Annotated in this window: 416 protein-coding genes, 9 tRNA genes, 2 pseudogenes and 2 riboswitches; of the genes and pseudogenes, 162 read left to right on the plus strand and 265 right to left on the minus strand. The window is 32.0% G+C overall.

Annotated elements, in window-relative coordinates:
• Positions 1–461 precede the first annotated feature (461 nt).
• Together ACFQ1O_RS04930 and ACFQ1O_RS04935 are read right to left on the minus strand one after the other, a co-directional pair.
• Positions 462–1,967, minus strand: coding sequence for an OmpP1/FadL family transporter (locus ACFQ1O_RS04930; RefSeq protein ID WP_377713960.1), 1,506 nt, complete (start codon positions 1,965–1,967; stop codon positions 462–464).
• 73 nt (positions 1,968–2,040) lie between these two features.
• The gene (locus ACFQ1O_RS04935; RefSeq protein ID WP_377713962.1) at positions 2,041–3,096 is read right to left on the minus strand and encodes a hypothetical protein; all 1,056 of its coding nucleotides are present in this window, start codon (positions 3,094–3,096) and stop codon (positions 2,041–2,043) included.
• Between the two features lie 102 nt (positions 3,097–3,198).
• On the opposite strand from ACFQ1O_RS04935, the gene proS reads away from it, so the two are divergent.
• The 5 genes from proS (at position 3,199) to ACFQ1O_RS04960 (ending at position 5,824) form a co-directional block, all read left to right on the plus strand.
• A complete protein-coding gene (gene proS, locus ACFQ1O_RS04940; protein ID WP_377713964.1) occupies positions 3,199–4,683 on the plus strand; it encodes a proline--tRNA ligase in 1,485 nt (494 codons plus the stop codon).
• Between the two features lie 75 nt (positions 4,684–4,758).
• Positions 4,759–4,830: transfer RNA gene (locus ACFQ1O_RS04945), tRNA-Glu, on the plus strand.
• A 36-nt stretch (positions 4,831–4,866) separates the two neighbouring features.
• Positions 4,867–4,938 (plus strand) — tRNA-Glu (locus tag ACFQ1O_RS04950).
• Between the two features lie 29 nt (positions 4,939–4,967).
• Complete coding sequence (rpsT, locus tag ACFQ1O_RS04955) at positions 4,968–5,219, plus strand: 30S ribosomal protein S20 (RefSeq protein WP_377713966.1); 252 nt, start codon at positions 4,968–4,970, stop codon at positions 5,217–5,219.
• A 68-nt stretch (positions 5,220–5,287) separates the two neighbouring features.
• Positions 5,288–5,824 (plus strand): isochorismatase family protein, encoded by a 537-nt coding sequence (locus ACFQ1O_RS04960; protein WP_377713968.1) that lies wholly within the window; start codon positions 5,288–5,290, stop codon positions 5,822–5,824.
• Between the two features lie 54 nt (positions 5,825–5,878).
• Here the strand turns inward: ACFQ1O_RS04960 and rho are convergent, their stop codons facing one another.
• Entirely contained in the window at positions 5,879–7,477 is a 1,599-nt protein-coding gene (gene rho, locus ACFQ1O_RS04965; protein WP_377713970.1) for a transcription termination factor Rho, read from the minus strand.
• A 286-nt stretch (positions 7,478–7,763) separates the two neighbouring features.
• Between rho and ACFQ1O_RS04970 the strand changes: the two genes are divergently transcribed.
• From ACFQ1O_RS04970 to ACFQ1O_RS04995, 6 genes are all read left to right on the plus strand, one after another.
• The gene (locus ACFQ1O_RS04970) at positions 7,764–8,174 is read left to right on the plus strand and encodes a DUF4293 domain-containing protein (protein WP_377713972.1); all 411 of its coding nucleotides are present in this window, start codon (positions 7,764–7,766) and stop codon (positions 8,172–8,174) included.
• Positions 8,175–8,279: 105 nt separating this feature from the next.
• The gene (locus ACFQ1O_RS04975) at positions 8,280–9,512 is read left to right on the plus strand and encodes a M48 family metallopeptidase (protein ID WP_377713974.1); all 1,233 of its coding nucleotides are present in this window, start codon (positions 8,280–8,282) and stop codon (positions 9,510–9,512) included.
• Between the two features lie 41 nt (positions 9,513–9,553).
• Complete coding sequence (locus ACFQ1O_RS04980) at positions 9,554–10,033, plus strand: leucine-rich repeat domain-containing protein (RefSeq protein ID WP_377713976.1); 480 nt, start codon at positions 9,554–9,556, stop codon at positions 10,031–10,033.
• A 167-nt stretch (positions 10,034–10,200) separates the two neighbouring features.
• On the plus strand, positions 10,201–12,405 hold the full coding sequence (locus ACFQ1O_RS04985) for a RelA/SpoT family protein (RefSeq protein ID WP_377713978.1): 2,205 nt from the start codon (positions 10,201–10,203) through the stop codon (positions 12,403–12,405).
• 81 nt (positions 12,406–12,486) lie between these two features.
• Entirely contained in the window at positions 12,487–12,930 is a 444-nt protein-coding gene (locus tag ACFQ1O_RS04990; protein ID WP_377714784.1) for a Fur family transcriptional regulator, read from the plus strand.
• Positions 12,931–12,951: 21 nt separating this feature from the next.
• Complete coding sequence (locus tag ACFQ1O_RS04995) at positions 12,952–14,223, plus strand: adenylosuccinate synthase (protein WP_377713980.1); 1,272 nt, start codon at positions 12,952–12,954, stop codon at positions 14,221–14,223.
• Between the two features lie 63 nt (positions 14,224–14,286).
• Here the strand turns inward: ACFQ1O_RS04995 and ACFQ1O_RS05000 are convergent, their stop codons facing one another.
• Entirely contained in the window at positions 14,287–14,982 is a 696-nt protein-coding gene (locus ACFQ1O_RS05000; RefSeq protein WP_377713982.1) for a hypothetical protein, read from the minus strand.
• A 69-nt stretch (positions 14,983–15,051) separates the two neighbouring features.
• Here ACFQ1O_RS05000 and ACFQ1O_RS05005 point away from each other — a divergent pair, with 69 nt between their 5' ends.
• From ACFQ1O_RS05005 to ACFQ1O_RS05020, 4 genes are all read left to right on the plus strand, one after another.
• Entirely contained in the window at positions 15,052–15,936 is an 885-nt protein-coding gene (locus ACFQ1O_RS05005; protein ID WP_377713984.1) for an RluA family pseudouridine synthase, read from the plus strand.
• An 89-nt stretch (positions 15,937–16,025) separates the two neighbouring features.
• Positions 16,026–16,958: an alpha/beta hydrolase gene (locus ACFQ1O_RS05010; RefSeq protein WP_377713986.1), complete on the plus strand. Its 933-nt coding sequence runs from the start codon at positions 16,026–16,028 to the stop codon at positions 16,956–16,958.
• A 579-nt stretch (positions 16,959–17,537) separates the two neighbouring features.
• On the plus strand, positions 17,538–18,800 hold the full coding sequence (locus tag ACFQ1O_RS05015; RefSeq protein WP_377714786.1) for a DUF819 family protein: 1,263 nt from the start codon (positions 17,538–17,540) through the stop codon (positions 18,798–18,800).
• 86 nt (positions 18,801–18,886) lie between these two features.
• Positions 18,887–19,576 (plus strand): DUF4369 domain-containing protein, encoded by a 690-nt coding sequence (locus ACFQ1O_RS05020; protein ID WP_377713988.1) that lies wholly within the window; start codon positions 18,887–18,889, stop codon positions 19,574–19,576.
• A 154-nt stretch (positions 19,577–19,730) separates the two neighbouring features.
• Here the strand turns inward: ACFQ1O_RS05020 and ACFQ1O_RS05025 are convergent.
• The 6 genes from ACFQ1O_RS05025 to ACFQ1O_RS05050 all read right to left on the minus strand — a co-directional run bounded on the left by ACFQ1O_RS05025 (position 19,731) and on the right by ACFQ1O_RS05050 (position 22,309).
• Positions 19,731–19,804, minus strand: a tRNA-Thr gene (locus ACFQ1O_RS05025).
• A 59-nt stretch (positions 19,805–19,863) separates the two neighbouring features.
• On the minus strand, positions 19,864–20,130 hold the full coding sequence (locus ACFQ1O_RS05030; RefSeq protein WP_377713990.1) for a hypothetical protein: 267 nt from the start codon (positions 20,128–20,130) through the stop codon (positions 19,864–19,866).
• Positions 20,131–20,179: 49 nt separating this feature from the next.
• On the minus strand, positions 20,180–21,148 hold the full coding sequence (locus ACFQ1O_RS05035) for a type I phosphomannose isomerase catalytic subunit (RefSeq protein ID WP_377713992.1): 969 nt from the start codon (positions 21,146–21,148) through the stop codon (positions 20,180–20,182).
• Between the two features lie 3 nt (positions 21,149–21,151).
• Positions 21,152–21,562: a 6-pyruvoyl trahydropterin synthase family protein gene (locus ACFQ1O_RS05040; RefSeq protein WP_377713994.1), complete on the minus strand. Its 411-nt coding sequence runs from the start codon at positions 21,560–21,562 to the stop codon at positions 21,152–21,154.
• Entirely contained in the window at positions 21,562–22,080 is a 519-nt protein-coding gene (gene idi, locus ACFQ1O_RS05045; protein WP_377713995.1) for an isopentenyl-diphosphate Delta-isomerase, read from the minus strand. Before idi ends, ACFQ1O_RS05040 begins: the two co-directional genes overlap by 1 nt.
• Positions 22,081–22,144: 64 nt before the next feature.
• A complete protein-coding gene (locus ACFQ1O_RS05050) occupies positions 22,145–22,309 on the minus strand; it encodes a hypothetical protein (RefSeq protein ID WP_377713997.1) in 165 nt (54 codons plus the stop codon).
• 358 nt (positions 22,310–22,667) lie between these two features.
• On the opposite strand from ACFQ1O_RS05050, the gene ACFQ1O_RS05055 reads away from it, so the two are divergent.
• The 5 genes from ACFQ1O_RS05055 to ACFQ1O_RS05075 are packed head-to-tail and all read left to right on the plus strand — an operon-like array spanning position 22,668 to position 27,472.
• Positions 22,668–23,015 (plus strand): fructose 1,6-bisphosphatase, encoded by a 348-nt coding sequence (locus tag ACFQ1O_RS05055; protein ID WP_377713999.1) that lies wholly within the window; start codon positions 22,668–22,670, stop codon positions 23,013–23,015.
• Between the two features lie 37 nt (positions 23,016–23,052).
• On the plus strand, positions 23,053–23,865 hold the full coding sequence (locus ACFQ1O_RS05060; protein WP_377714001.1) for a cell envelope biogenesis protein OmpA: 813 nt from the start codon (positions 23,053–23,055) through the stop codon (positions 23,863–23,865).
• On the plus strand, positions 23,852–24,340 hold the full coding sequence (locus ACFQ1O_RS05065) for a Rab family GTPase (protein WP_377714003.1): 489 nt from the start codon (positions 23,852–23,854) through the stop codon (positions 24,338–24,340). Before ACFQ1O_RS05060 ends, ACFQ1O_RS05065 begins: the two co-directional genes overlap by 14 nt.
• Positions 24,334–25,851 (plus strand): ATP-binding response regulator, encoded by a 1,518-nt coding sequence (locus tag ACFQ1O_RS05070; RefSeq protein WP_377714005.1) that lies wholly within the window; start codon positions 24,334–24,336, stop codon positions 25,849–25,851. Before ACFQ1O_RS05065 ends, ACFQ1O_RS05070 begins: the two co-directional genes overlap by 7 nt.
• Before the next feature lie 34 nt (positions 25,852–25,885).
• Positions 25,886–27,472: a peptide chain release factor 3 gene (locus ACFQ1O_RS05075; RefSeq protein WP_377714007.1), complete on the plus strand. Its 1,587-nt coding sequence runs from the start codon at positions 25,886–25,888 to the stop codon at positions 27,470–27,472.
• Positions 27,473–27,755: 283 nt separating this feature from the next.
• Here the strand turns inward: ACFQ1O_RS05075 and ACFQ1O_RS05080 are convergent, their stop codons facing one another.
• From ACFQ1O_RS05080 to ACFQ1O_RS05200, 25 genes are all read right to left on the minus strand, one after another.
• Entirely contained in the window at positions 27,756–28,067 is a 312-nt protein-coding gene (locus tag ACFQ1O_RS05080; RefSeq protein ID WP_377714009.1) for a DUF3467 domain-containing protein, read from the minus strand.
• Positions 28,068–28,069: 2 nt separating this feature from the next.
• Positions 28,070–32,368: a DNA-directed RNA polymerase subunit beta' gene (gene rpoC, locus ACFQ1O_RS05085; RefSeq protein WP_377714011.1), complete on the minus strand. Its 4,299-nt coding sequence runs from the start codon at positions 32,366–32,368 to the stop codon at positions 28,070–28,072.
• Positions 32,369–32,410: 42 nt separating this feature from the next.
• Positions 32,411–36,223, minus strand: a complete 3,813-nt coding sequence (gene rpoB, locus ACFQ1O_RS05090; RefSeq protein WP_377714013.1) for a DNA-directed RNA polymerase subunit beta — start codon at positions 36,221–36,223, stop codon at positions 32,411–32,413.
• Between the two features lie 124 nt (positions 36,224–36,347).
• The gene (gene rplL / locus ACFQ1O_RS05095; RefSeq protein WP_377714016.1) at positions 36,348–36,725 is read right to left on the minus strand and encodes a 50S ribosomal protein L7/L12; all 378 of its coding nucleotides are present in this window, start codon (positions 36,723–36,725) and stop codon (positions 36,348–36,350) included.
• Positions 36,726–36,786: 61 nt separating this feature from the next.
• Positions 36,787–37,308: a 50S ribosomal protein L10 gene (rplJ, locus tag ACFQ1O_RS05100; protein ID WP_377714019.1), complete on the minus strand. Its 522-nt coding sequence runs from the start codon at positions 37,306–37,308 to the stop codon at positions 36,787–36,789.
• Positions 37,309–37,330: 22 nt separating this feature from the next.
• Positions 37,331–38,026, minus strand: coding sequence for a 50S ribosomal protein L1 (rplA, locus tag ACFQ1O_RS05105; protein ID WP_377714021.1), 696 nt, complete (start codon positions 38,024–38,026; stop codon positions 37,331–37,333).
• Between the two features lie 18 nt (positions 38,027–38,044).
• A complete protein-coding gene (rplK, locus tag ACFQ1O_RS05110) occupies positions 38,045–38,485 on the minus strand; it encodes a 50S ribosomal protein L11 (RefSeq protein ID WP_377714024.1) in 441 nt (146 codons plus the stop codon).
• A 69-nt stretch (positions 38,486–38,554) separates the two neighbouring features.
• The gene (gene nusG, locus ACFQ1O_RS05115) at positions 38,555–39,088 is read right to left on the minus strand and encodes a transcription termination/antitermination protein NusG (protein WP_377714027.1); all 534 of its coding nucleotides are present in this window, start codon (positions 39,086–39,088) and stop codon (positions 38,555–38,557) included.
• A gap of 26 nt (positions 39,089–39,114) precedes the next feature.
• Positions 39,115–39,303 (minus strand): preprotein translocase subunit SecE, encoded by a 189-nt coding sequence (gene secE / locus ACFQ1O_RS05120; protein ID WP_377714029.1) that lies wholly within the window; start codon positions 39,301–39,303, stop codon positions 39,115–39,117.
• Between the two features lie 25 nt (positions 39,304–39,328).
• Positions 39,329–39,401, minus strand: a tRNA-Trp gene (locus ACFQ1O_RS05125).
• 45 nt (positions 39,402–39,446) lie between these two features.
• Positions 39,447–40,634, minus strand: coding sequence for an elongation factor Tu (tuf, locus tag ACFQ1O_RS05130; protein WP_377714031.1), 1,188 nt, complete (start codon positions 40,632–40,634; stop codon positions 39,447–39,449).
• A gap of 170 nt (positions 40,635–40,804) precedes the next feature.
• Positions 40,805–40,877, minus strand: a tRNA-Thr gene (locus tag ACFQ1O_RS05135).
• A gap of 5 nt (positions 40,878–40,882) precedes the next feature.
• Positions 40,883–40,955, minus strand: a tRNA-Gly gene (locus ACFQ1O_RS05140).
• A gap of 51 nt (positions 40,956–41,006) precedes the next feature.
• Positions 41,007–41,092 (minus strand) — tRNA-Tyr (locus ACFQ1O_RS05145).
• Between the two features lie 33 nt (positions 41,093–41,125).
• Positions 41,126–41,199, minus strand: a tRNA-Thr gene (locus tag ACFQ1O_RS05150).
• 91 nt (positions 41,200–41,290) lie between these two features.
• On the minus strand, positions 41,291–41,593 hold the full coding sequence (hpf, locus tag ACFQ1O_RS05155) for a ribosome hibernation-promoting factor, HPF/YfiA family (protein ID WP_377714033.1): 303 nt from the start codon (positions 41,591–41,593) through the stop codon (positions 41,291–41,293).
• 26 nt (positions 41,594–41,619) lie between these two features.
• Positions 41,620–42,516 (minus strand): tyrosine-type recombinase/integrase, encoded by an 897-nt coding sequence (locus tag ACFQ1O_RS05160; protein ID WP_377714035.1) that lies wholly within the window; start codon positions 42,514–42,516, stop codon positions 41,620–41,622.
• 60 nt (positions 42,517–42,576) lie between these two features.
• Positions 42,577–42,771 (minus strand): 30S ribosomal protein S21, encoded by a 195-nt coding sequence (gene rpsU / locus ACFQ1O_RS05165; protein WP_377714037.1) that lies wholly within the window; start codon positions 42,769–42,771, stop codon positions 42,577–42,579.
• An 81-nt stretch (positions 42,772–42,852) separates the two neighbouring features.
• The gene (locus ACFQ1O_RS05170; protein WP_377714039.1) at positions 42,853–44,019 is read right to left on the minus strand and encodes an acyl-CoA dehydrogenase family protein; all 1,167 of its coding nucleotides are present in this window, start codon (positions 44,017–44,019) and stop codon (positions 42,853–42,855) included.
• A gap of 13 nt (positions 44,020–44,032) precedes the next feature.
• Entirely contained in the window at positions 44,033–44,890 is an 858-nt protein-coding gene (locus ACFQ1O_RS05175; RefSeq protein ID WP_377714041.1) for a ComEA family DNA-binding protein, read from the minus strand.
• A 25-nt stretch (positions 44,891–44,915) separates the two neighbouring features.
• Positions 44,916–46,487 (minus strand): alanine/glycine:cation symporter family protein, encoded by a 1,572-nt coding sequence (locus ACFQ1O_RS05180; RefSeq protein WP_377714043.1) that lies wholly within the window; start codon positions 46,485–46,487, stop codon positions 44,916–44,918.
• 104 nt (positions 46,488–46,591) lie between these two features.
• A complete protein-coding gene (locus tag ACFQ1O_RS05185) occupies positions 46,592–47,599 on the minus strand; it encodes a potassium channel family protein (protein ID WP_377714045.1) in 1,008 nt (335 codons plus the stop codon).
• A gap of 5 nt (positions 47,600–47,604) precedes the next feature.
• Positions 47,605–47,832 (minus strand): PspC domain-containing protein, encoded by a 228-nt coding sequence (locus tag ACFQ1O_RS05190; protein ID WP_377714047.1) that lies wholly within the window; start codon positions 47,830–47,832, stop codon positions 47,605–47,607.
• Between the two features lie 23 nt (positions 47,833–47,855).
• Positions 47,856–49,121, minus strand: a complete 1,266-nt coding sequence (locus ACFQ1O_RS05195) for a DUF2851 family protein (RefSeq protein WP_377714049.1) — start codon at positions 49,119–49,121, stop codon at positions 47,856–47,858.
• 66 nt (positions 49,122–49,187) lie between these two features.
• Positions 49,188–50,168 carry a PLP-dependent cysteine synthase family protein gene (locus tag ACFQ1O_RS05200; protein WP_377714051.1) on the minus strand — a complete coding sequence of 327 codons (981 nt, stop codon included), beginning with the start codon at positions 50,166–50,168 and terminating at the stop codon, positions 49,188–49,190.
• A 244-nt stretch (positions 50,169–50,412) separates the two neighbouring features.
• Here ACFQ1O_RS05200 and ACFQ1O_RS05205 point away from each other — a divergent pair, with 244 nt between their 5' ends.
• Positions 50,413–51,153, plus strand: a complete 741-nt coding sequence (locus tag ACFQ1O_RS05205; protein ID WP_377714053.1) for a WG repeat-containing protein — start codon at positions 50,413–50,415, stop codon at positions 51,151–51,153.
• Between the two features lie 38 nt (positions 51,154–51,191).
• Positions 51,192–51,818 (plus strand): hypothetical protein, encoded by a 627-nt coding sequence (locus tag ACFQ1O_RS05210; protein WP_377714055.1) that lies wholly within the window; start codon positions 51,192–51,194, stop codon positions 51,816–51,818.
• A 41-nt stretch (positions 51,819–51,859) separates the two neighbouring features.
• Here ACFQ1O_RS05210 and ACFQ1O_RS05215 read toward each other — a convergent pair whose 3' ends face one another.
• Entirely contained in the window at positions 51,860–53,116 is a 1,257-nt protein-coding gene (locus ACFQ1O_RS05215; protein ID WP_377714057.1) for an ABC transporter permease, read from the minus strand.
• On the opposite strand from ACFQ1O_RS05215, the gene ACFQ1O_RS05220 reads away from it, so the two are divergent.
• Positions 53,116–54,363 carry an exo-beta-N-acetylmuramidase NamZ family protein gene (locus ACFQ1O_RS05220; RefSeq protein ID WP_377714059.1) on the plus strand — a complete coding sequence of 416 codons (1,248 nt, stop codon included), beginning with the start codon at positions 53,116–53,118 and terminating at the stop codon, positions 54,361–54,363. The two genes, ACFQ1O_RS05215 and ACFQ1O_RS05220, sit on opposite strands and share 1 nt — an antisense overlap.
• A gap of 20 nt (positions 54,364–54,383) precedes the next feature.
• On the opposite strand, the gene ACFQ1O_RS05225 is transcribed toward ACFQ1O_RS05220, so the two are convergent.
• Entirely contained in the window at positions 54,384–55,208 is an 825-nt protein-coding gene (locus tag ACFQ1O_RS05225) for a glycerophosphodiester phosphodiesterase family protein (RefSeq protein WP_377714061.1), read from the minus strand.
• An 84-nt stretch (positions 55,209–55,292) separates the two neighbouring features.
• Complete coding sequence (locus ACFQ1O_RS05230) at positions 55,293–55,790, minus strand: YkgJ family cysteine cluster protein (protein ID WP_377714063.1); 498 nt, start codon at positions 55,788–55,790, stop codon at positions 55,293–55,295.
• A 435-nt stretch (positions 55,791–56,225) separates the two neighbouring features.
• Here ACFQ1O_RS05230 and ACFQ1O_RS05235 point away from each other — a divergent pair, with 435 nt between their 5' ends.
• Positions 56,226–56,930 carry a class I SAM-dependent methyltransferase gene (locus tag ACFQ1O_RS05235; protein WP_377714065.1) on the plus strand — a complete coding sequence of 235 codons (705 nt, stop codon included), beginning with the start codon at positions 56,226–56,228 and terminating at the stop codon, positions 56,928–56,930.
• A gap of 6 nt (positions 56,931–56,936) precedes the next feature.
• On the opposite strand, the gene ACFQ1O_RS05240 is transcribed toward ACFQ1O_RS05235, so the two are convergent.
• Positions 56,937–57,566: a 7-carboxy-7-deazaguanine synthase QueE gene (locus tag ACFQ1O_RS05240; RefSeq protein WP_377714067.1), complete on the minus strand. Its 630-nt coding sequence runs from the start codon at positions 57,564–57,566 to the stop codon at positions 56,937–56,939.
• A 156-nt stretch (positions 57,567–57,722) separates the two neighbouring features.
• Here ACFQ1O_RS05240 and ACFQ1O_RS05245 point away from each other — a divergent pair, with 156 nt between their 5' ends.
• The 17 genes from ACFQ1O_RS05245 (at position 57,723) to ACFQ1O_RS05325 (ending at position 73,009) form a co-directional block, all read left to right on the plus strand.
• Positions 57,723–58,493 carry a hypothetical protein gene (locus ACFQ1O_RS05245; RefSeq protein ID WP_377714069.1) on the plus strand — a complete coding sequence of 257 codons (771 nt, stop codon included), beginning with the start codon at positions 57,723–57,725 and terminating at the stop codon, positions 58,491–58,493.
• A gap of 82 nt (positions 58,494–58,575) precedes the next feature.
• Positions 58,576–60,093: a helicase HerA-like domain-containing protein gene (locus tag ACFQ1O_RS05250; RefSeq protein WP_377714071.1), complete on the plus strand. Its 1,518-nt coding sequence runs from the start codon at positions 58,576–58,578 to the stop codon at positions 60,091–60,093.
• 5 nt (positions 60,094–60,098) lie between these two features.
• The gene (locus ACFQ1O_RS05255) at positions 60,099–60,836 is read left to right on the plus strand and encodes a class I SAM-dependent methyltransferase (protein ID WP_377714073.1); all 738 of its coding nucleotides are present in this window, start codon (positions 60,099–60,101) and stop codon (positions 60,834–60,836) included.
• The gene (locus tag ACFQ1O_RS05260) at positions 60,833–61,666 is read left to right on the plus strand and encodes a hypothetical protein (protein WP_377714075.1); all 834 of its coding nucleotides are present in this window, start codon (positions 60,833–60,835) and stop codon (positions 61,664–61,666) included. Before ACFQ1O_RS05255 ends, ACFQ1O_RS05260 begins: the two co-directional genes overlap by 4 nt.
• Before the next feature lie 28 nt (positions 61,667–61,694).
• A complete protein-coding gene (locus tag ACFQ1O_RS05265; protein ID WP_377714077.1) occupies positions 61,695–62,246 on the plus strand; it encodes a hypothetical protein in 552 nt (183 codons plus the stop codon).
• Positions 62,247–62,311: 65 nt separating this feature from the next.
• Positions 62,312–62,938: a peptide-methionine (S)-S-oxide reductase MsrA gene (gene msrA / locus ACFQ1O_RS05270; protein ID WP_377714079.1), complete on the plus strand. Its 627-nt coding sequence runs from the start codon at positions 62,312–62,314 to the stop codon at positions 62,936–62,938.
• 67 nt (positions 62,939–63,005) lie between these two features.
• Positions 63,006–64,274 carry a PKD domain-containing protein gene (locus ACFQ1O_RS05275; RefSeq protein ID WP_377714081.1) on the plus strand — a complete coding sequence of 423 codons (1,269 nt, stop codon included), beginning with the start codon at positions 63,006–63,008 and terminating at the stop codon, positions 64,272–64,274.
• Positions 64,275–64,358: 84 nt separating this feature from the next.
• The gene (gene kynU / locus ACFQ1O_RS05280) at positions 64,359–65,627 is read left to right on the plus strand and encodes a kynureninase (protein WP_377714082.1); all 1,269 of its coding nucleotides are present in this window, start codon (positions 64,359–64,361) and stop codon (positions 65,625–65,627) included.
• A complete protein-coding gene (locus ACFQ1O_RS05285) occupies positions 65,627–67,024 on the plus strand; it encodes an FAD-dependent oxidoreductase (protein ID WP_377714084.1) in 1,398 nt (465 codons plus the stop codon). The genes kynU and ACFQ1O_RS05285 overlap by 1 nt, the downstream gene beginning before the upstream one ends.
• 6 nt (positions 67,025–67,030) lie before the next feature.
• Entirely contained in the window at positions 67,031–67,444 is a 414-nt protein-coding gene (locus ACFQ1O_RS05290) for a RidA family protein (RefSeq protein ID WP_377714086.1), read from the plus strand.
• Complete coding sequence (locus tag ACFQ1O_RS05295) at positions 67,444–68,205, plus strand: IclR family transcriptional regulator (protein WP_377714088.1); 762 nt, start codon at positions 67,444–67,446, stop codon at positions 68,203–68,205. Before ACFQ1O_RS05290 ends, ACFQ1O_RS05295 begins: the two co-directional genes overlap by 1 nt.
• A 1-nt stretch (position 68,206) precedes the next feature.
• Entirely contained in the window at positions 68,207–69,652 is a 1,446-nt protein-coding gene (locus ACFQ1O_RS05300; protein ID WP_377714090.1) for an aldehyde dehydrogenase, read from the plus strand.
• A 5-nt stretch (positions 69,653–69,657) separates the two neighbouring features.
• Entirely contained in the window at positions 69,658–70,437 is a 780-nt protein-coding gene (locus ACFQ1O_RS05305; protein ID WP_377714092.1) for an SDR family oxidoreductase, read from the plus strand.
• Between the two features lie 56 nt (positions 70,438–70,493).
• Positions 70,494–71,015 (plus strand): 3-hydroxyanthranilate 3,4-dioxygenase, encoded by a 522-nt coding sequence (locus tag ACFQ1O_RS05310; RefSeq protein WP_377714094.1) that lies wholly within the window; start codon positions 70,494–70,496, stop codon positions 71,013–71,015.
• Positions 71,016–71,017: 2 nt separating this feature from the next.
• On the plus strand, positions 71,018–72,103 hold the full coding sequence (locus tag ACFQ1O_RS05315; RefSeq protein WP_377714096.1) for an amidohydrolase family protein: 1,086 nt from the start codon (positions 71,018–71,020) through the stop codon (positions 72,101–72,103).
• A gap of 70 nt (positions 72,104–72,173) precedes the next feature.
• Positions 72,174–72,815 carry an O-methyltransferase gene (locus ACFQ1O_RS05320; RefSeq protein WP_377714098.1) on the plus strand — a complete coding sequence of 214 codons (642 nt, stop codon included), beginning with the start codon at positions 72,174–72,176 and terminating at the stop codon, positions 72,813–72,815.
• A 2-nt stretch (positions 72,816–72,817) separates the two neighbouring features.
• Positions 72,818–73,009 carry a hypothetical protein gene (locus ACFQ1O_RS05325; RefSeq protein ID WP_377714100.1) on the plus strand — a complete coding sequence of 64 codons (192 nt, stop codon included), beginning with the start codon at positions 72,818–72,820 and terminating at the stop codon, positions 73,007–73,009.
• Positions 73,010–73,022: 13 nt separating this feature from the next.
• On the opposite strand, the gene ACFQ1O_RS05330 is transcribed toward ACFQ1O_RS05325, so the two are convergent.
• Positions 73,023–73,904: a winged helix-turn-helix domain-containing protein gene (locus tag ACFQ1O_RS05330; protein ID WP_377714101.1), complete on the minus strand. Its 882-nt coding sequence runs from the start codon at positions 73,902–73,904 to the stop codon at positions 73,023–73,025.
• A 143-nt stretch (positions 73,905–74,047) separates the two neighbouring features.
• Between ACFQ1O_RS05330 and ACFQ1O_RS05335 the strand changes: the two genes are divergently transcribed.
• On the plus strand, positions 74,048–74,593 hold the full coding sequence (locus tag ACFQ1O_RS05335; RefSeq protein ID WP_377714103.1) for a hypothetical protein: 546 nt from the start codon (positions 74,048–74,050) through the stop codon (positions 74,591–74,593).
• On the opposite strand, the gene ACFQ1O_RS05340 is transcribed toward ACFQ1O_RS05335, so the two are convergent.
• Both ACFQ1O_RS05340 and ACFQ1O_RS05345 read right to left on the minus strand, forming a co-directional pair.
• Entirely contained in the window at positions 74,590–75,138 is a 549-nt protein-coding gene (locus tag ACFQ1O_RS05340; RefSeq protein WP_377714105.1) for a phosphatase PAP2 family protein, read from the minus strand. The genes ACFQ1O_RS05335 and ACFQ1O_RS05340 overlap by 4 nt on opposite strands.
• Positions 75,138–75,419, minus strand: coding sequence for a Sec-independent protein translocase subunit TatA/TatB (locus ACFQ1O_RS05345; protein WP_377714107.1), 282 nt, complete (start codon positions 75,417–75,419; stop codon positions 75,138–75,140). The genes ACFQ1O_RS05340 and ACFQ1O_RS05345 overlap by 1 nt, the downstream gene beginning before the upstream one ends.
• Before the next feature lie 78 nt (positions 75,420–75,497).
• Between ACFQ1O_RS05345 and ACFQ1O_RS05350 the strand changes: the two genes are divergently transcribed.
• On the plus strand, positions 75,498–75,749 hold the full coding sequence (locus ACFQ1O_RS05350) for a hypothetical protein (protein WP_377714109.1): 252 nt from the start codon (positions 75,498–75,500) through the stop codon (positions 75,747–75,749).
• Entirely contained in the window at positions 75,742–76,281 is a 540-nt protein-coding gene (locus ACFQ1O_RS05355; RefSeq protein ID WP_377714111.1) for a DUF1697 domain-containing protein, read from the plus strand. The genes ACFQ1O_RS05350 and ACFQ1O_RS05355 overlap by 8 nt, the downstream gene beginning before the upstream one ends.
• 54 nt (positions 76,282–76,335) lie before the next feature.
• On the opposite strand, the gene ACFQ1O_RS05360 is transcribed toward ACFQ1O_RS05355, so the two are convergent.
• From ACFQ1O_RS05360 to ACFQ1O_RS05380, 5 genes are all read right to left on the minus strand, one after another.
• Positions 76,336–76,836 (minus strand): TlpA family protein disulfide reductase, encoded by a 501-nt coding sequence (locus ACFQ1O_RS05360; protein ID WP_377714113.1) that lies wholly within the window; start codon positions 76,834–76,836, stop codon positions 76,336–76,338.
• A 152-nt stretch (positions 76,837–76,988) separates the two neighbouring features.
• Entirely contained in the window at positions 76,989–79,292 is a 2,304-nt protein-coding gene (locus ACFQ1O_RS05365; RefSeq protein WP_377714115.1) for a M1 family metallopeptidase, read from the minus strand.
• A gap of 61 nt (positions 79,293–79,353) precedes the next feature.
• Entirely contained in the window at positions 79,354–79,857 is a 504-nt protein-coding gene (locus ACFQ1O_RS05370; RefSeq protein WP_377714117.1) for a DUF6702 family protein, read from the minus strand.
• Between the two features lie 56 nt (positions 79,858–79,913).
• Positions 79,914–80,657 carry a carboxypeptidase-like regulatory domain-containing protein gene (locus tag ACFQ1O_RS05375; RefSeq protein WP_377714119.1) on the minus strand — a complete coding sequence of 248 codons (744 nt, stop codon included), beginning with the start codon at positions 80,655–80,657 and terminating at the stop codon, positions 79,914–79,916.
• A 3-nt stretch (positions 80,658–80,660) separates the two neighbouring features.
• Positions 80,661–81,419 carry a carboxypeptidase-like regulatory domain-containing protein gene (locus ACFQ1O_RS05380; protein WP_377714121.1) on the minus strand — a complete coding sequence of 253 codons (759 nt, stop codon included), beginning with the start codon at positions 81,417–81,419 and terminating at the stop codon, positions 80,661–80,663.
• A 101-nt stretch (positions 81,420–81,520) separates the two neighbouring features.
• On the opposite strand from ACFQ1O_RS05380, the gene pepE reads away from it, so the two are divergent.
• Entirely contained in the window at positions 81,521–82,228 is a 708-nt protein-coding gene (gene pepE / locus ACFQ1O_RS05385) for a dipeptidase PepE (RefSeq protein WP_377714123.1), read from the plus strand.
• 6 nt (positions 82,229–82,234) lie between these two features.
• Positions 82,235–82,684 carry a nuclear transport factor 2 family protein gene (locus ACFQ1O_RS05390; protein ID WP_377714125.1) on the plus strand — a complete coding sequence of 150 codons (450 nt, stop codon included), beginning with the start codon at positions 82,235–82,237 and terminating at the stop codon, positions 82,682–82,684.
• A gap of 46 nt (positions 82,685–82,730) precedes the next feature.
• On the opposite strand, the gene ACFQ1O_RS05395 is transcribed toward ACFQ1O_RS05390, so the two are convergent.
• Positions 82,731–82,806: transfer RNA gene (locus ACFQ1O_RS05395), tRNA-Gly, on the minus strand.
• 151 nt (positions 82,807–82,957) lie between these two features.
• On the opposite strand from ACFQ1O_RS05395, the gene ACFQ1O_RS05400 reads away from it, so the two are divergent.
• The gene (locus ACFQ1O_RS05400) at positions 82,958–83,833 is read left to right on the plus strand and encodes a T9SS type A sorting domain-containing protein (RefSeq protein ID WP_377714127.1); all 876 of its coding nucleotides are present in this window, start codon (positions 82,958–82,960) and stop codon (positions 83,831–83,833) included.
• Here ACFQ1O_RS05400 and ACFQ1O_RS05405 read toward each other — a convergent pair.
• Positions 83,828–84,253 carry a GNAT family N-acetyltransferase gene (locus ACFQ1O_RS05405; RefSeq protein WP_377714129.1) on the minus strand — a complete coding sequence of 142 codons (426 nt, stop codon included), beginning with the start codon at positions 84,251–84,253 and terminating at the stop codon, positions 83,828–83,830. The two genes, ACFQ1O_RS05400 and ACFQ1O_RS05405, sit on opposite strands and share 6 nt — an antisense overlap.
• A 94-nt stretch (positions 84,254–84,347) precedes the next feature.
• On the opposite strand from ACFQ1O_RS05405, the gene ACFQ1O_RS05410 reads away from it, so the two are divergent.
• The 3 genes from ACFQ1O_RS05410 (at position 84,348) to ACFQ1O_RS05420 (ending at position 87,799) form a co-directional block, all read left to right on the plus strand.
• A complete protein-coding gene (locus ACFQ1O_RS05410; RefSeq protein ID WP_377714131.1) occupies positions 84,348–85,304 on the plus strand; it encodes a GNAT family N-acetyltransferase in 957 nt (318 codons plus the stop codon).
• 90 nt (positions 85,305–85,394) lie between these two features.
• Positions 85,395–86,162 carry a M48 family metalloprotease gene (locus ACFQ1O_RS05415; RefSeq protein WP_377714133.1) on the plus strand — a complete coding sequence of 256 codons (768 nt, stop codon included), beginning with the start codon at positions 85,395–85,397 and terminating at the stop codon, positions 86,160–86,162.
• Between the two features lie 134 nt (positions 86,163–86,296).
• The gene (locus ACFQ1O_RS05420) at positions 86,297–87,799 is read left to right on the plus strand and encodes a L,D-transpeptidase family protein (RefSeq protein WP_377714135.1); all 1,503 of its coding nucleotides are present in this window, start codon (positions 86,297–86,299) and stop codon (positions 87,797–87,799) included.
• Here the strand turns inward: ACFQ1O_RS05420 and ACFQ1O_RS05425 are convergent.
• The 3 genes from ACFQ1O_RS05425 to ACFQ1O_RS05435 form a co-directional block, all read right to left on the minus strand.
• On the minus strand, positions 87,788–88,519 hold the full coding sequence (locus ACFQ1O_RS05425; RefSeq protein WP_377714137.1) for a murein L,D-transpeptidase catalytic domain family protein: 732 nt from the start codon (positions 88,517–88,519) through the stop codon (positions 87,788–87,790). The genes ACFQ1O_RS05420 and ACFQ1O_RS05425 overlap by 12 nt on opposite strands.
• A gap of 301 nt (positions 88,520–88,820) precedes the next feature.
• A complete protein-coding gene (locus tag ACFQ1O_RS05430; RefSeq protein ID WP_377714139.1) occupies positions 88,821–89,243 on the minus strand; it encodes an ankyrin repeat domain-containing protein in 423 nt (140 codons plus the stop codon).
• A 199-nt stretch (positions 89,244–89,442) separates the two neighbouring features.
• Positions 89,443–89,841 (minus strand): ankyrin repeat domain-containing protein, encoded by a 399-nt coding sequence (locus ACFQ1O_RS05435; protein ID WP_377714141.1) that lies wholly within the window; start codon positions 89,839–89,841, stop codon positions 89,443–89,445.
• Between the two features lie 255 nt (positions 89,842–90,096).
• Here ACFQ1O_RS05435 and gpmI point away from each other — a divergent pair, with 255 nt between their 5' ends.
• The 5 genes from gpmI (at position 90,097) to ACFQ1O_RS05460 (ending at position 94,086) form a co-directional block, all read left to right on the plus strand.
• Positions 90,097–91,611: a 2,3-bisphosphoglycerate-independent phosphoglycerate mutase gene (gene gpmI / locus ACFQ1O_RS05440; RefSeq protein ID WP_377714143.1), complete on the plus strand. Its 1,515-nt coding sequence runs from the start codon at positions 90,097–90,099 to the stop codon at positions 91,609–91,611.
• A 109-nt stretch (positions 91,612–91,720) separates the two neighbouring features.
• Positions 91,721–92,125 (plus strand): BT0820 family HAD-type phosphatase, encoded by a 405-nt coding sequence (locus ACFQ1O_RS05445; RefSeq protein WP_377714145.1) that lies wholly within the window; start codon positions 91,721–91,723, stop codon positions 92,123–92,125.
• Positions 92,126–92,131: 6 nt separating this feature from the next.
• Positions 92,132–92,935 carry a type I methionyl aminopeptidase gene (map, locus tag ACFQ1O_RS05450; RefSeq protein ID WP_377714147.1) on the plus strand — a complete coding sequence of 268 codons (804 nt, stop codon included), beginning with the start codon at positions 92,132–92,134 and terminating at the stop codon, positions 92,933–92,935.
• Between the two features lie 2 nt (positions 92,936–92,937).
• Entirely contained in the window at positions 92,938–93,711 is a 774-nt protein-coding gene (locus tag ACFQ1O_RS05455; RefSeq protein ID WP_377714149.1) for a class I SAM-dependent methyltransferase, read from the plus strand.
• 3 nt (positions 93,712–93,714) lie between these two features.
• Positions 93,715–94,086 carry a DUF423 domain-containing protein gene (locus ACFQ1O_RS05460; protein WP_377714151.1) on the plus strand — a complete coding sequence of 124 codons (372 nt, stop codon included), beginning with the start codon at positions 93,715–93,717 and terminating at the stop codon, positions 94,084–94,086.
• Here the strand turns inward: ACFQ1O_RS05460 and ACFQ1O_RS05465 are convergent.
• The 16 genes from ACFQ1O_RS05465 to ACFQ1O_RS05540 form a co-directional block, all read right to left on the minus strand.
• Positions 94,066–95,058 carry an FAD:protein FMN transferase gene (locus ACFQ1O_RS05465; RefSeq protein ID WP_377714153.1) on the minus strand — a complete coding sequence of 331 codons (993 nt, stop codon included), beginning with the start codon at positions 95,056–95,058 and terminating at the stop codon, positions 94,066–94,068. The two genes, ACFQ1O_RS05460 and ACFQ1O_RS05465, sit on opposite strands and share 21 nt — an antisense overlap.
• Positions 95,059–95,060: 2 nt before the next feature.
• Positions 95,061–95,438, minus strand: coding sequence for a Na(+)-translocating NADH-quinone reductase subunit F (locus tag ACFQ1O_RS05470; RefSeq protein ID WP_377714156.1), 378 nt, complete (start codon positions 95,436–95,438; stop codon positions 95,061–95,063).
• Between the two features lie 21 nt (positions 95,439–95,459).
• Positions 95,460–96,290: a DUF4249 domain-containing protein gene (locus tag ACFQ1O_RS05475; protein WP_377714159.1), complete on the minus strand. Its 831-nt coding sequence runs from the start codon at positions 96,288–96,290 to the stop codon at positions 95,460–95,462.
• 5 nt (positions 96,291–96,295) lie between these two features.
• Positions 96,296–98,671: a TonB-dependent receptor gene (locus ACFQ1O_RS05480; RefSeq protein WP_377714161.1), complete on the minus strand. Its 2,376-nt coding sequence runs from the start codon at positions 98,669–98,671 to the stop codon at positions 96,296–96,298.
• Positions 98,672–98,745: 74 nt separating this feature from the next.
• A complete protein-coding gene (locus ACFQ1O_RS05485; RefSeq protein ID WP_377714164.1) occupies positions 98,746–100,110 on the minus strand; it encodes a DEAD/DEAH box helicase in 1,365 nt (454 codons plus the stop codon).
• Between the two features lie 103 nt (positions 100,111–100,213).
• Complete coding sequence (locus tag ACFQ1O_RS05490) at positions 100,214–101,077, minus strand: T9SS type A sorting domain-containing protein (RefSeq protein ID WP_377714167.1); 864 nt, start codon at positions 101,075–101,077, stop codon at positions 100,214–100,216.
• A 25-nt stretch (positions 101,078–101,102) separates the two neighbouring features.
• Complete coding sequence (locus ACFQ1O_RS05495) at positions 101,103–104,441, minus strand: M43 family zinc metalloprotease (protein WP_377714169.1); 3,339 nt, start codon at positions 104,439–104,441, stop codon at positions 101,103–101,105.
• Positions 104,442–104,609: 168 nt separating this feature from the next.
• The gene (locus tag ACFQ1O_RS05500; protein ID WP_377714171.1) at positions 104,610–107,627 is read right to left on the minus strand and encodes a reprolysin-like metallopeptidase; all 3,018 of its coding nucleotides are present in this window, start codon (positions 107,625–107,627) and stop codon (positions 104,610–104,612) included.
• Positions 107,628–107,855: 228 nt separating this feature from the next.
• On the minus strand, positions 107,856–110,114 hold the full coding sequence (locus ACFQ1O_RS05505; RefSeq protein WP_377714173.1) for a GEVED domain-containing protein: 2,259 nt from the start codon (positions 110,112–110,114) through the stop codon (positions 107,856–107,858).
• 257 nt (positions 110,115–110,371) lie between these two features.
• On the minus strand, positions 110,372–112,510 hold the full coding sequence (locus ACFQ1O_RS05510; RefSeq protein ID WP_377714175.1) for a zinc-dependent metalloprotease: 2,139 nt from the start codon (positions 112,508–112,510) through the stop codon (positions 110,372–110,374).
• A gap of 139 nt (positions 112,511–112,649) precedes the next feature.
• Positions 112,650–113,963 carry an NADH:ubiquinone reductase (Na(+)-transporting) subunit F gene (gene nqrF / locus ACFQ1O_RS05515; RefSeq protein ID WP_377714177.1) on the minus strand — a complete coding sequence of 438 codons (1,314 nt, stop codon included), beginning with the start codon at positions 113,961–113,963 and terminating at the stop codon, positions 112,650–112,652.
• A gap of 1 nt (position 113,964) precedes the next feature.
• Positions 113,965–114,681 carry an NADH:ubiquinone reductase (Na(+)-transporting) subunit E gene (nqrE, locus tag ACFQ1O_RS05520; protein ID WP_377714179.1) on the minus strand — a complete coding sequence of 239 codons (717 nt, stop codon included), beginning with the start codon at positions 114,679–114,681 and terminating at the stop codon, positions 113,965–113,967.
• Between the two features lie 4 nt (positions 114,682–114,685).
• On the minus strand, positions 114,686–115,330 hold the full coding sequence (locus tag ACFQ1O_RS05525) for an NADH:ubiquinone reductase (Na(+)-transporting) subunit D (RefSeq protein ID WP_377714181.1): 645 nt from the start codon (positions 115,328–115,330) through the stop codon (positions 114,686–114,688).
• Between the two features lie 2 nt (positions 115,331–115,332).
• Positions 115,333–116,082 (minus strand): Na(+)-translocating NADH-quinone reductase subunit C, encoded by a 750-nt coding sequence (locus ACFQ1O_RS05530; protein ID WP_377714183.1) that lies wholly within the window; start codon positions 116,080–116,082, stop codon positions 115,333–115,335.
• 2 nt (positions 116,083–116,084) lie between these two features.
• On the minus strand, positions 116,085–117,311 hold the full coding sequence (locus ACFQ1O_RS05535; RefSeq protein WP_377714185.1) for an NADH:ubiquinone reductase (Na(+)-transporting) subunit B: 1,227 nt from the start codon (positions 117,309–117,311) through the stop codon (positions 116,085–116,087).
• A gap of 3 nt (positions 117,312–117,314) precedes the next feature.
• Positions 117,315–118,667, minus strand: a complete 1,353-nt coding sequence (locus ACFQ1O_RS05540) for a Na(+)-translocating NADH-quinone reductase subunit A (protein WP_377714187.1) — start codon at positions 118,665–118,667, stop codon at positions 117,315–117,317.
• A gap of 170 nt (positions 118,668–118,837) precedes the next feature.
• Here ACFQ1O_RS05540 and ACFQ1O_RS05545 point away from each other — a divergent pair, with 170 nt between their 5' ends.
• Both ACFQ1O_RS05545 and apaG read left to right on the plus strand, forming a co-directional pair.
• Positions 118,838–120,079, plus strand: a complete 1,242-nt coding sequence (locus ACFQ1O_RS05545; RefSeq protein WP_377714189.1) for a type IX secretion system plug protein — start codon at positions 118,838–118,840, stop codon at positions 120,077–120,079.
• Between the two features lie 76 nt (positions 120,080–120,155).
• Entirely contained in the window at positions 120,156–120,542 is a 387-nt protein-coding gene (gene apaG / locus ACFQ1O_RS05550; RefSeq protein WP_377714191.1) for a Co2+/Mg2+ efflux protein ApaG, read from the plus strand.
• On the opposite strand, the gene ACFQ1O_RS05555 is transcribed toward apaG, so the two are convergent.
• Together ACFQ1O_RS05555 and ACFQ1O_RS05560 are read right to left on the minus strand one after the other, a co-directional pair.
• Positions 120,535–121,536, minus strand: a complete 1,002-nt coding sequence (locus tag ACFQ1O_RS05555; RefSeq protein ID WP_377714193.1) for a DUF6695 family protein — start codon at positions 121,534–121,536, stop codon at positions 120,535–120,537. The genes apaG and ACFQ1O_RS05555 overlap by 8 nt on opposite strands.
• A complete protein-coding gene (locus tag ACFQ1O_RS05560) occupies positions 121,529–122,254 on the minus strand; it encodes an NRDE family protein (protein ID WP_377714195.1) in 726 nt (241 codons plus the stop codon). The genes ACFQ1O_RS05555 and ACFQ1O_RS05560 overlap by 8 nt, the downstream gene beginning before the upstream one ends.
• A gap of 188 nt (positions 122,255–122,442) precedes the next feature.
• Between ACFQ1O_RS05560 and pruA the strand changes: the two genes are divergently transcribed.
• Positions 122,443–124,068, plus strand: a complete 1,626-nt coding sequence (pruA, locus tag ACFQ1O_RS05565; RefSeq protein WP_377714197.1) for an L-glutamate gamma-semialdehyde dehydrogenase — start codon at positions 122,443–122,445, stop codon at positions 124,066–124,068.
• Between the two features lie 212 nt (positions 124,069–124,280).
• Here pruA and ACFQ1O_RS05570 read toward each other — a convergent pair whose 3' ends face one another.
• Entirely contained in the window at positions 124,281–125,303 is a 1,023-nt protein-coding gene (locus ACFQ1O_RS05570; RefSeq protein WP_377714199.1) for an Omp28-related outer membrane protein, read from the minus strand.
• A 178-nt stretch (positions 125,304–125,481) separates the two neighbouring features.
• On the minus strand, positions 125,482–126,435 hold the full coding sequence (locus tag ACFQ1O_RS05575) for an Omp28-related outer membrane protein (RefSeq protein WP_377714202.1): 954 nt from the start codon (positions 126,433–126,435) through the stop codon (positions 125,482–125,484).
• A 165-nt stretch (positions 126,436–126,600) separates the two neighbouring features.
• Here ACFQ1O_RS05575 and ACFQ1O_RS05580 point away from each other — a divergent pair, with 165 nt between their 5' ends.
• Both ACFQ1O_RS05580 and ACFQ1O_RS05585 read left to right on the plus strand, forming a co-directional pair.
• Positions 126,601–127,080, plus strand: coding sequence for a TlpA family protein disulfide reductase (locus tag ACFQ1O_RS05580; protein ID WP_377714204.1), 480 nt, complete (start codon positions 126,601–126,603; stop codon positions 127,078–127,080).
• A 91-nt stretch (positions 127,081–127,171) separates the two neighbouring features.
• Complete coding sequence (locus ACFQ1O_RS05585) at positions 127,172–128,944, plus strand: DUF6029 family protein (RefSeq protein WP_377714206.1); 1,773 nt, start codon at positions 127,172–127,174, stop codon at positions 128,942–128,944.
• Positions 128,945–128,990: 46 nt separating this feature from the next.
• On the opposite strand, the gene rsmG is transcribed toward ACFQ1O_RS05585, so the two are convergent.
• Positions 128,991–129,620, minus strand: a complete 630-nt coding sequence (rsmG, locus tag ACFQ1O_RS05590) for a 16S rRNA (guanine(527)-N(7))-methyltransferase RsmG (RefSeq protein WP_377714208.1) — start codon at positions 129,618–129,620, stop codon at positions 128,991–128,993.
• A gap of 120 nt (positions 129,621–129,740) precedes the next feature.
• Here rsmG and ACFQ1O_RS05595 point away from each other — a divergent pair, with 120 nt between their 5' ends.
• The 3 genes from ACFQ1O_RS05595 (at position 129,741) to ACFQ1O_RS05605 (ending at position 132,569) form a co-directional block, all read left to right on the plus strand.
• Positions 129,741–130,838: a fatty acid desaturase family protein gene (locus tag ACFQ1O_RS05595; protein WP_377714209.1), complete on the plus strand. Its 1,098-nt coding sequence runs from the start codon at positions 129,741–129,743 to the stop codon at positions 130,836–130,838.
• 2 nt (positions 130,839–130,840) lie between these two features.
• A complete protein-coding gene (locus ACFQ1O_RS05600) occupies positions 130,841–132,043 on the plus strand; it encodes a pyridoxal phosphate-dependent aminotransferase (RefSeq protein ID WP_377714211.1) in 1,203 nt (400 codons plus the stop codon).
• 73 nt (positions 132,044–132,116) lie between these two features.
• Positions 132,117–132,569 carry a tRNA (cytidine(34)-2'-O)-methyltransferase gene (locus ACFQ1O_RS05605; protein ID WP_377714213.1) on the plus strand — a complete coding sequence of 151 codons (453 nt, stop codon included), beginning with the start codon at positions 132,117–132,119 and terminating at the stop codon, positions 132,567–132,569.
• Positions 132,570–132,575: 6 nt separating this feature from the next.
• Here the strand turns inward: ACFQ1O_RS05605 and ACFQ1O_RS05610 are convergent, their stop codons facing one another.
• Positions 132,576–134,033, minus strand: a complete 1,458-nt coding sequence (locus tag ACFQ1O_RS05610) for a TrkH family potassium uptake protein (RefSeq protein WP_377714788.1) — start codon at positions 134,031–134,033, stop codon at positions 132,576–132,578.
• 46 nt (positions 134,034–134,079) lie between these two features.
• Positions 134,080–135,429 carry a Trk system potassium transporter TrkA gene (trkA, locus tag ACFQ1O_RS05615; protein ID WP_377714215.1) on the minus strand — a complete coding sequence of 450 codons (1,350 nt, stop codon included), beginning with the start codon at positions 135,427–135,429 and terminating at the stop codon, positions 134,080–134,082.
• Between the two features lie 144 nt (positions 135,430–135,573).
• Here trkA and ubiE point away from each other — a divergent pair, with 144 nt between their 5' ends.
• Positions 135,574–136,311, plus strand: coding sequence for a bifunctional demethylmenaquinone methyltransferase/2-methoxy-6-polyprenyl-1,4-benzoquinol methylase UbiE (gene ubiE / locus ACFQ1O_RS05620; RefSeq protein WP_377714217.1), 738 nt, complete (start codon positions 135,574–135,576; stop codon positions 136,309–136,311).
• Between the two features lie 12 nt (positions 136,312–136,323).
• Positions 136,324–137,061, plus strand: a complete 738-nt coding sequence (porT, locus tag ACFQ1O_RS05625) for a type IX secretion/gliding motility protein PorT/SprT (protein ID WP_377714219.1) — start codon at positions 136,324–136,326, stop codon at positions 137,059–137,061.
• On the opposite strand, the gene ACFQ1O_RS05630 is transcribed toward porT, so the two are convergent.
• Positions 137,048–137,776, minus strand: coding sequence for an RNA methyltransferase (locus ACFQ1O_RS05630; RefSeq protein WP_377714221.1), 729 nt, complete (start codon positions 137,774–137,776; stop codon positions 137,048–137,050). The two genes, porT and ACFQ1O_RS05630, sit on opposite strands and share 14 nt — an antisense overlap.
• A gap of 149 nt (positions 137,777–137,925) precedes the next feature.
• On the opposite strand from ACFQ1O_RS05630, the gene tamL reads away from it, so the two are divergent.
• From tamL to ACFQ1O_RS05670, 8 genes are all read left to right on the plus strand, one after another.
• Positions 137,926–140,463 (plus strand): translocation and assembly module lipoprotein TamL, encoded by a 2,538-nt coding sequence (gene tamL, locus ACFQ1O_RS05635; RefSeq protein ID WP_377714223.1) that lies wholly within the window; start codon positions 137,926–137,928, stop codon positions 140,461–140,463.
• A gap of 58 nt (positions 140,464–140,521) precedes the next feature.
• Positions 140,522–141,589 (plus strand): class II fructose-bisphosphate aldolase, encoded by a 1,068-nt coding sequence (gene fbaA, locus ACFQ1O_RS05640; RefSeq protein ID WP_377714225.1) that lies wholly within the window; start codon positions 140,522–140,524, stop codon positions 141,587–141,589.
• A gap of 43 nt (positions 141,590–141,632) precedes the next feature.
• On the plus strand, positions 141,633–142,487 hold the full coding sequence (accD, locus tag ACFQ1O_RS05645; RefSeq protein ID WP_377714227.1) for an acetyl-CoA carboxylase, carboxyltransferase subunit beta: 855 nt from the start codon (positions 141,633–141,635) through the stop codon (positions 142,485–142,487).
• A gap of 233 nt (positions 142,488–142,720) precedes the next feature.
• Positions 142,721–142,990, plus strand: coding sequence for a 30S ribosomal protein S15 (gene rpsO / locus ACFQ1O_RS05650; protein WP_377714229.1), 270 nt, complete (start codon positions 142,721–142,723; stop codon positions 142,988–142,990).
• Positions 142,991–143,187: 197 nt separating this feature from the next.
• On the plus strand, positions 143,188–145,347 hold the full coding sequence (locus ACFQ1O_RS05655) for a polyribonucleotide nucleotidyltransferase (protein ID WP_377714231.1): 2,160 nt from the start codon (positions 143,188–143,190) through the stop codon (positions 145,345–145,347).
• Between the two features lie 315 nt (positions 145,348–145,662).
• Positions 145,663–146,526, plus strand: a complete 864-nt coding sequence (locus ACFQ1O_RS05660) for a sigma-70 family RNA polymerase sigma factor (RefSeq protein WP_377714233.1) — start codon at positions 145,663–145,665, stop codon at positions 146,524–146,526.
• Positions 146,527–146,703: 177 nt separating this feature from the next.
• Positions 146,704–147,366 carry a ribulose-phosphate 3-epimerase gene (gene rpe / locus ACFQ1O_RS05665; RefSeq protein ID WP_377714235.1) on the plus strand — a complete coding sequence of 221 codons (663 nt, stop codon included), beginning with the start codon at positions 146,704–146,706 and terminating at the stop codon, positions 147,364–147,366.
• Positions 147,367–147,452: 86 nt separating this feature from the next.
• Positions 147,453–148,163 carry a hypothetical protein gene (locus tag ACFQ1O_RS05670; RefSeq protein ID WP_377714237.1) on the plus strand — a complete coding sequence of 237 codons (711 nt, stop codon included), beginning with the start codon at positions 147,453–147,455 and terminating at the stop codon, positions 148,161–148,163.
• Here the strand turns inward: ACFQ1O_RS05670 and ACFQ1O_RS05675 are convergent.
• On the minus strand, positions 148,160–148,966 hold the full coding sequence (locus ACFQ1O_RS05675) for a zinc-dependent peptidase (protein ID WP_377714239.1): 807 nt from the start codon (positions 148,964–148,966) through the stop codon (positions 148,160–148,162). The two genes, ACFQ1O_RS05670 and ACFQ1O_RS05675, sit on opposite strands and share 4 nt — an antisense overlap.
• Before the next feature lie 168 nt (positions 148,967–149,134).
• On the opposite strand from ACFQ1O_RS05675, the gene ACFQ1O_RS05680 reads away from it, so the two are divergent.
• From ACFQ1O_RS05680 to ACFQ1O_RS05695, 4 genes are all read left to right on the plus strand, one after another.
• On the plus strand, positions 149,135–150,328 hold the full coding sequence (locus ACFQ1O_RS05680) for a serine hydrolase domain-containing protein (protein ID WP_377714241.1): 1,194 nt from the start codon (positions 149,135–149,137) through the stop codon (positions 150,326–150,328).
• Between the two features lie 501 nt (positions 150,329–150,829).
• Positions 150,830–151,543: an ABC transporter ATP-binding protein gene (locus tag ACFQ1O_RS05685; RefSeq protein ID WP_377714243.1), complete on the plus strand. Its 714-nt coding sequence runs from the start codon at positions 150,830–150,832 to the stop codon at positions 151,541–151,543.
• 1 nt (position 151,544) lies between these two features.
• Positions 151,545–152,948: an ABC transporter permease gene (locus ACFQ1O_RS05690; protein ID WP_377714245.1), complete on the plus strand. Its 1,404-nt coding sequence runs from the start codon at positions 151,545–151,547 to the stop codon at positions 152,946–152,948.
• Positions 152,949–152,951: 3 nt separating this feature from the next.
• Entirely contained in the window at positions 152,952–154,382 is a 1,431-nt protein-coding gene (locus ACFQ1O_RS05695) for a DUF3526 domain-containing protein (RefSeq protein ID WP_377714247.1), read from the plus strand.
• Positions 154,383–154,505: 123 nt separating this feature from the next.
• On the opposite strand, the gene ACFQ1O_RS05700 is transcribed toward ACFQ1O_RS05695, so the two are convergent.
• From ACFQ1O_RS05700 to mraZ, 14 genes are all read right to left on the minus strand, one after another.
• Positions 154,506–154,955 (minus strand): GatB/YqeY domain-containing protein, encoded by a 450-nt coding sequence (locus tag ACFQ1O_RS05700; protein WP_377714249.1) that lies wholly within the window; start codon positions 154,953–154,955, stop codon positions 154,506–154,508.
• A 185-nt stretch (positions 154,956–155,140) separates the two neighbouring features.
• A complete protein-coding gene (gene ftsZ / locus ACFQ1O_RS05705; RefSeq protein WP_377714251.1) occupies positions 155,141–157,087 on the minus strand; it encodes a cell division protein FtsZ in 1,947 nt (648 codons plus the stop codon).
• Between the two features lie 42 nt (positions 157,088–157,129).
• Positions 157,130–158,491 (minus strand): cell division protein FtsA, encoded by a 1,362-nt coding sequence (gene ftsA / locus ACFQ1O_RS05710; RefSeq protein ID WP_377714253.1) that lies wholly within the window; start codon positions 158,489–158,491, stop codon positions 157,130–157,132.
• An 11-nt stretch (positions 158,492–158,502) separates the two neighbouring features.
• A complete protein-coding gene (locus ACFQ1O_RS05715) occupies positions 158,503–159,186 on the minus strand; it encodes a cell division protein FtsQ/DivIB (RefSeq protein ID WP_377714790.1) in 684 nt (227 codons plus the stop codon).
• Between the two features lie 56 nt (positions 159,187–159,242).
• On the minus strand, positions 159,243–160,589 hold the full coding sequence (gene murC / locus ACFQ1O_RS05720; RefSeq protein ID WP_377714255.1) for a UDP-N-acetylmuramate--L-alanine ligase: 1,347 nt from the start codon (positions 160,587–160,589) through the stop codon (positions 159,243–159,245).
• 4 nt (positions 160,590–160,593) lie between these two features.
• Positions 160,594–161,700, minus strand: coding sequence for an undecaprenyldiphospho-muramoylpentapeptide beta-N-acetylglucosaminyltransferase (gene murG / locus ACFQ1O_RS05725; RefSeq protein WP_377714257.1), 1,107 nt, complete (start codon positions 161,698–161,700; stop codon positions 160,594–160,596).
• 1 nt (position 161,701) lies between these two features.
• Positions 161,702–162,898, minus strand: a complete 1,197-nt coding sequence (locus ACFQ1O_RS05730) for an FtsW/RodA/SpoVE family cell cycle protein (RefSeq protein WP_377714259.1) — start codon at positions 162,896–162,898, stop codon at positions 161,702–161,704.
• Positions 162,898–164,232, minus strand: coding sequence for a UDP-N-acetylmuramoyl-L-alanine--D-glutamate ligase (gene murD, locus ACFQ1O_RS05735; RefSeq protein WP_377714261.1), 1,335 nt, complete (start codon positions 164,230–164,232; stop codon positions 162,898–162,900). Before murD ends, ACFQ1O_RS05730 begins: the two co-directional genes overlap by 1 nt.
• Positions 164,233–165,489, minus strand: a complete 1,257-nt coding sequence (gene mraY / locus ACFQ1O_RS05740) for a phospho-N-acetylmuramoyl-pentapeptide-transferase (RefSeq protein ID WP_377714263.1) — start codon at positions 165,487–165,489, stop codon at positions 164,233–164,235.
• A gap of 4 nt (positions 165,490–165,493) precedes the next feature.
• Positions 165,494–166,960, minus strand: a complete 1,467-nt coding sequence (locus ACFQ1O_RS05745; protein ID WP_377714265.1) for a UDP-N-acetylmuramoyl-L-alanyl-D-glutamate--2,6-diaminopimelate ligase — start codon at positions 166,958–166,960, stop codon at positions 165,494–165,496.
• A complete protein-coding gene (locus ACFQ1O_RS05750) occupies positions 166,957–168,912 on the minus strand; it encodes a penicillin-binding protein (RefSeq protein WP_377714792.1) in 1,956 nt (651 codons plus the stop codon). The genes ACFQ1O_RS05745 and ACFQ1O_RS05750 overlap by 4 nt, the downstream gene beginning before the upstream one ends.
• Positions 168,913–168,941: 29 nt before the next feature.
• On the minus strand, positions 168,942–169,253 hold the full coding sequence (locus ACFQ1O_RS05755; protein WP_377714267.1) for an FtsL-like putative cell division protein: 312 nt from the start codon (positions 169,251–169,253) through the stop codon (positions 168,942–168,944).
• Positions 169,253–170,152 carry a 16S rRNA (cytosine(1402)-N(4))-methyltransferase RsmH gene (gene rsmH, locus ACFQ1O_RS05760; RefSeq protein ID WP_377714269.1) on the minus strand — a complete coding sequence of 300 codons (900 nt, stop codon included), beginning with the start codon at positions 170,150–170,152 and terminating at the stop codon, positions 169,253–169,255. Before rsmH ends, ACFQ1O_RS05755 begins: the two co-directional genes overlap by 1 nt.
• Positions 170,139–170,612 carry a division/cell wall cluster transcriptional repressor MraZ gene (mraZ, locus tag ACFQ1O_RS05765; protein ID WP_377714271.1) on the minus strand — a complete coding sequence of 158 codons (474 nt, stop codon included), beginning with the start codon at positions 170,610–170,612 and terminating at the stop codon, positions 170,139–170,141. The genes rsmH and mraZ overlap by 14 nt, the downstream gene beginning before the upstream one ends.
• Positions 170,613–170,947: 335 nt before the next feature.
• On the opposite strand from mraZ, the gene ACFQ1O_RS05770 reads away from it, so the two are divergent.
• The 4 genes from ACFQ1O_RS05770 (at position 170,948) to ACFQ1O_RS05785 (ending at position 174,133) form a co-directional block, all read left to right on the plus strand.
• On the plus strand, positions 170,948–171,712 hold the full coding sequence (locus ACFQ1O_RS05770) for an alpha/beta fold hydrolase (RefSeq protein WP_377714273.1): 765 nt from the start codon (positions 170,948–170,950) through the stop codon (positions 171,710–171,712).
• A 21-nt stretch (positions 171,713–171,733) separates the two neighbouring features.
• Positions 171,734–172,333 carry a ribosome biogenesis GTP-binding protein YihA/YsxC gene (gene yihA, locus ACFQ1O_RS05775; protein WP_377714275.1) on the plus strand — a complete coding sequence of 200 codons (600 nt, stop codon included), beginning with the start codon at positions 171,734–171,736 and terminating at the stop codon, positions 172,331–172,333.
• Positions 172,334–172,500: 167 nt separating this feature from the next.
• Complete coding sequence (locus tag ACFQ1O_RS05780; RefSeq protein ID WP_377714277.1) at positions 172,501–173,256, plus strand: DUF5995 family protein; 756 nt, start codon at positions 172,501–172,503, stop codon at positions 173,254–173,256.
• A 211-nt stretch (positions 173,257–173,467) separates the two neighbouring features.
• Positions 173,468–174,133 (plus strand): hypothetical protein, encoded by a 666-nt coding sequence (locus ACFQ1O_RS05785; RefSeq protein ID WP_377714279.1) that lies wholly within the window; start codon positions 173,468–173,470, stop codon positions 174,131–174,133.
• On the opposite strand, the gene gldC is transcribed toward ACFQ1O_RS05785, so the two are convergent.
• Both gldC and gldB read right to left on the minus strand, forming a co-directional pair.
• On the minus strand, positions 174,130–174,462 hold the full coding sequence (gene gldC, locus ACFQ1O_RS05790) for a gliding motility protein GldC (protein WP_377714281.1): 333 nt from the start codon (positions 174,460–174,462) through the stop codon (positions 174,130–174,132). The two genes, ACFQ1O_RS05785 and gldC, sit on opposite strands and share 4 nt — an antisense overlap.
• The gene (gene gldB / locus ACFQ1O_RS05795) at positions 174,462–175,406 is read right to left on the minus strand and encodes a gliding motility lipoprotein GldB (protein ID WP_377714283.1); all 945 of its coding nucleotides are present in this window, start codon (positions 175,404–175,406) and stop codon (positions 174,462–174,464) included. Before gldB ends, gldC begins: the two co-directional genes overlap by 1 nt.
• Before the next feature lie 133 nt (positions 175,407–175,539).
• Between gldB and nadE the strand changes: the two genes are divergently transcribed.
• Together nadE and ACFQ1O_RS05805 are read left to right on the plus strand one after the other, a co-directional pair.
• Positions 175,540–176,334: an NAD(+) synthase gene (nadE, locus tag ACFQ1O_RS05800; RefSeq protein WP_377714285.1), complete on the plus strand. Its 795-nt coding sequence runs from the start codon at positions 175,540–175,542 to the stop codon at positions 176,332–176,334.
• A gap of 113 nt (positions 176,335–176,447) precedes the next feature.
• Positions 176,448–177,047 carry a LuxR C-terminal-related transcriptional regulator gene (locus ACFQ1O_RS05805; RefSeq protein WP_377714287.1) on the plus strand — a complete coding sequence of 200 codons (600 nt, stop codon included), beginning with the start codon at positions 176,448–176,450 and terminating at the stop codon, positions 177,045–177,047.
• Positions 177,048–177,098: 51 nt separating this feature from the next.
• Here the strand turns inward: ACFQ1O_RS05805 and dnaG are convergent, their stop codons facing one another.
• From dnaG to rsgA, 15 genes are all read right to left on the minus strand, one after another.
• Positions 177,099–179,060 carry a DNA primase gene (dnaG, locus tag ACFQ1O_RS05810; RefSeq protein ID WP_377714289.1) on the minus strand — a complete coding sequence of 654 codons (1,962 nt, stop codon included), beginning with the start codon at positions 179,058–179,060 and terminating at the stop codon, positions 177,099–177,101.
• A gap of 82 nt (positions 179,061–179,142) precedes the next feature.
• Positions 179,143–180,123, minus strand: a complete 981-nt coding sequence (locus tag ACFQ1O_RS05815; protein ID WP_377714292.1) for a hypothetical protein — start codon at positions 180,121–180,123, stop codon at positions 179,143–179,145.
• A 118-nt stretch (positions 180,124–180,241) separates the two neighbouring features.
• Positions 180,242–180,970, minus strand: coding sequence for a hypothetical protein (locus tag ACFQ1O_RS05820; protein WP_377714294.1), 729 nt, complete (start codon positions 180,968–180,970; stop codon positions 180,242–180,244).
• Complete coding sequence (locus tag ACFQ1O_RS05825; protein ID WP_377714297.1) at positions 180,957–181,520, minus strand: RNA polymerase sigma factor; 564 nt, start codon at positions 181,518–181,520, stop codon at positions 180,957–180,959. The genes ACFQ1O_RS05820 and ACFQ1O_RS05825 overlap by 14 nt, the downstream gene beginning before the upstream one ends.
• 74 nt (positions 181,521–181,594) lie before the next feature.
• Entirely contained in the window at positions 181,595–182,572 is a 978-nt protein-coding gene (locus ACFQ1O_RS05830; RefSeq protein ID WP_377714299.1) for a polyprenyl synthetase family protein, read from the minus strand.
• A 50-nt stretch (positions 182,573–182,622) separates the two neighbouring features.
• The gene (rlmN, locus tag ACFQ1O_RS05835; RefSeq protein WP_377714301.1) at positions 182,623–183,663 is read right to left on the minus strand and encodes a 23S rRNA (adenine(2503)-C(2))-methyltransferase RlmN; all 1,041 of its coding nucleotides are present in this window, start codon (positions 183,661–183,663) and stop codon (positions 182,623–182,625) included.
• A 70-nt stretch (positions 183,664–183,733) separates the two neighbouring features.
• Positions 183,734–184,783: a tRNA preQ1(34) S-adenosylmethionine ribosyltransferase-isomerase QueA gene (queA, locus tag ACFQ1O_RS05840; RefSeq protein WP_377714304.1), complete on the minus strand. Its 1,050-nt coding sequence runs from the start codon at positions 184,781–184,783 to the stop codon at positions 183,734–183,736.
• 83 nt (positions 184,784–184,866) lie between these two features.
• Positions 184,867–186,114 (minus strand): 3-phosphoshikimate 1-carboxyvinyltransferase, encoded by a 1,248-nt coding sequence (locus ACFQ1O_RS05845; RefSeq protein WP_377714306.1) that lies wholly within the window; start codon positions 186,112–186,114, stop codon positions 184,867–184,869.
• Positions 186,115–186,158: 44 nt separating this feature from the next.
• Entirely contained in the window at positions 186,159–186,386 is a 228-nt protein-coding gene (locus ACFQ1O_RS05850) for a hypothetical protein (protein WP_377714308.1), read from the minus strand.
• Positions 186,387–186,388: 2 nt separating this feature from the next.
• On the minus strand, positions 186,389–186,715 hold the full coding sequence (locus ACFQ1O_RS05855) for a nucleotide pyrophosphohydrolase (protein WP_377714310.1): 327 nt from the start codon (positions 186,713–186,715) through the stop codon (positions 186,389–186,391).
• Positions 186,716–186,717: 2 nt separating this feature from the next.
• Positions 186,718–188,727, minus strand: a complete 2,010-nt coding sequence (locus ACFQ1O_RS05860; protein WP_377714312.1) for a transglutaminase domain-containing protein — start codon at positions 188,725–188,727, stop codon at positions 186,718–186,720.
• Positions 188,727–190,625 (minus strand): DUF3857 domain-containing protein, encoded by a 1,899-nt coding sequence (locus tag ACFQ1O_RS05865; RefSeq protein WP_377714314.1) that lies wholly within the window; start codon positions 190,623–190,625, stop codon positions 188,727–188,729. The genes ACFQ1O_RS05860 and ACFQ1O_RS05865 overlap by 1 nt, the downstream gene beginning before the upstream one ends.
• Before the next feature lie 20 nt (positions 190,626–190,645).
• Positions 190,646–191,176, minus strand: a complete 531-nt coding sequence (locus tag ACFQ1O_RS05870) for a metal-dependent hydrolase (RefSeq protein ID WP_377714316.1) — start codon at positions 191,174–191,176, stop codon at positions 190,646–190,648.
• A complete protein-coding gene (dtd, locus tag ACFQ1O_RS05875) occupies positions 191,176–191,628 on the minus strand; it encodes a D-aminoacyl-tRNA deacylase (protein WP_377714318.1) in 453 nt (150 codons plus the stop codon). The genes ACFQ1O_RS05870 and dtd overlap by 1 nt, the downstream gene beginning before the upstream one ends.
• A gap of 1 nt (position 191,629) precedes the next feature.
• Positions 191,630–192,580, minus strand: coding sequence for a ribosome small subunit-dependent GTPase A (gene rsgA, locus ACFQ1O_RS05880; protein ID WP_377714320.1), 951 nt, complete (start codon positions 192,578–192,580; stop codon positions 191,630–191,632).
• Between the two features lie 92 nt (positions 192,581–192,672).
• On the opposite strand from rsgA, the gene ACFQ1O_RS05885 reads away from it, so the two are divergent.
• Positions 192,673–193,137, plus strand: coding sequence for a hypothetical protein (locus tag ACFQ1O_RS05885; RefSeq protein ID WP_377714322.1), 465 nt, complete (start codon positions 192,673–192,675; stop codon positions 193,135–193,137).
• Between the two features lie 69 nt (positions 193,138–193,206).
• Here the strand turns inward: ACFQ1O_RS05885 and ACFQ1O_RS05890 are convergent, their stop codons facing one another.
• Both ACFQ1O_RS05890 and ACFQ1O_RS05895 read right to left on the minus strand, forming a co-directional pair.
• Complete coding sequence (locus tag ACFQ1O_RS05890; RefSeq protein ID WP_377714324.1) at positions 193,207–194,289, minus strand: chorismate mutase; 1,083 nt, start codon at positions 194,287–194,289, stop codon at positions 193,207–193,209.
• Entirely contained in the window at positions 194,279–195,208 is a 930-nt protein-coding gene (locus ACFQ1O_RS05895) for a prephenate dehydratase (RefSeq protein WP_377714326.1), read from the minus strand. Before ACFQ1O_RS05895 ends, ACFQ1O_RS05890 begins: the two co-directional genes overlap by 11 nt.
• A gap of 259 nt (positions 195,209–195,467) precedes the next feature.
• Here ACFQ1O_RS05895 and gldA point away from each other — a divergent pair, with 259 nt between their 5' ends.
• On the plus strand, positions 195,468–196,361 hold the full coding sequence (gene gldA, locus ACFQ1O_RS05900) for a gliding motility-associated ABC transporter ATP-binding subunit GldA (RefSeq protein ID WP_377714328.1): 894 nt from the start codon (positions 195,468–195,470) through the stop codon (positions 196,359–196,361).
• 46 nt (positions 196,362–196,407) lie between these two features.
• Positions 196,408–196,812, plus strand: coding sequence for a PaaI family thioesterase (locus ACFQ1O_RS05905; RefSeq protein ID WP_377714330.1), 405 nt, complete (start codon positions 196,408–196,410; stop codon positions 196,810–196,812).
• A 10-nt stretch (positions 196,813–196,822) separates the two neighbouring features.
• Here ACFQ1O_RS05905 and ACFQ1O_RS05910 read toward each other — a convergent pair whose 3' ends face one another.
• The 4 genes from ACFQ1O_RS05910 to ACFQ1O_RS05925 all read right to left on the minus strand — a co-directional run bounded on the left by ACFQ1O_RS05910 (position 196,823) and on the right by ACFQ1O_RS05925 (position 200,266).
• Positions 196,823–197,878 carry a serine hydrolase domain-containing protein gene (locus ACFQ1O_RS05910; RefSeq protein ID WP_377714332.1) on the minus strand — a complete coding sequence of 352 codons (1,056 nt, stop codon included), beginning with the start codon at positions 197,876–197,878 and terminating at the stop codon, positions 196,823–196,825.
• On the minus strand, positions 197,878–198,630 hold the full coding sequence (locus ACFQ1O_RS05915; protein ID WP_377714334.1) for a head GIN domain-containing protein: 753 nt from the start codon (positions 198,628–198,630) through the stop codon (positions 197,878–197,880). Before ACFQ1O_RS05915 ends, ACFQ1O_RS05910 begins: the two co-directional genes overlap by 1 nt.
• Positions 198,620–199,753 (minus strand): acyloxyacyl hydrolase, encoded by a 1,134-nt coding sequence (locus tag ACFQ1O_RS05920; RefSeq protein ID WP_377714336.1) that lies wholly within the window; start codon positions 199,751–199,753, stop codon positions 198,620–198,622. Before ACFQ1O_RS05920 ends, ACFQ1O_RS05915 begins: the two co-directional genes overlap by 11 nt.
• Before the next feature lie 102 nt (positions 199,754–199,855).
• Complete coding sequence (locus ACFQ1O_RS05925) at positions 199,856–200,266, minus strand: Lrp/AsnC family transcriptional regulator (protein ID WP_377714338.1); 411 nt, start codon at positions 200,264–200,266, stop codon at positions 199,856–199,858.
• Between the two features lie 141 nt (positions 200,267–200,407).
• Here ACFQ1O_RS05925 and ACFQ1O_RS05930 point away from each other — a divergent pair, with 141 nt between their 5' ends.
• The 4 genes from ACFQ1O_RS05930 (at position 200,408) to ACFQ1O_RS05945 (ending at position 202,770) form a co-directional block, all read left to right on the plus strand.
• Positions 200,408–200,644 carry a hypothetical protein gene (locus ACFQ1O_RS05930; RefSeq protein ID WP_377714340.1) on the plus strand — a complete coding sequence of 79 codons (237 nt, stop codon included), beginning with the start codon at positions 200,408–200,410 and terminating at the stop codon, positions 200,642–200,644.
• On the plus strand, positions 200,637–201,152 hold the full coding sequence (locus ACFQ1O_RS05935; RefSeq protein ID WP_377714342.1) for a GNAT family N-acetyltransferase: 516 nt from the start codon (positions 200,637–200,639) through the stop codon (positions 201,150–201,152). Before ACFQ1O_RS05930 ends, ACFQ1O_RS05935 begins: the two co-directional genes overlap by 8 nt.
• A 281-nt stretch (positions 201,153–201,433) precedes the next feature.
• Positions 201,434–202,303 (plus strand): hypothetical protein, encoded by an 870-nt coding sequence (locus tag ACFQ1O_RS05940; RefSeq protein WP_377714344.1) that lies wholly within the window; start codon positions 201,434–201,436, stop codon positions 202,301–202,303.
• A 104-nt stretch (positions 202,304–202,407) separates the two neighbouring features.
• Positions 202,408–202,770: a hypothetical protein gene (locus ACFQ1O_RS05945; RefSeq protein WP_377714346.1), complete on the plus strand. Its 363-nt coding sequence runs from the start codon at positions 202,408–202,410 to the stop codon at positions 202,768–202,770.
• Between the two features lie 123 nt (positions 202,771–202,893).
• Here ACFQ1O_RS05945 and ACFQ1O_RS05950 read toward each other — a convergent pair whose 3' ends face one another.
• The 7 genes from ACFQ1O_RS05950 to ACFQ1O_RS05980 form a co-directional block, all read right to left on the minus strand.
• A complete protein-coding gene (locus tag ACFQ1O_RS05950; protein ID WP_377714348.1) occupies positions 202,894–203,301 on the minus strand; it encodes a secondary thiamine-phosphate synthase enzyme YjbQ in 408 nt (135 codons plus the stop codon).
• Positions 203,302–203,561: 260 nt separating this feature from the next.
• On the minus strand, positions 203,562–204,518 hold the full coding sequence (gene metF / locus ACFQ1O_RS05955; RefSeq protein WP_377714350.1) for a methylenetetrahydrofolate reductase [NAD(P)H]: 957 nt from the start codon (positions 204,516–204,518) through the stop codon (positions 203,562–203,564).
• A 55-nt stretch (positions 204,519–204,573) separates the two neighbouring features.
• Entirely contained in the window at positions 204,574–207,249 is a 2,676-nt protein-coding gene (metH, locus tag ACFQ1O_RS05960) for a methionine synthase (protein ID WP_377714352.1), read from the minus strand.
• Position 207,250: 1 nt separating this feature from the next.
• Positions 207,251–208,249: a homocysteine S-methyltransferase family protein gene (locus ACFQ1O_RS05965; RefSeq protein ID WP_377714354.1), complete on the minus strand. Its 999-nt coding sequence runs from the start codon at positions 208,247–208,249 to the stop codon at positions 207,251–207,253.
• A gap of 175 nt (positions 208,250–208,424) precedes the next feature.
• Complete coding sequence (locus ACFQ1O_RS05970; protein WP_377714356.1) at positions 208,425–209,588, minus strand: trans-sulfuration enzyme family protein; 1,164 nt, start codon at positions 209,586–209,588, stop codon at positions 208,425–208,427.
• Between the two features lie 17 nt (positions 209,589–209,605).
• A complete protein-coding gene (gene thrA / locus ACFQ1O_RS05975; protein WP_377714794.1) occupies positions 209,606–212,026 on the minus strand; it encodes a bifunctional aspartate kinase/homoserine dehydrogenase I in 2,421 nt (806 codons plus the stop codon).
• Positions 212,027–212,031: 5 nt separating this feature from the next.
• The gene (locus tag ACFQ1O_RS05980) at positions 212,032–213,009 is read right to left on the minus strand and encodes an alpha/beta fold hydrolase (RefSeq protein ID WP_377714358.1); all 978 of its coding nucleotides are present in this window, start codon (positions 213,007–213,009) and stop codon (positions 212,032–212,034) included.
• A 141-nt stretch (positions 213,010–213,150) separates the two neighbouring features.
• A riboswitch (SAM riboswitch) is annotated at positions 213,151–213,272 on the minus strand.
• A gap of 653 nt (positions 213,273–213,925) precedes the next feature.
• Between ACFQ1O_RS05980 and ACFQ1O_RS05985 the strand changes: the two genes are divergently transcribed.
• From ACFQ1O_RS05985 to ACFQ1O_RS06000, 4 genes are all read left to right on the plus strand, one after another.
• Positions 213,926–216,250, plus strand: coding sequence for a hypothetical protein (locus ACFQ1O_RS05985; RefSeq protein WP_377714360.1), 2,325 nt, complete (start codon positions 213,926–213,928; stop codon positions 216,248–216,250).
• Positions 216,251–216,501: 251 nt separating this feature from the next.
• Positions 216,502–217,986 (plus strand): hypothetical protein, encoded by a 1,485-nt coding sequence (locus ACFQ1O_RS05990; protein WP_377714362.1) that lies wholly within the window; start codon positions 216,502–216,504, stop codon positions 217,984–217,986.
• Between the two features lie 269 nt (positions 217,987–218,255).
• On the plus strand, positions 218,256–219,737 hold the full coding sequence (locus ACFQ1O_RS05995; RefSeq protein WP_377714364.1) for a hypothetical protein: 1,482 nt from the start codon (positions 218,256–218,258) through the stop codon (positions 219,735–219,737).
• Between the two features lie 190 nt (positions 219,738–219,927).
• Complete coding sequence (locus tag ACFQ1O_RS06000) at positions 219,928–221,289, plus strand: tail fiber domain-containing protein (RefSeq protein WP_377714366.1); 1,362 nt, start codon at positions 219,928–219,930, stop codon at positions 221,287–221,289.
• A 19-nt stretch (positions 221,290–221,308) separates the two neighbouring features.
• On the opposite strand, the gene ACFQ1O_RS06005 is transcribed toward ACFQ1O_RS06000, so the two are convergent.
• Complete coding sequence (locus tag ACFQ1O_RS06005; protein ID WP_377714368.1) at positions 221,309–221,638, minus strand: hypothetical protein; 330 nt, start codon at positions 221,636–221,638, stop codon at positions 221,309–221,311.
• 49 nt (positions 221,639–221,687) lie between these two features.
• On the opposite strand from ACFQ1O_RS06005, the gene ACFQ1O_RS06010 reads away from it, so the two are divergent.
• From ACFQ1O_RS06010 to ACFQ1O_RS06055, 10 genes are all read left to right on the plus strand, one after another.
• Positions 221,688–221,858 (plus strand): DUF5522 domain-containing protein, encoded by a 171-nt coding sequence (locus ACFQ1O_RS06010; RefSeq protein WP_377714370.1) that lies wholly within the window; start codon positions 221,688–221,690, stop codon positions 221,856–221,858.
• A 229-nt stretch (positions 221,859–222,087) separates the two neighbouring features.
• Complete coding sequence (locus ACFQ1O_RS06015; protein WP_377714372.1) at positions 222,088–224,100, plus strand: urocanate hydratase; 2,013 nt, start codon at positions 222,088–222,090, stop codon at positions 224,098–224,100.
• 24 nt (positions 224,101–224,124) lie between these two features.
• Entirely contained in the window at positions 224,125–224,643 is a 519-nt protein-coding gene (locus ACFQ1O_RS06020; protein ID WP_377714796.1) for a DUF4136 domain-containing protein, read from the plus strand.
• Between the two features lie 468 nt (positions 224,644–225,111).
• Positions 225,112–226,185, plus strand: a complete 1,074-nt coding sequence (locus tag ACFQ1O_RS06025) for a sensor histidine kinase (RefSeq protein WP_377714374.1) — start codon at positions 225,112–225,114, stop codon at positions 226,183–226,185.
• Positions 226,185–226,910, plus strand: a complete 726-nt coding sequence (locus ACFQ1O_RS06030) for a LytR/AlgR family response regulator transcription factor (RefSeq protein ID WP_377714376.1) — start codon at positions 226,185–226,187, stop codon at positions 226,908–226,910. Before ACFQ1O_RS06025 ends, ACFQ1O_RS06030 begins: the two co-directional genes overlap by 1 nt.
• Positions 226,911–226,958: 48 nt before the next feature.
• On the plus strand, positions 226,959–228,392 hold the full coding sequence (locus tag ACFQ1O_RS06035) for a hypothetical protein (protein ID WP_377714378.1): 1,434 nt from the start codon (positions 226,959–226,961) through the stop codon (positions 228,390–228,392).
• Between the two features lie 260 nt (positions 228,393–228,652).
• Positions 228,653–229,297, plus strand: a complete 645-nt coding sequence (locus ACFQ1O_RS06040) for a porin family protein (RefSeq protein WP_377714380.1) — start codon at positions 228,653–228,655, stop codon at positions 229,295–229,297.
• Positions 229,298–229,409: 112 nt separating this feature from the next.
• On the plus strand, positions 229,410–229,922 hold the full coding sequence (locus ACFQ1O_RS06045; RefSeq protein WP_377714382.1) for a SixA phosphatase family protein: 513 nt from the start codon (positions 229,410–229,412) through the stop codon (positions 229,920–229,922).
• A gap of 13 nt (positions 229,923–229,935) precedes the next feature.
• Positions 229,936–230,460, plus strand: a complete 525-nt coding sequence (locus ACFQ1O_RS06050) for a hypothetical protein (protein ID WP_377714384.1) — start codon at positions 229,936–229,938, stop codon at positions 230,458–230,460.
• Positions 230,461–230,689: 229 nt separating this feature from the next.
• Complete coding sequence (locus tag ACFQ1O_RS06055) at positions 230,690–232,525, plus strand: AIPR family protein (protein ID WP_377714386.1); 1,836 nt, start codon at positions 230,690–230,692, stop codon at positions 232,523–232,525.
• Positions 232,526–232,653: 128 nt separating this feature from the next.
• On the opposite strand, the gene ACFQ1O_RS06060 is transcribed toward ACFQ1O_RS06055, so the two are convergent.
• Positions 232,654–237,018 (minus strand): ATP-binding cassette domain-containing protein, encoded by a 4,365-nt coding sequence (locus ACFQ1O_RS06060; RefSeq protein ID WP_449301290.1) that lies wholly within the window; start codon positions 237,016–237,018, stop codon positions 232,654–232,656.
• A 60-nt stretch (positions 237,019–237,078) separates the two neighbouring features.
• A pseudogene (locus ACFQ1O_RS14700) lies at positions 237,079–237,435 on the minus strand (excinuclease ABC subunit UvrA); the annotation flags it as partial.
• A gap of 210 nt (positions 237,436–237,645) precedes the next feature.
• Between ACFQ1O_RS14700 and ACFQ1O_RS06065 the strand changes: the two are divergent.
• Entirely contained in the window at positions 237,646–239,265 is a 1,620-nt protein-coding gene (locus tag ACFQ1O_RS06065) for a T9SS type A sorting domain-containing protein (RefSeq protein ID WP_377714390.1), read from the plus strand.
• A gap of 52 nt (positions 239,266–239,317) precedes the next feature.
• On the opposite strand, the gene ACFQ1O_RS06070 is transcribed toward ACFQ1O_RS06065, so the two are convergent.
• Positions 239,318–241,393: an alpha-ketoacid dehydrogenase subunit alpha/beta gene (locus tag ACFQ1O_RS06070; RefSeq protein WP_377714392.1), complete on the minus strand. Its 2,076-nt coding sequence runs from the start codon at positions 241,391–241,393 to the stop codon at positions 239,318–239,320.
• A gap of 124 nt (positions 241,394–241,517) precedes the next feature.
• Complete coding sequence (locus ACFQ1O_RS06075; RefSeq protein ID WP_377714393.1) at positions 241,518–242,807, minus strand: dihydrolipoamide acetyltransferase family protein; 1,290 nt, start codon at positions 242,805–242,807, stop codon at positions 241,518–241,520.
• Positions 242,808–243,145: 338 nt separating this feature from the next.
• Here ACFQ1O_RS06075 and ACFQ1O_RS06080 point away from each other — a divergent pair, with 338 nt between their 5' ends.
• The gene (locus ACFQ1O_RS06080; protein WP_377714395.1) at positions 243,146–243,622 is read left to right on the plus strand and encodes an Lrp/AsnC family transcriptional regulator; all 477 of its coding nucleotides are present in this window, start codon (positions 243,146–243,148) and stop codon (positions 243,620–243,622) included.
• Here the strand turns inward: ACFQ1O_RS06080 and ACFQ1O_RS06085 are convergent.
• From ACFQ1O_RS06085 to ACFQ1O_RS06105, 5 genes are all read right to left on the minus strand, one after another.
• A complete protein-coding gene (locus ACFQ1O_RS06085; RefSeq protein WP_377714397.1) occupies positions 243,619–244,386 on the minus strand; it encodes a DUF3050 domain-containing protein in 768 nt (255 codons plus the stop codon). The two genes, ACFQ1O_RS06080 and ACFQ1O_RS06085, sit on opposite strands and share 4 nt — an antisense overlap.
• A 158-nt stretch (positions 244,387–244,544) precedes the next feature.
• Positions 244,545–245,129, minus strand: a complete 585-nt coding sequence (locus ACFQ1O_RS06090; protein ID WP_377714398.1) for a hypothetical protein — start codon at positions 245,127–245,129, stop codon at positions 244,545–244,547.
• Complete coding sequence (locus ACFQ1O_RS06095; protein WP_377714400.1) at positions 245,108–245,650, minus strand: GNAT family N-acetyltransferase; 543 nt, start codon at positions 245,648–245,650, stop codon at positions 245,108–245,110. Before ACFQ1O_RS06095 ends, ACFQ1O_RS06090 begins: the two co-directional genes overlap by 22 nt.
• Positions 245,640–246,242, minus strand: coding sequence for an acyltransferase (locus tag ACFQ1O_RS06100; RefSeq protein WP_377714402.1), 603 nt, complete (start codon positions 246,240–246,242; stop codon positions 245,640–245,642). Before ACFQ1O_RS06100 ends, ACFQ1O_RS06095 begins: the two co-directional genes overlap by 11 nt.
• A gap of 85 nt (positions 246,243–246,327) precedes the next feature.
• Positions 246,328–247,080, minus strand: coding sequence for an enoyl-CoA hydratase/isomerase family protein (locus tag ACFQ1O_RS06105; protein WP_377714404.1), 753 nt, complete (start codon positions 247,078–247,080; stop codon positions 246,328–246,330).
• A 76-nt stretch (positions 247,081–247,156) separates the two neighbouring features.
• On the opposite strand from ACFQ1O_RS06105, the gene ACFQ1O_RS06110 reads away from it, so the two are divergent.
• Positions 247,157–249,085, plus strand: coding sequence for a CocE/NonD family hydrolase (locus ACFQ1O_RS06110; protein ID WP_377714406.1), 1,929 nt, complete (start codon positions 247,157–247,159; stop codon positions 249,083–249,085).
• Between the two features lie 45 nt (positions 249,086–249,130).
• On the opposite strand, the gene paaZ is transcribed toward ACFQ1O_RS06110, so the two are convergent.
• The 14 genes from paaZ to ACFQ1O_RS06180 form a co-directional block, all read right to left on the minus strand.
• Positions 249,131–251,623: a phenylacetic acid degradation bifunctional protein PaaZ gene (gene paaZ / locus ACFQ1O_RS06115; RefSeq protein WP_377714407.1), complete on the minus strand. Its 2,493-nt coding sequence runs from the start codon at positions 251,621–251,623 to the stop codon at positions 249,131–249,133.
• Positions 251,624–251,636: 13 nt separating this feature from the next.
• Positions 251,637–252,755: a DUF4348 domain-containing protein gene (locus ACFQ1O_RS06120; RefSeq protein WP_377714408.1), complete on the minus strand. Its 1,119-nt coding sequence runs from the start codon at positions 252,753–252,755 to the stop codon at positions 251,637–251,639.
• Between the two features lie 69 nt (positions 252,756–252,824).
• On the minus strand, positions 252,825–254,036 hold the full coding sequence (pcaF, locus tag ACFQ1O_RS06125) for a 3-oxoadipyl-CoA thiolase (protein ID WP_377714410.1): 1,212 nt from the start codon (positions 254,034–254,036) through the stop codon (positions 252,825–252,827).
• A 95-nt stretch (positions 254,037–254,131) separates the two neighbouring features.
• A complete protein-coding gene (locus ACFQ1O_RS06130; RefSeq protein WP_377714412.1) occupies positions 254,132–254,488 on the minus strand; it encodes a four helix bundle protein in 357 nt (118 codons plus the stop codon).
• Positions 254,489–254,533: 45 nt separating this feature from the next.
• Positions 254,534–254,938 carry a PaaI family thioesterase gene (locus ACFQ1O_RS06135; RefSeq protein ID WP_377714414.1) on the minus strand — a complete coding sequence of 135 codons (405 nt, stop codon included), beginning with the start codon at positions 254,936–254,938 and terminating at the stop codon, positions 254,534–254,536.
• Position 254,939: 1 nt separating this feature from the next.
• Positions 254,940–256,094: a 3-hydroxyacyl-CoA dehydrogenase NAD-binding domain-containing protein gene (locus ACFQ1O_RS06140; protein ID WP_377714415.1), complete on the minus strand. Its 1,155-nt coding sequence runs from the start codon at positions 256,092–256,094 to the stop codon at positions 254,940–254,942.
• Position 256,095: 1 nt separating this feature from the next.
• Positions 256,096–256,677, minus strand: a complete 582-nt coding sequence (locus ACFQ1O_RS06145) for a hypothetical protein (RefSeq protein ID WP_377714416.1) — start codon at positions 256,675–256,677, stop codon at positions 256,096–256,098.
• Between the two features lie 59 nt (positions 256,678–256,736).
• Positions 256,737–257,516: an enoyl-CoA hydratase-related protein gene (locus tag ACFQ1O_RS06150; RefSeq protein ID WP_377714417.1), complete on the minus strand. Its 780-nt coding sequence runs from the start codon at positions 257,514–257,516 to the stop codon at positions 256,737–256,739.
• Positions 257,517–257,555: 39 nt separating this feature from the next.
• Positions 257,556–258,056 (minus strand): 1,2-phenylacetyl-CoA epoxidase subunit PaaD, encoded by a 501-nt coding sequence (gene paaD / locus ACFQ1O_RS06155; RefSeq protein WP_377714418.1) that lies wholly within the window; start codon positions 258,054–258,056, stop codon positions 257,556–257,558.
• Entirely contained in the window at positions 258,050–258,802 is a 753-nt protein-coding gene (gene paaC, locus ACFQ1O_RS06160; protein ID WP_377714419.1) for a 1,2-phenylacetyl-CoA epoxidase subunit PaaC, read from the minus strand. Before paaC ends, paaD begins: the two co-directional genes overlap by 7 nt.
• Positions 258,803–258,820: 18 nt before the next feature.
• Positions 258,821–259,105: a 1,2-phenylacetyl-CoA epoxidase subunit PaaB gene (paaB, locus tag ACFQ1O_RS06165; RefSeq protein WP_377714421.1), complete on the minus strand. Its 285-nt coding sequence runs from the start codon at positions 259,103–259,105 to the stop codon at positions 258,821–258,823.
• Between the two features lie 85 nt (positions 259,106–259,190).
• Positions 259,191–260,138: a 1,2-phenylacetyl-CoA epoxidase subunit PaaA gene (gene paaA / locus ACFQ1O_RS06170; protein ID WP_377714424.1), complete on the minus strand. Its 948-nt coding sequence runs from the start codon at positions 260,136–260,138 to the stop codon at positions 259,191–259,193.
• Positions 260,139–260,163: 25 nt separating this feature from the next.
• Positions 260,164–261,237 (minus strand): 1,2-phenylacetyl-CoA epoxidase subunit PaaE, encoded by a 1,074-nt coding sequence (paaE, locus tag ACFQ1O_RS06175; RefSeq protein WP_377714426.1) that lies wholly within the window; start codon positions 261,235–261,237, stop codon positions 260,164–260,166.
• A gap of 69 nt (positions 261,238–261,306) precedes the next feature.
• Positions 261,307–261,876, minus strand: coding sequence for a TetR/AcrR family transcriptional regulator (locus ACFQ1O_RS06180; protein ID WP_377714428.1), 570 nt, complete (start codon positions 261,874–261,876; stop codon positions 261,307–261,309).
• Between the two features lie 148 nt (positions 261,877–262,024).
• Here ACFQ1O_RS06180 and ACFQ1O_RS06185 point away from each other — a divergent pair, with 148 nt between their 5' ends.
• Entirely contained in the window at positions 262,025–263,770 is a 1,746-nt protein-coding gene (locus tag ACFQ1O_RS06185; RefSeq protein WP_377714430.1) for an aromatic amino acid hydroxylase, read from the plus strand.
• Between the two features lie 52 nt (positions 263,771–263,822).
• Here ACFQ1O_RS06185 and ACFQ1O_RS06190 read toward each other — a convergent pair whose 3' ends face one another.
• The 3 genes from ACFQ1O_RS06190 to alaS all read right to left on the minus strand — a co-directional run bounded on the left by ACFQ1O_RS06190 (position 263,823) and on the right by alaS (position 268,341).
• Positions 263,823–264,560, minus strand: a complete 738-nt coding sequence (locus ACFQ1O_RS06190) for a hypothetical protein (protein WP_377714432.1) — start codon at positions 264,558–264,560, stop codon at positions 263,823–263,825.
• A 177-nt stretch (positions 264,561–264,737) separates the two neighbouring features.
• Complete coding sequence (locus ACFQ1O_RS06195; RefSeq protein ID WP_377714434.1) at positions 264,738–265,676, minus strand: GSCFA domain-containing protein; 939 nt, start codon at positions 265,674–265,676, stop codon at positions 264,738–264,740.
• A 40-nt stretch (positions 265,677–265,716) separates the two neighbouring features.
• Positions 265,717–268,341, minus strand: a complete 2,625-nt coding sequence (gene alaS, locus ACFQ1O_RS06200; protein ID WP_377714436.1) for an alanine--tRNA ligase — start codon at positions 268,339–268,341, stop codon at positions 265,717–265,719.
• 109 nt (positions 268,342–268,450) lie between these two features.
• Between alaS and ACFQ1O_RS06205 the strand changes: the two genes are divergently transcribed.
• The 4 genes from ACFQ1O_RS06205 to ACFQ1O_RS06220 all read left to right on the plus strand — a co-directional run bounded on the left by ACFQ1O_RS06205 (position 268,451) and on the right by ACFQ1O_RS06220 (position 271,663).
• Entirely contained in the window at positions 268,451–269,419 is a 969-nt protein-coding gene (locus ACFQ1O_RS06205) for a M23 family metallopeptidase (RefSeq protein ID WP_377714438.1), read from the plus strand.
• 3 nt (positions 269,420–269,422) lie between these two features.
• Positions 269,423–269,752 (plus strand): MerR family transcriptional regulator, encoded by a 330-nt coding sequence (locus tag ACFQ1O_RS06210; RefSeq protein ID WP_377714440.1) that lies wholly within the window; start codon positions 269,423–269,425, stop codon positions 269,750–269,752.
• A 159-nt stretch (positions 269,753–269,911) separates the two neighbouring features.
• Positions 269,912–271,492, plus strand: coding sequence for an OmpA family protein (locus tag ACFQ1O_RS06215; RefSeq protein WP_377714442.1), 1,581 nt, complete (start codon positions 269,912–269,914; stop codon positions 271,490–271,492).
• A gap of 27 nt (positions 271,493–271,519) precedes the next feature.
• Positions 271,520–271,663 carry a hypothetical protein gene (locus tag ACFQ1O_RS06220; RefSeq protein WP_377714444.1) on the plus strand — a complete coding sequence of 48 codons (144 nt, stop codon included), beginning with the start codon at positions 271,520–271,522 and terminating at the stop codon, positions 271,661–271,663.
• 69 nt (positions 271,664–271,732) lie between these two features.
• Here ACFQ1O_RS06220 and der read toward each other — a convergent pair whose 3' ends face one another.
• The 4 genes from der to era form a co-directional block, all read right to left on the minus strand.
• Positions 271,733–273,040, minus strand: a complete 1,308-nt coding sequence (der, locus tag ACFQ1O_RS06225) for a ribosome biogenesis GTPase Der (protein ID WP_377714446.1) — start codon at positions 273,038–273,040, stop codon at positions 271,733–271,735.
• A 51-nt stretch (positions 273,041–273,091) separates the two neighbouring features.
• Positions 273,092–273,838 (minus strand): M90 family metallopeptidase, encoded by a 747-nt coding sequence (locus tag ACFQ1O_RS06230; RefSeq protein WP_377714448.1) that lies wholly within the window; start codon positions 273,836–273,838, stop codon positions 273,092–273,094.
• 90 nt (positions 273,839–273,928) lie between these two features.
• A complete protein-coding gene (locus ACFQ1O_RS06235; RefSeq protein ID WP_377714450.1) occupies positions 273,929–275,458 on the minus strand; it encodes a choice-of-anchor I family protein in 1,530 nt (509 codons plus the stop codon).
• Positions 275,459–275,541: 83 nt separating this feature from the next.
• A complete protein-coding gene (gene era / locus ACFQ1O_RS06240) occupies positions 275,542–276,426 on the minus strand; it encodes a GTPase Era (RefSeq protein ID WP_377714453.1) in 885 nt (294 codons plus the stop codon).
• A 178-nt stretch (positions 276,427–276,604) separates the two neighbouring features.
• On the opposite strand from era, the gene ACFQ1O_RS06245 reads away from it, so the two are divergent.
• The 4 genes from ACFQ1O_RS06245 (at position 276,605) to arsM (ending at position 279,060) form a co-directional block, all read left to right on the plus strand.
• Positions 276,605–276,763, plus strand: a complete 159-nt coding sequence (locus ACFQ1O_RS06245; protein WP_377714455.1) for a hypothetical protein — start codon at positions 276,605–276,607, stop codon at positions 276,761–276,763.
• A 47-nt stretch (positions 276,764–276,810) separates the two neighbouring features.
• Positions 276,811–276,966: a hypothetical protein gene (locus ACFQ1O_RS06250; protein ID WP_377714457.1), complete on the plus strand. Its 156-nt coding sequence runs from the start codon at positions 276,811–276,813 to the stop codon at positions 276,964–276,966.
• A gap of 258 nt (positions 276,967–277,224) precedes the next feature.
• Positions 277,225–278,043, plus strand: a complete 819-nt coding sequence (locus tag ACFQ1O_RS06255; protein ID WP_377714459.1) for a purine-nucleoside phosphorylase — start codon at positions 277,225–277,227, stop codon at positions 278,041–278,043.
• Positions 278,044–278,091: 48 nt separating this feature from the next.
• Positions 278,092–279,060, plus strand: a complete 969-nt coding sequence (arsM, locus tag ACFQ1O_RS06260) for an arsenosugar biosynthesis arsenite methyltransferase ArsM (protein WP_377714461.1) — start codon at positions 278,092–278,094, stop codon at positions 279,058–279,060.
• Positions 279,061–279,099: 39 nt separating this feature from the next.
• Here the strand turns inward: arsM and ACFQ1O_RS06265 are convergent, their stop codons facing one another.
• A complete protein-coding gene (locus tag ACFQ1O_RS06265) occupies positions 279,100–279,663 on the minus strand; it encodes an IS3 family transposase (protein WP_377714463.1) in 564 nt (187 codons plus the stop codon).
• A 305-nt stretch (positions 279,664–279,968) separates the two neighbouring features.
• Here ACFQ1O_RS06265 and ACFQ1O_RS06270 point away from each other — a divergent pair, with 305 nt between their 5' ends.
• From ACFQ1O_RS06270 to ACFQ1O_RS06280, 3 genes are read left to right on the plus strand one after another with little or no spacing between them, the layout of a single operon-like run.
• Positions 279,969–280,847: a sterol desaturase family protein gene (locus tag ACFQ1O_RS06270; protein WP_377714465.1), complete on the plus strand. Its 879-nt coding sequence runs from the start codon at positions 279,969–279,971 to the stop codon at positions 280,845–280,847.
• A complete protein-coding gene (locus ACFQ1O_RS06275) occupies positions 280,847–281,725 on the plus strand; it encodes a DUF547 domain-containing protein (protein WP_377714467.1) in 879 nt (292 codons plus the stop codon). Before ACFQ1O_RS06270 ends, ACFQ1O_RS06275 begins: the two co-directional genes overlap by 1 nt.
• Complete coding sequence (locus ACFQ1O_RS06280) at positions 281,718–282,425, plus strand: TIGR04283 family arsenosugar biosynthesis glycosyltransferase (protein ID WP_377714469.1); 708 nt, start codon at positions 281,718–281,720, stop codon at positions 282,423–282,425. Before ACFQ1O_RS06275 ends, ACFQ1O_RS06280 begins: the two co-directional genes overlap by 8 nt.
• Here ACFQ1O_RS06280 and ACFQ1O_RS06285 read toward each other — a convergent pair.
• The 4 genes from ACFQ1O_RS06285 to ACFQ1O_RS06300 all read right to left on the minus strand — a co-directional run bounded on the left by ACFQ1O_RS06285 (position 282,422) and on the right by ACFQ1O_RS06300 (position 285,901).
• On the minus strand, positions 282,422–283,039 hold the full coding sequence (locus ACFQ1O_RS06285) for a hypothetical protein (RefSeq protein WP_377714471.1): 618 nt from the start codon (positions 283,037–283,039) through the stop codon (positions 282,422–282,424). The genes ACFQ1O_RS06280 and ACFQ1O_RS06285 overlap by 4 nt on opposite strands.
• 15 nt (positions 283,040–283,054) lie before the next feature.
• Positions 283,055–283,543, minus strand: a complete 489-nt coding sequence (locus tag ACFQ1O_RS06290; protein WP_377714473.1) for an RNA polymerase sigma factor — start codon at positions 283,541–283,543, stop codon at positions 283,055–283,057.
• 108 nt (positions 283,544–283,651) lie between these two features.
• Positions 283,652–284,890, minus strand: a complete 1,239-nt coding sequence (locus tag ACFQ1O_RS06295; RefSeq protein ID WP_377714475.1) for an outer membrane protein assembly factor — start codon at positions 284,888–284,890, stop codon at positions 283,652–283,654.
• A gap of 18 nt (positions 284,891–284,908) precedes the next feature.
• The gene (locus ACFQ1O_RS06300) at positions 284,909–285,901 is read right to left on the minus strand and encodes a glycoside hydrolase family 113 (RefSeq protein WP_377714477.1); all 993 of its coding nucleotides are present in this window, start codon (positions 285,899–285,901) and stop codon (positions 284,909–284,911) included.
• Positions 285,902–286,146: 245 nt separating this feature from the next.
• Here ACFQ1O_RS06300 and ACFQ1O_RS06305 point away from each other — a divergent pair, with 245 nt between their 5' ends.
• The 5 genes from ACFQ1O_RS06305 to ACFQ1O_RS06325 all read left to right on the plus strand — a co-directional run bounded on the left by ACFQ1O_RS06305 (position 286,147) and on the right by ACFQ1O_RS06325 (position 291,485).
• Positions 286,147–287,487 carry an NAD(P)/FAD-dependent oxidoreductase gene (locus tag ACFQ1O_RS06305; RefSeq protein ID WP_377714479.1) on the plus strand — a complete coding sequence of 447 codons (1,341 nt, stop codon included), beginning with the start codon at positions 286,147–286,149 and terminating at the stop codon, positions 287,485–287,487.
• Between the two features lie 4 nt (positions 287,488–287,491).
• A complete protein-coding gene (locus tag ACFQ1O_RS06310) occupies positions 287,492–288,940 on the plus strand; it encodes a 4Fe-4S binding protein (protein ID WP_377714481.1) in 1,449 nt (482 codons plus the stop codon).
• 90 nt (positions 288,941–289,030) lie between these two features.
• Positions 289,031–289,216: a hypothetical protein gene (locus ACFQ1O_RS06315; RefSeq protein ID WP_377714483.1), complete on the plus strand. Its 186-nt coding sequence runs from the start codon at positions 289,031–289,033 to the stop codon at positions 289,214–289,216.
• A gap of 59 nt (positions 289,217–289,275) precedes the next feature.
• Positions 289,276–289,965, plus strand: a complete 690-nt coding sequence (locus tag ACFQ1O_RS06320) for a glycosyltransferase family 2 protein (protein ID WP_377714485.1) — start codon at positions 289,276–289,278, stop codon at positions 289,963–289,965.
• A gap of 2 nt (positions 289,966–289,967) precedes the next feature.
• Positions 289,968–291,485 (plus strand): cellulose synthase family protein, encoded by a 1,518-nt coding sequence (locus ACFQ1O_RS06325; protein WP_377714487.1) that lies wholly within the window; start codon positions 289,968–289,970, stop codon positions 291,483–291,485.
• Positions 291,486–291,523: 38 nt separating this feature from the next.
• Here ACFQ1O_RS06325 and ACFQ1O_RS06330 read toward each other — a convergent pair whose 3' ends face one another.
• From ACFQ1O_RS06330 to ACFQ1O_RS06340, 3 genes are read right to left on the minus strand one after another with little or no spacing between them, the layout of a single operon-like run.
• Positions 291,524–292,033, minus strand: a complete 510-nt coding sequence (locus ACFQ1O_RS06330) for a gamma carbonic anhydrase family protein (RefSeq protein WP_377714489.1) — start codon at positions 292,031–292,033, stop codon at positions 291,524–291,526.
• 4 nt (positions 292,034–292,037) lie between these two features.
• On the minus strand, positions 292,038–292,772 hold the full coding sequence (locus tag ACFQ1O_RS06335) for a LytR/AlgR family response regulator transcription factor (RefSeq protein ID WP_377714491.1): 735 nt from the start codon (positions 292,770–292,772) through the stop codon (positions 292,038–292,040).
• A gap of 3 nt (positions 292,773–292,775) precedes the next feature.
• Entirely contained in the window at positions 292,776–294,968 is a 2,193-nt protein-coding gene (locus tag ACFQ1O_RS06340) for a tetratricopeptide repeat-containing sensor histidine kinase (protein WP_377714493.1), read from the minus strand.
• Positions 294,969–295,480: 512 nt separating this feature from the next.
• Between ACFQ1O_RS06340 and ACFQ1O_RS06345 the strand changes: the two genes are divergently transcribed.
• Positions 295,481–296,641 carry a vWA domain-containing protein gene (locus tag ACFQ1O_RS06345; protein WP_377714495.1) on the plus strand — a complete coding sequence of 387 codons (1,161 nt, stop codon included), beginning with the start codon at positions 295,481–295,483 and terminating at the stop codon, positions 296,639–296,641.
• Between the two features lie 68 nt (positions 296,642–296,709).
• On the opposite strand, the gene ACFQ1O_RS06350 is transcribed toward ACFQ1O_RS06345, so the two are convergent.
• Positions 296,710–297,720, minus strand: coding sequence for a PorP/SprF family type IX secretion system membrane protein (locus tag ACFQ1O_RS06350; protein ID WP_377714497.1), 1,011 nt, complete (start codon positions 297,718–297,720; stop codon positions 296,710–296,712).
• A gap of 372 nt (positions 297,721–298,092) precedes the next feature.
• Here ACFQ1O_RS06350 and ACFQ1O_RS06355 point away from each other — a divergent pair, with 372 nt between their 5' ends.
• Both ACFQ1O_RS06355 and ACFQ1O_RS06360 read left to right on the plus strand, forming a co-directional pair.
• On the plus strand, positions 298,093–298,995 hold the full coding sequence (locus ACFQ1O_RS06355; RefSeq protein WP_377714499.1) for a NifU family protein: 903 nt from the start codon (positions 298,093–298,095) through the stop codon (positions 298,993–298,995).
• 293 nt (positions 298,996–299,288) lie between these two features.
• Complete coding sequence (locus ACFQ1O_RS06360) at positions 299,289–300,098, plus strand: mechanosensitive ion channel family protein (protein WP_377714501.1); 810 nt, start codon at positions 299,289–299,291, stop codon at positions 300,096–300,098.
• Positions 300,099–300,157: 59 nt separating this feature from the next.
• Here the strand turns inward: ACFQ1O_RS06360 and tsaB are convergent, their stop codons facing one another.
• From tsaB to ACFQ1O_RS06390, 6 genes are all read right to left on the minus strand, one after another.
• Positions 300,158–300,829 carry a tRNA (adenosine(37)-N6)-threonylcarbamoyltransferase complex dimerization subunit type 1 TsaB gene (tsaB, locus tag ACFQ1O_RS06365; RefSeq protein WP_377714503.1) on the minus strand — a complete coding sequence of 224 codons (672 nt, stop codon included), beginning with the start codon at positions 300,827–300,829 and terminating at the stop codon, positions 300,158–300,160.
• A 94-nt stretch (positions 300,830–300,923) separates the two neighbouring features.
• Positions 300,924–302,243, minus strand: coding sequence for a TolC family protein (locus ACFQ1O_RS06370; RefSeq protein WP_377714505.1), 1,320 nt, complete (start codon positions 302,241–302,243; stop codon positions 300,924–300,926).
• A gap of 16 nt (positions 302,244–302,259) precedes the next feature.
• Positions 302,260–303,390, minus strand: coding sequence for an efflux RND transporter periplasmic adaptor subunit (locus ACFQ1O_RS06375; protein ID WP_377714507.1), 1,131 nt, complete (start codon positions 303,388–303,390; stop codon positions 302,260–302,262).
• A 57-nt stretch (positions 303,391–303,447) separates the two neighbouring features.
• Positions 303,448–304,686: an ABC transporter permease gene (locus ACFQ1O_RS06380; protein WP_377714798.1), complete on the minus strand. Its 1,239-nt coding sequence runs from the start codon at positions 304,684–304,686 to the stop codon at positions 303,448–303,450.
• A gap of 5 nt (positions 304,687–304,691) precedes the next feature.
• Positions 304,692–305,921, minus strand: a complete 1,230-nt coding sequence (locus tag ACFQ1O_RS06385) for an ABC transporter permease (protein ID WP_377714509.1) — start codon at positions 305,919–305,921, stop codon at positions 304,692–304,694.
• Complete coding sequence (locus ACFQ1O_RS06390; protein ID WP_377714511.1) at positions 305,914–306,615, minus strand: ABC transporter ATP-binding protein; 702 nt, start codon at positions 306,613–306,615, stop codon at positions 305,914–305,916. Before ACFQ1O_RS06390 ends, ACFQ1O_RS06385 begins: the two co-directional genes overlap by 8 nt.
• Before the next feature lie 334 nt (positions 306,616–306,949).
• On the opposite strand from ACFQ1O_RS06390, the gene ACFQ1O_RS06395 reads away from it, so the two are divergent.
• Entirely contained in the window at positions 306,950–309,079 is a 2,130-nt protein-coding gene (locus ACFQ1O_RS06395) for a M43 family zinc metalloprotease (protein WP_377714513.1), read from the plus strand.
• Between the two features lie 98 nt (positions 309,080–309,177).
• Here ACFQ1O_RS06395 and ACFQ1O_RS06400 read toward each other — a convergent pair whose 3' ends face one another.
• From ACFQ1O_RS06400 to ACFQ1O_RS06550, 31 genes are all read right to left on the minus strand, one after another.
• Complete coding sequence (locus ACFQ1O_RS06400; RefSeq protein WP_377714515.1) at positions 309,178–309,411, minus strand: hypothetical protein; 234 nt, start codon at positions 309,409–309,411, stop codon at positions 309,178–309,180.
• Positions 309,404–309,931 (minus strand): DUF420 domain-containing protein, encoded by a 528-nt coding sequence (locus ACFQ1O_RS06405; RefSeq protein ID WP_377714517.1) that lies wholly within the window; start codon positions 309,929–309,931, stop codon positions 309,404–309,406. The genes ACFQ1O_RS06400 and ACFQ1O_RS06405 overlap by 8 nt, the downstream gene beginning before the upstream one ends.
• A 21-nt stretch (positions 309,932–309,952) precedes the next feature.
• A complete protein-coding gene (locus ACFQ1O_RS06410; protein ID WP_377714519.1) occupies positions 309,953–310,696 on the minus strand; it encodes an SCO family protein in 744 nt (247 codons plus the stop codon).
• Positions 310,671–311,360 (minus strand): hypothetical protein, encoded by a 690-nt coding sequence (locus ACFQ1O_RS06415; protein WP_377714521.1) that lies wholly within the window; start codon positions 311,358–311,360, stop codon positions 310,671–310,673. Before ACFQ1O_RS06415 ends, ACFQ1O_RS06410 begins: the two co-directional genes overlap by 26 nt.
• 75 nt (positions 311,361–311,435) lie before the next feature.
• On the minus strand, positions 311,436–311,816 hold the full coding sequence (locus ACFQ1O_RS06420) for a cytochrome C oxidase subunit IV family protein (protein ID WP_377714523.1): 381 nt from the start codon (positions 311,814–311,816) through the stop codon (positions 311,436–311,438).
• Between the two features lie 37 nt (positions 311,817–311,853).
• Complete coding sequence (locus tag ACFQ1O_RS06425; protein ID WP_377714525.1) at positions 311,854–312,828, minus strand: cytochrome c oxidase subunit 3; 975 nt, start codon at positions 312,826–312,828, stop codon at positions 311,854–311,856.
• Between the two features lie 50 nt (positions 312,829–312,878).
• The gene (locus ACFQ1O_RS06430) at positions 312,879–313,463 is read right to left on the minus strand and encodes a cytochrome c oxidase subunit 3 (RefSeq protein WP_377714527.1); all 585 of its coding nucleotides are present in this window, start codon (positions 313,461–313,463) and stop codon (positions 312,879–312,881) included.
• Entirely contained in the window at positions 313,464–314,357 is an 894-nt protein-coding gene (gene cyoE / locus ACFQ1O_RS06435) for a heme o synthase (protein WP_377714529.1), read from the minus strand.
• A 156-nt stretch (positions 314,358–314,513) separates the two neighbouring features.
• Positions 314,514–316,598 (minus strand): gliding motility protein RemB, encoded by a 2,085-nt coding sequence (locus tag ACFQ1O_RS06440; protein ID WP_377714531.1) that lies wholly within the window; start codon positions 316,596–316,598, stop codon positions 314,514–314,516.
• A gap of 104 nt (positions 316,599–316,702) precedes the next feature.
• On the minus strand, positions 316,703–317,500 hold the full coding sequence (locus ACFQ1O_RS06445) for an energy transducer TonB (RefSeq protein ID WP_377714533.1): 798 nt from the start codon (positions 317,498–317,500) through the stop codon (positions 316,703–316,705).
• 181 nt (positions 317,501–317,681) lie between these two features.
• On the minus strand, positions 317,682–318,404 hold the full coding sequence (locus ACFQ1O_RS06450; RefSeq protein ID WP_377714535.1) for an energy transducer TonB: 723 nt from the start codon (positions 318,402–318,404) through the stop codon (positions 317,682–317,684).
• A gap of 53 nt (positions 318,405–318,457) precedes the next feature.
• The gene (locus ACFQ1O_RS06455; RefSeq protein ID WP_377714538.1) at positions 318,458–318,781 is read right to left on the minus strand and encodes a VanZ family protein; all 324 of its coding nucleotides are present in this window, start codon (positions 318,779–318,781) and stop codon (positions 318,458–318,460) included.
• A gap of 58 nt (positions 318,782–318,839) precedes the next feature.
• A complete protein-coding gene (gene gcvH / locus ACFQ1O_RS06460; RefSeq protein WP_377714541.1) occupies positions 318,840–319,220 on the minus strand; it encodes a glycine cleavage system protein GcvH in 381 nt (126 codons plus the stop codon).
• A gap of 87 nt (positions 319,221–319,307) precedes the next feature.
• Complete coding sequence (gene sov, locus ACFQ1O_RS06465; protein WP_377714543.1) at positions 319,308–326,615, minus strand: T9SS outer membrane translocon Sov/SprA; 7,308 nt, start codon at positions 326,613–326,615, stop codon at positions 319,308–319,310.
• A 23-nt stretch (positions 326,616–326,638) separates the two neighbouring features.
• On the minus strand, positions 326,639–327,220 hold the full coding sequence (gene ruvA, locus ACFQ1O_RS06470; protein ID WP_377714544.1) for a Holliday junction branch migration protein RuvA: 582 nt from the start codon (positions 327,218–327,220) through the stop codon (positions 326,639–326,641).
• 49 nt (positions 327,221–327,269) lie between these two features.
• The gene (locus ACFQ1O_RS06475; protein ID WP_377714547.1) at positions 327,270–329,561 is read right to left on the minus strand and encodes an NADP-dependent malic enzyme; all 2,292 of its coding nucleotides are present in this window, start codon (positions 329,559–329,561) and stop codon (positions 327,270–327,272) included.
• Positions 329,562–329,656: 95 nt separating this feature from the next.
• The gene (gene queG, locus ACFQ1O_RS06480) at positions 329,657–330,583 is read right to left on the minus strand and encodes a tRNA epoxyqueuosine(34) reductase QueG (RefSeq protein WP_377714550.1); all 927 of its coding nucleotides are present in this window, start codon (positions 330,581–330,583) and stop codon (positions 329,657–329,659) included.
• Positions 330,584–330,613: 30 nt separating this feature from the next.
• Complete coding sequence (locus tag ACFQ1O_RS06485) at positions 330,614–331,945, minus strand: cytochrome P450 (RefSeq protein WP_377714552.1); 1,332 nt, start codon at positions 331,943–331,945, stop codon at positions 330,614–330,616.
• Positions 331,946–332,007: 62 nt separating this feature from the next.
• On the minus strand, positions 332,008–332,196 hold the full coding sequence (locus ACFQ1O_RS06490) for a hypothetical protein (RefSeq protein WP_377714554.1): 189 nt from the start codon (positions 332,194–332,196) through the stop codon (positions 332,008–332,010).
• A gap of 90 nt (positions 332,197–332,286) precedes the next feature.
• Positions 332,287–333,309 (minus strand): Holliday junction branch migration DNA helicase RuvB, encoded by a 1,023-nt coding sequence (gene ruvB, locus ACFQ1O_RS06495; RefSeq protein WP_377714556.1) that lies wholly within the window; start codon positions 333,307–333,309, stop codon positions 332,287–332,289.
• A gap of 181 nt (positions 333,310–333,490) precedes the next feature.
• Complete coding sequence (locus ACFQ1O_RS06500) at positions 333,491–333,910, minus strand: hypothetical protein (RefSeq protein ID WP_377714558.1); 420 nt, start codon at positions 333,908–333,910, stop codon at positions 333,491–333,493.
• Position 333,911: 1 nt separating this feature from the next.
• Positions 333,912–334,073, minus strand: a complete 162-nt coding sequence (locus tag ACFQ1O_RS06505; RefSeq protein WP_377714560.1) for a hypothetical protein — start codon at positions 334,071–334,073, stop codon at positions 333,912–333,914.
• Positions 334,074–334,092: 19 nt separating this feature from the next.
• Positions 334,093–334,302, minus strand: coding sequence for a hypothetical protein (locus ACFQ1O_RS06510; protein WP_377714562.1), 210 nt, complete (start codon positions 334,300–334,302; stop codon positions 334,093–334,095).
• A gap of 76 nt (positions 334,303–334,378) precedes the next feature.
• Positions 334,379–336,148 (minus strand): cytochrome c oxidase subunit I, encoded by a 1,770-nt coding sequence (locus tag ACFQ1O_RS06515; RefSeq protein WP_377714564.1) that lies wholly within the window; start codon positions 336,146–336,148, stop codon positions 334,379–334,381.
• 53 nt (positions 336,149–336,201) lie between these two features.
• Positions 336,202–337,257, minus strand: coding sequence for a cytochrome c oxidase subunit II (locus ACFQ1O_RS06520; RefSeq protein ID WP_377714566.1), 1,056 nt, complete (start codon positions 337,255–337,257; stop codon positions 336,202–336,204).
• A gap of 29 nt (positions 337,258–337,286) precedes the next feature.
• On the minus strand, positions 337,287–338,630 hold the full coding sequence (locus ACFQ1O_RS06525) for a quinol:cytochrome C oxidoreductase (protein WP_377714568.1): 1,344 nt from the start codon (positions 338,628–338,630) through the stop codon (positions 337,287–337,289).
• A gap of 21 nt (positions 338,631–338,651) precedes the next feature.
• Positions 338,652–339,215 (minus strand): c-type cytochrome, encoded by a 564-nt coding sequence (locus ACFQ1O_RS06530; protein WP_377714570.1) that lies wholly within the window; start codon positions 339,213–339,215, stop codon positions 338,652–338,654.
• Between the two features lie 5 nt (positions 339,216–339,220).
• Positions 339,221–339,748, minus strand: a complete 528-nt coding sequence (locus tag ACFQ1O_RS06535; protein ID WP_377714572.1) for a DUF3341 domain-containing protein — start codon at positions 339,746–339,748, stop codon at positions 339,221–339,223.
• Positions 339,741–341,126: an NrfD/PsrC family molybdoenzyme membrane anchor subunit gene (gene nrfD, locus ACFQ1O_RS06540; protein ID WP_377714574.1), complete on the minus strand. Its 1,386-nt coding sequence runs from the start codon at positions 341,124–341,126 to the stop codon at positions 339,741–339,743. The genes ACFQ1O_RS06535 and nrfD overlap by 8 nt, the downstream gene beginning before the upstream one ends.
• 49 nt (positions 341,127–341,175) lie before the next feature.
• Complete coding sequence (locus tag ACFQ1O_RS06545) at positions 341,176–344,319, minus strand: TAT-variant-translocated molybdopterin oxidoreductase (RefSeq protein WP_377714576.1); 3,144 nt, start codon at positions 344,317–344,319, stop codon at positions 341,176–341,178.
• Between the two features lie 78 nt (positions 344,320–344,397).
• Positions 344,398–345,666, minus strand: coding sequence for a cytochrome c3 family protein (locus ACFQ1O_RS06550; protein ID WP_377714578.1), 1,269 nt, complete (start codon positions 345,664–345,666; stop codon positions 344,398–344,400).
• 266 nt (positions 345,667–345,932) lie between these two features.
• On the opposite strand from ACFQ1O_RS06550, the gene ACFQ1O_RS06555 reads away from it, so the two are divergent.
• A complete protein-coding gene (locus ACFQ1O_RS06555) occupies positions 345,933–346,343 on the plus strand; it encodes an SPOR domain-containing protein (protein WP_377714580.1) in 411 nt (136 codons plus the stop codon).
• A gap of 203 nt (positions 346,344–346,546) precedes the next feature.
• Here the strand turns inward: ACFQ1O_RS06555 and ACFQ1O_RS06560 are convergent, their stop codons facing one another.
• The 5 genes from ACFQ1O_RS06560 to rimP all read right to left on the minus strand — a co-directional run bounded on the left by ACFQ1O_RS06560 (position 346,547) and on the right by rimP (position 352,498).
• Entirely contained in the window at positions 346,547–346,738 is a 192-nt protein-coding gene (locus ACFQ1O_RS06560) for a hypothetical protein (RefSeq protein ID WP_377714582.1), read from the minus strand.
• 307 nt (positions 346,739–347,045) lie between these two features.
• The gene (locus ACFQ1O_RS06565) at positions 347,046–347,336 is read right to left on the minus strand and encodes a hypothetical protein (protein WP_377714584.1); all 291 of its coding nucleotides are present in this window, start codon (positions 347,334–347,336) and stop codon (positions 347,046–347,048) included.
• Between the two features lie 567 nt (positions 347,337–347,903).
• Complete coding sequence (gene infB, locus ACFQ1O_RS06570; protein WP_377714586.1) at positions 347,904–350,735, minus strand: translation initiation factor IF-2; 2,832 nt, start codon at positions 350,733–350,735, stop codon at positions 347,904–347,906.
• 52 nt (positions 350,736–350,787) lie between these two features.
• A complete protein-coding gene (gene nusA, locus ACFQ1O_RS06575) occupies positions 350,788–352,020 on the minus strand; it encodes a transcription termination factor NusA (protein WP_377714588.1) in 1,233 nt (410 codons plus the stop codon).
• A gap of 13 nt (positions 352,021–352,033) precedes the next feature.
• Complete coding sequence (rimP, locus tag ACFQ1O_RS06580) at positions 352,034–352,498, minus strand: ribosome assembly cofactor RimP (RefSeq protein ID WP_377714590.1); 465 nt, start codon at positions 352,496–352,498, stop codon at positions 352,034–352,036.
• Positions 352,499–352,806: 308 nt separating this feature from the next.
• On the opposite strand from rimP, the gene ACFQ1O_RS06585 reads away from it, so the two are divergent.
• The 5 genes from ACFQ1O_RS06585 to ACFQ1O_RS06605 all read left to right on the plus strand — a co-directional run bounded on the left by ACFQ1O_RS06585 (position 352,807) and on the right by ACFQ1O_RS06605 (position 357,613).
• Positions 352,807–353,631, plus strand: coding sequence for a universal stress protein (locus ACFQ1O_RS06585; RefSeq protein WP_377714592.1), 825 nt, complete (start codon positions 352,807–352,809; stop codon positions 353,629–353,631).
• Positions 353,632–353,759: 128 nt separating this feature from the next.
• A complete protein-coding gene (serS, locus tag ACFQ1O_RS06590) occupies positions 353,760–355,031 on the plus strand; it encodes a serine--tRNA ligase (RefSeq protein WP_377714594.1) in 1,272 nt (423 codons plus the stop codon).
• A 62-nt stretch (positions 355,032–355,093) separates the two neighbouring features.
• Complete coding sequence (locus tag ACFQ1O_RS06595) at positions 355,094–356,071, plus strand: LuxE/PaaK family acyltransferase (protein WP_377714596.1); 978 nt, start codon at positions 355,094–355,096, stop codon at positions 356,069–356,071.
• Positions 356,072–357,085, plus strand: a complete 1,014-nt coding sequence (locus ACFQ1O_RS06600; protein ID WP_377714598.1) for a hypothetical protein — start codon at positions 356,072–356,074, stop codon at positions 357,083–357,085. It begins immediately after the preceding gene.
• Between the two features lie 6 nt (positions 357,086–357,091).
• A complete protein-coding gene (locus tag ACFQ1O_RS06605; protein WP_377714600.1) occupies positions 357,092–357,613 on the plus strand; it encodes a DUF350 domain-containing protein in 522 nt (173 codons plus the stop codon).
• A gap of 209 nt (positions 357,614–357,822) precedes the next feature.
• Here ACFQ1O_RS06605 and tyrS read toward each other — a convergent pair whose 3' ends face one another.
• Complete coding sequence (gene tyrS / locus ACFQ1O_RS06610) at positions 357,823–359,115, minus strand: tyrosine--tRNA ligase (RefSeq protein WP_377714602.1); 1,293 nt, start codon at positions 359,113–359,115, stop codon at positions 357,823–357,825.
• A gap of 62 nt (positions 359,116–359,177) precedes the next feature.
• On the opposite strand from tyrS, the gene ACFQ1O_RS06615 reads away from it, so the two are divergent.
• Complete coding sequence (locus tag ACFQ1O_RS06615) at positions 359,178–360,194, plus strand: NAD-dependent epimerase/dehydratase family protein (RefSeq protein ID WP_377714604.1); 1,017 nt, start codon at positions 359,178–359,180, stop codon at positions 360,192–360,194.
• A 4-nt stretch (positions 360,195–360,198) separates the two neighbouring features.
• On the opposite strand, the gene ACFQ1O_RS06620 is transcribed toward ACFQ1O_RS06615, so the two are convergent.
• Genes ACFQ1O_RS06620 through ACFQ1O_RS06630 form a run of 3 tightly spaced genes read right to left on the minus strand, consistent with a single transcriptional unit; the run spans position 360,199 to position 362,705 of the window.
• Complete coding sequence (locus tag ACFQ1O_RS06620) at positions 360,199–360,636, minus strand: DUF4296 domain-containing protein (protein WP_377714606.1); 438 nt, start codon at positions 360,634–360,636, stop codon at positions 360,199–360,201.
• A 2-nt stretch (positions 360,637–360,638) separates the two neighbouring features.
• The gene (locus tag ACFQ1O_RS06625; protein WP_377714608.1) at positions 360,639–361,979 is read right to left on the minus strand and encodes a dihydroorotase; all 1,341 of its coding nucleotides are present in this window, start codon (positions 361,977–361,979) and stop codon (positions 360,639–360,641) included.
• A 3-nt stretch (positions 361,980–361,982) separates the two neighbouring features.
• Positions 361,983–362,705 carry a polyprenol monophosphomannose synthase gene (locus tag ACFQ1O_RS06630; protein WP_377714610.1) on the minus strand — a complete coding sequence of 241 codons (723 nt, stop codon included), beginning with the start codon at positions 362,703–362,705 and terminating at the stop codon, positions 361,983–361,985.
• Positions 362,706–362,779: 74 nt separating this feature from the next.
• On the opposite strand from ACFQ1O_RS06630, the gene ACFQ1O_RS06635 reads away from it, so the two are divergent.
• Together ACFQ1O_RS06635 and ACFQ1O_RS06640 are read left to right on the plus strand one after the other, a co-directional pair.
• Positions 362,780–363,442 (plus strand): DUF4271 domain-containing protein, encoded by a 663-nt coding sequence (locus ACFQ1O_RS06635; protein WP_377714612.1) that lies wholly within the window; start codon positions 362,780–362,782, stop codon positions 363,440–363,442.
• Between the two features lie 14 nt (positions 363,443–363,456).
• Positions 363,457–364,203, plus strand: coding sequence for a uroporphyrinogen-III synthase (locus ACFQ1O_RS06640; protein ID WP_377714614.1), 747 nt, complete (start codon positions 363,457–363,459; stop codon positions 364,201–364,203).
• Positions 364,204–364,359: 156 nt separating this feature from the next.
• Here ACFQ1O_RS06640 and pckA read toward each other — a convergent pair whose 3' ends face one another.
• Entirely contained in the window at positions 364,360–365,955 is a 1,596-nt protein-coding gene (pckA, locus tag ACFQ1O_RS06645; RefSeq protein ID WP_377714616.1) for a phosphoenolpyruvate carboxykinase (ATP), read from the minus strand.
• Between the two features lie 75 nt (positions 365,956–366,030).
• Positions 366,031–366,420 (minus strand): DUF423 domain-containing protein, encoded by a 390-nt coding sequence (locus ACFQ1O_RS06650; protein WP_377714618.1) that lies wholly within the window; start codon positions 366,418–366,420, stop codon positions 366,031–366,033.
• Positions 366,421–366,497: 77 nt separating this feature from the next.
• On the opposite strand from ACFQ1O_RS06650, the gene ACFQ1O_RS06655 reads away from it, so the two are divergent.
• Positions 366,498–367,862: a saccharopine dehydrogenase family protein gene (locus ACFQ1O_RS06655; protein WP_377714620.1), complete on the plus strand. Its 1,365-nt coding sequence runs from the start codon at positions 366,498–366,500 to the stop codon at positions 367,860–367,862.
• Between the two features lie 47 nt (positions 367,863–367,909).
• Here the strand turns inward: ACFQ1O_RS06655 and ACFQ1O_RS06660 are convergent, their stop codons facing one another.
• Entirely contained in the window at positions 367,910–368,242 is a 333-nt protein-coding gene (locus ACFQ1O_RS06660; RefSeq protein ID WP_377714622.1) for a single-stranded DNA-binding protein, read from the minus strand.
• A gap of 254 nt (positions 368,243–368,496) precedes the next feature.
• Between ACFQ1O_RS06660 and ACFQ1O_RS06665 the strand changes: the two genes are divergently transcribed.
• The 7 genes from ACFQ1O_RS06665 to ACFQ1O_RS06695 all read left to right on the plus strand — a co-directional run bounded on the left by ACFQ1O_RS06665 (position 368,497) and on the right by ACFQ1O_RS06695 (position 375,004).
• Positions 368,497–369,054, plus strand: a complete 558-nt coding sequence (locus ACFQ1O_RS06665) for a hypothetical protein (protein ID WP_377714624.1) — start codon at positions 368,497–368,499, stop codon at positions 369,052–369,054.
• A gap of 149 nt (positions 369,055–369,203) precedes the next feature.
• Positions 369,204–369,935 (plus strand): tetratricopeptide repeat protein, encoded by a 732-nt coding sequence (locus ACFQ1O_RS06670; protein ID WP_377714626.1) that lies wholly within the window; start codon positions 369,204–369,206, stop codon positions 369,933–369,935.
• A gap of 227 nt (positions 369,936–370,162) precedes the next feature.
• Positions 370,163–370,774 carry an ankyrin repeat domain-containing protein gene (locus ACFQ1O_RS06675; RefSeq protein ID WP_377714628.1) on the plus strand — a complete coding sequence of 204 codons (612 nt, stop codon included), beginning with the start codon at positions 370,163–370,165 and terminating at the stop codon, positions 370,772–370,774.
• A 77-nt stretch (positions 370,775–370,851) separates the two neighbouring features.
• A complete protein-coding gene (locus ACFQ1O_RS06680) occupies positions 370,852–371,202 on the plus strand; it encodes a hypothetical protein (protein ID WP_377714630.1) in 351 nt (116 codons plus the stop codon).
• A gap of 1 nt (position 371,203) precedes the next feature.
• Positions 371,204–371,881, plus strand: coding sequence for a hypothetical protein (locus ACFQ1O_RS06685; protein ID WP_377714632.1), 678 nt, complete (start codon positions 371,204–371,206; stop codon positions 371,879–371,881).
• Positions 371,874–374,195 (plus strand): M20/M25/M40 family metallo-hydrolase, encoded by a 2,322-nt coding sequence (locus ACFQ1O_RS06690; RefSeq protein WP_377714634.1) that lies wholly within the window; start codon positions 371,874–371,876, stop codon positions 374,193–374,195. The genes ACFQ1O_RS06685 and ACFQ1O_RS06690 overlap by 8 nt, the downstream gene beginning before the upstream one ends.
• Positions 374,196–374,296: 101 nt before the next feature.
• On the plus strand, positions 374,297–375,004 hold the full coding sequence (locus ACFQ1O_RS06695) for a tetratricopeptide repeat protein (protein ID WP_377714637.1): 708 nt from the start codon (positions 374,297–374,299) through the stop codon (positions 375,002–375,004).
• A gap of 59 nt (positions 375,005–375,063) precedes the next feature.
• Here the strand turns inward: ACFQ1O_RS06695 and ACFQ1O_RS06700 are convergent, their stop codons facing one another.
• From ACFQ1O_RS06700 to ACFQ1O_RS06710, 3 genes are all read right to left on the minus strand, one after another.
• A complete protein-coding gene (locus ACFQ1O_RS06700; RefSeq protein ID WP_377714639.1) occupies positions 375,064–377,151 on the minus strand; it encodes a M13 family metallopeptidase in 2,088 nt (695 codons plus the stop codon).
• 120 nt (positions 377,152–377,271) lie between these two features.
• A complete protein-coding gene (locus tag ACFQ1O_RS06705) occupies positions 377,272–377,763 on the minus strand; it encodes a nuclear transport factor 2 family protein (RefSeq protein ID WP_377714641.1) in 492 nt (163 codons plus the stop codon).
• The gene (locus ACFQ1O_RS06710; protein ID WP_377714643.1) at positions 377,747–378,229 is read right to left on the minus strand and encodes a hypothetical protein; all 483 of its coding nucleotides are present in this window, start codon (positions 378,227–378,229) and stop codon (positions 377,747–377,749) included. The genes ACFQ1O_RS06705 and ACFQ1O_RS06710 overlap by 17 nt, the downstream gene beginning before the upstream one ends.
• Before the next feature lie 102 nt (positions 378,230–378,331).
• On the opposite strand from ACFQ1O_RS06710, the gene ACFQ1O_RS06715 reads away from it, so the two are divergent.
• Both ACFQ1O_RS06715 and ACFQ1O_RS06720 read left to right on the plus strand, forming a co-directional pair.
• The gene (locus ACFQ1O_RS06715; protein ID WP_377714645.1) at positions 378,332–379,300 is read left to right on the plus strand and encodes an NAD-dependent epimerase/dehydratase family protein; all 969 of its coding nucleotides are present in this window, start codon (positions 378,332–378,334) and stop codon (positions 379,298–379,300) included.
• Complete coding sequence (locus ACFQ1O_RS06720; protein WP_377714647.1) at positions 379,287–379,820, plus strand: hypothetical protein; 534 nt, start codon at positions 379,287–379,289, stop codon at positions 379,818–379,820. Before ACFQ1O_RS06715 ends, ACFQ1O_RS06720 begins: the two co-directional genes overlap by 14 nt.
• On the opposite strand, the gene aat is transcribed toward ACFQ1O_RS06720, so the two are convergent.
• From aat to ACFQ1O_RS06740, 4 genes are all read right to left on the minus strand, one after another.
• Positions 379,815–380,450: a leucyl/phenylalanyl-tRNA--protein transferase gene (gene aat / locus ACFQ1O_RS06725; RefSeq protein ID WP_377714649.1), complete on the minus strand. Its 636-nt coding sequence runs from the start codon at positions 380,448–380,450 to the stop codon at positions 379,815–379,817. The genes ACFQ1O_RS06720 and aat overlap by 6 nt on opposite strands.
• Before the next feature lie 224 nt (positions 380,451–380,674).
• Positions 380,675–382,036 carry a short-chain fatty acid transporter gene (locus ACFQ1O_RS06730; RefSeq protein ID WP_377714651.1) on the minus strand — a complete coding sequence of 454 codons (1,362 nt, stop codon included), beginning with the start codon at positions 382,034–382,036 and terminating at the stop codon, positions 380,675–380,677.
• Positions 382,037–382,160: 124 nt separating this feature from the next.
• Positions 382,161–382,541 (minus strand): DUF3127 domain-containing protein, encoded by a 381-nt coding sequence (locus tag ACFQ1O_RS06735; RefSeq protein ID WP_377714653.1) that lies wholly within the window; start codon positions 382,539–382,541, stop codon positions 382,161–382,163.
• Between the two features lie 23 nt (positions 382,542–382,564).
• The gene (locus ACFQ1O_RS06740; protein ID WP_377714655.1) at positions 382,565–383,437 is read right to left on the minus strand and encodes a flavin reductase family protein; all 873 of its coding nucleotides are present in this window, start codon (positions 383,435–383,437) and stop codon (positions 382,565–382,567) included.
• Between the two features lie 89 nt (positions 383,438–383,526).
• Here ACFQ1O_RS06740 and ACFQ1O_RS06745 point away from each other — a divergent pair, with 89 nt between their 5' ends.
• Complete coding sequence (locus tag ACFQ1O_RS06745) at positions 383,527–384,675, plus strand: sensor histidine kinase (protein WP_377714657.1); 1,149 nt, start codon at positions 383,527–383,529, stop codon at positions 384,673–384,675.
• Here ACFQ1O_RS06745 and ACFQ1O_RS06750 read toward each other — a convergent pair.
• Genes ACFQ1O_RS06750 through greA form a run of 3 tightly spaced genes read right to left on the minus strand, consistent with a single transcriptional unit; the run spans position 384,653 to position 385,916 of the window.
• Positions 384,653–385,021 carry a hypothetical protein gene (locus tag ACFQ1O_RS06750; RefSeq protein WP_377714659.1) on the minus strand — a complete coding sequence of 123 codons (369 nt, stop codon included), beginning with the start codon at positions 385,019–385,021 and terminating at the stop codon, positions 384,653–384,655. The two genes, ACFQ1O_RS06745 and ACFQ1O_RS06750, sit on opposite strands and share 23 nt — an antisense overlap.
• Positions 385,008–385,397 carry an HIT family protein gene (locus ACFQ1O_RS06755; protein ID WP_377714661.1) on the minus strand — a complete coding sequence of 130 codons (390 nt, stop codon included), beginning with the start codon at positions 385,395–385,397 and terminating at the stop codon, positions 385,008–385,010. Before ACFQ1O_RS06755 ends, ACFQ1O_RS06750 begins: the two co-directional genes overlap by 14 nt.
• A 42-nt stretch (positions 385,398–385,439) precedes the next feature.
• Positions 385,440–385,916 carry a transcription elongation factor GreA gene (gene greA, locus ACFQ1O_RS06760; RefSeq protein ID WP_377714663.1) on the minus strand — a complete coding sequence of 159 codons (477 nt, stop codon included), beginning with the start codon at positions 385,914–385,916 and terminating at the stop codon, positions 385,440–385,442.
• 103 nt (positions 385,917–386,019) lie between these two features.
• Between greA and ACFQ1O_RS06765 the strand changes: the two genes are divergently transcribed.
• Positions 386,020–386,484, plus strand: a complete 465-nt coding sequence (locus ACFQ1O_RS06765) for a hypothetical protein (RefSeq protein WP_377714665.1) — start codon at positions 386,020–386,022, stop codon at positions 386,482–386,484.
• Positions 386,485–386,544: 60 nt separating this feature from the next.
• Here the strand turns inward: ACFQ1O_RS06765 and ACFQ1O_RS06770 are convergent, their stop codons facing one another.
• The 22 genes from ACFQ1O_RS06770 to ACFQ1O_RS06875 form a co-directional block, all read right to left on the minus strand.
• A complete protein-coding gene (locus ACFQ1O_RS06770; RefSeq protein WP_377714667.1) occupies positions 386,545–386,691 on the minus strand; it encodes a hypothetical protein in 147 nt (48 codons plus the stop codon).
• Between the two features lie 388 nt (positions 386,692–387,079).
• Entirely contained in the window at positions 387,080–388,141 is a 1,062-nt protein-coding gene (gene moeB, locus ACFQ1O_RS06775) for a molybdopterin-synthase adenylyltransferase MoeB (RefSeq protein WP_377714669.1), read from the minus strand.
• A gap of 39 nt (positions 388,142–388,180) precedes the next feature.
• The gene (thiH, locus tag ACFQ1O_RS06780; protein ID WP_377714671.1) at positions 388,181–389,296 is read right to left on the minus strand and encodes a 2-iminoacetate synthase ThiH; all 1,116 of its coding nucleotides are present in this window, start codon (positions 389,294–389,296) and stop codon (positions 388,181–388,183) included.
• Positions 389,297–389,301: 5 nt separating this feature from the next.
• Positions 389,302–390,066 carry a thiazole synthase gene (locus tag ACFQ1O_RS06785; protein WP_377714673.1) on the minus strand — a complete coding sequence of 255 codons (765 nt, stop codon included), beginning with the start codon at positions 390,064–390,066 and terminating at the stop codon, positions 389,302–389,304.
• A 148-nt stretch (positions 390,067–390,214) separates the two neighbouring features.
• Positions 390,215–390,865, minus strand: a complete 651-nt coding sequence (thiE, locus tag ACFQ1O_RS06790; protein ID WP_377714674.1) for a thiamine phosphate synthase — start codon at positions 390,863–390,865, stop codon at positions 390,215–390,217.
• A gap of 1 nt (position 390,866) precedes the next feature.
• Entirely contained in the window at positions 390,867–391,634 is a 768-nt protein-coding gene (locus tag ACFQ1O_RS06795) for a hydroxymethylpyrimidine/phosphomethylpyrimidine kinase (RefSeq protein WP_377714676.1), read from the minus strand.
• Positions 391,618–392,223 carry a thiamine phosphate synthase gene (locus tag ACFQ1O_RS06800; protein ID WP_377714678.1) on the minus strand — a complete coding sequence of 202 codons (606 nt, stop codon included), beginning with the start codon at positions 392,221–392,223 and terminating at the stop codon, positions 391,618–391,620. The genes ACFQ1O_RS06795 and ACFQ1O_RS06800 overlap by 17 nt, the downstream gene beginning before the upstream one ends.
• Positions 392,224–392,226: 3 nt before the next feature.
• On the minus strand, positions 392,227–394,086 hold the full coding sequence (gene thiC, locus ACFQ1O_RS06805; protein WP_377714681.1) for a phosphomethylpyrimidine synthase ThiC: 1,860 nt from the start codon (positions 394,084–394,086) through the stop codon (positions 392,227–392,229).
• An 88-nt stretch (positions 394,087–394,174) separates the two neighbouring features.
• Positions 394,175–394,378 (minus strand): sulfur carrier protein ThiS, encoded by a 204-nt coding sequence (thiS, locus tag ACFQ1O_RS06810; protein ID WP_377714683.1) that lies wholly within the window; start codon positions 394,376–394,378, stop codon positions 394,175–394,177.
• A gap of 40 nt (positions 394,379–394,418) precedes the next feature.
• Positions 394,419–394,520: riboswitch (TPP riboswitch) on the minus strand.
• A 19-nt stretch (positions 394,521–394,539) separates the two neighbouring features.
• Positions 394,540–394,938 carry an alternative ribosome rescue aminoacyl-tRNA hydrolase ArfB gene (gene arfB / locus ACFQ1O_RS06815; RefSeq protein ID WP_377714685.1) on the minus strand — a complete coding sequence of 133 codons (399 nt, stop codon included), beginning with the start codon at positions 394,936–394,938 and terminating at the stop codon, positions 394,540–394,542.
• On the minus strand, positions 394,931–396,310 hold the full coding sequence (locus ACFQ1O_RS06820; protein ID WP_377714687.1) for a DUF4301 family protein: 1,380 nt from the start codon (positions 396,308–396,310) through the stop codon (positions 394,931–394,933). Before ACFQ1O_RS06820 ends, arfB begins: the two co-directional genes overlap by 8 nt.
• Before the next feature lie 87 nt (positions 396,311–396,397).
• Complete coding sequence (locus ACFQ1O_RS06825) at positions 396,398–396,829, minus strand: hypothetical protein (RefSeq protein WP_377714689.1); 432 nt, start codon at positions 396,827–396,829, stop codon at positions 396,398–396,400.
• Between the two features lie 5 nt (positions 396,830–396,834).
• Positions 396,835–398,412 (minus strand): glucose-6-phosphate isomerase, encoded by a 1,578-nt coding sequence (gene pgi / locus ACFQ1O_RS06830; protein WP_377714691.1) that lies wholly within the window; start codon positions 398,410–398,412, stop codon positions 396,835–396,837.
• A gap of 7 nt (positions 398,413–398,419) precedes the next feature.
• On the minus strand, positions 398,420–399,667 hold the full coding sequence (locus ACFQ1O_RS06835; RefSeq protein ID WP_377714693.1) for a M23 family metallopeptidase: 1,248 nt from the start codon (positions 399,665–399,667) through the stop codon (positions 398,420–398,422).
• A 103-nt stretch (positions 399,668–399,770) separates the two neighbouring features.
• Positions 399,771–400,550 carry a DUF3108 domain-containing protein gene (locus ACFQ1O_RS06840; RefSeq protein ID WP_377714695.1) on the minus strand — a complete coding sequence of 260 codons (780 nt, stop codon included), beginning with the start codon at positions 400,548–400,550 and terminating at the stop codon, positions 399,771–399,773.
• A gap of 289 nt (positions 400,551–400,839) precedes the next feature.
• Positions 400,840–401,787 carry a tryptophan 2,3-dioxygenase family protein gene (locus tag ACFQ1O_RS06845; protein ID WP_377714697.1) on the minus strand — a complete coding sequence of 316 codons (948 nt, stop codon included), beginning with the start codon at positions 401,785–401,787 and terminating at the stop codon, positions 400,840–400,842.
• 175 nt (positions 401,788–401,962) lie between these two features.
• A complete protein-coding gene (gene hppD, locus ACFQ1O_RS06850; protein ID WP_377714699.1) occupies positions 401,963–403,123 on the minus strand; it encodes a 4-hydroxyphenylpyruvate dioxygenase in 1,161 nt (386 codons plus the stop codon).
• Positions 403,124–403,187: 64 nt separating this feature from the next.
• Positions 403,188–404,348 (minus strand): homogentisate 1,2-dioxygenase, encoded by a 1,161-nt coding sequence (locus tag ACFQ1O_RS06855; RefSeq protein ID WP_377714701.1) that lies wholly within the window; start codon positions 404,346–404,348, stop codon positions 403,188–403,190.
• Between the two features lie 217 nt (positions 404,349–404,565).
• Positions 404,566–406,764 (minus strand): patatin-like phospholipase family protein, encoded by a 2,199-nt coding sequence (locus ACFQ1O_RS06860; RefSeq protein WP_377714703.1) that lies wholly within the window; start codon positions 406,762–406,764, stop codon positions 404,566–404,568.
• A gap of 73 nt (positions 406,765–406,837) precedes the next feature.
• Entirely contained in the window at positions 406,838–408,622 is a 1,785-nt protein-coding gene (gene uvrC / locus ACFQ1O_RS06865) for an excinuclease ABC subunit UvrC (RefSeq protein WP_377714705.1), read from the minus strand.
• A gap of 60 nt (positions 408,623–408,682) precedes the next feature.
• Positions 408,683–409,498 carry a hypothetical protein gene (locus ACFQ1O_RS06870; protein ID WP_377714707.1) on the minus strand — a complete coding sequence of 272 codons (816 nt, stop codon included), beginning with the start codon at positions 409,496–409,498 and terminating at the stop codon, positions 408,683–408,685.
• Complete coding sequence (locus ACFQ1O_RS06875) at positions 409,495–410,094, minus strand: DUF4230 domain-containing protein (protein WP_377714709.1); 600 nt, start codon at positions 410,092–410,094, stop codon at positions 409,495–409,497. Before ACFQ1O_RS06875 ends, ACFQ1O_RS06870 begins: the two co-directional genes overlap by 4 nt.
• A 41-nt stretch (positions 410,095–410,135) precedes the next feature.
• Between ACFQ1O_RS06875 and ACFQ1O_RS06880 the strand changes: the two genes are divergently transcribed.
• Both ACFQ1O_RS06880 and ACFQ1O_RS06885 read left to right on the plus strand, forming a co-directional pair.
• A complete protein-coding gene (locus ACFQ1O_RS06880) occupies positions 410,136–410,648 on the plus strand; it encodes a hypothetical protein (RefSeq protein WP_377714711.1) in 513 nt (170 codons plus the stop codon).
• A 4-nt stretch (positions 410,649–410,652) separates the two neighbouring features.
• Complete coding sequence (locus ACFQ1O_RS06885; protein ID WP_377714713.1) at positions 410,653–411,216, plus strand: 5-formyltetrahydrofolate cyclo-ligase; 564 nt, start codon at positions 410,653–410,655, stop codon at positions 411,214–411,216.
• A gap of 32 nt (positions 411,217–411,248) precedes the next feature.
• On the opposite strand, the gene ACFQ1O_RS06890 is transcribed toward ACFQ1O_RS06885, so the two are convergent.
• The 10 genes from ACFQ1O_RS06890 to ACFQ1O_RS06935 all read right to left on the minus strand — a co-directional run bounded on the left by ACFQ1O_RS06890 (position 411,249) and on the right by ACFQ1O_RS06935 (position 426,272).
• Positions 411,249–411,944 (minus strand): lipoprotein signal peptidase, encoded by a 696-nt coding sequence (locus tag ACFQ1O_RS06890; protein ID WP_377714715.1) that lies wholly within the window; start codon positions 411,942–411,944, stop codon positions 411,249–411,251.
• Between the two features lie 34 nt (positions 411,945–411,978).
• On the minus strand, positions 411,979–412,536 hold the full coding sequence (locus tag ACFQ1O_RS06895; protein ID WP_377714717.1) for a hypothetical protein: 558 nt from the start codon (positions 412,534–412,536) through the stop codon (positions 411,979–411,981).
• Between the two features lie 97 nt (positions 412,537–412,633).
• Complete coding sequence (locus tag ACFQ1O_RS06900) at positions 412,634–413,017, minus strand: TraR/DksA family transcriptional regulator (RefSeq protein WP_377714719.1); 384 nt, start codon at positions 413,015–413,017, stop codon at positions 412,634–412,636.
• A 7-nt stretch (positions 413,018–413,024) separates the two neighbouring features.
• Positions 413,025–416,426, minus strand: a complete 3,402-nt coding sequence (gene ileS / locus ACFQ1O_RS06905) for an isoleucine--tRNA ligase (protein ID WP_377714721.1) — start codon at positions 416,424–416,426, stop codon at positions 413,025–413,027.
• Positions 416,427–416,590: 164 nt separating this feature from the next.
• Positions 416,591–418,768, minus strand: coding sequence for a peptidase domain-containing ABC transporter (locus ACFQ1O_RS06910; RefSeq protein WP_377714723.1), 2,178 nt, complete (start codon positions 418,766–418,768; stop codon positions 416,591–416,593).
• Between the two features lies 1 nt (position 418,769).
• Positions 418,770–421,157: a DUF5916 domain-containing protein gene (locus ACFQ1O_RS06915; RefSeq protein ID WP_377714724.1), complete on the minus strand. Its 2,388-nt coding sequence runs from the start codon at positions 421,155–421,157 to the stop codon at positions 418,770–418,772.
• 186 nt (positions 421,158–421,343) lie between these two features.
• Entirely contained in the window at positions 421,344–421,499 is a 156-nt protein-coding gene (locus ACFQ1O_RS06920; RefSeq protein WP_377714726.1) for a hypothetical protein, read from the minus strand.
• A gap of 43 nt (positions 421,500–421,542) precedes the next feature.
• Positions 421,543–422,856, minus strand: coding sequence for a hypothetical protein (locus ACFQ1O_RS06925; RefSeq protein ID WP_377714728.1), 1,314 nt, complete (start codon positions 422,854–422,856; stop codon positions 421,543–421,545).
• A gap of 3 nt (positions 422,857–422,859) precedes the next feature.
• Positions 422,860–424,125: a hypothetical protein gene (locus ACFQ1O_RS06930; RefSeq protein ID WP_377714730.1), complete on the minus strand. Its 1,266-nt coding sequence runs from the start codon at positions 424,123–424,125 to the stop codon at positions 422,860–422,862.
• A 185-nt stretch (positions 424,126–424,310) separates the two neighbouring features.
• On the minus strand, positions 424,311–426,272 hold the full coding sequence (locus ACFQ1O_RS06935) for a YgiQ family radical SAM protein (RefSeq protein ID WP_377714732.1): 1,962 nt from the start codon (positions 426,270–426,272) through the stop codon (positions 424,311–424,313).
• Positions 426,273–426,368: 96 nt separating this feature from the next.
• On the opposite strand from ACFQ1O_RS06935, the gene ACFQ1O_RS06940 reads away from it, so the two are divergent.
• From ACFQ1O_RS06940 to ACFQ1O_RS06960, 5 genes are all read left to right on the plus strand, one after another.
• Entirely contained in the window at positions 426,369–426,704 is a 336-nt protein-coding gene (locus ACFQ1O_RS06940) for an arsenosugar biosynthesis-associated peroxidase-like protein (protein WP_377714734.1), read from the plus strand.
• Positions 426,705–426,846: 142 nt separating this feature from the next.
• A complete protein-coding gene (arsS, locus tag ACFQ1O_RS06945) occupies positions 426,847–427,902 on the plus strand; it encodes an arsenosugar biosynthesis radical SAM (seleno)protein ArsS (RefSeq protein WP_377714736.1) in 1,056 nt (351 codons plus the stop codon).
• An 11-nt stretch (positions 427,903–427,913) separates the two neighbouring features.
• On the plus strand, positions 427,914–428,402 hold the full coding sequence (locus tag ACFQ1O_RS06950; protein ID WP_377714738.1) for a rhodanese-like domain-containing protein: 489 nt from the start codon (positions 427,914–427,916) through the stop codon (positions 428,400–428,402).
• Positions 428,399–429,043 carry a hypothetical protein gene (locus ACFQ1O_RS06955; RefSeq protein ID WP_377714740.1) on the plus strand — a complete coding sequence of 215 codons (645 nt, stop codon included), beginning with the start codon at positions 428,399–428,401 and terminating at the stop codon, positions 429,041–429,043. Before ACFQ1O_RS06950 ends, ACFQ1O_RS06955 begins: the two co-directional genes overlap by 4 nt.
• 29 nt (positions 429,044–429,072) lie before the next feature.
• Positions 429,073–429,681 (plus strand): TIGR04282 family arsenosugar biosynthesis glycosyltransferase, encoded by a 609-nt coding sequence (locus ACFQ1O_RS06960; protein WP_377714742.1) that lies wholly within the window; start codon positions 429,073–429,075, stop codon positions 429,679–429,681.
• Here the strand turns inward: ACFQ1O_RS06960 and ACFQ1O_RS06965 are convergent.
• From ACFQ1O_RS06965 to ACFQ1O_RS07010, 10 genes are all read right to left on the minus strand, one after another.
• A complete protein-coding gene (locus ACFQ1O_RS06965; protein ID WP_377714744.1) occupies positions 429,678–430,661 on the minus strand; it encodes a hypothetical protein in 984 nt (327 codons plus the stop codon). The genes ACFQ1O_RS06960 and ACFQ1O_RS06965 overlap by 4 nt on opposite strands.
• 68 nt (positions 430,662–430,729) lie before the next feature.
• The gene (locus tag ACFQ1O_RS06970) at positions 430,730–431,806 is read right to left on the minus strand and encodes a hypothetical protein (RefSeq protein ID WP_377714746.1); all 1,077 of its coding nucleotides are present in this window, start codon (positions 431,804–431,806) and stop codon (positions 430,730–430,732) included.
• The gene (locus tag ACFQ1O_RS06975) at positions 431,790–432,395 is read right to left on the minus strand and encodes a hypothetical protein (protein WP_377714748.1); all 606 of its coding nucleotides are present in this window, start codon (positions 432,393–432,395) and stop codon (positions 431,790–431,792) included. Before ACFQ1O_RS06975 ends, ACFQ1O_RS06970 begins: the two co-directional genes overlap by 17 nt.
• Positions 432,325–432,867 (minus strand): RNA polymerase sigma factor, encoded by a 543-nt coding sequence (locus ACFQ1O_RS06980; protein WP_377714750.1) that lies wholly within the window; start codon positions 432,865–432,867, stop codon positions 432,325–432,327. Before ACFQ1O_RS06980 ends, ACFQ1O_RS06975 begins: the two co-directional genes overlap by 71 nt.
• Positions 432,868–433,062: 195 nt before the next feature.
• The gene (locus tag ACFQ1O_RS06985) at positions 433,063–435,528 is read right to left on the minus strand and encodes a DUF5686 and carboxypeptidase regulatory-like domain-containing protein (protein WP_377714752.1); all 2,466 of its coding nucleotides are present in this window, start codon (positions 435,526–435,528) and stop codon (positions 433,063–433,065) included.
• 191 nt (positions 435,529–435,719) lie between these two features.
• The gene (locus ACFQ1O_RS06990; protein ID WP_377714754.1) at positions 435,720–436,814 is read right to left on the minus strand and encodes a hypothetical protein; all 1,095 of its coding nucleotides are present in this window, start codon (positions 436,812–436,814) and stop codon (positions 435,720–435,722) included.
• The gene (locus ACFQ1O_RS06995; RefSeq protein WP_377714756.1) at positions 436,801–437,370 is read right to left on the minus strand and encodes a hypothetical protein; all 570 of its coding nucleotides are present in this window, start codon (positions 437,368–437,370) and stop codon (positions 436,801–436,803) included. Before ACFQ1O_RS06995 ends, ACFQ1O_RS06990 begins: the two co-directional genes overlap by 14 nt.
• Complete coding sequence (locus tag ACFQ1O_RS07000) at positions 437,349–437,897, minus strand: RNA polymerase sigma factor (protein WP_377714758.1); 549 nt, start codon at positions 437,895–437,897, stop codon at positions 437,349–437,351. Before ACFQ1O_RS07000 ends, ACFQ1O_RS06995 begins: the two co-directional genes overlap by 22 nt.
• Before the next feature lie 63 nt (positions 437,898–437,960).
• A complete protein-coding gene (locus ACFQ1O_RS07005) occupies positions 437,961–438,677 on the minus strand; it encodes a geranylgeranylglyceryl/heptaprenylglyceryl phosphate synthase (protein ID WP_377714760.1) in 717 nt (238 codons plus the stop codon).
• Complete coding sequence (locus ACFQ1O_RS07010) at positions 438,678–439,313, minus strand: 4'-phosphopantetheinyl transferase family protein (RefSeq protein ID WP_377714762.1); 636 nt, start codon at positions 439,311–439,313, stop codon at positions 438,678–438,680. It abuts the gene before it with no gap.
• Positions 439,314–439,381: 68 nt separating this feature from the next.
• Between ACFQ1O_RS07010 and ahcY the strand changes: the two genes are divergently transcribed.
• Positions 439,382–440,698, plus strand: coding sequence for an adenosylhomocysteinase (gene ahcY / locus ACFQ1O_RS07015; protein ID WP_377714764.1), 1,317 nt, complete (start codon positions 439,382–439,384; stop codon positions 440,696–440,698).
• A gap of 100 nt (positions 440,699–440,798) precedes the next feature.
• Here the strand turns inward: ahcY and ACFQ1O_RS07020 are convergent, their stop codons facing one another.
• Positions 440,799–441,176, minus strand: a complete 378-nt coding sequence (locus tag ACFQ1O_RS07020; RefSeq protein WP_377714766.1) for a heavy-metal-associated domain-containing protein — start codon at positions 441,174–441,176, stop codon at positions 440,799–440,801.
• A gap of 80 nt (positions 441,177–441,256) precedes the next feature.
• Between ACFQ1O_RS07020 and ACFQ1O_RS07025 the strand changes: the two genes are divergently transcribed.
• Complete coding sequence (locus tag ACFQ1O_RS07025) at positions 441,257–442,150, plus strand: DMT family transporter (RefSeq protein ID WP_377714768.1); 894 nt, start codon at positions 441,257–441,259, stop codon at positions 442,148–442,150.
• A gap of 35 nt (positions 442,151–442,185) precedes the next feature.
• Here ACFQ1O_RS07025 and ACFQ1O_RS07030 read toward each other — a convergent pair whose 3' ends face one another.
• Positions 442,186–444,261, minus strand: coding sequence for a M16 family metallopeptidase (locus tag ACFQ1O_RS07030; protein ID WP_377714770.1), 2,076 nt, complete (start codon positions 444,259–444,261; stop codon positions 442,186–442,188).
• Between the two features lies 1 nt (position 444,262).
• Positions 444,263–445,576 carry a M16 family metallopeptidase gene (locus ACFQ1O_RS07035; protein WP_377714772.1) on the minus strand — a complete coding sequence of 438 codons (1,314 nt, stop codon included), beginning with the start codon at positions 445,574–445,576 and terminating at the stop codon, positions 444,263–444,265.
• Positions 445,577–445,750: 174 nt separating this feature from the next.
• Between ACFQ1O_RS07035 and ACFQ1O_RS07040 the strand changes: the two genes are divergently transcribed.
• The 4 genes and pseudogenes from ACFQ1O_RS07040 to ACFQ1O_RS07055 form a co-directional block, all read left to right on the plus strand.
• Entirely contained in the window at positions 445,751–446,200 is a 450-nt protein-coding gene (locus ACFQ1O_RS07040) for a DUF4199 domain-containing protein (protein ID WP_377714774.1), read from the plus strand.
• Positions 446,201–446,267: 67 nt separating this feature from the next.
• Entirely contained in the window at positions 446,268–446,747 is a 480-nt protein-coding gene (gene rplU / locus ACFQ1O_RS07045) for a 50S ribosomal protein L21 (protein WP_377714776.1), read from the plus strand.
• Positions 446,748–446,775: 28 nt separating this feature from the next.
• Positions 446,776–447,036, plus strand: a complete 261-nt coding sequence (rpmA, locus tag ACFQ1O_RS07050; RefSeq protein ID WP_377714778.1) for a 50S ribosomal protein L27 — start codon at positions 446,776–446,778, stop codon at positions 447,034–447,036.
• A gap of 139 nt (positions 447,037–447,175) precedes the next feature.
• Positions 447,176–450,498, plus strand: a pseudogene (locus ACFQ1O_RS07055) (hypothetical protein); the annotation flags it as partial.

The following is a 450,498-nucleotide window of genomic DNA, read 5'->3' on the forward strand; positions in this document are numbered from 1 at the left end:
AAAATTATATATATAGAAAACAATCAGCAAAAAGAATTTAAAGCTAACTTCTCGCTTAAAAGATAAATAGCATTCTTTTAGATGAAATAAAAAAATACCCGATATCGGGTATTTTTTTATTCAGTAAACTTACGTATATTTATAACATGCTTAATTACAAGCATATAAAGTAATTTTTTTGGGGTGAAAAAACCACTAGTTTGTAAACTAGTGGTTTTTTTTTATAATAACAAATTGTACCTTAAAGCTAACGTAATAACCAACAAAGTGTAGTGGCTTACCTGTTAAGTATTTACCAACTAAGAACCACAGGAGATATTTATACCCTTTTCTATTTAGCTAATCTTACATATAGTATTTGACAACCTAACATTTGAAACTAAAAAAGCCACCTCTAATGAAATGGCTTTCTATGTTTTGTATTACATACAACACTTCTTTTCAATGTTTTTAACACATAGTTAAAAACTATAACTTAAAGTTGCTGTTACATTGGTATTGGTACTATTTACAGTAGCGGAATTAGTTAAACCAGTATCGTATAGCTGATGATTGACATCTTGTTTTGTTTGTGCATAAGCAATATCTAATTTAGTTCTTCCAAAATTATAACCAAATCCTAGAGAAAAGCCAGTTAAATCATCTATTACACTGGTATCTTTATATGGGCTTTCTTCGAAACGATATCCACCGCGCAAACTCCAGTTAGCAACTCTATACTCTGCTCCAATTTTATATGAAGAAGCACCTGTTAAATTATTATTTATAAAAGAATTTGCTGTTACAAAATCTCTTGTTGGCTTCATTTTAATATTATTATAATCTTTATAATTATAATCAAAACTTAACAACCCTTTTTTAGCAAAAACTACCGCTGCACTTGCCGTTATATTAGAAGGTGTGCGCAACCTATAAGGCCTAAATATTGTAACCAAGTCATAATTAATAAACCCAATATCTGCATCTGCTAAATTAGAATTAATTCGCTGCGATTGCTCTTCTTCAATTTCATACCATGTTGGTGACTGATAAGATAACCCCAAACGCACATTGTCAAACTTTTTAATAACCCCAGCCTGTAAAGAAACCCCTGCTCCTGTAGATCGTAAATAATTATCGAACACAACAAATTCTAAATTAGAAGACGCTTCGTAACCATTCTCTCTTATTCTAGAATTACGCTCTGTAAAAATAGTGTGTACATTAAGGTTTGCTCCAAAATACCAATCGTCTTGAAATTGCCCTGCCACATTAAAATTAAACTTACCTACATTACCGTTGCTAGCATAAAAATACTCTTGATACACTGTGTTATCTATTGTAGCAGTTGGCACATAAATTGTTCCTAAGGGATCATTTGCATCTTCTGGATCTATTATACCCCCATAATATCCTAAAAAGGCCTGCTGATAATTATAACCTAATTGAGAAGCTATGTTTAAATAAGCCTCTTCTATATATTCACCAGAAAGTATTTGTATATCTTGAAAAGCCAATCCGTTAGCATGGCTTAAGAAATATGCATTAATAGAATTTGGACTTTGACCTGCAAAGAAGTAATCTTGATCAAAATTTTGAGTTTGTTGATAGTTTAATCCAAAAGTTACTTTTTTCCAATTACTTTCTTCATCAGTATTATTCAATACAAAAACTCCTCCTCCTTGATTTATAGCCAATCTGGAAGTACTCGTATTTGTTTGTGTATTAAAATATTTCGCATCATTTTCTTTTGTGTTTACTCCTAAAGAGAATGCCACTAAACTATTTTTAAAAACTGCACTTCCTGCAGGGTTTACATTTATAGCACTTAAATCTCCTCCTAAAGCACCAAAAGCACCAGACATTGCTTGATAGCGTGCAGAGCCCAGATCTACATCATTACTATACAACAATGCATCTTGGACAGTTTGAGAAAAACCAAAACCTATTCCTAAAAAAGACAGAATTACTAAATATTTATTTTTCATATGATTATACTTTTCATAAAAATAGCTCCACTATTTATCTGATAGCAGAGCTATTTGTATTTATTTTTATCTATTACATTCTTCCTCTTCTCGAAGATGAACCCCTTGTTGATGAGCCTCTACTAAATCCGCTACTTCTTGGCGAACTATAAGATCTAGGTGTGCTACGTGGAGTATTGTATCTAGGCGTAGAACGTGGTGTAGATCTTGGAGTATTATATCTTGGTGTACTTCTAGGAGTAGACCTTGGTGTAGAACGAGGAGTACTTCTAGGTGTTGTTCTTGGTGTGTTGCTTCTAGGGGTCACACTACGTGGTGATGTTCTAGGCGATGTACTTCTTGGAGTTACACTTCGTGGTGACGTACTTCTTGGCGATGTTCTTGGAGAAGTACTTCTCGGTCTTACACTGCGCGGAGATGTACTTCTTGGTCTTACATCTGAAATTCTTCTAGATGTTGCTCTTCTGTTAGTATTTCCAAATCTACCTGCATAAGCATTGTTATATGCACCTCTTCTTCCGTTAACAAAAGCATAATTTCTTCTGTAAAATCCATTATTATAATATCCTCCATAATATCCCCCGTAAAAACCTGGACCGTAATAAGCATAAGGATGGTAAAAACCTACAGGTGCACAAGCACCCCAACCCCAATTACTATAAAAAGGGTGGTTCCAATTAGACCAACCAAAACCTACATAAAAACGAGATCTCCAATTCCAATAAGGGCTACCCCAACCCCAATTAGGGTTGTTATTATATACGTTTACGGTAACATTATCTCCTGCATCTTCCCAAGCACTATAACCTCTAGATACTGGCTCGTCTTGTACAACAACTGTTTGAGAACTATAACTATCTACATCTGTAAATACTTCACCTTCATCTTCAACAACATCTCCATATTCGTTTATAGTTCTACCAAAATATTCTTCGTAATATTTTGCGTTAGTGCTCTTATTTTCTACGTATTTTTCTTTATTAACAACAACAGTTCTTGTTTCTGAACTATAAATACCATCATCATCGTAAGATGCTGACTGATATGAACCGCAGGAAATTAATAGTAAACCACTTAAACTTGTTAGTAAAAGCAGCGCTTTGTTCTTAAAAAAGTTATTATACTCCATATCTTCTTAATTTATATTGTTGAACATAACAAAAATAGTTAGTTTTGCCTAAACTATTTTTACATTTAACATAGACACAATATTTGTGCCAAACTACAGTATATGAGTAAGAAATTACCTAAAAGGAGCGAAGATTTTTCATTATGGTATAACGAACTAGTTAAAAACGCTGGTTTAGCCGAAAATTCAGGCGTTAGAGGTTGTATGGTAATTAAGCCTTATGGCTTTGCCATTTGGGAACTAATGAAAGACCAATTAGATAAAATGTTTAAAGAAACTGGTCACCAAAATGCCTATTTCCCCATTTTTGTTCCTAAAAGCTTGTTTGAAGCTGAAGAAAAAAATGCTGAAGGTTTTGCCAAAGAATGTGCGGTTGTTACACATTATAGACTAAAGAACGATCCAAACGATGCTTCCAAACTAATTGTTGATCCAGATGCTAAATTAGAAGAAGAGCTAATTGTTCGTCCTACTTCTGAGGCAATAATTTGGAATACATATAAAGGATGGATTCAATCTTATAGAGATTTACCTATACTTATTAACCAATGGGCTAATGTAGTTCGTTGGGAAATGCGTACAAGATTATTTTTACGTACTGCTGAATTTTTATGGCAAGAAGGGCATACTGCTCATGCAACTAAAGATGAAGCCATTGCTGAAGCAAAACTAATGCATAATGTATATGCTAAATTTGCTGAAGAATGGATGGCCATGCCTGTTGTAAAAGGATACAAAAGTGATAGTGAACGATTTGCAGGTGCAGATGACACCTTCACTATAGAAGCTTTAATGCAAGATGGAAAAGCACTGCAAGCTGGAACATCGCATTTCTTAGGGCAAAATTTTGCTAAAGCATTTGATGTAAAATACGAAACTTCTGAAGGAGGAAAAGAATATGTTTGGGCTACTAGTTGGGGAGTATCTACTCGTTTAATGGGAGCCTTAATTATGAGTCACTCTGATGATGAAGGATTAGTATTACCACCTAAATTAGCTCCATACCAAGTAGTAATTGTTCCTTTTTTAAATAAGAAGAAACAAGAGCAAAACGAAGTACTTTTAGCAAAAGCTAATGAAATAAAAGACGAACTAGCTCAATTTGGTATTCGAGTTCAAATAGACACAGATGAAACCAAACGACCAGGATTTAAATTTGCTGAATACGAATTAAAAGGATATCCTGTACGATTAGTAGTTGGTCCTAGAGATTTAGAAAACAATCAGGTTGAGATTGCTAGAAGAGATACAAAAGAAAAATCGTTACAATCTTTAGACGGAATTGGACAATATGTAAATGATTTATTAGTAGAAATGCAAGAAAACATTTTTAGTAAAGCATTAAACTATAGAAACAATCATATTACTGAAGTTAATACTTTTGATGAATTTAAAGATGCAATTGAAAATAAAGGCGGTTTTGTTTCTGCTCACTGGGATGGGACGGAAGCTACTGAGGATGAGATAAAAAACTTAACAAAAGCCACTATTAGATGTATACCTTTAGATGCTAAGGAAGAAGCTGGAACCTGTATTTTAACTGGTGCTCCGTCAAATAAAAGAGTACTTTTTGCTAAGGCATATTAATTTTTTTAAAAAAAATCTTTTTTGTTGTTGCAATAGTTAAAAATAGTTGTATTTTTGCATCCGCATTACAGCAATGGCCCATTCGTCTAGTGGTTAGGACGCCAGGTTTTCATCCTGGAAACAGGAGTTCGATTCTCCTATGGGCTACGAAAGTAGCAGACAAAGCTACACAATAAACATTATGGCCCATTCGTCTAGTGGTTAGGACGCCAGGTTTTCATCCTGGAAACAGGAGTTCGATTCTCCTATGGGCTACTTTTTATTTAAAAAATAAATTTAATAAAATGGCAAATCACAAGTCGGCATTAAAGAGAATTAGAAGTAACGAGACTAAAAGGTTAAGAAATAAGTACCAGCATAAAACTACTCGTAACGCTATGAAAAAATTACGTGCGTTAACAGATAAGAAAGAAGCTGAAACTTTATTCCCTTCTGTTGCCTCTATGCTTGATAAGTTAGCTAAAAACAACATTATTCACAAGAATAAAGCTGCTAACTTGAAATCAAACTTAGCTAAGCACGTAGCTACTTTATAATAAGTATTTACTTCATAATATACAGCCTAATCGTATTGATTAGGCTTTTTTTAGTTTATAGCTATTTAATGAAAAAGGCACTACTTATAATAGACATGCAAAAGGGTTCTTTTACATCTAAAACCCCTAGGCACGATTCAGAGAATATTATTAAAAGGATTAACCCATTAAGTGAAGAGTTTTGCAAACAAGGTTTACCCGTAATATTTATTCAGCATGATGGTACTAAAGAAAATGAGTTCATTCCAAACACAACAGAATGGGAAATATTAAACTCATTAAACATCCCCCTAAATTCTTTTTTTGTTCAGAAATATGCTAATGATATTTTTTACCAATCTAAACTTAAAGAAGTATTAGACAATCTGAATATAACCGAACTATTTATTACAGGCTGTGCAACAGATTTTTGTGTAGAATCAAGCATACAATCCGCAATTACAAAAGATTACGATTTAACTATTATAGCTGACGCTCATACCACTGGAAACAGACCTCATATTAGAGCTTCTAAAATAATAGAACACTATAATTGGGTTTGGCAAAACATGATTCCTACCAAAGGAAAAGTACAAGTAATAAAAACACTCGACTTTATTTCATAAAAAAAGAGACACTTAAATAGCATCTCTTTTCTATAAAATATATTATTTTAATTTCTATCCATTCATAGAAATTAAAAACTCTTCATTATTACGAGTTCCTTTAATTCTATCATTAATAAACTCCATAGCTTCTACCGGGTTCATATCTGCTAAATACTTACGCATTACCCACATACGCTGAACTGTTTTATCATCTAATAAAATATCATCTCTACGAGTACTAGAAGAAATCAAATCAATTGCTGGGAATATTCTTCTATTAGCTATTCTTCTATCTAATTGTAACTCCATATTACCCGTTCCTTTAAATTCTTCGAAGATAACCTCATCCATCTTAGAACCTGTTTCGGTTAAAGCAGTAGCAATAATAGACAACGAACCTCCACCCTCTATATTACGTGCAGCCCCAAAGAAACGCTTTGGCTTATGCAATGCATTAGCATCTACACCACCACTTAATATCTTACCAGAAGCTGGCTGAACTGTATTATAAGCTCTAGCTAAACGCGTGATAGAATCTAACAAGATTACAACATCATGGCCACACTCTACTAATCGTTTTGCTTTTTCTAAAACAATATTTGCTATACGTACATGCTCATGCGCTTCTTTATCGAATGTAGAAGCTACAACCTCTCCTTTTACATTACGCTGCATATCAGTAACCTCTTCAGGTCTTTCATCTATTAATAAAATTAACTGATACACCTCTGGATGGTTTGCCGCAATTGCGTTAGCAACATCTTTCAACAACATTGTCTTACCCGTTTTAGGCTGCGATACAATCATACCACGTTGCCCCTTTCCTATAGGCGAAAACAAATCAATAATTCTTGTCGATATAGTACTCTGTCTATCTGCTAAATTGAATTTTTCTTCTGGAAACAATGGTGTTAAGTGCTCAAACGAAACACGATCCCTGACTACATTCGGATCTAAACCGTTAATTTTTTGAATCTTGATTAAAGGAAAATATTTCTCCCCTTCTTTTGGAGGTCTTACATTTCCTAAAACAGTATCTCCTGTTTTTAAACCAAATAAACGAATTTGCGATTGAGATACATATACATCATCTGGAGATGACAAATAATTATAATCAGAAGAACGCAAGAATCCATACCCATCTTGCATAATATCTAAAACTCCTTCACTCTCAATAATAGCATCAAACTCAAAATCTGGTTCTTTATAACGGTTACGATTATCTCTATTACCGTTTTTACCCTTATGCTGATTATCTCTTTTATTTTTATGATGATCACGTTTTTGATGCGGCTTATTTTGTTGCTGCTGATCTTTTTGTTTATGATCTTTTTTCTGTGGTCTCTTATCATCAGAAGATCGTTCTTTATGATCTTCTTTAACTTCCTCTTTAACAAGAGTTTCTTCTTTAACTGGCTCAGCTTTCTTATCAGATGCTGGTGCAGCTTTTTCTCTACTAACTCTTGTTCTTTTTGGTTTCTTCTCTACAGAAGAAGCTTCTTTTTTAGTCGCTGTCGTTGGAGTAGACTGATTAGATTCTGCTTGTACATCTAAAATTCTATATACTAAATCTAACTTTTTTAAAGATCTAAACTTAGGTATACTTAATGCCTTAGCTATTTCTTGTAAGTCAGCTAATTTTTTTGCCTTTAATTGATCTATTTCAAACATGTATTACGTGTAAAATGATAGTTTTTGAAAATCCCCTGAAGTGTATTTACAGAAAATGGGATTTTAATTTTGAAGAAAAATAATGTGCTTCTGCACTATTCTTATACATGCAATTATACAACTTTTATTTTATTCCATTTAATTTTATCTCATTTTTTTAGTAAGAACGACACTATCTTTCATTTTTTTAGCCATACACAAAAAAAAGCTACTGAATTTCAACTCATTACAACTTTATTGTATTTAGATAACAATTCTTTTATTAGAATTGTTATTTTTGCCTACGATGATACAACGTATTCAAAGCATATATTTATTACTAGTTGCTGTTATTGCGGGTGGACTACCATTTGTTTTTAGCTTATGGAAAAACACAAGCGACGCTACTATATACGCAATAAATCAACCTTTAATTTTAGGTTTGTTTATAGTTTCTGCTATTATGAGTTTAGTATCCATTTTTATGTTTAAAAACCGTAAGTCGCAATTTGTTATTAACCGACTTAACATCATATTAAATTTTATATTACTAATAGTTTTAGTGTATCAGTCTCTAAGTTTATCCGGAGAAGCAGAAGTTTCTGAGAAGGGTATTGGGATGATTCTTCCTATAGTTTCTATCGTATTATTAGTCTTAGCAAATAAGGCTATCAAAAAGGACGAAGATCTTGTAAAATCTGTAGACAGGTTGCGTTAAAACTATATCTTAGTATTATTAGTGCGTTAAAATCCGAAAGCTACTAGCTTTCGGATTTTTTTTTCAAAAAAAATTATCGTTAATATTGCTTATTAAACAAATACCATGCAAGCTCAGACTCTATTTTATATCATTATAGGAATCTTAATTTTCGACTTTTTATTAGATTCTATTTTAAATGCATTAAACGCAAAACACTTTAATGACGAATTACCCGAAAAACTAAAAGATGTTTACGATATTGAAGAGTATAAAAAATCTCAAGCCTATAAAGCCACTAATTATTCTTTCGGAAAACTTAGTAGTATTTTTTCATTAGTACTTACCCTAATATTTTTATTTATTGACGGCTTTAAGCTAATTAACGATTATGCCCAACAATTCACCAACGACCCAATTCTAGTCGCATTAATATTCTTCGGAATTATAATGCTTGGAAGTGATATACTTACCACTCCATTTGCTTACTATCAAACTTTTGTAATTGAAGAAAAATTTGGGTTCAACAAGTCAACCAAAAAACTATTTTTTACAGACAAACTGAAAGGATGGCTCATGAGTATTATTTTAGGTGGAGGAATTTTAAGTCTTATTATTTGGTTTTATGAATTTGCCGGTAAAGATTTCTGGGTTTACGCTTGGGGATTGGTTACTTTTTTTAGTGTTTTTATGAATCTGTTTTACACCAAATTAATTGTACCTCTCTTTAATAAGCAAACTCCTTTAGAAGAGGGTAGTTTAAGAGACAAAATAGCGCAATATGCTAACACTGTTGGGTTCGAGCTTAAAAATATTTACGTAATAGATGGTTCTAAACGTAGCACTAAAGCCAATGCCTATTTTTCTGGTTTTGGCAACCAAAAACAAATTACATTATACGACACTTTAATTAATGATTTAGAGGAAGATGAAATTGTTGCTGTACTTGCACATGAAGTAGGTCATTATAAAAAGAAACATATCATTTACAATCTTATTTTATCAACTATTATAACTGGTTTTACTTTGTGGTTATTATCTGTATTTGTAAGCAGCCCTGTTTTATCTCAAGCTTTAGGAGTAAACACTCCTACTTTTCATGTAGGGTTAATTGCTTTTGGTTTACTTTACAGCCCATTATCTGAACTTACTGGAATTGTCATGAATTTACTATCTAGAAAATTTGAATACCAAGCAGATAATTATGCCAAAGAAACCTTTAACAGTAAAGATTTAATTAGCTCACTTAAAAAGTTATCTAAAAACAGTTTAAGCAACCTTACCCCTCACCCATGGTATGTATGGTTTCATTACTCTCACCCTAGTTTGTTACAGAGAATTACGAATTTAAATAGATAATTTACATTTAAGCTATATATTTTTTTTGGGATATTATAAATATGAAAAAATCTATCTTTTTACTTATATCAATAATCTTTATCTCTTGTGCTAGCGTAAAAAAGTATGAAAATATTGAATTAGATTTATCAAACCAAAACCTTGTAAAACTTCCAGATGATATTCTTAAATACAAGAAACTAGAAGTACTAAACCTTAGAAATAACAATTTCAATCAGTTTCCAAAACAAGTATCATCATTACCGAATCTAAAGAGGCTTTTTTTATCTAGTAATCATATTGATTCAATACCTATAGAAATCCTAGAAAATAAAGAACTTGTAGTTTTATATCTTGACGATAATAACATCTTAAATTTTAGAAATTTAAAACCCATGCAAAAGCTTAGGATTATTTCTATTACTCATAATCCTATTAGAACTAAGGAGAATATAGAATGCTTAATCCCTAAAGAAGCACAAGTTCTTTATGGAAATGAATTCCCTACCATTAAAGGGAGTGATTGCAAAGAAACTAAATAAGCCACAAAACTATATACTAATACTTTTAGAAATAATAAATACTCATTTTCAAGTATATTTTTCTCTAATTCCCCTTCATAACTTAGCCTATAATATTTTTATTCATAGCTATAAACATTTCTCAATTCTCTATTGCACAACTCTAAGACTTGTTTTATCTTAGTTTTATGACAGAAGTAGAGATAGAAAAGGAAAATGCGGCTATTGCTGCCGAGTATAGAAAACTATTACGTATTAGTTACCAATCGCTTACAGCAGAAGACAAAAAACTAATTCGTTTAGCTTTCAACACAGCTGTAGATGCTCATAAAGACCAACGCAGAAAAAGTGGAGAAGCTTATATTTTTCATCCAATTGCCGTTGCTAAAATTGTTGCAGCAGAAATTGGACTGGATGCTACTTCAATTGCTGCAGCTTTATTACATGATGTGGTAGAAGATACCGATTTTACTTTGTCTGACATGGAGCGTTTGTTTGGCACTGCAGTAGCTAGAATTGTAGACGGTCTTACAAAAATATCGAACCTTCAAAAAGATACAGACGTCTCTTTACAGGCAGAGAATTTTAGAAAAATGCTATTAACTCTTAATGAAGATGTAAGGGTTATTATTATTAAAATTGCCGATCGTTTACACAACATGCAAACAATGGCTTCTATGCCGCCTCACAAACAAGTTAAAATTGCTTCTGAAACGTTATATATTTATGCTCCTCTAGCTCATAGAATGGGGCTTTACAATATTAAAACCGAACTAGAAGACTTGAGTTTAAAATATACCGAACCAGAGGTATACAACGATTTACTTAACAAAGCTGAAGACTCTAAAGAAGAACAAAAAGCTTATATAAAGGTTTTTAACGATTCTTTAAAAAGCACGTTAGATGCTTCTGATATTGAATACGAAATAAAAGGTCGACCTAAGTCTATTTTCTCCATAAGAAAAAAGATGTTAAAACAAGGTGTCACCTTTGAAGAGGTATACGATAAATTTGCTGTAAGGATAATCTATAAATGTGAGCAAGACCAAGAGAAATTCATGGCTTGGAAAATTTATTCTATCGTTACCGATAATTACAGGCCCAACCCAGTCCGTTTAAGAGATTGGATTTCTTCTCCTAAATCTACTGGTTACGAAGCATTGCATATTACTGTTATGGGACCTAAAGGACGTTGGGTAGAAGTTCAAATTCGTTCAGAACGTATGAATGAAATTGCCGAAAAAGGATATGCAGCTCACTATAAATATAAACAAGGAAAAGAAAAAGATGGAGGTTTAGACGAATGGTTAGCTAAACTACAAGAAGCTCTAGAAAATCAAGAGGTAAACGCTGTAGACTTTGTAGAACAGTTTAAACTAAACTTATATGCCAAAGAAATATTCGTATTTACTCCAAAAGGAGATTTAAAATCACTTCCAAAAGGAGCCACACCATTAGATTTTTCTTTTAGTATACATACACAAGTAGGGTTAAAAACTAGAGGTGCTAAGGTTAATGGAAAATTAGTTCCGCTAAGCCATGAACTAAAAAGTGGCGATCAGGTAGAAATCATCACATCAGAAAATATTAAACCTACCGCCAATTGGTTAGACTATGCTACTACAGCAAGAGCAAAATCTAAAATTAAGTCATCTTTAAATGAAGAGAAAAAACAAATTGCCTCTGAAGGAAAAGAAATATTAAGGCGTAAACTAAAACAACTTAAAATTACCCTTAATGACAAATCTATCAATCAGTTAGTATCCTTTTTGGGATACAAAACAAGTTTGGACTTGTTTTATAGAGCTGGTTTAGGAAATATAGATAACCAAAAACTAAAAGAGTTTGCTGCAGAGCGAAATAATGCTATACTTGGTTTCTTTAAAAAGCGAATGCGCAAGCAACAAACTACAGAAGATGTAGTAAAAGAAGTTATAACACATAAATATGACAAGCTAGTTTTTGGTAAAGAAGAAGAGAAATTAGAATACAAACTATCGCCTTGTTGTAGCCCTATACCTGGAGATCCTGTTTTTGGATTTATCACCGTTTCTGAAGGTATTAAAGTTCATAAAAACAACTGTCCTAATGCTGTAAGTATGCAAGCTAACTTTGCTTATCGAATTATGAAAGCAAAATGGATAGACTCGTCTCAAGAAGAATATTCTGCCGATTTAACCATATCAGGTATAGATCAAATGGGATTAGTAAGTGATGTTACTAGAGTTATTTCTACGAACATGCATGTAAACATGAAAAAAATTAGCTTCGAATCTAACGACGGTATTTTTAAAGGAAAAGTAACCGTTGTTGTTAAGAACAAAAACATCTTAAACAAACTTGTTGAAAACATTAGAAAAGTTAGTGGTATAGAGAAGGTTACTCGAGATTAAAGCTTTTTATTTTTTGTGATAACTTTTATATCAATAATGCTAAAAATAGTTGTAAATTTGCCCGTTCCAATTTTGTAAATGATGGAAGAAAAAAACAATAATCAAGAAATCGTTAAGAATGTATTTACGAACTACTTAGAAGAAAAGGGACATCGTAAAACTCCTGAACGATATGCAATTTTAAGTGAAATCTATAGCAGCAATGATCATTTCGACATTGAATCATTATACATTATGATGAAAATGAAGAAGTACAGAGTTTCTCGTGCTACTTTATACAACACTATAGAGTTACTGCTAGATTGTAACTTGGTTAGAAAACATCAGTTTGGTGATAATCAAGCTCATTATGAAAAGTCGTATTTTGATAAAAATCACGATCACATTATATTATCTGATGGAGAAGTTTTAGAATTCTGCGATCCAAGAATTCAATCCATAAAAAAAACGATTGAAGAAGTTTTTGATATCGAAATTCACAACCACTCATTATATTTCTACGGAACAAAAAAAAACAAACAATAACAACACACTAAACAAAACACAATGGCAGTAGATTTACTACTAGGTTTACAATGGGGAGACGAAGGCAAGGGAAAAATTGTTGACGTACTTACCGCTAACTACGATATTATTGCTCGTTTTCAAGGAGGTCCAAATGCAGGTCATACTTTAGAGTTCGATGGTATTAAACATGTATTAAGAACAATTCCTTCTGGAATTTTTCACGACAAAGCTATTAACGTAATCGGTAACGGAGTAGTTGTAGATCCGGTTGTTTTTGTAAAAGAATTAGAAGGCTTAGAACAATTTAAAATTGACTATAAATCTAAATTAATCGTATCTAGAAAAGCCCACTTAATATTGCCAACTCACCGTTTATTAGATGCTGCATCTGAAGCTTCTAAAGGAAAAGCTAAAATTGGTTCTACCTTAAAAGGTATTGGGCCAACTTACATGGATAAAACTGGTAGAAATGGTATACGTGTTGGAGATTTAGAATTAGATACTTGGAAAGAAAAGTACCGTTCTTTAGCTAACAAACACGAAGCTATGATTAAGTTTTACGATGTAGATGTACAGTATGACTTAGATGAAATGGAAGAAGAATTCTTTGCTTCTGTAGAAAAACTTAAAGAATTAACTTTTATTGATAGTGAAGAGTATTTAAACCAAGCTATAAAAAGTGGTAAAACTATTTTAGCTGAAGGAGCTCAAGGTTCATTATTAGATATTGATTTTGGAACCTATCCGTTTGTTACTTCATCTAACACTACAGCAGCTGGAGCTTGTACTGGTTTAGGAATTGCTCCTAACAAAGTAAAAGATGTATTTGGTATTTTTAAAGCTTACACTACTCGTGTAGGTTCTGGACCATTCCCTACTGAATTATTTGATGAAACTGGAGCTGAGATGGCAAAAGTTGGTCATGAATTTGGTGCGGTAACCGGTAGACCAAGACGTTGTGGTTGGTTAGACTTAGTAGCCTTAAAATACACTTGTGAGGTAAATGGAGTTACCCAATTAATGATGATGAAAGGTGATGTTCTTTCTGGTTTTGATAAATTAAAAGTTTGTACTGCTTATAAGTACAATGGCGAAACCATTAAGCACTTACCATATAACATAGAACCAGAAAACGTAACACCTATATTTACTGAGTTTGATTGTTGGGAAGAAGACTTAACTAAAATGACCAATCCTGACCAATTCCCTAAAGAATTGAATGATTATATCGATTTCTTAGAGAAAGAATTAGAAATTCCTATCAAGATCGTTTCTGTTGGTCCAGATAGAACACAAACAATTCACAGATAAAAATCTGTATCATATAAAACTTAAACGCTTCTCTTTTGAGAGGCGTTTTTTATTATCCAAAAATTAATCTATTATTATTTTTTCTTTTGACAAAGGTGGTGGCGGTGGAGGCAATATAGAATAATGATAGTTATCTACTACCTGTAAATTAATTGGATATTCAACTCTCAAACGATCAATTGATTTATTACTAACTCTTTTCTTTTCTTTTATAAAACTATAATAGGAATGAACAATTGAGATAAAAACACTATCTCTTTGATAATTATTTTTAATATGACTAGCATTAAATATAATTAAAGAGCTCTTATTCCTCATATTACTTTCCATAAACTCATAATAATTCTTCAATACTTTATCCATTTCTACTTGACTTAACTCTTCATACAACTCATCATTTACTAGCCATTTGAAATCTTTGTTTACACTCATTCTCATTACATCTCTTTTTTTATAACAAAAAATATCACCACAAAAACTCTCAAATATAAATGGTAAGTATACCCCGTAAGTAGACAAGTACATATAAGTATTTAAGCCTTTACCTTTTTTGCAATACTCATCATCTAACTTATCAAATTCCTCTCTAGTTTTTATCGTATCCAAACAAAACACAAAAGCATCTTCTGGTACTTTGTATTTATAAACATGATTAGCTGTTAATGCTTCTATCCTATCTTTTTCTCTTTGTGTATACTCCTTTTTACAAGAAAAAAACATAACACTTAACAACACAAATATTCCTACATATAATTTCATAAAGCTGATTAGTTTTAGAACTAACATTACATCAATAACTATTCCTAAAATTCAATTACCTTTGAATCTATGATTGTACTAGAAAAACATATTGTTCCAACGGGCAATTACCATATTCGAATTCAAGAATATGCAGGTTCTGTATTTAAAAAATTACAATCGAGATCGGCTGTAAAAAAATGTATTGCTAAAAAAGGACTGTATATCAATGGTCAACCAGCACAAACTAGTGACTGGATTAAAGAAGGACAATTAATAGAATTAGTTGCTACAGAAAGTCAATTAAAAAAGGTTTTTCAATTAAATCTAGAAGTAATATACGAAGACGATCATTTAGCTTTAGTAAATAAACCTGCAGGATTCCCTACCAATGGTAATTATTTTAAAACCATTGAAAATGCTTTACCTTTTAACTTAAAAGAAAGCACACTAAAAGACGCTCTTAACCATCCTACGCCTGTACACAGATTAGACAACCCCACCTCTGGTATTTTAATGATTGCCAAAACAAAAGCTACTCAAATTCATTTGCACCAGCAATTTGAACAAAAAGAAATACAAAAAAACTATCATGCAGTGGTAGTAGGTAAATTACCTAAACAAGGAATGATAGAATTTCCTATTGACGGACAAACTGCTTTAACAGGTTATAAAACAATACAGCAAGTTCCTGCTCTGCAAAACGGATATTTAAGTTTAGTAGAATTACACCCAAAAACAGGTAGAACACATCAGCTACGTATTCATCTATCTGAGTTGGGATTCCCTATAGTTGGAGACAAACAATATGCACCAGACAATGTTATGATGCACAAAGGCTTGTTTTTATGCGCCTCCGCTATTGAGTTTACACATCCCATATCTAAAGAAAATATTTGCTTTAACATTTCACTTCCTAACAAATTCAACAGTTATCTAAATCGTGAACACAAGCGATTTACTAAACATAGCTAATAAAAATAAATATTCTTATTTTTACGTTATATGTGTAATAAATTGGCACAACAATTGTCTTTTAATTACAAAAAACACTTTTTCCCTTTATGAAAAACATCATCATACTATTTACAGCTTTATTTTCTGTTATTAGCTTTGCGCAAGATATTATTGCTCAAGATTTACGCGTTAGCGATTATGTAGAAGGCACATTATTGTTACCCAATAATAAAACCAAAACGGTGGCTATTATTATACCAGGTTCTGGTCCTACAGATAGAGACGGAAACCAAAACTTTTTACAGAGCAATTCTTTAAAATACTTAGCTCAAGATATTAGCAATGCAGGAATAGCTACTTTTAGATACGACAAAAGAGCTTTAACCATGCTTAAAAAAGGAGCTTCTGAAAAAAGCATTAATGCTGTTAGGTTTGATGACTTTGTTGAGGATGCTAAAAAAACAGTACAATATTTAAAACGACGAGGCTATGAAAAAATTTATTTTATTGGTCATAGTCAAGGTTCTTTAGTGGCCATGTTAGCTTCTCATAAAGATGTTACTGGTTTTATATCTATAGCTGGTGCAGGAAGAACTATAGATGAGGTTATTATGGAGCAATTAGCCATGATGCTGGTTCCAAAAGAAATGATGGAAAAAGCTCAGAAAACTATTGATATCATGAAAACTGGAAAAACAGATAAGGACTTTCCACCTGCTCTGGCTAATGTTTTTAATTTGCCTTTACAACCCTTTATGATTAATTGGATGAAGTACTCGCCTACTGAAGAAATTAAAAAATTAACCATTCCTACCCTAATTATCAATGGAACTAAAGATTTTCAAGTATCAACAAATGAAGCAGCTCTTTTAAAAAATGCACAACCAGATGCTGAGTATGAAATTATAGAAAACATGAATCATGCTTTGAAAACTGTTGAAAGTGATGATAAACAAGAAAACGCTAAAACTTATAACATGCCTCAGCTAAAAAACACAGAAGGTTTAGCACAAATCATTATTGATTTCATTAAAAAATAAGTCGTTAATAAATCATAAAACCAAAGCAGCTCTTTTTGAGCTGCTTTTTGTATTTTGCAACTTTAACAACCCTATATTAGAATGAAAAAAACAATTATACTCTCATTACTATTTATCGGATTTTTACTATTCGTTAATAGTAGTTTTTCTCAGACAATTACTGTAATGTCTGTAGATGAAAATAGTAATAGTGATTTCAAAATACCTGTAGTTGCAGAAAACATTAAATTTAACGAATTTAATATCCGTTTTCATTCAAATGATTCTTTACTGACTTTTAAAAACGCTATTCTTAATAAAAAATTTTCTTCTGAAAAATTACTCTTCAAAAAAACAAATGGAGGTTATTTAATTAGTTTTAAATCCAAGAAGCAAATTATTATTAACAGTGAAGTAACAGAACTATTTAAATTGGTTGCTAAAGCCGAAAAAAGTTTCCTTAATAAGAAAACAATTTCCTTTGATAGTATTGAATTTAAAAATATAAACGATCCAGTAGCAATAAACCCGATCGTAAAAAAATCTACAGCTTATAAAAAAGTGATTTTTAAAAATGATAATATCATTTTTGGTCTTTTAATGATAGGACTTGGATTCATATTCTATACCGAAGCCAAGAAGAAAGGTTTTTGGACAAAATTCTACAAAATAGTCCCTGGGCTATTCGTTGCATATATGGTTCCTGCAATATTCACAACTACAGGATTGATAGGCCCTGAATGGGATACTATTTCTAGATCAGGAGAATTAGAAGCTCATAAAACTAATATCTACTATATGTCTAGTCGTTATTTATTACCGGCAGCATTGGTATTAATGACATTAAGTATTGATTTAAAAGCTGTATTCAATCTAGGATGGAGAGCGTTAGTTATGTTCTTTACGGGTACTATTGGTATTGTTATAGGTGGACCAATTGCCATCTTACTTATTTCTATTTTCTCTCCTGAAACTGTAGGTGGAGCTGGTTTTGATGCTGTATGGAGAGGATTATCTACACTAGCTGGAAGTTGGATTGGTGGAGGTGCCAACCAAACAGCCATGCTGGAAATTTATCAATACAACCAAAAACTATATGGAGGAATGGTATTTGTTGATATTGTGGTTGCTAATTTATGGATGGCTATTTTATTAATTGGTATCGGAAAATCTAAAAAGATCAATAAATGGTTAAATGCAGATACTTCGTCTATTGAAGCTTTAAAAGAAAAAATGTCTAATTTTAGTGAAAGTGTAAAAAGAAATCCATCGGTTACCGATATGATGATTATGGCTGCGATAGCTTTTGGAACTGTTAGTTTTGCTCATTTAGGATCAGGTTACTTGAGTAGTTTCTTTAAAGATGTGGTTGCAGGAATTTCTAATGACACTACAAGAAACATGTTTACCTTTTTAGGTTCTAGTTTTTTCTGGATGATATCAATAGCTACTTTAATAGCTATTTTATTATCATTCACAAAAGCTAAAAACTATGAGGGTGCAGGAGCAAGTAAATTCGGAAGTGTTTTTATCTATATTCTTGTTGCTAGTATTGGTATGAAAATGGATTTAACTATGATTCTTGATAATACTGGATTAATATTTATTGGATTAGTTTGGATGGCTATTCATGCCTTATTATTAATCTTAGTTGCCAAACTAATTAAGGCTCCTTATTTTTTCTTAGCAGTAGGAAGCCAAGCAAACGTAGGAGGTGCGGCTTCTGCGCCTATAGTTGCTTCTGCATTTCACCCATCACTAGCAACAGTAGGTGTATTGTTAGCTGTATTTGGTTATGCCATAGGAACGTTAGCCGCTATTATTTGTACTATACTCATGCAAATGGCAGCACCAGTTGGGTAAAAAACTCTTAACAAGTTCTATTAATCTTTTACCTCTAAATAAAAAGTTTTTGCATATTTGCATGCATTCTAAAAAAACGAAAAATCATGAATAAATTAGCTTTTATTTTTCTAGTAATAATTACATTATCTTCTTGTAAGAACGAAAATGAAATGCGAATAAACGCAACCATTACAGGCTTAAAAAAAGGAACTGTTTATTTACAAAAAATATCAGATAGCACATTAATAAGCTTAGATTCTGTTATAGTTAACGGAAATGATTCATTTAGCTTGACTACAGAAGTAAAATCACCTGAGTTGTTTTACATATATGTTGATAAGGTTGATGGTACAGATTACAATGATCGTATACAGTTTTTTGGGGAAAAAGGAGAGATTACTTTTAACACGCATTTAGATAAATTAAACGAAAAGGTAATTTTTACCGGTAGTAAAAGTCAAAAAGTATTTGAACAGTATAATAAGGCTATGAAAGCGGTTAACACGAAGTTAGCTCAAACTCAGGTAGAATTATTACAAGCTCAAGCTAATGGTGATGAAGAATTAATGATTGAAGCCGATAAACAACAAATAAAACTTTTAAAATCTAAATATCTTAGAGCTATACAATTTGCTTTAAATAATAAAAGAAGCCCTGTAGCAGCTTATATAGGCGCTAGAGAGATTCCAGAAGCCAATCCTAAATTCTTAGATTCTATTTATAACGGGCTGTCTAAAAAAGCTAAGACTACTATTTATGGTCAGGAATTAAAGCAATTACTTAAACAACAGTAAGAAAGAAATAAACTTTTACAATTAACTAAAAGGAGCTATTAGAAAATTCTAATAGCTCCTTTTTTTAGCTTAAAGATTAATTTTTATATCATTTATCAGCTTAAAATTCTTTATAAAAACAAAAAACCGAATATCTAAAGATATTCGGTTTTTGAGCCGATGAAGGGACTCGAACCCCCGACCTGCTGATTACAAATCAGCTGCTCTAGCCAGCTGAGCTACATCGGCATTGCGGGTGCAAATATAGAATTGATTTTTACATTTGCAAACACTTTTTATGCTTTTTTTTATAAATTATTAATCTTATCAATTAAAGCTCTTCCTCTATCTTCTACAGATTTCTTAATTGCAGTAAAATGTGCTTTTCTATCTTCCACATTCTTAGCGTTTATGCTATCCATAGTCTCATCAAAAGCTACAATTGCTTCGTCAATTATTCCTTCAGATGCTGTTACATCTTTTTCAGGATTTGTTAACTGCCAAACATAAACTGCCTCAATAATATCTCCAAAAACAAAGTTTACGTCTTTTTTTAAATTTTTAATACTTGCCATGATTTTTCTTTTTTTAGCTGCTGCAAAAGTAAGGATAATGCTTTTAGCTTTAAATAAAAACTTCTAAAAGTTTTACATTAGATGTTTTTACATCAAATTCCTTTAATGCCGCTGGAATTAAAACTGTTTCTCCAAAAGATATTTTTTCTTCAAACTCATAACCAGATAGAATAGCTTCTCCCTCTATACACATATAAATAACAAAAGAGTCTTTATCTTTATTATTAATTTCTATATTCGATGTGATATGGAAATAATTTGTTGAAAAATAGTTACTAGACACCATTTGATTAGACTGGTTTTCTTCTGTTTCATAAACCATGCGTTCTCCTCTAAATCCAAAATTAATTGCTTCTAAAGCTTCTCGCTTGTGTAAACGCCTTAATTTTCCATTTGTATCTAATCTATCCCAATCATATACACGGTACGTTATATCTGATGTTTGCTGTATTTCTGCTAATAAAATACCAGCTCCTATAGCGTGAACTGTTCCCGTAGGAATATAAAAAGTATCTCCTTTTACTACAGGAACTTCGTTTAATATTTCTGTTAACGTCTCTTCTTTTAAATGCTTTTTATAGTCAGACTTCTTAATACCATTTTTAAACCCTAAAATAAGCCTAGCAGCAGCGTCTGCTTGAATAATATGCCACATTTCCGTTTTCCCAAATGAATTATGTCTCTTCTTAGCTAAAACATCATTAGGGTGTAATTGTACAGATAAATCTGATGACGCATCTATAAACTTAATTAATAGTGGAAAATTGTTTCTAAATATTTTATATACTGAATTACCTACCAGATCTTCTTTATGCCTTTTAAGTAAATTTTTTAATGTTTCTCCCTTAAATTCACCATTAATTACTTTAGAAATATCTTTTTTAACAGATGAAATCTCCCAACTCTCTCCAATATTTTCTGGAGTAGTTTTCTTTCCCAATACAGAAGATAGTTTAGAACCTCCCCATATTTTTTCTTTTAATATTGGCTCAAATTTTAAAGGATACCATGTAATCATAGGCTATGCAGGATAAGTAACGAAGTTTCTTGGCGTTTCATATAAAGTAATTTTCACATCTAAATTACTTTTAATTTCGGCTCTTAATATATTATATATAACTACCGATATGTTTTCGGCAGTTGGATTTAAATCTTTAAAGTAAGGTAAATCTAGATTTAAGTTTTTATGGTCGAATATTGTTTCTATTTTATCGTGTATTAACTCTTTTAACCATTTTAAATCAACTACAAACCCTGTTTCTTGATCAATTTCACCAGTTACACTAACTATTAATTCATAATTATGTCCATGATAATTAGGATTAGAACACTTATCAAAAATTAATTCATTCTTCTCATCAGACCAATCTTCTCTATAAAGTCTATGAGCTGCATTAAAATGTGCCTTTCTATGTACCGTTACCCTACTCATTAGCTCTTTAAGTGAATATAAAATTTATCGAAAATTATTTTAAACCATTCTGTATACAAATCTGGATTTTCTTTCACATCTTTATATACATCCTCTAAGGGCATCCATTTCCAATTAGCGACTTCGTCTTTATTAATTACTGGTTCTCCTTCATAATTACCCAATAATACATGATCATATTCATGTTCTGTCAAACCGTTGTCAAAAGGTGCTTTATAAATAAATGAAATACTTTCATCTAAATCTGTTACAAATCCCATTTCTTCTTGCAACCTTCTCTTTCCTGCTTCAATATTGGTTTCTCCATCTCTCTGATGACTACAACATGTATTAGTCCATAATCCTGGTGAATGATATTTATGTAAAGCTCTTTGTTGTAGCATTAACTCATTTTTTTTATTGAATATAAAAACTGAGAAAGCTCTATGCAACATGGCTTTTTCATGGGCCTCCATTTTAGGCATTAATCCTATTTGCTCATCGTTTTCATTAACTAATATTACCAATTCTTCACTCATATTTACAAAAGTAAAAAAACCTAAACAAATGTTCAGGTTTTTCTGTAATTATAACAACATCAATTTATTTACTAATAACTATAAACTCAGACCTTCTGTTTAAGTCATGTTCTGCTTCAGAACTCTTTACTCCATCAGCACAGTTGTTAACCAACTCTCCTTCGCATATTGTTTCGTTAAGCAAACCTGCGTTTACTGCACAGTTTTGCGCAGATAGAGAGTTAAACAAAAGAAAAGCCTATAAAAAGAATATAAGCTTGAAAATGCTAGTGATTTTTCTCATAAAAAAGTAATTTTTTTTGAAAGTAAAATATTACAAAAATTAAAAGTAATAACTTTCTTTAAATAATTTACATGTTTTTTAAACTAATAACATTAAGTTAAAAAACACCTTATGTTTTCTTGAAGTAAAAATGAGAATATAGAGTTGATAAGTTAACAATTATTAAGAACCTTACTCTTTTAATCGGTTAAAACAACTTAAATAATCGTTTAAGTGTACAAAATACAGTCTGCTTTGTTAGGTAGCTATAATTTAGCTACATTTACATTATAGTAATAATAGTATACAATTAAGCTATGTAAGTATGGGAAATAAAACTAAACTAACACCTCCAGTAGAAAATGATAACACTTCAAAAATAGAAGCGATAAAAAATCTGATTTTTGGAGAGAATATTGCAGAGTACAATTCTGAATTTGAAGAAATAAAAGCAGACATCAACAAAAAGAAGGCAATACTTGAAGAATTAATTGAAACTACTAGAACAGAATTAAATCAGGCTATTGATAATTTGGGTACTGATTTAAATATTAGAATTACAGAATTAGAAGATACTATTGAAAATAAAATAGAAAATCTTGATGAAAAGAAAGTAGATCGCAAGCAATTAGGTGATTTACTAATTAAGTTAGGGAATAAAATTAGCGAATAATTTACTTTACGTTTTACTATACACTCTCCTTTATTTTATGTCTCAAGATCAGAAATTAAGAAAACTGAAAGAACTCCTCTTACACGAGGATAGAGACACTATTGATGCACTAAAAGCAAAAATTAAAGAATTAGAGACCGTAATAGAAGAACAAAAAAAACTCGCTAAAAAAGTTGACCCTATAATTGACAAAAAACTAGAGAAATACACTCATGATATACCTGAAAAATTAGGACCTACTATTACCCAATCTTTAAAAAACGAAATAGCCAATTCTAAAGATCAGGTTGTTGATGCCTTGTACCCTATTATAGGTAAAATGATTAAGAAGTATATTCAGCAAGAATTCAAAATCTTATCTGAAAAAATTAATAATCAATTACAGAAAAGTTTTTCGTTTAAAAATTGGACCCGTAAGTTTAAATCTAAAGTTTCTGGTGTAGATGAAGAAAGTTTAATTTTAAATGAATTAGGATCAACAGAGATTCAAGAAATTTTTATCATAGAAAAAGATTCAGGTATTTTAAAGGCTAACTTCTCTAAAACCAATACTATAGATAAAGATGTTCTTTCAGGTATGTTAACTGCTATAAAGAGTTTTGTTGAAGAAGCTTTTATGACTGGAAACGAAAACCTTGAAGCTATAGAATATGGACTTTATAATATTCATATTCAAAATTTCAATTCATACTACATTGCAGTAGTTATACATGGTGTATTTAATAGTTCTTTTAAAGGTAAGCTTGAATATGAGCTATTAAACTTTGCAGAAAAAAACCTTGTAAAACAACAAAACCAAGAAACACTTTCAAAAAAACTAGCTGATACTTTCAAAAATGACATTATCTAAAAAAATTGTTTTATTAGGACACTTTGGTGTTGGAAAAACTTCTATCATAAGAAAATTTGTTACTAATGAATTTTCAACAGATTACAAAGTAACTATTGGAGTTCATATCTTAAAAAAAGAAGTTGAACTACCTAACCAAAACGTCTCTTTAATTATTTGGGACCTAGAAGGAACCGACAATATTGATCTTATAAACAAGTCTTATTTACTAGGAGCACACGGATTTATTTATGTATATGATGTAACTAGACCTGTAACATTTTCTAACCTAAAAGAGAATGTTGAAAAATTGAAACAACAATTTACTAAAACAACAATTAAAACTGTTGGAAATAAAATAGACCTTCTAGAAAACAACATCAAATCCTTAGGAAATGATGAATTAATAGCTCTTACAGATGTTTTTAGTAGTGCAAAAACTGGAGATAATATAGAAGAACTTTTTAAAGAATTAACCCAAGATATTATATGCTAGAAAATATTAAAAAATCTTATCAAGCTAATAATACTCAATTTATTATTACCAATAACGAAGGAGTTGTAATAGACAGTGACAATACACTATTTACTATTGAAATAAATTCCTTTTTAAGTAATATACACCCCTTTTTTGAAAATTTTGTTGACATTATTGGTCAAGACAATTTAAACTTTTCTTGTGTTCACTTAAAAACTAATAATACAGAAGTAATTTGTGATATTAGCACTTCATTTTTAAGCGAAGACAAGTACTTAATTATAATTACAGATTTTTCTAAACACTATCAATCATTTCAGAGCTTAGCACAATCAAGAAATGAGACAGCTATTGAAAAAGAAGTTCTAGCAATTAACAATCAAGTTTTAAAAGAGAAGGAAAACTTTAAAAACAAATTTATAGCAAATTTTAGTCACGAAATAAAGAGTCCAATTACTAGCATAATTGCTTTTTCTGAACTTTTAAACAAATCAAAGCTTAAAGATGAACAAAGAGAATATTTAGATGTTATTCGTTCTTCTAGCCAACATCTGAAATCTATAATTAATGATATATTAGATATTTCTAAAATTGAAACAGGCAAACTAACTATTTTAATTGAGCGGTTTAATTTTAAAAATTTAATTAATCAGGTTATAGCAGAATACTCTGTAAAGTGTTCTGATAAAAAACTTGAATTCGTTTATGAAATAGATAGCAACCTTCCTGAATATATAGAGAGTGATAAAACTCGTATAAGGCAAATTATTAAAAACCTATTAGATAATGCTCTTAAATTCACAAAAGAAGGAAGTATATCTCTTTATATAAAAGCACTTTACAAAAGAGCTGGAAAATTAACCTTCTCTATAGAAATAAAAGATACCGGAATTGGTATTGAAGAGAGTGAGCAAGAAAGAATATTTAATAGATTTAACAGAGTTGAAAGCCTAAAAAATGTTGAAGGCGTTGGCTTAGGTCTAGCTATAGTTAGGGAAATGGTTAATTTATTAAACGGTAACCTTACTTTAAAAAGCAAACCAAATTTAGGCTCAAGTTTCACTCTTGAATTTAAAGCAAAATATCCGTTAGTTGAATTAGATACAGAAAAAAAGAAAAAAATATCTAAAGCAAAAACCTTAAAAAAGAATCAAACCAAGCATCGTTTATTATTGGTTGATGATAATAATGATCATCAATTAAGTATTTTTAAAATTTTAGCGCAAAGCAATCAGTATTTTTTAGACATTGTAAATAATGGCTTTGAAGCCATAGAGTCACTTAAAAAAAATCATTATGATTTAATATTAATGGATTTTAAAATGCCACTTCTTAATGGTTTAGATACTACTAAAGCAATTAAAAACCTAAGTGACAAAAGAAAAAGTTCAATTCCTGTTATTTTAGTAACTGGTAATTTAATTGACAGTAATTTATTACAACAAAAAGATGTCTTATTTTTAGATATTATAGAAAAGCCATTTGAAGAAGAAACACTACTAAACGCTATAGAAAGAGCTGTGAAATAATTACATTTGTCGCTCGCTAATTTAAGAGCTACTTATGAGTTTATTAGAAGAAATTGCTAAAAGAAGAACTTTTGGTATTATATCACACCCCGATGCTGGTAAAACAACACTTACAGAAAAATTATTATTATTTGGTGGGGCTATTCAAGAAGCTGGAGCTGTAAAATCGAATAAGATAAAAAAAGGAGCCACTTCAGATTTCATGGAAATTGAAAGACAAAGAGGTATTTCTGTTGCAACTTCTGTACTAGCTTTTATTTATAAAGACAAAAAAATAAACATCTTAGACACCCCTGGTCACAAAGATTTTGCCGAAGATACTTTTAGAACACTTACTGCTGTAGACAGTGTTATTGTTGTAATTGATGTTGCAAAAGGGGTTGAGGCTCAAACAGAAAAATTAGTAGAGGTTTGTAGAATGCGTAATATACCTATGATTGTTTTTATTAATAAAATGGATCGTGAAGGTAAAGATGCGTTTGATTTATTAGATGAAGTTGAACAAAAACTAGGTTTAACTGTTACTCCTTTAAGTTTCCCGATTGGTATGGGATATAATTTTAAAGGAATTTACAATGTTTGGGAAAAAAACATCAATCTGTTTTCTGAAGAAAGTAAACAACATATTACAGAAACAATAGCTTTTGATGATGTTAACCACCCAGATTTAGAAAAACATATAGGGGAAGAAGCTGCAGAAACACTTAGAGAAGAATTAGAATTAGTCTATGAAGTATATCCAGAATTTAATCAACAAGAATATTTAGACGGACAACTACAACCTGTATTTTTTGGTTCAGCCTTAAATAATTTTGGAGTTAGAGAATTATTAGATTGTTTTGTTGATATTGCACCTAATCCTAGACCTAAAGAATCAGATACGAGAATTGTAGATCCTCAAGAAAAAAAATTCACTGGATTTGTGTTTAAAATTCATGCCAATATGGATCCTAAACACCGAGATCGTTTAGCCTTTATTAAAATCGTCTCTGGTATATTTAAGCGTAACACACCTTATCTACATGTTAGAAACAATAAGAAATTAAAATTCTCTAGCCCTAATGCCTTTTTTGCTGATAAAAAAGAAATTGTAGATGAATCGTATCCAGGTGATATAGTTGGCTTACATGATACGGGTAACTTTAAAATTGGTGACACATTAACTGAAGGAGAAGTAATGAACTACAGAGGTATTCCTAGCTTCTCTCCAGAACATTTTAGATACATTAATAATGCAGATCCCTTAAAATCTAAGCAATTATACAAAGGTATAGACCAATTAATGGACGAGGGTGTTGCTCAGTTATTCACCTTAGAATTAAACGGACGTAAAGTAATTGGAACTGTTGGTGCATTACAATATGAAGTAATTCAATACCGTTTAGAACATGAATACGGCGCTAAATGTACTTATGAAAACCTAAATGTTCACAAAGCTTGCTGGGTAGATGCAGAAGATGAATCTAACGAAGAATACAAAGAATTTAAACGAGTAAAACAAAAGTTTTTAGCAAAAGATAAACAAGGACAATTAGTGTTCTTTGCTGATTCTATGTTTACTTTACAAATGACACAACAAAAATATCCTACTGTAAAACTACACTTTACTAGTGAGTTTTAATTTTAAAATTAACACCATACTTATATTTATCATAATACCATTCTAGTAACAAGAATGGTATTTTTTTTTTAAACCTATTTTAAACACACTATAACATCAGAAGAAATAAAAAACACAAAATAGTACTAGATTATAATTTATAAGCAAATAAACCTTTTAAAATTAAGCTATTTTACAGATACTATTACTTATCATTATAGATAATTCTATTTTAAATAAATAACAACTATTAAAAATAGGTTTCATAAAAAAACCGCAAATTTTTCAATTTGCGGTTTTTTATTTATGCTTCTCCTGTTGGTCCGAAATTCATCGGAATTGGAGGTTGCTCGAAATCTTTAATTTCGCCATGAGCTTGTTCAAAACGATACACATTATCATTTAATGCTTTTAACAATCGTTTTGCATGTTGTGGAGTTAAGATAATTCTAGACTTCACTTTACTCTTAGGCACGCCTGGCATGATATTAACAAAATCGACTACAAATTCTGATACTGAATGATTGATAATAGCTAGATTAGAATAAGTTCCGTCTGCTACAGATTCATCTAATTCAATATTTAATTGTTGTCCTTTATTATTGTTTTCTGCCATGATTAACTAAAGTTTTCTTTTACCTGTACCATTTCGTCATATTCTTCTTTAGATCCTACAATAATCTTATCGTATTCTCTTAAACCTGTACCAGCAGGTATTCTATGACCAACAATTACATTTTCTTTCAATCCTTCTAAAGTATCTACCTTACCACTAACGGCAGCTTCATTTAATACTTTAGTCGTTTCCTGGAACGATGCAGCTGAAATGAATGATTTAGTTTGAAGAGATGCTCTAGTAATACCTTGTAAGATTGGTGTTGCCGTTGCCGGAACAGCTTCTCTAGCTACAACTAATGCTTTATCTGCTCTTCTTAATATTGAATTTTCATCTCTTAATTCACGAGGTGTAATAATTTGACCCGCTTTTAAGTTCTCTGAATCTCCAGTTTCTTCTACTACTTTCATTCCAAAGATATTATCATTCTCTACAATAAAGTCATCTTTGTGAATTAATTGATTTTCTAAGAAAATAGTATCACCAGGATCGTTAATTTTAACTTTACGCATCATTTGACGTACTACTACCTCAAAATGCTTGTCGTTAATTTTTACTCCTTGTAAACGATATACTTCTTGTACTTCGTTAACTAAGTACTGCTGTACTGCAGCAGGTCCTTTGATATTTAATATATCATTTGGAGTTATAGATCCATCAGATAATGGCATACCTGCTTTAACAAAATCATTTTCTTGAACTAAGATCTGATTTGATAATTTAACCAAGTATTTCTTAACATCACCTAATTTAGACTCAACTATAATCTCACGGTTACCACGTTTGATTTTACCAAAAGATACAACACCGTCTATAGCAGAAACAACCGCTGGGTTAGAAGGATTACGTGCTTCAAACAATTCTGTTACACGTGGTAAACCTCCTGTAATATCACCTGCTTTAGATGACTTACGAGGGATTTTAACTAATACTTTACCAGCTTCAATCTTATCTCCATCTTCTATCATTAAGTGTGCACCAACTGGTAAGTTGTATGAACGTAATACTTCATCATCTTTACCTAATAGGTGTAATGTTGGTATTAACTTCTTATTTCTAGATTCAGAAATTACTTTTTCTTGGAAACCTGTTTGTTCATCAATTTCTACTTGATAAGTAATACCTTTCTCGATATTCTCGAATTGGATATTACCAGAGAATTCAGAAACAATAACTCCGTTAAATGGATCCCACTGACAAATCTTATCACCTTTCTTAAGTGCCTGCTTAGGCTCTACATAAATATAAGATCCGTAAGGTATATTATTTGTTGTTAAAACAATACCTGTTTTCTTATCAACTAATTTAATTTCAGTAGAACGAGAAATAACAATATTTACTTCGTTTCCTTCGTTATCTTCTCCTTTAACAGTACGTAATTCGTCTATTTCAGCAATTCCGTCAAACTTAGCTTCTAAACTATTTTCTTCAGAAATATTTCCTGCTGTACCTCCTAAGTGGAACGTACGTAATGTTAACTGCGTACCTGGCTCTCCAATAGACTGTGCAGCAACAACTCCTACAGCCTCTCCTTTTTGAACCATCTTACCTGTTGCTAAGTTACGTCCGTAACATTTAGCACATATCCCTTTAGTAGCTTCACAAGTTAATGCAGAACGAACATCAACCTTATCTATAGGAGCTGCAGTAATTTCATCTACAATAGCCTCTGTTAAATAAGTTCCCGCTTCTGCTATAACTTCTCCAGTTGCTGGGTTTACTACATCATATAATGCTGTTCTACCTAAAATACGTTCAGCTAAAGGCTCAACAACCTCTTCATTCTTCTTTAATGCTGTTACTTCTAATCCTCTTAATGTACCGCAATCTTCTGAGTTTACAATTACATCTTGAGATACATCTACTAAACGACGTGTTAAGTATCCCGCATCGGCTGTTTTCAATGCTGTATCGGCTAGACCTTTACGAGCACCGTGAGTAGAGATAAAGTATTCTAAAATTGATAAACCTTCTTTAAAGTTCGATAAAATCGGGTTTTCAATAATAGCTCCACCTCCATCAGCAGATTTCTTTGGTTTTGCCATTAATCCACGCATACCTGTTAACTGACGAATCTGTTCTTTAGAACCCCTTGCCCCAGAATCAAGCATCATAAATACCGAGTTAAACCCTTGTTGATCTTCTGTGATAATCTTCATAGACAACTCTGTAAGAGCTGCATTGGTAGATGTCCAGATATCAATAACTTGGTTATAACGTTCGTTATTTGTTATAAGTCCCATGTTATAGTTAGCCATAATACTATCTACTTGCTTATTAGCATCGGCAACCATAGTTTCTTTAGCATCAGGTATAATAATATCTCCTAATGAGAATGATAAACCACCTTGGAATGCGTAAGAATACCCCATGTTCTTAATTTTATCTAAGAATTCGGCAGTAGTAGGCACATCAGTAGCTTTTAATACGCCATGAATGATATCTCTTAATGCTTTCTTAGTTAAAACTGTATTAATATATCCTGCAGCTTCAGGTACTACTTCGTTAAATAACACTCTACCTGCTGTAGTTTCTTTTAATTGGTAAACTAATTCACCAGCTTCATTAAAGTCTTTTACTCTAGCTTTAATAGAAGCATTTAAGTCTACACGTTTTTCGTTATATGCAATAGTTACTTCTTCTGCAGAATAGAAAGTTAAACCTTCTCCTTTAATAGGGTATTCTGGAGTGTCTTTACGTAACTTGGTCATATAATATAATCCTAATACCATATCCTGAGAAGGTACTGTAATAGGAGATCCGTTTGCTGGATTTAATATATTATGTGAAGCCAACATTAACATTTGAGCTTCTAATATAGCCTCTGGCCCTAATGGTAAGTGAACTGCCATCTGATCCCCATCGAAATCGGCGTTGAATGCCGTACACACTAATGGGTGTAATTGGATAGCTTTACCTTCAATTAACTTAGGTTGGAAAGCTTGAATACCTAAACGGTGAAGCGTAGGAGCACGGTTTAATAATACCGGGTGTCCTTTAATTACATTATCTAAAATATCCCATACTACAGGATCTTTTCTATCGATAATTTTCTTAGCAGACTTAACTGTTTTTACAATTCCTCTTTCAATTAATTTTCTAACTACGAAAGGTTTGTATAGTTCAGCTGCCATGTTTTTAGGTAAACCACACTCATATAACTTAAGTGTAGGTCCAACAACAATAACCGAACGAGCAGAATAATCAACACGCTTACCAAGTAAGTTCTGACGGAAACGCCCTTGCTTACCTTTTAACGAATCTGATAAAGACTTTAATGGTCTGTTCGATTCTGTTTTTACAGCTGAAGATTTACGTGTGTTATCAAATAACGAATCTACCGATTCTTGTAACATACGCTTTTCATTACGTAAAATTACTTCAGGAGCTTTAATCTCTACTAAACGCTTTAAACGGTTATTACGGATAATAACTCTACGGTATAAATCATTTAAATCTGAAGTTGCAAAACGTCCACCATCTAATGGTACTAAAGGTCTTAATTCTGGTGGGATTACCGGTACAACCTTCATAATCATCCACTCAGGATTATTCTCTCTATTCTTGTTTGCATCACGTAAAGCCTCAACAACTTGTAAACGCTTTAATGCTTCTGTTTTACGTTGTTTAGACGTTTCGTTATTTGCTTTATGTCTTAATTCATAAGATAAAGCATCTAAATCGATACGTTGTAACAACTCAATTAGACATTCAGCTCCCATCTTAGCGATGAATTTATTTGGATCTGAATCGTCTAAATATTGATTATCTTGCGGTAACTCTTCCGCAATATTTAAATATTCTTCTTCTGTAAGGAAGTCCATTTTTTGTAATGGCTCTCCTTCAGCATTTTTAGCAATACCTGGCTGAATTACTACGTAACGCTCGTAGTAAATAATCATATCTAATTTCTTAGATGGTAAGCCTAATAGGTATCCTATTTTGTTTGGTAACGAACGGAAATACCAGATATGCGCTACAGGAACTACTAAATTAATGTGTCCGATACGATCTCTACGTACTTTCTTTTCTGTTACTTCAACACCACATCTATCACATACAATACCTTTATAACGAATACGCTTGTACTTACCACAAGCACATTCGTAATCTTTTACAGGTCCAAAAATACGCTCACAGAATAATCCGTCACGTTCTGGTTTGTGTGTACGATAGTTAATTGTTTCAGGCTTTAAAACCTCTCCTCTAGATTGAGCCAAAATAGACTCTGGAGAAGCTAAACCTATAGAGATTTTATTAAATCTCTTTTGTTGTGTGTTTTTGTCTTTATTTCTTGCCATAATAATGGTACTAAAGCTTAAAAATTATTACTTGCGAAACGCTTATTCTTCTAATCTGATGTCTAAACCTAAACCTTTTAATTCATGCATTAATACATTGAATGATTCTGGTAATCCTGGTTCTGGCATTGGCTCTCCTTTTACGATCGATTCGTAAGTTTTAGCTCTACCTATTACATCATCAGATTTAACCGTCAAGATCTCTCTTAAAGTACTAGATGCTCCGTATGCTTCAAGTGCCCAAACTTCCATCTCTCCAAAACGCTGACCTCCAAACTGAGCTTTACCTCCTAATGGTTGCTGCGTAATTAATGAGTATGGTCCTATAGAACGTGCGTGCATCTTATCGTCTACCATGTGACCTAATTTAAGCATGTAAATTACACCTACTGTTGCAGCTTGATCAAAACGTTCACCTGTACCTCCATCATATAAGTGAGTATGACCGAATCTAGGTACACCTGCTTCGTCTGTAATAGCATTAATTTGGTCTAAAGAAGCTCCATCAAAAATTGGTGTAGCATAAGTCTTACCTAAGTTCTGACCTGCCCAACCTAATACCGTTTCATAAATCTGACCGATATTCATACGAGATGGTACCCCTAATGGATTTAATACGATATCTACTGGAGTTCCGTCTTCTAAGAAAGGCATATCTTCTTGACGAACGATACGTGCAACAATACCTTTGTTTCCGTGACGTCCTGCCATCTTATCTCCAACCTTAAGTTTACGCTTCTTAGCAATATATACCTTAGCTAATTTGATGATACCTGCTGGTAATTCATCTCCTACAGAAATGGTAAATTTCTCTCTACGTAAAGCTCCTTGTAGATCGTTTACTTTAATTTTATAATTGTGTAATAAATCTTTAATTAACGTGTTAGATGCTTCATCTGTAGTCCATACTCCACTTACTAAGTGTGTATAATCATCTACAGCATTTAACATCTTTTGAGAGAATTTTTTACCTTTTGGTAATACTTCTTCTCCTAAATCATTAAATACACCTTGAGCTGTTTTACCAATTACGATAGTTGCTAATTTTTCAACTAAAACATCTTTTAATGCTTCAAACTTAGCATCGTATTTTACTTCTACAGCTGTTAATTCTTCTTTATCTTGATTACGCTTACGCTTATCTTTAATAGCACGAGCAAATAATTTCTTATTTACTACTACACCGTGTAACGATGGAGAAGCTTTTAAAGATGCATCTTTAACATCTCCTGCTTTATCTCCAAAAATAGCACGTAATAATTTCTCTTCCGGTGTTGGATCAGATTCTCCTTTAGGTGTAATCTTACCAATTAAAATATCACCAGGTTTAACCTCTGCTCCAACTCTAATCATACCATGCTCATCTAAGTCTTTAGTAGCCTCTTCAGAAACATTTGGTATATCATTCGTTAATTCTTCATTACCTAATTTGGTATCACGAACCTCTAATGAATACTCATCAATATGAATAGATGTGAAAATATCATCTCTTACAACTTTTTCAGAAATTACAATCGCATCCTCAAAGTTATACCCTTTCCAAGGCATAAAGGCTACTTTCATATTTCTACCTAAAGCTAATTCTCCTTGTTGAGTAGCATATCCTTCACAAAGTACTTGACCTAATTCTACTCTATCACCTTTCTTAACAATAGGTTTTAAGTTAATAGATGTACCTTGGTTGGTTTTTCTAAATTTAATTAAGTCATAAGACTTCTCATCAGAATCAAAACTTACTAGAGCTTCTTCTTCAGTTCTGTCATATTTAATAGTAATCATATTAGCATCTACATACTGAACTTCTCCAGCACCTTCTGCATTGATTAATACTCTAGAATCTTTTGCTACTTGTCTCTCTAGTCCAGTACCTACTATTGGTGCCTGCGGACGTAATAAAGGAACAGCCTGACGCATCATGTTAGATCCCATCAAGGCACGGTTGGCATCATCGTGCTCTAAGAATGGAATTAACGATGCAGAGATAGAGGCAATTTGGTTAGGAGATACATCTGCGTAATTTGCTGCAGATGGCTCTACTACTGGGAAATCTCCTTCTTCTCTAGCAATAACCTTCTCTGACAATATCTTACCAGAAGCATCAACAGGGTTATTTGCCTGAACAATTTTCATTCCTTCTTCTTCTTCTGCACTTAAATAAGTAGGTGCAGCTTCTAAATCAATAACTCCGTTTTCTACTTTACGGTAAGGAGTTTCTATAAACCCTAAGTTATTTACTTTAGCATAAACTCCTAATGAAGAAATCAAACCAATGTTTGGTCCTTCAGGTGTTTCAATCGGACATAAACGTCCGTAATGAGTATAGTGAACATCACGAACCTCGAAACCTGCTCTTTCACGAGACAGACCTCCTGGTCCTAATGCCGATAATCTTCTTTTATGAGTAATCTCTGCTAATGGATTTGTTTGATCCATGAACTGAGATAATTGGTTGGTACCAAAGAAAGAATTAATAACAGAAGACAAGGTCTTTGCATTAATTAAATCTATTGGAGTAAACACTTCGTTATCACGAACATTCATACGCTCACGGATAGTTCTAGCCATACGAGCTAAACCTACACCAAATTGAGACGATAATTGTTCTCCAACCGTTCTTACACGTCTGTTAGATAAGTGATCGATATCATCTATCTCTGCTTTAGAGTTAATTAACTCTATTAAGTACTTAATAATCGTAATGATATCTAACTTAGTTAAGATTTGCTTATCCATATCGATATCTAATCCTAACTTCTTATTCATTCTATAACGACCAACAGTTCCTAAGTTGTAACGTTGATCTGAGAAGAATAACTTATCTATAATTCCTCTTGCTGTTTCCTCATCTGGCGGCTCAGCATTACGTAATTGACGGTAAATATGTTCTACTGCCTCTTTTTCTGAGTTAGTAGGATCTTTTTGAAGCGTATTGTGAATAATAGCGTACTCTGCAGATTGGCTTTCTTCTTTGTGCAATAAAATTGCTTTTACACCAGCTTCAATTATTTCTTCAATATTTTCTTTATCTAAAGTAGTGTCACGATCTAATACTATTTCGTTACGTTCTATAGATACTACTTCTCCTGTATCCTCATCAACAAAATCTTCATGCCATGTATTTAATACACGTGCAGCTAATTTTCTTCCAAGAACTTTTTTAAGTCCACTTTTTGAAACTTTAACCTCTTCTGCAAGGTCAAAAATTTCTAAAATATCTTTATCTCTTTCGTAACCAATTGCTCTAAAAAGAGTAGTTACAGGTAATTTTTTCTTTCTATCAATGTAAGCATACATTACGCTATTGATATCTGTAGCAAATTCTATCCAAGATCCTTTAAAAGGAATAACTCTGGCAGAATATAACTTTGTTCCGTTTGCGTGGAAAGATTGCCCGAAGAATACCCCAGGAGATCTATGTAATTGAGATACAATTACACGCTCTGCACCATTGATACAAAAAGTACCACTAGGTGTCATATAAGGAATTGTTCCTAAGTAAACATCTTGAACAATTGTTTCAAAATCTTCGTGCTCAGGATCTGTACAGTATAATTTCAATCTAGCCTTTAAAGGCACACAATATGTTAATCCTCTTTCAATACACTCTTGTAGTGAATAACGTGGAGGATCTACAAAATAATCAAGAAATTCTAATACAAAATTATTTCTGGTATCTGTAATAGGAAAGTTTTCCATGAAAGTATTATATAAACCTTCATCTCCTCTTTCGTCTGACTTTGTCTCTAATTGGAAAAAATCTTGAAAAGACTTGATTTGAATATCCAAGAAATCTGGATAATCTGGTCTGTTTAATACAGATGAAAAACTAAATCTTTCGTTTGCTGTTGCTAACATCAATATTAGAAATTTTATTTATGAAAAATAATTTTTTATTCACGTAACGATTATATACGCAAAATGGTTTAGGCCATAGAGACTACTCTCTAGACCTAAACCTTTGTATGTTTAGAAGTAAGAATTACTTTAACTCTACCTCTGCTCCAGCTTCTTCTAATGAAGCTTTAAGCCCTTCAGCTTCGTCTTTAGAAACACCTTCCTTAATTGGAGCTGGTGCGCTATCTACGATACCTTTAGCTTCTTTTAATCCTAAACCAGTTAATTCTTTAACTAATTTTACAACTGCTAACTTAGATCCACCAGCTGCTTTTAAGATTACGTCGAATTCTGATTTTTCTTCTGCAGCGTCTCCACCAGCAGCAGCACCACCAGCAGCAACAGCTACAGCTGCAGCAGCAGGCTCAATACCGTACTCTTCTTTTAATATGTCTGCTAATTCGTTAACTTCTTTTACAGTTAAGTTTACTAATTGCTCTGCGAAATCTTTTAAATCTGCCATTTTCTATCGTTTTAAAAATGTTTGTTAAATATAATTGTTATTAAGTGCGTACTCGCTAATATTATCCTTCTTTCTCAGATAATGTTTTAAGAATACCTGAAAGCTTACTACCACCTGATTTAAGCGCAGAAACAACGTTCTTAGCTGGCGATTGTAATAATCCGATGATTTCTCCAAGTAATTCTTCTTTAGATTTGATATCAACTAATGCGTCTAGTTGGTCATCTCCAATAAAAATAGCTTCCTCTACATAAGCACCTTTTAATAAAGGCTTATCTGCTTTTTTACGGAAAGCTTTGATAACTTTTGCCGGCGCATTACCAGTTTCAGAAAACATAATTGAAGTGTTTCCTTTTAACGTAGAAGGAAGATCTCCAAAATCTTTATCTGAAGCCTCCATTGCTTTAGCCAACAATGTATTCTTAACTACCTCTAATGAGATATTAGCCTTAAAACAAGCTCTTCTTAAGTCTGAAGTATTACCTGCATTTAAACCTGAAATATCTGCCACATATAAATTAGCATTTTCAGCTAACTTAGCAGTTAAGTCTTGAATTATTTCTGATTTTTCTTCTCTTGTCATAATAAAAGTTTTTAACTACTAATTAAAGTGTAGCCTCTTTAGTATCTATTGCAACAGAAGGACTCATTGTACTAGACATAAAAATGCTCTTAACATAAGTTCCTTTAGCCGCAGTAGGCTTAAGCTTCATTAGTGTTCCTATTAATTCTTTTGCATTTTCTTCAATTTTAGCAGCATCAAAAGACACTTTTCCAATTGCAGCATGCACAATACCTGTTTTATCAACTTTAAAGTCTATTTTACCAGCTTTAACTTCAGATACTGCTTTTTTAATATCCATAGTTACCGTACCAGTCTTTGGGTTAGGCATTAACCCTCTAGGACCTAAAACACGACCTAATGGACCTAATTTACCCATAACAGCTGGCATAGTGATGATAACATCAACATCTGTCCAACCACCTTTTATTTTATCAAGGTATTCTTGTAAACCAACATAATCTGCACCAGCTTCTTTAGCTTCTGCCTCTTTATCTGGAGTTACTAAAGCTAAAACCTTAACATCTTTACCAGTTCCGTGAGGTAATGTTACTACACCTCTTACCATTTGATTTGCTTTACGTGGATCAACTCCTAAACGTACTGCTAAATCTACTGAAGCATCAAAATTAGCATTAGTGATTTCTTTCACTAAAGACGAAGCTTCTGATACAGAATACATTTTATTCTTATCAATCTTCGCTAGTGCTTCTTTTTGCTTTTTTGTTAATCTTGCCATTTCTTAAATACTTTTAGATTAATTAGGAGCATCTCCTCCAGAAACAGTTAATCCCATAGAACGAGCAGTACCTGCTATCATTCTCATTGCTGACTCAACTTCAAAAGCATTTAAATCTGCCATTTTGTCTTCAGCAATTGTTCTTATCTGATCCCAAGAAACATTAGCTACTTTTTTTCTGTTAGGCTCTCCTGAACCTTTTTTAATTTTTGCTGCTTCTAACAACTGAACTGCCGCAGGTGGAGTTTTGATTACAAATTCAAATGATTTGTCTTTGTAAACAGAAATTACAACTGGTAAAACTTTTCCTTGTTTATCCTGTGTACGAGCATTAAACTGCTTACAGAATTCCATGATGTTTACACCAGCAGCACCTAGAGCGGGTCCAACCGGTGGCGACGGATTCGCTGCACCTCCCCTAACTTGTAGCTTAACTACTTTACTTAACTCTTTTGCCATTTGTTTAAATTTAGTTTGCCTTTATATATGGAAGCATAAAGGCTTTAATAATATATTAATGTAACAATATTATACTTTTTCTACTTGCATAAAACTCAATTCTAACGGAGTCTTTCTTCCAAAGATTTTAACCATTACTTCAAGTTTACGCTTCTCTTCGTTAACATTTTCAATAGTACCATTAAAACCATTAAACGGCCCATCTATAACCTTAATAGTTTCTCCTACTGAATAAGGTATCATCACGTTATCTGTTTTAACAGCTAACTCATCTACCTTACCTAACATTCTATTAACTTCTGATTTTCTTAAAGGTACAGGATCCCCTCCTTTAACCTCTCCTAAAAAACCAATAACCCCATTTATCGATTTGATAATATGAGGTACCTCACCAGCTAAATTAGCCTGAATCATTACATATCCAGGAAAATAAACTCGCTCTTTATTGATCTTCTTACCATTTCTTACCTGAACCACTTTTTCTGTAGGCACTAAAACCTGCTCTACAAAATCAGACAATCCCAATCTAGAAATTTCAGACTCTATATAACTTTTTACTTTATTTTCTTGCCCACTTACGGCCCTTACTACATACCAATTCATAACTCAACTATCCCTTTTTGCTTAAATTATTTCTTCATTAATTCGAAATACTTCTCAACTAGTGTAGAAAAAACAGTATCTACACCCCAGATAGCAAGAGAAAAAAGAACCGAAAAAACAGCCACAGTAACCGTCATACGTTGAGCATTTGCCCAAGTTGGCCAAGTAACATTAGTTTTCAATTCCCCGAAGGATTCTTTAATATATTTTATCATTATTGCTTAGTATTAGCATTTTTTGCACGGGTTGAGAGACTCGAACTCACGACACCTGGTTTTGGAGACCAGTGCTCTACCAACTGAGCTAAACCCGTAAATAAAGGAGCCTTAAAAAAGACTCCTTTTATATAAACTATAAATTAGTCTAAAATTTCAGTTACCTGACCAGCTCCTACTGTTCTACCTCCTTCACGGATAGCGAACTGTAAACCAATATTTAATGCAATTGGCTGGATTAAGTCAACAGTGATTGTTAAGTTATCACCAGGCATAACCATTTCAACACCATCAGGTAAACCAATGTTACCAGTTACGTCAGTTGTACGCACATAGAACTGAGGACGGTAGTTGTTATGGAATGGAGTATGACGTCCACCTTCTTCTTTCTTTAAGATATAAACCTCAGCTTTAAACTTAGCATGAGGAGTAATAGAACCTGGCTTACAGATTACCATTCCTCTTTTAATATCTTTCTTATCAATACCTCTTAATAAGATACCCGCGTTATCTCCAGCTTCACCTCTATCTAATATCTGACGGAACATCTCGATTCCAGTAACAGTAGAAGTTAACTTCTCGTCACCCATACCGATGATCTCTACAGGATCTCCAGAGTTAATAATTCCAGTTTCGATACGTCCAGTTGCTACTGTACCACGACCTGTAATAGAGAATACATCCTCGATAGGCATTAAGAAATCTTTTTCAGTATCTCTTGGTGGCTCTTCGATCCAAGTATCAACAGCTTCCATTAATTCTAAAACTGTATCTACCCACTTTTGCTCTCCATTTAAAGCACCTAAAGCAGAACCTTGAACTACAGGACCATTATCTCCATCATATTCATAGAAAGATAATAAATCTCTAACCTCCATATCTACTAACTCTAACAACTCCTCATCATCAACCATATCACACTTGTTTAAGAAAACAACGATACGTGGAATTCCAACCTGACGACCTAATAAGATGTGCTCACGAGTTTGCGGCATAGGACCATCTGTTGCAGCAACAACTAAGATAGCACCATCCATCTGAGCAGCTCCCGTTACCATGTTCTTTACATAATCGGCGTGACCTGGACAGTCAACGTGAGCATAGTGACGATTTGCTGTTTGATACTCTACGTGAGAAGAGTTAATAGTAATACCTCTCTCCTTTTCTTCAGGAGCGTTATCAATCTGATCAAAAGCTCTAGCTTCTGAGTATCCTGCATCTGCTAATACTTTAGTAATAGCAGCAGTTAAAGTAGTTTTACCGTGATCTACGTGTCCGATAGTACCAACATTTAAGTGGGGTTTCGAACGATCATAAGTTTCCTTTGCCATCTTTAATTGTTTTTAATCTTAGTTATATATTAGTGTTCAATTTTATACTAAATTCTACCATTAACCCTCGTCAGGATTAACCAAGAAGTATCGATTGCTAACGGATGAATCCGTATAATTTTCTCGAAACACTTCTTTACCTCCATTTCTCAACTCAGAAACGAACGTTGAGCCAACAACGGGATTTGAACCCGTGACCTCATCCCTACCAAGGATGCGCTCTACCAACTGAGCTATGTCGGCTTTTGAGCGAGAGACGAGGTTCGAACTCGCGACATTCAGCTTGGAAGGCTGACGCTCTACCAGCTGAGCTACTCTCGCATTAACAAAACCTGAAAACAGATTTTGAAATTTCTGAATTAACAGAAATTCTGGTGGGGAGAGCAGGATTCGAACCTGCGAAGTCGAAAGACAACGGAGTTACAGTCCGTCCCATTTGGCCGCTCTGGAATCTCCCCAGTTTTTTTCAATATTTAAATGAACTTTTTTAGAGCCGATGAAGGGACTCGAACCCCCGACCTGCTGATTACAAATCAGCTGCTCTAGCCAGCTGAGCTACATCGGCTTTTAATCATAAAAAAAGCCCGCTATTTCTAACGGACTGCAAATGTATGTATTATTTTTTGTTTTCAAAATAATTTTTAAGCTTTTTTACACTAAGCATGTGCTCTTAATTTTTCTTTTCTCTTTTTTAATAATCTTTCTAAAGACTGAGAAGCAGAATCTGTAGCCTCTTCGAAAGTTTTACACTGCTTTTTCACCATAAATTCATCTCCTGGAACACTTAATTTAACTTCTAATATTTTATTTTCTTTTTCACTTGTGTTTTCAACTTTCATATATACATCAGCACAAATTACTTTATCAAAAAACTGATCTAACTTATCCATTTTCTTTTGAATAAAATCCACTAATTTTTGATCAGCTACAAAGTTTACAGATTGCGTGTTTACTTTCATTTAGTTTTAAGTTTTTAGGTTATACATTAATCTTGCCGATTTCTTGGGTGAGTATTACGATATACATCTTTTAACTTTGCCATACTATTATGAGTATAAACTTGAGTGGCAGCTAAACTAGTATGCCCTAATAATTCTTTCACCGCATTTAAATCTGCTCCTTCATTTAACAAGTGTGTAGCAAACGTATGCCTTAAGACATGTGGGCTTTTTTTTAGTTTAGAAGAAACTATACTAAAATACGAATTTATTATTCTATACACAAGCGTATCATAAATTTTACTTCCTTTTTTTGTAACAAAAACAAAATCATTAGATTCAGGGAAAATAACATTTTTTCTACAACTTAAATATTCTGAAAAAACATCAACCAAAGACTGAGTAATTGGTATTAATCGCTCCTTATTTCTTTTACCCAAAACCTTAATCACTCTTTCATCTAAAAAGATATCCGAAAATTTTAAAGCTATAAGCTCGGCTTTCCTAATTCCAGTTGAATAAAACAACTCTATAATTAATCTATCTCTCTTTCCCTCAAAATCATCTTTATACCCCACCAACTCAAAAACATCGTTCATTTCTTTTACAGAAAAGGGAACCTGAACTTTTTTAGGGTTTTTTAACGCTTTATGTTTTAACAAAGGCGAAACTTCTATCACCCTAATTTTCAACAAGAATTTATAATAACTCTTTAAAGAAGCTATTTTTCGATTAATAGAACGGTTAGACAAGCCATGCTCAGACATTTTAACCAACCAACTTCTAACCACCACGTAAGCAATTTTATCTATATCGGACGAAAGATTTTCTGTTTCGCAAAAAACAATAAATTCCTCCACATCTTTTACATAAGCTAAAACCGTGTGCTTTGAGTATTTTTTCTCTAAAGATAAATAGTTAGAATATTCTTCAATATGAGGCATAAAAAAAACCGTTTAATATCAAAGATACTAAACGGTTTTGCATTTTATAAGAAAAGAACACTACATTTCTTCTTGATCTCTTAAATGCTGAATGTATTGAGCTTTTTGTAACTGAGCTCTTCTTACAACAGAAGGCTTATTATAGTTCTTACGATCTCTTAATGCTTTCTTTGTTCCTGTACGATCAAATTTTCTCTTAAAGCGTTTTAAAGCTCTATCGATGTTTTCTCCGTCTTTAACTGGTATAATTAACATAAGTCTTAACCTCCTCTCTTTTAGCGTTCGGTTTGCAAATATAGAACTTAATTCACAACTGACAACTAATAATTAATTATTTTAAGTTGCCGGTTTATAATCTTTTTTATCAATTACAATTTTAGCGATAATTTCTTTCAGAATTTCAGAAGTACCTCCACCTATCGGACCTAAACGACTATCTCTTAATAAACGAGCTAAAGGATATTCTTCCATGTAACCATAACCTCCTAACATTTGCAAACAATCGTAAATAACCTTATCGGCCATTTTAGTTCCCATTAATTTTGCCATAGTAGCTTCTTTTACTACATATTCACCATCATTTAATCGTTTAGCCACTGAATAATTAAAGGTTTTACAAACCTCTACTTCTGTAGCTGCTTCAGCCATTGTATGCCTTAAAGCTTGAAATTTATTAATGTTAGTACCAAATGCTGTTCTCTCAGACATATATTGTAAAGTATAATCTATTGCATATTCTGCTCTAGCATGTGCATTTATAGCCATAACCAAACGCTCTAAAGCAAAGTGTTGCATGATATACGGAAACCCCATGTTTTCTTCTCCCATTAAATTCTCAGCAGGAATTTCTACATTATCAAAAGCAATTTCAGCAGTATCTGAAGCTCTCCACCCCAATTTATCTAATTTTGTAGCAGAAATACCAGGTGTATCTCTATCTACCACAAAAATACTCATACCTTTACCGCCTAATTCTGGAGAAGTTTTAGCAGCAACCACCAAATAATCACTGTAAACACCATTAGTAATAAATGTTTTAGAACCGTTTATTACATACTTATCTCCCTTTTTTATTGCAGTTGTACGCATTCCTGCAACATCAGACCCCCCAAAAGGCTCTGTAATACAAAGACAACCTATTTTTTCTCCTGAAATACTTGGAGCTAAATAACGTTCTTTTATGTCGTGACTTCCTTCTTTATCTAAATGCGTCATTGCTAAGTAGGCATGCGCCCACATATTAGCAGCAAAACCACCAGAATTAATCTTTTGTAATTCCTCTAAAAATATAACCGTATAAAAAAGATCTAACCCTAAACCTCCATACTGCTCTGGATACACCAAACCGAAAAAGCCCATTTCTCCAAATTTTTCCCAAATAAATCGCTCGACCGTTCCTGTTTTTTCCCATTTATCGATATGAGGTACAACTTCTTTTTGTAAAAAATCTCTAAAACTTTCTCTAAACAATTCGTGCTCTTCTGTAAAGTACATTTTATTCATCAGGTGTATTTTATTAATTTAAGGTTAAATATAGTTTTATCCGCTCCAATTTTTCTTCAGGAAAGCCCTCAACAAACTTGAGTTCGTCTAAACTTTTAAAACCTCCTCTTAGCAAGCGTTCGTCTATTATGTTCTCAGCTAAACTATTACTTATATAGACTAAAGATGCTAATTTTGGGGCGCCCGCTAAATTAACATTTATTTTTTGAATTTTAGGTAAAGTTTTTAATTGAAATTTAGATCTTATACCCTCATACTCTGAGGTTTTTATCCCATAAACATCTTTCACCTGTTCAATTACCAAATACCCTCCTAATTTATCTCTAAAATTAATTAACCTGTACGCCTTTTTATAGTCTAGATTAAGGGCTTTGATTAAGTCTTTAGCAGCAGCCGTATTTAAATTCTTATTATATGACTTATTAGTCTTTTTTATTTGACCTCTTTTGTTAACCCAATCTGGGAATTTAAAATACGAAGAAATCTCTTTTAATAAGGAGTCAGACACTTGAGTCACCTCTTGAAACTCTTTAACCGAATTCACATACCTATTTTGCTTACGAAAAGAATGCAACCTATTTATTTCATCTACACTCATTCCTAACGCATACCCTTTATAATCTGATATAAAATTAGGATTAAAAGGATGTATAATTTGTTGATTTTGCCTGCTAATGTGCACCAAACTATCTACTTCTTTCTGAAAAGCCATTAACTCTTTAACATCTAACTCATCATTATTATTAGATGAGAAGTCTACATAATAATAAACCAATTGCAACAAAACAACCACAAACAACAAAAGAAAAACCCCAATTCGTTGTTGCTTATTAAACACGAATTGGGATTTTATTTTATTGAAATTTCGCATCTTATAAAGATACGTAATAAAAATCTTATTTCATTGATCTTATCCTCTCTTTAAAAATAGCTAATTCTTCACGCACTTTCGGAGATAATAATACTAACCCTATAACATTAGGAAAAACCATTGCAAAAATCATTGCATCTGAAAAATCTATTACAGCACCCAAACTAATTGAAGCTCCAACAACAACAAATAATAAGAATATAACCTTATAAACTATATCTGTCATTTTACCTTTTCCAAATAAAAATTTCCAAGCTTGTAATCCGTAGTAAGACCATGACAACATAGTAGAAATTGCAAACAAAACTACTGCTATAGTTAACACCCAAGAAAAACCAGGGATCGCAGAGTCAAAAGCAGTTGTTGTTAACTGAACTCCTTGTACCGATTCACCGTATTGAAAGAAACCTCCATCTATATTCGTAATAATAATTACCAAAGCTGTCATTGTACAAATAACTACCGTATCAATAAACGGTTCTAATAAAGCTACAATTCCTTCAGAAGCAGGAAACTTAGTTTTTACAGCTGAATGTGCAATTGCTGCTGAACCAACTCCAGCTTCGTTAGAAAACGCCGCCCTTTGAAACCCAACTATTAAAACTCCTAAAACTCCTCCTAAAGCCGCACTAGGATTAAAAGCTCCCTCGAAAATCATTCCGAATGCAGTTGGTACAGAACCAATATTCATAAAGATAATTATTAACGCTGCACCTACATAAATAGCCGCCATAAAAGGAACTACTTTTTCTGTAACAGAACCTATTCTCTTAATACCTCCGATAATTACAACCCCAACAATTATAGCCATAATTAAACCAAATATAAATCCTGCTTGACCGTTTTCGATACCAAAGCGTTCAATTAACTGAGCTGCTGCTTGGTTAGCTTGAAACATATTTCCTCCTCCGAAAGATCCACCAACACACATTACAGCAAAGAAAACAGCTAACGCTTTTCCTAAACCGCCCATTCCTCTTTCTGCTAATCCTTTAGACAAATAATACATTGGACCTCCATGAACAACACCCTCTTCTGTAACTTCTCTATATTTAACCCCTAAAGTACATTCAACAAACTTAGAAGCCATTCCTAGTAATCCTGCTAAAATCATCCATAAAGTAGCCCCAGGACCTCCCACTGCAATAGCTACTGCCACCCCTGCAATATTACCCAGTCCTACTGTAGCCGACAAAGCAGCTGTTAAAGCCTGAAAATGAGACACTTCTCCTTCTGCTCCCTCTACAGCTATGGTTTCAAACACATCTTCTCCTGGAGTTGGGTCTCCTTCTGCAACATCAGCCGATCTGTGATCCAACTCATCATATTTACCTCTAACTACATTAATCGCTGTCTTAATTAAAGTAAAGTTTGCGAATTTGAAATATATTGTAAAAAATAAAGCTCCTGATATTAAAATTATCAATACAAACGGAACAGAGCTTCCTCCAATCGGAACTGGATAAAAAATATACTTCCCTACAAAGTCAGCAATAGGACGAAAAAATTCGTCAATTTTTTGATCTATACCTTTTTCTTGTGCAAATGTTAAAACAGGTAAAATTGTTAATAACAAGGCTAGAAGACTCTTCTTCATTTTTTTTAGTTTTTGTTAGTTTACTTTAAGTGATTTTTTGGTGCAGCAATATGGTGAAAAAATAGGGTTTTATAAAATTTTTGTTGTTAAATCCTACTTTAATGTTACAAACCAAACATACTGTTTAATTTAGTTATTTGTTCAGGTCTACCTAAAACAATAAGTTTAGAATTTGGCAGTAATTGCGTATCTGCCTCAGGGTTAATAACATACTCTCCGCTTGGTTTTTTATAACCAATAATTGTACAACCTGTATTTCTTCTAAAATCTAAGTCTTTAATTGTATGAGGTGTATCATTAGACGTAAGTGCCTCTATGGCAACCTCTTCTATATTAACGGTATCTTCTCCTATTATAGATAAATTATCTAAAAACTCTACCAAATCTGGAATAACAACCAATGAAGCCATATGATCGCCTCCTATTTTATCTGGCATAATTACATTATTGGCTCCTGCTAACTTTAATTTATTATAAGATGTTTCTTGAGAAGCCCTACTAATAATGGTTAACTCTTTATTTAATTGCCTTGCAGATAGCACTACAAATAAATTATCAGCATCTTTAGGTAAAGCCGCAATTAAACTATGTGCTCTTTCTACTCCTGCATTTTGAAGCACATCATCTTCATTGGCATTACCGTGTACAAATAGCACATCATTTTCATATTTTTCTATTAATTCTTTGTCGCGCTCTATTACAACAAAAGATTTGTTATGAATAGATAGTTTTTGAGCTGCTTGTTTACCATTTCTACCATAACCACATATTATAACATGCCCATTTAGTTGATCTACCTTTTTCTTCATTTTTCGTTGTTTTAGCAATTGAAAGTCATTGTTTTTAACAATATATTCTGATATAACCGATATAGCGTAAGTAATAAAAAAGACACTTGCTAATATTAAAAATATAGCAAATACTTTAGCTTCTTCACTAAGAGGTGCTACTTCTCCATAACCCACTGTACTTATAGTTATTACAGTCATATAAAGAGCGTCTACCCATGATAAATCTGCTATTATCCTAAATCCAACAACACCTATTAGCAGAATAGTACCAAATAACAATAATGCTGTTTTTATTTTAGATTTTAAGATTAAAGAAATCATACTTTTTACAAATCAAAAACTGAACTTCGTTTGGTATATACCAAATCTTTTAACTTTAACAAAAAAGCTAATGTTAAATAAAGAGCAAAAGAAACCCCCAAAGTAGCGAATGAAATGTATATAAAAAACAAGCGTACGTTTTTGGCTCGCATACCCAGCCTTTCTGCTAATCTTGAGGAAACTTCAAAACCGTGTTTTTCGAAAAAATATTTTATTTTATTTATGAAGCTCATAGGCTTTGCAAAATACAACTTTTTTACAGATAGAGTAATTTGTTTCCTATTTTACAGTTTAAACATTTATTATTATCGCAGTAATACTTCTTTAATTCTAATAAAGCCTGTGAATCTCCAGCATGGTCAACTTTAATATTTAACTGTTTAAACTTAGCTATTACACCATTTGTTTCTGGCTGAATGGACTTATACAAGTCGAAAACCACATCAAAATTTGTTTTACCTAAAGTTTTATAATACAAATACTTTAATGGTAAAAACACATTTATAATTAAACGTTCTACAAAAGCTTCACTAAGCAACAAGTTTTTTTTATTACTTATTTTACCAAAAACATAATGAGTGTCCCAATAACTAGAAGCTTTAACTTTAAATACTTGTTTAATTTCTTGCACACTTTCATTTTCAATAAGTCTTGAAAACATGTTTTTATTTAAAGAATATAAAGTTGCAAACTGAGACAACCTAATGGTAGGGAAATTAGCTGGTCGCATTCTAAAAAACTGTACTTTCCCTACCACGGGCATTAAATTGTATTTTCGTTTTAAAAACAAATACTCATTCTTTAATTGCTCATAATAAGAATCATTTAAATCGTCGTCTAACATATTTGCTTGACCAAATAATAGAGCCTCTAAGCTTAATCTTGATGTTATTTCTTTTTTAAATACCGAATATGATATACTATTTACAAGTTGTTCAAAAAAGTGAGTGTTGGCAGTTAAACCAAAAGACTTTGCCAATTGTTTAAACAAAACTTCCTCCCAGTTATTTTGAGTTTTATTTAGGTCGTTTTGAATTATTTTTGATTTTCTCTCTAATCTAGCAACCAAGAAACTATCTTTTAAACTCATTAATAAAACACTATTTACTGTATGAATATCTGATTCACAATTAATCCATAATTTATTACTCAGTAACTTTTTATAGTTTTCTATAATTTTTTCATCTACGTTATTTTTTAGCACTAATGTTTTTACAGGATTATCATAAGCATCAAAAACCACTACATCATCTTCCCATACTACATGTAAAATAACATTATCATAATTTTCATCTATTTCATGATTATGAATATACCAATCTGAAGTTTTTATATGAATTTCTACATTACCCGCCCACTCTTGATCGCCTATAACAAGCCTTGAATTAAAAAAATCTGGGCCTGAGTTAACATTTCTTTGCCCTACTGAAATGACCTGTATTCTTTCTCCATCAATTGTTTCTAATTTATTAGATTTCAATTTTTGGTATTGCCATATATAATGTAGAAAATCTTCTTGCATCTTATTAAGATACAAAAAAACCGCTACATAATTTGTAGCGGTTTTACACATATTCTCTAAAAACGGTTAATCCAAATACCCCATTTCTTTCATCCAATCGTTATTAAACATTTTACCCACATAACGACTTCCGTGATCATGAAACAACACAACCACTACATCATTTGGTTTAAAATTTTCTTTTAATTGCAACAAACCTTTCATAGCTGCACCCGCCGAATTTCCTAAAAACATCCCTTCTTCTTTAGCTAGTCTTTGAGTATACACAGCTGCATCTTTATCTGTTACTTTAGTAAACCCATCAATAATAGAAAAATCAACATTTTCTGGTAAAATATCCTCGCCAATACCTTCGGTCACGTATGGATAAATTTCATTCTCATCAAAAATACCCGTTTCATGATATTTTTTAAACACAGAACCATAAGTATCAATTCCCCATACTTTTACATCTGGATTTTGTTCTTTTAAATATTTACCTACTCCAGAAATTGTTCCACCAGTTCCTACTCCTACCACAAAATGTGTTACTTTACCACTTGTTTGTTCCCAAATTTCAGGGCCTGTACTTTCGTAATGAGCTTTTGCGTTACTAGGATTATCGTATTGATTCACATACCAAGAATTTGGGGTTTCTTCTGCTAATCTTTTTGAAACAGAGTAATAAGACCTAGGATCATCAGGCTCTACATCTGTAGGGCAAACTACAACCTCAGCACCAACAGCTCTTAAAATATCCATTTTCTCCTTTGATTGTTTGTCTGACAATACAAACACACACTTATACCCCTTTACAATTGCGGCTAATGCAAGTCCCATCCCCGTATTCCCAGAAGTTCCTTCAATAATGGTTCCACCAGGCTTTAATCTACCATCAGCCTCAGCGTCTTCTATCATAGTCAAAGCCATCCTATCTTTAACTGAGTTTCCAGGATTAAACGTTTCATATTTAGCTAACACTAAACATGGTAACTCTTGAGCCAGTTTATTGATCTTGACCATTGGTGTATTACCAATAGTTTCTAGTATATTTTTCGCGTATTTCATTATCGATTTAAAATATTGAGAACCGCAAAGGTAAGCCATTCATCTACAATAAAAAACACATGAAGTATTTATACATTTTTTTACAATATTGTTAACGAATTGTAAATTATTTAACAAAAATGCATTTCAACAATTATATTCGCATCTTAACGAGTCGTTAACAAAAGTTTATTTAATTAAACAGTTTTTTTACCTAAGTTTATATCACCACAAAAAAAAACATAACCCTAAAAAACTATTTAAAATGAAAAAATTATTTATTCTAATTGCATTCATTACACTGTCTGCAAATGCTCAAGAATTCTTTACAGTACAAAACGGAGATCTTTACGGAATGATTAATGATAAAGGAACTGAAATAATAGCTCCTAAGTATCATTATCTGGGGAACTTTGACGAAATGAAATCTGGCTGGGCCAAAGTTGGCTTTGAGGGATTATTTGGTTTTGTAGATAAAACCGGAAAAGAAATTGTTGAAGTTAAATATCAGTTCATAGGTAACTACGGCGAATATTATGCGGATTGGGCCTTGATAAAATATAACGGAAAATACGGATTTATAGACAAAAGAGGTAAAGAAACTGTAGACCCTGTTTTTGAAAAAATAAACAAGTTCGGTGAGATTCATGATGACTGGGCTTTGGTTCAAGAAAATTCATTCTTCGGTTTTATAGATAAGACTGGTAATAAAGTTTTAGACACTAAATTTGAAAAAATAGAAGAATTTGACAAATATAAAAAAGGATGGTCTTTAGTACTTACCGATGCTAAATATGGTTTTATAGACCGATCAGGAAATTTAGTTGTTCAACCAAAATACTCAGAAATCGGACAATTTGATGATATTAAAAAAGGTTGGGCGTTAATTACTGTTAATGGAGAAAAGTTTGGTTTTATAGACCGTACCGGAAAAGAAATTGTTGCTCCAAACTACAGCAGTATTGAACCTTTTATGAAGAAAAAATCTAAAATGGCTAAAAATTAATAGCCCTATTCTAAACAATATATAAAGGGTCGACTCGAATGAGTATTGACCCTTTTATTTTATCCCAAACTCAATTACTAACTTTAATTCAATCTAACACAATGAAGAAAAATGCTTACACCTTAATTCTATTTTTTTTATCGATCAGTTTTAGTTTTTGTCAAGAGCACACTACTTTATTAAAAAAGCTAGAAGCATTTAAAAATAGTGATCAGTATAATACCGTAGAACATGAAATTCTTAACGCCAGTAAAAATATTTTATTTCAACCTTTTAGTGTAAAAGACAAGGACAAAATGGACGCTATAAAAGCTGTAGATAGGTGGTTAGTATATACTGGTGACTACACGTTTCCTGTGATGGGAAAATTATACAATGCCATTAAAAACGATGAATACTTAGTTAGTCTTTACAAAACTTCTATGGTAAATTATATTTTAGATCAGAAGTTAAATTACAACAGGATTATTACTTGTAACATCAATCCGCCTAAAGGAAAGACTTATTTAGAGCAAAATGATGTAAGAGAATTACATTATGAAGCAGCCGTTATTTTAATCAAGTTTTTAAAAGAAAATAAAGAACTAGATCAAGGAAAAGATTTTAAAAACATTGTAAATGCTTATGACGAAAAAAACTTACGAGAGGTTTTATTTGAGAGTTAAAACACAAAGCCATCTAAATTAAAGATGGCTTTTTTTATTTTCTAATCAAAACGAATAGCCTTGACAGGAGATATTTTAGTTATGATATATGACGGTATTAGAAGCAATAAAAAGCAAATTGTAAAAGTCACTATATTTAACAGTATTACATATACATAATTAATGGAAACCGGAATTTCTTTTACATAATAAGCTTCGGGGTTCGGAAAACTTAGTATTCCATAAGCATCTTGTAAATGCAGAAAACTTAAACCTATTAAGTTACCCCAAAAAAGCCCTATTAAAACAATATAAGATGCATTATACAAAAACACTTTTCTTACACTCCAGTTATTGCTTCCTAGAGCCTTGAGTATACCTATAAGTTTTGTCTTTTCTAAAATTAACACCAACAACATTACACTCATATTAATAACAGATATAATAATCATTATTCCAATAATTAAATAAATATTGAAATCGAATACTTTAATCCATTCAAAAATTGAATCAAACTTTTGACTAACAGGAGTAACATTTAAAAAAGAATTAGTTTGGTTATATAACTCATCTGCCTTTTGCTCTAAATTAGAAAAGTCATCTATAAAAATTTCAAAACTTCCTACCTGTAAATAATTTCCTTCCTCATCTTTATTCCATTTATTCATTCTCTGCACATGTCTAATATCGGCTATAACAATTAATTTATCAAAGTCTTGAAAACCTGAATCATAAATTCCAACTACTTCAAAAAAACGTCTGCTAGGAATTTTATTTAAATCATCTTTAGGGAAATAGGTCTTAACTTTATCTCCTAACTCAAAACCCAATCTATTAGCCAAAAAACGAGACACTAAAAGTTCATTATTTTCTTTTTCTCCTAAAACATTTGGCAACTTCCCTTCGACCAAATGTTCCTTAAAAAAAGACCAGTTATAATCTTTCCCAACTCCTTTTAACTGAACCCCCTCGAAATCGGTTTCAGTTCTAATTACACCTCCTTTATTAGCTATTGCCTGTACATGAGTAACACCTTCTATAGATGAATTTGGATAAAACCCTTGATTGATTGAGATTGGCTTAGCTGAAACATCTGATTGATTGTTATCATATTTAGATATGATAATATGTCCGTTAAACGCAGAAACTTTTTCTTGAATTTTCTGTTGCAGCCCTATTCCCGCAGCTACAGCTATAAGCATCATGATCATCCCCAAAGCAATTGCTAGTATAGCTATTTTTATAATTGGAGAGGATACACTACTTTTATACTGTTTAGCGGCAATTATGCCTTTAGCTATAAATAATTCGAAATTCAATGCGTCAATCTCTTTTAGTATTTACCAAAAATACATTTTTAATTCTTGTAGGCTTTCTTTTTTTAGCGAATAGTTGTCAATCTCAAAAAAAAGAAGAGATTAAGCCTATTAAGCATGATAAAACCGAGCTTGAAGAATCAACTCGAAAGGCTCTTGATATTATTACCGGAGCTAATCAAACAGAAAACTACTTACCTCTGATAAAAAACAAAACTGTTGGTGTTGTAGCCAACCAAACTTCTGTAATTTTCACCACAAATAATTACACACACCTAGTAGACTCTCTTCTTACTCTTAATATCAATATTAAAAAAGTATTTGCTCCTGAACATGGATTTAGAGGAAAAGCAGATGCTGGCGAAACTATTAAAGATGGTAAAGACGCTAAAACAGGTATTGATATTATTTCAATCTATGGAAAAAACAAAAAACCTTCAAAACAACAATTAGAAGGTTTAGACATTATGATATTTGATATCCAGGATGTTGGTGCCCGATTTTACACCTACATTTCTTCTTTGCACTACATTATGGAGGCTTGTGCAGAGAATAATATTCCGGTATTAATTTTTGATAGACCTAACCCAAACGGACATTATATTGATGGTCCTATTTTAGAATTAGAAAACAAAAGTTTTGTTGGCATGCACCCGATACCTGTTGTACATGGAATGACTATAGGTGAATACGCAAAAATGATTAACGGTGAAAAGTGGTTAAAAAACGGTATGCAATGCAATATAACTGTTATCCCTTGTGCTAATTACACAAAGAAATCTGTTTATAGTTTACCAATTAAACCATCTCCAAACTTGCCAAATGACACTGCTATTAACCTTTACCCAAGTTTGTGTTTTTTTGAGGGTACTAATATAAGCGTTGGAAGAGGTACTAATAAACAATTCCAAGTTTACGGAGCACCGCATTTACCAAAATCTAATTTTAGCTTTACTCCTCATCCTAACGAAGGAGCCAAATATCCGAAACACCAAAACACAATTTGTTATGGTAAAGATTTAAGTAATAAAACCAAGCTTGACCACTTAAATCTAGAATGGATTATAGATGCTTATAAAAAGACACCTAATAAAGATAATTTCTTTAACTCATTTTTTATCAAGTTAGCAGGCACAAAAAAATTACAAAAACAAATTGAAAATGGAGCAAGTCTTCAAGAAATTAAAGCTTCATGGAAAAGTGGATTGAACAATTACAATTTAATGAGGGAAAAATACTTGATTTATTAATTTACTCTTACTAAAGAAGTTTATTTTCCTGAAGATAATAAGTTAATTAATCTATCTGGGTAATCAGTAATTATACCATCTACGCCCATTTTTTTTACTGCTTTCATGTCTGTTAACTCATTAATAGTCCAAGGGTAAATATAAAAACCTTCACTTTTGTATTGAGCAACCATTGACTCATTTAACAATTTAAAATATGGGCCAATAATTTCTGGTTTAAAGTTCAATTGTTTTAATTTTTCATCTATACTTTCTTCACTATTTATTAATAATGAAATTCTTTTTTTTGAATCTCTTAATTTAATTTCGTTGAGTATTTCTACATCAAAAGATTTTAAAACTAGTCTACTTTTTAATTGAAAAGGCAATACCTCTTTTAAAAGTATAGCTACATATTCTTGTGGATTTGGATAAAACAAACCATATAATTCTGGTTTACTCTTTATTTCTATTAAATACGTTATTGGCCTTATTTTGTGTTGCTTACAATATGTTTCGCAAGCAATAATTACTTCGGCTAGTAATGGTTTATAAGCTGGTATTTTTATTTGATTAGGAAATTTAAAATGGTGTTTTAAACCACAATCAAAAGCCTTAATCTCTTCATAAGGCATGTGATATAAATTAATTTTTTGATCATCAACCTCTTTAATAGTAGATCCATCAGGAAATGTACAGGTAACTCTAGACATAAAAGCTTCATGAGAAACTACAATTTCTTCATCTAATGAAACTACTATATCTAGCTCAATTGCGTCTACTCCTAAACGAATAGCCTCTATAAAACCATCTAATGTATTTTCTGGTAAAATACCTCTACAACCTCTATGACCAATAACAAACATACTTACATTTTTAATCTTAAGTAATGTCTTTTTTGAGGGTAAGTTTAAATACTGCGGCTATGCCCTAAGAATTAAAGATACAAATTATTTCAATTTAATCCTTTTCTTCATAGCTTCTACAATATTGTATGCTGCAGGGCATATTTCTGTATTTTTTAGAGTTAAATCTGTGAGTTGCTGAAACTTTCTCCTATTAGTATGGGGATACTCCTTACATGCATTTGGTCTAACATCGTATATTAAACAATAATTATCTTCTGCCAAAAAAGCACAAGGAGATTGCTGCAACACCATAAAACCATCGCTATCCATTTCTAAATATTGAGAAACAAACTGATGTTCTTTCATTTTAAGATGCTTAGAAATCCTCTCAATATCCTTTCTAATAAATAACGGACTTGTAGTTTTACAACAGTTACCACACTCTAAACAATCTGTACGCTCAAACTCTTCTTCATGCAATTCTTGCATGGTATAATCTAAGTTTTTAGGCACTCTCTTCTTCAGTCGCTTAAAAAACTTTTTAGACTCTTCTTTTTTTTCTGCTGCTAATTTGGGTAACTCCTTTAAAATATCCTCCATAGTACAAAGATATTTGTTTTCTTTGTTCTTTCATATATAGCTTATGACAAAGATGACATTTAATAGTTTAGTGCAAAAAAAACTTTTTTTATTAATTCTTTTAAACTCTCTATTATTACCAAGTTATACATTATCCTCACAAATTGGTTTTAACAAAACTGTTGGTTGGGAATTTGATATTAACACCTGGCTATTTTTTTCGAAAACCTATTTAAACACAACATTTGTAATTATTTATGGATTGTTAACACTTTTTAAAAGAATTACAAACATCATATATTCAAAAGTACATTTGTTACTCATAATCTCAATTATTTTTTTTAATCACCTAGAATTAATTTCAAATTCACTCTTACTTTTATTACAAATAATATCGTTAATAATATTTTCTTTAAATGTGATATGGTCTTTAACCCATAAAAACAAAACAACAAAATGAAAGATATTCTAGGAACTGCTCTTTTAGATTACTATAACAATAACTATTCGGAGGATATTATAACAGAATCTACCATTTCTGAAGCAGATGAAATGCCTTTACCTTATTTATTTCGCTCGTACAAAGAAATGCCAGTAATAGAACAAAAAGCTTTACAACTAGCTAAAGGAAAGGTGTTAGATGTTGGTTGTGGGGCTGGTTCTCATTCTTTATATCTTCAGAATGTAAAAAACTTAGATGTTACAGCCATTGACATCTCAATAGGTGCTACAGAAGTAACTAAAGCAAGAGGCATAAAAAATTGCTTTAATCAAAACCTATTCGAGCAAAAAGATCAATATGACACTTTATTACTACTAATGAACGGTATTGGTATTTGTGGTAAACTTGAACGTATCAATTTATTTTTACAACATCTTAAATCTCTATTAAAGCCTAACGGACAAATTCTACTTGACTCTTCAGATATTATTTATATGTTCGACCAAGAAGAAGATGGCAGTGTTTTAGTTCAAGCTAACAAATATTATGGTGAAGTAGAATTTACCATGAGTTATAAAGGAGAAGCCTCAGCTACCTTTGATTGGTTGTACTTAGATTATAACACCCTACAAAATGCCTGTATGGCTAATAATTTAAATTGTGAGTTAGTAACAGAAGGAGATCATTATGATTTTTTGGCTAGGATAACCCGGCTTTAGACTAAATTAAGGAATATTCATATACTTATGAGTCTGTAAAGACATTTTCCATTTAGGATTCTTCATTACATACTCTACCATTAATGGAATCATTTCGTCTTTTTTACTCCACTCTGGCTGTAGAAACAGAATACAATCCTCTCCTACTTGTGCTGCTTGCTCTTCAGCAAATTTAAAATCGTGCTTATTATATACAATTACTTTTAATTCATGTGCAGCTTTGTGCACTTCTTGCAATGGTAATTTTGTTTTTTTAGGAGACAAACAAATCCAATCCCAATCTCCTGTTAACTCATATGCTCCAGAAGTTTCTATATGCGTTTTAACTCCTCTATCCTTTAAAGCTTTAGTAAGGGGATTCATATCCCACATTAAAGGCTCTCCTCCTGTTACCACAATAGTATCAGAATATTTAGCCGCATTTTCAGCTATTGAATCAGTCTTTGTTGGTGGGTGCAAATTAGCATCCCAACTTTCTTTAACATCACACCAATGGCAACCAACATCACAACCACCTACTCTAATAAAATAAGCGGCAGTTCCTTTAAAATAACCTTCTCCCTGAATGGTATAAAACTCTTCCATTAATGGAAGCATTTCACCTCTATCTACTAATTCCTTTATTTCTCTTTTCATTGTTGGGCAAAGGTAATTATTTAAACCACTTAATAAAAAAACAATCACTTCATCTATTTTTTCATCCCTCTTAACCATATTCTTACTGGTAAAACTAAATATACAGTGGTTTTGTTTTAGTCCTAATTAAATTCGAATGGACAAAAAAATGATACTATGAGAACATTTATCTTATTTTTACTATTAAGCATTAATACATATTCACAAGTAGGTATTGGTACAACTAACCCAGATAGCTCTTCAATTTTAGATATCAATTCTAACAACAAAGGTGTTTTACTACCTAGGTTAACCAATACAGAAAGAAATACTATTTCTTCTCCTGCAAAAGGATTGGTAATTTTTAATTCTACTACAAATAGTTTAGAAATCAATACAGGAACTCCTTCTTACCCATTATGGCAAGCATTACAAACTAACAACATCGTTAGCACAGATTCAAACAATATCATATCTACTGGAACAGACGGAGGCGCTTATTTAGCTTCTACTAGTTACTCAGGAAAATTTATTATTAATAACTCTGGTCATATTACTATCACAGGAATTCCTTTTAAACCCAGCAGAATTACATTTGTTGGCCATGCCAATGTTGAATCGTACAATTTAAGTGATGATAATGAAATGAATCAAAACAATCATTCCGGTATATCTAATGCATTTGCTTCAATGAATGGTTATGCAACAAATTACGATGACAATATACAACAACAGGTTATTGCAATAGGAGCACACGGAAACTCTATAAACGACATTTCAAGATTTGCTTCAAGCTCTCACGCTATAGGAATTAGATATGGTAACCAAAATGGTAATTTATTAGGCCATACTAAGGCAACTGTTACAGCTTTTAACAGCGATGGCTTTACTATTAATGTAAATGAATATGCAGACGGTATGGTTATTTTATTTGAAGCCTACAGATAATAAACACTCTACAAATATATTTAAGAGCAATTTTTATTGCTCTTTTTTTATATATCATTATTTTTATCAAAAAAAGATATTCATGTCTCATAAAGAAAAATTCTTTGACCACATAAACAAAGGTTATACTACTAAAGGAGATTACATTACCGTAGGTTCTGCAATGTTAGAAACAGAAACTCTAACAAATGCCTTTGTAAAAATACCTCTTAAAACTCTAAACCGACATGGATTAATTGCTGGTGCTACTGGTACTGGTAAAACCAAATCTTTACAAGTTTTAGCAGAAAATTTATCCGATAAAGGTATTCCGGTTTTGTTAATGGACATGAAAGGAGACTTGAGTGGTTTAGCTCAACCAAGTCCTGGGCATCTAAAAATAGATGAACGCCATGAAAAGATAGGATTACCTTTTGAAGCTAAAAAGTTTCCAGTTGAAATTTTAAGCCTATCAGAGCAAGAAGGTGTTAGAATGAGAGCTACAGTTTCTGAATTTGGGCCAGTTTTGTTATCTAGAATATTAGACGTTACTGAAACTCAAGCTGGAATTATATCGGTAGTTTTTAAATATTGTGATGACAATCAACTAGGTTTATTAGATTTAAAAGACTTTAAAAAAGTACTTCAATTTGCTACAGGAGAAGGGAAACAAGAGTTTCAAGAAGCATACGGAAGAATCTCAACTGCCTCTACTGGTGCTATTTTAAGAAAGATTATTGAGTTAGAGCAACAAGGTGGTGATTTATTCTTTGGAGAAAAGTCTTTTGAGGTTAATGATTTAACCAGAATAGACGAAAACGGAAGAGGTTACATTAACATTCTTCGTTTAACAGATATACAAGACAAACCCAAATTATTCTCAACTTTTATGTTGAGCTTATTAGCCGAAATCTACGAGACATTTCCCGAACAAGGAGATTCCGGAAGACCTGAACTGGTATTGTTTATAGATGAGGCTCATTTGATATTTAAAAATGCTTCTAAAGCTCTTTTAGAGCAATTAGAGAGTATTGTAAAATTAATACGTTCTAAAGGAATTGGTTTATACTTCGTTACTCAAAACCCTACCGATGTACCAGATGCCGTATTAAGTCAGTTAGGACTAAAGATACAACATGCTTTACGTGCTTTTACAGCTAAAGACCGAAAAGCCATTAAACTTACAGCTCAAAATTATCCAGACACGGACTTTTATGACACAGTTGAAGTATTAACTTCTCTTGGTATTGGTGAAGCATTAGTTTCTGCATTAGATGAAAAAGGCAGACCTACTCCATTAGCCGCTACTATGATGAGGGCGCCTATGAGTAGAATGGATGTTTTGACCGATCAAGAATTAAATGAGTTAATTAATAGCTCAAAACTAATACCTAAGTATAAGGAAACTATCGATAGAGAAAGTGCTTATGAGTTGTTAGAGGATAAAATTAAAGATCTACAAGAAGACAAAGTCAAAGAAGCAGAACGAAAAGAAAAAGAAAAAGCAGCAAAAAGAAGTTCTAGTAGACGAAGTACAAGACAAAATCCAGTAGTAAAAGTGTTAACCAGCGCTACTTTTATTAGAGCTGCTTTTGGAGTGTTAAAAAAATTGATGAGATAATTTAAATGAATATTAATCCAGAAATATTCAATACTGTTAATTCAGATATTCCTTTTTTACTTGAAAATGAATATAGTATTCCATGGTCTATGTCTCGTACTGAGAAATATGCTTTTATAAAACTATTAGAAACCATTAAACCTGATAATGCTATAGAAATAGGCTGCTATAAAGGAGGTAGTTTACAAGTATTACAAAAATATTGCAAAAAAGTCTACTCTATTGATGTTGATAGTTCCTTAAGAGATGAAAGAACCAATCAATTTTCTAATGTTGATTTTTTAATTGGAAAATCTAAAGATATTGTTCCTAATATCATCAATCAATTAAACAATAACAATAAAAAATTAGATTTAGTTTTAATAGACGGAGATCATAGTTACAAAGGGGTAAAAAATGACTTTAATCTTTTCTTAAACTACATCCCTAAAAAACCTCTTTATATTATATTTCACGATAGTTTTAACCCTATCTGTAGAAAAGGAATTAAGGCTGCCAATTTTACAAAATCTGATCACATTCATTTTATTGATTTAGATTTTATTTCAGGTACATTTCCTTCAGATCATAAAAAAGAAATGTGGGGTGGTTTGGCTTTAGCTATTTTATTACCTGAAAAAAGAAAAAAAGAATTTATCATACATGAAAGTCAAAAAAGACTTTATAAAGCTGCTTTTAAAAATTCATCTCACTTTTGGAAAGAAACCATTAAAAACCTAATAGGATATTACAAGAAACAATGAAACTAAAACACTTAAAAAAGTTCTCTCTAGTTCTTTCAACTCTTACTTTTAATCTCTTCTTTGCTCAAATACCAATAGAAAAATTTAAAAATGAAATAGCTTCACTTGACACTAATACCAAACAAGAAGCATACTGGAAAAAACTGAATGAAATAGATCAAAACATTTTATTAAAAACAGAGAATATTATTGATTATGACTCAATATCTACCTGTAATATGATTAGGTCTGTAATATTAATTGAGAAACACAATAGTTACAGTAATCATGTACCAATTGCTAATCTTTCTCATAGCGTAGTTGCTTCTTCTAATTTAATTTATTGGCCAATTATTAAAAAATGTGCTAACAAATATGGATATGAAAAACTTATGGGAGGTAAAGCTTATATTTTAGAATCTTACTCAATAAGTTTTTATGGATACTCCCTATACAAACAAAACAATTTATATGAATCTTTACTAGAAAAACTTAATCAAGAAAAAAATAACAGCAAATCAATTATAGAGAATCTAGTTAATAATTATATAAAACAAAAAAAATACAGTTCTTTAAAAGAAGTTAAGGTAATAGGAAGGTGGCAATTACAGCCCTTTAAAAACCTTAAAGAAGATGGTTCTTTTGCATTTATAAAAATGAATGATAAAAACCTATACATGAGAAAGCATAAAAGATTACAAAAATTAATTTTCTTTAAGGTTGAGAATAATGTGAATTTTTATAAAATTGACAACGAACCATTTGGTTGGTATTATTCATTAGATGAAAACAATAACTTAAAATTACACAATGAAAAAGAAGAGGTTTTAATTGCTTATTCGAAAAAATAACTAAACCTCAACAAGAAATACAAACATTATGAAAAAACTATTTATTTTAACACTATCCAGTTTAACTTTTATTCAATGCGCAAAAAAAACTGATCCATTTTTAATTCAAAAAGACAAAATTGGAGTATTAGAAAGAAACTATACCGTTAAACAAATAGATTCTGTATTTGCAAACGATTCAATAGTAAAAAGAGTTGCAGGCGACGAGTTTGCTGGGAGCAGTACAGATATTGAAATCTACGAAAAAGGTGGTAAACATTTATTATCATTATCGCCTTCTGAAACATTAGACGACAATGCTACCATTAACATTGTAACTATAAATGATGACCGGTTTAAAACTGACAAAGGGATTAATTTAAATAGTACTTTTTTAGATTTCACAACCCACTACGAAGTTTCAAAAATTGATAGAATATTAAACAACATCAATGTTGAGTTTAAAAACCAAGATTTTTATATTACCATTTCTATAGATGAGTTACCCGGAGCATACAAATATGACTTTTCTAAAACCATAGAAATAGCCAGTATACCTGACAAAGCAAAAATTAAAAGTTTGCGTTTAGACTGGTTTTAATTATTTTTCTTTAAAATAACGATTAAGGAATTATAATCTTATCCGACTCAATTTAAAAAATTGTTATGAAGAAGATTTTAATTCCTTTTTTTATTGCTTTGCTAACCTATTCATGTGGGCAAACTCAAAATAAAACCGAAATAAAAACTAACCAGTCTACTCAACTAGAAAAAGCCTATTTTGCTGCTGGCTGTTTTTGGTGTGTAGAAGCTATTTTCGAAAGTGTAAATGGCGTAGAAGAAGTTATTTCTGGATATGCTGGTGGAACTCAGAAAAACCCAACTTATCAAAAAGTTAGCTACGGATTAACCGATCATGCAGAAGCTGTAGAAGTAATTTACGATCCTAAAAAAGTATCTTTTAAAACCTTAGTAGAAGTTTTTTATGGATCTCATGATCCTACCACTTTAAACAGACAAGGCCCTGATAAAGGAAAACAATATCGTTCTATTGCTTTTTATAGTAATGAAAAAGAAGAGGTAACTATAAACATGCTTACCAAAGAATTAAATCAATCTACTTTCGATGGCAAAATTGTCACACAAATTCAGCAGATAGAAACATTTTATAAAGCCGAAGATTACCACCAAAACTATGAGCGTTTAAATCCAGAAAATCCTTATGTACAAAATGTGTCGATTCCTAGATTAAATCGATTTAAGAAAAAGTTCCCTCATTTATTAAAACATTAATGTTCAGTTAATTTAGTTTACAAAAAAATATTTTCGTTAGTTTTGTTCACCCCTTAATTCATAACTCATGAAACATATATATATTATACTGATGTTAATTAGTATACAAATCTTGATAGGTCAAGAGTCTAAAAACGTATTGTTTTTAGGGAACAGTTATACCACTTCTAACAACCTTCCTTCTTTAATTCAGCAAACTGCCGCTTCTGTTGGAGACACTTTTACTTTTGACTCTAACACCCCTGGAGGATATCGATTGAAAGGACATGCTAGTAACACCACAAGTATCAACAAAATTCAAGCAGGAAATTGGGACTATGTTGTTTTACAAGAGCAAAGTCAATTCCCTTCCTTTCCAGATGCCCAAGTTGAAACTGAAGTATATCCATATGCAACTCAATTAAGTAATTTAATTAAACAACATAATCCTTGTGCTTCTACAACTTTTTATATGACATGGGGTAGAGAAAATGGTGATGCCGGAAACTGTTCGGGTTGGCCTCCCGTTTGTACTTATGAAGGAATGGACGATTTACTCAGACAACGTTACCAAACTATGGCTAATAACAATAATGGAATTACCTCTCCCGTAGGTGTTGTGTGGAGATATTTAAGAACCAACCACCCTACATTAGATTTATATTCTGGAGATGGAAGTCACCCTTCTTTAACTGGTAGCTATGCAGGAGCTATAACTTTCTATTGTACTATTTTTAGAAAAGACCCAACTTTAGTGACCTTTAATTCTACCTTAAATGCAGCAGATGCAGATATTATAAAAAACGCTGTAAAAGAAGTAGTTTTCAATGATTTTTCAGAATGGAATATTGGCAAATATGATCCTGTTGCTAATTTTACCTATACTAATACTGATGAAAATTACACTTTCAATAACACTAGTGACTATGGAGTATCATATTTATGGGATTTTGGAGATGGAAACACCTCTACAGATGAAAACCCAAACCATACCTACACTAGCATTGGGAACTTTACCATCACCCTTACTACTTCAAATTGTGGAAAAATTTCTATAACATCGCAAGACATTACTATTACTTCTTTAAACATTGAAGACAATCAATTGGCTGATAATAATTTCTATTTGGTTGAAAACCCTGTATCGGATTATATTAAAATAAACTCTAATCTATTTATTTTAAAAAAGTATCAATTTAGAATAACTAATACAATTGGGCAAGTGGTTATAAAAACTAATTCTAACCTTAATTCTAGTCAAGAAATTAATATTTCAAATTTATCAAATGGATTATATATTTTAAATATCTTCAATGAAGATCAAAAGGTTTTTAAAGTCAAAATTCTAAAAGACTAAACACATTCAAAACCGAAACTTTTTGTTTCGGTTTAATTTTTATATATTTGTGAAACACTGTTTCAATTATTAAAACAACAAGCAATGTCAATAGCATTTCAAGCAACTTTAGATTACGCTAAGCAACTAGATAAAGAAGATAAAATCAGTCATTTAAGACAAGAATTCCATATACCTAAAGACAAAAGTGGAAATGAGTGGATTTACATGTGTGGAAACTCTTTAGGGTTACAGCCAAAATCAACAAAAGAATATATTAACCAAGAGTTAACAGACTGGGCTAATTTTGGTGTCGAAGGTCATTTTGAAGCTAAAAACCCATGGATGCCTTATCATGAATTCTTAACGGATTCAATGGCTAAAATAGTTGGTGCAAAACCTATTGAAGTAGTAATTATGAATACACTTACTACCAATTTGCATTTGCTAATGGTATCATTTTATCAACCAACAGATAAAAAATATAAAATTGTAATTGAATCTGATGCATTTCCTTCCGATCGATATGCTGTTGAATCTCAAATAGATTTTCATGGTTATGATCCAAAAGAAGGGTTAATAGAGTGGAAACCAAGAGAAGGTGAAGAATTATTAAGAATGGAAGATTTAGAGACTATTCTTGATGAGCAAGGTGATGAAATTGCGCTGTTATTAATTGGAGGTGTTAACTACTATACTGGTCAGTATCTAGATATAAAACGCATTGCTGAATTAGGTCATGCAAAAGACTGTATGGTTGGTATTGATTTAGCTCACGGAGCTGGAAACATATCACCTAACTTACATGATTCAGGTGTAGATTTTGCCGCTTGGTGCACCTACAAATATTTAAATTCTGGACCAGGAAGTTTAGCAGGTTTATTTATTCATGAAAAGCATGCTTATAACAAAGACTTAAAGAAGTTTTCTGGTTGGTGGAGTCATAATAAATCTACCAGGTTTAATATGCGTCAAGACTTAGATATTATTCCTGGAGCAGAAGGTTATCAATTAAGTAACCCACCTATTTTATCTATGGCAGCTATTAAAGCATCATTAGATATGTTTAATGATGTTGGAATGGAAGCATTAAGAGAGAAATCTGAAAAGTTAACTGGATATTTCGAATTCTTAATCAATCAAATTGATACAGATCGAATTAAGGTTATTACTCCAACAAATCCTAAAGAAAGAGGTTGTCAACTTTCAGTTCAAGTAAAAAATGCTGATAAAAGTTTGCACAAAGCTTTAACAGATAATCATATTATTACAGATTGGAGAGAACCAGATGTTATTCGTTGCGCTCCAGTACCTATGTACAACTCTTTTGAAGATGTATTTAGAATGGTTGAAAAATTAAAAACACTATTATAATGGCTAAACAAGAACATATTATAATTATTGGAGCTGGACTATGTGGTTCGCTATTAGGTTTACGTTTAGCCCAAAGAGGTTACAAAGTTGACTTATACGAAAGTAGACCAGATTTAAGAACAACAGATATTTCTGCTGGTCGATCTATCAACTTAGCTTTGTCGGATAGAGGAATTAAAGCCATGAAGCTAGTGGGTATTGAAAATAAAGTAGAACCTCTTTGTATTCCAATGTACGGAAGATTGATTCACGATACAGAAGGAAATACTTTTTCATCTAATTATTCTGGAAGAGATGGTGAATATATCAATTCTATTTCAAGAGGGGGGTTAAACGGTTTACTTCTAGACGAGGCTGAACAACATGAAAATGTAACACTTCATTTTAATAAAAAATGTACTGGTGTTGACATAGAAAACAACACTGCTCATTTTAAATGTTATGAATCAAAAGAAGAATTTTCAGTTACAGGTGATGTTGTTTTCGGAACAGATGGTGCTGGCTCTTCTTTAAGAAAGAGTTACTACCTAGAAAAGAAATTTCTATTTAGTTACTCACAAAACTATTTGACTCATGGCTACAAAGAATTAGAAATTCCAGCCGACTCTAATGGTAAACACTTAATTAGTAAAGATCATTTACATATTTGGCCACGCGGACAGTATATGCTAATCGCCTTACCTAATTTGGATGGAAGTTTTACAGTTACTTTATTTTTAAGTTATGATGAAGGTGAATACAACTTTAATAATTTAACTACTATAGAAAAAGTAACCGAGTTTTTTAAAACTCAATTTCCAGATGCTTTAGAACTAATCCCAGATTTAGATAAAGAATTTTTTGGTAACCCAACTGGAGCTTTAGGAACCGTAAAATGTAGTCCTTGGCAATACAAAGGCAATACCTTATTAATGGGTGATGCTGCTCATGCCATAGTACCTTTTTACGGACAAGGTATGAATGCTTCATTTGAAGATGTAGTAGTTTTTGATAGTATTATGGATCAACACTCTGGTGATTGGAATGCTACATTTAAGGCTTATGAAAAAATACGAAAAGTAGATACAGATGCCATTGCTGATTTGGCTATAGATAACTATTACGAAATGCGTGACCATGTAGCTAATCCTATCTTTAAGGAAAAGCGCAAACTAGAAATGGATTTAGAGAAAACATTCCCAACAGAATACTTTTCTAAATACTCTATGGTTACATTCAATGAAAACATCAATTATGCTAAAGCTATGAAAATAGGTAGAGCTCAAGACAAAGCCCTATTAAATATGATAGCAGATAAAGAAATTGATACTACAGAAAACCTAAACAATATTTTAAAACAAGTACAACAACATACCAATGAAATTCTTGAAGAAGATAAGGTTGCTGGGTTAAAATAAACAACTATGAACAAAGGAAAATTAATAGAAGGTAAAGCAACCCCTAGAGGAAAGTTTCCACATGTAAAACGTGTAGGTGATTTTATATACGTATCTGGAACCAGTTCTAGACGTCCAGATAACTCTTTTGAAGGTGTAGAAGTTGATGAGTTTGGAACCACTAACTTAGACATTAAAGCACAGACTAAAGCTGTTTTAGAAAACATAAATGATATCTTGAAAGAAGAAGGAGCTAGCTTAAAAGATATTGTTGATGTTACTTCTTTCTTAGTCAACATGAATGACTTTGGAGGATACAATCAAGTATACGCTCAATATTTTGATTACGATGGTCCTACAAGAACAACTGTTGCGGTACACCAGTTACCTCATCCTCATTTATTAATCGAAATTAAGGTTGTTGCTTATAAGAAAGCATAATGAGTAACGAAAAGAAAATATTAAACACCTCTGTAGAAAAAGCATTTAAGATTCTAGATTGTTTTAGTATTAACGATCAAGAATTGGGTGTTACAGAATTGGCTCAAAAAATGGGAACCAATAAAAGTGCTGTATACCGAATGTTAGCAACTATGGAGGCTTTAAATGTTATTCAACAAAATCCAGAAAACGGAAGATATCGCTTAGGTTTAAAATTATTTGAGTTAGGACAAAAAGTTCCTATTAATCAAAATTTTATTGCTAAAGCTAGACCATATATGGAAGCATTAGCTAAACAAGCTGGAGAAACAGCTCATTTAGCCATCTATAAAAACCAAAAGGTTTACTTTTTAGATAAAGTTGTTGGTAGACATGATTTACAAATCAATTCACAGATTGGATCAGAAAAACCTATTCACTGTACAGGGCTTGGTAAAATTATGTTAGCCTTTGGTGAACCAAATTATGAGAAAGTAATAAACTCATTGAATTTAGATTCAATTACTAAAAACACTATCACTAATTCTAAACAACTAATATCAGAAATTGATAAAATAAAAGGTCAAGGCTTTGCATTAGATTTAGAAGAAAATGAAATAGGACTAGTCTGTGTGGCTGTTCCGGTATTTAACAGAAGGGGGCAATTCATTGCCGCTATTAGTACATCTGGACCTTCAGCTAGATTTAATGAAGATGAAATACAGACCTACACTGGCGATTTAAAAAATACAGCTCTTGAGCTACAAAACATATTTAGTTAATATGGAAAAAATACTAAACTATATAAACGGAGAACTGGTTGCTCCAGAGGAAAACAATTGGATAGACAATTACAATCCATCTAACGGAGAAGTGTATAGTCTTATTCCAAATTCTTCAGAAAAAGATGTTGAAAAAGCTTATCAAGCAGCAGCAGCTGCTTATCCTTCTTGGTCTAACACAACCATAGATGAACGTAGTAAGATATTATCTAAAATAGCCTCGCTTATAGAAGAAAATCTTGAAGAGTTTGTTGCAGCCGAATCTAAAGATAATGGTAAACCACTAAGTTTAGCCAGAGCTGTGGATATTCCTCGTGCCTCAAGTAACTTTCAGTTCTTTGCAAATGCCATTACTCAATTTGCAAGCGAATCTCACGAAAGTGTAGGTTTAAATGCTTTTAACTTTACACTTAGAAGCGCTATTGGTGTTGTAGGGTGTATTTCTCCATGGAATTTACCATTATACTTATTTTCTTGGAAAATTGCTCCAGCACTAGCTGCTGGAAATACCGTTGTTGCTAAGCCAAGTGAAGTAACTCCTATGACTGCATATTTACTAAGCAAAATTTGTAATGAAGCCGGTTTACCTAAAGGAGTTTTAAACATTGTTCATGGTTTAGGTCATACAACTGGTCAGGCTATCGTAGCTCATGAAAAAATAAAAGCAATTTCCTTTACTGGAGGGACTGCTACTGGAGCTCATATTGCTAGAACAGCAGCTCCAATGTTTAAAAAGTTATCGTTAGAATTAGGTGGTAAAAACCCTAATCTTATTTTTGCTGATTGCGATTATGATAAAATGTTAGCAGTAACACTTAAATCTTCTTTTGCGAACCAAGGCCAAATTTGTTTATGTGGTTCTCGTATCTATGTAGAACGATCTATTTACGACAAATTCAAATCAGATTTTATAGCCAAGGTTAAAGCTTTAAAAGTTGGACACCCTTCAGATACCGAAACTAATATTGGAGCTTTGGTATCGAAACCTCATTTAGAAAAAGTAAAATCGTATATAGATATTGCCGAACAAGAAGGTGGTAAAGTATTAACTGGAGGTAACTATGTTACTATAGACGGTTATGAAAACGGATACTATTTAAAACCTACAGTTATAGAAATAAGCAATCCTATTTGTAGATTAACTCAAGAAGAAATATTTGGCCCAGTAGTAACTATTATGCCTTTTGACACCGATCAAGAAGCTTTAGAATTAGCTAACGGTGTACGTTATGGTTTATCTAGTACTATTTGGACTAACAACTTAAACAGAACTATGCATTTAGCTAAACACTTAGAGGCTGGTATAGTTTGGATAAACACTTGGTTAATGCGTGATTTAAGAACACCATTTGGAGGGATGAAAGATTCAGGCGTAGGCCGTGAAGGCGGACTTGAAGCTTTACGTTTCTTTACAGAACCAAAAAACATTTGTATAAAATATAATTAAGAATAATGAACTTAGATTTAACTAATAAAAACGCATTAGTGTGCGGAAGTACTCAAGGTATTGGTAAAGCTTCTGCTAAAGAATTAGCATCTATGGGAGCTAACATTACATTAGTGGCTAGAAATGAAGAGAAATTAAAAAATGTATTAAGTGAATTAGACTCTTCTAGAGGTCAAAACCACAATTACATCGTTGCAGATTTTCAAAATCCTTCAGAATTAAGTTCTAAAATTAATGGAGCTAACCAAAGTTTTCATATTCTAATAAACAATACTGGAGGACCAGCTGGAGGACCTGTTTTTGATGCTACTTTAGATCAGTTTGAATCAGCTTTTACTCAACATTTAAAATGTAACCATGTATTAGCACAAGCTGTAGTTCCTTCTATGAAAGAAGCGGGTTATGGTAGAATTATCAATATTATCTCTACATCTGTAAAACAACCATTAAACGGGTTGGGTGTTTCTAATACTATTAGAGGTGCTGTTGCTAATTGGTCTAAAACCCTAGCTAATGAATTAGGTGAATTTGGAATAACAGTAAACAATGTATTACCAGGAGCTACAGGAACAGAACGGTTAAATGAAATCATTAATAACAAAGCAAACAAGACTGGTAAATCGGTTGAGGAAGTATCAAATGCTATGAAGGCTCAGGTTCCTGCTAACCGATTTGCTAAACCAGAAGAAATTGCTAATGCTGTTGCTTTTTTAGCATCGCCAGCAGCTTCTTACATTAACGGAATTAATGTTCCGGTAGATGGTGGAAGAACAAAATCACTATAAAATATAAATTACCAGTTTTTAACTAACTTTATAAGCAACCAGAAAAAATCATAATTATGAGCAAGCTAGTATCTCCTTTAAATTTTAAAGAATGGATCGATGAAAACAGACATCTATTAAAACCGCCAGTAGGCAACAAATGCGTGTGGGATGATGGTGAATATATTGTAATGGTAGTAGGTGGTCCAAACGGACGAAAAGATTATCACTACAATGAAACTCCTGAATTCTTCTACCAAGTAGAAGGCGATATGGTTTTAAAGATCATTGATAATGGAGAACAAAAAGATGTTCATATAAAAGAAGGCGATATTTATTTATTACCTGCTAAAGTTCCACATTCTCCGCAACGTGGAGCCAACACTGTAGGCTTGGTTATAGAAATACCAAGAGCCGAAGGTGTTATGGATGCTTTAGAATGGTATTGCGAAAGTTGTTCGACTCCATTATACAGAGAAGAATTTGCTCTAGATAATATTATGACCGATATGCCTATCATTTTTGATAAGTACTATAATGATAAAGAAAAATGTACTTGCTCTAATTGTGGAGCAGTAATGCAAGAACCAGGTAAGTAATTATGGAAAAACGAAAATTAAGAATAAACGGTCACTCTCACCTTCTTCCTTACCCTGAGGAAATTCCTCAGTTTATGAAAGATAAAGGAATCTTTTGGGTAGATAAAGACCGTAAATATATGCTTCAAAAAGATTGGAGTAGACCTGTTACTGATTCAAGCTTTTTCTTAGAAGAAAAACTAGCTTGGATGGAACATTTTAAAATAGACCATGCTGTTGTACTTAATCTTTCTCAGTTATACGGAAATGGTTTACGACTAGAAGAAATGAAACAAGCCTTACGCTTTCAAAACGATTTTAACGCAAAAGTACAGCGTGACAACCCCAGTAAATTCACCTGTGGATTTGTAGTACACCCTGGTTTTGTTAGAGGAGCTTGTTGGGAAATTGAACGTTGTGTAGAACAATTAGGCATGCGCTTATTATGCTTGCCTACCCATTATATGGATACAATAGGTACTTGGCGTTGCATTTTTGATGAAGAAAATGAACCTATATTTGAATTAGCTGATAAATACAACTTAGCTGTAGAAATTCATCCTTATGACGGGGAAAAATTCATTAAACTTCAAAACACTTCATGGCGTTTTCATTTAATATGGATGTTAGCGCAATGTGCAGATGCTTATCATTTCCTTACCTTAAATGGATATTATGAAAAATACCCTAACATGCGTATTTGTTTTGCTCATGGAGGACAGTTAGCACAAATGAACTTAGGTAGACGTATTCAAGGGTTTGATGGTAGACCTGATTTATTTGAAGGCAAACAACACCCAAGAAAAGCAGTTGGACATAAAAATATATTCTTTGACACTTTAGTGCATGATACTGGTTCTTTAGATTTATTAATTAAAAACCAAGGTGCTAATCAGGTTTTAATTGGTTTAGACGATCCGTATCCTTTAGGAGAAATGGAAAGTGACAGGCAATCTTCGTACCCTGGCAAGATATTAGATTTGGCTATAGACAGAGGTATTGTTACTGATACTCAAAAAGATGCTATGTGGGAAGATAACGTATTAAATTGGCTATTTGGTGATGATCAAAAAGCTAAAGATGACTTGGTTAAAAAGATTCTTTCCTAACAAGAAAAAACAACAACTAAAAGACCTTACATTATTATATATTTGTAAGGTCTTTTTTATTTATACAAATATGCATTTCATTCCTCAGAAACTAGACGATTACGTAGTGGCTCATTCACAGCAAGAGCCGGAATTATTACAGCAATTAACTCGTGAAACGTACCAAAAAATTTTACAGCCAAGAATGTTAAGTGGCCCATACCAAGGAAGAGTCTTAAGTATGATTTCTAAATTAATAAATCCAAAAAATATTTTAGAAATAGGGACTTATACGGGTTACTCTGCTTTATGTTTAGCAGAAGGAATGCAAAAAAATGGTCAGTTACACACTATTGATGTAAACGAGGAGTTAGTAGATTTTCAACGTAAATATTTCGACAAGTCTAATTGGGGAAATCAAATTCACCAGCATTTAGGCAGCGCTATTGATATTATTCCACAACTCGACATTAAATTTGATCTAATTTTTATAGATGCAGACAAACCGAATTACGTTACATACTTTCATTTAATTATTGATAAGTTAACTACAGGTGGAATTATTTTATCAGACAATGTTCTATGGAGTGGCAAAGTAATTGAAAAGTTAAACCCAAAAGATGAGTCTACCAAAGCTCTTTTAGAATACAACAAGCTCTTAAACGAAGATAATAGAATAGAAACTGTTTTACTACCTATACGAGACGGTTTAACTATTAGTAGAAAAAAGTAATTATGCCTAGAATTAAAAGAATCAAAAATATATTTTTAATTACTGGAGTCTTTTTAACTATTGCATTTAGTTATCAATTATACCAATACTTACAAGAAAATACTTTTGTAACAGAATTCCCTGGAGATTGGGATAAACCTTTAGGCATTTCAATAGGTGTTTATTTAATTATTAGATCTAGATTTATCAAATAACTCTTTTAAAAATTCATAAATTAACTTCTAACTTATAACCTACCCCGTGTACATTAGTTAATTTAATATTGTTATCTGATTTAAGTTTCTTTCTAAGCTTAGATATATAGGTATCTAGGCTTCTACCTACAACCACCCCTTTGTCTTCCCAGACTTTTTTACTCAACTCTTCTCGTTTAATAACTTCGTTGGGTCTTTCAATAAAAATGCTTAACAATTCACATTCCTTAACAGACAAACTTATCTCTTCTGCTTCTTTTACTAGTTTACTCTGTTCTGGATAAAATAGAAACATTCCTATTCTTTCTGCTTCATTATATGTAGCATTAAATCCTTCACCTATATTAATTTTAGTGTTCGGCTTTTTTAATCTAATTCCTAAAAAGACTAATACCACTCCTAAACCTATCATTAAAACAGTTAACCAATTACTTTTGTTTGCCTTTGGTTTTCCTTTAAATTTAACTGTTATATCATAGCAACTTTCAGGTAATTCTCTTCCTCTACAAGGAATAATATCTTCGCTTGTAAAATTCATTATTTGGTAACTATAAGCCACTTCTTTCTCTTTACACTTTACCACCTCAACCAAGTAGTTACTTTTTAAATTTGTTTTATCAAAACTATTTTTAACTGTATTTAGTAAACTATCTGGGTTTATTGATAATGATTCTTGAAATGATAACTGATATTTATTTGGTGACACTTCTCTAATTGGTAATACTAAAGAAGTTGAATCTTGATTGGCTAATAATAATTGATTTCCAACTTCGCGAAGTGACAATCGAACTAGTTCTGATTTATTTCCTACTTTCTCTTTTACTGGAAACAACAGAATAATTCCTATTAAACTAACTACACAACCTAAAACTATATACAAAATACCTTTATTCATAACTTTTGTAAATAACATACTTTTTTAAGACTTTTTACAGGAGTTGACACTTCTTTTACACTTTTTTGACACTTTATAGCCTATTAACCGGTAGCTTTATAAAAAAATCACAAGTAATTATTTAACCATTAAAATTTTAAAACATGAAATATTATTTAACCATTATTTTAATAACTCTTTTTATTAGTTGTAATAAAGATACTAATCAATCCGTAAAGATTGTAGAGACCATTAAATCTGAAAAAAAAATCAATAACTCTACATTACCTGCTAAAAAAAATAAAGCACCATACGAACTTAAACTAGATTTAGAAAAGGTAAATGACTCTTCTTATTATTTAACAGCAAAAATGATGTTGCTAAAAGGTGCTCATTACGTATCTCCATACTCCAAAAAAAGTTTCAAAGGAAAATTTAACCTTACCATTAATCCCAATAATAAAATAAAAGTCGATGATTTTTTATTAAGTGTTCCAGACTCTGAAACACAATCGATTATTAATGGTTCTTTAGATTGGGTAAAAGTAAATACAATATATAAGCAACAATTTTTTGTAAACCCTAAAGATAATTTTACCGCTACAGGGTTTGTTCAATTTGTTATTGAACCACGATGTACTTTTGAAAAAATACCTTTTTCAATTATTCAAAAAGATGGACATATCCGTATTCAAACAGATGGCTGTTAATTAAATCTTCTTGTAACTAACTTAACTATTAGTTTGGCTATAAAAAAGCCTACTACTGCGCCAGTTAAAATATCGGAAGGAAAATGTGCTGCTAAATACAAGCGACTAAATGAAAATAAAAAAGCCCAAATAATTACAATGTAAACAGGCTGGAATATTTTTCTAAAAAATGCTATAAAATAAAATGCTATACTAACCGATGTAGCTGTATGGCCCGAAAAAAAACTATAATCTGTTAGGTGTATTGGTTCTCTAAATAAACCTTCTAGTAGAACATTATTACAAGGTCTTAATCGTTCTACTAGTTGTTTTATTAACTCTGTTAATCCTAATACTATCACCAACATTATTAATAAACCTAATACTATTGGTATTCTATTTTTACTAGGTGTTTTTTTTAAACCTAATAAGAACAAAACAATAAGAAAAGGAACCCAAACCCATATTTTTGTAACAAATAACCAAAAAGGATCTATTTTTTCGTTTCCCCAATTATTGAAGATTTGCAATAAATAAACATCTAATTCTAGAAGAGATTCAAGCATTAAAAACTACGCTTTATAGGTCCAGTAAAATCATCAATATCTTCCTTTACCTTATCTATTTCCTTTTTAACATCACCAGCTAAATTGGTATCTATCCCGTGGTTATCTGCACTTTTTTGAATTTCAGACTTTATTTCATTTGAAGCGTTTTTTAATTGAGTCATTCCTTTTCCCAAACCTCTTGCTATTTCAGGTAACTTATCTGTACCAAAAATCATAATCACTATAAAAAGTATAAAGATTATTTCTGGACCGCTTATAAATAAAAAGTACGTTTGCATACTGCAAATATAACTAAAGGTTTTTTGATAATAGACAGCCGATTCTTATTTTTAACTTCTTAAGTATTAAAAGCACATATGAGTAAGAAAATTAAACTAATTTGGGAGTTTAGAGGTCCCAGTGCAGAACAAACTGCTAAACATCATGTCATTCATTTAAAAGAATATATGCAAATAGAAAAATTTGATTTTGAAGAAGCTAATCATTCTGTAATAAATGAGTTTAGTGCTTTTGCTTTTTTAATAACCAACGAAGACTATTTACAAAAACTAAGAGCAGATTTAAAGCCCAATAAAGGACAATACTACACGCCTAAAACAAATGAATAAATTTATCGTTTTTCTCAGAGGTATTAATGTTGGTGGACATCATAAAATATTAATGGCCGACTTACGCAATTTGCTTAATAAAAACGGATATTTAAACAGTAAAACTTACATACAAAGTGGTAACATTATTTTAGATTCTCATAAAAATGCAAAGCAAATTTCTAAACACGTTAAAGAACTTATTGCAAAAGAATATCAATTTAATATACCTGTAATAACTATTTCTGGAGAAGAATTACTTAACTGTTTTTCTCAAAATCCTTTCTTAAATCTAGAAAATGATATTAAAAAACTACACGTTACTTTTTTAAGTGACATTCCAAATAAAGCAAATGTAAAAAACTTAGATATTCCTATATACAATAACGATCAATACAACGTAAAAGGAAAAATTATTTATTTGCATACTCCAGATGGTTTTGCTAAAACCAAATTTAATATTGTTACTTTTGAAAAAAAACTACTAGTACAAGCAACTACAAGAAACTGGAACACTATAACCAAATTAGTTAATTTACTAAACGAAAAATGAGAAAGTTAAGCTCTCTCATTTTAAATACTACTAATATATTTTTGTTGTGTTGTTTTACAAAGAAGCATATTTTTTATTAGTAGTGTGTTTTTTTATAGCCTTAAATAATTGTTTTTCTGCCCCATTAGAATAACCTATTTGTCTATATACAATTTTATTATTCTTTATAACTAATGTTAATGGAACTGTCCATACTCCTAAAGCTTTTCTAAGCTTTTTTTCTTGATCTAATAACACTGAAAAACTCCAATTAGACTTCTTTGCCATATCAACTACTTTAGAAGCATCTTGCTTTTTATCTATTGAAACAGCGTAAAAAGGAACTCCAGTTTGCATTTTCCATTCTTCATGTATTTTATTAATATTATTTAATTCTTTTTTACATGGAGGGCATTTGGTAGACCACAAAGCTACAACAACAACAGAGTTCTTAGTAATAGATTCTGTAGACACTTTATTTCCTTCTAAAGTTAGTAAACTTACATCTGCAAGTTTTTTTTGAGGGAAAACAAAAGAACAAATAAATAACGTAAACACTGCTATTAGATTTTTCATAGTTGTAGAATTTAGGGTTATAATAGTTAAACAAGAAACTTATTATTTACCCTAAGCTTTAACTGCAACTAATTTTAAAGTAGAATACATTACTTACACAAAAAGCCAACTCTATTGAGTTGGCTTTTTGTGTAAGTGTAATACAGAATATATTATTTCTTTACTTTCTTTTTAAAAGAATCGAATTTAGAAGGTTTTTCTTGTTTAGGCCAAGAATTGTTAGACACATCAATATCTGCAGTTTCTAAATCAGGATCTACTGTAATACCAACTAATTCTTTTTCAGAAGCTATTACTTTACCAATCTCCTTATCATTCTTTCTCCAAACTTGAGCCGGATATTTTATTTTCTCTGTAGAACCATCTGCATACTTATACTCTACTATTAAAGGCATTACTAATCCACCTGGTTTGTCAAATGTAACTTCATAAAAATACTTAGGTGTCTTTAATTGTGCTCTTTCTGCAGGAGTAAAATTATCCATAACATACTCTCTTAATGGAGTTGAATTTGATAAAGCATCGCCTTTTTTAAGCGATTCTGTAAAGTCTTCACTTCCTTCTTCTGCCATAAAAACCAACGGAGGTAAATCAGATTCTTTTAATCCTCTTTCTTCCATAATCTCTCTAATTTCTTTTGTTGGTTTAGATGTTACATAAAACTTCTTTACATCTTTAACTCCAATATCTACATAATCTGTAGTATAGAACCAACCTCTCCAAAACCAATCTAAATCTGTACCAGATGCATCTTCCATAGTTCTAAAGAAATCTTCTGGAGTTGGGTGTTTAAACATCCAACGCTGAGAATATGTTTTAAAGGCATGATCGAAAGATTCTTTACCCATAACTGTTTCACGCAATATATTTAATGCTGTAGCTGGCTTACCATAAGCATTATTTCCTAATTGATGAACTTGCTCTGGGTTTGACATAATTGGAGAAATAAAACTCTGATCTCCTTTCATATAATTTACAATCTTAGAAGGTTCTCCCCTTCTAGATGGGTATTTTTTATTTGGTGCAATTGCTTCTGGATATGTCTCTCCGAACTCTTGTTCAGTAATATACTGCATAAAAGTATCTAAACCTTCATCCATCCATCCCCACTGACGCTCATCAGAATTAACAATCATAGGGAAATAATTATGACCAACCTCATGGATAATTACACTAATCATTCCATACTTAGTTCTATCGCTATAAGTACCATCCTCGTTTGGACGACCATAGTTCCAGCAAATCATAGGATATTCCATTCCTTGATTTTTAGCATGAACAGAAATAGCTTTGTGATAAGGGTAATCAAACGTTTTTGCCGAATACGACTTTAATGACTGAACTACTGCTTTTGTAGAATATTCTTCCCATAATGGGTTTCCTTCTTTAGGGTATAAAGAAACAGCCATAATTGTTCTATCACCTTGCTTTACAGCTTGCATATCCCAGATGTATTTTCTTGAAGATGTAAATCCGAAATCACGAACATTTTTAGCATGAAACTTCCACGTTTTCATTTCTGTAGAACGACTCTTTTCGTTTGCTTCTGCCTCAGCTTGAGTTACAATTAAAACAGGCTTATCAAAAGACTTACGAGCTTGCTCATAACGCTTCATCATTTCTTTAGAAAACACTTCTTTTCTATTAGTTAACTCTCCTGTTGCATCTACAATATGATCTGCAGGAACTGTAATATTAACTTCGTAATCTCCAAAAACTAAAGCAAACTCTCCATTACCCCAAAATTGGTAATTTTGCCATCCTTCTACATCATTATACACACACATTCTTGGGAAAAATTGAGCAATAACATACGCATAGTTATCGTCTTTCTTAAAGTATTCGTACCCAGAACGACCTCTATTGGTAACATGATTGTTAATATTATACCACCACTTTATAGAAAACGTTGTTTTTTCTCCAGATTTTAATGGTTGAGGAATATCAATACGCATCATTGTTTGGTTGATTACATAAGGAAGCGCTTTACCTTTAGCATCTTTAACATAATCTATATTAAACCCTCCGTCAAAAGGAGCTTTAAAATGTTCTCCTACAAAACTTCCTGGTTGATCTGCTGGTGGCACTCCTCCTCCATTTCTTAAAGGAGATTTTGAATCCTTAGCACGTACATTCTGGTCTAACTGAACCCATAAATATTCTAAATCATCTGGAGAATTATTTGTATAGGTAATCGTTTCAGATCCGTAAATTTTTTGATTCTTATCATCTAAACGAATATCCATTTTATAATCTGCTTGTTGCTGATAATAGGCATGACCTGGAGCTCCAGAGGCAGTACGATACTGATTAGGGGTTGAAAATTCTTGATACAATTGCCTAAACTTATTATTGTTTATATGGCCTTGTTCTTTTTCTTCTTTTACTTCTTCTTGAGCAAAAGAAAATCCGCCAAGCACTAAGGCTACAGCAAAAGTTAGGTATTTGTTTATCATAACATTAATATTATTGAACGCGTGAAAATAAACAATTTTACAGTTGCTTTATAAGAATTTATTAAAAGTTTAACAGGTCGGAGGTATTATCAGACATAAAAAGAAAACTTTTCTTGGTTCCGTTAACATTCAAATGTGTAATATTCTGTTGATTATCAAAAACATCTAATAATAATTTATTAGTTATTTTTATTTTTTTAATATCTATAACGTTCTCTATTTCAAAATAAAAATAAAGCTGATCGTCTTCTTTTTCATTTCCTAAAAATACAGCTTCTGCTACTTGACCGTTTAACTCTACTATAAGTTTTTTCGAAAAGTATTTTTGAATGTAGTAATTCACCAATTCGCTATTCTTTTCTTCTCCTAAAACTACTTTTAAATCGTACCTCTCTAATAGCATTCTTTCAAAATCATCTATAAATATCCTCGCTGTTATTTGTACTGATTTTTGATCTTGTATATAATTAATATCTGTTACACTAACGTAGTATTTGTGCAATGAAACAAAACTACTTGTTACAATAAATAAAACTAGAAATGATATTTTTTGAAGTGCTCTCATAAGTGTATTTAACTTATCGTTAATTTCTTAATTACAATAGTACAAATACTAAGCCATTATTTTTCATCTTTATTAATTTTTAAATACTGATGAGACTTACTTTCTAAAAACTCATAAATAAGTACTTCACTTTTTGTATTTACAATTTGTGTAAACAATTTATCTTCTGAAGCAAAAAATATAAAGTCATAAACTTTATCTTCAGGAATATAAAACGTGTAAACAATATGCTCTTTAAAACTAGAAAAGACCTCATCCTCTAATTTAGTTTTCTTATACAAAGTAACCTGCTTCTTTAACCGTTTGGTTCTCCCCGATAGAGCATTAATTAATGCGTCTACTATTGTAGATTTTGCTGTTATTAGCCTTCTTTCAGGTTGACTTGGTGGCACTACATGTGCATTTGGCAACCTTAATGTTTGTGCTGTTATTTGCTTTTTAGTTTTTATGCTTTTAGTATCAGATAACAAATTTCCGGATAATTTTGGTTTAATAAAGACTTCATCTAGCTCGTTAATTTGTTCTTCTAACAATACAAACAATTTTTCTTTTATATTCTCTGAAGTAATAACTACACTAGTAAGTTTGTATTGAATAGCGCTAAACACCAAGGTATCGTTAACTCTAGCTGGTATTTTAAACAATCCGTTTTCATCTGTAATAGTATACTTTTGGTAAGTTTTGTTAAATACATGTATTCCATCATTATCGATTGAGTTACTTACCTCTCCATTTAAAATTTGTTGCCCAAAAACTAGAACAGGAAAAACAATCATTATGATTAAGATATATATGCGCATGGGTTATTTAAAAACTTTCCTTAAAGTTAACATTCTATCAACTAACATAAATTTATTATCTGCTAAAAAATAATTATTAGAATACATATCAACTTGACAAAAATCAACAAATCTCTGATAATCTTCTTCTTTTAATTTTAAATCTAATAACAAAAAACGCTCTCCAAAATTCTCTTTTAAATAAGCTACAGTCAAAACCGGTCTATTCACAACCAACTCTTTTTTTTGCGGTTTACTCCCTTTAATTGCTTTAAAAAGGCCTGTTACTAAAGGCATTAAATTGACCCCTCCATTTAGCTTTGGTAAAGCTTCATTTTCTACTTCGGACTGAGAATCTCTAGGTAAAGGACCAATGTCTATTATCAATCCCTCAAACTGAGCACTATAATCTACTTTTTGTTCTGTTTTTATGTTTTTTGCATCTGCAGCTAGATTGCCTGTTAATTTATAACCTATATAAACCTCTGCCAATTCATTCAATTGCTCCTCTAATAAAACATATAAATCTTCTTTTATTGTTTCTTCGGTTAACACTACAGATTTCAGTTTAAATTGAATAGCAGTAAAAACAATAGTATCATTTACTTTAGCTTGTATCTCAAATTCACCGTTTTGATTGGTTATAGTGTATTTCTGATGTGTTTTATTAAACACATGTATTCCATCGTTATCTGTAGGGTTAATCACCTTACCCTTTAATAAAGTTTGCCCCCAAGAAATAGATATTAAACAGAAAAATATTAGTGTTAACAGTTTTTTCATAAGAGTAAAGAACGCTTCTATTCTGTTAAACAAATGTTTAATAGCGCCCAAACTTTTGTTAAAGCTTTTAAAAATGTATTTTTACAGAAAGACTTCAACACATGACTAAAGCCATTATTGCCAGTACTTCAACAATTCACGGAAGCACTTATTTAGAATATTTACTACCAACTCTTAAAGAACATTATTATAATTGTTCTGAAATTGTGTTTATTCCATTTGCTAGACCAAGTGGTATTAGTCATGAAGAGTATACTTTAATTGTTAAAAAAGCATTTTCGCAAATCAACATTCAAGTAAAGGGCCTACATGAATTTGACGATTACAGCAATGCTATTAAAAACGCTCAGGGCATTTTTACGGGGGGAGGCAACACTTTTTTATTAGTTTCTCAACTATACAAAAACAATTTAATAGAACTTTTAAGGACTACTATTTTAGCAGGAACCCCATATTTAGGAACGAGTGCTGGAAGCAATATATGCGGATTAACCATGAGCACTACAAATGATATGCCTATAGTTTACCCTCCTAGTTTTAAAACCCTAGGTATTATTCCCTTCAATATCAACCCTCACTACCTAGATCCTGACCCGACATCTACCCATAAAGGAGAAACTAGAGAAACCCGAATTAAAGAGTTTCATAAATTTAATACTATACCTGTAGTTGGTCTTAGAGAAGGAAGTTGGTTAACTGTAGACGATAAAACTATTACTTTAAATGGAAACCTCGATGCTCGTATTTTTGAATGCAATAAAATTCCTTACGAAGTAAATACAGGACAAGATTTAAGTGACCTAAATTAAATAGTTATGACACAAAAAGAAACCATAGAGAAATTTTACAAAGCTTTTCAAGAACTTGATGTAAAAACTATGAACTCTTGTTATCATAAAAACATAGAATTCACAGACCCTGGTTTTGGAACTCTATATGGAGATGAAGCTAGAAATATGTGGATAATGATTTGTGAAAGAGCTAAAAACTTCAGTCTTACTTATTCTAAATTAACAGAATCTTCGGCTCATTGGGAAGCTAAATATGATTTCTCTAAAACAAGAAGAAAAGTTCATAATAAAATAGATGCTTATTTTGAGTTTAAAGATGGACTAATAATTAAACACCTAGACACATTTAATCTTCATAAATGGGCTAGTCAGGCTCTAGGATTTAAAGGCTGGTTGTTAGGAGGCACACCTTTCTTCAAAAAGAAACTTAACAGACAAACAAAACAAATGCTTGTAAAATATATGCAAAAATAAATTGCATAAAAAAAGATCATCTTTTCAGATGATCTTTTTACCACTTTGGAGCGAGAGACGAGGTTCGAACTCGCGACATTCAGCTTGGAAGGCTGACGCTCTACCAGCTGAGCTACTCTCGCATTCTGAGGGCAAATATAAGACGATTACTTTATTATTTCCAAACATTTTTTCAAAAAAAAACACCCTAAGCAAGCAATCAACTAAAAATCAATAAACTAAAAAAGTTATTTTTTTTATATTCGTCCATAATTTTACCCAAAACTAAGATTAATGTTTACTCGATTTACTCTAATTGCTATTAGCTTAATAGCAACAAATTATGTTTTTTCTCAATCTGTTATTAATTGTAATCAAACATCCGAAACACTCAACGGCTCTCATATTGCCATTAATCAATCTTATCCTAATGGAAGTGTATCAGGTTGCTATACCAATATACCGTTTGTAACTAATAGCTCAGCAGTAGCTTTTGTAAACAACAGTAGTTATACTATTGCTTTTACGCCTCCCATTCAACAAGTAGATTTTGAAATGATAGGCATATCAAGTGATTCTAACGATACGTTTACAATTAATGTTAACGGAATTAACCCGACTACTGACTCTAATACTTATTTAACAACTAATAGTAGTGAAGGAAACCCCGTTTTTGACAATTCATCTAATATTATACAAAGCCATGATACTGGTATTCAGGTTACTGATAATCTAATACGTTTAGCTCAAAATACAAATAATACTTATAGTGAAGGTGGAGGAACTCTTTCTGTAAAAAATGAAATTACTGGTATTTCTTCTGTCTCATTTACATTCACCGAAACCGGAAGTTCTATCTTTCCGCCAGATTCAGCTGCTTTTGAAATATGGCTTAAACAATCATTAAGTGTAACAAACTATCAGAATGATTTATTTCAGATATACCCTAACCCAACAGTAAATAATACTTATATTGGTTTACCTAATACTGTTTCAAAAGCTAAAATTGAAATTTTCTCTTTAACAGGAAAAAGAATTTATAACAATACAAGTACAAATATCGAAGGTCAAATAAAACTCAATACTTCTTCTTTATCTAACGGAATGTATTTTTTAAAAATAACAACTGATTTAGGTGTAGGTCTTAAAAAACTTATGAAACAATCATAAAGTTTTATAAAAATGATAACCATAAATTTCGTATCCCTCGTTATAATAAAATTTATGAGATGGGTAATTCTGTACATAAGTATTTAACTCACTCGTCTTACAACCTTTTTCTTTAGCATAATTATGTATCCAATCAAAAAAACGCTTTCCTAACCCTTTGCGTCTATAATTATTAGCTATATATACATGATCTGGTTCAACACTCTTTCCTGAATAATGTCTCGTCATAAACCATAATCCTGCCATACCAATTAATTCATCTTCATAATACATTCCTATGCATTCATAATTTTGAGTAACCATTTCTAAAAATCGCTCTTTCAATATGTCTTCATGTACCTTACCCTTAGTATATTCTACCATAAGAGGTAAAATAGTTAATATATTAGATGGCGCTATTTTTTTTATTTGTATTTCCATAATTAAAAGAACTAAAAATACTATGTCTTATTATCATTATGAAACTAACATTTTTTATTGATTAATATTTATTTTTGAAGTAAATTTTTCCCACATGAGAATTATCGAAACTGAAAGAATTTATTTAAGAGAATTCAATTCTGAAGATGTCGCTTTTCTATACAGACTAAATCAAGATGAAGATGTAATGCAGTACACAGGAGATGCTCCTTTTAAAAACATGAAAGAAGCAGAAACTTTTGTAGCTAACTATGATTATGAAAAATACCAAATGGGACGTTGGGCAGTTTGCTCTAATAAACAAGGTGAATTTTTAGGATGGTGTGGTTTAAAATACCATCCAGATAAAGACTTTGTTGAAGTAGGGTATAGATTCTTTAAAAAACATTGGAATAAAGGTTATGCTACAGAAGCTACCAAAGCCTGCATTAATTATGGTTTTAATGTCTTGAGAGTTCAAGAAATTTTTGCTTTTGCAAATTCTCTAAATATTGCTTCTTGTAAAGTAGCTGAAAAAGCAGGAATGGAGTTATTAGATGAAATAATTCATGAAGGAAACCTTACTAAGCAATACAAAATAAATAATACTACTATACAAGTAAAAGAAATCTCAGCTTCTGAAACTTATCCTATTAGGCACGAAATTTTACGTAAAGGGAAATCAATTGAAAGTTGTTATTTTAACGGAGACAACTTAACTTCTACATTCCATATAGGATTATTTTACTTCGGAAAGTTAGTAGCAGTTGCAACATTTTTAGAGAATAAAAATTCTAATTTTAAAGATAAGATTCAATTTCAACTTAGAGGAATGGCTGTTTTACACCAATTTCAAGGTAAAAAACTAGGCAATGTTCTTTTAAGAGAAGCTGAAAGAAAAATTAAAACTCGCAATGCTACTTTGCTTTGGTGCAATGCCAGAGAACGAGCTAAAGGATTTTATACAAGAAACGGTTTTGATGTTATTGGCAAGCCTTTTGATATTACAGAAATAGGATTGCATTACTGCATGTATAAAATTATAGAAAAGGAAGTTCATCGTTTTTTCTAAGCAGTTTATAGTTTTTTACTTACAAATGTATCTTGAAGACCATAAACACTTATTTATTTTGTAACTTATATATCCTAAACTTAACCAAAAATGAGAGGAAATAAATTTAAAACCAGATTGTTAATTGGTCTTGCAATAGCTGCGTTCTTTTTCATTAAACGCTGTAATCAACAAGAAACCAATCCTTACACTGGTAGAACACAAACTATAGGAATGACTCCCGATCAAGAAATAGCAATTGGTCTAGATAGCAGAAACCAAATGGCTCAGCAACACGGGGGGTTATATCCAGACGAGCGCTTGCAAACTTATGTAGACATGGTAGGTAAGAAACTTGTTAGTTCAAGTATGGCAAGAGAAACTCCATATAAATATGAATTTCATCTATTAGCAGACGATCAGACTATCAATGCTTTTGCGCTTCCTGGTGGACAATGCTTCATTACATACGCTTTACTTGATAAACTAGAAAATGAAGATCAATTAGCTGGTGTTTTAGGACATGAAATAGGGCATGTATTGGGTAGACATTCTGCTGAACGAATTGCAGAAAGTGAATTCTGGAAAGGAATGGCTACTGCTGGTTCTGTAGGTGCAGATGCTGGAGGTTTTATAAGTGGAATAGGTCAAAACACATTACTAAAAAATGGTAGAGGTGATGAATTAGAAAGTGATGAATTAGGTGTTAAGTTTATGATAGATGCAGGGTATAATCCTGAGGAAATGATTGGTGTAATGAAAATTTTAAAAGACGCTGCTGGACCTAACAGAGTTCCAGAATTTCAAAGTACACATCCAGATCCAGAAAACAGGATTGAAAAAATAAAAGAAGCGATTCAAAAATATAAAAGACAATAGTTATAAAGAAACATTATTACATACTCGTATTTATCGGTTTAATTTTTTTAGCCTGTAAAGAAAAACTAGCTAAAGAAACTACTATAGCATTGCATCAGCCTAAAATTGAAGTTATTAAAATCAGCCCAATTGCTATGCAAGAAACCCTTACTAAGCTTGCTCTAGATAGTTTAAATGAAAAATTTAATCTAAAGCATAAAGATTCTATTTTAGCGTTTTACAAACTTAGAAATGGCAAAGCAGCATGGGGCAATATCAACAATAGAGTTACATTATTAAACATTATTAAAGAATCTGTTTTAGAAGGTTTAACCCCATCAGACTATAACGTTAAGCAAATAGAAAAAGTGGTTACTGATAGTGGTGCAGATGAAAAAGTAAATATCATTTCAGATTTATTTTTAACAGATATGTATTTAGAATACGCATATCATTTAGGTAACGGAAAAATAAGTCCAAAATCACTGTACAATGACTGGGAGTTAACTCCAAATTTATTTTCATATAATGAACAATTAAATATTTCGTTGAACGAAAACAATATCAATCAATCTCTTGATCAAATAAAACCTAAAGAAGCACTTTATAAACTATTAAAGAAACAATTAATAATAGCTAAAGAGTCAATATTTAAAGATTCTTTAAAAACTAAAATCGAGCACGGGGACAAAATTAGACCTAATAAATCTGATAAAAGAGTTATTAGTATTAGAAAACGTTTAAACGAATTAGGCTTTCTAAACGACAGCCTTGTTAATAAATCGGAATTACTAGATACCTTATTACAAGAAAGTATTGAAAGTTTTCAAAAACATAAACAACTAAAAACCGACGCTATAATTGGAAAAGGTACTGTAAACGCTTTGAATAAAAGTTATAAAGATGAATATTACAGCATACTAGCCAATCTTGAACGCTTTAGATGGTTTCCTAGAAATAAAGGTAAAGAGTATATTATTGTAAATGTTGCAGATTATAATTTAACTTATGTAAGCCCAAAAGATACAACTATACATAAAGTAATTGTTGGAAGAACCGATAGAAAGACTCCTATTTTTAGCTCTCAGATTAATTACCTCGAGTTCAATCCTAAATGGTTCATTCCGCCTACAATTAAAAATGAAGATATAATTCCTGCTGCAAGAAAAAATTCGGAATATATCTCTAATAAAAATATTACAGTGTATAATGAAAAAGGAAATAAAGTTCATCCAGACTCTGTTAACTGGAATTCTGCTATTGTTTCTAATTATAGATATGTACAAAGCTCAGGAAGTAGTAATGCATTAGGTAGAGTAAAAATTATTTTTCCTAACAAATTCTCTGTTTATTTACACGATACACCTAGTAAGTCTTTGTTTAAAAAAAATTATAGAGCCCGAAGTTCAGGCTGTGTAAGAGTTGAAAATCCTTTTGATTTATCAGCTAAATTGCTACGAGAAAAAGAAAAATATTCTAGAGCACTTATAGATACTGTAATAAAAAAAAGACATACATTAAGAGTACATCTTGATAAAAAAGTTATGGCACATTTTTTATATTGGACAGTTATTTTTAATGATAATGAACAACCTATCTATATTAATGATGTCTATAACCTTGACAACCAATTAGCCATGAAACTATTAGCTAATTAGTTTTGAACTTGTTTGGTATTTTTTATTTGGGTGGTAAATAAATAAACAAGATTTGTTCTTTATTTTAGAAATAATGGCTTTGTTTACAGCAGTTGGAACTGCTGGGCAACCTAAGCTTCTTCCTAGCCTTCCGTTTCTTTTAACAAAATCTGGATTAGCATATTTAGCTCCATGAAAAACTACATAACGCTTTCTTGCATTGTTATTAAACCCTTTTTCTTGACCATCTAAAAACATAGATAATCCATTTTTACCATAATAGGTTTCACCTGTAATGTAAAAACCTAAAGAGCTTTGATTAGAATTGTTTGTGTTAGAAAAATATTTAGCAAATTCTAAACCTGTATTTCTACCATGAGCAACAACGGTATTAAATAAAACTTTATGCGTTTGCATATCTAAAACCCACAAGCGCTTTTTTGATGAATGCAAACTAAAATCAATTATGGTTAGCGTTTTATTTTTTATTCTACCAGTAGCTTCTAATTTAGAATACCCCTTTATAGCTTGAGAAAAACTTTCTAGTTGTGGTACTGAAGTATTTTTTATTTTAAAATCTTCATACAACTCCAAAACTCTGTAAGCTTCTTCATCTAAACCAGAGTCTTTTTTTATAGTTTCTATTTTTTCTTCTTTAACGTGGGGTGAAACGCTAGTAAAAGAGGATGAAATAACAAAAACAATAAGAATTAGGGGCAGTAATCTTATATTAATATTCATAGTTTTTTTGGGGTAAAGTTGGTTTTTTTGGTCTTTTATGATACCAAATATATCAAATTAACAAGAAAATCAAAATATTATTATGTAAAAGATATAAATGATGTAGTAAAACAGGTAGTTTTTGAAGAATAACTTAAAAACACACTCTAAGTATGTGTTTTTCTTATTCTCTAAAAGAATTATATTACAAAAACATATGTTTTTAAAACAAATAACTATCTAACACCTAAAAACAAACCCTTATAAATACAAAAAAGCAACTCTCATGAGTTGCTTCTTAAAAAAGAGAAAATCCATTAAGCTATTTCCTCTTTTTCTTATTTCTTTTTTGCTTCTTTTTTTCTGAAATTAATTTAGTTAATAACATTTCTGCCTTTTTAGCTCCCGATCTTTGAGCATGAACTAAAGCTGTATTTCCTCTGCTATCCCTTGCCTTTAGCTTAGCTCCTTTAGCTACTAACATATTGATAATCTCTACTCTATTGTAACGTGCTGCATACATTAATGGTGTCATTCCACCTGAAAAAGAATTTACATCTTCACCTAATTTCAATAACTTCTTTACAGTTATTATATCGTTAGCTGCTATAGACTTACATAATGCATTGACATCTGATTTAGCTATTGCAACAACTGAAGGATTCGTAAAATTGTTTTGGTAATTTGAATTTGCAGTTGCACATACTCCATATGCCAACAACGCAGTTAAAAGAATTTTTTTCATGATTTTGTTTTTTGATTAATGATTGATATCAAATGCTATAATTAACATTTGATAATACTAATTTACAGTTTGAGTTAGTTATAAAAAAACCAGTACCAGTAAATAACACAACATTAACTAATTAGCTTTACAACTGTTAAACAAACCTTAAAAAAAACACCAATTGTTAAATTGGTGCTCTTTTTTAATTGAATACTACCTATTTCTTCCCTTGTAGGCGCTTTAACAATTTTGCAGCATTTTCTGCTCTAGATAATTTAGCATAATCTAAAGCCGTCATACCATTTTTATCTTTCTCTACTAAACGAGCACCATTGGCTACTAATATTTTTATCATCTCTACGTTGTTAAATCTTGCAGCATACATTAATGGAGTTTTACCTCCTGAAACCTGATTTACATCTTCTCCTAAGGCAATTAATTTTTTTACCATAGAAATATCATTTTTATAAACAGAAATACAAAGCGCACTTACATCTCCATAAGTTACTTTTTCAATTTTATAAGCCTTTAACATTTTCTCTAATGGGTTTTCATTATTTGCTTGAACAAATAATCCTAAGAAAACTAACACTAATAAAACAATCGATTTTTTCATGATTTTTTTTAATTTTTTAAATGAATTGATTTTTAAATTCACCTCAAAGAAACTATAGATTTCATTTATAAAAAAATGCTAAAACACCATATAACCCAAGCTTAACTAATACTTTACAAATCTCTTAAATCTGTTATAATTTGGCTTTTTCACAAAACATTAAATCTTCTTTTAGCTAATATTTATATAACATATAAGCATCATAAGCTTGAAAGCTATTTTTGTTTGTATCTTTGCGGAACTTTAAAAAGCAACATGAACAAGAAAACTTTACTTTTAATATTAGATGGATGGGGTATTCCTGAAGATCAAAATGCTTCAGCAATATATCATGCTAAAACTCCATTTATAGACCAGTTATATAACAAATATCCAAACGCCACCCTATTAACTCATGGTATGAATGTTGGACTACCTGACGGGCAAATGGGTAATAGTGAAGTAGGACACATGAATTTAGGTGCTGGAAGAATTGTTTACCAAGATTTAGCCAAAATTAATTTAGCTATAGAAAATGATTCATTAAAGAATGAAAAACAATTAACCAAAGCCTTTTCTTATGCTAAAGAAAATAATAAAAATGTTCACTTTTTAGGTTTAGTTTCAGACGGTGGAGTACATTCTCACATTAATCACTTAAAAGGATTAATTAATTCTGCTGATAACTTTGGTTTAGAAAACACTTTTGTTCATGCCTTTACTGATGGTAGAGACGTTGATCCTAAATCTGGTATAAATCACATTACAGATTTAGAAAACTTCTTAGAAAAATCGAATGCACAATTAGCATCAGTTATTGGTCGTTATTACGCTATGGATAGAGACCAGCGTTGGGAACGAGTTGCCGAAGCCTATAATTTACTCGTTAAAGGTTCTGGAAAACAAACCAGCAATATTTTAGATGCCATAAAAGATAGTTATCAAAATAATATAACAGATGAGTTTATACAGCCAATTGTAAAAACAAACAACAATGATCCTATAACAACTATTAAAAATGGAGATGCTGTTATCTTTTTTAATTTTAGAACAGATAGAGGAAGACAATTAACTCAAGCTTTAACTCAACAAGACTTTCCTGACTGGAATATGAAAACCCTAAAATTAAACTATACAACCCTTACCAATTATGACGAATCTTTTAAAGATATCAATGTTATTTTTGATAAGGAAAATATAAAAGATACTTTAGGTGAAGTTATAGCTAAAAATGGTAAGTCTCAAATACGTATTGCTGAAACAGAAAAGTATCCTCATGTTACCTTTTTCTTTAATGGAGGGCAAGAAGAACCTTTTGAAAATGAAAAACGTATTCTTTGTAATTCACCAAAGGTTGCAACTTACGATTTACAACCAGAAATGAGCTCTTATGCTGTAAAAGACGCTATTATACCTGAAATCAACAAGCAAAAAACTGACTTTATTTGTTTAAATTTTGCTAATCCAGATATGGTTGGTCACACAGGTAGTATGGAAGCGGCCATTAAATCTTGTGAAGCTACGGATATATGTGTTTCAGAAATTATACCAGCAGCGTTACAAAATGGATACACAACTCTAATAATTGCAGATCATGGTAACTGCGAAAAAATGGTTAATGAAGATGGTAGTCCTAATACTGCTCACACCACAAATCCGGTTCCTATTATTGTTGTTGACAATGATATTAAAAAGGTGAAAAATGGTGTTTTAGGCGATATTGCACCTACTATATTAAAACTATTAGGTATAGAACAACCAAAATTAATGACTCAAAGCTCCTTAATATAGGTTTTGCTAAGTCACTTACTTTAATAATACTTTTTTATAATATAAATCGATTCTAAACTCAACCCATTGTGTATTTGCACTCTGGTTCTTGATTTTGTACTTTAGCCCAATGTTAGACACTAAAATTATTGCTGTAGATTTTGATGGTACCATAGTTGAAGATGCCTACCCAGGTATTGGCAAACCTCAACTCTTTGCTTTCGAAACACTTAAAAGACTACAAAACGACGGTCATAGGCTTATTTTGTGGACTTACAGACATGGAAGAAAACTTGATGAAGCTGTTGCTTTTTGTAAAGAGAACGGTATTGAGTTTTATGCTGTAAATGCTACTTTTCCTAATGAAGTGTTTGAAGGAAAAGAAAGCAGAAAAATAGGTGCCGATATTTTTATTGATGATAGAAATATTGGTGGATTCCCTGGTTGGGGGAATATATACCAACAATTAACTAAAGAAGAAGCTCCTAACTTAAAGGGAACTAAAAAAAGTATATTTTCAAGATTATTTAAATAATTAAGAATGGTTAAATTAAAATCTCCAGAAGAAATTGAAATTATGCGCGAAAGCGCTTTGGTTGTATCTAAAACATTAGGTGTTTTAGCTTCTGAAATTAAACCAGGTGTAACAACTTTACAACTAGACAAAATAGCAGAAGAACACATTAGAGACTTAGGTGCTATTCCTGGGTTTTTAGGTTTATATGACTTTCCTAATACACTTTGTGTTTCTCCTAATGCTCAAGTTGTTCATGGCTTACCAAATAATACTCCTTTAGAGGAAGGAGATATATTATCGGTAGACTGCGGAGCTATTTTAAATGGATATTATGGAGATCATGCCTATACTTTTGAAGTAGGAGGAGTAGCTCCAGAAACTAAAAAGTTATTAGATATAACTAAAGAAAGTTTATATGTTGGTATTCGAGAGTTTAAAGCAGGAAATAGAGTTGGAGATGTAGGTTATGCTATTCAAAAATACTGTGAAGATCATGGATACGGAGTAGTTAGAGAATTAGTAGGACACGGATTAGGAAAAAAAATGCATGAAGACCCTCAAATGCCTAATTACGGAAAAAGAGGAAGAGGTAAAAAATTTAAAGAAGGACTAGTTGTTGCTATTGAGCCAATGATTAATTTAGGTACTCATAAAATTCAACAATTAAGAGATGGTTGGACTATTTTAACTTTAGACAGACAACCGTCTGCCCATTTTGAACATGATGTAGCCATTGTAAATGGTAAACCTCAACTACTTTCTACTTTTGATTATATATATGAAGCTTTAGGCATTGAAAGTAATGAAGAAGATGAATTTAGAAAATAGTTTTGAAGAAGCTTTTTAAACTCGTATTAAATACCATTCCTAGACCCTTACTAATTAGGTTAAGTTATATAGCTAGACCCATTATTGCTTTATTTTTAAAAGGTAATAAATACACCGATCCTATAGACGGTAAAAGTTTTCGCTCCTTTTTACCTTACGGATATGGAACACAGCGAAACAATGTTTTATCTCCTTCTACTCTATCATTAGAAAGACATAGATTGCTTTGGTTATACTTAAAAAATCATACTGATTTTTTTACTAATCAGGAAAATAAAAAAGTATTACACTTTGCTCCTGAACAATGTTTTTACAAGCGTTTTAGAACACAAACCAACATCGATTACACCACTACAGATCTATTATCACCTCTAGCTGATATAAAAGCAGATATATGCAATCTACCTTTTGCAGAAAATAGCTATGATATTATATTTTGTAACCATGTTTTAGAACACATTCCTGATGACACTAAGGCTATGCAAGAACTTTTCAGAGTTTTAAAACCTGGCGGAATGGCTATTCTTCAAATACCTCAAGACTTAAATCGTGATGTTACTTTTGAAGATAATAGTATCACAGATAAAAAAGAACGTGCTAAAATATTTGGCCAATACGATCATGTTAGAGTTTACGGAAAGGATTACTTTAACAAACTTCGTTCAATTGGGTTTCAAGTACAAGAAATTAACCTATCTACTTCTTTAACAACCAAAGAGATAGATAAATACTGCTTAGCAGATGGCGAAATTTTGCCCGTAGTTACCAAACCATAAACTATGATTACAGTAACTACCTTTATAATAACTGGAGCTACTTTTGGAGCTTTATCTATCGTTTTTGGAGCTTTTGGAGCTCATGCTTTAAAGAACGTTTTATCTCAAGATCAATTAAAAAACTTTGAAACCGGTGTTAAATATCAAATGTATCATGCAATTGTTTTAATAACACTTGGTTTTAATTTTGAATATGCACACCCCGTTTCATATTGGTTCTTTTCTATAGGCGTATTGTTTTTTTCATTTAGCATTTACGGTTTAGTTTTATCGGGTGCTAAAGGAAAAAAAATGAAGTTTTTAGGTCCAATTACACCAATTGGAGGCTTGTTACTACTTCTAGGTTGGTTAACCTTACTCTGGAAAGTCATTTAAAGACAAAGTCTTTATTTTCCCTTTTTCTTCGTAAATAAAATACACTTTTAGTTCTGTATGTTTCAGTAAAAAGGTTTTCACTTTATCAATACCCATAGCTTGAAACGCAGTGGCATAACCATCTGCCAACATACAACTAGGAGCTATAACCGATACGCTTAACACATTCGTTTTAGATGAATACCCTGTTTTAGTGTTAAATATATGTGCATATCTATTACCTTCTTCATCTATTTTAAATTTCCTATATACCCCAGAAGTAGCCATAGACTCATTAGTTAGCTCTATAACACGTTGAGCCTCCTGACTTCCATCAAAGTTAGGGTTATCAATACCTACTTTCCATTTACTATTTTTGGGTTTAGAACCTTTGGCAACCACTTCACCGCCTATATCAATTAAATAGTTATTTAATTGCTTAGAATCTAAAAACTCGGCCACCACATCCAACGCATAACCTTTAGCAATAGCATTAAAATCTAAAAAAGTATTTGAGTATTCTTTCTTTATGAGACCGCTTTCAATAGTTACCTTATCAAACCCCACAAACTTCATTAAACTATCAACCATTACACTGTCTGGCTTTTTACCTAACTCCTTAGGCCCAAAACGCCATAAATTTACTATATCTCCTATAGTAGGATCAAAAAAACCATTCGTCTGAGTATATAATTGTTTTGATGTCTGAAATACTTTTTTAAAATGTTCATCAACTACAATTGTTGAGTCTCCAGAATTAATCTTAGAGATATCTGAATTGGATTGATAAGTTGACATTGACTTATTAATTGCCGTAAATAAACTATCGTATTGTTTTGAATAATCTATTTGTTCTTTATCAAAAAATTGAACTGTATAGTTGGTTCCAAAAACTTGACCAGATACTGTATTATGATAAATAGTAGGCTCTTGCTTACAAGAAAAAAACAATGACACAACTGCTACTAATAAAATTACAATTACTTTCCTCATTATTAATTTAAGTCTACATCCATATCTAAAATTCCTTCATACTGCAATAAATAAGGTTGATCTAGATATACTGGATCTCCTGTTACATTTGGATTTCCTAAACCTACTCCTGCATATAAAACTTTAGCATCTTTATCTCTAGCATGTTTTCTAAAAGTCTCCATCCAAACTACATCATAATTATCTGGATCTTCAGGTAATAAGGTAGCACGAACTATTACAAAATAATATTGACCTTCTTTATCTATACATACATATTGAGGGTGCTTTTTTAGCTTACTATTAATAGCTACAAACTCAAAACCTTTTTTTTCTAAGTCTGCGCCTACTATGTTCATAGCTAAGTTGTGTAGCTCTTGTGTATTTAATGCTTTGCCCATAATACAAAAATACCAAAATATTTATTGAATTATATAGCTAGTTTTAACAACTTCAGACAATCTAAAATACCCATAAGGTTTTGCTTCCTCATTGGTTTCATTAACACAATTCCCTATAACTGGAGCTGGAGTTACTCCAAAAGGTCCTTGGTCGTCTGCTTGCTGTAACAGCAAAGACATGTAGTTATAATATCGTTCAGAAATACCCGATAATTCTATCTCAACTAAATCACCCTCATTTAATTCATCATTCTCATTATCTCCATCTTCTTTTTCATAAAACATGGTCATTTCGTTTCCATTTGTAAACTCATCATCTAACGGAAAGTAATAAGGTAAAACATCGCCTGGTTCATTAAAACGGGTTAAATAATAATTTTCTTCATCTTCTGGATCATCAAAAAAGATATTTACCTCTATCAATTCATCATCAAAACCTCCTTCAACTGTTTGCGTTATAGAGTTTATATCGCTTACAGATTTAAACTCTTCCTGTCCTTTATATACCTCATTACCGTATAAAATTTCTAATTCATAAACAGTGTTCAACTCAGGATTAAAAGTATTAGTTGTATAAATACCTTCTGTACTTTCTGAAAAAACAAAAGTAGTGTTATCTGACAACTTTCTAATTATAACTTGAGCTCCTGTAGCTGGAACAAATTGTTCATTAGAAAAATATGGAGTAGATAACGATAATTTTATTTCTTGTTCGTTTCCAACTGTACCTTTTTCCCATTCAATAGTAGCTTCTATAACTAACTTAGGAGATGACTGTGGAACATCAACATCTACTACATCTTCGCAAGATAACAAGCAGAAAGCCAATAATATGTATATATATGTCTTCATCTTTTCTAAAATTTAAAGTTATACGTTACTGAAGGAACAATACCGAAAATAGCCGTTCTTATTGCTTCATTATTGCCCGATTGTTCGTTCTGTCTAAACGAAATTGATGCAGCATTTTTTCTATTATAAATATTATATATTCCAAACACCCATTCGCTCTTCCATTTTCTATTCTTGTTTTTTCTAGGAGTCAATGTAGCCGATATATCTATTCTGTGGTATGCAGGAAGTCTATTTGCATTTCTTTCATTAAAACTTGCAATTGATAAATCTTGATATTGATATTGAGCATCTGGGTAAGTAACAGGTCTACCTGTTTGATAAATCATATTCGCACCAAAGCTCCATTTGTCATTTAATGTATAAGTACCTGTTAAAGATATATCATGACTTCTATCGTAATTAGCATTATACCATTTTCCCTTATTTATTCCTAAACCACCAACATTCCCTCCTTTAGTCTGTTGTTCTGCTTTAGATAAAGTATAGGCCAACCAACCTTTAAATTTTCCTTTATTTTTTTTAAATAAAAATTCTAGTCCATATGACCTTGATTGACCGTTTAATATTTGAGTCTCTATTTGATCTTGAGCTATTAAGTCTGCACCATCAATATAATCTATCCTATTTTTTACTGTTTTGTAATAAGCTTCAACTGACAAAGAGTATATTTTATTTTTTACATTTTGAAAGTATCCAATAGCATATTGATCACCTTTTTGTGGTTCTATAAACTTGCCGCTAGGCGTCCAAACATCTAAGGGAGTTACCGAAGTTGTGTTTGATAATAAATGAATATATTGAACCATTCTATTATAACTCAACTTAATAGAATTATCATTACTTAGCTGATAAGCTAGAGAAGCTCGAGGTTCTATATTATTAAACGATTTTATAAGTTCTCTTTTAGAATAATTTACTTCAGATATTGAATTAGAACTTTCATATATACCTAAAGAGCTATTATATATTACTGGCTGATTGTTTTCGTATACCGATACAGTTTCAGTACCTAGTCGTAAAAAATTACTAAATCTGAAACCATATTCAGCTGTTAATTTAGGCGTTAACTTATGTTCTAATGAAGCGTATAAACTGTTTTCCAATGCAAATTTATCAGCTAATTTTCTAGAATTTATACTTGAATCTTCTGAAGAAGGAGAAACATCTCCAGGATTAAATTGATAATAAATACTACCCACTCCAAAATTAAACTGTAATTTATCTGATATGTAATTCTTAAAATCATATTTAAGATTAAAGTTCTTAATATCAGATTTCCAATCTAACTTAATAAACTCTAAACCTAAATTATAATTGTATTTACTGTAGATTAAAGATAAATTAGAAAATAATTTATCAGAAAAAATATGATTCCATCTCAAATTTACTGATGCGTTTCCATAATTGTTTTCAAAAGCATTTTCAAACTTAAAAACATCTTGTCCATAATAACCTGACAAGTACAACTTATCTTTTTCTCCTAACTTGTACCCTGATTTAAAGTTGAAATCATAAAAATATGCAACATTTCCCTTTTGTTTTTCTGAAAAATTCAAGAACAAATGTCCATAAGAAGCTCTACCTGCTGCTAAAAAGGCTCCTTTATCTTTTTTTATAGGTCCCTCTGCAAGTAATCTACTAGAAATAACTCCTAAACCTCCTTCTAAATGAAATTCTTTTTGGTTTCCATCTTTCTGTCTAATATCTAACACTGAAGAAACTCTACCTCCAAACTGTGCAGGAATCCCCCCTTTATATAAAGTCACATCTTTAATTACATCATTATTAAACACCGAGAAAAAACCGAACAAATGAGATGCATTGTATATTATGGCTTCATCTAGCAATACTAAGTTCTGATCTGCAGCACCTCCTCTAACATTAAAACCAGCTGTACCTTCACCTGAATTAGTAACACCTGGCAATAACTGCAAGCTTTTTAACACATCAACTTCACCTAAAACAACCGGTATTTGTTTAATTGTTTTAGCTTTCAAATTGCTTACACTCATTTGAGGAGAAGAAATATTAAGTTTCTCTTTATCCTCAACAGTAATTACAACTTCTTCTAACTCACTAGAAGATTCTTTTAAACTAAAATTCATTTGTTGGTTATTAGTTAATTCTAACTCTTTGCTAATAGTTCCAAACCCAACATAACTAATAATTAAATTATAATTTCCTTTTGGAGCTGTAATAGAATAAAAACCATACTCATTGGTTATCACCCCAATACTAGTATCTTTTATATATACAGATGCCCCTAATAAAGTTTCTCCTGAAGATTCATCGGTTATTGTTCCGCTGACTGTGTATTTTTCTTGAGCAAATAAATTTATTCCTAGAAAAAAGAACACCAATACTAATAGTTTTTTCAATGCAGATTAATTTTGTTTAAAAATACAAAACCGTTACTTATAGAGTATAGCAACGGTTTTGATTTAAACTTTTTTTAACGTTTCTTTTTCTTATTACGTTTATTGTAGTTTTTATCTCCTCTAGTTTTTGGCTTTTTATACTTTTTAGCAATCTCTCTACGATAAGAACCTCCTTGATTTGTCTTACTATTTTTTTCGCTCTTTTCATGAAAAGCAGGACCTGGAACATACTCATCTGTCTCTCTCTTATGAGGGTTATAATGTTCCTTAATTTTTGGACGCTCTTCTGGTGTTAATTGATCTGATATTTCTACCTCTTCTGGAAATTCCATTAATGGAATTTTATAATCCATTAAAGACTCTATTGCATCTTTCGCTTCTTGTTCAGCTTCAGTAGAAAACAACAGCGACTTCCCCTCATGTTCTGCTCTACCTGTTCTACCTATACGATGCATATAGTTTTCTGGATAATTAGGAGTGTCAAAATTAATTACATGAGTAATTTCGTCTAAATCTAAACCTCGGGCCATTACATCTGTAGCTACTAAAATTCTATTTTCGCCTTCATCAAATTGCCTAATTGAACGCACCCTATAATTTTGTGTTTTATTAGAATGTATAACACATAACTCCGAATTATACCTTTCTGATAACACATCAAATAACCTATCGGCACTTTTTTTATTTGACACAAATACTAATACTTTAGAAAACTCATCTTTATCTCTCAATAAGTGAATTAACAAATTAGCTTTTGTATAAAAGTTCTTAACACTATACGATTGCTGTAATATATTATCTAAAGGAGTACCACTTACAGCTATTGATATTTTTTCTGGTGCTATAAAAAAGTCATCTATTAAAGCATCTACCTCTTGTGTCATGGTTGCAGAAAACATTATATTTTGCCTTCTGTTGGGTAGTACATCAAAAATATTAGTTAATTGAAAGCGAAAACCTAAATCTAACATTACATCTACTTCATCGATTATCAACTTCTGAATTGACTTTAATTGCAATGCTCTACTAACAGCTAAATCATATAGCCTACCAGGGGTTGCCACTATAATATCTGCTCCTTGTGCAACTGCTTGTTTTTGAGTATTGATATTAGTTCCTCCATACACCCCAAGAACGCGAACATTGATATATTTAGCCAGTTTTTCAATTTCATCTACTACTTGCAGCACCAATTCTCTGGTTGGTACCAATACTAAAACCCTTGGGTTTACTTGCTTAGAAAACTTTAAATCTCTTAAAACAGGCATCATATAAGCAAAAGTTTTACCTGTTCCTGTCTGAGCTATTCCAACTACATCTTTACCAGATCGAACTACAGAAAAGGCTTCAGCTTGAATTGGAGTCGGGTTTTCAAACCCCAAGTCATCTATAGCATATTGTAGTTGATTAGACAGATTTAAATCTTGAAAAGTTTTCATGTTAAATATTTTATGCTGCAAAGGTACACTTTTATTAATGTTTATAAACCATAAAAAAACCGGTGTAATGTTACACCGGTTTTTCTATATAAACGATTTGATATTACTGAATCATTAATCTTCTTACTTCTTTAGAACCTTCTGATTCTATTGATACCAAATACAACCCTGAAGATACATTTGATGTATTTATAGATTCTCCTTGGTAATTATCTATAGATAAAATCTTCTTTCCGTTTACACTGTACATTGACACTGATGCTGCAGTCTTTAATCCCTCTACCACAAAAGATCCTTTTGTTGGATTAGGTGATAATACTGCCTCATTTAAGTTTAGTGAAACATCGCTAGTACTTAATGCTGCAAAAGAAAAAGGAGTAGTATTTACAGTTCCTAATATATCTTGTGTACTTCCTGAAGTAGCCGTTGGGTAATTGATATTTAAAAAGTTCTCATTTGGTTCAGAACTAATTAAAGCATCACTATTATCTATTATAGATATACTTCCAGTTGTTGGTGCTCCAGATCCGGTTGTTACCTGAAATACAGCCATGATAATTGGTGTACCACTTTCTGCATCAAAAAATACATTGGTTGCCCCAGGTGTTCTTAATAACTGGTATACAAAATTTCCGCTAGATGCAGATGGACCTGCCAAGTAAGTAGCATCCCACTCGGTTGCAGGTATGGCATAATCGCACACATTACTTGCAGGTGGAGTAAACACACAATTATTAACAAAACCAGTGTTTCCTGGTAATAAATATGCTCCCCCTGCTATCGATACAACTGCCCCCATATCTGATGAGTTTCCGTTGGTTTCTGTAAAATCTGGCGTGGCTACTAATGCCATTTCTAAGTTACCATTGGCATTTGTACCAATGTGACTTAAACTGTAATTCATGTTTTGGGCTTTAACTCCAAAAGTCATTGCTAATAAAGTAAAAGCTATATATATCTTTTTCATCTCTTTTATTTCTTTAGATTTTAAATTAAGGTAATTGCTCTGTTATCATGAACAGATTAGATGGCGAACTCTGGTTATTTGGGTGTGCTAAAACAACATCTTTTAAAGTGTTGGCATCATTTCCTGAACCCTGATACTTAATTGTTCCATCTAAATTAACATCGGCCGCATCATATCCAGTATATGAATATAAATTACTATTTGTTGTATTTCCTGCTTCTGCTAATACATTATCTTTTATAATATTAGTATCGTTTCCAGAACCCTGATATCGTACTGTTGTATCGCCACTAACATTTCCTGCCCACATAGCTACAACACCTGTTGGCATACTAAAACTTGTTTGCGCATTTGTACCATTGGTTATTTGGTTATTGGCATCTGTAAAATCTACTGTAGTTGGTGTACTTGATAAAGTTATTGCCGTTGAACTCATTACCCCTAAATGATTTCTGTGCTTAATAGCTACATAATAATCTCTAGAAGTAGAGTCAAATGTAATTGCTGAGGTTCCATCTACACCCACTACATCTCCATCTCTTTGTAATAAAGCAGATTGGCTATGTACAACTGTTGTATTAGTAACATCATCTCTTAGTTCTACAAATACCCAATCAACAATAGCATCGTTACCTGTTGCATTAAATACTGATGCATTACATGCTAAAGCATCTGTATAAGGACTGGTAGTTGGTATAAACCCTCCTACTCGTAAATCATCTCGCATTAAATTTCCTCCGCCATTATTCAACATTGCTCCTTGTAAAAAGACTCTTGGTGATACTGAAATCTTAGCAAATGTCTCTGTAGTTCCAAAATAAAACTTACCATCTAAACCTGTAAAGTTTCCTGTTAACTCATGATCACTTCCAAAAGCAGCAGGAGTTAAGCTAACTATTTCTCCAACTGTTTCTCTATAAGCAACAATATCATTAATCGTTTTTCCTGGGTTTGCAGTTAACCAACCCTGAATTTCTGCATTAGTAAAGTAAAACTTAACTGAAGTATTTCCATTTGTACCATTAGTAGTGCTTGGTTTTATTGCAAAAACTTTATCCATTGCTAAATTAGGTGAAGCACTACCATTATAGGCTTGGGCTCCATTTCCTGATCTAAATACTGAGCTGGTTGTACAACCGTAATTGAATGTATCGTTATTAGTAATATCTAACATTAAATCTCCAGAAGTGCTATCTGAGGTGTATACAGTACCTGTTCCTGGCAAATTCAACAAATCATTAGTAGTTCCATCATTTACAGCTGTTTGAATTGGAGTTGCTACATCAGAAGTAACAGTAATATCATCTAACATAAAAACAAACTCATCTGCAGAAACCACATGGATAACCACATATACATTTTGATTATCAAAAGAAGATGGTATAGAATAAGTATATTCTGTCCATGGATTAGTAGGTGGTATTACATAAGGATTTGGTGTAACATATGTTATACCAGAACCATCATTGGTTGCAGATACACCAACTCTAAATCGTTCTCCTCCATTATAATTATCTGTTAAACTTTTAGCCCAAAATTTAATTTCTCCATTTGTTCCATTAGCTAAAACCGGAGTAATAGCCATATCATCATTTAAAGGTGTTCCGCTAACACTTCCGTTAGAGTTGAAACAATAAAAACCTTTGTTTCCTCCATAAGAATTCCACCCTGCATTAGAGGCAGGAGTTGTAGCACCTGGATTGAAAACAATAAAAGAACCAGTATATTGTTCATTAGTAAAGTTGGTATTATCAGATGCATAAGTTGCATCACCATCATTATCAATTAATGTCCAACTACCAATATTGTTAATTGAGAAATCTGTATAAGATTCAAAATCATCAGAAAACAATGTCACATTCTGTGTTGTAGACGGAACAACATCATCGTCTGTAATTGTTAAGGTTAGAGTATTATTAGCTCCCGCAGTAGCATCACTACCTGTTACAGTTAAACCAATTTGAATAGTTTCATCTCCTTCAACAAAGGCATCATGAAATACACGAACTGTCATATCTCTAGTTCCTGTAGCACCAGAAGCAAAAGACACGCTTGATGTCATTAATTGGAAATCTACATTATTAGAAGCAGTACCTCCTGCTACATTAAAATTAATATTAGTATTTCCGGTAGCTGCTGTACTTAAACTTACTGCAGTTGTTATATCGGTGTAAGAACACGCACTTCCCTCTGCTTGAGAAGAATTTGTAGAAGTAAAAACTACAGTAGGAGTTAAAGGAGCAGCTGTATTTGAATTAATTAACTGATCAAAACCATCTGCATTCGCAATTACAGTAGCCATTCTACCAACTTGATCAAACGTAAATAAATCCATACAAGTATCATATGAGTAATCCATGAAATTTTGTACTTGATCTAAACCAGTGCCACAAGTTGAAGTTGTTGGACATCCATTACTAGAACCTTGCTGCGTTGGTGTATCAGCGCAATAATCATCTCCACAGTTAGCATCACCCCAAATATGTCGTAATCCTATCCAGTGCCCAATTTCATGTGTTAATGTTCTACCTGCTGCATAAACTCCTCCTTGAGGATGAGGGTTTGCGACAGACCCTATAGAAGTATAAGTACAAACTACACCATCTGTTGTTGCAGCACCTCCATTTGCAGGCATACCTGGTAATGTAGAATTACTAGGAAACTGAGCGTATCCTAATAAACCACCTCCTAAGACTGCTGTCCAAATATTAGCATATCTATTTCTATCCCATATGGTAGCTTGCTTTACCCCTCCATCTAAAGCATTTGCGTCTAAAGATGAATATGAAGGATCATAATGCCTAGTTATACCTGGCTCACTTAATGGATTTCCATTTGGATCTACTGTTGCAGGTGCGAATTGAATATCAGAATCAGCTGCAACTGGGTTGGTACTACCAGCTTGATTGCTAAAATCTAAATTTAACTGATCTATTTGAGCATTGATATACTGTGCATCTAAATCTGCTGCATGTCCTTGTGATGGCGCTAATACATGAAAAATTATAGGTATTGTATAAGTAGCTCTTTGATATGTACCATTAGCTTTATCTTGAGCTATTCTGGCTCTGCGTTCTTCTATTAATGGAGCTAACCATTCCTCAAATGCTTCATTGTATTGAGACATAGTTTTACCAGACTTTTGAAGTCTTTGTTCATTCATTTCTACAGATCCACATCGAATTAAACCTTCTGAATCGTAAAATTTTTTGTTTTCTTCTGTTAATTGGTCATAAGTAATTGTTTGCCCATTAATACTACTATTATTTTCTGTAGTAGTAGCTCTTTTACTTTGAGCTTGAGTAAACGTAATACTCATTAACGTCAAGGCTACGAACGTAGCCTTAAAGGTAATTTTCTTCATTTTATTGGGTTTTTAGTCTATTAAATCTGTCGAATATATGAATTAAAATAAACAAACACCCAAAATGTTTTTCTAGTTAACAATAATCTCTATTTGTGTTATAAAACAAAAAAAAGAGTGTGTTTTACAACACACTCTTTTAAAATATAAGTTTAGTATAAACTAAAACTATTCAATAATTAATTTTTGAGTAGCTTTTTTAGCCCCACTTGTAACTGTAAAAATGTACATTCCTGAAGGCAACTCTCCTAAGTTTATTTCTTGATTAAATACAGAAGAATTGTTTTGGTAAGTATTATCAAAGACCAATCTTCCTCTAATATCAAACAAAGAAATATTTACTTTATCAGTAGTACTTATAGTTAAGTTTACTATACCCTCTGTTGGATTTGGTATTAAACTAAATGTATTGAAATCAGATTGCACTACACTTAACGACTCTTGTACATTTACTGTATAATCTTCAACTTCAGCATCATGACCATTTTCACATGAAGTAGCTGCTGAACTATATTTAGTTGTTACCCTCATTGTTGTTGCACCTAAAGCTGCATCTGAAGGAACCATTATGCTTAATCCTGAATTAGATGTTGCACCATCGGCTACATTGTTAGCAGACCCTAAATCATATTCTTCAGTTGCTACATCAAACACGCAATTTTGATTCCAATCAACCCAAACTGTACTTATAGTTGTATAATTACCATCTGTGTTTGCTTGTATAGTTAGCGGGTAAGAACTTTCTCTATTTACATCTGTAGACATAGCAGTATAATCGCTATAGCCTGCAGGCTTAGCAGATGGATTATCTATAGTATTAAAAGCAACTCTAGTTGTACTAGTCTGGTAAGTAGTGTTAGCTACAGATGCACATAAACTATTAACAACACTTAAAGTAACATCTACATTTTGAGTTACAGATGCCGAAGTTCCAGTAACAGTTATAGTATAATTATTTTCTGCAACTCCACCTAAGTTACCTACAGTCATCGTAAAAGTTCCTGTAGCACTTAAACTTGTTGGAGAAAATGACACTGTAGATCCTGCTGGATTACCTGTTGCACTAAATACTGTATTTTCATTGAATCCATTTAAAGCAGTAAAATCAAACTCAAAATCTACAGAGGCTGATCCACAAGTACCTTGATCACCGTTACTATTAGCCATTGTAAAAGTTGGTGATGTTCCAACAATACTAAAGTTGGTATCAGAAATATCATAAAATATATTATCAGCTGCTCTTACCATAACTCTTGCTGTGTTTGTTGGAGTTGCTGGTACTGTTATTGTTTGCGAACCATCATTTGGTGTATTAGCCAATAATACTGTTGGATAAGTATATCCACCGTCTGTTGATAATAAAATATCTACATTCTGACAGTTGATAGTTCCATTTGTTGTAGAACCTACATTCCATGTAACGGTTTCTGTTCCTCCTTCTGTCCATGTAACAGCTGTATTAGGAGCAGACATTGTAAATGGGTCAACATTTTCTACAGTAACAACCATAAGGTCTGCATCTGTTTGACCAATACCATTAGCAAAACCACTAGCATTATCTCTAACCACAAAAGAAAAATTCATGGTTCTAGCAACAGAAGGAGTTACTTCCCATGTTGGGGTTAAATTACCCGCAACTACATCTGCTATACTTGGCAACCATCTTTCTGGAGATGCCGTAGGGTGTATTGATCGGTACATTGGTCCGCTTGTCCATGTTGGTTGTGGAGCTGCGTTTGTAGGAGCCTGAGCTGGATCATTTGGAGCCCAGTTATAAGTATGCTCAGCTGTACCATCTGGATCAGTAGATGAACCAGTTAATACAAATGCTGTTGATCTTGGAATAGTATAATCTGCTCCAGCATTAGCTACTGGTGGCTGATTTGTTAGAGCTGTTGGTGTAGCACAAGAACTACTAACTCCTGTTTGAATATTATCTGAAACGTCGCGGATGTTAACATAATTAAAGTGAGCATCACTATTTGGCTGTACATTTGTTGCACAAATACCAGCATACCCCATAATAGAACTACCAGATGCTGGCTCTACCTCTGTAGTACCATTCCCTGATCTACTACAGGTATTCATTGTATGGTAAGCATCGAATTGGTGTCCCATTTCATGAGCAACATAATCAATATCAAACGGATCTCCAGTAGGATCTGCCCTACCTGTATAGGCTATACCTTTGTGAAAGTTATTAACATTCTGTACAGAACAAACACATCCTAAACAACCTGCACTACCACCACCTGTAGTATTAAAGTTATGACCGATATCATAATTAGCTTGACCTATTACACTATCAATAGTTTGACCAGTAGTAGTATTGTATTCACCATTCCATGGATCTGTTGCTGCATCTAAGTAAATAATCTGATCATTGTTTGCTATAAAAATCATTGTTATAGCTAAATCTCGCTCATATATACCATTTACTCTAGCCATAGTAATTGCCATTTGAGCTTGAACATTAGCTTTTTGTTGAGCTACTGTACCTCCTCCTGCAAAAATAGCTCCATATTCTCCAGTACAAGATTGAGCTAAACGATATGTTCTTAGAGTTTGGTCATCCGTATCGGCTCTTTGCTGACTTGCAACATCGCCAGTTATTGAAGGAAAATCGATGTCAGTATCTAGTAAACACTCAAAACTTTGAGAGTCTTGACCAAGTGAATTCTTATCGTAAACCATATAGGTTAAACGGTCATCAGTATAAGGATCTATATACATAGAGTTTCTATTTCCTGACAATGTCATAGTATGCAATCCAAATTGAGTTATTGTAAACCTCATTGTTGCTGTAGGATCATCAATTCCTTGAGCTGCATACGATTTAATCATTGGAAACTTTTCTGCCAATCCTTGTTCCATAATTGGAGCTTCAGCAATTCTAAAGCGTTCAAATGTTCCTTCTGGTGTCGGAAAACTTGCTATAACATTAGACCTTCCTGCAAATTCACCCCTTACTGGAGCATTTTGGATAGCTTGTTTAAATTTTTCAATATCTAATTGAAAAACTTCAAATGTTCTTGGCTGAGATGCACGATGCACCTTTTTAGCGCTGCTTAACTTTTCTTTCGAAGCTTTTGTCCAATAACGATTGTTATCTTGGGCAAATAATGCTACAGAATTAAAAATTATCAACGCAAGAAGCATAAGCTTCTTCGTGTAATCTTTTTTCATAATTGGGTTATTAAATTAAAAAACAGCGTGAATATATATAAAAATCAAATGATTAACAAATGTAAAGCACTTATTATGATCATAACACAACCTACTGATTTAGTATACTTTACTGAAAAAATAGAGCAATAGCCCACAAACAATAGAAAGAATAGTTTTATAGAAAAAAAAAAAAAAAACGATATACTTAACAGTATATCGTTTTCTATTATAATGATTGAATATTTATTATTCTATAACAATTTTCTGAGTAGCCTTTTTAGCTCCACTTTCTACAGTAAAAATATACATTCCTGATGAAAGATCTCCTAAATTAACATCCTGATTAAAAACTGCTGAATTGTTCTGTAAAACTCTTTCTGATATTTTTCTACCTCTAATATCAAAAATTGAATACTTAACAGAATCACTTGTACTAACTGTTAGATTGATAAATCCATTTGATGGATTAGGTGTTACTACAAATGTAGCAAAATCTGACTGAGCTATACTTAATGAAGGATCTACAACAATTCTATAATCTTCAACTTCTCCATCAGTTTGAACCCCACAAGCAGTAGGATAATTGTAAGGAGCTGCTGGTTGAGAATAAATAGTAGCAACTCTCATTATGGTATTTCCTAGAACAGCATTTGCTGGAACAGTTACTGATAACGGTGAGTTAACAGTAGCTATATCAAAATTAGCAGCTGCTGTAACATTTGCGTTCCCTAAATCATACTCTTCACTAGCATCAAACACACAGTTTTGATTCCAATCTATCCAAACTTTAGTTTGAGTTCTATACTCTCCATCTGCATCAACATTTACAGACAAGTTATATGAAGATTCTCTGTTTACAGTAGTACTAACAACTGTTTGAGTAATATCAGAATAACCATCTGTTTGATCATCAGCACCAATTCCATCTGGAGTACTTGATGCTCTATCAATAGTATTAAATGTAACTCTTGTTATTGCAGTTTTGTATGGTACTGTAGCAGAAACTGCACAATTTCCAGTTCCTACGGTTAAACTAACTGTTGTGTTTTTAGTTTCAGAAGTTGATGTACCAGTAATGGTAATAGTATAATTTCCATCAGTTGCAGAGTTTAATCCAGATATTGTCATTGTAGTACTACCTGTTCCGTTTAATGTAGTAGGTGAAAAAGCTGCTGCTGCACCTCCAGGTAATCCAGAAGCTGAAAAAGTAGTTGTTTCATTAAAACCATTTAATGCTGTCATGTTAACTGTATAATCAACTGAATCTGAACCACAATTAGATTGACTTGTAGGAGAAGGCACTAAAGTAAAAGTCACTGCCGTAGGAGCCTGACATCCTATAGATGAATTTAACTCCATTCTTCTAGGCGATTGAGCCATAATTGCTTGCATTCTATCTTTCTGATCTTGAGTAAATCTATCCATACAAGCGTCATTAGTATAATCCATGTAGTTTTCAATAGGATCATTACCTGGATTTGCTGCTCCAGTACAAGAATCGTTTGTTGTACAGTTATAATTAGGTGCTCCTGAATTTGGTGTATCAGCACAAAAATCATCTACTGAACAATCTCCATCTCCCCAAACATGTCTTAATCCTAACCAGTGACCTACCTCGTGAGTCATTGTTCTTCCTAGGTTATAAGTTGCATTTAAAATGAATGATCCATCATTTTCTGCATTTGTACCAAAAGCACTAAATCCTGCTACTACACCGTCAGTATTTGCAGCACCTCCTGATGGGTTTAAACCTCCTAATCCAGGAGTATTATCTGGAAATTGTGCATATCCTAATAAACCTTGCAGACCTCCTGCATTTAATGGAGCCCCTCCTGGTTTAATACTCCAAAAATTAATATATTTTGTAGGATCCCACTGAGTGTTAGTTTTCATTGTTTCAACATCAGCTCTTGTTTCCCAATCATCAACAACTGCTGGTGTTGCTGTGTTTGAATAAGGTGTTATGTTATGGTGAATAATACCATTGGTTGGATTTCCATTTGCATCTTGTTGAGCTAAACAAAAGTTAATTTCAACATCTACACCTGGTCCATCTCCAGGAGATCCAGCTAATTTTCTGTAATCTTGATTCATTACATTGATTTGCGATGCTGCTTGTGCGTCAGAAATATTTTCGCTGGTAGCATTTCCTGGTGTATTTACTGGATCACCATTATGTATTATATGTATTACTACCGGTATATTATACACTGCCATTTGAGCTCTTCCAGCTTCTCTATCAGCTTTTATTTTTGCTACATGAGGAGCTAACCACTCTTCAAATTGCTCATTTGTATACTGCTTTGAATTTTGCTGAAGTATTCTTTGATTTTCAACAGACAAACACCTAGCAAACCCTGTTTCCTCTATGTTTTGCTTAGTAGCTTCAGTCAATTCAAACTGAGATTGATTTGGGGTAATTTGTTTAGCTTTTTGAGCAAAACTTGAAAAACAAGCAGCCATTAAAGCCATAGAAAAAATACCCTTTAAAGTAATTTTTTTCATCTTATTGTTATATTTTTTAAAATTAAATCGCCCCTAAATTACAACAAAACAGCACACTTAACAAATACTAAAAGTTAAAAAAAAACAAACTAAATAACTGATTTTAACTACGAAACTTATTTTTATCAATACCAAATTCAACTAAGAAACAACATCTTATAAAAAAAGCATCATCAAAACTATAGTCTTGATGATACTTAAAACTTCAACTTATAATATATCTGTAAGGCTAATTAGTTGAACTATTATAATGAAAATTATTCTATAATTATTTTCTGAGTGGCTTTCTTAACCCCGCTTTCTATAGTAAATATGTATATTCCAGAAGAAAGATCTCCTAAATTAACATCTTGATTAAATACTGATGAATTATTTTGCAAAGTTTTTTCAGAGATTTTTCTACCTCTAATATCAAAAACAGAATACTTAACTGATTTACTAGTACTAATTGTTAAATTGATATATCCATTTGACGGGTTAGGTGTAACTAAAAATGTTTCGAAATCTGACTGCGCCACACTTAAAGACGGTAATACTGTAATTTTGTAATCCTCTACCTCTCCATCTGTTTGCACACCACAAGCTGTTGGATAATTTGGCGTATTAGGATCTGAATAAATTGTTGCTACTCTCATTACTGTATCACCTAAAACAGCTCCTGCAGGAACCGTTACAGAAACAGGCGAATTAGTTGTAGGTATATCAAAATAAGGTGCGCCTCCACTAAGATCTCCTTGATCCATATCATATTCTTCTGATGGATCAAATACACAATTCTGATTCCAATCTATCCATACTTTTGTCTGTGTTCTATATTGTCCATCTGCATCCACATTAACAGTTAAATTATATGAAGACCCTCTATTTACAGAGGTACTAACTCCCGTTTGAGTTTCATCTGAGTAGCCATCTGTTTGATCATCTGCTCCAGTTCCATCTGGAGTACTTGATGCTCTATCGATAGTATTAAAAGTAACTCGAGTAATTGCTGTTTTATATGGTACTGTGGCAGAAACAGTACAACTACCTGTTCCGTCAACTAAATCTATAGAGATGTTTTTGGTAACAGATGTAGAAGTACCAGTTATTGTTAATGGATAAGTACCATCTGTAACACTATTTAAACCTGTTACAGTTAAAGTAGTTGTCCCGGTAGCATTTAATGAAGTTGGCGAAAAAGAAGCCATTGCTCCTGCCGGTAAACCAGTAACTGAAAAAGTAGTCGTTTCACTAAAGCCATTTAAAGCTGTAAAATTAACAATAGTCTGCGCAGAATCAGCACCACAGTTTCCTAGGTTGTCTGCAGAAATATCAAAAGTTGGTCCTTGACAGTCAATTTTATCAAAAGCCCAATCACCAGCTACAGATGCCCAGTAGGCTTCAACTACCGTAGCTTGATCTGGAGTAAACATATACATTGAAGCGTCATTTACATAATCCATGTAATTCATAGTTAATGACTTTTCTCCTGCATTACACCCATCTACGGAACCATTTGCAGGATTTCCGTAAGTAGAGCTAGAAACTTTTGGAGTATCGGCAATTCCATCACCATCTGGCTGCGCACATTGACTAGCATCACCGTCTGCAATAAAAGTATGATTTAAGTTGTAAAAATGACCTAACTCATGTGTTACAGTTCTACCTAAATTATATGGAGATACTGGAGCTGCAACTCCTGGGCAACCAGAACCAGTACCATAGCAATTGGTATTCATTACTACTGCTGCACCATTAGCTATACTACCATTTAATGGAGAATATCCTAAAAGTCCAGGTCCAATATCTTTAATAATAAAATTCATATAACCCGCATATGTAGCATCTGTTTCAGGAAAATTAGGATTAAAGTTTGAACCATTTGCACCTATAGTTACTAATGGACTTCCTTCTGCTACTTCTGGATCCGCTCCTGCAGGGTGGTTTTTAGTTGCTATACAAAACTGCACATCCATACTACCAGGTGTTAATCCAGGATAGAAAGCACTTGCGGCCGGCCACAAAGATGCTTGATCTGCATTAGTAGCTGTATAATCTTCATTGATAACATCTATTTGAGTTTGAGCATAGGCCTCTAAACAAGCTCTATCTGCCTCTGTACCTATTCCATCAAAGTGAACTGCTACTGGAATGTATAATGTAGCCATTCTTTGATATGTACCGTTCATTTTCTGCTGATGAATTTCTAACAACTTCTCCTCAAACTTAGCCTTTCTTTCATAAAAAGAAGCTCTATATTCAGGATTATCAATCATTGCCTGTTCGTGTTTGTCTAATCCACAATTCCTGTGCTCTGGAACAAGTTGTTTAGAATTTTTAACCTGTTGACTATAACCTAAGAAACAGGTAGTCAATAATAACAAGAGCAAAGCCCTTTTAATTGTAATTTTTCTCATTTTTATATTGGGTTTTTAAAAATTAAAACCCCAATCTACAACAAAATCAGACACTTAACAAATGTTTATAACAAAAAGCTTAAAGTAAAAAAAGCCAACACATAACTGTGTTGGCTTTTGAAAAAAGGACAAATAATTATTATCCTCCAAAATCATCAAAACGGATATTTTCGTCATCAAGACCAAAATCTTCACCCATTTTTTGTACTGCTTTGTTCATTAATGGTGGTCCACAGAAATATAATTCTAAATCTTCTGGACTATCGTGTTTAGATAAATATTGGTCTATTACTACTTGGTGAATAAAGCCAACAAATCCATCTCCTGCTTCGTCATTAATATCTTTTTTCACTTTCCAGTTATCTTTCTCTAATGGTTCAGATAAAGCTAAAAAGAATTTAAAGTTCGGGAAATCTTTTTCTAATGCTCTAAAATAGTGTATGTAGAACAATTCTGCTTTAGAACGACCTCCATACCAATAGGTTACTTTTCTACCTGTTTTTAAAGTTCTAAATAAGTGATAAATGTGTGAACGCATTGGCGCCATACCAGCCCCACCACCTACGTATAACATCTCTGCATCACTTTCGTTAATAAAGAATTCTCCGTAAGGTCCAGAAATGGTACACTTATCTCCAACCTTTAAATTAAATATATAAGAAGAGGCAACACCTGGGTTTACATCCATCCAAGCGTTCTTAGCTCTATCCCATGGCGGAGTAGCAATACGTACATTCAACATAATTTCTCTTCCTTCAGCTGGATAAGAAGCCATTGAGTATGCTCTTTCTACCGTTTCTGAATTCTTCATCACTAGTGGCCACAATCCGAACTTATCCCAATCTGCTTGAAACTTATCAGGCTCTCCTGGGTGATCATCTGGATGTGCTGTAATATCCATATCTGCATACTTAATTTCACATTCTGGTATTTCAATCTGAATATATCCTCCAGCCTTATAGTTCATATCTTCAGGAATCTCTACTACAAATTCCTTTATAAAAGTAGCTACGTTGTAATTACGAACAACAACTGCTTCCCATTTCTTGATTCCAAATACTTCTTCTGGAATAGAAATGTTCATATCCTGCTTAACTTTTACCTGACAAGATAAACGAGCTCCGTGTTGTAATTCTTTACGAGTAAAGTGAGGTGTTTCAGTTGGAAGAGCTTCTCCTCCTCCTTCGTGTACGTGACACTCACACTGAATACAAGTTCCACCACCACCACAAGCTGATGGTAAGAAAATCTTTTCTCCTCCTAAAGTAGATAGTAAAGTTCCTCCAGAAGGCACTTCTATCTCTTTTTCTCCATTAATGGTAATCTTTACATTACCTGAAGGCAATAATTTATCTTTAGCAAATATTAAAATACCTACTAAAACTAACACTAACACTAGCAATGAAATTACTGTGATAGTTATTGCCCCACCTGTTGACGCTAAATAAATCATCTTATTTTATTGCTTTAATATTAGTATTATCAGCTACAGTTTCAGTTTTTTCAACCTGAACCTGAACCGTTTTCTCTTCTTTCTTTGCTTCACCGTCTCCACCAGTTAACATACCACCAAAGCTTTGGAACCCTAATGCCATTAAACCAGTAATGATAAAAGTAATCCCTAATCCTCTTAACGGACCTGGCACATTAGAATAACGAATCTTCTCTCTAATTGCTGCAATTGCTAAAATAGCTAAGAACCAACCTATTCCTGAACCAATACCATAAGTAGTAGCCATTCCTATAGAAGCAAATTCTCTTTGCTGCATAAATAATGAACCTCCTAATATAGCACAGTTTACCGCAATAAGTGGTAAGAAGATACCTAATGAGTTATATAATGACGGAGAGAACTTTTCTACTAAAATCTCTACTAATTGTACCATTGTAGCAATAGTAGCTATGAATAAAATAAAAGTTAAGAAACTTAAATCGTAATCTGCATACTCAGGACCTAACCAAGAACCTAAAGCTCCATCTCTTAATAAATACTGATCTAACAACCAGTTTAGAGGCATTGTAATTGCCAATACAAAAATAACTGCTGCTCCTAAACCTACAGCCGTAGATACTTTTTTAGAAACTGCTAAGTAAGAACACATTCCTAAGAAGAATGCGAATACCATATTTTCAACGAAAATCGATTTTAAAAATAATTCTAAATATTCCATAATTCTAGTGATCTTCTATTAATGCTTTATTTTTACTACGCTGAACCCAGATAATAATACCAACAACTATTAATGCCATTGGTGATAATACCATAAAACCATTGTTTTCATATCCTATAGAATACAAACCTGTTTTCTCTATTGGATCTCCCAATACTTTAGCACCAAATAATGTACCTGCTCCTAATAACTCTCTAAAGAAAGCTACTATTATTAACAAAATACCATATCCTGCTGCATTACCAATTCCGTCTAAAAATGCTGGCCAAGGTTTGTTTCCTAAAGCAAAAGCCTCAAAACGCCCCATGATAATACAGTTGGTAATAATTAACCCGATAAAAGCCCCTAACTGTTTACTTAATTGGTAGGCATAAGCTTTTAAAACCTGATCTACAATAATTACTAATGTAGCAACTACTATTAACTGTACAATAATTCTAATTTTAGAAGGAATAACATTTCTCATTAATGAAATGATAACATTTCCTAAACCTAGTACAAAAACTACTGATATTGCCATAATAATAGATGGCTTTAACTGAGCTGTAATTGCTAAGGCTGAACAAATCCCTAATACCTGAATAGTAACCGGATTGTTATCTGCTAATGGGTCTAAAATTAACCCTTTGTGTTTTTTTGATAGTCCCATAATTACTTTAAAGTTTTAAAATAAGGTACATATAACCCTAAACCTTTTTTTATCATAGCTGCAACTCCGTCTCCAGTAATTGTAGCTCCTGCCATAGCATCTACAGCATTATCGGTTTTTCTGTCGTTCTTTGGATCACCATTACCTTTTTTAATAGCAATTCCTTGATAATTTCCTTGAGCATCAAAAGTATGTTCTCCTTTGAAGTCATCTCTAAAGAAAGCTTCTTTTATATTTGCTCCTAAACCTGGAGTTTCTGTTTGGTGATCGAAAAAAGCTCCTTGAACTACCATATCTTTATCTAAAGATAAGTAAGCCCAAACTGGTCCCCAAAGACCATTTCCTCTTACAGGAACTATATAAAACTCTTTTCCATCTTTTTTACCGATAAACATAGAAAGTTTTTGCTGGTAAGAAGCATCTGCCTTTACCTTATCTTGTTCTTTCTTTACTTCTATCTTAAAAGCTTCGTTAGTTTTAGTAGCTTTATCTCCTACAATGATATACTGCTCTTCACCAACGTATTTTTTAAATAACTCTTCAGCTTGAGCTTCTGGAACAGATTCATTTACATCTTCTGGATGTGTAACACCCATTGCGTATAAAATATTCTGCATTTTTTCAATCTTTTTATTAGTCTTAATTGTATCACTTAAACTTGAAGAAATACCTGCTAATAAAGATCCTACTACCACAACCATAATGATTGAGAAGATAATAGTGTACGAATTTTTACTTGTATCTATAGCCATGATTATGCAGTTTTAACACGTTTTAATCGCTTCTTAACATTTCCTTGAACCACGTAGTGATCAATAGTTGGAGCGAATACGTTCATTAATAAAATAGCTAACATTACTCCTTCTGGGAAGGCCGGGTTAAATACACGAATCATAACCGACATGAAACCAATTAAGAAACCGTAAATCCATTTACCCTTGTTAGTTTGAGCAGCAGACACTGGATCTGTAGCCATAAACACAATACCAAAAGCTAAACCTCCAATTAATAAATGTTGCCAGAAAGGAACATTCATTAATGCAAAGAATTTAGTTCCCTCCATAGAAGGTGCTATTTGATTAAAAATAAGCCCCATTACTAAAGAACCAATTACAGCAGACAACATAATTCTCCACGATCCTACTTTAGTGAAAATCAAGAATAAACCTGCCAATAGTATTAACAAAGTAGATGTTTCGCCTACTGATCCTGGAATAAATCCTAAGAACTGATCCATTACACTCACATTAGAACCTCCTAAGGCTAAGTCTTTTCCTTGAGCCAAAGCACCTAAAACAGTTTCTCCAGATATTGCATCTGGAACTCCTCCTGCTGGCACATCTTGTACACGAGGATCTGCTCCAGTAACCCATACTTTATCTCCGGTCATCCAAGTTGGATAAGCGAAGAATAAAAATGCTCTTACTGTTAATGCAGGGTTAAGAATATTCATTCCTGTTCCTCCAAAAACTTCCTTACCAATTACAACTCCAAAAACTACAGCTACAGCTAACATCCACAAAGGAGTATCAACTGGAACAATTAAAGGAATTAACATACCAGACACTAAATATCCTTCTTCTACTTCATGTCCCTTTATTATTGCAAAGATAAATTCTACCACTAATCCAACAACATAAGAAACGATTACTAACGGTAAAATTTTAGCAGCACCTAATAATAAGTTATCCATAGACCAAAATTCTGGGCTAAAGAATCCTGTAGAAGCGGCTTGAATTTCTCCTGTAGCTAAATAATGTTGGTAACCCGCATTAAACATACCAAATATTAAACAAGGTATTAATGCTGTAATTACAGTATCCATCGTACGCTTTAAGTCATCTGCCATTCGAATGTGTCCACCTGAGTGAGTTACTTCATTAGGCAAATACAAAAACGTATGTATTGCATTGAACGCAGGAGCCATCTTGGTTCCTTTGTACTTTTCTTTTAAATTATGTAAATTTTGCTTTAATCCCATAACCTATCCTATCTCTTTATACATTAAGTCTAACCCTTCTCTAATAATTTCTTGATGTGGCTGTTTAGACACACAAACAAATTCTGTTAGAGCGAAATCTTCTGGAGCTACCTCATACATACCTAAAGCTTCCATTTCATCTAAATCTTTTACCATACAAGCTTTTAGCATTTGCAATGGATACATATCTAACGGAAAAACCTCTTCGTAAGAACCCGTAACAACAAATGCTCTATGCTCTCCGTTAGTATTAGTATTTAAGTCATACTTTTTATTTGGCGTTAACCACGAAAAAGTCATCGCTCTAGAGGTAGATACTTTATTAAACATTGGTCTTTTCCAACCAAAGAAATCGTAATCATTCCCTTCAGGAATTACAGTAACGGTGTTGTTGTAATATCCTAAGTATCCATCTGGAGCACTCTTCAATCCAGTTAAAATATTTCCGTTTATTACACGAATATTCTCTTCTTTAACGCCTGAATTATATAAGAAAGTTGCTACTTCAACTCCAATTTTAGTCTTGTAGTATTTTGGCTTTTCAACTGCAGATCCAACTAAGGCAATTATTCGCTCAGCATTGAATTTACCAGTTAATAAAGTTTCTCCTATCATAACTAAATCTTGAGGAGATACTGTCCAAACAACCTCACCTTTATTTACTGGGTCAATCTTGTTAATTTGAGTCCCAACGTTTCCTGATGGATGTGGACCAGAAACCTTATGCAAGGTAATCCCATCTAAACCAGCCATGGGCGAATTAGATTTTTTACCCACAGACACATGAACAGATCCTTCTGTTAGTTTACCTAAAGCAGTAATTGCAGCCTGTAACTCAGCTTCTTTACCAGCTAAAACGTAATCGTAATCTGCTGCTAAAGGTGCACTAGCGTAAGCTGAAACAAATATAGCTTTAGGAGCCACATCTGGGTTTGCTATTATATCATAAGGACGTTGCTTTATAAAAGGCCAACAACCAGAAGTTAATAAGTGATTTTTGATGCTCTCAGCATCGGCACTTGCTACATTTAAACTGTTTCCAGCAGCATATTGCTGTGTAGAATCTGCCTTGATTTTGATGGTTAGAATTCTTCTTCGTTCTCCACGAATAATTTCCGATAGTTCTCCACTAACAGGAGAAACAAATTTCATTGCTTCAACAGATTTGTTATAAAATACTGCCTCACCAGCTTGTACTTTATCACCTACCTTTTTAAGCATTTTAGGGGTTATTCCGTGAAAATCTGAAAGCTGAATTGCATAAACATTACTTGGTATACCTGCAACAGTAGTCTGTTCTGCAGCTCCAACCAACTTAATGTCTAAACCTTTTCTTATACGAATGTCTTTGGACATAATTGTGTAGATTTTACTAAAAATTCGAGCAAATTTACAATTTAATACCCTTTAGTTAAAATTGTGTTAAGGCTATTTTCTTTATTTATATCATTTCTAAATAACAAATTACACCTAAAACAAATGGCACAAAATTTGACTATATTTACACGAATTTTACCTAGAAAACAATGCGACTTTTTTTAACAATAACAAGCCTACTTACAGCTTTCATCTGCTCTTCACAGGTTACCAACGAGGTTAACCCTCCTGAAAACATTAAAACTATAATACTACAAGAGTTAACATCTGAAAGACAAATCCCTTTAATAAAATTAGGAAAAACACTAACCCTTAAATTTGATGATATTAATGGGGATGAAGCAGATTATTACTACAGAATTAACCAATATAATTTTGATTGGACTCCTTCTGCTTTAATGAAATCTGAATACCTAAGAGGTATGGACGAGCAACACATCCAGGATTACGTAAACTCATACAATACCTTACAGATATATTCTCATTTTCGTCTTAGCATCCCTAATGAAAATGTAAGAATCACAAAAACAGGAAACTATATAATTGAAATTTACGATGACGAAGATGAAATTGTATTTTCTAAAAAATTTATTGTTTATCAAGACAGAGCAAATGTAGGAGTAGAAATAAAAAGATCTAGAGATCTAAACCATATCGAATCTAAACAAGTAGTACAATTCCATATTAGCCCCCAAAACAACTTTTTTAACAATCCTAAACAAAACATCAAAACACTTGTTTTTAAAAACAATAATATTAAAAACTCAATCACCAACCTAAAACCCCAATACACAATTGGCAACAAACTTATGTATCGCTACGACCAAGAAGCTAGCTTTTGGGCCGGTAACGAATATTTTTATTTTGACAATAAAGACATTAGAGGTGGAAACATTAGTCTTCGAAGAACCGAACTAAAAGACCTATACCACAACTACCTCTACACAAATCGATCTAGGAGACACGACACTTATACATACAACCCAGATATTAACGGAGGGTTTGTGGTTAGAAACTTAAATGCCGACAACAGCAATATTGAAGCAGATTATACTCAAATACATTTTTCTTTAGAAAACTTTGAAAACATAGGTAGCAGAAAAATTTATGTTATAGGAAACTTTAACAACTATCAATTAGATAAAAATTCCGAACTAAAATTTGACCAAGAAAGCGGTTTATACAAAAACACCTCGTTAATAAAACAAGGATTTGTTAATTACAAATTCATAACTCTAACCAACAACAAAATAGATCACTCTTTTATTGACGGAAACTTTTACCAAACTGAAAACGAATACACAGTAGTTGTTTATTATAGAGATATTGGCGCTCGTTATGACCAAGTTATAGGTCTAGGTAGCGCTTCATCAATTAATATTAGTAATTAAAAGTAAGCTTCGTATAAAAAACAAGACTCATCATAAATAATTTTATTATTTTTACACTAAGTTTTTGTAGCACATAATGGTTCAACAAATTACAAGAGGTATAAAAGTTTCTGTAGAAACAAATTTTGAAGGTACATTTTATAAAAATTATAAGATGCACTTTGCCTTTGGATATAAAGTAACTATTGAAAACCAAGGAAAAGAATCGGTACAACTAACTTCTCGCCATTGGGAAATTTTCGATTCCCTTAACAACAAAGAAATCATAGAAGGAGAAGGTGTTATTGGAAAAAAACCTGTTTTAAAACCCGGAGAAAAGCACAGCTACAACTCGGGTTGTTTACTAGCTTCTCCTTACGGATCCATGAATGGCTACTACAACATGGTTAGTTTTAACTCTTCTAAATCTTTTAGAGTTAGCATACCTGCCTTTAAGTTAAGCGCCCCTTTTGCACTTAATTAAAATCCCTCAAATACTCCAAACAAAATATTTTCCCATTTTGCTTGACCGTACAATAAGCACAATTAGAGTTATGAATTACTTTAAACTCTTTACCTATATCAAATCCGGCAGCTTTTTTAAAAACTGCGTCAATATCCACGTTACCATAAGGAGATATTCTACGCATTCTAAATTCATTATCTGCTAATATTTGCTCATGAGTTAACTCATACCAAGCTCCAGCTGCAATACCAGACAACCATTGCGTATTTTTATGCAATCCCTTAACATCTTTTGACTGTATAGTTCCTACTAAATTCACCTGATAATTTTTAAGTCGATCTAAAAAATATTTTCGATTCTCCCTAAACACTGTTGAAGTAAATTGACTCACCTTATTTGGAGTTACCTCATACACTTTACCATCAGAACTGGCTAACACCACATTGCCTATGGTACTTGGAGTAAACCACTGAGAACTGATTAGCTTTTTTCTTATTTTAAGATTTGTTACCCCAGCTATTAAAGTTGTAGTTACAAACCTAGCACAATTACTCGCATTCTTTTTAAACGCTGCATACCTAATTGAGCCTTGTCTTTGCATTTTACTAATATACTTTTTTGCTATTTCATAATCTACCTCATTACATATAGATGCTAGTAATTTACCATCACCGTGAGTTAACTCAGGATTAGAAGCCAAAAACAACAGGATCTCATTCAAATTTTGAATCTTATTATTTTCAATAACAGCTTTTAAAGGAAAATCCAATTCTCTATCATACTTTTTACCCCTCACTCTCCCATTAGGCGCTTTAGTTATATACCTACCAAAGTCATGATACTCTAATTCGCCGCGATCTTTATTAATCAACACCAAAGCTGCATGACCTGCACGTAAGTAATCTTTTTTACCAATACCTAAATATTTTAAATATGGAGAATACCATTCATCTGCTACCATTACAATAGTTTCTGGATAAGCCATTGTAATAATGATACCTGTATTAACCATGAACAACAACCGAATTAATATTTTCTAGAAAAACTAAATCTTTTAGCAAGTCTTTATAGAGCATATCTATCTCATCACCATTCTTAACCACATTAGTAATACTCACAGTTTTAAGATGCCCTCTATCTATTTGCAAGTCAACATCTTTATCTCCTACACCAAAGTTTTCATGAAACTCTAACGCATTTTCTTTAGAAAACTCTTTATCTGAAAAATAATCTAAAAACCATTGATTTCTAATCTGCTTCATTTCTTGTGTATACAATGTTGATGAAGACCATATTTTTGGTTTATTTACATCTAATTGAGATATATGCTTTTCAACCCCATCCCAAATCAGTTCATGTGCAACCAAATTTTCAGACCAATCTATTACAATCAAAGTAAATGGCTCAATATCCTTTAAAATACAACTGTAAAGCAACTCTTGAAAATCATCAACTTGAAGAAAATTAATTACAACTTTTCCCCGGCTATGTCTATAGTTACTTTTCCTAACATGCTTTTCAAAACCACCATTTAATAAACAAACCAATCTTTTCTTATCAGAAACACCTATCCAACTCCCTCCAGCAAGCTTGTCTTTTGGCATTAAAAACTTAACCTCTTTACCTAAATAAACCCTTGGTGCTATTGTCTCTCTTCCAACAGCTTCGTCTCTATTAGATGTAAATACAAAATTTTCTTTATTTTGGGGTAAATAACTTACTGTACACATATTAGGCTACTAGTCTTACTTTGCTTTTGCAACTTACAAAAAAAATACAGCTTCTAATGATTCTCCTGCAAATTAACACTAATAACCCACAAAAACATTTAATACCTATAATAAAGCACTTTAGTTGGTTGTTTTTTAGTAATTTTGACGACTTGAATCATTAAATCAACTATTAAACACATAAAATTATGGGAAAAGGTTTTTTTAACGTTCCTGCACCAGTAAACGAGCCAGTAAAGTCGTATGCACCCGGAACCCCTGAAAGAGAAGCTACTTTAGCAGCTTATAAAGAAATGTTTAACAACAAAATAGATGTTCCTTTATATATTAACGGAGAAGAAATCAGAACAGGAAACACTGTTACAATGACACCTCCTCACGACCACCAACATGTAGTTGGAACTTACCACAATGCTGATAAAAACCATATAGACACAGCTATCTCTGGCGCTTTAGAAGCTAGAACAAAATGGGCTAATTTACCTTGGGAACAAAGAGCTGCTATATTCTTAAAAGCCGCTGATTTAATAGCAGGACCTTATAGAGCTAAGATTAACGCAGCTACAATGATAGCACAATCTAAAACAGTTCACCAAGCTGAAATTGATGCTGCTTGTGAGTTAATTGATTTTTTACGTTTTAACGTAAAATATATGTCAGACATATACAAAGAACAACCTGCTAGTAATCCAGGTGTATGGAATAGAGTTGAACACAGACCTTTAGAAGGGTTTATTTACGCTATTACCCCTTTTAATTTTACTGCAATTGCAGCTAATTTACCTGCCAGTGCAGTAATGATGGGTAACGTATGCGTATGGAAACCTAGTGACTCTCAAATATACTCTGCTAAAGTTATAGTTGACATCTTTAAAGAGGCTGGAGTACCAGACGGAGTTATTAATGTTGTATACGGCGATCCTGTTATGATTACAGATACTGTATTAGCAAGTCCAGATTTTGCTGGAATTCACTTTACAGGATCTACTCATGTATTCAAAGATATTTGGAAGAAAATTGGAAACAACATTCATAACTACAAAACATATCCAAAAATAGTAGGTGAAACTGGTGGTAAAGATTTTATTATTGCTCACCCAAGCGCAAAACCTCAACAAGTAGCAACAGCTATTTCTAGAGGAGCATTTGAATTTCAAGGACAAAAATGTTCTGCCGCTTCTAGAGTTTACTTACCAAAATCTACCGCTGCCGAAACTTTAGCTTTAGTTAAAAAAGATGTAGAATCTTTTAAAATGGGTTCTCCAGAAGATTTAAGCAACTTTATTACTGCTGTAATTCACGAAGGTTCTTTCGATAAATTAGCTTCTTATATAGATCAAGCCAAAAAAGATACCGATGCTGAAATATTTGTTGGTGGAGGCTACGACAAATCTAAAGGTTATTTTATAGAACCAACAGTTATTGTCACTACAGATCCACAATACACAACTATGCATACTGAATTATTTGGACCAGTAGTAACAGTATATATTTATGAAGATAATAATTGGGCCGATACTCTAAAGTTAGTTGACTCTACTTCAGAATACGCATTAACTGGAGCTGTATTCTCTCAATGTCGTTATGCTTTGGATGAAGCTACAAAGGCATTAGAAAACTGTGCAGGAAACTTCTATATTAACGACAAACCAACAGGTGCTGTTGTAGGTCAGCAACCATTTGGAGGAGCAAGAGCATCTGGAACTAACGACAAGGCTGGATCTATTTTAAACTTATTACGTTGGGTTTCACCAAGATTAATAAAAGAAACCTTAGTATCTCCAGAAGATTACAGATATCCGTTCTTAGGATAATTCCATATATTTAATTCAACAAAAAAAGCTCAAGTTAAAAACTTGAGCTTTTTTAATGACAACAATTAAATCGAAACTTTACAACCATACAACCTCTCCACACACAGCATTAACACTACACCTAACCTATAAAACAAATATTTAATTCTTTTTTAGCAAAAAAAATACCCAAGAGTTAACTTGAGTATTTTTTATATTCTTAAGAGTTTAGCTTAATCAAAAGCTTTATCTTCTCCTAACTTAACTTCTCTTGCATTGTAGATATCATAATGAGGAGAGTTTGTATAAGTTTCACCTTGCCAAGTAACAGTTTTAGTATAAGTATTTCTTACAAATGCTACTATATGTAATTTAGAGTTATCTAAAACTGAGCTAGGTATATCTAAACCAGTAAAAGTTCTAGTATACACACCTCCAGCACCAACATAATCAGAAGGAATAACATCACCAAACTTATCAGTATAAATTTTTCTCAAAACATGGTTATGTACATAATTAGCTCCATCAGACACTCCAGATTGAGGGCTGTTAGGATATTTAGCTCCATCTTCTGTTAAATAAAGCATTAACTTTAACTCTTCACTAATAGCTTCTTTATAACCAACTTTTACTTCTACATCAATCTTTCCATTATTTAAAGTTGCCTTTAAAGCTAATCCTAATTTAGAAACTTCGTTAAGTTTAGCATCTACCTCACTTGTAGAACCACTTAAAGCTCCTTCCCAATTGGTACTAATACCATTTGCAAAAATAGTAGGGAAAGCATTTACATTATAGTGATTTGTGATAGCATCTCCATCAGCAAAAGCCATCGGATCATCATTATGTATAGCAGCTCCTAATACATTAGAATTACTATTAATCATATTTTCCATTGCTGCCGCACCAGTTGGACAAGCAGAACACCAAGTACCAGTATAATCTTCTAAAAGCACTTTAGTAGTAAATGTAGAAGGTGCTCCTGAAGCTGTATAACTCTGTCCTTCTGCTCCTGACCCTGATCCACTTCCTGATCCAGAACCACTTCCTGATCCAGAACCACTTCCTGATCCAGAACCACTTCCTGATCCAGAACCACTTCCTGACCCTGATCCACTTCCTGAACCAGAACCACTTCCTGAACCAGAACCATTTCCTGAATCAGATCCACTTCCTCCATCATCAGAAGAACTACAAGACATCATTGCTACTGCAACGAATAAAAACATTAATTTAAAAATTGACTTCTTTTTCATTTTATTTAAAATTATAGGGGTTAATAATATTTGAAACTACAATTAACATAATTGTTCTTATAGTAGAAACAAACTAAATACCAAAAACCCTAATTTTTATACAAAATGCTTATATACTAAAAAAGTGACTACCTAGCTTAGGTAGTCACTTTTACTATTTAAAAGTTTATTCTTTTAATTAATCAAAGTCAGCAGCTTGACCAACTTTAGCCAACCTTACATTATGTATCCCGTAATTTGTCCCTCCAACACTAACGAAAGCTATCACTTCTAAATTATTAGCATCTAACACATTAGACGGAATGTCTAAATCTTGAAATGTTCTAGTATATATACCTTCAGCTCCAACATAAGAAGAAGCTATAGCATCTCCATTTTGCGCTGTATATACATCTCTTAAAATATTATGGTGCTCATACTGACCTCCTTGAGATGAACCAGATTGTGGACTACTTGGGTATTTACCATCTTTTTCAATTAAATAAACCATCAGTTTTAAATCTCCTGAAACATTCGATTTATAACCAACTTTTACCTCTATATCTAATTTTCCATTATCAACATAAGATTTAACAGCCAGTCCTAAATAAGCAGTTTCATCTAATTCTGTATTTAAAGTAGTTTGACTATATGGATACCAATCATTAGACCCTCCATAATACACTGTAGGATACCCTGTTATATTATAGTAAGTAGCTTTCCCTCTAGACTCTGGAATTTCCATTGGATCTGGATAACTACTAACCCCTACATGAAGCTCAGCTGAATGAATTCTAGAATCATTACTCATGGCATTAGAAATAGCTGCACTTGCATCTGGACAGTAACCACACCAGGTTCCTGTAAACTTTTCTAACATCAATCTTTTGGTAAAATCTGTTGGCGCTCCAGTTGCAGAAAAAGTTTCTCCCGCTTCTCCTATCTCTCCTGCCTGAACATCAGTAGAACCAGATCCACTTCCTGAACCAGATCCACTTCCTGAACCAGATCCACTTCCTGAACCAGATCCGCTTCCTGAACCAGATCCACTTCCTGAACCAGAACCGCTTCCTCCATCATCAGAAGAGCTACAAGACATCATTGCTACTGCAACGAATAAAAACATTAATTTGAAAATTGAATTTCTTTTCATTTTGGTATAAATTTTGGGTTAATAAATATAATAAACAGCCGCTAATATATAATTTTTTTTGAAATGCTTTAGTATTTTATTGAAAAACAGTAACTTTTGTTGCATATTTCATATATATATAATATAATTGTTCCTTTATTTATTAACCCAAATCCCCTTATTATCATGAAAAAAGTATTTTTCTTATTCGTCTTAGCCTTAGTCGCTAACGTAGCTCATTCTCAAAGTTCATTACCCGATCTTACTCTCAAAAACCTAGATGGTAAAAACATTAATTTACCTGAAATATCAAAAGATAAGACTGTTGTTATATCTCTTTGGGCCACTTGGTGTGTTCCTTGCAAAAATGAATTAGATGCCATTAGCGATGTTTATGAAGATTGGCAAGACGAAACAGACATTACCCTTTACGCCGTTTCTGTAGACGACTCAAGAACTGTTAAAAGAGTTAAACCTTTAGTTAATGGTAAAGGCTGGGAATATGAAGTATTACTTGATACAAATAATGATTTAAAAAGAGAACTTGGAGCTGCTACTGTACCTTTAACTCTTATTGTTAAAAACAACAAAATACTTTATCGCCATTCAGGCTACACAGCTGGAGCTGAAGACGAGCTTTTTGAAGAAATCAAAAAACATATATAAAACACATATAAAGCACAAAAAATTTAATACCTAACAGAGTGATTGATTTTCTCAGTCACTCTGTGTTTTTATTTCCCCTTATACAATTATTATGAAAAAAGCATCATTATTATTTTTAGCTGGAATGATTTCTTGTTTTGCCTTTTCACAAGAACAAGATTCTACCAAAACTAAAAAAACAAATTTTAAAAAGTTTACCGATAACCTTAGTGGTAACTTCGAATCTAATGCTCAATGGTATTTAAACGACAAGAAAACCGGTGAATTTGACGAAGACGAACACGTAAGAGCCAATAGCTACTTAAGACTTGACTATAGTTTCCTTAAAAACTTTACTGTTGGAATTCAAGCAGAAAGTTATGCCCCTAGACCTTTATTAAATTATACTGAATTGTTCAACAAAAGAGTAGCTTTTGCTCAATTTTACGCCAATTACAGAAGCGAAAAACTAGACATTACTGGAGGTTATTTTTACGAGCAATTTGGAAGCGGACTTGTTTTAAGAGCTTGGGAAGACAGAGCTCTAGGTATCAACAACTCTTTACGTGGTGGAAAAATAAAGTACAGTCCTACTAATTACTTAAATTTCACTGCCCTATACGGAAAGCAACGTAAAGGTTTTTCTGTTGCAAATTCTGATATTTTTGGAGGAAATGCAGAGTTTAACGCAGCGGATATAATTAAATCTGACAAGCTAACAGATCTTACACTTGGTTTGAGTTATGTAGGTAAAAAAGAAGAATACAAAACCACAAACAATGATTCTAATGTACCTGAAAATGTTAATGCGTATTCAGCTAGATTAGATATAAGTGCTGGTAAATTTAATATCGGTGGTGAATACGTACACAAAAGCAAAGACGCTAGACTAAACAAGGGATCTTCTCCTTCCTTTTCTGAGAAAAGAACCTTTACAGGGAATGCTATATTATTTACCACTGGATTCTCTCAAAAAGGACTAGGAATTAACTATACCTTTAGAAGACTTGAAAATATGCGATTTTTCTCTGAAAGAAACTTCTCTAACCTGGGGAGCAACCCAACAAGTCAACTAACATTAAACTACATACCTGGTTTAACGAAACAACATGATTACACATTAACTAACATATATGTTTACCAAGCTCAACCTGGTATGAGCTTTTTACCAGGAGAAACCTTTCCTATAGCAGCAGGTGAAATAGGAAATCAAGTTGATATTTTCTACAAAATAAAAAAAGGAACCAAGTTAGGAGGAAAGTATGGTACAAAAATATCATTAAATTACTCTTACTGGGCTATGCTTGACGCAAAAAACATTGACCCTAATGCCAATCCATTTTTCCCTACAGACGACTTTACTTATGAAGATGAATTCTTGAGTTTTAAGAAAAAATTATTCACAGACTTTAACATCGAAATTAGAAAAAAATGGTCACGTAAATTAAGCTCTATTTTCACTTACATAAATACTTACTACAACCAAGACATATTAGAATCTAAAGGAAACGGAAGCGAAGTTAGAGCTTGGATTGGCATAGCCGAATCAACATATAAATTAGGTAAAGGAAGATCAGCCAGACTAGAGTTACAACACCTATCTACAAACGACGATGCTAGAAATTGGGTTGGTGGAACTGCTGAGTATTTTTTCAATTCAAAGTTCGGAATCTACATCAACGACTCTTTTAATTATGAAGAAGGAAAAAACCCTGAAAACTATAATATCCACTTATTTAACGTAGGAGGAAGCTTTACAAAAGGAGCAACCAGAGTAGCACTAAATTATGGTAGACAAAGAGGAGGTTTACTTTGTGTTGGTGGGGTTTGTAGACCTGTTAGTAAAAACACTGGTTTGACATTGAATTTAACTACCTCATTTTAAACAAAAATATAAACCATAAAAAAAGCAGCTAATTTAGCTGCTTTTTTTATGGTTTATATTTAATCGGTAAATACACCACTTTTTTCGTTTCAAAAAAATCTTCCTCAAAATAATCAGGTAAATCAAACAGTTTAACGGACTGAAAAAGAGATAACTCATCTGTTAAATCACCTCCTTTTAAATAAAGTATCCCATTTCTAAATTCGTTTAAATTGTCTTTTTTAATCTTTTTCCTCACCCATTTTACAAAATCTGGCATATTAGTTACTGCCCTACTTACGATAAAATCAAATTTTTCATCTACTGTATTTGCTCTTTTTTGTTCAGTTCTAACATTTTCTAAACCCAAACCTTCCACCACGGCATTAACAACTTTAATTTTTTTAGCGATAACATCTATTAAATAAAAATTTACTTCTGGAAAAAGAATAGCGAGAGGAATACCTGGAAAACCTCCTCCTGTACCAACATCTAAAACACTAGAACCCTGCTTAAAAGGCATAACCTTTGCTATACCTAAAGAATGCAACACATGTCTTGTATAAAGCTCATCAATATCTTTTCTTGAAATTACATTTATTTTACTATTCCAATCTTTATACAACTGCTCTAGCAATTCAAATTGTTTTCGCTGTTTTTCTGTAATATTTGGAAAATATTTTAATATTTCTTTCATTCTATCCTATTTAAAAACAAAACTAGCCAATAATTTTAGTATTCTTTACAACAAAAATGAGTTTTAAATAATTAATATTGATAAATTTGCAAGGTTGTACCCCAAAAAGAGAATTACAAGATGAATAATACAGTTAGATTTTCAAGAATAGATTCTGCCAAGTTTTTTAAAACTCTAAATAGCAGGGTTAACTCATACTTTAAAGACAACAACATTAAAAAGACAGGAAACTGGAAACTATACATTAAAACGATAGTTATGTTTGCTATCTTTCTTACCCCTTATTTCTTAATACTAACCATAGACATGAACCAATGGATACAACTTTTACTTACCGTTGTTATTGGAATAGGCATGGCTGGTGTTGGAATGAATGTAATGCATGACGGAAACCATGGATCATACTCAACAAAAAAATGGGTAAACAATTTAATGGGAGGTAGCATATACATACTTGCAGGAAATGTGTACAACTGGAAAGTACAACACAATGTTTTACACCATACATACACAAACATACATGGTCATGACGAGGATTTAGAAGCTGGAAGAATTTTACGTTTTTCTAAACACGCTAAATGGTTTAAACACCAAAAGTACCAACACTTCTACTCTATATTTTTATATGGATTACTTACATTAAATTGGGCAATCACAACTGATTTTATGCAAATGAAAAGGTATTTAGCTAGAAAATTGTCTGCTGGAAAAATGCCGAATCCAGCCAAAGAATGGAGTACATTAGTAATTACTAAAGTTTTATACTTTTCTATATGGATAGTGATACCTTTACTATTCTTAGATTTAGCTTGGTGGAAAGTAATAATTGGATTTATAGCAATGCACTACACTGCAGGTATTATTTTAAGCGTAGTATTTCAACTAGCTCATGTTGTTGAAGAAGCAGAAATGATTTTACCAGAAGAAGATGGCAAAGTAGACCATACCATGAAGATTCACCAATTTCTTACCACAACTAATTTTGCTACAAAAAACAGATTAGCAAATTGGTTTACTGGCGGATTAAATCATCAAATTGAACACCATGTATTCCCTAATATTAGTCATATACACTATACAAAAATTTCTAAAATAGTAAGAGAAACTGCTAAAGAGTTTAATATACCTTATTACGAATATGAAACAACAAGAAAAGCTATTATTTCTCACTTTAAATACTTAAAACAAATGGGAATGAATCCCGCTTTACAAGCATAAACATGAACACAACTACAGCTCTTTCGTTATCTGATAGGATTAACAGTCTACCTATATCGCAAACATTAGCTATGGCAGCTAAAGCTCGCGAATTAAAAGATCAAGGAAAAGATATTATAGGATTAAGTCTCGGCGAACCAGATTTTAACACGCCAGATTTCATCAAAGAAGCAGCTATAAAAGCTATAAATGATAATTACAACTCATACACTCCAGTAAATGGATACTTAGAATTACGCGAAGCTATTTGTCGTAAATTTAAACGAGATAATAATTTAACTTACACACCAAATCAGATTGTAGTTTCAACTGGTGCAAAGCAATCTATTGCAAATGTTGCAATGGTATTATTAAATCCAGGTGATGAAGCATTACTTCCAGCACCATACTGGGTAAGTTACTCTGCTATAGCAACTCTGGCTGAAGCTAGTTTTAAGGAAATACCGACTTCAATTGATTCTGATTTTAAAATAACACCCGAACAATTAGAAGCATCAATTGGTCCAAAAACCAAAATGATATTCTTTAATTCTCCAAACAATCCTAGCGGAGTAAAGTATACCGAACAAGAATACAGAGCCTTAGGTAAAGTTTTAGAAAAACACCCTAATATTTTTATATTGTGTGACGAGATTTATGAGCACATCAATTACGAAGGAGAAAACTTTAGCTTAGCTGCTATACCAGAATTATACGAAAGAACAATTACAGTAAATGGTGTAGCAAAAGCATTTGCTATGACAGGTTGGAGAATTGGATACATTGGCGCTCCTGAGTGGATAGCTAAAGCTTGTACCAAAATGCAAGGTCAGATTACTTCTGGAGCTAACTGCATAGCGCAAAGAGCTACAATAGCAGCTTTAGATGCACCTGTAAGCAAAATTCAATACATGGTTGATGAGTTTAAAAACCGTAGAGATATTATGATTTCGTTATTAAATGAAATTAACGGTATAAAAACCAATACACCAAAGGGAGCTTTTTATTTATTTCCAGATGTTTCTTTTTATTTTGGAAAAACAATAAACGGAACCACAATTAATAATGCATCAGACTTTGCTATGTATTTGTTAGAAAAAGCAAATGTAGCAACTGTTACAGGCGACGCGTTTGGAACACCTAATTGTATTAGAATTTCTTATGCAGCTAGCGAAGAACAATTACGCGAAGCAATGAGCAGAATTAAAAAAGCTCTAAATCAATAATAGTATTATAATACTTATTCTATAAACACGCCTTACTAGTAAACACTATGTAAGGCTTTTTTTTCAAAAAATAATGGCGCTTAATATAGTACTTGTAGAACCAGAAATTCATACCAACACAGGAAACATTGGTAGATTAAGCCTTGCTGCTGGAGCCAACTTACACTTAATAAAACCTTTTGGTTTTGAAATTACCGACAGTAGATTAAAACGAGCAGGCTTAGACTATTGGAAACATATTACATTAACTATATACGAAAACTTTGAAGAGTTTCTTGAAATCAATAAAGACCAACCAATGGCTTTTTTATCCAGCCACGGTACACAAGAGTATTACGATATAAATTACCAAGATGGAATGTTTTTAATATTTGGAAAAGAATCTAAAGGACTTTCAAAAAAAATTCTTGAAGAACATGCTAAAAACCTTTTTAAAATACCATTACACAGTCAGCAAATTAGAAGCATCAACCTAGCTAACGCAGTTAGCATTGTTGTTTACGAAGGTATAAGACAATTGAAATAAAAACTTCTACCTATTCCTCCAAAAAAACGGAGTAATTACAATTAAAACCGTAAATAATTCTAACCTACCTAGCAGCATTAAAAATGCACACCACCATTTAGCCAAAACAGGTAAGTGACCAAAATTAGCTAACGGATTTAACGTTCCAAATGCTGGCCCAACATTACCCAAACTAGATACCGCTCCCCCTATTGCTGATTCAAAATCTAAACCTAGAAAACCTAATCCTAGCGCCCCGCCTATAAACAATAACATATATAAGATAAAGAAAGCTAATATATTAAAGACTATTTCTTTAGAAACCGATTTTTTATTATAGCGCACAGGTATAATTGCATTTGGGTGCAATGTTCTTTTAAACTCAAAAAAGCCATTTTTTACCATAATTAAATGCCTAACAACTTTTACACCTCCTGCTGTTGAACCTGCTGACCCACCTACAAACATCAACCCAAAAAAGAATACTGTTAAAAAAGGAGTCCAGTTAGTAAAATCTGCAGATACAAAACCTGTAGTTGTAATTACTGCTATAATTTGAAATGCTGAGTGCCTAAAAGCCGATTCCAATTCTCCAAATATTTGCGGATGATAATCAGACACTTCTACATGAGCGTCCTTATATATTACGAAAGTACACAACCCTATAAACAGCAATATAAAGACGCTATAAAACCTAAATTCTTCGTCTTTTATTATTTTTTGAACTTTCCCTTTAAACGCAAAATAACTTAAAACAAAGTTGGTTCCCGCAAGAAACATAAAAACAATAATAATATACTGTATTAAAGGCTTATCATTCCAATATGCAACACTTGCATTTTTTGTTGAAAAACCTCCTGTAGACAATGTGGAGAGTGAATGATTCATTGCATCAAACAAATTCATACCTGCTAGTTTTAACAAAATTGTTTCAGCAACAGTATAAACCAAGTATATTAACCATAAACGTTTGGCTGTATCGGTAATTCTAGGGTGCAATTTATCTGCACTAGGACCAGGTGCTTCAGCAGCAAATAATTGCATTCCACCAATACCCAATAATGGTAAAATTGCTATTGCTAAAACTATAATCCCCATTCCTCCTAGCCAATGAGTCATACTCCTCCAAAACAAAACACCTTTAGGTAAGACTTCTATATCACTTAAAATTGAAGCTCCGGTTGTGGTATAACCAGACATGGTTTCAAAAAAAGCATTCGTGAAATTAGGAATTGCATTTGTAAACAAATACGGAAAGGTTCCAGAAAAAGTCATTAACAACCACCCCAAAGCCACAACTAAATACCCTTCTCTCTTTTTAATTTCTTTTTTATGGTCTTTAGTTACAAACATTAGCAAACCTCCAATAGCAGAAGAAACCAAACCTGCCAATGATATTTCTAAAGTAACTCCATCTTTATAGAGAAAGCTTACCAACGCAGCTATCAACATAAAACCTCCATTAAAAAGCAACAGAAGCCCCATGATATGAAAAATAATTTTACCGTTAAGTTTTTTCACTGTATGAAGATTATAAAAATAATTTTTCGACTTTAGATATTGAATGAGGTAAACAACAAACAACCACTTTATCTTTAGCTTGTATTTTAAAATTCCCTAAAGCTATCAAACCTTCATCTCCTCTAATTACACCACCAATAATTGCAGATCTAGGAAAATCTAAGTTTTTTATAAATTTATTACACACTTTAGATTTTTCTTTTACTTCAAACTCTAATAATTCGGCATTTAAGTTATTTAACTGAGTAAAAGCTATTACTTCTCCTTTTCTAATATATCTAAAGATTGCATTCGCTGCTATTAGTTTTTTATTAACTAAAGTATCTACCCCAATAGATTGAGATAATTGGAAATAATCCATATTCTCAACCAAAGCAACTGTTTTCTTAACTCCTTTAGTTTTAGCCATTAGACAAGACATAATATTGGTTTCTGAATTACCTGTAACAGCAACAAAAGCATCCATATCTTCAATGCTTTCTTCTTCTAATAATTCAACATTTCTTCCGTCACCATGTATTACTAAGGTTTGAGGTAGTTCATCTGCTATTTCAAAAGCTCTATCTTTTCTTTTCTCAATAAGCTTTACATTAAACTTATGCTCACATAAGCTTTTTGCTGTTTTATAGCCTATATTACTCCCCCCTAAAATCATTACATCATTTATAGACTCTTTTATCTTACCAGATAGCTTGTACAATTCTTCTACTCCTCCAGCAGAAGTTATAAAATACACCTGATCTCCTTCTTTTATAACTGTATCGCCCCTAGGTATAACGGTATATTGAGTACCAAATCTTTGGATGGCAATAGGCATAAAGTGAACTTCTGAGAATATTTTGGCAGCATCTTTAACTGCTTTCCCTACGAAAGGTGCAGTTCTAGAAATATTAAGCCCCAACATTGTTAAGGCTCCGTCTTCAAAATCAAAACGTTCATTAAATGCAGATTCATTCAACAATAATTCTATTTCATCTGCTGCTAAAGCTTCTGGTGAAATTAATTCGTCTATACCTAAACTAGAAAATTGGATATCATCGGTATTATCAATAAACTCAGTGTTAGAAATTCTAGCTATAGTTCTTTTCGCTCCAAGTTGCTTAGCTATTGCACAAATAGTAATATTTATAGTTTCTGAAGACGTTACAGATATTAATAAATCTGAAGAAGATATTCTTGCTTCTTTCAACACTGCTAAAGAAGTAGCATCTCCTTTAATTACTTTAATATCTAAATGATTATCTGCATAAGACAAGTTTTCTTTATTACAATCAACAAGTGTTATATCTTGCGATTCATAAGACAGTAGTTTTGCTAAATGAAAACCCACTTCTCCTGCTCCTGCTATTATTATCTTCACGGTTGTTTTAAGATTTTTGTGTCACTTTTTACTCAAAAGCTAACTACAAAGATATGTTTTTTAACAAACATTATTAACACTTAAGTTATTAATTGATTTTAGTAAGCAAATTATTAATCGTAGTTTTGTCTAAAATCTTCTAGAATGTCTGAAAACATTACACCATACAAAGATTCTGAATTAGGTAAAAAAAAGCAAGTTACCCAAATGTTTGACAACATTTCTAAAGAATATGACGGTTTAAACCGAGTAATTTCTTTAGGAATAGATCAAAGCTGGAGGAAAAATGTTGTCAACTTGGTTAACGATATCAAACCAGAAAGCATTTTGGATATAGCAACTGGAACGGGTGATTTAGCCATTATGATGGCAGAAAAAACCAAAGCAAAGAAAATAGTAGGATTAGATATATCTGAAGGGATGCTTAATGTGGGTAAAGAAAAGGTTACGCAAAAAAAACTATCTAACAGAATACAATTAGTTGTTGGAGATTCTGAAAAACTTCCTTTTGAAGACAATACTTTTGATGCAATAACCGTTTCTTTTGGAGTTAGAAACTTTGAAACACTAGAAAAAGGTTTATCAGAAATCCTAAGAGTACTTAAACCTAATGGTAGATTTGTAATATTAGAAACTTCTGTTCCTACAAAGTTTCCTTTTAAACAGGGATATCAATTTCATTGTAATATTATATTGCCTCTGGTAGGTAAACTATTCTCTAAAGACAAAAAAGCTTACGGGTATTTATCTGAATCTGCCGCAAATTTCCCTTATGGAGAAAAGTTGAACAATATTTTAAGAAAAATTGGGTTTATAGATGTTAAAGATATACCCCAAACTTTTGGAGTTGCCTCTATTTATGTTTCATCTAAAAAAAGCTAAGTTCCTTTACTAATGAAAAAAGCAACAGTTTTCATCATATTTCTATGTATTTCTAATATTACTTTTGGTCAAGTTTTTTCGGATTATAAGTTAAAAAATGACGCAAGAGGTGGTAGAGGCGATATAGACAACCAGTTTTTATCTTATGGATATTATTTAGGTTTTAACAGCTTAGATTTTCTATTTAACTATAGAACTAACAATCATAAAGACATTGAAGTGAAGTCTGGAACTGGTTTTAATGTTGGACTTATTGGGAATATGAAACTAGGAAAACATGTTGATTTACGCTTTGAACCTGGGTTAACATTTACAACCAGAACTTTGACTTACCCAGAGAGCTACACTACAATTGATTTAGATTTTACTGACACTGTTAATTCAGAAAGAGAAGTAAAATCTACTTATGTATACTTTCCTTTATTATTAAAATTTAGCACCAAGCGTCTCGGAAACTTTAAACCTTTTGTTCTAGCAGGTGCATCAACAGCTATTAACTTATCAAGTAATGAAAAAAGTGACGATGATAATTTAGCAGGAAAGTTTAGAATGAAAACTAATCCTACTTTTTTAGAACTAGGATTTGGAATTGATTTTTATACACATTACTTTAAATTTACCCCTTCTATAAGAGGTGTATTCGCTGTAAGCGATGAATTAGTTAAAGACAAAGATCCTAATAGTCCTTGGACAAGTAATATTGCAAGTATGAAAACTAGAGGATTCTTTATCAATTTTACATTTCAATAGCTTTCCTTTTCAACTCACTTAAGGTTATTGCTGTGGCAGTTGCAACATTTAAACTCTCGGTTAATTGAGATTTACCAAATCGAGGTATGCTTATTTTATAATTTATAAATTGTTCTACTTCTTCACTTATACCATTAGCTTCATTACCCATTATAACCAAACCATCTTCTATTCTTCCTTCCATAGAGTAAATACTCTCTCCACTCATAAATGTTCCATAAACTGTTTTTTTATAACCCTTTAAGAAAGTTTTTAAATCTAAATAAGACACATTTACTCTTGTTAAAGACCCCATAGTAGCTTGAACCACTTTAGGATTAAAGCAATCTACCGTCTCCTTATTACATAGCAATTGAGTAACACCAAACCAATCACACAACCTAATAATTGTACCTAGATTACCCGGATCTCTTATATTATCTAAACCAATAATCAGTCCACTCTGTTCAATACTCTCCTCTTTTTTAAATTTAAAAATCGCTAAAGCTGAATTAGTATTTTTTAAAAAACTTATACGCTGTAATTCTTTTTCGGTAATAAATTGTTGTTGATCTATTCCTAAATCCACTACTGTATACAAAGACTCTAAAACAAAATCTGAAGCCAAAAACTCTAATATTGTTTTTTTACCCTCTACAACAAATAAACGATGCTGGTAGCGGTACTTTTTTTGTTTTAAACTCGTTATTAATTTTATAGTGTTTTTACTTAACATAGATCTCCTATTTAATAAAAATACAAAGTAATTAATATTTTAAGCAATACATTAAATTCAAAAGAAAAAAATAAAAGCAACTAGCCAAGTTTTAACTATTTATTTAATTTGGAAAAATGTATTTTTGATCTGTATTTAGAACCGTACTATTGAAATTACCTATATTAAAAATATTTCTATCTATTTTCATTTTTATAATAAGCTCTTGTAGTATTACAAAAGATTTAAAAGAAAATGAAAACCTTCTTACTGAAAATTTAGTAACTATTGACGGAAAAACTTCTAAAAACAGTCCCATAAAAAGCATCATAAAACCTAAAAAAAACGCCGATTTTTTATGGTTTCCATTAAGAGCCCATATTTATAATTTAGCACATAAGAATCCTGATTCTGCTTTTGTTTCTTGGCTGAACAAAAAACCAAAAAGAAAGGAGCGCTTATATAAAATGCTTTCTAAAAAACAGACTATTAGATTGCAAAATTCTTTTACCAACATTCACAAATGGCTACAGAAATCTGGTGAACCTCCCGCAATTATAGATAGCTCTTTGATAAAAAAAACAATATCGAATATTGATAAATATTATTCTCAAAACGGCTGGAGAGATGCTAAAACAAATTATACTATAGACTATTTTGACCATAAAAAAGCAAAAGTTAATTACTCTATTGAAACTAACGAACCGTATATAATAGATTCTATTAGTCAAAACATTAGTTCAAAAGCTGTTGATTCTGTCTATTCCATATACAAAAAGAGTTCTTTTATAAAACTTAACAAGCAATACAACCATACTAGTTTAATTAACGAACGTGAGCGCATTAATAATATCATGCGTAACTCTGGTTTTTATACATTTGAAAAAGAAAGTATTTTTTTTGATAGTTGGCATGATTCTATTGCTAAAACTATGTGGGTGGATTTAATTATTAAAGATAAGAAAACAAGAACTATAGATTCTACTTACAAAGAACCATATAAAACATATAAAATTAGTGAGGTTAATGTTTTTACCGATTTTACATACAAAAACAAAGGTAAAGCGATAACAGACTCTGCTAGTTATAACAATCACAACTTTTTTAGCTTTGACAAGCAACGTTACAAACCTAAAGCACTTTCGAATGCTATTGCAATTCATAAAGGAAGTATCTATAGAGATATTGACAAATCTCAAACTCTTAGGCAACTCAACAACCTTAGGACTTTTAAATACCCTAACATTAAATACACTCTAGATCCTAGCGATAGTACTAACACAAACCTAATTGCCAACGTACTTTTAACTCCTTTAAAAAAGTTTAGTTTGGATGCCGGAATTGATGCTTTACATAATAATATTCAAAATGTTGGACTTGCATTTAGTACTTCTATCTTAGCTCGTAATGTTTTTAGAGGCGCAGAAAATTTAGAGTTAGCTTTTAGAGGATCAATTGGCGCTTCTAAAGATGCTTCAGATTCTAAAGATGAATTTTTTGATATTCGAGAACTTGGGGCTGATTTAAAACTATCATTCCCTAGGATTTTATTCCCAGTAAAAACCAATAAAATAATTCCTAACACTATGAACCCAACTACACGAATTAGTTTGGGTGCAAGTAACCAAACTAATATTGGTTTAGATAAAAGAACTTTTTCGGGAGCCTTTAATTATCGTTGGTTTCCTTCAAGTAAAAAAACGATCCGATTTGATTTATTTAATGCACAATTTGTTAGAAACCTAAATCCTAATAATTATTTTAGTGTTTATGAAAGTTCATACTCTTCCATAAATCAAATTGCTATTAATAGCACATATACTACAGAAAACTTAAGTATCCCAGAAGGTGTAGATCAATTTATCTTTGATGCTCTATCAGGAAACTTACCCACATCAGTTTCTGATTTAATATCTGGTAGTACATTTCAAGAAATTAGCAATATAGAAGAGAGAAGACAAAGGCTAACAGAAAACAACTTGATTTTTGGTTCTAGTTTCTCTTATATTCATAACACAAGAACCAATCTTTTAGACAATCATTTTACCCGTTTTGGTGCGAAATTAGAGTTGGCAGGGAATTCTTTAGCTAGCCTATCTAACTTACTTGGTTTGCAAAAAAACAGTGATGATAGATATGAATTATTTAATGTTGAATATTCACAATTTATAAAAACCGAATTAGATATTATAAAGTACTGGGATTTATCTAGAGATAATATTATTGCTTTAAGAAGTTTTTTCGGGATTGCTATTCCATACGGAAACTCCAACTCTATCCCTTTTGCTAAAAGTTTCTTTGCAGGAGGAGCTAACGATAATAGAGCTTGGAAAGCATACGGATTAGGCCCTGGTATTAGTGGTAGTTTTTTCGAATTTAACGAAGCTAACATGAAAATAGCCTTAAATGCTGAGTATAGGTTTAATGTTTTTGGCGATATGAAAGGAGCTCTTTTTACAGATATTGGGAATATTTGGAATGTTTTAGATAATGTAGAAGATGAATCGTATCGTTTTACATCTTTAAAAGATTTAAGCGAGTTAGCCATTGGATCTGGAATAGGGTTACGCTATGATTTTGGTTTCTTTTTACTACGTTTTGACACAGGCTTTAAAACCTATGAACCATACCTAAATAACAAAAAATGGCTTACTAATTATAATTTTAAAAATGCTGTTTATAACCTTGGTATAAATTATCCTTTCTAGCCCAAGTTATTTTATTACATTTGTCATCTATTTTCAAGAAAAACACAACTAAAGAGAAATGAGTCATAATATAAAACCTGGAGTTGCTACAGGCAAAGAAGTACAAGAAATTTTCAAATATGCAAAATCAAAAGGTTTTGCTCTACCTGCAGTTAACGTAGTTGGTTCAGACAGTGTAAATGCTGTTTTAGAAACAGCAGCAGCAGTTAATTCTCCTGTTATTATTCAATTTTCAAACGGTGGAGCTCAATTTAATGCTGGAAAGGGTTTATCTAACGAAAATGAAAAAGCAGCTATTGCCGGAGCCGTTGCTGGTGCTAAACATGTTCATTTATTAGCTGAAGCTTATGGCGTTCCTGTAATTTTACATACAGATCATGCTGCTAAAAAACTATTACCTTGGATCGATGGGTTATTAGACGCTAGCGAAAAGCATTATGCCGAAACAGGAAAATCTCTTTATAGTTCTCATATGATTGATTTATCTGAAGAACCTATTGAAGAGAATATCGAAATCTGCAAAAAATACCTAGAACGCATGAGTAAAATAGGTATGACTTTAGAAATCGAATTAGGTATTACAGGAGGAGAAGAAGATGGAGTAGACAATTCAGATGTCGATGTTTCTAAACTGTATACACAACCAGAAGAAGTGGCTTATGCTTATGAAGAATTAAGTAAAGTTAGTGATCAATTTACTATTGCTGCAGCTTTTGGAAATGTTCATGGAGTATACAAACCTGGTAATGTTGTATTGACTCCAAAAATCTTAAAAAACTCTCAGGAATTTATTCAAGAAAAGTATGATTTAGACCATAATCCTATTGACTTTGTTTTTCACGGAGGTTCAGGATCTACTCTAGAAGAAATTAGAGAAGCAATTGGTTATGGTGTAGTAAAAATGAATATTGACACCGATTTACAATTTGCTTTTACAGAAGGAGTAAGAGATTATATTTTAGAAAAGAAAGATTACTTACAAACTCAAATAGGTAACCCAGAGGGAGAAGAGTTACCAAACAAAAAATATTACGACCCTAGAAAATGGCTTAGAGAAGGTGAAAAAACTTTTAAAGCTAGATTAACTAAATCTTTTGAAGATTTAAACAATATTAACACATTATAAAAAACGAGTACCTTTGTAATTAGGTTCACTTATTTAGATAAATATGGCTTGGTTTAAAAGAAAAGAAAAAGGAATCCAAACTTCTACAGAAGAAAAGAGAGACACTCCTGAAGGATTATGGTATAAAACACCAACTGGTAAAATTGTTGATACTGAAGAGTTAGCAGCTAATTTTTATGTGAGTCCAGAAGACGGATACCATGTTAGAGTTGGTAGTAACGAATATTTTGAGATATTATTTGACAATAATGAATTTACAGAGTTAGATGAAAATTTAACTTCAAAAGACCCATTAAAATTTGAGGATAAGAAAAAATATCCAGATCGTTTAAAAGCTGCTCAGAAAAAAACCGGATTAAAAGACGCTGTTCGTACTGCTGTAGGTAAATCTAAAGGAAAAGATTTAGTTGTAGCTTGTATGGACTTTAGCTTTATTGGAGGTTCTATGGGTTCTGTTGTTGGAGAAAAAATTGCTCGTGCTGCAGATCATTCCTTAAAAAACAATATTCCTTTTTTAATGATTTCAAAATCTGGAGGAGCTAGAATGATGGAAGCTGCATTATCATTAATGCAATTAGCTAAAACATCTTCTAAATTAGCTCAATTAGCAGAAGCTAAAATACCTTACATTTCTTTATGTACAGATCCTACAACTGGAGGTACTACCGCTTCTTTCGCGATGTTAGGAGATATTAATATCTCTGAACCTGGAGCTTTAATTGGTTTTGCCGGACCAAGAGTTGTAAAAGATACTACAGGAAAAGAACTTCCTGATGGCTTTCAATCTGCAGAGTTTGTTTTAGAACATGGTTTCTTAGACTTCATTACTCCTAGAAAAGAGTTAAAAGATAAGGTAAACTTATATTTAGATTTAATACTAAATAATAACGTTAGATAATTACTTATCGTATATATACAACAAACGCCTCACTATTAAGTGGGGCGTTTGTTTTAAAAACCAACCTTTAAATGCTATGCATTCTATAATTAAGACTCGTGTAGTAACAAAAGGTTTAATTTACAATCAAATCTTTTACTCTAAATAGGTAGTTTTTAAAAAAACCTCTATATTTGCCTCCTGATAATGAAAACCATTATCTGTACATAAAAATCATTATAAATAATATTAGCATGTATTTAACTAAAGAAGTAAAAGCTGAGATTTTCGCTAAGCACGGAGGAGAAGCAAAAAACACTGGTTCTGCTGAAGGACAAATTGCGTTATTCACTTACAGAATTAACCATTTAACAGAGCACTTAAAGCAAAACCGTAAAGATTTTAACACAGAGCGTTCTCTAGTAAAATTAGTAGGTAAAAGAAAAAGCTTATTAGATTACTTAAAGAAGAAAGATATCTTAAGATATCGTGCTATTATAAAAGAATTAGGATTAAGAAAATAATCTTACTAAAAGAGGCGCCTGCGCGCCTCTTTTTATTTTATATAGTTTTATCGTTTCGTCGTTACTAGATAAAACTAGTTAGCTGAAAAGCAAACAGTAATGACAGCTAAAAAGTATTTGTATTAGTTTTTCATTGGTCTCACAACAACTACAACAACACAACGACCTATGTTTAATTAATAATTTTAAAGAATTTTATGATTCCAAAAGTATTTACCCAAACTATAGAGTTGGGAGATGGAAGAACCATCACACTGGAAACTGGAAAATTAGCTAAGCAAGCAGACGGGTCTGTTGTTGTTAGAATGGGAGACACCATGTTATTAGCTACAGTTGTATCTGCAAGATCAGCTAACCCAGGAATCGATTTTTTACCACTTACGGTAGATTATAGAGAAAAATTTGCTGCAGCAGGAAGATACCCAGGAGGTTTCATGAAGCGTGAAGCAAGACCAAGTAATGAAGAAATCTTAACTATGCGTTTAGTAGACCGTGTATTAAGACCTTTATTCCCTAAAGATTACCACGCAGAAACTCAGGTTATGATTCAGTTAATGTCTCATGACGAAAATGTAATGCCTGATGCTTTAGCTGGTTTAGCAGCTTCTACAGCAATCCAATTATCAGACATTCCTTTTGAAGCACCTATTTCAGAAGTAAGAGTTGCTAGAGTAAATGGAGAGTTCATCGTTAACCCTAGTTATACTCAATTAGAAGAAGCTGACATGGACTTAATGGTTGGTGCTTCTAACGATTTCGTTGCCATGGTAGAAGGTGAAATGGACGAAGTTTCTGAAGAAGAAATGGCAGATGCTATTAAAGTAGCACACGAAGCTATTAAAGTTCAGTGCGATGCTCAAGTTCGTTTAGCAGAAGCTGCAGGTAAAAAAGAAACTCGAGAATACGAAACTGAAGAAGTTAACGAAGAGTTAGCTACAAAAATACACGAAGCTACTTATCAAAAGTGCTACGATATTGCTAAAAAAGGAACTTCTAAACAAGAAAGAGGTTTAGCTTTTTCTGAAGTTAAAGATGAAGTTAAAGCACTATTTACTGAAGAAGAACTAGAAGAATATGGCGACTTAGTTGGTAAATATTTTAGCAAAGCTCACAAAGCTGCTGTTCGTGATTTAACATTAAATGAAGGTTTGCGTTTAGACGGACGTAAAACTACAGACATTAGACCAATTTGGTGTGAAGTAGATTATTTACCGCGTACTCACGGATCTTCTGTATTTACTAGAGGAGAAACTCAAGCATTAGCAACCGTTACTTTAGGAACTTCTAGAGATGCTAATATGTTAGATTCTCCAACTATTCAAGGTGAAGAGAAATTTTATTTACACTATAACTTCCCTCCTTTCTCAACAGGAGAAGCAAGACCTTTAAGAGGTACTTCTCGTAGAGAAATAGGACACGGAAACTTAGCTCAACGTGCTTTAAAAGGTATGATACCAGATGATTGTCCATATACAGTTCGTGTAGTTTCTGAAGTATTAGAATCTAACGGTTCTTCTTCTATGGCTACTGTATGTTCTGGAACTATGGCATTAATGGACGCTGGAGTTCAAATGAAAAAACCAGTTTCTGGAATTGCTATGGGATTAATTTCTGATGGTGATAACTATGCGGTTTTATCTGATATCTTAGGAGATGAAGATCACTTAGGGGATATGGACTTTAAAGTGACTGGTACTGCAGATGGTATTACTGCTTGCCAAATGGATATTAAGATTAAAGGATTATCTTATGAAATCTTAGTAAAAGCTTTAAAACAAGCTAGAGATGGTCGTTTACATATCTTAGAAAAATTAACTGATACAATTGCTCAACCAAACGAAACCGTTAAAGCTCACGCTCCGAAAATGGTTACTACAAACATACCTGGAGATTTTATTGGAGCATTAATTGGACCTGGAGGTAAAAATATTCAGGAATTACAAAAAGAAACAGAAACAACTATCGTTATAAACGAAGATCCTGTTACTGAAGAAGGTATTGTTGAAATATTAGGTACTAACCAAGAAGGTATAGATCAAGTATTATCAAGAATTGCAGCACTTACTTTTAAAGCTGAAAAAGGAAGCGTTTACGAAGTAAAAGTTGTTAAGATGTTAGACTTTGGAGCTGTTGTAGAATATGTAGAAGCACCAGGAAACGAAGTATTATTACATATTTCTGAATTAGCTTGGGAACGTACAAACAATGTTTCTGACGTTGTTAACTTAGGTGACGTATTAGATGTTAAATATTTTGGAGTTGACCCAAAAACTAGAAAAGAAAAAGTTTCTAGAAAAGCATTATTACCTCGTCCACCAAGACCAGAAAGAAAAGAAGCTCCTAAAAAGGATGCTTAACATAAATAAAAAAACGCCTCGATTATCGGGGCGTTTTTTATTTATTATATGGTCTCTAATATCGTTTTTAGTGAAATCAAAAAATACGCTTTTAAAAAAGCTAAGGCACTTTTTAATAATGCTAATCAATAAACAGATGCCTTAATACAATTAACAAATACCTTTACGGTATTAAATTTCGAATAAAAAACACTGTATATCAACTTATTATAAGAAAAAAAGAGAAATTTAGCAACTTTTTTGTAACATTTTCTTAAAGTTAAACGTATAACTATATGCGTAAGCAACAGAACAATAATATCAGGAGGATTTTTAATGAGACAACTTAAAATTACAAAGCAGGTAACCAACAGGGAAACTGCATCTTTAGACAAGTATTTACAAGAAATAGGAAAAGTTGACTTAATTACAGCCGATGAAGAAGTAGAGTTAGCACAGCGAATTAAAGCTGGTGACCAAATTGCTTTAGAAAAATTAACCAAAGCAAACTTACGTTTCGTAGTATCGGTAGCAAAACAATATCAAAACCAAGGTTTAACCTTACCTGACTTAATTAACGAAGGAAACTTAGGTTTAATTAAAGCCGCTCAACGTTTTGATGAAACTCGTGGATTTAAATTTATATCTTACGCGGTATGGTGGATACGTCAGTCTATTTTGCAAGCATTAGCTGAACAATCTAGAATTGTACGTTTACCATTAAACAAAATTGGGTCTATTAATAAAATTAACAAGACCTATGCATTTTTAGAGCAAGCTCATGAGCGTGTTCCTTCTGCAGAAGAAATTGCTAAGGAATTAGACATGACTATTAATGACGTAAAAGAATCTATGAAGAATTCTGGTCGTCATGTATCTATGGATGCTCCATTAGTAGAAGGAGAAGATTCTAACTTATACGATGTATTGCGTTCTGGCGAATCGCCAAACCCAGACAGAGAATTATTACACGAATCTTTAAAGACTGAGATTGAAAGAGCTTTAGAAACTCTTACACCTCGTGAAGCAGATGTTGTACGTTTATATTTTGGTTTAGGAGATCAACATCCAATGACTTTGGAAGAAATTGGAGAAACTTTCGACTTAACTAGAGAACGTGTTAGACAAATTAAAGAAAAAGCCATTAGAAGATTAAAACATACTTCTAGAAGTAGAATACTAAAAACATACTTAGGATAATACTAAGTTACGATAAGGACGGTATTATGTTCTCGCCAGAGAATTAAAACTGTTCGTTTTTTGATTGATGATGAACTCCGGCTGATTACCGGAGTTTTTTTATTCTAAATCTTTTCAATACATCTTATTACTTCTCACTTAATTACTACCTTTGTCACCACAACAAACAACTTAACAATGAGTACTAAATTAATTGCTCCTTCTGTATTAGCTGCAGATTTTGGAAACTTACAACGTGATGTAGAAATGGTTAACAATAGTGAAGCTGATTGGTTTCACATAGATATAATGGATGGTGTTTTTGTTCCAAATATCTCTTTTGGAATGCCTGTACTAAAAGCTATTAGTAAACACGCTAATAAAACTATCGACACACATTTAATGATTGTAGATCCAGATAGGTACATTCAAACTTTTGCAGATTTAGGAACAGATATATTAACCGTTCACTACGAAGCTTGTACTCATTTGCACAGAACACTTCAAGCTATTAAAGCTGCAGGTATGAAAGCTGGAGTAGCTCTAAACCCTCATACCAACATTAATGTTTTAGAAGACACTATTAATGATATTGATTTGGTTTGTATTATGAGTGTAAACCCTGGTTTTGGAGGGCAATCTTTTATAGAAAACACCTATGATAAGGTTAAAAAACTAAAAGCTTTAATTACCGAAAAAGGAGCTAACACCTTAATTGAAATTGATGGTGGTGTTAACGATAAAAATGCAAAAAAACTTACTGATGCTGGTGCCGATGTTTTGGTAGCAGGTAGTTTTGTTTTTAAATCGGATGATCAAAAAGCAACTATTAGCAACTTAAGAAAAGTTGCTAACTCTTAAAGTAATATAAAATTCTAAAAATAATAAAGCCGAAACAATATTGGTTTCGCCTTTTCGTTTTATATTGACCAGCTAAAATCATAATATTGAAAAAATACATTGTTTTAATTCTTTTATTTCTCTTCACCTATTCCTTTTCTCAAGTTGACATAGACACCTTTGAAGTAGATTATATTAGAACCAAATATTTTTATAATCCTAAAACTAAATATAAATTTATTTATGAAACAACTACTAAATATAAAAGTGGCTTATACAAATCTGATTTATATGGGAATATTGTTGTTAGAAATTATGATTTAAAAGAACCATACTTCGACTATAAAGGCAAAACTTTTTTGAGTTCCAACAAAAATAGAACCATGTATATTTATTATGGTAAAAAAAAAGTTGACTCAATAAAGATAAAACATCGTCGCTGGAAGCATTTAGATACTCTAATCACTTATACGAAAACAAGGGTAAAAAGGAAAAACAGAAAAAGGATTTATAAAAATGGACTTCTCATCAAAGACATACGTGACCCCAAAAATCCAATTTCCTACACATATAACAAACAAAAAAAAATAACCAAAGTAACCACAGAAAATAGCAACTTTTTATACACTTATGATAAGGATAACAAATTAATCATAAAAGACCGATATAGAAAAACAGAAGAAAAGCTTTATATAGACAGAGATAAATATATTTATAAAAATGATACCCTTATAAGAATTGACCAATATGTTATACGAAACAAAATTGATAGCACTGATATTCACCGTTCAATTCTTTTTGAATATCAACAATTTTAATATCCTGCAAACCTAAAATTAAACATTTGCCTTATTTTTTTATACACTAACGGAAACTGTCCTTTAAACTCATCTGGAGATTCAATAAAGTTCTCTAATACAACCGCTAAAAACTCGAACTTATTAGTAAAAGCATAATCTCTAAAATAAGAAGACTCCATTATTCTAGTCTTTACATTTTCATTTAACAGCAATTGCTGCAGCTCATAAAAACCATCAGAAAAAATAACAGATGCAGTGTCAGTCCGCTTAATACTATTAATATGTATAGCATGGGTTATCTCGTGTATACCAAGGTTTAAATTATCATCATCTATTCTAAAACCTTCCTCAAAATCTTTCCACGATAGTACCAAAGCTCTTAGCATTGGGTTAAACTCTCCTTTGTGATCTTCTTGATTTATAGTAGAATAAAAAACATCTGGATAAACTATTACTTTTTCTATAATAGGTATTAGATAATCTCTCATTCCAAAAGTCAACATTACTGCTGTAGCTGCAATCAGCAGTTTTTTTTCATCATCTAGAATCAATCCCTCTCTCGCTATAAACTCTTTATCGCCTACAAACCGAATAACCCTATGTTCAAATCGTTTCTTATTGAGACTAGAAAGTTTATTGTAAAATGTAAACTTTTCTTTTAAAATTTGTTGTTGCTTTTTATTAAGTCTCTTCTTATACCAATAAAAATGAACCCATAACGGTCTTTTAAAAACATTTATATAGATTACATCTATTAACTTTAAACCTAAATAAATTACCAATAACACCAAACCCAAACCTAGAAGGAATAGTAATATCATTGTAATTATTGCTTCATTATTATTCATTAATGGCAAGATAAGGAAATAATTACATCTTTAAACTTTCTAAAATAATTAACACTCATTAGCTCAAAAAATAAAGAATAATTTTGAATACTAATAACAGATTATTATTTTGTGATCTTTTCTTATTAACCCCAACCAACCTTGAAAACTTATATTAATTATATAGTAATTGCTATTGTTGTTATTTTAAGCAGTTTTATGCTTAGCAATAAGCTGAATTCTAATCAAACCTCCTCGGTAGAAATTTCCACCCCAAATACTATTGCTCCTCCTATTGAAGAGAACAAAACCATAAAAACAGAGTATTATCCTTTAAACAAAACTCAGGTCGTTAAACATAAATTAGATTCTTTATTAAAAAGAATTAATAAACGACATAACTTTCACGGTTCTATATTAGTTGCTAAAGACCATAAAATAATCTATAACAACCATGTCGGTTATAAAGATTTTAAAACGCGAGCTACCATTAATAATTCTTCTGTTTTTCAACTTGCTTCAGTAAGCAAACAGTTTACTGCTGCTGCTATAATGATGCTATATGAGAAAAAACTAATTAAACTTACCGATTCAGTAAACAAATACTTCCCTTCTTTTCCATATAAAAATGTAAGCATAAAAAACCTACTCAATCATACAGCTGGCTTACCTAAATATTTTTGGATAGCTGAACACAAATGGAACAAAGAATATCCTCCTAGCAACAGTGAAATGATGGATTTATTATCGTCTAGTAATGTACAACGATTTTATAAACCTGGAATTAAATTTGATTACTCTAATACTGGATATTTTGTATTAGCGAGTATTGTTGAAAAAGTTTCTAAAACTGATTTTAGATCCTTTGTTAAAAAAAATATTTTTGACAAATTGGGCATGAAAAATTCATTTGTTTACAGCTATCAAAATGATACAATTAGGAAAAATCAATTAAACGGATACAGACTATTTAGGGGTTGGAAACACATAAAAATTGGAAATACTATAAACGATGCTATTGTTGGAGATAAAAATGTTTACGCTACTAGCGAAGACTTATACAAGTGGATTGTAGGTTTAAATAAAGGAAAACTTATTTCTAAAGAATCATTAAATTTAATGTATTCTGAAGGAGAAACTAAATACGGTAGAAAAATACCTTATGGTTTTGGCTTTAGAATTAATCGTAAACAAAACACCATTTACCATAATGGCAATTGGAATGGATTTAGAACAGGTCTTATTCAATATCCTAAAGATGACTTAACAATTATTATTTTAGAACACACTGGATATAAAGAAATTAACTATTTGAGTAAAAAGGTTAGAAAAATTACTCTAGAAAACTTCTCATAATAATAAACATATCTTTTTTAGAAGTTAACAAACTTCGATTTACTACACCTTTTTCCAAAAAAAAGAGTGAATCTGTAATTTAGATTCACTCTCATAAACAATCAAGTATTAGTTAATTAGTTTTGATTTAATTTAAAAAATTACCCTTACATTATACGATAAAAACTACTAAAACTTGTTATTATACTCAATTCTTTAATTAAACAGTTACAAAGTTCTTTGGCTTCTTTCTATGCCAAAAATAAACAAAAAAACACAAACGCAACAATGTTGCAATAAAATATTATTTTTATTTTAGCAATTATTAATTTTTAATAACTATTTAATTCTAAAACAAAAGAAGTAAAAAAGATAAATTATTGATCATTGGTATTGGGATTTAGTAGAGATCAATACTAAAATTTATCATAGAAAAATTTAAGGTAGCAAATTTGAACGTTTCTTATCAAGAAACTTTATTTTAAATTAAACTACCTACTTATTAATTTAACAACCCCGATTATGATTACAATAAAAAACATTACTAAAAATTATGGTGATTTTACTGCTGTAAACGATTTATCTTTTTCTGTAAAAGAAGGAGAAATTTTATGTCTATTAGGTGCTAACGGAGCAGGAAAGTCTACCACAATAAACATCCTTTTAAACTTCATTCAACCAACATCTGGCAATGCAGAAATAAATGGTTTAGATGTCTCTAAAAACCCCATAAAAACCAAGCAATTCCTTACATATATTCCTGAAAACTTAATGTTATACCCAACATTAACAGCAATAGAAAATTTAAATTATTTTACTAAACTCTCTGGAAAAAGTTTTTCTCAAAAAAAATTAGAACAATATTTAATAGAGGCTGGTTTAGAAAAAGAAGCTCTTAAAAAAAGAGTAAGAACCTTTTCTAAAGGTATGCGTCAAAAAGTTGGAATAGCATTAGCTATTGCAAAAAATTCGAAAGTTTTATTATTAGACGAGCCTACTTCTGGTTTAGACCCAAAATCAAGCAACGAATTCATCTCTTTACTTAACAAAATGAAAAATAATGGTGTAGCCATTCTTATGGCGACACATGATTTATTTAGAGCAAAAGAAGTGAGCACTCACATCGGTATAATGCGCTCAGGCATTCTAGAGAATTATTCAAATACTTCAGAATTATCATTAAGTGAACTTGAAAAAATCTATCTAGATATTATGAACTTTAAAAATGTAAATTAAAATGTTAAATATTATTTTTAAAGAACTGAAAGAACTTATACGAGATGGTCGTTTTAAAATAGCTATAATTATTTCTTGTATTTTATTAATTATCGCTACTGTAACCGGTATAAATCAATATCAAAAAAGTAATCAACAATATGCAGAATCCGTAGATAAAGAACGTAATATATGGGAAACTCAAGATGAGAAAAATCCTCACTCAGCTGCACACTATGGAACATATGCATTCAAGCCAAAATTTGCATTATCTTTATTTGACTATGGAGTAACAAAGTATACCGGAAATTCTATTTTTTTAGAGGCACACAACAGAAATGAAGCCTCTTTTAGCGAAGCTAGTGATCAAACAAGCTTAACTCGTTTTGGAACACTCTCAATTAATTTTGTTTTAATTTATTTATTTCCACTGATAATAATTTTAATTGGATACAACACCTATACAAAAGAATTAGAGCATCAAACAATACTTTTATTAAAAAGTCAAGGTATTCAGTCTATAAAGTTAGTTTTAGGAAAATGGTTAGCCACTTTTACACCTATCTTTATTTTAACTTCTATAGTTTTTCTCTTTATTGGTTTAACGCTATCTAACTTAAACAATTTAACCTTTTTTAACTGGTACAGTTTACTAACTCTTTTTGCTATCTATTTATTTTACTACTTAATAATAACAACTATTACTGTATTAGTTTCTTTATGGAGTAAATCTTCTGGAAAATCATTAGTAATTAGTTTAGTTATTTGGATTGTATTTTGCTTTATTACACCCAAAATTGCTACTAATATTGCCAACGATAAACATCCTTACCCTTCTAAGTTAGAATTTAGTGAACGCATTACAAAAGACAAAAAAGAAGGTTTAGATGGCCATAACCCTTGGAATAAAGCCGCAAAAAAACTAGAAGAAGAAACATTAAAAGAATATGGAGTAGACAGCATTAGCCAATTACCATTTAACTATGCTGGTTACAGAATGCAAAAAGGAGAAGAACATGAAGCTAAGATTTATGAAAAGCATTATGGTATTTTAAAAGATATAAGTGTAAAACAAAATAATGCCTACCAAAACTTATCATTTTTATCTCCTTTTATACCTATAAGGTTCTTGTCTATGGAAGTAGCTAATACCAGCGATAACTTACATTGGAAATTTACTGCCGCAGCTGAAAAATACCGTATTCAAAAACAACAATTTTTAAATTATGACATTAAAGACAATTCGAAATTTGGAGAACGAGGGTATAAAATGAGTACAGATAAATTTAAACAACTTCCTAAATTTAATTTTACCCCACCTACTCTCTCAGAGATATTAAAAGAAAACAAACAAAACTTAATATTTTTAGTATTATGGTTTGTTATTTCTTTTACTGGATTAATCATTTCTTCTAAAAAAATATAACACATGTTTCTAAACAATTTATTATATGAAATCAAATTACATCTAAGAAGTAATTGGTTATTAATATTAATTATTTGCATTAGCCTACCAATATTTTTTGCTAACTACAATGGAAATAAAGGTATAAGCAAAAGAAATAAAGATATTGCAAACGCACAAAGTCAGCTTGAAGAGAAAGACAGTATAATGCTATCTACACTTTCTAAGTTGGAAAAAGGTGAAAAAGTAGATGAACCCTATTGGAGGTTACCCTCAGAACCCATGACTATAGGTTACCGAAACCCACGTTTAGCTATAATGAAGCCAAATAACTTCTCGTTTCTTGCTACTGGACAAAGTGATATGTATACTCACTTTAAAAGCCCTACTGTTTACGGAAACAACTTTGCTTTAGATTACCCTGAAATGGTAAATCCAGTTCAATTATTATTTGGAAATTTTGATTTATCATTTGTAATCATTTTTATTCTACCACTATTAATTATAGCTTTTACTTATAATATTTTATCAAAAGAAAAAGAACTAGGTACTCTAAGGTTAATATCTGCCCAACCTGTTTCTACAGTTAAATGGTTACTTCAAAAAAGTATAATTCGTTTTTTAATCTTTACAATATTAAGCTTAGTTACACTAACTTTATCTATTACTATCTTTTCTATCGATGCTTTACATGACATTAATAGTCTTATTGGCTTATTATTATTAGTAACTGGATACAATTTATTTTGGTTCGTATTAGCATTTATCATCAATATAAAAATTAACCATTCATCTAAAAATGCTTTAACATTAATTGGTTTTTGGCTATTAATTGTACTCATATTACCTGCAACAATTAATCAAATAGGAAGTACTTTACACCCTACACCTTCAAGGTTAAAAATGATTAATGAAATTCGTTTAATCAAGAAAGAAAATGAAGAGAAACAAAATGAAATTATGGATGAATATTTACGTAACCATCCAGAATTAGCGCAAGAAAATAACCAGGAAAAGTTTAGTTTTTGGCATAACTATTTTGCATCTGAAAAAATGATGGAGAAAAAAACAGAACCTTTACTTGCTAAATACGATTTACAGCTACAAAAACAACAAGAGCTAATTTCGATATTTGAATTTTTATCTCCCGCAATATTAATGAGGCAATCATTAAACAAGATTGCTGGAACTTCTGAAATGCATTATAACGACTATAAAAAACAAGTATACGAGTTTTCTAACGAGTGGAGAGAGCATTTAGTACCTATGCTTTTTAAAGAGCAAAAATTTACCCTTGAAAATTACCATCAACTCCCAAAATTTAAATATCAAAATCGAATTGAAAATAATATTTGGCTAAGCTTTATAATATTATTATTGATTAGCTTAATTATCTTTTTTCAATTTTCTGGTAAAGAATTAAAGAAACAATTCTTACCCAAACTTTTAAACTAGATGCTAAATAAAAAAGAGTGAGTAAAAAATTACTCACTCTTACAAAGCCTATAATTATATCTAAACCTGTCTTATAAATATATATTTAAATACAATTTAAGTCGTAACGTAAACCAACACTAATTAACTTAGAAGTTTTTTTACTATAACAGAAATTGTTTTTCCATCTGCTTGGCCAGCCATTTGTTTATTAGCAGCTCCCATAACTCTACCCATATCCTTCATTCCTTCAGCTCCAATTTCTTCTATTACTCCTCTTACAACTTTCTCTATTTCTTCTTCTGTTAATTGCTCTGGTAAAAATTGCTCTATTACAGCTGCTTGTTCTAACTCTGGTGCTGCCAAATCTTCTCTACCTTGCTCTGTAAATATAGCCGCACTATCTTTGCGTTGCTTTACTAACTTTTGAATTATCTTATTTTCTTGATCCTCTGTTAATTCTTCTTTAGACCCAGTTTCGGTTTGTGCTAATAATATTGCCGCTTTTATAGCCCTTAGCGAAGTAAGTGCAACTTGATCTTTTGCTTTCATGGCCTCTTTCATTTTTACCATGATATCTGCTGATAAACTCATATTCTTTATTTTAAAAACATACTTAAGTATACTCAATATGTTTTTAGTTATTATTCCTTTTTAAACACGCTAAGATAAACATAAAAACCCGAAATAACATTTGCTATTTCGGGTTTACTGACAATGGTTTCCATTAAGCTTTTTATCAAATCTAAAGCTGCTTTTTAACAGAAATAGTTTTGATATTAATCCACATTGTCATGTAAAAATGAATTGTTAGAACGCAACTGAATATCATCATTAGAATCAACTCCTAAACTAGTGCGAGAAATGTTTTCTGCTCCGTTTGTCTTCTCATTAATATCTATTCCCATTCTTTTATAGGCTGGCTCTTTCTCTATTTCATCAATATTAGCAGCATTATGACGGAACTTATAATTAAATTCTTTTAATTTCTTTCTGCGTTCGTCTGCGCGTTTCTTTAATGTTTCTTCTATAGAAGTATTAAAAGGATCTATTTCTTCTTCAGTAACAATAGGTGCTTCTGTTTCAGATAACTCAACCTCTTGTTGTATTACTGGCTCTATCGTTTTTGTTTCAAAAACAATTTCATCTGTTGGCACACTTACCTCATCCAATTCACCTTCTGGCATATCTAAACTATAACGTTTAATACCTTCTTTGTTATGTTCAGTAACTGGAACAACAGCTATTGGATCATTTACTTCTATTTCACTTACTTCATCAGTTAACTCAAAAACCACTCTCTCTGGAGTTTGCTCTTGAACAACTTCCTTACTCTCATTCTGAACAGGTTCAAATAAATCTTCGGAAGAAGTATCTTCACTTGGTGCTGCAATATCAAAAGTAAATGCTATTTGCTCTTCTTGAGGTGCTTGTTCTTCTGATTTGTTTACATCTGTTATAACAAATTCTTGCTCTAAATTTGTTAAAGGAGTTTGAATCTCTTCATAAACAACATCTATATTTTTAATTACTTCTGTTGTTGGAATTAATTCATCTTCTATTAATGTATGCCTTATTATAGGCTCCTCAGCTTTTTTTACTTGTTCGTTTAATTGTACTGGTTTGGGTAGCTCAACCTTTGACACGACATTTTCTGCAGATAATACTTGTACGGCTTTTTGTTCTTCTTCTAGAGTATGAACAATTTTTTTAGCCTCAGTATTTACTATTTCATCTTGTTGTTCTGCGTCAAAACCAGTAGCTATAATTGTTACTGAAACTTCTCCACCTAATGACTCATCTTCACCAACCCCCATAATGATATTGGCGCTATGACCAGCTTCTGTTTGGATGTGATCATTGATTTCGCCTATTTCATCTAAGGTAATTTCTTCTGTTCCAGAAACGATTAGCAACAATACGTTTTTTGCACCAGAAATCTTATTATCGTTTAGTAGCGGAGAATCTAAAGCTTTCATAATTGCTTCTTGAGCTCTATTAGCTCCTGAAGCATTTGCTGATCCCATAATTGCAGTACCACTATTAGACAATACTGTTTTAGCATCTCTAAGGTCAATATTTTGTGTGTAGTGATGTGTTATTACCTCGGCTATCCCTCTAGCTGCTGTAGCTAATACTTCATCTGCTTTTGAGAAACCTGCTTTAAACCCTAAGTTACCATAAACCTCTCTTAATTTGTTGTTATTAATAACAATAAGTGAGTCTACTTCTTCTCGTAATTTCTCTACACCAATTTGAGCTTGTGCATTACGCATTTTTCCCTCAAACTGAAAAGGAACAGTTACTATTCCAACCGTTAAAATATCTAACTCTTTAGCCATTTTTGCAATAATCGGTGCAGCACCAGTACCTGTACCGCCTCCCATTCCTGCAGTAATGAACACCATTTTGGTGTTTTGACCAAACATATTTTTTATTTCATCAAAACTCTCAATAGCCGATTGCTCTCCCACATCTGGGTTTGCTCCAGCCCCAAGTCCCTCTGTTAAAGTTAACCCTAACTGAATTTTATTAGGTACTGGACTATTTTGTAAAGCTTGCGCATCTGTATTACAAATTACAAAATCTACTCCATTAATACCTAACTGAAACATGTGGTTAATGGCATTGCTACCACCTCCACCTACTCCAATAACTTTAATTACATTTGATTGATTTTTTGGCAAATCAAACGAAATACCCCCGAATTCTGCGTTGCTACTCATAATTCTTTTACTAATTTCTTTCTGTTTTTACAAAGTACCCTACTACTCTGCGTTATCTAAAAATTCCTTAAAACCGTCTGCCCATCTTTCAAAAAGCGATTTTCGCTTTGGCTTAGGCTCTTCGGCTATTTGCTCCTCCACTATCTCTTCTTCAAGATTAGTGTTAAGTTCCACTTCTTCGTTATTTTGAGGTGTTGTTTCTACAACTTTTGGTTCAACCGTAATTGGCGTACTCTCTTTTATTTGAACTTCTATAGCATTCATAACCAACCCTACTGCAGTTGCATACAACGGACTTGCTGTTTCAGAACCTGAATCTCCAGCTAAATGCTCATTAGGATATCCTATACGCGTGTCCATACCAGTTATATATTCTACCAATTGCTTTAAATGTTTTAATTGAGCACCACCTCCTGTTAATACAATTCCTGCAATTAATTTCTTTTTCTGTTCTTCGTGACCATAGGTCTTAATTTCCACAAAAACTTGCTCTATAATCTCTACTACTCTAGCATGAATAATTTTAGATAAGTTTTTAAGAGATATCTCTTTTGGTTCTCTACCCCTTAAACCTGGAATAGACACTATTTCATTTTCTTTGTTTTCTCCTGGCCAAGCTGAACCAAATTTTACTTTTAATAATTCGGCTTGTTTCTCTATAATAGAACAACCTTCTTTTATATCTTCAGTAATTACATTTCCTCCAAAAGGAATTACTGCTGTATGACGAATAATACCATCCTTGAAAATAGCCAAGTCTGTAGTACCACCTCCAATATCAATTAACGCTACTCCAGCTTCTTTTTCTTCCTGACTTAAAACAGCATTTGCAGATGCTAAAGGTTCTAGAGTAATACCTGCCAATCCTAAACCAGAATTTTTAATACATCTTCCTATGTTTCTTATAGATGCTATTTGGCCAACAACTACATGAAAATTAGCTTCCAAACGCCCTCCATACATTCCTATAGGTTCTTTAATCTCTGCTTGACCATCAACCTTGAACTCTTGCGGCAATACATGAATAATTTCTTCACCAGGCAACATTACCAATTTATGTACCTGATTAATTAACCTATCTATATCTTCTTCATCTATTACCTCATCGGCATTTGTTCTAGTAATATAATCACTATGCTGTAGGCTTCTAATATGCTGACCTGCTATACCAACCACTGCATCCGAAATTTGTAATCCCGAAGCACTTTCTGCCTCTTGTACAGCTTGTTGAATAGACTGAATTGTTTGTGTAATATTATTTACAACACCTCTATGCACTCCTAAACTCTTGGTTTTTCCTATACCAAGAATTTCAAGTTTTCCATATTCATTTTCACGCCCCATCATAGCAACAATTTTTGTTGTTCCTATATCTAAACCAACGGCTATTTTATTATTTTCCATAATCTCGCCCCTTACTTTTTGGTGCACACTACTTGAGATGCTATTTGCAAATTAACTTTACTATACTTATCTAGCGATTTATCTTTCAATGCTTTTTGATAAAAGGCTTTAAAGTTTTTAATTTTCAATTCTCTATTATCTATATTTCCGAAATCAATTTTAAAATCAAATTCCCTTGTAAGCAATATAAATTTGTTGTTGTTTACAACTACTCCTTCAATTTGTTTTTTAAAGAATGAATCTTGATGTATACTTTTTACTAATTTAAACACGTCTTTTAGGTTCTGTTTACTCACGTCTCCAGTAACCAAAGGTACTCGCGCAGAAAAATTTGGCGAAGTAGGCATCATTTTACCTTCTTCGTCAATATAAAAACTAGCATCTGTTTGCACTCTAGCCAAGGGAGTTTTTTGCACAATATTTACGCCAACTTCCCCATTAACAGCTACATACAAATTTGCCTTTCGAACATAAGCATTAGCATTCAATAAAAATTCTAATCTATTCAAATCTAAGGCTTCTTTCCTTATGTTTTTAAAGCTTCCTTTATTTTGTATTAACAACTTATTAACCGTTTTTTCTGAAATAAATGGCTGTTCTGGATTCTCAAATTCTATTGGCGTTTCAAACAACATTCTAGAATTGTTTCTATCTGACGTAAAAGCAAATAGAAAAATTAAAAACAAGAATAACACCCCCAACTTGAGGTTGATATAACTCCTTTTTTTTATATTTTTTTCTACCTTATCCACTAATTTGTTAATTCTTTTTTTATTACTGAAACTTCAGCTCCAATATCTCCAGCCCCAATTGTTAAAAAAACAGGCATATTTACCGCTTTTATCTCAGTAATTATTTCTGATTTTTTAATTAGTTTTTTATTATCGTTAGTAATCATTTCTAACAACCAATTACTGGTTACTCCTTCTATAGGTAATTCTCTTGCTGGGTAAATATCTAATAATCTAACCGCGTCAAACCTGCTTAAACTTTTTGCAAAATCTTCAGCAAAATCTTGTGTTCTGGTAAATAAATGCGGCTGAAAAACCACCATTACCTCTTTCTTGGGGTACATTTCTCTAACTGCTTGATGTACAGCATCTATCTCTGTAGGATGGTGTGCATAATCATCAATAAAAACAAAATCATCTGTTTTAATTTGATATGTAAATCTTCTTTCTACACCTTTAAAACTATCTAATCCAATTCGTAAATCACTAACATCAAAACCATTATCATAAGCCATTGCAAAAGCCACTAGAGCATTTGACAAATTGTGTTCACCCGGCAAATGAAAAACTAAATCATCTACTATTTCTTTAGGTGTTTTTATACTAAAATGATATGATCCATTCTTAATTTGTACATTTCTAACAACATAGTCTGCACCTTCATTCACCCCATAAGTAACCCCTTGTAAAGGCAATCCTTTTTTCACAAAAAGTTTATTCTTATTAGGTAGTTTTTCTGCAAAATCTTTAAATGTTTGCTCTAAAGTATCTCCATCTCCATAAATGTCTAAATGGTCAGCATCCATAGAGGTAACACATGCTACATCTGGATAAAGCTTCATAAAAGACCTATCAAACTCGTCTGCCTCCACTACAGAAATATCGCTCCCATTTAATATTAAATTAGATTTGTAATTTTCTGTTATTCCGCCAAGAAAGGCCGTCATATTAGCATTGCACACTTTTAGGAGATGCCCTAATATACTTGAAGTAGTTGTTTTTCCATGGGTTCCTGCAACTGCAAAACAAAAACTATTTTTGGTAATTAAACCTAAAGTTTCTGCTCTTTTTTGCACCTTAAATTGATTATCTAAAAAATAGTTTAATTCTCTATGAGAATTTGGAATAGCTGGAGTATAGACCACCAAGGTTTTATTTACATCCTTGAAGTTGTTATTAATTAAATCTAAATTATCTTCAAAGTGAATTTCTACCCCTAAACTTTCTAAGCTTTTAGTAATTGCCGTAGGTGTTTTATCGTACCCAGCAACTTTCTTTCCTAAAGAATGAAAGTATCGAGCCAAAGCACTCATACCAATACCGCCAATACCTACAAAATAAACGCTATGTATATTTTCTAAATTCAATATTTTATTTCAAATTATTTTTAATTAATTTTTCTACTTCATCAACGATATCACTTGTTGCATTTACTAATGCTAACTGCTTCATATTCCCCCCTAAACTAGACTGCTTATTTTTATTACTAATTAATTCCGAAAAAACAGTTTCAAACTGGTCGTCTAACTCCGACTCTTTTACCATAATTGCAGCATTTTCACCAACAATAGCTTGAGCGTTTTTTGTTTGGTGATCTTCCGATACATTTGGACTTGGAATAAAAATTGTTGGCTTTCCTACAATACACAGCTCAGATACTGAGCTAGCTCCCGCCCTTGATATAATTATATCTGCTGCTGCATAAGCCAAATCCATTCTGTTTAAAAATGCATGTGTTTGCACCATTGGTTTTTCAGAATGATATTTATATTGTTCATAGTACAACTTACCCGTTTGCCAAATTAATTGTACCCCTTCTTTTTCTAAAAAGTCTAATTCTTTTTCTACTAACTGATTAATCCTTCTTGCCCCTAAGCTCCCTCCTAAAACCAATACGTTTTTTTTAGTTTTATCAAGTTCAAAATGACTTAAAGCTTCTTCTCTTTTACCATCTATCGCCAACAAATCTTGCCTTACTGGATTACCAGTTTTTATAATTTTATTCTTTGGAAAAAACCTATCTAATCCATCGTAAGCCACACAGATTTTCTTCGCTTTTTTAGACAACAACTTATTTGTAATTCCAGGAAATGAATTTTGTTCTTGTATTAAAGTAGGTATTCCTTTAGCATTTGCCATATACAATAGAGGCCCACTAGCAAAACCTCCTGTTCCAATAACAACATTTGGCTTAAACTTATTTACAATTTTCTTTGCTTTCCACAAACTACTTAGCAATTTAAAAGGAAACAATAGATTGCTTTTTGATACTAACTTTCGTTGAATACCTGAAATCCATAACCCCTCTATTTCATATCCAGCGCTAGGTACTTTTTCCATCTCCATTCTTCCCTTTGCTCCAACAAATAAAAAATCAGCATCTGGATACCTTAACTTTAATTCATTTGCAATAGCTATTGCAGGATAAATGTGACCTCCTGTTCCTCCTCCTGATAATATGAATTTTAACTTACTCATTTTATATTACTTCACTTAATACATCAAGTGGGTTTTTCTCTTTTTTATTTTTAACCTCCTCTTTAGTTTTATTCTTGGCACTCACACTTAAAATAAGTCCGAAAGCCAAACAAGTCATCCATATAGAAGTACCTCCAGAGCTTACCAAGGGAAGCGTTTGCCCTGTTACTGGAAATAATTCTACCGCTACAGCCATATTAATTAATGCCTGAAATATAATTGGCAAACCAACTCCTGCAACTACTAATTTCCCAAAAAAACTATCGGATTTATTTACCACTACTATCAACCTAAATAACAATAGTAAATACAAAAATAAAATTGGTATTGCTCCAAATAACAATCCTAATTCTTCAACTATAATAGCAAAAATAAAATCTGATGATGATTGGGGTAAAAAATTCTTTTGCTCACTTTTACCTGGTCCTAATCCAGTTAGCTCACCAGAAGCTATAGCCATTTTAGCCCTTTCTATTTGATAATCTTCTTCTGTATCCTCTCCATTTGCAAAATTCTCTACTCTACTAATCCATGTTTCAACACGATTAGGAAACGAATCTGGAAAAGCTTTAGCTGTTAACACAAACATAGTTAGCACTAACAAACCTGAACCTAATACAATTCCTAAATACTTTAATGGATATCCTCCTAAAAAAGTTAACACCAATACCATCGAAAAAATAATAGCTGCAGTAGAAAAGTTAGCAGGAAGTATTAATGCTAAAACCACAAAAACCGGTAACCATAACGGCAAAACACTTTCTTTAAAGCTAATAACTTTATCTTTTATTTTAGCTAAATATCTAGCTACATAAACCATTAACACTACCGATGCCAAAGTAGATGTTTGGAAAGATACCCCAACAAACGGAACTTGAATCCACCTACTAGCATTAGCCCCACCAATAGTTGTTCCTTTAGCTAAAGTAAACACTAACAATAAAACTACTAATGGTAAACCTATTAATGAGAGCCCTTTGAAATAATGATAAGGTATTTTATGCACGCTATACAAAACAACAAATCCTAAAACTAAGTGTATTGCATGTTTCAACAACAAACCAAAGGTGCTTTTACCATATAAGTATGCTAAATTGCTACTAGCACTGTATACTGGTAAAAATGAAAACAAAGCCAATAGTGCTACTATTGCCCAAATTGCTCTATCTCCTTTAATATGTTGTATAATTTTTTGCATTATAATTTTCTTACTGCCTCTTTAAATTGCCTACCTCTATCTTCGTAATTATCAAATAAATCAAAACTGGCACAAGCAGGAGACAACAATACATTCTCTCCTTTATCGGCTATTTTATAAGCCATTTTAACGGCTTCTTCCATTGAATCTGTTTCTACCAAAACATCAACCGTACCATTAAAAACATATTTCAACTTTTCATTATCTGATCCTAAGCAAATAATAGCTTTTACTTTTTCATTAACCAACGGTAATAACTCAGCATAATCATTTCCTTTGTCAACCCCACCAACAATCCAAACAGTTGGCACTTGCATACTATCTAATGCATAAAATGTAGCATTTACATTAGTTGCTTTAGAATCGTTTATATATTGTACATTCTGTATTTTTAACACTTTCTCTAAACGATGTTCAACTCCTTGAAAATTAGATAAACTTTCTCTAATGGTAGATTTTCTTATTTTTAATAAGTTAGCTACTGCTGCTGCAGCCATAGCGTTTTTTACATTGTGTTTCCCCTCTAATGCTAAATCTTTAATTGGCATAGTTAACGTCTGTTCTTTAATTGTTAGTTTAATATTGTTATTGTCTATATAAACTCCCTGCTCTAATTTTCTTTCTATCGAAAAAGGGATTAGACTTGCTTTTATTTTATTTTCTTTTAAATATTTTTCAATTACCTTATCATCGGCATCATAAACCAAATAATCTTTCTCGGTTTGGTTCATGGTTATTCTAAATTTTGATGCGATATAATTTTCAAACTTATAATCGTATCGATCTAAGTGATCTTCAGAAATGTTAGTTATTACAGCTACATATGGTTTAAATGTTCTAATTCCGTCTAACTGGAAACTACTTAACTCTAAAACAAAGTTTTGATGGGTCTGACTAGCTACTTGTAGCGCAAAACTATCGCCTATATTACCTGCTAAACCAACATTTAACTCATCTTTCAACAAATGGTATGTTAACAAACTTGTTGTTGTTTTTCCATTACTTCCGGTTATTCCTACAATAGTCGATTTTGTATATTTAGCTGCAAATTCTATTTCTGAAACAACTTCTACATTATTAACTTTTAATTGCTCAACCAAAGCCACTTTATCAGGTATACCTGGACTTTTCATTACTACATCTGCATTTAAAATTTTAGCTTCTGTATGCTGTAATTCTTCCCATTCTATTTCATTATCATTAAGAACTTCTTTGTATTGAGGTTTTATAGCTCCTTTATCAGAAACAAAAACATCAAAACCTTTTTGTTTCCCCAAAACAGCCGTACCAACACCGCTTTCTCCACCTCCGAGTATGACCAACCTCTTTCTCAATTATCTTAGTTTTAAAGTTACCACGGTTAACACTCCTAACATGATAGCCACAATCCAAAAGCGATTTACAATCTTACTTTCATGCATACCTTTTTTTTGGTAATGATGGTGTAAGGGTGACATTAAAAATATTCTTCTACCCTCTCCATATTTCTTCTTAGTATATTTAAAGTAACTTACTTGAAGCATAACCGATAGGTTCTCTGCTAAAAACACGCCGCATAAAATTGGAATCAACAATTCTTTTCTTACAGCTATTGCTATAACTGCAATAATACCTCCTATTGTTAAACTACCCGTGTCTCCCATAAAAACTTGAGCAGGAAACGTATTATACCATAAAAACCCAACTAGTGCACCAGCAAAAGCGGCAACATATATGGTCATTTCTCCAATTCTTGGTATATACATAATGTTGAGATAATCTGAGAAAATTATATTACCAGAAACCCACGTAAACAAGCCCAGAACTATTACAGAAATAGCCGAAGTTCCTGCAGCCAAACCATCTATACCGTCTGTTAAATTTGCCCCATTTGAAACTGCTGTAATGATAAAAATCACAACCGGAATAAAAATTATCCAAGCATAATCTCTTAAACCATCGCCAAAAACAGATAAAATATCTGCATAATCGAATTCATTATCTTTTAAGAACGGAATGGTTGTTTTAGTAGACTTCTCTTCGGCTTTAAATTCTTTTGAGCTTGGATTATGCAACAAAACCATGCTATTATCTGCACTTACCATGGCAGTTTGAATTTCAACAGGCACTTGCTCTTTAATTGTTACATCTTCATGAAAATACAATACAGATCCAACTATTAAACCTAAACCAACTTGACCTAAAACCTTAAACTTACCTTTAAGACCTTCTTTGTCATTTTTAAATTTCTTAATATAATCATCTATAAAACCAATTGTACCCATCCATAAAGTTGTTACAATTAATAAGATTACATATATATTGTCTAACTTGGCAAATAACAAAACAGGTATCAAAGTAGCTATTATAATGATAATTCCTCCCATAGTTGGAGTACCTTGTTTTTCTTTTTGCCCTTCTAAACCTAAATCTCTTACTGTTTCACCAATTTGTTGCTTACGCAAGAAGTTGATAATTCGTTTTCCAAATATCATTGATATCAACAATGAAGATATTACAGCCATAGCAGCCCTAAAAGAGATGAATTGAAACAATGTAGCCCCCGCTAGTTGATATTGGTTTTCTAAGTATTCGAATAAATAATATAACATTCGTTTATTTGTTTAGTTTTTCTAGAACTTCTTTAACAATTTTTAAATCATCAAAATCAGTTCTTTCCCCATTTACTTCTTGATATGTTTCATGACCCTTACCTGCTATTAAAATAATATCGTTAGTTTCTGCTAACTGACAGGCTGTTTTTATAGCTTGTTTCCTATCTGTTATAGACAAGGTTCTATTGTAATATTCTGCAGGAACCCCTTTCTCCATATCAGATATAATTATACTTGGATCTTCAGACCTAGGATTATCACTTGTAAACAAAGCTTTATTACTCAAAGCCGAGGCTATATGAGCCATTTTTGGTCTTTTAGTTTTATCTCTATCTCCACCACAACCAACAACTGTTAACAATTGTTCGTTTCCTGTTCTAATATTATTTATTGTTTCTAAAACATTTTTAAGGGCATCTGGCGTATGAGCATAGTCTACTATTGCTGTTATTTTTTCTTGTTTAGAAACAATGTATTGAAACCTACCACTTACACTTTCTAACAGACTAATTAATCTTAAATTTTCTGTTTTCTCTAAACCTAACAATTCACCCGTAGCATAAATAGCTAATAAATTATAAGCATTAAAAGAACCGATTAACTTAGTCCAAACTTCATTCTCATTTATTTTAAGCAATAAACCTGTAAATTGATTTTCTAATATTTGAGCTTTGTAATCTGCATATGATTTTAATGCATAAGTTATTTTTTGAGCTTTTGTGTTTTGAAGCATTACCTCTCCATTTTTATCATCAGTGTTTACTAAAGCAAAAGCTGATTTTGGCAACTCGTCAAAAAATTTCTTTTTTACATCTCTATATTCTGCAAATGTGTTATGATAATCTAAATGATCATGAGAAAGATTGGTAAAGACCCCTCCTTTAAAAGTCAACCCTGATGTTCTTTTCTGATCTATACCATGTGAACTCACTTCCATAAAACAAAACTCCACACCTTCTTCATTCATCAACCCCAAATAACGATTAATAGTTAATGAATCTGGTGTTGTATGAGTCGCTTTATACTCCTTTTCATCGACCATTATCTTCACCGTAGATAACAGACCTGCTTTATAACCTGCCTTTTTAAACAACTGATACAACAATGAAGCTATGGTAGTTTTACCATTGGTGCCAGTTACGCCAACTAATTTTAAATTAGTTGATGGACTTCCGTAAAAATTATTTGCCATCATTGCTAATGCTAGATTAGCATCTGCTACCTCAACATATGTTACTGAGTCTCTTTTCTCTTGAGGCATATCTTGACAAACCACAACAGAAACTCCAAGCTCTTCAGCTTTACCTATATAATCATGCCCATCTACTAAGGTTCCTTTAAGAGCTACAAAAATATCTTTATCTAATATTTTTCTAGAGTCAAATTCAATTTTAGACACCTGAACATCTGTAGTTCCTACTACTGATTCTATCGCCACCTTATACAATATGTCTTTTAAATTCATCATGATAACTCCAACACTATTTCTTGATTATCCTTAAACACAATTCCTTTCTTTAAAGATTGTTTTACCACCTTCCCATTTCCTTTCAACTTAACCCTTAAACCTAAATTTTCTAAAAAGGCTAATGCATCCATCCCACTCATACCGACAACATTTGGTATTTTTTTATATTCTTTTTGACTTTTCTTGTTATAAACAGCATATACTTTTTCTAGCTTATCACTTGGCTTTACCTTTACATTTACCTCGTCTACCATTGGAGTATCTGTATAGATTTTTTTAGCAATAGTTTTAAAAACAGGTGCCGCTACTACATTACCGTAATAACCTATGGAGGTATTAGGTTTATGAATAACCACTATACACGAATACTTTGGTTTATCTGCTGGGAAATAACCTGCAAAAGAGGCCACATAATTCTTATCTGCTTTTTTATTCCCATAATCTGTTCTACATGTTCCCGTTTTTCCGGCCATAGAGAATTCTGGACTATAAATATTCTTTGCTGTACCCCTTTCTACCACATTCTTCATCATCTCCTTTACCTTTCCAATAGTCTCTGCAGAACAAATCCTAGGATTTAAAATCACCTTATCAAACTTTTCAACAGGTTTATTTTGCTTAAAATCTCTAACTTCTTTCACTAATCTTGGCTTTACCATTTCTCCATTATTAGCAATAGCATTATAAAAGGTTAATGTTTGTAGAGGTGTTAAAGAAACTCCGTAACCCCAAGCCATCCATTGTAAGGATATACCACTCCAATCTTTATCATTGGGATGTGGGATTTTAGGAACTCCTTCTCCTTTAAATTCTAAACCCAATTGTTCATTAAGCCTCATATTGTACAATCTGTTAACAAATGCCTCCGGATTATCTTTAAAGCCTTTCTCTACTATTTTTACCATTCCAGTATTTGACGAAACCTCAAAAGCTCTGGCTGCAGAAATTTTCCCATAACCACCGTGTCTAGAATCTCTTACCTTATATTTCCCGTAATATGTTAGCACACCATTTTCAGTATCTACCACATAAGAAGAGTCAATCACTTTACTTTCTAAAGCAGCGACCATAACCATTAACTTAAAAGTAGAGCCTGGCTCATGAGATTCTCCAACCGCATGATTCATTCTTTCTAAATACCTCCCTTTACTATTCCTTTGCAGATTAGATATTGCTTTTACCTCTCCTGTTTCGGTTTCCATAACTACTACCGTACCATGATCGGCTTCAAATTTTTCTAACTGATTCAACAAAGCATGATGAGCAATATCTTGAATATTAACATCTATAGTAGAAATAACATCTAATCCGTTTTTTGGCTCTTTTTCATTTTCATCATGAATAGGCTTATACTGTCCTTTTGCTATTTTTTGTTTTAGTCTACTCCCATCTTCTCCTTTTAAAAACAACAAATCGTATGCCCCCTCTATACCTGCTTGTGACTGAGGCCTTCCTACTGTTCTTCTGGCAATTCCTCCTAGAGGATGCTCTCTAATAGTTCTTTGTTCAACAATAAGCCCTCCTTTATAAGCCCCCAACCTAAACATAGGAAAACCTCTCACTCTCATATAATCAGAATAGCCTAAATTTCTTGCCACTAACATGTATCTATTTTTAGTTCTCCTAGCCTTCTTAAGCTTTTCTTTATAATAAGACCTCGACTTACCAAACATAACCGATAGAGAATCACACAACATAGGTAACTCCTTAGAAAAATTATCCTTTGATACTGTAACTGCATCAAAACGAATATCATATTTAGGCACTGATGTTGCTAACAAAGAACCATCATCTGCATATATACTCCCTCTGTTTGCTTTTATAACAACCTCCTTATGAGTTCTTTTCTCTACCAGTTTTCTATAATTATCTCCATCTACATACTGAACATTGAACAATTGAACAGCTATTGCTACAGCAAACATTAAAAATGCCGCCGCAACAAAATACATTCTATTCAATATGTTCTTTTCTGATGCCACTACTCTATTACCTTAATTTTTTTTGGTGGTTCTTCTGATGAAACCAAACCCATTGAAACTACTTTTTTTGCCACCGAAGATTCAATTTTTAATTGCATTAATACAGATCTTAAGTCTACATGCTCAGAACGAAGCTCCTTTACCTTTTTATCTAATTGACTTATTTCATGAACTTTTCTTTCTGCACTATGAGAACTAGCAATCATAACTAAAGCCAACAAACCCAAAAACATAATAAAACGCCAATTTTTAACAGCATCTTCGCTCACTAAAAACCTACCTTTTAATATATCTAGAATCCTTTTTTTCATCAATCTTTAATTCGCTTAGCTATTCTTAATTTTGCACTTCGAGCCCTATTGTTAAGCTTGATTTCTTCTTTAGAAGGAACAATCATCTTTCCTACTTTTTTAAAAGGAACAGATATATTCCCATAAAAATCTTTTTCTGGCTCCCCTTCAAACATCCCACTTCTAATAAATCGCTTAACAAGCCTATCTTCTAAAGAATGGTATGAAATTAAGCTCAACCTGCCTTCTTCATCTAACAACTCAGGCGTTTGCAATAAAAACTCTTCAATTACCTTTAGCTCTTCATTCACCTCAATTCTAATTCCCTGAAATATTTTAGCTAACACTTTATGCTCTGCATGCTTTGGCAAAAACCTATCTACAACTTCCTTTAAATCGGCTATCGTTTTTATATCTTCATCTCTAGAATTAACTATTTGCTCTGCTATTGCCTTTGCGTTTGTTAACTCTCCATAAACAGAAAACAACCTTCTCAACTCCTCTTCACTATAAGAGTTTACCACATCGTAGGCAGAGTTTTTCATCTTCTTACTCATTCTCATATCCAAATCAGCATCAAAACGTATTGAAAACCCTCTTCCTGCCTCATCAAATTGATGAGATGAAACCCCAAAATCACCAAGAATACCATCTACTTTTCTAACCCCATGAAAACGCAAAAAGCGTTTTATATACCTAAAGTTCTCATGTATCAACACAAATCTTTCATCTTCTATTGCGTTTTTTAACGCATCTTCATCTTGATCAAAAGCAAACAACCTACCTTTACCACTCAGTCTAGACAATATTTCTCTTGAATGCCCTCCACCTCCAAAAGTCACATCTACATACACTCCATCTGGGTTAATATTCAACCCATCTACCGTTTCTTTTAACAATACTGGTTTATGATATTCCATCAAAATCATCGTTTTTATCTCCCATTACCTCTTCTGCTAATTCAGCAAAATCTACAGCAGCATCATCTATTGCTTTTTCATATTTACTCTTATCCCACACTTCAACAATATTAACAGATGCAGACAACACTAATTCCTTCTCTAAACCTGCAAAACCTATTAAATCTTTTGCAACTAAAACCCTTCCTGAAGCATCTACCTCTATCATTTTTACCCCTGCAGTAAACCTCCTTATAAAATCATTATTCTTTTTATTGAAACGATTTAACTTATTTACCTTTTGCATTAAAGCATTCCATTCATTCATTGGATACAACTCTAAACATTGCTGAAACACAGATCTCTTTAAAACAAATCCACTTTCCAAAACTGGAGATAATTGTTTTTTTAACGCACTCGGAAGCATCAACCTTCCTTTGGCATCAATTTTACACTCATATGTTCCAATTAAGTTAATCACTCACAATAATAATTACGGGAATCTTTTTCAAAGATAACAAGTTTTTACCACTTTTTTCCACAAAACCCCACTTTGTTAATAAGTTTTACCACCTCCCAGTTATTTTAAGCTAAAATCAAGTTAATGAGCTTGTTAAAAACTAAAAAACCTTAAATATTTTACAGATATTTCTTTCTTTTTTGACTTGAAAAGGAGCTAACAAAAACTAATTATTAAAAAAACTAATGATAACTAGTAAATAGTTATATTTGTGGGTTATATAAAACGAATGCATTTGTTATTAACAACAAATGAAATAACAAGAGCCTTATAAAGGCATTGCAAGCTAATATTAAATGAAGTTTAGGTTAAAAAAAGAAAAGGAATTTAGTTTTTTAGAAACTGGGGAAGGAACTCCTATTGTTGTACTACACGGCTTAATGGGGGGCTTAAGTAATTTTGATGGTGTGACCGATTTTTTCCCTAAAAAAGGGTATAAAGTAATTATTCCAGAGTTACCTATTTATACTATGTCTTTACTAAAAACCAATGTAAAAAGTTACTCTAATTACTTAAAAGACTTTTTAGATTTTAAAGGGCTAAATAATGTAATTTTATTAGGAAACTCTCTTGGCGGACATATAGGTTTATATTTTTCTAAATCGTATCCTGAGTATGTTAAAGCATTAGTAATTACTGGAAGCTCTGGCTTATACGAAAGCGCTATGGGAGGAAGCTATCCTAAAAGAGGTGATTACGATTTTATAAAAAAGAAAGCTGAAGATGTTTTCTACGATCCGCGTGTTGCCACAAAGGAAATTGTAGATGAAGTATATGAAACCGTTAACGATCGTAACAAATTAATTAGAACTTTAGCCATTGCTAAAAGTGCCATTAGGCACAATATGGCCAAAGACCTACCTAACATGAAGCAACCTACATGCATTATTTGGGGTAAAAATGATAATGTTACGCCTCCTGAAGTTGCTACTGAATTTCATGAATTACTACCTGATTCTGATCTTTATTGGATTGATAAATGTGGACATGCTGCCATGATGGAGCACCCAGAAGAATTTAATAAATTATTAGATAGCTGGTTAACCAAAAGAAACTTATAAAAGTTCTTTTTATTCATAAAAATGAAAATTAAATCTGCTGAATTCATAATTAGCAACTCAGAAGTTGCTAAATGTCCAAAAGACATGCTTCCTGAATATGCCTTTATTGGGCGTTCTAATGTTGGAAAGTCTTCATTAATAAACATGCTTACCAATCAGAAAAACTTAGCAAAAACTTCAGGAAAACCTGGAAAAACACAATTAATCAATCATTTTTTAATTAATAAAAATTGGTTTTTAGTTGATTTACCAGGATATGGATATGCAAGAGTATCTAAAAGCACGAAGAAGATTTTTCAAAAGTTTATTACTAACTATTTTGAAAAACGAAAACAATTGGTTTGTGCCTTTGTTTTAGTAGACTGTAGACATGAACCACAAAAAATTGATACTGAATTCATGGAGTGGTTAGGAGTTAATCAAATTCCTTTTAATATTATATTTACTAAAGCTGATAAATTAAAACCTCAAGCTCTAAAAAGAAATATTTCTAAATATCAAGAAATACTTCTTGAAACTTGGGAAGAATGCCCACAACACTTTATTACTTCTTCTAGTGATTATAGAGGAAAAGAAGAATTATTAAATTATATAGAAGAAATTAATCAGAGTATAAAGTAAATGTTCTCATTCTATTTTACAAAACTTCTATAGTTCTTCTTTTTTAGTTTTTTAATAAAAAGTAAAACCTTCTTATCGTTATTAAGGTAATTGAAACTCATTTTTTTAACTGTTGTTTTATTTCATAAAAAACAAACATTACATTTGCTAAGAATTATACTACAATTATGCAAGCAAATAATATTGATGAAGTTTTATCTATTTTAGAAAACATTATTGACGAATCTAAACAAAATAATGATACTTTAGGGTATTTTGCAGCGCTTTACAAAAAAGTTACTCGAAAAGTCAAAGAAGGGATTGACCAAAATTATTTTGATAACAATGAAAGGATGGAACTTTTAGATGTTGTATTTGCCAATAGATATATTAAGGCTTATTATGACTATAAAGAACGTAGAGACATTACTAATTCTTGGAGTCAAGCTTTTTTACTATCTAAAGACTATTGGCCTATTGTTTTGCAACATCTTCTTATAGGAATGAATGCACATATAAACTTAGATCTAGGAATTGCTACAGCAGAGGTATCTAAAAACCAAGATATTGAAGATTTACATGATGATTTTAATAAAATAAACCAAATACTTTCATCTTTAGTTAAAGAAGTTGAGGAAGAACTTTCTGCAATATGGCCTACACTAAAGAAAATACTTAAATACACCAAAAAAGTTGATAATTTCTTTGTTGATTTTAGCATGGAACTAGCAAGAGACGGTGCTTGGAACTTTGCCAAACAACTTCACAATACAAAACCCGTCGATTTACAAAATACAATTAATACAAGAGATGAAAAAATTGCTCAAAAAGCTACTATTATTAGTAAACCCGGATTTGTTGTATCTCTATTATTTAGCCTTATAAGATTAGGCGAGAAAGGAAGTATTACTGAAAAAATAACAGTATTAAATTCTCCAAATTAAACAATTAAAACAACAGGGTCTACAATTTTCAACAACTAAAAAAACCCAACATAAACAACTAAAATGCAACGAATTAAGAATTGCAAATGATTTAACATAAAATTATTTTACGTATCTTTACACTACCTACTTTATCAGTTAAGTTACTTTAAATTTAAGCCCTAGATTATTACTAATAAACATTTAGTACTAACCATTTAATTATCATGCTATGAAATTTAAAGTATTACTCTTTTTATCATTTATTTTATCCCCTATTTATTCACAAGTAGGAATTGGTACAACAAACCCTCAGCAACAATTACATATAAGTGGCTCTCAAACTGGCTTACAAACTTTAAGAATAGACGACCTAGCTGTTACAACTGGAGGCACTAACCCTGGTGAGCTAACAACAACAATAATAAGTGCTAATAAGGCATTATATACAGATGCTAGGGGTGATTTATATTCAAGATATATATTAGGTGATAATACTCAGAGTTTAATCATTTCTGGGAGTCAGAACATTAATGATACTAATTTAACAGACATTACAGGTGCGAGCATTACTTTCACACCAAGACATAGTACTGTATTTCTATCTTTCTCTGTTTCCGGAGATATTCCTGCTTCTTGTATAAATAGCAACACACAAGAATCCTGGTTTGCTGTGGGTGTATCTGTAAATGGAAGTAATATTGCTAACTTTTCTAGCATGTCTGCCAGCACCAACAGTAGCTCTAGCACCATAACTGTAGCTCAATTACCTGTATCAGTATCAGCAGGAAGCCCTGTAACCATCAACTTACAGGGGAGAGATGGAGGAGCTGTACATGATTGTGGCTTTACAATAGATAGCACTAATTTAACCAGTTATATGACTATAACTGATTAGGCCTTTAACTCTAATTTTTCAGCAAAATAATCACAAAAATCTTTCATTGTTAAAGCCATCCTTTCATCTTGTGTAGCTCTTTCAAAAGACTCTGCCATACTTACTAGTGTTTGATGATAAAAAACTTTCATTTGATCTACTGGCATGTCTTTTGTCCATAAATCTATACGCAAAGATTCTTGCTTATCAGCATCCCATACCGATAACATTAATGCCTTTGCTGGTTGATTTTCTACACCACCATCTTTTGCGGTAAAGTTTAGTTTTTCTGGTACTCTATTTTCATCTAATTCGATTCCTAAAACTATTTCAGATTTTATATTTGACATTATCTTGCTGGTTTATACTTAGATTTATTAAACAATTCTTCTCCACTTATAGAGCATAATTCGCGCAAAGATACATCATTCTTTTTCATAAAAGAACGAACAATTTGCCAACCTATATATTTACCTAACATTCCTGGAGATTGATTGTCTATTTCTAAATAAAATTTAGAAAAAGGCGCCTCAGCTATAAACCTGTTAGATAAACTTTTATCTGTACTAAAGAGCATTTTATTTTCGATAAAATAACTCCATATCATTCCTTCATTCGCTTTAGCCCAATCTAACTCACTTTGAGTATAACCTATTCTCTTATTTTCACTATCAAAAGGCATAAACAAGTCTTGTAAGTATAATATTTTACCAAAATATATCATTTGATCTCTAAAAGTTCTAGGTCGAACTTGAGATAAGAAACCTTTAGCATACACCGCAGAAACGTCTGAAATCAACTGCTCTTTGCTTAACTTTCTAGCTATATAGTTTGGTATTAAATCATAATACTTATGTTTTTCTCCAAGATAAGTATCTACAGAAACAAACAATAAAGTATCTGCTAAAACCACTTTATTTCTATAATCTACACTAGATGTTAGAGTTATTACCTCAGGCTTTGTAAAGTTTGGAAAATAAAATTTAATATGCTTAAACAATAATTCTAAATCTTTTTTTTCTTGTTTAAAGTCTGGAAAAACTTTTAAAGATTCTTGTAGCATTTCTATAACCAAAGTATCTTTTTTATCTGTTTCCCAATTTAGATCACTTAAATATGGATATTTAGTTTTTAACTTATCGAAATTTTCCTTTGGTGTATTTAAAAAGTCTTTTTCAAAACGTTTAACCGTTAAATCCATTTCTATTTCAGAAATTTCTTTAGGAGTACTATACTCTTCTTTACAAGAAAGAAAAAATAAGCTTGACACTAATATTATAAATACATGCTTCATACCAGTAATTGTTTCATTTTCAACGAAAAAAGGAAGATAAAATTTTATATATATGAGAATTAAGGCTATTTTCGTCCGCTGACAAATTTAGAAAATTGATTTTCTATCAAAAAAGAATTAACATAAATATATAATGCAAACAAAGAAAGTAGTTGAACATATTGTAAATTGGTTAAAAGAATATGCTACAAATGCTGGAGTTAATGGTTTTGTAGTTGGTGTTTCGGGGGGTATAGACTCTGCTGTTACATCAACACTTTGTGCTAAAACAGGTTTTCCAACTCTATGCATAGAAATGCCTATACACCAAGCAAAAAGTCATGTTACTAGAACTCAAGAACATATTGAGTATTTGAAAAAAAACTTTAACAATGTTTCTGACACTAGAGTTGATTTAACACCTGTTTTTGAAGAGTTTAAAACAGAAGTTTCTTTAGAAGGCAAACAAGAGACTTTAGATATGGCTTTGGCTAACACTAGAGCTCGCTTAAGAATGACTACATTGTATTATTATGCTGGTTTAAAAGGTTTATTAGTTGCTGGCACTGGAAATAAAGTCGAAGATTTTGGTGTTGGGTTTTACACAAAATATGGAGATGGAGGAGTCGATTTAAGTCCAATTGCCGATTTGTTAAAATCTGAAGTTTACTCTATTGCCAAAGAGTTAAATGTACCTGAAAGTATTCAAGTAGCAAAACCCTCTGATGGTTTATTTGGTGACGCTAGAAGTGATGAAGACCAAATTGGAGCTAACTATGATGAATTAGAGTGGGCCATGAAAATGCAAGAAAAAGGAAAAAGCATAGAAGATTTTACTGGTAGAGAATTAACTGTTTTTAATATATATATGAGTTATAATAGGCGTAACCAACACAAAATGTTGCCTATACCAATTTGTGAAATTCCAAAAAATCTTAAAAAAATATAACAATTTGATTATTTTTTTATAATTTTGTAGGAATAATACTAAAGATGAATCCCCAAATTTCATTGAAACTTAATCCCAAATTAACGTTTCTTACTTAATAAAATTTATAGTATATGATTAATGTAGTAGTAGCCAATCATTTCCCTTTAATGCAAAAAGGGATATTAGCTTCTTTTGAAGGATCAAAAGAAATTAAAATTGTTAAAGTGGTTTCTAATGATGAAGACTTATTCAAAGTATTAGATTCCAAAAATGTTGACATAGTTTTACTCGAACTAGACTTACCTGCCACTAATGGATTTCAGGTATTGAAAAAATTAAAAAAAGATTATAGTGCTATTAAGCCTATTATTCTAACTTCTCACTCAGAAGAAATTTACTCTCTAAGCACTTTAAAATCTGGTGCTTTTGATTATTTAGAATATGATGTAACTCCTAGCATTTTAGAGCAAACTATTAAATACGTATATACCAAAAAACGTATTATTATAGACACATCTAAAGCTAAAGGATTATTGCATAAAAAATTATCTAATAGAGAATTAGAAGTTTTAAGACTATTATCTTCTGGTAAGCGTAATATTGAAGTTGCTGAAGAATTGAATATCAACGAAAAAACAGTTAGTACATACAAAATGAGGCTGTTGAAAAAATTTGATGTCAGTAATTTAGTAGACTTACTTAACAAAGTAAAAAACCTAGAGGTTTTATAAACACTTTAGATTTAGTATTATAAAAAAAGAGTGGCTAATGCCACTCTTTTTTTATAATACTCTATTTAACTTTTCTGAAAGCACTTTTTTCAATCCTGTATAATCTATTATATTCTGCAGCACTTCTGTGTTCGATTCTTGAGCAGATATTTGTTGAGCCAACTCATCTATTTTTTTAGTTACTAAATACCTTCTAAGTGTTAATATATTTTCGTTGACCAATTGAGCTATTGTTTTGTCCTTTTGTTTAACAAAAATATTTTGTCTCTCCCAATCATGTAAAACATAACGCTCTTCATTCATTAAAATAGTAGTTACTTCATTTGCTAAATCTGGCTCTAATTGATTAATAAAGACATCTATTTGCAAGCTATCTTCTTGTTCTAAATTGCCCACTATTCTATAATACAAATTTTGAAATGTACTATTTGCAAAAGCCATTTCGTCTTCTTGTAAACTCAAATATATTTTTTTAAAAACAGTATTTTCTTCTACTTCTTTTTCTAGCTCTAAATCACCGTTATCATTTTCTTTTAAGTAATACTCATCAAATTCTTCTTTTATGTCTCCATACAACAAAAGCATCTGAATAACTTTACGCTCTAATTCATATTGTTCATCAACTTTTTTTACTGCTGTATGTGTTTTATGCACTACATTAAAAGCTTGTTTTTCTTGAGCTCTCCTATGTTCTTTTTGATTATTCCTGCTTTCTGTATTTGTTAATTGAGCTAATGTTGCAAACAACACTTCTTCAGAAATATTCATAATCCTCGAACATTCCTTGATATATAGTTCTTGTTTAATAGTGTCAGGTATTTTAGAAATACTTGTAACCATATCTCTAACAACTTCTGCTTTCTTTATAGGATCACTTGCTGATTCTTGAGTTAAGATATCTGCTTTGAATGAAATAAAATCTTTAGCATTTTCTTCTAAATATAAAACCAACTCTTCATAAGGTGTACGTTTTGCAAAAGAATCTGGATCTTCTCCCTCTGGAAAAGAACAAACCCTTACATTCATACCTTGCTCTAGAATTAAATCTACTCCTCGTAACGATGCTCTTAAACCAGCGGCATCGCCATCAAACAGTACTGTTATATTATTAGTTAACCTGTTAATGAGTCTAATTTGCCCAGGTGTTAAAGCCGTACCTGAAGAAGAAACTACATTTTCTATACCAGCTTGATGTAATTGAATTACGTCTGTATAACCCTCTACTAAAAAACAATTATCTTCTTTTGCAATTGCTTTTTTAGCTTGATACAGTCCATAAAGTACTTTGCTTTTGTGATAAATTTCACTTTCTGGAGAATTTAAGTATTTAGCTGCTTTTTTATCATTAGTTAGAATTCTACCTCCAAACCCCAATACTCTTCCGCTCATTGAATGTATTGGAAACAACACTCTTCCTTTAAAACGATCGAACTGTTTATTTTCTTTTACAATTGTTAAGCCCGTTTTATTTAGATAATCTAACTTATACCCTTTTTCTAAAGCCGATTTTGTAAAAGCTTCCCATTCATTAAGAGCATAACCCAGCTTAAACTTTTTGATTGTTTCTGGAGTAAAACCTCTTTCTTTAAAATACGTTAGACCAATAGCTTTACCTTGCTCATGAGTATGTAAGATATTAGAAAAGTACTGCTGAGCATATTCAGAAACCAAATACATACTTTCTCGCTCACTAGCTTGCTGCTTTTGCTCATCTGTTCGCTCGGTTTCTTCTATCTCAATATTGTATTTCTTAGCTAAATACTTAATTGCTTCAGGATAAGAATAATGCTCATGCTCCATTAAAAAGGCTACCACATTCCCCCCCTTCCCAGAAGAAAAATCTTTCCATATTTGCTTAACAGGAGACACCATAAAACTAGGTGTACGTTCATCTGAAAAAGGACTTAAACCTTTAAAGTTACTTCCTGCTTTTTTTAATTGAACAAAATCACCAATTACCTCCTCTAATCGAGCAGTTTCAAAAACTTGGTTTATGGTTGTTTGAGATATCATATAGAATGGGTAAAGATATAAAAACAAAAAACTTCGTTTAACAATTAATTAAACGAAGTTTTAATACACTTAAAATAGTTGACTAATCCATATCAAACCTCAATCCTAAAGAAACATTATGCTGCTTAATGTTTGGGCTAGCAAAAAGAGGATTTAAATCGTACTTAGTATAGATTCCAACAGAACCCCAAGAAACATACCCGCTTAATCCGTAAACAAAGTCATTGGCATTGAAATCGCTTTTTATCTTATCCTTTTCTCTATCTCCATCTACTTTATACTTTAATTTTTGACGAGTCCCGATTCTTATTCCAGCATATCCACCTAAACCTACTTTAAACTTTTTTCGGGTAGAGTATCTAAAATAAGTATCTCTTTCTATCTTTTTAGAAGGTCCAAATTCAAAATGTATAGGTGCTACTAAATTGGTAAATCTAATCTTAGACTTATCTAATTCATGAGGAAATGTTTCAGCCGTAGTTAAATCTCCATCTTTAACATAATACTTATTATCTTTCAATTTTAGGTTATTGTACTGTAATGACACTCCATACTTAAAACGTAGCCAATTAGAGTTTTTAAATACCCTTGTTCGCCAAGCAAATCCAAGTTCGAAAAAGCGTGAACCTCCAACTTTATAGTCTAAATCGTTTAATGTCTGACCTTCGCCTATAGCATTATTAAAACCAAAAGCTAAAACAATATCACTATAGGTTCTTTTATCCTTTCTTCTGATGGTATCCCCATTCTTTGTTAACACAAACAATCCATTACCTCCACCTATATTAAGTGTTAGTTTTGTCTCTCCATTTTTATCACTCCCTACTTCCTTTCCTGCTTTTACTAATTCAACTCTTCTCTGAATTCTTAATGCATACTTATTAGCTATTTCTTTTTTCTTAGCAATAGCATCATCTAGACTAATCTCTTTATTATCTAACTGTACATTAACAGCTTCAACTTCCTCTTTCATTGCCTCTTTTTCTTGTGCAATTACTTTATCTATTTTCTCCTTCATTATTGGAGATATAGAGTCATTTACCTGTTCCTGTCCTATTGCCATTAAAGAAAAAATAAGCAATAAGAGTACTAATAATTTACGTGTAATAATTACCATAACTATTCGTTTTAAAAATTTAATAATGATTGATGATTAGTGCTTGGCGCACTATAACTATGAGTTAGTCGTTTCGTTTAGCAACGGCTGTTTTTGTTTTTTTAAATCCGCTTTTTATTTTTTTGAAAACCTTTTCTTTAAAAGACATATCTAATTCTTCTTCAACATCTGCAAGTAATGCATTAGGATCTATAGTTGTTTTAGCTGTAGGTATAGCAGTTTCCTCTTCTTTATCTAAATTAATACTAGCTGTAGCTGCTGCCAAAAGAGAATCTACTTCTAAATCTAAACTGTAATCGCTCTTATTAACGTTTTCTTCTTGTTGATGACTTGAAACCATTAACTCATCCTGCTCTTTAATACCTACATCATTTATTTCATAGGCAGTTGGTAGTTCTTGGTTGTTCTTTTTTATATGTTGTTCTATTTTCCTTAACTGTTTGTTTTGCTTAACAATTACTTCTTTAGATTTATCTACAAAAACTTCTTGCTTTTCATCTTCTTTACTTGGCGATACTAAAAGTTCATCTTTTATTATATCGGTTTTTTCATTATCTACTTCAACTACAATAGGTTCTATAACTCTATTATCATCCCCTCCGTTCAAAACAAAAAATAAACCTAAAAGCAAAACAACACTTGCTGCCACCCAATAAAAAGGAGTTCTTTTATTCTTGTTACTTTCTTCTTTTTCTAAAAGCTCATCTAACTTATCCCAAACATTAGCACTTGGCTCTATTAGCCTCCCTTCTAGTTTTTTCTTAATTTCTTTATCTATATTATCGTGTCCCATTATGAATGGTATTTAATTCTTTAATTTTCTCTTGCAAAACCTTCCTTGCTTTAAATAATTGGGATTTTGATGTGCTTAACGAAATCTGCAGCATATCTGCTATTTCTTGATGTTTATAACCTTCTATGGCATATAAAACAAAAACTGTCTTATAACCACCTGGTAAATCATCTATCATTTCTTGTATCTCGGCAACATCAAAATAATTATTAATTGAATTTTCTACATTGTTACTATATTCTTCTATTGCATCAGTAAAAGACAATTGTTTTTTCTTTCGTAAAAAAGATATACACTCATTTACTGTTATTCTTCTAAGCCATCCCTGAAAGTTTCCTTCACCCTCATAAGTATTTAACTTTTGAAAAGCTTTAAAAAAAGCTGTTACCATTACATCTTCTGCTTCTTGTAGATCATTAATATAGTACCTACAAACACTTAGCATTTTAGATGCATGCAATTGATATAATTGCTCTTGAGCCTTCCTCGACTTTTTGATAGCTTGAGCTATTATTTTTTGTTCCGATGTATGTAACGATATTACCCTCATTAAAAAGCTTTTTAACGCCTTCTATTTATATAGACGCAAAAATAATGCAAAAGGTTGCCTGGGGTATAAAAAAATTATTTTTTACGCTCTATTACGTAATTAACCATTAATGTAAGTGACTCTTTATAAGGAGAGTCTGGATATGAATTGAGTAATTCTAAAGCCTCTTTTTGGAAGGATACCATTTTAGAAACGGCGTATTCTAATCCTCCTTTTTCTTTTACGAAGGCAATAACTTCATTTACTCTTTTTTTGTTTTTATTATGCTTTTTTACCGAATTAATTAACCAAGATCGTTCCTTATCATTTGCCTGATTTAAAGCATAGATAAGGGGTAAAGTCATTTTTTGCTCTTTAATATCTATTCCTGTTGGTTTACCAATTTGAGTAGTTCCATAATCAAATAAATCATCTTTTATCTGAAAAGCCATTCCTATTAACTCACCAAACTTACGCATTCTCTCTACCTCTTCTTCAGAGCCATGTACTGCACAAGCCCCTAAACCACAACAAGCAGCTATAAGTGTTGCAGTTTTCTGGCGAATTATTTCATAATATACCTCTTCAGTAATATCTAATCTTCTCGCCTTTTCTATTTGGAGCAACTCTCCTTCACTCATTTCTCTTACAGCAACAGAAATAATCTTCAGCAAATCAAAATCACCATTATCTATAGACAACAATAATCCTTTTGATAATAAATAATCTCCTACTAATACTGCTATTTTATTTTTCCATAAAGCATTAATTGAAAAGAAACCTCTACGCTTATCTGAATCATCTACAACATCATCATGTACCAACGTAGCAGTATGAATTAATTCTATTACTGATGCGCCTCTAAATGTTCTTTCATTAACAGAACCTCCAGAAACCATTTTAGCTACTAGAAAAACAAACATTGGTCGCATTTGTTTTCCTTTTCTATTTACTATATAATGGGTTATTTTGTTTAGCAGAGCTACCCTAGAAGTCATAGAATTAGAGAACTTTTGCTCGAAAAGTTCCATTTCTGCATGTATGGGTTGTTTTATTTGCTCTACTATTTTCAATTCAAACTAATTGTAGTTCTGCAAACCTACTAAAAATTATAAGATTTTTGTTAAGATTTATTAGCCAACTGTCCGCAAGCAGCATCAATATCTTTTCCTCTAGATCTTCTAACAGTTACTGCTATTTTATGTTTCTCTAAGGTTTCTATATACCTATTCAACGCTTCGTTAGATGCTTGCTGAAATTCGCCATCATCTATTGGGTTATACTCTATTAAATTTACTTTAGAAGGTACATATTTACAAAACTTAACTAATGCCTGAATATCTTCTGTTTTATCATTTACCCCTTTCCATACAACATATTCATATGAAATCCTGCTTTTGGTTTTAGCATACCAATACTCTAATGCTTCTCTTAAATCTTCTAAAGGAAAGTTCTCGTTAAAAGGCATTATTTTACTTCTGACTTCATTTCTAGCCGAATGTAACGAAACAGCTAGCTTAAACTTTACCTCATCGTCTGCTAGTTTTTTAATCATTTTAGGAACTCCAGAAGTAGAAACAACAATGCGTTTAGGAGACATTCCTAAGCCTTCATCTGAAGTAATCTTATCTATAGCAGCTAATACGTTTTTATAGTTCATTAATGGCTCTCCCATACCCATAAAAACAATATTTGAAAGCGGGCGGTTATGATATAATCTGCTTTCTTTATCTATAGCAACTACTTGATCGTAAATTTCATCAGGATTTAAATTACGCATTCGCTTTAACCTAGCTGTTGCGCAGAATTTACAATCTAAACTACACCCTACCTGACTCGATACACAAGCAGTAGTTCGTGTAGCTGTTGGTATTAATACTGACTCTACTATTAATCCGTCATGAAGTTTAACTGCATTTTTTATTGTACCATCAGATGAACGTTGCATCATATCTACCATGATATGATTAATAACAAAATTATCTTCTAACATTTCTCTTGTTGCTTTAGAAATGTTAGTCATATCATCAAAGCTATGAGCTCCTTTAGACCATAACCATTCATAAACCTGATTACCTCTAAAAGCCTTTTCTCCTTGCTCAACAAAAAAGTTTCGCAGCTCTTCTTTAGATAATTTCCTAATGTCTTTTTTTTCGTTCTTCATGAGTTGGCAAAAATACAAAAATAAAAGCCACCCTTAAAAGGATGGCTTTATTATATAATTTTTATACTTCCTAAATAATTAGCATCGCATCTCCGTAACTATAAAAGTTGTATCCCTCTTTTATAGCTTCTTCATAAGCTTCAAAAACAAAATCATGACCTGCAAAAGCAGAAATCATCATTAACAAAGTTGACTTTGGAGTATGGAAATTAGTAATCATACAGTTAGCTATACTAAAATCATAAGGAGGGAAAATAAATTTATTTGTCCAACCTTCATAAGCATTTAAAGTATGGTTAGATGAAACTGAACTCTCTAAAGCTCTCATAACAGTTGTACCTACAGCACAAACTCTTCTCTTTTTTGCTTTAGCATCATTTATAACTTCAACAGCAGGATCTTCAATAATGATTTGTTCAGAATCCATTTTGTGCTTAGATAGATCTTCGACTTCTACAGCATTGAATGTTCCTAAGCCAACATGTAAAGTTACTTCTGCTAAGTCTACACCTTTAATTTCTAATCTTTTTAATAAGTGCTTAGAAAAATGTAATCCAGCTGTTGGAGCAGCAACAGCACCTTCATGCTTAGCATAAATAGTTTGGTAACGTTCCTGATCTTCTGGTTCTACATCTCTTTTTATATATTTTGGTAAAGGTGTCTCTCCTAATTCATTTAACTTTTTTCTAAACTCTTCGTAGCTTCCGTCATATAAAAAACGTAAGGTTCTACCTCTTGAAGTTGTATTATCGATTACTTCGGCTACCAATGTCTGATCTTCACCAAAATATAATTTATTTCCTATTCTTATTTTACGTGCAGGATCTACTAAAACATCCCAAAGACGTTGTTCTTCATTTAATTCTCTTAATAAGAATACTTCAATACGTGCACCTGTTTTTTCTTTGTTACCAAACAATCTTGCTGGAAATACTTTCGTATTATTCAACACCATCACATCACCCTCATCAAAATAATCTATTAAATCTTTGAATAACTTGTGTTCAATAGTCTTCTTTTCTCTGTTTAAAACCATTAAACGAGCTTCATCTCTATTTTCTGATGGGTACTCTGCTAACCTTTCTTCTGGCAGCTCGAAATTAAAGTGTGATAACTTCATTTTACTTATATAAATATTTAGTAGAACATTAATTGGGCGCTAATATACAACCTCAACATAGGGGTTGTCAAGTAAATAGCTAATTATATTTTATTTATTTTAAAACCAATGCTTTTTAAGTCTTGCCAAAAACCCGGATACGACTTAGAAACCACTTCACATTCTTCTATAACAATTCCAACTTTTAATGCCAGTGGAGCAAATGCCATAGCCATTCTATGATCTTGATATGTTGCAATTGAGATATTTTCGTTTATTTCTCCCTCTCTTTTCTTTAAGTGAAGTGATTCATTAGTAACTTCTATATTCGCTCCTAACTTGCTTAACTCTACTCTTAATGCTTCTAGCCTATCTGTTTCTTTTATTTTTAAGGTATGTAAACCTTTTATATTACAGGCAACTCCTAAACCGTAACATGTTACAGCAATAGTTTGAGCAATATCTGGAGCATTTGATAAATTTAAATCAACTACCACGTCTTCACTAACAGCCTTCAATTTTTGAAGTAGAATTGTATTTTCTTTAAATATAGTACTTACCCCAAACTGCTTGTAAATATCTTGCAATGAAGAATCTCCTTGAAGTGATTGCTCCTTATATGTAGATAGCAAAATTTTTGTCCCTGGCTCAGACAATGCTACAATACTATAAAAATATGATGCTGAACTCCAATCTGATTCTACAGTCAAACATGTATTGTTTAAGATAGATTGTCGATGAATTATTGGTTTTACTTTAATTGAATTACCTTCAAAATCACTGTTAACACCAACTTGTTCTAATAATTGTAAAGTCATTTTAATGTACGGAACCGAGGTTACCTTCCCAATTAAATTCAATTCTAGTCCATTTGGCAAAAAAGCCCCCATTAACAGTAAAGCCGATATATATTGACTTGATACATTGGCTAACAAACTAACCTTGTCCTGGGTTAGTTTTTTCCCTTTTATTAGTAAAGGTGGATACCCTTCTTTTTTTTCATACTGAATGTCTGCACCTAAATCCTTTAAAGCATCAACTAAAACCGAAATAGGTCTTTCTTGCATTCTAGTTGAACCCGTCAACAATACCTCTCTATTTTCTAACATAGAGAAATATGCAGTTAAAAACCGCATTGCTGTACCAGCATGATGAACGTCTATCTCTCTTTCAGACGAACTTAATGCTTTTTGTAAAACTTGAGTATCATCAGAATTGGACAAGTTTTTAATTTCTAACTTATTTAATAAGGCTTGTAAAATTAATAGCCTATTTGACTCTGATTTTGACCCAGTAATTATAACCTCTGATTCTTGATTATCAACTATAGATTGATGAAGCTGTATATTCATGTTTTTTCATAATGCTCTTCTTTTTAATTAAAAGAAGAAAATTATTATTTATTTTTTCTTTTTTGTAAGCTAGCCATTAGGAAACCATAGATCATTGAGAATACTCCTAAACCAATCATATAATTTCTAAACTGCTCTGTCTTAACATAGTCACTAAAATCTTTCATCAACACACTCATAATTATTTTAATAATTGCAGAAATGATGAAAAATACGATTGAAAATCTCAACCCAAGTTTCCAGATTGGTGTATTCTTAATTTTATGATTCATATCTACTTTAACTTTTCGTTATTATGATGACGATCGTGATCTCTTTTGGTTTTTAGATCCAACTTTTTATCAAAAGCCTCTTGAAGGTTAACTCCTGTTTGATTGGCTAAACATAAAACTACAAAAACTACATCCGCCAATTCCTCTCCTAAGTCTTTATTTTTATCACTTTCTTTCTCACTTTGTTCTCCATATCTACGAGCGATAATTCTAGCCACTTCTCCAACTTCTTCTGTAAGTTGAGCCATATTAGTTAACTCATTAAAATAACGAACACCATGATTTTTTATCCAATCATCAACCGCTAATTGTGCGTCTTGTATATTCATAATTATATTTTTTCTAAAACAATTTTTTCAGAGTTCTTCTCAATCATTTTTTTGTACGTGTCTCGCAAACCATCGTAATAACTTGCAGGTATAATTGGGAAGTTAATTTTCAATTCCTGAGATACTTGAATGTTATTTCCATTTGCTCTAACTAAATAACTATAAGCCCCTAAATTTTCTACCATTACCGCTTTTTCACTTTTAGGATATGATTTAATCTTATACCCATTTGGTATTTTTAAATTAACTATTGTTTTATCTGTAATTGGATATTTAAAATCTATAGGATAACGTCTTTTTTCTTGATTAAAAACATTTTCCTTCTCCGCCAAAAACAACAAAGGATCTATATAAATTTCATTACCAATCTCCTCAACTCCTTCCTCAAAAACAAAATCATAGGATTGTAATATAGGCTTAGACAATTCCTTTACATTAGAAACTTCTAAGTTAGAAACCTCTATATCTTTATTTTTCTTTATTTTATTCATTAAACTTTCGGTATTAGCTTCTGTATTCTTTTTTCTGTAATAAAAAGCTAAATAATCCGTTTTTTGGCTTCTTAATTTACCTACTATTTCCATATCAGGGTTTAACTCTGCAGCAATCATAGAAGTATTAACTGAATTTTTCTTTGGATATAAATTAACCCATGTAGAACTACCATGCTCCCTTATAATTCTACCTTGCCAATTCAATGCTCTATTAGGCAAGTTATTAATCGAGGCATAAGGTTGGGTTGCATCTAACAAAAGAACCTCTCCTTGAACTTCAACTCCACATATCACATAGTTAAATCCTTTTCTAGTTGGAAATAAAGGCACCCCATTAGATTTAGTAGACACTAAAATCGGATTGGCTGATATTCCCGCATAACGCAACATAGCAGTTAACATTAGGTTAATTTCTGCAACATTACCAACACCTTCGTTATAAGCTTTTTTTACTCCTTCAGAAGTATAAACACCTATAAAATCATTCCACTTTACTTTTGACTTCACAAAACTAAAGATCTTATTTATTTTGTCTTGCTTAGTTGATACACCTAATAATAAAGCATCTATTTCTTTTTTAAAATAAGACTCTTTACTTAACTGAGCTCCAAAAGAGTCATTTCCGTAAATAACTTTTACAACAGTATCCCAATCAACCGAGTAATTTTTAATTTGGTTATTAAATGATTTAAAAGCTAACAATTCAAAAGACAGCTTAGATTTAAAATTATCTATATTAGAGGTATAAGGTTCTATTGGCATTCCCTGTGTATCCTTCATTGATACGGTATAAATAATGTCATTAAATTCTAAATTCTTCTCATACTTTGGGATATAGCCTCCTTGTTGAGGAAGCCCTTCCCACTTAACAAGGACAGTTCTAGGCTGGAAAGTTTCTATAATTTCTGGAGTTAATCCACTTTTAATGTTATTATGAATTTTATATGTAAAATATTCAGGAATATTAATTCTAACATCCGAAAGCATAATTGGTATTTCAGCTTGAAGCTCTATATCATCTATTGTACTAACAAAAGGAGATTTTATATTATACTTATACTCTAAAACACTCCCTTCCTTAATATTAGGTAGGGCGAACTTAACCTGTTTCCAATATTTATTTTTATTTTCCTCAAAAATATCAGATTTAGTCATTTTACTTTTTTCAACACTACCATTTACTAAGTTATAAGAAACTGCTTTTAAGCCAGCAATACTTTCCCTTGTTTTCCCACTCTTATTATATAGCAAAACGCTTTCTTTTGCCCAGTCAAAACCTTCCTTGTCATATATTTTTATTCTTTTAAAAACTTCTATATTCTTATAGAAACCTTCATCTTGACCATAATTATATGTAATTCTTAATTTACTGTATAATATAGCTGCATTGGCTGAACTATCAATTGAACATTTCTTCTCATTTAATTCTTCTTTTGAAACTCTTCCAAATTTATAATCCTGAGCGTTAGCTATAGTTATTACCGTTAAAAAAGCTACGAATAAAATTCTTTTCCCCATTATTTACTTTTTTCTATTAAAATTTTTAATTTATCTTTCTTTTTAATTTTTTTTAAAAAACCTCTATACTCATCATATTTTTCTTTGGGAAAAACACCCTCTTTCATTACCATTTCTCTTTTGTATACTATTTTTTCTTCTTTTGTTTTATACACTGACATTCTATAATATCCAAAGTCGCTCATAATTTCAACCTCTTCAGGTAAAGAGGTAACTTTCATTCCATCAGGAATCTGATAACTATACTCATCTATATCTTTATAAGACATACTTATTTTAAATGGCAACCTACGATTTTCATAATTCATTGGAATACTAGTTACTCTATTAAACATATTCAATTGAACCATCAATTTATCTCCTACTTGAGTTATATAATTGTCAATACTTAAGCTTATATCTTCAGTTAACTCAATACTATCTTTATTCTCTACAATATGTATACTATTTAATTTTAACCCATTTAAATAATCCCATCTATCTAAATACACCAATTCTTTCTTATCTTCTGAAAGAGGTATAATATAAGTTCTATTATCATACTGAAGTCCTTTAGAATTTAAGACCACCTTAGATTCGACTTTTCCTTCAGAATTAATTAGCACTTTAGCTTTTGTTGTTAAAGTATTGATTTCTTCTCCATAAGTAGGTGTACGTTTAATCTCCCCCCCATTTGGAGTAACGACTAAAACATCTCTATCTGCTGTAAAATCACCTAAAAAATTAAATGGTTTAGTCTGGCTTGTACATTCTAGCCATACTTCTTCGTTTTCTAGAGGAACATTTAATATGACATGATTCCCTTGCATACTAGAAAATTGTTTGTCTATATTTCTTTTATCTCCAGCATAAACTATCGTATAATATGATTCAAGTCCTTGACTTTTCAACAATGCCTTAGTATAATTTGTCAATCCTTTACAATCTCCATATTTAACCCTATCAACCTCATCTGCATTAATTGGCTGCCAACCTCCTATTCCTAATTGAACTCCTACATATCGAGTTCTATCCTGCATATACCTATATACCCTTTTAACCTTCTCTTTCTTATCATTAACTCCCTCCAACAGTTGCTTTACTTCTTCAACTGTTTTTTCTTTCAAATTGTCTCTTCCTGTTAATAGATCGTTATATTGCCAAATTCCAAAATCAGTCCAGTTTTTAGAATTCCCTTTTTTTCCTTTTATACTAAAGTCATTAATAGCTACAAGTACTTTAGGGAAAATTTCGTTAAAACTTGGGCTTCTTTCTTCTCTTTTTATAGCTTTTAATTTCTCTGATGAAAAAATTAATCCATTATTTTCTTCTGAAATTGTAAAATCTAAAAAATCAGTATTCAAGCTTTTAAATTTATGTTTAGAAGCTGTATGATTAATAAACTCGTACTTATTCTCTTCTACACTCAAATAATAACTATCTACCGGATACCAACTTTTAATAAAAGCAGTTGATTTTTCTTTTAGTTTGTAATTAAACACTACAGTATAAGGGTATGATAACGGCGTATAGTCTAAATATTTAACTCTATTATCTGTATACATCTGTCCGCCACTTACTGCACTAACGTCCAAAAAATCAGAATACTTTTTTTTAACTATTTCTTTTCCATTAGCATCTAATATCAATGCTGATAAACTCAAAACTTTACTAGAATCATCATAATATACATATGTATCTAATAATTTATCTCCAAACCTATTTAAAACAGTAATCACTTTCTTTTCAGTAATTACCATTTCATCTAAATCTTTTAACTCTATTAAAGTATAATTATCTCTTACAACTGCATTAGCGTTTTCTAAAAGTTCATCACTAATTTCTGAAAAGGCATAATTAGATTGCGCTTTAACTGTAATAGAACTGACTATTATGACAAACAGTAATATTAATCTCATTTCTTTGTTTATTAACTTACTTACTCGGCGTTTATATTTAATATTTTGTTTTTAAAAACATTTATACCTAAAACAACTAGGCAAGGAATTCCTATCCATATAAATTCGCTACAAATAACCTTCCAACCCCATTTAGAAAAGAATCTTTCTACACCAATTGGTGATACTAGAATAGGCCTAAAAGGAAAAAAATAACGTGTTTCATTATAGGGAATTAAAAAACCTACTCCTTCGCCGCCAGTAGTCATTGCATCTAACATAGCATGAGACATAGTTCCTAGAAATAACACCAAAAAGAATATTACTTTTCTTTGTTTTCCAAAAATAAAACTCAACAGTAATGCCCAAATTATTGAAAACAGAATGGAATGTGTTAGCCCTCTGTGTCCTAGCCAATGATTATAAGATATCCCTAACTTAAATGATATTACATCTATATCTGGTAGTATGGATGATATAATTGCTAAAGCCATCAGTATTCCTGACTGATTTTTATCTAAAACCTTTGAGAAAGTATAACCAACTAAAGCGTGTCCAAAAGCCGATGCCATTATTCTTTATCTTTTGTATCAATCGTTATTGTAACTGGTCCATCATTAATTAAACTTACTTTCATATCAGCTCCAAATTCTCCAGTTTGTACTTCTCTTACAGTATCTATAGATAAAGTTGAAACAAATTTTTCATATAGAGGAATAGCTATTTCTGGTTTTGCTGATCTAGTAAATCCTGGCCTATTACCTTTTTTTGTACTTGCAAACAAGGTAAACTGACTAACCACTATTATATTTCCTTCTATTTCCTGAATTGACTTATTCATCAACCCATTCTCATCAGAAAAAATTCTCATTTTAGCTATCTTGTTAGATAACCATCTTATATCTTCTTCAGAATCTAAATCTTCAATACCTAATAGCACCAATAAGCCTTTTTTAATCTGAGCAACCGCAGAGTCTTCTATGACAACCGATGCTTCTGAAACTCTTTGTATAACTGCGCGCATTTTACTCTCTTTTATATTCGTCTACCCTATAATGCTCTTCGTCTCCTGCTATTATTTGTAAATAGCTTTTATATCTAGAATAAGGAATCTCGTCAGCTTCAATTGCATCTTTAACGGCACATTTAGGTTCGTCTATATGCAAACAATTATTAAATTTACAGTCTTGCTTTCGCTCAAAAAATTCTGGAAAAAAATCGCCTATTTCTTCTTTTTCCATATCTACAATACCAAACCCTTTAATACCTGGAGTATCAATAATTCTAGCATCGAAAGATAAATCGAACATTTCTGCAAAAGTAGTTGTATGCTGTCCTTGTTTATGCTGCTCAGAAATTTCTTTTGTTTTTAAATCTAGATTAGGTTCTATAGCATTTACCAATGTTGATTTCCCTACACCTGAATGACCAGCAAACATACTTGTTTTACCTATCATTTTTTCTTTAACACTAGAAACTCCTATACCCTCTATAGCAGAAACCTCCATACATTCGTAACCAATCTTACTATATAAATGTTGCAAATATTTAATTTCGAACAACTCCTCTTCATTATAATCATCTATCTTGTTAAACAGTAATATTGTTTTTATCTGATAGGCTTCCGTAGTAACTAAAAAACGATCAATAAAACCTGTAAACGTTGGAGGATTATTTAATGTTATCAATAAAAAAACTTGATCTATATTAGAAGCAATAATATGTGTACGCTTAGATAAATTTACCGATTTACGAACGATATAATTTTTCCTATCATGTATAGTATGAATAACTCCAGTAGTTTCGTTATTCTTGGTTTCTAGGTCAAAATCAACACTATCGCCAACAGCTAATGGATTGGTACTTTTAATTCCTTGTATTCTGAACTTCCCTTTTATCCTACACTTATAAACAGTATTAGATGCAGTTTTTACCACATACCAACTACCAGTAGATTTGTAAACAATTCCTGTCATTTTTACTGTTTAAATTTCAAATACAAAATAACGACTTTTCTATTGAAGAAAATGTATATTCGCATCTAATTTAAATATTAAATTCATTTATTATGAAAAAACTATTATTACTTGTAGCCTTTATTTTTATCTCTTTTACTGAAACTAATGCTCAAGTTGAGTACAAAATCATTACTAGTGTTGAATCTATCGTTCCTAACGGATTAGGAAGATCTAGAATTGTATCTTCATCTGATGAAAGAAACTACAAGGACTTTACTTCTCAACGTACAGAAGATAAAAAAGAAGACAAAAGAAACAAATCTAAAAGAGACGAAATAAGAGTTAGAAACTTTGAAGAAACTAAACTTTTAAACTTCTACAACTTAGGTGGAATTCGTTTCCAGAACATTGCTGCTAATGATGCTGTTTTAACTTCTAAAGTTAATACTATGATTGAAGAAGGTTGGGAACTTGCTTTTGTTACTAGTGCTGTAGAAAGTGAAGGTGGTAAAGGAGACGGTAAAGGTATTTTTATTACTCGTTTCATTTTTAAAAGAAATAAACAACAGTCTTAATTTGACTCACTTTAAAATAGCCAGATATTTTTTGATCTGGCTATTTTTTTATTCACCTTAAAAACAACTCTACTTATTAATAACTTTTTTCTGATGATTTATTGATTCTTGATGAATAGCCTTAAACACCTTTAATGTAAATTCTTCACTCAAACCACTTTCCTCTCCTCTTAAAATCATTTTACCTAAAATTTCGTTCCAACGGTTGGTTTGCAATATCGAAACATTACTTTCTTTCTTTAATATTCCTATTTGATCTGAAACCCCCATTCGTTGTCCCATAATATCAATTAGTTTTTCATCTAACACGTCTATATTAGCTCTTAGCAAACTTAATTTTTGTAAATAATCTTCACTACTAGTAGCCTTTTTACGAACTTTTAAATCGATCATCATCTGAACTAAGGTTTCTGGAGTTACCTGTTGTTTGGCATCAGACCAAGCTTGATCCGGCGTATGATGTGTTTCTACCATTAAACCATCGTAATTTAAATCTAAAGCTGTTTGACAAATATCAAATACCAATTTACGTCTTCCAGCTATATGAGAAGGATCACATATCATTGGTAAATCTGGTAATTGATTTTTTAAATCAATTGGGATTTGCCATTCTGGGTTGTTTCTATATTTCGTCTTTTCATAAGTAGAGAACCCTCTATGAATAGCTCCTAACTTATCAATATCTGCTGTATGAATTCGCTCTAAAGCTCCCATCCATAATGCTAAATCTGGATTAACAGGATTCTTCACCAAAACAATTTTGTCTGTTCCTTTTAAAGCATCTGCAATATCTTGAACTATAAATGGACTCACAGTTGTTCTTGCCCCAATCCATAAAACATCTATGTCGTGTTTCAAAGCTAATTCTACATGAGTTGCATTAGCTACTTCTGTAGCGGTCATCATTCCTGTTTCTTTTTTAGCTCTTTGCAACCATTTTAATCCCAAAGCTCCTACTCCTTCAAAATTACCCGGTTTGGTTCTTGGCTTCCAAATACCTGCACGTAATACATTAGCGTCTGTATCTTTTAACTGATGTGCAATAGTTAATACTTGTTCTTCAGTTTCTGCACTACAAGGTCCTGCTATTACTAATGGGTGAGACAATTCCATTTTGTCTAACCAATTTCTATATATCTTTTTATTTTCCATTTTCTACTAATTCTACTTTTAACACTTCGCTTTTTAAGTTTTCTTTATTATGTCTGTACACTCCTAATACTTTCAGTTCTTTAACTGCCTTCTCTAATACATTCGTTACTTCTTCAAACAATTTATGATCTTCAAATAATACATCAACAAAAAAAGCATATTGCCAAGGCTCTCCAATAATTGGTAGTGATTGAATCTTTGTTAAATTAATTTTAAAAGTACTAAATAGTTGTAATACATTAGATAAGCTACCTATTTCGTGATACAATTCGAATTTTAAGCTAGCCTTATTAACTTTGTTTACTCTTTTTTCTTGTTTTCTACCTAATAAAACAAATCTCGTTTTATTATCCTTCATGCTTTGAATATTGCTATCTAATATCTTTAACCCAAACTCTTTAGCTACTTGTTCTCCTGCTATTGCAGCAACTCCTCTTAAGTTTTGTTCTTTAATACGTTTTGCTTCAGATGCAGTGTCTTTTCCTTCAATTACTTTAAATTGAGGCGGAAACTTTCTTAAGTATTCTTTACACTGTAATAAAGCTACTGGGTGAGAATGTACTTCTTTTATATCGTGAATAGAATCTTCTCCTAAAGCCATTAAATGCATTTGAATATTTAAATACACTTCATCTATGATTTCCAGGTCATAAGCATCAATCAAATTATAGTTAGGTAAAATAGAACCTGCTATAGTATTTTCAATAGCCATTACCGCAAAATCTGATTTATAACCCGTTAACTGGTTAGCAACCTCTTGAAAAGATTCGCACTTAACTAACTCAACTTGTTCCTCACCTAACAACATATTGGTTGCTTGGTGATGGAAAGAACTTTCAATTCCTTGAATGGCAATTTTTGTTTTAACCTGCTGTTTCATTTTTCTACTTTTTAATGCTCTACCGAAACTTTTAAGCATAAAAAAAGTCCCGATTACTCGAGACTTTATATTTAGTTTTTGTTTATTCTTTTATTTAAACAACACATACAAAGCCTCTGCTCTTACTAAAAAAGTAAAAGTTAAAATAAAAGCCTTGCCAAGTGTTTTGTAACATTGTTGTTTTTGTTTTACAAGACAAATGTAGAAATTTTTTATTGCTGAGCAATTTTTTTATTCTAATTTTAGCCAAAAGAAGCTATTTAGTTTATTTTTTATCATTTAAGGTTAATATACTATCATGTCAATATCAGTTAGCAACATATCTAAACTATACGGAGAACAAAAAGCGTTAAACAATATTTCCTTTTCTGTTAACAAAGGAGAAATTGTTGGGTTTCTAGGACCTAACGGAGCTGGAAAATCTACAATGATGAAAATTTTAACCACCTACATTCAAGCTACTGAAGGTGAAGCTTCTGTAAATGAATTTGATGTTAACGAGCAAGAAAAAGAAGTACAAAAAAGTGTAGGGTATTTACCAGAACACAATCCTTTGTACTTAGATATGTATGTAAAAGAATATTTACACTTTAATGCCTCAGTCTATAATACCCCTAAAGAACGAATTGAAGAAGTTATTAACCTTACTGGTTTAACTCCAGAGTCTCACAAAAAAATCAATCAACTTTCTAAAGGATACAGACAACGTGTTGGACTTGCCAATGCTTTGTTACACAACCCTGATGTATTGATACTAGACGAACCAACTACTGGATTAGATCCCAATCAACTAGTCGAGATAAGAGAATTAATTAAAAACGTTGGAAAAGAAAAAACTGTTTTCTTATCTACTCATATTATGCAAGAGGTTGAAGCTATTTGCGATCGTGTTATTATTATTAACAAAGGTGAATTAGTAGCCGATGCAAGTTTAGTAGACTTAAAGAAAGATCAACAGCAAATAATTGAAGTTGAATTTGATTACCGAGTAGAAGATGTGTTAATGAAACGCTTACCCAACATTATCGATGCTAAAAACACGTATGACATGGTTTGGGAATTAACTTTTGACACCCAAGAAGATATGCGCGCAGCTATTTTTGATTTTGCTGCTAAAAACGAATTAAAAATTCTAAAACTAGATACTAAAAACAATAGCTTAGAAAGTTTGTTTAGAGAATTAACCAAATAATATACAACTGTTGCACCAAAAAAAACACTACCAGAAGCTAACTAATATGTATTTACAAGCCAATGTAAATACTAAACTTTATAGTTCTACTACCTGTTCTATTTCTAATGAAACAGCTGAAATAGGCTTAACTATTAACGAGGATTATTTTCATGCCTTAGGTGCTATACACGGATCTGTTTATTTTAAGTTATTAGACGATGCCGCTTTTTTTGCTGTTAACTCTATAGTTACAGATACTTTTGTACTAACCACATCATTTAACATAAACATTACCAGACCTGTAAGTTCTGGAAAGATAACTGCCATTGGTAAAGTAAAGTTTAAGTCTAGGAATTTATTTGTTGCAGAAGCTACTTTGTTTAATGAAGCTGGAAAAGTAATTGCCTTTGGAACAGGTAACTTTACAAAAAGTAAAATAGCCTTGAGTGAAGATATAGGGTATAAATAGATATTAGATATTAGATATTAGATAAGTCTAACTCATTGAACACTGTATCTACTATCTCTGTAAAAACATCTCGTTTATTTGGGTTAGAACAATTCATTAAAATAGTAATTACCAAATCTGAATCTGGATACACATATAACATAGCATACCCACCTAAGCCATTACCTTCGTGCCCTACATACTTTCTTCCTTTATTATCTTCTGTCACCTGAAAACCTAAACCGTAATATGTATTTACACCTTTAACAAACTGTTGTTTCAAAAAGTCTCTTAACAAGTTTTTATTCTTTAAAACAGCATTACCAAACCTCGTTATATCTGCTACAGTAGACAAGTAACCTCCTCCTGCTAACTTGTAAAAATTATGCACCGCTCTAGTTTCTTTTAAACCTCCTCTAATCTTTTTATATGGAGTAGCTTGGTTTTCTAAACTTTCGTTTTTATCTGGAATCGTATTCATCATTTTTAATGGATGTAACACTTCTTTTTCCATAAAAACTTCAAAAGGCTTCTGAATTACTTCTTCTATTACAGCCGATAAAACATTCCAGTTATAGCTACTGTAATTATAATCTGTTCCTGGTTCGAAAAGTAAATTTTCTTTTTTTATAAAGGCTAACCCTTCTTGAATTGATAAAGGCTTATCATTAAAAAACTCTTTATTGGTATTAGCTCTAAAACCCGAAGTATGATTAGCTAATTGCTCTATGCGTATATCAGCTAGATTTTTAGGAAAATCTGGTAAATAGATATATAAAGAATCTTTTAAGTTAATCTTACCCTCAGAGACTAATTTTGCTAATCCAAATGCAGAAATTGGCTTTGAAACACTTGCTATTCTAAATAAAGTTTCTTCATTACAAACCAGCTCTTTACTTTTTAAGTTCTTGTAACCGTAATTAGCACTAAAAACAGTTTCGCTCTTATGACTCACCATCATTCCTATTCCTGGAACAACTTCTTTACCAACTAGCTCTTTCAATAATTGATGAATACGCAGAAACCCCACTTCTTTCTTTTGTTCTCTCTTAAAAAAGGATGCTATGACTTGATATATAGATGGCATTATTCAAAAATCACTTCTCCTGTATAATGCTCTTCTATATCTGTAACGGGTGGTTCATTTACAACTATAAGATCTCCTGTACTCCTTAATTCTGCAGACAATTCTTGGATAGGATTTACTGTAATTGTATTAGTCCCTCTATGAAATACATCTACTTTATTAGCTACTAAATCTCTAGCGTTTAATTTTCCATCTCCAGAAGCAAAATTTACTTTCAAATCACTCACTACTCCTTCCAAAGTAAAGTTTGTCAAATTGTTTCCAACTACTTCAATATTTTGTGAATTGAGGTTTAAATATATATCACCTACCGCATTAACAGATGTATGAATAAAGTTTTCAGATATAATATTTAAGTTTTCAAAATTTAATACACCATCTGAATTTATTTCAAACTGAGTAGAACTTAATATTTCTAGTAAATTTGGCACTGTAACATATACTTTTGTTACATTATAATCTCTTACAAAATTACATGTATTATTATCAGTAATTGTTAACCAGTCGCCACTTACTATAAATTCTACATCATTTAATAAGTTCTCCCCAGTTTCTACTTTTACTTCTTGTACAAGTCCTTCTTTTAAAACTAAAGAGACATCTCTATTCACCCGAATTTTGGTAAAAACGGGCACGTCTATTTCTTGAGTAATAATGGTTCCTGATTGCTGAAAACAATCATTCACACTTTCTGAATCGCAAGACCAAAATATTACGAGCACTAACAAACTATATATAATCTTATTCATCATGATTATTTTTTTTATTTCCCCCTAAACGCATTCCTATACCAAACTCTACCGCTTCTGCTGCTGCTCCGTGAGCCTTTAAACTTGCTATACCAAAATATCGTTTCCCAAAGTACCTTTTAAGCCCAACTCTTACGTAAACTCTTTTTTCAAATTCGTAAGGATAGTATACATAATATCCTAACTGTGTCTCTACAGACAATTTGTTAATAAACAATTCATGCCCTACAAATAACCCAATACGTTTGTAATCTGTTTCTGGATCTATATTTCTTTCTGGAAAAGCAACCGAATTATATTTAATATCTTCTTTTAAAAATCGGCTAAAAAACACTTCAGCACCAGCTTGAAAAGCACTTAATTGCCCAATACGCTTATCTACATAAAAAGCAGGAATATAAAACGGAAATTGCCTGGTTCCTATTACATCACTCTGATTAATACCTGCCCTAAAAACTATATTATAACCTAGTTTTTCTTTGTAAGCAGCATTGTTCTTTTCTGTATGAATGAAGTCAATATTATCTGCTCCTAAACTATAGGTAATACCTATATTCGCTGTTATTGAATTGATACTCGTATTTGGTGCTTTTACATTGGCATTAGAATAATGTATTAACGATAAGCCAGCCTGTAAACCAAAAGGCGTTTTAAACAAACGCTCTTTTTTATAATTAAGCATTAAATAAGTGCTACTCATTATATGAGTTCCAAAAGCCACATTTCTATGGTTGGTTTCTGAATCGTACGGATTGGTTGTATATGCTAATCCTTGACCAATACGCAACATTAAATTTCTTTTTAAGAAATAAAAATTATAATGAGCATACAACGAAAAGTTTTTTCCTAGATATTCATTTTTTAAATCCTGATAAGCAAAAGAATACCCTACATCTGGGTAATTGAATCGTTCTTGCCAAGACTGCTTACCAAAAGTCTTTTTATTCCAACTCAAAATCATTCCTTCTGGATGCCCTTGAATTAAATGTAAGATATCTGAGTTATGATTGGCAATAGTACCGTAAAAATAGTTTACATCTATAGTACTAGCATTGGTAGGTTGTTCTTCTTGAGCAAAAGACCAACACATTAAAAAAAGGCTTAAAAGACTGAATATTTTTTTCATAGCAGTATTAGGGTAAGCAAATATAATCATTTCAGTAATAGCCTTTTCTCACATTGCATTTAGCCCTCATAAAGTAACAAATAGCTTTACAAGCAAAATAAATTAGACTTCTAAAATAATATTTGTCTTAGATGCACCATACTCAGAAATTCTTTCAAGAAAAGAAATAAGGTGTTTATTATTTCTAAAATAACCTAGAACACATAAACAATCATCACCTGTGATCCTATCGCAACTTTGTACTTCTTCCATTGCTCGTATTTGTTGTTGAGCATAAGATGTTCCTCTTGGTCCTTGATGCAAAACTAATGTTATGTAAGCTTTGGTTTCTATTCCTAATTTTTCATGATTCACTTTTAAAGCATAACCTTCTATTATACCTTCTTCTTCCATTTGCCTTACTCGCTTACCTATAGCTGGTGCAGACAAACCCACCTCCTTACCAATATTAGCAAAGCTCTCTCTTGCATTTATTTTAAGCATTTCTAATATCTTTTTATCCAACTTATCCATTGCTATCAAAAATTTATTATTGATTATTCGATATAATCGAAAACAAATATACAATTTTACTTTTTTTTGCAAACCAAAATACACAAATCACATTGTATATTTGTATAGAAACAATTGTAAAATTTAAAAACATCGTCTTATATGAATCCATTTTTAGTTGATTGCATTGGTTATGCAGCTTTAGTTATCAACCTATACTCTATGTCTACTAAAGGTGAGTATAAACTTCGTTTAATTTCACTAATAGCAAATGCAGGTTATATTTTATACGGATTACTTATAGGTGCTTTGCCAATAATAATTGGTTGTACAATAGCTGTTTTTCTTCATGGATACCATTTAAGAAGATTAAGCGTAAATAAAAGAAGTAATGGTTAAGATAAAGAAAGCTACAAAAACAGACACAACTATTTTAGCCCTTTTAGGCAGACTAACTTGGGCAGAATCTCATGGACATTACATAGAAGACAAAAACGATGTATTTAAATACCTTGATAAAAGTTTTTCTGTTGTGATAACAACACAGAATATAAACGACCCCAACCAACTATTTTATATTATTTATGTAGATGATTTACCTGTTGGTTATGCTAAACTCGTTCTCAACACATCAAATAAAAATGTAACACCAGAAAACAATTGCCAATTACAACGCATTTACATCTTAAATGATTTTATACCGTTAAAAATTGGAAAGCAGTTATTAAACTTTGTTGAAGAACAAGTTAAAAAATTACAATTAAATACTATATGGCTTACCGTTTATATAAAAAACGAAAGAGCTATTCGTTTTTACGAAAAAAATGAATTTAAGAATGTTGGAAAGTTAAATTTTAATGTCAACGGAAAAGAATATGAAAATATCGTTTTTTCTAAAAACATATAGAACCTAAAAAGCCTTTACAAGAATTAGGTCTCAATCTTAACTTAAGAAATATATCTTTTTATCCTTGGTGAATCTCTTTGGAAGCATTACACTTATTATTGTCGACGGTTTTTTCTTGTTAGTGATTTTTGTTATTTGGAAATGGATAAGCTCACATTTCTCACAAAGAAAAATAAAATATTTTAAGATTTTTTATACTTTTATTTTCAAACAAACATAATGAAGATAATAACAATTGTTATTATTCCATTATTGTATGCAAGCTGAAAAAAATAATCGGAATGTCCAAAATTTACAATTACATAGACCTGAAAGGGATTCCATTTAAAAAGCTAGCTAGCTTCTCAATAAAAATAGAGGAAGATGACATTTTAAATAGATTGAACATTGAATCTGATGAAACTACAGATAGAATCATAAACAAAGGGGAATTAATTATTTCTACTCATAATCATTCCAACGTAAAAACCCCCGATTTTCCAAATAAATTCAAACTAGATAAAAAAGCCCAAGAAGAAGTTGTTACTAATTGGTTAAAAGATACCACAGGTTATATTGTGGATGAATTTAAAACGCTCTTCGAATTACCTGAATTAAACCAAAAACCATTTTTATTACAAATTGAGAGAGGAATTAGGAATTATTTTTTAGTACTCGCAACGAAAGTTATTAATGGAGATTTGATTGTCAAAGAAAAGTATCATAGTCATCATGGGTTTTTACAAGAAAATTTCATTAAAACATTTGGACAAATAGAAAAAATAAACGGAACTATAGGCATTGATGGTAAAATGAATGACTTTGGGAATTTAACCGAAGTTGGTGGAGATTTGTGGTTTTCTAATCATGTTTATCAAGAAAATTTAAAATCTATCAAACCATTAAAAATTGTTTACGGCGATTTAAATTTAAAAAATACACATGCAGCTTTGGAGTCTTTAGAAGAGGTAGGAGGAAATTTAAATTTAAGAAAGACTACATGTCATAACATATCATCACTTAAAAGAGTTGGTGGTAATATATTAGTGTCCAAAAATCAATTGGACAACTTTGACTTCTCTAAGGTAGAAATCAATGGGGAAATTAAAACGTATAATGACAAATTTAATCAAGGCCAATTAACATCACCTCAATTAAAAAAAATAATATAACGTAAGCCAGTACCTTCTTGAAAACACCCAATTACATTTTATTTATTCTGCTTATAATTTTATTTGTGATATTCCACAAAAGGAAATTAAGAAAAAATAAAATTGTGGAATTTAACGATTTGAATCGCTCTTTTGATGAGCTTAAATTTCAATTTGAGAAAGGTCTGACTATTGAAAGCCATAAGCAAGGAACTAGATATTTCGGACTTGAAAAGGTAAAAGAATGGAAGTCTAAATTTGGATATACCTTTAATATTTATGGAAATGACCATTTCATAGATAATAAACCTCATTTTCATTTTGACCATAAAGAGAAAGGTGTTTTTTGTAAAATGAGTTTTGAGGGAGAAATATTTGAATGTAAAGGAAAAAATGAAATAGATAAGAAAGTATTAAAAGAATTATTAGTTTCTAAATGGAATGAAAAAAATCCAAAACTGAAATATAACATAAAAACCAGCACATAATACCGTGTATAATTAATTGCTTTGGTCGTTGCCTATTTGGAAAATTCCTTCGGAATTTTCTCGCGTTCGTTTTTGTTTACTAAATTAGTTACTTAAACACGTAACTAACTATACACAAAACCATTAACCCAAAACCGTCAACACTAATTTTCTAGTCCCACCATAGTTACGGAATTCACATAAGTATATACCTTGCCAAGTTCCTAAATTTAAACGATAGTTGGTTATAGGTATACTTACTGTACTACCTACTAAAGAAGTTTTAATATGGGCTGGCATATCATCTGGTCCTTCGTAAGTATGTATATAATAAGGTTCGTTTTCTTTTACTAATAAGTTAAAAGAAGATTCAAAGTCTTCTCTTACCGTTGGGTCGGCATTTTCGTTTATGGTTAAGCCTGCAGAAGTATGTTTTATAAACACATGTAACAAACCTGTTTCTGGTAAGTCAATCGCGCTTTCTATATGTTGAGTAATTAAATGAAACCCGCGAGGAAACGCGGGTAATGTAATTTCTTTTTGTGTAGTCATAGCGTAAAATTAGATATTTCTTTTTTCCATTGATGAAAAAAGAAACAAAAAAATCTAGCCTTCTGGATCTTTATCTAAATTTATTGTTTGTATCCTAAATTTTAAGAACTCAATCCTCATAAAATCGGATTTCAAACAGCTTAAAATTTCACGGATACTTTTCTTCAAATTTTACGACAAATCTCCAAGAGGGCAAAACCACTATTCATTAAAATACTACATCTAATAACCAGAAATCAATTCTTGGCTATCGCCAGTGATTAAAAAACTTCTTTTGCTATAGCTTCTATATTACTAGACTTCCCCATAGAATAATAATGTACTACAGGCACACCTGCAGCAATCAGCTCTTTACTTTGTTGTATTGCCCATTCTATTCCTACTTGGCGTATTTCTTTGTTGTTTTTACATTTCTCTACCTCAGCAATTAGCGGTTCTGGCAAATCTAACCTAAAAACCTGTGGCAATATTTGCATATGCCTTTGTATGGCTATTGGCTTAATTCCCGGAAGAATAGGCACTGTAATGCCAATTGCTCTAGCTTTTTCTACAAACTTGAAATATTTCTGGTTATCAAAAAACATTTGGGTTACTACATAATGCGCTCCAGCATCTACTTTTTCTTTCAACCTCTTTAAATCGGTATCTAAACTAGGAGATTCTAAATGCTTTTCTGGATAACCGGCAACCCCTACACAAAAGTCAGATTTATATGGTGTTTCTATAATATCATGTAAATACTTACCATTATTCAAATTATTAATTTGCTCTACCAAATCTATAGCATATGTATTACCTCCATTGGCAGCCTGAAAATATGCTTCATCTTTTCTAGCATCGCCTCGTAAAGCCATTACATTATCTAATCCTAAATAATGACAATCTACTAATACATATTCTGTTTCTTCTTTGGTAAAGCCTCCGCATAATACATGTGGAATAGCATCTACATCATATTTATACTTTAAAGAAGCACAAATACCTACAGTTCCCGGACGCATACGAGTTATCTTTTTCTCTAACAAACCGTTTTCTTTAGGTAGATATACATTCTCTTCTCTAGATGTTGTTACATCTATAAAAGGAGGTTTAAACTCCATTAATGGGTCTATATTATTATATAATTCTTGAATATTTTGTCCCTTTTGTGGAGGCACAATTTCAAAAGAAAATAATGTTTTCCCTTTTGCTTGTTTTATGTGTTCTGTTACTTTCATTATCCTGGTATTAAGTACTTGTTTATTAGTACTAAAACTCTAATTATATTTACTTTTATTCAGCAATCGTAGGGTGCAACCACTTTCTTGCTTTTTCTAATGCAATTCCTTTTCGTTCTGCATAATCTCGTACTTGGTCATCGGTAATTTTTCCTAAGCCAAAATATTTAGCTTCTTCATTGGCAAAATAATAACCCGAAACTGCAGCTGCTGGCCACATTGCTAAACTCTCTGTTAGACTCACTCCAATCCTTTCTTCTACATTAAGTAATTGCCAAATGGTTTCTTTTTCTAAGTGGTCTGGGCAGGCTGGATAACCTGGTGCCGGACGAATACCTTTGTAATTTTCTTTAATTAATTCTTCGTTACTTAAATTTTCGTTACTGGCATAGCCCCAATGCTTTGTACGTACTCTATGGTGCAAATACTCTGCAAAAGCTTCGGCAAAACGATCTGCTAAGGCTTGAGCCATAATTGCATTATAATCGTCTTGTTGTTCTTTGTATTTATTTGCTAACTCATCTGCTCCAAAAACAGCTGTACAAAAGCTACCTATGTAATCTGTTTTACCGGTCTCCTTAGGAGCAATAAAATCTGCTAAAGCATGATTAAATTTCCCTTCTCTTTTTTGTAATTGCTGACGTAGAGTTCTAAAAACAGCTACGTCCTTTCCTTTTTTCTGTACAGAAATATCATCATCATTAACAGTATTTGCTTCAAACAAACCAAAAACAGCCTTTGGTTTAAGTGATTGATTAACTACAATCTCATTCAACATTTGTTGAGCATCTTGATACAAATTTGTTGCTTGCTCTCCTACAATTTCATCTTCTAAGATATTGGGGAATTTACCATGCAAATCCCAAGAACGAAAAAATGGCGACCAATCAAAATACGGAAGTAACTCTTTTAAACTCACCTGCTCTAAAGTCTGAACTCCTAATTCTTTAGGTTTTTTTATTTCGGTTTGATTCCAATCTATTACAAATTTTTTCTTGCGAGCTTCTTCTATGCTTATATACGATTTTGTCTTACCTCTTTTTAAAAACTTGTCTCGAAACGCTTCATAATCTTTTTTAAGCTTAGCTACATACTCATTTTTGCTACTCTTGTTTAATAAATCTCCTACAACGGTAACAGCTCTTGAAGCATCGTTTACATGTACTACTGCATTTTTATATTGAGTATCTATTTTTACTGCTGTATGCGCCTTAGATGTTGTTGCTCCACCAATAAGTAAAGGAATATCTAAATTTTCACGTTCCATTTCTTTGGCTAAATAGACCATTTCATCTAGAGATGGTGTTATCAGTCCACTTAAACCAATAGCATCTACTTTTTCCTTTTTAGCTGTTTCTATAATCTTTTCTGGAGGAACCATAACTCCTAAATCGATAATTTCGTAATTATTACAACCTAAAACTACCGATACAATATTTTTACCTATATCATGTACATCACCTTTAACCGTAGCCATTAAAATTCGACCTAAAGCTTGTTGTTCCTCTCCTTTTTCTGCCTCTATAAATGGATTTAGATAAGCTACTGCTTTTTTCATTACACGAGCAGACTTCACTACCTGAGGCAGAAACATTTTTCCGCTTCCAAACAAGTCACCCACTACATTCATACCAGTCATTAAATGTCCTTCAATAACATGCAACGGCCTTTCTACACTTTTACGAGCTTCTTCTGCGTCTTCTACTATAAAAGCATCTATTCCTTTTACCAAAGAATGTGTAATACGTTCTTGCAACGGTAAATTTCGCCATTCTAAAGCAGTTACCTCATCTTCTTTTTTCTTTCCCTTTACTGTTTCTGCAAATTCTAACAATCTTTCTGTAGCATCATCTCTTCTGTCTAGAATTACATCTTCTATATATTCTAATAAATCTTTTGGAATATCATCATACACCTCTAACATGGTTGGATTTACAATACCCATATTCATACCAGCCTGAATGGCATAATACAAAAATACCGAGTGCATTGCCTCTCTAACTACATTATTCCCTCTAAAAGAAAACGACACATTACTCACTCCTCCACTTACACTGGCATGTGGTAAATTTTCGCGAACCCAACGTGTAGCTTCAATAAAATCAATAGCATTTTTTCTATGCTCTTCCATTCCTGTTGCTACAGGAAATATATTTAAATCGAATATGATATCTTCTGGAGGAAAACGAACAACATCAACTAATATTCTATATGAACGCTCTGCGATTTCTATTCTTCTTTGATAATTATCTGCTTGACCAACCTCATCAAAAGCCATAATAATAACTGCAGCTCCATAACGTTTTACTTGTTTGGCTTCCCAAATAAATTTTTCTTCTCCTTCTTTAAGCGAAATAGAATTAACAACACATTTACCTTGAACAACTTGTAAACCTGCTTCTATAATTTCCCATTTAGAACTATCAATCATGATGGGTACTCGACAAATATCAGGTTCTGCAGCAATCAGATTTAAAAACTTTACCATTGCTGCTTTACCGTCAATCAAACCATCATCCATATTAATATCGATGATTTGTGCTCCTCCATCTACCTGATGCCTAGCAATAGCTAAGGCTTCGTCATGCTTTTCTTCTTTTATTAAACGAAGAAATTTTCGTGAACCTGCCACATTGGTACGCTCACCTACATTAATAAAATTACTTTCTGGAGTAATAATTAACGGTTCTAAACCGCTTAATTTCATGTATCTTTTACCATCTAACTTCATCTTAAACCTCTACTTTTCTTGGTTGATAGTTACTTGCCAACTCTGTAATAGCTTTAATATGAGCAGGAGTAGTTCCGCAACAACCACCAATGATATTTATCAATCCTTTTTTTAGATATTCTTCTATTTGCTGAGCCATTTCTTCTGGAGTTTCGTCGTATTCTCCGAAAGCATTAGGCAAACCCGCATTTGGATGAGCAGATATAGCAAACTCTGTTTTTGGAGCTATTGACTCTAAATGTGGTTGTAACAAATTAGCTCCTAAAGCACAGTTAAACCCTACCGATAACAATGGTATATGAGATATAGAAATTAAAAATGCCTCGGCTGTTTGCCCAGATAATGTTCTACCTGATGCATCAGTTATGGTTCCAGAAACCATAATAGGTACTTCTATATTTCTCTCATCTTTAACTTCTTCAATAGCAAACAAACAAGCCTTTGCGTTTAAAGTATCGAAAACGGTTTCAACTAATAAGATATCTGCTCCTCCATCTAATAAAGCTTCAATTTGTTGTTTATATGCCTCTCTTAACTCATCAAAAGTTACAGCTCGATACCCCGGATCATTTACATCCGGGGACATACTAGCTGTTCGGTTGGTTGGTCCAATTGAACCAGCAACAAACCTTGGTTTATTAGGGGTTAATTGATTAAACTCTTCGGCAACTTCTTTAGCTATTTTAGCTGACTCATAATTAAGTTCATATACTAGATCTTCCATCTGGTAATCTGCCATAGCTATAGTAGTTCCAGAGAAAGTATTGGTTTCTACGATATCTGCACCCGCTTCAAAGTATTTTCTATGAACTTCCTTTACTGCTTCTGGTTGAGTAATTGATAACAAATCATTATTCCCTTGCAATGGAATTGGGTAATCTTTAAAACGTTCGCCTCTAAAATCTTCTTCCGTAAACTTATATTCTTGTAGCATGGTACCCATTGCGCCGTCAAGTACCAATATTCTTTTTTGTATTTCTTTATATATATTGTTTTTCATTTGTAACGCTTCTTGCGATGGATTTTATGGTTCATCTTATAGATGGACACATTATCTATTATCTTTTAACTACTTTCTTTTCAAGTTACTTTTACTATTTCTTCTAAAACCTAGCTCTTTAACAAAGGAATCTCCCGAAGTTGTAAAAAATCAACTTTAGACTAATGATTGACAACTATTCTAATGCTTGTTTTAAGTCTGCTATCACGTCTTCTACATTTTCTAAACCTACCGAACAGCGAACTAACCCATCTGTAATTCCTACTTCTAACCTATCTTCTTCTAATAGTTTGCTATGAGTTGTAGAAGCTGGGTGGGTTACAATAGTTCTGGTATCTCCTAAATTGGCTGATAATGAGCATAACCTTATATTGTTTAAAAACTTTCTTCCAGCTTCTATTCCTCCTTTAACCTCAAACGCAACAATATTGCCTCCTAAACGCATCTGTTTTTTAGCAATAGCATATTGAGGATGTGATTTTAAAAATGGATATTTTACCAAACTTACTTTGGGGTGGTTCTCTAAAAATTCTGCTACTTTGAGTGCGTTATCACAATGCTTTTCTACTCGAATAGATAACGTTTCTAAACTCTTAGATAACACCCAAGCATTAAAAGGTGATATAGAAGGCCCTGTGTTTCTTGCAAATAGATAGATTTCTCTTATTAAATCAGCTTTCCCTACAGTGATTCCTCCCAGTACTCTTCCTTGACCATCTAACAGTTTAGTAGCTGAATGTATTACCAGATCTGCTCCAAAATCAATAGGATTTTGTAAATAAGGTGTTGCAAAACAATTGTCTATAACAAGTAATAAATTGTGTTTCTTTGCTATTCTCCCCAACAACTCTAAATCTAAAATATCTACTGCCGGATTAGTAGGTGTTTCTGCATATAATATTTTAGTGTTTGGCTGAATTAAACTTTCTATTCTATCTACTTCGTTTACTTTAAAATAGCTTGTTTCTATATTCCATTTAGGTAAAAACTTAGTAAACAAGCTATGGGTTGAACCAAATACAGAGCGACAAGAAACAATATGATCTCCGGCATTTAATAAGGCTCCAAAAGTAGAAAAAACAGCTCCCATTCCTGTAGCAAAGGCATAGCCTGCCTCTGCTTTTTCCATAGCTACAATTTTATCTATAAACTCTGTTGCATTTGGATTAGAAAATCTACTGTATAAGTTTTTCTCTTTTTCTTCTGCAAAAGAAGCTCTCATATCCTCTGCGTCATCAAAAACAAAACTCGATGTTAAATACAATGGTGTAGAATGCTCAGAAAATTGAGTCCTTTCTGTTTGTGTTCTAACCGCTATAGTTTCAAAATGCTTGCTCATATTTATTTGGCTTTTTTTTAATTATTGTTTTTAGCTAATCTTAGAATATCTCCAAAAACTCCTCTTGCTGTAACTTGAGCTCCAGCTCCAGCTCCTTGAATTACGATAGGTTGTTCTCCATAAGATTCTGTATAAATTTCAAAAATTGCATCAGATCCTTTCAGACTTCCTAAAGGGGAGCTTTTAGACACAGAAACTAACTTAACTGCCAATTCTCCTTTTGGTTGTTGTAAGTCGCCTAATAAATCTCCTATATACCTTAATACATGACCTTCTTTTTGACTTTCTTTTTTCTGTTGGAAAGTATTATTTAATTTTTCTAAACCTGATAAAAACTCTTTAGCTTCTATAGCTCTAAACTCTTGTGGTATTAAGTTTTCGATTGTTATGTCCTCAAATTCATTTTCTAAATCTAACTCTCTAGCTAAAATCAATAATTTTCTAGCCACATCGTTTCCGCATAAATCTTCTCTAGGATCTGGTTCTGTAAAACCTTTGTCTATTGCTTCTTGCAACACAACTGAAAAAGGAATTGCTGAAGAAGAATATTTATTAAATAAGTAACTTAACGATCCCGAGAAAACTCCTCTTATTTTTGTAATATTCTCTCCAGAATCATGCAATAACTTAATTGTATCTATTAGTGGTAAACCTGCTCCTACATTGGTTTCATACAAGTATTCTTTTTTATTTTCTTCTAAGCACTTTCGCAGTTTTTTATAAAATTCGAAAGAAACTGTATTTGCTATTTTATTAGAAGAAACTAAATCAAAACCAGCCTCTACTAATGGTATATAATTATTTACAAAATCTAAACTTGCCGTATTATCTACTGCTATTAGATTTTCTAAGTGGTATTCTTGTGCGTAAGCTAAAGTTTGCTTTACTATATCATTAGTTAATGCAGTATTATCTAAATCACTTTCCCAATTACTTGTAACACCTTCCTTGTTCAATAAAACTTTTTTAGAGTTAGCAATGGCAAAAATGTTCAAGTGAATTTTTCTCTTTTCAAGTATTGATTGAGTGTTTTCTAATATTTGATTAATAAGTGTTCCACCTACTAAACCTTTACCAAAAATTGCAATATTAATTTTCTTAGTTACTCCAAATACCTGACCGTGAATAACATTTACTGCTTTATGCAATTGATCTTTATACACCACTAGGCTTACATTTTTACCCGTAATAGTATTATTGAATAACAAAGGAGTTATTTGATTTTTCACCAATGCATTAAAAGGTTTATGAAACTCATTTAATTCCTGACCTATAATTGAAATAACTGCTACATTATCTACAATACTTATGTTATTCACATCTTTTTTATAGAAATCATTTTCAAACTCTTTCTCTAATGCTAATACAGCCTTAGTTGCTTTAACCGTTTTAACCACTAAACCAATTCCTCTTTCTGATGAGCCCTGAGAAATAATGCTAACACTAATATCATTGTCTGCCAATGCTTTAAATATTCTTGCATCTACTCCAACTTTTCCTAATAAGCCTCTACCTTCAAAACTTATTAGTGCCACATCTTCTAATACAGAAATAGATTTAATCCCTTTAGCTACTGACTCTTTTTTAATTAACGTTCCTTTATCTTCAGGTTTAAAAGTATTTAATATTCTTAGCGGTATATGCTTTTCTACTAACGGAAGTATTGTTTTAGCATGTAATATGTTTGCTCCAAAATTAGCTAGCTCATTTGCCTCATTAAATGACAACTGCTCTATTTTTTTTGCATCGGGAACTAAATCTGGATTAGCGGTAAAAATACCATCAACATGTGTATAACTCTCCACCTCTCTGGCACTTAAATAATTAGCCAACAACGAAGCTGTATAATTACTACCATTTCTTCCTAAAGTTGTTGTTTCTCCTTTTAAATTAGACGCTATAAAACCAGTTACTATTTTAACATTAGATAACTTATTATTAGAGAAGTATGTCTTAATTTTTTGGGCTGTTTCTTTTTCTAAAGTTACGGCATTTCCAAAATTATTATTAGTTATTATTAATTGTCTAGAATCTATAAAACTAGCTTCAACACCTCGTTTAGCTAATAATTTTGTAATTATTTTTGCCGATAGCAACTCTCCGAAAGCCAATACCTCATCTTTAATTTTAGTACTGTAATCACCTAAATAAAAAACTCCTTGAAACAATTGCTCTAACCTTAAAAAAACTTCTTCTAATTCTAGTGAGTAATATGGTTCTAATTCTTCTTTTTTTAATTGTTCTAAAGCTTTAGAATAATCTTCTTTATTCTTTGCCTGTTCTAATATCTGTTCTAATTGATTTGTAGTATTACCTCTTGCAGAAACTACTACTACTAAATTTTCTTCTTCTTTGTTTTTTTGAGAAATTATTTCTAAAACATTACTAAGACCGTTTCCGTTAGCTAATGATTTCCCTCCGAACTTTATAACTTTTATGCTCATTATTTCTTTTGTAATTCTTTTGTGAAAATATTTTTTAAAATGCTATTTAATTGACTGTATTCGATTAAGAAAGCATCATGACCGTGAATTGATTGAATTTCATGGTATTGCACATTCGGTTTTCTAGTTGATAATTCTTCATAGGTTTCTCTATTTTCATTTGCTAAAAAAAACAAGTCGGTATCTATACCTACTATTATTATATTGCCTTTTATTCTTGAAGCGATTTCTAAAAAAGTCTCTCCGTTTCTTGTAATATCTACGGTTCCTAGTAAATAATTAACTAACTTATAAGCTTTTAATTCAAAACGCTCGCTTAACTTATTTCCATGATGAAATAGCCAACTATCTACGTTAGCAATTTCTGTCTCTTCATTATATGTTCTATTGAATTTTGTTTTATATGAAGCAGGTGTTCTGTATAAATTCATTGCATGTATTCGTGCATCATGAACCGGATTTGTTGAATTGTTTAAAATCAATTCTTGTACTGTTAAATTAGCTTTTAACCAATCTGTAGTTTTCCAATCTGTAGCAATAGGAATTAGATTTTCTATTAAGTTCGGAGATAAAGCTCCCAATTCCCAAGCTAAAGCTCCACCAATAGACCCACCTATACATGCAAAAAGCTTAGTAATACCTAATTTATCTAAACCAATCTTAAAAAGTTTAGCTATGTCTTTTAGCACAAACGAAGTAAAATCGTTTAACAAAAATCCATCATATCCATTTCCAGGAATATTAAATGCCAATATGGTGAACCTATTTATATCAATCAATCTATTTTCTCCAACTACTTCTTTCCACCAGTCCAAAACATTACTATTCCCTGTTAAAGCATGATTAACTAAAACTATTGGACTTGTACCAATCGTTTGTCCAAAAACTTGATATGATAATGGTAAATTATCGAACTTATTACCACTTATAGTAGTGTAACTAGGAATCGTAATAGTATGTAAATCTTTTTTACTCATTGACTTTTATAATTCAATCAGTAACCTAAAAGATGTTATAACAATACAAAATACCTGCTCTAAATAAATTAGAGAAGCTTAAAAGTATTGTTAAACAAGAATATGGGAGTTGTTGTAATTTCTAGGAAAGAAATTATTTGCTCGTTATCTATCCATTTCTAAATTAAGTTTAGAGTTTGGTAGAATTTAGCACCTTCTTTATACAGGATAAAGGGTTGCTAAGGCTTCATTGGGTCTAATCCCTCAGCCTTTCTTGATAACATCCAATACGTTAATGAACAATTTCTTCGGCAAATTTAACAACAAAAAAAACTAATAGCCAAATATTTTTATACAAACATTCTATTTTTACATAGAAAAACCAAAAAACATATAGTAAACTTCTAGCAACTAATATATTTTTCACATACAAAAAATATCCTTTTATCGATATTTACTTTCTATTTAACTAAAAACCAGAAATAACCTCTAGTTGCAAACCTATATTTTGATTCTATATTGTAATTTAGCGTCAGAACGAAAGTTCTAAAATAGTTTTTTTGGGGTAGAGGTTGTCTTTTATTGACAACCTCTTTTTTTTATACAAACATTACTTAAAAAAAACTAAAGATGGTTAATATTCTATTTCCTAGCATATGAGAATTAGTTATTCTGTTAAAAAATTAAAACATATTGCTAATTAATCCTTCCTTCTATTCTCAAAAACCGTTTATCGAAAATAATTACCGATCAACCAATTTACAAATATCAAATATTTAATGAAAAATAAAATAAATAGACAAAACAACCTTAAAAACAACAAAACATCGATTATATTCTCATTTAAACGATTAAAATGTTCAAAATTCAACAACACGTAAACTAATTTATATTTTAGCCATGCTAGAATTTAGCATCCCATTAAAAATTACTTTACATGATGAATATTACTCGCTACCTAACAGCAATTATTTGCTTGTTAACTACACACCTTATGTTTTCTCAAGTAGGAATAGGAACAACAACTCCTAATGCTAGTGCTGCTTTAGAAATAGAATCTACAGACTCAGGTATACTAATACCTAGAATGACTCAAGCGCAAAGAGATGCTATTACAGTATCGGCAGCTACTACAGGTTTATTGATATATCAAACAGATAATACTCCCGGTTTTTATTATTACACTGGTACAGTTTGGTCTCCTTTTGGAGGGACAGATACCGATTGGACGGTTGTTGGTAACGACATGCATAACGCAAATACTGGAAATGTTGGAGTAGGAAATACAGCCCCTTCTGCTAAATTCCATGTTACTGGTTCTACAGTTGTAGGATCTGCTGGTGGTTTAACAACCCTATATTCTAATGATTTTTCAAGCGGCACAGTTACATCTGTTGCAGGTGGAGCTAATACTTGTGTTGGAGGTACCAGTGTTTGGCATATATCTGCTACAAGCGTAAACGCGTCTTGCACCACATGTAATGGAGATAGAGCCTATATTTTATATAGTGGAACTTGTGTTCAAGATCAAACTTTAATTGAGGGAACATTTACCCCTACAACTACTTCAATAGACATCTCTTTCAACTATTCATACAATGATTATATAGGCCCAGATGATAGCTTAACTATAACATTATACAACGAAACTACTGCTAGTGTAACAGCTACTTTAGAAAGTCATGCTGGTGCAGATGCTCTAGATGCCTCACATACTAGCACCCAAACAGTTATTGCTGGAAATAATTATTCATTACGTTTTCAATATACTGGAGATGATGATTTAGCTGCTGCTGTAGATGATATTTTAGTACAAGAAACTACTACTGCAGTTACCGGTTCTTATATGTTCAGACTAGAAGACGGACAGCAACAAGACGGTTATGTTCTAACTTCAGATGCAAACGGTAATGCTACCTGGAAAGCTGTAGGAGCTGGCGGTGGCGGCGGTGGCGGCATTAATACATACTGGGGAATTACTGGTAACGCTGGAACAGACGGAGGAACTGCAACTGCAGGTGGTGCTAACTTTATAGGAACAACAGATAATCAAAATTTAGATTTTCATACAAATAGTATCTATAGAGGTCGTTTTAGCTCTTTAGGAGAATTTTTTGTTGGAACATACAATACAGTTATACCAGGAGACTTAATGAACGCTGTTAGTAACGCTACTTTTGATTGGGCAGTAAACGGATACTCTGCAAATGATGGTTCTGGAGTATATGGACAAGTTAACGGAGGTAATACGGTATTTGCAGGAGTACAAGGTGAATATGAAGGTACTGCTTATAACGGACCAGGTGTAAGGGGTTTAACAAGTACAACTAGTTCTGCTGCTAATTCTTATACTGATATGACCTCAGCAATTAATGGGCAATTAGGTAATACTGAAGATTATTCAGCAGCAGTTTACGGACAAACAACTGGCAATACAGCTAGAAGAGTGGCTGGTGTAGTTGGAGTAAATAGTACTAGTGGAGAATGGGGAGCCTTAGGTTATGAAAGAAGCAATGGTAACGATCATGGAGTTTATGGGTCTGTTGCATACAATAGTGGAGGTGGACGATTAAGTACAAACGCTATAAATACCAATATTGGTTTTGGATTTGAAGGTGGGTTCTTAGGAGGATTTGCTCAAGGTAATCAATACGGAATTATTGCAAAAGGAAGCCGATTTGGTATCTATTCTGATGGATTATTGTTAACTAACGATGCTTATGCTATGCTTAACACAGGTAATGATGGTAATAGAACAGTTAATTACACCTCTTCTTCTACTACAATAGATATTACATCTAAAGGTGTAGGCACTTTAGTTAATGGGAAGGCAAATATTAATTTTGATAAAAAATTTAAAAACTTAATCAATTCTAATAAACCAATAATAGTTACTGTAACTCCTATGGGTGAAACAAAAGGGGTTTATACCGCTAGAATTACTAAAGATGGTTTTTCTGTTATAGAAAATCTAGAAGGAAACTCAAATGTAAGTTTTTCATGGATCGCTGTTGCCGAAAAAACAGGATATGCAGATCATCAAGTACCTAAGGAAATAACAAGAAAAGGCTTTAACGAAAATATTTCGAAGATTTTTTACAACGAGTCAAATAACAACCTAGAGCCTCATGCCTTATGGTGGAACGGAAACACTTTAGAGTTCGGAAAAACTGCTCCAGACCAGAACATTCCTAATAGAGTCGAAGCTTTTAAAAGACCTAAAGACAAGAAAGAAGACATTAACATTGAAAAAATAAAATAAACACACTAATCATTATTGAATATTTTACAAAGACTGTTTAAAACAACAGTCTTTGTATTAAACCTAAATTAGATAAAAAAATGAAAATCAACCATTTAAACACTCACAAACAACACACTTTATCGATAATAATCAGTTAGTTGTCGATTTTACACCATACAACCTACCTATTTAATAGACAAATGGTTAGATTTACTTGATTTCTTGTAAATCATTTTAGATTTAATTAATAATTTTTAACCCGAAATACTATGTATAAGATTACCCGATCTTTACTAGGTGCTACTCTATTCTTATTAGCTTCTAGTAGTTTTGCTCAAGTAGGTATAGGAACTACCACACCAGTAGGTGCATTAGACATTAGCTCTGCAACAGGTGGATTGGTTCCTCCTAGAGTTCAATTAAACGATATTAATGACGCCACTACTGTAACCAATCAAGACACTGGTGGAGCACCAGTTGCCGGAACCTTTGTATGGAACAATGGTGCATCTGGAACTTCTCCTAACAACGTGGCAGCAGGATTGTATTACTGGGATGGCACCAGATGGGTAGCATTTGCAGGATCTCCAGGAGGTTTTGACTGGGCTTTAAAAGGAAACAGTGGAACCAATAATGGTACAGACTTTTTAGGTACTACAGATGCTGAACCTTTAGTTGTTAAAGTAAACAACATTGAAAGAATGAGAATGGGAACTACAGAAACAGTAGTTAACGAAGATGCTCAAAATTATGACTTTAGAGTAGAAGGAACAGGTGAAACACACATGTTTTTTGTAGATTCTAGTAATGATCACGTATACATTAGACAAGCTTCTCCTTTTCCAACTATAGATATGTTTACATCATATGCAGCTGCTAATGATTATGCTATAAATGGTTATGTTTCTGGTCAAGGAAATGCAGCCGTTTACGGTAGACACGAAACTGCTGCAACATCTGGAAACACTAATGTAGCTGGTGCATTTGATGGTGGAGCAAATGGTTTCCCTATCATAGCAGATTATACAATGGGTATATCTGCAGCAGGTAATGAACTTGGAGGATTAATTAGCTCTAATAGTACTTCTGGAGATAGATGGGGACTTATATCAAGAAATGATAATGGTTCTGGTGGGACTATTGGTTCTGAAGCTAGACTAGCAGGTGTTTCTGATGTACCTAGACCTCCAGCAGAAGGAGGACCAGCAAGTAGTAATGAGTTCTATGGTGGTTTTTTCAACGGTAATCAAACAACAGGTGATTTTGCTTATGTTGGTTTAAATTATAGAGGTACTGATTACAAAATTGTAGGTGCTGGTAGTGTTTCTACTATTGTAAAGGACAAAAAAGGAAATGAGCGTATTTTATTCTGTCCAGAAGCACCAGAGATTTTATTTGAAGATTACGGTGTTGCCAAATTAACTAACGGTACTGCTACTGTAAAAATAGATCCAATATTTGCTCAAAATATCGTGGTAAACGAAAAGCATCCTTTAAAAGTATTTATTCAGTTAGAAGGTGATTGTAAAGGTGTTTATGTTACTAACAAATCTAAAAACAGTTTTACTGTAAAAGAACTTAATGGTGGTAACTCTAACATTTCATTTTCATGGCATATTGTAGCTAATAGAATTGATAATAAAGATGCCTCTGGTAAAGTAACTTCTAAACACGAAGGTGTTCGTTTCCCATATGGTCCTAAAAAATTAGAACCATTAAAATACGGAAAAGCTAAAGTAAAAAACAGAAAATAATACTTAAAGCACATCAAAATAATTTCAAAATCACCCTCATAAAGGGTGATTTTTTTATTTAGAATTTGTAGTAAAATTCTCTGATCGACATCGGTTTCGGTGAAATGCAAAAAAAATAGATTAAGGGTGGTTGTTTGTCGTTAATAAGGGTATTTCATCGAAATACACTTATTTCACTATCTAGTTAGTAGGCAATAAGCTATATTCGCTTAACTTCTTTCTCAAAGAAAGTAGGGACCCGAATTATTAATTTTAAACCTAAAAATACCATGTATAAGATTACCCAATCTTTACTAGGTGCTACTTTATTCTTATTAGCTTCTAGTAGTTTTGCACAAGTTGGAATAGGAACTACCACTCCAGTAGGTGCACTAGACATTAGCTCTTCAACAGGCGGACTAGTTCCTCCTAGAGTTCAATTAAACGATATTAATGACGCCACTACTGTAACCAATCAAGACACTGGTGGAGCACCAGTTGCCGGAACCTTTGTATGGAACAATGGTGCATCTGGAACTTCTCCTAACAACGTGGCAGCAGGATTGTATTACTGGGATGGCACCAGATGGGTAGCATTTGCAGGATCTCCAGGAGGTTTTGACTGGGCTTTAAAAGGAAACAGTGGAACCAATAATGGTACAGACTTTTTAGGTACTACAGATGCTGAACCTTTAGTTGTTAAAGTAAACAACATTGAAAGAATGAGAATGGGAACTACAGAAACAGTAGTTAATGAAGATGCTCAAAATTATGACTTTAGAGTAGAAGGAACAGGTGAAACACACATGTTTTTTGTAGATTCTAATAACGACCATGTTTTCATTAGACAAGCTTCTCCTTTCCCTACTGTAGATATGTTTACATCTTTTGCTGCTGCAAATGATTATGCAATTAACGGATATACTTCTGGTCAAGGAAATGCTGCCGTTTATGGTAGACACGAAACTGCTGCAACAACAGGAAACACCAACGTTGGTGGTGCTTTTGATGGTGGTGCTCATGGTTTCCCTATTATAGCAGATTATACAATTGGAGTCTCTGCTGCTGGTAGTCAACTTGGAGGACTAATTAGTTCTAACAGTACTTCTGGAGATAGATGGGGACTTATATCAAGAAACGATAATGGTTCAGGTGCTATTGGATCTGAAGCTAGATTAGCAGGTATTTCTGATGTACCTAGGCCTCCGGCAGAAGGAGGAGGACCTACTAGTAATGAGTTTTATGGTGGTTTTTTCAATGGAGGGCAAACAACGGGTGATTTTGCTTATGTTGGATTGAATTACAACGGAACTGATTATAAAATTACTGGAGGAGGTTCTGTATCTACTATAGTAAAAGACGCTAAAGGACATGAGCGTATTTTATTCTGTCCAGAAGCACCAGAGATTTTATTTGAAGATTACGGTGTTGCCAAATTAACTAACGGTACTGCTACTGTAAAAATAGATCCAATATTTGCTCAAAATATCGTAGTAAACGAAAAACATCCTTTAAAAGTATTTATTCAATTAGAAGGTGATTGTAAAGGTGTTTATGTTACTAACAAATCTAAAAACAGTTTTACTGTAAAAGAGCTTAATGGTGGTAACTCTAACATTTCATTTTCATGGCATATTGTAGCTAATAGAATTGATAATAAAGATGCCTCTGGGAAGGTAACTTCTAAGCACGAAGGTGTTCGTTTCCCATATGGTCCTAAAAAATTAGAACCATTAAAATACGGAAAAGCTAAAGTGAAAAACAGAAAATAATATTTTACTCCTATTAATAAAATTTATAAAACGCCCAATTATGGGCGTTTTTTTTATTTAAAAACGCTTAAAAAGCATTTAGTATTAAAATAAAAACACCTTGTATAAAAAAAAACATTTTACATCTTAACAAAAGTAAATTCGCGAGATTAATTTTCACTTTAAGTGACTAATATTTAACCCGAATTTTATGATACGTACACACACTCTTAAGTTAATAACAAGTGTTTTTATCTTTGCTTTTAACTCAGGTATTGCTCAAGTTGGAATTGGCACAACAACTCCTCATGCTAGTTCATCTTTAGAAATTAGCTCAACAAATAGCGGTTTATTAATACCACGAATATCAATACCTAATGTAAATAATACGGGGTCTACTATTAATACTCCAGCAACTAGTTTACTTGTATACAATACAAATGCAGGTATTACTGGAGGGAGTGGTACTGGTTTTTATTACTGGGATGGTTCTGAATGGGTAAAATTAGAAACAAGACCAAGTTCAGACTGGACATTACTAGGTAATACAGGAACCAATGCAAATGTAAACTTTATTGGAACAAGAGACGCAAATGATTTTATTGCTCGTACAAATAATGTAGAGCGTATGAGAATTACAAGTGCCGGTAGAATTGGTATTGGAGAAAACAACCCAACTAACGCTACTTTAGAAGTTAACAACAACTTAATTGTAGGTAATACTTTTACTGGGGGAACTGCAACAGCGCAACCAGGAGGTATAACTGTAGAAGGACGTTCTATTGTTGGGGAAGATAATTTTTTCTACAATGTAGATAAGTTTGTAGTATATGGAAATACTACATGGATTCCTGGCCAAGTTACCAATGGAGATAATGGAAATGGTTTAATATACGCTATAAATGCATACACCTCAGGAGGTAGAGGCCTTTATGCTGAAGATAATGACGGAGGTACTGGATTAGAGATTTCTGTTAATGACACTACAGCTACACCAACAGGAGCAACAGGTGTTAATGCCACCGAAAATTCTGGTATAGGTACCGCTATAATTGGAACAAGCGCTAATGCTACAGATAGAAGAGGTATCGGCGTTCAAGGTGTAGAAGGAACAAATACAGGATGGGCTGTTTTAGCTTCAGGAGACCTTAATGTAACTGGGGGTACTTTTAATATATCTGATAAAAAGTTAAAAAGAAATATTCAACCTATTAATGACGCTATAGCATTGGTTAACAAACTAAACCCGACTACTTACAGCATGAAATGGGATGATAATCGTTATAAAAATGCAGGTTTCTCAAAAACAAAACAAATAGGTTTTATTGCTCAAGAAGTAGAAACTGTATTACCGTACATTATCAAAGAATCTAAAATACCTTTAAACAATCATAATTATTCTAAAGAAGACATCCAGAAAAACCCTAAGCTTGCTAACATTAAAAAAGAATACGAAGAAATAAAAAGCATTAACTATATCCAGTTAATTCCTTTACTTACTCAAGCTATTAAAGAATTAAGTACAGCTAACAAAGAATTAGAAGCTAGAATAACACAATTAGAGCAAAAATAAATACATTTTTTAATTTATTCTATTTAAGCAAATATTTCAAAAACGCCCATTTAGGGCGTTTTTTTATATACTCCAAATTAATTTCATTACTATACGCTTCTTTTTCAAAAGAAACATTAAAGTAAGCCTTTCTCCTATTTCCATATTGTATCAACCTAATTAAAAATTCTATACCATACCACAAATAAAAAAATACGATTAGTAATTCTATCTGTTGCTTTAAATGGATTTGTTCATGATTTAAGAAAATTTCATCTTTTTTTTGCTCCTTATGTTTTAAAAAAACAAAAGGATATAATGTAATTCCTAAAAATCCTTTAGGTATAATATGTCTTAGTACTAAAATCATATACACCAAGTTACAATAATCAATCCAAAAATATACTATCTTTGCTCTAATGCTTAAAAAAAGAATTCCCATAGAAGAAGGAGATTATTATTTAACTCCAGAAGGTTATAAATGTTTTACAGAACAATACCATTTAAAAAGAGGTTATTGTTGCGAAAGCGGATGTAGACACTGCCCTTATGGATTCAATAAAAAAACAAACACTACTAAAAAGAAGTAATGGATCGTCTTACGCTTACATACAAAATTGCTATTTATAGCAAGTATCATAGGGTAGATATCCGCTATCCTTAGTTTTTATTTGTTTTATTTCATACATCAAGTATGAATATTAACTACAATCCCGACAGTTATCGGGACTTTATTTGTTTGGTTCTCACATCTCGATTTCTATCGATATGACAACTCGAACCAGCTCAAAATAAAACATTAATTTTTAAACAAAAACAATGGAAACTACAACTGCTTTAAGCTTTAAACAACAAATAAAACAAGGAATTCCTACTGAATTACCAGCACCAAAAAAATATGATACTAGTATCAATCACGCACCTAAGCGTAAAGAAATATTAACAGGCGAAGAAAAGAAACTCGCTATAGAAAATGCATTGCGTTATTTTGAACCGCAACATCATGAAGTATTAGCCAAAGAGTTTTTGCAAGAATTGAATGATTACGGTCGTATTTACATGTATCGATTCCGTCCAGATTACGAAATGAAGGCTAGACCTGTAAATGAATATCCTGGTAAATCTGAGCAAGCTAAAGCAATCATGTTAATGATTCAGAACAACTTAGATTATGCCGTTGCTCAACACCCACATGAATTAATTACTTATGGAGGAAATGGTGGAGTATTTTCTAACTGGGCTCAATATCTATTAACTATGAAATACTTATCGGAAATGACCGATAAGCAAACTTTAGTAATGTATTCTGGTCATCCAATGGGGTTATTTCCTTCTCACAAAGATGCTCCAAGAGTTGTAGTTACTAACGGAATGATGATTCCTAATTATTCTCAACCAGACGATTGGGAGAAATTCAATGCTTTAGGAGTTACTCAATACGGACAAATGACAGCTGGTAGTTATATGTACATTGGCCCTCAAGGAATTGTACATGGAACTACTATCACAGTTTTAAACGGATTTAGAAAAATTGGTAAAGAACCTAAAGGAAACTTATTTGTTACTTCTGGATTAGGAGGTATGTCTGGTGCGCAACCAAAAGCAGGTAACATTGCGGGATGTGTAACAGTTTGTGCAGAAGTAAATCCAAAAATTACTCAAGTACGTTTAGACCAAGGTTGGATAGATGAAAAAATTACCGACTTAGATAAACTAGCAGAAAGAGTTAAAGAGGCTAAAGCTGCTAAAGAAACTGTTTCTATTGCTTACTTAGGTAATGTAGTTGAAGTATGGGAAAAATTTGATCAAGAAAACATTCAAATAGATTTAGGATCAGATCAAACTTCTTTACACAATCCATGGGCAGGAGGATATTATCCGGTAGATCAATCATTTGAAGAATCGAATGAAATGATGGCTAACAACCCTGAATTATTTAAAGAAAAAGTTCAAGAAACTTTACGTCGTCATGCAAAAGCTATTAACAAACATACCGAAAAAGGAACTTATTTCTTCGACTACGGAAATGCTTTCTTATTAGAAGCCTCTCGTGCTGGTGCAGATGTAATGAATCCTACTCCTACTCTAGGTAGAGAATTCAAGTATCCTAGTTACGTTCAAGATATTATGGGGCCTATGTGTTTCGATTATGGTTTTGGTCCGTTTAGATGGGTTTGTGCTTCTGGAAAGCCTGAAGATTTAGCTAAAACAGATGCTATTGCGTGTAGAGTTTTAGAAAAAATAATGAAAGAATCTCCAAAAGAGATTCAGCAACAAATGGCTGATAATATTCAGTGGATTAAAGGAGCTCAAGAAAACAAACTAGTAGTTGGATCTCAAGCACGTATATTATATGCTGATGCAGAAGGGAGAATGAAAATTGCTAAAGCATTTAATAAAGCAATTAAAAAAGGAATAATTGGTCCGGTAGTACTAGGAAGAGATCACCACGATGTATCTGGAACCGATTCACCATATAGAGAAACTTCTAATATTTATGATGGTTCTCGTTTTACAGCTGATATGGCTATACACAATGTTATTGGAGACAGTTTTAGAGGTGCTACTTGGGTATCTATCCATAACGGTGGTGGCGTTGGCTGGGGAGAAGTTATAAATGGCGGATTTGGTATGGTTCTTGATGGTAGTAAAGATGCTGGAAGACGCTTAAAATCAATGCTTTTCTGGGATGTTAACAACGGTATTTCTCGTAGGAGCTGGGCAAGAAACGAAGAAGCAATGTTTGCCATTAAAAGAGCTATGGAAACCGAAAAGAAATTAAAAGTTACTGTTCCAAATTTAGTTGACAAAAAGTTGCTTTCAGAATTATAGGTTTAATTAAAAAGCAATGATATGATGAAAATTAACAAACTACTAGGTTTACTAACTTTGTTTGTATTGGTTTCTTGTGCATCTGTACGAGTTAGCTCCGATTACGACACAGAAAAAGATTTTAACAATTACAAAACTTTTGCCTTTTACAAAACAGGCATCGACAAAGTTGAAATTTCTGATTTAGACAAAAAAAGAATTCTACGAAGTATTGACCGAGTAATGCAGGAAAAAGGATTTACTAAATCTGAAACTCCAGATGTATTGGTTAATATTTTTACCAAAACAGAGAAACAAGTAAATGTTCATAACAATAATTGGGGTTACGGTTGGGGACCATGGTATGGAGGACCTACCAACGTTTCTACCTCTACCAATGGTGTTTTATACATCGATTTAATTAACGCCAAAGACAAACAACTTATTTGGCAAGGAAGAGGTGAAGGATATTTAACTCATAACATTGACAAAAAGGATGAACGCGTACACGAGTTTGTTTCAAGAATTCTTTCTCAATATCCTCCCGGATCAAATAAGAAATAATTAAATAAATGGTTATAGTAAAACTCGGAACATTTTGTTCCGAGTTTTCTTTTTCCGTTCATTTCTAAAAAACACCACTTATTATAACTCTTTATTTTTTACATAGATTATTTTTTAATTTATTGTAAACCAAAAAAACCGTTTGCATAAGTTTTAAAACCGTTCGTCATATTTCTAAAAAGTAACACTTAAGTAGAACGTATCTTTACAGTATCAAACTAAAACCCACAGTTATGATCACTTTTATAATAAAATTCTTGGGAGCTATAATTGAATTTATCACTCAATTATTCATCTAATCAAAAAACAAAATAGGTAATACTTAAACAGGAAGACATTGGGGTGTCATCTATTAAGTATTACCTTATCTCTAAAAAAGAGAACAAAAACAAACTAACTAAATTCTTTTTACTTAAAAAGATGCTCTATATTTAGCTAGCTGAAAAAACAGCTTTTTAAAAACCTAATATGAAACTCACAACTAATAAATTTTATCTAAGCTTTTCTTTAATAGGCTGGATATTATTGTTCTTTACCACACTAACATTACATAAAATTTTCTTAGTAGACAATCCTAGCCCTGAAAGGATTAAATATGTAATATGTGAAGGTATAACTTGTGGAGTAGTTGCTTATTTATTATCTATTTTATTAGCTTATGTAATTGATAATTATATAGACTTAAATAAAATTGCCAAAAGAGATATTTATATCGTAGCAATAGGTTTTATAATCATTCAACTATTATATTCTTTAATTATTTGGCCCGTTCTAGATTGGGTAGATTTTTTTGAAGGTAGTCAAGATGCTATAAGCGGAAAAAAAATGCCCTTTGAATATAAGCTATACATTAATGCTCCATACTTTGCTACACTGTTTTTTATTTGGCTTTTTGTTTCTTTAACTATCAAAATATATCATCAATTAAAAAGAGTTCAACTTAAACAAGTTAGTCTCGAGGCCAACTTAAAAGAATCTCAATTAAACACTTTAAAAGGGCAAATTAATCCGCACTTTATGTTCAACAGTTTAAACAATATTCGAGGATTAATTTTAGAAGACACTAAAAAGTCGAGAGAAATGATTACCCGCTTGTCTGAAATGTTACGATATTCACTTACCAAAAACGAGATAAATGCTATAGCTTTAGAAGACGAACTAGAAATGGTAGATAACTACATTGCTATTTCTAAAATACAAATGGAGGACCGTTTACAATTTGATAAAAAAATAGAAGTAAATCCGTATGGTATTAAAATCCCTCCTATGATTATTCAAATGTTAGTAGAAAACGCTGCTAAGCATGGTATTGCTAACCTTAAAAACGGAGGTGTGATTAGCCTAAATATAAAACAAGAACAAAAGAATCTTTTTATTGAAGTAAATAATTCTGGTAAGTTATCTATAGATAGCAATTCTACTCAGCTAGGTTTAAAAAACATCAAACAACGATTAGAGTTATTGTATAAAGGTAGTGCTCATTTTAGCTTGGCAGAAAAGAATAATCAGGTAGTTGCAACCATACAAATTCCTATTGTGTAATGATTATAAATGCTTTAATAGTAGAAGATTCTCGTTTAGCTAGAAACGAGTTAAAAGAGTTGATTAAAGATTATCCTATTATTAACTTATTAGGAGAGGCAGAAAATGTAGATAAGGGAATTGAACTTATCAACTCTACCAAACCAGATTTGCTTTTCTTAGATATTAACATGCCTGAGAAAGATGGTTTTCAGTTATTAGAAGAGCTAGATGAGGTTCCTATGGTTATTTTTACTACTGCTTTTGACGAGTATGCCATTAAATCATTCGAATACAATGCGCTAGATTATTTAATGAAACCTATTAGCAACAAGCGTTTTGAACAAGCTCTTGCAAAAATAACCGAAAGATTAAAGCAGCAAATTAATACAAACAACACTCAGCACAAACTAACCGATAATAGCCAGATTTTCATAAAAGATGGTGAACAATGTTGGCTAGTTAAAATAGCAGACATTAGTTTATTTGAAATTGTAGGTAATTATACTCGTGTATATTTTAATGATAACAAACCACTATTATACAAATCATTAAACCAAGTAGAGGAAAAACTCCCTATTAACACTTTTTTTAGATGCAATAGACAACAGATAATTAACACCAATCACATTAAAAATGTGGTTCCATGGTTTAGCGGAAAGCTTAAACTAGAAATGAATAACGGTGAGGAAGTTGAAATATCTAGGAGACAGAGTCAGAGCTTTAAAGAGCGTTTAAGTTTATAATATAATTAATATATTGTAAGGTGTAATTTAAAACTGATATTTAATTCTATGAAAAAAATGATTATAATGGTATTGCTTTTAATACCAATAATAACTTTTAGCCAGAAAATAAAAGTTAAAAAAGACGTTGTATATTTCGATGGTAAAGAAGTTTTAAAAGTAAACACTAAACTCAGAAACAATTACAAATTCACCACTCCTGCTGGAGAAAAAGTTTTCGATATTGTTTTTAAAGGGCTTGGAGCCGACAATCTAGAAGGTTTTCAATGGCTAGAAATGACCTCTGCTGAAGGTGAAAAAACCGAAATACCGTACGAAGTATTAACTACCTCTTTTAACACAACTAAGCTTATTGTTGTCTTATTAAAAGAAAAATATGAATTATTTAATAGTAGCGGACTGGTTAAAGATAAAATAACAGCATTCTTTAATAAAGAAAGAGAGGTGTTAAGCGATAAATACTTAAAAGCCGTAACCAGTGCCAATGCAGAGGCTGAAGAGAGAAAATCTACTGTTGGCCGTTACAAACCATTTGTAAAAGACGACGGTATCATCGTTTTTGGGGGGTCACAAGGCAGTAAAATTGTTGGGCGAGTAAGTTATGGAAACAACACCTATTATGCTAACGATTTAGATGGTATTACCATTGGTACTGCTAAAGGTTGTTCTACTTGTACAACCGTAAAAGCAACTACTTACACCGATGAAACTTTTGAATACGATTACGGTTCTAAAACTATGATGAGTGGTCGTTTTTCTCGATCTGAAGCCCAAGTTCTTGTAGAAGAGTTAGTAGGTAGAAACTATTTATTTGGTAGAGAAGCTAAACAACATAAAAAACGCCTACACAACGAAAAAGTAAAAATAGCTAAAGAGAATAGTATTAATCTTTATGGTGTTCCGGGTAGTGTAACCGATAAAGATGGTAAAACCTATACCGGAACTGTATATGCCATTTTTGAAAAACTGCAGTTAGATCCTTCTAAACAAGTAAGCGATTTATACGATATGAACTCAATAGATAAATACGGAAAGTTTGTAAGTATTAAATATTTAAACGAAAAAGGGCGTGAACGAATTAAGAAATTTTCAGCGAAAAACAATATTCACTTTTGTGCTGTAGACGAGGGCGAAGAACTTTGCTTCTATGGTACTAAAACCAAAGGAAATGCCCTAAAAAAATTATCTAATGCAAGTAACTTTGGATTTGACAATTCATACTTCTACAGAATCATTTACAATTTAGATGACAACATGATTCTATCTAAACCAGGACAAGACAACTTATATGTTTTAAAACTAAAAGATAAAGAGGTTGGCTTTATGATAGACGAAAGAAACAACGAAAAACTATCAGATGCTTTAGCTAAATTTATTGATAACTGTAAAAATTTAGCAGCAGATATTAAACAACAAGATTTTGATTTAAAAAATCTAGAAAATTTACGTCAGATTATTAACGAATATAACTCATGTAAATAATCTTCCCACTAAATATTTATTTACTAAGCGTTTATTTTAATAGATAAACGCTTTACTTTTTTTTCTGCTCATTTCTCTATACTCTCGCTGTTTTTAATGATATTACTTACTACCTATTTTTGAAGCAAATTACTTTCTATTATCTATAAGATACCACGTATATTTGCAAATAATAGTCATATAGAAATTTCGTGTCAATTATTTAAATGATTAAAAAATAATAGTAAACACAAACAACAACCTACTTTTTTTAATACCCCATGAAAAACAACAAATTATTACTTATTGTCTTAGGCTTATTTTTGACCATTCAGATTTATGCTCAAAATGATTTTAAAATTGGAATTAACGCTGGTATAAATTACCCGAAACTTAGAGGTAATGAATATGCCAAATACAACAATTTCAAAGTTGGTTATTTAGTGGGTGTTTCATTTGATTATTATATAAAACAAAACCTATCATTAAAGACAAACATTAACTACGAGAGAAAAATAAAGAAACTTGAGATTACATTATTTAGCTACGATGCCAATGTAACTGGAAAGGAAAATTATAACGAAATATATGAGTATATAAACCTACCCATTTTATTGAAGTATGAATTTGGAAATTCAAAATTTTTCGCAAATGGAGGTCCCTTTTTCAACTATTTAATCAATCAAAAAATAGATTCTAATTACTCAAATAACAATAGTAATTTACATTCAAAACAAAAAAAAATAGACTTTGGGTTATCTCTAGGTATAGGAACCAATATTTCACTTAATGAAAAAAATGATTTAACTATTGAGATTAGAGATGATTTAGGACTTATAGATACAAGTGATGCCTCTGAAAACACAAATAGTACTTTAAAAACCAATTCTATAAAGTTAATAATAGGATGGAATATTGGAATCTAAAAACCATTCCTAATAAAGAAGTAATACTAATAAGGGTTTAAGATTGCTCTTAAACCCTTATTATTTTAATTAAGTATCTTGCTTGTTACTTTAGCTTTAAAACTTGGCAACCATGAAAATAAAAACCTATATAGCATTCATCATTTTAACTCTAGGATTACAACATGTTATGAATGCACAGGAAAACGATGAAATCTTTACCATCTATTTAGTAAGACATGCAGAAAAAGAATTATCTGTTAAAAACCCTCCGCTTACAGAATGTGGCCAACAAAGAGCTAAGAGTTTAAGTACTTTTCTAAAAGAAGTAAATTTAGATGCTATTTACAGTACCGATTATGTTAGAACTCAAAGCACTGCAAAACCAACTGCTACTATAAAAGGATTAGATATAAAATCATACAACCCAAGAAAGTTGAAAGACTTTGCTAGCTTACTACTCTACCGTAAAGAAGATGCATTGGTTGTAGGTCATAGCAATACCACCGGAGTATTAGCAGGAATTTTGGTTAATGAAAAAATTGGCGCTTTTAATGAAACTATTTATAACCGTATATACCAAGTAGTGGTTTACAAAGACACGGGTAGGCTTCATATATTCCATACAGACTTTACTTGTAACTAATTAAACAATTAAAATGATGACAAACTCTAAAATAGTAAAAGCACTAACCGTATTGTTGCTTTTCTGCTTTCTAGCCAATGCACAAGAGACCAATAAAGAAAAATATCCCTTAAAGGAAGACGTAGCAACCCTAGACGGTATTATTAATGCCTATTACGATGTTATTTCTGGCCCAGCTGGACAAGTAAGAAATTGGGAAAGAGATAGATCTTTACACCACCCAGATGCTTTAATATCTGTTACCGGTAAGGATAAAAACAATAAGCCTTTTATTATAACGCAAAATTTAACCGAATACCACAAAAGTTTTGGAATACCAAAAGAAGGTTTTTGGGAGTATGAAATAAAAAGAGAGGTACAACAATTTGGAAATATTACCCATGTTTGGACTACCTATAAAACCTCAAAAGAAAAAAACGGACCTGTTACCGAAAGAGGAATAAACAGCATACAGTTGTACTATGACGGAAATAGGTGGTGGATTCTTTCTTGGATGTTTGACAGCGAAAGAGCCAATAACCCAATACCTAAAAAGTAAATACCAACAATACTTATCTTTTAAAAAAGAGCCAACTTAACTCAAGTTGGCTCTTTTTTACACCCTCACTATTTTTAGTGACACTTCTAAATACCTATTTTTAGGAGTATAATTCTATTGTTTATTTGTAAGATATATTATATGTTTACACAGTAACTATATATAAAACATATAATTGATGTAAACGTAATTACGTTTATATAATTGTTGTGCCTAATTAGAAAAAAATATGAACTGTAAACTTTTTATTGATAGTTATTTAAATAAAATATCTAAAAAATTCAACATCAACTTAGATGATGCATTTGAAGTTTTTTCCATTTCTGCAATTCTAGACAGAAGTTTTGATGAAGTTTATGACAATATATTGATTAAAGGAAACGAAGATGGTGGCATTGATGGAATATTTTTCAGTGAAGATTATGGTAACTATACAATGCATATTTTTCAATGTAAAAACTCAAAAAAAGTTGGACAGAACCAAATAGAAAAGTTTCGAAATGATTTTAGAGAAATATTTTTCAACGGGAACAAATCAAACAAACTTCATATATCAGGACTTGATAAGTCAATAGAAAGATTTAGCCATATTATTACTTCTGGTAAAATGATAGATTGTAAGCAATATTTTGTTTACAACGGAAAATATGATGACCCTAAATATGCCTCAAATAAAATGTTGACAGATAATTTTCATATTGAGGATGAATTTGAAATTTGGGATTCTAATGATTTATATCAGAAAATAAGGAGATTAGTAACATCTCTTAATAAAAGAAAACAAATCAATTTTGTTTTTAAACCAGAAAACTCGAATATAACTTCGAAAAAAGACAATCAAGGTTTAATTAGTTTTTCTATTTATCAAGTAAAAGCAGCTATTTTTAGAATTCCTGCAAAACAATTATGTGAATTACTTGACCTTGAGAAATCGAAAAATGACACATTTGAAAAAATATTTGCAGAAAATATCAGAGGTTTTTTAGGTAAAAAGAATTTAACGAATGAAAAAATACTCGAAACAATAAACAGTGATAAAAACGTTTATTTTCCTTTCCTGAATAACGGGATAACAATTATTTGCAATGAATTTACTTTACCTTACAATCCGCAGTTAGGAACTTATAATTTACCAACTAAAAATCCTGTAATTGTTAATGGTCTACAAACTACTTATATTCTTTATCAAGAATACTTAAAAGACGAAAATATACTTGATGATGTTTACATTACTATTCGTTTATATGAAACTGAAGACCCTGAACTCGTTGAACTAATTACAGATGCTACCAATACACAAAGTGCAATTGGATTTAGAGATAAAATTAGTAACAAAAAATTCAATATTTATGCGAAAGAGCTTTTCGAAAATAAAGGGATTGGATATATAACTAAACGAGGTGAAGTATTTGTAAACAATAGTGATACACTTACTAAAACAATTCACAACACATCATTAATTCCCTTATGGTATTCTGCATTTTATGAATCACCACACATTGCATTAAGTGCACCAAAACTTATGTATAAAGAGGTTTTTCAAGCAACAAATAAATCGGAACATAAATTATATAAAATTTTAAAAGGTGATATTGATTCACCTTTCTATAGTCAATTGTTTTTTGTTTATTCCTTAATAGAAATTTTTAAATCGGAATATAGAAAAAGTCAAGACTCTGTAGATTCTGAATTTTCCACAAAATTTGATAATTTATTGAATGTAGGTGAGGAATATATAGTTTACCTACTTTACAAACTAATCGATGACGAGTTAGAAGGAGACTTTAATCAAGTATCAAATGAAGTCATTAACAATGCTATATATGAACTAGTTGAAATAGTTTCAAAAACTAATTATGAACCAAGTAAATTTAGTAATAAAGGAGCTTTTATAAATAGCATTATAAATACTAATTACCAATCAGGAAACATCCGAGAATTACAAACTCACTTTCGAACGACTGAAAATTATATAGAACTATTTGATGGTTATAAAATTCAATCAGAAATTGTTGAAAAAATAGAGAAGACAAAAGTGAATCTTGATAACATTGAAATTAACTAGGCACAACAATGGCTATAAGCAATTGGGGAGTAAGAAGTTTAAGACGAAATATAAACATAAAAAAAGGTTAGTCCTAAACCGTAAAAATCAGTGCACAAGATCCCAACTGCTCATAGCCGAGCCGTTATCTAAAATAACCTCCCGCCATCATGTCCACTACCAGGACCTAATCTAACCATCTGGTTAGCGGCTTGTATAAAGGTTTGGTTGTGTTCTATAAAGAGAATCGTATTACCTTTTCCTATGAGTTGATGGAATACCCTTAGTAATTGGTGTATATCTACTTGGTGTAAACCCGTACTTGGTTCGTCAAACCAATACAGGGTCTTTTCTTTTTTCTTTTGTAACATAGAATGGGCTAGTTTTAAGCGTTGTCCTTCTCCTCCAGAAAGGGTATTCAAACTTTGCCCTAACAACAAATGCCCTACTCCTACTTGGTTTAATATTTCTAGTTGCTGTTCTAATTTTTCTCCTTCAAAAAAAGCAATGGCTTCTTGTACGGTCATATTCAAAATATCACCAATAGATTGGTTTTTATAGCTACAACTCAATACACTTTCGTTATAACGTTTTCCCTTACAAGCATCGCAAGTCAGCCATAAGTCACTCATAAAATCCATACTGATTTTTAGTTTCCCGTAACCATTACAAGTGGTACATTTTCCGTTTTTACTTTGGTAAGAGAAATCGGCTTTCTTTAAACCTAACTTTTTAGCTTGTTCTGTTTTTGAGAAAATAATTTTTAGTTGGTCTAGTATTCCGGTATACGAAACAACGGTACTTAGTCTGTTTTGGTTAATGGCTTGTTGGTCTACCAACAATACCTCATCAAATTGCTCTAAGCCAAAAACCGTATTACAATTAACCGCTCTTTTTTGCAGCCAAGATTGATACAATACTTCTTTTATCAAACTAGATTTTCCGCTTCCAGAAACTCCCGTAACCGCAATTAACTGCCCTGAATTAAAAGTAACATCTATATGTTTTAAGTTATTGGCAAAAGCTCCTTTTACACCAAAATCCTGCGCTTTTTTATATTCAGCTTTAGCAACTTCATTTCCTTTTTCATAAAGCAATTTATAAGTCTGTGTGTTTTTCGCTTTAGCTATACCTGCTATCGTTCCTTGGTAGATTACTTCTCCTCCTAATCGGCCAGCAGCTGGTCCCATTTCAATTACATAATTGGCTTTTTTAATAAAGGCATCGTTATGCTCTACCACCACCACTGTATTTCCGTTACGAACTATTTGCTGTAAAACTTCAGACAGCACCTCAACTTGTGCATCATCTAAACCAATAGTTGGTTCGTCTAGTACATAAGTCACTCCAAATAAATGAGTAGCTAATTGTCCTGCTAAAGTAACTCGTTGTCGTTCCCCTCCAGATAAAGAACTTATGGCTCTATCTAAACTCAAATAGCCTAAACCTAAATTAACCAAGGTTTGTAAAGAGCTTTTTACACTTGGCAACACTACTTTACTAATGGCTAATACCACTTCATCTATCGTATTATCTACATTAGTCAATACATCTAAACAAGCAGCGATATTTAATTGAGTTAGTTCGTGTATAGACTTTCCTAAAAACTGAGTTTCTAACAACTTTGGTTGTAATCTACTTCCGTTACAACTAGCACACTCTACATGGTGTAATACTTCTTCTAAAGCAACAATATTTTTATTGTGTTTTTTACGTTCATACTCATCGTCTATATAATTACAGAATCCCAACCATTTAGCGCTCAACTCTTGTACCCCTGTTCTAGATTTAGTAGTAAACTCCCAAGTTACATCCCAAACAGCATCTCCAGTTCCGTATAAAATAATTTGTTTTATTTCATCGTCTAACGCTACCCAAGGTGTATTAATATTCCAACCTTGTTGCTTAGCTACTTCTTTTAGCGTAGCTATAAATTGCCCATTTATATTGGCATAATACCCAATAGCTTTATTAGTAGATATGGCTCCGTTTAAAATAGATAGACTTGGATTAACCAATATACTATCCGGATTACAAGTGCGTTGCACTCCCATTCCTTGGCAATCTGGGCAAGCTCCTAAATGATAATTAAACGAGAAGTGCTGTGCCGTAAATGCTTTTCCTTCTTCTTGAGCAATTCTTGAATACAATAATCTAAAAGCATCATATACTCCAGATAAGGTTCCTACAGTAGATCTTTTAGAAGTTACTCTTCCTTTTCTGTTAATTCCGATTGCAGGAGTTAAACCAGCAGAAAAACTTATTTCTGCTTCGCTATTCTGCTTTAAAAAACTTCTGTTATAAGTAGATAAGGATTCTGTAAAACGAGCATTAGACTCTGCAAATAAGGTATCGTACACCAAGGATGATTTACCACTACCCGAAACTCCAGTAACTACCGTTAACTGATTTTTGGGAATACGGACATCTATATTCTTCAATCCGTGAGTAGTAACACCATTAAGTATTATTTCATTAGCAGTTGTATCTTCTGTAACCGTTTTAATTTCATCTTGTACAGTTCCTACTTGTTCTTTTGGTATTCCTTGGTAAACAATGTTCCCTCCTGCTTGTCCGCTTTTAGGGCCTAATTCTATATGCCAATCGGAATGACCAATAATAGTTTCATCTTGCTCAATACAAACTATAGTATTTCCTTTTTCTTTAATTACATCAAACAACTGAAGCAACGACTTTATATCGTTATAGTGCAAACCTATACTAGGTTCTATTATAATATATAAAGTATTACCTGTATCTTTTTTTTGCAGCTGATTGGCTATTTTAATTCGCTGTGCTTCTCCCCCAGAAAGTGTAGTTGAAGATTGCCCCAGAGTTAAATAACCCAAACCTATATTTTGCAGCAACAATAAACCATCGATTAGTTTTTTACTTGCACTGAGCGCAGTCGAAGTGTCTTCACTAAAAAAATGTATCGCTTCGTTTACAGATAGCTTATACACCTCAGCAATAGATAAACCCTTATATTTTATCTGAAGAGTAGCTTCATTAAATCGATTGCCATTACAAGTACCACAAACTAAATCTACATTCCCTAAAAAATGCATCCCTATTTGAGTTTTACCTGATCCCTGACACTCTTCGCACCTTCCTCCTTTGTTATTAAACGAAAATCTTGATTTGGTAAAACCTAATGCTTTGGCTTCTGGCAATTTTGCGTAGATATCTCGAATATGATTAGACAAACCTAAATAGGTAGCGGGATTGCTTCGAGGTGTTTTTCCTATAGGTGAATGATCTATAAAAATGAGCTTGTTAATAGCCTCTATATTTTCTACTCTAGATAGTTGGGCAGATTCTTCCGTTTCTATACCTAAATGTTGTTGTACAACATTTAGTAAAGTGTCTTTTACCAAACTAGATTTTCCTACTCCAGATTTACCACTTACCACATTCAACTTTCCTAATTGAAAACTGACATTAATATTTTTTAAATTTCTAGTTGAACATCCTAATAGTCGGATAGCTTTTGAATTAGTTTTAAATTTTGATTCCAACTTCTCTTTTGAACTCTTGATGGCTTTAAAAGTTGGGCTATCTGTATTTTGTTGACTTAAAAAATTTGAAAAAGATCCGTTAAACAATAACTCTCCACCATTTACGCCTGCTTTCGGACCAATCTCAATAATATGATCAGCATTCTTTATAGTATCTAAATCATGTTCTACCACTAGAACTGTATTTCCTTTTTTAACCAATTCTTTAAAATGGTAAATAAGTCGTTCGTTCTCTTCTGGATGCAAACCTATAGATGGCTCATCAAAAACATATAATACATTACTTAGCGGAACCAATATTTGGTTCGCTATTCGTATTCGCTGAATTTCACTAGCTCTAAGTGATTTCGCTGGTCTATCTATTGTTAAATGACCCAACCCTAAATCTTCTAATAAGTCTATTTGAGATACTATTTTACTCATTATCTCTTTCCCTACAACATTCCAAGAATTAGACAGAATCCACTGCTTTAACTCATTCAATTCTAAAGTGCTTAACGTTGCTATATTCTTACCTTGAATATTTACACTTAAGGCATTATCATTTAAACGAGTTCCTTTGCAATCAGGACATGTAACTGCATGAACATATTTAAGAATATTGGCATTTCTATCTCTCCGTAAAATATCAGACATAATAGGTATCATGCCTTTGTAATATCCTTCTTCTCTTGGTTTGGCTTTAATACCAGTCCACTTTAACCTTGACTCTAAACTATGCTTACCAAAAGGAACTTTTATCTTGTTACTCCCATATAAAATTACATCCTGTTGTTCTTTGGTAAGATCGCACCAAGGAATGTCTACATCAAATCCTTCCGCTTCACAAACTTGGTTGAGTACATCAATAGTTACCTGAGAATACATAATGTATCCGTTAGGCAATGTTGGTGCTAAAGCTCCTTCTCTAATTGTTTTTTGAGGAAACTGAACTAACTTATTTAAATCTATCTGTTCTTCGTTTCCTATTCCATTACAACGAGAACATTTACCCATACTAGAATTAAACGAAAATAATGCTCGAGATAATTGAATATTCTTCTCTGTAACTCCAACTCTTGCAAATAATAATCTTAGCAAGTCATAAATATCAGATAGCGTTCCTACTGTAGAGCTCGCAGTCATTCCTGTAGTTTTTTGACCTATAGCTATTACCGGAGAAAGTCCTTCTATTTCGTCTACATCAGGTCTGTTTAACTTGCCCATAAATTGTCTTGCAAAAGAAGGTACTGTTTCAAAATACCTGCGTTGTCCTTCTTTAGCAATGATATCAAAAACCAAACTAGATTTTCCTGAACCTGATATTCCCGTAACCACGATGAATTGGTAATGAGGAATTTTTAAAGAAATGTTTTTTAAGTTATTCATTTTAGCTCCTCGAATAACTATTTCTGAATGGTTGTTTAGACTCATTGGGTAAAATTAGTGAAATAAAAAAGGTTAACCTAGCTACTTTTTTACTCATATTCACCTTTTTAGGTGACTCCTTCACATACCCTTTTTTAGAAAAATATTAACATTATTTTTCAAAAGATTAATCCTACTTTTGCAAGACAATAAGACAGTGTAATAAATATTGTCTTCAATAAAAATCTAAATAATATAACCCATACCTACTTATCAATGAAGAAAACTATTTTATCTTTAAGTCTATTCTTGTATTCTATATACTTATGTGCTCAAATACAACTTTCTAATTTCACTTATAATAACATATCTAACTCTTCACCAGCAAAACTACAAGAATTTAATAATAAAATATTTTTATCAGCTGCGACAGATAATCATGGAAGAGAATTATGGTCTAGTGACGGAACAGCTACAAATACCAATTTAGTTATTGACATTGAACCTGGAGAATCGAATGGGTTAGAGCTCTTTCATTCAACTATACTTAATAATGAATTATTTTTCGCTGCTAAAGATGATCCTAACGACCTTTATGGAGGCGGTGAAATATGGAAAACAGATGGAACCGAAACTGGATCAGTACTAGTAACTAATTATAGCGGGAGACTATTTGGTCTAACAACTGTTAACAATCTAATTTATTTTACCATAAAAACTAACAATACAACCTTACAAATATGGAAAACTGACGGCTCCCAACTAGGCACTGTATTGGTTAAAGATAATATTGCTGCCTGGAACCACGTTTCTTTTCAAGGAAGCATCAATGGTAAATTTATTTTCACCATTAACATTTCTTCTACTAATAAAGCTAATCTATGGAGAAGTGATGGAACAGAAGCTGGAACTTATGAACTTACAGGTGAAATAGATGGTAATGGATCTGGAGGAACCGGAAGTACTTCTGAATTAAGTCACTATATTGTATTCAATGAAAATTTATACTTTATTTCACGTTATTCCTTACACAAAACAGATGGAACTATTGTAAATACTAATCAGGTAGCAAATGTGTGGAATGCTCAAACTAACATTGTTAATTTTGGAGACATTATTGAAATAAATGGTAAAATGTATTTTTCTTTTTATTCAAAGGATCAAAAGAAGCTTTCTATATATGAATCTGATGGTACCACCGGAGGAACTTCTGAAATTTACACAATAACTAGTAGCGAATATTTCTATCCATCATTTTTGGTCTCATCAGACGATAATTTAATTTTTTCTTCTATTAACTCAACTAATGGAACCTCTATTTTTAGTTTAGACACCGTTACTCATAGTGTAACTGAAATAGTTGAAGTTGACCAAAACCCACAAGAGCCTTTTCTCTTTTTTGGTAGATTTTCTGCACTATCGATAGACAAACTTGATGGTAATTTATTTTATGTTAACTCTCCTAAAGACACTTGGCCTCAACGAAAAGGCTGGATATTTGACAAATCTTCTTCTTCTCTAACTCCAATACCAGCCTTAGATGGTATAAGTATTTATGATGAATCTGGACTTAAAATTGTTTACAACAATGATTTATATTATTCCAAAAATTATCAATTATGGAAATACGATACAAATGCTCTTAGTGTAGAATTATTATCAGAAAATGAACTTGTAAACTTTTCTCCAAACCCATCTAGAGATTTCATTGAATTTAACAATCCTGAAGGAATATCTGAGATAAAAATTTACGATATAAATGGTCAATTAATAATTGACAATGCTGTTCTAAACAATAATAAAATTGACCTAAGAAAATTAGTTTCAGGAACTTATTTTCTAACATTAAAAAAGGATAATAAAACAATCTCAAAAAAAATTATAAAAGTTAATTAAAAAAAGCCAACTCAATTGAGTAGGCTTCTTTGTTTATAAACTACAACTTATATTAATAAGCTAACAGCTCTTCAATCTTAACCTTCACTTTTTCTATAGAAGGAATCATGGTTTGTTCCAGTGTAGAATTTAAAGGAATTGCTGGCATATTCTCGCTACCAATAGTCATAACTGGCGCATCTAGATGCTTAAAGCATTTCTCTTGTATCAATCCACTTAAAGCTCTAGCAAAAGAATTGTTAGTTGGTTCTTCTGTAACTACTAAACATTTCTTTGTCTTTTTAACCGAATTTAAAATAGCTTCTTCATCTAATGGATATAAAGTACGTAAATCAACAATCTCAACATTCTCTTGCATATCTTTAGTAGCATTTAACGCCCAATGAACTCCCATACCATAAGTAATTACCGTCATGGTCTCTTCTTCATCCTGCTGCCAAATTTCCTGAACCACATTTGCTTTACCTAATGGTAAAATATAATCTTCAGCCGGTTCTATAGTTCTCGCCGCGTCTGTTCCTTTTACCTTAGACCAATACAATCCTTTATGTTCTAAAAACACTACTGGATTTGGATCGTGATAAGCCGCTTTCAGCATTCCTTTTAAATCAGCTCCATTACTTGGATAAGCAATTTTAATTCCTCGTATATTCGTTAATACCGATTCTACCGAAGAAGAATGATAAGGTCCTCCACTACCATAAGCACCAATAGGCACACGTAATATCATAGAAACTGGCCATTTACCATTTGATAAATAACAAGAACGAGAAACCTCTGTGAATAACTGATTTAAACCTGGCCAAATATAATCGGCAAACTGAACCTCAACAATTGGTTTTAATCCTGCCGCAGACATACCTACAGTAGAACCAACAATAAAAGCTTCTTGTATAGGCGTATTAAATACACGCTCATCTCCAAACTTTTGAGCTAGTGTGGCTGCTTCTCTAAAAACCCCTCCTAGTCTACCTCCAACATCTTGACCATACAACAAACACTCCTTATGTTCGCGCATAATCTCTTCTACTGCAAATAAGGCACAATCTACCATTACTACCTCATCTTTATCTGCAGGAGCTCTTTCTCCACTTTCTTCAGTAATAGGAGTTGGAGCAAAATCATGCGTAAATAAATCTTCTGGTGAAGGATCTTCAGCCTGTAAAGCTTTATCGAAATCAGACTTTACTTTATCTACTGACCCTTTCTCTATTTCATCAACTTCATTAGCTGTAAACCCAGCATCTAATAACTGTTGTTTTAATACTGGATACGGATCGCGTGAACGAGCTTCTTCTAGATCATCTCTATACCATTCCATTCTAACCCCAGAAGTATGGTGGTTTAACAACGGAACTTTAGCGTGTAATAATACTGGTCTTCTTTCTTCTCTAATTATTTTTAATGCCTTTTGAACGGCTAAATAACTTTCTGTAAAGTTAGCACCGTCTATAGACATTGCTTCTAAACCATTAAAACCTCTAGCGTATTCGGCAGCATCTTGAGCTCTTGTTTCTTCTGCGTTTGCAGAAATATCCCAACCATTGTCTTGCACCAAATATAAAATTGGCAATTGCTTTAAAGCTGCCATTTGAAATGCTTCAGCAATTTCACCTTCAGTAACAGATGCATCGCCTAATGAACAAACAGCTACTGGTTTATCTTGTAAGGTTTTATCATCTAAATCTACATTTTCCTTATACCAGAATCCCATAGCAACTCCAGTAGCAGGAATAGCTTGCATACCGGTAGCAGAAGACTGGTGAGGAATTTTAGGCTTATCATCGTCACGTAAACTTGGGTGACAATAATAGGTTCTCCCTCCCGAAAACGGATCGTCTTTTTTAGCTAGTAACTGCAACATTAAATCATACGGTTGCATACCAAAAGCTAATAACATAGCATCGTCTCTATAATACGGAAAAGCATAATCTTGAGGTAATAGTTGCATTCCTAATGCTGTCTGAATTGCTTCGTGACCTCTTGATGTTGCGTGTACATATTTAGATACTAACTTGAAGTTATCTTCGTATAAAATTGCCATTGCTTTTGCTGTACACAAATTAGCAAAAGCGGCTTGTAATGTTTCTTTAGATACCTGTGGTGTTGTCACTTCTTTCGTTTCCATCTTCAAAACTTTGTTTTATCTTCCTTTTCAAAAGGAATTTTATTATATGATCTTCTCCCTGTAATCCTCTGTATACTTCGACAAGCTCAGTATGACAAAAAAACTCACATAAGCTAATAATATTTTAAATCGCTCTTTGAGCGCTAAATGCTTCTAAATTATCGGCTACTCTTCTTAAGAATGATCCTCCTAAATAACCATCTACTACTCTATGATCAAAAGACAATGATAAATACATCATGCTTCTAATAGCTATTTCATCTCCTTTATCTGTAGTAATTACCTCAGCACGTTTTTTAATGATTCCTAAAGCTAAAATTGCTACTTCTGGCTGATTGATAATTGGCGTACCCATAATACTTCCAAAAGTTCCTACATTAGAAATGGTAAAAGTACTTCCTTGTATTTCTTCTGGTTTTAGTTTATTCTCTCTAGCTGAGTTTGCTAAATGGTTAACATCTTTTGCTATTCCAACTAAATCTTTATTAGCCGAATCTTTTACAACTGGCACAATTAAATTACCACTTGGTAAAGCAGTTGCCATACCAATGTTAATGTCTTTACGCAACACAACTTTAGTTCCGTCTACAGAAGCATTAATACCTGGATAATCTTTAATTGCATTGGTTACTGCTTCAACAAATAATGGAGTAAATGTTAAACGCTCTCCATATTTTTCTTGGAAAGCTACTTTATTCGCATTTCTCCAGTTAACCATCTCGGTAACATCTGCTTCTACATAAGCCGTAACATGTGGAGATGTTTGCTTAGAATATACCATATGCCCCGCAATCATTTGGCGCATTCTATCCATTTCTTCAATTACATCATGCCCCTCTGTATATTGAACTTGAGGTGCTGAATAATTAAATAAATTCGGGTTAGAAACTACTTGAGTTTGAGGCTTACTTGGTAATGGGTATTTTCTATTCTTAACATAGTTCATTACATCACTCTTGCGAATACGACCTTCTGTACCCGTACCTATAATGCTCTGAACTTCTTCTATTGTCAATCCTTCTTTTTGAGCAATGCTTACTACTAAAGGAGATAAAAATGCATCTGGATCTTGTGTTCCTAACTTGAATTCTGACTTATTCGATTTAGAAGGTTTTGGTCCTTTTTTATGATCAGTCTTTGTCTCATTTTTTTGGCTAGAAACTTTAACTTCTCCAGTGGCTTCTATAACTGCTATAACAGATCCAATAGCAATAACATCTTGCGATTGGCATTTAATTTCTTTGATAATTCCATCACAAGGCGATGGAACTTCAGAGTCTACTTTATCGGTAGCTACTTCTAACAAGGTTTCATCTGCTTCTACTGTATCTCCTACTTGCTTCAACCAGTTTAATACGGTTGCCTCAGAGATACTCTCACCCATCTTTGGTAAGGTAACTTCAATTAAAGACATATGTTGGTTTGAGGTTATTATCAGAACTTATTTAATGCTTTTTAATTTGCTAAAAATCAAAAACATGAAACCAGTTCTTATTAAAAGAATAAAGATACAAAACAAACAAGCTATTTAATCGTAAAAACCAAAATCTAAATCAAAAGCAGAATATTATTCTATTTAATTTAAAATAAAATTATTTTATTCTTTATTTTTGAAAAACTAAGCTTATTTTATAAAAAAATTCTAGTGATGAAACTGACTTCATAAAAAATAATCTTTTAAGATTAATTAATGATTTTTTTTTATTAACAAAAGTTACAGATGACCTTTAAAAAACAAATAACTACAAACAGATGAAGTTAGATGCGACTGACCATAAAATTCTACAACTTTTACAAGAAGACTCCAACCGAACTGTAAAGAGTATTTCTGAAAGCCTTGGACTTTCTACCACTCCAGTTTTTGAGCGCATTAAAAAATTAGAAAAAGAAAACTACATAGACAAGTACGTAGCTGTTCTCAATCAAAAAAAAGTTGGGTTAAAACAGATTGTTTTTATTGGTATTACACTTCAAGGTCACACCAGAAGTTATTTAGAGAAGTTTGTAAAAGAAATTAATGACTTTCCTGAAGTCATAGAATGTCATAGAGTTAGTGGAAACTTTGATTACTTATTAAAACTAGTAACTGAAGATATTGAGGCCTATGAAAAGTTTATCATTACCAAACTAACTTTATTACCTTATTTAGGAAATGTACAAAGTCTTATTGCTCTTTCTACTAGCAAACAAACCAACGAATTGGATTTATCTCATTTATTAAACTCTTAACAAAGAACTGAAGATTTCTCTTGAATTTGTTTAGCAATGTTATCCCATAAAAATATTCTCTGCTGTAGTGCTTCTTTACTATAAGCAAGTGCTTCTTGCCACTTAAGTTCATCGTTTCCGCAAAGCTCTTTTACCATCTGTAAACTTATTGGTCCGTGTTCATCTCCATCTAATTCAATATGCCTTTCTAAATAATAAACTAGCTTATCTAAATCATTATTCTTCTGCATTCCCTTAACCAATTCAATAAACATATCTGGTATTAAATCCTCTCTACCAAATGTAAATACCGCAGCAACTATATGAGATTGATTAGTAGCTATTGCTTTGAATGTAAAACGAACAAAATCTTTTACGGCTGTTTCACAATCAGCTTTATCTAAAGCCTTCTCTAAGCCTAAAGGTAAATCTTTACAAAAACCAGTTACCATTTGAGTATTGGCTCCTAATTGATTCATTGCTTCTAAATACATTTCATAATGACTCATGGTTTTTCCTGAAGCATCTACATCACTCTCTTCTCCTAAAACAATTTCATTAATAAAACGCCTAGTTGTTGGATTAGCTGAAGGAACCCAAGGAGTTTCTACACAAGTAAGTTGGTTCTGTAAAGCTTTCAACATGGACATAAAGTCCCAAACAGCAAATACATGGGCTTGGGTAAAAATTTGTAAGTCTTCTTTAGAATTAATTGTATTGTATAATTCATGCTCTACTAATTGCTTGCGCAATGGTTCTAACTCTTCAAGTAACTGTTCAATCATTTCTGGGATTTTCCGGCAAAGATAACACTTAAGATGAAATTGAAGTTGAAACCGAAGATGAACTCAAAAAACTAAGTAAATAGATTTTGCTTTTTACTAAAAAAATACTTCGACACAAATTATACATCAAGATTCATATAGAACCTTACACCTTAAACCTATTTCAATTTTTTAAGTATCATTCTGCCTCTAGCTTGATAGGCTACACTTTCATGAGCATAATTTTGTTCTATTACTAATTTTAATTCTTCATGAACCCAGTCTATATCTTTTCCTAAATGATATAAACTAGTCATAGAATATGCTCGAGGCGCAACTTTTAATTGGTCATCTATTAACCATTCAAATCCTCTACTAACCATCATTTCTTTAATGGTAGAAGTCATCATATCTCGAACAAAATTGTTCGGATTTTTTGAGTAATTATTTAGCACAAAAGTCTCTATAATTTTCGCAATAGGTCGAATTGCAGATTGGTTAGTTAAGTGTTGTGCTTTTTCTAAAATAATTTCCATATATGGACATAACACCTCTATATGTTGCCTATTTAAAAACTCTAACCACCAACAGTATTTAAAATGATTTTTTTCATCACTAAAAGCCCTATCTACTAATTCTGGTATAACTTCTAGATGATCAACCACTAAATTTACAGCATGAGCTCTAGAGGCTTTACTGTGGTTTACTTTTTCTATATCAAACTGTAAATCAGATAGTGTCATTATTGATGCTGTTCTAACCAATAACAATTAGATTTTACTCCCTTCCATTCAAAAACAAATTCATCGGTAATTTTAAAACCTACTTTTTGCAATACATTTACAGAACCTTTATTTGGTATATCTGCAGCAGCATATAAACTTTTAACACCAGCTTCTTTGAACATATAATCTACCCAAGCCTGAGCAGATTCAGTAGCATAGCCTTTACCCCAAAACTTAGGAATAAAACGATATCCTAACTCATATACATTATAGACACCATTCATTTGTTCAGACTCAATTAAATATTTAATTCCGCACCAGCCCATAAATTCATTGGTTTCTTTTAAAACAACAGCCCAACGAGCAATACCTCTTTCTTTATATTGCTTTTGCAAATAATCTATTCCTTCTTGGGCTTGATCTAAAGTTTTTATAGGCATGTTACCTAAGTACTTATGTACTTCCGGGTCTGAATCTAGTTCAAACATTCCTTGTAAATCAGTATTCTCAACGGGTCTTAAAATAAGACGTTCTGTTTCTATAGGTTGGTTAGGCATCATTTTTCAAAAACTCATTTAAGGTATTATAAAAAGCTTCTTGTTCTGGCCTGTTTTTAGGAATAGCTCTTAAGGGTTCTACTTCTCTCATAGTTTCATGGCAATCGGTAGGAAGTTGTTGGTACAATTGAGTTCCTTTAGTTTTCCAAGCCATCATTTCGTCTGACACTTCTTTAATAGCTTTTGCAGGATTCCCCACTATCAATTGTCTCTTTTCAAAAACAGTATTCGCTTTTACAAAAGCCATAGCCCCTACAATACACTCATCACCAATAAGAGCATCATCCATAATAACTGAATTCATACCTATTAAGCAGTTTCTACCTAAATTAGCTCCATGTATTACGGCTCCATGACCAACGTGAGCAGACTCTTTTAAAGTAATAGACTTGCCCGGAAACATGTGTACCGTACAATTTTCTTGTACATTCACTCCGTCTTCTAAAATAATCTCTCCCCAATCTCCACGAATAGCAGCACCAGGACCGATGTAACAGTTCTTACCTATAATTACATTTCCTATAACAGCCGCTAAAGGATGTACAAAACTACTTTCGTGAACTACCGGTATAAATCCTTTGAATGAATAAATCATATTAGTATTGAGTATTGAGAAATTAGTATTGAGAAATTAGTATTGAGAAATCTAACTACTCTTATCTCAATACTAATGTCTATAATTACTTAAATCTCTTTAATGTTTCTTTAGTAAAATCAGACAATACCAATCTACCAGAAATTATAGCTCTTTCAGCTAATAAGGTATCCCAATGTTCTGTTCCTTCCCAGAAAATCTTTTTCATTTCTTTCATTGCTTCTGGATTATAGTTACATAAGTTCTCTGCAAAAGCCTGCACAGCTTCGTCTAACTCTTCTGTAGAATCATAAACTTGAGTATATAATCCTTTAGATTTAGCCCATTCAGCATCATAAAAAGAATTAGCGTCTATTGCTATTTGAGACATTCCTGTTAAACCTAACTTACGCTCTACAGCTGGCCCCACTACAAAAGGTCCTATACCAACATTTAATTCACTTAACTTGATAGAAGCAAACTTAGATGCCATACAATAATCTGTAGCAGAAGCTACTCCTACTCCTCCTCCAACTGTTTTTCCTTGTACACGACCAATGATAAACTTAGGACATTTACGCATTGCATTAATTACATTGGCAAAACCAGAAAAGAATACTTTTCCTGTTTCAGCATCATTAATGTTTATCAATTCTTTAAAACTTGCTCCTGCACAAAAAGTACGATCTCCACCACTTTTTAATACTATTACTTTTACGGCATCATTCTCTCCTGCTTCTGTAATTGTACTAGCTAACTTAGCTAAAATATCTCCTGGTAATGAGTTATGAGCTGGGTGAAAAAATTCAATTGTAGCAATTCCGTTTTGTATATCTTGTTTTACGTAAGGTGCTGTCATGTTATATAAAGTTTTAGTCGTATTTTTAATTCCTCAAAAGTAAGATTAATTTTGAAAATCAAATCATAATAAGCTCATGGAAAATTACCTAAAAACACTATTACTGCTTTTTCTAATATCATTTCTTTCTTGTAAAACTGAAACCACTGAAGTAGTAACGAATGAAGAAGTTACTACTACTGAAAAAGAAGAAGATACTTTTGTTAAAGATCATTACACCAAACAAGAGGTGCAGATAGAAATGAGAGATGGTACCAAATTACACACTACTATCTATTCTCCTAAAGATACTTCTACAACCTACCCAATATTATTACAACGTACTCCCTATAGCTGCAAACCTTATGGCGCAGATGAGTTTAGAACAAAAATAGGCCCTAACCCTATTTTAATGAAAGAAGGGAACATTATCGTGTATCAAGATGTTAGAGGACGTTGGATGAGTGAAGGTGTTTATGATAATATGAGGGCTTATATTCCTAATAAAACAGAAAAACAAGCTGATGAAACTACAGATACTTACGATACTATTGATTGGTTAGTTAAGAATGTAAAAAACAATAATGGAAAAGTTGGAACTTGGGGAATATCTTACCCAGGTCATTATGCAACAGTATCTGCTATAGATGCGCATCCTGCTTTAAAAGCTGCTTCTCCTCAAGCTTGTATTGGCGATTTCTTTTTTGATGATTTCCACCATAATGGAGCTTTTCTATTAAGCTACTTTAGAGCTATTTCTCTTTTCGGAACTTATAAAGACAAACCCACTGATTCTTCTTGGTACCAATTACCAGATTTAAAAACTAAAGATCAATATCAATTCTTTTTAGACAAAGGTCCTTTTAAAAATCTTAAGCCTTATTTCGACTTTGACAAAAACAATAATGAGTTGGTAGATGATTTCTTTATGAAAGAAATGATAGAACACCCAAATTACGACGAGGTATGGCAGAAAAAAGGGATTATACAGCATTTAGACAAAGTACCTTCTACGGTTGCAACTATGGTTGTTGGTGGTTGGTTTGACGCCGAAGACTTATACGGACCTTTAGAAACTTATAAAGGAATTGAAAAACACCAACCAAATAACTACAACACACTGGTTTTTGGACCATGGGATCATGGAGGTTGGTCTAGAAGTAGAGTTAAAACATCTGTTGGTAATTACTATTTTGGAGATAGCATTTCACTAAAATATCAAAAGAATATAGAAACTAAATTCTTCAATCACTTTTTAAAAGGTAATGGGTCTAAAGAATCTAGTTTGCCAGAAGCTTATGTTTATGACACTGGAAAAAAAGCATGGAACTCTTACAACACTTGGCCTCCTAAAAATGTAGTTAAAAAATCGTTTTATTTATCTGCAGATGAAAAGTTAACTAATGGAGTAAATAAAGCTAATGCTATTAAGTTTATAAGTGATGTAAAAAAACCTGTTCCATATTCTGAAGACATTAAAACTGTTTTTACTCCTAGAAAGTATATGACAGACGATCAACGTTTTGCTGCAAGAAGACCTGATGTATTGGTTTTTGAAACAGAGGTTCTAGAAAACGATATTACTCTAGCTGGTGATATTCTAGCTAAATTAAAAGTTGCTACTACAGGAACTGCTGCCGATTGGGTTGTAAAAGTTATTGATGTACATCCTCATGATTACGAAGAAAACAATGAAGATATTCAGAAGCATTTAAAAATGAGTAACTACCACATGATGGTAAGAAGTGAAGTAATTAGGGGTAGATTTAGAAATAGCTTTTCTAAACCAGAACCTTTTACCCCTAATAAAAAGACAGATGTAAACATTAAATTACAAGATGTTTATCATACGTTTAAGAAAGGACATAAACTTCAAATTCAAGTACAAAGTACATGGTTCCCTTTAATCGATTTAAACCCTCAAACGTATGTAGATAATATTTTTGAGGCTAATGAAGAAGATTATAAAACGCAAACACATTCTGTATTTACTGATTCAAGTATTGAACTTAGTGTTTTAGAATAAATAAAAAAAGGGTAGTGAAATCACTACCCTTTTTTATTTTATAATTTAAATTAATCCGAACTGTTCAAAATGATGATTGAAATGCTTCGTATGCACTAAATCCCATTCAAACTTATCTAAGATTCCAAAAACAGCATTTTTAGTAGTTGTTTCTGGGTTTTCTTTAAAATAAGTTGTAAACTCATCATAAGCTTCTAGTAACTTAACTTTTGCTTCAGCTAAATTTTCATAACGCAATTCCTTAGCCCTATCTTCTAACACCTTTGGTGCTTTATAATTTTTAGGCATTGGTGTATGTGTATAAATAGACTCGTGTACTTTTTCTAATATTTTCTCTGGTGTTTCAATTTCAAAATCTTGAATTTCTCCTGAAGCTACTCTAACCGAATACTCTAAATGCTCTACCATTTCTTGAGCACTCATAGTTCCCCATTCTGGTTTTGCTTCTTCTGATAATTTATTTAAATATCCAGAAATTGTTTTTCTATTAATATCAGCAAACGGACTCTTCTTTTGCACCATTGTTAAAATAGTTGCCACTGCTACTAACTCATCCTCTTGATCGAACACCTCAACAAACCATTTTACAATTCCGCTAGGTAATTCAGTTCCTCTAGAATCTCTATCTACACGTTCTTTACAAGTTAAACGTACATAAACCGTATCGTTATGATAAATTGGACGTAAGAATCGACACTCTTCTAAACCATAATTAGCTGCTACAGGTCCTTTATTAGGATATACGAATAATCCTGCTGCTGCCGATATGATGAAATAACCGTGAGCTGTACGCTTTTCGAAAATACTTCCATCTAAAGAAGTAATGTCTGTATGTGCGTAGAAATGATCCCAAGTTAAGTTACCAAAGTTGATAATATCAGTATCTGTAATGGTACGCTTATGAGTCTTTAAAGACATACCTGGTTTGATATCTTCCCAATGGTATGCAAACGGATGTTTATCTGTTTCTTTATAATCAGCGTTTGGCTGATAAATTCCTGTAACTTCTGTTAAGGTAGTTGGTGTTCCTTGAATAGCACAACGCTGCATATAATGTTTTACACCACGCATTCCACCCATTTCTTCACCACCACCAGCTCTACCTGGACCACCGTGTGTTAACTGAGGTAATGGAGAACCATGACCTGTACTTACCTTAGCATTCTCTCTATTTCCTACTAAAATACGTCCGTGATGTGAGGCTGCTCCAACAATATAATCGCGAGCAATTGTATCGTCATAAGTAAATATAGATGATACTAAAGAACCTTTACCCATCTGAGCTAAGGTAATTGCTTCATCTAAATTTTTATAAGGCATAATAGTACTTACCGGACCAAATGCTTCGAGCTCATGAACCGCAGTATTAGTAAACGGATTGTCTTCTCGCATTAAAATTGGCTTCATAAAAGCTCCTTTTTCTGCATCGGCACCAATAGTTTCTACCGTATCTAAATTACCATATACTATTTGAGCAGTCTTTGCTAACTCGGAAACTTGATCTTTTACACTTTGGACTTGCGCCTTACTTACTAAAGCTCCCATACGCACCTCTTTTAAACGAGGGTCACCAATAGTCACTTTATCTAACTGCTTTCCTAAAGCTATCTGAACGTCTTCTACTAAGTTTTCTGGAACCATGATACGACGAATAGCGGTACATTTCTGTCCAGTCTTCACCGTCATCTCCTTACGAACTTCTTTAACGAATAAATCAAATTCTGGAGTTCCAGGAACTGCATCTTCTCCTAAAATAGAACAGTTTAACGAATCTGCTTCCATTGTAAAAGGAACTGCTTCATTCGTTAATCTAGGATGTGCTTTTAATAGTCTCCCAGTATGCGCAGAACCAGTAAAGGTTACCACATCTTGAGACTCAACCGTATCTAAAATATTCTTCGTCATACCACTTAGTAACTGTAAACATCCTTCTGGCAAAATGCCTGAATCTATAATTACTCGTACTACAGCCTCTGTTAAATACGCTGTTTGCGGTGCAGGTAATACTACAGCTGGCATACCTGCCATCCAGTTTACTGCACACTTTTCTAACATTCCCCAAATTGGGAAGTTAAACGCGTTGATATGAACCGCTACACCTGTTTTAGGAACTAAAATATGGTGCGCCATAAATCGACCTCCACGAGATAAATCGATAGGATCTCCCTCTACATGAAAAGGCTGATTAGGAAATAATTTACGCAACGATGCATTGGCAAATAAATTACCAAAACCGCCTTCTATATCTATCCAGCTATCTATTTTAGTAGCTCCTGTACGGTAACTAATTTCGTAAAACTCGTTTTTTCTTTTGGTAAGGTATAATGCCAATTTCTTAAGCATGTTACCACGCTCTTGAAAAGTCATTTTACGTAATTTTTCCTGTCCTTTTGTTCTACCATACTCTAATACTGCTGGAATATCTAATCCATCCGTAGTAGAAAAACCTATGGTATCTCCAGTAACAGCATCAAACATAGGAGTTCCTTCTCCTTGACCTGCTACCCAGTGACCGTTAATGTATGATTGTAATTTCATATTTTATATTGTTTTATGTAGATAAATCTGACCATGTAACTAGGTACCATTTACCTTCAATTTTTTTAAATTCAAATTCAACTAAAATACCATTGTCTATACCTTGACAAAAAATTGTAGCATTATCTTTCTCAACTTTTATTTCTTGAGAATAATTATCATATTCTTGATTAGTTCTAATTTGATCTATCAAAAACTCTTGAATTGGATAACTATCTTTAGTTATTATTTCTTCGACTTCTTCATCTAAATTTGATGACAAAACTTTTGTCTTCATTGGAAAAGAAACCCTACTAATTTGAAAAATTGAATCTTTACTAAATACCTTTAAAAAAGATTTAAAATCATTATCTAAAGTATCGGGGTATTTAAATGATAATAAAAGTTCATCTTTAGTTTTGAACCACTTAAAATTTCTATACCTTTCTTCTACTTGTTTATTTGGATTATATGCCCCATAATAGAATATATTTTTCCTCTCATTCAACTTACTAAAATATGACAGTTCTTTTGAGGATGCCATACAACCAAATCTAAAAAGTATCGTATCTTTTCTAGTTTTTTCTTCAAGATACTCTTTTAAGTATTTTACTTCATTTCTATTTGGTACCGTTACACAAAATGGCGTTATATGAAATCTATTAGATGATAATTTTCTATAATTAATTCCATAACTAAAATTGCCTTGAATATTTTCTATTTTATCTGAAGTATCTTCTTCTGTTACAATTGTATAAATTTCTTTAAAAAAAGGATCTAATATTTTATAAACTAAAGAATCATCCATCCTACCTGGACTCCATGAATTTAATTTATGAAATTCTCCATTTACATCTTTAATAGAAACTCCCACTTCATAACCATCAAGACCTCGCATTCCTTCTTTATAATTATTTAATTCTAATGTTTTTAAAGATTTAAATATTTTTTCAAACGCACCTCCTCTAAGTTTATACTTTGATGATATCGTATCAAAAGTTAAATCTGTATAATTATTAGCTTGTTTGATATTATTTACTTTTAAATATTCGTAAATTAATTCTTCTCCTTTTATAATGGTAAACTTATGATCATAATACTTATAACCTGAAGTAAAATGTAATTCGACTACAGGAATATTCTCAATTTTCACTTCCTTTTTACAAGATGAAAAAATAAATGACAATACAAATATGTAACCTAAAATTCTCAGAGTTTCAAACTATAAATTCACATTTTCTATAATAGCAGCATATCCTTGTCCTACCCCAATGCACATCGTAATTAAGGCGTAACGTTTGCCTGTTTCTTGTAATTCTAAAGCTGCAGAATAAGCAATTCTAGCTCCTGTTACTCCTAATGGATGACCAATAGCAATCGCTCCTCCATTTGGGTTAATTCTAGGATCATCGTCTGCCAATCCCCACTCACGGATACAAGCTAAACTCTGAGCTGCAAAAGCTTCGTTTAACTCTATTACATCCATATCATCCATAGTTAATCCTGCTTTTTCTAAAGCTTTATTAGAAGCGTTAACCGGACCTATTCCCATAATTCTTGGTTCTACTCCTACTACGGCAGAACTAACAATTCTTGCCATAGGTTTTAAACCATATTTTTTAACTGCATCTTCTGAAGCTATAATAGTTGCTGCAGCACCGTCATTCAATCCAGATGCGTTACCAGCAGTTACACTTCCTCCTTCTTTCTTGAAAGCTGGACGTAACTTAGCCAATACTTCTGGAGTAGTTGTTGGCTTTATAAACTCATCTTGATTAAAGATAATTGGATCTTTTTTACGCTGAGGTATTTCTACCGCTACAATCTCTTTTGCTAAACGACCAGACTCTTGAGCTTTAGTTGCTTTCATCTGACTTCTGTACGCAAAAGCATCTTGATCTTCTCTAGAAATATTATACTTTTCCACTAAATTCTCGGCAGTAACTCCCATACCATCTGTACCATACATCTCGTGCATTTTCTTGTTGACAAAACGCCACCCAAAAGTAGTGTCGTACATTTTAGAATCTCCACCAAAAGCACTAGATGGTTTAGCTATTGCGTATGGTCCGCGAGTCATATGCTCAATTCCTCCGGCTATAAACAAATCACCGTCTCCTGCTTTTACTGCTCTATTCGCATGAATAATAGCCGATAAACCAGAACTACATAATCTATTTACTGTTTCTCCAGGAACGGTATAAGGTAAACCAGCTAATAATGAAGACATACGTGCTACGTTTCTATTATCTTCTCCTGCTTGGTTAGCACAACCCATAATAACATCGTCATAAGCATCTGTTGGTATGTTCGTGTTACGAGCAGCAACTTCTTTAATTACCAACGCACCTAAATCGTCTGTTCTTACAGGTGATAAGGTTCCTTTATATTTTCCAATTGGAGTACGTACTCCATCTATGATATATGCTTCCATTTATAATGTAAAATTTAAAACCGTAAAATTTAAAACCGTAAAAGGAATTAGCATTCAACTTTTCACTTTTACATTTATTATTTTACATTTTGCGGTTACTTTTCTTTAGTTGTTTTTATACTAGACGTAAATATAGCCACTAGCTCGTTACATTCCTGAGCTATCGGCTTTACTTTTTCATCATCTATGATTAAATCTGCTTCTTTTAATATTTTTAAATTTATTTGAGACTCTCTTAATTCCTTCAGACAAATTTTCATTTTATGAATAAAATCTCGTTTTGACTCAGCAGCTTGAGCTTCACCATAATTCAAAGCAGATGATGTTGCTGACCGAATCAATTGTTTTGTCAAATGTTCTGACGCAAAACTCTTCTTTAAAGTTGATACTCCGATGATAACATTAGCTGAAAATTGAATCAATCTTTCTTCTAAATCATATTTTTTCATCATAACTACTTTTTATTTTACATTTTGCAGCCTTACATTTAAAATCCCTTATTCCCAATCTTTATTGGTACGATATACTGTTCCTTTAAACAAAGCAACAATAGTATCGTCTCTTTTAATTTCTATTTTATAAAATCCAAACTTATTTTTTAATGATTCTTCTTTAGCTACCGCAACAATCTTATCACCTTCCTTTAGGGCTTCTGTATGATTAATAGAAGTATCTATAGAAACCGATTGTTTACCATGAGTATTAGCCGCAAATGCCAACGCACTATCTGCTAATGAGTAAGTAACACCACCATGAGCAATTCCAAAACCATTTAGCATATCTTTTTTAATAGTCATAGACAAGCTACAAGTTCCCTCAGAAATTTGCTCTATCTCTATACCTAACCATTTACTAAATGGATCGTTATCATACATTTTATGTACAATCTCTTTTGGTGTCATCTTAAAAAAATGTTTTTCCTTCTCTTTTCATTTTACGTAATAACGGAGAACATCTATAACGATCTTCGTGATACTCGCTATACATAGCGTCTAGTTGGTCTACACACCAATCAATTCCTTTCTCATCTGCCCAAGCTAACAATCCTTTAGGATAATTAACTCCTTTGGTCATCGCGTTATCTATATCTGCTGCAGAAGCAATGTTTAAAAACAAGGCATCAGCTGCTTCATTAATTAACATTACCAATACTCTATCAAAAATTGTTTTAGCTAAAGCCTCATCTTGTTTAGGTTCTGGCTTAACAGCTCCTTCAGCATAATCATAATATCCTTTACCAGATTTTCTTCCTAAGTACCCAGCTTCAGATAAACGCTTTTGAGTAAAAGCTGGCTTGTATCTTGGATCAAAATAGAATGCAGTAAATACAGTTTCGGTAACCGTATAATTTACATCGTTACCAATAAAATCCATTAATTCGAATGGTCCCATTCTAAATCCACCTAAGCTTTTTAAAGCCCAGTCTATCGTAGCAAAATCGGCTAAACCTTCTTCATAAATACGTAGCGATTCTCCATAAAAAGGCCTTGCAACACGATTTACAATAAACCCAGGAGTATCTTTAGCTACTGCTACTACTTTTTTCCAGCTATCTATTGTTTCTACTGATTTCTCTAAAACTTCTTTTGAAGTTTGAACTGCTGGAATAACTTCTACCAACTTCATTAACGGAGCTGGGTTAAAAAAGTGAATTCCCACACATCTTTCTGGCTTTTGTAAAGAAGCTGCGATTGATGCAATAGATAATGAAGAAGTGTTAGAAGCTATAATACAATCGTCCGAAACATAAGTTTCTAACTCTGAAAAAACTTTTTGCTTAATGTCTAAGTTTTCTATAATTGCCTCAATAGTAAGATTTGAATCTCCTAAATCTTTTAAACTAGCTACATAAGAAATATTGGATTGAATTCTTGACTTTTCAGCATCATCAATTCTTCCTTTTTCTACTAGTCTATTTAATATTTTTTCTAAGCTAGCTTTACTCTTGTCTAAAGCTTCTTGTTTGGTATCGCAAACTTTTACTTTACAACCTGAAGTAGCTGCTACTTGTGCAATACCACTCCCCATAGTTCCTGAACCTATAATTCCTACGTTCATATTATTTTACTTTTTTGAACTTTTCTTTTGAACCTATTAACTTATTATTTTTAAATTTTAATTTTTTATTTGAAAAAAAATGATAAAATTCAAATTGAGGATTCTTTTCTTCTAATTCAATAGATATGTCATCATAATTAAAGTTATCCATTGATATGCTTACGTAATCGTGTGCTAAATAATAAGCACATAGGCTATCTACTTTTATTTTAGGAAGTAAAACTTCTCCTTTAAAATCTGTTTCTTTGAAAAAAACAACACTGTCCTTTCTCTTGAGCATACACATAGCTCCTTCAAAAGCTTGCTTTTTATTATCAACAATTCTGACTTTAATTGAATCTAGCTGATTTAATTCTTTTTTTAGCAATTTAAAATTGTCCTTAAATTCATCATCATCTGGTTGATAATCACTATTTAAAACTATATTATCTCCAAGTACAACAAATTTACCGATAGTTTTGCCATTAATTAAACCTTCCTGCCATCGATATTCAAAAACACCATTATTAGTCAAATTTAAATTAGAACCAACTCCATAAATATCTTCTTCTAAATAATATTCACCTACTATCTTTTCTTCCAAGTTTTTTGAAGAACAACAAGCTATAAATATTGTAATTATTAAGAAGTAGAATACTTTCATTATTTTCCAATAAAGTTTGGTTTTCTTTTTTCTACAAAGGCATTAACTCCTTCTGAATAATCGTGAGATTGAGCAGATTCTATTTGGTATTTAGACTCTAAAGCTAACTGCTCTTCTAAGTTATTGGTTAGCGATTGATTTAAAACACGCTTAGTTAATCCTAACGCTTTAGTAGGCATCTTAGCCATTTTAACCGCTAACTTTTCTATGTAAGCATCAAATTCTTCAGCTGCCACAGACTTATAAATCATTCCCATTTGCTCCGCTTCAGCAGCCATTACTTTATCTCCAGTCATCATTAAAGCAGCTGCTTTCTGGAAACCAATTAGTCTTGGTAAAAAGAAAGTTCCAGCACTATCTGGTATCAAACCTATTTTACTAAAAGCCTGAATAAAACTAGCATTTTCGTTAGCAATAACAATATCACAAGCCAAAGCTATATTAGCTCCTGCTCCTGCAGCTACTCCATTTACTGCCGCTATAATTGGTTTTTCTATTGCTCTAATTCTTTCAATAATTGGATTGTAATGCTCTTCTAAAATAGCTTTAAAACCTGGGTTTAATTCTGGAGTTGTAACTTCTTTTAAATCTTGACCAGCACAAAATGCTTTACCATTTCCTGTTAAAACTATTGCTCTAACTTCATCATTAGTATTACAATCATCTAACTTCCCTTGTAAATTCAAAGCCATTTCTCTGTTAAAGCTATTGAATACTTCTGGTCTATTTAGCGCTATAAACGCAACGTTGTTTTCAATCTTAATTTCTATTGAACTCATATATCTTATAAATACCAATTCCCGCCTAAGCGGGAATATTTATTTTAAACATTTAAAGTAGTCGAAAGGCTCCAAACAATCTTCGCACTGAAAAAATGCTTTGCAGGCTGTTGAGCCAAACTGACTTACCATTTTTGTATTGGTTGAGTTACATTGTGGGCAACTCACTATTTTTTTATTTCCTAATAAAGCTTCTTTATCTGCATCTGCTTCTAAAGGAGGAGCTATACCATATTCCCTTAAAGCAATTCTTCCTTTTTCTGTTATCCAATCTGTAGTCCAAGCTGGAGAAAGTACTAATTTCACTTCAGCATCAAAACCAGCATTTTTTAACGCAGCCTTAATATCATCTCCTATAACATCCATTGCTGGACAACCAGAATAGGTTGGAGTAATTTTTACAAAAGCTTTGCTTTCTTCTAAAATAGCTTCACGTACTACTCCCATTTCTAAAATAGATAACACTGGTATCTCAGGATCGGATACCGCTGCTAATATCTCTTGTAATTCTGGGGCAATATGTGGAGTTTGATCTACCATTCCATTCCAGGGTAAGTTCTTTGCATATACTGCATATCTGATAATAAATATCCTAAATGCTCTGTATGAATACCTTGTTTACCTCCTTTTTGAAACCATTTAGATTCTGGAATTTGAATAGTAGCTTCGTTTAAAATCTCGTTTACTTTTTTATAATAACTTTCTTTTAATTGAGTAACATCTACAGCCACTCCAGCTTTTACCATTTCTATATCAGAATCTGTTTGGTGGAATAACTCATCTGTATACGTCCAAAGTACATCTACAGCATCTTGAATTTTTTGATGGCTTTCTTCTGTTCCATCTCCTAAACGAATTACCCAGTCCGAAGAAAAACGCTCATGGTATTTTGCTTCTTTAACAGATTTTACAGCAATTGCTTGTAACGTTTCATCAGAACTTTTCTTTAACTCTTCTAAAAACAATACATGGTATACATCAAATAAAAACTGACGAACAATTGTATAAGCAAAATCAGTATTTGGTTGCTCTACTAATAGTACATTTTTGTATTCACGTTCTCTACGTAAGAAAGCTATATCATCTTCCGTTCTTTCATCTCCAGACACATCTGCAGCATACTGAAAATAACTTCTTACTTGTCCAAATAAATCTAATGAAATATTAGTACAAGCTATATCTGTTTCTAAACTAGGACCATGACCACATAACTCTCCCATTCTTTGACCTAAAATCAAAGAATTGTCTGCAACTCCTAATATGTAATTATATAAATCTTTATTCATTTCTATTGCCGTTACAAATTACATGTGTTTTAATTCATCCGGAAGATTGTAAAAAGTAGGATGTCTATATACTTTATCTTGAGCAGGCTCAAACATCTCTCCATTATTATCTGGATTTGATGCTGTAATATCTTTAGATTCTACTACCCAAATACTAACACCTTCCATTCTTCTTGTGTAAACATCTCTAGCATTTTGAATAGCCATTTCTGCATCTGCAGCATGTAAACTACCACAATGCCTATGCTCTAAACCATTTTTGCTTCTTACAAACACTTCCCAAAGAGGCCAATTATTATTCATATTATTATTTTTAGTATTGAGTATTGAGTATTAAGTACTGAGCGTTTTTATCCTAACTACTCTTTACTGAATTCTCAATACTGATTTATGCTACTTCTTGCTTTTCTTTTTTTGCTGCATGAGCCATCGCTCCGTCACGAACCCACTTACCGCCTTCATAGGCATTAACTCTAGCTCCTATACGTTCTTTGTTACAAGGACCATGTCCTTTTACTACTTGCCAAAACTCATCCCAGTCTATCGGACCAAAATCATAATGTCCTCTCTCTTCATTCCATTTTAAATCAGGATCTGGAACAGTTAATCCAATTAACTCTGCCTGAGGAATTGTTTGATCTATAAATTGCTGACGCAACTCATCGTTAGTTTTACGCTTCAATTTCCACTTCATAGATTGCTCTGTATGCGTAGATTCTGCATCTGTAGGACCAAACATCATAATAGAAGGCCACCACCATCTGTTTAATGCATCTTGAGCCATTTCTTTTTGCTCTGGTGAACCTTGAGCTAATTTCATCATGATCTCAAAACCTTGACGCTGGTGAAAACTTTCTTCTTTACACACACGTACCATAGCTCTTGCATAAGGACCATAAGAAGTATTCATTAAAGGAACTTGATTAATAATAGCAGCACCATCGACTAACCAACCTATTGCTCCCATATCTGCCCAGGTAACTGTTGGATAATTGAATATGCTTGAATATTTAGCTTTTCCTGTATGTAATTGGTCTAATAATTCATCTCTAGAGATTCCTAAAGTTTCACAAGCACTGTATAAATACAATCCATGACCAGCTTCATCTTGTACTTTTGCCAATAAAGCTACTTTTCTTCTTAAAGAAGGAGCTCTAGTTATCCAGTTCCCTTCAGGTAACATACCTACAATCTCTGAATGCGCATGTTGAGAAATTTGACGTATGTGCGTCTTTCTATATTTCTCTGGCATCCAATCTTTAGGTTCTATTCTTACATCATCAGCAATTTTCTTTTCAAATGCTGCCTCTAAACTTTTTAATTCTGCTTCACTCATATCTTTTGTTTTTAAGTGATTCTTCTTATGCATCAAAATCAACCACTACTTTATCTGTAGTTGGCACCGCCTGACATGTTAACACATATCCAGCATCAATCTCATATGGCTCTAAGCCATAGTTTAATTTCATCTCTACTTCTCCTTCTACTACTTTAGCTTTACAAGTACAACAAACCCCTCCTTTACAAGCAAAAGGCAAATCTGCATCGTTTGCTAAAGCAGCATCTAAAATATTATCGTAGTCAGGCTCCATTTCAAAATGGAACTCTTTATCTCCATCAATAATAGTAACCTCTGTATGTTCAGCTTGCTGCTCTAAAACCTCTGCTACATGTTTTTTATCTGCCTCTGAACCACCAGCATTAAATAATTCAAAATGTATTTTTTCTTTTTCTAACCCAGCTTCCATCAACTCGTCTTTTATCAAGAAAATCATTTCTTCTGGACCACAAATAAAACATTCGTCTACAGATTTAACATCTATTACCTTACTTGTAAGTTCTTGTAATTTTTCTGAAGTAAACCTTCCGTTTAACAAAGGAATTCCTCTTTGTTCTTTGGTTAAAAAATAAAAGACTTCAAACCTACCTAAAAACTTATTTTTAAGTCCTTCTATTTGTTCCTTAAAGATAATGCTTTTTACCTTTCTATTCAAGTAAAACAACTGAACTGTAGCCTCTGGTTCTAAAGCCAAATGTGTTTTAATTATTGATAAAATAGGAGTAATACCACTACCAGCAGCAAACACAATATAGTTTTTTGGTTTCGTAACATCTACCTCAACAAAAAACTTACCATCTGGAGCAGCTACTTCTAACACATCTCCTGCCTTTAATTTTTCGTTAGCATAGGTAGAAAACTTACCTCCTTTTATCTTTTTAATAGCAACTTGCCATTTATTTTCTATCGGACTCGAGCATAAAGAATAAGAACGACGAACATCTTCATCGTTTATATCTTTTTTTAACGTTAGATATTGTCCTTGAGTAAATTGAAAATTACTCTGTAATGATTCAGGAACATCAAAAGTTACCGCTACAGTATCTTTTGTTTCCTTGTAAACATCTTTTACTACTAATTTGTGAAAATCAGCCATATATAATTTCAAATTTTATCAAAGCTAACAATTGTTAGTTAGTTTTGCAAATTGTTGGTTTAAAAATCGTTAATTGGTAATTCCTCTTAATAACACTTTTCCAAGGTCTGATATTAAGGCTTCAGGGTCTATTTTGTCTTTTTTAGGTATCCATAAATAAAGAGAACGAAGGGTTGAAAGAATTGAAAACATCATCGTTTCAACATTAACATCAGCTATTTCTTTATCTGAAACTCCCTGTAGAAGTATTGCCTTAAAGTTTTCTTCATATTCCTTTCTAAGTAGAAAATACCTATCTAAATCTTCCTCTAAGTGCATCCAATCAGCATTTAAAGCTGCCATTCCATTTGGATTATTAGTCGTAATATTTACATGCAAAGCGATAATGGCCTGAAGTTTTTCAATTGTTGACGAATTATCTTCAACAATTAATTGCATTCCTGAAGTAAAATCCTCGGCCAATGACATCATAATATTTGCTAGAATCTCTTGTTTAGATTTGATATGGTTATATAGACTAGCTGCTTTTATACCTAGCTCATTAGCTATATCTCTCATAGAAACAGCACTGTAACCTTTTTCTTTAAACAAGAAACCCGCTACTCTTATGATTTCTTCTTTTCTATTTTCAGTTTTCATTTACAAGGGGTTAAAAACTAATTAACGTTAGTTAGAGATGGCAATATATAAAAAAATAACTAAATCATTAAATAATGTTAATTTTCTGCGAGTCAATAGGAATAGAATTTAGTAGTTTTGCTTAGTACAGTAATTTACTAGATTAATCATGAATACAAGCATCGAAAGTAACCCGCTAATAGACAGGCTACCTCCGCATTTAAAACAATTTATAAAGCCACAAAACTACAGTGACTACTCTCCTATAAATCAAGCTGTTTGGCGTTATATAATGCGTAAAAATGTGAACTATTTAAGTAAAGTTGCTCACAACTCTTATTTAAAAGGCCTAAAAATGACTGGGATAAACATCGATACCATTCCGAGTATGTATGGAATGAATAGGATTTTAAAAGAAATTGGGTGGGCTGCAGTTGCTGTAGATGGTTTTATACCTCCTAATGCTTTTATGGAGTTTCAAGCCTATAAAGTCTTGGTTATAGCTTCAGATATAAGACAATTAGAAAACATGGAATATACACCAGCTCCTGATATTATTCATGAAGCTGCAGGGCATGCTCCAATAATTGCCAATCCAGATTATGCAGAGTATTTAAGACGTTTTGGTGAAATAGGATCGAAGGCTATACTTTCTAGTCATGATAACGACATGTACGAAGCAGTTCGAAAACTATCTATTTTAAAAGAAGCTCCTAACTCTACTCAAGAAGAAATTATTGAGGCTGAAAAAGCAGTAGATGAACTACAAAACAAAAAAGTAATTCTCTCTGAAATGGCTCAGATAAGGAATCTTCACTGGTGGACAGTTGAATATGGTTTAATTGGGACGACTGAAGATCCTAAAATTTACGGAGCAGGATTACTATCATCTATTGGTGAAAGTGAATGGTGCATGACAGATAACGTTATAAAAAAACCTTATTCTATAAAGGCTGCTAACCAAGAATTTGACATCACCAAACCACAACCTCAGTTATTTGTTACTCCAGACTTTGCTTATCTAATGGAAGTCTTAGAAGAGTTTTCTCGTAGTATGGCTTTACGAAAAGGTGGATTTAGAGGACTACAAAAGTTAATCGACTCTAAAAAAATTGGAACTATTGAATTAAACACAGGGTTACAAATCTCTGGTAAGTTTACTCAAATGATTACAGATGAGGATAACAATGTGGTATTCTTTAAAACAGAAGGTCCAACCGCTTTAGCAAACAGAGAAAAAGAATTAATTGGTCACGGTATTGAAGCTCACCCTCATGGTTTTAGCTCTCCAATAGGAAAACTGAAAGGTATTAGCTTAGCTATTGAAGATATGGGACCTAGAGACTTAAAAGCTTATAATTTTTATGATGGAAAACGTATCTTTTTTGAATATGAAAGCGGAATTACAGTTGAAGGCTTAAATATAACAGGAATTAGAAATTTAAACGGCAAGTTAATCTTAATACAATTTGAAGACTGTACTGTAAAATATAATGAAGATGTTTTATTTAAACCCGAATATGGCACATTTGATTTAGCCGTAGGATCTGAAGTAGTGTCTGCTTATGCAGGAAGTGCTGACTTTAGATCTTTTAACAACCTTTATCATGTTTCTGAAACCAAAACAATTATTCAAGAAAAGGCTCCAGCCACAATTGAATTAGAAAAGCTTTATAAAGAAGTTAGAGATATGAGAGACAATAACTCTTTTTCTGTAGAGCACGCAAAAAGCATTCTTAGTACAATAAATAACAACCATCCTAATGATTGGTTATTAAGTCTAGAGCTTTTAGAATTAGCTAAGCATAACAACCAAGATGAATTAACAGTAATATTGACTGAACAATTGGTTCACAAAAAAGAAAAACAACCAAAAATTGCTCATTTAATTCAAGGAGGAATCAATTTAATATAGCAAAATAAAACCTCAAGTGATTCTTGAGGTTTTATTTTATTTTCTACAAATACTATTCATAAAAAAACTGAGAGTTTGTAGTCTCTTCATTTGGTGTACCTGCTTCTAATGTTGTTACAGCCGTTATTGGATAATTCGAACTATTATAAGTATATGTAGTCTCTTCATTATCATTTGGAGTTAACCCACTAGTGTTATTTCTAGATAACAAGTTGTTATTAAAAGCATAATTTCCTAGTAATTGAAACACCTCTCTTTGATGAATATTTTTAAACACACCATTTTTATCATCATAAACTGATGTATAATCACTATCTCCGTTGGTATGATCCTGAGTTACTTCATTACCATTACTAAACGTATAGACATAAATAGCTCCTCCGTTTTCATTTTCAGTAACTGTACCATCAGAATTATGTGTAAATGTATCTACTATGGTATTTGCACCCGTAAATTCAGTAGTTACTTTTATCAGTCTGTTACTACCATCATATTCTAATGTTGCCGTAGACTCTAGAGTACTCCCATCAAAATCTTCAATCGTTGTCAATAAATCACCAACATAAGTATAGTTATAACTATAACCATCAGAAACAACCAATTCTGTTAACTTATTTCCATCATAAGTTAAATCTGTAGTTACTGACCCTACGGTGGGGTCGCTAAAAGTATCGATTACCTTCTTTAATAAAACACTATCGTCATTAGGTGGAGTTGAAGAAGAGTCATCACCAGAACATGACATTAACGTTGCTGCCGCAACGAACATAGCCAAAATTGTTTTTTTCATCGTGTAAAAATTTTAATATATAAAAGTTAGCAGCAAACCTATAGTTTTCTTACTCATCAGAAAAATATTTTCTTATATATAAAAAAATTATCAACTCAAATCTAATCATGAAAAACTAATTACCTAGTTTAGTTTTTTTGATATGATCTTCTTCTTTAAATAACAAAGGAGTCTCTTCTAAAATTTTACATTTGGCAACTTAGATTGAATCTCAACTATTTTTCTTTCTATATTCTCTAAAAAAAGCTGGTGCTTTTGAGACTGAGGATTAAACGGTTTATGAGCCAAGCCTTTTTGAATTACCTCGATCTCTTTCATTGTGAGTAAAGACTTTTCAGACACCCAAACCTCAACAAATCTTTTCCAAATATAATCTACAGCAATTTGATTAGGGTGAATCATATCTTCTTTATAAAAACGATAATCTCTTAATTCATCCATCATAATTTCGTAAGATGGAAAATAACTTACATTAAGTGTTTGATGTATTGCCGTTAATAAATGAGCCTTACTTTGTTTGTTTTGAACAAAGCCATCTTTTATATGTCGTACAGGTGAAACCGTATAAATTAATTGAACTTTTGAATTTACTGATCTTATCAATTTTTCAACATTCAACAAAGAGCTCTTAATTTCTTCTACAGACAATAGTCTTTTATTAAATTCTTTTTGAGGGATTTTATGGCAATTGGCTACTGTTTTTCCTGTTTCTATATATTCATAAACCCAAGCAGTTCCTAAAGTAATTATTAAATGTGTCGTATTACTAATTTGCTCATAAGATGATATCAGAATTGAACTCAAATTATTAAGCAGATCTTCCTTATTAGTATTACTTAAGCTAGAATGAGCATCTAAACAATGATATTGTTCATTCTGAAAAATTAATTCTTCTTCTGAATAGAATTTCTGATTAATCACCCTTTCTAAAAACGTTTCAATTGCTTTGGGGTGAAATAATATTCCGAATGGATTGATCGCAGATTGAAACTTAAAATATGATAGCTTCTCTCCTATATTCTCAGAAAAACACGAACCTAATAACAATAAATTAGAATGATAATCTATTAAATTATCCGACTGTTTAACTATTGGTATTTGAGTTCTAAAATTCATTTAAGAAAAGAAATCCCCACATAAAGTGAGGATTGTTTTTTTAATTTAAATATACTTTTACCGCTTCTAAAGCAGCATCTATACCTGCTGGGTTTTTACCTCCTGCAGTTGCAAAGAATGGCTGACCTCCACCACCACCTTGAATATGCTTTCCTAATTCTCTAACAATAGTTCCTGCATTTAATTCTTTTGCAGCTGCTAAATCTTTAGAAATATAACAAGTTAATGTAGCCTTCCCTTCATTTTCTGCTCCAATAAACAAGAACAGATTATCCAGTTCACCTCCTATTTCATGAACTAAATCTTTAATCTCTTTAGGACCTAAATCTACTTTTTTCGCTAAGAAATTCACACCGTTTATTTCTGCTATTTCCTTTTTTAAATCTCCTTTTAAACTTCCTGCTTTTTCTTTAAGCAACTGTTCTAATTGCTTCTTTAAAGCTGAGTTTTCATCTTGAAGATTTGTAATAGCTTTTACAGGGTCTTTCGCATTTTTAAGTGTTTCCTTAACAGCCTCGTAATTATTTTCTATATCTATAAAATAATCACCAACGGCCATATTAGTAATCGCTTCTATTCTCCTAACTCCTGCCGCTACTGCTCCTTCAGATTTTATTTTAAAATACCAGATATCAGCTGTTTGCTTTACATGAGTTCCTCCACACAATTCCATAGACTGCCCAAAACGAATAGCACGAACACTGTCTCCATACTTTTCTCCAAACAAAGCTAAGGCTCCTTCGTCTATAGCCTGTTGCATTGGTATATTTCTTTTCTCTTCTAAAGGTAAATTCTCTCTAATTCGAGCGTTTACAAATTCTTCGATTTCGTTTAATTGATCTGCATCTACTTTAGAAAAATGAGAGAAATCGAAACGTAAATATTTAGGGCTTACTAAAGATCCTTTTTGCTCTACATGACTTCCTAAAACAGCTCTTAAGGCTTGATGCAATAAATGTGTTGCTGTATGATTACTAGCCGACAAACTTCTACTCTCTTTATCTACAACCGCTTTAAAACGATGGTTTACATTAGATGGTAGATTTTTAGTGTAGTGAATTATTAAATTATTCTCCTTTTTAGTATTTAAAACATATACTACATCTCCGTTAGGAGCTTCTATATAACCAACATCTCCTACTTGCCCTCCTCCTTCTGGATAAAAAGGGGTCATATTAAACACTAACTGGTATTGATCTCCGTCTTTTTTGGTAGAGATTTTTCTGTAACGAGTTAACTTTACATCTACTTCTAAAGTATCATACCCAACAAATTCTTCTTCCTCATCTTCAACTAAAATTTGCCAATCATCTGTTTCAATAGCTGTTGCTTTTCTAGCTCTATCTTGCTGCTCTTTTAAGGCAACTTCATATTCTGTCTCGTCATAAGAAAAGCCTTTTTCAGATAAAATCAACGCCGTTAAGTCTACTGGAAAACCATAGGTGTCTTTTAATTCAAATACTTTTCTTCCAGATATAGTTTTCGACCCAGCATTGTTCATAATATTCTCTAACAATACTAAACCTAGCTCCAAAGTCTTTAAAAAAGAATGTTCTTCTTCTTTTATTACATTATGAGCCAAGTGTTCTTGAGCCTTAATCTCAGGAAATGCATCTCCCATTTGATGACTTAAGGTTTCAACCAATTTATAAATAAAAGGTTCTTTTTGGTTTAAGAACGTGAATCCGTAACGAATCGCTCTTCGTAAAATTCTTCTAATTACATAACCTGCACCATTATTACTTGGCAGCTGTCCATCAGCTATAGCAAAAGCTACTGCCCTAACATGATCAGCAACAACCCTAATAGCTATATCCTTTTCATCTTCAGGATTGTTAGACGTTTCATATTTTACCCCTGTAATGGTTTCGATTTCTCTAATTAAGGGTGTAAAGACATCTGTATCGTAATTAGATTTCACCCCTTGCAAAGCCATACATAAACGCTCAAATCCCATCCCAGTATCGATGTGCGTATTAGGTAAATTCTCTAAAGAACCATCTGCTTTTCTATTGAATTGCATAAAAACTAAATTCCACACTTCAACAACTTGCGGATGATCCATGTTTACCAACATTTTACCATCTACTAAATTTCTCTCTTTAAGAGATCTAATATCAATATGGATTTCGGAACATGGTCCGCAAGGCCCTTGTGCTCCCATTTCCCAGAAATTATCTTTCTTATTACCCAACAGAATTCTGTCTTCATCAATGTATTGTTTCCAAATATCATATGCTTCTGTATCCTTAGCTAGCCCCTCTTTTTCATCTCCTTCAAAAATAGTCACATATAAAATATCTTTAGAAATACCATATACTTCTGTAAGCAACTCCCAAGCCCATGCAATTGCTTCTTTTTTAAAGTAATCTCCAAAACTCCAGTTACCTAACATCTCAAACATAGTATGGTGGTAGGTATCTTTACCTACCTCTTCTAAATCGTTGTGCTTACCCGAAACACGTAAACATTTTTGAGAATCTGCTACACGAGCATCTACCACTTTTTTCTGTCCTAAAAAGTACTCCTTAAATGGCACCATACCGGCATTGGTAAACATTAAAGTAGGATCATTCTTTAACACCATTGGCGCAGAAGGAACTACCTTATGTTTTTTAGATTCAAAAAAGTTTAAAAACTTAGAGCGTATTTCTTGAGATTTCATTGATGAATGATATTAAGCTTATCTTAAATTTTAATTATAACTGAAAACAATTTTTATATTTGTGAACCGTTACATTTTTATAAAGCGCAAAAATAGCACATTTTAACTTATGGCTAAAGTAAAATATCATTATGATCCTGAAACGTTGTCTTATAGAAAGATTGAACGTAAAAAAGGACGTGCTTTTACTTTTACATTTTTAATTTTATGCGCAATGTTTTTATGTTTAATTGCTGGCGCGATTATTTCTCCTTATTTTATTGAAACGCCACATGAAAAAGCTTTAAAAAGAGAAAACGAAAACTTAAAACTTCAATACAACTTTTTAAGTGAAAGGGTAGAATTAGCTGAAAATGCATTAGCAAATGTAGCTGATAGAGATGAAAATATTTATCGCATTTTTTTTGAAGCCAATTCTATTTCAGATGCCCAAAGAAAAGCAGGCTTTGGAGGGATTAATCGCTATAAAAAATTTGAAGGCCAGCCCAATTCAGATTTAATTAAAAACTCTGCTAAAAGAATCGATATTTTATTAAAGGGGATTGAAGTTCAATCTCGTTCTCTAGATGAAATAGAAAAGTTAGCAAAAGATAAAGAAAAATTACTCGCTGCCATTCCTGCTATACAACCTGTACAAAACAAAGATCTTACTAGGGTTGCCTCTGGATATGGAATGCGTATACACCCTATTTTAAAATACCGTAAAATGCATAACGGAATGGATTTTACTGCTCCTAAAGGCACTCCTATTTACGCAACTGGTGACGGGGTTGTTACCAAAGCCTCTAGAGCTTCTGGTTTTGGAAAAGTTATTTATATTGACCATGGTTTTGGATACATGACCAAGTATGCTCATTTAAATAAATTTAATACTCGAAAAGGAAAAAAAGTAAAACGTGGTGATATTATTGGTTATGTAGGAAATACTGGTTTATCCTCAGGACCACACCTACACTACGAAGTACACAAAAATGGCAAACCAATTAACCCTGTAAACTTTTATCATGGTGATTTGAGTCCGGAAGAGTATGAAATTATGCTTGAAAAAGCCGCTCAGGAAAATCAATCTCTTGATTAAATTATGCATATTAATCTACCCGAAAAAAGATATTATAAAATTGGTGAGGTTGCCAAAGCTTTTGGCGTAAACACTTCTTTAATTAGATTTTGGGAAAAAGAATTCGATGTACTAAAACCTAAAAAAAACGCTAAAGGAGATAGAAAGTTTACTCCAGAAGATGTAAAAAACCTTCAACTTATTTATCACCTTGTAAAAGATAAGGGCTACACTTTAGATGGAGCTAAAATTCACTTAAAAGAATCGAAATTTAAAATACTGCAGAATTTCGAAATGATTAGAAAGTTAGAACACATAAAAGCTGAGTTACAAAAAATAAAAGAAAACCTATAATCAACTGTTTTCTTGACTGTTACATATATTTTCATTAACTTTAGGCTTACCTACTCCTTTCGAGTTTACACTTTTTGAGACTTAAACACCTTACAATAGTTACACATATATTTTAACTAACACGTGTTATTAAACAACACAAAAACAAGTATATATGTGATGAATAAAACTACATTTCTCGTAACGCTACTCCTACCTTTACTTATTTTTTCACAAGACCACTTATTAGATAATGTTTATATTAACAATCTATCTAAAGAACTAAAAACCTATACCGTTTTAGACGCTGGCATCAACACTAAATTCGACGAAAAAGGAGCTACTTTTTTTAAAGATAAATTTTTAATTATATCTTCGAGAAAAGTTGGAGCTTTTTCTAAAAAAGACGAAATAACCAATCAACCTTACTCTAAAGTTTACTGCTTAGATATTAAACAAAGTGGTGATTTAAAACGACCTTTACTTTTTTCTACAAGTTTAAATGCAAAAAATGCTCATATTGGTGCTATTATTTTTACTCCTGACGAAAAAACAGCCTATTTTACTAAATCTAACTCAAAAAACAACTATCAGCTTTATAAAGCAACCATTAATGCTAAAAAACCTGGTAAATGGAAAAATATAGAACTACTTAACTTTAGTCTCAACCAACCGTATTTAGATATTAAAGATTTATACATAAACCCCGAAGGTTCTCTCTTATATTTTTGCTCTAATTCTCAAAAAGAAGGTTTTGGAGGTTACGATATTTATGTAGCGGACATTAAGAATGATAAAACTATCGGAGAGCCATTAAATCTAGGAAAAAAGGTTAATACTGAAGGAGATGAACGTTCACCTTATATAACAGGTGATAAGAAATATTTATTCTTTGCTTCATCTGGACATCATTCAACTGGAGGGTTAGACTTATATAAAAGTAGAATTGTTCATCATCAATTTACTCAACCAATCAATTTAGGTTTAGATATTAACAGTGCTCAAGATGACTACGCTTTTGTTATGGCCAATAACAAAATAGCATATTTTACCTCAAATAGGTTAAATGGACATGGAGGAACTGATATTTATAAAATAATTTTAAATCCTCCTAGCCAAGATCTTTCAGGTTACGTGTTAGACGATGAAACCAATATTATTTTACCTGATGCAAAAATTACATTACTTGATGAAGAAGGAAATATACTAAGTACAACTAAATCAAATAAAAACGGATATTATACATTTAATAAACTCAATTCACTTGATCGCTATTTTATTCATGTTGAAAAGGAAGGGTATTTTACACTTAACTCTCCTTTTAAAGCTTACCAAATTAAAAACTATACTTATAAAGAAAATTTATACCTGCATACCGAAGAGCCAGAAATAATTACCTTGGATTATAAAACCTTTATCAAGTTAGATAAAATTTACTTTGAGTATAACAAATCTACTGTAAAACCTGAATCTTATTACCTACTAGATAAAGTAGCAGGTATATTGAGAAAACACCCAGAATATCATTTAGAGATTAGATCTCATTCAGACAATAGAGGTACTTCTGTATACAATCTAAAATTATCTCAAAAAAGAGCCAATGCTGCTTTAAATTACTTAGCCAACAAAGGTATATCTAAAAACAGATTAACTGCAATAGGATTTGGAGAAAGTAATTTACTTATTAAATGTGATACAAATTGTACTGAGGAACAGCACCAAACTAACAGAAGAACAGAATTTATATTAACCAATAAATAATGACTATTAACTTAACCTATATTTACTATGAAAAAGAAAGTTTTTACATTAGCTTGCCTAATGTTATTTCTACTGGCAAGTTGCGGAGCAAGCAAGTGGAACTGTACTAAGCGATACTGTAATGCTACTGAATTGAATTATGAAATAGACCCATCAGTAGTACAACCATAAAGATTTTTTGGGGCGAGTAAAACCATCTTAGCACTATTTTTTTTAGAATATACTAAGATGGTTTTCAATTTATTTTTTTCTAAAATACACTTTAATAGGCACTCCTGAAAAATCAAAATGCTCTCTCAATTTGTTCTCTATAAAACGCTTATAAGGATCTCTAATATACTGAGGAAGATTACAGAAAAACACAAACTGAGGTGTTTTGGTAGGCAATTGCATACAATACTTAATCTTTACAAACTTACCCTTATAAGCAGGTGGAGGCGTGTGTTCAATAATTGGTAGCATTAAATCATTAAACTTACTCGTTTGTATTTTCCTGCTTCTGCTTTTAAAAACATCTACAGCAGTTTCTATAGCTTTAAAAATTCGCTGTTTGGTAACTGTTGATATAAAAACAATAGGAACATCTGTAAAAGGAGCTATTTGTTCTCTAATATGTTTTTCAAAGGCTTTGGTGGTTTGAGTGTCTTTCTCTACCAAATCCCATTTATTAACTAGTATAACAATGCCCTTACTATTCTTTTCTGCTAACCAAAATATATTTTGAACTTGCCCGTCAAAACCTCGAGTAGCATCAACTACCAACAAACAAACATCACTATGCTCAATTGCTCTAATAGAACGCATAACCGAGTAAAATTCTAAATTCTCTTTTACCTTAGCTTTACGTCTTATTCCTGCTGTATCAACTAAATTAAAATCAAAACCAAAACGATTATATTTGGTGTCTATAGCATCACGAGTAGTTCCTGCTATATCTGTTACTATGTATCTATCTTCACCAATAAGCGCATTGATTAAAGACGATTTTCCTGCATTAGGCCTACCTACCACTGCAAATCGTGGCAATTCATCTTCTTCATCCTCCTCTTCTTTTTCTGGCAAAGCGGCTACTAATGCATCTAATAACTCTCCAGATCCACTACCATTTATCCCAGAAATAGGATAATATTCACCCAATCCTAATGAATAAAATTCTGCAGCATCATGAAGCCTATTTGCTGCATCTACTTTATTTACTACTAAAAAAACTGGTTTATTAACACGACGTAACAAATTGGCTACTTCTTCATCCATTCCAGTAATTCCAGACTCTACATCGACCATAAACATAATAGCATCGGCTTCCTCTATTGCTAACTCTACTTGTCTATCTATTTCTGCTTCAAAAATATCATCACTTCCTACAACATACCCACCAGTATCTATAAGTGAAAACTCTTTTCCATTCCAGTCAGATTTTCCGTAGTGACGATCTCGAGTAACACCGCTTACAGCATCAACAATAGCTTCTCGTTTTTGAATTAAACGATTAAAAAAAGTTGACTTTCCAACATTTGGTCTTCCTACAATAGCAACAATGTTACTCATAATCTTAAATTTTGTGCAAAAATAGTCTTTTTTAAACGATAATTAAACTTCTTATGAAGCTAAGTCTTGTTTAAAAAATATTGATAGCTTTTTGTATAGTTTTGGATGCTTGCGTTTTAATAGTTTGGGTCTTTCAAAAAAATACTCACTTGCAACTGCAAAAAACTCTACTTTAGAAGTTGCTCCGTATGGATTGATATCTGATTTACCATCGTCTATCTTTTCTATTTTTCTATGAATTAAATCTAACCAAGGTAGTGTATAAGGCTTTTCTATTATACTAGAAGGAAGACCATCTATAGTCCCATCTGCCATGTCTATTAAATGAACAAACTCGTGTATAGCTGTATTGTTTTTATCTGTTTTATTTTCAAAACCATGCCGCAGTGCTTTTAGAGAAAGTATCATTTTATACTGCAAATAACCTGTACCAACCATTCCCAATATCCTTCTATTATTTCTATTTCCCTTATACTGAAAAATTTCATTAAACGCATCAGGAAAAACATATACGACTTTTAAATTACTATACCTCCAATTATCAAAACCAAATACCGGAATTATAGCACTTGCTCCAATATAAATCTTATCTAAATCTGTTACTTTACAATCTACTGGTTTTATAGTTGTAGTTTTTAGAAAAAAAGCTACCCTTTTAGTAAAACTTTCTTTTTCTAATTCAGTCAAGTTCTTATAGTAAAGTACATTTTCTAGTAAAAGATTTTTTTGCTTTGTGGTTAAGTCTCCTCCAAACTTTTGAACTATTACTTCTTTTTTATTAGTAATATAATAAATCATAAAAAACAAGAATACGATTGCCAAAAATAGTAACATAAAAATACCCTCAATAAATTAATTGAGGGCATAAAATACAAATTTAATTTCTTACTAATAATTTAGTTCATATATACTAATAGTATTAGAAACCTCGTTAGTTATTATTAATAAATCTTTACCATTAGGACTCTCGTTTGCAGGTATTACTAACAATCCTTCTGGAGCTACATCTGAAGTTTCATAAACCCAAGACACAAACTCTGGAGATGTTGGATTTGTTATATTAAATACCATTGCTCCCCCTGTTCTCTCTAAACCAACAAACAACAATGTTTTATCTAAAACCCGTAACGTTGTAACTGCCTCTGGTTCTGCTCCTTTATCATCACTCCTTCCGTCTGCTTCTCCATCATCACAGTTAAATAAACCTGAATTTAATTCATAATTCTTTTTTCCAATTATATCCCCACTATCATATACAAGTGTTCCGTCTGTAGCCCAAATACTAAAAGACCTTGCTCCATAAGAATATAACTTATCATAATCGCCATCGCCATCTACATCCCCATTAGCCGTAGTTGTTTTTAACCTTCCTAGATTAGCCAATTCTTGAAGTTCTGCCGCATTAGGAAAAACTGTTGGATCTAAGGTTAAATCTTTAATTCTTTCTTCTTCTGAGTATCCATCATAATCTCTAGCATCGCCTTCGTTAGCTGATACAATATACCCAACACCATTTATTGACACATAATCTATTGCATCTGGTTGATAAAAACCATAAACTGGCCAGTTTTTAAAGTTTCCTATAATATCATCTTTATTACTAGCATCTATCATATTATTTGGTAGATTATGGTTTTTTGTTCCCAAACCAAAAAGAGAACTGATGCTTTTTGTTTCAAGGTTTACTACTGCCATACCGTTATTCTCTTGAAGTGATACGTAGGCATATTTAGAATCTGAAGAAACTGTTATATATTCTGGTTCTACATCTTGAGCTAGACTAGCATTAGGACCAAAAACTCGAAAATCGTTTCCAATAGTTTGACCATTAAAACTTGTAAAATTTAACTGATGAGTAACTCCATTTTCTAGCTCAACAACTGTAACACTTCCTTCTGGATCTACTGTATAATCATCATTTGGTTCACCCTCATTGGCTGAAATAAGATATTTCCCGTCTGGACTAAATGTTACCATATCTGGTAATGCGCCTGCATTATATGTAGCAACTAATTCTTGAGTATCTGTTTTGTACAAAGCTAAGTATCCAGGATTTTGCTTATTACTATTTTCTAATGCAACAGCTAATTTTTTATCATTAACCGATACACTATTTGGATTAGATGTTAAAGCTATTGATGTTCCTTGAACTGGATTGTTAGGATTAGATATATCCCAAACAGATATTACGTTATCTACCGGATTTACTACAAATAACTTTTTTGTTATGGGATCAAAGGCAGAAATTTCTGCATATCCTTCATTTCCACTTCCGTTAGTAAAACCACCTATTCTTTCTATTGTTAAATTAGATAGGTTTAATGTTTGTGATGGTTGATTTCCTGTAGCATCGTCATCTGTTTTGCACGATACAAAACTCAATGCTGTTATTAGCAAACTTGAGATTATTCTTTTCATTGTTAATTAATTTTAATGTGGGTTAAAATTGCTTAACAAGAATTAGTAAATCGTTAACTACTAATTAAAAGAATGTTAGTTTTTTATTTGTTATTGTAACCAAAACGTTTCAGTTGTCTTAAATTACTGCGCCAATTTTTATTGACTTTAACATATAATTCTAAATGAATTTGTTTTCCAAAAAACTTTTCTAAATCTTTTCTAGATTCTACACCGACTCTTTTTAAAGCCGACCCTTTATGCCCTATTATAATTCCTTTCTGAGTTTCGCGCTCTACCATGATAACAGAACGTATTCTAATAATTTCCTCATCTTCAAAAAACTCTTCAGTTTCAATCTCTACAGCATAAGGAATCTCTTTTTTGTAATGCATTAATATTTTTTCCCTAATATTTTCATTAACAAAAAAGCGTTCTGGTTTATCTGTTAACTGGTCTTTAGGATAAAAAGCAGGTGATTCTGGTAATAATTCTAATATTCTATTAAACACTTCTTTTACATTAAAATTTTCTAATGCTGAAATAGGGTATAATTCTGCATTAGGAACTTTATCTGACCAAAATTGCATTTGTTCTTCTAACTTTTCTTGATCGGACGTATCTATCTTGTTTAATAATAATAGTACCGGAATTTTAGAATGAGATATGCGCTTAAAAAAAGCTTCATCTTTTAGGTTTTTTTCTCCTATTTCTACCATATAAAGCAAAACGTCTGCATCTTCAAAAGCAGACTTAACAAAATCCATCATAGATTCTTGTAATTCATATGCTGGCTTAATAATACCTGGTGTGTCAGATAATACAACCTGAAAATCATCTCCATTAACAATTCCTAAAATTCTATGTCTGGTAGTCTGCGCTTTAGAAGTAATAATAGATAACTTCTCACCTATAAAGGCATTCATTAAAGTTGATTTACCCACATTAGGATTACCAATAATATTTACAAAACCTGCTTTATGGCTCATATTCACTGCTTTATTTAAGGCAAAGGTACTACAATATCTTACTAATAAAATTTAGGTTTCAGAAAAAAAATTAAAAAAAAATAATTTTAAAAGGTAGGGTAAATGCATTTCAACTGGTTTTATTACCGTACGTCGATAAAAAGACATGTAAAATAACAATAACTTAAACACAGTAATTATGAAAAGAGCTATCGCAATTATAACAATAGGAATATTTTTAACTTCTTGTGCTGGAGGATGGAGCTGTAAAAAAAGGTATTGTAACACCACTAATAAAAAATCTAAAACTGAAATAACAAAACTACCAACTAAAGAGGAAGTAGTTGTTCAGCCTTAAAAGAAATTAATTTACCCTTAATATATTAACCACAAACCCTAACTATTATGAAAAAAGCAATCGCAATTATCGCAATCGGAACGTTTCTAACTTCTTGTGCTGGAGGATGGAGCTGTAAAAAAAGGTACTGTAAATCAACCGATAAAAAAAATAAAACAGAAATTATTACTACTACATCTAAAGTAGTGGTAACTAAACCATAATAATTTAGTTAGCCCCAACACTAAACATATCAGCCACTGTACCCCAAAGCAGTGGCTGTTTTTTTTTTACTACTTAGTTACCTAAAATTTGCAATAACACATTCTTAGCTTATACATTTTTTAAATCAATATTTAGTTCTTCAATCTTCCATTTAACATTGTTTGAGTATTGAACAAAAATGAATTAAAAAAACATTTTTTGCACATCGTAAGGAATGTTATAATTTTAAGACTTCATTTATAATTAAAATAAACTAGGTGAATAAAAAAGATCAACTACTCGAAACAACTCAATATATAAAATCTAAAGGGTTTGAATCTCCTGAAATTGGAATCGTACTAGGAACTGGATTGGGTAAATTAATCAACGAAATAGATATCATAAAGGAAATTCCTTATTCAGACATTCCACACTTTCCACAAGCAACTGTAGAATTTCACTCGGGCAAATTAATTTACGGTACAATCGAAAATAAAAAAGTAATTGTTATGTCTGGTAGGTTTCATTTATATGAAGGCTACAATCCTTGGCAAGTTACCTATGGCATAAGAACCATGCATAGTTTAGGAATAAAAAAATTATTGATTTCTAATGCTGCTGGTGCTATAAACCTGAATTATAAAAAAGGAGACCTAATGCTTTTAGAAGATCATATTAACTTACAAGGAAGTTCTCCATTAGCTTTTGCAAATGTTGGCGAATTTGGCGATCAGTTTGCAGATATGCTTGAGCCATATTCTAAAAATTTAAACACTCAAATGAAAGCTATAGCAAGTACCTACGACTTAGTGTTGCATGAAGGAACTTATGTAGGTGTTTTAGGCCCTCAATTAGAAACTAGAGCCGAATACAGAATGTTAGGACTAATGGGAGCTGATGCAGTTGGAATGAGTACTGTACCTGAAGTTATTGTTGCTAAACATTTAAAATTAGAAACTGTAGCCGTATCTGTGTTAACGGACGAATGTGACCCAGACAACTTACAACCAGTAAATATTGCAGAAATAATTGCTATAGCTGGTGAAGCTGAGCCTAAAATGATTTTACTATTTAAAGAATTAATAAAAACAATTTAATATTACAATTAATCTAATGAGAAAGGTTGTAATACCTAATATAAGAATATGAGTTATTTAGACACTACACACGATGTATACAAAGAAGCTGCTTTAACCCCAGATGTTGGTTTATGTTGTACTACAAATCCTATTTGGGAACTACCCGGTTTAAAAATACCTAAAATCATGCAAGAAATGAATTATGGCTGTGGTAGTACTGTTCATGCAAGAGATTTAACCAACAATCCTAAAATGCTTTACGTAGGAGTTGGAGGAGGAATGGAATTATTACAATTTTCATATTTCAATCGTCAAAAAGGGGGTGTTGTAGGTGTGGATGTTGTTGATGAAATGCTAGAAGCTTCTAGAAAAAACTTTAAAGTAGCAGAAGAACAAAACTCTTGGTTTAAAAGTGAATTTGTTGACCTAAAGAAAGGAGATGCACTCAATCTACCTGTAGAAGATAACTCTATAGATGTTGCAGCACAGAATTGTCTGTTTAATATTTTTAAAACAGATGATTTAAAAAAAGCAATTGCTGAAATGTATCGTGTTTTAAAACCTCATGGAAGATTGGTTATGAGCGATCCTACCTGTGAGCAACCTATGAACGAAACTTTACGAAATGACGAAAGATTACGAGCTTTATGCTTAAGTGGTAGTTTACCTATTGCCGAGTACGTTAAAATGTTAACTGATGCTGGTTTTGGAACTATAGAAATAAGAGCTAGAAAACCATATAGAATCTTAGATCCAAAAAATTATCCTACAGACGAATTAATTTACATAGAATCTATTGAAGTTGCAGCTATTAAAGATCCTATGCCTGCAGATGGCCCATGTGTTTTTACGGGAAAAGCGGCAATTTATTATGGAGAAGAAGATTACTTTGACGATAAACAAGGACATATTTTACTTAAAAACCAGCCATTAGCTATTTGCGACAAAACGGCTGCTGCTTTAAAAGCCTTGAATAGAGATGATATTTATTTCTCTGAATCTACCTACCATTATGACGGAGGAGGATGTTGCTAAAAACAAAAAGGAGTTTACTTGGTAAACTCCTTTTTTATCTTATATGTGTCTAGGGCATGTTTTATTAAACTCTGTAGGTGTCATACCTCGTAAGTTTTTATGCACTCTTTTTTCGTTGTAATAATACAAATAAGAAATAATCTTGTTTTTCAATTCATCCTTATCTTCATATATAGTTCCTTTTATCAAGTCAATATGTAAACTTGCCCAGAATTCTTTAATGTTAGCATTTAATACTTCTGCATAGCTAGAACCTTGTCCCTTTTTATGTATAACCCCCTTTTCGATCAATAACATATCAAAAGGATTAATTCTATCTGTGCTTCCTTTCAGCACTTCTTCTATTGAACCATTAGAAAGAAGTTCTCTAAATTTTATATTGTAATAATCTGAAAAAACAGTAAAACATTTTAATGTTTTAAACATTAAACATAAAGCCTCTAAATCTTCTATGAGCTCTACCCATACAATTTGAGTACAAGAATCTATAATACCAAATAAATAATATGTCTTTCCTTCATTATTTATTTCTATCGGATGATGATAAATATCTACACATCCTAACTCGCCAGCGAATTCTGTAAATCTATTATTAACAGTCAATTTTTAGTAGTTTTTTGATCAAAATTTATAGTTATTTAGGACAATTAGTGTTCATCCAATTTGATTAGGATTGGATATTATTTAACACTAGTACAAATTATCAAATGTTAAGATGAAAAAACTTTAAAATTTTGTTAAACAAAACCAAACAGTTTCTTAATTAACATAATTTCTCAATATCTATGTCATCCTTCATAACTTTAAAATATAAGTCAGTTTTATTTCTACTTTGTTACACTATTCCTATTAACAATGTTTCGTAAAATTGCCTTTAGAACTCAAATATAATATTGTATTTTTACTACATGAATGACTATTTAGATGCTGTTAAAAAAGCTTATTCTGGATATTGGAGATATCTAAAACATGAAATATTGAATCCTGATTTAGAAAACTATTTCTATGCTCTTATTGCTGTTTCTATTCTTGTTTGGATATTAGAAATTTTATTCCCTTGGCGAAAAAACCAATCTATTTTCAGAAAAGATTTTTGGTTAGACACCTTTTATATGTTCTTTAATTTTTTCATATTTAATCTAATCGTTTTTGCTGCATTATCTTCTTCAACAGTAAAATTGTTTAACGACTTTTTATCTAAAATAGGATTGAATATTTCCAACTTTCAGTTGTTCGATATAGATACTTTACCTAAGTGGTTGGGCTTATTATTATTCTTTCTCGTGTCAGATTTCACACAATGGAACACTCATAGGTTATTACACCGATTTGATTTTCTATGGCAATTTCACAAAGTACACCATTCTGTCAAAGAAATGGGGTTTGCTGCTCATTTACGCTTTCATTGGATGGAAACAGTTGTTTACAAAACTTTACTTTATATACCACTAGCAATCATTGGAGGTTTAGATGCTCAAGATGTAATTATAGTTCATTTTTTTGCATTGACTATTGGCCACTTAAACCATGCTAATTTAGGCTGGGATTATGGTATCCTTAAATATATTTTTAATAACCCAAAAATGCATATTTGGCATCACAGTAAAAAATTACCTGTAAGGTATGGTGTTAATTTCGGACTTACTTTGAGTATTTGGGATTATCTTTTCAAAACCAACTACATTCCTAAAGATGGAATGAATATTGAACTAGGTTTTGATAAGGATGAGAATTTCCCTCAAGATTTTATTCAACAGGAAATTTACCCCATTAAATTAAAAAGATAATGATGAAATTTACAACTATTCTTACAGCTACATTAATTGCTTGCTCTTCTACAAAAAAAACAGTAGAAAACAATCCAAAGTCAAATAACGAAACCATAGTTGTTATAGCCGACACTATAGAAAAAAAAGTATCTTCAATAAAAGATACTGTTGTAATTGCAGAAATAATTGAACAAAAAGAGGAGACTCTTACAGATCCTAATAAACAAATAGAGTCAATCCCCTTAAAAAAAGAAGTTGTAGATCATTCGGTTTTTAATAAGCTTTTACAAGAAAACGTTTCTGAAAACGGAAATGTAAACTATAAAGGTTTTATAAATAACAAAAGTGTTTTTAACACTTATTTAAAAACACTTGAAACCAATTTACCAGAAGACAATTGGACTCATAATGACAAATTAGCTTATTGGATGAATGTATACAATGCCTTTACCATTAAATTGATTATAGACAACTACCCAACCAACAGCATTAAAGACATTAAAGATGCATGGGATGCTCGATTTTTTAAACTTGGAAAGAAATGGTATAATTTAAACGAGGTAGAGCATAAAATCTTGCGTAAAATGGGAGATGCTAGAATTCATTTTGGAATTAATTGTGCTTCTTTTTCTTGTCCACCAATATTAAACAAAGCTTTTACTGCTGCTAATGTAGACCAAGAATTAGATTTTTTAGCCAAGCGTTTTATTAACGATACTCAACGAAATAAAATTTCTTCGGATAGAATTCAGCTGTCTAAAATATTTCAATGGTTTGGTAAAGACTTTAAAACACAAGGCTCTTTAATTGACTACCTGAATAAGTATTCTGATATTAAGATTAATTCTAACGCCAAAAAATCTTACTTAAAATATAACTGGGATTTAAATGAATAAGATTTCAATCATCATACCTACCTTAAATGAAGCTGAGAACATTACTCAGCTTCTGCAACATTTAACAAACAATGCATCAACAACAAAAGTCCAAGAAATTTTAGTAATTGATTGTGGTAGTGATGATGACACCCAACAATTAGTTCTAGAATTAGCCCATACTAACAATAAAATAAAGCTACTACATTCTGAAAGAGGTAGGGCCAAACAAATGAATATTGGAGCTCAGAACGCTCAAGGAGAGATACTGTATTTTCTTCACGCAGATACTTTTCCTCCTAAAGCTTTTGACCAGCTTATTATAAATGAGGTTTCTAAAAATAACTTGGCAGGATGTTTTAGAATGAAATTCAATTCTAAACACTGGTGGTTATTACTAGCAGGTTGGTTAACTAAATTTAATAACAAAGCTTGTAGGGGCGGTGATCAAAGCTTATTTATTACTCAAAAACTATTTCAAAAACTAAACGGTTTTGACGAAAAATTCACCGTATATGAAGATCAAGATTTTATTAATAAATTATATAATATTGGTCAATTTACTGTAATACAAAAATGGATTACAACCTCAGCAAGGCGATACGAGTCTAACGGGATTTGGAAGTTACAATACCATTTTTGGACTATTTATATTAAAAAGTTTTTTGGAGCATCAGCAGATGATTTATATGCTTACTACTTAAAAAACATTAAAGACTAAACTGCTCTTAATTCTTCCATATCCTTTACAATTTGTTCTATCTTCTTAGCTGTTTTATTTCCTAATCGAAGCATTATTTTAAAAAACAAAGCACTAAGAATAGTTACAACTGGTATAAAAATAAATATCAATTTATTTGAGCCCCCCAAATTAGCATTACCCATTATTTCACCAAAGGTTTTATCTATATTATTAAAGTAGGTATAAATAAGCAATGGTGTTAATACAATAGGTACACTTAGTACCGATAATTTAAAATTAAACATCGTTATCTGTTTTAATTTTTCGCGCACCCTCTTTAAATAATCATAGCAATTAACTGTAAACTCTATATGCTTAATTGCTTGCAATTGTTTTTTAGCCACAAATATCCACGGAATTACAGTTAAAGCACAGATAATACCCCACACAAAACTCTTAGCCAAAATACTACCTAATACGAGATTAAAAAATGTGATAATAAAAAGCAAAACTACTTCATTCTCCATTTTCTTTACCAGAACCTCCACAATGTGTTGTGACTTCTTATTATAGATTTCATTCAACCTTGGAGCAATTAAATCTTGATTGTTTAAAAATCCGTTTTCCCAAATTGTTTCAATAGACTTTTCCATTTTAGTTGTTTTTAATTAATATTTATTGGTTATTATTTTTTTTAATCTCTCTTTAATTCGTTTTACCCTCACTCCTATATTATTAGAATTAGTTCCTATGATTTCTGCTATTTCTACATAAGGTCTTTCTTCTAAATATAAAAGGATAACTGCCCTATCAACTTCAGACAATTGTTTAATAGCTCTGTATAACATATTTAAATCTTCGTCTGTAAAGGCTTTTACATCTTCAGTAACTTCAGGAGGTAAATAGTCTGAAGCATAATTCTGATGGTTATTTTTCTTTTTCTTTAATAAGGTCATACATACATTTAAAGACAATCTGTAAATCCAAGTAGACCATTCAGATTGTTCTTTAAATCGTTCTCTACTCCTCCATATTTGTAAGCACACTTCTTGATAATAGTCTTCAAAATCTTCTTGCGTATTTGTATAAGCTCTACATATTTTTATGATAATAGCTTTATACGGATGAATAAACAGTATGTAAAAATCACTACTCATTAATTAGTTTTTATCTAGTTAGTGGCTTCAGTCAAAAATTATTACATGTTATAAAAATAAAAAAGCGCATAACAAATGTTATGCGCCCTTAAAAAAGTTTATCAATTATTAAAAATACTGGCCAATACCAAATACAATTCCTCCTGAATTATTTTCGAATGAATAACCATAATCCAATCTAAAAATTGCATTAAATATTTTTTTATGTATGAGTCTAAACCCTAACCCAGAATACAGCTGTCCTCTGCCAAAATCTACAAAATCATCTAATTCTCCTCCAGGGTGCCTCCATGTACCAGCATCAACAAATACATTACCCTGTAAAGCAAACCATCCACCTTTATCGTATAATGTATGACGATATTCTGTATTAAGCACCAAACTACCTGTTCCTCTATCTATTAAATTTCCAACCCCTCTAATATTTACATTATTATCTACCGCAAAAGGAGCAAAGACACTAGAACTATTTGTAGATAAACCAGCTCTTAACCTACTTGCCCAATTTCCTTTTACACCTACTCTTTTAAAATACATAATATCATTCCAACCAGCTAAATAACTCGGTTGTATTTTATTATCTGTAAAATGCTGTTGTAAAGTAAAAGCATTTTTGAGTCCGCTAACATACTGGTAGTTAAAATCTAAATTGTTATACTCATATAAAAATTTAATAATAGCTTTATTGATAGTAATATCTTGCTCTACTGATGCATTTAATACTCCAGAATCATAGGTGTATTCATCCTTACCTATATTTAATCCCAACCTAAAGTTATTTTTAAAATTATACTCATAGGTAAGAAATGCTTCTGCCCCTAAATTATTATATATATAATTGGTTGCATCTTCTGTATAATAAAATGGCTCTTTACTAGACCATTTCTGAACATTAATAGCTAAACCAAGTCTATTAGAGAATAAATATGGTGCAAATAAATTTACGCCAAAAGAGGGCTCTCCATTATATTGATAAAAACCTCCAAAAGTGATATTTCTTCCGAACAAATTATAATCGTATACTCCTATTTTATATGAAAAAATATCATCTACAGACCATATATTTACAGCTGGTATTAAAGTGTGATTTTCTTCTATAGTAAAAATAACCTTATTACCTTGTATAGCATAGGTTGCATGAGATATACCCGCTAAACGTTTCAACTTTTTAACATCTTGATTTAACAACAATGTATCTGATACAGTATCTGGTTGTGATAATATAAGACTTCTTAAAAACGATTCACTATTCTTTTTTACCCCGTTAAATTGAATTGAATCAATTTGTTGTTGAGCAAACGTAATTGATGTTAGACTAAAAATTAAAACTCTGAGTATGTTTTTCATATCATTCTTTTTTTAACATCAATTATGTCGCAAATAATATTCTCGTATTACATTTTCTACTGGTTTATTTTGTGGCGTAAACCTAGAATCATTCTTTCCTCCTGAATTTTCATAGTCAATAAACCATTTCCAAACAAAACCTCCTGCAAACCACTCTTCTTTCCATAACTCCTCAAATAAAACTTTAGTTGCATTAACTTGAGCTTTTAAATTAACCGATGTTTTATTATAATCTACCTCCCAAGGTTTAGCAGCAGCATAATCTAGACTTCTGTATCCAAATTCTGTAAATAATATTTTCTTTTGAAGCGAATCTGAATACTTCTTCATTATTTTTTTATGCTTAACCCAACCCAATTTTAATGAGTCTATAGTTGGTGTTTTTTCTTCAGTTAAAGGAAAATAACCATCTATACCTATAAAATCTAAATCAGCCCAAAAAACAGTTTTTGTAAATTCATCCCAATTAGCCGCATAGGTCAATTTTCCTTTATAAATTTTCTTGACTTCATTTATTAAACTCTTCCAAAAACCAGGTCTATTCTCTACAAAGAACTCTAGCTCTGTACCTATACAAAAAAGAGGAATTTGCTTCTCTTGAGCTACTTTAGCAAATGTTAAGATAAATTCTGAATAGCGTTTTTCAAATTGTTGCCAATCACTTTCAGAATTCATTTTTATTTTACCCGTAAACAATCCATCTTTCACCCATATTTGAGGTTTTAACATTACTTTTATTTTTTGCTTTTGTAACTCCTCTATATATTGTTTTACTCCTTCTTCGCGTTCTCCAAACCATTGCCATTCTTCATTAAATCTTAAATTAGAGTGCCCCAAGCTTTCTATAAACCCAAATGGCATTACTGCTGCGTAATTAGCATTTAGCTTTTTAACTGGTGTTATATTTTCTAGATTCACCTCTTTTCCTGACGAAACAAATGAAACTCCATTCACTTTTTCTTGTTGATACTGACAAGAAACAAACAGTAATAAAAAAATAAAAAAACGCATATTAATCGTATTGCTATAGCAAACAAGATACAAAATATGCATATTGCAATTAATCACGAGCAGTACTAATTTCACACAACTTTTTTCTAAATCTTATTCTCAAGATAAAATCACAAACATCTACTTTCTTTAAATAACAAACGGCTGACACATTTTATTTATATTGAATATAAATAACTTGCCATTATATAATCGTTTTAAGTTATTAACTTTATATACGACTCATTAGCCAAGATTATTTCTTTATGAAAGAACACATAGTTATAATAGGAAACGGAATTTCTGGTATTACAGCAGCTAGACATATTAGAAAGAATAGTGATAAAAAAATTACTGTTATTTCTGCAGAGACTGATTATTTTTATTCAAGAACTGCTCTAATGTATGTTTACATGGGGCACATGAAGTTTGAACACACACAACCATATGAAAATTGGTTTTGGAAAAAGAATAGAATTGAATTAAAAAAAGGGTTCGTAACTAATGTTGACACTACAAACAACCAACTTGTTTTTGCTGATAATAGTAACTTAAAATATGACAAGCTTATTCTAGCTACAGGATCTAAACCTAATAAATTCGGATGGCCGGGTCAAGATCTAAAAGGCGTAACTGGTTTATACAGCAAACAAGATTTAGATAATGTAGAAGAGTATTCTAAAAACTGCAAAAGAGCTGTAATTGTTGGCGGTGGCTTAATTGGTATTGAATTAGCTGAAATGTTACGATCTAGAAACATTCCGGTTACTTTCATAGTTCGTGAATCTAGTTTTTGGAATGGAGTATTACCTGAAGGAGAGTCTGAAATGATTAACCAACATATAAAAGAACATCATATCGATTTACGGTTAGGGGTCAATCTTGAAGAAATTATTGGTGATAAAAATGGAAAAGCTATAGCAATTAAAATAAAAGAAACTGGTGAAATTATTGAATGTGATTTAGTAGGACTTACTGCCGGTGTTTCTCCGAATATTAATTTTTTAAAAAAATCAAACATAAAAACCAACAAAGGAGTAGTAGTAAATAGGTATTTAGAAACTAATACCCCTAATGTTTATGCTATTGGCGATTGTGCCGAGCAACAAGAAACTATAGGCAATAGAAGACCCATAGAAGCTGTTTGGTATACGGGAAGAATGATGGGAGAAACTATAGCTCAAACCATTTGTGGTAATAAAAAACAATACAACCCTGGAAATTGGTTTAACTCTGCAAAGTTCTTAGACATTGAATATCAAACTTATGGATGGGTATTTGCTCAACCTAAAAAGTATGAAAAACAATTTCATTGGAGACACTCTAAAGAGCTTGTTTGTATCACTTTATCCTCTCATGAAGAGACCAACCAATTTTTAGGCATCAATACTTTTGGTATTAGAATGAGACATGAAATATTTGATAGGTGGTTGAATGAAAAACGATCTGTAGATTACGTATTAGAGCATTTATCTGATGCCAATTTTGACCCAGAATTCTACAAACAATACGAGAAAGAAATTATTGAAGCTTACAACAAAGAAAACAACTCATCTATTATAGTTAAAAGAAGAAGTTGGAAGCGAATCCTAAATTTAACAAAGTAAAAATATGGAATCAAAAAATACAAGTTACGCGATTTCAAATCCCCATAAAATAAAATTAGATCCTGTTCAAAAAATAAGTTTTGGTATGGCTTTAATTGGTGTATTGGTATTAGCTATTTCATTTTTAGGCATTAATATTGAAAATAAAAGTATATCACTTACTTTTTCTTTACTATCTATTATAGTTGGGACTAGTGTTTATGCATATAGAACATACTCTTTACACCCCAAAGGAATCAAAAACAATCATGTTTGGTTTAACTCTCTATCGAATAGAGGTATTTGGGGTTGGATACTTGGTTTTATTCTTACTGGTTTCTACATTCTTCTTTATTGGTTTCCTGAAATATTAGGTCAAGCTACTGGACCATCAGGCATTAATCAGGGGTTAATTGCTTTGTTTGATCCTCTTAGTCATTTTTTTATCAGTAAACCTGCCAATCAATGGTTTGTATATGGTACTTTGTATACCGTTTTAATTTTTGCTTTAGGAATAAAGTTTATTTATAAATACCGCTATAATCGCTATCAAGTAATTAGAACAATCGTAGTTATTGCATCACAAACTTTTTTTGCGTATTTAATTCCTCAAATATTAGAAGGGTTAAACTACAATGGAGCCACTAATGCAGAAGGGAAATACATTGGATGGTATGATACCGATTTAAAAAACGTCTGGCCATTAGATTATGACTTTTTCAACAAATGGCACTTAGATGCTATGCAGGCTGAAGCTTACCAACCATTAGGAATGACTTATTTAGTTTGGGGAGTTATCTTATTTTTAGTTGTCACTCCATTTTTATCTTACTTTTTAGGAAAACGCTGGTATTGTTCTTGGATTTGTGGTTGTGGAGGCTTAGCAGAGACTGCAGGTGATTCGTTTAGGCATTTATCTTCTAAAAAGTTATCAGCTTGGAAATTAGAAAGGTGGCTAATTCACTTAATTATGGTTTGGGTGTTTATAATGACTGCTGCAACACTTTACGGATATTTTACTAAATCCGGAACTGTTTTTGGATTAAGCATTTACAAATACTTTCAACAACCATATGGTTTTATTATTGGTGCTGCTTTTTCTGGTGTAATTGGTGTTGGGTTTTATCCAATATTAGGCAGTAGAGTTTGGTGTAGATTTGGGTGTCCTATGGCTGGTTACATGGGGTTATTTCAAAGATTTAAATCAAGATTTAGAATTACCACAAACGGTGGGCAATGTATATCTTGCGGTAATTGCTCCACTTATTGCGAACAAGGTATTGATGTGAGAGCTTATGCCCAAAAAGGACAAAACATAGTTCGTGCTAGCTGTGTTGGTTGTGGTATTTGCTCTGCAGTATGCCCAAGAGGTGTATTAAAATTAGAAAACGCTCCTAATGATGATAAAACCAGGTATATAGAGCCTGATGTTATTTTAGGTAATGATGTAGATTTAATGAACTTATTAAAATAAGTTTTACCACAAAACAACTCACAAACACAACTAACGCAATTGTCATGGTATTTTTATCGTTATATTTATTCTAATTCAAATGCTTTGAACATGAAAAAAACATCATATACACTAATACTTATTTTTCTATTAGGTTTCATTTATTCATGCAGGCCAAGCTATATGCGTTGCCCAAAAAACAGAAGATGTGTAGATATAAACAAAACATCTAAAAAAGACTTTTTAGACACAAAAAAAGGATTGTATTTTTCTATGTGTGTTAACTCCAAAAGTTAAGCTACTCATTAAAGTATTAATTTTGTTATTTTATTCTATTTTTGCGACAATTAACCCTTATGGAGAAGATTGTTGTTTTAATTCCTGCCTTTAATGAAGAAGGCTCTATTGATAAGGTAATTGCTGAAATTCCAGATAACGTTTCAGAAATTATTGTGATTAATAATAATTCTACCGACCATACCGCTCAAGTAGCCCAAAAAGCTGGCGCCACTGTTGTAGACCAAGTTAAAAAAGGATATGGAAATGCTTGTTTAAAGGGATTAGAGTATATCGCTACAAACAAAATAAATCCAGATATTATTGTTTTTTTAGATGGTGATTATTCAGATTACCCTGAAGAATTAACCAAAATTATTAAACCTATTATTCATGACAATATCGATTTTGTAATTGGCAGTAGAGTAAAACATTTACAAGAAAAAGGATCTATGACACCTCAACAACATTTTGGTAATTGGTTGGCTTGTTTTTTAATGAAACTTTTTTTTAATGCAAAATTTACAGATTTAGGTCCCTTTAGAGCTATTAAATATCAAAAAATTTTAAACCTTAAAATGCAAGACCAAACCTACGGCTGGACCGTGGAAATGCAACTAAAAGCATTGAAACATAAGTTGTCTTATACAGAGGTTCCTGTAAAATATAAAAAAAGAATTGGGGTCTCAAAGGTGTCTGGTACAATAAAAGGTACTATATTTGCGGGCGTTAAAATTTTAACCTGGATATTTAAATACAGTTTTAAATAGTAGTGGAAAGCTTTATAAGATACGGTTCTTTAGTAGTTATGGCAATATACGGCATGTCGTTATTGTTCATCCTTTTCTATGCTTTAGCACAACTAAATTTGCTGGCAAACTATTTAAAAGCACAAAAGAAAAAGGATTCAGAACCTAAATTTGATCTTGACAACCCAGATGAGGTTCCTTATATTACCATTCAATTACCTCTATACAACGAATTGTATGTTGTTGAGCGTCTATTAAACAATATTGCTGAAATAGATTACCCTAAAGATAAGTTAGAAATTCAAGTTTTAGATGATTCTACAGATGAATCAGTTAAAAGTACAGCAAAACAGATCAATGCTTTACAAAAAACTGGTTTAGACATCTGTCACATAAGACGAGAAAACAGAGAAGGTTTTAAAGCTGGGGCACTTAAAGAGGGACTAAAAATTGCAAAAGGTGAATTTGTTGCCATATTTGATGCTGATTTTTTACCTCAAAAAGAATGGCTTAAGAAAACTGTTCCTTATTTTAAAAACCCAGAAATTGGTGTTGTACAAACTAGATGGGGACATATTAATAGGAACTACTCGCTATTAACTAAAGTACAAGCTTTTGCACTAGATGCCCACTTTACTCTAGAACAAGTAGGAAGAAATAGTAAAGGACATTTTATTAACTTTAATGGTACGGCTGGTTTATGGCGTAAAGAGTGTATTTATGATGCCGGAAACTGGGAAGGAGATACACTTACAGAAGATTTAGACTTAAGCTACAGAGCTCAGCTAAAAAACTGGAAATTTAAGTATTTAGAAGATGTTGAAACACCTGCTGAGTTGCCAGTTGTTATAAGCGCAGCTCGTTCTCAACAATTTAGATGGAATAAAGGTGGAGCAGAAAACTTCCAAAAAATGGTTAAAAGAGTTATTGGTTCAAAAGAACTATCTTTTAAAACCAAGTTTCATGGGGTAATGCATTTATTAAACAGTACCATGTTTTTAAATGTATTTATAGTAGCTATTTTAAGTATCCCAATGTTGTATATAAAAAATCAATATGAAGATTTACGTGGATACTTTATTGTAATGAGTTTCTTTGTAATGAGTAGCATTATATTCTTTATTTGCTATTGGTTTATGTATAGAAACATTAATGGTAAAGGATATAAAAATTTCTTCACCTATGTAGGTCACTTCTTTGCTTTCTTCTCTATTGCTATGGGATTCTCTTTACACAACACATTAGCTGTTTTAGAAGGTCATATTGGTAAAAAAAGTGAATTTGTTCGCACACCTAAATTCAATATTAGCACCTTAAAAGATTCTTGGAAAGGCAATAAATATTTGAGTAAGAATATTTCTAAAAATATTGTTATAGAAGGAATTTTATTATTATACTTTGTTTTTGGATTAGCGAGCGCATATTTAGTAACCGTAATCGGAGGGGCAGAAAAAGTAGATTTCGGATTAGTTCCTTTTCACTTAATGTTGGTTATTGGTTTCGGCTTTGTTTTCTTTAAATCGCTTACCTCTAAAGCTTAAAAGCGTCTCTTTTAACCAAAAGATGATTGATTTAAGTTCTATTTCTGCCAACTAGCATATTCTACATAATTATTGGCTATTCTATCTATTTCCCCAGAAATGAGTTCCTTAGAAATATCCTTTACTTTTTTAGCTGGCACACCTGCATATATACTACCCGATTCTACAATTGTGTTTTGAGTTACTACTGCTCCCGCAGCAATGATAGAATTAGACTCTACTATACAATTATCCATAACAATACTCCCCATACCTATTAACACATTATCTTTAATAGTACAACCATGTACAATAGCATTATGGCCTATTGAGACATTATTCCCAATAATAGTTGGGTATTTTTGATACGTACAATGTATTACTGCTCCATCCTGTACATTTACCTTATTCCCCATTTTTATATAATGTACATCTCCTCTTATTACAGCATTATACCATACACTACACTGATTTCCCATTTTTATGTCACCAACCATAGTTGCATTTTCTGCAACGAAACAATCTGAAGGAATCTGAGGTTTCTTTCCGTTAATCTCTTTTATAAGCATATATCTAATTAAAATGGGTTAATAAATTTGCTTTTCTAGAAGGAGCCACCAACAACTCTTTATCGTTTTCTAACACTACACTACCTCCTTTTCCTTTTTTATATTTAACTATAGCATTTATATTTACTACATAGGATTTATGAATTCGCAAAAAACCTAAATTACTTAAACTCTCTTCAAAATACTTTAAGGTTTTACTCGCTAACAATTTAGCCCCTGTATTTAAGTGAATTTCAGTATAATTATCATCTGCCTGACAATATAAAATATCTGAAGTCTTTAGTACTTCAAAACCGTCTTGTTGTGGTATGGTTATCTTCTCTTCAGTAAATATTAAATTCGGCTGAACTACTTTTTCTTGCAACTCATTTTCCTTTTTCTTAATATCAGCAACATGATCTACTGCCTTAATTAAGTCATCTATAGAAATAGGCTTTAATAAATAATAGGAAGCATGATTATTCAAAGCATCTATAGCATAATGATCGTAAGCCGTTACAAAAATAGTTTCAAAAGACCTATCTCCTACTTTATCTAGTAAATCAAAGGCATTTCCGTAGGGCATCTCTACATCTAAAAACACAACATCTAACTCATTATTTCTTATTAAAACAAGCGCCTCATCTATATTAGCAGCTTCTCCTTGTAATTCTATATTTGGACAATACTTGGATAGATAATTTTTTAAAATCTCTCTACTTCTAGCTTCGTCTTCTACTACTATGGCTTTTAACTTCATTTACTAATCCTTCTTTAACGTTACTATTACTTTTGTTCCAGCATCATCATTTAAGTCTTCTATTACTACATCTACTTTATCTTGATACATATCGTTTAAAATAGCTATACGTTGCTTAATATTACCCATTCCTTTCGATTTTTGCTTTTTCTGGTTATGGGTTTTTAATTCTTTAGATTTTTTTCTTCCAATCCCATTATCTTCTATACAAATTTGAATGGTATTATCTGTTACACTTTTAAAATGAATTGTTAGCTGTCCCTTCTCATCTTTATAACGAAGCCCGTGCCAAACCGAATTTTCTATATAAGGTTGTAACAACATAGGAGGTATTACATAATTATCTATAGCGATATCTTCATCAACAATAATATTATATTCAAACTTGTCTTGAAATCTAAAATGCTCCAATTGAGTATACAACTTTATCAATTCAATTTCTTTAGAAAGAGGAATAAAGTCTTCTTCTGAGTTTTCTAAAACATTTCGCATTAACTTAGAAAAATCGCTTAAATAACGATTAGCAGTTCGTTCATCATTCAAGGCAATAAAACTATTAACCGAATTTAAAGCATTAAAGATAAAGTGTGGATTCATTTGAGACCTCAGCGATTTTAATGCTAACAAATTATTATTTAGTTTTTGTTGCTTAATATTTCTGTACATATAAAAAGCCAATAGACTTAATAACAAAAGACCTCCTGCTAATCCGTAAATTAAAAACTGCTGTTGCCTATTTCTATACTCAGAGTCTTTTGTGGCTAATGCCAATTTAGATTCAGACAACTCTCTTTCTTTTTCTAACAGATTTATACGCTGTTGCTTTTTAACCAAATCTTTGCCAAACTTAGCGGCATGAGAAATCTCCTGATCTCTCTTTAAATATATTTTATCAACTAACTCTACATAAGATTGATACGTCTCTAATGCCTTTGTATAATCTCCTACAGTTTTATAAACTTCAGATAATTTTCTAGTAGCGTCTTTCTCTACAACTAAATCTTCTTTTTTATTAGCATCAGAAATACTTTCTTTCAAATAAGGAATTGCTTCAGAAAATTTAGATTGCTGAACATAAGCATTACCTATTTTATATTTTGTTCTTTGAGTTGTTAACGAATCTAGTTCAAATTGCTTATTCTCAAGTAACACATCTTCTTCTATACTTTCAAGTTCAGATAAGTTCTTTTTTCGCAACTCTATTTCTTCATCAAATTGTTGATTAGAGTTATAAAAATCTGCCACTCGTTCTTTTTCTATTGCTGCTCTTTGTACATTTTCATCGGCTGCCAGGTTTAATGAATTATCAAAATATGTATTTGCCTGTTGAACGTCTCCATCTAAAAAAGAAACTTCCCCTAGCTTAGAGTTCAAATCAGTAATCTTTGGTCTTACTAAATGTTTTTTAGCTATAGTTAAGCCCTTATTATATGATTCTTGAGCTTTATTGTATTTTTTTTGAATTGCATATATATCTCCTAAATCTTCATAAACTGCAATCTGTTGCCAATTAGATAATTTTTTCTTATCTATATTATTATACTCTCTTATAGCTTTAATATACTCTTGATTTTTAAAATAACTTTTCGCTAAGTTCAATTCAACTTCAATATTTTTTTGTTTATCTAAACTAGATTGGTAATTACTAATAGCAAGATCAAACTGTTTCCAGTGTAAGTAAATATCACCCAATGTTTTGAACGCTAAAGCTAACTGAACATCATTTAAGCCCTGAATATTTTCTAGCGATTTAGTTACCAATTGAATACCTTTTGAAGCATCCTGTTTATAAACTTTATTAGCAGAGTTTATAAAACCTATAAATTGATTACCCTCTAAACTCTTTTTTTTACGATTGCTAAGCTCTTCTTTAGCCTCCTCTTCCTCTACATAAATTCTTAGCTTATCATTGCTATCTTTAATAATGTATCTAACCGTTTCAATTTCTGGGTGACTAATAATTAACTCGTCTCCTACCTGGGCTTGTATTTTAAAATCTCCAGAAAGTGATGTTTGGGTTATCCCTTTTCCAATTATCTCAACCCTAACCCCCGAAAACGGATCATTGGTCTCCTTCATGATTACCTCTCCTTTAATTATTGTAGAAGTTGCATTGGAGTTATTATCATATCCTTTATTCTGAGCTATAACAGAACACGTAAATAAGATGAATAGTATGTATATTATATTTTTCATTTCACTTTCTATAAAGCATAGAAAACCTTTAATACCCAACCTTAAAAGGGTTTCATTTGGCTAAAGCTACATACTTTTTATCAGACTGTAAAATCAACTTCTCTATAATCTATCATAATATTTAAGCTAACTACATACTTCTCTCAATAAACAAACCATTTCACTCATTCAAAACTATACTTAACTCATTTTAGGTTTTTCTTAAGAATGCCTGCTTTTAATTTTACTTCAAATAATAATCTGCTCGTTGAGAGTTTTTAAAACAATTACTATGAAAAAAACACTCTTTCATTTATTACTACCAACCAATTACTTATGAAAACTATGACTTGGTTATAAATCTAGATATTCTCTAACCCGTAGTTCAAGTAAGAATGGACTTAAAGTTACTCTAAATAGCAACCTAAGTCTAGCCCTCAACCAAAAACAGACCATAAATGCCATGTCATTTAACCAAACGGAAATATTGACATAAAAGAATTAAAGAAATAAATTTTAAAACGTTAAACACTATGAAAACTTTAAAAACAATTAGTCTTTTAGCTTTATCTATAAGCATGCTCGCTTGTAAAGCAGAAAGTAAAAAAACTCCTGAGTTAATTGCCATTACTACTTATGCAAAGCCTATTACAAAAAACACCATTAAAGTAGCTTTATTATTAGATACCAGTAACAGTATGGATGGCTTAATTGATCAAGCTAAATCTCAATTATGGGAAATCGTCAATGAATTATCGTATGCAAAATGCGAACATGAGCGCCCTAATTTAAACATAGCCTTATATGAATATGGGAATGACGGACTACCTCAACAAAAAGGCTATATTAGACAGGTTAGCCCTTTTACAAACGATTTAGACTTAATTTCAGAAAAACTATTCTCTTTAACCACAAATGGAGGTAATGAATATTGCGGGCAGGTAATTAAAACAAGTATCGATAATTTAGACTGGGGAAATAATAAAAACGACTTAAAACTAGTTTTTATAGCTGGTAATGAACCTTTCACCCAAGGACCTGTTAGCTATTTAGATGCAACTACAGACGCAAAAGAAAAAGATATTAGCATTAATACTATATTCTGTGGAAATTATCAGAATGGTATTTCTAGCAAATGGCAAGAAGGAGCTTTGTTAACTAACGGAGATTATATGGCTATAGATCATAACCAACAAACAGTACACATTGCAACACCATATGATGACTATATACTAGAGTTAAATATAAGATTAAACAAAACCTACATCCCTTACGGTTCTCAAGGAAAACGCAAATACGAAGCACAAGCCATACAAGACGAAAATGCTTTTAGCTATGGAAAAAGCAACGTTGTAAGCAGAACTATTAGTAAAAGTTCTGGCTTTTACTCTAATAGCAAATGGGATTTAGTTGATGCTGAACAAGAAGAAGACTTTAATTATGACGAAGTAGATAAAAAACATTTACCTCAAGAATTACAAAAACTCTCAAAAAAAGAATTAGCTCAATATGTAGAAAAGAAGCGTTTAGAGCGTGAAAGAATTCAAAAAGAAATTCAAGAGCAAAACAAAAAACGAAAAATTCATATTGCTAATGAAAAGAAGAACAATAAAATTAATAATGGTTTAGAAAATGCAATGCTAAATGCTATAAAAAAACAGGCCGAAAAGAAAAACTATAAGTGGGATAAGTAATTGATTATTCTGTATAATAAAAAAGCTCGACATGTGTCGAGCTTTTTTTATATAATATTACCTAACTATTAGTTAATAGCTGGACAGTTACAATCGTATTTTTCTGGCTTACAAAATAAATTCAATCCTAAAGTAATTTGGTGGAAACCTCCATCAATTAACTTTAACTGACCTGTTTGGTGAGAATATGTATAACCAAACATATATTTATCATAATTAACACCAATAAATGGAGTTATGTATTGTAGCTTTTGACTTTCAGCAGAGCCACTACTAGTTGCATATTCTGCTCCGTCTAAACTTCTTCTGTACGATAATCCTCCCCACACTTTACCAAAATCTAAAGTTTTATAAACCTTAGCATTTACATCAAACTGAGATTCTTTAGTTTCAGTAATATGATGAAACATTACAGAAGGTTCTATTTTCCAGCTACTGTTTAAACCTGAAAACACGTATCCCATAGAAAATATAAAACGCTGTAAATTTTTAGTTTCTTTATCTGGAGAATACAAATCTCTAGCACTTCCCATAACATTCTTTACTGTAAAGTGAGCGTAAAAATCTAATAAATGGTAAGAAACTCCTAAATCTACATTAAAGTATGTTGCAGACTCTTCAGTTGTATTAGCCACCACTGGATCTACACCTGTTAAGTCTATCCATTCTGACTGATCTAACTGACTTTGAATTAGACCTGCACTTAACCCAAAAGAAACCATATTTAAATCAACTTCATTTCTAGATAAAAGCAAATGGTGAGCATATGTTAAATAAGCACCTGTTCTACTATGGTAACCGTTACCATCTTTAAACAATATTGCTCCCCCAGCAGATGGTCTATCCTCATTAAATCTAGTATTGATACTTGCAGTGTATAGCGCTGGTGCATTTTCTTGTCCAAACCATTGCTGCCTACCTGTTACTCTAACCTTTGTACAGCTAGAAGCTCCAGCCATAGAAGGGTGTATTAGGTAATAGTTATCGGTTAAATAATCTGAATAAACAGGTAATGTTTCTTGTGCTGTTGCTCCAAATGCAACAAACAAGGCTATTAATAAGTAGATTTTTTTCACCATCCTAAATGTCGTTTCAAACGTGTCTTATCGGGGTTAAGATTATTAATTAACTATCCTTCAAAATCGGACACTTTTTTTTGATAATCGTCAAATATAAAAATTTTTAGAAAAGAATCATCATTAATTTTGGGTTTATATTCAAAATAAAAACGATCACTTTTTGAATTGCTCCAAAACCTTAGTCATAAATAACAGAAGAGTTTACAACGATTCTATCCGTTTTTACCCTACCCCCAAACATTAAAAAAATATTCTTTTTTATATAAAAGAAACATTTTAACGGACAAATACCCTAATTGTTTAATCAAAAAAGTTTTCCTGCACAAACAACTCAATTAGCTATTTATACGTATTTTTGCAAAAAAAAATCTCATGAAAGAGCATCAAATAACTATTACCAAAACTAACACTGATAGCATAGTTAAATTTGAATCCAATCACTTTTTAACCGAGCATCAAAACTTTGAATATAATAATATTGACGAGGCTACAAATTCTAATTTAGCTAAAGAACTTTTCTATTTACCATTTGTAAAAAAAGTTTATATTTCTGGTAATTTTGTTGCTGTTGAAAAATATAATATTGTTGAATGGGGTGACGTAGAAGAAGATTTAGCAGAACAAATTAAAGAATATCTTAACTCTGGGAAAGAAATTGTTTCTGGAGACAATCCCAACAAAAAGGTTCCTATATCTGTTTACGCAGAAAGTACACCAAACCCATCTGTAATGAAGTTTGTAGCTAACAAAAAATTAGTTCCAACTATTTTCGAGTTCAAAAATATTGATGATGCAAAAATTTCTCCCTTAGCTGCAAAACTATTTCATTTTCCTTTTGTGAAAGAGATTTTTATGGATGAAAACTATATCTCTATTACCAAATACGATATGGCTACATGGGAAGATATTGTTATGCAACTAAGAGATGAAATTAGAATTTTTATTGCTGATGGTAATACTATAGTTGACACAACTGCAGAAAAACCGAAAAAGGAAGTTGCTCCAGAAGTAAACTTAGACCTAGAAAACTTAGACGATGTTTCTGAAAAAATTATAGATATACTTAACGAGTATATTAAACCTGCTGTGGCTGGAGATGGAGGTAATATTATGTTTCAATCTTATAATGAGGACTCAAAAATAGTAGAAGTAATTTTACAAGGAGCTTGTAGTGGTTGCCCTTCTTCTACTATGACTCTTAAAAGTGGTATAGAAACAATGTTAAAAGAAATGATTCCTGGGAAAATCGAATCTGTTGTGGCTATTAACGGTTAATCTTTACTCATTATTTTAGCCTTTAGCTTTTTTCACATACAAAATCATTAAAATAATAACTATTAAGCGCCTAATTAAAGGCGCTTTTTAATTGCATTAAAGTATCAAAATATTCATTGTGTATTTACAAATTACGATACACCGATAAAAAACAATCTTTTATCTACCAACTTACATTTGGTGAAAAAATAGAATATCTAAAGAAAATCCTATTTTTACATTTGTAAAAATATTGTTTCATATTTACCTACTAATCACACTGAAGCAGTACTAACTTTAATTAAAAAATAAACATGGAAAATTTATCATTAGAAACTATTCTTGGTTATGTTGAAAGCTACGGTTTACCCGTTATAAAAGCCATTTTAATCTGGATTATTGGTTCTTGGATCATTGGAAAAGTAATGAAGCAAGTAAGCAAAATAATGTCTAAAAGAGATTATGAACCTAGTCTTCAAAAATTCCTATCCAATTTATTAAGTTGGCTTCTAAAAATATTATTGATCGTTACCATACTTGGGACTTTAGGGGTACAAACAACTTCATTTGCTGCTATTTTAGCATCAGCTGGTTTAGCTATTGGTATGGCCTTACAAGGTTCATTAGCCAATTTTGCAGGAGGCGTTTTAATCATGATTTTTAAACCTTTTAAGATTGGTGATTTAATTTCTGCTCAAGGAGAAACTGGAGTTGTTAAAGAAATTGAAATTTTCACCACTAAATTAAACAGTCCAGAAAACAGGGAAATTATCATCCCTAATGGAATTTTATCTAACGGAAATATTACTAATTTTTCTTCGGAGGGAAAACTTAGAGTTGACTTAACTATTGGTGTTGGATATGACGAAGATATTAAGAAAACTAAAGAAGTTTTAATGAAAGTATTAACAGACAACCCTAAAGTATTACAAGAACCTGCTCCAACAGTTGCCGTTAGCGAGTTAGCAGATAGTTCTGTAAACTTTGCTGTTAGACCATGGTCTACTACTGCTAATTATTGGGATGTATATTTTGAAACCTTAGAAAATGTAAAAATTGCATTAGATGAAGCAGGAATAGAAATTCCTTACCCACACTCTGTTGAAATACACAAAGAAGGATAAAAAACTAATATTTACACATATAAAAAGCCTGCTAATAAGCAGGCTTTTTATATTTTCTCTTAAATCTTCTTTTTTTCAGGAGTAACCAAAAAATCTTTTAAATAATAGGGCTCAAAATATGCAACATCTTCAAAATCATTATTATTGTATTTTTCGTACGACAAGCTACTCATTTCTTTGGCAGACGGAAGGCTATCAATAAAAATAGCGTTTTCATGCTTGATAAGCCCTTGTATCTTTTCTGTTTTATTTCCTATAAATACCACTTCACCTTTTTCTAGATAAGATAAAAAAGAATCCTCATCTAGCACTTGTGCCTCAATAGATCTAACTTCATTATAATTATAGTCGTATACACGAGTATAAGCTTCCATTCTCCTTGCATCTATCATTGGAATTACAAAACCATTGTTCCTATCTGTTTGATGAGCTATAACCTCTAATGTCTCTAATGCAATTAAAGGTATATTTAAAGCAAAACTCCAGCCTTTAACAGCGGACACACCTATTCTTAAACCTGTATAAGAACCAGGTCCTTTACTAACAGCAATAGCAGATAAATCTGAAAAACTTAATGCCGATTCTTTTAAAATTTCCTCTACAAAAACATGTAAGTTTTCTGCATGAGAATAACCGTTACTAACTTCTTTTAAAGCAATTGTTTTTCCGTTCTTAGAAATAGCAACAGAGCAGTTTGTAGTTGCAGTGTCTATCTGTAGAATGTATATCATTAGAATAATTTGGTGCAAAGATATTTAAAAAAGAAAAAACTGCTATTCTAAATTTAGAATAGCAGTTTGATATAAATAATATTATTAATTTTTATTACTCTATAAGTGATTTTCCTGCATAAAAATCTAATACTTTAGTTTTAAACACAAAATCATATTTAGCATTAATTAGTGAAGCTTCTGCATTAACCAACCTATTTCTAGCTTGATCTAAATCAAATGAATTCATTGCTCCAATATTATAACGTTCTTGTGCATTTTCAAAAGCTAACTTTTGAGAAGCCAAAGATTTTTGTGACGCAGAATATGTTTTTAAAGCAGCTCTAGCATCTGTAAAAGCTCTCTCTATATTTGATTGTAATGTTAATTTAGTTTGCTCTAAATTCAGCAATGCATTTTCTTCTTGAATTTTTGATTTTGCTACTGAAGTTTTGTTTTGAAACCTTGAGAATATTGGTATACTCAAATTAACATTAAAACGATGAGACTTTTGATTGTTTAACTGATCAAAAAAACTAGCTTCGTTATCTATCAGGTTACTGTAAAAAAGATTAGTTCCATAATTATAACCCGCAGTTAATGTTGGATAATAACCAGATTTAGATATTTGGGTACCTAATTTAGCTACTTCTATATTTTTCTCTGCCGACTTAATTTCATATCTATTCTCTACAGCAACATTATATATAGAACTTGAGTTGTCATACAATAATTCCTCAGTAGGCGATCCTACTTCTACTGTCCTAACATCAAAACCTGTAGCTGGTAATTGTAATAACTGTGATAAAGTTAATTTAGCCAATGCCAAACTATTTTCAGCAGCTATTACTCTTTGCTCATCATTTGCTAGCGTTGCTTCTATATCTAATAAATTTCCTCTAGGCTGCACTCCTGCATCTACCAATTCTTTTACCTGCTCTAATTGTTTTTTACTAAAAGAATATTGAGATTGAGCAACTGCTAAATTTTCTTTATTAAACAATATGTTTAAGTATGAGTTTACCACATTTAAAGAAATATCGTCTTTTATTCTAGCCAACTCCAAATTACTAGCTTCTAAATTAAGCTTAGATTGTTTATATAAATTAGTGTTCCTAAAACCATTAAAAATAGTTTGATTAAATCCTACACTAAAAAAAGTACTATTATCTGTCCTATCAACAAACTGCCCAGGAAACAACTCTCTGTTACCTATCGATAAAGTGTGACCGATAGACCCCGTAGCAGAAGGTAATTTTTGACCCTTTGCAGAAATAATATCTTGCTCGTTAGATTGACTCGTTAAAATTGACTGCTTTATTGATATATTATTCTCTAAAGCATAGTTAACACACTCTTGTAAACTCCATTTTTTTTCCTGAGCAAAAGAAAAACTAAATGCTAATACTGTTATTGCTATTATATATTTTTTCATTTTAATTTTTTACTGTTTACTCATCTGTTTCTTCTTCTTCACTCTCATCATCTTTAGATGCCTTATTCCAAACTTTTATTTTATCTCCTTCTTTAACTCCATCAAGTATTTCTACTTTTATACCATCAGAAATACCCAATTTCACATTCTTCTTTTTAAATTCCCCATCTCCTTTTTCTATTTCAACATAAGGTTCATCGGTTAATCTATTAAACTGCAACAATGATTCTTTTATAGCTAATACAGAATCTTTACCTTCTAATTCTATTTCTGCATTTGCACTATAACCTGCTCTTACATACGTTCCTTTTTCAATAGACACATCTGCTTTAATTGTAAACTGAACAGCACCAGACTCTTCTTTACCTTTAGGGGCTACAAATGTTAATTTTGCAGGAAACTCTTTATCTTGAACTGCCCCTAATTTTACTTTAATCTCCTCTCCTTCTTTCAACTTACCTACTTCAGCTTCATCAACCTTACCTTCAAAAATCATTTTACTCATATCTGCCACCGTTGCAATTGTGGTACCAGCATTAAAAGTATTACTCTCTATTACCTGATTACCTTCCCTTACAGGTATCTCTAAAATAGTTCCTGAAATTTGAGCTATAATATTTGTATTTGCTGAACTACCAGAACCAGAAACAGAACCTTTTTTAATGATTTGATAATCGTTTTGAGATTGATTTAAACTCTGTTGAGTTTGATTAAATGATAACTCACTATTCTCAAAGTCTTGCTTAGAGATCACTCCTTTTTCAAACAACGCTTTGTTTCTATCATATAATACTTTTGCATTATTATAAGATAGTCTAGCCGACTTAACGCGTCCTTGAGCTGCTGCTAAATTTTGAGCATTAGGCACAACTCTAATTCTAGCAATTAAATCTCCTTTTTTAACGATATCTCCTTCCTCTACTAAAATTTCATCCACAATTCCAGAAATTTGAGGCTTTAATTCGATTTCTTCTTCAGGATTTACTTTTCCTGTAGCTACTGTCTTAGTTCGTATTGTTGTCTTAAATGGTGTAGCGGTTTTATACTCGATTACAGATTTTGAGTTCTTATCCACAAAAAACTTTAACACTACTATTAAAAGTATAAATGTGATGATGGCGAATCCTATTTTTAATATTTTGCCCATGATTTCAATTTTATAAAGTCTAGTTATTTAATTTTTGATTGTTTTTATTTTATTGTTTTATTCTTCTCTTAATGCATCTATTGGTTTTACTATTGTTGCCTTATATGCTGGTATCAGACCTATTAGGGTTCCTAGGATCGTCAAAATAGCTAAAGCCAAAAATACAATCGGTATTGAAACCGAAGCATTTACTAAAGTAGCATCAGGTCCTTGACCAAAAGCAGAATCTATCCCCATTAAAGCTAGTCCTCCAGATATAATACCAAAAATACCAGCCAATAATGTTAAAAAAACTGCCTCTATTACTATTTGTCTTTTTATTTCGAAAGGTGTTGCACCTAAGGCTCTTCTAATTCCAATTTCTTTAGTACGTTCTTTTACAGTGATTAAAAGAATATTCCCAATAGCGAATACTCCAGCTATTAAAGTTGCAATTCCTACGAACCAGGTTAAAAATTGCATACCAGTTAAAAAACCTGTGAACTTTTTAAACTCCTTCCCTAAATTAAAACTCCCGAAAGCCCTATTGTCTTTAGGGTGGACTTTATTTAAGTTTTTTAATAATAGCTTAGCATCTAATTCTATTTGTTTGATATCGTATTCAGGCTTTCCAGTAACCATCATCCAACCAATTTGCTCACCCATATTATATATCTGCTGAAAAGTAGTAAATGGTATATGAATATCTGCTTGAGGCCCTCCCATTCTTGTAGCCTCAAAAACTCCTACTACTTTAAAATTTATTCCGTTGATCTGTATGTATTCCCCTATGGTATTTTGGTCTTTTTCAAACAATTGCTTATAAACATCTTCAGATATAATAGTTATTTTAGTTTGGTTTTCAATATCATTCTGATTGATAAATCTACCATGTATCAATTTCACTTTCTGAACTTTGTCTAATAACGGATAATCTCCATTTATACCAAAACTACCAGATTGAAAATTCCTCACAACCATTGCGTTGGTTTGGTTTCTAGGTACCACAAACTCTATACCTTCAATCTCATTCCTAATAGCTTCTACATGTGTTAAAGTTAAGCGAGGTCTTTTTCCTTCTTGAAAACCTTTAAATGGCTTCGAGGTGGTTTGTCCCCATATAAAAACACTGTTTGTCGCAAAATCTCCAAACAACTTATTAAAAGAATTTTCCATTCCTCGAGCAGAGCCCAATAAACCTATAAGTAGTAATATACCCCACCATACACCTATCATAGTGATAATGGTTCTGAGTTTATTTTTTCGCAAACTATCGTATATCTCTTGCCAAGTATCTTTTTCTAATAAAAATTTTATCATAATTACTCGTCTCTAAGTGCTACAATTGGTTTTATACGAGCTGCTCTAATTGCCGGAACATAACCTGCAATAGTTCCTGCTATTATCAATAAAACAGTTGCACCTACCACTAAATTTGTACTTACACTTGGGTTGGTTATGAAATACTCTTTTAAGCTATCACCTAATAGCTCTAACACTCCCATACCAACTAGCAATCCTAAATAACCAGCCAAAGCAGTAATTAATATAGATTCTAGCATAATCATGCGTACAATATTTTTAGGTTGAGCTCCTAAAGCTTTACGTATACCTAACTCTTTGGTTCTTTCCTTTACAACAAAAATCATAATGTTTGCAATTCCTACTACACCTGCTATTAAAGTACCTATTCCTATAACCAGAATTATAAAACCTAAAACACCTGTCATTTGATTAATTCCTTGAGTTTGATTAGCCATATTTCTTAGTCTAATAGCTCTTTGATCTTTAGGAGAAACATTAAAACGTTCTTTCAGTTTCTTTGTTAACATATTACCAAACTCTACAGCCTCATTTACTCCCATATTTGGATTATATGTCAGGTTAATTTGATCTACATGGTCGTTATTTCCGTATATCTGTTGCGCTGTACTGATAGGAAAATAAATCATTCGCTCTTCATTATCTCCACCATCATCATCAAAAACACCAACAACTTTATATTGAATTCCGCCAACGTTTAGGTATTTTCCAATTGGATCTTCTTGCAGGAACAAATCTTCTTTTACCAAACGACCAATAACGACTACTTTAGATTTTTCTACAACATCTTTCTCATTAATATATCTACCATGACGCACCAATGTTTTTTCTAAATATTGATGCTCCGGATGAACAGCTCTTACAGGGTAAAAACTCTTTTCTGTTCCGTATGTAGTGGCTAAGTTTTTGTATATACGAGAACTAATGTATTGTACTTTATCTCCAAATTCAGTTTTTAAATAATCATACTCATCATTTTTAAACTGTATTTTTCTTCCGGCTTGCAACCCCTTATAAGGTTTAGTAGTTTCACCTGCCCAAATAAACATAATGTTTTGAGCATCATCTTTAAAAAAACTATTGAATGTATTTTCTAATCCATTAGCGATCCCAAACAAGAGTGTAAATAACAAAATAGCAAATGCTACCGTAAAACCAGACAGCAAACTACGGAGTTTATTCTTACTAATACTTTGGAATATTTCTCTCCACAAATCTAAATCAAACATACTGCGAAGCTCTTACTTGATCTACATAACAATCTTCCATAATAACTCCATCACGCAAACGAACAATTCGTTTACACATATTAGCTATATCTTCTTCATGAGTAACAATTAAGATGGTTTTACCATCATCATTCAACTCTTGTATAAAATCCATAATTTCATAAGAAGTCTTAGTATCTAATGCACCTGTAGGTTCATCTGCCAATAACAATTTTGGCTCTGCAGCTAAAGCTCTTGCTATCGCCACTCTTTGCTTTTGACCACCCGATAGTTCATTAGGCAAATGTTTAGCCCAATCTGCTAAACCAACTTTCCCTAAATGAAACATTGCTTTTTCTACTCGTTCTTTTCTACTAATCCCTTGATAATATAACGGCAATGCAACATTTTCTACAGCATTTTTATAATTGATTAGATTAAATGACTGAAAAATAAAACCTAAAAACTTATTTCTATAAATAGCAGCTTTTTTCTCATTTAGGTTTTTAATAGGAACATTATCTAATATATAAGAACCTTCATCTGCTTCGTCTAACATTCCTATAATATTCAACAATGTAGATTTCCCAGAACCCGATGACCCCATAATAGCTACTAACTCGCCTTCCTTAACAGAAAGGTCTATTCCCTTTAAAACATGCAAACTAGAATCTCCTATAGGATAGGATTTGTGAAGTTGTTTAATTTCTAACATTGTTTTTTGATTGAGTTAATTTCTGAGTATAAGACTATAAGTTTTTGTTTTTGTTACAAACTAAATGTGAAAAAGATGTTAAATTAATTTTTCAAACACAGTATACTTAGCATTAACAGATTCGCTTTAAACACAAAATGTTGTACTCGCAACAAAGTTTTCTTTCTCTGTTATTTTTTTACACACTCTATTAATTAAGTATACAAAATACTTTCTTTTGTATAAAAACAACCGTAAAACCCTCATTTTCATCATTAATTGCAGCTTTTAACAAAGAAAAATAATTAATAACATGATGAAAATTACCCTAAAATCTATCATGTGCCTGATGGTCATGATATTAACATCTTTAAGCGTTAATGCTCAAGAAAAAAGCATAGCTAAAGTTCAAGAAGAGTTAGGTTTTGAATTAAGCGAAACTAACAAACGATTCTATGAAGAAACCGGATTAGTACGATGTGCTTCTTACGAGTACAATGAAAATTTACGTACTAAAGGAAAACTATCTCCTAACGATGAGTTTGAAAACTTTATGAGAAAAGCTATAGCTAAAGAAAAAGAAGATATGGTTAACGGAAGAGCTGCTACTATCTACACTATTCCTGTTGTAGTACACGTTTACCATAAAGGAGAAGCAGTAGGAACTGGCACAAATGTTTCTGATGCTGTTATCAATTCTCAAATAACCGTTTTGAACCAAGATTTTAGACGTATGACTGGTACTCCAGGACACAATACCAATCCAGTTGGAGCAGATACAGAGATACAATTTTGTTTAGCTAAAGTAGATCCAAACGGAGCTGCTACAACAGGTATTACTAGAAGACAAGGAATTGCAGGATCTTATACAACTGGTACTTTTGACGCTGAAAAGCCAAACTCTCAGTGGGATCCTACCAAATATTTAAATATTTGGGTTGCAGACTTAGGAGCTTCTTTGTTAGGATACGCTCAGTTCCCACACGCCAATGGAGTTATTTCTGGTATGACTGGTGGTTATGCAGGCGGCAACTCAAATACTGATGGAGTTGTAATGGGCCCTAACTATTTTGGGTCAAGTGATATTACAACAGTTTCGGGTTCTGCTCCTTATGACAAAGGTAGGACTACTACTCATGAAGTTGGACACTGGTTAGGTTTAAAACACATTACTGGAGATTCTGCTTGTGGAAATGATGAGTGTGCAGATACACCTACTCAGGAAAACCAAAGTAACCAAGCAGTAGGATGTAACCCTACTACTACTTGTGGTTCTCAGGATATGATTCAAAACTATATGGATTATACCAACGATGCTTGTATGAATATTTTCACTCAAGATCAAACAGCTAGAATGAGAGCTATTCTTAACCCTGCAAACAATATTGTAAACAGAGGTTCTTTAGTTCAAGCAGGTACTACTCACACATTATGTAGCACAACTCCTGACTTTAATATTGTTGCTACTAATAGCCCAGTTTCTATAAGTTCAGGTACTGCAAGTGCAGTTTTTAACTTCAATTTTTCAGCATTAAATGGATACAACACCAATACTGCTTTTAGTGTAACTAATGGATTACCAGCTGGCGCTAACGCTACATTCAATCCAACATCTATGAACGCTAATGGAACTTTTACTTTAACCATAGGAAACCTTTCTGCTGTTCCTGCTGGAAATTATACTATTACTGTTTCTGCCGCTGGTAGTACTACCAAAACTGTTGACGTTGTTTTAACAATTGGTGCTTCTTGTTCTACTATAGATTCAACTCAAAACAATGTAACAATCCCTACTGCTGCTACAAACGGGACTGAAGCTGCACCAGCTGAATCTACTATAAACATTACAAACAACATTCAGATTACAGATGTTAACGTAACACTTAACATTAATTATGAATATGTAGAAGACTTACGTGTTGTATTAACAGGACCAGACAACACTTCTGTTGAGTTAATTAAAAACATACCTAGCAACAGTGGTAACCACTTTACCAACACTGTACTAGACGATGCAGGATCTACTGCTATACAGTCTACTGCAGCAGCTGCAGCTCCATTTACAGGTACTTACAGCCCAGCAAGTCCATTATCTGCCTTTAATGGAAAGACTAGCCTTGGAGATTGGAAATTATCTGTTTATGATAACTGGGTAGAAGGTAATGGTACTTTATTAAACTGGAAGTTAGAACTTTGTGGAACTCCTGTTTTAAGTATTGAAGACCAATTAATAAAAGATTCTTTCTCAGTTTGGCCTAACCCTTCTAACGGAAATGTTAATATCTCTTTTAATGCTCCAAACAACAAAGATGTAATCGTTAAGTTATATGACATAAGAGGAAGATTGATTAGCAATCAAACTTTTACAAACAACGAAAGTACTTTCAATAAAAACCTTCGTTTTAACAATTTAGAACAAGCAATTTACATATTAAAAGTTAATACTGGTTCTACTGAAATAACTAAACGTTTGGTAATTAAATAATTACCAGAACATACTTATATTAAAATAGGGGAATCTAATAAAAGATTCCCCTATTGCTTTTATAAACTACTAGCTATCAATTTGCAAACAACTACTATTTACTTATTATTTAAGCTTTTTATTTCCTTTTTCTTAAAACCTCTATATATAGCATAAGCCACTAAAGCTAATAATATATAAGGTACTAACATTAGATACACAATTCCGTCATTAACTCCTTGTGCTACACTGTTATCTTCCATACTTTCTAATTGTGCTCTACACATTGCACATTGAGCACTTGAGAAAAATGAACTAAGCAAAAAAAGAAAAGTATAATTTAATTTACGCATAATATGGAGAGATCATTAAATACACTACTACACCGGTTACTGCAACATACAACCATATTGGAAAGGTTATTTTCGCTATTTTTTTATGCTTATCAAATCTTAATGACAATGCCTTTACATAGGTTATTAACACTAAAGGTATTACAGCTATAGATAACACAATATGCGTCAACAAAATAAAAAGATATATATATTTAACTACTCCTTCGCCTCCAAACTTAGTTGACTCTGAAGTAATATGATATGCTATATACATTAACAAAAAACAGCATGATAAAGCTATCGCAACCTTCATTAGTTTTTCGTGAGCAGAACGATTTCCTTTTCTAATCATCATTACCGCTGCTACTAAAACAACAGCTGTTAACCCATTAATAGTAGCATATATTGGTGGCAAAAAAGTTAACGGCTCTACATTAGGTATTTTCACCAAAAACAAACCAGCTACCGCTAAAGGTATAACAATAGATAAAATCCAAATCCATTTGTTGTATTTCTGCTCTAAATTCGTTTCTTCCATAATAAATGTTGTTTACTCTATTTATTCTTTCAATAATTTAACAATGTCTTCTTTTAGTTCTGTTAACTGATGCGGTAACACATCTATAACCTTTCCTTCTTCGTCTTTAGTTTCTTGTGCAATGCCTCTATAACACAGAATAGGATTTCCATACTCATCTTTTCTTGATCGTATAAATCCATTTTTATCTACTAATGCAAAAAGACCTGAGTGCTCAAATCCTCCAGGGGCTTTATCATCCATTGCTGCATAAATATTAAAACCTTTATTAGCCAACTCCATTATTTGCCCACCATCACCTGTCAGCATTTGCCAATTTTTCATTTTAATATCGTAACTATTCATATAAGTTTTCAAAACACTAGGAGTATCATGCCCCGGTTGTATTGTAAAAGACGCTATACCAAAATCATCATCTTTGATAAATGCCTGTTCAATCTCTTTCATATTTTTATTCATAATAGGACAAATAGTTGGGCAAGTGGTGAAGAAAAACTCAACCACATGTACTTTACCTTTAAAAAATTCGTTTCCAATCGTAATACTATCTTGATTAAGAAATTGATAAGTTGGCACTTTATTAAACTTCACTAGATTAGAAGATTTTTTAATCTCTTTAACTGGCTCAACTTCATTTCTTCTATCTCTTACTACATCATCATTCGATACTCTATTGTATATTTTTGGAACTGCATAAATTCCAAATATTAAAATGATAAACGATATTCCTATGTATGACTTATTTTTCATTTTTTTTCTTTTCATTAATCTTTAAAAAAGAATCTCTTCTACTTACTTTATAGTTCTTCTTTAACGCTAATTTATATTCAGCTATAACCATTTTTAAATCATCATCTAATTTCTTTCTAACTACAGCAATAGAAGCAGTATTATACCCTTTACTTTTTAAGTCTTTATCTTCTGTGTTGCAACGAACATTTCTTTCTTTATCTATGATAAAAACCTCGCTAGTACCTAAATCATTAGCTAAACCTCCTAAGCCTTTTAATGAATTAAACACTCTCTTTATATCTTCTGGTTGACCAAATGCGAATTTCCAATTTTTAATTTCTGTGTAATTACTTAAATCTTCTAAAAGAATATTCACCTTATCTTGAGTTCCCTCTGGCATTAGCATTAATACCTGAAAAGTATCATCGTAAATATAATTCCCTTTGTAAACCTCTTGGTGTAGATTGTACACATTTGATTTCCTTTTCAACACATCATTACCCAAAAAACCTAACAACGTAACTTTATCAGACAAAGAAACACTATTACCTTGTGCATCTTTAAATCTTGATGTTTCAGATACATTTTTTGTTACCTCTGGAAGATGGGTGAAATTATACACACCTGAGGCAAAAAAAAGGTAAATAACGACAGGCAATATAAATAGTATAATTAATACAATATGCTTTTTACTCACAACAACTCTTTTTATAATAGTACAAAAATAAAAAAGGCGGTTTAAAAAAACCGCCTTTACAATAAATATGTTCTGTTAAAAATCTCTTGTTACAAAAGACCTTTTCATTATTTCATAAATATAATCTCCTTCTACTAACACTATAAAGCTTAAGTATAGTATTAAGAAGATTGCTGTCCATACAACCGAACGTCTGAACCATTTCTTTTCTCCATCCATGTGCATGAATGACCAAGTAATATAATACGCTTTATATACTGTTAAAATAATAAACACCCAGTTTAATAATTTCATTCCTAGTATTTTAGTATCAACTAAGAATGCTGGCTTGATAATACCTAAAATAACCTCTACTATTGTTACAACAGATAGTAACCAAAATACCATCCATATTTTACTAACATTGCTTTTTGGTTTTATGAACCCTCCTAAAATAGGTTTAATTTCGTGTCCCATTTGATATCTTATTATAAATATTTATTATCTCTTTTTATTAAACTAAGTAGAAGAATGTAAATACGAATACCCATACTAAATCTACAAAGTGCCAGTACAATCCAACTTTCTCTACCATTTCATAATGACCTCTTCTTTCATAAGTTCCTATAATAACATTAAAGAAAACTAAAATGTTAAACATAACCCCTGAGAATACGTGGAAACCGTGGAATCCAGTAATAAAGAAAAAGAAATCTGCAAATAACGGATGACCATACTCATTTTCTTTTAAGTTAGCACCCTCTACAGTTTTAACACCTTGAGCTAACTTAGCTACTGAAGCATCTCTATCTAAAACAATCTTGTGTCCTTTCTCATCTAACTTTTGAATTCTAACTCTTAATTCAGGATGTGCAGCAAAAGACTTAGTTACATCTGCCATTGTATACTTAGGCAATTGTTTTTCACTCTTAAACCAAATACCTTCATTAGATTGATGAGTTGTTCTATCTATATGAGCAGCTTTAACAAAATCATCCATTTTTACACGCTTACCATCTGCATCTGTGAATTGGATAATATCACCTGATAGTGTTTTAACAGCACCATACTCTCCTTTTATAAAGTTTTTCCACTCCCAAGCCTGAGAACCCACGAATATTGCTCCACCAATAATAGTTAAGAACATGTAAATTATTACTTTATTCTTTTTCATCTGGTGTCCAGCATCTACAGCTAATACCATAGTTACAGAAGAGAATATTAAGATAAAGGTCATCAATGCAACATAGTACATTGGTGCATCTACTCCATGTAAAAACGGAAAGTGATTAAACACCTCATCGGCTATCGGCCAAGCATCTATATATTTATATCTAGAAAATCCGTAAGCAGCAATAAACCCTGAAAATGTTAAGGCATCTGATAAGATGAAAAACCACATCATCATTTTACCATAACTTATACCAAAAGGCCTTCTTCCGCCTTCCCAAGCTTTACCGTCTGTGTTTGCAGCAACTGTTGCTCCCATATTAATTAACTCAAGTTAAAATTAAAATTTTTCAAAAATACGTTTTTTTATTATCTAACGAAATAGAAAAATAAAAACAAATACACCCATAAGAAATCTAAAAAGTGCCAAAAGCTTACACCTAGCTCTAAACCAAGGGTTTTGCCATTACTATATCGTTGTTTATAATGGTTATAAATTACAACCAAAAGCACTATAACACCCGAAACAAGGTGTGCTAGATGTAATACCATTAAAATATACATAAAAGAAGTAGTAACATTACTTGTTGGACCCGTAAAATGGACCCCTGAGCTCTCTCTAATAAAATTGAACCCACTGAATTGGAAATAGACAAATGCTAAACCTAAAAACAAAGTAATAATTAACAGTATTAAACCTTGAGATGCATTACCTGCCGTTATCTGCTTTTTCGCAAAATGAATAACTACACTACTTAACACTATAGCTATTGTGCTAAAAAAAAGTGCTTGAGGTATTTCGAAATTATTTATCCAATCTGGTCTAGACTTACTAACTATAACTGCACTAGTTAACCCTGCAAAAGTCATAAACATACTCAGCATTCCAAACCAAAGCATCATTTTCTTGGCTCTGTTTGTTTTTTCCTGATGACTACCTTGTGTTAAATCCATTTACTGTAAAAATTTATCAATAACATATACTATTTGCACTAATGTAATATATGAAACACTCGCCAACATTAACTGTCTGGCTGTTTTAGCATCCATTTTTCTATATAATAAAATGGCATAGTATAACATTCCTAATCCAAATAAGAATACAATTATAGCTGCCACTACAGATAACTTAAGCGAACCTGTAAAACCAAAAACTGGAATAATAGACGCTAGAATTGTCCAAACAGTATATAATATTGTTTGTGCTGCTGTTGCTTTATCTTTTTTACCTGTAGGCAACATAAAGAAACCCGCTTTTTCGTAATCTTCATATAAAAACCAGCCAATAGCCCAAAAGTGAGGAAACTGCCATAAAAATTGCATCATAAAAAGCGTTCCTGGCTCTATTCCAAAATCGTTTGTAGCTGCTACCCAACCTAACATAAATGGTATAGCTCCTGGAAAAGCTCCGATAAACACTGCCAATGGTGTTTTAGTTTTTAAAGGCGTATATAAACTTACATACATGAAGATAGAAATAGCACCAAAAAAAGCTGACTTTGGATTTATTATAAATAATAACGCTATCCCTATAATTGTTAACAAGGTTGCAATGACAAAAGCCATTTTAACGGATATTTTTCCTGAAGGAATTGGACGATTTTTAGTCCTATCCATTAACTTATCTAAGTCTCTTTCTATAATCTGATTATAAGCATTAGAGGCTCCTACCATACAATAACCACCAACAGAGAGCAATAACAATACTTGCCAATCTACTTCTCTTCCTACTGCTATTAAATATCCAGCTACAGAAGAAAAAACAACACTTAAAGCCAAACGGTGTTTGGTTATTGCTTTAAAATCGGTAAAATAATTACGTTTATATGTGATATCTGTCGTACTCAAGTTTTTACCTGGTTAAAATTGTCTGCAAAATTACTGTTTTTTATTGATTGAGGGTTTATAATTAGTCATGAAATTTACATAACTCATATTCTTTTATAAATTTCTCACAAACAAACTCGATCAGTTCAAACCTCTTATAGATAAGCCTTAATATTATTAAAAATCGAAATACCAGTTAAAAATATCTGTTCTAAACCCAAAGTTTACCCAAGTAGTATTTTTTTCAAAACCTTCAGGAACATCTGTTGGCGAAAAACTTCTTTGAGTAATGTTTACAAATGCCTTTAAATTGGTAGAAGGATTTATTAAATAACCGGCTTGTAAATCTGCAATAAAAACATTGGTTTTATTTCCTTGTAGAATATTAATATTATTGTCTGACGGCCTTAAATCGTTATTTACAAAAATATCACCTCCATAACTCACTCCATCACCAGTATCAAGACCTCTTTGCCCATAAATTAATTTAGCCATACCATACCAACGCTTATAATTATAATGAGCAATCCCTACAAACTCTCTAAAGTTAGCCCCCCATAAATGTGCCATTGATTGGTTATTATGACCATAATTTAACAATAACTCATCATGAGAATATGTATAAGGTCTCACTTGGTTATACTCAGCTTGCAACATCAAGTTTCTTACTTTAAATGCATTATAGTATTTAACACCTAACTGATACCCTAATTTGTTTTTCCAACTTTTATTAGACCCAAAAATATCTTTAGATGAAAATTCGTCTATTATAAGTTGACCATAAGTATTGATATTATTATTTACTTTATACTTCCCACTCAATCCTATTAACGCATTACCTGCTCTTGATCCTGTAGAAAACTCAATAGCTCTGTAAAAAATAACTGGATTTAAATAATTAATATCAAAACCTCTATTATTAGTATCTGTCCATAAAACAGATTCAAAAAAACCTAAGTTTAGTCTTTTAGTAACATTCCAACTTAAATTATGAGTAGCCATATATTTGGTTGCAAAAGCACCATCTACCGTAGCTTCTGGACGAACATCTTTTAACCACATCCATGTATTAGTATATTTTATTTTCCAGAAAGAAGTGTTTAGCTTTAAATAAGGATACGGGCTAGCCGCATCGCTAGTAAACAAAGATCGATAACCGTCTCCTATAAAATTCTTTCCATGTCCAAATTGAGCCGTAAACATATCACTTGCCCTATAAGAAACATAACCTTCTGCTAAAGGATAGTCATAACTATCTGTTTTAAATGCTTTGGCAATTCCTCTACCAGGAATTATTGCTGGGTTCCCTCCATCTGGCCTAATACTTTCGGCATAGGCATTTACATAATCTGCAAACCTACCTTGACTTTCAAAAACTGTAGCCGAAAAATTTATTTTCTTACCTAAACCTCCTTGTACTGAAAAAGCCCTTGTATTATTATAAGTACTAGAAATATCACTTTGTAAATCCTTTCCTAATTGCAAATCGGCAACTATATCACCTGTAAACCAATAATCCTTTCCCTTAATTGAAAGCAAATGTTCATTCCAAAACTTTTTACCCAACCAAGTAGTTTTCTCTTTTTGTAAACTTTTTAAATTCTCTTCGAAATTATAGTATTTGCTTACAGTGTTGTAATCATACGGTTTTACAGATGTGTGTGTATTGTTTCCAAGAACATTCATATTAGCATCAAAGCGCGCATAATTTTGATGTGTAAATGGTATGTTTAAACCACTAGAGTACTGTTCTAACTCGGCTTTTTGTAAATTAACCAAACTATCGTATTCCATTGCAGCTGCCTCTAACTTATTTTGTGGTTGATTTGCAATCATATTTTCTGATGATTGCCCAACCCATTCTAAAGAAGGAACTAATACCTGCATGCTAAACTGCGTATATACTGGTTTACCATCAAAGGTAGCTGGTTGAACTTTTGGAAAACTATTAAAAGTTTTCTCTACCTCTTCTTTTAGCTCTGCATAAGTAGCCTTTGTGTATAATAGCTTAAAATCCCCTTCTTTGGTCACTTCAAATAAGATGTTCATACTACCTATATATTCATCTTGAACAACAACTTCGGGCAATACAAACTCTTTCTTAAAAGCTGCTTGCACTTGGTCTTTAAAGCAAGCAGGCAATTCTTTTATCACTGTACTATCACAAGCCTTAAAAACAGGATATTTTTCGTATTCATTAACTACTTGTGCATTTGTTGTAAACGACAATAAAACAATAAGTAATAGGGCTATGCGCTTCATAAACATCATTATTAATTCAGCGAAAATACAACAATACATCTTAGCATAAAAAAATCCTACTCTATTTGAGTAGGATTGATTTTAAACGTTCTATTGTTTTTAAGTTAATCGTTTACTTGAAACGATATTGGTAAAGCATAACGCACTGGTACTTTTTTATACCCTTGCTTTGCAGGTTTCATTTTAGGCAATGAATTAACTGCTTTTATAGCTTCTTTTTGCAAAGCAGGATGAGCAGCTCTAGCCTGAACATCTACCACCTCTCCTTTATCATTTATAACAAATGCCACATTTATTCGTTGCTTACCTGTAATACCGTTTTCTGCAGCTACTTCTGAGTCAAACTTTTTATTAATGTGTTTGGCTATTTTTTTAGAAAAGCACTCCATTTGTTTCTTCTTATCAGAGAACTTCTCACATCCTGGAAATAAAGGTAACGATTGAACTAAGTTAACAGGTATAGGATCAATATCTACCGGCCCTTCATCAATAGGTTCTTTAAACTCCACCTTCACATTTGAAGGAACAACTTTTTTTTCATCTTCAAACAACTTCTTTTCAATTTCTTTATCATTATCTACTTCCTGATATTTATCAAACACTTTTGGTTGCTTTTGCTTAACAACCTCTCTCTTTTCTATAACTTTTTCTTCTTCAATAACATAATTATCATTGAATGCTATTTCCATTACTTCTTCATCAATTTTAGTTGGATGAAATACAATTTCTTTCTTCTCAAATTTTAACTGGAATACCCCAAATACCACAAAAAGTGTTACTATGAGTCCGATTTGAAAATGTAAGCCACCATTTTTTCGTAAATTTGCTTGGTGCTTCTTTTCTCTCATTGAAAGCTCTCTCTTTCCTTGATTGGCTTTCTTTTTAAAAATGTTTAAATGCATACTAAATTGGTTTTAAGTTAATAATTTAATTCCCATTAAGTTTTCTAAAATTTCTCGATGAGCGCGCACTTTTCAAGATTGTTAAAAAAAACTTAATGTTAGAAATCTAAACATCAAGAAGCGTACCAAAAAAAATCCCGAGCAATGCTCGGGATTTAATTTTTATATAAAATAAGAACTTTTAGTCTTGTACCTGAAACTTAATTGGTAGTGCATAAGGTACGGTTACAGATTTACCTCTTTGCTTACCTGGTTTCATTTTAGGCAATGATTTAATTACACGCTCGGCTTCTTTTTGTAAAGCAGGGTGTGGTGCTCTTGCTCTTACACCTACAATATTACCAGTTTTATCTATTTTAAAAGCAACTGCAATTCTTTGCACTCCAGACAATCCTAAATCTGCAGCTAAATCTGTGTTGAACTTTTTATTTACGTGCTTTGTAATTTTTTCAGACATACATTTTTTTCTGTCTGCATTGTTCTTCTTTTTTTCACATCCAGGGAAAACTGGTACGTTCTCAATTACAGAGAAAGGAACCTCAACATCTTCCTCTACTTCTTCTACCTCTACTTCTTCTACCTCTACAATTTCTTCAGCTTCATCTGTCTCTGTAGATTCGATTACAGTTTCCTCTATCTCCTCTTCATCTTCAACAACTTCTATTACTTCTGGAGCTGCTGGTGGTGGAGGTGGTGGAGGTGGTGGAGTATTGATATTCGTTAATGGAATTTCTTCTTCATCTTCCATATCTATATTTAACTGTGCTATGTCTAAATCTATAGCATCATACGTTTTATGATTAATTGCTAAAAAAGTAATTAACATAACTGCAGCTATACCAACAGCGTAGTAAAACGCACTGTTTTTCTTGATATCTGCTTTTGGATTTTTCTTTGGTTCCATCGTTCTAAAATTTTATAGAGGCTAAATTAACCAATTATTTACTAAAAATGCAATTAATTACTTGATTTTAATAGCCGAATTAACTTTGTATACTTTATTATAAGTACAGCAACTATAATGCCAATACTATTAGCCAAAACATCTAAGGGGTCACCCGACCTAGCATTAGGGTTAACACTCTGTAATACTTCTACTACAACACCAAAAACTAAGGCCCAAATAGCTGCTTTTAACATGTTTTTTACTACAGCAGTTGATTTGCTGTAATTATAAAAAAAAGCAAACCAAACTAGGGTGAAAATAAAATAGATACCAAAGTGCACTAACTTATCAAATTGTGGCACTTTAATATCTACTTCTTTTTTTATTTTAACCAAGCTTACTAGTAAAACCAATAAACTATAAGTTATGGCTAAAAAGAGCCAATATGATTTTTTAAGCACCTATAATTTCTTTATAAGCTTCTACAGATAATAAGTCATCTAACTGAGAAGCATCTGAAATCTTCACTTTTACCATCCAACCTTCACCGTAAGGGTCTGTATTTACTTTTTCTGGCTCGTCTTCTAAAGACTCATTAAACTCTATTACCTCTCCAGCTACTGGTAAAAATAAATCTGAAACCGTTTTAACTGCTTCTACTGTACCAAAAACCTCTTCAGCGTCTAAAGTTTCGTCTAGAGTATCTACCTCAACATAAACAATATCACCTAATTCTTTTTGAGCAAAGTCTGTAATACCAACAGTAATTACGTCACCGTCTACCTTAATCCATTCGTGGTCTTTAGTATATTTTAATTCTTCTGGAAAATTCATTTTATTTATAATTTGATTCTTTAATATTTGGCAAATGTAATTTTTCGTTTTTATTTATCCAACAGTCATTATATTTTTTAACGATACTTAATTACCAAAATTATACCTTAGGGTAAACCCTCCTCGCATAGTAGTTTGAGGAAAAGAAGTTGAAATAACCGCATCTGAGAAGGTATAATCAAAATAAAACAAGGTTGTGAAATTTTTAGTTAAAGCATAATCTGCAGTTAATTTACCGCTAAATAATTTCTGACCAGCTGTAACTTGATTGTTTTCTAAATCTAAATAACGAATAATTGTTTTATTATTTCTTAAAGACAAATCTGTCTTAATATTTAGATCCCCCTTTAAAGTAGTTGCTTTTCCTCCAAACTTGGTTTTAAAACGCAAGTCTTTTATTCTATACCCTAACTGAACTATATATTCTTTACCCTGAATTTCGGTCATTAAATTATTATCAAAACTCAATGATAAGGCCCTGTCTTTTCTATATTCTAAACCTACTCTTATTGAGTTTTTCATTTCTAAATCTACCTTTATTAAAGGACTAAACTGTTCTGTTAAGTTAATATTTGAAAATATAGTTTCACTCTTAAAATTACCTGCCTGATCTATATTATCTCCAGGGTTTGCTTGTAAATCTAAATTAGTTCTAAATTGATTTATGGTATAATCTGCCTTATAACCATGAGATAAAGAAAAACGTTTGAATTTTTTCTTAAACCACTTATACTGCATTAAACCTGTATACTTTAAAGTCCAATTTGGTATTGGTATATTTCTAAAGGCTCCCAACTTAGTTTTTCCTGCATCTTGACCTGAATAAGCTGCTAAAAAAGCTGGTAATAATACTTGCTGACTTGTTTTTCCATAGCCATTAGGAAAGCCATTTACCGCATCGTTATTTTCAAAGTTAGCTGGATCGGTAATATCTATTCCATCTCGTTGAGCTAAACGCAATGCAACCTCTCTTCTATTAGCTTTAAATTGATCAAATGCAGCTGATTGATTTTCATCACTCTTACTAAAAGCCGTTTTAATTAACATGGTAGATATACTAAAGTTACCAAAAGTATTAGGTGTTAAGGCTTCATATGTTCCTCCTAAACCGGTTAGCGGATCTGCACCCACTACCCTAAAATTCTCTGAATAATTATGCTGATAGTTTCTATTAGCAATTAAATCAATTTTTAAATTTTTAACTGGCTCAAGATTTGCCGATATATTTAATGTTCTTAATTTACTTCTGGTGTATTGTTCGTTAAAATCTTGATATAATGTTAACCAACCTTTTCTAGCTGCCTCAAAACGCAAGTTTTCAGCCTCAGCTCCAAACACATAACCTAAAGATGGTTTTAAGGTTCCCATAAAACCTATTCCTTGCAAATACCCCGGTATATAACTTCCGTTGTTTTCTGTGTATGCTACTTGAATTTTTTTAACAGAAGATAAAACATCTACACCTGCATTGAATATTTTATTAGCAATAGTAGCTTTAGGCTTGGTTTTACTTTTTTCTTTTATAGCAGTTAGTTGTTCTTCTAACTTTTTAACTTTTACCTCTCTCTTTATTTCTTGATCGGCAGTTAATGAATCTTTTCCTTTTAAGAATTCCAAACGCTTTGTTTTTCTGTCTTTTTTAGGACGAAGCTTTTGAGCGTATGTCTTTTTAAAATTCTTTTTTGTAAGCCCAACATATTTATAAAATTTCTTCATATCTAATGAAGCATTTAAACTATGGGTTTGAGCATTTTGAATAGAGTTACCAATTCGTGGAACACCAGGTATACTTCCGTTATTCTGACTATCGGGTCCTTTTTGCCATTGAAAATCACCTGTGTAAGTATAGTTTGACTTAACAAAGCTAAACATTGGTAATTTATCTAATGGCAATTCATAATTTAATTGTAATTGCTGCGCATGTCTATTAGGGTCTCCTATATCAAAGAAACCATCCCAAACTGTCTTGGTTTGATCAATTACAGGTAATGCTGCTAAAGGATTATCTACATAATTTCTAACAATATTGTTTCTTGTTGCAGAAAAATTAAATTGTAGTTTTTTAGTTAGATTATGCGATATGTTATATTGCCAATCAAATGTATAGTTACGTTTATACAAATCTGGTAACGGAATCCCTCCACTGACATCATCAACATTTCTAAAACGTTGTTTATTGTACAACCTATTAAAATTAGTACTCAAGGAAATATTTGATGGCAGTAAATTGAAATTAATATCTTTTAAGATTTTAAAATATTTACTTTTATCAAACATTTTAATCTTCTTAAGTGGCTCAATAGGTTTTTGCTCAAAACCATAACCATAAGTCAAACCTGCTCGCACTTGTTGCTCTAAAAAGTTTTCGACCTCATAATCTCTATGATTTACTTGATTATACGAGTACGATACAGTAACATTTTCAATATCATAGAACCTTGGCTTAGCTTCACCCGTTCTTTCTTTTCTTACCCCTATAAAATTGATACTTTTTCTTTTGGTATAATTTTCTGCTCTATTTCTGTAAAACTCCTCATTGTCTGGATCTTGATCTATAATAGTTTCTAATTCAATATCCTGATACAATGGATCGAATTTAGGAGTTATAATCTCTTCTCCTACTGCATAATTAAACGGTATTTGGAGCCCCCATTTTTTAGGTAAGAGTTGCCCAACATTTACATTGGTTACAACATCGTATTGTTTTACATCGTCCCTACTACGTTCATTAGGCCCTTGTTCTAGAGTTCCAAAACCAACTGTGCTTCTTTTTCCTGTAGCCGAAATATTTGCAAAATCAGCTAAATTAACATCGGCACTTGCTAAAGCTGCCCAACCGCCTTTATTATCCATATCAGACAAGCGCAATTCGTTAAACCAAACTTCTGCACTTTTATCTGTAGTACTATTGTTTCTAACCCCTAACATTAAAGATCTTATGTTCCCTAAACTAGGATTACCTTTTACTGCAACTCTATAAGCCACTACCGCAGGATCTATATCTGTTGTAGGCTCTCCTGTTGAAGGATCTACCGCTGTATCTGTAATTTCACCATTTGGAGAAACATCAAAATAGGTTAAGTCTGTAATTATACCAGAGGTAGTAATCTTACTAGCTTTTACCCTTGTTAATACATCTAATGGAATCTCTAAATTATTTTGCGATGGCAACCATAAACTTTCAGCAGTTGAAGCATTAAAGTCTGAAACAGCAAGAGGCTTCTCTATTTCATAGTAATTACTATTTAAGTCGTTACCCATTCTAACAATAGCAGAAACATCATTATCTGCTAAAGGAGTATTTACATCGTAAGGAGCCGCATGTAGAAACATTCGCAACTTCTTAAACTGTAACATATCTATTTGAATATTTTTAAATACTGCTCTTGCATCATTTTCTTCTAAATCTTTTACCCTAACAGATAAAGACTGCTCATTCTGTCTTAATATACTATTATTGTTAAATAGTTCTTCTACAGTTACTCCTGGAGGTAATACATAGTTAGCATTTTCTTGATAATTAACTGCTCCACTTTCAAATTCTGTAACGTCTAAATTATTATCTGGCTCTAAATCTAATGTTTGAGAATAAATCCTCCAGTCTCCTCTTATCAATTCTAAAGTTCCAAAACGCAAAACTACATCTTCGTCAAACTCACTTAAAAACAGACGCATAAAACGCACCGATCTAAAATCACTAATACCACCAATTGCTTTGATACCATCTGAATCATCATTAGGATTAGGATCTCTTAACGGTACTCTAAATTGTAACCATCGAACATTTTTAAAAGACCCGTTTGGCATGTCTCTTCGAGAAAATTTTATGTCTCTTAAAAATGGATTAGAGGCATCTAATTGCATGTTAGAATCGAAATCAATTTCATATTGATAATAACTATCAATTGTATTCATAGTATTATCTCGATTGATGTCTTCTACATCTGGCTGAGTAGTAGACCCTCTGTTTGTATCTGTAACATCAACTGGTGAATTACCTTGAGTTCCGTTATAATTTAAATAACGTTCTAAAATTGTTCCATTAGCATTTAAATAATAATTATAATTATCTCCTGCTGGATCTTCTGGGTTTTCTGCCGCTCCTACATTATAGATAGATGCTTCATTAGCATCATTTAACCCATCTAAGCCTAAATCTTGATTGGTTCTTTCTGCTCCATCTGTATCAAAAGCATAAATTAAAGCCTGATTAACTGGCACATTACCCCATGTAGTTCCAGTTACAACAGAAGGCTCTATTGCCCCATTGGCTGGCAAACCATTTTCATATAATTTCCTTCCATCTTTTAATACATCTTCAGAAACACTACCTAAGTTAATGGTTATTTTACCACCATTACTAGGTATTACCGGATCTGCATTGGCCGAGTCATAATATGGATCTTGTATCCAAAACTCCATATATTCCACATTAGCCTGTTCAAAATCAGTAGTCGTTAATTGCCTAGTAATTCCTGCCCAGTTTCTTTGAGGATTCATCTGAACATCTGCTTGAGACCTGTTATTATATGGTCCTTTTGTATCAGGATAATAAGCCAAGTCTAATGTATTTAAAACAGTTGTTTGTCCTACAGCAATATCTTGATCTATAACTTCATCTATAAAAACTCTACTAGTTGCTAAAGATGATATATCATTATCTGAAATACCTGATGGTCTTTGGTTACTGTAAAATATAGGATCAATGTTATACCAAGCCATCTTTGCTCTTCTAAAACCAGCTGCCAAATTATCTTGCGGAACTTCTTCGTCTGCTACATCTCCTAATGAATACCCTCTTGGAGTACTTGATAAAAACCAGGCTAAAGGTGATTTAACATCTATAGAGGTTTGAGAAGCTTCAAAATCATCAACATAAGTAGTAGCCTCGCCATTTAAATTAGTTCTTTTAGGCGATCCTGGTAACAAATATGCAAATTCTCCTCTAACCGATAGATTTGAAGGCACATCTGTATCTACATTAGGTAATTTATTAACTAACCTCGTTAAAAAAGGTAACTCCGTAGAATAATTACCATTAAACCCAACAATTGTATTATTTATTGGCTCGTAACCGTAAGTAGCCTTTTGAGTTAACGGTCTTTCACTTAAGTTTAAAATAGTACCTCCTACCAAGAAGTTCTCGTTAAATTTATGCTCAACATTCACCCCCATAAAACGTCTGTTCTGTTGACCAAAAACTGCATTGTTTTCTACAGAAACATCTATAGGTATATTAGATGCCGTAAGTGCTTCATCTAGAATTTGTACTCTTCCTAAAGAATAATCTACCGTGTAATCAACTCCTTCGACTAATTGTCTTCCTCCAGCGGTAACCGTAACAGATCCTCTAGGAACATTAAACGCACCTAAAGGTATTCCATTTCCTCCAGTAGATTTATAACGTCCTTTTAACTGAAACTTATTTTTATTTGCTTCTTCCATTGCAACCGTTTTGGTAGAAGCATATAATGACCTATAAACATATTTAGCTTGATTGGCATTAAACGCTGCTGGGTTCGTTTCATCGCCGTTGTAGTCTTCAGATATATTCGTTCGAAGCTCTTCAAATAAATACTCTCCAAATGGCTCTACTTGAGGAAAAATAACACTACCCGTTTGTGTATTAACGGTTACCCCTGGAACAAAATCGAAAAAACCATCTCCACCAGTTTCAGGATCATTATTTGCATTTAACTTATCTAAATCAAAAACTTGCAGTAAGGTTGTTTCTGCAACACCTACAGGCAAAGCAACCCCATCTGTATCAGTAATGTAATTTATTGGTGATGGATCTGTATATAAAACATCTAACTTAAACCCGTCTTGACTTAATTGATAAGCTCCTAACGGATACACATTTTTCATCATTAAATCCCATATAGGCTCGTCTACACTAGTAATGTTACTCTTTAACATTTTTAGCACCAAGTTTTGATTGGTTACTGCTCCTGAGTTATCATCAACCTCTGTTGCATCTACTCCATCTGTAGCAAATTCTCCAACCTGATACACTTGACCATTAACTGTGTATTGATAAGCAACCGCCAACACTTCATCATTATTCAATTTCTGATTTAGTGATATGTATCCTAATTGAGTATTTAAGTTATATTCTTGATTTTGGTTTAATTTTCTTGCATTTTCTAATTTAGCATAGTCTATTCCTTCACTAAACACTGGCGCTAAAGTTCCAAAACCGGCATCTACATTTGCTATATCTCTTATAGAACTCGTTAGAGTAGACCCCGCACCTATTGTTTCTGGATTTAAACCATTGTTACTATTATCTGGAAAAGCATTTGCAGAAGCAAACACAGGAACAGATGGTTCTCCTAAAACTCCTGACTCTCCAATATCTTGAACCGCAACTATATTTCTAACATTATTAGTTGTATTATTTCTATTAGTTACCCAAACCTCTATTCGAGTAATTTGAACATTAGAATTAATAAATGGATAATTAACCAATGCATTGTCGTAATTATTCCTAAAATATTGCCCTAAAAAAAAGTGACGATTTTCATCATAATCTAAAGCAAACAATTCAAATTCTTCTAAAGTTCCTCCTCCTTGAGCTGTTACCGTTTTTCTTTGTGATTTTTGTTCAGAAAAAACAGCTGTCACATTGGTTTTACCAAATTGCAATTCTGTCTTTACCCCAAATAAACTTTGTGCTCCCGTTATTAATGCACTATTTAATGGCATATTAACATTACCTACTTCTATTTTTCTGATAATATCATCTTCTGTAGGTGTATATTCTAATTTGATTTGATTCTGAAAATCAAAAACCGACTCTGTATCGTAATTTGCTGTTACCTGAAGACGTTTACCTACTTTACCTAGTAAACTTAAGCTAATTCGTTGATCAAAATCAAAAGTAAAGTTTCTTCTGTTTCGAGGAGAAAGTGATGGATTATCTTGTTTGTTATACAAAAAACCTATATCCATTTCTACCGAACCTTGAGGTATTACTTCAATAGTATCTCCTCCAAAAATGGTTTCAAAAAAGCTAGAGTTTACATAAAAAGCTGGCAATAAATTTTTTTGTGCTTCTTCACTTCCTTCTTTCTTTCCTTCTATAGCATCTAATTTTTCTTTGTAGTATGCCTGCATGCTTTCTTTTAGCACCAACTCTTCATATTCTGCTGGAGTTAAAATAAGTGGATAATCAATATTAAAATTTCCTATTGTTTCTGTGTATATATAACGTTCTGTTAAAGGATCATAAGTATATTTAGAACTAATACTAGCTGGATTTGGAACATTTAATTGCCCTAAATTAAATCCTTCTTTAGGTTGAATTGAATCTTGCACCACTGGGTTTTGTGCAAAAACTTTAGCACTAAATATAGTTACAAAGAAAAATGCTACTAGAGCTATTTTGCTCATACTGGGCTTTATTTTAATGATAATCACAGACTTTTTAATGCTTGTTTAATAATGGTTTCAACAGTTGCATTTGGGGTTTCTTTTAATACATTATTACAAGCCTTTTCAGCTTGTTTTCTATTGTATCCTAAGACTTCTAAAGCAGATAACGCTTCTTCTTTGTTTGTATTGCCCAAATTAACAGCTACTTCATCAATATCAAATAATTTTAACACTTTATCTTTTAAATCTAATATGACACGTTGAGCAGTTTTTGCCCCAATCCCTTTTACTGATTGGATGACTGCTACATCTGCAGTTGCAATTGCTTGTAAAACTTGTTTTGGCGTTAATGAAGACAAAACCATCCTTGCTGTACTAGACCCTACTCCAGATACAGATAAAAGAAGTTTAAAAATTTCTCTTTCAGATTTTTCTATAAACCCCCATAAAGTATGAGCGTCTTCTTTAACTTGAAGAAACGTGAATAATTGAATCGCTTCACCTTTAGGCAGTAAAGAAAACGTATGTAGCGATATATTTACTTCATACCCTACTCCGTTACAGTCTATTATAACATTGGTTGGATTCTTCTCTATTAATTTCCCTCTAAGCTGTGCAATCATCAAATTTGATTCAAATAATTACCAAAAATACACTTTTTTTTGGGATAGCCTACAGCATTTCTGACAGCTCTTTCCTTTCTTTTTGCTGAGCATCTACAACTGCAACTGCAGCCATATTTACCATTTCTTCTACTTTTGCTCCTAACTGTAAAATATGTACCGGTTTATTCATCCCCATTAAAATTGGCCCGATAGAATCTGACTTATTTAGCTCCTTTAGCATTTTGTAGGTAATATTAGAAGTATCTAGATTAGGGAAAATCATGGTGTTTACTTTCTTTCCTGCTAATTTAGAAAAAGGAAATTTTTCTTTTAACATTTCTGAATTCAATGCAAAATCTGTTTGCACCTCTCCGTCTACAATTAAATCTGGATAGTATTTATGTAAAAAAGACACTGCCTTAGAAACTTTTTGAGCACTTTGATGTTTAGACGAACCAAAATTAGAATAAGACATCATGGCAATTACTGGTTCCATTCCAAAAAGTTTAACAGTTCTAGCTGTCATCTTAGCAATAATAGCTAATTCTCTTTCTGACGGATTGATATTAATAGAGGTATCTGATAAAAACATTGGACCTCTTTCTGTCATCATTAAATTAGTAGCTGCAATTCTAGAAACTCCTTTTGCCATACCAATGAGTTCTAACATAGGTTTTACTACCGTTGGATAACTTCTAGAATAACCCGTAATTAACGCATCTGCATCTTTTTCGTTCACCATCATTGCAGCAAAGTAATTTCGCTCTCGCATCCATTTTTGCGCTTCTAAATAGGTTATTCCTTTTCGTTTAGATTTTTCCCAATACTTTTTGGCATAACGCTCTCTTCTACCTTTCTCTTCATCTGTTTTAGGATCAATAATGGTTACTTCTTCATCAAAACCAATTTCTTCTTTTAACTCTAAAATAACTTCTTTATCTCCCAATAAAACAGGCTCTCCAATTCCTTCATCGTACACAATTTGAGCTGCCTTTAACACATCTAAATGATCTGCTTCTGCAAAAACAATTCTCTTAGGATTAGACTTTGCTCTTCTGTGAATTAAACGAACTAATTTATTATCGGACCCTAAACGCTGCAACAGCTCTTCTTTATACCTGTCCCAGTCTTCTATTGGTTCTAATGCCACACCAGAATCCATTGCCGCCTTAGCTATAGCAGGTGGAACTTCTGATATTAACCTAGGATCGAAAGGCTTAGGTATTATATAGTCTTTACCAAATAATAGTTTTGTTTCACCATAAGCAATATTTACTTGTTCAGGAACAGGTGTTTTAGCCAATTCTGCTAAAGCATATACTGCAGCCAACTTCATTTCTTCATTAATTTTTGTAGCACGCACGTCTAATGCTCCTCTAAAAATAAACGGAAAACCTAATACATTGTTTACTTGGTTTGGATGATCTGACCTTCCGGTAGCCATAATAATATCATCTCTAGTATCTTTTGCTAGATTATAACCTATTTCTGGAGTTGGATTGGCCATTGCAAAAACAATAGGGTCGTTCGCCATGCTTAATAACATTTCTGGCTTTAACACATTTCCTACCGACAAACCTAAAAACACATCTGCTTTTTGCATAGCATCTGCTAAACCTACTCCTTCTTTTCCGTTAGCAAACTTAAACTGTTCTGGTGATAGATTTGTTCTATTCTTATGTAACACTCCATCTACATCAAACATTATAATATTCTCTACCTTAGCTCCTAAACTTACATATAAGTTCGCACAAGATATAGCCGCAGAACCTGCTCCAGAAACTACTATCTTTACCTCGCCAATTTTTTTATTTGCTAATTCTAATGCATTTAATAATGCTGCTGAAGATATGATAGCTGTACCATGCTGATCATCGTGCATTACTGGTATATCTAACTCTTCTTTCAACCTTCTTTCTATCTCAAAAGCTTCTGGCGCTTTTATATCCTCTAAATTAATTCCTCCGAATGTAGGAGCAATATTCTTAACAGTTTCTACAAAAGCACCTACATCTTTAGCATCTACCTCTATATCAAAAACATCTATATCTGCAAAAATTTTAAACAGTAAGCCTTTTCCTTCCATTACTGGTTTTGAAGCTTCTGGACCAATATCTCCCAACCCTAAAACTGCTGTACCGTTTGATATTACCGCTACTAAGTTACCCTTAGTAGTATAGCGATAAACTTTACTGGGATCTTTAGCAATTTCTAAACAAGGCTCTGCAACTCCTGGCGAATAAGCTAACGATAAATCTCTTTGTGTTGCGTATTTTTTGGTTGGTACAACTTTTATTTTCCCTGGAGATGGCTTTGCATGATAAATTAGTGCCTCATGCCTTGTTCTAGATTTACTCATAATTCTGTTTTGAATAAGTGTACAAAGTTATAAGTCTGAATGAATTGACAAAGTTAATTTGTTGTTTTGTTCTAACTACTTTGGTTAAACCAAAGCTACTTTTTTTCTAAAAATTGTATATTTCGTTGTAAGCCAGCAAACTTGGTTCGCTTAACAGCCGATTTTTGAAAAACGGTACTAAACACTTCCTGGGTAATTTCTTCCCAGTCTTTTTTAGTCATACTAATTAACTCTGGTTTAGGATTAAACAAAGGTTCATTATGTGGTTTAGAAAATCGGTTCCATGGGCATACATCTTGGCATACATCGCAACCAAACATCCAATCATCAAACTGTCCTTTAAACTCGTTGGGTATATTTTCTTTTAACTCTATCGTAAAATACGAAATACACTTGCTACCATCTACCACATAAGGCTCTGTAATGGCTTGTGTTGGACAAGCGTCTATACATTTGGTACAGGTACCGCAATGGTCTGTAGTAACAGAATCGTACTCTAAATCTAAGTCTACTATCAATTCGGCTATAAAATAAAAAGAACCAACTTGTTGAGTCAATAAATTGGAGTGCTTCCCTATCCAACCCAATCCACTTTTCGCTGCCCAAGCCTTATCTAATACCGGAGCAGAATCTACAAAAGCACGACCAGCTACCTCTCCTATTTCCTCTTCTATAAAATTCAACAACGATTTAAGCTTATGCTTAATTACATGATGATAATCTTGCCCATAAGCATACTTAGAAATTTTATAACTTTCTGCTACTTGTAACTTTTGAGGGTAATAATTTAGTAATAACGAAATAACCGATTTAGACCCCTCAACCAACTTAGTAGGGTCTAAACGTTTATCAAAATGGTTTTCCATATACTGCATTTGTCCGTTCATGTTCTTATTTAACCACTTTTCTAAACGAGGAGCTTCTTCTTCTAAAAAACCTGCTTCACTAATACCACAAGACAAAAAACCGAGGCGTTTAGCTTCGGCTTTTATCAATTCTGTATGTTTTGCCTTAGTATTCATGAATTCAAATCAAAAATACCAAAACTATTACTACTTTCTGCTCTTAAACCGAATTATTGCTTTTTTAGGCTTTAACGTAATAAGCGGATTAATATCTATTTTACTTACCGGTTCTAGCTCGTAATCTTTTACTATTTCTGCAAGCGTTAAAATCATCTCGTACATAGCAAAATTATTCCCTATACACATTCTTGGACCTGCTCCAAACGGAAAGTAACTAGCTGAATATTCTTTTTTACGGTCTGGATGAAATCTATCTGGATTAAATTCTTGGGCATTATCCCAATATTGTTTATGCTGATGCATTTCGTACACAGACATTAAAACTTGAGTACCTTTAGGAATCTTTACTCCGTTACACTCGTCATCTTCTATACTCAATCTATCTATAAAATAAACTGGCGGATACAAACGCATTGCTTCTTCTATGCATTGCTTTGTGAAGGATAGTTGCTGAATACTCCCCAATATATCTTCATTATCTACTACTTCTACTTCTACTTCTTCTCTAATCTTATCCTGAACTTCCTGATTCTTGGCTATTAACTGAAATGAAAAAGTTAAAGCATTCGAAGTAGTTTCATGCCCCGCTACAAACAAAATCAATATCTCATCTATTAATTGTTCGTTGGTCATAGAAGTACCATCTTCATACTTAGAGTCTAATAACATTTGCAGCAAGTCATCAGGCTTACTTTTAGCTAACCTTCTCTCTTCTATTATCTCTAAAAGAATCTTTCTAGACTCTTCACTCAATAAATGGGTATTTTTTAAACTCCCGTTTAATTGAAACCACCATTTTTTAAATGGTTGCCTCAATTCTTTTACAACCATTTCTTGTACGGTTTCGGTAATTTCCTGTAGTCTCTGAATTTTATTTCCTTTATCTGTATAACTAAATAAAGATTTAGCAACTACATGAAAGGCCAAATCATTCATAATAGGAAAAACATCTACAGAGTTATTTTTAGGTATTTTCTGAAGTTGTTTCTGAATTTCAGAAAGCATTATACTCATTAAACTTTCTAACTTTTTTTTATGAAAAGCTGGCTGAATTAACCTTCTCTGCTGCAACCAATAATTACCGCTAGCAGTTAGCAAACCATTACCAATATACTTAGCTAAATATTTGGTTTGTAATTCTGATTTAATATAGTTTTTGTTATTCTTCTGGAGAATATATTTAGCTATAATGGGGTCTCTGGTGAAAATAATTGGATTCCCTTTTCCTAAACTAATCGAAAAGCTATCGCCATGCTTCGTAAAGTTTTCGTTATGAAAAGGAAGTGGGTTTTTTAAAATACCTCTTGTTTTTAATAAAACCTTAAAAAAAGAGACTTTATGCAGTGTGGTATTTTTCATTTTAATTCAATTACTCTTCTATTACAATAACATACTCTTTACTAAAAGCTTTTATTCATTTTTTACTCACTTATTCTATATCGATATTTATAGGTGTTCGTGATGTGCTCCGCAATTCTTGATAAAAAACGAATCAAAAAATCAAGTCCGTATAAAGGAAATTGCTTTGCACCACTCTCTTTCAATACTTCATGCTTAAATCTTCGATTTGCACTTCCGTATTTTCGTTCATTATTTCTGAATACAGACATAACAATGTCTCAAATAAACACTAATCCTAAATTATTAAACTTCTCACAACTGCCAAGTTCATGAATTATTCCTTGGCTATCGTCCTGCGATTAAAACAATCCTCCTTGAATATTTCCTTTTATTCTACCTAGATGTTTATAAGCTAACTCGGTTACCTCTCTACCTCTCGGAGTACGAAGAATAAAACCTTGTTGAATTAAAAACGGCTCGTATACTTCTTCTATAGTTTCTCCATTTTCTGATACAGCAGTAGCTAATGTTGTAATACCTACCGGTCCACCTTTAAACTTATCGATAATTGTGGCCAAGATTTTATTATCCATTTCATCTAAGCCATGCGCATCTACATTTAAGGCTTTTAAGGCAAACTTAGATATTTCTATATCTATTTTACCATTTCCTTTTATCTGTGCAAAATCACGCACTCTACGTAGTAATGAATTTGCTATACGAGGTGTTCCTCTACTTCTGCCAGCTATCTCTATTGCTGCCTCCATAGAAATAGGCACATTTAAAATATGAGCACTTCTTTGTATAATAGTAGATAACAATTCGGTAGTATAGTATTGCAATCTAGATTGGATACCAAAACGAGCACGCATAGGTGCTGTAAGCAAGCCTGAACGAGTAGTAGCACCAACTAATGTAAACGGATTTAAGTTAATCTGTACTGTTCTTGCATTAGGACCAGACTCGATCATAATATCAATTTTATAATCTTCCATAGCAGAATACAAGTACTCTTCTACAATAGGACTTAAACGATGAATCTCGTCTATAAACAACACATCACGCTCTTCTAAGTTGGTTAATAAACCTGCTAAATCTCCTGGTTTATCTAATACAGGACCCGAAGTAACTTTTATACCCACATTTAGCTCATTAGCTAATATATGCGCTAAAGTTGTTTTACCTAAACCTGGAGGACCATGAAACAAAGTATGGTCTAATGCATCTCCTCGCATATTGGCAGCCTGAACAAAAATCTCTAAGTTTTCTAACACCTGATCTTGCCCTGAAAAGTCTTGAAAAGAAAGAGGTCTCAAAGCTCTTTCTATATCTAATTCTTCTGGATTAAAATTTTTATTAGATGGGTTTAGATTTTCATTCATGGTGTAAAATGTACTTAGCTTGTGTAAAAATAGGGAATAAAGAAATGATATTATAAGGATCATAAAAAAAGCTACACATTTTACTGCATAGCTCTCTATTATAAACTTATTATTATTTTAATCCTCTTACTCATACACAACACTAGTTATAAACTAGCGCTAGCAAGTAAAATCAATTTATTTACATTTTAATTAGAATAATCTTTCCGTGTATGTATTGACAGTCTTTTGGTCTTATCTTACTGTTTTCTGATTTACATAATACCATTTTATCTTCATAAACTTGATAAATTAATTTTTCTATTTCAATAACTTCTCCCATAAATGAATCATATAAACCTAAATCAATATAATCTTGATTCTCTTTATAATCATTCTTAAACTTAAACGTTTCTATTTTCTCTAATAAGTTCTTTTTTCCATCTTGTTCAATGTAACTAGATGTTGTTATGTACAAAAAATTTTCCTTAGTAAATTCATATGTTATATCCTTTTTAGTATTATTTACCTTCCAAACACCTAAAACATCTTCTTTTAACTGACCTTGTACACAATTAACAGTAGCTAAAAAGAAAGTTAACATTACTAATATTTTCATCATTTTAAATTCTTAAAAAATTAATTTCAATTTTATCAGGTATAAATTTATCAACATCATCTTCAATATCTACATTATCTGGTAATTTCTTTTCAAGAAAAACATAATCAACTCTTGGATTGTTCTTTAAATAAACTATTAAATACTTATCTCCTACTTTTGGCATGGTATCCCAAAAATGTAAATCAAAAAAAAACAAATGCATATTGCTCACCATTCCAGTACTTAAATTTAGCTCTTTTAGTATACCTGATCTTACTAACTTCTATAAGTTCAGAAATAGCAAAGACTCCTTTACTTTTAAGATCAAAAGATCCTTTAATATTTAACCCAACGATAATGCTTAAATACAAAATGACTAAAACAACCACAATGTTTGATGTTTTCTTTCTCATAGAAACAATAAGAAATTAAAGTAAAAAGCGCCATCTTTTCAGATAGCGCTTAAGTATATTTTATTCAATTACCCTTTTAGTGGTGCAATTGCTCTTCTCCTGGTTTCATTGGAACATTTTGCGGAACAAAATCTTCGTCATGACCTGGCTTACTATAATCATAAGCCCAACGGTGTACCTCTGGTAATTCACCTGGCCAGTTACCATGAATATGCTCTACTGGCGCAGTCCACTCTAAAGTATTAGATCTCCATGGGTTCTGAGGAGCTTTAGGTCCTCTAAAGATACTACCAAAGAAGTTATATAAGAATATTAACTGTGCCGCTCCTGCAATTAAAGCAAAGATTGTAATGATAACATTTACATCTGCTAAATCATCGAAGATTGGGAAGTTTGTATTTGTATAATAACGTCTTGGTAAACCTGCCATTCCTGTAAAGTGCATTGGAAAGAATACTCCGTAAGCACAAACTGCAGTAATCCAGAAGTGAATATAACCTAATTTTTTATTCATCATTCTACCAAACATTCTTGGGAACCAGTGATAAACACCCGCTAATAAACCATATAAAGCAGAGATACCCATTACTAAGTGGAAGTGAGCTACAACAAAGTACGTATCGTGCACATTGATATCTAATGTACTATCTCCTAATATAATTCCTGTTAAACCTCCTGAAATAAAAGTAGATACTAAACCAATTGCAAATAACATCGCAGGATTGAACTGTAGGTTACCTTTCCATAGCGTTGTTATAAAGTTGAATGCCTTTACAGCAGATGGAATTGCAATTAATAAAGTAGTAAATGTAAATACAGATCCTAAGAATGGGTTCATACCTGATACGAACATGTGGTGACCCCAAACAATAAACGATAAGAATGCAATTGCTAAGATAGATGCTACCATGGCTCTATAACCAAATATTGGCTTACGAGAATTAGTAGCAATAACCTCAGAAGTAATTCCTAATGCTGGTAATAAGATAATGTATACCTCAGGGTGACCTAAGAACCAGAATAAGTGCTCAAATAATACTGGTGAACCTCCTTGGTAATGTAACACCTCTCCACCGATAAAAATATCTGATAAGTAGAATGAAGTACCAAAACTTCTATCCATAATTAATAATAAAGCAGCTGAAAATAATACTGGGAATGATAATACACCAATAATTGCTGTTACAAAGAATGCCCAAATCGTTAATGGTAAACGAGTCATAGACATACCTTTTGTTCTTAAGTTAATTACTGTAACGATATAGTTTAACGATCCGATTAACGATGAAGCAATGAATATTGCCATAGATACCAACCATAGAGTCATACCCGCTCCAGAACCTGGCATAGCTTGTGGTAATGCCGATAAAGGAGGATAGATTGTCCAACCTGCTGCTGCTGGTCCAGCCTCAACAAATAAAGAGATAACCATTACAACACTAGATAAGAAGAATAACCAATATGAAATCATGTTTAAGAAACCTGACGCCATATCTCTTGCTCCAATCTGTAATGGAATTAATAAGTTAGAAAACGTACCACTTAATCCTGCTGTTAATACAAAGAATACCATGATAGTACCATGAATAGTAACTAATGCTAAATAAGTATTAGCGTCCATTACTCCTCCTGGAGCTTGTTTGTCTCCTAAAAGAATTTCCATTATTGCAAATGGCTCTTCTGGCCAAGCAATTTGAATACGGAATAACATAGACATCATAATACCTATGATACCCATAATTAAACCAGTAATTAAGAATTGTTTAGAGATCATTTTATGATCTATAGTAAACAAATATTTTGTAATAAAAGTTTCCTTGTGGTGTCCGTGATCGTCGTGTGACATAACTTTATATCTTACTTTATATTGTTAGTTGATTTATCTTTTAAATAGGAAGCTTACTTAAGTATAACTTCTTTAGCTGTTTTTTGTTGCTTCATCCAAGCTTCGTACTCTTCTGGAGTATCAACAACAATTTTTAATTGCATGTTATAGTGTGATTTACCACAAATCTTGTTACAGATTAACAGGTAATCAAACGTATAATCATCTAATTCTTCACCTGCAGCTCTACGTTTAGCTCTTAACTCATTAATGTTAGCCACTTTATTAATAATGTGTGGCATCTCTCTCATCTCTTCTGTGGTGATTGTAGGAGTAAAAGCAAACTCTGTAACCATACCAGGAACACAGTTCATTTGAGCTCTAAAGTGAGGCATATAAGCAGAGTGTAATACATCTTGAGATCTCATTTTAAACCAAACTTTTCTACCTACTGGTAAGTGAATTTCTTTTACAATAACATCATCAGCATAGTTAGGGTCAGAAGTATCTAAACCTAATACATTAACTTTATCAGCGTTTATTAAACGAACGTTAGCATCTCCTAAAGTATTATCTGCTCCACCATATCTTGCTGTCCAGCTAAATTGTTGAGCGTATAATTCAACTACTAAAGGCTCTTCTTCACCTTCAAAGTCAAAAGACATAATTTGATTCCATCCGTATAATCCGTAAAGAATTAAACCTGCTAAAGTAATTACTGGAATAATAGTCCAGATTAACTCTAACTTATTCGAATCTGAGAAATATAATGCTTTCTGACCTTCTTTACCTTGATACTTAAATGCAAAGTAGTGTAATAAAAATTGAGTTAAGAAGAACACTGCAAAAATAACTACCCATGAAATGTTCATTAGGTTATCTACCATTACACCGTGCTCAGAAGCTGGGTGACTTAAAACTAAGTGTCCCCACTTAAACAATCCGTAAACTACAAATACGAAAAGGAAAATTAAGAAACCTAACATCAAGTTACCTTGCGTCTTGTTGTCTTCGTCATTTGCCTGTAAGGTATCATTTTTAGATGCCTTGTAAATCTTTAAGACTTTAGATAATTGCCATAATGAAATGGCTACTAAAAGTACTACTACTATGTTTAAAAAAGCTGTCATTACTTATCTGATATCTATTTTAAATACTATTAATAATGAAAGTGTTCACTTTCATGAATAAACGGGTTTCTCTTAGGTGTTAATGGCGCCTTAGTTAAAGCAGTAAACACAACAAAGATGAACAATCCTAAGAAGAACAATACAGCCGATACTTCAGTAATTCCGAAAGACCAACGATCTCCTACTGTAGCTGGCATTACCATATTAAACACATCTACATAGTGTCCTAATAAAATAACTATACCTGCCATAACCACAAACCAGTTAACACGTTTGTAATCACTGTTCATTAACACTAATATTGGGAACACAAAGTTCATTACTATCATACCAAAGAATGGTAAATTGTAATCTTGAATTCTTGTTACAAAGTATGTAACCTCTTCAGGTATATTAGCATACCAAATTAACATGAATTGAGAGAACCATAAGTATGTCCAAAAAATACTAATAGCAAACATGAATTTTGCTAAATCATGTATATGACTGTTGTTTACTTTAGGTAAATATCCTTTTGCTTTTAAGTAGATAGTTACTAAACAAATAACTGTAATACCACTTACAAACATACTAGCAAAAACATACCATCCGAATAATGTAGAGAACCAGTGTGGATCAAAAGACATAATCCAGTCCCAAGACATTATTGATTCTGTATAAATAAACACTACTAAGAATGCAGCAGCTAATTTAAAGTTCTTTTTAAAGTTAGAGTTATCTGTAGCATCGTCTTGAGCTCTAGACAACTTCTTAGAAATAAACTGGTAAGCAGACCATAATAAAGCAAATATTACTGCTCTAACCATGAACCATCCGCTATTTAGCCAACCTTTTTTGTTGAATAATAACTTATCGAACTTAGTATTTTCAGGGTCTGGATCTATTAATACTGGATCTGTCCAAGCAAATATATGATTCATGTGCCCCATGGTAGACATGAATAATAATACTAACATGATACCTAACCCAATAGGCAAGTAAGAGGTAACCCCTTCCATTACTCTGAATAAGATTGGAGACCAACCTGCTTGCGAAGCTCTTTGTATTGCATAAAAAGCTAATGCTCCTAAAGCTATCATCATAAAGAAGAAACATGCTACATAAACTGCAGACCAAGGTTTGTTTTGTAACAGATGCATAACATGTTCAACATGATCAGCATGTTCTTTAGGATCTGCATGTGAATCGGCTCCGTGTGCATCTGCAGCGTGAGCTGTATCATGACCGTGACCATGTTCAGCCTCGTATTTTAAAATAGCTTCTACGTCTTCGGTTGATTTAGGAGCAGAAATGAATCCATATGCTATTCCTAGCAACCCAACTACCATAAATCCGATAGCCCATAGTTTTAATTTTCCAGAAAACTCGTACATATCTATATCTTAATCTGTTTCTTATTTAGTTAAATCTGCATTTAGCTTGTCTACATACATAGTTACTTGCCAACGTTCTTTCTCATTTAATTGACCTGCGTGAGACCCCATTGAGTTAAGACCGTAGTAAATAGTATGGTAAATACTACCTTCTGTAATATCTCTGTCTTTGTAATTAGGTACTCCTAAGAATTTTTCGCTCTTTACTAAAGCTCCATCTCCTTTACCTTTCTTACCATGACAAACTGAACAATAAATATCGAATAATTCTTTACCTGTAGCCATGTTAGCTTCTGTTTTTGGTAAAGGATTCGTTAAACTGTCCTTTGCAAATGCTCTACCTTCTGTTGTATTATCTATATCGAAAGGAATCCATCCTCTTTTTATAGTACCATCTACTGGTAATTGAGCTTCCATTTTATCTTTAAATCCACCGTAAGGTACACCTTCTACTTCTTGGTATGTTTCGTATCCTACCGACTCATACATGTTTGGAAAGAATTGATAGTTAGATTGCTTCTTATTAAAACAAGAAGTGAATCCTATCATTCCTACCACTACTAATACTTTAACTAAAACTTTCATTGTGATTAATGTTTTTCAGTTACGTTAATTTCAACTGCTCCAGTTCCTTCTAATAAGGCCTTAACAGCATCTACATTATCTCCAGCAGAAACTTCCATTAAGAAGTGATCGTCTGTTGTTCTTACATCTGGATTCTCAGCTTTTTTAAATGGCCATAATTTACTTCTCATATAAAAAGTAATAACCATTAAGTGAGCTGCAAAGAAAACCGTTAATTCGAACATAATTGGCACAAAAGACGGCATGTTCTCTAAATAACTAAAACTAGGTTTTCCTCCAATATTTTGTGGCCAATCTTCTATCATAATGAAGTTCATCATTACGGTAGCAACAGATAAACCTACCAATCCATATAAGAATGCACAAATAGCTAATCTAGTTGGTGCTAATCCCATTAATTTATCTAACCCGTGAACAGGGAAAGGCGTAAACACTTCTTCTATATGATAATGTGCTTCTTTTACTGTTTTTACAGCATCCATTAACACATCATCATCAGTATACATTGCCTGAACTACTTTATGACTACTCATGACCTTCTACTTTTTTGTATTTATCTCCAGATGACTTTAATATCGATTTAACCTCCGCCTGAGCAATTACAGGGAATGTTCTAGAGTATAATAAGAACAATACGAAGAAGAAACCATTAGTACCAATAAAGATACCTATATCTACAAATGTTGGCGAGAACATTGTCCAAGAAGATGGTAAATAATCTCTGTGTAACGAAGTAACGATAATTACGAAACGCTCGAACCACATTCCTATGTTTACAACAATAGAAATAACGAAAGAGAAAATAATACTTCTTCTTAATTTCTTAAACCACATAAACTGTGGAGAGAATACGTTACAAGTCATCATTGCCCAATATGCCCAAGCGTAAGGTCCAGTTGCTCTGTTTAAGAAAGCATACTGCTCATACTCTACACCTGAATACCAAGCGACAAATAATTCTGTAATATATGCAACCCCAACAATAGAACCAGTAATCATAATAATTAAGTTCATTAGCTCAATGTGCTGCATTGTAATATAATCTTCGAAGTTACATACCTTACGCATGATAATTAATAAAGTATTTACCATTGCGAATCCTGAGAATACCGCTCCTGCTACGAAGTAAGGAGGGAATATTGTTGTATGCCAACCAGGAATAACCGATGTTGCGAAGTCAAACGATACAATCGTGTGTACAGAAAGTACTAAAGGAGTAGCTAAACCTGCTAATACTAAAGATACCTCTTCAAAACGTTGCCAATCTTTTGCTCTACCAGACCAACCGAAACTTACTAAACCGTAAATCTTTTTCTGGAAAGGCTTAACAGCTCTATCACGTAACATTGCAAAATCAGGTAATAAACCAGTCCACCAGAAAACTAACGACACTGATAAATACGTTGAGATTGCGAATACATCCCATAATAAAGGTGAGTTAAAGTTTACCCATAGTGATCCAAATTGGTTTGGAATCGGCACTACCCAGTAACCTAACCATGGACGACCCATGTGAATTAAAGGGAATAAACCTGCCTGAACTACGGCAAAAATCGTCATTGCTTCTGCAGAACGGTTAATTGCCATTCTCCATTTCTGACGGAATAATAATAATACTGCGGAAATAAGTGTACCGGCGTGACCAATACCAACCCACCAAACGAAGTTAGTAATATCCCAAGACCAACCTACGGTCTTATTTAAACCCCATGTACCAATACCTGTAGATATTGTGTAGATGATACATCCTACTCCCCAAAGGAAGCAAGCTAATGAAATAGAGAAGACTATCCACCACTGCTTGTTTGCTCTTCCTTCAACTGGTCTAGCTATATCAAGAGTTACATCGTGATATGACTTGTTTCCAGTAACTAAAGGCTTTCTTATTGGTGCTTCGTAATGAGAACCCATAATCTATGATAAATTATTACTTAATTAATTATTCTTTTTTATATCGCGCTTACGCTTCTTTCGTGTTTCTTACCTTAACTTGATAAACCACATTAGGCTCTGTACCTATGTGCTCTAATAAGTGGTAAGCACGTTTATCGTTCTTTTTCTTGTAGATATCATTATTCTTATCGTTGATATCTCCAAACACCATTGCTCCAGTATCACAAGCGTTAGAACAAGCTGTAGCAAATGCATTCTTGTCTACTTGCTTACCTGCAACCTTAGCATCAAGAATTGTTTTCTGTGTCATTTGTATACACATAGAACATTTCTCCATAACTCCACGAGAACGAACTACAACATCTGGATTTAGAACCATTTTTCCTAAATCATTGTTCATGTTATAATCAAACTCATCGTTGTTGTTATACAAGAACCAGTTGAAACGACGTACCTTATAAGGACAGTTGTTTGCACAGTAACGAGTACCAACACAACGGTTATAAGCCATATGGTTCTGACCCTGACGACCATGAGAAGTTGCCGCAACCGGACAAACAGTTTCACAAGGTGCGTGATTACAGTGCTGACACATAACTGGCTGGAAAGCAACCTGCGGATTAGCAGCTGGACTCTCCATTTCTCCAAACTCAGATAATGAACTACCTAAACCTGAAATATTTTCTTTTTTCTTTAAATCTCCGTTAAAAGTATCTTGAGAAGAATAATATCTATCTATACGCAACCAATGCATATCTCTAGAACGACGCACTTCTGATTTACCTACTACTGGCACATTATTCTCCGCATGACATGCTACAACACATGCCCCACATCCTGTACAAGCATTTAAATCGATAGATAAATTAAAGTGATGCCCTATAGAACGATCAAAAGGAGTCCATAAATCTGCTTCAGGATCTGAAGCATTAATCATATTATGATCTTTTGACACTTTAGGCTTTGGATTATAAGCCTCATAATCATGTTTCGCATTAGCCGTATTGAAGATCTCTAATGTCGTATCTTTTACAATATCACCTCTACCCATTAAGGTATTATGCAATTGTATACAAGCAAACTCATGCTTTCCATCTGTTTTTGCAATAGAAACAGTTTGAACATTGTTAAAGTTTGCATATAAAGGGTAAGCATTTACACCTGTTTGCATTTCTGCTTGTAATGCTTCTTTTCTACCATAACCAAATGATAAACCAACAGACCCTTGAGCCTGACCTGGCTGAATTATTACCGGAACTTTTTCAACTGTAACACCATTAACAGTTACATTTGCATACTTACCATTTAATCCTCCGTTAGCATCGTTTCTTGCCTGTGTAAAGAAAGTACTTTGCTCTAAGAACAAATCAAACTTCTTAGCATCAGCTTCAGAGATTGTTAAATAGTTATCCCAAGTAGTTCTAGTTAACGGATCTGGCAACTCTTGTAACCAAGGGTTGTTTGCCATCTGACCGTCTCCCATTGCAGTCTTAGGGTATAATGTTAATTCTAATCCTTTCGATTTTGCACCAGCTAAAGCAGCAACTGCTCCACTAACGCTATAAACTGGAGCTTCTTCTGAAGCTACCTCGTCTCCTTCTTGATTTTCTTCTACAACTGGCGCAGCAGACTTTGCTAACACACCATCATGCAAAGCTTTATTCCAAGAAGAACCACCTAATATACCTGCAGACCAAGTATTTTTGATATACTTATAGTAAGAATCTTCACTTCCAACTAACTTCAATAAGAAATCTTGGAATTGACGTGTATCAAACAACGGCTTAATAGTAGGCTGCATTAAGCTATAAGAACCTTTCTTTAACTCAACATCTCCCCAAGACTCTAAATAATGAGGTGCTGCTCCTAAATACTGAACATATTTAGATGTTTCATCTTCACGCTGTGTAAACGAAACTGTTAAAGGTAATTTCTTTAATGCATCTCCAAACGCATTTCCGTTTGGCATTGAATATACTGGGTTAATACCAGCCATAATAACTGCACCAACTTTTCCTGACTTTACGTCAGCAACCAACTGATTTACTGCAGCATTACTTCCTTGTCTTGTTTTTATTGGCGATTTAGCATCAAAAGCTTTACTACCTAAAGCTTCATTAATTGCGTTACTTACTGCTTGAGCACCCTTATCTTGAATACCTGTAAGCACAACCGCTCTACTACCAGCTCTCTTTAACTCCTCAGCCGCTTTCTTCACTGCAGCATCTACATGCTTAGGCAAAGAACCACCAACAGAAGAACCAGCTATATAACCGTATAACTTAGCCAAAGCAACTTTTTGCTCGCTAGGAGTTAACGGCACACGCTTATCTGCATTTGCTCCAGATAAAGTCATGTTAGATTCAAACTGAATATGACGAGACATTTTTCCGTTTTCAGGGATACGATTTTTAGCGTAATCACCTTCAAAACCACCACCTTGCCAATCTCCTAAGAAATCTGCACCGATAGCAACAATAACATCTGCATCACCTAAGTTATAGTTTGGCATTCCTCTTTCACCATACTTCTCTTGAAAAGCATCAAGAGTAGCAGACTCAGAAATAGCATCATAAACTACATGACGCACATTACCATACTTAGCTTTAAATTCAGCAATTATATTAGATGTAGATGGACTAGCAAAAGTTTGTGTCATTAACACAACTTCTTTACCATTCGCCACTACTTCATTTACTTTTTTAGCAATATCTGCATCAAACTTAGACCAAGAAACAATAGCTCCGTTAGCTTTTGGCGACTTTAATCTTTTATTATCATATAATGATAAAACAGACGCTTGCACACGAGCATTAGTACAACCTTTAAAATCAGCCATTTTATTCGGCTCTATTTTAATAGGACGACCTTCTCTTGTTTTCACTAATATACTAGCGAAATCGTAACCATCTGCAATAGTTGTTGCATAGTAATCTGCTACACCCGGACGAATTTGCTCAGGCTGTACTACATAAGGAATCGATTTTACAACCGGTCCCTCACAAGCTGCTAAAGTTGCAGCTGCTGTACTAAACCCAACGTATTTTAAGAAATCTCTACGAGTAGTAGACGAAGAATCTAAAGACTCTTTATCACCTAAAAACTCCGTAGTAGGTATTTCTTCTAAAAATTCGTTTTGTTGTAGCGTCTCAACAATAGAGTTGTTATCTAACTCCTCAACACTTTTCCAGTATTTCTTGTTTGATGCCATTTATATTTAATTTAATGATTCAATGATTAAAAACCATTCAATCCTTTAATTCTTTACTCTTTTAATATTCAATTCTAATTAGTAGTGACACTTACCACATTCTAAACCACCCATTTGAGCAGCCGTAAGCTTTTCTACACCATACTTCTCTGACAATTCTTTATGAATCTTAGCGTAATACTCGTTACCCTTAACATCCACCTCTGTCTCTTTGTGACAGTTTACACACCAACCCATTGTTAATGGCGCGAACTGCTCAAGAATTTCCATTTCCTCTACAGGACCATGACAAGTCTGACACTCTACACCAGCAACTGTTACGTGCTGAGAGTGATTAAAGTATGCGAAATCTGGTAAATTATGAACTCTTACCCACTTAACAGGCTTTTGCTCTCCAGAATATTTCTGACCATCCCAACCAACTGCATTATACAGTTTTTGGATTTGCTTGTCGTAAAACTCTTTTGTATGCTCTGCAGTAGCTGTTGACGGAGCAACCTCAGAAATGTTTTTATGACAGTTCATACAAACATTTAAAGCAGGTATACCAGAAGTCTTACTTACTCTTGCAGAAGAGTGACAATATTTACAATCTATTTTATTATCTCCAGCGTGAATTTTGTGAGAGAAGTGAATTGGCTGAACTGGTTGATAACCCTGATCTACACCAACTTGCATGAAATACCCATAAGCATGGTATGCTGCAAACAACATAAACACAATTACAGAAACCAACACTAAGAATTGATTCTCTACAAACGCTTTCCAAATAGGCTTTTTAGCACCCTCATCTACATTGATACCGTTTTTACTAGCAATACTCTTTAAAGTCTTACTAACCATAAACAACATAGCAACTAACACCAACAACACTAAAACAAGCGCTCCTAAAATCAAATCATTATTAGAATCCACAGGAGTAACAGTAATAGGCCCCTCTGGAGTTTCTGGCTCAGGCTTAACCTCTGCAGTATACGCTAAAATATTATCAATATCAGTATTAGTTAACTGAGGAAACAATGTCATTACACTGTTATCATACTCTTTAAAGATTTTGTTTGCATAAGCATCCCCATCTTTAATCATTTTAGAACTATTACGAACCCAGTTATAGATCCACTCTCTATCTAAACCTTGCTCATCTGCTAAACGCTGCTCTACATTTCTCAATGCAGGACCTGTCATAGGCTTATCTAATTTATGACATGCCGCACAGTTCGCATTAAATAAACTCTTACCCGCAGCTGGATCTCCTTGCGCAAAAACTGAAGTTGAAAATGCTAGCAGAACTGCTAAGCAAAGACTTAGAACTTTAGAAGTTGAATAACGGTGTTTAACCTGTTTCATCTGTTACTATTTTCTATATTTATTAGTAAATCCTAGAAAAAAATCTAGTGTTAATTCGTTTTTTGGTACGATTTTTTCAATCTAACTACCTGAAAATACAGGGTAAAAGCTCAGATTTTCAAAAATCTTCCGACAAAAATACTATTTTAAGATAATTTTTAAGTTGTTAAAGAAGGGTTAATTTTAATTTATAGAGATTCTAAATAAGTATTTTACGGAGACAAAAAAACAATTAAAAAGCTACATTTGCATAAATACAATTCATAATGAGAAGATTACCTTTTTTTAAGATCAGCAGCACTGTAATTATTACCTTACTTTTTACTCAATTGAACTACTCTCAAGAGGCAACAGTAACAATTGAACAAGATCCGCAGCTAGAAACTCTGCTTAAGGAACGCAAAAGATTACTTAAAAAAGAAGAAATTAGAACTCATTTTACCATTCAGGTCTTTTCTGGAGAATTAGAAGGAGCTCAAAAAGTTTTAAAAGAATACAAGCAAAAATTCACCGAACACAAGTCGCAAATTCACTGGCAAACCCCTAACTACAAGGTATGGGTTGGTTATTTTAGAAACCGACTTGATGCCGATAGAGCATTATTGAAAATTAACGAAGAATTTCCTGACACAGGAGCTTTTGTATTTGAACCAGAAAACAAAAAAAGAGACGAATAGGGTTTTATTTACATTCACTATACCAAACTCGAATCCAACAATTGTTCGAGTTTTTTTTATTTAAACACACACCAAACCAGCAACACTAATTTCTCACATTCCACAACTATTTTAAACCATTTAAGACAGGTTTATAAATTCTTTCAACAACTAATACAAAACAAGAAAAACCACCCGAACATTAAGGTGGTTTTAAGTATTATTTAATGAAACAATTTATTGTATTTAGGTATACGAGACAGTTTCAATTTACTAAAATATTTTGCAACTTCTATTAAGCTTTTAAACAACTCCTCTTTATATATTATCCCACGTTCTTTTTCTGTATAGAAATATGTTCCGTCTTTATTTTTAACTAACCAAATTCCATCTTGAATAGGTACTGTATCAACCAAAAATTTTAAGAAATAATTAATTTCAATCAAATGATTAGAAACATCCTCTATAGTTAAATCAAACTAAAAATCTAACACCTCATACGTCCACTCATTATATTTAGTTAACCCAGAAATTGGGGTATAACCCGAGTTAACAAGCATACCTAATTGCCTTTCTTTAGAAAAGGAAGGACAATGTATTTTTTTATGTACCCTACTTAATCTTTGCTTCTTAAACACAACTATTTTCAATGTTTTTTATATTAACAACTAAGCTCTTCTTTTCTATAAAAAAGTAATTAAACATACTGGTATTAGAGATTTATCACTTTTTAATTTCCTTAACACCTTTTTCATTTATAGTATATATCTTTACAATAGTATCATTAATTTTTCCATTCGATTGTCTAACTGTACTAACAGTAAATAACGAATCTTTCATTAAACTATAAAAGGTGTACTCATAACTTTCTACATCTTCAGCACCATCAAACTCAGAAGACAAAATAACCTCATTAATATCATCTTCTGATGTTATTTGAAGAGCAATAACTTCATGACTCATATCACCAAACCTTTCTATAATGCACATACTATCACTAATTCCTCTCTTCATTTTTTCATTAGAATCAAGATTAATTAGCAATGAATCATTAGTTTTTTTGTTTTTCGTTATTTATAAATAATATGTTATTGGTTTTTGCATCTGATTTTAAAACTTCTTAACAACCGATTTTTCTTCCTCTTGACCTTTATTACAACCAATCAAAACAAATAACGATAAAAATATTTTTACACTACGGGTTATCATTTTTTCCATCAGCAACAGTTTCTTGGCTCAAATTATTTTTAGCCTTATTTTTTATAGTTTACGAAAGGCACCAAATTTTCAACTTCTATCGATTCCCTTTCTAGTATCAGGCTATAAAATTTTTATATAATACGTAAACACCCCTATAAAGACTTGTAACCTGTCAATTATTCACAACTCTAACAATTCTTAAATTAGCAATTACCCATTTTAATACGGTTCGATTAACCCGTAAACAATTAAAAATTCCATTTTCATCTGTAACCCTCTACTAATTACCATCATTCAAAACAAAAACACCACGAACAAATACAACAAAAAAAAGCTCTTTAGTTTCCTAAAGAGCTTTTTTAGACTTATAATTTAAAGAAATTATTTCAACTTCTTCTTAACTGCAACTTCTTGATAACATTCGAAAACATCACCTTCTTTAATATCGTTGTAGTTCTTAATTTGCATACCACAATCGTACCCTTTAGCCACTTCTTTCACATCATCCTTAAATCGTTTAAGTGTTGCCAACTCGCCATCGTAAATAACTACCGATTCACGTATGATACGTATCTTACCTGAACGTAAGATTTTACCAGACATAACCATACATCCTGCAATTGTACCAACTTTAGATATTTTAAACAACTCTCTAACTTCTGCAGTACCAGTAATCTCTTCTTTCATTTCTGGAGACAACATACCTTCCATTGCATCTTTAAGATCATTGATAGCATCATAAATAATAGAATATGTACGTACATCTATTTCTTCCTTATCAGCTAACTGACGCGCATTTCCTGCTGGTCTAACATTAAATCCGATAATAATTGCATCTGAAGCTGACGCTAACAATACATCAGATTCTGTGATAGCACCTACAGCTTTATGAAGTATATTTACTTGTATTTCTTCGGTAGACAGTTTCTGGAACGAGTCTGTTAATGCTTCTACAGAACCATCCACATCTCCTTTCAAGATTATATTTAACTCCTTAAATGTTCCTAAAGCAATACGACGACCAATTTCTGCTAATGTTAAGTTCTTAGTGGTACGAACATCTTGCTCTCGTTTTAATTGCGTACGTTTTGCTGCAATTTGTTTAGCCTCACGCTCATCTTCTAACACATTGAACTTATCTCCTGCTTGTGGCGCACCATCTAAACCTAAAATTGACACTGGTGTAGAAGGTCCAGCCTCTTTTACTTTATTTCCACGCTCATCATGCATTGCTTTAACCTTACCACTATTTTTTCCAGCTAAAACATAATCACCTATCTTTAAAGTTCCTGCTTGAACTAATATAGTAGACACATAACCTCGACCTTTATCTAGGAACGCCTCTACAACTGTACCATTAGCTATTTTATTAGGGTTAGCTTTTAAGTCTAACAACTCAGACTCTAACAACACCTTTTCTAAAAGCTCATTAACACCTAATCCTGTTTTAGCAGAAATATCATGAGATTGTATTTTACCTCCCCAATCTTCTACCAATAAATTCATGGCAGCTAGTTTGGTCTTAATGTTATCTGGATTAGCCGTTGGTTTATCAATTTTATTAATTGCAAATACTATTGGCACTCCAGCTGCTTGTGCATGAGATATAGCTTCTTTTGTTTGTGGCATGATATCATCATCTGCTGCAATAACAATAATGGCAATATCTGTTACTTGAGCACCACGTGCACGCATTGCCGTAAAGGCCTCGTGACCTGGGGTATCTAAGAATGCTATTTTCTGACCATTCTCAAGCTTTACTCCGTACGCACCAATATGCTGTGTAATTCCACCTGACTCTCCCGCAATTACATTCTCTTTACGTATGTAATCTAATAAAGAGGTTTTACCATGATCTACGTGCCCCATTACAGTAACAATAGGAGCTCTAGTTACTAAATCTTCTGGATTATCTTCAACCTCCTGTATAGACTCTTCTATCTCTGCAGAAACAAACTCTACTTCATACCCAAACTCTTCTGCTACGATAGATAAAGTTTCAGCATCTAAACGCTGATTCATTGTCATCATAATACCTAAAGACATACAAGCACCAATAATTTTTGTACTTGGCACATCCATCATAGTTGCTACCTCATTTACAGTGACAAACTCGGTAACTTTTAATACCTTTCCTTCTGCTTGTTGAGCATCTAACTCTTCTTGTCTTTTCTGACGGTGAAGATCTCTTTTATCTCTTCTGTTTTTAGCACCACGATTCTTACTAGATTTACCTTGCAGCTTCTCTAGTGTTTCACGTACTTGTTTTTGTACTTCTGCTTCTGTTGGTTCTTCTTTAACAACTTGCGCTCTTCTACCTTTTCCACCACCTCGGTTTCCATTATTAAATCTTCCTCCACCTCGATTTCCTCCTCGGTTACCACCAGCATTTCCTCCTCCTGAACTAGGAGCACCAGGTTTACTAATACGCTTACGTTTTGGTTTAGCACCACCACCAGCTGCACCTTTATTTTCTGTCTTTTTCTTAGGCTTGTTAAATTGAGTTAAATCAATTTTTTGACCTGTAATTTTTGGCCCAGAAAGTTTTTGATATTGTGTAGTTACTTTTTCGTCTTTAGGCGCTTCTTCTGTCACCTCTTCTTTTTTAGCAACCACTTTTTGTTTAGGTTCTTCTTTCACCACAGGCTTTTCTACCTTAGGTGTTTCTTTTACCACTTCTTTTACTGGTTTAGCTTGTTTTTTTGGTTTTTTAAGTTGATCTAAATCAATCTTTTTAACCACTTTAGGTTTTTGCACCTCTGCTTTTTTGGTTTCTACAACCTTTACTGGCTTTGGTCCTTCTTTTTTAGGCTCTTCTTTAGACACAGCTTCTTGAGGTTCTGGCTGAGTTTTATCTGCATCTAAATTAATATTACCTACTGTTTTTGGCCCATCTAGCTTAGCCTTTGCTTTAATTACTTCTTGCTTTTTAAGCTCTGCAAGCCTTTTACGTTCTTCTTCTTGCTCGCGCTCTAATCGAAGTGCTTCTTTTTCTTTTCGCTTTTCTTCTCCAACTTCTTTAGATGCTACTTTTTTACTAGCATCTGTCTGAAATTCTCCAGAAAGCACATTGTAAATATCAGCTGTAATTTTAGCAGTAGGACGTGCTTCTATTTCGATTCCTTTAGAACCTAAGAATTCCACAGCCCTATCAAGAGAAATATTTAACTCTCTTAACACCTTATTAAGCCTTATTGTTTTGTTTTCAGCCATAAAATTTAATTTACCTCAAATAATTTATTCAAAAAGAAAGACTATACTGAATCTAGTCCTCAAATTCTTCTTTTAATATTCTAACTACCTCTTCGATAGTTTCTTCTTCTAAGTCGGTACGTTTTACCAACTCATCTATATCTTGTTCTAAAACGCTTTTAGCAGTATCTAACCCTACCTTAGCAAACTCTTCTATAATCCAAGAATCTATTTCATCAGAGAACTCGCTTAATTCTACATCTTCCTCTACACCCTCTCTAAACACATCTATCTCATAACCGGTTAATTGTCCTGCTAAACGAATATTATGTCCTCCTCTACCTATAGCTTTAGACACTTCTTCTGGTTTTAACATTACTTCTGCTCGCTTTTTCTCTTCGTCTAACTTAACAGATGTAACTCTTGCCGGACTCAATGCCCTGGTAATGAATAATTGCGGATTATTAGTGTAGTTAATCACATCAATATTTTCATTCCCTAACTCACGTACAATTCCGTGAATTCTAGCCCCTTTCATACCAACACAAGCTCCTACAGGATCTATTCTATCGTCGTAAGAATCTACAGCAACCTTAGCTTTATCACCTGGTATTCTAACAACTTTCTTCACATTAATTAAACCGTCAAAAACTTCAGGAATTTCTTGCTCAAATAATTTTTCTAAAAAAGCTGGAGCTGTTCTAGACATAACTATCATTGGCTTATTTCCTTTTAACTCAACACTTTCAATTATTCCCCTTACATTTTCTCCTTTTCTAAAGAAGTCTGAAGGTATTTGCTTATCTTTTGGCAATACAATTTCGTTCCCTTCATCATCTAACAAAATAACTGCTCTGTGACGAATATGATGAACTTCTGCAGTATACAAATCACCCACCAAGTCTTTAAATTGCTTGTAAATATTTGTATTATCGTGCTCGTGGATTTTAGAAATTAAGTTCTGTCTTAATGCCAAGATAGCTCTTCTCCCTAAATCGATTAATTTTACCTCTTGCGAAACATCTTCTCCCACCTCAAAATCTGGCTCTATCTTTCTTGCCTCTGATAAAGAAATTTCTTGATTTGGTTCTTCTACTTCACCATCTGCAACAACTACTCTATTTCTCCAAATCTCTAAATCTCCTTTATCTGGATTGATAATAATATCAAAGTTATCATCGTCTCCAAACTTCTTCTTTAAAGCATTTCTAAATACATCTTCTAAGATCGCCATTAAAGTAACACGATCTATCATTTTATCATCCTTAAACTCAGAAAAAGATTCAATTAATGCAATGTTTTCCATAACACCTGTTTCGTTAAAATTTTATCTTCACTTTTGCTTCAGCAATATCGCTGTAAGCTATTTCTTCTTTCTTTTGAACAGTCACTTTACCTTTTCCCACCGGCTTAGGCTCTCTAGCTTTCCACTCTAACACTATTTTCTCTTCATTTGCTTGCGTTAAAGTTCCTTCTAATTTTTCTGATGACTGCAATTTAATTTGCAAATCGCGACCAATATTTTTTACATATTGCCTCGATTTTAACAACGGACTTGCCGCTCCGTAAGACATTACTTCTAAAGAAAAATCTTCTTCATCTCTATCTAAATTATGTTCAATAGCCCTACTTATATCTATACAGTCACTTACTGTTACGCCATTATCTCCATCTATTACCACATTAATTTTATTACCAGACCCTACAGTAAATTCTATTAAGAACAAATCTTCTCTTTCTTCTAAAGCGTCATTCAATAATGTGGTTACTTGTTGCTTAAACATTTTCAATATAGTATAAAAAGAGGGGACTTACCGTCCCCTCATTACAATTCAATTATTCATAATGCGATGCAAATATAAGTATAATTTACGAATTATAAAACCTTATAGCTAAGTGCTTTCCTTTTTTATAATTTATAACAAAAAAAACTTTAAAGACTCGAGGAATTATTACATGAATATATGTTAATTTTTGAGTATTTTTTATATATTTATAGCTAACTAAACAATATGTGAAATGAGTAACACAAACTTCTTTAAAAAGAGTTGTTATGAGTTCCATCTGATATTAATTTAAAACACGAAAACAGATGAATAGAATCCTTGTTCCTACAGATTTTTCTCCCGAAGCTGAAAATGCACTTAAAGTAGCCGCTCAACTTGCCAAAGAATACGATAGCGAAATTTATTTGCTTCATTTGCTAGAACTTCCTTTAGATTTAATTGATCCTATGAGCAAAGGTAGCGAACTACCAGAAGCTATGTTTTTTATGCAAATGGCACATAAGAAATTTCAAAACGTTATTGAATCTGATTACTTAGAAGGCATTACTATTCATGAAAGAATTCAAAACAACGAAGCTTTTGAAGGTATCGTAGATACTGCCAAAAAAGATAACATAGATTTAATAGTTATGGGATCGCAAGGAGCTTCTGGTTTTAAAGAAATGGTTATTGGTTCTAACACAGAAAAAGTAGTACGAACCTCAGATGTTCCAGTATTGGTAATTAAGAAAGATCATAATAACTTTAAAATTAAAGATCTTGTTTTTGCCTGTGAATTTACAGATGAGTACAAAGCTTCTTTTGAAGAAGCTACAAGATTTGCCAAAAGCATTAACGCTAAAATGCATTTGTTAATGGTAAACACTCCTAATGGTTTTAGGACTACTGCTGAAGCCGAAGACAAAATGAATTCGTTTTTAAACGGAAACAAACCAGATAACTACACACTAAATATTTACAATGACCGGACAATTGAAAAAGGAATTTTAAATTTTGCATCTGCAATAGACGCAGATATTATTGCCATGAGCACCCATGGAAGAAAAGGTTTATCTCATTTTTTTAACGGAAGTATTAGCGAAGATTTAGTAAACCATGCTAAAAGACCTGTAGTTACCTTTAAAATATAAATAACAACAATACAAGCCAAAAAAACCGCTTTTTAACAAGCGGTTTTTTTATATCCAACATTCAAAAACACTTCATTGTTTAAAACATTAAAATACGTACTTTTGCGTTTCAAAAATTTATTTAAACAATGTTACAATTACAATTCATTAGAGAACAGAAAGAGAATATTGTTGAGCGCTTAAAAGTTAAAAACTTTGACGCTTCACAAATCCTTGATCAAGTGATTGCTTTAGACGAAAAAAGAAGAAGCACACAAGTACAATTTGACAACAATCAAGCTGACTCTAATAAATTATCCAAAGAAATTGGAATGTTGTTCAAAAACGGAGAAACACAAAAAGCTAATCTTTTAAAAGAAAAAACCACTCAATTAAAAGAAAACAGCAAAGAACTTACTGAAGTTTTAAACAAGACTCAGCAAGAACTAACTAGCCTTTTATACAACATACCAAATGTACCAAACGATCTAGTTAAGCCTGGTAAAAATGAAGATGACAATGAAGAAATTTTTAACGAAGGCATAGTGCCATCATTACACGAAGGAGCCTTACCTCACTGGGAACTAGCAAAAAAATACGACATTATTGATTTTGAATTAGGAAACAAAATAACCGGAGCTGGATTTCCTGTATACAAAGGAAAAGGTGCTCGTTTACAACGTGCCCTAATCTCATATTTTTTAGATAAAAATATTGAAGCTGGATACCAAGAAGTTCAAGTACCACACCTGGTAAATGAGGCTTCTGGATACGGAACAGGTCAATTACCCGACAAAGAAGGGCAAATGTACCATGTTACAGCAGATAATTTATACTTAATTCCAACAGCAGAGGTTCCTGTAACCAACTTTATGCGTGATGAATTACTAAACGAAAAAGATTTTCCAATAAGTTACACTGCATACACCCCATGCTTCCGTAGAGAAGCAGGTAGTTATGGAGCACATGTAAGAGGTTTAAACAGGTTACACCAATTTGACAAAGTAGAAATTGTACGCTTTGAACTTCCTGAAAACTCATACAAAGCTTTAGACGGAATGGTTGATCATGTAAAGGAAATTTTAAGAGAATTAAAATTACCATATAGAATTTTACGTCTATGTGGAGGTGATACTAGTTTTGCTGCTGCCATGACTTACGACTTTGAAGTTTACTCAACAGCTCAGGAAAGATGGTTAGAAATTAGCTCTGTTTCAAACTTTGAAAATTTCCAATCTAATAGATTAAAACTTCGTTACAAAGACGCTAACAATAAAAAACATTTAGCACACACATTAAACGGAAGTTCTTTGGCTTTACCAAGAGTATTAGCTGGTATTTTAGAAAACTACCAAACTCCTGAAGGAATTAAAATTCCAGAATGTTTAGTAAAGTACACTGGATTTGATATTATCAACTAAACCGATTATACATAAACATAAAAACTGCCTTATTTGGCAGTTTTTTTTTGCTATTTTTGATTATGCTCGAACAGAAAATATTCAACATCAACTCTGAAAAAGAATTCAAGCAAACTGCTTTAGAGGTCTTTAAGCATCAGTTTTACAACAATAAAGCATATAGGTCTTATTGTGATTTACTATACATACACCCAAGTGACATAAACGAAATTGAGGATATTCCTTTTTTACCTATTGAGTTTTTTAAAAGCAAGAAAATCTTATCATCCAACAAAGGTATTGAAACAACATTTTCGAGCTCGGGAACTACCGGAAGCATTACAAGCAAACACTACATTAACGACCTTTCATTATACCAAAAGAGCTACCTAAAAAGCTTCAGCCATTTTTACGAAAATCCAGAAGACTATATAATTCTTGCTTTACTACCCTCATACTTAGAAAGACAAGGTTCTTCTTTAATTTATATGGTAGATGACCTAATAAGAAAAACAAAACAGCCAGAAAGCGGATTTTACCTAAACAATCTTGACCAATTATCTGAAACGATAAATAAACTAGAAAGTCTAAACAAAAAAACATTGTTAATAGGAGTTTCTTTCGCCTTATTAGACCTGATCGAAAAATACCAGTTTCAATTGAAAAATACTATTGTTATGGAAACTGGAGGAATGAAAGGCAAAAGAAAAGAAATGATTAGAACAGAACTACACCATTATTTATCTAAAGGCTTTGGGGTTGAGTACATACATTCAGAATACGGAATGACAGAACTACTCTCTCAAGCATACTCAAAAGGCAATGGCATTTTTTCATGCCCCCCTTGGATGAAAATACTTACTCGAGACACAGAAGACCCTTTGAGTGTTCAAACCAAAAATAAAACTGGTGGGATTAACGTTATTGATTTAGCCAACATAAACTCGTGCTCCTTTATAGCCACACAAGATCTTGGAAGAACCCTAAATAACAATACTTTTGAAATTATAGGAAGATTTGACAATTCTGATATAAGAGGGTGTAATTTAATGACTTTATAAATGAACAACAAAAACCATAGCAAACTACTAGGCTGCCTTACAATCGTTTTTGCGTTTGTAATTGCCAGTATTATGTTTTCATTGGTTCAACAGTTTATCCCAATAAACAACATTACATTATTCATTATATGCTATCTAATCACCTTACGTTTTCTTCATTACTTTACTAGTAAAAAAGTATCTAAATCTCAAAATTTATGGCTAGTTACTTTGCTTTGTTTAGCTATTGGCTCTAGATTTTTTTCAAACAAAAACTTCTTACCCAACAACAGATCTGACGCTGATTTAATTGCTACTAAATATATTTATCACGATAATGATTCTACCGAAGTTTTTTCGCACAAGAGAAAATGGAAAGATTACATTGGAAAAACTTACAGAGGAGAATTTAACATTAGAACAAAAGACTACTACAGCTCGAAAGAATTTCATCAAAATTTAAATCTACCCAAAAGTAAAAGTTGGAAAGATTTGTACAAAAAAATAACTCTAGAAGACAAACCCAAACTCGATTTAATTTTAAAAGAATTCTACTACTTACACAAAGGACATCAACTAAATCAAAGACAGTTTGCAGAAATGGTGGTTTCTTTTGTTCAAGACATACCTTATGCTCTTGTATTTCAAAAAGAATGTCTTGATGCTAGTGCGTACAAAGACGAAATAAAAGAAACACTAGAAGAATGTCCGGATTGCTGTATCGGAAATCAAAAATACGGAATACAAACTCCTGTTGAATTTTTATCAAATTTAAAGGGAGATTGCGACACTAGAACCATGCTAGTTTTTACTATTTTAAAACATTTTGGCTATGATGTTGCCATACTCAATAGTGACTTTTACTTACATTCTGTAATTGGAATATCTATACCTGCTAACGGAACTTACAAAAGTCACTTCGGAAAAAAATACTACTTATGGGAAACCACTAACAAGTATTATAAAATAGGCGAAATGCCCAAACATTTAAACAACACCTCTCATTGGTATGTAGTACTAACTAACAACTCATAAAAAATTATGAACAATACCCTTTTTACCTTAGCAATAATTCAAATTATTATTTCAATAATATTAGCTGTATGCATCTTATTTGTGTCACACAAAATATTGATAAAACTATTTTTTAAAGAACAAGAAATTAAAAACGACCATTTAGCTTTTACCATATTTTCATGCGGAATATTTATTTCTATAGGGATAATTTTAGGAGAAATAATACCCTCTATTAGCAATATTATAAGACTTTCGTTTACCCAAAACAACATTGTTAGTTTTACAGATATTATTAGCTATTCTGGCATTTATTTGTTTACCGGATTTATCTTTGCTCTTTTAATTAACCTAGCTACTTTTTTACTTTTTAGCGCTCTAACTAAAGGCATCAACGAATTCAAAGAAATTAAGCAAAATAATCTATCGGTAGCCTTATTAGTTGTTTCTACCTTAATAAGCATTACTCTGATTGTAAAAGACAGTATTTCAAGCCTTATAGAGTCGTTAATTCCATATCAAGAAACCTTAAATTTCTTAACAAAATAAACGTTTTGTCGTTTTTTATGTTAAAGTTTGTTAAGCTATGTAATAAAACCAGCTTTTCTACGTCTTATATAATGAAAAAAAGAGTTACTTTTTTCATAAGTTAGTTAGTTTAAAAGCCTGAAAACAATACGTTTTCAGGCTTTTTTTATAAACATAAAAAAGGTCAACCTTAGTAAGATTGACCCCAATATTTTAATCTTGAATATTATTTAGTTAACTACTAAAACAAAATAATTTTTCTTTCCTTTTTGTAATAAAACAAATTTATCGTTAATCAAACTATCTTTCGTTATCAGAAAGTCTTCTTTTACTTTGGTTTTATTTACTGATATAGAATTAGCTTTCAATTCTCTTCTAGCCTCTCCATTAGATTTTAAAAAACCAGTTTTAGCCGCTAATGCTCCAATCATATCCAATCCATTATCTAAATCAGCTTTAGAAACTTCTGCTTGAGGCACGCCTCCAAAAACATCTAAAAAAGTCTGTTCATCTAAAGCTTTCAAATCATCTGCAGTTGATTTACCAAAAAGCATATTTGAAGCAGCAATAGCTTTATCATATTCATCTCTACCATGAACTAAAGCTGTCACCTCTTCTCCTAAACGTTTTTGCAACATTCTAACATGCGGAGCTTCTTTATGTTCTGCAATTAAAACATCTATAGTTTCCTTATCTAAAAAGGTAAATATTTTAATATACTTTTCAGCATCTTCATCAGAAGTATTTAACCAATATTGGTAGAACTTATACGGCGATGTTCTTTTGGCATCTAACCAAACATTACCACCTTCAGACTTTCCAAATTTAGAACCATCAGATTTAGTAATTAAAGGACAAGTGATAGCATATCCTTTTCCTCCACCTATTCTTCTAATTAATTCGGTTCCTGTAGTAATGTTACCCCATTGATCTGAACCTCCCATTTGCAAAGTAGCAGAGTTTTCTCTGTATAAGTGCAAAAAGTCATATCCTTGAACCATCTGGTAAGTAAATTCTGTAAAAGACATACCTTCTTTAGACTCTGATCCGATTCGGTTTTTTACAGAATCTTTAGCCATCATATAGTTTACAGTAATATGCTTACCTACATCACGAATAAAGTCTAAAAAAGAAAACTCTTTCATCCAATCATAATTGTTCACTAAAATAGCTGCATTAGGCTCATTGCTTTCAAAATCTAAAAAATGTCCTAATTGCTTTTTTACACAATCCTGATTATGTCTTAAAGTTTTTTCATCTAATAAATTACGCTCAGATGATTTTCCTGACGGATCTCCAATCATTCCAGTAGCCCCTCCAACCAATGCAATTGGCTTATGTCCACATCTCTGATAATGAGCCAACAACATAATAGGAACTAAATTACCTATGTGCAAAGAATCTGCTGTTGGATCGAAACCAACATAGGCACTCCTCATTTCCTCTAATAAGTGTTCTTCTGTACCTGGCATGCTATCGTTTAACATACCTCTCCATTTTAATTCTTCAATAAAATTTGTCATGCTCTTAAATTTATCAAGCCACAAAGATACATTTATAGATGAAAAAATTCTATTTTCGCTATATGATTTTAGTTACTGGCGGAACAGGATTAGTTGGCTCTCATTTGTTATATTATTTAACACAAACAAATGACAACATAACAGCTATATATAGAAATGATACAAAACGCGACTATGTAAAAAAAATCTTTGGATACTATACTAACAACATCGAAAGCTTATTCAATAAAATTAAATGGATAAAAGCCGATTTAACAGATGTACCAGCACTAGAAAAAGCATTCGATAAAGTATCTATTGTATACCATTGTGCTGCCAATATTTCATTTAACCCAAAAGACTACCAAAAAGCTAAAGAAACAAATCATATTGGAACAGCCAATATCGTAAACTTATGTCTAGCATATAACATTTCAAAGCTTTGCCATATCAGCTCTATTGCTACCTTAGACGAACCTAAAAAAGGACTCATAAACGAAAGTGCAGAATGGTCTCCAGAAAAAAACAAACACAATATATACGCCATTACCAAGTACAATGCCGAGCTAGAGGTATGGAGAGGATCGCAAGAGGGACTTAACACCGTAATTATAAATCCTGGATTGATTATCGGGCCTGGTTTTTGGAATTCAGGATCAGGAAAAATATTCAAGATGATTCACAAAGGCTTCAATTACTATACAAAAGGATCGATTGGGGTTATTGACATAAACGACCTTATAAAATCAATAATATTCCTTACTAACTCTCAAATATCTAATAAAAGATTTATCCTAGTCTCAGATAACATAAACTACCAAAAACTAATTAGTAGTATATCTATTAACCTCGGAATAAAAAAGTCTTCCAAAGAAGTTTCTGAAAAACTTATTTATTATTATTATTTATTTGATAAACTAAAGAGTTCTATTGGTATATCTAAAAGACAAGTTTTTAAACCTAATACTGCTACTTTATTTAAAAAATTAGAATACAACAATAGCAAAATAAAAAACACGGTAGATTTTCATTTTAGGTCATTTAACGAAAGTATATTAAAAACCACCCAACTTTTTTTAAAAGATTTTACTAAAGAATAACTTATTAATTCCCTTCTTTTGTTGACTTAAAGCTTTCTTTTTTTAAATCTAACTTAGCTGGCTTTTTTTTTGTCAACTTTAAACTGTCTTCTACTTTTATTTTCTCTGAAACCTCTTTCTTTATACTCTCTAACCTTTGCTGCACAGCAAACTCAATATCTTTTGCCGTTTTGAAAGAATTGGTAGCATAGTAATTCAAGTTCTGTCTTAAAGTAACGCTATCTATTTTATACTTATGATAAACAAACTTATCTATAAACACAGAACTATCTTTTATTTTTCTATAATTCTTAGATCTAGCAGCATTCATTAATCTAATGTCGCACATAATATCTACCATCTTTTCCTGAGACAACAGATTGTCAGGCTCAGGAGATTTATGAACCTTATCGCAAGACATTAAAACCAGAACGAAACTTAAAAACAAAAGATAGCTCTTCATAATTACCTATTAAATGTTAATTGCTTTCCTTTTTTTAAGTCGTAAAACTTAAAGTTTTTATACACTAAACTACCATTAACAAAAGTATGGGTAATTCTAGATTTGAATGTATTACCTTCAAACGGCGACCAACCACATTTATAATAAATATTCTCTTTAGTAACACTCCAAGGGTTGTTTAAATCTACAATAACCATATCGGCAAAAAAACCTGGTTTAATATAACCTCTATTTTTTATCTGAAATAACCTAGCTGGATTGTGACACATTTTTTCAACAAGCTTCTCTAAACTTATTTTTTCCTGATGATATGCTTCTAACATGCTTACCAATGCATGCTGAACCAACGGACCTCCTGATGGAGCCTTAGTGTATACATTACTTTTTTCTTCTATCGTATGGGGAGCATGATCTGTTGCAATTACATCTATTCTATCATCTAACAAAGCTTTCCATAGCAAATCTTTGTCTTTTTGAGTTTTCACTGCTGGATTCCATTTAATATGAGTTCCTTTTTCCTCATAATCTGCATCAGTAAACCATAAATGATGCACACATACTTCTGCTGTAATTTTCTTTTCTTCTAAAGGTATTTTGTTTGTAAACAACTCTGTTTCTTTACCCGTAGACAAATGAAAAACATGCAATCTTGCTCCTGTTTTTTTAGCCAATTCTATTGCTCTAGAAGATGATAAATAGCAAGCCTCTTCACTTCTTATAATAGGATGGTATTTCATTGGAATGTCATCTCCAAATTCAGCCTTATATTTCTCAGTGTTAGCCCTAATTGTCCCCTCATCTTCACAGTGAACCGCAATTAACAAGTCTGTACTAGAAAAAATCTTTTCTAAAACTTCTAGGTTATCAACTAACATATTACCAGTAGACGAACCTAAAAACAATTTTAAAGCAGCCACTTTCTGTGGATCGACCTTTAATATTTCGTCTAAATTGTCATTGGTTCCACCAAACATAAATGAATAATTTGCATAAGAAGTTTTTGACGCTATATCAAACTTCTTATCTAATTCTTCTATTGTTGTAGTTTGCGGATTAGTATTAGGCATTTCTATAAAAGATGTAATACCTCCTGCTATAGCTGCTCTTGATTCAGTTTCTATATTAGCCTTATGAGTTAAACCTGGCTCCCTAAAATGAACCTGATCATCTATAACTCCTGGCAGCAAATATTTACCTTCAGCATCAAAAACACTAACGTCGGGAGATTTTGCACTTATTTGTTCTGCAACCTCAACAATATATTCTCCTTCTACATAGACATCTCCCTCGAATATTGAGTTTTCATTTACAATCTTAGCATTCTTAATTAAAACCTTATTCATCTTTTATTTTTTAAATACACTTCTTAATTTCATTAAAATAACCCCAAATACCGCTTCGGATATAATAGAACCATCCATTTTAGACTCACCTTTTGTTCTATCTGTAAAAACAACAGGAACCTCTTCTATTTTAAATTGCTTTAAATAGGCTTTAAATTTCATTTCTATTTGAAAAGCATAACCCACAAACTTAATCTTATCTAAATCTATACTTTCTAAAACTTTCCTTTTATAACAAACAAAACCAGCTGTAGTATCGTTGATATTCATTCTAGTGATAAACCTAACATATTTAGAGGCAAAATACGAAAGTAAAACTCTGTTCATTGGCCAGTTTACCACATTTACCCCAGATTTATACCTAGAACCTATTGAAACATCTACATCATGCAACGAACACATTTCGTACAGCTTATTAAGATCTTTTGGATTATGAGAGAAATCAGCATCCATCTCGCAAACATAATTATAATGTCGTAACAAAGCCCATTTAAAAGCATGTATATATGCCGTACCCAATCCAGACTTTCCTTTGCGTTGTTCTAAATAAAGTTGATCTGGAAACTCTTTTTGAAGCTTAATTACCGTGTTAGCAGTTCCATCTGGCGAATTATCATCTACCACCAAGACATCAAACACTTCAGTTTCTCTAAAAACAGCACGTATTATCGCTTCTATGTTTTCAATTTCGTTATAGGTAGGTATTACTACTAAAGCCTCTCTCATATGGCAAGCAAAAATAACTCTTTATCTTTTTAATTTTATTAATTATTTCTAAAAATAGTACTTTTGTTACTTCTATGGATTTTATACTGAGAAACTTAAACAATCTAGACTTTTTTACCTTTATTATTTTAGGGTGCATTTCTTTATTATGCATTATCAAGCTTAGCTACCAACAACAGTTTAATGAATTCATTACCTTTTTATCTAACGGAAAATACTTAATACTTCACAATAAGAAAGAATTAAAATCTAACTTTTTCAACAGCTTGTTTTTTTTATTCTTTAGCACTAACAGCTCTCTATTTTGTTTTTTCTTAGCAAATAAATTCGATTTCATTGACAGCAACTCATTCATATCATTAGGTTATTTTTTCTTATCTATTAATATATTTTTTATTGTAAAATATGTAATCGAAAAATTACTTTTTGAAATTTTAGACTTGAACCACTTTTACAAAAGCATTCATTTCCAAAAACTTACACTAATAAACTACATTTCTTTAATACTTTTTTTAGTTAACCTAACTTTTTTTTACATCCATACAACTCCTAGCACTTTTTTTATCTTTTGCATTATTGCTACTTTACTGTTATTATACCTACTAACTATAGTATTTTTAACCTTCTATAATCAAAAAATAATTTTACGTAATTGGTTTTATTTTATTTTGTATCTTTGCGCTTTCGAAATTGCACCTATTTTACTGGCTGTGATTTGGTTAAAAACTAATCCTTAAAATACCTTGAGAATATGAAAGTGAAAACTATCTTGGTTTCTCAACCAGAGCCAAAAGCAGAGAACTCTCCTTATTTTGACCTGGAGGAAAGACAAAAAGTAAAAATTGATTTCAGACCTTTTATTCATGTAGAAGGCGTACCTAGCAAGGAAATCCGTAAACAAAAGATAGATCTTTCTCAATTTACCGCTATTATACTTACTAGTAGAAACGCTGTAGATCATTACTTTAGAATTGCCGAAGAAATGCGTTTTAAAGTTCCAGATACGATGAAATATTTTTGTCAATCTGAAGCAGTTGCCTATTACCTACAGAAATACGTGGTTTACAGAAAGCGTAAAATCTATGTTGGAAAAAGAACTTTTGCTGAATTATCTCCTTTAATTAAAAAATACAAGGACGAAAAGTTTTTACTTCCTTCTTCAGACAAGTTAAAAAAATTAATTCCAACCACTTTAGACGAACTAAAAGTTGAATGGACTCAGGCTACTTTATACAAAACAGTAGTTAGTGATTTATCTGACTTAGCAGATGTTTACTATGACATTTTGGTATTCTATAGTCCATCTGGAATTGACTCTTTATTAAAGAATTTTCCAGACTTCAAGCAGAACAAAACCAGAATAGCAGTATTTGGAAACACTACCGTAAAAGCAGCTAACGAAGCTGGATTACGCATCGATATTCAAGCACCTACTCCTGAAACACCTTCTATGACAATGGCGCTTAAAAAGTATATTAACGAAGCTAACAAGAAATAATTAAACATTTTTTTGTTAACCTTATACAAAAGCTCTCATTGTTAATGAGAGTTTTTTTTTATTAGATAATTAAATCACATATCAACCAGACTTACCAACAACAAAAATCCCGAAGCTTTCACTTCGGGATTTTAAATATATTATTCTGAAAGTTAATTATACAATTGGACCTCCATTCATAATTTCTTCATTTGCATACTCTTCAAACTGAGCAAAGTTCTTCTTGAAAGAAGCAGCTAATTCATTTGCTTTTGCATCATATGCATTAGCATCTGCCCAAGTTTCTTTTGGGTTTAGCACCTCATCTGGAACATTTTCACATGTAGTTGGCATAGATAAACCAAATACAGGGTGAGTTATAAACTCTACATTATCTAATCTTCCCTCTAAAGCCTCAGTAATCATAGCTCTAGTATACTTAAGCTTCATTCTATTTCCAGTTCCATAAGGACCACCTGTCCAACCAGTATTCACTAACCAAACATTCACCCCTGCTTCTTGCATTTTAGCCGATAACATTTCAGCATATTTAGTTGGATGTAAAGGCATAAATGGCGCTCCGAAACAAGCTGAAAAACTTGGCAATGGCTCATTAATTCCAGCTTCTGTACCAGCAACTTTAGCAGTATAACCCGAAATGAAGTGATAAGCAGCTTGACCTGGTGTTAATTTAGAAATTGGAGGCAACACTCCAAAAGCATCTGCTGTTAAAAAGAAGATATTTTTAGGGTTTTTACCAATAGAAGGTGTTTGTATATTATCTATGTGATAAATTGGATAACTAACACGTGTATTTTGTGTTATTGAAGTATCTTCAAAATCTACCTCACCTTTATCATTCATTACTATATTCTCTAAAATAGCACCTCGCTTAATAGCGTTGTATATTTCAGGCTCTTTTTCCGCAGACAAGTCAATTACTTTTGCGTAACAACCCCCTTCAAAATTAAAGACAGTATTTTCGTTTGTCCAACCGTGTTCATCATCACCAATTAACTTACGTTCTGGATCACAAGACAAAGTTGTTTTTCCAGTACCAGACAATCCAAAGAAAATTGCAGTTTCTCCATTCTTACCTACATTAGCAGAACAGTGCATAGGCAATGTGTTCTTATAAACTGGTAAAATAAAGTTTAAAGCAGAAAAGATTCCTTTCTTGATTTCTCCAGTATAACCAGTTCCTCCTATTAAAGCAACCTTTTTACCAAAGTTTAATATAGCAAAATTATGCTGACGTGTACCATCTACAGCAGCATCTGCCATAAAACCAGGAGCATTGATTATTGTCCACTCTGGATCAAAACCTTCTAACTCTTCTGCTGTTGGTCTTAAAAACATGTTATAAGCAAACATGTTAGACCAAGGATATTCGTTTACTACACGTATGTTTAACTTATAGTTCTCGTCTGCACAAGCATAGCTATCTCTAACATACACTTCTTTTTCAGACAAGTAAGCAACTACTTTATCATATAATTTATCAAATTTATCAGCTTCAAAAGGGATGTTTATATCTCCCCACCAAACCTTATCTTCAGTTGCAGCATCTTTTACAATAAATCTATCCATTGGAGACCTACCTGTAAACTCACCTGTTTTAATTGCCAAAGCACCAGATGCAGCTTCTACTCCCTGTTCATTTTTGATGGTTACATCATGTAATTCATCAGAAGATAAATTGTAATGAACTTTAGCATTCTTGATTCCATATTGTTCTAATGAAATCATCATTTTCGTATCATTATCAGCCATAATAATAGTGTTGCGTTGTGTTTGTTTTATATTGTTATAAAGGGCAAAAGTATAAATTATTTTACAAACCCTCCCTTAACTCTTCTTTAACTTTAAAAAAAATCTCAACAAATACAACCAAGTTACTATCAATACCATACCTCCTATAGGTGTTATAAAACCTATGGAAGAAAAATCTATTCCAGTAATTTTCTGAGTACTTAATAAATAAATTGACCCCGAAAACAACAACACACCTATGCATGTTAAATTATACAAAACCTTTTTACTTTTTATAGAAAGCATATTATACCCTCCTAAAAAAAGGAGCAAAAAAACATGGTACATCTGGTATCTCACTCCAGTCTCGAATGCTTGCAAACTCTCTACACTTAATAATGCTTTAAGCTTGTGTGCGCCAAAAGCTCCCAGTACTATTGCTACAACTGCCATTATTGCCGCAGTACTTAAAATCCTTTTATTCATTTTAATTTGTTTTAAATATAACTATTTGGTATTTTTGAGTTATAAAATTAACTCTAAACCAAATCCCCAAGACAAAAATGAGAAAAATTTTAGTTATAGGAGCGGGTAGATCGGCTTCTAATTTAATTACCTATTTAATTGATAAATCAGAAAAAGAAAATCTTCATATAACTATAGGAGACTTATCTTTAGAAAACGCCAACGAACATATTAAAGGTCATAAAAACGCAACAGCTATTGTTCTTGATATTTTTAATGAATCTGACCGTAAAGCTGCCGTTAAAAATGCCGATATTGTTATTTCGATGTTACCTGCTAGATTCCATGTAGAAGTTGCTAAAGACTGTATTACTTATGGCAAGCATATGGTAACTGCATCGTATATAAGTAGCGAAATGAAAGCTTTAGATGCTCAAGCCAAAGAAAAAGGTTTGGTGTTTATGAATGAAATTGGTTTAGACCCTGGTATAGATCATATGAGCGCTATGCAAGTTATAGATCGAATTCATGATGAAGGAGGTAAAATGCTTTTATTTGAATCTTTTTGTGGTGGATTGGTTGCCCCAGAAAGCGACAATAATTTATGGAACTATAAATTTACATGGAACCCAAGAAATGTGGTCTTAGCAGGACAAGGAGGTGCTGCTACTTTTATACAAGAAGGACAGTACAAATACATTCCTTATCACAAGTTATTTAGAAGAACAGAGTTTTTAGCTGTTGAAGGATATGGGAAATTTGAAGCATATGCCAACAGAGATTCTTTAAGTTATAGAAGTGTTTATGGTTTAAAAGATATTCCAACATTATACAGAGGAACCATAAGAAGGGTAGGATACTCTAGAGCATGGAATTATTTTGTAATGTTAGGTTTAACAGACGACTCTTATCAACTAGAGGGGTCTGAAAACATGAGCTACAGAGATTTTATCAATTCATTTTTACCATATAGCCCAACAGATTCTGTTGAACTAAAATTCCGTCATTATTTAAAAATAGATCAAGACGATGTTATTTGGGATAAGTTTTTAGAACTAGATCTTTTTAATGCTAATAAAAAGGTAGGACTAAAAGACGCTTCTCCTGCTCAAATTTTACAAAAAATATTAATGGACAGCTGGACCTTACAGCCAGAAGACAAAGATATGATTGTAATGTACCATAAGTTTGGTTACGAATTAAACGGAAAGAAAAAACAAATAGATTCTAAAATGGTAATACTTGGTGATGACCAAACTTTTACAGCTATGTCTAAAACAGTTGGCTTACCAGTTGCTATGGCTACACTTCAAATATTAAACGGTAAAATAACCACTCCTGGAGTGCAATTACCAATAAAGAAAGAAGTATACAACCCTATTTTAAAAGAGCTTGAAGATTATGGAGTTATTTTTAAAGAAACCGAAGTGCAATATTTAGGATACAATCCTGACAAATTATAATAAATTTAAAAAGCCAGCTAGAAAGCTGGCTTTTTAATTCTAAAGCATTATTTACTAATCATCAAAACTTCATTAGCTACTACCTCTGTAATGTACCTTTTCTCGCCGTCTTTTGTCTCGTAAGATCTATTGGTTAATTTACCTTCTATAGCTAACTCTTGTCCTTTATTTACATACTGCTCTATAATTTGAGCCGTTTTTCCCCAAGCAACTACATTGTGCCATTCTGTTTGTTGTATTTTTTCTCCTTTAGCATTTTTGTAATAATCGTTCGTAGCTAACGAAAACTTAGCTAGTTTTCTCCCTCCATCTAAATCAATAATTTCTGGCTGTGTTCCTAAATTCCCAATCAACTGTACTTTGTTTCTAAGCGTGTTCATAATATTGTATTTTAATGTTAAACAGTTAAGACATGTCCCGAATTCGTTTCGGGATCACACCAAATTAAACACCTGCATAAGCTAATGTATACTAGCACTAAGCATTTATCTAACTCGACACTACAAAGGTATTGTGAGCCAGAACTGTTTACCGACAATTACCTACTTACTGTCGAATGTAAATACTTGTAGTCGTTTGTACACGATTATTTTGTATATTGTGTTTATTAATATGTTGTGCGTAATTTGAGAAAATGAGTAATCTAACAGATGAAATAAAAGATATTGAATTCAAAACAGGGCAGAATTTTCATTTTGACCTTGATAGAGAGTTTGAACTTATTTCTTCAAATTTAAGTTCAAAGGAACAGGAATTTCTCAAAGCGGATTTTCAATTCTTTTTGGACAAAGGAAAATTTCTCGTAATAAACACTTTTGGTGGCGGAATTCTATTTTTAAAAGTACCTGAACTCATAGAAAAGATAAAGGTTGAATATCGAACTGACAAAAAAGACTTTAAAGCCTCTGTGATTTTTGAATCGGATATGAGAAAAGCCGAAAACATTAAATACAAACCAGAAATTGGGAAAATAGAATCAACTAACTGGAACACTAAAACAATATTTCCTAATTTTTATCAATATGAAAACAAAATCCAAAAAGCTCTATTGATTGTAATTGGAAAGATTGTAAAAAGAATTTGTGAATATGGAAGGACAAACTTCGCCTATATGAAAATAGAAAATGAGTTCGAAATCGAATTATTGATTAATGGACTAATCGAATCTAAACTCAAAGTTGAACTGAATTAAAAACTACGCACAACAATGGCTATAAGTAATTGCTTGTTCTCGCCTACTTCTGAAAATCCTCGCGGATTTTCATTTCGGTGTGTACTTGCAAAATTGAGTGCTAACCCACACAACTACTCATAGCCGAGACCGTTAGCTACAACCTAAAAATGAAAAACATAACGCAAATATTAATTTTCACATTACTATTGACAAGTTGTTCTGTCAAGTGGGCTAATAATATTGCAGACAAAGGACATCGAGAGGAATGTATAAATAATTATGAGAAAGCTATGAAAATTTACAATAGCGGAATCAGATGGAATAAAAATTCAGCCGAATTATATTGGAGAAGAGGTAATCTTCATGCTCGAAATGAAAATCATAATCTAGCAATAATTGATTTGACAAAATCAATTGAAATCGATTCAGTATTTAATACTGGATATGCATATTGGGATAGAGCAATATCAAAAGAAAATTTAGGAGACCTTGAAGGTGCATTATCAGATTTTGACAATGCTATTTTAATAAACCCTAATAAATCAAACTTCTATTTTTTCAGAGGAACACTTAAATATAAGCTAGCTGATTATAATGGCTCACATGCAGACTTTAATAACGCAATCAAGATATGGGATAATTATTATCTCGCCAGAAGTTGGAGAAGTACTTTGAGAGTTGAACTCAAAGATTATAATGGTGCTATGGAGGATTACAAATATCTCAGGTTTTCAAAAAAAGACGAAAACAATCCAAATAAAGCATGGGAATACCGCTATAGAGGGATTGCAAAATATAATACTGGAGACAAAATTGGAGCATGTAAAGACTGGACTGTTGCTTCTAAACACGGAGACTCAATATCTATTAACAGAATAAAAAAACATTGCATAAAATAAAAGGCAGTAGCTAACAACACCTATAAATAATACGGATTTGAGGCTTAAATAAAAAGGAGTTGTATATTTTTAAAATCACCAAATCTTTTGATTTGGTCTTTAATAACAAAAAAGTAAAAACAAAACACAACGCTTTGGCTGAATGCAAACTTGAAAACATAGTGCTTTCTATTGCCCTAAATGCCATATACTAAACGCTGTACTGCATTAAAACCTATTAAAAGTCTATGAGTTTATTCAAAAGTTTGTTTTCATCAAATAAATCTGAAAAGGATTTTGGAATTGAGCTTTTTCGAGCACTTTATGAACCGAACAAACAAAAAGTGATTGAAATAATTGAAAAAGAAAAAATTGGAATAAACGAATACTTGATTTCATCTAACTCGAGCTCAATTCTCATTAATGCTGTGAACTGCTCACCTGAATTTCAAGACTCGAATGAACAAATAGAATTAATTGATTATTTAATTGACCAAAAAGCCGACGTTAATTGGAAAAACAATAATGGATTTAATTCTTTACATATCGCTCTTGCTTATCATAGTCTCTCAAAAATATCTTTATTGTTATTAAGAAAAGGTAATCCAGATGTAAATATTGTTGAGGATAAACACGGGAATAGCCCCATATTTACTGCAATTCGTGAATATGGACTGACTTGGCGAGAAGAACAAAAAGAAGTCAACCAATTACGATTTGAAATTATCAATGAACTCTTGAATCGTGGAGCTAAATTGGATAAAATAAACAATCACGGAATTTCAGCTAGAAAATGGATTGAAAGGGTTTCTAAAAAAGATAAATTACATAATCTGATAAATGAATTTGACAAAAAATAAAAGCCTACAGACAACAATGCTAAACCGAAAATAACGCATATTAACCCGTAACTAACTGTTATACAAACAAATAGATTATGCAACAAAGCTGTTTAGAATGCAATGAGTCCTTTAAAGGACGGGCCGACAAAAAATTCTGTTCTGATGGTTGCCGAAACACCTATAACAACAGAATAAATAAAGACGCCAAAAACCTAATACGCAACGTAAACAATCGCTTGCGTAAAAATTGGCGCATATTAGAAGAGTTAAACCCTAAAGACAAAACCAAAACGTCTAGAGTCAAACTCACAGAAAAGGGGTTCGACTTTAATTATTTCACTTCTATTTACACTACAAAAGCTGGCACTGTATATTATTTTGTGTACGACCAAGGATACCTGCCATTAGAAAACGATTATTACGCTCTAGTTAAAAGAAATAGTTAACATGTCTGATACTTTAATATTTATATTATTTGCAGGAGGAATTGGCTTCTTCATATTTATTTCATTTTATTTTGGAGAACGCTCTGTTATATTAAGAAAGCTTAAAAAAATAGAAGTCAAACCTATTAACCGAATTAGAGAAAATGAAATAGCAAAGGTTATTGGAAAAATATCTGTCGATAATGAATTTCTAATTGCACCTATTTCTAAACGAAAATGTGTATCGTATAAAGTTCATGTTGAAAGAAAAGTTAAAAGCGGAAAACACAGCAGATGGTCCACAATTATTGATGATAAAAAATCAATAGATTTTATTATTGAATCTCGATCTGAAAAAGCTTTAATTGAAATGAAAAATATAAGAAGCTATTTTAACGAAGACGAAAAACAAGAATCTGGTTTTTTAAACGATGCTAATCCTGAATTAGAAGATTATTTAAATCAATATGGAGAGAAAAGCGTTGGCTTTTTAGGCTTCAATAAAACTATACGATATAGTGAGGGAATTCTTGAACCAAACGAATCAATTGCTATTTTAGGAACTGCAAACTGGAAAGATCCAAAAGATTATAATATTAAAGATTCATATTCTAAAATATTAGTTTTATCAGGAAACCAAAAAGACAAATTAATTATTACCGACGATTCTAAAGCAACTAAACCAAAAAGACATGCTTAAAAAACTAATTTCCTTAATCATTATTGCCATTAGTGCTTATTTAGCTATTACACTCCAACTACCTAGCGGAGATTATATAGAAACACCAGATAACACTCAGTTTTCTAATAAAAAAGCTTACGAACATGTAAAAGTTTTAGGAAGCACTCAGCATTATTCAGGATCTCAACATCATAAAAGTGCTAAAGAATATGTAATTAATCAACTTAAAGAACTTGGTTTAGAAGTTACTACTCAAGAAGGTAACAGCTATAGCGACTGGGGTAATTTTACTAAAGCTAAAAACATTATAACCAGAATAAAAGGAACAGAAAACAGCAAAGCTTTGGTGTTAATGACTCATTACGATTCTGCACCTCATTCTGCTTATGGAGCTAGTGATGCTGGATCTGGAGTTGCAACCATTTTAGAAGGAATTAGAGCTTTTTTAGCTAACAAAACACCTCATAAAAACGACATTATTATTCTCATTACTGATGCAGAGGAATTAGGACTAAACGGAGCTAAACTTTTTGTAGAAAACCATCCTTGGGTTAATGAAATTGGATTGATTTTAAACTTTGAAGCTAGAGGAAGTGGAGGACCTTCTTACACATTAGTAGAAGCCAATGAAGGAAACGCTAATTTAATGAGCGAATACATTAAGGCCAACCCCAACTTCCCTGTAGCTAATTCGTTAGCTTATAGCATTTACAAAAAAATGCCCAATGACACCGATTTAACAGTATTTAGAAAAGGGGCTAATATTCAAGGATTTAATTTTGCTTTTATAGACGACCATTACGATTACCATACCGCATTAGACACTCCAGAGCGATTAGATAACAATACTCTATCTCATCAAGCAAGTTACCTAATGCCTTTACTAAACCATTTTAGCAACCTTAACCTTTCTAATTTAAACGCTACAGAAAACTTAGTTTATTTTAACTCTCCTATAGGAATGCATAGTTACTCTTATGACTATATTATTCCTTTAACTGGGATAGCTGTTTTCTTGTTTATAGTTATTCTTATATTCGGAAAAAGACATAAAAAACTTAATATTAAAGAAATAGGAAAAGGGTTTATTGTTTTTATATCTGCATTAGTTATTAATTGTATTATTGGCTTCTTTGGATGGAAAGCAATACTAACTATATACCCTCATTACAATGAAATATTGCAAGGCTTTCCTTATAATGCTCATTGGTATATTGTATTTTTTGCCACATTAGCATTAGCTATTAGTTTTTTAATTTACAAAAAAGTCTATCAAGCCGTAAATACCAAAGAATTAATGGTTGCTCCTATTTTCTTTTGGCTATTGATTAATATATATATTGCTCTTGAATTAAAAGGCGCCAATTTTTTCATTATTCCAATCTTTTTTGTTTTAGCCTTATTATTCTTTTTAATACGCAAAGAAAAGCCTAATTTACTTGCAGTAACTATTTTATGCTTGCCGGCCATTTATATTTTCACTCCTTTTATAGAACAATTCCCTATTGCTCTAGGAATGAAACTATCTGTAGCTGCAAGCGCTTTAACAACTCTATTGTTTGGTTTGTTATTACCTGTTTTTGGTTTTATAAGAAGGAAAAAGTTATTGGGTTATACCTTACTAATAACTTCCTTAATTATATTTATAGTTGCACATAGCAAAAGTGATTTTACAAGTTTGCAGCCTAAGCCTAATAGTTTGGTTTTATATACAGATGAAGATACGCACAAGAGCTACTGGCTTACTTATGATTCTATTTTAGATAATTGGAATCAAGGCTATTTTCAAAATCTGACTAATGATTCTATATCTATTAACTTTAATAGCAAATACAACACCAAATTTACACAAATAGCCGACTCTAAACATATACACATACCAGCTGGAGAAGCTTCTGTTATGTTTGATACTATTGTTGACAACAAAAGAAACATTAAACTTTGTTTAATACCAAACAGAGAAATCAACACTATTCATATAAATTCAAACACAAAACCCGATTTCGATTCTTTTTCTATCAATGGAACAACTATTAAAACTAAAGGTAGTAACTCTAGGTTTTTAAAAGACAATGAGTCTAAAATGGCTGTTTATTATGTTGTAGATAAACAAGCTTTAGAAATTGATTTCACCATCGATAAAAACAAAAAACCACATATAGAACTTTTAGAAATATCATACGATTTATTAGACCATAAAGAATTAAATGTAGCTAAAAGAGAAGACAACATGATACCAAAACCCTTTGTTATTAACGACGCTATTATTTCGAAACAAACAATCAATTTTAACATTAAGAAACAAGATTCTACTCTTATTCATAAAAATTAATCCTGATACCATTTTTGCTTGTACATACAAAAAGCTAAGGTTATAACTTTTTTCATACTTTAGCAAGATCTAATTATTAAGAACATTAAAAAATATTATATATGAAGGTATTATTAACTACTATTCTAGCTCTAAATTTAAGCTTATCATTTGCTCAAAAAAAGAAAAAAAACAATAATCATAATGCTTTAAAGAGTCATTATGAAGCTTATTACAAACAAATGAAATCTTACGGAGATTTAAATGGTGCTATTGAAGGTTTAAACCATTTAATGATTATAGAGCCTACTCAGTCTAGAAAAGATACTTTAGCCTATTTATATTTACAAGCCAACAAAGCTTTACAAGCTATAAAAGTAGTTGGAGAATCAAAATCTGATTTAGCTTTACGTACCAAAGCTCTAGCTTTTAAAAATTTAAACAACCCAAAACAAGCTATTGAAAATTACGAAACCTTAATTAGTAAAAACAAAAGTGTATTAGATGCTTACGAGTTGGCTCAATTACAATATGGAATTCAACGTTACGGAGAAGCTAAAGCTACTATTAATTTTGGTTTACAGAATGCTAAAGACGAAAAAGTAAAGATTTTCGTTAAAGGAGCTAGTTATTTAGAAACTTCAGTAAAAGCTGCTTTTCTTAATGTTTTAGGCTTGATAGAATATAGTATGGATAAAGCCAATGTAGATAAAGCCATTGCTATTTTTGATGAAGCTCTAAAAATAGATCCAAAATTTGTTTTAGCCTTAGAAAACAAAAAAGGCTTGTTAGCTCAGAAAAATGGAGTTCCTGTTGAAAAGAAAAAATAAAAATTTTATCTCATAAAAAAGGCAGCCAAATGGCTGCCTTTTTTATGATTACTTTATTATTACCAGATTTTAACTCTATCCTCTGGTTTAATATACATAGCGTCTCCTTCTTTTATATTAAACGCTTTATAAAATGCATCAACATTTAATAATGGTTGAGTAGCTCTTACCATTCCTGGAGAATGAGGATCTGTTTTAATTTGGTTTTTTAATGCCTCATCTCTATACTTAGATCTCCATACAGTTGCCCAAGACATAAAGAAACGTTGCTCTGGAGTAAACCCATCAATATTTTCTGGACGACCTTCTTGCTCAAAATACATTTGCAATCCGTCGTAAGCTGCGTTAACTCCTCCTAAATCTCCAATATTTTCACCTAATGTAAATTCACCGTTAATATTAGTTTCTGGCAACACTTCTATTGCACTATATTGATCTGCTAAAGCTTGTCCTAAAGCTTCAAACTGCTTTAAATCTTCATCTGTCCACCAGTTATTTAAATTCCCATCCTTATCAAAACGAGCTCCAGAATCGTCAAAACTATGCGAAATCTCATGACCAATAACTGCTCCAATTCCACCATAATTTACAGCTTCATCTGCTGTGTAGTTATAAAAAGGTGGTTGTAAAATAGCTGCTGGAAAAACAATTTCGTTATATGAAGGGTTGAAATATGCATTTACTACTTGCGGAGCCATATACCACTCCGATTTATCAACTGGTTTTCCTAGCTTCTCTATATTTTGATTGAATCCCCATTTAATTGCAGCCATTCTATTATCATAATAGCTGTTTCCTTCTTTAACTTCTAACTCAGAGTAGTCTTTCCATTTATCTGGGTAAGCTACTTTTACTGTAGTAGCTTCTAATTTTTCAATAGCTTTTTGCTTAGTTTCTTTACTCATCCATGGCAATACACTAATTCTATTTCCGAATGCTTTTAACACATTAGAAATCATTTTCTGCGCTTTCTCTTTTGCTTCTGGCGGAAACTTTTCTGAAACATACAATTGGCCTAATGCTTCTCCTAAAGATCTATTTACTCTTGCTAAAGCTCTTTCTTCAAGAGGGCGCTGCTCTTTTGCTCCTCTTAATTCCTTAGAATAAAAATCCCAATTAGCTTTTTCTATTTCAGAGCTCAACGAGCTTGCCGCACCATTTAAAGTAGACCAACGTAAATATGCTTTCCAAGCATCTACATCATTTTCTTTTAATATGTTCTCTAAAGATTCTGTATACTTTAATTGACCAACAATTAAGGTGTCAACCTTTTCTAACCCGATACCAGACAAATACTTTTTCCAATCTATACTAGGAACCATTTTAGACAAATCTGCTACAGATCTAGGATTGTAACGCTTTCTAGCATCTCTACGCTCAACTTTGTCTAATCTTGGTGTCGCCAATTTAGTTTCAAAAGCTAAAATTTGTTTTGCTTGTGCAGCTGCTTGCTCTTCTGAATCTCCTAAAAACTGAAGCATTCTTGTAATATGAGCCACATACTTCTCTCTCTTTTCTTTAGAATCGGCGTCATCTTTCACGTAGTAATCTCTATCTGGAAGACCTAAACTTCCTGCTCCAAAATTAACTACATTCTTATTACTATCTTTAGAATCTGCTCCAATATAAACTCCATATAAACCAGCTCCTCCATTAGGTTCCATTTTAGTTATAAAAGCTTGCAAGTCTTCAGCATTTTTTATGGCATCTATCATTGCTAACTCTTTTTGAATTGGAGTAACCCCAGCCTTATTTCTAGCTTCTAAATCCATTATAGATTTATACAATAGAACGGCTTTTCCTTGATCTGAAGATAAATCTAAATTCTCATCGTTCATTGCCTTCTTTAAAATAGACAACATATCATCATCAGTCATTTTTCTAAGCTCATCAAAACTTCCCCAACGAGTCCTATCAGAAGGTATTTCTGTAGCGGCCATCCATTTTCCGTTTACATGATTATAGAAATCATGATTGGGAGCAATAGAAGCATCCATATAATCTAAATTGATACCCGGTACTTTTTCTTCTACCTTTACTGCAACCTCTTGGGCTGTTTCTTCTGTAGCTTTCTTTTCTTGCTTACAACTTACTGCAACTGTTGAAGCTGCTAACGTAAGTAATACAGATTTTTTAATTAAGTTCATTTAGTTGATTTTTTTTGCGATGCTCAATGTAGTGATTTTTAAGTCTTTATTTGTCCATATCTCATTGTTTTAACAATCCTTTAAGAAATAAAAAACCAAGAATTAATTCTTGGTTATCTTTTACTTTCTTGCTTGTTTAAGTTTTTGAATGAGGGAATCATCAAATTTTTCTTTTAATTTAATTAAGTTTTCTACATTATTATTAGGAACTGTAATAGACAACACATAATGTTTAATTTTCCATTCCCCATTAATTAGTTGCATTACACCAGAACCTCTGCATATTTTCATTTGAGTATCGAGTAACTCGTCAAACCAAGCTATTTCTTCGTTTACATATATATTTCTATCAATAGCGGTAAAACTCCATGCTTTGCCTTTATCAAAATAAGGTTTAGAAAACTCCTTAAATTCTTTATTCTGCCAATTTTCGGTAGCATCTGTTCCAATAAAAACACTATCGTCTGTCATATAACCAAAATACTGATCATAATTTGCTTCAGAAGCTGCTTGATGCCACTTATCTAAAACCTCGTTTATTTGTTCTTTTTCTTGTGCAAAAAGAACCCCAGAAAAAACAAACATTAATATTGCCTTACTTATACAGTTCATAGTCTTTTTCTTTTATAATTAAAGCCTCAATTTGACCTACAAAAGTATTATAAGCTAACAAAACCTTATTTAATTGAGTATCTACATTAGTAACAACATTGTCTTTTAAACCCTGCTCTAACATCAAAGTCTCAGTTTCTAATACTTTTACTCTAGCTTCTATAGCTGGTTTTTTAAATTTTTCTGGAATAGACTTTTTAAGCTCTTCTAATTTTGTTTTTAACAGCTCTATATCTTTAACGGTACTAATCTCTCTTGAGAACAGTTGATTTATTTCCAATTCTAAACCAGCTATTTCTGCCCAATCATCAACCAATGGTGCACTTTTTTTAATCGCTATTTTTTTATTTAATGTACTATCCTTTTTTATTTCTTGTTGGTTGTTACTTGTTTCATGAACAACTGGTTCTTTTTTACAAGCAATACTACTTACAAACAACATTATTGCTATAATTCTATAAATCATACCTTCTCATTTTACACAAATATAATTTATAAATGCTTCTATAAAGAATACTGATTAAATTTTAAGAAATAATTATCTTTGCAATCCTAAAATGTAAAAACCATGACCCCTAAAATATTAATAATTGGAGCCTGCGGGCAAATTGGATCTGAGCTAACATTATCATTACGAACTAAACACGGAAATGAAAATGTTATTGCTTCTGATATTAGAGAGGGCAGCGATGCTTTAATGCAATCTGGTCCTTTTGAAATTATTAATGCCATGGATTTTGATGCTGTTAAAAATTGCGTTGAGAAACATCAAATTACAGATGTTTATTTATTAGCAGCCATGTTATCTGCTACTGGAGAACAGTTTCCGATGAAAGCTTGGGATTTAAACATGAATTCTTTATTTCATGTTTTAAACTTGGCTAAAGACGGGATAATTAAAAAGATTTTTTGGCCGTCTAGTATTGCTGTATTTGGGCCAACAACACCTAGAGAAAACACTCCACAACATACTATTATGGAACCAACAACTGTTTATGGTATAACCAAACAAACTGGAGAAAGATGGTGTGAATATTACCATTCTAAATATGGTGTAGATGTTAGGAGTATTCGCTACCCAGGTTTAATTAGTTGGAAAACTTTACCCGGAGGAGGAACAACAGATTATGCAGTTGACATTTATTATAAAGCCATTCAAGATAAAAAGTACGAGTGCTTTTTAAGTAAAAACACTGCTTTACCTATGATGTATATGGATGATGCCGTTAGAGCTACCATAAGTATCATGGAAGCACCATCAGAAAATATTAAAATCCGATCTTCTTACAACTTAGGAGGTATTAGTTTTACTCCAGACACAATTTCAAAAGTAATACAACAACACATTCCTGATTTTACCATTAGTTATGCTCCAGACTTTAGACAAGCAATTGCTGATTCTTGGCCAAAAAGTATAGACGACACCAATGCGCAGCAAGATTGGAATTGGAAACACGAATACAACTTAGAAGCAATGACTAAAACTATGTTAGATAACCTAAGTAAAAGTTTATCGGTAAAAAATGAAAGCAATTAAAGTTCTTTCTCGATTATCTTTAATACCACTTATCATAGCATTGATTTTTAAATCAATGCACTGGCCGGGATCATTATTTTTACTAATCGCTTCTGCTTTTTTACTAATGCTTTTTTATGGCATAAAATTCTTTAAAACAAAAGAAAAAAGTACATCTGAATATTTTAAAATTGCCACAATTGTTGGTTTTACCATCTATGTTTTTATTGATGTTGTTTTAGACTTCAACATTCTAGGCTTAAATCATTTATATAAAATATTACTTTTAGCGTACCTAGTGGTAAAATTTCAATATGAAGGAACTTCAACCAAACAAAACATATTAGCAACTATCTTTTTTTGGTTTGGAGCCTTATTATTAGTTGGAGGTTCTTTTTTGAAACTAATGCATTGGCCTGGCGGAAACGCTTTTTTAATATTAAGTGCAATGATCGGCATTTTATGGGTTATTGCTAGTTTATTCAATAAAGATTACAATACATTACCTAAAAACGAAATTGATGATATAGGTAAATCATAAATAACTTAAAAAAACTTCTCTATCTATTTCTTTAGCGCCTAAACTTTCTAAATGATCGGTATGAACTTGACAGTCTATAAGTCGATAATCTTGTTGTTTAAGTTTTTCTACTAAACATATAAAACCATATTTTGAAGCATTACTCACTTTAGAAAACATGCTTTCTCCACAAAATATTTTTTTGTCTTTTAAATCTATTCCATACAAACCTCCTACTAATTCATCTTCTTTCCAAACCTCTACTGAAACTGCTATTCCTAATCTATGCAACCCTTTGTATGCTTCTATCATTTCTAAAGTAATCCAAGTATCCTCTTGATCTGGCCTATATATTTTAGCGCAATTTTCTATCACTCTTTCAAAGCAAGTATTATATGTCACTTGAAAAACCTCTTTTTTCAACAATTGCTTCATACTTTTAGACACTTTTAACTCTTCAGGAAACAAAACCATTCTAGGATCTGGGCTCCACCACAAAATAGGTTCTTCTTCACTATACCAAGGGAATATTCCAGAATTATAGGCCAATAAAAGTCTTTCTATAGACAAATCTCCTCCTATAGCTAATAATCCTTCTGGGGAGGCTTGTACTGGATTAGGGAATAAAAGTTCTTTAGAAAGAATATGCATGAATTAATTTATAAAGTTTAAATATACGACTAACATCCTTACCATTCATCTAAAAACTCTTGAATCCCTTTGAATTCAAGCTTTTTTTGAGCAAATTTGTAAGAGATCTTATTGGATAAATTTTGTTCATCATTGCTTTTAAATTTGTTTATGTAAGGTCTAAAACCTATAACCATAAAGCGAAAATCCTGATTTTAAAATCAGGATTTTTATTTTCATTATTTCTACAACAACAAAAGTCCTAGTATATAAACAACAGAGCCTAAAACCATTAACAACAAGGTATAAGGTAATATTTCTCGTGCTTTTAGTTTAGTAATACCCAATAAAGGTAAAGCCCAAAATGGTTGCAACATATTTGTTATCTGGTCTCCATAAGCTAAAGCCATAATTGCTTTAGGTAATGGCACTCCTAACTTTAAGGCAGACTCAACAATAATAGGCCCTTGAACAGCCCATTGACCTCCACCACTAGGAACGAATATATTGACCAAGCCAGCACTAAAAAATGTAAATATAGGTAGCGTTGTTTCTGTTGCCACTGATGCAAAAAAATCGGATATATCTGCTACCATTCCAGTACTTTTCATGACTCCCATTATACCAAAATATAACGGAAACTGAATTAAAATACCCGAAGTTCCTTTTATCGCTTCCTCCACTGCCTTGATAAAACGACTAAAACTACCGTGTAACACAATTGCTAAACCAATCATGAAAAAATTCAATGAGTTTAGCCCTAAATTTAAATCCAAAGCATCTTTTCCATATTTATAACCATAAAAAATCAACACTATCAACCCAAAAACATATGCTAATATTTTAGAGTGATCTAACTTTTCTGCACCACTTATCTTTCCTTCTGAAGTTTCAAATTGATATTCTGGCAAATTCAATTCTGTTGGTTTTACTTTACTAGAAATAAAACGTAAAAACAACGGAACACAAATAAGTAATACAGCAAATATTGATAAATTCCACCAACTAAATACCGTCTCACTAGTCGATATTAAATCTGGCAACCTGCTTGACATATCACTCCCTAACATTTTTTCTAAATGCCCACTTTCTGCAACTTTTAAAGGAGCTGAACCACTCATACCACCATGCCACACCATTAAACCTACATACCCAGCAGCACCTACTAACGGATAATTTAATTTTATACCATTTTGCTGAGCATACTCCCCTACTTTTCTTGCTAAAATAGCCCCAAAAATGAGCCCTAACCCCCAATTAAAAAACGCTACCATCATAGTAGAAATACTAACCAATATTGCCGCACTTGCTGTAGATGTAACCATTCTTGTTAACAATAGTATTAACTTACTTACTGGCTTAGACAGCACTAGCACATGCCCTAAAACCAAAATTAACATCATTTGGTAAGCAAAAACCAAAAGACTATTATTCCAAATACCGTTTTCCCAATATCCTAGAATTGTAAATAGATGATTTTCTGAACCCGTTGAATCTGTAAAAAAAAACGCTAAACTTATTGTTAATAAGGTAAGAAGTATTGCTATAGTAAAAGGAGAAGGAAGAACCTTTCTAAATACTGTTTCTATAGTTTGAGTAATATTCATAAGGAGTAGTAATTCTTAAAGGTGTTAAATTACTAAATATCTTCAAATAAAAAACCTCACAAGTATACTTAGCCTAAGCTCTGTAAATAACCTGTGAGGTCTAAATTGTATTTTACCTTAACTATTAAAAAGGTAAATCGTCGTGATCTTCTTCTTTAAAATCAGAAACTGGCTCAAATGCATCAACAGGTGCTACTGGTGGCATATCTGGTGTACTTGGAGCAGCTGGCTGCAAGTTTTCTATTCTCCATCCTTGAATAGAGTTAAAATACTTAGTTTCTCCTTGTGGATTTACCCACTCTCTACCTCTTAAGTTGATAGAAATTTTAATCTGTTGCCCTACTTGGTAATTGTTTAACAAATCACATTTATCTTGAACAAACTCTACTAAAATATGTTGAGGATATTGCTCTTCTGTAGTTACAACAACCTCTCTTTTTCTAAACCCATTACTTCCGAAAGTTTGAGTTTGCCCTATCATTTTAATTCTTCCTTGTACTTCCATTTCTATCTATTTATTCTTCTATTCTATTTTGCTAATAATATTTTCCAAGCAGTTACAACTTCTCCTTTAGCTAAAAAGTCTTGAGCTTTTTTATGCATCTCTTCTTGAGTTGCTTCTAATATATGAGAACAGCGTTGTTGAGTCTGCTCTATAAATGTATTTACTTCTTCATCTGAAGGAATTGCTTCTACATTACCTAACATTCCCAAATCATTACCCGTTAAAACTTTACTATTTCTAATATGATCTGGAATAGCATCTACCCCAACCCCCATAGTAGCAATTGGTTTTGGTATTTCAAAAAATCCTTCTTTAGCTCTACTGTAAAAACTTCCTCCTGCTCTTGCTACTAAATCAATTTTATGCTGATCTATTCTTCCTTCCTCATCTAAAACAGCTTCATTTATATGCACTTTAACCACTTCACAAACAATCATATTTCCAGCTCCTCCATTCTCTCCTAAAGCAACTACTTCGTTAACTTTACATTCAAACTGAACTGGGCTTTCAGCAACCCTAAATGGCGTAACCTCATCTGATTTCAACATTGTAAAACCAGCTTTTTCAAACTCATTCACTCCTTTTGGATATGCTGTACTAGCCAAAGACATTTGATGTACCATATCATGATTTACCACATTTACTACCACTTCTTTAGTTGCAATACAATTATCTAATGTATGTTTGGTTGTGTTATCTCTTACACTTCTAGCAGGAGAAAAAACCATAATAGGTGGATTCGCGCTAAATACATTAAAAAAACTAAACGGGGCTAAATTAGGGTTTCCTTCTTCATCAACTGTGCTCGCAAAAGCTATAGGTCTTGGAGCTACACTTCCTAATAAATATCCATGCAATTTTGCTGTAGAAACTTCGTTTGGTTTTATAGATAACATTTATCGGCTTTTTAGAGCCCCAAAAATAACCATAATTCATTGAACAAAAAACCTTATTTTAGTTCAATCTTATAGATTTATAAACAGCTATGTTCACAAACAAAAATATTTTTCGTTGGATTAGTATTGCTATTTCTTTCATTATCGTTGCTCTTATTTTATGGAACACATACCAATTTTCTCAAAAATTTAAAGAAGAAGAAAGAAAGAAAATGGAAATATGGTCGCTGGCTTATAATGATATTTTACAAAATGTAGACGACTTAAACGCTAATGTTACTACTTTTTCTGTAGATATACTAAATAACAACACAACAACTCCTATGATATTAGTAAATTCTAATGGAGAATACGATCTTAGAAACATTAACAACGTTAAATCTACAGACAGCAGTAAAATAAAAAGCCTGATTAACCAATTTAAAGAAGAAAACACCCCTATTGAAGTTACTAGTAAATACTTAAATCAAACTATTTATTATGGCAATGCTCCATTAATAAACAAAATGAAATACTACCCTTTAGCTTTACTATTAATCATTTTTCTATTTGGAGCCGTTATTTACTTCTTTTATAGATCTACCAAAAATGCAGTACAAAATAAACTTTGGGCCGGAATGGCTAAAGAAACAGCTCACCAAATAGGAACTCCTTTGTCTTCTTTAGTTGGTTGGGTGGAATTGCTAAAAACTGAAGACATAGATAAAAGCACTATTACAGAAATTAATAAGGACATCGATAGGCTTCAAACCATAACCGATCGTTTTTCTAAAATTGGATCAGTTCCTAAATTAGAACGCAAAAATATTGTTATTGAAACCGAAGAAACCTTTAGATATCTTGAATCTAGATCATCTAAATTGGTTACTTTTTCTTTTGAAGCTCCAGAGAGAGAAATTTACGCCAACATTAATAGTCAATTATTTAGTTGGACTATTGAAAACATGGTTAAAAATGCAATAGATGCTATGAAAGGAAAAGGTAACTTAAAAATATCTATAGCTCCTTTAGAAGATTTTGTTAAAATAAAAATTGAAGACACTGGAAAGGGAATACCTAAATCTGAATTTAAAAAGATTTTTGAACCCGGACACACTACTAAAAAACGTGGATGGGGATTAGGCTTATCACTAGCTAAAAGAATTATAGAAGATTACCACAACGGAAAAATAAAAGTGCTAAACTCTGAAATTGACAAAGGAACAACTATGCAAATTAGTTTAAAAACAGTTGTTTAAAACCTTCAAGATTTTGCTGTATTATTTTAGATTCTTCATAAGATATTCTAAAATTAACCAGTGAAATTTTAAACGTATCATCATGATTTAATTTTAAACTAAATGATATTGGGCAGTAAACTAAGTTCTCTAGATCTGTAATTGAATACTCTTTAAATAACTTGTTTTTGTAATACTTTAAAACACTCGTTTTAGTAACTATTAAGTAGTCATATTTTTTTCTTCTAAATAAAAAATATAGAAATCCTAATACGCTTTCTGAAAGCATAGTTTCAAAAAAACTATCTTCAGTCTTTTTCTTTAAAAGAATTACACTATCTTTTTCTTTATATTCAGAATGCTTCATTAATCTGTTTAGCAACAGCTTCAAAGTCTTCTGGAGTTAATTGCTGTTTATTGATAAAACGAGCATCTTCCATTGTAGTTAACGGAATTAAATGTACATGCACATGTGGCACTTCTAGACCAATAACTGTCATACCTATACGTTGGCAATTGATTACTTTACGCATTGCCAATGCAACCTTTCTAGAAAACTGCATTAACTCTGTATATTCATCTTCTTCTAAATCGAAGATTTTATTGGTTTCTTTTTTAGGTATGCAAAGTGTATGTCCTTTTGCATTTGGATTGATATCTAGAAATGCTAAAAACTTATCGTTCTCTGCTACTTTATAACAAGGTATTTCTCCGTTAATTATTTTCGTGAATATAGTTGACATGGTTGGTATAGTTTTAATCTACTTTAGCAATGGCATTGTTAATTAAGCTCTAGAAATTTCTAAAATCTCAAACTTCATAATCCCACTAGGAACCTGTACTTCTGCTATATCACCTACAGAGTTACCTAATAAACCTTTACCAATTGGAGAACTTACAGATATTTTACCCGATTTTAAATCGGCTTCACTTTCTGCTACTAAAGTATAAGTCATCTCCATTCCGTTCATTTCGTTTTTAATTTTAACTATTGAATGAATTAATACTTTAGAAGTATCTAGCTGACTCTCGTCTAAAATTCTTGCGTTAGCAAGCGTATCTTCTAACTTAGATATACGCATTTCTAACATTCCTTGAGCTTCTTTAGCTGCATCGTACTCTGCATTTTCAGATAAATCTCCTTTATCTCTAGCATCTGCAATAGCTTGAGAAGCTTTTGGACGCTCTATATCTTTTAATTGATTTAATTCTTCTCTTAATTTTTTTAATCCTTCTGCAGAATAATAAGATATTTTACTCATAACTTCTTTTGTTAATCTTTTTTTACTTCATACATCATATAACACAAAAAATCCCGTTATAAACAGGATTTCCTCTAACAAATATAATAAATTTATTAGTTATATGCTTACATTGCAGACAAATAATACCATTGGTTATATGAAGCGTTTTTTTCTTATTATTTCTGTATTTACCCTACTTGTTGGATGTAATAACGACAACGCAGACGCTAGTTGTGTAAGCAGGCAATTACCCAACTATGGATTTGAAGTTACTATTAACTTAACCTTTTATAACAGTTTGCAATTTACAGGCAATACCGAGTATATATCTGGATATGGTGTAAAGGGTTTTTATTTATACAACACCGGAAGCTCTATTGTTGCTTTTGAAGCTAGTGATCCAGCACATGCACCAAGCGAATGTTCTTTAATGTCTAGAGTTGGTATTGAATTAAGTTGTGAATGTGGAGATGGAAACAAATACCAGATGCTTACAGGACAACAAACAGAAGGAACTGGCGGACACTGCTTACGAGCTTATCGAGTGGATAACTTAGGCAATAATATGATAAGGGTATCTAATTAATAGTTAGCAACTTAGTATTATGATATTACTTCATGCTTTTGATATTAGGTGCTTATATGGTTATGAAATAGAACCTGAAAGAATGTTTTTGTGTATGGGTTCATTCTTGATACTCATTTTTATTTCTTCAAAAGTAATTTCTTGGGTATTACCGAAGAGTAAAAAAGCATATACTTCTAAAGTTGACAAACCTGTCGAAATTAACATTTTACCACTTGAATCCTTTCAGGCTTACCCAAATAACAACAAGACAACTTTTATTGCTAGATTACTTATAATTGCTTTAATATTAGTTTTTGTTTTTAGGCCAATTAGCAAAGTTCTAAATTTAAACTAGTGTAACCTGGAAAGAATTACAAAGAAAACTATTAGGCAATATATTAAGTGCAATATGCTAAAAAATAACACCCAAAAATTCTTTTTCTTTACAGAAACCGAATAACCAAAAAGAAACAATCCTACTAAACCTAAAAAGAACGTAATTACAGATCCATAAATTACCAACATTGGATTTAACACACTAAACTCAAATCTAAGGAAGAAAATTAAATTAACACATGACACAATAAATTGCACCATTACTACTTTATTAAATTTAATACCCAAAAACGCCTCCTTTTAAATTAACCAATAGTTTAGTAAACCCTTTATCTTTTAAAATATCAATAGCCATTTTACTACGCACACCAGCTTTACAATACACAACCAAATCTTTTTCTTGAGAAATCTCTGTAAATCGATCATGTAACTGACCTAACGGAATGTGCTGACCACCAATGTTATATTGAGCATGCTCATAATCTTCTCGAACATCTAGTAAATTATAATCTTCTGAAGACACTTCTAATTCTTTAAGAGTTATTTCTAGATTAGATTTTGGCAAACCACAGAAAAAATCATAATCGGAATCTAATTGAGTAATTACAATGGCTTCGTTCTTTTCAAAACCTAAAACTAGTTGTTGCATACTCAAAGCATCATACGTCAGTAGCTTGCCAGATAACACTTCACCAATTCCACAAATCATCTTTAATACTTCATTGGCTTGTAAGCTACCTATAATACCCGGTAACACACCTAAAACTCCAATTTCTGAACAATTAGGCACTTCGTTTGGTTTTGGAGGATTTGGATATAAACACCTATAGGTTGGTCCGTTTTGGTAATTAAATACCGATACTTGACCTTCGAACTTAAATATAGACCCAAACACAACTGGTTTATTGGTTAATACAGCTGCATCATTTACTAAATATCGAGTTGGAAAATTATCACTCCCATCAACAATAATATCGTACCTAGAAAATAACTCAATCGCTATTTCTGAAGTTACTTTTTGTAAATAGATTTCAAATTCTACAAACGGATTTAAACCCGATAACTTATTAGCTGCTACCTCTGCTTTAAATTTTCCTATATCGTCATGAGAATAAAGTATTTGACGTTGTAAATTACTCTGATCTATTATATCGTGATCTATTACACCAATTGATCCTACACCCGCCGCTGTTAGATATTGAAGAATCGGACAACCTAAACCTCCAGCACCAATGACTAAAACTCTAGCCTGCTTTAATTTTAACTGGCCTGATTCTCCTATTTCATCTAAAATTAAATGACGGTTGTATTGATTATTTTCTTCTGGCGACAAAAACATTATCCGCTTAATTATTTTATTAAAATGACACTTAGTGTCTTACTCCCAATTATTAGCCCAATCTTTCCATACTACTTCTAGACCTTGCTCTTTTAACATTGTAGCAATTTCTTCTGTACTACGTTCATCAGATATCTCGAATTGCTCTAAAGATTGTGGTTCTACTGCATAACCACCTGGATTTGTTTTAGATTCTGCACTAATAGAGGTAATTCCTAAATTCACAATATTATTTCTAAACACTTCACTTTCGCGAGTAGAAATAGATAACTCCACATCTTCATCTAGCAACCTAAACGCACATATTAACTGTACCAAATCTGGATCGGTCATTTCCACTTTTGGTTCCAACCCTCCTGAATGTGGTCGCAACCTAGGAAAAGAAATAGAATACTTAGTCTTCCAATAGGTTTTCTGTAAATACTTTAAGTGCAACGCTGTAAAAAAGCTATCAGCTCTCCAATCTTCCAATCCAAATAAAGCTCCTAAACCTATTTTATGAATTCCTGCTTTTCCTAATCTATCTGGAGTATCTAATCTGTAATCAAAATTTGATTTTCTCCCTTTAGGATGGTGCTTTTTATACTCATCTCTATGGTAGGTTTCTTGATAAACCAAAACAGCATACAAACCATTATCAATTAATCGCTCATACTCTTCTTGATCTAATGGTTGAACCTCTATCGTTATATTTGAAAAATGCTTCCTAATTAAGTTTATAGCATTGCTAATATAATCTACTCCAACTGTTCTATTAGCTTCACCCGTAACTAATAAAATATGATCGTACCCCTTAGATTTTATATACTCAACCTCTTTTAATATCTCGGCATCTGTAAGGGTTCTACGCGGAATTTTATTGGTTAAACTAAATCCGCAATAAGTACATATGTTTTGGCACTCATTACTCAAGTACATAGGAGAATACATCTGTATTGTATTTCCAAAACGCTTCTTAGTAAGTTGCCTACTCAACTGAGCCATATCTTCTAAATAAGGTCTGGCAGCAGGTGATATTAAAGCTTTAAAATCTTCTAAATTTCTTTTATTAGATCGCAAAGCATGTAATACATCATTCTCTGTTTTAGAAAGAATACTAGCTAAGGTATCATCCCAATTATATGTATCGAATATGTCTTGAAAAGTTTTATTCATCTTACTTAGCTTAAAAAACTAGTTAACGGGCTACTTGCCTCGGCTTTTTTATGCACCACTGGAGCTAGTTTAGCTTCATAAGCCATTCTACCTGCTTCTACTGCCATTTTAAAAGCTTTAGCCATTTCTACCGGATTTTGAGATACCGCAATAGCCGTATTTACCAAAACAGCATCAGCCCCAATTTCCATAGCATGAGCCGCATGGCTCGGACTACCAATTCCAGCATCTACTACCACAGGAACATTACTCTGGTCTATAATAATTTCTAAAAACTCTAAGGTTTTTAAACCTTTATTACTCCCAATAGGAGCTCCTAAAGGCATTACGCATTGAATTCCTACTTCTTCTAAACGCTTGCACAAAACAGGATCTGCATGTATATACGGCATCACTACAAAACCTAGCTTCACTAATTCTTCTGCAGCTTTTAAAGTCTCTATAGGATCTGGTAATAAATATTTAGGATCTGGATGAATTTCTAACTTTATCCAATTAGTTTCTAATGCTTCTCTAGATAACTGAGCAGCAAACACTGCCTCTTTTGCATCTCTAACTCCAGAAGTATTAGGCAATAAATTAATTCTTGGGTGATCTAAATGAGTTAATATATCATCTTGATCATCTTCAACGTCAACTCTTTTTAACGCTACTGTTACTAATTCACTCTCTGAAGCTAACAAGGCTTCATTCATTAATTTAGAGGAACTGAATTTACCAGTTCCTGTAAATAATCTTGAGTTAAACTCTTTATCTGCTATTTGTAACATTTTTTTTTGTTTGAGGAGTTTAGTAATTAAGAAGTAAAAGCTTACAAAGCAAGCAGAAGTTAAGTAGAATAATAAAACACGAATCTTCTTAACTTCTGTTTTAGCTTACTAAAACCCTAACTTCTCAACTCCTTAATTCCTATTAATTTCATTTATTTTCTTCTGGTTGCCAACGTTGTTCTTGAGTTGGGCCACCATTTATAATTTCTTTAAACTTAGATATGCTATTAAAGTTACGAGTGATTTCTCCTGAAACTGCAATACCATACACCCCTGTTATTAATATATCTAATACATCATTCTGAGTAATACCTCCTATAGCAATAACTGGAACATCTGTATTTAATTCTTCTAGTATAGTTAGATATCCTTTTTCTCCTAAAACCGGACTTAAGTTATCTTTGGTTTTAGTAAATCTGAAAGGTCCTAAACCAATATAGTCTACTTTCTTGTCAATTAACACCTTGCTATCATCAAGCGTATTAGCTGTTCCACCAATTACTTGCCAAGAGTACAATTCTTTTCTAACCTTAGCAGGGCAAGCATCTGTTTTACCTAAATGAACGCCATCTGCTTTAACTTCAATTGCTACTTTATAATGATCGTTGATAATTAATCTCGTTTGAAAATGAGCCGTAATTTCTCTAGCTTTTTTTGCGGTTTCAAGAACTGTATTATCATCTAGATTCTTTAATCGCAACTGAACCCATTCAACTCCAGATGCGCAAGCTCTCTGTATGTTCTCTAAATGTTCTTGCGGAGTAGCTCCTTGTGATATGTATTGTAACTTACTTATCATATTACTTCTTTGAATGATAACCCAATAAACTCTTATTCGAACTTAAAAACTTCTCCGTATACCTTTTTCCTCTATAGCATGCCTTTAACAATGGAAAACCCAAAGCTAAATAACTAGCAATAGCAGATGAAAGCACACAACCGCTACCATGTTTTTCTGAACAATTAGGTAATTTCGGATTCAATGAATATTTCTTACCTTCTTTAGTATACAACTCATCTTTACCTAATTTATCTAAACGATGTCCTCCTTTTAAAAACAAGTTGGTTTTCTTAGTTATATGAGTTATTGTTTCTTCTATATTCTTATCCGGATATAATAATTCAATTTCGTTGTAATTTGGAGTTAGTAAGTAAATTTTAGATAAAATATCATCAAAAGACCTCTCGACTTCGCTCGAGGTGACATTTGAGTGAAACTGAAAATTAGAACTCGACTTTAAAACTGGATCTAAAACAATTTTCGTTTTGGAATTATGATTTAAAACTGTTTCTATAATTGTGTTTAAAACCTCAAAATTTTCTACTATTCCTATTTTAACAACATCAATCTGAAAGCGATTAAACAACACTTTTATTTGAGCCGTTATTTGTTCTATTGGTAACCAATAACAATCTTGAAATGACTGATCATCTTGTACCGTATTAGCTGTACAAACCGATAAGCCGTAACATTTTAATATCTCAAATGTTTTCACATCAGCAGTTAAACCCGCTCCGTTAGAAGGATCGAATCCTGCAATGGTTAGTATATTAGGTCTTGCTTTCAACTGTAGCGTATTCCTCTTTTAATTCCTTAAAACTTTCAACTGGATTATCTGTATTCCATACTCCTCCTAAAACTCCAACTCCTTTAAACCCTAATTCAATTGTTTTAGCTAAGGTTTTAGAATTGATTCCTCCCATACCAACAATTAACTTGTCGATATGATTAACATCAAACCCTCTTCCTTCATATCCTTGTTTAGATATAGAAGAGAAAACGGGGCTTAGCAAATGATAATCAAACTCAAAATAACAATTTTCTAATTCTTCTGGTTCATGAAAAGAAGAACTGATGGTTTTGCCAAACATATTCAGGTCTTTAAAATAATGACCCGGATTATCTATATGGTCTCTTCTTTTTTGTTCCTGAAAATGTATTCCTTTTAAGTCATATTCATTAATTAACTCATGATGATAATGGATTACAATTCTATTGTGGTATTTAGTTTCTATGGCATCTAAATAATCACAATGTTCTTGATATGATTTATTAGGCTTTCTAAAATGATAATATTCTAATCCTGCCTCAAAAAGCTGATTCAGGATTAGAATTTCATTATCAATATCATTTTCTGGAGCTATAAGAACAACCATGTTTTATAAATAAATCTCAGAACCTTTTTCTTTAAATTCCTCTGACTTTTCTTCCATTCCTTTAGCAAAAATCTCGTTGTTTTCGTCAATTTCATTCTCAGCTGCAAAATCACGAACTTCTTGAGAAATTTTCATTGAACAGAATTTAGGTCCGCACATAGAGCAGAAGTGAGCTATTTTTGCTCCTTGAGCTGGTAAAGTCTCATCATGGAACTCTCTTGCTTTTTCTGGGTCTAAACCAAGATTAAATTGATCTTCCCATCTAAACTCAAACCTAGCTTTACTTAATGCATTATCTCTGTGCTGCGCTCCTGGATGCCCTTTAGCTAAATCGGCGGCGTGAGCAGCTAACTTATAAGTAACAACTCCTTCTCGTACATCATCACGGTTAGGTAAGCCTAAGTGTTCTTTTGGAGTTACATAACACAATACAGCACAACCGTACCAAGCTATCATAGCTGCTCCAATACCAGAAGTAATATGATCGTAACCTGGAGCTATATCAGTAGTTAAAGGTCCTAAAGTATAGAAAGGTGCTTCATCACAAGCTTCTAATTGCTTGTCCATATTTTCTTTAATCATATGCATTGGCACGTGACCTGGACCTTCTATAAAGCATTGCACATCATGCTTACGAGCTAACTTTGTTAATTCTCCTAAAGTTTCTAATTCTGCAAACTGTGCCTCATCATTAGCATCTGCAATAGATCCTGGACGTAAACCATCTCCTAAAGAGAAAGCCACATCGTATTGTTTTAATATTTCACAAATCTCTTCAAAGTGTGTGTATAAGAAATTTTCTTTGTGATGTGCTAAACACCATTTAGCCATAATTGATCCTCCACGAGAAACAATTCCTGTTACACGCTTAGCCGTCATAGGCACATAACGTAATAATACACCAGCATGAATAGTAAAGTAATCTACTCCTTGTTCCGCTTGTTCTATTAAAGTATCACGGAAAATCTCCCAAGTTAAATCTTCAGCAACTCCATTTACCTTCTCTAAAGCTTGGTAAATTGGAACGGTACCAATTGGAACTGGTGAATTACGAATAATCCATTCACGAGTTTCGTGAATGTTTTTACCGGTAGATAAATCCATGATAGTATCTGCTCCCCAACGGCAAGCCCATACCGATTTTTCTACCTCTTCTTCTATAGATGAAGTAGTTGCTGAATTACCAATATTTGCATTAATTTTTACCAAGAAATTTCTACCTAAAATCATAGGTTCAGATTCTGGGTGATTGATGTTATTAGGTATTACCGCACGCCCTCTAGCTACTTCTGATCTAACAAACTCTGGAGTTATTTTTTGGGGAATTGAAGCTCCAAAATCTTCTCCTTTATGTTGCTTTACAATCTCAGTCATTTCATCTATTCGTTGGTTTTCACGAATAGCAATGTATTCCATTTCTGGAGTGATAATTCCTTGTTTAGCATAATGTAACTGGGTTACGTTTTTTCCTTCTTTCGCTCTTTTAGGCTTGTGCTTTAAATTGAAACGCAAATGATCTAGACTTTCATCATTCAAACGCTCATTACAATATTCTGAAGAGAACTCATTTAATTCTTCTACATCATTTCTATCCGTAATCCATTGCTCACGAATACGCTCAATACCATTATGAATATTTATTTCTTTATTTGGATCTGTATAAGGCCCTGAAGTATCATAAACAGTTACAGGCTCATTAGGAGTTAACTTACCTGTCATAGTATCTTTAGTATCACTTAATGTGATTTCTCTCATAGCTACTTTTATCTCTGGATGAATTTCTCCCGATACATAAATCTTTTTCGAATTAGGAAAAGGATTTCTTGTAATCCCTTGCTTTGGCGCCGTGTCTTTTTTCTTCATAATATTAATAGTATTGAGTAATCAGTACAAAGTAATGAGTACTTAATTTTTATTTTAATTCACTTTTTATATCTATCACAAATGTGGCTTAGCCACCTTGAGTTGCTTTAATAATTAAGATGTTGTCTCCGCTTAATAACCTTTGACTAGTCCAATTATCTCTTTTAATAATGTTTTGATTAATAGCAATCGCAATACCGTTAGATGATATATTTAATTCATCTATTAGTTTTTGCAATGATGTATTTTCTTGTATTTGCTCTGTTTTTTGGTTTACTGTTACAGTAATCATATCCTAAAATTTTAGTAAACCCAGAGTAATTTGGTAAGAGTCTTATCAATTAACTTTTCCCTCCGTTGGTTTCAGCCAAATCAGGTTCTAAGGATATTTCTCAAACTAACTATAAAACAATTAGTTACTCCTAAAGTTTACGATGACAAAGATAACTGATTTTATTCTAAATCTGGTTTTCTTCTATTATTCTTTATATTTTTTCTATGATCTTTATTCTTTAAGCGCTTTAAAATAGAGGCTTTACTTCTTTTAGTAGCCATACGTTTCTTTTTAACTTTAAGATTATTACTTAATGATTCAAATAATCTTTTAATAACCAAGTCTTTGTTTTTGTGTTGACTTCTACTTTCAGAACAAGTTAAAATCAGACTGCCTTCTTTGGTAAGTTTTAGGCGAGTTTGAAGCAATTCTTTTTCAGATTCGGATAATCCTAAAGAATTAAAAACATTAAATGTTAATTCTATTTTAGAGGATACTTTATTTACATGTTGCCCACCAGCTCCAGAACTTCTTACAGCTTTAAAAACACATTCTGAAACTATAATGGATTTATCCATTTTGATGATTTGGTTTTAATAAATCATTAACCGTTTTTACCGGATTAAATGTATGAGAAGGTACTTCTACAAAAACAGTAATCCAATCTGCCATTGCTCCATTCCATAATCCAGGTCTTTCTAATGCTTTTATTAGTTTTCCATTTCTTGATTTCTGAGTAATAAAAACAGCTTCTTCATCTACAAACTCAAGCAAATTAAATTTTTCTCCTTTGTAGTTTTTTACTCCACAAACAATATCTACTGGGTTAAAATGAGTAGCTTGATTCATTATTTTTAATTGCTCTGGATCATTTTTATCCATTTGAGCTCCTTCAACTATTTGAAGAGAAACGTCTCCGTTTTTATCACAAACCCAGAATGGTCCTCCACCAGGTTGCCCTTCGTTCTTTACCATTCCACAAATACGTATTGGTCGGTTTAGTTTCTTTATTAAAAAACTGTTCAAATTACTAATTTGTTCTGGCATTACAATGTTTAATTCTTGTTTAGCGAAATCTATTATTTCATTAACTTCAGTCGGCCCAAGAGGATTTGAAAGCAATTCTAAATAACCAAACACTTTATTTTGCAGCTCTAACAATTTACCTCCTAAAGCTTTTTTATAAACAATATTTTTAGTTTCTACTTTTTCAATAGCTACATTATCTATGTTTTTAATAAAGACAATATCTGCATCTATGTCGTTTAAATTTTCTATTAAAGCTCCATGGCCTCCAGGTCTAAAAAGTAATTCACCATTTTCCTCAAAAGGGTTATTTTCTAAATCTACTGCAATAGTATCTGTACTAGGTTTTTGAAAAGAAAAACTTACTTCTTTTTGATAATTAACTTCTTTAAGTTTTAACTCAAAATTATTTAAATGATTTTCAGAAATAGTAAAATGCAATTTATTTACATACAATGATGTATGCTTTAATTGCTCTTCGAAAGCTGTTTTATTGTGAAAAGGTATGAGTCCCTTAGGTAATTGACCAAAATTTAAACCTTCTGAACTTAATACAAACTCTAGGAGTTCTCTTTCAGATTTTTTCTTTTCTTTAGGGATAGAATTCACAAATAAAAAGCGATTTATATTTTCAAAAAAATCAGCTACAGTATCATTAGCAATACCTGTTTCTAAAAACAAAAACAACTCCTTAAACATTCTAGTTGCCGCCCCCGACGCAGGAATAAATGCTACAATATCTTTATTTTCTACATCATTAAAAACGTTTGCACTTTTACTCTCATCAATTCTTATAATACCGTCTTGAATTAAAGCTGGCTTAACTAGTTTGGTTTTTTCTACCCCTTTTTTAAAATATTGTATTTGGTTAGAAATCTTTTTTAGATCTTTCCCTAGCTTCTTAATTTTAAATTCAATATCCATTAATTTTAATTCAATCTATTTTTATAAAAATAAAAAAAGCTACCAAAAAAGGCAGCTATTTTCTATATATTTTATTCTATTATTATACTAACTCAACCAGTTTTTCCATGGAATCATAGCTAACATTGCTAATAGAGCTAAACCATAAGTAATTGTGATTGTTCTTAACTTAGAAGCTGAAGTTCTTAACTTTTTATGCTTCGAATAACCGATTGTAATTAACATTACTACAATAATCATTGTAAAAGGGTGTTCTACATTTCTCATTCGCAATATTGAATCCTTCATTATTTCACCCATGCTATTCTCTCCAAAATCATTAGCTACTACAAACAAAACAATTCCTAATAACAATTGAATATGAGTAACAATTAAAGCAAACAAAGCTAATCTAAAATCTCTTGCAGAAAACTCTCTTTTTGAAGCAAGACCTGCAAAAGCATTTATTGTTGCCAATACAACAACAACAAGTACTAAATAAGCCCAATATGAATGTAAAAATTTTAATGTTGGATACATAGTGATTAATTTTTATAAAAATTTAACAACAAAGATTCTCTTTGCTTTTCATTATTTTCATTTATTTTTTCAATAATTCCTCTCGACAGCTCTTTTCCCAGTTCTACTCCAAATTGATCATAACTGTTAATATTCCACAAAATTCCTTCAACAAAAATTTTGTGCTCATATATGGCTAATAGTTTACCCAATGAACTAGGAGTTAACTTTTTAATCAAAATGGTTGTAGATGGTTGATTACCATTAAAAATTTTGAAAGAATTGTCTATATTTTTACCATAAGTCCCAAAAGCCAAAGCTTCTGTTTGCGCAAATAAATTAGCCATTAAAACATTATGATGCTCTTTGTTTGCTTTTAAAGGATTACAAAACCCTATAAAATCAGTTGGAATTAGATGCTTACCCTGATGGAATAACTGCATAAAAGCATGTTGAGCATTACACCCTACTCCCCCAAAAATTGTTGGACAAGTATGGTAATTAATTTTTTCTCCATTTCTATCTACATTCTTACCATTACTCTCCATAAAGCTTTGTTGCAAATATGGAACTAAGTCTTCTAAATATTGAGAGTATGGTATCACCGCCTCCTGATCTGCTTTAAAAAAATTAACATGCCATATAGTTAAAAAAGCCATTAAAACTGGTAAGTTCTCTTCTAGACTAGCTTCTTTAAAGTGCTTATCGGCTATTTGAGCTCCCGAAAGTAATTCTTCATATTGATTAAAACCAATACTCAAAGCTATAGACAAGCCTACTGCACTCCATAAAGAAAAACGTCCACCAACCCAATCCCACATTGGAAATATATTATCTCTTTCAATTCCAAATTCTTCAGCTTGTTCAATATTTGTTGTTACCGCTACAAAATGTCTTTGGAAAGCTTCGCCTTCTAAATTCTTTACAAACCATTTTTTTATACTTGTAGCATTTTTTATAGTTTCTGCTGTTGTAAATGACTTAGACACAATTATAAAAAGTGTTGTTTCTGGAGGCAAAACACTTAACACTTCGTACAAATGATCTCCATCTATATTTGAAACAAAATGAATATTTAAATGATTTTGATAATGTTTTAGTGCATTACAAACTAGTTTTGGACCTAAATCTGAACCACCGATTCCAATATTAACAATATCAGTAATTTTTTTACCATTAGCCCCTTTATATTCTCCTGAAATAACGCTATTGGTAAAACACTTGATCTTTGCTTTAACATCTCGTACTTCTCTAATGATATTTTTACCATTGAGTAATACAGACTCTTCTTTACTTCTTAAGGCGGTGTGGAGCACTGCTCTTTTTTCTGTAAAATTGAATTCATTCTCTCTAAAATAATTCCTAATAGAGTTTTTTAAATCTAACTCATTTGCAAGACTTATAAATAATTGTTGGGTTTCTCTCGTCCATCTTTGTTTAGAAAAATCAACAAAAAAATCATCAAACCCCACACTAAAGTTAGAACTTCTATTTTTGTCAGCAGCAAACATCTCACTTAAGTGAATAGTACTCACTTGTTTGTAATGTTCTTTAAGCTTTAGCCAAGATTTTGTTTTCTTTGGATTTATTTTTGAAAAACTCATTAAAAAACTACAAGGTTGTATCTTGTGGATATTGAATATTATCTAATTGCTCTTTTAAAGGTTGAATATACGATAAATATTCTGCTTTTAACTCTTCTTTTATAGGTTTAGCAGCTGGCAACTTTTCTCTTAATGGGTCTACTTGCCTTCCGTTTTTCCAAAATCGATAACAAACATGTGGCCCTCCTGTATTCCCTGTCATACCAATATAACCTATTACATCTCCCTGTTTCACAACATCTCCTACTTTTACAGCCCTTCTTGACATATGTAAATACTGAGTGCTATAGGTACTGTTGTGCCTTATTTTTACATATTTACCATTACCTCCTCTTCTAGTAGACTCTGTAACCGTTCCGCTTGCTGTAGCTAATATAGGAGTACCTATTGGAGCAGCAAAATCTGTCCCTCTATGAGGTCTAACCCTATTACCATAATAAGCTATTCTTCTTTTCAAATTATAACGAGAAGATATTCTACTAAATTTAACTGGGGCCTTTAAAAATTGACTTCTAAGTGTCTTTCCTTCTTCATCATAATAATCCATAATACCAGGTATTGTATCATTTTTATAATCGAAAGCATAAAAAGGCGTGCCATTATGTTCAAAAATAGCCGCTTTAACATCTTTTACTCCTGCATAAATAGAATCATTTATATATTTTTCTGTATATATAATTTTATATTTATCTCCTTTTTGCAATCTAAAAAAATCAATAGACCAAGCATAGATATCAGCTAACTCATGAGAAATATATACATTTAAACCAGCTTTATCCATGGCTTCAGACAACGAACTAGTTATTACTCCAGAAGCTTCTTTTTCTACCAATTTAACTGGTTTTTTTCCATTATATATTTTTGAAATAGAATCATTTGAAAAATCAAAAACCGTATATTCTATTTTATTAGGTTGGTAGATAAACACCTGTGCTCTTTCTAATGAATCTTTACTTTTTAAAACCGTATATTTTTTACCGATTTGAAGTCTTTTAACATCAAAAGTATCTTTACCTTCTTTTACCAACTCTTCTATTTTTCCGTAGCCTATATGACTCTCAAATAGAATCTTACCAAAGCTGTCTCCAGATCTAACCGTATCTGAATCTACAATATAATTATCTAGATTAAACCCAAACTCAATTTTCGGCTTAACTTTTTCAGGAATTTCTATACTTAGAACTTCTTTCTTCTCTTCTTTTTTACAAGAAAATAGCCCTATAATCGCTAACAATACAAATACTATATTTTTCATCTTCATATACCTACATTCAGGTGTTTAAGTATCAGTGCCAAATATCCAAAAAAAATATGTGCTTAGATAATTCTAAACACATATTTTTTTCTTAAAGTTTATTTTATTCAAAAACCATTTTAAAAGGATGTTTTAACCCTTTATAAGCGTCTAAATCTGCTTTTAAAGAACCAACTGCCAAATCTGCTTTTATTCGTAATGGAACTTTATTTTTATCATCTGAAACCCAAACTGTCAAGCTTTCTTCTTCTTCAAACACCCTACCTGATTGTACTATCGGTCTAAACTTTAAACTTGGCACTTTTCCAAACTTAGTTTTTAACACCTCTCTACCTAAAAACTTTAATTTGAATCCAAAATTTTCTTTATCAAAAAACATGTTAATATTCACTTCTTCACCTACCTTAAGCTTAGTAGCATCTACTTTATTTCTTAAATAATAAAATGATGACACCATATCTTGAGTATTCATCTTAAAATCATGAGTAGTTTTTCTATCTTTTTCCTTGTCGTGAACTACAGCTTTATACGTATCGTGATTAAAATCTATTTGAATATCTTTTGTGTAACCTCCTTCATTTATCTTTCTTATAAATCGATAAGGAGCCCCAGTTTCTTTATCGAAATAACTTTGGTAATCATCGTCTACCTTAAAAAACAAACTTAGTAAACCTGTTGATTTCCCTCTTCCTTTTACGTGATAAACTGTTTTGTTATTTAATGTTGCCTCATTTACTTTTAAAGTTGCATAACTTGCAGTAAACATTCCGTAATGTATTCTAAACTTAAACCATTCTCCTGAATCAAAAGCTGGGTCTTCTTGAGCTGTAATTAAATTACTCATTAACAAAACAAGTATTATAAATAAGTATGATTTCTTCATATTAATTATTTTTTATATCTAATATATTAATGAGATTACAATTACTATTCCAAAAATAAGCATACAAAAAAACTCTATCAATTATATGATAGAGTTTTTTATTCTATTAACCAACCAAAACTATAAATTATGAATAATTTAAAGCCCCAAAATGGGAACCACCCCATTTGCGCGGGCAAAAGTACCACCTAATTACAGATTTCGCAACGAAAAATAAAAATTTAACATATTTTTATCATTTTCAAACTAAAAACCGCAAAACCATAAACATAATTTAAAAAATTAGCTATTAAATTATTTTATGACTCTCTAAATTAGTCACTCCCCAATTATCTAATTCATCTTTATCCCACAAATCGGGAAAAAACATTCTTCTTTGATATTTTGGATGCATATATTTTTGCCATTCACTACCTCCTGTTGCTTCGGCCGACCCTTTTCCGCTATTTAAATATTTACCCGCAGCATTGTAATGAGCCATTACCCATTTTACATTTACAGTATGGTCATAATGCCTCATGGCATTAATCAATTCTTTATTTTCTTGAAATTCTTTTGGCAAGCTCTTGAATTTAGTCCATAAGTTAATCGTATTATACTCCTGCATAAACAACAAAAATTCTTCTTTGTATTTATTTTCAAAATTGGTTAAAAGAGCATTCTTTTTTCCTGTTTTGTAATCTTTTCCTGCTGCTTGCCAATACAAGTGTTCAAAAGCATGAGTAAAAGGTGTATTTCTATCTATTGTCTCTCTAAAACGGGCATCAATTAAATTAATTAACTCTGTAGAAGAAAATTCTATCATTCTATACTGTGCAGACTGAAAACCACTAGCCGGAGTTAGTGTGTCTCTAAACTTCATATACTGCTCTACCTCCATACCATCTCCCATTATTGTAAAAGAAGATGATAAAACATCAAAATACCTACTTATTCTATCTAAACGGGAAGAGAAAAATTCTGGGGTTAAATTTTCATGTTTAGAAACCTGTTCAATTTCCCATAAAATCATTTTAAACAACAACTCATTTATCTGATGGTAAATTATAAAAATCATTTCATCAGGTAAATTTGTCCTTTGCTGTTGAAGCCCAAGTAAAGCTTCTGTTTTTACGTAGTCCCAATATGTTATTGGGGTATTATGTAATAAACCGCTTAAATGAACATCTGTATCTTGTCCTATTGCGGAAAACTTTTCATCAAGTTTTTTCAACAATTCTTCTCTATTGTATGACATTGTATTCTTTGTTTATAAGTTATTAAATTTCTTTCCTTAAACATATATTTAAGAAAAAGGCGATTTAATGTTTTTATAAACCATTTTAGTCTTTAAATAAATTGTCAACCTATTCATAACAAAAGTAATAAGCGCCAATTACTCAAGTAATGGCGCTTATTCATATTATTTACATTTAAAGAGTTCCTCTCTTAGCTTGCTCTCTCTCTATAGATTCGAATAAAGCTTTAAAATTTCCAGCTCCAAAACCTCTAGCTCCCATACGCTGAATAATTTCAAAGAACAAAGTAGGCCTATCTTCTACAGGCTTGGTAAAAATCTGCAACAAATACCCTTCTTCATCTGCATCAATCATGATACCTAAAGCTTTTAACTTTTCAATATCTTCTCTTAATTCATGATCAAACTCTTCTAAACGTCCTGGTACTGCTTTATAATATTCTTCAGGAGGAGTTGACAAAAACTCTACTCCGTTAGCACGTAATTGAGACACTGTTTTTAAAATATCATCTGTTGCTACAGCTATATGTTGCACACCAGCTCCTTCATAAAAATCTAAATACTCTTCAATTTGAGAACGTTTCTTACCTTCTGCCGGTTCGTTAATAGGAAACTTAATCCTTCCGTTTCCATTTGACATTACTTTACTCATTAAAGCAGAATACTCAGTATGTATTTGTTTATCATCAAACGATAAAAAGTTTTCGAACCCCATAACATCTTCGTACCATTTTACCCACACATCCATCTGATTCCAACCTACATTACCAACCATGTGATCTATGTACTTTAAACCAGCTGCTGGTGGATTGTAATCTGACTCCCATTTTACAAATCCTGGTAAAAACGCTCCGTTATAATTCTTACGTTCTACAAACATATGTACCGTTTCTCCGTAAGTATAAATACCTGCTCTTACCACTTCACCATGTTCGTCTTTTTCGACAGTTGGCTCCATATAAGATTTAGCTCCACGAGATGTAGTTTCTTCATAAGCTTTACGCGCATCTTCTACCCATAAGGCTACAATTTTCACACCATCACCATGTTTTACAATATGATCATTAATTGGTGATTTACTATTTAAGGGTGTTGTTAGCATTAACTTAATTTTATCTTGAGTTAACACGTAACTTACAGAATCTGTTGCTCCTGTTTCTAACCCACGATATGCATGTGATTGAAATCCAAAGGCTGTTTTATAAAAATGAGCTGCTTGTTTGGCATTACCAACATAAAACTCTACATAATCTGTTCCTAATAATGGAAGGAAATCTTGAGCTCCTTCAAATATTTTTTCTAAACCGTAGTTTACTGATTTTATTTCTTTTGACATTTGTCTGTTGTTTTTTTGATACTAACAATAAGATAAATAGTAGTATCTGTGTGCTGTTTTAATTTTATTTATCTAACCAAGATTGGTAATAGGTTTCATCTGCAATTTTCATTGCTTCTTCAGTTACTTTTAAAGGTTTAAAAGTGTCTACCATTACTGCCAACTCTTCTGTAACAGTTTCTCCTATACTCCTCTCTGTTGCACCTGGGTGTGGACCGTGAGGAATACCCGCTGGATGTAAAGAAATATGACCTGCATCTATATCGTTCCTACTCATAAAATCTCCATCTACGTAATACAAAACTTCATCTGAATCTATGTTACTATGATTATAGGGTGCTGGAATTGAATTTGGATGATAATCATACAATCTAGGCACGAAACTACAAATAACAAAAGCATCTGTTTCAAAAGTTTGATGTACTGGTGGTGGCTGATGAATACGACCCGTTATCGGTTCGAAATCATGGATTGAAAAAGCATAAGGATAATTATACCCATCATAGCCAACTACATCAAAAGGATGCGAAGCATATACCATTTCAATTATCTCATCTTGCTTCTTAACTTTTATTAAAAAGTCTCCCTTTTCGTTATGAGTTTCTAATTCTTCTGGTCTTCTTATGTCTCTTTCACAGAATGGCGAATGTTCTAATAACTGTCCGAACCAGTTTCTATATCTTTTAGGAGTATAAACAGGTCTGTAAGATTCTACAATAAACAAACGGTTATTCGCATCATCAAAATCTAATTTATAAATCATCCCACGAGGAATTACTAAGTAATCTCCGTATTTAAAATCTAGATTACCATACATTGTGCGTAACTTACCTGTTCCTTTGTGAACGAAAATCACCTCATCTGCATCAGTGTTTTTATAAAAATAATCGTTGGTTGACTCTTTTGGAGCCGATAATATAATATTACAATCTGAATTAGTTAATACAACTTTTCTACTTTCTAAGTAATCTCTTACTTGAGGGACTTGAAATCCTCTAAAGCGATATGACTGAATATTATTTTCTTTTGCAATTTTAGGCGCAATAGAATATTGTTTACGAATTTCTTTAACCATGGTAGGTCTAAATTCGTGATATGAATTGGTTGACATGCCGTCGAAACCGATAGTTCCAAATAATTGTTCATAATATAAACTACCGTCTTCTTTTCTAAATTGTGTGTGACGTTTAGGAGGTATATTTCCTAGTTTATGATAAAAAGGCATTTTTAATGAATTAATGAATTAATAACTAACATAACAATTCTTTATTTTTTGAATTGAGACATTTTATACAATAATATAGTTGATCCATTAGATCATTTACTCTGGATTCCTTTTAATAAGATAGTGTAGATAAATTAATATGTCTTGCCAAAAAGGTTGCATAGACTACAAATATCGGAAAAAAAAATACATGAAATAAACAATTATACCAAAAAGCCTAGAACCAATACCCCAAACTAACATACCACTGTACTTTCTTTACCTGAGGAGACCAAGATGATTTTATTTGCATAGGGCCCAAAAATGTTTTTACTCCATAACCTAAGGCATATCCTTGAAATTCTGGAAGAGATAACCAATCTGAATCCTTAAATAATCCATCGTCTATATTAGCAATGCTAGCACTAGCAGTTAGCAAGTGATTTTTGTAAAATTCGTAATGTATATCTACATCTGTTTTTACATAACTATCACCTGCCAAAGACACAAAGTCATAGCCTATAAAAGGTTTATAGTTTAATGTAAAATCATTTCCGTACCCTCCCAAAAGAAAATCAAAAGTGGATATTGTATTGTTTCCTATCCTTATCCCCCCCTCTGTAAATAGATTTACATAAACTTTATCAAAAAAAGTCTTAGCTAATCCCATTCTAGCTTTAGCTATTGAAAATTGTTCAAAATCATCTTTTTTATCGTGCGCTAAAGAATAAAGATTAAATTTTCCATCAAAATACAAACCTTTGGTTGGATAATACTTATCATCTAAACCGTCGTACTTTAATCTGCCAAAAGCGCTAAAATAATTATCATCATCAATATCTAAGTCTTCAGAGTTACTTTTGAATTTAACCCTATTATGTTCTGCTCCTAAAGCAAATGAAAATTCTTTTTTAAACAACGTCTCTAAATACACCATATTGGTTAAAGACAACACTTCTAATTCTGCTCTTACATTTTCTTCAGGAAAAGAAATCGTATTAGCAAAAACTAATTTATTAACATCTCTTTCAAATGTGTTAAGAGTAGACCTCATACCAACACTCCAATAAAACCCTTTATCTATATAATACTCTAAATCATACCTTATCTGGTCACCCAATACAACATCTAAACTTAAAATATCATTATTTGTAATTAATTGCTTATTTGTTACATTAATTAATGCTGCACTTTTATATAAATTATCATAATGAGCTCCTAACTTTAAAAATGTCTTGGTTTTAGTTTCGTTTACCTCTATTAACAACGAGTTATCTTTATCTACCTTGTATTTTATCCCATGAAAATTATTGGTTGCTGCTAAAGCTTTAACTCCATCGTCAATCTGTTTGTATGTGACTTTAGAATTGGCTTTTATTTTTAATTTACCTCTTATATAAGATTGTGTATATTTTTCATTTCCTAAAACCAAAACATCTTTTATGAAAAAACTTTCGCCTACTTTTTTCTTCTGGTAATGATTTTTTTCAAAACTCTGTTTTTTAGACAGTTCTATTAAATCATTCAAATGTGATTTTGCTGCTACAAAACCAGCTTCTACAATTTCTTTCCCCTTATCAAACGATACAATTGTAAAATCTCCTATATCTGGTTTAATATACACATCTGTTTTCTTTATCTTTTCCTTCATCTGTCTATTTGTAGTAAAATTAGACACTTGTAGCATTACCTCAGAAATAGATCGAAGATCTTCTTTTTTACGTAAACTATCCTGTACATCAACACCAATTACATAATCAACGTTCTTCTCCAATAATTCATCTATTGGGTAGTTATTAGAAACCCCTCCATCTATTAATAATTTATCACCTAATAAAACTGGCTCAAACAAAGATGGAATAGCTCCACTTGCTGCAATAACATTTGGCAAATAACCACTTTCTAAAACAACTTGCTTACCATTTTCTGCATTAGTAGCAACACAAAAGAAAGGTATAGGCAATTTTTCGAATTCATTAATATCTTTTACGTGATTTAACTTCTCTACGTAATAACTATAAATATTTTGTCCTTTAGATAACGCAGTTGGGAAAGATATTTTAAACTTATTAAACGGAAGAGTTATAGCTCTTTTATCGGCATCTTCTCTCTCAAAAAAAGATTTATTTTTTCTTTTAAAGTCATCTCTAATGAGCTCTTCTATATCTACTTCTTTAAAAATTTCCAATAGCTCATCAGCAGTGTACCCCGAAGCATACATTGCCCCTACTATAGCCCCCATACTAGTTCCAGCTATGTAATCTATTCTAACTCCAGATTCCTCAATAACTTTTAGAACACCTATATGAGCCATACCTTTGGCTCCTCCCCCACTAAGCACCAAACCAATACGCACGTCATCTTTAGGCTCAACCTCTTGAGAAAAACCCAAACAGAAAAACAAAAAAATAAATATTACAATAGTAGTTTTCCCCATTATATTGTAAGAAAAGTAAAAAACTGATTATGAGTTTAAAATTAGGTGATTTACACTAGCTAAACAACTATTATTAATGAAATTCTTGATAAATTTTTTGAGCTCTAGAAAAGCCCACTACCTTTTGTAAATCTTCTAGAGAAGCCTCTTTAATTCTCTTAACCGATTTAAATTTTTTCATCAGTTCTACTATCGTCTTTTCTCCTATCCCGTTAATCGTTTCCAACTCAGTTTGTAAAGCATTTTTACTTCTTCTATTTCTATGATGCTCTATACCAAATCGATGCGCTTCATTACGCAATTGTTGAATTATTTTTAAGGTCTCCGACTTCTTATCCAAATACAACGGATACTTATCACCAGGATAAAACAATTCTTCTAACCGTTTTGCTATACCAATTACTGCTATTTTATCCCTCAAGCCTAAAGCATCAATACTTTTTAATGCAGAAGACAATTGACCTTTACCACCATCTATTATAACCAACTGAGGTAATTCCTGACCTTCATCAACCAGTCTTTTATAACGTCTAAAAACTACTTCCTCCATAGAAGCGAAATCATCTGGCCCTTCTACTGTTTTAATATTAAAGTGACGATAATCTTTTTTACTTGGCTTCCCATTTTTAAAAACTACACAAGCTGCCACCGGATTCGTTCCCTGAATATTAGAATTATCAAAACACTCTATGTGTCTTGGTTCTACAGAAAGACGTAAATCTTTTTTCATCTGAACCATTATTCTATTAGCATGCCTGTCTGGATCTGTTAATTGTACTTGCTTAAAACGCTCCATCCTAAAGTATTTAGCATTTCTCTCAGACAGGTCTATCAACCTTTTTTTATCTCCTAACTTAGGTATCGTTTGCTTTATCTCTTCTCCTAAATCTACCTTAAAAGGCAATAACAGCTCTTTGGTTTGTAAGTGAAAACGATTTCTTATTTCTGTTATCGCTATTTCTAATAATTCTTTATCGGTTTCTGCTAATCTCTTTTTCATTTCTAAGGTATGAGACCGAACTATAGAACCATAAGAAACCTGTAAAAAGTTTACATAACCATAACTCTCATCTGTTACTATAGAAAACACATCTACATTAGATATTTTGGGATTTACAATTGTAGACTTTGCTTGGTAATTTTCTAAAACAGTTATCTTTTCCTTCATTTGTTGCGCTTCTTCGAACTGAAGATTAGCCGCAAACTCATTCATTCTATTTTTAAACGCTTTTATTGAGTTTTTAAAATTGCCTTTCAGTATTTCTCTAATAGCTACAATTTGTTCATTATAACTAGTTTCTGTCTGCAACCCTTCGCATCCGCCTTGACAATTTTTAATATGATATTCTAAACATACTTTGTATTTACCTGATGCTATATTACTTGGTTTTAAATCGTAATTACAAGTGCGAATCTGAAACAACCCCTTTATTAAATCCAATAGAGTATTAACTGTTTTAAAATTAGTGTAAGGTCCAAAATATTCTGACCCATCTTTCACTACTCTTCTTGTAGCAAACACTCTAGGAAAAGACTCCTTTTTAACACATATCCAAGGGTAGGTTTTATCATCCTTTAATAAAACATTATAACGTGGCTGATACTTCTTTATTAGGTTATTTTCTAACAACAAAGCATCTGTTTCTGTAGCTACAATTATATGTTTTATAGAAACTATCTTTTTTACCAACACACTTGTTTTAGCATTATCATGCTTTTTAGTAAAATAAGATGAAACTCTTTTTTTTAAATTCTTAGCCTTACCCACATACAATAGCTTATCATCAGTATCATAATACTGATAGACTCCTGGTCTGCTAGGTAATGTTTGTATTTGAAGCTGTAGGTTATTTGACACGAATTTCTCTAATTTTAACAAAGATACACAAAGAACGCGCAAGGTTAGACAAAAGAAAAGTCACTCTTCATATAACTCTTTTCTAAATATTTTATGTCTCACTTTCATTTCTTGTTCAACTCCTGTACTATCACCATAACCTCTAATCATTTTTAAAGTTTTAATCATATTAGGATGTAAGCTCCCATTGCAAACTATTTTACCAATTTCATTTTGAAATACCAACACACCTCTTTGATAAATATGAACGACCAATACACCTGAATAGAATCTCTCTATAGCATTCTTCTTATATACATAATTATACCCCATTAAACGCTCTGTTGGAAAACCATATTTGTCTGTTATACTCTTAAATTCAGAAACAATTTCAGAAGCTTTACTCACTAATTCATTCAGAGGTATTTCAATCTCTCTTGTTCTCCATTGATGATATCTTTCATTATAAACCACATCATCTTTCAACAATTTCTTATATCTTATTTTTAAACCTTCATTAAAGTTTTCATGATAATAATCTTTATACTTTTTAAAATTAGACTTAAAACCATTAAACCATTTAAACCTTTTGTACTTTACAAAATACCTTAAAGGCACTCCGCCCCTAGCCAATTGAATAGCAATTTCTTTTGCCCAATTAGCATTTTTTCGTTTTTGAGCTACATACAAAGCATAACCTAAGTCATCTCCTAAAGGAAAATCTGTTAAACTAAACGCTTCTTTAAAATCTTTTTCAGCTTCTTTAAACTTTTCAATTTTTACTTTTTTACGAGCAGATGCTACTAGAGAATAATATTCTTCTGGATAGTTACATTCTTGAGATGAAGCAAAAGAAACCGTGATCAAAAAACAGATAAATAATAATGTTTTTTTCATAAATCAGATCCCAACAATTTAAAATCTAATGTTTCTGTTTCATCTACCACTTCCCAATTAAAATGCTTGGAAAGTAATAACAATTGAGATAATTCTTCGAATAGCCTACTATGAGCCTGATGCTTTAAATCGGTCACTACATTATTTTGCTTTAGCTCATGCATGACTTCTCTTTTAATTTTGTTATAGTCTGAAGCATTAAATTGATTCATTGTGCTTTGCTCCACATTGTAATACGTAATATCTGGAATTATCGTTACTTCGGGTTTTGGAATTTTCTTAACTAAAACTCTTTTATTTACAGAATCTACCTCAACCACTAACTCTTTTAAATTATAGCCTATTTGCGCCTTAGCATTTACTACAACTAATGCTTTTTTGTCGAAAGAAACTAAATCATTAAAATACTTTTTAGAATCTTGATAACGGTGTACTTCTGTAAAATATCCTTCCGTTACCTGCAATTTAGACAACTGCTCTAATCCATTATAAATAATCTCTGATTCTGAAACAGAACTGTGCTTTTCTCTGGTTAACCACAAAGTTCCTAAAACACCCACTAAAAAAATTAAAATTCCGAATAGTATTTTCTTCATAATAAACGAAGTTACGTATTTTTAAACTTTTAATTCTTACTATGCTTCAAGCTAAACTACAAGAAATAGCTATTAATGAAAACGGAAAATATAACAGATCTGATTTAAAAGCAGATGCTGACTGGGGCTCACACCTTCATTTTGTCAGACACCAATTAGATTTTGAGTATAAAGGTATTCATATATATTATATGTGTGATACTGGACACCATAACACTGCAACTATTAGATATTCATTACCTAGTCAATCTGAAAAAAAAGAATTTGAAGTATTTACTAAAGATGTTTTATACAAACTCTTTAACAGAAAGAAAGATTGGATTCACATTAAAGGAAACGATTCTTTATTTAAAAATCATTTACAAAAATCTGATAGCTTTCTACATCTCAACAAACTAGCTAAAGAGTTTTTATTCGAACCTACAATAAAGGGAAAATCAATCAATTTACAATTTGAAGTTTCTTGTAAATACCATTTGCTTTTTGAAAGAAAAGACGAAGTATTAGCCCCATTATTTTCTTTTCATAAAACAATTATAGATTATCTAAATTAAAAAAATGTTTAAAAAAGACCTTAGGAAACTATACAAAGTAAAACGAAGCAAACTCAGCTTAGATCAAATAGATCAATTAAGTATGGTAATTGCCAACAACTTGTTAAAATTACCTATCTGGGAAAAAACATACTACCATTTATTTCTAAGTATTGAAGAACAAAAAGAGATCCAAACCGAATATATTCTTCATATCCTTCATGCAAAAGACAAAGAAATTGTAGTTTCTAAATCTAATTTTGAAAACAATACACTAACTAATTATTTGCTAACGGATAACACCAAAATTAAAAAGAATCAATACAATATTCCAGAACCTATTGATGGAATTGAAGTACCTCATAACAAATTAGATGTTGTATTTATCCCTCTCTTAACTTTTGATAAAAAAGGAAATAGAGTTGGTTACGGTAAAGGATTTTACGACAAAATGTTAGCTAACTGTTCTCCTGATTGTATTAAAATTGGCTTATCTTTTTTTGAAGCCGAAAATGAGATAGCCGATACTTTTGAAGGAGATATTCCTTTAGATTATTGCATAACACCTGAAAAAGTATACTCCTTTTAAAAATCGTTTCACTTTTCCTACTTTCTTACAAATTATTCCTCTTCAGAAATATTATCATCTACTAATACCACTTTCTCTTCTTGAGGAAATACTTTTTTATTGAACACCAATAAAATTCCTACTCCTGTACTTATAGCCATATCTGCTATATTAAATACTGGATCAAAAAACGTAAAATATTTACCTCCTATACCTGGCATCCATTCTGGCCATGTCCATGAAGCAAAAGGGAAACGCAACATATCTACCACACAACCTTGCATCATATTGCTATAACCAGCACCATTCATTTGAGAAACACCTGTATAGCCAATCCAATCATTGTATTGTTCATTGAAAGTAGTTCCAGAGTCAAAAATTAACCCGTAAAACAACGAATCTAAATTGTTACCGAAAGCTCCAGCAAAAATTAACGAAATTGCTATTATTAATAATTTTGGCGCATTTTTCCTAACAGACTTAACTAGCCAGTAAGCTATAAACCCTATAGCTACCAACCTAAAAGATGTCAAAAATATTTTTGCTGAAGGTTCACTTATAGGTAAAAAATCGCTCAACTTGCTTCCCCAGGCCATACCTGGGTTTTCAACAAATCTTATTTCGAACCAAGACAAACCAAAAACATTAATATACTCTCCTAAATTAAAATTCGTTTTTATATAAAGTTTTACAACTTGATCTACAATTAGAATCAATGTTATAATACCGAAAGCCTTTTTTAAACTCATATCTCAAAAAAATGATGGCTAAAGTAATAAAATATTAGCGGATAGTTTGAATGTTTATGTTTCCTTTAAGAGTTTTTAATTGATATAGCAAACTTCCCTCAGGAACATCTTCTTTTACAATCTTTCCGTATTTAGATTCACAATTTATTTTCCCTCTTCTTAAAGCTAACTCCACATCCCCCGTAACCGTTTTGATTATTGAATTAGCAATTAAATCTTTAGCAGTAACATTACCTGAATACAAATTCAGAAAAACTGAATTATACTCTCCTTCTATTTTCACGTTAGCCAAATCACTTGTAAAAACAATATGTTTATTTTCTGGGACTAACAAACTAACTTCTATAACATGCACTTTGTGGGCACTCAATTTATCTTGAGGGTACACAATACCTAAAGAAACTGAGCCTGAAATTAACAAGCTTTCGTTTTTTATTTTATTCTGTAAAACAAAATTATTAGCATACTCACCTTCGCTTTGAGCTTCTATTTTCACAAAAGGTTTATTATGTGTTTTGATCTTAACCGTAAACACATTATTTAAGTCTACATAAATATGACTCACTCCTTTCTCTATAGGAAATTCTTTCACTAGCTTTTTCTGTGAAAAAACACTAAAAGAGGTTACAAAAATTATAAAATATAAAATATTCATCGATAAAAAAACGCCTCGAAAGAGGCGTTAAAATTTATTTTTGCATATTCTTAGCTTCAATACTAAGTGTAGCGTGCGGAACCAATTTCAATCGTTCCTTATTAATTAATTTCCCTGTAACTCTACAAATACCATATGTTTTATTCTCTATACGTATTAAAGCATTTTTTAAATCGCGAATAAACTTTTGTTGACGTTGAGCCAGCTGCATGTTACGTTCTTTACTCATGATTTGAGATCCTTCATCAAAAGCTTTAAATTGAGGCGAAGTATCTTCTGTACCATTATTATGATCGTTCATATAGGCACTTTTTAATAATTCTGTATCGGCTTTAGCCTTCTCTATTTTAGCTTCAATTAACTCTCTAAACTCAGCTAAATCAGAATCTGAGTATCTTACTTTTACATCTTCTGCCATATTTGTTTTAAATTTTTTCTATAAATAATTTGGTTTCAACATCATCAAAAGCAATATCTATACCATTATTTACAGTAGTTGTTAGATTAATATTTTCGGTTAGAGTTTCCGTTTTGATATAATCTTCTAACAAGCCATTTATAGCATTTTCTACAATTCCGTCTTTCTGAAGTGTTACCTTAATTTTATCGGTTACTTCAAAACCAGAATCTTTACGTAGGTTCTGAATTCTATTTACTAGTTCCCTCGCTATCCCCTCTTTGCGCAGTTCATCAGAAATAGTAACATCTAACGCTACAGTTAAACCGTTAGCATTTGCTACTAGCCAACCTTCAATGTCCTGGGAAGAAATCTCCACATCTTCTAGGCTCAATTTAATATTTTTTCCGTTAATATCAAGTGAAATTTCGCCGTTTTGCTCAATTTCTGCGATATTATCTTGATTAAACTGCATAATAGCACCTGAAACAGCTTTCATATCCTTACCAAAACGTGGACCTAAAGCTTTAAAATTTGGCTTTATTTGTTTAACTAAGATTCCGGAAGCATCATCTAATAATTCAATCTCTTTTACATTTACTTCAGATTTAATCAATCCAGAAACTGCTTCAATAGCTTTTTTATCCTCTTCATTTAAAACTGGAATCATAATTCTTTGTAACGGCTTTCGAACATTTATCTTCTCTTTAGCTCTTAACGACAATACTAATGAAGATATTGTTTGAGCTTTTTCCATTTTACTTTCTAAAACCGAATCTATCAATTCTTTATTAGCTACTGGAAAAGTTGCCAAGTGCACACTTTCGGCTTCTGCTTTACCTGTTACTTTAGTTAAATCTTTATACAATCTATCCATAAAGAATGGTGCTACTGGAGCTCCCAACTTAGCGATAGTCTCTAAACAAGTATATAAAGTTTGATATGCAGAAATCTTATCGGTTCCATACTCACCTTTCCAGTATCTTCTTCTACTTAAACGAACAAACCAATTACTTAAGTGCTCCTGAACAAAATCTGAAATTGCTCTAGTTGCTTTTGTTGGCTCATATGCTGCGTAGAACTTATCTACGTTTTCTATTAAACTATTTAATTCTGATAATATCCAACGATCAATTTCTGGCTTTTCATTATAAGTTACCTCAGCTTCAGAATAAGTAAAATTATCTAAGTTCGCATATAAACTAAAGAATGAGTACGTATTATATAATGTACCAAAGAATTTTCTACTCACCTCTGTAATTCCATCTAAATCAAACTTTAGGTTATCCCAAGGGTTTGCGTTAGATATCATATACCAACGGGTAGCATCTGGACCATATTTTTCTAATGTGGTAAACGGATCTACTCCATTACCTAAACGCTTAGACATTTTTTGTCCGTTTTTATCTAACACCAATCCGTTAGATACTACATTTTTATAGGCTTTATCATCAAAAACCATAGTAGCAATTGCATGTAAGGTATAGAACCAACCTCTTGTTTGGTCTACCCCTTCTGCAATGAAATCAGCTGTTTTCCAGCTGTTTTCTACCATTTCTTTATTCTCAAACGGGTAGTGCCATTGTGCATATGGCATAGAACCAGAATCAAACCAAACATCTATTAAATCTGATTCACGTTTCATTGGTTGACCAGAATCTGAAACCAATACAATTTTATCTACTACATTTTTATGCAAGTCTACTTTATCGTAGTTAGTATCAGACATATCACCTACAACAAAATCTGCAAATACATCTTCTGTCATCAATCCTGCTGCAACTGATTTTTTCATTTCAGATTTCAGCTCTTCTATAGAACCCATTATTTTGGCTTCTTTTCCATCTTCTGTTCTCCAAACAGGCAATGGAATTCCCCAATAACGAGAACGAGATAAATTCCAATCATTTGCATTCTTTAACCAGTTACCAAACCTACCTGTACCGGTTGCTTCTGGTTTCCAATTAATCTCTTCGTTTAAAGCATGCATTCTTTCTTTAACGTCTGTTACTTTAATAAACCAAGAATCTAATGGGTAATATAAAATTGGTTTATCGGTTCTCCAACAATGCGGATAACTATGCACATATTTTTCAACCTTAAAGGCTTTATTTTCTGTTTTTAACTTAATAGCTATTTGTACATCTACAGATTTTTCTGGAGCTTCTCCTTCTGTGTAGTATTCATTCTTTACATACATACCAGCAAACTCCCCCATTTCTGGGCGAAACCTACCTTGTAAATCTACTAATGGTACTAAATTGTCATTCTCATCTTTTACCAACATTGGTGGAACTCCCGCGTCTTTCGCAACTAAAGCATCGTCTGCACCAAATGTAGGCGCTGTATGAACAATACCTGTTCCATCTTCTGTTGTAACAAAATCTCCTGGAATTACTCTAAAAGCTTTTTCTGGAGTTTCATATGGCAAACAATAAGGCAATAATTGCTCGTACTGAATACCTACCAAGTCAGATCCTTTAAATTCTTGAACCACACAATATGGCACTTGTTTATCTCCAGCTTTATAGTTAGATAAGTCTGCTTGATTTTCAACTTGATTAAATTTCTTTCCTGCAAATTGCTTTCCAACTAAAGGTTTTGCTAATATTACTTGAATTGGTTCAAAGGTATATTGATTAAATGTTTTTACTAATACATAATCAATCTTTGGCCCAACTGTTAAAGCTGTGTTACTTGGAAGTGTCCAAGGAGTAGTCGTCCACGCTAAAAAGTGAATTTCTCCTTTATCTTGTAAAAAACTTGGCAAGCTACTAGTCACTGTTTTAAACTGAGCAACAACAGTAGTATCTGTTACATCTTGATATGCTCCTGGTTGATTTACCTCGTGAGAACTTAATCCTGTTCCAGCTTTAGGCGAATAAGGTTGAATTGTATAACCTTTGTACATTAAGTCTTTGTTGTAAATCTGCTTTAATAACCACCAAACAGACTCCATATATTTTGGTTTATAGGTAACATACGGATTATCCATATCTACCCAATAACCCATTTTTTCTGTAAGGTTATTCCAGATATCTGTATATTTCATTACCGCTTTTTTACAAGCAATATTATATTCTTCTACAGATATTTTAGTTCCAATATCCTCTTTAGTTATACCAAGTTCTTTCTCTACACCTAACTCAACTGGCAAACCATGAGTATCCCAACCTGCTTTACGTTTTACCTGGTATCCTTTTAAAGTTTTGTAACGGCAAAAAATATCTTTAATGGTACGTCCCATAGCGTGGTGAATTCCTGGCAAACCATTTGCTGAAGGTGGCCCTTCAAAAAAGATAAATGGTTTATTATCATCACGGCTAGTTATACTTTTTTCAAAAATGTTGTTATCTTTCCAATAACTAAGGATTTCTTCAGCAACATTTGGCAAGTTAAGCCCTTTGTATTCAGTAAACTTCGTACTCATTTTATATCAAAATTTATAAGTACGCGAAATTACGGAATTTATAGGTAATTCTGATTTTTTTATCCAAGAAAGATTAATTACAAACAACCTATTTAAATAATAAATAAGTCTAGCAATAGTTTCTTTTAATTTAAAAGTTCTTCAGAGATAAATTAACTTAAAATTTAATTCATTTCTAACTGATTCTTTACTAAATTATGATAATAGCCTCTATTTTGGAGTAATTCGGTATGGTTTCCTATTTCGACTATGGTTCCACTTTCTGATAGAACAATAATTTGATCTGCATTTTTAACTGTACTCAACCTATGAGCAATTAATAATACCGTTCTATCTTTAAAAAAACTTTCTAAGTTTTTAGATATTTGTTTTTCATTTTTTGCATCAAGAGCTGAAGTAGCTTCATCAAATAATAAAAATTCTGGATTTTTATAAATAGCTCTAGCCATTAATATTCTTTGCTTTTGGCCTGTACTAAGATCTAGACCATCTTCTCCTATTTTTGTTGCGTAATTTAGTGGTAGTTCTTCTATAAAGCTTTTTATATTAGACATTCTACAAGCTTCTTCTAACCGTTCCTGATCTCTTTCTTGTGCAATTACAATATTATTTTCTATAGAATCATTAAAAATGAATCCTTCTTGCATAACAACCCCACATTTATTTCTCCAAGCTTCAAAGTCAAAATCTTGAATTAATGAATCTCCTACTCTAATAACTCCAGAGTTATAGTCATAAAATTTAAGCAACAATTTTAATATTGTACTTTTACCACTACCACTAGGCCCTACAATTGCTGTTGTTTTATTTTTAGGTATTGTAAACGAGATATTATTTAATACGTTTTTAGAAGTTCCTGTATATCTATAATCTATATTTTCTAATACTATATCTCCAATCGAAAATTCTTTTTTAAACATCATATCGTCTCCTTCATTCTTTTTATTATGAATTTCCATTATTCTCCTTAATCCCAATTTCACATCTTGTATATTGTTAAGAAATAGTACTATTTTTTCGATTGGAGAGCTCAAATGACCTATAACATAAGATACCGCTAATAATGTACCAAAAGTCATGTTATTATTTACTACTAAAATAGAAGACAGTATAATTATTGAAATATTTTTAATCTCATTTATAAAAGACGCTCCATCTAACTGAAACTGTTCTACCTTCATACTTTCCATATCTCTTTTATACAGCTGTTCCCTTATTTTTTTCCATTCATTTTTCTTAACCTCATCGTATGCATTCAACTTAATATCTTGCATTCCATTTATTAGTTCTATAATCTTATTATTCTCTTTTGTTTTTATTGAAAAATACTTAAAATCTAACACTTTTCTTTTGTTAAAAAAGAGCAACACCCAAGACACATGAACAATTGTTCCTACAGCAAAAATTAAAAATACATCAATATCATACCATAAAAACAAACCACTAAAAATTAATATATTTAATATTGAAAATAGAGCTACAACAGAATTTGACGTAAAAAATTTCTCTAGATTATCATGATCACTTATTCTTTGAAATATATCTCCTGATAATTTAGAGTCGTAGTAAGAAATTGGCAATATGGTTAGTTTCTTTATAAAATCTGAAATTAAGCTAATGTTGAATTTCATACTTAACTTAATGATAATCCAATTTCGAACAATATTAGCCGTCTTATATCCTATAAACGCAACTATATAAGCTACTGCTGCTAAATAAATAAAAGGCACATCTTTAGTTTGTACCCCTTTATCTATTATTTGTTGAGTTATATATGGGAAGGCTAATTCTAAAACACTTATTAATAAAACTAAGCCTAATATTTTTACAAAGGATCTTTTATATTTAAACAAATGTAACTTCAAGAAATCTTTTGTTTGTTTTCCAAAATCTCCTTCTTCTTTTAATTCATCAAAATTTTCTCCTGGACACAACAAAAGAAGTATTCCTTCTTGATCTCCTTTTAAGCTTTCTTCATCTAACCAATGCTCTAAAAAGGTTTGAATTTTATATTTAACCCTTCCTAATTCTGGATCAGATATATAAACATACTTATCTGTAATTTTATATATAACTACAAAATGCTCTTGATTCCAATGAGCCAACGCAGGTAATGGTATTTCTTCTTTTAAAGTATTAAAGTTTTCTTTTACTCCAACAGCATCAAACCCTAAAGATTCTGCTGCTTTTATTAAGCTTGTTAATGAGGTTCCACCTCGAGTTGTCTCGCTAATCGTTCTAACATACTCTATATCGCAATTTTTACCATAATGCTTAGCTACAATTTTTAAACAAGATGGACCACAATCTTTCGCTTCAGATTGTATATATGATGGGAACATTTTATAAAACATGTCTTTTTATTACATTAAAATCTAGATAATAAACCAATTTAAAAGAGAAAGTGTTAACACCTCTACTTTTAAAAGTGTTAGACAGATTATTAAATAAATTATTTTCTAATTTCTCATTACTTACATTTAAAACCTTTTGCCAATTTATAGATAATTCACTTCCAGGTGCAAACTGCCACTTATACAGCAAATCAAAATTAAATAAATTATAATTTAATTGACTACTAGTAAAATCAATTGATAAATCACTTTCATGAAGCTTCCCTGAACCATCTATGTAATAAGGATTTAAATCTTCTACTTGAGCCCATAAGTGCCTTAAATTTAAAGAAAGCCCCATTTTATTACTTAATAAATAACTTCCTTTTAAACTTGTTGTTAAGTTATAAACATTGCGTTCAGAATAATATATATTATTATCTGCATCTAACTGAGAACCATCAACATATAAAACCCCAAAATTTGAGGGAAGATAGCTAAAATCTTGACCAAAAGTAAACCTCAAATTATCTCCAATGGATTTATTTAAATTATAACCTGACTCTATTTCGTAATTAAAAGGGTTGTCGAAATATTTTTTGTAAAAAAAGTAAACTTGATAATTAAATCTGTCATTGATATCTGACACATACTCAAGATATGGTCTTATATATGGAGAGATTAAGGCAAATCTGTTTTCTACTCTAGGTTCAAAAAAGTCTCTACCTTTAGATGTTAGATAGCTTCCTAAACTCAAAATATCATTATTTTTAAATGTTAACCTAGAATTAATTTGAAACTTGGTCATTTCTCTTTTCCACAATGATTGGTAATAATTTTGATTAGCAGAAAAACTTAAACTCATTCCGTTAAGCAACCAAAATGGTTTATATTTAGTATATGATAAATAACCTAAAAAAGATGATAGATTGTTTCTAGATAAAAAACCAAAATCATTAGGATTAAACTTATCATCGTAAAACTCATGCACCATTCCTCCTCTAAAATTACCACCCACTTTTTCTATTGCAGCTTTATAAAAATGGCCTAGTTGTACTTTATCTGCATAATGCTGTGAAAGCGAGCTCGATAATGAAAGAGAGTAGTTCTGAGCTTTATCATATCCTTGAAACTTAACTTCTGTTAAGTTAAAATCTGTATAACTTCCATTCCTTATTACTGAGCTATTAGCAAAATATAAAAATGAATTATTCTTCAATGTTTGGTCAAGAACAACCGAGTTATAATTAGATAATGGATTAATTAATTCTTTTGCTCCAGACTCATATTTAGCATATTCTGTGTTAACTAACCCGTTTAATACTCCAATACCAAAACCTTTCTTTGTTCTGCCAGTTACTTTAATTAAATTAAGTATTTGAGTAGAATTCGGATTTTCTTTAAGGTTATCGTCTAACCTATTAGGAGGTGATAAATAAGGTGTTCCTCCTATTCTCCTAGTATAGAAAAAATCACTTTTATTAAATAAATCTGTTCCTTCTGTAAAAAACTGTCTATTCTCATCAAATTTAACTTCAAAGGCAGACAGGTTGAGCACCTCATTATCAAATGTTGTTTGACTAAAGTCTGGAATTATAGAAACATCTAATGTGTATGAATTCTTATATACATATTTTACGTCTAATCCAGCTAAAAAATCAAAATCATCTGTATTCGTTATTTTATTGTCTTTATATAGTATACTTGTGAATGGATAAAATGACAAATTCATTGGAGGAGAAATGTTTTCTATTCCACTTAATTTTCCGAATTGATTTAAAAATCCATTCTTTTCTGGATTGATATGATTCCACCATGATTGTTCGTTTGTTTTACTAGTAAAACGAACCATGTTAAATTTAAAGTCTAGTAAATTATTCTTATCAAATCGCAAAAAATTAAAAGGTATTTTCAACTCTACAACCCAATAATTCTCTAAAACCTTCACTTTACTTTCCCATACCCCATTCCATTCAGGAAATTCACTACCTCCGGTACCATATTTACTATCATATTGTACTCCCGCTGGTGTAACAATAAAACTATATCCTTCTGAAGCTTTCCCGAACGGATCTAGTGTAATTCCAAAATAATCACTATTTCCTAGGTCATCCCTAAATGTTATAATTTTATTAATATCATCACCATTTTTTACATATAACTTTGCAGAAACATATAAATACTCATTATCATATAAAATTCCAACAGCAGTTTCATTTTCAGACAATTCCCCATTATTGGGTGCAGTTTGTATAAAGCTTACCTTCTTATTTTTCCACTCGTCTTCTATTGTTGCATCGATTTTTAAACTTGAATCGATTCTTTGCGTTTCGTATATTTTTAGTTCTTGCGAGTAAGTTAAGGTTGCAAGTAATAACAATAAGTAAGTATACTTCATTTATTTAGTAGGCAGTTTAATTCTATTAAAAATTTAAACTATTTCAATTTTTAACAATCAATCTCTTTTTGGGATAAAATAGCTTATTATACTAAACTAATCTTGATGATAGTTTATACCCTTAAACAAAAAGGAACTCTCTTCAAAAAATGAAGAGAGCCCTTTGTAGTAATCTCAATATTTAGATTAACGAACAACAACACGTACAACACGTACAACACGTACAACACGTACAACTCTTACTACTGTTACAGTTGCAGCAGAACCTCCGTAAATTTTGTCAGTGTTTAATGGTGATTTAGTTTTTGCTCCTAAGAATTTGTCTAAATTTCTCTTACTCATAATTTTGATTTTTAAAGTTTAATAATTAATTTATATAAAATAGCTATTTACTAAGTTGAAGTTTCACACCCTTGTTCTTAAACAACAAGTGTAAAAACATAAGAACAGGTTCATCCCCCCATCCGTTAAAAAAATTCTCTTTAAGTGTTGAATAACTTAAACATTCTCCTTCATTTAAAGTTTTTATAATTGATATAACCCCTTCGCTTTGCATCATTTTAAACTTTCTTCCACGGATGAATAAATAAAGGTGCTCTTTTTCTTCATAACACAATATCTTACAATTATTTGCCGCCACTATTGATTTATTTACTAGTGCTTTCTTAAATTCTTGATAAGACGTATTAGTATTTACGACAGGTGGTGTTTGAAGTCCTTGATTACTTGCTAATGATAATTTATGCTCTAGAAAGCATATTCTCAATGCGTCTTGAATTGACTGGTTTGTATCTATATTTCGATACCTTATACCTTTTAAAAGTTTTTTTATGTACTCTGAATGGTTTTCTTCTTGATAAGATGGTAATATTGTTGCTTTATCGCCTGTAAAGTTTTTACTAAACAATTCATTTCCAAGTTTAAACCATAGGTTATTTATTAGCTCTTTTTCTGTTAATCTATTAATGTCTATTATAAGCCCTACAGAAAATCCATTATTTTTTTCTGTATGAGCATAATTACCCGACATAGAATAAATTTCTCCTTTACTAAATGAATACTTGTCAGAATAGTTTTTTATAAATTCCTTAAAGTTTTCAGAAATAACCTCTCCATTAAAACCTAGTTCTTTTATCTTCTCATCAGTCCACACATATGCTTCTTTTACAAAATCACTTAAGTTTATCTGTAATGAATAAGTCCCCTTGCTACTTTTATGAATACCTAAAGAATCCCATTCATTATCTCCTGCAACTATTGTTGTATTAATACCATTAACTGGAAACCCATACTTTTCGATATATGGAGACATGTACTTCATTATGATATTCGACAGTTCGTCTGAATGACTTTCAGCGTTATTAAGAATTAAACCTAACTTATCATTTTTTAACACCCTTTCTTTCCATTCTTTTACTCCTTCTTGTTGACCAATTGGGTTGTCACTTAAAAACTCTATTTGTCTTGCTTCTTGCTTTCCATTCTTCCAAACACCAAGATAATCTTGATTTTTTTTATCTTTTATCGCTTTTTTTAAAACATCTTCAATAACTACATTCAGATTTTCAATTTCTTTTTCAGACAAACCACTTTCTACAACATAATGTTCCTCTAAATTACCTGTATTACTAACAAATTCATCCCACCATAAACTTGTAAACCCCTTATGAACTTTGCATATTAACTCCGTTTCCATCATTTCTTATACATTTATAATTTGTAAAAAACTATTCTCTAATAAAATTTCTAACAATCTTACACCAATCCCATCTGGCCAATCTTGAAAAAGTCCAGAAAGTAATTTTTTAACTTGTACTTCCTTTCCATTGTTAAGCTCGCTAACTAATTTTATTATGTCATCATGATTATGAAATGAGACTTTATCGCCTCTGTGAAATAATTTTATAGAATCTCCATCTTGCCTATAATGAATACTAGACTTATTGATACGCAAATACATATCTTCATTTATCTCTATAGCATGATTTGCATCCTTAATATCTCCGCTATCATACCAATCACTACTCTTTAATGCTCCTGAGTAATCATCTAACTCTTGATAAATAAACTCTTTTAATGTTTCATCGAGTTTATCTTCATCGAGTTTAGACAATGTAATATCTATATCATCTATACTCCCAACATCCTTGACATTAGAAACTAAGAGTTCATCATTTAAATTTTCTCCGTTTACCTCTTTCAATCCACTCTCCCACACTCCATTTAATAAACCATCTACTGTTGTATAGTTAAACCAAACCGTTAAACCCAATGAAGTTTGATCAGACCTTCCTATGTGATAATAATTCCATGGCATAAAAAACACATCTCCTTCAGTAAAATCACACTTGTAATCTGCAAAAGGCAAGTATTTTTCAGGATTATCATTATTCTCTCCTCCTTCTAAACTTTCTTTGTAATTTGCTCGATCCCACATGTACATGGTCTTACTTCCTGGACCTAAGTGAAAGTGCATCACAAAAGAACCTGTATGATCCTCATGAATACCTATTGGAGTCCAGCCATAATTTCCAATAAAAATTGAAAAATTAATTCCTCCAAACGGAGTGTTATCTTTTAAAAATGGTTTAAAATATTCAGAAATAACATCTCTCCCTTTCTCACTGTAACGCTGACCGGTATTCAATATGATTCCATATTTTTTATTTCCAAAATGTCTTTTCTCCCAATCTAAAAAATCATCTTCACTCTTAACAGGATCCTTTATAATTCTATCCTTTAACCCTTTATCTAATTCTCCTTCTACCCAAACTCGCCAAGGAATTAAACTTTTATCTTTTTTCAAATTCTGCAACATTTCAAAAATACTCTCCCTCAAAATTCCTACATCGTTATTAAAAGTATTTTTTACTACACTCGGAACAGTCATATTACCCGTATAGTCTATGAAATACTCCCACCATTCCTTAGAAAAAGATTTTATTTTTTGTTCAGTTTCGATTTGCATTGATTCTTTAATTATTTAAAGCAAACTTAAAACGGTAAATCTTACAAAACAAGAAATACTTACTTTTTTTTAAAGTAAATTCTTACTTTTTTAAATAAAGAAACATAAAAAACTGAATAGCAATAAGATACGCTATTCAGTTTTCAAAAAAATCAATTAAATTTTATAATTTATGAAAGCTTTTTCTACCTTTTATTTCGTTTTCCCCTCTTTTTAAAGGAAGTTTTTTCTTTTTTTAAGACACTTACAAACTCTTTTTGCTTCCCTTTTTTATCTGTAAACTTTTGTCTTTTTGGCCTTCTTACTTCTTCCTCTTTTGGGATTAATCTTTCAATTAAATCCTCTCTACCTACGCTTTTTAGCACCTTTTTAATCCATGGTTGATTTTCCTTTTTATACCAAAAGAAAAACCTGTGTTGGTCTTCTTTATCCTTTTTAGATTTAGGAGTTTTCATTTCTTTTAAAGTATAGGGGTGATAACCACTATAATAAATTACGGTAGCAACAGTCATAGGAGTTGGAGTAAAACCTTGTACTTGTTCTAACTTAAACCCCATATCTTTAGTTTCTGCCGCTAAATTTGCCATATCTTCTAACTCACTAGCTGGATGACTTGATATGAAATAAGGTATTAACTGAAGATTTAGTTTTTTTCTAATATTTATTTTATCAAATATATTTTTAAACTGATGAAAATTACTAAACGAAGGTTTACGCATTAATTTTAAAACCGGATCAGATGTATGTTCTGGTGCTACTTTTAACCTACCTGAAACATGGTGAGTAATTACCTCTTCTGTATATTCTTCTAACTCCTTTGGATCAGCATTTTTATTAAACTCAGGAACTAACATATCATAACGAATACCACTTCCTATAAACGATTTTTTAACCTTAGGATGCCTATCTACTGCCTGATAAATCTCTGTTAGTGGTTTATGCGAAGTATCTAAATTGCTACAGATAACCGGATTAATACAAGATGGAGCTACACACTTATCACATATCTCTTGAACTTTACCTTTCATTTGATACATGTTAGCTGAAGGACCTCCAATATCTGAAAAATACCCTTTAAAGTCTGGCATATTTGCCACCGTATCTACTTCTTTTAAAATAGACTCCTTGCTTCTACTAGCAATAAATTTTCCTTGATGTGCCGATATGGTACAAAAGCTACAACCTCCAAAACAACCTCTATGAATATTTATAGAAAACTTGATCATTTCGAAAGCTGGAATAGGACCTCTCTTGTTATATTTTGGATGTGGTAATCTTGTATATGGTAAATCAAAAGAAGCATCAATCTCTTCTTCCGTCATCGTTGGAAAAGGAGGATTTATAACCAATAAATCATTTTCTACTTCTTGCAAAATTCTTCTTCCAAAGGTTTTATTAGACTCTTGCTCTATCACCTTAAAGTTACCAGCAAAAGTCTTTTTATCGTTTAAGCATTTAGTATGAGAAGCAATCTCTACATCTTCCCAATTTTTATTCTTCTGTAGCTTATCCTCTTTACTTTGTAAATATGCTGTTTGTTTAATAGTTCTTAAAGACGAAAACGGAACTCCTTTTTTTAGTAAGGCTATTAACTCTCTTAAAGGCTGTTCTCCCATTCCGTAAATTAACATATCTGCACCAGAAGTAGTTAATATATTAGGCATGAGTTGGTCACTCCAATAATCATAATGAGTCACCCTTCTTAAAGAAGCTTCAATCCCTCCTATTACAACAGGAACATCTGGAAATTTCTCTTTAAGTATCTTGGTATAAACAGTAGTTGCATAATCTGGTCTGAACCCTTTGTCTCCATTAGGAGTATAAGCATCTTTATCTCGTTTCTTTTTACTAGCTGTATAATTACTAACCATAGAATCCATGGTTCCAGAAGTAACTGCAAAAAACAAGTTAGGTTTACCTAGCTTAACAAAGTCTTGTAAATTATCATTCACATTAGGTTGCGGAACAATCGCTATTCGCAATCCACAACTTTCAATAATCCTACCTATTACGGCAGGTCCAAATGATGGATGATCTACATACGCATCCCCACTAAAAAGAATTACATCTAATTCTTCCCATCCTCTAATCTTCACCTCCTTATTAGTAGTTGGCAACCAACTTGATAATCGATAATCCTGACTCATGGGACAAAATTACGCTATTTTAATTACATTTATCATCTTGATTATGTAAGACTATGAATTTTTAGTCGACTTATAACCTTACTAAACACCAATTTTATGTCAAAAACATATTACGACCCATCAGACTTAAGAAAGTTTGGAAACATTACAGAATGGAATGAAGAACTAGGAAATAAATTTTTTGAATACTATGGAAAAGTATTTGAAGATGGTGCTTTATCTGCCAGGGAAAAGTCATTAATTGCGTTGGCTGTTGCTCATACAGAACAATGCCCATATTGCATTGACGCTTATACCAAAGATGGATTGCAAAGAGGAATAACTAAAGAAGAAATGATGGAAGCTGTACATGTAGGAGCAGCTATTAAAAGTGGTGCTACTTTAGTACACGGTGTTCAGATGATGAACAAACACGATAAGTTGTCTATGTAAGTAGACCTTCCGTTCTTTCCTAAAAAAGGTTAGAAATTAAATTGCTTATCTCAACATAAATCTGGGTTTCATCAATAAAAAGCACCTAATCGATCATAAATTAAGGTCTTGACTTCGCTCGACCTGACAACAAATAAATTATATGTCTACAAAATCACTTTTAGCCAGAAAAGACGACTTAGCTAGTCCTGAAAGACAGTTAGAAGTACTTAGTAATGGTATTTTTTCTAATGGCGAATTACCAACGTTCGCTAAAAAAATAAAAGAAACGAATCAGTTTCCGTTACGACCAAAAAAATTGGAGATTCTGCAGATAAATGTAGGCTATATGTGTAACCAAGTGTGTTCACATTGCCATGTTGATGCTGGTCCAGACAGAAAAGAAATTATGACCAAAGAAACCATGAAACAATGTTTAGAGGTCATAAAAAAGACAGGCGCTCATACTTTAGACTTAACAGGAGGAGCTCCTGAAATGAACCCTAACTTTAGGTGGTTTGTTGAAGAAGCTTCTAAAGTAGGTATTAAAGATTTTATTGTTCGTTCTAACCTAACTATTATTAGAGCCAACAAGAAATATTATGATTTACCTGAATTCTTTAAAAAGCACAATGTACATGTTGTTTCTTCTATGCCTCACTATACCAGAGGAAAAACAGATAAACAACGTGGAGACGGTGTTTTTGACAAGTCTATAAAAGCACTACAAGAATTAAATGCTGTAGGTTATGGAGTTCCTGGAAGTTCGTTACGATTAGATTTGGTATATAACCCTTCAGGAGCATTTTTACCTACCAATCAAGAAGCTTTAGAGGCAGATTTTAAAAAGGCTTTAAAAGAAGATTTTGACATTGATTTTCACAACTTATTTGCTATCACCAATTTGCCAATTAGTAGGTATTTAGAATATTTAATCGCTTCAGACAACTACGAAGATTATATGTACGCATTAGTAGAAGCTTTTAACCCTTCTGCTGTAGCAAATGTAATGTGTACCAACACCATATCTGTAAGTTGGGATGGTTGGTTATACGATTGTGATTTTAATCAAATGTTAGATTTAAAAGTAGCTTCTAAAATTCAGCATATTTCTGAATATAACGAAGCTATTTTAGAAGATAGAAATATTATTATTAGCCAACATTGCTATGGTTGTACTGCAGGTGCTGGTAGTAGCTGCCAAGGTACTGTGGCATAATTTACAAAGCATTGAAAAAACTATTTATTCTTTTTTTATTAGCATCTACTATTAGTTGGAGTCAAAACTCATCTTTTGATGAAATGGTAGCGAACACTTTTAAACCAAGTATTCCTTTTATTTCTACAGATGAACTGAATAATCACTACCAACAATACATTATTTTAGACACTAGAGAGAAGATTGAATATAATGTAAGTCATTTGCCTGATGCTATATATATTGGTGATAAAGAATTCAACTTAAGAAAAACCTTAAAGTTATTATCTAAAGACAAGCCTATTGTTGTTTATTGTTCTATTGGTGCCAGAAGTGATTTTATTGGAAAGAAATTAGCCCGAAAAGATCTTAAAGTATACAACTTATATGGAGGTATTTTTAAATGGGTTAATGAAGAAAAAGATGTAATTGACAACGAAGGAAACTTAATAAAAAAAGTTCACCCGTATAATGAAGAATGGGCAGTTTGGATTAAAACAAAAAACACATCTCTTAAATGAAAGCCATTTTAGCATTAATTAGTATTTTACTCCTCCAACTACTTTCATACTCTCAAAATGTAATTACTGGAAAAGTTGAATTTTATAAATCTGATGCTACTAAAATTATTTTCCCTAATAATCCAAATGATAAATACTCTCGAAATCTTAACAACCGAAAAAGCAGCATTCAATTAATAGAAAAAAACACTATAAAAGAGTTAAAAACTAACTCAAGTGGTGTTTTTAAGTTTACTACTCATTCTAAAAACGATTCTATTCAAATAATTGTAAATAAACAATTAAAACGTTTTAGCAAAAAATTCAATCTTAACTTAAAAGACATTAGTGATACTTTAAAACTTAGAATATCTGACAAAAAAATAGCTATCTATAGAGATTCTGTTCTCGAAACTAAGTTTTTTTCCAAGTATAATGAAAAGCAAGCTCAAATAGACTTTAAATCTGGTAATTATCATCTTTTATGCATTGGAGTTGGATGGCCAACTGACGAATCAATAAAAAAGAGAGAAAATATTTCTAAAAATTACAACATAAGCTATAAATATATTTCCAACATAAGTCAAAGTAAAATCCGAATCATGTTTCGTTATAATCAAGTACTCAAAAAATTAATTGGAATAAATGAACAGATTTGGTAACTAACTTATTCCCCACTAATCAATTCAAAATGAACGATACTTTATTACTCATATTTACAAGAAACCCAGAATTAGGAAAATGCAAGACTCGTTTAGCCAAAACTATTGGAAACGAAAATGCCTTAACGGTCTACAAAATGTTATTAGAGCATACTGTAAATATTACTAAGAGTTTAGATTGCGATAAAGCCGTTTATTATTCTGTTAAAGTTAGAGATAATGATTATTGGGATGCTGCTATTTACCAAAAGCATCAACAGCATGGAGGCGATTTAGGTATTCGTATGCGCAATGCATTTTCCGACTCCTTTAAAAACGGTTATAAAAAAGTATTAATTGTTGGCAGCGATTTATACGATTTAACACCTCAACACATTGAAGATGCAATTAACCAATTAGACAACCATGATGTAGTTATTGGGCCAGCTTTAGATGGTGGTTATTATCTTTTAGGAATGAAAGAACTCAACCAATCTGTTTTTGAAAATAAAGAATGGGGAACTGAAACGGTAAGAAAAGACACCTTAGAAAACCTTAAACATAAAAAAGTGTCTTTACTAGAGACACTTAATGATATTGATATTTTTGACGATATTAAAGATTATGAAATTTTTAAGCCTTATTTAACTAAAGTCTAATCTTCTTGATACACTTTTAATTCTAAACCCATACCGTAATTATTCAAGCCTTCTTTAAGAAGCTTAGATAGAGTTTGTATATTCTGTTTTTCAAAACTCACCCATTTATTCCCATTTAAGAAAACTCTTTTTACATATGTTTTTTGAGATTTAACCTTATCTGTAAATGGTAATAAAGGTCTAAAGGTAGTAGATACCTTAACAATTCCTTTTTTAGTTTTAATCTCTCTATATTTCTTATTGGGTAACAACTTACCTAATTTATCTGTATACCCTAAAACCTGTATAGATACAAACATTCCGTTTTTAGGTATATATATGTCGTTTTCTGATACATCAAGCTTAAATACAGGTTCACTTTTTTCGGTAACTCTAAATACAATTTTATCGTAAGTTAAAGCATCACCTGGCAGACCATCGATATTTTCATAAAAGTTCACTTTAAACAGAGTTGAAAATGGCCTTTTAACAACATTCTTTCTTTTTCGCTTATCCCAATCTGCTGCTTCTACTTTTATGGGCAACAAAACTTTTTCTACTTTATTTTGTTTGTTCTTATGTCTTGGAAAGAATACAGCTATTTCAGATTCTATAGATGGCAACCAGCACTTAAAATAATCTTCATGTAAATTCGGTTCTAACTCTTCTATTTTAAACTTGCCTTTAGGTTTGCTATTAACTATAACCTCATCTAACTCTTCTTGAGAAGGCTCTAAAAAAAGTGTACTAGGTAAGTTTTCTGTAGCTACCCTTAACTCTTTATAACCAATAGAACTAATGAACAAAGAATCTATATCTGAATATAGTTTTTTAGTAAAGATAAACTTCCCTTCATCGTCGGCAAATATTCCGTTTCCGTTTCCAAAAGAAATGGTAGCAAAAGAAACCGGTAAATCGGTTCCTTTTTCTTTTATAAATGTTTGGCTCTGAGACTGAACTGTAAACAGTACTATTACGGCTAATACTAAAAACCTCTTCATGATTGTTCTTTATGTCTATAACGGATGGAATTTACAAAATATTTTAGCAAGCCTTAAGTTTCTGACAATTAATTATCTTTCTTTTTCAATTCTACTCCTCCGTAATTTGAATTTATAATAATAACATTACCCGAATTTTTACTACCTACAAAACCTTCATAAGCTCTGGTTGATGTTTTATTTTCTTTAGTAACTATAATCACATCGTCTGTTTTCTGAAATCCAGCATACTTTATATCCAAATCAAAATCAAAATTTGCGCCTTCAGAATATTTTAATAACACTTTAGAGTAATTACTATCTACATCAATCTTTTCAACTGTTTTTTCTATATCATCAATTCTTACCAAACCATAATTCCCGTCGAATTTTAATTTAGATAACAATTTCTTCAATTTTAAACCTAAGTAATTAGCATCTACTGTTAAATTTTCTATTTCATCTATATTTAATCCTCCGTAATTTCCATCATAGATAATTGTGTTAGCTTTACCTATTGATGTTTTAGTATACCCTGTATTGATTTGCAAATCTCCTGCTTTTCCTATTTTGTAAGTATTATAGTTCCCTTTAATCTTTCCGTTTTTAATATATTTTATCTCAGAACCACCAGAATAATTCATCTTAACCATATTATCGTTGCCGTTAAGAGCTTCTAAAGAAACATCTCCGTAACTACACGAAATAATTGCGTTACCATCTAACTCATCTAAATAAATATTGCCGTACTTATTTTCTATATTTACTGAATTACTCTTAGGTAATTTAACTACATAAGTAATATCAAAGTTTAGCTTTTTACCTTTACCCCACCTATTTTTCAAGTCATTAAACATAGTTTCTGCTTTAACACGATTGGCATCTCCACTAAAATTTATTGTAATACTATTTAGTTTTTTTAGCACTAATTCTTTATCATCTCCATTTACACTTACTTTAACATCAATTTTTACTTTTTCCTGATTCCAGGATGTAACATTAACGTCTCCAAACTTGTTTGATATTTCTACTATTGCGTTTTTGCTAACCGATACTTCATGCTGGAAATTCTTTTCTTCTGTATGTTTCCCTTTTTTATGTCCGTTATGAGCTGTTACCAAAAAGGGTAACAACAATAGCAGTATTACTTTATATAATCTCTTCATGATATTCGTTTTTTAATTGATTGATTTCATTAACCTGTTGTATAACGTTTTCTAACAAATTAATTCTGATTTGAAAATTATCTATTAAGGCCTTAATAATTCTCTCGTTATAGTTATTCTCTAATTGAGTTAACAATTCTTCTTCTTCTGTTTTTAATTTTTTAAGTTCGGCAACCGTATCGGCTATTAAAACCGAGTTATCTTCATTTATAAACGACTCTAATTTTACTAGCTGTTTCATTATAATGCCATCGTAATATTGATGAGCTTCGACTACTTCTTGAGGAAAAGAGTTTGGTTCTTCTACCTCTCTAAAGCCATTCGTGTTTTTAAACACAAAAAAACCTAATAATAAAACAACAGATGCAGCAAGACTTAAGTACCTGAACTTATTTGTTTTCTTTTTCTTGTTTTTTTCAAGCTTCTCTAAAAATCGCAATTCGTGATTTTTAGACATTTCTCTAGTATTAAGATGCTCTATACCTTCTTGAAAAAAATCTTGTATATGTTTATTGTCTTTAAGCATAAATAGCCATTTTTTTACGTAAACTTTCTTTTGCTCTAGAGATTGTAGTTCTACAATTGGCATAACTCAAACCAGTTATTTCTACAATTTCATCATAATCATACCCTTCTACAAAATGAAGCGTAAGTAATAACCTGTAGTTGTCTTTTAGCTCATTAATAAATTTAAAAACTTCTTGAATTTTTAAATTTGTTATGTTTATTTCTTCAGGTTCAGAGTCGGTTAATTTGTACGCTACTCCTTCTAGTGGCGTTAAAACATTTTTATCTTTTCTTAACTCATTTATACTTTTAAAAGTCACAATTTTTTTTAGCCAACTTCCAAAAGCATTATAATCTTCTAACTTATTTAAATCTGTAAAAGCTGTTAAAAAAGCCTCTTGAACAACATCTTCTGCAATAGCATCATTTTTTACTATTCTAAAAGCAACATTATACATGGCATTACAATAGGCTTTATACACATTCATTTGTGCAAGCCTATTGTTTTGCTTACACTGTTCTAATAACTGTTCGATTTTAATTGATGATGACATTTAGTAAGTTAGTTATTATAGAGTAACACTCTTTTTCAAATTGTTACACTTTTAAATAAATTTACAATAAAAAAACCGCCCTTAGGCGGTTATACATTTAAGTAGAGAATCTGTTTTTATTGATTAGTTATTCATAGTGAATACGCTGAAGGTTTATTAATGGCACAGAACAACCCTCAACGAATTCAGCTAATATTAATTTAATTTAACACCGAATAAAAAACCGCTTTCTGATTGACCATTATGAAAAGATTTTACAAAATCTACACTCAAAAAACGCATTTTACCCCAACCTATGTTATTTAATCCTACCGAGTATTCACTATAAGGTTTGGTGTTATTTATAAACGCTATATGACTCCCTATAGTTAAGTTGAAATTTAATCTATTTAAAAGAGGTAATTTCCCTAACACATACCCTTTAAAATCATGCTTTACATGAATTTCTGCATAGTTATTATTAGTACTAAAAGTATAGTAAGGCATAATGTTAAAACTATTAAGATCCTCTCTTAAACTTACATGTGTCTGATTTCCGTTAAAGTGTTTATAATCGACAAACGAAATGCCATCAGCTTTCATAAACAAGCCTCCTGTTAAGCTATACCTTAATTTTCCTTTGTTAGAAAGACTCTTATTTTGTCTAATACCCGCTTTTAACAATCCGAACTTATAATTATTATTACTTGCACCAATAGCTCGCTCGTAACTCATTAAAAACAATGGAGTTTCACTATAGTAATTGTGATTGTACTTTCCGTCTGGATAAGTACTATATTCTTGCCCTAATCTGTACGAAGCAGATAGTTTAACTTTCGTAATATTGTGTTTGTTTATAATAGCTGAGCTACTGAATGGATCTAACGGATTATTACTTGTATACACCTTATCATCTTCATTAATAGTTACATAATCTGTTGTATTAAAAACTGGTTTTCTCTCTTCAAAAGAAGCTCCTATATTAACTCTTAACCCGTTTATAACTTCTTTTCCAAAAGTTGCTGCAGCAAAAGTTTTATCGTAAAATTTAGCATAGTTGTCTTCAAAAAACAAAGTGCTTACCGTATTTACCAATGGAGATATAGGTTCTGACTCGTTAAACTGAGATAATTTTCTTCCTCCAGAAACAACTAATGTCGGTCTAGAAAAGCTATTAAACTGTTTAAAAAATCTACCTGAAAGTCTAAATTTTTCTTCAGACAAGCCATAATCTACTTTAGAAGAAATATGAGTGAAGCTTCCTTTATCTTTATTTCTCTTACCATAAAATAGGTTTAAATTACTATACCAACCTTGTACGGTATTAAACTGCACTGCAAACAACGGAGAACGTACTCCCCAATACCACTTTTTATGTGTATTATTATATGTATAACTAGTAATTAAATCACCTAATTTAAACTTGTTATTTTTTCTATCTATAGAATCTAAATATTCTTTAGACTCTCTTATTACCTTTATACTATCTTTTACCTTATAATCATTCTTTTCTAAGCTTGTTAAACGCATAGGTCTATTAGCGCCCCAATACAAACTATCTTTTTTATTGGCTCCTTTTTCTACCAGCAATACTTCTTTGTTAAATGTCTTTCTATCAAACTCTGGATTAAAATTATAATTACTATAAACAGCTGTAAATCTTCCGTCTCCTTTTAATTTTAAAAATTTGAATTTAAATTCCATTTCTTGAGAAAGTAATACCCAAAATTTATTTTCCTTATTGTATCTAAAATTTTGTTTTAAAAGCATCTGATCAAAAGCAAGACTTTGCAATTGTTTTCCTGTTACTTTTAGATCTACTCCGTATAACTGCCATTGATCTTCTACTATATAAACATAGCCTTCAAACACACGCTCTTGTGGTCTTTTAGGCGTTACTTTAATTTTGTTAATTGCCACACCATTTTCATAAATAAGATCTTCTAATTGATATTTATAATACGTAAAAGCAAACTTGGCTAACGGTGAAATTACTTCAGCCTCATCTAGATTCACCGTGTTATGGTAAAAGTTGAGATTAAACTCTGAAGCCGAATTAAAACTAAATCCGCTATCATCACCACTTACTTTAGAAGCTAACATGTGCTCTTTAAAATTATTAGGCGCTTTAAATTTAATTTTTGAAATTGTTTCAGACAAATAAACAATACCGCTTCTTGTAGAATCTAGTGCAACAAAAAAATCATCTAAATCTTGCCCGAATATTTTTTTAGGAGCATTTTTTATTCCATAAATTCCTTTTGAATAAAAGTCGCAAGTATATTGATTAACTCTAGATATATTCTGCTTTTGTTTTTGAATTGTTTTTTTTATAATGGTAGCTCCTGGGTCTACTTTTGCCTCTATACTTATTTCATCTAGAGAAGTTTCTTGTTCACTCATTACCACATTTAACTCGTAAGGAAATTGTGTAATATGTATTGTCTTTTTTATAGTTTTAAACCCCAAATACTGAAACACCACAGTGTATTGTCTTTCTTGATCTATTACTAATTCATAAATACCATTTTCATTTGTGGTTGTTCCTGTATAAGAATCTTCTAAATAAACATTCACACTAGGCAAAACTTCTTGTTTATTATTGGTTACAACACCAGTTATTTGAGCATTGGTTAAAAAGCTTACTAATAATAGACTAAGAGCTACTAAATTTTTCTTCATTGATTACTTTATTTTTTGAACGAAAATATATTTTTAATAAACAGGTTTTTATTTACAAAAAGTTAATATTATCATATAACCTGTTAATACTATTATTATTTATAATAAATAGTTGCTGTCATTTCTTTTTAGACAAGAGTATTTCTTATCGAGTTATTGAATCGATAAAAGCATTTATATACAAGAGATATTTAAGGAGTTATAGGTTTCGAGTTTTCAAACTTTAAAATGCTATTAACCATTTCTAACAATAAATAGTTTTTAGAAAACTTTTCTTTAAAATAACCACAAATTCGTTGGTTATTGCCTTTATCATCTGAATGATGTCGTTTAAAATCTTTAGGAAGATTGTTAATAATAGATTCTACTATACAATCTCTTGTTAATATATTATAACCAAAAGATATATTGTTGTTGTACCCTAATATTAATTTTGCATTATCTATATCGAATTCTGCCGAATAATTATTCCAATTCTTAATATCTACATAGCCATAATAAGCCTCTATCTTCATTTTCTCTTGCACATTGCTATTTTCAATATTCATTGTAAGATATTCTCCTTTTCCTTCTAGACTATTAGTTACGTTTCCTATTGTTAGTGATCCATAATTACATTTGTACTTTAAATTTGAAACTTCTTGTATAACACCATTAGATGAGGCCATATCTCTAATTTCTAGTACTTCAGACTTCATAATTTTATAATCACAAAATTGTCCTTTTATTGTTCCTTTCTTTATATAATCGAATGAGTTTCTTTGTGAAAATGAGGTTTCTATCTTAGCCACACCGTTGAGCTTTCCTGCTTTAATATTACCATAATATGCTTTTAAACTTACTGAAGCATTAGAGGCATCTAGAGAGATATCTCCATAGTTGTTTGTGATGCTTAAATGACAACTTTTTGGCACTTTAATTTGATAGTGGATCTCTCTATAGTCATTATACTTATATGTTTCCTTTCTAGTTAATAATGTAATTATTCCTTCTTTTAAATTTTCAGAAAAAGCAATATCAACTTTCTTTAACAACTCATCTACCTCTGCTTTAGTTTCCCCCTTAACAATTACTAGTGCGTCTACAATTATTTTATTTCCTTCCCAAGCGGTTATATCAATGTTTCCATACGAATTATGAACATTTAACAACATTCCTGGTTTATACTTAAACTCTCTATGGATTTTTTTCTCATCCATGTGGCTAAATTTTTCACCGTTACTCGCTTCTAAAAACTGATTAACCAATAAAAAACATAGTAGTAATACAATTTTATATAACTTCATACTCTTGGTTATTATTTGTAATCTCCTTACTAATTTCAATCTGTTGCATTACATTTTCTAGTAATTGAACTCTATAATTAAAATTATCTATTAATGATTTAACTAATCTCTTATCATAGTTAAGCTTTAGCTTTTCTTGTATATTCTTTTGTTCAGCTTCTAAAAAATCTAATTGTTTAAACGCAGCTTCTATGATAGCTTCGGTGTCAGAATTTCTCTCCAATTCTATTTTTGCTAACTCTTTTCTAATACTTTCTTCCATATAGAACTGAATGTTTACCACTTCCTGAGGTAACTTACTGTGTTCTGTTGTAACCACTTCTTCTGTTACATCTTGCTGAAACATATTTAAAACTGCAAAACCAACACTTAATATAAATACAGCTGCTACACTATATTGCCACCATTTTTTATTGGTCTTTACATTAGCTTTTTTAGCTTCATTTTGCTGAAGTTTTTTTAAAAACTTATCTCTATGATGTGCACTTGGTTCTTCTGTATCTAAAAAACCTTCCTGCTCTTTAAACCTGTTTTTTATATAATCGCTTTCAAACATGGTTGCATTTTTTTTTGTAAACTTTTCTTAGCTCTAGACAAAAGAGTTCTACAATTAACATGTGTAAAACCAGTTATCTGTACAATTTCTTCATAATCATACCCTTCTATATAATAAAGGGTAAGTAAGACTCTATAATTTTCTTTTAAATCGTTTATTGCTAGTATTATTTGCTTAACATCTTTTGTTTCTTCTACACTCCAAAAACCATCATCAACCTCTTCTTTTAACGAACTCATTTCTAAAGAAGTAAAACGTTTTTCCTTTTTTAAAAAGTTTAAACTCTTATTTACTACAATCTGTTTTAACCACTTAGGAAATGTAATTACTTCATCTAAACTCTCTATTTTTGCAAATACCGTAATAAAAGCTTCTTGCATAATATCTTCTGCCAACATTTTGTCTTGTACAATTCGCAAAGCTGTATTATACATAGCTCTATAAAACATATCATAAAGTGCCAATTGCGCTTTTTGATTTTGTTTTTTACAGCCCTCAACCAATTGAATGATTTCTTGTTGTTGCATTAGAGTTAGTAGTTAGTCAGAGTAAAGACTTAACCATTTTTAATTTGTTGCAGTTTGTTGAATTTATTTTTCAAAAAATGTAGAATCGTTTTCAAAAGCTGTTCCTATTACTACTAAATCAGCACCAGCATCGTAAGCTAGTTGCATTTGTTGTTGTGAGCGAATTCCGCCTCCAACAATTAGAGGTATAGATAATGCTTTAGCTACAGAAGATATATTTTTTATTCTTACCGTTTGAATTGCCCCTGAACCTGCTTCTAAATAAATTAACTTTTTACCTAAATATTCTCCTGCTAAAGCAGTATTGGTAATTAATTCAGTGTTTTCTTGCTCTATTGGTACTGTTCTACTAACTTTTTGAACAGCTGTTTCCACACCTCCATTTACCAAAACATATCCGGTAGGAATAATTTCTAAATTTATTTCTCTTAAATACGGAGCAGCTTTTATTTGTTGCTCTATCAAATATTCAGGATTTCTTCCAGATAATAAACTCAAGAATAGAATAGCGTCTGCTTTATAAGTCACCTGATTAAAATTTCCAGGAAATAGTACTACAGGTAAACTAGTGTGTTTTTTTATTTCAACAACTAAAGTTTCTGTCTCTCCATTAGCAACAGTGCTGCCCCCAACAAATATATGAGTAGCATGGCTCTCATTTATTTTATAAACTATTTTAGCTACATCTTTAGCCAATAATTTATCTGGATCTAATAATACAGCTAATAGTCTTTTTTGCTGTTTTTTAGCTATAAGTATATCTTTATAAATAGAGTTCATCTAAAACAAAGGTAAATCGTTGGTTGCATAAACAAGAGAATAGCCTTCAAAAATATCAAAGTAGATAGAATAGGATTCGTTTAAAGGCTCTTTTAATATATAACCTTTAGTTTGCTTATGGAATAAATTAAACTCATCAATGGGTAAATGTTCAATAAAAAGTAAACCTCCATCTGGGTGAATTTTAAACAAGCTTTCTTTTGCCCCCCAAATAACTGTTAGTTGTTCTACTAAATTTTCTTCAACCAAAAACTCTTTTTCCTTACCAACGAACTTATGAGCTATTCGTTTAATTTTCTCTCTGTTTTTTTCAATATCAATCCCAATAGTATCGTTTGATATAGCGATTACCGAAAAATCAAATGAATGAGATATGGTTATTATTTTACCATCCTTTAAATGCGGCTTACCGTCTTCTGTATAAAACAAATCAAAATCTGTATAACCGGCAATTTCAAGTAGCTTTCTAACCGCCAAAAATCCTTTTATATGCGATTCAGATTTCATTCCTGCAACTCTTTTAGAACTCCTATCGTTTAAAACAACTTCATTATAAAGTTGTTCTAAAGACTCTTCTATCTTCCAGATATATACTACTGTTCTTTTGCTATGGTTAATAGTCTTAAATAAAGGCATTTAAAAAGTAAAAGTTATTCCTTAACTTTGCTGTCGCAAAAATTGCTATAAAAACAAAGATAATAAGTATGAGTACAAAAACAACAACTTATGTTCCTTATAAAGTAAAGGACATTTCTCTAGCAGATTGGGGAAGAAAGGAAATAGAGCTGGCAGAAGCTGAAATGCCAGGTTTAATGAGTTTAAGAGAAGAATACAAAAATGAGCAACCTTTAAAAGGAGCTCGTATTGCAGGTTGTTTACATATGACTATTCAAACCGCAGTTTTAATTGAAACTTTACAAGCTTTAGGTGCTGAAGTTACTTGGAGTTCTTGTAATATTTTCTCAACTCAAGATCAAGCTGCTGCTGCTATTGCTGCTGCTGGAACTCCAGTATACGCTTGGAAAGGTATGAACGAAGAAGAATTTGATTGGTGTATAGAACAAACTTTATTCTTTGGAGAGGAAAAGAAACCATTAAACATGATTTTAGATGATGGAGGAGATTTAACTAATATGGTATTAGATAAATATCCTGAGTTAGCTGCTGGAATTAATGGATTATCTGAAGAAACTACAACGGGTGTTCACCGTTTATACGAAAGAGTTAAGAACGGAACTTTACCAATGCCAGCAATTAACGTAAACGATTCTGTTACTAAATCTAAGTTCGACAACAAATACGGATGTAAAGAATCTGCTGTAGATGCTGTTCGTCGTGCTACAGATATTATGTTGGCAGGTAAAAGAGTAGTAGTTTGTGGATATGGAGATGTAGGTAAAGGTACCGCAGCCTCTTTCCGTGGAGCTGGTTCTATTGTAACGGTTACTGAAATTGACCCAATTTGTGCTTTACAAGCTGCTATGGATGGTTTTGAAGTAAAAAGATTAGAAACAGTTGTAGGTAATGCAGATATCGTAATTACTACAACAGGAAACAAAGATATTGTTCAAGGACAACACTTTGAAGCTATGAAAGATAAAACCATTGTTTGTAACATTGGTCACTTCGATAATGAAATTGACATGGCTTGGTTAAACGGTACTTATGGTGATTCTAAAATTGAAATCAAACCACAAGTAGACAAGTACAATGTAAAAGGAAATGATATTATCATTTTAGCTGAAGGACGTTTAGTAAACTTAGGATGTGCAACTGGTCACCCAAGTTTTGTAATGTCTAACTCATTTACAAATCAAACTTTAGCTCAGATTGAATTATGGAATAACGCTGATGCATATAAAAATGATGTATATATGCTACCTAAGCATTTAGATGAAAAAGTAGCAAAACTACATTTAGCTAAAATTGGAGTTGAGTTAACTGAGTTACGCCAAGACCAAGCTGAATATATTGGTGTTACTATAGAAGGCCCATTTAAGCCTGAACACTATAGATACTAAAAAAGTGTATTTACTTTTTACAATAAAAAAAGCCTCTTGAATATCAAGAGGCTTTTTTTATTGTAAGCTATAACTGTATTATCATTTTCATGATTTCACATTACTCTGTTATAGTTTGCATATTTTTTACTTTATACATACTTCCTGTTTTAGCAACTCGATCACTTAATAAACTAGTTGTCACTTGATCTACATCATAAGAAACTTCAGCAGTTTTCGTTTCAAAATCTACTTTTGCAGAAGCTACCCCGTCCATTTTAGCTAAACTTTTTTCTATTTTCGCTGCACATCCTACTGCACAAGTCATTCCATCAATATTGAATTTCGCTTTAGCTATAGTTGCATTTTCAGCTATTGGCTTTTTCTCTTCTTCATTGTATTCAACTGTTACTTCTTCAGGAGCAGAAGCTTCTTTCTTACAAGAAACCAATACAAAAACCGAGCATACCAGTAATAAAATTATTTTTGAAATTTTCATATCTATACCTTTTAATTTTAATTCATTACAAATTTAAGAAATAAACCCTTTAAGTAAGTTAAAATTATGACTTTTGCAACATGAACAATCACAATCTTAAATGGATCTTTCTTATTATACTTTCTGTTATATGGGGAAGTTCTTTTGTTTTAATGAAAATAGCCATAGACAATGGACTATCTGCTTTACAACTAGGCGCCTTACGTATTGTAATTTGCTCCTTATTCCTTTTTGTAATTGGTTTTAATCAAATCAAAAAAATCAGAAAAAAACATGTTAAGTGGGTCGCTTTATCTGCTTTCTTAGGCACCTTTTTCCCCGTGTTTTTATTTTCTTATGCACACACTCAAATAGACAGTTCTATTGCTTCTATCCTTAATTCTCTTACTCCTTTAAACACTATCATTTTTGGTTATTTAGCATTTTCTTCTAAATTCACTAAAAATCAACTTTTAGGAGTTTTAACTGGATTAACAGGAACCGTTATACTTATTATTTTAAGCAAAGGATTAAATCCAAACCAAAATTACTTGTATAGCTTACTAGTTCTTGCTGCATCTATTTGTTATGCGTTTAATGTTCATATTATCAAAAAGCATTTACAAGACCTAAACCCTATTAGTATTGCTGTAGGAAACTTTATTGTAATTTTTATCCCCTCTGCAATTATGCTTTATTTTACTAAATTCTTCGATTTAGATTTTTCTAATAATTATAAGATAAAAAATGCAATCATTAGTGTACTTGCCTTGGCTGTTTTTGGCACAGGAATTGCCAAAATAATGTTTAATAAATTAGTACAAATAGCTACTCCCATTTTTGCAAGCTCGGTTACTTATACCATACCAATTGTTGCAGTTATTTTAGGAACACTATATGGCGAAAAGCTCAACATGCTTCAATTAATTGCAGCCGGAATTATTCTGTTAGGAGTTTATTTAGCTAATAAAAAAGCAAAAAAAAGTCCGAAGTAATTACTTCGGACTTAATATACTATTTAAAACTACTTTTATTTAAAATCAGCTTCAGTAACACCTTCGTTTACTTTTACTTCTTTTATAATCATTCCAAAAGTTTGCGGACCTTGTTTAATAGTTACAGAGAATGGAAATTGAACTCCATTAGTTGGTGTATAGTTACTATACTCTGTAGACACAGAAACTTTTTGACCTTGAGCCTCAATAGTTTCTTCTACTTTTACCAAATAACCCGATTTAGCATTGTAAAATCTAGATTCATCACCTACTTTAATTAAATAAGCATCTTCTCCGTTTATAGACACAACACTCTCTAAAGTTGCTTTAGAGATATCTAATACCAACTCTTCAAATAATACATTTTTCTTGGCTTTAGATTTTTCTAAATCTTCACCTTCTAATGGCTTTTGTTGTCCCATCTGGGCTGAATAACCTTTTTCTCCATCAAATACTTGTTTAAATATTGGTCCTGCTTGAGGATGTAGCACTTCCTGCAACTCTTTGTTAGGGATCATTTGCTTTTTATTAAGCTTCATAGTTTGTCCCATAGCATTAAAATCTCCTGTAAAGTGCAATGTTTTTACTGATGCTAATTTTTCTTCACCTCCAACTGCTTTTATGTAGTTTTCTATAACCGTTTTAGCAGTCACTCCTTTTGGAATAGGTTTAGAAAAAACTGGTCTTTCTGTAGCATTTCCATATTTATCAAAATACTTAATTGGTAATTTTTTTCCATTGTACTGTACTCTCTCTAATGCTTCAACAACTTCACTTCCTTTACCAGCTATAACTACACGTAAATTATTTGCTAAGAAATATTTATTTGCTACTCTTTTAACATCTTCAACTGTAACAGCGTTTATTTTAGATAAAAAGGTTTTATAAAAATCTTTATCTAATTTATTACGCTTAATATTTAATGCATAGCGAGCAATTGTTTGTGGCTTTTCCATAGCTAAAACAAAATCTCCTAAATACTTAGCTTTAACATTTTTTAATTGATCTTCTGTAACATTTACTGTTCTAATATTATTGATCTCTTTTAATGTTTCTACTACAGCACTATCTGTTACAGCATTACGTACACTTGCTCCAGCAGTAAATAAAGCTGCTGCATCTCTTTCTGCTCTCAATGAAGAACGCGCACCATAAGTCCAACCATTTGCTTCTCTCAAGTTTAAGTTTAACATACTATTAAACCCTCCTCCTAAAATCTTATTAGCAATTAACGCAGCATGATAATCTTCATCATTCATTTTAAAATCTACAGTACTTACGACAGAAATTTCAGACTGTACCGCATTTGGCATATCAATAAAGTTTATTTGAGTAAACTGAACATTTTGAGCCTTTGGATAGGTAATTGATGGTGCTAAACCTTTTCTCCAATTACTAAAGTTTTTTGTTACGGCTTTTTTTACATCTTTAAACTTTACGTCACCAACAACTACCATGTAAGCATTATCTGGAACAAAATAGTTTTGGTAAAACTTATTTACGTCAGATAAATTTACATTACCAACTGTTTGAGCAGATTCATACTCTCCATATGGATGATTTTTACCGTATGCTAATAAATACTTAACTCTATCTGCTGCTGCTTTAACATTTTTCTCTTCTGACTTTATCCCTTCTAAAATTTTCTCTTTTTCTTTATCGAATTCTTCTTGAGTAAAGTTCGGATTAATTGCAGCGTCTGCCATCATTTCTACTAATCGGTTAAAGTATTTAGATAACCCACTAGCAAAACCTCCTCTAGAGCTTAAATTCATATTAGCTCCCATATAATCAACCTCTTCATTAAACACATCTTTAGAAACTGATTTAGACCCCTTACCTAACATTGCACTTGTTAAGCTAGAAACACCTGCTTTATCTCCGTCTAAAACTGGTGGATTGTCTATAGTTAAACTAACAGAAACTCTAGGTAGCTTGTTATTTTCTACCACCATTACTTCTAAGCCATTTGACAATTTAAACGATTTAGGAGCTTCAATATTAATAGTTGGCGCTGGTCCAGCTACTGGTTGCTTAGACCTGTCTACTTGTGCATGCATAGTCGTCATTCCTATAAAAACTAATGCTAAAATGTTATATATTTTCTTCATCTTATTTATCTTTTTTAGGAAGGTATTCTAACTGAACTCTTTGGTTAGGGTTTAAATATTTTTTAGCTACTTCTCTAATCTCTTCTCTAGTAATAGATCTGTAAATATCTATTTCATTATTGATTAAATTAGTATCTCCAAACAACATGTAATATCTTGCCAAAGAATTAGCAATTCCTTCTACACCTGAATTAGCATTTACAAACTGATTTTCATACTTGTTTTGTAATTTCTCATACTCTCTTTCTGTAATTAACTCTGTTTGAATTTTAACTACCTCCTCGTCAATTTCTTTAACCAAATCTTCTAACTTAGTATCTCCTAAAGGAAGACCAAAAGTTAGGTACATTCCATAATCTTCTTGACTTACATTAAAAGCACCCACCTGAAAAGCCATTTTCTTTTCATCAACTAACTTTTTGTATAAACGAGAACTTTTCCCATCACTTAAAACAGTAGAAACCATATTTAAAGCATATGCCTCTCTCGTCTTCATTGAAGGGGTTCTATAAGCAGCAACTATACCAGGAATCTGAATATTTGGATCGTGATATACTCCCTTTATTTCTTTTGTTATTGGTTCTTCTTTTATAGAAATTCTTGGTACATCAGCTCCTTTTGGTATAGAACCAAAATAGTTCTGAATCATTTTCTTTGTTTTAGCAACATCTAAATCTCCTGCAACAACCAATACAGCATTGTTTGGCACATAGTATTTTTTATTAAAAGCCTGAAATTCCTCTAAAGTAGCAGCATCTAAATGTTCCATAGAACCAATAGTTGCCCAACGATAAGGATGCTTAGTAAATAATAATTTCTTAATTTCTGCTAAGAAATTTCCATAAGGTTGGTTATCTACTCGTAATCTTTTTTCTTCTTTTACAACTTCATTTTGTGTATCTACTCCCGTCTGATCAATCACTGGGTGTAACATTCTTTCAGACTCCATCCATAAACCTAATTCTAAACTATTAGATGGAAAAACTTCATAATAATAAGTTCTATCATCGGTAGTATTAGCATTATTACTACCCCCATTTGATGTAACAATTTCAAACCATTTTCCTTTACCAATATTCTGCGTTCCTTCAAATAACAAATGTTCAAAAAAGTGTGCAAAACCTGTACGCTCAGGGTTTTCATCTTTTGCTCCAACATGATACATTACAGATGTGGTTACTACCGGAGCCGAATTGTCTTGATGCAATATTACATGCAATCCATTGTCTAAATCGTATTCCTCAAACGTTACTTTTTGCGCCATAATACTTATAGGTAAAAGTAATGAAGCGAGATAAATGATACTTTTCTTCATTATATATTAATTAAATTTTAGAGTTTGACGCTCAAACTCAATAAATGTTACAGTATATGCGTAAAAAATATTCTTCCTTTCTCTAAATCTAAATAATATTTATATCATAAAATTTTAAAAAACCACAAAAAAACCCGATATTTAATACAATAAAACCATGAAAATCAAACAATTATGGAGCAGTCAAAATCAGCTATTAAATATGGAATTGTTATCGGATCGGTACTTATTGGGTATTTTTTAATAATCCGTTCATTGGGCCTAGCAGAAGTTTATTGGTTACGTTTAATTAATGGAATTATACTAGGTTACGGTATATACTATGCAATTAAAAAGAACAAAGAATATCTAAACAATCACATTAATTACTTTGATGGAATAGGGTTAGGAATCAAAAGTGGTTTAGTTGCCACTGGTATATTTGTAACCTTTCTAGCTATTTATATGTACCATATAGATACCGGATTCTCAGAAAGATTAATGACTAAATTAGGCTGGAACATTAACAATCCTGAAAAAATATTACTGGTTACTATATTTATGGAAGGAATTGCATCTACAGTAATCTTATCATTAACCTTTATGCAGCTATTTAAAACCAGCTGGAACATTGAAGAAAAATAACACTAATGATTTGTTCTTTACACAATTAAACGTATATTTGCCGACATTTTAATTTAAACGTAACGCTATGTACGCAATTGTAGAGATAGCAGGGCAACAATTTAAAGTTGAAAAAGACCAAAAGGTATTTGTTCACCGTTTAGGTACTGACGAAGGAAAAAAAGTTTCTTTTGACAATGTACTTTTAGTAGACAGCGGTGGAGATGTTACTGTAGGCGCCCCAGCTATAAACGGAGCTTCTGTAGAAGCTAAAGTTTTAAAGCACCTTAAAGGTGATAAAGTAATTGTTTTCAAAAAGAAAAGAAGAAAAGGTTACCGTGTTAAGAACGGTCACAGACAAGCTTTAACTGAAATCGTAATTGAAAACATTGTAGCTTCAGGAGCTAAAAAAGCAGCACCAAAAAAAGAAGCTAAAAAAGAAACTGCAAGTTCAGATGATTTAAGCTCTAAAACAGTAGCTGAATTAAAAGAAATGGCAAAAAGTCAAGGAATTGAAGGGATTTCTTCTATGAAGAAAGCCGATTTAATTGCTGCTTTATCAAAATAAATTATTAACAAATAAAACCTATTAAGAGATGGCTCATAAAAAAGGAGTTGGTAGTTCTAAAAACGGTAGAGAATCAGAATCGAAACGATTAGGAGTTAAGATTTTTGGTGGTCAAGCTGCAATTGCAGGAAACATTCTTGTAAGACAAAGAGGTACACAACATCATCCAGGTGAAAATGTGTATATGGGTAAAGATCATACTTTACATGCACAAGTTGACGGATTAGTGAAATTCACTAAGAAAAGAAACAACAAGTCTTATGTTTCTATAGTTCCATTTGAAGCTTAAGAAACTTATTATCATAATTTAAAAAAGCTCCTTTAAGAAGGGGCTTTTTTTGTGCCATAAATTTATATTTCCCTATATTTGAAGAACTTAATAAATGATTTTACCCAAATCATTCATTTATTAAAACTAATCTCAGAAAATGTTAAAAAAAATCACCCTACTAACCCTATTCATTTACAGTATTAATTTATTCTCCCAAGGTGAAGCCAATAACTGGTATTTTGGCGCCAATGCCGGATTGGATTTTAGCAGTGGAAATCCCGTACCAATTTCTGGAGGACAAATAAATACTACTGAAGGATGTTCTACAATTTCTGACTCTAACGGAGATTTACTATTCTACACTGATGGAATTACTGTTTGGGATAAAAACCATAATATAATGCTAAACGGAACTGGTTTAAACGGTGATCCCTCTAGTACTTCTTCTGCTATTATAGTACCAAAACCAAACGACTCTAACATATATTATATTTTTACCGTAGATGAACCACACCACAATGAAAACGAGAATTCTAATCACGGATTAAACTATACAACTGTAGATATATCTCTAAACGGTGGAAATGGGGCTGTTGTCACTTCTGAGAAAAACATTGCATTGGTTACATATAACCCTGCTGTACCACTAGAACGAAAATATAAATGTGCAGAAAAAATAACTGCAGTAAAAAGTAGTGATTGTAATTCGTTCTGGGTAGTTACTCATTTTATCAATAACTTCTACTCATTTGAAGTTACAGTTGCAGGTGTTAACAATACCCCTATTATAAGTCCCTCTCAAGCTTCTGTTCCTATTTCAGGTTACAGAAGAAACGCTTTGGGGTATATTAAAAACTCTCCCGATGGTAGTAAACTAGCAGTAGCTCACTACGGATTTGCAACGACTCAAGGAGGAGATGGAGCTGGAGGAACTTATCTATACGATTTTGATCCAGCAACAGGAGTAGTTACAAACGAACAAGTTCTTTATAGCCCTAACAACGGAAACAGTCCGTACGGAGTTGAATTTTCTTCTAGTGGAGAAAAATTATATACAACTGTTGGTGGTTCCGCAAACGGACAAATGGGCTCTGAATTGGTTCAATATGATTTAACTAGTACTAACATTCCTGCAAGTCAACAAATAATCAACTCTTCAAACTTATATTCACACGGTGCTTTACAATTAGCTCCAGATGGAAAAATTTATAGAGCTCTGTTTAACTTTAATGCTAATGACGGAGCATATTTGGGTGTAATTAACGAACCAGAAAATATCGGACAAGCTTGTAATTATATAGAACAAGGAATTGCACTTAATTTAGCAGCAACTCCGCAACAAGAAGCCTCTAGAATTGGCCTACCTCCTTTTATACAATCATTATTTGCTCCTAAAGTCGATATTATAAATACAGACAACGATCCGAATACTGTTACGAACACTCTTACGCTTTGCGAAGGCGACACATTCACCCTAAACACAGACAACTTAGCTGGAGCTACATATACTTGGACTCAAAATGGGAATGCAATACCAACTCCAAACCCAGCGAACGAATTAATTGTTAACTCTTCTGGAACTTATATTGTAGAAGTAAACCCTAATAATGGTGATTGTCCGTACTTAGGTGAAGCTATTGTCACAATAAACCCTAAACCTGTTGTCAATAGTTTAACTCCATTAGAGGCTTGTTTTGACTCTTCTGACGGGATTAGCACTTTTAATTTGCCAGACGCAAACAATGAAGCACTTGCCAATCAACCTTTAGACATGTTAGGAAACAGCAATGTAACTGTTGTTTCATACCACAGTAGCGAAGCAAATGCTCTTGCCGGAACCAACCCAATAGCTAGTAGTTATGATTCTACCGGAGAAACAATTTATATCAAGTTATTAAACTCTATTACTAATTGTACCAGTGTAGTTCCACTAAACTTAGTTGTAAATCCATTACCAATAATAAATAGCCCTGTAACACTTGAACAATGTGATGACGATACAGATGGTTTTACTATTTTTAATTTAGAAGAAGCTAACGTTTTATTATCTAGCAATAGTGCCAACGAAACTTTTACTTATTTTAACACTTTAGCAGACGCTCAAAACAACAGTAACACAATTACTAACCCAACTGCTTATACAAGCAATACAGGTAATGATGTATTTGTTAGAGTTATATCTAACGAAGGTTGTGTTAACTATGGCCAAATAAATTTAGTTGTAGGTACAACTCAAATACCACCTAACTTTCTTCTAGAATATTCCAACTGTGATGATAATTTTGATGGCATAACAATTTTTGATTTTAGTAATGCTAGTAACCAAATATTAGGATTATTTCCTGGAAATAACAATATTAACATCAGTTATTATGAAAATCAAAACGATGCTTTAATAGAAGTTAATGCAATTCAAAATATTTCAAACTATCAAAATACAACTCCTAACACTCAAGAAATATGGGTTAGAATTGACAGCAATGATGTTAATGCTTGTTTGGGTTTAGGACATCATATCACTCTTAATGTCAATCCTCTTCCTGCCACAAACATCTTAAACAACTTACAAGCCTGTAGTGATACAGCTTTAGCTGACTTTGATTTATCGAACAACTTAAATGATATAACTGGTGGAGACACAAACTTAGATGTTAGCTACCATAGTTCATTATTAGATGCTCAAAATAATCAGAACCCTCTAAATACGAATCTTAACACCTCTAATACCACTATTTTTGTTAGAGCAGAAAACACAATCACAAATTGTGTGAATACTTTTATGCAATTCGATTTAATTGTAAATCCTAATCCAGACGTAAACACTTTAACCGATAGAATGGTATGTGATGATGAAACTTCTGATGGTCTTACAGAATTTGATTTAACTAATATTGTTAATGAAGCAACAAACAACACAAGTCATTTAGTCACATTACACGAAACTCTAAATGAGGCAACAAACAACTCTAATCCTTTAGACTTAATTTTCACTAACACTGTTGCCTATAACCAAACTATATATGTAAGAGTAACCAATACAAATACTAATTGTTTTAGTACTGCCCCACTAAACTTAATTGTTTCATTAGCTCCTCAAGGATTCCCTTTATCAGAACCTTTGACTTCTTGTGACCCAGATAACGATGGTTTTTCTGATTTTAATTTAACCTCAATCATCAATCAATTAACTGGAAACAACAATGGAGTAACGGTTAACTTTTATAGTACTTTAGCACAAGCTGAAAGTGGAGACTCTAACATTCCTATTTTAGAAACTACTTACACGAATGTAACTCCAAGCTCTCAAACAATATATGCACAACTAAGTATCCCTGGTTTAAACTGCACCACAATCATTCCAGTTAACCTATTAGTACTTAACAGTCCTATTTTAAACCCTCAAGACCCGTATCCAATTGCTTTGTGTGATGACAATGATAACGATACCAACTTAACAGACGGTTTAACAACTTTCGACTT

The organism is Pseudofulvibacter geojedonensis, assembly GCF_042675745.1.
Taxonomy (GTDB): domain Bacteria; phylum Bacteroidota; class Bacteroidia; order Flavobacteriales; family Flavobacteriaceae; genus Pseudofulvibacter; species Pseudofulvibacter geojedonensis.

Bases quoted from the DNA above. Each gene is read 5' to 3' on its own strand.
- ACFQ1O_RS06295 (WP_377714475.1), bottom strand. From the start codon at position 284,890: ATGAAAAACATACTCAGAGTTTTAATTTTTAGTCTAACATCAATTACG.
- ACFQ1O_RS06880 (WP_377714711.1), top strand. From the start codon at position 410,136: ATGCTTCAAGCTAAACTACAAGAAATAGCTATTAATGAAAACGGAAAA.
- ACFQ1O_RS06400 (WP_377714515.1), bottom strand. From the start codon at position 309,411: ATGCGTAAATTAAATTATACTTTTCTTTTTTTGCTTAGTTCATTTTTC.
- ACFQ1O_RS06930 (WP_377714730.1), bottom strand. From the start codon at position 424,125: ATGCAAATCGAAACTGAACAAAAAATAAAATCTTTTTCTAAGGAATGG.
- ACFQ1O_RS06285 (WP_377714471.1), bottom strand. From the start codon at position 283,039: ATGGAAAAGTCTATTGAAACAATTTGGGAAAACGGATTTTTAAACAAT.
- serS (WP_377714594.1), top strand. From the start codon at position 353,760: ATGTTACAATTACAATTCATTAGAGAACAGAAAGAGAATATTGTTGAG.
- ACFQ1O_RS06890 (WP_377714715.1), bottom strand. From the start codon at position 411,944: ATGAGTTTAAAAAAGGCTTTCGGTATTATAACATTGATTCTAATTGTA.
- ACFQ1O_RS06535 (WP_377714572.1), bottom strand. From the start codon at position 339,748: ATGAGTAGTCATAAAGTAGTTCAGGCAATGTATACTGATGATGATGTG.
- sov (WP_377714543.1), bottom strand. From the start codon at position 326,615: ATGAGCAAAATAGCTCTAGTAGCATTTTTCTTTGTAACTATATTTAGT.
- ACFQ1O_RS06425 (WP_377714525.1), bottom strand. From the start codon at position 312,828: ATGGGAGCAACAGTTGCTGCAAACACAGACGGTAAAGCTTGGGAAGGC.
- ACFQ1O_RS05920 (WP_377714336.1), bottom strand. From the start codon at position 199,753: ATGAAAAAAATATTCAGTCTTTTAAGCCTTTTTTTAATGTGTTGGTCT.
- arsS (WP_377714736.1), top strand. From the start codon at position 426,847: ATGTCTACAAAATCACTTTTAGCCAGAAAAGACGACTTAGCTAGTCCT.
- ACFQ1O_RS04980 (WP_377713976.1), top strand. From the start codon at position 9,554: ATGAAAAAATCTATCTTTTTACTTATATCAATAATCTTTATCTCTTGT.
- ACFQ1O_RS06440 (WP_377714531.1), bottom strand. From the start codon at position 316,598: ATGAAGCGCATAGCCCTATTACTTATTGTTTTATTGTCGTTTACAACA.
- ACFQ1O_RS05225 (WP_377714061.1), bottom strand. From the start codon at position 55,208: ATGTTTGTTATTGGTCATAGAGGTTGTAGAGGTATTTTACCAGAAAAT.
- ACFQ1O_RS05080 (WP_377714009.1), bottom strand. From the start codon at position 28,067: ATGGCAGAAAACAATAATAAAGGACAACAATTAAATATTGAATTAGAT.
- rpsO (WP_377714229.1), top strand. From the start codon at position 142,721: ATGTATTTAACTAAAGAAGTAAAAGCTGAGATTTTCGCTAAGCACGGA.
- tyrS (WP_377714602.1), bottom strand. From the start codon at position 359,115: ATGACAAATTTTATTGAAGAATTAAAATGGAGAGGTATGTTAAACGAT.
- ACFQ1O_RS05685 (WP_377714243.1), top strand. From the start codon at position 150,830: ATGATTACAATAAAAAACATTACTAAAAATTATGGTGATTTTACTGCT.
- ACFQ1O_RS06040 (WP_377714380.1), top strand. From the start codon at position 228,653: ATGAAAAACAACAAATTATTACTTATTGTCTTAGGCTTATTTTTGACC.
- paaC (WP_377714419.1), bottom strand. From the start codon at position 258,802: ATGAATAAAGATTTATATAATTACATATTAGGAGTTGCAGACAATTCT.
- rho (WP_377713970.1), bottom strand. From the start codon at position 7,477: ATGTTTGAAATAGATCAATTAAAGGCAAAAAAATTAGCTGACTTACAA.
- ACFQ1O_RS04985 (WP_377713978.1), top strand. From the start codon at position 10,201: ATGACAGAAGTAGAGATAGAAAAGGAAAATGCGGCTATTGCTGCCGAG.
- ACFQ1O_RS06715 (WP_377714645.1), top strand. From the start codon at position 378,332: ATGACCCCTAAAATATTAATAATTGGAGCCTGCGGGCAAATTGGATCT.
- infB (WP_377714586.1), bottom strand. From the start codon at position 350,735: ATGGCTGAAAACAAAACAATAAGGCTTAATAAGGTGTTAAGAGAGTTA.
- mraY (WP_377714263.1), bottom strand. From the start codon at position 165,489: ATGTTATATTATTTATTCGAATACTTAGAAAACCAATATCAACTAGCG.
- ACFQ1O_RS05010 (WP_377713986.1), top strand. From the start codon at position 16,026: ATGAAAAACATCATCATACTATTTACAGCTTTATTTTCTGTTATTAGC.
- ACFQ1O_RS06600 (WP_377714598.1), top strand. From the start codon at position 356,072: ATGAACAACAAAAACCATAGCAAACTACTAGGCTGCCTTACAATCGTT.
- ACFQ1O_RS06055 (WP_377714386.1), top strand. From the start codon at position 230,690: ATGAACTGTAAACTTTTTATTGATAGTTATTTAAATAAAATATCTAAA.
- rplL (WP_377714016.1), bottom strand. From the start codon at position 36,725: ATGGCAGATTTAAAAGATTTCGCAGAGCAATTAGTAAACTTAACTGTA.
- ACFQ1O_RS06150 (WP_377714417.1), bottom strand. From the start codon at position 257,516: ATGAGTTCAATAGAAATTAAGATTGAAAACAACGTTGCGTTTATAGCG.
- ACFQ1O_RS06965 (WP_377714744.1), bottom strand. From the start codon at position 430,661: ATGAAGAGGTTTTTAGTATTAGCCGTAATAGTACTGTTTACAGTTCAG.
- ACFQ1O_RS05430 (WP_377714139.1), bottom strand. From the start codon at position 89,243: ATGAAAAAAATTCTTTTAACTGCGTTGTTGGCATATGGAGTATGTGCA.
- rpoB (WP_377714013.1), bottom strand. From the start codon at position 36,223: ATGTTAGCAACAGCAAACGAAAGATTTAGTTTTTCATCTGTATTAAAC.
- ACFQ1O_RS05170 (WP_377714039.1), bottom strand. From the start codon at position 44,019: ATGAATAAAATGTACTTTACAGAAGAGCACGAATTGTTTAGAGAAAGT.
- ACFQ1O_RS06310 (WP_377714481.1), top strand. From the start codon at position 287,492: ATGGAATCAAAAAATACAAGTTACGCGATTTCAAATCCCCATAAAATA.
- ACFQ1O_RS05300 (WP_377714090.1), top strand. From the start codon at position 68,207: ATGGAAAAAATACTAAACTATATAAACGGAGAACTGGTTGCTCCAGAG.
- ACFQ1O_RS05930 (WP_377714340.1), top strand. From the start codon at position 200,408: ATGAATCCATTTTTAGTTGATTGCATTGGTTATGCAGCTTTAGTTATC.
- ACFQ1O_RS06800 (WP_377714678.1), bottom strand. From the start codon at position 392,223: ATGGTTGTTCTTATAGCTCCAGAAAATGATATTGATAATGAAATTCTA.
- gpmI (WP_377714143.1), top strand. From the start codon at position 90,097: ATGAACAAGAAAACTTTACTTTTAATATTAGATGGATGGGGTATTCCT.
- secE (WP_377714029.1), bottom strand. From the start codon at position 39,303: ATGATAAAATATATTAAAGAATCCTTCGGGGAATTGAAAACTAATGTT.
- ACFQ1O_RS05370 (WP_377714117.1), bottom strand. From the start codon at position 79,857: ATGAGAGCACTTCAAAAAATATCATTTCTAGTTTTATTTATTGTAACA.
- ACFQ1O_RS06280 (WP_377714469.1), top strand. From the start codon at position 281,718: ATGAATAAGATTTCAATCATCATACCTACCTTAAATGAAGCTGAGAAC.
- ACFQ1O_RS05245 (WP_377714069.1), top strand. From the start codon at position 57,723: ATGAGAACATTTATCTTATTTTTACTATTAAGCATTAATACATATTCA.
- ACFQ1O_RS05950 (WP_377714348.1), bottom strand. From the start codon at position 203,301: ATGACTACACAAAAAGAAATTACATTACCCGCGTTTCCTCGCGGGTTT.
- rsgA (WP_377714320.1), bottom strand. From the start codon at position 192,580: ATGACAGGAATTGTTTACAAATCTACTGGTAGTTGGTATGTGGTAAAA.
- ACFQ1O_RS04975 (WP_377713974.1), top strand. From the start codon at position 8,280: ATGCAAGCTCAGACTCTATTTTATATCATTATAGGAATCTTAATTTTC.
- ACFQ1O_RS05850 (WP_377714308.1), bottom strand. From the start codon at position 186,386: ATGAATCATAAAATTAAGAATACACCAATCTGGAAACTTGGGTTGAGA.
- ACFQ1O_RS05825 (WP_377714297.1), bottom strand. From the start codon at position 181,520: ATGAGGGTAATATCGTTACATACATCGGAACAAAAAATAATAGCTCAA.
- ACFQ1O_RS05345 (WP_377714107.1), bottom strand. From the start codon at position 75,419: ATGCAAACGTACTTTTTATTTATAAGCGGTCCAGAAATAATCTTTATA.
- ACFQ1O_RS05985 (WP_377714360.1), top strand. From the start codon at position 213,926: ATGATGAATATTACTCGCTACCTAACAGCAATTATTTGCTTGTTAACT.
- ACFQ1O_RS05460 (WP_377714151.1), top strand. From the start codon at position 93,715: ATGATTACAGTAACTACCTTTATAATAACTGGAGCTACTTTTGGAGCT.
- ACFQ1O_RS05870 (WP_377714316.1), bottom strand. From the start codon at position 191,176: ATGGCATCGGCTTTTGGACACGCTTTAGTTGGTTATACTTTCTCAAAG.
- ACFQ1O_RS05780 (WP_377714277.1), top strand. From the start codon at position 172,501: ATGCAAGCAAATAATATTGATGAAGTTTTATCTATTTTAGAAAACATT.
- ACFQ1O_RS05845 (WP_377714306.1), bottom strand. From the start codon at position 186,114: ATGAATATACAGCTTCATCAATCTATAGTTGATAATCAAGAATCAGAG.
- ACFQ1O_RS06620 (WP_377714606.1), bottom strand. From the start codon at position 360,636: ATGAAGAGCTATCTTTTGTTTTTAAGTTTCGTTCTGGTTTTAATGTCT.
- ACFQ1O_RS05690 (WP_377714245.1), top strand. From the start codon at position 151,545: ATGTTAAATATTATTTTTAAAGAACTGAAAGAACTTATACGAGATGGT.
- ACFQ1O_RS05505 (WP_377714173.1), bottom strand. From the start codon at position 110,114: ATGAAAAAAATTACTTTAAAGGGTATTTTTTCTATGGCTTTAATGGCT.
- ACFQ1O_RS05815 (WP_377714292.1), bottom strand. From the start codon at position 180,123: ATGGCAATAGGACAGGAACAGGTAAATGACTCTATATCTCCAATAATG.
- ACFQ1O_RS05965 (WP_377714354.1), bottom strand. From the start codon at position 208,249: ATGAAAAACAATATATATAAAGAAATACAAAAAAGAATATTGGTACTT.
- nrfD (WP_377714574.1), bottom strand. From the start codon at position 341,126: ATGGGTTCTCATTACGAAGCACCAATAAGAAAGCCTTTAGTTACTGGA.
- ACFQ1O_RS06940 (WP_377714734.1), top strand. From the start codon at position 426,369: ATGTCAAAAACATATTACGACCCATCAGACTTAAGAAAGTTTGGAAAC.
- nusA (WP_377714588.1), bottom strand. From the start codon at position 352,020: ATGGAAAACATTGCATTAATTGAATCTTTTTCTGAGTTTAAGGATGAT.
- ACFQ1O_RS06555 (WP_377714580.1), top strand. From the start codon at position 345,933: ATGAGAAGATTACCTTTTTTTAAGATCAGCAGCACTGTAATTATTACC.
- ACFQ1O_RS05005 (WP_377713984.1), top strand. From the start codon at position 15,052: ATGATTGTACTAGAAAAACATATTGTTCCAACGGGCAATTACCATATT.
- ACFQ1O_RS06990 (WP_377714754.1), bottom strand. From the start codon at position 436,814: ATGAAGTTATATAAAATTGTATTACTACTATGTTTTTTATTGGTTAAT.
- ACFQ1O_RS07010 (WP_377714762.1), bottom strand. From the start codon at position 439,313: ATGCCTTTATTTAAGACTATTAACCATAGCAAAAGAACAGTAGTATAT.
- ACFQ1O_RS06420 (WP_377714523.1), bottom strand. From the start codon at position 311,816: ATGGGACACGAAATTAAACCTATTTTAGGAGGGTTCATAAAACCAAAA.
- ACFQ1O_RS05425 (WP_377714137.1), bottom strand. From the start codon at position 88,519: ATGAATATTAATATAAGATTACTGCCCCTAATTCTTATTGTTTTTGTT.
- paaE (WP_377714426.1), bottom strand. From the start codon at position 261,237: ATGGCTGATTTTCACAAATTAGTAGTAAAAGATGTTTACAAGGAAACA.
- ACFQ1O_RS05995 (WP_377714364.1), top strand. From the start codon at position 218,256: ATGTATAAGATTACCCAATCTTTACTAGGTGCTACTTTATTCTTATTA.
- ftsZ (WP_377714251.1), bottom strand. From the start codon at position 157,087: ATGAGTAGCAACGCAGAATTCGGGGGTATTTCGTTTGATTTGCCAAAA.
- ACFQ1O_RS05200 (WP_377714051.1), bottom strand. From the start codon at position 50,168: ATGAAATACGCGAAAAATATACTAGAAACTATTGGTAATACACCAATG.
- ACFQ1O_RS05030 (WP_377713990.1), bottom strand. From the start codon at position 20,130: ATGGCAAGTATTAAAAATTTAAAAAAAGACGTAAACTTTGTTTTTGGA.
- ACFQ1O_RS06515 (WP_377714564.1), bottom strand. From the start codon at position 336,148: ATGTCACACGACGATCACGGACACCACAAGGAAACTTTTATTACAAAA.
- ACFQ1O_RS05895 (WP_377714326.1), bottom strand. From the start codon at position 195,208: ATGCTTAAAAGTTTCGGTAGAGCATTAAAAAGTAGAAAAATGAAACAG.
- ACFQ1O_RS05175 (WP_377714041.1), bottom strand. From the start codon at position 44,890: ATGCGAAATTTCAATAAAATAAAATCCCAATTCGTGTTTAATAAGCAA.
- ACFQ1O_RS06320 (WP_377714485.1), top strand. From the start codon at position 289,276: ATGGAGAAGATTGTTGTTTTAATTCCTGCCTTTAATGAAGAAGGCTCT.
- ACFQ1O_RS05415 (WP_377714133.1), top strand. From the start codon at position 85,395: ATGAGAGGAAATAAATTTAAAACCAGATTGTTAATTGGTCTTGCAATA.
- thiH (WP_377714671.1), bottom strand. From the start codon at position 389,296: ATGAATAAAACTTTTCAAGACATATTCGATACATATAATTGGGATGAT.
- der (WP_377714446.1), bottom strand. From the start codon at position 273,040: ATGAGTAACATTGTTGCTATTGTAGGAAGACCAAATGTTGGAAAGTCA.
- queG (WP_377714550.1), bottom strand. From the start codon at position 330,583: ATGAATACTAAGGCAAAACATACAGAATTGATAAAAGCCGAAGCTAAA.
- rpoC (WP_377714011.1), bottom strand. From the start codon at position 32,368: ATGGCAAGAAATAAAGACAAAAACACACAACAAAAGAGATTTAATAAA.
- ACFQ1O_RS05860 (WP_377714312.1), bottom strand. From the start codon at position 188,727: ATGGGGAAAAGAATTTTATTCGTAGCTTTTTTAACGGTAATAACTATA.
- ACFQ1O_RS05600 (WP_377714211.1), top strand. From the start codon at position 130,841: ATGAACACAACTACAGCTCTTTCGTTATCTGATAGGATTAACAGTCTA.
- ACFQ1O_RS06010 (WP_377714370.1), top strand. From the start codon at position 221,688: ATGCTTAAAAAAAGAATTCCCATAGAAGAAGGAGATTATTATTTAACT.
- apaG (WP_377714191.1), top strand. From the start codon at position 120,156: ATGGTTCAACAAATTACAAGAGGTATAAAAGTTTCTGTAGAAACAAAT.
- ACFQ1O_RS04930 (WP_377713960.1), bottom strand. From the start codon at position 1,967: ATGAAAAATAAATATTTAGTAATTCTGTCTTTTTTAGGAATAGGTTTT.
- ACFQ1O_RS06070 (WP_377714392.1), bottom strand. From the start codon at position 241,393: ATGGAAACGAAAGAAGTGACAACACCACAGGTATCTAAAGAAACATTA.
- ACFQ1O_RS06505 (WP_377714560.1), bottom strand. From the start codon at position 334,073: ATGCCAAAAGTAGGAGATAAGTATTTAATAGTTTATTTAAAGAACAAT.
- ACFQ1O_RS06020 (WP_377714796.1), top strand. From the start codon at position 224,125: ATGAAAATTAACAAACTACTAGGTTTACTAACTTTGTTTGTATTGGTT.
- ACFQ1O_RS05445 (WP_377714145.1), top strand. From the start codon at position 91,721: ATGTTAGACACTAAAATTATTGCTGTAGATTTTGATGGTACCATAGTT.
- ACFQ1O_RS06005 (WP_377714368.1), bottom strand. From the start codon at position 221,638: ATGATTTTAGTACTAAGACATATTATACCTAAAGGATTTTTAGGAATT.
- idi (WP_377713995.1), bottom strand. From the start codon at position 22,080: ATGAGTGAAGAATTGGTAATATTAGTTAATGAAAACGATGAGCAAATA.
- ACFQ1O_RS05335 (WP_377714103.1), top strand. From the start codon at position 74,048: ATGAAATATTATTTAACCATTATTTTAATAACTCTTTTTATTAGTTGT.
- ACFQ1O_RS05545 (WP_377714189.1), top strand. From the start codon at position 118,838: ATGCGACTTTTTTTAACAATAACAAGCCTACTTACAGCTTTCATCTGC.
- ACFQ1O_RS05905 (WP_377714330.1), top strand. From the start codon at position 196,408: ATGTATTTACAAGCCAATGTAAATACTAAACTTTATAGTTCTACTACC.
- pruA (WP_377714197.1), top strand. From the start codon at position 122,443: ATGGGAAAAGGTTTTTTTAACGTTCCTGCACCAGTAAACGAGCCAGTA.
- ACFQ1O_RS06390 (WP_377714511.1), bottom strand. From the start codon at position 306,615: ATGTTAGAAATTAAACAACTTCACAAATCCTATCCTATAGGAGATTCT.
- ACFQ1O_RS05230 (WP_377714063.1), bottom strand. From the start codon at position 55,790: ATGGAGGATATTTTAAAGGAGTTACCCAAATTAGCAGCAGAAAAAAAA.
- ACFQ1O_RS06360 (WP_377714501.1), top strand. From the start codon at position 299,289: ATGGAAAATTTATCATTAGAAACTATTCTTGGTTATGTTGAAAGCTAC.
- ACFQ1O_RS06350 (WP_377714497.1), bottom strand. From the start codon at position 297,720: ATGGTGAAAAAAATCTACTTATTAATAGCCTTGTTTGTTGCATTTGGA.
- ACFQ1O_RS05240 (WP_377714067.1), bottom strand. From the start codon at position 57,566: ATGAAAAGAGAAATAAAGGAATTAGTAGATAGAGGTGAAATGCTTCCA.
- ACFQ1O_RS05040 (WP_377713994.1), bottom strand. From the start codon at position 21,562: ATGAGTAGGGTAACGGTACATAGAAAGGCACATTTTAATGCAGCTCAT.
- era (WP_377714453.1), bottom strand. From the start codon at position 276,426: ATGAGCCATAAAGCAGGTTTTGTAAATATTATTGGTAATCCTAATGTG.
- ACFQ1O_RS06995 (WP_377714756.1), bottom strand. From the start codon at position 437,370: ATGTTTGAAAGCGATTATATAAAAAACAGGTTTAAAGAGCAGGAAGGT.
- ACFQ1O_RS06250 (WP_377714457.1), top strand. From the start codon at position 276,811: ATGAAAAAAGCAATCGCAATTATCGCAATCGGAACGTTTCTAACTTCT.
- ACFQ1O_RS06785 (WP_377714673.1), bottom strand. From the start codon at position 390,066: ATGTTACAAATAGCAGATAAAGAGTTTAACTCAAGATTATTTACAGGA.
- ACFQ1O_RS05065 (WP_377714003.1), top strand. From the start codon at position 23,852: ATGACATTATCTAAAAAAATTGTTTTATTAGGACACTTTGGTGTTGGA.
- ACFQ1O_RS06245 (WP_377714455.1), top strand. From the start codon at position 276,605: ATGAAAAGAGCTATCGCAATTATAACAATAGGAATATTTTTAACTTCT.
- ACFQ1O_RS06925 (WP_377714728.1), bottom strand. From the start codon at position 422,856: ATGATGGAAACGGAGTTAATATGCAAAGTTCATAAGGGGTTTACAAGT.
- ACFQ1O_RS06085 (WP_377714397.1), bottom strand. From the start codon at position 244,386: ATGATTGAACAGTTACTTGAAGAGTTAGAACCATTGCGCAAGCAATTA.
- ACFQ1O_RS06550 (WP_377714578.1), bottom strand. From the start codon at position 345,666: ATGAAACAGGTTAAACACCGTTATTCAACTTCTAAAGTTCTAAGTCTT.
- ACFQ1O_RS06835 (WP_377714693.1), bottom strand. From the start codon at position 399,667: ATGAAAAATATAGTATTTGTATTGTTAGCGATTATAGGGCTATTTTCT.
- proS (WP_377713964.1), top strand. From the start codon at position 3,199: ATGAGTAAGAAATTACCTAAAAGGAGCGAAGATTTTTCATTATGGTAT.
- ACFQ1O_RS05435 (WP_377714141.1), bottom strand. From the start codon at position 89,841: ATGAAAAAATCGATTGTTTTATTAGTGTTAGTTTTCTTAGGATTATTT.
- rpe (WP_377714235.1), top strand. From the start codon at position 146,704: ATGAGTACTAAATTAATTGCTCCTTCTGTATTAGCTGCAGATTTTGGA.
- ACFQ1O_RS05405 (WP_377714129.1), bottom strand. From the start codon at position 84,253: ATGGAAATACAAATAAAAAAAATAGCGCCATCTAATATATTAACTATT.
- ACFQ1O_RS05465 (WP_377714153.1), bottom strand. From the start codon at position 95,058: ATGAGGAAAGTAATTGTAATTTTATTAGTAGCAGTTGTGTCATTGTTT.
- rpsU (WP_377714037.1), bottom strand. From the start codon at position 42,771: ATGTTAATTATACCAGTTAAAGACGGAGAAAACATCGATAGAGCTTTA.
- ACFQ1O_RS05785 (WP_377714279.1), top strand. From the start codon at position 173,468: ATGAAATTTAAAGTATTACTCTTTTTATCATTTATTTTATCCCCTATT.
- ACFQ1O_RS05525 (WP_377714181.1), bottom strand. From the start codon at position 115,330: ATGGGACTATCAAAAAAACACAAAGGGTTAATTTTAGACCCATTAGCA.
- ACFQ1O_RS05820 (WP_377714294.1), bottom strand. From the start codon at position 180,970: ATGGGACACGATAATATAGATAAAGAAATTAAGAAAAAACTAGAAGGG.
- ACFQ1O_RS06025 (WP_377714374.1), top strand. From the start codon at position 225,112: ATGAAACTCACAACTAATAAATTTTATCTAAGCTTTTCTTTAATAGGC.
- ACFQ1O_RS07030 (WP_377714770.1), bottom strand. From the start codon at position 444,261: ATGAAGAAAATATATAACATTTTAGCATTAGTTTTTATAGGAATGACG.
- rsmH (WP_377714269.1), bottom strand. From the start codon at position 170,152: ATGGAATATCATAAACCAGTATTGTTAAAAGAAACGGTAGATGGGTTG.
- rplJ (WP_377714019.1), bottom strand. From the start codon at position 37,308: ATGACAAGAGAAGAAAAATCAGAAATAATTCAAGACTTAACTGCTAAG.
- ACFQ1O_RS06970 (WP_377714746.1), bottom strand. From the start codon at position 431,806: ATGAAGAGATTATATAAAGTAATACTGCTATTGTTGTTACCCTTTTTG.
- gldA (WP_377714328.1), top strand. From the start codon at position 195,468: ATGTCAATATCAGTTAGCAACATATCTAAACTATACGGAGAACAAAAA.
- ACFQ1O_RS06635 (WP_377714612.1), top strand. From the start codon at position 362,780: ATGGATTTTATACTGAGAAACTTAAACAATCTAGACTTTTTTACCTTT.
- ACFQ1O_RS06375 (WP_377714507.1), bottom strand. From the start codon at position 303,390: ATGGGCAAAATATTAAAAATAGGATTCGCCATCATCACATTTATACTT.
- hpf (WP_377714033.1), bottom strand. From the start codon at position 41,593: ATGAAAGTAAACACGCAATCTGTAAACTTTGTAGCTGATCAAAAATTA.
- ACFQ1O_RS06615 (WP_377714604.1), top strand. From the start codon at position 359,178: ATGATTTTAGTTACTGGCGGAACAGGATTAGTTGGCTCTCATTTGTTA.
- ACFQ1O_RS06625 (WP_377714608.1), bottom strand. From the start codon at position 361,979: ATGAATAAGGTTTTAATTAAGAATGCTAAGATTGTAAATGAAAACTCA.
- ACFQ1O_RS06235 (WP_377714450.1), bottom strand. From the start codon at position 275,458: ATGAAAAGAATAATCTCAAGTTTGCTAATAACAGCATTGAGTTTTGTA.
- kynU (WP_377714082.1), top strand. From the start codon at position 64,359: ATGTCAATAGCATTTCAAGCAACTTTAGATTACGCTAAGCAACTAGAT.
- ACFQ1O_RS05015 (WP_377714786.1), top strand. From the start codon at position 17,538: ATGATAGGACTTGGATTCATATTCTATACCGAAGCCAAGAAGAAAGGT.
- ACFQ1O_RS06185 (WP_377714430.1), top strand. From the start codon at position 262,025: ATGAATACAAGCATCGAAAGTAACCCGCTAATAGACAGGCTACCTCCG.
- ACFQ1O_RS05290 (WP_377714086.1), top strand. From the start codon at position 67,031: ATGAACAAAGGAAAATTAATAGAAGGTAAAGCAACCCCTAGAGGAAAG.
- ACFQ1O_RS06655 (WP_377714620.1), top strand. From the start codon at position 366,498: ATGAGAAAAATTTTAGTTATAGGAGCGGGTAGATCGGCTTCTAATTTA.
- ACFQ1O_RS07035 (WP_377714772.1), bottom strand. From the start codon at position 445,576: ATGAAGAAAAGTATCATTTATCTCGCTTCATTACTTTTACCTATAAGT.
- rplA (WP_377714021.1), bottom strand. From the start codon at position 38,026: ATGGCAAGATTAACAAAAAAGCAAAAAGAAGCACTAGCGAAGATTGAT.
- ACFQ1O_RS06685 (WP_377714632.1), top strand. From the start codon at position 371,204: ATGTCTGATACTTTAATATTTATATTATTTGCAGGAGGAATTGGCTTC.
- pckA (WP_377714616.1), bottom strand. From the start codon at position 365,955: ATGGCTGATAATGATACGAAAATGATGATTTCATTAGAACAATATGGA.
- ACFQ1O_RS05470 (WP_377714156.1), bottom strand. From the start codon at position 95,438: ATGGGCAAAGCATTAAATACACAAGAGCTACACAACTTAGCTATGAAC.
- ACFQ1O_RS05855 (WP_377714310.1), bottom strand. From the start codon at position 186,715: ATGAATATACAAGACGCACAATTAGCGGTTGATGATTGGATAAAAAAT.
- metF (WP_377714350.1), bottom strand. From the start codon at position 204,518: ATGAAAGTAACAGAACACATAAAACAAGCAAAAGGGAAAACATTATTT.
- ACFQ1O_RS06960 (WP_377714742.1), top strand. From the start codon at position 429,073: ATGAACGATACTTTATTACTCATATTTACAAGAAACCCAGAATTAGGA.
- ACFQ1O_RS05325 (WP_377714100.1), top strand. From the start codon at position 72,818: ATGCCTAGAATTAAAAGAATCAAAAATATATTTTTAATTACTGGAGTC.
- yihA (WP_377714275.1), top strand. From the start codon at position 171,734: ATGAAAATTAAATCTGCTGAATTCATAATTAGCAACTCAGAAGTTGCT.
- ACFQ1O_RS06395 (WP_377714513.1), top strand. From the start codon at position 306,950: ATGATATTAACATCTTTAAGCGTTAATGCTCAAGAAAAAAGCATAGCT.
- ACFQ1O_RS06585 (WP_377714592.1), top strand. From the start codon at position 352,807: ATGAATAGAATCCTTGTTCCTACAGATTTTTCTCCCGAAGCTGAAAAT.
- ACFQ1O_RS04995 (WP_377713980.1), top strand. From the start codon at position 12,952: ATGGCAGTAGATTTACTACTAGGTTTACAATGGGGAGACGAAGGCAAG.
- ACFQ1O_RS06660 (WP_377714622.1), bottom strand. From the start codon at position 368,242: ATGAACACGCTTAGAAACAAAGTACAGTTGATTGGGAATTTAGGAACA.
- ACFQ1O_RS05555 (WP_377714193.1), bottom strand. From the start codon at position 121,536: ATGGTTAATACAGGTATCATTATTACAATGGCTTATCCAGAAACTATT.
- paaA (WP_377714424.1), bottom strand. From the start codon at position 260,138: ATGAGTGAAGCAGAATTAAAAAGTTTAGAGGCAGCATTTGAAAAGAAA.
- ACFQ1O_RS05890 (WP_377714324.1), bottom strand. From the start codon at position 194,289: ATGGAAAATAAAAAGATATATAGAAATTGGTTAGACAAAATGGAATTG.
- ACFQ1O_RS06290 (WP_377714473.1), bottom strand. From the start codon at position 283,543: ATGAGTAGTGATTTTTACATACTGTTTATTCATCCGTATAAAGCTATT.
- gldC (WP_377714281.1), bottom strand. From the start codon at position 174,462: ATGTCAAATATAAAATCTGAAATAGTTTTAGGAATCGAATTAGATGAA.
- ACFQ1O_RS06210 (WP_377714440.1), top strand. From the start codon at position 269,423: ATGCATATTAATCTACCCGAAAAAAGATATTATAAAATTGGTGAGGTT.
- ACFQ1O_RS06825 (WP_377714689.1), bottom strand. From the start codon at position 396,829: ATGTATCCAACATTAAAATTTTTACATTCATATTGGGCTTATTTAGTA.
- ACFQ1O_RS06980 (WP_377714750.1), bottom strand. From the start codon at position 432,867: ATGTCATCATCAATTAAAATCGAACAGTTATTAGAACAGTGTAAGCAA.
- ACFQ1O_RS06955 (WP_377714740.1), top strand. From the start codon at position 428,399: ATGAAAGCCATTTTAGCATTAATTAGTATTTTACTCCTCCAACTACTT.
- ACFQ1O_RS06595 (WP_377714596.1), top strand. From the start codon at position 355,094: ATGCTCGAACAGAAAATATTCAACATCAACTCTGAAAAAGAATTCAAG.
- ACFQ1O_RS06765 (WP_377714665.1), top strand. From the start codon at position 386,020: ATGCTTACATTGCAGACAAATAATACCATTGGTTATATGAAGCGTTTT.
- ACFQ1O_RS06485 (WP_377714552.1), bottom strand. From the start codon at position 331,945: ATGAAAAATACCACACTGCATAAAGTCTCTTTTTTTAAGGTTTTATTA.
- pcaF (WP_377714410.1), bottom strand. From the start codon at position 254,036: ATGGAAGCATATATCATAGATGGAGTACGTACTCCAATTGGAAAATAT.
- paaB (WP_377714421.1), bottom strand. From the start codon at position 259,105: ATGAATAATAATTGGCCTCTTTGGGAAGTGTTTGTAAGAAGCAAAAAT.
- ACFQ1O_RS05260 (WP_377714075.1), top strand. From the start codon at position 60,833: ATGAAACTAAAACACTTAAAAAAGTTCTCTCTAGTTCTTTCAACTCTT.
- ACFQ1O_RS06305 (WP_377714479.1), top strand. From the start codon at position 286,147: ATGAAAGAACACATAGTTATAATAGGAAACGGAATTTCTGGTATTACA.
- ACFQ1O_RS06910 (WP_377714723.1), bottom strand. From the start codon at position 418,768: ATGTTCCCATCATATATACAATCTGAAGCGAAAGATTGTGGTCCATCT.
- ACFQ1O_RS06220 (WP_377714444.1), top strand. From the start codon at position 271,520: ATGAAAAAGAAAGTTTTTACATTAGCTTGCCTAATGTTATTTCTACTG.
- fbaA (WP_377714225.1), top strand. From the start codon at position 140,522: ATGAGTCATAATATAAAACCTGGAGTTGCTACAGGCAAAGAAGTACAA.
- ACFQ1O_RS05970 (WP_377714356.1), bottom strand. From the start codon at position 209,588: ATGAGCAAGCATTTTGAAACTATAGCGGTTAGAACACAAACAGAAAGG.
- ACFQ1O_RS06270 (WP_377714465.1), top strand. From the start codon at position 279,969: ATGAATGACTATTTAGATGCTGTTAAAAAAGCTTATTCTGGATATTGG.
- ACFQ1O_RS05390 (WP_377714125.1), top strand. From the start codon at position 82,235: ATGACACAAAAAGAAACCATAGAGAAATTTTACAAAGCTTTTCAAGAA.
- ACFQ1O_RS04990 (WP_377714784.1), top strand. From the start codon at position 12,487: ATGGAAGAAAAAAACAATAATCAAGAAATCGTTAAGAATGTATTTACG.
- nusG (WP_377714027.1), bottom strand. From the start codon at position 39,088: ATGAATTGGTATGTAGTAAGGGCCGTAAGTGGGCAAGAAAATAAAGTA.
- ACFQ1O_RS06740 (WP_377714655.1), bottom strand. From the start codon at position 383,437: ATGTTATCTATAAAACCAAACGAAGTTTCTACAGCAAAATTGCATGGA.
- ACFQ1O_RS06355 (WP_377714499.1), top strand. From the start codon at position 298,093: ATGAAAGAGCATCAAATAACTATTACCAAAACTAACACTGATAGCATA.
- rlmN (WP_377714301.1), bottom strand. From the start codon at position 183,663: ATGAAGAACGAAAAAAAAGACATTAGGAAATTATCTAAAGAAGAGCTG.
- ACFQ1O_RS05510 (WP_377714175.1), bottom strand. From the start codon at position 112,510: ATGAGAAAAATTACAATTAAAAGGGCTTTGCTCTTGTTATTATTGACT.
- ruvB (WP_377714556.1), bottom strand. From the start codon at position 333,309: ATGAATGAAAATCTAAACCCATCTAATAAAAATTTTAATCCAGAAGAA.
- ACFQ1O_RS06770 (WP_377714667.1), bottom strand. From the start codon at position 386,691: ATGTTAATTTCGACAGGTTTGTCAACTTTAGAAGTATATGCTTTTTTA.
- ACFQ1O_RS06630 (WP_377714610.1), bottom strand. From the start codon at position 362,705: ATGAGAGAGGCTTTAGTAGTAATACCTACCTATAACGAAATTGAAAAC.
- ACFQ1O_RS06840 (WP_377714695.1), bottom strand. From the start codon at position 400,550: ATGAAGAAATCATACTTATTTATAATACTTGTTTTGTTAATGAGTAAT.
- ileS (WP_377714721.1), bottom strand. From the start codon at position 416,426: ATGAGTACGAAGTTTACTGAATACAAAGGGCTTAACTTGCCAAATGTT.
- ACFQ1O_RS06860 (WP_377714703.1), bottom strand. From the start codon at position 406,764: ATGGGGAAAACTACTATTGTAATATTTATTTTTTTGTTTTTCTGTTTG.
- ACFQ1O_RS05360 (WP_377714113.1), bottom strand. From the start codon at position 76,836: ATGAAAAATCTAATAGCAGTGTTTACGTTATTTATTTGTTCTTTTGTT.
- ACFQ1O_RS05980 (WP_377714358.1), bottom strand. From the start codon at position 213,009: ATGAGTAAAAAAGATTTACATACTATTACGATTCCTAGTTACACTACT.
- ACFQ1O_RS05490 (WP_377714167.1), bottom strand. From the start codon at position 101,077: ATGAAAAAGATATATATAGCTTTTACTTTATTAGCAATGACTTTTGGA.
- ACFQ1O_RS05275 (WP_377714081.1), top strand. From the start codon at position 63,006: ATGAAACATATATATATTATACTGATGTTAATTAGTATACAAATCTTG.
- rplU (WP_377714776.1), top strand. From the start codon at position 446,268: ATGTACGCAATTGTAGAGATAGCAGGGCAACAATTTAAAGTTGAAAAA.
- ACFQ1O_RS05990 (WP_377714362.1), top strand. From the start codon at position 216,502: ATGTATAAGATTACCCGATCTTTACTAGGTGCTACTCTATTCTTATTA.
- ACFQ1O_RS05330 (WP_377714101.1), bottom strand. From the start codon at position 73,904: ATGAATAAAGGTATTTTGTATATAGTTTTAGGTTGTGTAGTTAGTTTA.
- accD (WP_377714227.1), top strand. From the start codon at position 141,633: ATGGCTTGGTTTAAAAGAAAAGAAAAAGGAATCCAAACTTCTACAGAA.
- ACFQ1O_RS06545 (WP_377714576.1), bottom strand. From the start codon at position 344,319: ATGGCATCAAACAAGAAATACTGGAAAAGTGTTGAGGAGTTAGATAAC.
- ACFQ1O_RS05320 (WP_377714098.1), top strand. From the start codon at position 72,174: ATGCATTTCATTCCTCAGAAACTAGACGATTACGTAGTGGCTCATTCA.
- nadE (WP_377714285.1), top strand. From the start codon at position 175,540: ATGCAAACAAAGAAAGTAGTTGAACATATTGTAAATTGGTTAAAAGAA.
- ACFQ1O_RS06735 (WP_377714653.1), bottom strand. From the start codon at position 382,541: ATGGAAGTACAAGGAAGAATTAAAATGATAGGGCAAACTCAAACTTTC.
- ACFQ1O_RS05060 (WP_377714001.1), top strand. From the start codon at position 23,053: ATGTCTCAAGATCAGAAATTAAGAAAACTGAAAGAACTCCTCTTACAC.
- ACFQ1O_RS06105 (WP_377714404.1), bottom strand. From the start codon at position 247,080: ATGACAGCACCTTACGTAAAACAAGATATACAAAACGGAATTGCTACA.
- ACFQ1O_RS06605 (WP_377714600.1), top strand. From the start codon at position 357,092: ATGAACAATACCCTTTTTACCTTAGCAATAATTCAAATTATTATTTCA.
- ACFQ1O_RS06110 (WP_377714406.1), top strand. From the start codon at position 247,157: ATGGAAAATTACCTAAAAACACTATTACTGCTTTTTCTAATATCATTT.
- msrA (WP_377714079.1), top strand. From the start codon at position 62,312: ATGAAGAAGATTTTAATTCCTTTTTTTATTGCTTTGCTAACCTATTCA.
- nqrF (WP_377714177.1), bottom strand. From the start codon at position 113,963: ATGATTTATTTAGCGTCAACAGGTGGGGCAATAACTATCACAGTAATT.
- ACFQ1O_RS05695 (WP_377714247.1), top strand. From the start codon at position 152,952: ATGTTTCTAAACAATTTATTATATGAAATCAAATTACATCTAAGAAGT.
- queA (WP_377714304.1), bottom strand. From the start codon at position 184,783: ATGAAGTTATCACACTTTAATTTCGAGCTGCCAGAAGAAAGGTTAGCA.
- alaS (WP_377714436.1), bottom strand. From the start codon at position 268,341: ATGAAATCTCAAGAAATACGCTCTAAGTTTTTAAACTTTTTTGAATCT.
- ACFQ1O_RS06335 (WP_377714491.1), bottom strand. From the start codon at position 292,772: ATGAAGTTAAAAGCCATAGTAGTAGAAGACGAAGCTAGAAGTAGAGAG.
- paaD (WP_377714418.1), bottom strand. From the start codon at position 258,056: ATGGTAGATCAAACTCCACATATTGCCCCAGAATTACAAGAGATATTA.
- ACFQ1O_RS06490 (WP_377714554.1), bottom strand. From the start codon at position 332,196: ATGTCTGTATTCAGAAATAATGAACGAAAATACGGAAGTGCAAATCGA.
- ACFQ1O_RS05205 (WP_377714053.1), top strand. From the start codon at position 50,413: ATGAAAAAATTATTTATTCTAATTGCATTCATTACACTGTCTGCAAAT.
- ACFQ1O_RS05885 (WP_377714322.1), top strand. From the start codon at position 192,673: ATGAAAAAACTATTATTACTTGTAGCCTTTATTTTTATCTCTTTTACT.
- ACFQ1O_RS06875 (WP_377714709.1), bottom strand. From the start codon at position 410,094: ATGAAGAAAATACTATTCGGAATTTTAATTTTTTTAGTGGGTGTTTTA.
- ACFQ1O_RS05310 (WP_377714094.1), top strand. From the start codon at position 70,494: ATGAGCAAGCTAGTATCTCCTTTAAATTTTAAAGAATGGATCGATGAA.
- pepE (WP_377714123.1), top strand. From the start codon at position 81,521: ATGACTAAAGCCATTATTGCCAGTACTTCAACAATTCACGGAAGCACT.
- ACFQ1O_RS06915 (WP_377714724.1), bottom strand. From the start codon at position 421,157: ATGAAGTATACTTACTTATTGTTATTACTTGCAACCTTAACTTACTCG.
- ACFQ1O_RS06065 (WP_377714390.1), top strand. From the start codon at position 237,646: ATGAAGAAAACTATTTTATCTTTAAGTCTATTCTTGTATTCTATATAC.
- ACFQ1O_RS05285 (WP_377714084.1), top strand. From the start codon at position 65,627: ATGGCTAAACAAGAACATATTATAATTATTGGAGCTGGACTATGTGGT.
- ACFQ1O_RS06510 (WP_377714562.1), bottom strand. From the start codon at position 334,302: ATGAGAAAGAAAACATCAAACATTGTGGTTGTTTTAGTCATTTTGTAT.
- ACFQ1O_RS06300 (WP_377714477.1), bottom strand. From the start codon at position 285,901: ATGCGTTTTTTTATTTTTTTATTACTGTTTGTTTCTTGTCAGTATCAA.
- ACFQ1O_RS06695 (WP_377714637.1), top strand. From the start codon at position 374,297: ATGAAGGTATTATTAACTACTATTCTAGCTCTAAATTTAAGCTTATCA.
- ACFQ1O_RS06130 (WP_377714412.1), bottom strand. From the start codon at position 254,488: ATGATGAAAAAATATGATTTAGAAGAAAGATTGATTCAATTTTCAGCT.
- ACFQ1O_RS06050 (WP_377714384.1), top strand. From the start codon at position 229,936: ATGATGACAAACTCTAAAATAGTAAAAGCACTAACCGTATTGTTGCTT.
- ACFQ1O_RS05420 (WP_377714135.1), top strand. From the start codon at position 86,297: ATGCAAGAAACCCTTACTAAGCTTGCTCTAGATAGTTTAAATGAAAAA.
- ACFQ1O_RS07020 (WP_377714766.1), bottom strand. From the start codon at position 441,176: ATGAAAATTTCAAAAATAATTTTATTACTGGTATGCTCGGTTTTTGTA.
- ACFQ1O_RS06675 (WP_377714628.1), top strand. From the start codon at position 370,163: ATGAGTTTATTCAAAAGTTTGTTTTCATCAAATAAATCTGAAAAGGAT.
- ACFQ1O_RS06670 (WP_377714626.1), top strand. From the start codon at position 369,204: ATGAAAAACATAACGCAAATATTAATTTTCACATTACTATTGACAAGT.
- ACFQ1O_RS06750 (WP_377714659.1), bottom strand. From the start codon at position 385,021: ATGAAGCATTCTGAATATAAAGAAAAAGATAGTGTAATTCTTTTAAAG.
- dnaG (WP_377714289.1), bottom strand. From the start codon at position 179,060: ATGATATCTCAAACAACCATAAACCAAGTTTTTGAAACTGCTCGATTA.
- ACFQ1O_RS05295 (WP_377714088.1), top strand. From the start codon at position 67,444: ATGAGTAACGAAAAGAAAATATTAAACACCTCTGTAGAAAAAGCATTT.
- ACFQ1O_RS05655 (WP_377714231.1), top strand. From the start codon at position 143,188: ATGATTCCAAAAGTATTTACCCAAACTATAGAGTTGGGAGATGGAAGA.
- ACFQ1O_RS05805 (WP_377714287.1), top strand. From the start codon at position 176,448: ATGATTAATGTAGTAGTAGCCAATCATTTCCCTTTAATGCAAAAAGGG.
- arsM (WP_377714461.1), top strand. From the start codon at position 278,092: ATGAGTTATTTAGACACTACACACGATGTATACAAAGAAGCTGCTTTA.
- nqrE (WP_377714179.1), bottom strand. From the start codon at position 114,681: ATGGAATATTTAGAATTATTTTTAAAATCGATTTTCGTTGAAAATATG.
- ACFQ1O_RS05560 (WP_377714195.1), bottom strand. From the start codon at position 122,254: ATGTGTACAGTAAGTTATTTACCCCAAAATAAAGAAAATTTTGTATTT.
- ACFQ1O_RS06710 (WP_377714643.1), bottom strand. From the start codon at position 378,229: ATGATTTATAGAATTATAGCAATAATGTTGTTTGTAAGTAGTATTGCT.
- thiE (WP_377714674.1), bottom strand. From the start codon at position 390,865: ATGATAAGTAAGTTACAATACATATCACAAGGAGCTACTCCGCAAGAA.
- ACFQ1O_RS07025 (WP_377714768.1), top strand. From the start codon at position 441,257: ATGAACAATCACAATCTTAAATGGATCTTTCTTATTATACTTTCTGTT.
- ACFQ1O_RS06820 (WP_377714687.1), bottom strand. From the start codon at position 396,310: ATGGATATTGAATTTAAAATTAAGAAGCTAGGGAAAGATCTAAAAAAG.
- ACFQ1O_RS06500 (WP_377714558.1), bottom strand. From the start codon at position 333,910: ATGATGAAAATATTAGTAATGTTAACTTTCTTTTTAGCTACTGTTAAT.
- ACFQ1O_RS05035 (WP_377713992.1), bottom strand. From the start codon at position 21,148: ATGATTACATGGTATCCTTTAAAATTTGAGCCAATATTAAAAGAAAAA.
- ACFQ1O_RS05000 (WP_377713982.1), bottom strand. From the start codon at position 14,982: ATGAAATTATATGTAGGAATATTTGTGTTGTTAAGTGTTATGTTTTTT.
- ACFQ1O_RS06690 (WP_377714634.1), top strand. From the start codon at position 371,874: ATGCTTAAAAAACTAATTTCCTTAATCATTATTGCCATTAGTGCTTAT.
- ACFQ1O_RS06345 (WP_377714495.1), top strand. From the start codon at position 295,481: ATGAAAACTTTAAAAACAATTAGTCTTTTAGCTTTATCTATAAGCATG.
- ACFQ1O_RS05585 (WP_377714206.1), top strand. From the start codon at position 127,172: ATGAAAAAAGCATCATTATTATTTTTAGCTGGAATGATTTCTTGTTTT.
- ACFQ1O_RS06705 (WP_377714641.1), bottom strand. From the start codon at position 377,763: ATGAACTGTATAAGTAAGGCAATATTAATGTTTGTTTTTTCTGGGGTT.
- rsmG (WP_377714208.1), bottom strand. From the start codon at position 129,620: ATGAAAGAAATATTAAAATATTTTCCAAATATTACAGAAAAACAGCGA.
- ACFQ1O_RS05160 (WP_377714035.1), bottom strand. From the start codon at position 42,516: ATGCCTCATATTGAAGAATATTCTAACTATTTATCTTTAGAGAAAAAA.
- ACFQ1O_RS05220 (WP_377714059.1), top strand. From the start codon at position 53,116: ATGCGTCAATCTCTTTTAGTATTTACCAAAAATACATTTTTAATTCTT.
- ahcY (WP_377714764.1), top strand. From the start codon at position 439,382: ATGAGTACAAAAACAACAACTTATGTTCCTTATAAAGTAAAGGACATT.
- metH (WP_377714352.1), bottom strand. From the start codon at position 207,249: ATGAAGTTAGATGGTAAAAGATACATGAAATTAAGCGGTTTAGAACCG.
- ACFQ1O_RS05700 (WP_377714249.1), bottom strand. From the start codon at position 154,955: ATGAGTTTATCAGCAGATATCATGGTAAAAATGAAAGAGGCCATGAAA.
- ACFQ1O_RS06015 (WP_377714372.1), top strand. From the start codon at position 222,088: ATGGAAACTACAACTGCTTTAAGCTTTAAACAACAAATAAAACAAGGA.
- paaZ (WP_377714407.1), bottom strand. From the start codon at position 251,623: ATGAAATTACAATCATACATTAACGGTCACTGGGTAGCAGGTCAAGGA.
- ACFQ1O_RS06920 (WP_377714726.1), bottom strand. From the start codon at position 421,499: ATGAGTAAGAGAAATTTAGACAAATTCTTAGGAGCAAAAACTAAATCA.
- ACFQ1O_RS06565 (WP_377714584.1), bottom strand. From the start codon at position 347,336: ATGAAGAGAGGAATTAGTGATAGTATGTGCATTATAGAAAGGTTTGGT.
- ACFQ1O_RS06530 (WP_377714570.1), bottom strand. From the start codon at position 339,215: ATGAAAGTTTTAGTTAAAGTATTAGTAGTGGTAGGAATGATAGGATTC.
- ACFQ1O_RS06680 (WP_377714630.1), top strand. From the start codon at position 370,852: ATGCAACAAAGCTGTTTAGAATGCAATGAGTCCTTTAAAGGACGGGCC.
- ACFQ1O_RS06720 (WP_377714647.1), top strand. From the start codon at position 379,287: ATGAAAGCAATTAAAGTTCTTTCTCGATTATCTTTAATACCACTTATC.
- ACFQ1O_RS06525 (WP_377714568.1), bottom strand. From the start codon at position 338,630: ATGTACGAGTTTTCTGGAAAATTAAAACTATGGGCTATCGGATTTATG.
- ruvA (WP_377714544.1), bottom strand. From the start codon at position 327,220: ATGATTGCACAGCTTAGAGGGAAATTAATAGAGAAGAATCCAACCAAT.
- ACFQ1O_RS06755 (WP_377714661.1), bottom strand. From the start codon at position 385,397: ATGTCAACTATATTCACGAAAATAATTAACGGAGAAATACCTTGTTAT.
- ACFQ1O_RS06075 (WP_377714393.1), bottom strand. From the start codon at position 242,807: ATGTCTTTAATTGAAGTTACCTTACCAAAGATGGGTGAGAGTATCTCT.
- ACFQ1O_RS05340 (WP_377714105.1), bottom strand. From the start codon at position 75,138: ATGCTTGAATCTCTTCTAGAATTAGATGTTTATTTATTGCAAATCTTC.
- ACFQ1O_RS05500 (WP_377714171.1), bottom strand. From the start codon at position 107,627: ATGAAAAAAGATTACACGAAGAAGCTTATGCTTCTTGCGTTGATAATT.
- ACFQ1O_RS06330 (WP_377714489.1), bottom strand. From the start codon at position 292,033: ATGCTTATAAAAGAGATTAACGGAAAGAAACCTCAGATTCCTTCAGAT.
- ACFQ1O_RS05380 (WP_377714121.1), bottom strand. From the start codon at position 81,419: ATGAAAAAACTGTTAACACTAATATTTTTCTGTTTAATATCTATTTCT.
- thiC (WP_377714681.1), bottom strand. From the start codon at position 394,086: ATGAAGAAAAAAGACACGGCGCCAAAGCAAGGGATTACAAGAAATCCT.
- ACFQ1O_RS05180 (WP_377714043.1), bottom strand. From the start codon at position 46,487: ATGAAGAAGAGTCTTCTAGCCTTGTTATTAACAATTTTACCTGTTTTA.
- ACFQ1O_RS05935 (WP_377714342.1), top strand. From the start codon at position 200,637: ATGGTTAAGATAAAGAAAGCTACAAAAACAGACACAACTATTTTAGCC.
- ACFQ1O_RS05535 (WP_377714185.1), bottom strand. From the start codon at position 117,311: ATGGGATTAAAGCAAAATTTACATAATTTAAAAGAAAAGTACAAAGGA.
- ACFQ1O_RS05075 (WP_377714007.1), top strand. From the start codon at position 25,886: ATGAGTTTATTAGAAGAAATTGCTAAAAGAAGAACTTTTGGTATTATA.
- map (WP_377714147.1), top strand. From the start codon at position 92,132: ATGGTTAAATTAAAATCTCCAGAAGAAATTGAAATTATGCGCGAAAGC.
- ACFQ1O_RS05865 (WP_377714314.1), bottom strand. From the start codon at position 190,625: ATGAGATTAATATTACTGTTTGTCATAATAGTCAGTTCTATTACAGTT.
- ACFQ1O_RS06215 (WP_377714442.1), top strand. From the start codon at position 269,912: ATGAATAAAACTACATTTCTCGTAACGCTACTCCTACCTTTACTTATT.
- ACFQ1O_RS04935 (WP_377713962.1), bottom strand. From the start codon at position 3,096: ATGGAGTATAATAACTTTTTTAAGAACAAAGCGCTGCTTTTACTAACA.
- ACFQ1O_RS06450 (WP_377714535.1), bottom strand. From the start codon at position 318,404: ATGGAACCAAAGAAAAATCCAAAAGCAGATATCAAGAAAAACAGTGCG.
- ACFQ1O_RS06870 (WP_377714707.1), bottom strand. From the start codon at position 409,498: ATGAAAAAAACATTATTATTTATCTGTTTTTTGATCACGGTTTCTTTT.
- ACFQ1O_RS05315 (WP_377714096.1), top strand. From the start codon at position 71,018: ATGGAAAAACGAAAATTAAGAATAAACGGTCACTCTCACCTTCTTCCT.
- ACFQ1O_RS06900 (WP_377714719.1), bottom strand. From the start codon at position 413,017: ATGGCAGAAGATGTAAAAGTAAGATACTCAGATTCTGATTTAGCTGAG.
- ACFQ1O_RS06475 (WP_377714547.1), bottom strand. From the start codon at position 329,561: ATGAGTAAATCTAGAACAAGGCATGAGGCACTAATTTATCATGCAAAG.
- ACFQ1O_RS07000 (WP_377714758.1), bottom strand. From the start codon at position 437,897: ATGCAACAACAAGAAATCATTCAATTGGTTGAGGGCTGTAAAAAACAA.
- ACFQ1O_RS06100 (WP_377714402.1), bottom strand. From the start codon at position 246,242: ATGATTTATTCATTCAAAGGATTTATACCGGTAGTTCACGAAAGTAGT.
- ACFQ1O_RS06180 (WP_377714428.1), bottom strand. From the start codon at position 261,876: ATGAAAACTGAAAATAGAAAAGAAGAAATCATAAGAGTAGCGGGTTTC.
- ACFQ1O_RS05745 (WP_377714265.1), bottom strand. From the start codon at position 166,960: ATGATGAATTTAAAAGACATATTGTATAAGGTGGCGATAGAATCAGTA.
- ACFQ1O_RS05495 (WP_377714169.1), bottom strand. From the start codon at position 104,441: ATGAAGAAAATTACCTTTAAGGCTACGTTCGTAGCCTTGACGTTAATG.
- ACFQ1O_RS05630 (WP_377714221.1), bottom strand. From the start codon at position 137,776: ATGTTAAGTAAAAACACTATAAAATTAATAACGAGTTTAAAACAAAAA.
- ACFQ1O_RS06665 (WP_377714624.1), top strand. From the start codon at position 368,497: ATGAGTAATCTAACAGATGAAATAAAAGATATTGAATTCAAAACAGGG.
- ACFQ1O_RS05660 (WP_377714233.1), top strand. From the start codon at position 145,663: ATGAGACAACTTAAAATTACAAAGCAGGTAACCAACAGGGAAACTGCA.
- ACFQ1O_RS06195 (WP_377714434.1), bottom strand. From the start codon at position 265,676: ATGAATTTTAGAACTCAAATACCAATAGTTAAACAGTCGGATAATTTA.
- rimP (WP_377714590.1), bottom strand. From the start codon at position 352,498: ATGTTTAAGCAACAAGTAACCACATTATTGAATGACGCTTTAGAAGAA.
- ACFQ1O_RS05580 (WP_377714204.1), top strand. From the start codon at position 126,601: ATGAAAAAAGTATTTTTCTTATTCGTCTTAGCCTTAGTCGCTAACGTA.
- ACFQ1O_RS05195 (WP_377714049.1), bottom strand. From the start codon at position 49,121: ATGCAAGAAGATTTTCTACATTATATATGGCAATACCAAAAATTGAAA.
- ACFQ1O_RS06650 (WP_377714618.1), bottom strand. From the start codon at position 366,420: ATGAATAAAAGGATTTTAAGTACTGCGGCAATAATGGCAGTTGTAGCA.
- ACFQ1O_RS07005 (WP_377714760.1), bottom strand. From the start codon at position 438,677: ATGAACTCTATTTATAAAGATATACTTATAGCTAAAAAACAGCAAAAA.
- ACFQ1O_RS06845 (WP_377714697.1), bottom strand. From the start codon at position 401,787: ATGTCATACAATAGAGAAGAATTGTTGAAAAAACTTGATGAAAAGTTT.
- ACFQ1O_RS05530 (WP_377714183.1), bottom strand. From the start codon at position 116,082: ATGGCTATAGATACAAGTAAAAATTCGTACACTATTATCTTCTCAATC.
- ACFQ1O_RS06640 (WP_377714614.1), top strand. From the start codon at position 363,457: ATGAAAGTGAAAACTATCTTGGTTTCTCAACCAGAGCCAAAAGCAGAG.
- ACFQ1O_RS06140 (WP_377714415.1), bottom strand. From the start codon at position 256,094: ATGAACGTAGGAATTATAGGTTCAGGAACTATGGGGAGTGGTATTGCA.
- ACFQ1O_RS05185 (WP_377714045.1), bottom strand. From the start codon at position 47,599: ATGATTTCTTTAATCTTAAAATCTAAAATAAAAACAGCATTATTGTTA.
- ACFQ1O_RS05910 (WP_377714332.1), bottom strand. From the start codon at position 197,878: ATGCCATCTATATATCAAGTCATAGCATCCTTTTTTAAGAGAGAACAA.
- dtd (WP_377714318.1), bottom strand. From the start codon at position 191,628: ATGCGCGCAGTTATACAAAGAGTTTCAGAAGCATCGGTTGTCATAGAA.
- ACFQ1O_RS05595 (WP_377714209.1), top strand. From the start codon at position 129,741: ATGAATAATACAGTTAGATTTTCAAGAATAGATTCTGCCAAGTTTTTT.
- ACFQ1O_RS06730 (WP_377714651.1), bottom strand. From the start codon at position 382,036: ATGAATATTACTCAAACTATAGAAACAGTATTTAGAAAGGTTCTTCCT.
- ACFQ1O_RS06045 (WP_377714382.1), top strand. From the start codon at position 229,410: ATGAAAATAAAAACCTATATAGCATTCATCATTTTAACTCTAGGATTA.
- arfB (WP_377714685.1), bottom strand. From the start codon at position 394,938: ATGGATAAATCCATTATAGTTTCAGAATGTGTTTTTAAAGCTGTAAGA.
- ACFQ1O_RS05020 (WP_377713988.1), top strand. From the start codon at position 18,887: ATGAATAAATTAGCTTTTATTTTTCTAGTAATAATTACATTATCTTCT.
- ACFQ1O_RS06370 (WP_377714505.1), bottom strand. From the start codon at position 302,243: ATGAAAAAATATATAATAGCAATAACAGTATTAGCATTTAGTTTTTCT.
- ACFQ1O_RS06855 (WP_377714701.1), bottom strand. From the start codon at position 404,348: ATGCCTTTTTATCATAAACTAGGAAATATACCTCCTAAACGTCACACA.
- ACFQ1O_RS06340 (WP_377714493.1), bottom strand. From the start codon at position 294,968: ATGAAAAATATAATATACATACTATTCATCTTATTTACGTGTTCTGTT.
- ACFQ1O_RS04960 (WP_377713968.1), top strand. From the start codon at position 5,288: ATGAAAAAGGCACTACTTATAATAGACATGCAAAAGGGTTCTTTTACA.
- ACFQ1O_RS05210 (WP_377714055.1), top strand. From the start codon at position 51,192: ATGAGTATTGACCCTTTTATTTTATCCCAAACTCAATTACTAACTTTA.
- thiS (WP_377714683.1), bottom strand. From the start codon at position 394,378: ATGATTACTGTAACAGTAAACCAAAAAACAGAGCAAATACAAGAAAAT.
- ACFQ1O_RS05250 (WP_377714071.1), top strand. From the start codon at position 58,576: ATGTCTCATAAAGAAAAATTCTTTGACCACATAAACAAAGGTTATACT.
- ACFQ1O_RS06000 (WP_377714366.1), top strand. From the start codon at position 219,928: ATGATACGTACACACACTCTTAAGTTAATAACAAGTGTTTTTATCTTT.
- ACFQ1O_RS06410 (WP_377714519.1), bottom strand. From the start codon at position 310,696: ATGAAAAGAAAAAAAATGAAAAATAAGTCATACATAGGAATATCGTTT.
- ACFQ1O_RS05770 (WP_377714273.1), top strand. From the start codon at position 170,948: ATGAAGTTTAGGTTAAAAAAAGAAAAGGAATTTAGTTTTTTAGAAACT.
- ACFQ1O_RS05605 (WP_377714213.1), top strand. From the start codon at position 132,117: ATGGCGCTTAATATAGTACTTGTAGAACCAGAAATTCATACCAACACA.
- tuf (WP_377714031.1), bottom strand. From the start codon at position 40,634: ATGGCAAAGGAAACTTATGATCGTTCGAAACCCCACTTAAATGTTGGT.
- ftsA (WP_377714253.1), bottom strand. From the start codon at position 158,491: ATGGAAAATAATAAAATAGCCGTTGGTTTAGATATAGGAACAACAAAA.
- ACFQ1O_RS05410 (WP_377714131.1), top strand. From the start codon at position 84,348: ATGAGAATTATCGAAACTGAAAGAATTTATTTAAGAGAATTCAATTCT.
- ACFQ1O_RS06030 (WP_377714376.1), top strand. From the start codon at position 226,185: ATGATTATAAATGCTTTAATAGTAGAAGATTCTCGTTTAGCTAGAAAC.
- ACFQ1O_RS05755 (WP_377714267.1), bottom strand. From the start codon at position 169,253: ATGAAAAAAAGGATTCTAGATATATTAAAAGGTAGGTTTTTAGTGAGC.
- ACFQ1O_RS05070 (WP_377714005.1), top strand. From the start codon at position 24,334: ATGCTAGAAAATATTAAAAAATCTTATCAAGCTAATAATACTCAATTT.
- gldB (WP_377714283.1), bottom strand. From the start codon at position 175,406: ATGAAGCATGTATTTATAATATTAGTGTCAAGCTTATTTTTTCTTTCT.
- ACFQ1O_RS05730 (WP_377714259.1), bottom strand. From the start codon at position 162,898: ATGCAAAAAATTATACAACATATTAAAGGAGATAGAGCAATTTGGGCA.
- ACFQ1O_RS06935 (WP_377714732.1), bottom strand. From the start codon at position 426,272: ATGAGTCAGGATTATCGATTATCAAGTTGGTTGCCAACTACTAATAAG.
- rpsT (WP_377713966.1), top strand. From the start codon at position 4,968: ATGGCAAATCACAAGTCGGCATTAAAGAGAATTAGAAGTAACGAGACT.
- ACFQ1O_RS05375 (WP_377714119.1), bottom strand. From the start codon at position 80,657: ATGCGCATATATATCTTAATCATAATGATTGTTTTTCCTGTTCTAGTT.
- pgi (WP_377714691.1), bottom strand. From the start codon at position 398,412: ATGAGTTTTTCAAAAATAAATCCAAAGAAAACAAAATCTTGGCTAAAG.
- ACFQ1O_RS06700 (WP_377714639.1), bottom strand. From the start codon at position 377,151: ATGAACTTAATTAAAAAATCTGTATTACTTACGTTAGCAGCTTCAACA.
- ACFQ1O_RS07040 (WP_377714774.1), top strand. From the start codon at position 445,751: ATGGAGCAGTCAAAATCAGCTATTAAATATGGAATTGTTATCGGATCG.
- ACFQ1O_RS05265 (WP_377714077.1), top strand. From the start codon at position 61,695: ATGAAAAAACTATTTATTTTAACACTATCCAGTTTAACTTTTATTCAA.
- ACFQ1O_RS05750 (WP_377714792.1), bottom strand. From the start codon at position 168,912: ATGTATTTTGTTGCGGCGGCATTTTTAATGTTTGCTGTAGCAATAGCT.
- ACFQ1O_RS06060 (WP_449301290.1), bottom strand. From the start codon at position 237,018: ATGGGTAAATGTTCTCGTTGTAATGGAATAGGAAACGAAGAACAGATA.
- ACFQ1O_RS05915 (WP_377714334.1), bottom strand. From the start codon at position 198,630: ATGATGAATAAGATTATATATAGTTTGTTAGTGCTCGTAATATTTTGG.
- ACFQ1O_RS06275 (WP_377714467.1), top strand. From the start codon at position 280,847: ATGATGAAATTTACAACTATTCTTACAGCTACATTAATTGCTTGCTCT.
- ACFQ1O_RS05305 (WP_377714092.1), top strand. From the start codon at position 69,658: ATGAACTTAGATTTAACTAATAAAAACGCATTAGTGTGCGGAAGTACT.
- ACFQ1O_RS06520 (WP_377714566.1), bottom strand. From the start codon at position 337,257: ATGACAGCTTTTTTAAACATAGTAGTAGTACTTTTAGTAGCCATTTCA.
- greA (WP_377714663.1), bottom strand. From the start codon at position 385,916: ATGAGTAAAATATCTTATTATTCTGCAGAAGGATTAAAAAAATTAAGA.
- ACFQ1O_RS06315 (WP_377714483.1), top strand. From the start codon at position 289,031: ATGAAAAAAACATCATATACACTAATACTTATTTTTCTATTAGGTTTC.
- ACFQ1O_RS06135 (WP_377714414.1), bottom strand. From the start codon at position 254,938: ATGACACCAAAAGAGATTGTACATAAAATGTATGATAACGATCCATTT.
- ACFQ1O_RS05925 (WP_377714338.1), bottom strand. From the start codon at position 200,266: ATGGATAAGTTGGATAAAAAGATATTAGAAATGCTTAAAATAAATGCA.
- ACFQ1O_RS05365 (WP_377714115.1), bottom strand. From the start codon at position 79,292: ATGATAAACAAATACCTAACTTTTGCTGTAGCCTTAGTGCTTGGCGGA.
- murG (WP_377714257.1), bottom strand. From the start codon at position 161,700: ATGAGTAAGTTAAAATTCATATTATCAGGAGGAGGAACAGGAGGTCAC.
- rpmA (WP_377714778.1), top strand. From the start codon at position 446,776: ATGGCTCATAAAAAAGGAGTTGGTAGTTCTAAAAACGGTAGAGAATCA.
- ACFQ1O_RS05400 (WP_377714127.1), top strand. From the start codon at position 82,958: ATGTTTACTCGATTTACTCTAATTGCTATTAGCTTAATAGCAACAAAT.
- ACFQ1O_RS06035 (WP_377714378.1), top strand. From the start codon at position 226,959: ATGAAAAAAATGATTATAATGGTATTGCTTTTAATACCAATAATAACT.
- tsaB (WP_377714503.1), bottom strand. From the start codon at position 300,829: ATGATATACATTCTACAGATAGACACTGCAACTACAAACTGCTCTGTT.
- ACFQ1O_RS05675 (WP_377714239.1), bottom strand. From the start codon at position 148,966: ATGATATTACTATTCCTTCTAGGTTTGGGTTTGGTGTTATTGGTAATT.
- ACFQ1O_RS05570 (WP_377714199.1), bottom strand. From the start codon at position 125,303: ATGAAAAAGAAGTCAATTTTTAAATTAATGTTTTTATTCGTTGCAGTA.
- ACFQ1O_RS05055 (WP_377713999.1), top strand. From the start codon at position 22,668: ATGGGAAATAAAACTAAACTAACACCTCCAGTAGAAAATGATAACACT.
- ACFQ1O_RS06885 (WP_377714713.1), top strand. From the start codon at position 410,653: ATGTTTAAAAAAGACCTTAGGAAACTATACAAAGTAAAACGAAGCAAA.
- ACFQ1O_RS05575 (WP_377714202.1), bottom strand. From the start codon at position 126,435: ATGAAAAGAAATTCAATTTTCAAATTAATGTTTTTATTCGTTGCAGTA.
- porT (WP_377714219.1), top strand. From the start codon at position 136,324: ATGAAAAAAGCAACAGTTTTCATCATATTTCTATGTATTTCTAATATT.
- ACFQ1O_RS06745 (WP_377714657.1), top strand. From the start codon at position 383,527: ATGTTCACAAACAAAAATATTTTTCGTTGGATTAGTATTGCTATTTCT.
- ACFQ1O_RS05540 (WP_377714187.1), bottom strand. From the start codon at position 118,667: ATGTCCAAAGACATTCGTATAAGAAAAGGTTTAGACATTAAGTTGGTT.
- ACFQ1O_RS06095 (WP_377714400.1), bottom strand. From the start codon at position 245,650: ATGATGCCTAACCAACCTATAGAAACAGAACGTCTTATTTTAAGACCC.
- ACFQ1O_RS05350 (WP_377714109.1), top strand. From the start codon at position 75,498: ATGAGTAAGAAAATTAAACTAATTTGGGAGTTTAGAGGTCCCAGTGCA.
- ACFQ1O_RS04970 (WP_377713972.1), top strand. From the start codon at position 7,764: ATGATACAACGTATTCAAAGCATATATTTATTACTAGTTGCTGTTATT.
- aat (WP_377714649.1), bottom strand. From the start codon at position 380,450: ATGCATATTCTTTCTAAAGAACTTTTATTCCCTAATCCAGTACAAGCC.
- gcvH (WP_377714541.1), bottom strand. From the start codon at position 319,220: ATGAATTTTCCAGAAGAATTAAAATATACTAAAGACCACGAATGGATT.
- ACFQ1O_RS06080 (WP_377714395.1), top strand. From the start codon at position 243,146: ATGAAGTTAGATGCGACTGACCATAAAATTCTACAACTTTTACAAGAA.
- ACFQ1O_RS05190 (WP_377714047.1), bottom strand. From the start codon at position 47,832: ATGAGCTTCATAAATAAAATAAAATATTTTTTCGAAAAACACGGTTTT.
- ACFQ1O_RS05475 (WP_377714159.1), bottom strand. From the start codon at position 96,290: ATGAAGACATATATATACATATTATTGGCTTTCTGCTTGTTATCTTGC.
- hppD (WP_377714699.1), bottom strand. From the start codon at position 403,123: ATGTCAAAAGAAATAAAATCAGTAAACTACGGTTTAGAAAAAATATTT.
- moeB (WP_377714669.1), bottom strand. From the start codon at position 388,141: ATGTTTTTGTCGCCAGAAGAAAATAATCAATACAACCGTCATTTAATT.
- ACFQ1O_RS06190 (WP_377714432.1), bottom strand. From the start codon at position 264,560: ATGAAAAAAACAATTTTGGCTATGTTCGTTGCGGCAGCAACGTTAATG.
- ACFQ1O_RS06985 (WP_377714752.1), bottom strand. From the start codon at position 435,528: ATGAAGAAAAATTTAGTAGCTCTTAGTCTATTATTAGTAAGCTTTTTA.
- ACFQ1O_RS06430 (WP_377714527.1), bottom strand. From the start codon at position 313,463: ATGGATTTAACACAAGGTAGTCATCAGGAAAAAACAAACAGAGCCAAG.
- ACFQ1O_RS06385 (WP_377714509.1), bottom strand. From the start codon at position 305,921: ATGTTTGATTTAGATTTGTGGAGAGAAATATTCCAAAGTATTAGTAAG.
- ACFQ1O_RS06975 (WP_377714748.1), bottom strand. From the start codon at position 432,395: ATGCCAATTGTAGAACTACAATCTCTAGAGCAAAAGAAAGTTTACGTA.
- ACFQ1O_RS05610 (WP_377714788.1), bottom strand. From the start codon at position 134,033: ATGGGGCTTCTGTTGCTTTTTAATGGAGGTTTTATGTTGATAGCTGCG.
- ACFQ1O_RS05235 (WP_377714065.1), top strand. From the start codon at position 56,226: ATGAAAGATATTCTAGGAACTGCTCTTTTAGATTACTATAACAATAAC.
- ACFQ1O_RS05940 (WP_377714344.1), top strand. From the start codon at position 201,434: ATGTCCAAAATTTACAATTACATAGACCTGAAAGGGATTCCATTTAAA.
- rplK (WP_377714024.1), bottom strand. From the start codon at position 38,485: ATGGCAAAAGAGTTAAGTAAAGTAGTTAAGCTACAAGTTAGGGGAGGT.
- ACFQ1O_RS05355 (WP_377714111.1), top strand. From the start codon at position 75,742: ATGAATAAATTTATCGTTTTTCTCAGAGGTATTAATGTTGGTGGACAT.
- ACFQ1O_RS06445 (WP_377714533.1), bottom strand. From the start codon at position 317,500: ATGCATTTAAACATTTTTAAAAAGAAAGCCAATCAAGGAAAGAGAGAG.
- ACFQ1O_RS06405 (WP_377714517.1), bottom strand. From the start codon at position 309,931: ATGGAAGAAACGAATTTAGAGCAGAAATACAACAAATGGATTTGGATT.
- ACFQ1O_RS05255 (WP_377714073.1), top strand. From the start codon at position 60,099: ATGAATATTAATCCAGAAATATTCAATACTGTTAATTCAGATATTCCT.
- ACFQ1O_RS05485 (WP_377714164.1), bottom strand. From the start codon at position 100,110: ATGAAAACTTTTCAAGATTTAAATCTGTCTAATCAACTACAATATGCT.
- ACFQ1O_RS06230 (WP_377714448.1), bottom strand. From the start codon at position 273,838: ATGATTTATTATATTACTAATAAAAAAGAAGTAATAGTTCAAAAGTTT.
- ubiE (WP_377714217.1), top strand. From the start codon at position 135,574: ATGTCTGAAAACATTACACCATACAAAGATTCTGAATTAGGTAAAAAA.
- ACFQ1O_RS06205 (WP_377714438.1), top strand. From the start codon at position 268,451: ATGGCTAAAGTAAAATATCATTATGATCCTGAAACGTTGTCTTATAGA.